The 461,373-nt window shown below is 50.3% G+C and carries 404 protein-coding genes, 7 tRNA genes, 1 other RNA gene, 3 pseudogenes and 5 riboswitches (2 of these 420 running past the window's edge); of the genes and pseudogenes, 154 read left to right on the top strand and 261 right to left on the bottom strand.

Annotated features, from left to right (window positions below):
* Window positions 1-275, bottom strand: partial view of a YggT family protein gene (locus tag ACZ5PT_RS13175; RefSeq protein ID WP_464263491.1) — the 5' portion only. Its footprint begins 10 nt before the window's first position; 275 of the gene's 285 nt are visible here — the first part of the coding sequence; its start codon is at window positions 273-275; its stop codon lies beyond the left edge, outside the window.
* Window positions 276-468: 193 nt separating this feature from the next.
* Here ACZ5PT_RS13175 and ACZ5PT_RS13170 point away from each other — a divergent pair, with 193 nt between their 5' ends.
* The 4 genes from ACZ5PT_RS13170 (at window position 469) to ACZ5PT_RS13155 (ending at window position 4,065) form a co-directional block, all read left to right on the top strand.
* The gene (locus ACZ5PT_RS13170; RefSeq protein WP_464263490.1) at window positions 469-1,527 is read left to right on the top strand and encodes a 3-deoxy-7-phosphoheptulonate synthase; all 1,059 of its coding nucleotides are present in this window, start codon (window positions 469-471) and stop codon (window positions 1,525-1,527) included.
* A 21-nt stretch (window positions 1,528-1,548) separates the two neighbouring features.
* Entirely contained in the window at window positions 1,549-2,739 is a 1,191-nt protein-coding gene (hgcA, locus tag ACZ5PT_RS13165) for a mercury methylation corrinoid protein HgcA (RefSeq protein WP_464263489.1), read from the top strand.
* A 16-nt stretch (window positions 2,740-2,755) separates the two neighbouring features.
* On the top strand, window positions 2,756-3,064 hold the full coding sequence (hgcB, locus tag ACZ5PT_RS13160) for a mercury methylation ferredoxin HgcB (protein ID WP_464263488.1): 309 nt from the start codon (window positions 2,756-2,758) through the stop codon (window positions 3,062-3,064).
* A 74-nt stretch (window positions 3,065-3,138) separates the two neighbouring features.
* The gene (locus tag ACZ5PT_RS13155) at window positions 3,139-4,065 is read left to right on the top strand and encodes a diguanylate cyclase (RefSeq protein WP_464263487.1); all 927 of its coding nucleotides are present in this window, start codon (window positions 3,139-3,141) and stop codon (window positions 4,063-4,065) included.
* Here ACZ5PT_RS13155 and ACZ5PT_RS13150 read toward each other — a convergent pair.
* The 9 genes from ACZ5PT_RS13150 to ACZ5PT_RS13110 form a co-directional block, all read right to left on the bottom strand.
* Complete coding sequence (locus ACZ5PT_RS13150; protein ID WP_464263486.1) at window positions 4,062-4,733, bottom strand: DUF3047 domain-containing protein; 672 nt, start codon at window positions 4,731-4,733, stop codon at window positions 4,062-4,064. The genes ACZ5PT_RS13155 and ACZ5PT_RS13150 overlap by 4 nt on opposite strands.
* Complete coding sequence (locus tag ACZ5PT_RS13145) at window positions 4,730-5,329, bottom strand: glycine betaine ABC transporter substrate-binding protein (RefSeq protein ID WP_464263485.1); 600 nt, start codon at window positions 5,327-5,329, stop codon at window positions 4,730-4,732. The genes ACZ5PT_RS13150 and ACZ5PT_RS13145 overlap by 4 nt, the downstream gene beginning before the upstream one ends.
* A gap of 45 nt (window positions 5,330-5,374) precedes the next feature.
* Window positions 5,375-5,683 (bottom strand): DUF3467 domain-containing protein, encoded by a 309-nt coding sequence (locus ACZ5PT_RS13140; RefSeq protein ID WP_464263484.1) that lies wholly within the window; start codon window positions 5,681-5,683, stop codon window positions 5,375-5,377.
* A gap of 17 nt (window positions 5,684-5,700) precedes the next feature.
* Window positions 5,701-7,038, bottom strand: coding sequence for a right-handed parallel beta-helix repeat-containing protein (locus tag ACZ5PT_RS13135; protein ID WP_464263483.1), 1,338 nt, complete (start codon window positions 7,036-7,038; stop codon window positions 5,701-5,703).
* Between the two features lie 192 nt (window positions 7,039-7,230).
* Window positions 7,231-8,076, bottom strand: coding sequence for a right-handed parallel beta-helix repeat-containing protein (locus ACZ5PT_RS13130; RefSeq protein WP_464263482.1), 846 nt, complete (start codon window positions 8,074-8,076; stop codon window positions 7,231-7,233).
* 24 nt (window positions 8,077-8,100) lie between these two features.
* Window positions 8,101-9,057: a permease gene (locus ACZ5PT_RS13125; RefSeq protein ID WP_464263481.1), complete on the bottom strand. Its 957-nt coding sequence runs from the start codon at window positions 9,055-9,057 to the stop codon at window positions 8,101-8,103.
* The gene (locus ACZ5PT_RS13120) at window positions 9,057-9,449 is read right to left on the bottom strand and encodes an FmdE family protein (protein ID WP_464263480.1); all 393 of its coding nucleotides are present in this window, start codon (window positions 9,447-9,449) and stop codon (window positions 9,057-9,059) included. The genes ACZ5PT_RS13125 and ACZ5PT_RS13120 overlap by 1 nt, the downstream gene beginning before the upstream one ends.
* 8 nt (window positions 9,450-9,457) lie before the next feature.
* Complete coding sequence (locus tag ACZ5PT_RS13115) at window positions 9,458-10,339, bottom strand: AAA family ATPase (protein ID WP_464263479.1); 882 nt, start codon at window positions 10,337-10,339, stop codon at window positions 9,458-9,460.
* Window positions 10,340-10,544: 205 nt separating this feature from the next.
* Window positions 10,545-10,865, bottom strand: coding sequence for a hypothetical protein (locus ACZ5PT_RS13110; RefSeq protein WP_464263478.1), 321 nt, complete (start codon window positions 10,863-10,865; stop codon window positions 10,545-10,547).
* A 158-nt stretch (window positions 10,866-11,023) separates the two neighbouring features.
* Window positions 11,024-11,130: riboswitch (TPP riboswitch) on the top strand.
* Window positions 11,131-11,191: 61 nt separating this feature from the next.
* On the opposite strand from ACZ5PT_RS13110, the gene thiF reads away from it, so the two are divergent.
* From thiF to ACZ5PT_RS13080, 6 genes are all read left to right on the top strand, one after another.
* Window positions 11,192-11,998 (top strand): sulfur carrier protein ThiS adenylyltransferase ThiF, encoded by an 807-nt coding sequence (thiF, locus tag ACZ5PT_RS13105; RefSeq protein WP_464263477.1) that lies wholly within the window; start codon window positions 11,192-11,194, stop codon window positions 11,996-11,998.
* Window positions 11,999-12,014: 16 nt separating this feature from the next.
* Window positions 12,015-12,215 (top strand): sulfur carrier protein ThiS, encoded by a 201-nt coding sequence (gene thiS, locus ACZ5PT_RS13100; RefSeq protein WP_464263476.1) that lies wholly within the window; start codon window positions 12,015-12,017, stop codon window positions 12,213-12,215.
* 33 nt (window positions 12,216-12,248) lie between these two features.
* The gene (locus tag ACZ5PT_RS13095) at window positions 12,249-13,022 is read left to right on the top strand and encodes a thiazole synthase (protein ID WP_464263475.1); all 774 of its coding nucleotides are present in this window, start codon (window positions 12,249-12,251) and stop codon (window positions 13,020-13,022) included.
* A complete protein-coding gene (thiH, locus tag ACZ5PT_RS13090; protein ID WP_464263474.1) occupies window positions 13,022-14,146 on the top strand; it encodes a 2-iminoacetate synthase ThiH in 1,125 nt (374 codons plus the stop codon). Before ACZ5PT_RS13095 ends, thiH begins: the two co-directional genes overlap by 1 nt.
* Window positions 14,146-14,772, top strand: coding sequence for a thiamine phosphate synthase (gene thiE, locus ACZ5PT_RS13085; RefSeq protein ID WP_464263473.1), 627 nt, complete (start codon window positions 14,146-14,148; stop codon window positions 14,770-14,772). Before thiH ends, thiE begins: the two co-directional genes overlap by 1 nt.
* Before the next feature lie 79 nt (window positions 14,773-14,851).
* Window positions 14,852-16,621, top strand: coding sequence for an SLC13 family permease (locus ACZ5PT_RS13080; protein ID WP_464263472.1), 1,770 nt, complete (start codon window positions 14,852-14,854; stop codon window positions 16,619-16,621).
* 57 nt (window positions 16,622-16,678) lie between these two features.
* Here the strand turns inward: ACZ5PT_RS13080 and ACZ5PT_RS13075 are convergent, their stop codons facing one another.
* From ACZ5PT_RS13075 to ACZ5PT_RS13005, 15 genes are all read right to left on the bottom strand, one after another.
* Window positions 16,679-17,698, bottom strand: a complete 1,020-nt coding sequence (locus ACZ5PT_RS13075) for a cytochrome c3 family protein (RefSeq protein ID WP_464263471.1) — start codon at window positions 17,696-17,698, stop codon at window positions 16,679-16,681.
* 96 nt (window positions 17,699-17,794) lie between these two features.
* Window positions 17,795-18,583, bottom strand: a complete 789-nt coding sequence (locus tag ACZ5PT_RS13070; protein WP_464263470.1) for a hypothetical protein — start codon at window positions 18,581-18,583, stop codon at window positions 17,795-17,797.
* A gap of 132 nt (window positions 18,584-18,715) precedes the next feature.
* On the bottom strand, window positions 18,716-19,765 hold the full coding sequence (locus tag ACZ5PT_RS13065) for an SMP-30/gluconolactonase/LRE family protein (RefSeq protein ID WP_464263469.1): 1,050 nt from the start codon (window positions 19,763-19,765) through the stop codon (window positions 18,716-18,718).
* On the bottom strand, window positions 19,758-20,744 hold the full coding sequence (locus ACZ5PT_RS13060; RefSeq protein WP_464263468.1) for a peptidylprolyl isomerase: 987 nt from the start codon (window positions 20,742-20,744) through the stop codon (window positions 19,758-19,760). The genes ACZ5PT_RS13065 and ACZ5PT_RS13060 overlap by 8 nt, the downstream gene beginning before the upstream one ends.
* Before the next feature lie 90 nt (window positions 20,745-20,834).
* Window positions 20,835-20,911 (bottom strand) — tRNA-Asp (locus ACZ5PT_RS13055).
* Window positions 20,912-20,973: 62 nt separating this feature from the next.
* Window positions 20,974-21,049 (bottom strand) — tRNA-Val (locus ACZ5PT_RS13050).
* A 164-nt stretch (window positions 21,050-21,213) separates the two neighbouring features.
* Window positions 21,214-21,290: transfer RNA gene (locus tag ACZ5PT_RS13045), tRNA-Asp, on the bottom strand.
* Window positions 21,291-21,382: 92 nt separating this feature from the next.
* Window positions 21,383-21,712, bottom strand: a complete 330-nt coding sequence (locus tag ACZ5PT_RS13040) for an HU family DNA-binding protein (protein WP_464266741.1) — start codon at window positions 21,710-21,712, stop codon at window positions 21,383-21,385.
* 96 nt (window positions 21,713-21,808) lie between these two features.
* Window positions 21,809-24,157, bottom strand: coding sequence for an endopeptidase La (gene lon / locus ACZ5PT_RS13035; protein WP_464263467.1), 2,349 nt, complete (start codon window positions 24,155-24,157; stop codon window positions 21,809-21,811).
* A gap of 87 nt (window positions 24,158-24,244) precedes the next feature.
* Window positions 24,245-25,492: an ATP-dependent Clp protease ATP-binding subunit ClpX gene (clpX, locus tag ACZ5PT_RS13030; protein ID WP_464263466.1), complete on the bottom strand. Its 1,248-nt coding sequence runs from the start codon at window positions 25,490-25,492 to the stop codon at window positions 24,245-24,247.
* A gap of 25 nt (window positions 25,493-25,517) precedes the next feature.
* On the bottom strand, window positions 25,518-26,102 hold the full coding sequence (gene clpP, locus ACZ5PT_RS13025) for an ATP-dependent Clp endopeptidase proteolytic subunit ClpP (RefSeq protein WP_464263465.1): 585 nt from the start codon (window positions 26,100-26,102) through the stop codon (window positions 25,518-25,520).
* Window positions 26,103-26,104: 2 nt separating this feature from the next.
* Complete coding sequence (gene tig / locus ACZ5PT_RS13020) at window positions 26,105-27,436, bottom strand: trigger factor (protein WP_464263464.1); 1,332 nt, start codon at window positions 27,434-27,436, stop codon at window positions 26,105-26,107.
* Window positions 27,437-27,531: 95 nt separating this feature from the next.
* A tRNA-Leu gene (locus ACZ5PT_RS13015) sits at window positions 27,532-27,616 on the bottom strand.
* A gap of 89 nt (window positions 27,617-27,705) precedes the next feature.
* Window positions 27,706-27,781: transfer RNA gene (locus ACZ5PT_RS13010), tRNA-His, on the bottom strand.
* A gap of 52 nt (window positions 27,782-27,833) precedes the next feature.
* Window positions 27,834-27,910 (bottom strand) — tRNA-Arg (locus ACZ5PT_RS13005).
* 443 nt (window positions 27,911-28,353) lie between these two features.
* Here ACZ5PT_RS13005 and ACZ5PT_RS13000 point away from each other — a divergent pair.
* On the top strand, window positions 28,354-30,294 hold the full coding sequence (locus ACZ5PT_RS13000) for a HAMP domain-containing methyl-accepting chemotaxis protein (protein WP_464263463.1): 1,941 nt from the start codon (window positions 28,354-28,356) through the stop codon (window positions 30,292-30,294).
* 88 nt (window positions 30,295-30,382) lie between these two features.
* Here ACZ5PT_RS13000 and ACZ5PT_RS12995 read toward each other — a convergent pair whose 3' ends face one another.
* From ACZ5PT_RS12995 to ACZ5PT_RS12980, 4 genes are all read right to left on the bottom strand, one after another.
* Window positions 30,383-32,638 (bottom strand): response regulator, encoded by a 2,256-nt coding sequence (locus tag ACZ5PT_RS12995; protein WP_464263462.1) that lies wholly within the window; start codon window positions 32,636-32,638, stop codon window positions 30,383-30,385.
* Window positions 32,635-34,278 carry a chemotaxis protein CheW gene (locus ACZ5PT_RS12990; protein WP_464263461.1) on the bottom strand — a complete coding sequence of 548 codons (1,644 nt, stop codon included), beginning with the start codon at window positions 34,276-34,278 and terminating at the stop codon, window positions 32,635-32,637. Before ACZ5PT_RS12990 ends, ACZ5PT_RS12995 begins: the two co-directional genes overlap by 4 nt.
* An 11-nt stretch (window positions 34,279-34,289) precedes the next feature.
* Entirely contained in the window at window positions 34,290-35,579 is a 1,290-nt protein-coding gene (locus ACZ5PT_RS12985; RefSeq protein WP_464263460.1) for a DUF4388 domain-containing protein, read from the bottom strand.
* 165 nt (window positions 35,580-35,744) lie between these two features.
* On the bottom strand, window positions 35,745-36,569 hold the full coding sequence (locus ACZ5PT_RS12980) for an energy transducer TonB (protein WP_464263459.1): 825 nt from the start codon (window positions 36,567-36,569) through the stop codon (window positions 35,745-35,747).
* Window positions 36,570-36,853: 284 nt separating this feature from the next.
* Between ACZ5PT_RS12980 and ACZ5PT_RS12975 the strand changes: the two genes are divergently transcribed.
* Together ACZ5PT_RS12975 and ACZ5PT_RS12970 are read left to right on the top strand one after the other, a co-directional pair.
* The gene (locus ACZ5PT_RS12975; RefSeq protein ID WP_464263458.1) at window positions 36,854-39,055 is read left to right on the top strand and encodes a TonB-dependent receptor plug domain-containing protein; all 2,202 of its coding nucleotides are present in this window, start codon (window positions 36,854-36,856) and stop codon (window positions 39,053-39,055) included.
* A 48-nt stretch (window positions 39,056-39,103) separates the two neighbouring features.
* Window positions 39,104-40,054, top strand: coding sequence for an IS1595 family transposase (locus ACZ5PT_RS12970; RefSeq protein WP_464263457.1), 951 nt, complete (start codon window positions 39,104-39,106; stop codon window positions 40,052-40,054).
* Between the two features lie 184 nt (window positions 40,055-40,238).
* Here the strand turns inward: ACZ5PT_RS12970 and ACZ5PT_RS12965 are convergent, their stop codons facing one another.
* Complete coding sequence (locus ACZ5PT_RS12965) at window positions 40,239-42,368, bottom strand: LVIVD repeat-containing protein (protein WP_464263456.1); 2,130 nt, start codon at window positions 42,366-42,368, stop codon at window positions 40,239-40,241.
* The gene (locus ACZ5PT_RS12960) at window positions 42,365-44,779 is read right to left on the bottom strand and encodes an ATP-binding protein (protein ID WP_464263455.1); all 2,415 of its coding nucleotides are present in this window, start codon (window positions 44,777-44,779) and stop codon (window positions 42,365-42,367) included. Before ACZ5PT_RS12960 ends, ACZ5PT_RS12965 begins: the two co-directional genes overlap by 4 nt.
* A gap of 178 nt (window positions 44,780-44,957) precedes the next feature.
* On the opposite strand from ACZ5PT_RS12960, the gene ACZ5PT_RS12955 reads away from it, so the two are divergent.
* Window positions 44,958-46,628, top strand: a complete 1,671-nt coding sequence (locus ACZ5PT_RS12955; protein ID WP_464263454.1) for a DUF6178 family protein — start codon at window positions 44,958-44,960, stop codon at window positions 46,626-46,628.
* A 102-nt stretch (window positions 46,629-46,730) separates the two neighbouring features.
* On the top strand, window positions 46,731-47,915 hold the full coding sequence (locus tag ACZ5PT_RS12950) for an OmpA family protein (RefSeq protein WP_464263453.1): 1,185 nt from the start codon (window positions 46,731-46,733) through the stop codon (window positions 47,913-47,915).
* Between the two features lie 56 nt (window positions 47,916-47,971).
* Here ACZ5PT_RS12950 and ACZ5PT_RS12945 read toward each other — a convergent pair whose 3' ends face one another.
* The gene (locus ACZ5PT_RS12945) at window positions 47,972-49,660 is read right to left on the bottom strand and encodes a B12-binding domain-containing radical SAM protein (RefSeq protein WP_464263452.1); all 1,689 of its coding nucleotides are present in this window, start codon (window positions 49,658-49,660) and stop codon (window positions 47,972-47,974) included.
* A 125-nt stretch (window positions 49,661-49,785) separates the two neighbouring features.
* Here ACZ5PT_RS12945 and ACZ5PT_RS12940 point away from each other — a divergent pair, with 125 nt between their 5' ends.
* Window positions 49,786-51,123 (top strand): radical SAM family protein, encoded by a 1,338-nt coding sequence (locus tag ACZ5PT_RS12940; RefSeq protein WP_464263451.1) that lies wholly within the window; start codon window positions 49,786-49,788, stop codon window positions 51,121-51,123.
* A 180-nt stretch (window positions 51,124-51,303) separates the two neighbouring features.
* On the opposite strand, the gene ACZ5PT_RS12935 is transcribed toward ACZ5PT_RS12940, so the two are convergent.
* The 6 genes from ACZ5PT_RS12935 to ACZ5PT_RS12910 form a co-directional block, all read right to left on the bottom strand.
* Window positions 51,304-51,990, bottom strand: coding sequence for a CAAX prenyl protease-related protein (locus ACZ5PT_RS12935; protein ID WP_464263450.1), 687 nt, complete (start codon window positions 51,988-51,990; stop codon window positions 51,304-51,306).
* A 64-nt stretch (window positions 51,991-52,054) separates the two neighbouring features.
* Window positions 52,055-52,639: an acyl carrier protein phosphodiesterase gene (locus ACZ5PT_RS12930; protein ID WP_464263449.1), complete on the bottom strand. Its 585-nt coding sequence runs from the start codon at window positions 52,637-52,639 to the stop codon at window positions 52,055-52,057.
* 24 nt (window positions 52,640-52,663) lie between these two features.
* Window positions 52,664-53,794, bottom strand: a complete 1,131-nt coding sequence (locus ACZ5PT_RS12925) for a tetratricopeptide repeat protein (RefSeq protein WP_464263448.1) — start codon at window positions 53,792-53,794, stop codon at window positions 52,664-52,666.
* 13 nt (window positions 53,795-53,807) lie between these two features.
* Entirely contained in the window at window positions 53,808-54,980 is a 1,173-nt protein-coding gene (locus ACZ5PT_RS12920) for a class II aldolase/adducin family protein (protein ID WP_464263447.1), read from the bottom strand.
* Window positions 54,977-56,716, bottom strand: coding sequence for an aldehyde ferredoxin oxidoreductase family protein (locus tag ACZ5PT_RS12915; RefSeq protein ID WP_464263446.1), 1,740 nt, complete (start codon window positions 56,714-56,716; stop codon window positions 54,977-54,979). Before ACZ5PT_RS12915 ends, ACZ5PT_RS12920 begins: the two co-directional genes overlap by 4 nt.
* Window positions 56,713-58,086: a peptidoglycan DD-metalloendopeptidase family protein gene (locus tag ACZ5PT_RS12910; RefSeq protein WP_464263445.1), complete on the bottom strand. Its 1,374-nt coding sequence runs from the start codon at window positions 58,084-58,086 to the stop codon at window positions 56,713-56,715. Before ACZ5PT_RS12910 ends, ACZ5PT_RS12915 begins: the two co-directional genes overlap by 4 nt.
* Window positions 58,087-58,274: 188 nt before the next feature.
* Between ACZ5PT_RS12910 and ACZ5PT_RS12905 the strand changes: the two genes are divergently transcribed.
* From ACZ5PT_RS12905 to ACZ5PT_RS12865, 9 genes are all read left to right on the top strand, one after another.
* Window positions 58,275-59,408, top strand: a complete 1,134-nt coding sequence (locus tag ACZ5PT_RS12905; RefSeq protein ID WP_464263444.1) for a M20/M25/M40 family metallo-hydrolase — start codon at window positions 58,275-58,277, stop codon at window positions 59,406-59,408.
* Window positions 59,409-59,413: 5 nt separating this feature from the next.
* A complete protein-coding gene (locus ACZ5PT_RS12900) occupies window positions 59,414-60,574 on the top strand; it encodes an aminotransferase (protein WP_464263443.1) in 1,161 nt (386 codons plus the stop codon).
* Window positions 60,575-60,692: 118 nt separating this feature from the next.
* Window positions 60,693-60,974: a hypothetical protein gene (locus ACZ5PT_RS12895; protein WP_464263442.1), complete on the top strand. Its 282-nt coding sequence runs from the start codon at window positions 60,693-60,695 to the stop codon at window positions 60,972-60,974.
* A gap of 241 nt (window positions 60,975-61,215) precedes the next feature.
* Complete coding sequence (locus ACZ5PT_RS12890; RefSeq protein ID WP_464263441.1) at window positions 61,216-62,220, top strand: ABC transporter substrate binding protein; 1,005 nt, start codon at window positions 61,216-61,218, stop codon at window positions 62,218-62,220.
* Window positions 62,221-62,241: 21 nt separating this feature from the next.
* Window positions 62,242-63,888, top strand: coding sequence for a sensor histidine kinase (locus ACZ5PT_RS12885; protein ID WP_464263440.1), 1,647 nt, complete (start codon window positions 62,242-62,244; stop codon window positions 63,886-63,888).
* A gap of 71 nt (window positions 63,889-63,959) precedes the next feature.
* Window positions 63,960-66,002: a TonB-dependent receptor plug domain-containing protein gene (locus ACZ5PT_RS12880; protein WP_464263439.1), complete on the top strand. Its 2,043-nt coding sequence runs from the start codon at window positions 63,960-63,962 to the stop codon at window positions 66,000-66,002.
* Window positions 65,999-66,829, top strand: a complete 831-nt coding sequence (locus tag ACZ5PT_RS12875) for a citrate synthase family protein (RefSeq protein ID WP_464263438.1) — start codon at window positions 65,999-66,001, stop codon at window positions 66,827-66,829. The genes ACZ5PT_RS12880 and ACZ5PT_RS12875 overlap by 4 nt, the downstream gene beginning before the upstream one ends.
* Window positions 66,819-67,646, top strand: coding sequence for a hypothetical protein (locus ACZ5PT_RS12870; protein WP_464263437.1), 828 nt, complete (start codon window positions 66,819-66,821; stop codon window positions 67,644-67,646). The genes ACZ5PT_RS12875 and ACZ5PT_RS12870 overlap by 11 nt, the downstream gene beginning before the upstream one ends.
* Window positions 67,647-67,677: 31 nt before the next feature.
* Window positions 67,678-68,472, top strand: coding sequence for an SDR family NAD(P)-dependent oxidoreductase (locus ACZ5PT_RS12865; RefSeq protein ID WP_464263436.1), 795 nt, complete (start codon window positions 67,678-67,680; stop codon window positions 68,470-68,472).
* 97 nt (window positions 68,473-68,569) lie between these two features.
* Here the strand turns inward: ACZ5PT_RS12865 and ACZ5PT_RS12860 are convergent, their stop codons facing one another.
* The 3 genes from ACZ5PT_RS12860 to ACZ5PT_RS12850 all read right to left on the bottom strand — a co-directional run bounded on the left by ACZ5PT_RS12860 (window position 68,570) and on the right by ACZ5PT_RS12850 (window position 75,230).
* Window positions 68,570-70,357, bottom strand: a complete 1,788-nt coding sequence (locus ACZ5PT_RS12860; RefSeq protein WP_464263435.1) for a thiamine pyrophosphate-binding protein — start codon at window positions 70,355-70,357, stop codon at window positions 68,570-68,572.
* A 158-nt stretch (window positions 70,358-70,515) separates the two neighbouring features.
* Complete coding sequence (locus ACZ5PT_RS12855) at window positions 70,516-73,023, bottom strand: GGDEF/EAL domain-containing response regulator (protein WP_464263434.1); 2,508 nt, start codon at window positions 73,021-73,023, stop codon at window positions 70,516-70,518.
* 230 nt (window positions 73,024-73,253) lie between these two features.
* A complete protein-coding gene (locus ACZ5PT_RS12850; protein WP_464263433.1) occupies window positions 73,254-75,230 on the bottom strand; it encodes a response regulator in 1,977 nt (658 codons plus the stop codon).
* Between the two features lie 314 nt (window positions 75,231-75,544).
* On the opposite strand from ACZ5PT_RS12850, the gene hrpB reads away from it, so the two are divergent.
* Window positions 75,545-78,043, top strand: coding sequence for an ATP-dependent helicase HrpB (hrpB, locus tag ACZ5PT_RS12845; RefSeq protein ID WP_464263432.1), 2,499 nt, complete (start codon window positions 75,545-75,547; stop codon window positions 78,041-78,043).
* A gap of 2 nt (window positions 78,044-78,045) precedes the next feature.
* Window positions 78,046-78,828 carry an enoyl-CoA hydratase-related protein gene (locus tag ACZ5PT_RS12840; RefSeq protein WP_464263431.1) on the top strand — a complete coding sequence of 261 codons (783 nt, stop codon included), beginning with the start codon at window positions 78,046-78,048 and terminating at the stop codon, window positions 78,826-78,828.
* A gap of 341 nt (window positions 78,829-79,169) precedes the next feature.
* Here ACZ5PT_RS12840 and ACZ5PT_RS12835 read toward each other — a convergent pair whose 3' ends face one another.
* Complete coding sequence (locus ACZ5PT_RS12835; RefSeq protein WP_464263430.1) at window positions 79,170-80,567, bottom strand: sigma-54 interaction domain-containing protein; 1,398 nt, start codon at window positions 80,565-80,567, stop codon at window positions 79,170-79,172.
* 808 nt (window positions 80,568-81,375) lie between these two features.
* Here ACZ5PT_RS12835 and ACZ5PT_RS12830 point away from each other — a divergent pair.
* The 5 genes and pseudogenes from ACZ5PT_RS12830 to ACZ5PT_RS12810 all read left to right on the top strand — a co-directional run bounded on the left by ACZ5PT_RS12830 (window position 81,376) and on the right by ACZ5PT_RS12810 (window position 89,557).
* Window positions 81,376-81,729, top strand: a complete 354-nt coding sequence (locus ACZ5PT_RS12830; protein WP_464263429.1) for a CBU_0592 family membrane protein — start codon at window positions 81,376-81,378, stop codon at window positions 81,727-81,729.
* 110 nt (window positions 81,730-81,839) lie between these two features.
* Window positions 81,840-81,998 (top strand): annotated as a pseudogene (locus ACZ5PT_RS12825) (HU family DNA-binding protein); the annotation flags it as partial.
* A gap of 681 nt (window positions 81,999-82,679) precedes the next feature.
* Entirely contained in the window at window positions 82,680-84,425 is a 1,746-nt protein-coding gene (locus tag ACZ5PT_RS12820; RefSeq protein ID WP_464263428.1) for an autotransporter assembly complex protein TamA, read from the top strand.
* Window positions 84,422-88,321 (top strand): translocation/assembly module TamB domain-containing protein, encoded by a 3,900-nt coding sequence (locus tag ACZ5PT_RS12815; protein WP_464263427.1) that lies wholly within the window; start codon window positions 84,422-84,424, stop codon window positions 88,319-88,321. Before ACZ5PT_RS12820 ends, ACZ5PT_RS12815 begins: the two co-directional genes overlap by 4 nt.
* Before the next feature lie 249 nt (window positions 88,322-88,570).
* A pseudogene (locus ACZ5PT_RS12810) lies at window positions 88,571-89,557 on the top strand (CorA family divalent cation transporter).
* 597 nt (window positions 89,558-90,154) lie between these two features.
* Here ACZ5PT_RS12810 and ACZ5PT_RS12805 read toward each other — a convergent pair.
* Both ACZ5PT_RS12805 and ACZ5PT_RS12800 read right to left on the bottom strand, forming a co-directional pair.
* Window positions 90,155-90,322, bottom strand: coding sequence for a helix-turn-helix domain-containing protein (locus ACZ5PT_RS12805; protein ID WP_464263426.1), 168 nt, complete (start codon window positions 90,320-90,322; stop codon window positions 90,155-90,157).
* A gap of 90 nt (window positions 90,323-90,412) precedes the next feature.
* Entirely contained in the window at window positions 90,413-90,727 is a 315-nt protein-coding gene (locus tag ACZ5PT_RS12800) for a recombinase family protein (RefSeq protein WP_464263425.1), read from the bottom strand.
* A gap of 140 nt (window positions 90,728-90,867) precedes the next feature.
* On the opposite strand from ACZ5PT_RS12800, the gene ACZ5PT_RS12795 reads away from it, so the two are divergent.
* Together ACZ5PT_RS12795 and ACZ5PT_RS12790 are read left to right on the top strand one after the other, a co-directional pair.
* Window positions 90,868-91,110, top strand: coding sequence for a type II toxin-antitoxin system ParD family antitoxin (locus tag ACZ5PT_RS12795; protein ID WP_464263424.1), 243 nt, complete (start codon window positions 90,868-90,870; stop codon window positions 91,108-91,110).
* Complete coding sequence (locus tag ACZ5PT_RS12790; RefSeq protein ID WP_464263423.1) at window positions 91,110-91,427, top strand: type II toxin-antitoxin system RelE/ParE family toxin; 318 nt, start codon at window positions 91,110-91,112, stop codon at window positions 91,425-91,427. The genes ACZ5PT_RS12795 and ACZ5PT_RS12790 overlap by 1 nt, the downstream gene beginning before the upstream one ends.
* Window positions 91,428-91,738: 311 nt before the next feature.
* Here the strand turns inward: ACZ5PT_RS12790 and ACZ5PT_RS12785 are convergent, their stop codons facing one another.
* The 6 genes from ACZ5PT_RS12785 to ACZ5PT_RS12760 form a co-directional block, all read right to left on the bottom strand.
* Window positions 91,739-92,512: an L-2-amino-thiazoline-4-carboxylic acid hydrolase gene (locus tag ACZ5PT_RS12785; RefSeq protein WP_464263422.1), complete on the bottom strand. Its 774-nt coding sequence runs from the start codon at window positions 92,510-92,512 to the stop codon at window positions 91,739-91,741.
* A gap of 28 nt (window positions 92,513-92,540) precedes the next feature.
* Window positions 92,541-93,521 carry an NAD(P)-dependent alcohol dehydrogenase gene (locus ACZ5PT_RS12780; protein WP_464263421.1) on the bottom strand — a complete coding sequence of 327 codons (981 nt, stop codon included), beginning with the start codon at window positions 93,519-93,521 and terminating at the stop codon, window positions 92,541-92,543.
* Between the two features lie 46 nt (window positions 93,522-93,567).
* Window positions 93,568-94,584 carry an NAD(P)-dependent alcohol dehydrogenase gene (locus tag ACZ5PT_RS12775; RefSeq protein WP_464263420.1) on the bottom strand — a complete coding sequence of 339 codons (1,017 nt, stop codon included), beginning with the start codon at window positions 94,582-94,584 and terminating at the stop codon, window positions 93,568-93,570.
* 201 nt (window positions 94,585-94,785) lie between these two features.
* Complete coding sequence (locus ACZ5PT_RS12770) at window positions 94,786-95,340, bottom strand: class I SAM-dependent methyltransferase (RefSeq protein WP_464263419.1); 555 nt, start codon at window positions 95,338-95,340, stop codon at window positions 94,786-94,788.
* Window positions 95,341-95,651: 311 nt separating this feature from the next.
* Window positions 95,652-95,972, bottom strand: coding sequence for an NmrA family NAD(P)-binding protein (locus ACZ5PT_RS12765; RefSeq protein WP_464263418.1), 321 nt, complete (start codon window positions 95,970-95,972; stop codon window positions 95,652-95,654).
* Between the two features lie 6 nt (window positions 95,973-95,978).
* Window positions 95,979-96,896: a nitroreductase family protein gene (locus ACZ5PT_RS12760; protein ID WP_464263417.1), complete on the bottom strand. Its 918-nt coding sequence runs from the start codon at window positions 96,894-96,896 to the stop codon at window positions 95,979-95,981.
* Between the two features lie 112 nt (window positions 96,897-97,008).
* Window positions 97,009-97,086: riboswitch (cyclic di-GMP riboswitch) on the bottom strand.
* 307 nt (window positions 97,087-97,393) lie between these two features.
* Here ACZ5PT_RS12760 and ACZ5PT_RS12755 point away from each other — a divergent pair.
* Together ACZ5PT_RS12755 and ACZ5PT_RS12750 are read left to right on the top strand one after the other, a co-directional pair.
* Entirely contained in the window at window positions 97,394-97,666 is a 273-nt protein-coding gene (locus ACZ5PT_RS12755; protein WP_464263416.1) for a YlcI/YnfO family protein, read from the top strand.
* Entirely contained in the window at window positions 97,663-97,962 is a 300-nt protein-coding gene (locus tag ACZ5PT_RS12750) for a type II toxin-antitoxin system RelE/ParE family toxin (protein ID WP_464263415.1), read from the top strand. The genes ACZ5PT_RS12755 and ACZ5PT_RS12750 overlap by 4 nt, the downstream gene beginning before the upstream one ends.
* 174 nt (window positions 97,963-98,136) lie before the next feature.
* Here ACZ5PT_RS12750 and ACZ5PT_RS12745 read toward each other — a convergent pair whose 3' ends face one another.
* The 4 genes from ACZ5PT_RS12745 to ACZ5PT_RS12730 all read right to left on the bottom strand — a co-directional run bounded on the left by ACZ5PT_RS12745 (window position 98,137) and on the right by ACZ5PT_RS12730 (window position 99,689).
* Window positions 98,137-98,439 (bottom strand): hypothetical protein, encoded by a 303-nt coding sequence (locus tag ACZ5PT_RS12745; protein ID WP_464263414.1) that lies wholly within the window; start codon window positions 98,437-98,439, stop codon window positions 98,137-98,139.
* A gap of 23 nt (window positions 98,440-98,462) precedes the next feature.
* Window positions 98,463-98,876, bottom strand: coding sequence for a universal stress protein (locus ACZ5PT_RS12740; RefSeq protein ID WP_464263413.1), 414 nt, complete (start codon window positions 98,874-98,876; stop codon window positions 98,463-98,465).
* A gap of 289 nt (window positions 98,877-99,165) precedes the next feature.
* The gene (locus ACZ5PT_RS12735) at window positions 99,166-99,429 is read right to left on the bottom strand and encodes a hypothetical protein (RefSeq protein WP_464263412.1); all 264 of its coding nucleotides are present in this window, start codon (window positions 99,427-99,429) and stop codon (window positions 99,166-99,168) included.
* Between the two features lie 23 nt (window positions 99,430-99,452).
* On the bottom strand, window positions 99,453-99,689 hold the full coding sequence (locus ACZ5PT_RS12730) for a hypothetical protein (RefSeq protein ID WP_464263411.1): 237 nt from the start codon (window positions 99,687-99,689) through the stop codon (window positions 99,453-99,455).
* Window positions 99,690-100,331: 642 nt separating this feature from the next.
* Here ACZ5PT_RS12730 and ACZ5PT_RS12725 point away from each other — a divergent pair.
* Complete coding sequence (locus tag ACZ5PT_RS12725) at window positions 100,332-101,279, top strand: helix-turn-helix transcriptional regulator (protein WP_464263410.1); 948 nt, start codon at window positions 100,332-100,334, stop codon at window positions 101,277-101,279.
* Window positions 101,280-101,841: 562 nt separating this feature from the next.
* Here the strand turns inward: ACZ5PT_RS12725 and ACZ5PT_RS12720 are convergent.
* Complete coding sequence (locus tag ACZ5PT_RS12720; protein ID WP_464263409.1) at window positions 101,842-102,714, bottom strand: PHP domain-containing protein; 873 nt, start codon at window positions 102,712-102,714, stop codon at window positions 101,842-101,844.
* Between the two features lie 7 nt (window positions 102,715-102,721).
* The gene (locus ACZ5PT_RS12715; RefSeq protein ID WP_464263408.1) at window positions 102,722-105,016 is read right to left on the bottom strand and encodes a Tex family protein; all 2,295 of its coding nucleotides are present in this window, start codon (window positions 105,014-105,016) and stop codon (window positions 102,722-102,724) included.
* 179 nt (window positions 105,017-105,195) lie between these two features.
* Between ACZ5PT_RS12715 and ACZ5PT_RS12710 the strand changes: the two genes are divergently transcribed.
* From ACZ5PT_RS12710 to ptsP, 4 genes are all read left to right on the top strand, one after another.
* Window positions 105,196-106,152: an ABC transporter ATP-binding protein gene (locus tag ACZ5PT_RS12710; protein ID WP_464263407.1), complete on the top strand. Its 957-nt coding sequence runs from the start codon at window positions 105,196-105,198 to the stop codon at window positions 106,150-106,152.
* Window positions 106,152-107,147, top strand: a complete 996-nt coding sequence (locus tag ACZ5PT_RS12705; RefSeq protein ID WP_464263406.1) for an ABC transporter ATP-binding protein — start codon at window positions 106,152-106,154, stop codon at window positions 107,145-107,147. The genes ACZ5PT_RS12710 and ACZ5PT_RS12705 overlap by 1 nt, the downstream gene beginning before the upstream one ends.
* Window positions 107,148-107,206: 59 nt before the next feature.
* A complete protein-coding gene (locus ACZ5PT_RS12700) occupies window positions 107,207-109,504 on the top strand; it encodes a sigma 54-interacting transcriptional regulator (protein WP_464263405.1) in 2,298 nt (765 codons plus the stop codon).
* Window positions 109,505-109,905: 401 nt separating this feature from the next.
* Window positions 109,906-112,239, top strand: coding sequence for a phosphoenolpyruvate--protein phosphotransferase (gene ptsP, locus ACZ5PT_RS12695; protein ID WP_464263404.1), 2,334 nt, complete (start codon window positions 109,906-109,908; stop codon window positions 112,237-112,239).
* 242 nt (window positions 112,240-112,481) lie between these two features.
* Here the strand turns inward: ptsP and ACZ5PT_RS12690 are convergent, their stop codons facing one another.
* Window positions 112,482-115,934, bottom strand: coding sequence for a pyruvate carboxylase (locus tag ACZ5PT_RS12690; RefSeq protein ID WP_464263403.1), 3,453 nt, complete (start codon window positions 115,932-115,934; stop codon window positions 112,482-112,484).
* A 317-nt stretch (window positions 115,935-116,251) separates the two neighbouring features.
* Window positions 116,252-116,932, bottom strand: a complete 681-nt coding sequence (locus ACZ5PT_RS12685; protein ID WP_464263402.1) for a putative metalloprotease CJM1_0395 family protein — start codon at window positions 116,930-116,932, stop codon at window positions 116,252-116,254.
* 162 nt (window positions 116,933-117,094) lie between these two features.
* Here ACZ5PT_RS12685 and ACZ5PT_RS12680 point away from each other — a divergent pair, with 162 nt between their 5' ends.
* Entirely contained in the window at window positions 117,095-118,474 is a 1,380-nt protein-coding gene (locus ACZ5PT_RS12680; RefSeq protein ID WP_464263401.1) for a sigma-54-dependent transcriptional regulator, read from the top strand.
* A gap of 123 nt (window positions 118,475-118,597) precedes the next feature.
* Here ACZ5PT_RS12680 and typA read toward each other — a convergent pair whose 3' ends face one another.
* The 13 genes from typA to ACZ5PT_RS12615 all read right to left on the bottom strand — a co-directional run bounded on the left by typA (window position 118,598) and on the right by ACZ5PT_RS12615 (window position 135,580).
* A complete protein-coding gene (gene typA / locus ACZ5PT_RS12675; RefSeq protein ID WP_464263400.1) occupies window positions 118,598-120,406 on the bottom strand; it encodes a translational GTPase TypA in 1,809 nt (602 codons plus the stop codon).
* A 158-nt stretch (window positions 120,407-120,564) separates the two neighbouring features.
* A complete protein-coding gene (locus ACZ5PT_RS12670) occupies window positions 120,565-122,823 on the bottom strand; it encodes an anion permease (protein WP_464263399.1) in 2,259 nt (752 codons plus the stop codon).
* A 229-nt stretch (window positions 122,824-123,052) separates the two neighbouring features.
* Window positions 123,053-124,741, bottom strand: coding sequence for a Na/Pi cotransporter family protein (locus tag ACZ5PT_RS12665; protein ID WP_464263398.1), 1,689 nt, complete (start codon window positions 124,739-124,741; stop codon window positions 123,053-123,055).
* A 444-nt stretch (window positions 124,742-125,185) separates the two neighbouring features.
* Entirely contained in the window at window positions 125,186-126,994 is a 1,809-nt protein-coding gene (locus tag ACZ5PT_RS12660) for a biotin/lipoyl-containing protein (protein WP_464263397.1), read from the bottom strand.
* A gap of 68 nt (window positions 126,995-127,062) precedes the next feature.
* Window positions 127,063-128,124, bottom strand: a complete 1,062-nt coding sequence (locus ACZ5PT_RS12655) for a sodium ion-translocating decarboxylase subunit beta (protein ID WP_464266740.1) — start codon at window positions 128,122-128,124, stop codon at window positions 127,063-127,065.
* A gap of 127 nt (window positions 128,125-128,251) precedes the next feature.
* Window positions 128,252-128,530, bottom strand: a complete 279-nt coding sequence (locus tag ACZ5PT_RS12650) for an OadG family transporter subunit (protein ID WP_464263396.1) — start codon at window positions 128,528-128,530, stop codon at window positions 128,252-128,254.
* 800 nt (window positions 128,531-129,330) lie between these two features.
* Window positions 129,331-130,602, bottom strand: a complete 1,272-nt coding sequence (gene umuC, locus ACZ5PT_RS12645) for a translesion error-prone DNA polymerase V subunit UmuC (RefSeq protein WP_464263395.1) — start codon at window positions 130,600-130,602, stop codon at window positions 129,331-129,333.
* Window positions 130,599-130,976 carry a translesion error-prone DNA polymerase V autoproteolytic subunit gene (gene umuD / locus ACZ5PT_RS12640; protein WP_464266739.1) on the bottom strand — a complete coding sequence of 126 codons (378 nt, stop codon included), beginning with the start codon at window positions 130,974-130,976 and terminating at the stop codon, window positions 130,599-130,601. Before umuD ends, umuC begins: the two co-directional genes overlap by 4 nt.
* Before the next feature lie 108 nt (window positions 130,977-131,084).
* Entirely contained in the window at window positions 131,085-131,693 is a 609-nt protein-coding gene (lexA, locus tag ACZ5PT_RS12635; protein ID WP_464263394.1) for a transcriptional repressor LexA, read from the bottom strand.
* A 157-nt stretch (window positions 131,694-131,850) separates the two neighbouring features.
* On the bottom strand, window positions 131,851-133,689 hold the full coding sequence (locus ACZ5PT_RS12630; protein ID WP_464263393.1) for an aldehyde ferredoxin oxidoreductase C-terminal domain-containing protein: 1,839 nt from the start codon (window positions 133,687-133,689) through the stop codon (window positions 131,851-131,853).
* A 64-nt stretch (window positions 133,690-133,753) separates the two neighbouring features.
* On the bottom strand, window positions 133,754-133,978 hold the full coding sequence (locus tag ACZ5PT_RS12625) for a MoaD/ThiS family protein (RefSeq protein ID WP_464263392.1): 225 nt from the start codon (window positions 133,976-133,978) through the stop codon (window positions 133,754-133,756).
* Window positions 133,979-134,644: 666 nt separating this feature from the next.
* A complete protein-coding gene (locus ACZ5PT_RS12620; RefSeq protein WP_464263391.1) occupies window positions 134,645-135,307 on the bottom strand; it encodes a response regulator in 663 nt (220 codons plus the stop codon).
* 45 nt (window positions 135,308-135,352) lie between these two features.
* Complete coding sequence (locus ACZ5PT_RS12615; RefSeq protein WP_464263390.1) at window positions 135,353-135,580, bottom strand: hypothetical protein; 228 nt, start codon at window positions 135,578-135,580, stop codon at window positions 135,353-135,355.
* Between the two features lie 633 nt (window positions 135,581-136,213).
* Between ACZ5PT_RS12615 and ACZ5PT_RS12610 the strand changes: the two genes are divergently transcribed.
* The gene (locus ACZ5PT_RS12610; protein WP_464263389.1) at window positions 136,214-136,405 is read left to right on the top strand and encodes a GSU3473 family protein; all 192 of its coding nucleotides are present in this window, start codon (window positions 136,214-136,216) and stop codon (window positions 136,403-136,405) included.
* A 240-nt stretch (window positions 136,406-136,645) separates the two neighbouring features.
* On the opposite strand, the gene ACZ5PT_RS12605 is transcribed toward ACZ5PT_RS12610, so the two are convergent.
* From ACZ5PT_RS12605 to ACZ5PT_RS12315, 59 genes are all read right to left on the bottom strand, one after another.
* Window positions 136,646-136,732: transfer RNA gene (locus tag ACZ5PT_RS12605), tRNA-Leu, on the bottom strand.
* Between the two features lie 42 nt (window positions 136,733-136,774).
* Window positions 136,775-137,632 (bottom strand): menaquinone biosynthetic enzyme MqnA/MqnD family protein, encoded by an 858-nt coding sequence (locus ACZ5PT_RS12600; RefSeq protein ID WP_464263388.1) that lies wholly within the window; start codon window positions 137,630-137,632, stop codon window positions 136,775-136,777.
* Between the two features lie 87 nt (window positions 137,633-137,719).
* Complete coding sequence (gene accC / locus ACZ5PT_RS12595; protein WP_464263387.1) at window positions 137,720-139,057, bottom strand: acetyl-CoA carboxylase biotin carboxylase subunit; 1,338 nt, start codon at window positions 139,055-139,057, stop codon at window positions 137,720-137,722.
* Between the two features lie 69 nt (window positions 139,058-139,126).
* Window positions 139,127-139,582 carry an acetyl-CoA carboxylase biotin carboxyl carrier protein gene (gene accB / locus ACZ5PT_RS12590; RefSeq protein WP_464263386.1) on the bottom strand — a complete coding sequence of 152 codons (456 nt, stop codon included), beginning with the start codon at window positions 139,580-139,582 and terminating at the stop codon, window positions 139,127-139,129.
* 82 nt (window positions 139,583-139,664) lie between these two features.
* Window positions 139,665-140,744 carry a M24 family metallopeptidase gene (locus ACZ5PT_RS12585; RefSeq protein WP_464263385.1) on the bottom strand — a complete coding sequence of 360 codons (1,080 nt, stop codon included), beginning with the start codon at window positions 140,742-140,744 and terminating at the stop codon, window positions 139,665-139,667.
* A 1-nt stretch (window position 140,745) separates the two neighbouring features.
* Window positions 140,746-141,186: a type II 3-dehydroquinate dehydratase gene (gene aroQ, locus ACZ5PT_RS12580; RefSeq protein ID WP_464263384.1), complete on the bottom strand. Its 441-nt coding sequence runs from the start codon at window positions 141,184-141,186 to the stop codon at window positions 140,746-140,748.
* A 3-nt stretch (window positions 141,187-141,189) separates the two neighbouring features.
* Window positions 141,190-141,549 carry a roadblock/LC7 domain-containing protein gene (locus ACZ5PT_RS12575; protein ID WP_464263383.1) on the bottom strand — a complete coding sequence of 120 codons (360 nt, stop codon included), beginning with the start codon at window positions 141,547-141,549 and terminating at the stop codon, window positions 141,190-141,192.
* Window positions 141,542-142,606 (bottom strand): tetratricopeptide repeat protein, encoded by a 1,065-nt coding sequence (locus tag ACZ5PT_RS12570; RefSeq protein ID WP_464263382.1) that lies wholly within the window; start codon window positions 142,604-142,606, stop codon window positions 141,542-141,544. The genes ACZ5PT_RS12575 and ACZ5PT_RS12570 overlap by 8 nt, the downstream gene beginning before the upstream one ends.
* Before the next feature lie 9 nt (window positions 142,607-142,615).
* On the bottom strand, window positions 142,616-143,698 hold the full coding sequence (aroB, locus tag ACZ5PT_RS12565; protein ID WP_464263381.1) for a 3-dehydroquinate synthase: 1,083 nt from the start codon (window positions 143,696-143,698) through the stop codon (window positions 142,616-142,618).
* Between the two features lie 102 nt (window positions 143,699-143,800).
* Window positions 143,801-145,891: a type IV pilus secretin PilQ gene (gene pilQ / locus ACZ5PT_RS12560; RefSeq protein WP_464263380.1), complete on the bottom strand. Its 2,091-nt coding sequence runs from the start codon at window positions 145,889-145,891 to the stop codon at window positions 143,801-143,803.
* Window positions 145,892-145,948: 57 nt separating this feature from the next.
* On the bottom strand, window positions 145,949-146,476 hold the full coding sequence (locus ACZ5PT_RS12555) for a pilus assembly protein PilP (protein WP_464263379.1): 528 nt from the start codon (window positions 146,474-146,476) through the stop codon (window positions 145,949-145,951).
* 25 nt (window positions 146,477-146,501) lie between these two features.
* Window positions 146,502-147,080 (bottom strand): type IV pilus inner membrane component PilO, encoded by a 579-nt coding sequence (locus tag ACZ5PT_RS12550; protein ID WP_464263378.1) that lies wholly within the window; start codon window positions 147,078-147,080, stop codon window positions 146,502-146,504.
* Between the two features lie 15 nt (window positions 147,081-147,095).
* A complete protein-coding gene (locus ACZ5PT_RS12545) occupies window positions 147,096-147,647 on the bottom strand; it encodes a PilN domain-containing protein (protein ID WP_464263377.1) in 552 nt (183 codons plus the stop codon).
* A complete protein-coding gene (gene pilM, locus ACZ5PT_RS12540; protein WP_464263376.1) occupies window positions 147,644-148,702 on the bottom strand; it encodes a type IV pilus biogenesis protein PilM in 1,059 nt (352 codons plus the stop codon). Before pilM ends, ACZ5PT_RS12545 begins: the two co-directional genes overlap by 4 nt.
* 52 nt (window positions 148,703-148,754) lie before the next feature.
* Window positions 148,755-148,964: a helix-turn-helix transcriptional regulator gene (locus ACZ5PT_RS12535; RefSeq protein WP_464263375.1), complete on the bottom strand. Its 210-nt coding sequence runs from the start codon at window positions 148,962-148,964 to the stop codon at window positions 148,755-148,757.
* Window positions 148,965-149,114: 150 nt separating this feature from the next.
* Window positions 149,115-149,894, bottom strand: coding sequence for a prepilin peptidase (locus ACZ5PT_RS12530; RefSeq protein ID WP_464263374.1), 780 nt, complete (start codon window positions 149,892-149,894; stop codon window positions 149,115-149,117).
* 288 nt (window positions 149,895-150,182) lie between these two features.
* On the bottom strand, window positions 150,183-151,319 hold the full coding sequence (locus ACZ5PT_RS12525) for a glycosyltransferase family 9 protein (protein WP_464263373.1): 1,137 nt from the start codon (window positions 151,317-151,319) through the stop codon (window positions 150,183-150,185).
* Window positions 151,319-152,011: a class I SAM-dependent methyltransferase gene (locus ACZ5PT_RS12520; RefSeq protein WP_464263372.1), complete on the bottom strand. Its 693-nt coding sequence runs from the start codon at window positions 152,009-152,011 to the stop codon at window positions 151,319-151,321. Before ACZ5PT_RS12520 ends, ACZ5PT_RS12525 begins: the two co-directional genes overlap by 1 nt.
* 169 nt (window positions 152,012-152,180) lie before the next feature.
* On the bottom strand, window positions 152,181-153,554 hold the full coding sequence (locus ACZ5PT_RS12515; protein ID WP_464263371.1) for a hypothetical protein: 1,374 nt from the start codon (window positions 153,552-153,554) through the stop codon (window positions 152,181-152,183).
* Between the two features lie 2 nt (window positions 153,555-153,556).
* Complete coding sequence (locus ACZ5PT_RS12510; RefSeq protein WP_464263370.1) at window positions 153,557-154,261, bottom strand: hypothetical protein; 705 nt, start codon at window positions 154,259-154,261, stop codon at window positions 153,557-153,559.
* 229 nt (window positions 154,262-154,490) lie between these two features.
* A complete protein-coding gene (locus tag ACZ5PT_RS12505; protein WP_464263369.1) occupies window positions 154,491-155,399 on the bottom strand; it encodes a glycosyltransferase family 2 protein in 909 nt (302 codons plus the stop codon).
* 9 nt (window positions 155,400-155,408) lie between these two features.
* Window positions 155,409-156,662: a hypothetical protein gene (locus ACZ5PT_RS12500; protein WP_464263368.1), complete on the bottom strand. Its 1,254-nt coding sequence runs from the start codon at window positions 156,660-156,662 to the stop codon at window positions 155,409-155,411.
* A 2-nt stretch (window positions 156,663-156,664) separates the two neighbouring features.
* The gene (locus ACZ5PT_RS12495; RefSeq protein ID WP_464263367.1) at window positions 156,665-157,522 is read right to left on the bottom strand and encodes a class I SAM-dependent methyltransferase; all 858 of its coding nucleotides are present in this window, start codon (window positions 157,520-157,522) and stop codon (window positions 156,665-156,667) included.
* Entirely contained in the window at window positions 157,523-158,260 is a 738-nt protein-coding gene (locus ACZ5PT_RS12490; protein WP_464263366.1) for a hypothetical protein, read from the bottom strand.
* A gap of 94 nt (window positions 158,261-158,354) precedes the next feature.
* Complete coding sequence (locus ACZ5PT_RS12485) at window positions 158,355-159,755, bottom strand: GT99 family glycosyltransferase N-terminal domain-containing protein (protein WP_464263365.1); 1,401 nt, start codon at window positions 159,753-159,755, stop codon at window positions 158,355-158,357.
* Window positions 159,756-159,876: 121 nt separating this feature from the next.
* Window positions 159,877-161,274, bottom strand: a complete 1,398-nt coding sequence (locus ACZ5PT_RS12480; RefSeq protein ID WP_464263364.1) for a polysaccharide pyruvyl transferase family protein — start codon at window positions 161,272-161,274, stop codon at window positions 159,877-159,879.
* 57 nt (window positions 161,275-161,331) lie between these two features.
* Window positions 161,332-161,598: a hypothetical protein gene (locus ACZ5PT_RS12475; protein WP_464263363.1), complete on the bottom strand. Its 267-nt coding sequence runs from the start codon at window positions 161,596-161,598 to the stop codon at window positions 161,332-161,334.
* 62 nt (window positions 161,599-161,660) lie between these two features.
* Complete coding sequence (locus ACZ5PT_RS12470; RefSeq protein ID WP_464263362.1) at window positions 161,661-161,882, bottom strand: hypothetical protein; 222 nt, start codon at window positions 161,880-161,882, stop codon at window positions 161,661-161,663.
* Complete coding sequence (locus ACZ5PT_RS12465; RefSeq protein WP_464263361.1) at window positions 161,864-163,216, bottom strand: Coenzyme F420 hydrogenase/dehydrogenase, beta subunit C-terminal domain; 1,353 nt, start codon at window positions 163,214-163,216, stop codon at window positions 161,864-161,866. The genes ACZ5PT_RS12470 and ACZ5PT_RS12465 overlap by 19 nt, the downstream gene beginning before the upstream one ends.
* Window positions 163,217-163,219: 3 nt before the next feature.
* On the bottom strand, window positions 163,220-164,020 hold the full coding sequence (locus ACZ5PT_RS12460; protein ID WP_464263360.1) for a class I SAM-dependent methyltransferase: 801 nt from the start codon (window positions 164,018-164,020) through the stop codon (window positions 163,220-163,222).
* A gap of 138 nt (window positions 164,021-164,158) precedes the next feature.
* Window positions 164,159-165,352, bottom strand: a complete 1,194-nt coding sequence (locus tag ACZ5PT_RS12455; protein WP_464263359.1) for an ABC transporter ATP-binding protein — start codon at window positions 165,350-165,352, stop codon at window positions 164,159-164,161.
* A 12-nt stretch (window positions 165,353-165,364) separates the two neighbouring features.
* Complete coding sequence (locus ACZ5PT_RS12450; protein WP_464263358.1) at window positions 165,365-166,222, bottom strand: ABC transporter permease; 858 nt, start codon at window positions 166,220-166,222, stop codon at window positions 165,365-165,367.
* Between the two features lie 56 nt (window positions 166,223-166,278).
* Entirely contained in the window at window positions 166,279-167,124 is an 846-nt protein-coding gene (locus tag ACZ5PT_RS12445; protein WP_464263357.1) for a decaprenyl-phosphate phosphoribosyltransferase, read from the bottom strand.
* Between the two features lie 61 nt (window positions 167,125-167,185).
* Window positions 167,186-168,721 carry a hypothetical protein gene (locus ACZ5PT_RS12440; RefSeq protein WP_464263356.1) on the bottom strand — a complete coding sequence of 512 codons (1,536 nt, stop codon included), beginning with the start codon at window positions 168,719-168,721 and terminating at the stop codon, window positions 167,186-167,188.
* A 32-nt stretch (window positions 168,722-168,753) separates the two neighbouring features.
* Complete coding sequence (locus ACZ5PT_RS12435) at window positions 168,754-169,626, bottom strand: ABC transporter ATP-binding protein (RefSeq protein WP_464266738.1); 873 nt, start codon at window positions 169,624-169,626, stop codon at window positions 168,754-168,756.
* 40 nt (window positions 169,627-169,666) lie between these two features.
* Window positions 169,667-170,509, bottom strand: a complete 843-nt coding sequence (locus tag ACZ5PT_RS12430; RefSeq protein ID WP_464263355.1) for a tetratricopeptide repeat protein — start codon at window positions 170,507-170,509, stop codon at window positions 169,667-169,669.
* Window positions 170,509-171,303: an ABC transporter permease subunit gene (locus tag ACZ5PT_RS12425; protein ID WP_464263354.1), complete on the bottom strand. Its 795-nt coding sequence runs from the start codon at window positions 171,301-171,303 to the stop codon at window positions 170,509-170,511. Before ACZ5PT_RS12425 ends, ACZ5PT_RS12430 begins: the two co-directional genes overlap by 1 nt.
* A 128-nt stretch (window positions 171,304-171,431) precedes the next feature.
* Complete coding sequence (locus tag ACZ5PT_RS12420) at window positions 171,432-171,752, bottom strand: hypothetical protein (RefSeq protein WP_464263353.1); 321 nt, start codon at window positions 171,750-171,752, stop codon at window positions 171,432-171,434.
* A 48-nt stretch (window positions 171,753-171,800) separates the two neighbouring features.
* Window positions 171,801-172,013, bottom strand: a complete 213-nt coding sequence (locus ACZ5PT_RS12415; protein ID WP_464266737.1) for a type IV pilin protein — start codon at window positions 172,011-172,013, stop codon at window positions 171,801-171,803.
* Window positions 172,014-172,228: 215 nt separating this feature from the next.
* The gene (locus tag ACZ5PT_RS12410; protein ID WP_464263352.1) at window positions 172,229-172,441 is read right to left on the bottom strand and encodes a type IV pilin protein; all 213 of its coding nucleotides are present in this window, start codon (window positions 172,439-172,441) and stop codon (window positions 172,229-172,231) included.
* On the bottom strand, window positions 172,434-173,819 hold the full coding sequence (locus ACZ5PT_RS12405; protein ID WP_464263351.1) for a sigma-54-dependent transcriptional regulator: 1,386 nt from the start codon (window positions 173,817-173,819) through the stop codon (window positions 172,434-172,436). The genes ACZ5PT_RS12410 and ACZ5PT_RS12405 overlap by 8 nt, the downstream gene beginning before the upstream one ends.
* Before the next feature lie 4 nt (window positions 173,820-173,823).
* Window positions 173,824-175,452, bottom strand: coding sequence for a two-component system sensor histidine kinase NtrB (locus ACZ5PT_RS12400; RefSeq protein WP_464263350.1), 1,629 nt, complete (start codon window positions 175,450-175,452; stop codon window positions 173,824-173,826).
* Window positions 175,452-176,669, bottom strand: a complete 1,218-nt coding sequence (locus ACZ5PT_RS12395) for a type II secretion system F family protein (RefSeq protein ID WP_464263349.1) — start codon at window positions 176,667-176,669, stop codon at window positions 175,452-175,454. The genes ACZ5PT_RS12400 and ACZ5PT_RS12395 overlap by 1 nt, the downstream gene beginning before the upstream one ends.
* 49 nt (window positions 176,670-176,718) lie before the next feature.
* Window positions 176,719-177,831, bottom strand: a complete 1,113-nt coding sequence (locus ACZ5PT_RS12390; RefSeq protein ID WP_464263348.1) for a type IV pilus twitching motility protein PilT — start codon at window positions 177,829-177,831, stop codon at window positions 176,719-176,721.
* Between the two features lie 45 nt (window positions 177,832-177,876).
* Window positions 177,877-179,580: a type IV-A pilus assembly ATPase PilB gene (pilB, locus tag ACZ5PT_RS12385; protein ID WP_464263347.1), complete on the bottom strand. Its 1,704-nt coding sequence runs from the start codon at window positions 179,578-179,580 to the stop codon at window positions 177,877-177,879.
* 217 nt (window positions 179,581-179,797) lie between these two features.
* On the bottom strand, window positions 179,798-180,757 hold the full coding sequence (locus ACZ5PT_RS12380) for a bifunctional riboflavin kinase/FAD synthetase (protein WP_464263346.1): 960 nt from the start codon (window positions 180,755-180,757) through the stop codon (window positions 179,798-179,800).
* A gap of 58 nt (window positions 180,758-180,815) precedes the next feature.
* Window positions 180,816-182,924 (bottom strand): ribonuclease R, encoded by a 2,109-nt coding sequence (gene rnr / locus ACZ5PT_RS12375; RefSeq protein WP_464263345.1) that lies wholly within the window; start codon window positions 182,922-182,924, stop codon window positions 180,816-180,818.
* 121 nt (window positions 182,925-183,045) lie between these two features.
* Window positions 183,046-188,298, bottom strand: coding sequence for a pilus assembly protein (locus ACZ5PT_RS12370; protein ID WP_464263344.1), 5,253 nt, complete (start codon window positions 188,296-188,298; stop codon window positions 183,046-183,048).
* Window positions 188,299-188,543: 245 nt separating this feature from the next.
* Window positions 188,544-189,092, bottom strand: a complete 549-nt coding sequence (locus ACZ5PT_RS12365; RefSeq protein WP_464263343.1) for a pilus assembly PilX family protein — start codon at window positions 189,090-189,092, stop codon at window positions 188,544-188,546.
* An 11-nt stretch (window positions 189,093-189,103) separates the two neighbouring features.
* Window positions 189,104-189,490: a type IV pilus modification PilV family protein gene (locus tag ACZ5PT_RS12360; RefSeq protein WP_464263342.1), complete on the bottom strand. Its 387-nt coding sequence runs from the start codon at window positions 189,488-189,490 to the stop codon at window positions 189,104-189,106.
* Window position 189,491: 1 nt separating this feature from the next.
* Window positions 189,492-190,295 (bottom strand): prepilin-type N-terminal cleavage/methylation domain-containing protein, encoded by an 804-nt coding sequence (locus ACZ5PT_RS12355; RefSeq protein ID WP_464263341.1) that lies wholly within the window; start codon window positions 190,293-190,295, stop codon window positions 189,492-189,494.
* Window positions 190,296-190,298: 3 nt separating this feature from the next.
* A complete protein-coding gene (locus tag ACZ5PT_RS12350) occupies window positions 190,299-190,787 on the bottom strand; it encodes a GspH/FimT family protein (RefSeq protein ID WP_464263340.1) in 489 nt (162 codons plus the stop codon).
* A 219-nt stretch (window positions 190,788-191,006) separates the two neighbouring features.
* Window positions 191,007-191,390 carry a type IV pilin protein gene (locus tag ACZ5PT_RS12345; protein ID WP_464263339.1) on the bottom strand — a complete coding sequence of 128 codons (384 nt, stop codon included), beginning with the start codon at window positions 191,388-191,390 and terminating at the stop codon, window positions 191,007-191,009.
* 32 nt (window positions 191,391-191,422) lie between these two features.
* Window positions 191,423-196,351, bottom strand: a complete 4,929-nt coding sequence (locus tag ACZ5PT_RS12340; protein ID WP_464266736.1) for a PilC/PilY family type IV pilus protein — start codon at window positions 196,349-196,351, stop codon at window positions 191,423-191,425.
* 109 nt (window positions 196,352-196,460) lie between these two features.
* A complete protein-coding gene (locus ACZ5PT_RS12335; RefSeq protein ID WP_464263338.1) occupies window positions 196,461-196,985 on the bottom strand; it encodes a pilus assembly PilX family protein in 525 nt (174 codons plus the stop codon).
* A gap of 12 nt (window positions 196,986-196,997) precedes the next feature.
* On the bottom strand, window positions 196,998-198,098 hold the full coding sequence (locus ACZ5PT_RS12330) for a PilW family protein (protein WP_464263337.1): 1,101 nt from the start codon (window positions 198,096-198,098) through the stop codon (window positions 196,998-197,000).
* Entirely contained in the window at window positions 198,095-198,532 is a 438-nt protein-coding gene (gene pilV / locus ACZ5PT_RS12325; RefSeq protein WP_464263336.1) for a type IV pilus modification protein PilV, read from the bottom strand. The genes ACZ5PT_RS12330 and pilV overlap by 4 nt, the downstream gene beginning before the upstream one ends.
* Window positions 198,533-198,556: 24 nt before the next feature.
* Window positions 198,557-199,138 (bottom strand): GspH/FimT family pseudopilin, encoded by a 582-nt coding sequence (locus ACZ5PT_RS12320; protein ID WP_464263335.1) that lies wholly within the window; start codon window positions 199,136-199,138, stop codon window positions 198,557-198,559.
* Window positions 199,139-199,304: 166 nt separating this feature from the next.
* Window positions 199,305-200,792 carry a sensor histidine kinase gene (locus ACZ5PT_RS12315; RefSeq protein WP_464263334.1) on the bottom strand — a complete coding sequence of 496 codons (1,488 nt, stop codon included), beginning with the start codon at window positions 200,790-200,792 and terminating at the stop codon, window positions 199,305-199,307.
* Window positions 200,793-200,957: 165 nt separating this feature from the next.
* Between ACZ5PT_RS12315 and ACZ5PT_RS12310 the strand changes: the two genes are divergently transcribed.
* Genes ACZ5PT_RS12310 through ACZ5PT_RS12290 form a run of 5 tightly spaced genes read left to right on the top strand, consistent with a single transcriptional unit; the run spans window position 200,958 to window position 203,565 of the window.
* Complete coding sequence (locus ACZ5PT_RS12310) at window positions 200,958-201,149, top strand: ferredoxin (RefSeq protein ID WP_464263333.1); 192 nt, start codon at window positions 200,958-200,960, stop codon at window positions 201,147-201,149.
* Between the two features lie 40 nt (window positions 201,150-201,189).
* On the top strand, window positions 201,190-201,726 hold the full coding sequence (locus ACZ5PT_RS12305; RefSeq protein WP_464263332.1) for a hypothetical protein: 537 nt from the start codon (window positions 201,190-201,192) through the stop codon (window positions 201,724-201,726).
* 7 nt (window positions 201,727-201,733) lie between these two features.
* Window positions 201,734-202,303, top strand: coding sequence for an HD domain-containing protein (locus ACZ5PT_RS12300; RefSeq protein ID WP_464263331.1), 570 nt, complete (start codon window positions 201,734-201,736; stop codon window positions 202,301-202,303).
* Between the two features lies 1 nt (window position 202,304).
* Window positions 202,305-202,937: a DedA family protein gene (locus tag ACZ5PT_RS12295; RefSeq protein WP_464263330.1), complete on the top strand. Its 633-nt coding sequence runs from the start codon at window positions 202,305-202,307 to the stop codon at window positions 202,935-202,937.
* Window positions 202,927-203,565: a YceH family protein gene (locus tag ACZ5PT_RS12290; RefSeq protein ID WP_464263329.1), complete on the top strand. Its 639-nt coding sequence runs from the start codon at window positions 202,927-202,929 to the stop codon at window positions 203,563-203,565. Before ACZ5PT_RS12295 ends, ACZ5PT_RS12290 begins: the two co-directional genes overlap by 11 nt.
* Window positions 203,566-203,608: 43 nt before the next feature.
* On the opposite strand, the gene ACZ5PT_RS12285 is transcribed toward ACZ5PT_RS12290, so the two are convergent.
* Window positions 203,609-204,469 (bottom strand): TonB-dependent receptor, encoded by an 861-nt coding sequence (locus ACZ5PT_RS12285; protein ID WP_464263328.1) that lies wholly within the window; start codon window positions 204,467-204,469, stop codon window positions 203,609-203,611.
* A 225-nt stretch (window positions 204,470-204,694) separates the two neighbouring features.
* Complete coding sequence (locus ACZ5PT_RS12280) at window positions 204,695-207,229, bottom strand: bifunctional aconitate hydratase 2/2-methylisocitrate dehydratase (RefSeq protein ID WP_464263327.1); 2,535 nt, start codon at window positions 207,227-207,229, stop codon at window positions 204,695-204,697.
* 289 nt (window positions 207,230-207,518) lie between these two features.
* Here ACZ5PT_RS12280 and ACZ5PT_RS12275 point away from each other — a divergent pair, with 289 nt between their 5' ends.
* Window positions 207,519-207,812: a hypothetical protein gene (locus ACZ5PT_RS12275; protein WP_464263326.1), complete on the top strand. Its 294-nt coding sequence runs from the start codon at window positions 207,519-207,521 to the stop codon at window positions 207,810-207,812.
* On the opposite strand, the gene ACZ5PT_RS12270 is transcribed toward ACZ5PT_RS12275, so the two are convergent.
* The 13 genes from ACZ5PT_RS12270 to ACZ5PT_RS12210 form a co-directional block, all read right to left on the bottom strand.
* Window positions 207,754-208,437 carry an FKBP-type peptidyl-prolyl cis-trans isomerase gene (locus ACZ5PT_RS12270; RefSeq protein WP_464263325.1) on the bottom strand — a complete coding sequence of 228 codons (684 nt, stop codon included), beginning with the start codon at window positions 208,435-208,437 and terminating at the stop codon, window positions 207,754-207,756. The two genes, ACZ5PT_RS12275 and ACZ5PT_RS12270, sit on opposite strands and share 59 nt — an antisense overlap.
* A gap of 91 nt (window positions 208,438-208,528) precedes the next feature.
* A complete protein-coding gene (locus ACZ5PT_RS12265; RefSeq protein WP_464263324.1) occupies window positions 208,529-209,083 on the bottom strand; it encodes a 2-oxoacid:acceptor oxidoreductase family protein in 555 nt (184 codons plus the stop codon).
* 25 nt (window positions 209,084-209,108) lie between these two features.
* A complete protein-coding gene (locus ACZ5PT_RS12260; RefSeq protein WP_464263323.1) occupies window positions 209,109-209,924 on the bottom strand; it encodes a 2-oxoacid:ferredoxin oxidoreductase subunit beta in 816 nt (271 codons plus the stop codon).
* Window positions 209,924-211,066: a 2-oxoacid:acceptor oxidoreductase subunit alpha gene (locus tag ACZ5PT_RS12255; RefSeq protein ID WP_464263322.1), complete on the bottom strand. Its 1,143-nt coding sequence runs from the start codon at window positions 211,064-211,066 to the stop codon at window positions 209,924-209,926. Before ACZ5PT_RS12255 ends, ACZ5PT_RS12260 begins: the two co-directional genes overlap by 1 nt.
* Window positions 211,067-211,087: 21 nt before the next feature.
* Window positions 211,088-211,282, bottom strand: a complete 195-nt coding sequence (locus tag ACZ5PT_RS12250; protein ID WP_464263321.1) for a 4Fe-4S binding protein — start codon at window positions 211,280-211,282, stop codon at window positions 211,088-211,090.
* 253 nt (window positions 211,283-211,535) lie between these two features.
* Window positions 211,536-212,492, bottom strand: coding sequence for a malate dehydrogenase (gene mdh / locus ACZ5PT_RS12245; protein WP_464263320.1), 957 nt, complete (start codon window positions 212,490-212,492; stop codon window positions 211,536-211,538).
* Between the two features lie 339 nt (window positions 212,493-212,831).
* Complete coding sequence (locus ACZ5PT_RS12240) at window positions 212,832-213,521, bottom strand: LysM peptidoglycan-binding domain-containing protein (protein WP_464263319.1); 690 nt, start codon at window positions 213,519-213,521, stop codon at window positions 212,832-212,834.
* 43 nt (window positions 213,522-213,564) lie between these two features.
* Entirely contained in the window at window positions 213,565-215,352 is a 1,788-nt protein-coding gene (gene aspS / locus ACZ5PT_RS12235; RefSeq protein ID WP_464263318.1) for an aspartate--tRNA ligase, read from the bottom strand.
* A 117-nt stretch (window positions 215,353-215,469) separates the two neighbouring features.
* The gene (gene hisS / locus ACZ5PT_RS12230; protein ID WP_464266735.1) at window positions 215,470-216,717 is read right to left on the bottom strand and encodes a histidine--tRNA ligase; all 1,248 of its coding nucleotides are present in this window, start codon (window positions 216,715-216,717) and stop codon (window positions 215,470-215,472) included.
* A 242-nt stretch (window positions 216,718-216,959) separates the two neighbouring features.
* A complete protein-coding gene (locus ACZ5PT_RS12225) occupies window positions 216,960-218,330 on the bottom strand; it encodes a GGDEF domain-containing response regulator (protein ID WP_464263317.1) in 1,371 nt (456 codons plus the stop codon).
* Between the two features lie 56 nt (window positions 218,331-218,386).
* Window positions 218,387-220,759, bottom strand: a complete 2,373-nt coding sequence (locus tag ACZ5PT_RS12220) for a DNA internalization-related competence protein ComEC/Rec2 (RefSeq protein WP_464263316.1) — start codon at window positions 220,757-220,759, stop codon at window positions 218,387-218,389.
* A gap of 41 nt (window positions 220,760-220,800) precedes the next feature.
* Window positions 220,801-221,922 carry a hypothetical protein gene (locus ACZ5PT_RS12215; RefSeq protein WP_464263315.1) on the bottom strand — a complete coding sequence of 374 codons (1,122 nt, stop codon included), beginning with the start codon at window positions 221,920-221,922 and terminating at the stop codon, window positions 220,801-220,803.
* A gap of 25 nt (window positions 221,923-221,947) precedes the next feature.
* Window positions 221,948-222,943, bottom strand: a complete 996-nt coding sequence (locus ACZ5PT_RS12210; RefSeq protein WP_464263314.1) for a class 1 fructose-bisphosphatase — start codon at window positions 222,941-222,943, stop codon at window positions 221,948-221,950.
* A 218-nt stretch (window positions 222,944-223,161) separates the two neighbouring features.
* Here ACZ5PT_RS12210 and ACZ5PT_RS12205 point away from each other — a divergent pair, with 218 nt between their 5' ends.
* Complete coding sequence (locus tag ACZ5PT_RS12205; RefSeq protein ID WP_464263313.1) at window positions 223,162-223,521, top strand: hypothetical protein; 360 nt, start codon at window positions 223,162-223,164, stop codon at window positions 223,519-223,521.
* A 2-nt stretch (window positions 223,522-223,523) separates the two neighbouring features.
* Here the strand turns inward: ACZ5PT_RS12205 and ACZ5PT_RS12200 are convergent, their stop codons facing one another.
* From ACZ5PT_RS12200 to ACZ5PT_RS12170, 7 genes are all read right to left on the bottom strand, one after another.
* Window positions 223,524-224,771 carry a peptidase MA family metallohydrolase gene (locus ACZ5PT_RS12200; RefSeq protein ID WP_464263312.1) on the bottom strand — a complete coding sequence of 416 codons (1,248 nt, stop codon included), beginning with the start codon at window positions 224,769-224,771 and terminating at the stop codon, window positions 223,524-223,526.
* The gene (locus ACZ5PT_RS12195; RefSeq protein ID WP_464263311.1) at window positions 224,764-225,552 is read right to left on the bottom strand and encodes an EI24 domain-containing protein; all 789 of its coding nucleotides are present in this window, start codon (window positions 225,550-225,552) and stop codon (window positions 224,764-224,766) included. Before ACZ5PT_RS12195 ends, ACZ5PT_RS12200 begins: the two co-directional genes overlap by 8 nt.
* The gene (locus ACZ5PT_RS12190) at window positions 225,549-226,424 is read right to left on the bottom strand and encodes an SDR family oxidoreductase (RefSeq protein WP_464263310.1); all 876 of its coding nucleotides are present in this window, start codon (window positions 226,422-226,424) and stop codon (window positions 225,549-225,551) included. The genes ACZ5PT_RS12195 and ACZ5PT_RS12190 overlap by 4 nt, the downstream gene beginning before the upstream one ends.
* Window positions 226,425-226,435: 11 nt before the next feature.
* Window positions 226,436-229,078, bottom strand: coding sequence for an aminopeptidase N (gene pepN, locus ACZ5PT_RS12185; RefSeq protein WP_464263309.1), 2,643 nt, complete (start codon window positions 229,076-229,078; stop codon window positions 226,436-226,438).
* Window positions 229,079-229,260: 182 nt separating this feature from the next.
* On the bottom strand, window positions 229,261-229,461 hold the full coding sequence (locus ACZ5PT_RS12180) for a hypothetical protein (protein WP_464263308.1): 201 nt from the start codon (window positions 229,459-229,461) through the stop codon (window positions 229,261-229,263).
* A 465-nt stretch (window positions 229,462-229,926) separates the two neighbouring features.
* Complete coding sequence (locus ACZ5PT_RS12175; protein WP_464263307.1) at window positions 229,927-230,112, bottom strand: 4Fe-4S binding protein; 186 nt, start codon at window positions 230,110-230,112, stop codon at window positions 229,927-229,929.
* A gap of 147 nt (window positions 230,113-230,259) precedes the next feature.
* Entirely contained in the window at window positions 230,260-230,580 is a 321-nt protein-coding gene (locus ACZ5PT_RS12170; RefSeq protein WP_464263306.1) for a putative signal transducing protein, read from the bottom strand.
* Between the two features lie 105 nt (window positions 230,581-230,685).
* On the opposite strand from ACZ5PT_RS12170, the gene ACZ5PT_RS12165 reads away from it, so the two are divergent.
* The gene (locus ACZ5PT_RS12165) at window positions 230,686-231,744 is read left to right on the top strand and encodes a dihydroorotate dehydrogenase-like protein (protein ID WP_464263305.1); all 1,059 of its coding nucleotides are present in this window, start codon (window positions 230,686-230,688) and stop codon (window positions 231,742-231,744) included.
* Between the two features lie 90 nt (window positions 231,745-231,834).
* On the opposite strand, the gene ACZ5PT_RS12160 is transcribed toward ACZ5PT_RS12165, so the two are convergent.
* Both ACZ5PT_RS12160 and ACZ5PT_RS12155 read right to left on the bottom strand, forming a co-directional pair.
* A complete protein-coding gene (locus ACZ5PT_RS12160; protein WP_464263304.1) occupies window positions 231,835-232,683 on the bottom strand; it encodes an MYG1 family protein in 849 nt (282 codons plus the stop codon).
* A 453-nt stretch (window positions 232,684-233,136) separates the two neighbouring features.
* The gene (locus ACZ5PT_RS12155; RefSeq protein WP_464263303.1) at window positions 233,137-233,607 is read right to left on the bottom strand and encodes an RT0821/Lpp0805 family surface protein; all 471 of its coding nucleotides are present in this window, start codon (window positions 233,605-233,607) and stop codon (window positions 233,137-233,139) included.
* Between the two features lie 538 nt (window positions 233,608-234,145).
* Here ACZ5PT_RS12155 and ACZ5PT_RS12150 point away from each other — a divergent pair.
* From ACZ5PT_RS12150 to ilvA, 9 genes are all read left to right on the top strand, one after another.
* Window positions 234,146-235,324 (top strand): cytochrome c3 family protein, encoded by a 1,179-nt coding sequence (locus ACZ5PT_RS12150; protein ID WP_464263302.1) that lies wholly within the window; start codon window positions 234,146-234,148, stop codon window positions 235,322-235,324.
* Between the two features lie 174 nt (window positions 235,325-235,498).
* Window positions 235,499-236,647 carry a cytochrome c3 family protein gene (locus ACZ5PT_RS12145; protein ID WP_464263301.1) on the top strand — a complete coding sequence of 383 codons (1,149 nt, stop codon included), beginning with the start codon at window positions 235,499-235,501 and terminating at the stop codon, window positions 236,645-236,647.
* Between the two features lie 186 nt (window positions 236,648-236,833).
* Window positions 236,834-237,841, top strand: coding sequence for a cytochrome c3 family protein (locus ACZ5PT_RS12140; protein ID WP_464263300.1), 1,008 nt, complete (start codon window positions 236,834-236,836; stop codon window positions 237,839-237,841).
* 102 nt (window positions 237,842-237,943) lie between these two features.
* The gene (locus ACZ5PT_RS12135) at window positions 237,944-239,110 is read left to right on the top strand and encodes a cytochrome c3 family protein (protein ID WP_464263299.1); all 1,167 of its coding nucleotides are present in this window, start codon (window positions 237,944-237,946) and stop codon (window positions 239,108-239,110) included.
* 133 nt (window positions 239,111-239,243) lie between these two features.
* Window positions 239,244-240,335: a cytochrome c3 family protein gene (locus tag ACZ5PT_RS12130; RefSeq protein WP_464263298.1), complete on the top strand. Its 1,092-nt coding sequence runs from the start codon at window positions 239,244-239,246 to the stop codon at window positions 240,333-240,335.
* 475 nt (window positions 240,336-240,810) lie between these two features.
* Entirely contained in the window at window positions 240,811-242,028 is a 1,218-nt protein-coding gene (locus ACZ5PT_RS12125) for an NHL repeat-containing protein (protein WP_464263297.1), read from the top strand.
* 53 nt (window positions 242,029-242,081) lie between these two features.
* Window positions 242,082-246,812, top strand: a complete 4,731-nt coding sequence (locus ACZ5PT_RS12120) for a right-handed parallel beta-helix repeat-containing protein (RefSeq protein ID WP_464263296.1) — start codon at window positions 242,082-242,084, stop codon at window positions 246,810-246,812.
* Between the two features lie 330 nt (window positions 246,813-247,142).
* Window positions 247,143-251,912 (top strand): cytochrome c3 family protein, encoded by a 4,770-nt coding sequence (locus tag ACZ5PT_RS12115; protein ID WP_464263295.1) that lies wholly within the window; start codon window positions 247,143-247,145, stop codon window positions 251,910-251,912.
* A 232-nt stretch (window positions 251,913-252,144) separates the two neighbouring features.
* Window positions 252,145-253,653, top strand: coding sequence for a threonine ammonia-lyase, biosynthetic (ilvA, locus tag ACZ5PT_RS12110; protein WP_464263294.1), 1,509 nt, complete (start codon window positions 252,145-252,147; stop codon window positions 253,651-253,653).
* An 82-nt stretch (window positions 253,654-253,735) separates the two neighbouring features.
* Here the strand turns inward: ilvA and ACZ5PT_RS12105 are convergent, their stop codons facing one another.
* From ACZ5PT_RS12105 to ACZ5PT_RS12085, 5 genes are all read right to left on the bottom strand, one after another.
* Window positions 253,736-254,542: a hypothetical protein gene (locus ACZ5PT_RS12105; RefSeq protein ID WP_464263293.1), complete on the bottom strand. Its 807-nt coding sequence runs from the start codon at window positions 254,540-254,542 to the stop codon at window positions 253,736-253,738.
* 379 nt (window positions 254,543-254,921) lie between these two features.
* Window positions 254,922-256,475 (bottom strand): choice-of-anchor F family protein, encoded by a 1,554-nt coding sequence (locus tag ACZ5PT_RS12100; protein WP_464263292.1) that lies wholly within the window; start codon window positions 256,473-256,475, stop codon window positions 254,922-254,924.
* 572 nt (window positions 256,476-257,047) lie between these two features.
* On the bottom strand, window positions 257,048-258,724 hold the full coding sequence (locus tag ACZ5PT_RS12095; protein ID WP_464263291.1) for a diguanylate cyclase domain-containing protein: 1,677 nt from the start codon (window positions 258,722-258,724) through the stop codon (window positions 257,048-257,050).
* Window positions 258,721-259,146: a substrate-binding domain-containing protein gene (locus ACZ5PT_RS12090; protein ID WP_464266734.1), complete on the bottom strand. Its 426-nt coding sequence runs from the start codon at window positions 259,144-259,146 to the stop codon at window positions 258,721-258,723. The genes ACZ5PT_RS12095 and ACZ5PT_RS12090 overlap by 4 nt, the downstream gene beginning before the upstream one ends.
* A gap of 27 nt (window positions 259,147-259,173) precedes the next feature.
* A complete protein-coding gene (locus ACZ5PT_RS12085) occupies window positions 259,174-260,316 on the bottom strand; it encodes a hypothetical protein (RefSeq protein WP_464263290.1) in 1,143 nt (380 codons plus the stop codon).
* A 303-nt stretch (window positions 260,317-260,619) separates the two neighbouring features.
* On the opposite strand from ACZ5PT_RS12085, the gene ACZ5PT_RS12080 reads away from it, so the two are divergent.
* On the top strand, window positions 260,620-260,907 hold the full coding sequence (locus ACZ5PT_RS12080; protein WP_464263289.1) for an iron-sulfur cluster biosynthesis family protein: 288 nt from the start codon (window positions 260,620-260,622) through the stop codon (window positions 260,905-260,907).
* Window positions 260,908-261,098: 191 nt separating this feature from the next.
* On the opposite strand, the gene cydB is transcribed toward ACZ5PT_RS12080, so the two are convergent.
* Genes cydB through ACZ5PT_RS12065 form a run of 3 tightly spaced genes read right to left on the bottom strand, consistent with a single transcriptional unit; the run spans window position 261,099 to window position 264,042 of the window.
* Window positions 261,099-262,229: a cytochrome d ubiquinol oxidase subunit II gene (gene cydB / locus ACZ5PT_RS12075; RefSeq protein ID WP_464263288.1), complete on the bottom strand. Its 1,131-nt coding sequence runs from the start codon at window positions 262,227-262,229 to the stop codon at window positions 261,099-261,101.
* Window positions 262,226-263,767: a cytochrome ubiquinol oxidase subunit I gene (locus ACZ5PT_RS12070; RefSeq protein WP_464263287.1), complete on the bottom strand. Its 1,542-nt coding sequence runs from the start codon at window positions 263,765-263,767 to the stop codon at window positions 262,226-262,228. The genes cydB and ACZ5PT_RS12070 overlap by 4 nt, the downstream gene beginning before the upstream one ends.
* A 56-nt stretch (window positions 263,768-263,823) precedes the next feature.
* Window positions 263,824-264,042 carry a DUF4492 domain-containing protein gene (locus ACZ5PT_RS12065; RefSeq protein ID WP_464263286.1) on the bottom strand — a complete coding sequence of 73 codons (219 nt, stop codon included), beginning with the start codon at window positions 264,040-264,042 and terminating at the stop codon, window positions 263,824-263,826.
* 365 nt (window positions 264,043-264,407) lie between these two features.
* Here ACZ5PT_RS12065 and ACZ5PT_RS12060 point away from each other — a divergent pair, with 365 nt between their 5' ends.
* Both ACZ5PT_RS12060 and ACZ5PT_RS12055 read left to right on the top strand, forming a co-directional pair.
* Complete coding sequence (locus ACZ5PT_RS12060) at window positions 264,408-266,216, top strand: YgiQ family radical SAM protein (protein WP_464263285.1); 1,809 nt, start codon at window positions 264,408-264,410, stop codon at window positions 266,214-266,216.
* 192 nt (window positions 266,217-266,408) lie between these two features.
* On the top strand, window positions 266,409-266,594 hold the full coding sequence (locus ACZ5PT_RS12055; RefSeq protein WP_464263284.1) for a hypothetical protein: 186 nt from the start codon (window positions 266,409-266,411) through the stop codon (window positions 266,592-266,594).
* Between the two features lie 25 nt (window positions 266,595-266,619).
* Here ACZ5PT_RS12055 and ACZ5PT_RS12050 read toward each other — a convergent pair whose 3' ends face one another.
* A complete protein-coding gene (locus ACZ5PT_RS12050) occupies window positions 266,620-267,075 on the bottom strand; it encodes a hypothetical protein (RefSeq protein WP_464263283.1) in 456 nt (151 codons plus the stop codon).
* Window positions 267,076-267,173: 98 nt separating this feature from the next.
* A complete protein-coding gene (locus ACZ5PT_RS12045) occupies window positions 267,174-267,398 on the bottom strand; it encodes a hypothetical protein (RefSeq protein WP_464263282.1) in 225 nt (74 codons plus the stop codon).
* A gap of 151 nt (window positions 267,399-267,549) precedes the next feature.
* Between ACZ5PT_RS12045 and ACZ5PT_RS12040 the strand changes: the two genes are divergently transcribed.
* The 3 genes from ACZ5PT_RS12040 to ACZ5PT_RS12030 all read left to right on the top strand — a co-directional run bounded on the left by ACZ5PT_RS12040 (window position 267,550) and on the right by ACZ5PT_RS12030 (window position 273,180).
* Window positions 267,550-267,801, top strand: a complete 252-nt coding sequence (locus tag ACZ5PT_RS12040; protein ID WP_464263281.1) for a hypothetical protein — start codon at window positions 267,550-267,552, stop codon at window positions 267,799-267,801.
* Window positions 267,802-268,511: 710 nt separating this feature from the next.
* Window positions 268,512-270,236 carry an acyl-CoA carboxylase subunit beta gene (locus ACZ5PT_RS12035; protein ID WP_464263280.1) on the top strand — a complete coding sequence of 575 codons (1,725 nt, stop codon included), beginning with the start codon at window positions 268,512-268,514 and terminating at the stop codon, window positions 270,234-270,236.
* A 67-nt stretch (window positions 270,237-270,303) separates the two neighbouring features.
* Window positions 270,304-273,180: a biotin/lipoyl-containing protein gene (locus tag ACZ5PT_RS12030; protein WP_464263279.1), complete on the top strand. Its 2,877-nt coding sequence runs from the start codon at window positions 270,304-270,306 to the stop codon at window positions 273,178-273,180.
* 223 nt (window positions 273,181-273,403) lie between these two features.
* Here ACZ5PT_RS12030 and ACZ5PT_RS12025 read toward each other — a convergent pair whose 3' ends face one another.
* The 5 genes from ACZ5PT_RS12025 to ACZ5PT_RS12005 form a co-directional block, all read right to left on the bottom strand.
* A complete protein-coding gene (locus tag ACZ5PT_RS12025; RefSeq protein WP_464263278.1) occupies window positions 273,404-274,102 on the bottom strand; it encodes a DUF3106 domain-containing protein in 699 nt (232 codons plus the stop codon).
* A complete protein-coding gene (locus tag ACZ5PT_RS12020) occupies window positions 274,092-274,217 on the bottom strand; it encodes a hypothetical protein (protein ID WP_464263277.1) in 126 nt (41 codons plus the stop codon). The genes ACZ5PT_RS12025 and ACZ5PT_RS12020 overlap by 11 nt, the downstream gene beginning before the upstream one ends.
* Window positions 274,192-274,659, bottom strand: a complete 468-nt coding sequence (locus tag ACZ5PT_RS12015; RefSeq protein WP_464263276.1) for a DUF3619 family protein — start codon at window positions 274,657-274,659, stop codon at window positions 274,192-274,194. Before ACZ5PT_RS12015 ends, ACZ5PT_RS12020 begins: the two co-directional genes overlap by 26 nt.
* Window positions 274,656-275,207: an RNA polymerase sigma factor gene (locus tag ACZ5PT_RS12010; RefSeq protein ID WP_464263275.1), complete on the bottom strand. Its 552-nt coding sequence runs from the start codon at window positions 275,205-275,207 to the stop codon at window positions 274,656-274,658. The genes ACZ5PT_RS12015 and ACZ5PT_RS12010 overlap by 4 nt, the downstream gene beginning before the upstream one ends.
* A gap of 384 nt (window positions 275,208-275,591) precedes the next feature.
* Window positions 275,592-275,972, bottom strand: a complete 381-nt coding sequence (locus ACZ5PT_RS12005; protein WP_464263274.1) for a desulfoferrodoxin — start codon at window positions 275,970-275,972, stop codon at window positions 275,592-275,594.
* A gap of 212 nt (window positions 275,973-276,184) precedes the next feature.
* Between ACZ5PT_RS12005 and ssrS the strand changes: the two genes are divergently transcribed.
* The 4 genes from ssrS to hflC all read left to right on the top strand — a co-directional run bounded on the left by ssrS (window position 276,185) and on the right by hflC (window position 279,761).
* Window positions 276,185-276,364: non-coding RNA, 6S RNA (gene ssrS / locus ACZ5PT_RS12000), on the top strand.
* 132 nt (window positions 276,365-276,496) lie between these two features.
* Window positions 276,497-277,675 (top strand): TraB/GumN family protein, encoded by a 1,179-nt coding sequence (locus ACZ5PT_RS11995; protein WP_464263273.1) that lies wholly within the window; start codon window positions 276,497-276,499, stop codon window positions 277,673-277,675.
* A gap of 128 nt (window positions 277,676-277,803) precedes the next feature.
* A complete protein-coding gene (hflK, locus tag ACZ5PT_RS11990; RefSeq protein ID WP_464263272.1) occupies window positions 277,804-278,835 on the top strand; it encodes an FtsH protease activity modulator HflK in 1,032 nt (343 codons plus the stop codon).
* Complete coding sequence (gene hflC, locus ACZ5PT_RS11985; protein WP_464263271.1) at window positions 278,832-279,761, top strand: protease modulator HflC; 930 nt, start codon at window positions 278,832-278,834, stop codon at window positions 279,759-279,761. The genes hflK and hflC overlap by 4 nt, the downstream gene beginning before the upstream one ends.
* 105 nt (window positions 279,762-279,866) lie before the next feature.
* On the opposite strand, the gene ACZ5PT_RS11980 is transcribed toward hflC, so the two are convergent.
* Window positions 279,867-280,322, bottom strand: coding sequence for a phosphate-starvation-inducible PsiE family protein (locus ACZ5PT_RS11980; protein ID WP_464263270.1), 456 nt, complete (start codon window positions 280,320-280,322; stop codon window positions 279,867-279,869).
* A gap of 142 nt (window positions 280,323-280,464) precedes the next feature.
* Here ACZ5PT_RS11980 and ACZ5PT_RS11975 point away from each other — a divergent pair, with 142 nt between their 5' ends.
* The 6 genes from ACZ5PT_RS11975 (at window position 280,465) to ACZ5PT_RS11950 (ending at window position 288,256) form a co-directional block, all read left to right on the top strand.
* The gene (locus ACZ5PT_RS11975; protein WP_464263269.1) at window positions 280,465-281,202 is read left to right on the top strand and encodes a rhomboid family intramembrane serine protease; all 738 of its coding nucleotides are present in this window, start codon (window positions 280,465-280,467) and stop codon (window positions 281,200-281,202) included.
* Between the two features lie 5 nt (window positions 281,203-281,207).
* Entirely contained in the window at window positions 281,208-281,690 is a 483-nt protein-coding gene (gene ybaK / locus ACZ5PT_RS11970; RefSeq protein WP_464263268.1) for a Cys-tRNA(Pro) deacylase, read from the top strand.
* 22 nt (window positions 281,691-281,712) lie between these two features.
* Window positions 281,713-282,543, top strand: a complete 831-nt coding sequence (locus ACZ5PT_RS11965; protein WP_464263267.1) for an SIR2 family NAD-dependent protein deacylase — start codon at window positions 281,713-281,715, stop codon at window positions 282,541-282,543.
* A gap of 287 nt (window positions 282,544-282,830) precedes the next feature.
* Window positions 282,831-283,793 (top strand): SPFH domain-containing protein, encoded by a 963-nt coding sequence (locus tag ACZ5PT_RS11960; protein WP_464263266.1) that lies wholly within the window; start codon window positions 282,831-282,833, stop codon window positions 283,791-283,793.
* Complete coding sequence (locus ACZ5PT_RS11955; RefSeq protein WP_464263265.1) at window positions 283,771-287,088, top strand: AAA family ATPase; 3,318 nt, start codon at window positions 283,771-283,773, stop codon at window positions 287,086-287,088. The genes ACZ5PT_RS11960 and ACZ5PT_RS11955 overlap by 23 nt, the downstream gene beginning before the upstream one ends.
* Before the next feature lie 325 nt (window positions 287,089-287,413).
* Window positions 287,414-288,256 (top strand): response regulator, encoded by an 843-nt coding sequence (locus tag ACZ5PT_RS11950; RefSeq protein ID WP_464263264.1) that lies wholly within the window; start codon window positions 287,414-287,416, stop codon window positions 288,254-288,256.
* Window positions 288,257-288,305: 49 nt separating this feature from the next.
* On the opposite strand, the gene ACZ5PT_RS11945 is transcribed toward ACZ5PT_RS11950, so the two are convergent.
* From ACZ5PT_RS11945 to nadC, 11 genes are all read right to left on the bottom strand, one after another.
* A complete protein-coding gene (locus ACZ5PT_RS11945; protein ID WP_464263263.1) occupies window positions 288,306-289,496 on the bottom strand; it encodes a M24 family metallopeptidase in 1,191 nt (396 codons plus the stop codon).
* 541 nt (window positions 289,497-290,037) lie between these two features.
* On the bottom strand, window positions 290,038-290,466 hold the full coding sequence (locus tag ACZ5PT_RS11940) for a hypothetical protein (protein WP_464263262.1): 429 nt from the start codon (window positions 290,464-290,466) through the stop codon (window positions 290,038-290,040).
* A gap of 136 nt (window positions 290,467-290,602) precedes the next feature.
* Window positions 290,603-291,319: a response regulator gene (locus ACZ5PT_RS11935; protein ID WP_464263261.1), complete on the bottom strand. Its 717-nt coding sequence runs from the start codon at window positions 291,317-291,319 to the stop codon at window positions 290,603-290,605.
* 107 nt (window positions 291,320-291,426) lie between these two features.
* Window positions 291,427-291,927 (bottom strand): MogA/MoaB family molybdenum cofactor biosynthesis protein, encoded by a 501-nt coding sequence (locus ACZ5PT_RS11930; RefSeq protein WP_464263260.1) that lies wholly within the window; start codon window positions 291,925-291,927, stop codon window positions 291,427-291,429.
* Entirely contained in the window at window positions 291,927-292,391 is a 465-nt protein-coding gene (locus ACZ5PT_RS11925; protein ID WP_464263259.1) for an MOSC domain-containing protein, read from the bottom strand. The genes ACZ5PT_RS11930 and ACZ5PT_RS11925 overlap by 1 nt, the downstream gene beginning before the upstream one ends.
* A gap of 3 nt (window positions 292,392-292,394) precedes the next feature.
* Window positions 292,395-293,402 carry a hypothetical protein gene (locus tag ACZ5PT_RS11920; protein WP_464263258.1) on the bottom strand — a complete coding sequence of 336 codons (1,008 nt, stop codon included), beginning with the start codon at window positions 293,400-293,402 and terminating at the stop codon, window positions 292,395-292,397.
* An 80-nt stretch (window positions 293,403-293,482) separates the two neighbouring features.
* Entirely contained in the window at window positions 293,483-294,517 is a 1,035-nt protein-coding gene (locus ACZ5PT_RS11915; protein WP_464263257.1) for a hypothetical protein, read from the bottom strand.
* A gap of 87 nt (window positions 294,518-294,604) precedes the next feature.
* The gene (gene fusA / locus ACZ5PT_RS11910; RefSeq protein WP_464263256.1) at window positions 294,605-296,680 is read right to left on the bottom strand and encodes an elongation factor G; all 2,076 of its coding nucleotides are present in this window, start codon (window positions 296,678-296,680) and stop codon (window positions 294,605-294,607) included.
* Between the two features lie 133 nt (window positions 296,681-296,813).
* Entirely contained in the window at window positions 296,814-297,581 is a 768-nt protein-coding gene (locus tag ACZ5PT_RS11905) for a type III pantothenate kinase (protein ID WP_464263255.1), read from the bottom strand.
* Window positions 297,582-297,614: 33 nt separating this feature from the next.
* A complete protein-coding gene (locus ACZ5PT_RS11900; RefSeq protein ID WP_464263254.1) occupies window positions 297,615-298,577 on the bottom strand; it encodes a biotin--[acetyl-CoA-carboxylase] ligase in 963 nt (320 codons plus the stop codon).
* Window positions 298,578-298,742: 165 nt separating this feature from the next.
* Window positions 298,743-299,570, bottom strand: a complete 828-nt coding sequence (gene nadC, locus ACZ5PT_RS11895) for a carboxylating nicotinate-nucleotide diphosphorylase (RefSeq protein ID WP_464263253.1) — start codon at window positions 299,568-299,570, stop codon at window positions 298,743-298,745.
* A gap of 210 nt (window positions 299,571-299,780) precedes the next feature.
* Between nadC and ACZ5PT_RS11890 the strand changes: the two genes are divergently transcribed.
* The 8 genes from ACZ5PT_RS11890 to cobI all read left to right on the top strand — a co-directional run bounded on the left by ACZ5PT_RS11890 (window position 299,781) and on the right by cobI (window position 307,268).
* On the top strand, window positions 299,781-300,686 hold the full coding sequence (locus ACZ5PT_RS11890; RefSeq protein ID WP_464263252.1) for an OmpA/MotB family protein: 906 nt from the start codon (window positions 299,781-299,783) through the stop codon (window positions 300,684-300,686).
* A gap of 50 nt (window positions 300,687-300,736) precedes the next feature.
* Window positions 300,737-300,907, top strand: a riboswitch (cobalamin riboswitch).
* A gap of 83 nt (window positions 300,908-300,990) precedes the next feature.
* Window positions 300,991-301,180: riboswitch (cobalamin riboswitch) on the top strand.
* A gap of 90 nt (window positions 301,181-301,270) precedes the next feature.
* Window positions 301,271-302,263 (top strand): sirohydrochlorin cobaltochelatase, encoded by a 993-nt coding sequence (locus tag ACZ5PT_RS11885; RefSeq protein ID WP_464263251.1) that lies wholly within the window; start codon window positions 301,271-301,273, stop codon window positions 302,261-302,263.
* A complete protein-coding gene (locus ACZ5PT_RS11880; RefSeq protein WP_464263250.1) occupies window positions 302,250-303,134 on the top strand; it encodes an ABC transporter ATP-binding protein in 885 nt (294 codons plus the stop codon). Before ACZ5PT_RS11885 ends, ACZ5PT_RS11880 begins: the two co-directional genes overlap by 14 nt.
* 157 nt (window positions 303,135-303,291) lie before the next feature.
* On the top strand, window positions 303,292-304,035 hold the full coding sequence (locus ACZ5PT_RS11875; protein ID WP_464263249.1) for an ABC transporter permease: 744 nt from the start codon (window positions 303,292-303,294) through the stop codon (window positions 304,033-304,035).
* Window positions 304,032-304,982 (top strand): FecCD family ABC transporter permease, encoded by a 951-nt coding sequence (locus ACZ5PT_RS11870; RefSeq protein ID WP_464263248.1) that lies wholly within the window; start codon window positions 304,032-304,034, stop codon window positions 304,980-304,982. Before ACZ5PT_RS11875 ends, ACZ5PT_RS11870 begins: the two co-directional genes overlap by 4 nt.
* Window positions 304,975-305,712: an ABC transporter ATP-binding protein gene (locus ACZ5PT_RS11865; protein WP_464263247.1), complete on the top strand. Its 738-nt coding sequence runs from the start codon at window positions 304,975-304,977 to the stop codon at window positions 305,710-305,712. Before ACZ5PT_RS11870 ends, ACZ5PT_RS11865 begins: the two co-directional genes overlap by 8 nt.
* Window positions 305,663-306,442, top strand: a complete 780-nt coding sequence (locus ACZ5PT_RS11860) for an ABC transporter substrate-binding protein (protein ID WP_464263246.1) — start codon at window positions 305,663-305,665, stop codon at window positions 306,440-306,442. Before ACZ5PT_RS11865 ends, ACZ5PT_RS11860 begins: the two co-directional genes overlap by 50 nt.
* Before the next feature lie 97 nt (window positions 306,443-306,539).
* The gene (gene cobI / locus ACZ5PT_RS11855) at window positions 306,540-307,268 is read left to right on the top strand and encodes a precorrin-2 C(20)-methyltransferase (RefSeq protein WP_464263245.1); all 729 of its coding nucleotides are present in this window, start codon (window positions 306,540-306,542) and stop codon (window positions 307,266-307,268) included.
* Window positions 307,269-307,295: 27 nt separating this feature from the next.
* On the opposite strand, the gene ACZ5PT_RS11850 is transcribed toward cobI, so the two are convergent.
* On the bottom strand, window positions 307,296-308,453 hold the full coding sequence (locus ACZ5PT_RS11850; RefSeq protein ID WP_464263244.1) for a diguanylate cyclase: 1,158 nt from the start codon (window positions 308,451-308,453) through the stop codon (window positions 307,296-307,298).
* Between the two features lie 271 nt (window positions 308,454-308,724).
* On the opposite strand from ACZ5PT_RS11850, the gene ACZ5PT_RS11845 reads away from it, so the two are divergent.
* The 4 genes from ACZ5PT_RS11845 to ACZ5PT_RS11830 all read left to right on the top strand — a co-directional run bounded on the left by ACZ5PT_RS11845 (window position 308,725) and on the right by ACZ5PT_RS11830 (window position 314,930).
* Window positions 308,725-309,384, top strand: coding sequence for a TetR/AcrR family transcriptional regulator (locus ACZ5PT_RS11845; protein ID WP_464263243.1), 660 nt, complete (start codon window positions 308,725-308,727; stop codon window positions 309,382-309,384).
* A complete protein-coding gene (locus ACZ5PT_RS11840; protein ID WP_464263242.1) occupies window positions 309,366-310,442 on the top strand; it encodes an efflux RND transporter periplasmic adaptor subunit in 1,077 nt (358 codons plus the stop codon). The genes ACZ5PT_RS11845 and ACZ5PT_RS11840 overlap by 19 nt, the downstream gene beginning before the upstream one ends.
* Before the next feature lie 109 nt (window positions 310,443-310,551).
* The gene (locus ACZ5PT_RS11835; RefSeq protein WP_464263241.1) at window positions 310,552-313,671 is read left to right on the top strand and encodes an efflux RND transporter permease subunit; all 3,120 of its coding nucleotides are present in this window, start codon (window positions 310,552-310,554) and stop codon (window positions 313,669-313,671) included.
* On the top strand, window positions 313,668-314,930 hold the full coding sequence (locus ACZ5PT_RS11830) for a TolC family protein (RefSeq protein ID WP_464263240.1): 1,263 nt from the start codon (window positions 313,668-313,670) through the stop codon (window positions 314,928-314,930). The genes ACZ5PT_RS11835 and ACZ5PT_RS11830 overlap by 4 nt, the downstream gene beginning before the upstream one ends.
* Before the next feature lie 231 nt (window positions 314,931-315,161).
* On the opposite strand, the gene ACZ5PT_RS11825 is transcribed toward ACZ5PT_RS11830, so the two are convergent.
* The 3 genes from ACZ5PT_RS11825 to ACZ5PT_RS11815 are packed head-to-tail and all read right to left on the bottom strand — an operon-like array spanning window position 315,162 to window position 316,734.
* On the bottom strand, window positions 315,162-315,380 hold the full coding sequence (locus ACZ5PT_RS11825; RefSeq protein WP_464263239.1) for a tyrosine-type recombinase/integrase: 219 nt from the start codon (window positions 315,378-315,380) through the stop codon (window positions 315,162-315,164).
* Between the two features lie 20 nt (window positions 315,381-315,400).
* Complete coding sequence (locus ACZ5PT_RS11820; protein ID WP_464263238.1) at window positions 315,401-316,333, bottom strand: integron integrase; 933 nt, start codon at window positions 316,331-316,333, stop codon at window positions 315,401-315,403.
* Entirely contained in the window at window positions 316,288-316,734 is a 447-nt protein-coding gene (locus ACZ5PT_RS11815; RefSeq protein ID WP_464263237.1) for a phage integrase N-terminal SAM-like domain-containing protein, read from the bottom strand. Before ACZ5PT_RS11815 ends, ACZ5PT_RS11820 begins: the two co-directional genes overlap by 46 nt.
* A gap of 145 nt (window positions 316,735-316,879) precedes the next feature.
* On the opposite strand from ACZ5PT_RS11815, the gene ACZ5PT_RS11810 reads away from it, so the two are divergent.
* The 14 genes from ACZ5PT_RS11810 (at window position 316,880) to ACZ5PT_RS11745 (ending at window position 328,082) form a co-directional block, all read left to right on the top strand.
* Window positions 316,880-317,305: a DUF2784 domain-containing protein gene (locus tag ACZ5PT_RS11810; protein WP_464263208.1), complete on the top strand. Its 426-nt coding sequence runs from the start codon at window positions 316,880-316,882 to the stop codon at window positions 317,303-317,305.
* Between the two features lie 108 nt (window positions 317,306-317,413).
* Window positions 317,414-318,094, top strand: a complete 681-nt coding sequence (locus tag ACZ5PT_RS11805; RefSeq protein WP_464263236.1) for a hypothetical protein — start codon at window positions 317,414-317,416, stop codon at window positions 318,092-318,094.
* A gap of 128 nt (window positions 318,095-318,222) precedes the next feature.
* Window positions 318,223-318,735, top strand: coding sequence for a DUF4823 domain-containing protein (locus ACZ5PT_RS11800; protein ID WP_464263235.1), 513 nt, complete (start codon window positions 318,223-318,225; stop codon window positions 318,733-318,735).
* Window positions 318,736-318,902: 167 nt separating this feature from the next.
* Window positions 318,903-320,077, top strand: a protein-coding gene (locus tag ACZ5PT_RS11795) for an IS3 family transposase (RefSeq protein ID WP_464263224.1) whose coding sequence is annotated in 2 segments (ribosomal slippage) — window positions 318,903-319,173 and window positions 319,173-320,077 — 1,176 coding nt in all. Because the reading frame shifts where the segments join, the coding sequence is not laid out codon by codon here.
* A 61-nt stretch (window positions 320,078-320,138) separates the two neighbouring features.
* On the top strand, window positions 320,139-320,603 hold the full coding sequence (locus ACZ5PT_RS11790) for a cytochrome c oxidase assembly factor Coa1 family protein (RefSeq protein WP_464263234.1): 465 nt from the start codon (window positions 320,139-320,141) through the stop codon (window positions 320,601-320,603).
* A 97-nt stretch (window positions 320,604-320,700) separates the two neighbouring features.
* Complete coding sequence (locus ACZ5PT_RS11785; protein ID WP_464263233.1) at window positions 320,701-321,759, top strand: lysozyme inhibitor LprI family protein; 1,059 nt, start codon at window positions 320,701-320,703, stop codon at window positions 321,757-321,759.
* Between the two features lie 81 nt (window positions 321,760-321,840).
* Window positions 321,841-322,266: a hypothetical protein gene (locus ACZ5PT_RS11780; RefSeq protein WP_464263232.1), complete on the top strand. Its 426-nt coding sequence runs from the start codon at window positions 321,841-321,843 to the stop codon at window positions 322,264-322,266.
* Between the two features lie 142 nt (window positions 322,267-322,408).
* Entirely contained in the window at window positions 322,409-323,224 is an 816-nt protein-coding gene (locus ACZ5PT_RS11775; RefSeq protein WP_464263231.1) for a hypothetical protein, read from the top strand.
* Between the two features lie 66 nt (window positions 323,225-323,290).
* Window positions 323,291-323,788 (top strand): hypothetical protein, encoded by a 498-nt coding sequence (locus ACZ5PT_RS11770; RefSeq protein ID WP_464263230.1) that lies wholly within the window; start codon window positions 323,291-323,293, stop codon window positions 323,786-323,788.
* Between the two features lie 124 nt (window positions 323,789-323,912).
* Complete coding sequence (locus tag ACZ5PT_RS11765; protein ID WP_464263229.1) at window positions 323,913-324,380, top strand: hypothetical protein; 468 nt, start codon at window positions 323,913-323,915, stop codon at window positions 324,378-324,380.
* Between the two features lie 573 nt (window positions 324,381-324,953).
* On the top strand, window positions 324,954-325,811 hold the full coding sequence (locus ACZ5PT_RS11760; protein ID WP_464263228.1) for a DUF3800 domain-containing protein: 858 nt from the start codon (window positions 324,954-324,956) through the stop codon (window positions 325,809-325,811).
* Window positions 325,812-325,937: 126 nt separating this feature from the next.
* Entirely contained in the window at window positions 325,938-326,573 is a 636-nt protein-coding gene (locus tag ACZ5PT_RS11755) for a DUF5677 domain-containing protein (protein ID WP_464263227.1), read from the top strand.
* A 117-nt stretch (window positions 326,574-326,690) separates the two neighbouring features.
* A complete protein-coding gene (locus ACZ5PT_RS11750; RefSeq protein ID WP_464263226.1) occupies window positions 326,691-327,110 on the top strand; it encodes a cytochrome c oxidase assembly factor Coa1 family protein in 420 nt (139 codons plus the stop codon).
* Window positions 327,111-327,677: 567 nt separating this feature from the next.
* Complete coding sequence (locus ACZ5PT_RS11745) at window positions 327,678-328,082, top strand: hypothetical protein (RefSeq protein ID WP_464263225.1); 405 nt, start codon at window positions 327,678-327,680, stop codon at window positions 328,080-328,082.
* 188 nt (window positions 328,083-328,270) lie between these two features.
* Here ACZ5PT_RS11745 and ACZ5PT_RS11740 read toward each other — a convergent pair.
* Window positions 328,271-329,445 (bottom strand): IS3 family transposase gene (locus tag ACZ5PT_RS11740; protein ID WP_464263224.1). Its coding sequence is split into 2 segments (ribosomal slippage): window positions 328,271-329,175 and window positions 329,175-329,445, totalling 1,176 coding nucleotides; the frame shifts between segments, so codons are not numbered across the junction.
* Between the two features lie 82 nt (window positions 329,446-329,527).
* On the opposite strand from ACZ5PT_RS11740, the gene ACZ5PT_RS11735 reads away from it, so the two are divergent.
* The 18 genes from ACZ5PT_RS11735 to ACZ5PT_RS11650 all read left to right on the top strand — a co-directional run bounded on the left by ACZ5PT_RS11735 (window position 329,528) and on the right by ACZ5PT_RS11650 (window position 344,092).
* On the top strand, window positions 329,528-330,019 hold the full coding sequence (locus tag ACZ5PT_RS11735) for a hypothetical protein (RefSeq protein WP_464263223.1): 492 nt from the start codon (window positions 329,528-329,530) through the stop codon (window positions 330,017-330,019).
* Between the two features lie 574 nt (window positions 330,020-330,593).
* Complete coding sequence (locus ACZ5PT_RS11730) at window positions 330,594-331,184, top strand: hypothetical protein (RefSeq protein WP_464263222.1); 591 nt, start codon at window positions 330,594-330,596, stop codon at window positions 331,182-331,184.
* Between the two features lie 563 nt (window positions 331,185-331,747).
* Window positions 331,748-332,449 carry a hypothetical protein gene (locus ACZ5PT_RS11725; RefSeq protein WP_464263221.1) on the top strand — a complete coding sequence of 234 codons (702 nt, stop codon included), beginning with the start codon at window positions 331,748-331,750 and terminating at the stop codon, window positions 332,447-332,449.
* Between the two features lie 132 nt (window positions 332,450-332,581).
* On the top strand, window positions 332,582-333,091 hold the full coding sequence (locus ACZ5PT_RS11720) for a hypothetical protein (RefSeq protein ID WP_464263220.1): 510 nt from the start codon (window positions 332,582-332,584) through the stop codon (window positions 333,089-333,091).
* A 148-nt stretch (window positions 333,092-333,239) separates the two neighbouring features.
* Window positions 333,240-333,569, top strand: coding sequence for a DMT family transporter (locus ACZ5PT_RS11715; RefSeq protein WP_464263219.1), 330 nt, complete (start codon window positions 333,240-333,242; stop codon window positions 333,567-333,569).
* 131 nt (window positions 333,570-333,700) lie between these two features.
* A complete protein-coding gene (locus ACZ5PT_RS11710) occupies window positions 333,701-334,036 on the top strand; it encodes a hypothetical protein (protein ID WP_464263218.1) in 336 nt (111 codons plus the stop codon).
* A 98-nt stretch (window positions 334,037-334,134) separates the two neighbouring features.
* Window positions 334,135-335,016 (top strand): hypothetical protein, encoded by an 882-nt coding sequence (locus ACZ5PT_RS11705; RefSeq protein ID WP_464263217.1) that lies wholly within the window; start codon window positions 334,135-334,137, stop codon window positions 335,014-335,016.
* Between the two features lie 591 nt (window positions 335,017-335,607).
* Complete coding sequence (locus tag ACZ5PT_RS11700) at window positions 335,608-336,786, top strand: aminotransferase class III-fold pyridoxal phosphate-dependent enzyme (RefSeq protein WP_464263216.1); 1,179 nt, start codon at window positions 335,608-335,610, stop codon at window positions 336,784-336,786.
* Between the two features lie 153 nt (window positions 336,787-336,939).
* A complete protein-coding gene (locus ACZ5PT_RS11695) occupies window positions 336,940-337,497 on the top strand; it encodes a hypothetical protein (protein WP_464263215.1) in 558 nt (185 codons plus the stop codon).
* A gap of 137 nt (window positions 337,498-337,634) precedes the next feature.
* Window positions 337,635-338,441: a DUF2971 domain-containing protein gene (locus ACZ5PT_RS11690; RefSeq protein WP_464263214.1), complete on the top strand. Its 807-nt coding sequence runs from the start codon at window positions 337,635-337,637 to the stop codon at window positions 338,439-338,441.
* A 134-nt stretch (window positions 338,442-338,575) separates the two neighbouring features.
* A complete protein-coding gene (locus ACZ5PT_RS11685) occupies window positions 338,576-339,058 on the top strand; it encodes a hypothetical protein (RefSeq protein ID WP_464263213.1) in 483 nt (160 codons plus the stop codon).
* A 120-nt stretch (window positions 339,059-339,178) separates the two neighbouring features.
* Window positions 339,179-339,568 carry a hypothetical protein gene (locus tag ACZ5PT_RS11680; RefSeq protein ID WP_464263212.1) on the top strand — a complete coding sequence of 130 codons (390 nt, stop codon included), beginning with the start codon at window positions 339,179-339,181 and terminating at the stop codon, window positions 339,566-339,568.
* Window positions 339,569-339,726: 158 nt separating this feature from the next.
* Window positions 339,727-340,299 (top strand): hypothetical protein, encoded by a 573-nt coding sequence (locus tag ACZ5PT_RS11675; RefSeq protein WP_464263211.1) that lies wholly within the window; start codon window positions 339,727-339,729, stop codon window positions 340,297-340,299.
* 604 nt (window positions 340,300-340,903) lie between these two features.
* Window positions 340,904-341,239 (top strand): hypothetical protein, encoded by a 336-nt coding sequence (locus tag ACZ5PT_RS11670; protein ID WP_464263210.1) that lies wholly within the window; start codon window positions 340,904-340,906, stop codon window positions 341,237-341,239.
* 948 nt (window positions 341,240-342,187) lie between these two features.
* Window positions 342,188-342,523, top strand: coding sequence for a hypothetical protein (locus ACZ5PT_RS11665; RefSeq protein ID WP_464263209.1), 336 nt, complete (start codon window positions 342,188-342,190; stop codon window positions 342,521-342,523).
* A gap of 153 nt (window positions 342,524-342,676) precedes the next feature.
* On the top strand, window positions 342,677-343,102 hold the full coding sequence (locus ACZ5PT_RS11660; RefSeq protein ID WP_464263208.1) for a DUF2784 domain-containing protein: 426 nt from the start codon (window positions 342,677-342,679) through the stop codon (window positions 343,100-343,102).
* Window positions 343,103-343,210: 108 nt separating this feature from the next.
* On the top strand, window positions 343,211-343,453 hold the full coding sequence (locus ACZ5PT_RS11655) for a hypothetical protein (protein WP_464263207.1): 243 nt from the start codon (window positions 343,211-343,213) through the stop codon (window positions 343,451-343,453).
* 141 nt (window positions 343,454-343,594) lie between these two features.
* Entirely contained in the window at window positions 343,595-344,092 is a 498-nt protein-coding gene (locus ACZ5PT_RS11650; protein WP_464263206.1) for a DUF2569 family protein, read from the top strand.
* 125 nt (window positions 344,093-344,217) lie between these two features.
* Here ACZ5PT_RS11650 and ACZ5PT_RS11645 read toward each other — a convergent pair whose 3' ends face one another.
* Together ACZ5PT_RS11645 and ACZ5PT_RS11640 are read right to left on the bottom strand one after the other, a co-directional pair.
* Window positions 344,218-344,472 (bottom strand): Txe/YoeB family addiction module toxin, encoded by a 255-nt coding sequence (locus ACZ5PT_RS11645; protein WP_464263205.1) that lies wholly within the window; start codon window positions 344,470-344,472, stop codon window positions 344,218-344,220.
* Window positions 344,469-344,720 carry a type II toxin-antitoxin system Phd/YefM family antitoxin gene (locus tag ACZ5PT_RS11640; protein WP_464263204.1) on the bottom strand — a complete coding sequence of 84 codons (252 nt, stop codon included), beginning with the start codon at window positions 344,718-344,720 and terminating at the stop codon, window positions 344,469-344,471. Before ACZ5PT_RS11640 ends, ACZ5PT_RS11645 begins: the two co-directional genes overlap by 4 nt.
* 228 nt (window positions 344,721-344,948) lie before the next feature.
* On the opposite strand from ACZ5PT_RS11640, the gene ACZ5PT_RS11635 reads away from it, so the two are divergent.
* The gene (locus ACZ5PT_RS11635; RefSeq protein WP_464263203.1) at window positions 344,949-345,575 is read left to right on the top strand and encodes a LysE family translocator; all 627 of its coding nucleotides are present in this window, start codon (window positions 344,949-344,951) and stop codon (window positions 345,573-345,575) included.
* Between the two features lie 197 nt (window positions 345,576-345,772).
* Here ACZ5PT_RS11635 and ACZ5PT_RS11630 read toward each other — a convergent pair whose 3' ends face one another.
* Window positions 345,773-347,998 (bottom strand): NADP-dependent isocitrate dehydrogenase, encoded by a 2,226-nt coding sequence (locus ACZ5PT_RS11630; protein WP_464263202.1) that lies wholly within the window; start codon window positions 347,996-347,998, stop codon window positions 345,773-345,775.
* 396 nt (window positions 347,999-348,394) lie between these two features.
* Here ACZ5PT_RS11630 and ACZ5PT_RS11625 point away from each other — a divergent pair, with 396 nt between their 5' ends.
* Window positions 348,395-348,949, top strand: a complete 555-nt coding sequence (locus ACZ5PT_RS11625; protein WP_464263201.1) for an rRNA adenine N-6-methyltransferase family protein — start codon at window positions 348,395-348,397, stop codon at window positions 348,947-348,949.
* Here the strand turns inward: ACZ5PT_RS11625 and ACZ5PT_RS11620 are convergent.
* From ACZ5PT_RS11620 to ACZ5PT_RS11600, 5 genes are read right to left on the bottom strand one after another with little or no spacing between them, the layout of a single operon-like run.
* A complete protein-coding gene (locus ACZ5PT_RS11620; protein WP_464263200.1) occupies window positions 348,938-349,612 on the bottom strand; it encodes a HesA/MoeB/ThiF family protein in 675 nt (224 codons plus the stop codon). The two genes, ACZ5PT_RS11625 and ACZ5PT_RS11620, sit on opposite strands and share 12 nt — an antisense overlap.
* Window positions 349,612-349,893, bottom strand: coding sequence for a MoaD/ThiS family protein (locus ACZ5PT_RS11615; RefSeq protein WP_464263199.1), 282 nt, complete (start codon window positions 349,891-349,893; stop codon window positions 349,612-349,614). Before ACZ5PT_RS11615 ends, ACZ5PT_RS11620 begins: the two co-directional genes overlap by 1 nt.
* A gap of 7 nt (window positions 349,894-349,900) precedes the next feature.
* A complete protein-coding gene (locus ACZ5PT_RS11610; protein ID WP_464263198.1) occupies window positions 349,901-351,127 on the bottom strand; it encodes an NAD(P)/FAD-dependent oxidoreductase in 1,227 nt (408 codons plus the stop codon).
* A gap of 51 nt (window positions 351,128-351,178) precedes the next feature.
* Window positions 351,179-352,984 carry an aldehyde ferredoxin oxidoreductase family protein gene (locus ACZ5PT_RS11605; protein ID WP_464263197.1) on the bottom strand — a complete coding sequence of 602 codons (1,806 nt, stop codon included), beginning with the start codon at window positions 352,982-352,984 and terminating at the stop codon, window positions 351,179-351,181.
* Between the two features lies 1 nt (window position 352,985).
* On the bottom strand, window positions 352,986-353,465 hold the full coding sequence (locus ACZ5PT_RS11600; RefSeq protein WP_464263196.1) for a 4Fe-4S dicluster domain-containing protein: 480 nt from the start codon (window positions 353,463-353,465) through the stop codon (window positions 352,986-352,988).
* Between the two features lie 206 nt (window positions 353,466-353,671).
* Here ACZ5PT_RS11600 and ACZ5PT_RS11595 point away from each other — a divergent pair, with 206 nt between their 5' ends.
* Window positions 353,672-354,064, top strand: coding sequence for an NINE protein (locus ACZ5PT_RS11595; RefSeq protein WP_464263195.1), 393 nt, complete (start codon window positions 353,672-353,674; stop codon window positions 354,062-354,064).
* A 79-nt stretch (window positions 354,065-354,143) separates the two neighbouring features.
* Here ACZ5PT_RS11595 and ACZ5PT_RS11590 read toward each other — a convergent pair whose 3' ends face one another.
* On the bottom strand, window positions 354,144-355,562 hold the full coding sequence (locus tag ACZ5PT_RS11590; RefSeq protein ID WP_464263194.1) for an aldehyde dehydrogenase family protein: 1,419 nt from the start codon (window positions 355,560-355,562) through the stop codon (window positions 354,144-354,146).
* Window positions 355,563-355,750: 188 nt separating this feature from the next.
* Here ACZ5PT_RS11590 and ACZ5PT_RS11585 point away from each other — a divergent pair, with 188 nt between their 5' ends.
* Window positions 355,751-356,902, top strand: coding sequence for a hypothetical protein (locus ACZ5PT_RS11585; RefSeq protein WP_464263193.1), 1,152 nt, complete (start codon window positions 355,751-355,753; stop codon window positions 356,900-356,902).
* 80 nt (window positions 356,903-356,982) lie between these two features.
* Here the strand turns inward: ACZ5PT_RS11585 and ACZ5PT_RS11580 are convergent, their stop codons facing one another.
* Window positions 356,983-358,149 carry a M24 family metallopeptidase gene (locus ACZ5PT_RS11580; RefSeq protein ID WP_464263192.1) on the bottom strand — a complete coding sequence of 389 codons (1,167 nt, stop codon included), beginning with the start codon at window positions 358,147-358,149 and terminating at the stop codon, window positions 356,983-356,985.
* Between the two features lie 126 nt (window positions 358,150-358,275).
* Here ACZ5PT_RS11580 and ACZ5PT_RS11575 point away from each other — a divergent pair, with 126 nt between their 5' ends.
* From ACZ5PT_RS11575 to ACZ5PT_RS11560, 4 genes are all read left to right on the top strand, one after another.
* A complete protein-coding gene (locus ACZ5PT_RS11575) occupies window positions 358,276-359,421 on the top strand; it encodes an acyl-CoA dehydrogenase (protein WP_464263191.1) in 1,146 nt (381 codons plus the stop codon).
* Window positions 359,422-359,601: 180 nt separating this feature from the next.
* Window positions 359,602-359,925: a cupin domain-containing protein gene (locus ACZ5PT_RS11570; RefSeq protein WP_464263190.1), complete on the top strand. Its 324-nt coding sequence runs from the start codon at window positions 359,602-359,604 to the stop codon at window positions 359,923-359,925.
* An 18-nt stretch (window positions 359,926-359,943) separates the two neighbouring features.
* On the top strand, window positions 359,944-360,924 hold the full coding sequence (locus ACZ5PT_RS11565; RefSeq protein ID WP_464263189.1) for a DMT family transporter: 981 nt from the start codon (window positions 359,944-359,946) through the stop codon (window positions 360,922-360,924).
* Window positions 360,924-361,352, top strand: a complete 429-nt coding sequence (locus ACZ5PT_RS11560) for an acyl-CoA thioesterase (protein ID WP_464263188.1) — start codon at window positions 360,924-360,926, stop codon at window positions 361,350-361,352. Before ACZ5PT_RS11565 ends, ACZ5PT_RS11560 begins: the two co-directional genes overlap by 1 nt.
* Before the next feature lie 31 nt (window positions 361,353-361,383).
* Here ACZ5PT_RS11560 and ACZ5PT_RS11555 read toward each other — a convergent pair whose 3' ends face one another.
* Window positions 361,384-361,701: a gamma-glutamylcyclotransferase gene (locus ACZ5PT_RS11555; RefSeq protein WP_464263187.1), complete on the bottom strand. Its 318-nt coding sequence runs from the start codon at window positions 361,699-361,701 to the stop codon at window positions 361,384-361,386.
* A 287-nt stretch (window positions 361,702-361,988) separates the two neighbouring features.
* Here ACZ5PT_RS11555 and ACZ5PT_RS11550 point away from each other — a divergent pair, with 287 nt between their 5' ends.
* A complete protein-coding gene (locus ACZ5PT_RS11550) occupies window positions 361,989-363,203 on the top strand; it encodes an EAL and HDOD domain-containing protein (protein ID WP_464263186.1) in 1,215 nt (404 codons plus the stop codon).
* A gap of 8 nt (window positions 363,204-363,211) precedes the next feature.
* Here the strand turns inward: ACZ5PT_RS11550 and ACZ5PT_RS11545 are convergent, their stop codons facing one another.
* From ACZ5PT_RS11545 to ACZ5PT_RS11495, 11 genes are all read right to left on the bottom strand, one after another.
* Window positions 363,212-363,478, bottom strand: a complete 267-nt coding sequence (locus ACZ5PT_RS11545; RefSeq protein ID WP_464263185.1) for a hypothetical protein — start codon at window positions 363,476-363,478, stop codon at window positions 363,212-363,214.
* A 33-nt stretch (window positions 363,479-363,511) separates the two neighbouring features.
* Window positions 363,512-363,913, bottom strand: a complete 402-nt coding sequence (locus ACZ5PT_RS11540) for a hypothetical protein (protein ID WP_464263184.1) — start codon at window positions 363,911-363,913, stop codon at window positions 363,512-363,514.
* 3 nt (window positions 363,914-363,916) lie between these two features.
* Window positions 363,917-365,239, bottom strand: a complete 1,323-nt coding sequence (locus ACZ5PT_RS11535; RefSeq protein ID WP_464263183.1) for a diguanylate cyclase domain-containing protein — start codon at window positions 365,237-365,239, stop codon at window positions 363,917-363,919.
* Between the two features lie 147 nt (window positions 365,240-365,386).
* Window positions 365,387-366,094 carry an ABC transporter ATP-binding protein gene (locus ACZ5PT_RS11530; protein WP_464263182.1) on the bottom strand — a complete coding sequence of 236 codons (708 nt, stop codon included), beginning with the start codon at window positions 366,092-366,094 and terminating at the stop codon, window positions 365,387-365,389.
* Between the two features lie 151 nt (window positions 366,095-366,245).
* On the bottom strand, window positions 366,246-367,043 hold the full coding sequence (locus tag ACZ5PT_RS11525; protein WP_464263181.1) for an ABC transporter ATP-binding protein: 798 nt from the start codon (window positions 367,041-367,043) through the stop codon (window positions 366,246-366,248).
* Window positions 367,036-368,250, bottom strand: a complete 1,215-nt coding sequence (locus tag ACZ5PT_RS11520) for an ABC transporter permease subunit (protein ID WP_464266733.1) — start codon at window positions 368,248-368,250, stop codon at window positions 367,036-367,038. The genes ACZ5PT_RS11525 and ACZ5PT_RS11520 overlap by 8 nt, the downstream gene beginning before the upstream one ends.
* 14 nt (window positions 368,251-368,264) lie before the next feature.
* A complete protein-coding gene (locus ACZ5PT_RS11515; RefSeq protein WP_464263180.1) occupies window positions 368,265-369,167 on the bottom strand; it encodes a branched-chain amino acid ABC transporter permease in 903 nt (300 codons plus the stop codon).
* 210 nt (window positions 369,168-369,377) lie between these two features.
* Window positions 369,378-370,493 (bottom strand): branched-chain amino acid ABC transporter substrate-binding protein, encoded by a 1,116-nt coding sequence (locus ACZ5PT_RS11510; protein ID WP_464263179.1) that lies wholly within the window; start codon window positions 370,491-370,493, stop codon window positions 369,378-369,380.
* Between the two features lie 166 nt (window positions 370,494-370,659).
* The gene (locus tag ACZ5PT_RS11505) at window positions 370,660-371,613 is read right to left on the bottom strand and encodes a hypothetical protein (protein WP_464263178.1); all 954 of its coding nucleotides are present in this window, start codon (window positions 371,611-371,613) and stop codon (window positions 370,660-370,662) included.
* Between the two features lie 84 nt (window positions 371,614-371,697).
* Window positions 371,698-372,969 carry a hypothetical protein gene (locus ACZ5PT_RS11500; protein WP_464263177.1) on the bottom strand — a complete coding sequence of 424 codons (1,272 nt, stop codon included), beginning with the start codon at window positions 372,967-372,969 and terminating at the stop codon, window positions 371,698-371,700.
* Window positions 372,966-374,882: an ABC-F family ATP-binding cassette domain-containing protein gene (locus tag ACZ5PT_RS11495; protein WP_464263176.1), complete on the bottom strand. Its 1,917-nt coding sequence runs from the start codon at window positions 374,880-374,882 to the stop codon at window positions 372,966-372,968. The genes ACZ5PT_RS11500 and ACZ5PT_RS11495 overlap by 4 nt, the downstream gene beginning before the upstream one ends.
* 198 nt (window positions 374,883-375,080) lie before the next feature.
* Between ACZ5PT_RS11495 and ACZ5PT_RS11490 the strand changes: the two genes are divergently transcribed.
* From ACZ5PT_RS11490 to ACZ5PT_RS11480, 3 genes are read left to right on the top strand one after another with little or no spacing between them, the layout of a single operon-like run.
* On the top strand, window positions 375,081-376,193 hold the full coding sequence (locus ACZ5PT_RS11490) for a YeeE/YedE family protein (protein WP_464263175.1): 1,113 nt from the start codon (window positions 375,081-375,083) through the stop codon (window positions 376,191-376,193).
* A 16-nt stretch (window positions 376,194-376,209) separates the two neighbouring features.
* Window positions 376,210-376,464, top strand: a complete 255-nt coding sequence (locus ACZ5PT_RS11485) for a sulfurtransferase TusA family protein (protein WP_464263174.1) — start codon at window positions 376,210-376,212, stop codon at window positions 376,462-376,464.
* Window positions 376,465-376,484: 20 nt separating this feature from the next.
* Window positions 376,485-379,232 (top strand): sensor domain-containing protein, encoded by a 2,748-nt coding sequence (locus ACZ5PT_RS11480; protein ID WP_464263173.1) that lies wholly within the window; start codon window positions 376,485-376,487, stop codon window positions 379,230-379,232.
* A 777-nt stretch (window positions 379,233-380,009) separates the two neighbouring features.
* Here the strand turns inward: ACZ5PT_RS11480 and ACZ5PT_RS11475 are convergent.
* The 7 genes from ACZ5PT_RS11475 to ACZ5PT_RS11445 form a co-directional block, all read right to left on the bottom strand.
* Entirely contained in the window at window positions 380,010-380,705 is a 696-nt protein-coding gene (locus ACZ5PT_RS11475; protein WP_464263172.1) for a cytidylate kinase-like family protein, read from the bottom strand.
* A 156-nt stretch (window positions 380,706-380,861) separates the two neighbouring features.
* Window positions 380,862-381,488, bottom strand: a complete 627-nt coding sequence (locus ACZ5PT_RS11470; protein WP_464263171.1) for a PEP-CTERM sorting domain-containing protein — start codon at window positions 381,486-381,488, stop codon at window positions 380,862-380,864.
* A gap of 479 nt (window positions 381,489-381,967) precedes the next feature.
* The gene (locus tag ACZ5PT_RS11465) at window positions 381,968-382,459 is read right to left on the bottom strand and encodes a hypothetical protein (RefSeq protein ID WP_464263170.1); all 492 of its coding nucleotides are present in this window, start codon (window positions 382,457-382,459) and stop codon (window positions 381,968-381,970) included.
* A gap of 187 nt (window positions 382,460-382,646) precedes the next feature.
* Window positions 382,647-383,468 carry a hypothetical protein gene (locus tag ACZ5PT_RS11460; RefSeq protein WP_464263169.1) on the bottom strand — a complete coding sequence of 274 codons (822 nt, stop codon included), beginning with the start codon at window positions 383,466-383,468 and terminating at the stop codon, window positions 382,647-382,649.
* 36 nt (window positions 383,469-383,504) lie between these two features.
* A complete protein-coding gene (locus ACZ5PT_RS11455; protein ID WP_464263168.1) occupies window positions 383,505-386,729 on the bottom strand; it encodes an efflux RND transporter permease subunit in 3,225 nt (1,074 codons plus the stop codon).
* Between the two features lie 36 nt (window positions 386,730-386,765).
* Window positions 386,766-388,262, bottom strand: coding sequence for an efflux RND transporter periplasmic adaptor subunit (locus ACZ5PT_RS11450; RefSeq protein ID WP_464263167.1), 1,497 nt, complete (start codon window positions 388,260-388,262; stop codon window positions 386,766-386,768).
* A gap of 7 nt (window positions 388,263-388,269) precedes the next feature.
* Complete coding sequence (locus tag ACZ5PT_RS11445; RefSeq protein ID WP_464263166.1) at window positions 388,270-389,565, bottom strand: TolC family protein; 1,296 nt, start codon at window positions 389,563-389,565, stop codon at window positions 388,270-388,272.
* Between the two features lie 517 nt (window positions 389,566-390,082).
* Between ACZ5PT_RS11445 and ACZ5PT_RS11440 the strand changes: the two genes are divergently transcribed.
* Window positions 390,083-392,932, top strand: a complete 2,850-nt coding sequence (locus ACZ5PT_RS11440; protein WP_464263165.1) for an Rne/Rng family ribonuclease — start codon at window positions 390,083-390,085, stop codon at window positions 392,930-392,932.
* A 72-nt stretch (window positions 392,933-393,004) separates the two neighbouring features.
* On the opposite strand, the gene ACZ5PT_RS11435 is transcribed toward ACZ5PT_RS11440, so the two are convergent.
* The 10 genes from ACZ5PT_RS11435 to ACZ5PT_RS11390 form a co-directional block, all read right to left on the bottom strand.
* Entirely contained in the window at window positions 393,005-394,798 is a 1,794-nt protein-coding gene (locus ACZ5PT_RS11435; protein WP_464263164.1) for a dynamin family protein, read from the bottom strand.
* 111 nt (window positions 394,799-394,909) lie between these two features.
* Window positions 394,910-396,061: a trans-sulfuration enzyme family protein gene (locus tag ACZ5PT_RS11430; protein WP_464263163.1), complete on the bottom strand. Its 1,152-nt coding sequence runs from the start codon at window positions 396,059-396,061 to the stop codon at window positions 394,910-394,912.
* Between the two features lie 100 nt (window positions 396,062-396,161).
* A riboswitch (SAM riboswitch) is annotated at window positions 396,162-396,288 on the bottom strand.
* An 85-nt stretch (window positions 396,289-396,373) separates the two neighbouring features.
* The gene (gene cysK / locus ACZ5PT_RS11425; protein ID WP_464263162.1) at window positions 396,374-397,321 is read right to left on the bottom strand and encodes a cysteine synthase A; all 948 of its coding nucleotides are present in this window, start codon (window positions 397,319-397,321) and stop codon (window positions 396,374-396,376) included.
* 306 nt (window positions 397,322-397,627) lie between these two features.
* A complete protein-coding gene (locus tag ACZ5PT_RS11420; protein ID WP_464263161.1) occupies window positions 397,628-398,119 on the bottom strand; it encodes a hypothetical protein in 492 nt (163 codons plus the stop codon).
* 97 nt (window positions 398,120-398,216) lie between these two features.
* A complete protein-coding gene (locus tag ACZ5PT_RS11415; protein WP_464263160.1) occupies window positions 398,217-398,903 on the bottom strand; it encodes a Smr/MutS family protein in 687 nt (228 codons plus the stop codon).
* Between the two features lie 33 nt (window positions 398,904-398,936).
* Window positions 398,937-399,662 carry a tetratricopeptide repeat protein gene (locus tag ACZ5PT_RS11410; protein ID WP_464263159.1) on the bottom strand — a complete coding sequence of 242 codons (726 nt, stop codon included), beginning with the start codon at window positions 399,660-399,662 and terminating at the stop codon, window positions 398,937-398,939.
* 129 nt (window positions 399,663-399,791) lie between these two features.
* The gene (locus tag ACZ5PT_RS11405) at window positions 399,792-400,553 is read right to left on the bottom strand and encodes a hypothetical protein (RefSeq protein WP_464263158.1); all 762 of its coding nucleotides are present in this window, start codon (window positions 400,551-400,553) and stop codon (window positions 399,792-399,794) included.
* A 3-nt stretch (window positions 400,554-400,556) separates the two neighbouring features.
* Window positions 400,557-402,182: a lytic transglycosylase domain-containing protein gene (locus tag ACZ5PT_RS11400; protein ID WP_464263157.1), complete on the bottom strand. Its 1,626-nt coding sequence runs from the start codon at window positions 402,180-402,182 to the stop codon at window positions 400,557-400,559.
* Window positions 402,183-402,266: 84 nt separating this feature from the next.
* Entirely contained in the window at window positions 402,267-403,913 is a 1,647-nt protein-coding gene (gene hflX, locus ACZ5PT_RS11395; RefSeq protein ID WP_464263156.1) for a GTPase HflX, read from the bottom strand.
* Between the two features lie 115 nt (window positions 403,914-404,028).
* Complete coding sequence (locus ACZ5PT_RS11390; RefSeq protein ID WP_464263155.1) at window positions 404,029-404,397, bottom strand: molybdenum cofactor biosynthesis protein MoaE; 369 nt, start codon at window positions 404,395-404,397, stop codon at window positions 404,029-404,031.
* Between the two features lie 124 nt (window positions 404,398-404,521).
* Here ACZ5PT_RS11390 and ACZ5PT_RS11385 point away from each other — a divergent pair, with 124 nt between their 5' ends.
* The 10 genes from ACZ5PT_RS11385 to ACZ5PT_RS11340 all read left to right on the top strand — a co-directional run bounded on the left by ACZ5PT_RS11385 (window position 404,522) and on the right by ACZ5PT_RS11340 (window position 416,420).
* Window positions 404,522-405,715: an MFS transporter gene (locus tag ACZ5PT_RS11385; protein WP_464263154.1), complete on the top strand. Its 1,194-nt coding sequence runs from the start codon at window positions 404,522-404,524 to the stop codon at window positions 405,713-405,715.
* A 109-nt stretch (window positions 405,716-405,824) separates the two neighbouring features.
* Entirely contained in the window at window positions 405,825-406,418 is a 594-nt protein-coding gene (locus tag ACZ5PT_RS11380) for a TetR/AcrR family transcriptional regulator (RefSeq protein ID WP_464263153.1), read from the top strand.
* Between the two features lie 292 nt (window positions 406,419-406,710).
* Complete coding sequence (locus ACZ5PT_RS11375; RefSeq protein ID WP_464263152.1) at window positions 406,711-407,187, top strand: hypothetical protein; 477 nt, start codon at window positions 406,711-406,713, stop codon at window positions 407,185-407,187.
* A gap of 24 nt (window positions 407,188-407,211) precedes the next feature.
* Complete coding sequence (locus ACZ5PT_RS11370) at window positions 407,212-408,510, top strand: multiheme c-type cytochrome (protein WP_464263151.1); 1,299 nt, start codon at window positions 407,212-407,214, stop codon at window positions 408,508-408,510.
* Window positions 408,511-408,592: 82 nt separating this feature from the next.
* Window positions 408,593-409,819 (top strand): OmpP1/FadL family transporter, encoded by a 1,227-nt coding sequence (locus ACZ5PT_RS11365; RefSeq protein WP_464263150.1) that lies wholly within the window; start codon window positions 408,593-408,595, stop codon window positions 409,817-409,819.
* Window positions 409,820-409,881: 62 nt separating this feature from the next.
* Window positions 409,882-410,562 carry a hypothetical protein gene (locus ACZ5PT_RS11360; protein ID WP_464263149.1) on the top strand — a complete coding sequence of 227 codons (681 nt, stop codon included), beginning with the start codon at window positions 409,882-409,884 and terminating at the stop codon, window positions 410,560-410,562.
* 34 nt (window positions 410,563-410,596) lie between these two features.
* Window positions 410,597-410,983: a nitrous oxide-stimulated promoter family protein gene (locus ACZ5PT_RS11355; RefSeq protein ID WP_464263148.1), complete on the top strand. Its 387-nt coding sequence runs from the start codon at window positions 410,597-410,599 to the stop codon at window positions 410,981-410,983.
* Between the two features lie 9 nt (window positions 410,984-410,992).
* On the top strand, window positions 410,993-411,403 hold the full coding sequence (locus ACZ5PT_RS11350) for a YbaN family protein (protein WP_464263147.1): 411 nt from the start codon (window positions 410,993-410,995) through the stop codon (window positions 411,401-411,403).
* Window positions 411,404-411,690: 287 nt separating this feature from the next.
* Entirely contained in the window at window positions 411,691-413,313 is a 1,623-nt protein-coding gene (hcp, locus tag ACZ5PT_RS11345; protein ID WP_464266732.1) for a hydroxylamine reductase, read from the top strand.
* A gap of 275 nt (window positions 413,314-413,588) precedes the next feature.
* On the top strand, window positions 413,589-416,420 hold the full coding sequence (locus tag ACZ5PT_RS11340; RefSeq protein WP_464263146.1) for an AMP-binding protein: 2,832 nt from the start codon (window positions 413,589-413,591) through the stop codon (window positions 416,418-416,420).
* A gap of 37 nt (window positions 416,421-416,457) precedes the next feature.
* Here the strand turns inward: ACZ5PT_RS11340 and ACZ5PT_RS11335 are convergent, their stop codons facing one another.
* The 9 genes and pseudogenes from ACZ5PT_RS11335 to ACZ5PT_RS11295 form a co-directional block, all read right to left on the bottom strand.
* Entirely contained in the window at window positions 416,458-417,030 is a 573-nt protein-coding gene (locus ACZ5PT_RS11335) for a hypothetical protein (RefSeq protein ID WP_464263145.1), read from the bottom strand.
* 124 nt (window positions 417,031-417,154) lie between these two features.
* Window positions 417,155-417,400, bottom strand: coding sequence for an acyl carrier protein (locus ACZ5PT_RS11330; protein WP_464263144.1), 246 nt, complete (start codon window positions 417,398-417,400; stop codon window positions 417,155-417,157).
* Window positions 417,397-418,521, bottom strand: coding sequence for a dihydrolipoamide acetyltransferase family protein (locus ACZ5PT_RS11325; RefSeq protein WP_464263143.1), 1,125 nt, complete (start codon window positions 418,519-418,521; stop codon window positions 417,397-417,399). The genes ACZ5PT_RS11330 and ACZ5PT_RS11325 overlap by 4 nt, the downstream gene beginning before the upstream one ends.
* Window positions 418,514-419,503, bottom strand: coding sequence for an alpha-ketoacid dehydrogenase subunit beta (locus ACZ5PT_RS11320; protein WP_464263142.1), 990 nt, complete (start codon window positions 419,501-419,503; stop codon window positions 418,514-418,516). The genes ACZ5PT_RS11325 and ACZ5PT_RS11320 overlap by 8 nt, the downstream gene beginning before the upstream one ends.
* On the bottom strand, window positions 419,503-420,507 hold the full coding sequence (pdhA, locus tag ACZ5PT_RS11315; RefSeq protein WP_464263141.1) for a pyruvate dehydrogenase (acetyl-transferring) E1 component subunit alpha: 1,005 nt from the start codon (window positions 420,505-420,507) through the stop codon (window positions 419,503-419,505). Before pdhA ends, ACZ5PT_RS11320 begins: the two co-directional genes overlap by 1 nt.
* The gene (gene acsA, locus ACZ5PT_RS11310; RefSeq protein WP_464263140.1) at window positions 420,504-422,264 is read right to left on the bottom strand and encodes an acetate--CoA ligase; all 1,761 of its coding nucleotides are present in this window, start codon (window positions 422,262-422,264) and stop codon (window positions 420,504-420,506) included. Before acsA ends, pdhA begins: the two co-directional genes overlap by 4 nt.
* Before the next feature lie 478 nt (window positions 422,265-422,742).
* Window positions 422,743-422,955 carry a GSU3473 family protein gene (locus tag ACZ5PT_RS11305; protein WP_464263139.1) on the bottom strand — a complete coding sequence of 71 codons (213 nt, stop codon included), beginning with the start codon at window positions 422,953-422,955 and terminating at the stop codon, window positions 422,743-422,745.
* Window positions 422,956-423,107: 152 nt separating this feature from the next.
* Window positions 423,108-423,269 carry a hypothetical protein gene (locus ACZ5PT_RS11300; protein ID WP_464263138.1) on the bottom strand — a complete coding sequence of 54 codons (162 nt, stop codon included), beginning with the start codon at window positions 423,267-423,269 and terminating at the stop codon, window positions 423,108-423,110.
* A 180-nt stretch (window positions 423,270-423,449) separates the two neighbouring features.
* Window positions 423,450-424,417 (bottom strand): annotated as a pseudogene (locus tag ACZ5PT_RS11295) (zinc-dependent alcohol dehydrogenase family protein); the annotation flags it as partial.
* Window positions 424,418-424,927: 510 nt separating this feature from the next.
* On the opposite strand from ACZ5PT_RS11295, the gene ACZ5PT_RS11290 reads away from it, so the two are divergent.
* Window positions 424,928-425,551 carry a PEP-CTERM sorting domain-containing protein gene (locus ACZ5PT_RS11290; protein ID WP_464263137.1) on the top strand — a complete coding sequence of 208 codons (624 nt, stop codon included), beginning with the start codon at window positions 424,928-424,930 and terminating at the stop codon, window positions 425,549-425,551.
* 399 nt (window positions 425,552-425,950) lie between these two features.
* Here ACZ5PT_RS11290 and ACZ5PT_RS11285 read toward each other — a convergent pair whose 3' ends face one another.
* The 3 genes from ACZ5PT_RS11285 to ACZ5PT_RS11275 all read right to left on the bottom strand — a co-directional run bounded on the left by ACZ5PT_RS11285 (window position 425,951) and on the right by ACZ5PT_RS11275 (window position 427,955).
* Entirely contained in the window at window positions 425,951-426,451 is a 501-nt protein-coding gene (locus ACZ5PT_RS11285; protein WP_464263136.1) for a tetratricopeptide repeat protein, read from the bottom strand.
* Window positions 426,452-426,503: 52 nt separating this feature from the next.
* On the bottom strand, window positions 426,504-426,905 hold the full coding sequence (locus ACZ5PT_RS11280) for a phage holin family protein (RefSeq protein ID WP_464263135.1): 402 nt from the start codon (window positions 426,903-426,905) through the stop codon (window positions 426,504-426,506).
* A 282-nt stretch (window positions 426,906-427,187) separates the two neighbouring features.
* Window positions 427,188-427,955: an enoyl-ACP reductase FabI gene (locus ACZ5PT_RS11275; RefSeq protein ID WP_464263134.1), complete on the bottom strand. Its 768-nt coding sequence runs from the start codon at window positions 427,953-427,955 to the stop codon at window positions 427,188-427,190.
* A 185-nt stretch (window positions 427,956-428,140) separates the two neighbouring features.
* On the opposite strand from ACZ5PT_RS11275, the gene ACZ5PT_RS11270 reads away from it, so the two are divergent.
* From ACZ5PT_RS11270 to leuD, 3 genes are all read left to right on the top strand, one after another.
* Window positions 428,141-428,971 (top strand): mechanosensitive ion channel family protein, encoded by an 831-nt coding sequence (locus tag ACZ5PT_RS11270; protein WP_464263133.1) that lies wholly within the window; start codon window positions 428,141-428,143, stop codon window positions 428,969-428,971.
* Window positions 428,972-429,111: 140 nt separating this feature from the next.
* Window positions 429,112-430,521, top strand: a complete 1,410-nt coding sequence (leuC, locus tag ACZ5PT_RS11265) for a 3-isopropylmalate dehydratase large subunit (RefSeq protein ID WP_464263132.1) — start codon at window positions 429,112-429,114, stop codon at window positions 430,519-430,521.
* Window positions 430,521-431,162, top strand: coding sequence for a 3-isopropylmalate dehydratase small subunit (gene leuD, locus ACZ5PT_RS11260; RefSeq protein ID WP_464263131.1), 642 nt, complete (start codon window positions 430,521-430,523; stop codon window positions 431,160-431,162). Before leuC ends, leuD begins: the two co-directional genes overlap by 1 nt.
* Here leuD and ilvD read toward each other — a convergent pair.
* The 4 genes from ilvD to ACZ5PT_RS11240 all read right to left on the bottom strand — a co-directional run bounded on the left by ilvD (window position 431,152) and on the right by ACZ5PT_RS11240 (window position 436,738).
* Entirely contained in the window at window positions 431,152-432,855 is a 1,704-nt protein-coding gene (ilvD, locus tag ACZ5PT_RS11255; RefSeq protein ID WP_464263130.1) for a dihydroxy-acid dehydratase, read from the bottom strand. The two genes, leuD and ilvD, sit on opposite strands and share 11 nt — an antisense overlap.
* A 155-nt stretch (window positions 432,856-433,010) precedes the next feature.
* On the bottom strand, window positions 433,011-433,481 hold the full coding sequence (gene ilvN / locus ACZ5PT_RS11250) for an acetolactate synthase small subunit (RefSeq protein ID WP_464263129.1): 471 nt from the start codon (window positions 433,479-433,481) through the stop codon (window positions 433,011-433,013).
* Window positions 433,478-435,247: a biosynthetic-type acetolactate synthase large subunit gene (ilvB, locus tag ACZ5PT_RS11245; protein ID WP_464263128.1), complete on the bottom strand. Its 1,770-nt coding sequence runs from the start codon at window positions 435,245-435,247 to the stop codon at window positions 433,478-433,480. The genes ilvN and ilvB overlap by 4 nt, the downstream gene beginning before the upstream one ends.
* A gap of 297 nt (window positions 435,248-435,544) precedes the next feature.
* Window positions 435,545-436,738 carry a class I SAM-dependent rRNA methyltransferase gene (locus ACZ5PT_RS11240; protein ID WP_464263127.1) on the bottom strand — a complete coding sequence of 398 codons (1,194 nt, stop codon included), beginning with the start codon at window positions 436,736-436,738 and terminating at the stop codon, window positions 435,545-435,547.
* 127 nt (window positions 436,739-436,865) lie between these two features.
* On the opposite strand from ACZ5PT_RS11240, the gene ACZ5PT_RS11235 reads away from it, so the two are divergent.
* Complete coding sequence (locus tag ACZ5PT_RS11235) at window positions 436,866-437,540, top strand: hypothetical protein (RefSeq protein WP_464263126.1); 675 nt, start codon at window positions 436,866-436,868, stop codon at window positions 437,538-437,540.
* Here the strand turns inward: ACZ5PT_RS11235 and ACZ5PT_RS11230 are convergent.
* The 3 genes from ACZ5PT_RS11230 to ACZ5PT_RS11220 all read right to left on the bottom strand — a co-directional run bounded on the left by ACZ5PT_RS11230 (window position 437,537) and on the right by ACZ5PT_RS11220 (window position 439,785).
* Window positions 437,537-438,439, bottom strand: a complete 903-nt coding sequence (locus tag ACZ5PT_RS11230) for an Hpt domain-containing response regulator (protein ID WP_464263125.1) — start codon at window positions 438,437-438,439, stop codon at window positions 437,537-437,539. The genes ACZ5PT_RS11235 and ACZ5PT_RS11230 overlap by 4 nt on opposite strands.
* The gene (locus tag ACZ5PT_RS11225; RefSeq protein WP_464263124.1) at window positions 438,436-438,657 is read right to left on the bottom strand and encodes a response regulator; all 222 of its coding nucleotides are present in this window, start codon (window positions 438,655-438,657) and stop codon (window positions 438,436-438,438) included. The genes ACZ5PT_RS11230 and ACZ5PT_RS11225 overlap by 4 nt, the downstream gene beginning before the upstream one ends.
* A 138-nt stretch (window positions 438,658-438,795) precedes the next feature.
* On the bottom strand, window positions 438,796-439,785 hold the full coding sequence (locus ACZ5PT_RS11220) for a permease (RefSeq protein WP_464263123.1): 990 nt from the start codon (window positions 439,783-439,785) through the stop codon (window positions 438,796-438,798).
* A 292-nt stretch (window positions 439,786-440,077) separates the two neighbouring features.
* Between ACZ5PT_RS11220 and ACZ5PT_RS11215 the strand changes: the two genes are divergently transcribed.
* Window positions 440,078-440,872 (top strand): class I SAM-dependent methyltransferase, encoded by a 795-nt coding sequence (locus ACZ5PT_RS11215; RefSeq protein WP_464263122.1) that lies wholly within the window; start codon window positions 440,078-440,080, stop codon window positions 440,870-440,872.
* Between the two features lie 137 nt (window positions 440,873-441,009).
* Here ACZ5PT_RS11215 and ACZ5PT_RS11210 read toward each other — a convergent pair whose 3' ends face one another.
* Together ACZ5PT_RS11210 and ACZ5PT_RS11205 are read right to left on the bottom strand one after the other, a co-directional pair.
* The gene (locus ACZ5PT_RS11210) at window positions 441,010-441,696 is read right to left on the bottom strand and encodes a YiaD family glycine zipper/OmpA-like lipoprotein (RefSeq protein ID WP_464263121.1); all 687 of its coding nucleotides are present in this window, start codon (window positions 441,694-441,696) and stop codon (window positions 441,010-441,012) included.
* Window positions 441,697-441,837: 141 nt separating this feature from the next.
* Entirely contained in the window at window positions 441,838-443,151 is a 1,314-nt protein-coding gene (locus ACZ5PT_RS11205; RefSeq protein ID WP_464263120.1) for a citrate (Si)-synthase, read from the bottom strand.
* A 352-nt stretch (window positions 443,152-443,503) separates the two neighbouring features.
* Here ACZ5PT_RS11205 and dusB point away from each other — a divergent pair, with 352 nt between their 5' ends.
* From dusB to ntrC, 3 genes are read left to right on the top strand one after another with little or no spacing between them, the layout of a single operon-like run.
* A complete protein-coding gene (gene dusB, locus ACZ5PT_RS11200; protein WP_464263119.1) occupies window positions 443,504-444,484 on the top strand; it encodes a tRNA dihydrouridine synthase DusB in 981 nt (326 codons plus the stop codon).
* Window positions 444,481-445,605, top strand: coding sequence for a two-component system sensor histidine kinase NtrB (locus tag ACZ5PT_RS11195; RefSeq protein ID WP_464263118.1), 1,125 nt, complete (start codon window positions 444,481-444,483; stop codon window positions 445,603-445,605). Before dusB ends, ACZ5PT_RS11195 begins: the two co-directional genes overlap by 4 nt.
* Before the next feature lie 11 nt (window positions 445,606-445,616).
* Window positions 445,617-447,053, top strand: a complete 1,437-nt coding sequence (gene ntrC / locus ACZ5PT_RS11190) for a nitrogen regulation protein NR(I) (protein ID WP_464263117.1) — start codon at window positions 445,617-445,619, stop codon at window positions 447,051-447,053.
* 101 nt (window positions 447,054-447,154) lie between these two features.
* On the opposite strand, the gene dnaB is transcribed toward ntrC, so the two are convergent.
* The 15 genes from dnaB to ACZ5PT_RS11115 form a co-directional block, all read right to left on the bottom strand.
* Window positions 447,155-448,525, bottom strand: a complete 1,371-nt coding sequence (gene dnaB / locus ACZ5PT_RS11185) for a replicative DNA helicase (RefSeq protein WP_464263116.1) — start codon at window positions 448,523-448,525, stop codon at window positions 447,155-447,157.
* 117 nt (window positions 448,526-448,642) lie between these two features.
* A complete protein-coding gene (hisI, locus tag ACZ5PT_RS11180; RefSeq protein ID WP_464263115.1) occupies window positions 448,643-449,041 on the bottom strand; it encodes a phosphoribosyl-AMP cyclohydrolase in 399 nt (132 codons plus the stop codon).
* Between the two features lie 22 nt (window positions 449,042-449,063).
* A complete protein-coding gene (gene hisG, locus ACZ5PT_RS11175) occupies window positions 449,064-450,002 on the bottom strand; it encodes an ATP phosphoribosyltransferase (protein ID WP_464263114.1) in 939 nt (312 codons plus the stop codon).
* Between the two features lie 1,155 nt (window positions 450,003-451,157).
* Window positions 451,158-451,466, bottom strand: coding sequence for a rhodanese-like domain-containing protein (locus ACZ5PT_RS11170; protein ID WP_464263113.1), 309 nt, complete (start codon window positions 451,464-451,466; stop codon window positions 451,158-451,160).
* Between the two features lie 171 nt (window positions 451,467-451,637).
* Window positions 451,638-452,270 (bottom strand): DUF4405 domain-containing protein, encoded by a 633-nt coding sequence (locus ACZ5PT_RS11165; RefSeq protein WP_464263112.1) that lies wholly within the window; start codon window positions 452,268-452,270, stop codon window positions 451,638-451,640.
* A 95-nt stretch (window positions 452,271-452,365) separates the two neighbouring features.
* Window positions 452,366-452,821, bottom strand: coding sequence for a 50S ribosomal protein L9 (gene rplI, locus ACZ5PT_RS11160; protein ID WP_464263111.1), 456 nt, complete (start codon window positions 452,819-452,821; stop codon window positions 452,366-452,368).
* A 26-nt stretch (window positions 452,822-452,847) separates the two neighbouring features.
* Complete coding sequence (locus ACZ5PT_RS11155) at window positions 452,848-453,780, bottom strand: DUF2232 domain-containing protein (protein WP_464263110.1); 933 nt, start codon at window positions 453,778-453,780, stop codon at window positions 452,848-452,850.
* A gap of 21 nt (window positions 453,781-453,801) precedes the next feature.
* Window positions 453,802-454,077, bottom strand: a complete 276-nt coding sequence (gene rpsR, locus ACZ5PT_RS11150) for a 30S ribosomal protein S18 (RefSeq protein ID WP_464263109.1) — start codon at window positions 454,075-454,077, stop codon at window positions 453,802-453,804.
* Window positions 454,078-454,107: 30 nt separating this feature from the next.
* The gene (gene rpsF, locus ACZ5PT_RS11145) at window positions 454,108-454,518 is read right to left on the bottom strand and encodes a 30S ribosomal protein S6 (RefSeq protein ID WP_464263108.1); all 411 of its coding nucleotides are present in this window, start codon (window positions 454,516-454,518) and stop codon (window positions 454,108-454,110) included.
* A 217-nt stretch (window positions 454,519-454,735) separates the two neighbouring features.
* A complete protein-coding gene (locus ACZ5PT_RS11140; RefSeq protein ID WP_464263107.1) occupies window positions 454,736-456,580 on the bottom strand; it encodes an ABC transporter ATP-binding protein in 1,845 nt (614 codons plus the stop codon).
* 3 nt (window positions 456,581-456,583) lie between these two features.
* Complete coding sequence (cbiQ, locus tag ACZ5PT_RS11135; protein ID WP_464263106.1) at window positions 456,584-457,516, bottom strand: cobalt ECF transporter T component CbiQ; 933 nt, start codon at window positions 457,514-457,516, stop codon at window positions 456,584-456,586.
* Between the two features lie 3 nt (window positions 457,517-457,519).
* Complete coding sequence (gene cbiM / locus ACZ5PT_RS11130; RefSeq protein WP_464263105.1) at window positions 457,520-458,140, bottom strand: cobalt transporter CbiM; 621 nt, start codon at window positions 458,138-458,140, stop codon at window positions 457,520-457,522.
* Window positions 458,141-458,145: 5 nt separating this feature from the next.
* The gene (locus tag ACZ5PT_RS11125; protein WP_464263104.1) at window positions 458,146-458,448 is read right to left on the bottom strand and encodes a hypothetical protein; all 303 of its coding nucleotides are present in this window, start codon (window positions 458,446-458,448) and stop codon (window positions 458,146-458,148) included.
* 4 nt (window positions 458,449-458,452) lie between these two features.
* Window positions 458,453-458,785, bottom strand: coding sequence for a carboxypeptidase regulatory-like domain-containing protein (locus ACZ5PT_RS11120; protein WP_464263103.1), 333 nt, complete (start codon window positions 458,783-458,785; stop codon window positions 458,453-458,455).
* 12 nt (window positions 458,786-458,797) lie between these two features.
* Entirely contained in the window at window positions 458,798-459,589 is a 792-nt protein-coding gene (locus tag ACZ5PT_RS11115) for a DUF4198 domain-containing protein (protein ID WP_464263102.1), read from the bottom strand.
* A gap of 288 nt (window positions 459,590-459,877) precedes the next feature.
* On the opposite strand from ACZ5PT_RS11115, the gene ACZ5PT_RS11110 reads away from it, so the two are divergent.
* Window positions 459,878-461,215, top strand: coding sequence for a Na(+)-translocating NADH-quinone reductase subunit A (locus tag ACZ5PT_RS11110; RefSeq protein ID WP_464263101.1), 1,338 nt, complete (start codon window positions 459,878-459,880; stop codon window positions 461,213-461,215).
* Window positions 461,215-461,373 carry the 5' end (the start) of an NADH:ubiquinone reductase (Na(+)-transporting) subunit B gene (locus ACZ5PT_RS11105; protein ID WP_464263100.1) on the top strand. It continues 1,050 nt past the right edge of the window, so the window shows 159 of its 1,209 coding nt (coding positions 1-159); the start codon lies at window positions 461,215-461,217; its stop codon lies off the right edge, out of view. The genes ACZ5PT_RS11110 and ACZ5PT_RS11105 overlap by 1 nt, the downstream gene beginning before the upstream one ends.

Genomic DNA, 461,373 nt, shown 5'->3' with positions numbered 1-461,373 from the left:
ATCTGCATGAGAAAACCGACAACAAATTGCTGTACGACAGACAGCAGCAACAGCAACACAATAGGCGAAAAATCAAAGGTTCCAGCACGTAAAAACGGGATCAGATTACGCAAACGGTAAAGAACCGGATCGGTCGCATTGTGCAAAAAACGAACGATCGGATTATACGGATCCGGGCTAACCCAGGAGATCAATGCTCGAGCAATGACAATAAAAATGTAAATATTAAAAGCCAGATCAAGAATTCTGGCAAGCGCAACTATAATAAAGTCCATACAAAACACCTTTCCTCTACATCCAGTAACAAAAATAGCGTAATTCTCTGAACTTATACAGAAACTGTGAATTACTGTCAAACGATTAGAGGGCTTTTCAAGCAAGTGGTAATTTTGACTTTAATTGCAAAAACAGATAGATTGTAACGGTTTTGAAATATTCTGTAATTCTTAAATAAAATGTGAGGAAAGCATGGTCCAAACCAATAACCTGAACGTTCGTGAAGTCACACCGATTATTGCTCCGGCAGATCTCAAACAAGTTTTTCCGTTGAGTATTGAAGATGCCGCATTCGTCAACGACTCGCGCAATACGATTAAATCGATCCTACACGGCGAGGACAAACGGCTGTTGGTTGTCGTCGGCCCCTGTTCCATTCATGATCCGCAAGCGGCAATGGAATACGCCCAACGGTTAGCTAAACTAGCGGTTACCGTTAAAGATACTTTATTTATCGTAATGCGCGTTTATTTCGAGAAACCACGCACCACAGTCGGCTGGAAAGGCCTGGTCAACGATCCGGACATGGACGGTACGCACAGCATTTCCAAAGGTTTGGGGATTGCGCGCCAGCTTTTCAATGCGATCACCAAGCTCCGTTTGCCGATCGCCAGCGAGATGCTCGACCCAATTACCCCACACTACCTTTCGGACATGATCAGCTGGGGGGCAATTGGAGCCCGAACAACCGAGTCACAAACCCACCGTGAAATGGCCAGCGGGTTATCCTTCCCTGTCGGTTTTAAAAACGGTACCGATGGCTGCCTGAAAATTGCCACTGACGCGATGGCAGCAGCCTGCAGATCGCACAGCTTCTTGGGGATAAACTACGAAGGGCGGAGTTCTATCGTTGAAACGACCGGCAATCCAGACATCCACATTGTGCTACGCGGTGGTAACGACGGTCCCAACTATTCGCCAACAGATATTGATGAAACCATCGAGCTCTTAAAAAAGAACAACCTGCCCCCTTCGATTATGGTCGATTGCAGCCATGCAAATTCAAACAAAGATCATGAGCGACAAGGAGAAGTCCTCGACGATATCGTCAAGCAGATTTTAACTGGCACTACGGCAATCAATAGCGTGATGATCGAGAGCAACCTGAACGCTGGCAACCAGAGTATCGCGGAGAATCTCGAAGACATGCAATACGGAGTTTCGGTAACGGATAAATGTATCGACTGGCAAACCACTGAAAAAATGTTGATGAGGACATTCCAAAGCCTCTCCGCAAATGGCAATTCCTGAGCACAGAGATAAGAAACGGTCATGAATAATTGTTGTGCTGAAAATTCAACGGACAAGCAAGCTGCGGCTAAACAGGAGAGCTGCGACCCGGCTCAAACAGGCAAGGGAAACTGCTGCGGTCCGCAGGCTACAACTGAAGCATGCTGTTCACCAGCCACAAACAAACCGGAATTTGCAGGGCACAGTATCTATCCATGGGTGAGTGACTGGCTGAACACACCTATCGGAACTGTCCCGCAAGTCAGCACCTCGCTAACCTGGGCCGATCGGCGTGGTCGCTGGGCAATGCGCTGGGGAATCGGCCGTGATCATTACCGTGTAACCCCTGGCATCTACGCCGTCGGACAGCCGGATGATAAATCACCGCTCCTGGTCTCAGCCAACTACAAACTCAGTTTCGATTGTTTGCGGGCCGCACTTTCCGGTGAACATGTCTGGCTACTAGTCATCGATACCAAAGGCGTTAACGTCTGGTGCGCAGCCGGTAAAGGGACCTTCGGAACGGATGAAATCATCTCCCGCTGCAAACAGACCAACGTTGACCAATTAGTCAGCCATCGACAAATCATTATTCCGCAATTGGGTGCACCCGGGGTTGCTGGCTACAAGATAAAACAAGAAACTGGTTTTACAGTGACCTACGGACCCGTTCGAGCCACCGACCTGAAACCATTCATGGCAGCGGGGATGCAGGCAACACAAGAGATGCGAAAAGTCTCGTTCAATCTATGGGAGCGGTTGATTCTGGCTCCGGTTGAAGTGACGATGCTCTACAAACCGATCCTGACCTCTATTCTGCTGATTTTCGTTCTCAGCGGTATCGGCGCAAATATTTTCTCCTTTTCTGCGGCATGGCACAGAGGAATCGCCGCTGTTGCAGCCGGACTTACCGGCGTAGTGACCGGTTGCGTCCTGACACCAGTTCTGCTGCCCTGGTTACCAACCCGAGCATTTACCTCTAAAGGTGCATTACTCGGACTCATTACAGCGACAATTTTAGCACTTGGTCCTTATCAGACAGCTGGGACTGCGGGCCTGATCTGTCTTTATCTCTTGGTGATTGCCATCTCTTCATACACAGCGATGAATTTTACCGGTTCGACAACCTTCACCTCCCCTTCCGGGGTAGAAAAAGAGATGAGGATTGCGATCCCCTGCCAGGCCTTGGCTGTTCTGATCGCCGGTCTGGTATGGATCGGAGCAGCATTTTGAGCTACGGAACGCGACAATGACTATGATAAACAGCGGACTGACCTACTTGCAAGACGTCACAACATTGGAGCTTTTTGTTGATAAATGCATCGGCTGTGGAGCCTGTGAAGTTGTTTGCCCACATCGGGTTTTTGTCGTTGCAGATAAAAAAGCTCAGATAGTTGCACAGGACCTATGCATAGAATGTGGTGCCTGCAGCAAAAACTGTCCCGTTGCGGCGATAAGCGTTGAAGCCGGGGTTGGCTGTGCCAGTGCAATCATTTATAGTTGGCTAACGGGTAATGAACCGAGCTGTGATTGTGACAGCGGTTCTAACTGTTGTTAGCAAATTAACAAAATAAGGCTTTACTTTAGCACATACGAATATTAGAGTTAGCTAAACTCTCATATGGGCCCTCAATGAATCAAACCCTCCTTATAATTGATGATTCCAAAGCAATCCGCACTCAGGTGACGCAGATGTTTGCCGACGGCAAAATATTTGCTAAAACGCTGCAAGCTGCCGATGGCATAGAAGGTTTCAAACTTTTGGTTAATAATGATGTCGACCTGATCCTCTGCGACATCGAGATGCCCGGTATCGATGGCCTTAAATTCCTCGCCATGCTGCAGTCCCGCGAGGACTTGCGCGAAAAGCCAGTTATTATGCTCACCAGCCACGGCGACCTGAGCACCAAGGTTCGCGGCCTCGAATCAGGGGCCAGTGACTACATCACCAAACCGTTCGAACCCGAAGAAATGGTTGCCAGAATACGTGTCCATATGCAGATCAAAACCCTGCAGGATGAGCTGCGTCGCAGCAATCAACTGCTTATGGAGCTCGCCCAGACCGACCCACTGACCCGTCTCTACAACCGGCGTCACCTGTATGAAAAGCTTGAAATCGAACTCAATCGTTGCTTTCGCAGCACCAATCCGATTGCCCTGATAATGACCGACATCGATCATTTCAAACAGGTTAACGACAGATTCGGGCATCAGGTCGGCGATGAAGTGCTGACAAAGGTTGCCGATCTTCTCCAACAACAGCTAAGAACCTATGATTTAGCGGCCCGCTATGGTGGCGAGGAATTTTGCCTGGTATTGCCGGAGACGGACCTTGAGGCGGCCACTGAAGTTGCTGAACGGATTCGTCAGCAGGCCGAACAAATGAAATTCCCTCCACTGATGAAGAACTATAAACTCACCATGAGTTTTGGCGTCGCTGCCTACGATGGGACGTTTGAAGGGTCAATTGACGAGATTATCAGATGTGCCGATGATGCCCTGTATGAAGCAAAGAATTCTGGCCGCAACCAGGTAAAAGACAGAGAGATATCCAACTAGTCATTTATCCGTAGCTCTAAATCATCGTACCAGGCCAGCGCTTCCTCCCCGGTATCATCAGTATCAGTCATAATGGCGATGCCACCAACCGGTGGCGGATCTTCACCAAACAGCCGGCGATAATCTTCGACCAGATTTCGTTCTTCCTGCACCCACTGCCCTGCCCTACCATTGCCTGATTCAACCGCCAGCATAACCGAACGTTGAAAATAAGTACTCGGCACGACTTCCTCAAGCTTGAGTTTATTTGCCCAAATATAATTAATAGAACGGGATAGTGGCTTAAACCAATGGGGGAAAATCACATAGATCCGCGCAGCATAGTCATCTTTTTCTTTGACTCTGGCATTACCGGATTTAACCGTCTGAGTAATTTTCCAGCGCCAACTCAAACGTGGGGATAGGTTCGGATCGATATCCAGATGCTGAATTAATGCGGAAGCGCTGCGCTGACTATAGGCGCGCAAAACCTGATTCCCGGTTTCATCTTCCACCAACCGATAATCGTTCTTTCCGTTAAAAACCTCTTCCTTCCATCGAGACAGATCGGTGGCGAAGTCATCGATCAAAAAAGTTTCAGCGGCTCCTGCCGAATCGATGCAGCTGATAACAAGGAACAACAACAGCAGCGATATTCGCAGGCCACTAAAAACCATCAGGCGGTTCAAATCAGACGATTCTGCTTAAGAAAGGTCCGAGCAACATCCTTGGCCCCCTGCGCTGCAACCTGCGCCTCCAGACCAGCGATAGTCTCCGCATCTATTTTCCCACCCAGTTTATTGATTAAGCGCGCGAGAGCCGGGAATTTTTTCAGAGTATCTTTGCGGGCCACGGGAACCGCCTGAGTTGGCAATTCAAAACCCTGCAGGCTCGCTTCAAAACCGAGCGGTTTCAGCCAGATCAAGTTCAACTCCTCGTTGTAACGCTTCTTGACCGCCTGATAGAGTTGCTCTGCATCCTGCAACGGCTCGTCACCAAGAATCTGCACCTGCCCAACGCCAGTATATTCAACATAGATATCCAGATCGTCCTTCAGGAGCGCCTGATGCGCTTCAGGACTGGACCCAAGGATCACAAGCTTTACCGACGTGCCGGTTCTTTCGGTAATCAATTGCGCAAGCATATTTGCCAATAGATCCTGCTGGGCTCCGCCGGTGGAACCGATTACCAGGGTTTTACCGACACAAGCAAACGCGGCCAGCGGCAGCAGTAAAAAGACCAGCAGCAACAACAGAGAAATATTTCTTTTACACAAAAGGGACATTTTTCATTCCTTCCCAAATCTAAGTTTCAACCAAAAGCAGAAGATTTAATGGATCGGCTTATCAGTCTCAACCTGGGGTGGTTTAACCTCTTCAAGAACAATGGTGCCATAGCGATTTTCATAATTACTGACATTATTCTGTAACGCCTGCAACAACCGTTTTGCGTGCCGCGGTGAAGTAATAAGACGTGCCCGAACCTTGGCTTTTGGTGCTTGTGGCTGAACATAAATACAGTCGAGCACAAACTCGCTGTCATTGTGATTAACAACAGCCATATTGATATATTGACCGGCAGCGACATCGTCATCAATTTGAATTTCTACCTTCAACTCCTGTTCGGCCTTTTTATCCATTTCAAATCTCCAAAAAATTAGTTTATCCCCGCATCGGCAACCGGTTGTTGCAACCACGGAGAAAAATCGATCTGGTCACGAAGATAACGTGCGCCAGTCGTATCATCAAGCACCCACTTGTTCTGTCGACGGGCAGAAAACATCTTCGGAGCCGCTGCTTTCAACTCCATCCCCCACCAATTATGCCTGACATCAACCACACCGCTGACCGGAGCGAGGACCGCCATCTTACCTGAGCGTCCAGAGTCAGCAAGAAACTTCTGCATTTGCTCACTACTGGCCCCCTGCTCCTCCATCGCCGCACTCTGATGATCCCCCAATTTAACGGCCAAACGGTTCCCGGTAAAGTTGTTCTGCTTGACCGTCGGGTAGGACAGATAATCACAAAACAGAGCAAGCTCATTGTTCTCGAACTGATTTCGCTCAATCAGTGGCGCCGCGCGCCGCTCGTTTTTGATAGCAAGCGCATTGTGCAGAAATAAATTCTGCTCGACATGCGGGCTACCGAGTTGATTGTTCACCAGTGCCTGCTGGTTCTGGCGAAAGACATTACGCCGCAATTGCGGCTTGGATGCCAGCAAACAGACGACGCCCTGCTGATTACCAACAAACTGATTGCTCTCGATCAGCGGGCTCGACATGGTTTGATCGCAGAGGAGCGCCGCAGAATTCTGTTCAAAAATATTACCACTGACACGCCCAGCAAAGAGATGCCGAAGGTAAATCCCCTGCTGATTTTCAGCAAAATGATTCCCTGTCAACTCGCCGGAGCTGTTATGACTCGCCATGACTGCCGTGGCATTACCGAGAAACCGATTGCCCCGCAACACCACCTGCGAGCGCATCCCAATATCGATGGCCAGCTGGTTATCGCTGAATTGGCTGTTTTCAACCAACGGAGTCGACTGCCGGTGCAACTTGATCGCCGTACCGCAGTTAATAAACTGACTCTCTCGCACTTCAAAACGACTCAGAGAACTGCTCAGCCCAATCGCCGCAGCAGCAATCCGAACATGCTCAAAGCGATTCATTTCAGCAGACTGATGTAGCTCTATCCCCAACCATCCCTCAGGCGTGACAAACTCAATCGGCTGCGCAGCGCTACCGAGTGCCTGCAGATTGCCTTCAACCCGGATAGAGAAGTGCTTTTCGCTAACAACAATCCGAGTACCGGGGGCAATCGACAATTTTGCGCCGGCAGCAACAAGAATCGGCTGACTAAGATCGATGGTTCCCTGCCACCGCTGATCCGCACCAATCACCAAAGGAGACTGATTATCCGCCCCGACAGGACCAACCAACAGAAACAAAACACTCAGGAAGAAAAATACTACCTTACTTGCAACCGTATCCAAAACCCACCCATTCTGGCAAAAAACTGTCTTTACAGCCAAGCTACTGACAAAAACAACAACAACCCAGCGTTACAACCAACAGAACAACCAGACCGCGATCATATCCCCGATTGCCTCGCAGTAAATGATGCAAAAATGTGTCCAGCAAAATCTCCACCTCAACCCGAAGAAATGATTGTCTAAGCTGATGGATCAGCGCGGACCGGCATCGGGGACTTCAATAGCCAGCGGCGCAAAAGTCACCGCGCCTATTTCTGCGTCGACGCGATGATCATAAATTGCCTCGCGAATAGCTCCCAAATCTGTACTTCCCCACCAATTGCCCTGCAAACTGACATCTGCGGTATAAAAGTCACCGAGCCGTAACTGATATTGATTATCGACGATATTATTTCCGCTAATCTTAAACGGCTGATCGTTTTCGAACAGGAAAATCCCGGCGCCATTGTTCCGAATCAGATTTTTTTTCACCTGCACCTGCGAATTTCGGAAATTGACCCCTTTACCAGTATTATTCTCAATCAGATTATGGCGTAAAACGAAATTGGCCTGCCCAATGCGACAGCCGTCGATATTGTGATGGATATGACTATCCTCGACGATTCCCCGGGTAAAGTGGGCATGCAGTGTGTAAGCTGAATCGCGGATTTCACAGTAACGAAAATGGGCCTGCTTGGAAAAATCGACCGCTATTTCCAGCCAGTCCCCCGGTTGCGGATTCTGCTTGGCGCTGCGGAAGCGGATCGGCTGCTGCTTGGTTCCGATGGCGATCAGCTCACCTTTGACAACCAGGGTTCCATCGCCCAATCCATCGCGATTTCCATCATGATAAACAAAAGAGATGTCGGTTCCCGGAGCAATGGTCAGGATCGCGGTGCGCAACACTTCGACCCGCCCATCGATCAGAATCGAACCCTGCCACAGCGTATCTTCTTCAATAACAATATTCCGCAAACGTAGCGGTTCAACAGGAGAAAGTTGCGCACAGGAAGATAAGAGAACAAGCGCCAGCAGTAGTGCCGAGAAAGACAATTTCACCATGCACTCCAATACAAAGAAAGACTACAGAGCCAACTGCAGGAACCAACCGAGCAAAATAGAAACCAACAAGGAATGAGCAACAAATACCATCACCAACCGCTTCTGGAACATGGCCCAAAGAGCGAACATGGCCGGTAGGCTGGTCACCGGTCCGGCCAGCAGCAGGGTTAAGGCGGCACCATTATCAATACCTCGTTCTAGCAAACCGGCCAGAATCGGGATAATCGGAATCTGATTCGTCGGCAGCGGCAGCCCGATCAAAGCCGCGGTGAACAAGGACTGAACACTCTGCTGGCCAACCAGAAAGGTAATCCAGGAAACCGGCACCAGCGTGACAATTATTGCTTCGAGAATAATGGCCAGCAGCAAAAACTTACCGACAAACAGGCCAGCATCCAGAGTGCGATCAAAAATAAAACGCAAGCGGCTATCACGAGGCACAACCTGCATCCGCTTGATTTTGATCCCCTGTGCGGCACCAATTTCCGCCGCTGGAGCCAGAGTGCCATCCTCTTTATAGATCGGTTGCAGTCGCACCATATCAGCGGTCAGGTAGCCGACCTTCTGCAACCAGAGCACTAACATCCCCGATGAAAGCCCGAGGACTGCAGCACCAACAAGTTTCATTAGCGCCCAGTCGCCACCCAAGCCGCGATAGGTCAGCAGTAGCGCATCCGGGCCCATCACCGGCGAGGTGACCAATAAGGCCATCAGCGGCGCCAGCGGCGTGCCCATCATCGCCAGAGAAATCACCACCGGCAAGATACCGCAAGCACACAGCGGCGAGACCATGCCGACCATAACAGCGAGGGGAATTCCCCAAAAGCCAGCCCGATTGATCGAGTCACGGATGCGTAGGTCAAGCTTGTAGCCCTTGATGATGCCGACCAAAAGAATCGACAACAGGAAGAACCACCACATCTGTAGGATTTCTTCCTGGATGACACTCAGAATTTGAATGAAAATTGAATCCTGCATCAGTCGATGATCCGTTCGACGGCGATATGCCGCAACAGCTCTAAGTGCTGCGGCTTTTCCTCATCACTGAGTGCTCGGTAACGACCGGCCAACAGCAGCGCTTCAGCAGAAAGCCCAAGTGACAGCTCTCTGCCATCATCAGCAGCACAAAGGAGCAAATGCTGTCCCTGTGGGTCAACTTGCAGCTCCGCTGTCAGTAAACTATTTTCCAGCGCCATCGCAATACCATCGGCAGCACAGGTCCGCATCTGATAACAAAGCTGCCAAGTACCGTGCTCAGCGGCACTCAAGCGACGCACCATCTCAAGACCGAGGCGCAGGCCCAGCGTACTCATCGGACAGTAATGGCCATGGCGTTTTGCAAGCTGCTCATAGAGATCAATCACGCTCACATGAGAACCTAAAACGCGTAATGGTGCGGACAGTCATTATTGTAGATTTCGTGATAGACGCGGGTCATGTCAGGAGTCAACCAGTAACGGACTTCCTTGAGTGATTTGAGAAAATGCGCCATGGTCACTTGTGGGGCATCCTCTTTAATCGCATTGATCGTCGCCCGTTTACAGAGACTCTCAGCGTCCCAACCAACGTAACCTTCGGTCATTTCAGCGAGCTGCTGACGATCGACATCAGCAGCCATGTTCGGCATCATATCCATGTAGATATCAAGCATTTCACGCCGATCATTGGTCCGTGGCGGAGGAACAAAAACCTTGCGATTAAAACGCTTTTTTTCCTTGATAATCGCCTGATCAACTGTATCGATACGATAACAGGAACCGACCAGCATAACGTTCTCGACCTGGTTAATCCGGTCGATCTGTTCGACAAACAAATGGTTCAATTCCTTGGTTGCAAAGGTCGGAGGGATACCGCGCAAGTTGCCGGTATCCCACTCGTAATTACAGCCGACCCGCGGCGCCAACCATTCGCAATCGGAAATAAACAACACACAGGGGGCTTCGTGAATGGCCGTATCGAAAGCCTCAATCAGATCTTCGCCTTTGCCGAGCATCTCCTGCCCACTGATGTAAACAAATGAGGCTCCGGCTTCCTTGGCACAGGCTTCTGCAAGCATGGTGATGCCGACGCCCAAAGGCCCCCACATCATCACCCCGGCGGGAATCCCGAGCTGGTGCTGCTTAATCATCTCCGGCTTCTGCAACGGCAGGCAAACCATCTCCTTGAGAATCTCTTTTACTTCTGCAAACCCGCCGATATCGTCCCAATCGAGAACCGGTTCACGGACCTCATAAAAAATATTTTCCAATTTCTTGTGCATAGTAAATTGTTACTCCAGTGGAAATCGACCGCAGCCAAGAGATCGCGAATCGGAGGAATAGATATTCTAACCGGTAGTAATTTTAGCAATGAACATGCCAGCAAAGCGAGAAGAGAAAGCCGCGCGGAAAACTTTCCATTGATGGCTTCCCGAAACAACAAAGGCGCCCATCTGGACGCCTTTGTAATTGCAGAAAAATGACAAACTAGAGGTCATTCAACAGACGATACAGCAGCTGTTCCATCTCCCAAACACTGGCAGCCTCTTTTTCGTGACCATCCCCCTCGAGCATCACCCTGGCTCGATCAAGGCAACCATGGCAGGTCAACAACACCGGAGAGAGTTTGGCCTCCAACTGAAACTGCGGGATCTCACCAACCGTTTCGAGAAGATCCTGCATTTCTTCTACCGTAACATCAACCAAGCGCAAAGCATTGGCAGTCGATTCCGGCAAAACCTCGTACAAGCGATCCGCCTCTGTCTCTATGTGCTCCAGTACCTGACGGTAACGTTCAGATATCGACATACTATTTCCCTTTCTAGAATAAATCTCTCTCCCCCAAAGAGGAGGGCTTGCCATCCTAAGCAAACTCGGACAAAAGATCAATCACTGAACGGCCGAAATTATCGCAAAAATATTGACTTTTCGTTCCCCTGACTGCTAGTTTCGAAAAACGAATTATTGTAAAGCCCTAGGGGAGTCGTCGTTACTGAGAGTTCTGTGTAAACAGAATGACCCTTGGAACCTGATCCGGTTGATACCGGCGTAGGGAAGTGGCTGTTGTTTACCGCATCAAGCTGATGCTGGTGGCCGCCCATGGGTGGCTTTTTTTATTTTTATAGTTGTTTTTTATGCTGATATACCTCAACGAACAAACAATAGAGATCGAGCCCGACGTAGGCCTGTTTGAGCTGCGCGATCGGCATAAGCCCGCTGCCGACCTTGTCATTGTTAATGGTTTCCCGACCAACACAGATCAACGACTTAGCGAGGGAGATCGGGTTGTCCTGATTCAACGTGGCGAGCAACCAACCGCAGAAGAGTTGGAACACTTGATGATGGCTCGCCATACTCCTGGCGTACATGCAAAGATCAAGAACAGCTGTGTCGGGATTGCCGGAGCCGGTGGACTCGGTTCGAATATCGCCATCGCCTTGGCGCGCATCGGTGTCGGGCAGTTGATTATCGCTGATTTTGACCTGGTGGAACCTTCAAACCTGAACCGTCAACAGTACTTTATCGATCAAATCGGGCAGCCGAAAGTTACCGCCCTTAAAGACACCCTGGCGCGGATAAATCCGGGCGTCAAAATTGAGGCACTGCACCAACGAATTACCGCAGACAATCTGCAAGAGGTCTTCAGTCAGGTCAATGTCATGGTTGAAGCCTTCGACGCCGCTAACCAGAAAGCCATGCTGACCAGTAATTTCCTCCGCAACTTCCCGAATGTCCCACTGGTAACGGCATCGGGAATGGCGGGCTATGCAGCCTCCAACAGCATCCGCACGCGTAAAATCACCGACAGCTTTTACCTCTGCGGTGATGGCACTACCGCAGCACAAGCGGGGTGTGGACTGATGGCACCAAGGGTCGGCATCGCCGCGCACCACCAGGCGAATGCGGTCTTACGCTTGCTGCTCGGAGAAGTTCCGGAATAAACCCAAGGACAGTAAAATGCAATTGACAATAAATGGCCAGCCCCGTGATTTTTCGCAACAACTGACAGTCAGCCAACTCCTAGAACAACTGCAATTGGAGTCGGAGCGGGTTGTCGTCGAATTGAACCGGGTGATTCTGACCCAAGATTTACATGCTGACACCTTACTCAACGACGGCGATTGCCTCGAGGCAATCCAGTTTGTTGGTGGCGGCTGAGCAATCAATCATACTCCTGACAGGATAAATATTATGGATCAATTAATCATTGCGGGCCGGGCATTTAATTCGCGACTGATGGTCGGAACCGGAAAATTCGCCTCCAACCAGGCGATGGTTGCAGCCATGGAAAACTCCGGCAGCGAAATCGTCACCGTTGCCCTGCGCCGGGTCGACATCGATAATCCCGAAGATTCACTGCTCTCGCATATCGATCGAGATCGCTACCTGCTGCTGCCAAATACCAGCGGAGCCCGCGATGCTGAAGAAGCGATCCGCCTGGCGCGCATGGCACGGGCCGCCGGTTGCGAGCCCTGGATCAAGCTGGAAGTAACCCCCGACCCCTATTATCTGCTGCCCGACCCGATCGAAACCTTAAAAGCAGCAGAAGTTTTGGTTAAAGAGGGCTTTATTGTGCTGCCCTACATGCCGGCTGATCCAGTCCTGGCAAAGCGCTTAGAAGAGGTCGGAACCGCGACTGTCATGCCGCTCGGTGCTCCGATCGGGACCAACCGTGGCCTGCGCACCAAAGACCTTATTGCCATTATCATCGAACAGGCGAATATCCCGGTCATTGTCGACGCCGGCCTTGGCGCACCATCCCATGCTGCAGAGGCGATGGAAATGGGCGCCGATGCGGTGCTGGTCAATACGGCACTGGCAGACACTCCTGATCCGGCAGCCATGGGTCGCGCATTTTGCAAAGGGGTCGAAGCTGGCCGCGAGGCCTATCTGGCAGGACTCGGCCCACAGCGACAAAAAGCCGAAGCCTCCAGCCCACTGACCGGCTTTTTAAGGAACGAGTGATGAGTTTTCAACAACAGCTAGAGAGTTATCCGCAGAATAAAATCCTGCCGCTGATCAAAGAAGCGACACCGCAGCGGATTGAACAGGCCCTGCGTCGACAGCGCCTGAGCATCGAGGATTTCGCCAGCCTGCTGTCACCACAGCTAACCGATACACAACTGGAGCTGATGGCGAACCGCGCCCACCAGACCACCAGTCAGCGTTTCGGCCGCACGATCCTGCTCTACGCCCCGATCTACCTGTCGAATGAATGTCACAACGGCTGCAAGTATTGTGGTTTCAGTGCGGACAACCATCTCCCGCGCAAAACCCTGTCGCCTGCGGAAATCGAACGGGAGGCTAAATACCTACGCAGCCAAGGATTTCGCCATATGCTGCTGCTGACCGGCGAAGCACCGGAAAGTGCCGGCATCGATTTTCTCGAACAAGCGGTCCAGACCATCAAAAGTGAGTGTGGCTCAGTTTCGATCGAAGTCTTCCCGATGGATACGGATGGCTATCGGCGGATGGTTGCCGCCGGGGTTGATGGTTTGACCCTCTACCAGGAAACCTATAATGTCGAGCTATACAAGGATCTGCACCCCTATGGGCCCAAGAGTGACTACAGCTACCGCCTGGCTGCTCCAGAGCGGGCCGGTGAGGCAGGCATGCGGCGCATCGGTATAGGTTCGTTGCTTGGCCTCGGTGAGTGCCTGAGCGATGTCTTTTATACCGGCCTGCACGCTCTCTATCTGGCACGACGTTTCTGGCGCACCCAAGTCACCATTTCTTTTCCCCGGATGCGCCCTGCCGAAGGCGGTTATCAGCCAAACAGCATCGTCTCCGATCGTCAGTTGACCCAGTTTATCTGCGCACTGCGCCTGTTGATACCTGATGCCGGAATGGTCCTCTCCACCCGTGAGAGCGCTGACCTGCGTGACAATCTGTTACCGCTGGGGATCACCCAGATGAGCGCCGGGTCCTGCACCTCTCCGGGCGGTTATGGCGATGATAGTCACGATGGTGAACAGTTTGCTATCAGCGATGAGCGTAGCCCGGCAGAAATCGAACAGCTATTGAAATCACGTGGTTATGATCCGGTCTGGAAGGACTGGGACAGCGCGTTTCTCAACCAAGCCAGCTGATGCCGGCCCTGCCCCCGCTCTACCTGATCACTGATCGTCAGCAGATCACCGCTGGCCGGCAATTCCTCGACGTTGTCGAGGAGCTCTTGCAGGCCGGCGTACGGATGCTGCAATTGCGGGAAAAAGACCTGTCCGCGGCAGAACTTTACCCACTGGCCATAAAACTGCGCGCCCTCACCCGCCAGCACAACTGTCTCATGCTGATCAATGACCGGGTCGACCTGGCAATGGCAGTCGGAGCCGACGGGGTACATCTCGGTGGGCATTCTTTGCCGACCCTAGCGGTTCGCAGGCTGCTCGGCCCGGACAAATTAATTGGCGTTTCAACCCATGCGCCACAAGAGATTCTGACCGCTGCCAAACAGGGCGCCGACTTTGCCACCTTCGGCCCGGTCTTTCACACAGCCTCCAAAGCGGCCTATGGCGATCCGGTCGGAATTGAAAAGCTGCACCAAGCCTGCAACATAAGGACGATTCCGGTTTACGCCCTAGGCGGGATTAAGCTAGAGAACACCCTTGCGGTCAAGCAAGCCGGAGCAAATGGCATTGCTATGATTTCAGCCCTTTTGTGTGCCAATTCACCGGCGGCTACCTGCCAAAAATTCTTCGAAAAGCTAAACAACTAAAACACCACCAGTTGTCATACCGGCCGGTTCGATTAGAATTAAGGTGGCCGACAGTCTCCCTTTTTATAACTGGTGCCACATGCAAATCATTTTGGTTCTCAGCATTCTCAGCGTGGCTATTCTGTTTTTTGCCACCGGCTGGATCCGTATGGATTTGGTGAGCTTATTGATCCTGCTGAGCCTACCATTATTCAACATCATCCCAGCAGAACAAGCCTTTGTTGCTTTCAGCAATCCCGCAGTTATCACTGTTGCGGCCATGTTTGTCTTAAGTGCGGCCATTGCCAATACCGGCGTCACCGTCCATCTCGGCCGCTGGCTGTTCAGTTTTGCCGAAAAAAGCGAAGCGAAATTAGTCTTGGCAATTATGAGCCTGACCGCTGTTGCCTCTGCCTTTATCAACAATATAGGTGCCGCCGCCGTACTGCTACCAATGGTCACCGGGATCGCAAAAAAAGCCGAGGTCGCCGCGTCCCGCCTGCTGATACCGTTGGCATTCGGCTCCTTGATCGGCGGGGTTTGTACCCTGATTGGCACACCACCGAACATTCTCATCAATGAACTGATGTACGAATATACCGGTCAGCAGTTTCGGATGTTTGATTTCACTCCACTGGGCCTGATGGTCATTATCATCAGTATCAGCTACATGATGCTGATCGGAAGACGACTTCTGCCGCACAACCCTCCGGCATCGGTTAAACAGTTAAATCAACTTAAAGCCTACGTCTCGGATATTCTGCTGACAGCAGACTCAACTTTTATCGGTAAGACCTTGCAGGAATCTGGACTCGAAGCGGACTTCCAACTTAAAATCCGCTCCTTGCTGCGAGAACAATTGAAGATTACCTCCCCGCGCCGTTCGATTGTCTTGAAACAAGGGGATATCCTGTTTCTTGAAGGGGAACCGGAACAATTACTAAAACTTAAAAAAATTAAAGGGATCGATGTTGTTCCGGGAGGAGCGCAGTCAGCCCCCGCAGAAAATAAGGAGCGCCAGAGGGTCGCCGAAGTGGCGCTAACACCAACCAATGATCTGGTCGGCAAAACCCTGCGCGAAGTCCATTTTCGTGACACCCACGGTCTGAATGTATTGGCAATCTGGCGACACGGAGAACCGGTCGTTAAACGAGTCGATCACGTCGTCCTGAAGTTTGGCGATATGCTGCTGATTGAAGGGGCAGAGAGTAAAATTCTGCACTTGGCCGACAAACACGACTTTCTGCTGCTCGGCGGCATCAACCCGGAGCCCTATCTACCAGCCAAGGCACCTATCGCCCTGCTGATCATGCTGGCGGTCATCCTCTTGGTCACCTTCGGGCTGCTACCGATCATGCACGCGGCAACACTGGGTGCCGCTGCGATGGTCCTGACCGGATGCATTAAGCTCGCAGATGCTTACGAGAGTATCAACTGGCCGGTTATCATGCTCATCGCCGGCACATTACCCCTGGGAGCTGCCATGGAAGCCAGTGGCGCTTCGAGCTATCTGGCCAATCAATTGACCACACTGGCAGGCCCTTACGGGCCGTGGATCACTCTCGGCGTGCTCTTTTTAATCACCATGCTGCTGACCTGCATCATGAGTAATGCTGCAACGGCGGTCCTGCTGGCGCCAATTGCCTTCGATCTGTCGGTCCACTTCGGGGTTAACCCGCAACCCTTTTTTATGGCTGTCGCACTGGCTGCATCGACCTGTTTTATGACTCCGGTCAGTCATCAATCAAATGCCTTGGTGATCGGCCCTGGTGGCTATGTTTTTGCCGACTACCTGAAAGTCGGAACACCACTAAATATACTGGTCTGGCTGGCCAGCAGCCTGATGATCCCGGTCGTCTTTCCTTTCTAAAACGTAAAAAACCCCATCAACGTTCGCTGACAGGGCATTTTTTCTGACAATGATAATTCAATAAGATTTAGGTTCGTGCTCTACACCGTGACAATTAAGCGCACAGGAACCATGACGACTGGCAACCCCTTGGGCCCTGAACTGAAGCTTGCCATCCAGGTTCGAGTCGACAAAATCTTCATTGAAACGGATCAGATACTGATTGCTGCTACTCCCATGAGCATCATGGCAAGTCAGACAGGAAGTTCCTGGCTGGTTCTTACTGCGATTACCAAGAATATGCTGTGAGTGGTAGGGAAAACTCTCGTCATTCAACAAACTGATTCGGTCATGACACTTGTAACAAAGTGCATAGGCATGAGTACTTTCGCTTCTGCCATCTTCCATCTCATAATTAGCTACCAGCAGACCACGGTACATCGAACCGTGCGGACCTTTGGGACCGGACGCACTATCATTGCCATGACAATCACTGCATTTGATGATGGAGATATCCCCAGGGCGCTCCTTGCGCGCAGCATAAGGCTCCTTGAGGCTGACAACATGCGTATTGGCCCCTTCGGCTTCAATCGGGTGATAGGACTTATTGGTCGGACGAAACTCCAATTGCTTATCGCTGGCATCAGCCGGAAGATTGGCGCTGCGACCATGACACTTATAGCAGAGTTCGTACTCTTCGGTTATTTCCGTGGCAAAATTACCGACCCGCTTACCAGAAATACCCTTAAAAGGCTTATCAGCAGAGAGCTGGTGAGAGTCGTGACAGTCGAAGCACTCACTGTGGCGGCTCGCATTAACCATATTCTCAGGCAAAAGCTCCCTTTTGTTATGCACTCCCTGGACAGTCAGCACCGGGTGATTGTAAGGTTTACGCAGCTCGGTTTCGATATTTGCCAACTGGTCAGCCGCTGAACCACGTACCCGTCCGGACGACTTCATCTGCTGTCGATTGACCGGGCTACCATGGCAATTAAGACAGGTTTTCTCCTCATTACGAATACTCATGTTCATGCCACGATGACAGGCACGGCAGGATTTCGGCAGCAGCCTATCGTTGCCATGTGAGCCTTGAAGCATGCTCTTATCCAATTTCGCTAGCGCAGGCCCGAGTAACAGCAGAAAAAATATTATGGTCAACGTAAATATTTTCATAAGCCACATAGCTTGTTATGATTAATTGTGAGGGAGATCATGTGTGAGACCAAGAGGTGCAGCCTTATGACAGCTTTCGCAGGTCTTATTATAATCATCATCAGCATCAGCTCCATTACTCGCATAATAACGCCACATCGGCAAATCATATTCACCTACGCCATTCCCAACAAAAGTATCAGTATGTGGATCATGACAGCCACCACACTGTAAACGACCAGCACTATCCAAAACTCCCGGCAACATAGCAGACAGATCAAAACGGGCACCATAAACATCTGTTGCTATCGTTTGATTAAAGACGAAAGAAACAGGATGAGCTTGGGACAAATCGACAACCATAGAACTCCCCTCAGTTGTCATATTTCCAAGGCCAAGATCTAAATCTCCGCCGCTGACCACCTCAGCTATGGCAGTTACACCATCGTGACATGAAAGACAAAGACGTGTAGAACCATTCGGATAAGTGGTTTGATCTGAATCATCATAATCAGCAGCAACACTATCTTTCAAGCCCTGCTCAACATTAGCATATAACGGAAAACCACCGACCGGCCCGACAGGATCAGGTCGGTTCCACAACGCCCCTTGAGCAGAAGTTCCATGCGGAGCATGACAGAAGATACAAATACGGTCCTCAGTACTGGACTTGATCGCCGCAGTACTATTACTGCTAAGATTATGCGGATGGTTGTTGACGCCACCACTGTCACCGAGTAATCCCGCGGCAGAAATTGCGGGGGAAACACAACCAAAGAAAGCGCCAAATAGCAAACCAAGGAGGGGAAAACACTGATTTAATAATTTCATAAAACACCTTATTCGCGCGAGCAACTCACTCAAAAAGAATCATGCCTCCCCGTTACCAATAAATCACTATTATAAAAAAATTAGATCACCTACATTATGCAATTTCAAAACCAAAACCAATAATTTTAATAATCAATTCCCTAGAAACTGAAAAATCTTAACCCGATGTCCGCAACTATCAGCCACATAGAGTCGATCTACGGCGTCAAATGTCAGCCCTGCGGGCAGGCAAAAGTTACCGGGCCCCTTTCCCGGTTGCCCAAAAGCAAGCAGCAAGTCTCCTTGGCGATTAAATATCTGAATATTGTCAAAAGCGGCATCAGAAACATAAATATTCCCAGCAGCATCGAGGGCAATACCGCGTGGACGAGCAAAACTGCCAGCGGAATCCCCCAAACCACCGATGGAACGTGGAGGTTCTCCAGCAATCCCTAGAATCTCGACCCGAAAATTAAAAGAATCGACGACATAAACACGCCCCTGAGAATCAACTGCCACGTTGGAGGGATGATTGAACTTGCCACCTGGATTCAAGGCGCTGCCAAGAGATTTTAAATAACGGCCACCAGAGGAAAAAACCTCTGCTGTCCCCCTTAGAACGTCTGCGACATAAAGGTTGCCATCCCCATCGACCGCCATGCCACCAGGCCGACCAAAGCCTTGTGGCGGGGATAAACTTAATAAATAATTATGCTCATCATCAAAAACCAAGATCTCTGCAGAACCGGTATCGGAAATATAGAGGCGATTTCTCACCCCATCATAGGCAACTCCGGTGGGGGCAAGCAACTGTCGACCAGCGATAACAGAAAAATAATCAATTTCCTGGCGAGAAAGATTGATATGGTAGAGCAAACCGACTCCAGGGTCCGTCATCCAAATGCGCCCCTTACCATCGGCAGCAACAGCATAAGGAGAATTCATCTGCATCTGCTCAGCATCTTCTCCACCTATCCATCTCAAAAGACGCTTACTTGAATCATTCTTTGAACTGAAATTCTGCAAACCAGAAACCGAACGTAAATAGCGGATACGTGGTTTCTCGGGTGGCTCAGGATAAACCCATGTCACAGCGGCATCTTGCCACTCCACTGGAAAAACAGAAGGCGCACAGCCTGATACCACCAACAACATCGTAAGGAGAATGAGTGAGTTCACCAATGAAGAGAAATAATTACTCACCGACCCTCTCCACCTGGTATTTAGATTTTAAGCCATCCATCCACTGCTGATAGTACGCGTCACGTTGGGCTTTCGTTAACTGCGCCCTAATTTTATCCTGCATTTCCGCAAACGTAAGCTGACGCGGTTCGTTCTTCTCAGTCAACTTGATAATATGATGCCCCCAGCGGGTCTTTACGAGCTCTGAGATCTCTCCTACCTGCATCGTCTTTAGAGCATCATCGAATTCTTTTTCGGTGCGACCAGCATGAAACAAACCCAAATCACCACCGACATACTTGGTCCGATCATCAGAATTGAAATAGGCTAAGTTATAGAAATCTTCGCCATTTTTTGCCTTTACCCGCAGATCCTTAGCTCTAGCCAACAACTCTGCGCGTTCTTCCTTATTTGAGGCAGGGTCAACTTTGATCATAATGTGACTGGCACGGTATTGAGCAGGCATTAAAAACATTTCCTTCTTTTCACTATAGTAATTTTCCACCTGTTCGTCGCTTACCTTGATTTTTTCATCCACAACAAGCGACTCAGCCTTTTTCGCAACCAAATCCCGATATATTGAGGCACGTAAACCACTGATTGTTTCTTTCGCAACGGCCTGATTGAATCCATCTTCCGTTTTGTAAGAAGATTTGATCTTGGTTAAAGACTCATCGACCTGACTAGCAGAGGCCAAAATCCCTTCTTCCTTCGCATAGGCAACCTTATATGCCCTTTCTATCAACAAATCTAAGGCATCATTTCTCAATTTCTCTTTTTTATCATTCGACATTTTGCCATGAAAATTAACCTTAAAAGGCATCAGCTTATCAATCTGTCGCTGAACCTCTGCCTCAGAAATTGGGACATCAGAGACATGCGCAACGATCTTTTCTGCTGCCCAAACATGGCTGGCAAACAAACCTGTCAAAAGAAAAAACAAAACCGCAAAGAAAGACTTTCCGTTCATCAGCAATTGCTCCTTTTTATTATCAAACATGAGCTTTGATCATAAATCTTTTAGCTAGCAGCATCAATATGCAAAAAAAAAGAGATAATCGTTATTAACGATTATCTCTTCATTGTAACATGGCGGGAGTGACGAGACTCGAACTCGCGACTTCTAGCGTGACAGGCTAGCGCTCTAACCAACTGAGCTACACCCCCCTAAATGTTTTTATCTACTAACGACTACAGAGATTTACAGTAGTTCTTCTACAGTCTAAATTTGGTGGGCGAAGAGGGGCTCGAACCCCCGACATCCTGCTTGTAAGGCAGGCGCTCTCCCAGCTGAGCTATTCGCCCTGGGAACTTAATTCTGCAGCAACTTAAACAACTTAAATCTTTTAATCAAGGAAAATCTCAGCATCATCACAAGAATCTGTCGGGATTCTTGACGAGCAACTTACCTTTGTCTAAGGCAGCGCTCTCGCAGTTGAGCTATTCACCCTGACTTTTAACTTTTAAAATGGCGGGAGTGACGAGACTCGAACTCGCGACTTCTAGCGTGACAGGCTAGCGCTCTAACCAACTGAGCTACACCCCCGCATAAAAATAGGAAGCTTATTTGCCCTAATGGGAAGAAAAAATGGGCAGCTTGTGCTTCCTACTTTTGATACTTATGGTACTTTTTACAAATTAATTGACGCTGTCCTTCAGGGCTTTACCAGCCTTGAATTTTGGTACCTTGGCGGCAGCAATCTCAATCTTTTCACCAGTTTGAGGGTTTTGACCAGTACGGGCAGCACGATCACCAACACTGAACGTTCCAAAACCAACTAGAGCAACTTTCTCACCAGCTTTCAAAGCATCAGTCACAGCTTCGGTAAAAGCTTTCAGAGCGCCCTCAGCATCAGTTTTGCTCAAGCCTGCTTTTTCTGCCATTGCATTGACCAGATCAGCTTTAGTCACAGCGTACCTCCGTAGTAGTTTATTAGTAAGTTTAACGTCGTAAAAACGCGATAAGATATATCAGGTTTGCAAAAAAACTGTCAAGCACTTTCTCCCGGTTTTTGGCGGTTTGATGCGATTTACAGACTCTCGTCACACTCATTAAGCCAAGGCCTAAAGGTCCATACCTTTGATCGCAGCATTAAGAACCTGATCCATATGAGCCACAGTGACAATCTCAACTGAACGAGTCAGCTCAACGGGCAATTCTGAAAGATGTCGACCGTTTTCAGCAGGAATTAATATCTTGCTAATTCCACCCCGGCGAGCCGCCAACAGCTTCTCTTTTAACCCACCGATCGCCAAAGCCCGACCACGCAAAGTCACCTCGCCGGTCATCGCCAAGTCTTTACTGACCGGCCGCCCGGTCAGAGCCGATGCTAACGCCGTCGCGATAGTAATCCCGGCCGAAGGACCATCTTTGGGAACAGCCCCCTCAGGGACATGGATATGAATATCCAACAAAGAATAGAAATCTTCGTCCAGCCCCAATTCTTGCCAACGAGAGCGAATATAGCTCATTGCCGCATGAGCCGATTCCTGCATTACCTCTCCCAACTTTCCGGTAATTATCAGCTTACCTTTTCCCGGTAACGTCGTGACTTCAATAGACAAAAGCTCACCACCAGTCTCCGTCCAAGCCAGACCAGTCGCTACGCCGACCTGATCCTCTTCCTCGCGAACACCATGCTGATACAGGGCAACTCCAAGATATTTTTTAACTTGGCTTTCGCCCACCGTGAAAGCTTTCTGCTTCCCTTCGAGCAACACACGTTTCGCCAGCTTCCGCATGACTGAAGCAATGCTCCGATCAAGACCACGCACACCAGACTCACGGGTATAGTGGCGAACGATTTCGGTAATTGCGCGATCAGAAAATTTAACTTGTTCTTCGGTCAAACCGTGAGCGGATTTCTGCTTGCCTAAAAGATAGCGACGAGCAATATGCAACTTTTCCTCTTCGGAATACCCCTCAACCCTGATCACTTCGAGACGGTCATGCAACGGATGTGGAATCGAGTGCAGATTATTCGCTGTGGCAATAAACAGAACCTGTGAAAGATCGTATTCGACATCAAGAAAATGATCGGCAAAGCTATTGTTCTGCTCAGGATCAAGCACCTCAAGCAATGCCGATGACGGATCACCACGGAAGTCTGTGCTCATTTTGTCGATTTCATCCAGCATAAAAACTGGATTTTTCACCCCAGACTTGCGCAAGCCCTGAATGATTTTACCCGGCATGGCACCAATATAGGTACGACGATGCCCCCTGATCTCGGCCTCATCTCGCACCCCACCCAAAGAGATACGGACGAACTTACGCTGCAAAGCCTTGGCGATCGATTGTCCCAACGAGGTCTTGCCGACCCCCGGCGGGCCGACCAAACAAAGAATAGGTCCCTTGATCTGCTTGACCAAAGCCTGGACGGCTAAATATTCCAGCACCCTCTCTTTGACCTTCTCCAAACCATAATGATCTGCTTCAAGAATCGCTTCCGCTTTGACCAGATCGTGACAGTCCTTGGTCCCTTTTTTCCAGGGCAGCGCCAATAACCATTCAATATAATTACGAACCACTGTCGCTTCTGCCGACATTGGCGACATCATTTTAAGCTTGCGCAGTTCCGCATGAGCCTTTTCAGTCGCTTCCTTCGACATCCGTTTCTTTTTAATCAACTCTTCAAACTGCAGAATTTCCTGTTTAAATTCGTCCTTCTCACCCAATTCCTTCTGGATGGCGCGCATCTGCTCGTTCAAGTAATACTCTTTTTGGCTGCGCTCCATTTGACTCTTGACCCGACTGCGAATTCGCCCCTCTATCTGCAGTATCTCGATCTCCTGCTCCAGCAGAACCAAGATATGCTCAAGGCGAAGTGAGGGATCTAACAGCTCTAGAACTTCCTGCTTATCAGCAATCGGGACCTGTAGATGACCAACAACCGTATCCGCCATGCGCGTCGGACTTTCGATCGCCGCAACGCTGGCACTAACTTCTGGGGACAACTTCTTACTCAGGCCGACATAAGATTCAAAGGTCGTATTGATGGCGCGCATCACCGCTGCAACTTCGGGAGTATCGGCGAGAAGTTCTTCTTGCGGCTCAACCTCAGCCTGGAGCAGATCATCACTTTGATAGAAGTTGAGCACACGGGCACGCCAGAGCCCCTCGACCAGAACCTTAACGGTACCGTCAGGCAACTTGAGCAACTGGGCTACCTTACCAATAGTACCAACCTGGTAGATATCATCCTCAGTCGGATTATCAACTTTGGGATCTTTTTGACTGACCAGAAATATATACTTGTCGGCTTGGGAAGCCTTTTCCAGGGCACCTATCGATTGTGGGCGACCAACAAACAAAGGCGCGACCATGTGGGGGAAAATAACGATATCGCGCAATGGAAGCAGAGGCAAAACAACGGCCTCTTCGGGCATGATTTGGTCAATAGTTTCAGGCATAGCGTTCCCCGTAAAGAAAAAAGGAGCGCGGTGTCTAGTGACGTTCCACGCTCCTATTTAAACTCTGAATGTAAGATAAGGAGAGGTTTACGCGCTCTCAGCTACATCATAAAGAACAATTGGCCTACTACCCTTAGTAATGACCTCTTCGTTCAGCACGACCTCCTTTACCCGATCCTGTGAAGGTATCTCGTACATCACGTCAAGCATCGCGTTCTCCATAATCGAACGCAAGCCACGAGCACCGGTCTTCCGATCCAGGGCCTCCTTGGCAATGGCCACCAAGGCACCATCGGTAAACTTGAGATTGACTCTTTCCATCTCAAACAAACGTTGATATTGCTTGATCAAGGCATTCTTCGGCTCGCGTAGAATCTGGATCAACGCCGCTTCATCAAGTTCAGTCAAGGTTGCGATAAGCGGCAAACGACCAACAAACTCAGGAATCAAACCATATTTAAGCAGGTCGGTCGGCTGAACCTTAGCCAACAATTCACCCAACTTCTCCTCTTTTATGGAACGAACTTCTGCTCCGAAACCCATCACCTTGGAGCCAATCCGCTTACTGACCACCTTTTCGAGGCCGGAGAAAGCACCGCCGCAGATAAACAAGATATTGGTGGTATCGACTTTAAGGAATTCCTGCTGCGGATGTTTGCGCCCACCTTTAGGTGGAACGCTTGCCGTGGTTCCTTCGATAATTTTCAACAATGCCTGCTGGACTCCTTCACCAGAGACATCACGCGTAATCGAAGGGGACTCGGATTTGCGGGCAATTTTATCGACTTCGTCAATATAGATGATGCCGCGTTGCGCTTTTTCCAAATCATAGTCAGCTGACTGCAACAAGCTGAGAATGATATTTTCAACATCCTCACCAACATAACCGGCTTCGGTCAGATTCGTCGCATCAGCGATAGCAAAAGGAACATCCAGCACCTTGGCGAGAGTTTGCGCCAACAGGGTTTTACCGCTACCGGTCGGACCGAGCAGCAGGATATTACTCTTTTGAATTTCAATATCATCGTTCTTTTCAGCAAATTCTACCCGCTTATAGTGATTATAAACGGCGACCGAAAGAACCTTCTTCGCATGCTCCTGCCCAACCACATATTCATCGAGAATATCGCGGATTTCGGCAGGTTTAGGTAGATTTTTCACTTCCTGATCGGAAGAATCGTCGAGGCGTGCCTCTTCATCAATAATATCGTTACACAGCTCTATACACTCGTCACAAATATAAACGGTGGGGCCGGCAATCAGCTTCTTGACTTCGTCCTGCGACTTACCACAGAAAGAACAAGTCAATTGGCCATTTTCATCTTTTGAACTCACGTATCATTCCTCCACGCTGGTCGATTCAGACTTTTCTGTCGACAATGGAATCGATAATACCATAATTGCGTGCAGATTCGCTATCCATGAAAAAATCACGCTCGGTATCGGCGGCAATTTTCTCAACGTCCTGACCACAATGCTTCGCCAGCAAGTTATTAAGATCATCACGCATGCGGAGAATTTCCTGAGCATGAATCTTGATATCGGTTGCCTGACCTTGAAATCCACCCAACGGCTGATGGATCATAATCCGCGCGTTTGGCAAAGCATAACGCTTGCCTGGAGCACCAGCGGCCAACAACACAGCGCCCATACTCGCTGCCTGGCCAACACAAATCGTTGACACTGGAGCTTTCAGGTATTGCATCGTATCGTAAATAGCCATCCCCGCAGTCACAACGCCACCAGGCGAATTAACATACAGGTGGATGTCGCGGTCCGGGTCTTCCGACTCCAGAAACAACAACTGGGCGATAATCAGGTTCGCCATATGGTCCTCGATGGCTCCCCCGAGAAAAATGATTCGATCCTTCAATAAGCGTGAGTAAATATCGTACGCACGCTCACCACGACCGGAATCTTCTACCACCATCGGGACGAGGCTCATAATCAGGATTCCTCCTCAGTGGTTTCTTCCTGTTGAACTTCTGGCTGCTTAGGCTCTACTTCGGTCAATGTTGCCGATTTAAGGATAAAGGCAATAACCTTTTCGTTCAGCAGCTGCCCTTTAAGACCGTTCAGTGCCGAAGCATTCTCGAAATACTTTTGAACTTCTTCGATTGGAGCGTTGCTCTCCTCGGCGAAGGATTTAATCTTTTCTTCAATAACACCTTCTTCAAGGACGATCTCTTCTTGCTTGGCAATCGCATCGAGCAACAATTCACCCTTGACCTGCTGAACCGCCATCTCACGATAGGAGCTAGCAAAGGTCTCATCATTCATGCCGAGCATCTCAAGACTCATCCCTTGCGCCTTAAGGCGCTGAGTAAAGCTGTCCTTCAGGTGCATCAGCTGATTCTTGATCATACCGTCAGGCACATCAAAAGAATTCTTCTCAATCAGTGCGGTGATCAGAGATTCCTGCAACAGGCCATTGATGCGCCCCTCTTCCTGCTTGATGGAATTCGTTTTGACGTTTTCACGGAGTTCAGCAAGAGTATCGGCATCGAATTCCTTGGCGAAAGAGTCGTCAATTTTCGGCTCGACCTTCTCTTTAATCTCGCTTACGGTCACCTTGAACATCGCGTCCTTACCGGCCAAGTCCTTGGAACCATAACCTTCAGGGAAGGTGACGTTAATCTCTTTTTCCTCTTCCCGCTTAACGCCAACCAACTGCTCTTCAAAACCGGGGATAAAGCTATTTGAGCCCAACTCGAGCTGGTAATCTTTGGCAGTCCCATTCTCGAATGGGGTATCACCGATGAAACCTTCGAAGTCAAGAATCAAGGTGTCGCCATCACGGGCTTTTTTGCGTTTGCTCACTTCAAGTTGAACCTTGGACGCTGCCATTTGCTCAATCTGTTGCTCAACAACAGCATCGTCAAAAACAAGCTTCTCTTTTTCTAGGTTCAAGCCAGCATAATCCTTTGCCGTCAGCTCTGGACGCACTTCAACTTCAGCCTGATAGGAGAAAGCCTCACCCTTAACAATGGCACCCATTTCAACAACTTCTGGCTGAGAAACTGTTTCGATCTTGTTTTCGACCAAAGACTTATAAAGACTATTGTTAACCAGATTATTGGCTGCCTCGTGCTCGACACGCGGGCCGTAATGCTTCTCGAGCATAGCCCGCGGCACCTTGCCCTTGCGGAAGCCCTTAATGTCAGCGGTCTTTGCAGCTTTCTGGTAACCACTTTCCAATTCGGTAGCGACAACATCAGCAGCAACCTCGATAACTAGCTTCTTTTTAATAGCGCTCACATCTTCAATAGTGACACTCATAATCTTTTCCTTCCCGATTTTTTGGAATTTCGCCCTCGGCTAGCCGAGGGACGACATCAGTTCACAGCAAAAATGATCAATATTTGGATTTTTAGTGGTGCGAGAGGGGGGACTCGAACCCCCACATCATAAGATACTGGTTCCTAAGACCAGCGCGTCTACCAATTCCGCCACTCTCGCAAGACGTGATTACAAACTAACAATGCTCACCTCCCATACCCACCCGGTGAAGGGCTAACTGAGTGCGGAAGGTGAGCAGCAGTGTTTAATGGGGTGAGTGAAGGGGATTGAACCCTCGACAACCAGGGTCACAACCTGGCGCTCTACCAACTGAGCTACACCCACCAAAAAACTCGGCCATATTAAGGAAATGACCCTTAATTGTCAATTTAAAAAATGGCGCGCCAGGAAGGATTCGAACCCTCGGCCTACGGATTAGAAGTCCGTTGCTCTATCCAACTGAGCTACTGGCGCGTAGCAATCAAAGACCGCGCCACTTCAGGCGCAGGCCGCCGACGGCAGGCTGAGTTTCTATCATGCTAAGAAAAGATTTGCAAATAAAAAGTCGGCTATTACTTCATTCTATTTTACCCCCAGCACAATTCGGTCTTTAGCGTTCGATTAGGCAGTAAAAATTGCGGCCCCATTTCACAGCAGCGCATTAGTGCTTTGACTTTCCAATGCCTCAGTAGCCACCCAAAGGCGAACACAAAACAGCCACCAGCCTGCAAGCCCAGACTCAAACACATTGATCCATTTTATTGCTAGCCTCTTCTGCCTTGGCAAATTATTCGTATCGACAAACATACTGTCCCTTGAGAACAGATTATATGTTGAAGTTTTTTTAATACGCCCCTATTATTGGAAAAATTTGATTTTCTATTTTTCCACAAGTACATCCGGGAGACACAAATACTATGGCGACAACAACCAAAGGCCTGAGAATCAGAACCAAACTACTGGCAATGATCCTGCTACTGGTATTTATCTCAATTTTCGTTGGTGCAGCATCCTTTTACGGGCTCTCCAAAATGGTTGAACAATACCAGGCCCATCTGGTTCCCGCCCTCGAAGCAGCCAACAATATAAATACAACGACAGCTAAAGCACGCCGCTATGAAAAGGAATTCTTTCTCTTTTCCAGCATTGGTGACAATCCAGAATATAAAAAGAAGCAACAGGGATACTTCGACAAACTTACTGCGACCTACACCAAGATCCCCGCCCTGCTAAAAGATATCACCGTCAGTGAGAGTGATAAATTTTCCAATCAGGATGAACGCCTGAAGCTTATCAACAGTGTCCGCACCTCATTTAACGGTATGCAGAATTCTCTGCAACCCCTGACTCGTAACATGTTAGCGGGACAATCGTTCATTGAATCAGCGGAACTGTACGGCGTCTACAATAAACAAGTTCACGATCTGGAAGACAGCATAGAAGCACTCAGGACACACCTCAGTCTGGCGCTGGAAACTCAAAGACAAGAAGCCAATACCTTTGAAACAGAAATGATTACCGGTTTATTGGCATTAAGTTGCGGCATGATCATTTTCGGCATTCTGGCCGGTCTGTTTGTTTCCAGACGGATCACCATCCCGCTGAACAAACTGATGGAAGGGATTGAAAAAGTCGGCCAAGGGGAGATTGTTGAAATATCAGTTCCGTCAGAAGATGAATTTGCTGAAATTGCGCGCGCCTTCAATGAAACCATTGGCCGCATTAAAAGCTATATAAAAACCGACGAGCAACGACAGGCAACAGATGAGAATGTTATCAACTTTCTCGAGGTCGTCAGCGAGGCCGCAGAAGGCGATTTCACCTTACGCGCCCCGGTTACCGAGGATGCCTTCGGTTCTATCGCCGACGCCTACAACCTGATGATTGAAAGTCTTGCTGACCTGTTGACCGACACAACTATCAATGCCGAAGAGGTCGGTGAAGAATCCCGTCACCTGCTAGGCATCTTCCAGAGCATGAAAGATGGTGCCGACGACCAGCTACAATACGTTACCAACGCCACCGATGCCGCCGAAGAAACCGCCGGCTCCGCGACACAGATCGCCGAAAAAACCGCCCTTGCTCAGCAAGCCGCAAACAGCGTTGAAGAAGCGACCACCCTAGGCAACGAACGGGTTAATCGCAGTATTGAGGGGATGCAGCTGATTCGCGTCACCGTGCAGGTCATCAACAAAAAAATGAAGTCACTGGCCGAACGACTGCTTGAGATCGGTACGATCTCGCAGCTCATCTCCGATGTTGCAACTCGGACCACTATTCTGGCGATGAACGCGTCTATCGAAGCCTCGCGAGCGGGAGAACAAGGACGCGGGTTCCTGGTCATCTCCGATGAAATTAAGCGACTTGCTGATGAAGCCTCAGATGCAACCCGGCAGATCGGCGGCATCGTTAAAGCGATTCAGTCGGAGGCAAACGAAGTCACCCTGGCACTGGAAGAAGAAACAAGCACGGTTGAGGAACAAACCAAAATCGCACAGGACACCGGCGAAGCGCTCGCAGCGATCAACAAATCGACCAACGAATCAAAACAAGTGGTCACCGAAATCACCAAGCTGTCGCAGGAACAGCAGCAGATCTCCGGCGACATGGTTAACACGATTCGCAAAATGGCTGAAATCACCGCCAGCACCTCATCTTTGATTACCGAATCTTCAGCAATTTCCGAAGGCCTGAACGGAGTTTCCGAATCACTGCTGCAATCACTGGCTCAGTTCCGCCTCTCATCACCGGAACAGCAAGCCATCGAAACTTCAGCCCAGGCAGACGATATTGTCAGCGACACTTTCTTGTCTCTGGACGATGAGGATGGACTCAACCAGAACACTCCAACAATCTAAAGCGAATGAAAGACAAACAAAAAAGGCGAGCCATTTGAAGTGGCCCGCCTTTTTTGTTTAGATGAGATATATATGAGAAGATTTTAAATCAGACTTTCCCCTGATGCCGCGAAACAACATCGATCAAACCCTCTTCATCAAAGGGCTTTACCAGATAGTCTGTCGCCCCGAGAGAAAGAGCCTCTTTACGATGCTGTTCGCCGCCGCGCGACGTCAGTACAGCGACCGGGATATGCACCTCCCGACGCTGTAGTTCGCGCAGCAACTCATAGCCGTGCATGATCGGCATCTCCAAGTCAGTAATAATCGAGAAGATATTTTCACCCGTCATTTTATCCAAAGCATCCTGGCCATTTACCGCAGTCACCACGGAGAAACCGTTGGCCTTCAACAACATCCCCGCATACTTACGAACACTCAACGAATCGTCAACAACTAGAACCTTAGGGATAGCCGGTGCTAGCGGAACGACCGGAGCAACATACTCACTCTCTTCGGCCCGGTGATACTTCATCCGGGCAGGGTTGACCACCAGCCGCATGGTCCCGTCACCAGAAAGACTGGAACCGGAGAAATGAGGCAATTCCTCAAGGAAGGAGTCGAATGGCTTGATAACCGTATCCTCTTGGCCGAGGATACGATCCACCAGCAGCATGACCGGCGAACCTTCCGACTGGGTGACAATTCCAAAAGCTGGCTGTTCCTGCCGTGATGCCACTTTTAACAGTGCAGACAAAGCTATTTGCTGGACACCCTCATGTTTATTCTCCGCGCCTGTGTTCTTTGCCTGATATTCCAGATCGACGATCTCATCAACCAGCGCGGAGGGGATAACCAATTTCAAATCACCACAGGTAAACTGAATAACGTTGACGATGACCAGAGAAAGTGGCAAACGCAACTGGAATCTGGTCCCCTGCCCCTTAGCTGTTTTGACCTCAATGGTTCCATTGAGACTGGAGAGCCGATCCATAACCACGTTCATTCCAACACCACGGCCCGATTCACTGTCAGCAAAAACAGTCGTACTGAAACCAGGCCGGAAAATCAATTGGATCAAGTCCTGTTCGGTCACGTCATCGTTAGCGGAGATAAAGTTTTTTTCGATTCCCCGTTCGCGGACCCGTTCGAGATCGATGCCACGGCCGTCATCTTCAATAGTAATCACAACCGTATTGCCCCTCCTCTCAGCTTTTAGCCAGAGAGTCGCCTGGGCCGGCTTGCCATTTTCGAGCCGCTCCGCCAGCGGCTCAATTCCATGGGCAAAGGCATTGCGCACGATGTGCAGCAGAGGGTCAAAAAGTCCATCGTAGACAACCCGGTCGATGGCCGTCTCCCCACCGGAGATACAGAGCTCGACCGGCTTATCCAGTTCCTGCGCAAGGTCACGAATTGAACGGTTAAAGCGCTGAAACAACTCCCCTGCCTGAACTGTTCGAGCCGAAGAAATCTGCTCTTTCATCTCCTCTGTCATACGATCGAGAGAAAAAACATCCCGCGAAAAGAGCTTAAAGAATCCAGTCATTTCCTTTAGAGATTCTTCGATATCGTCAGTGACTTCGCGTAGTTTTCGCGAAAAGAGATTTAATTCGTCATAACGGTCAAATTCAAGATCGTCAAAGGTCTCATCGCCACCTGCCAAGCTCTTGGTTGGCAGCGTATAATCATAACGCTCGGAAAAACTGGTCACTTCCTTAAGCAGGCGTTTGCCGGCAAAGTCGACTTCACCTTTCATCCGCTCCAAAATCGGCAACCGATCCAGCAAGTGATTTTTGGTCACCGTAAATTCACCAACCAACCCCATCAACGACTCAATCTTGTCCATGCCGACACGAACCACGCCAGCTTCTTCACCACGACGCTGGGGGCTGCGTCGATCAGAACCAACAAAACTTTCTACACTTGTCACGTCAGAAGCTGGAGCTTCAGCCCCCTCAAAAGCGGGCCCAGAATCATCCTGCTGATCGGCCTCGGCCATTCGGGACAGAGCTTGCGTGACGAGTTCGTCAGGGGCATCTTCACCCGACTTGCGCAGATGGATCAATTCACGCATCTGATCCAGAGCAAACAACATGGCATCGACTCTGGCGCGCGTCAGAACCTGCTCACCATCCCTGACAGCTTCGAGCAAATCCTCAAGGCGATGGGCAATAGAACCGACATTGGTCACATTAACCAGATTAGCCGAACCCTTTAACGTATGCGCCGCACGAAACAGGGGCTCGATCAGCTGGCCAGTCAGAGAAGCATCTTTTTCCAACTGCAACAGCCCCTCTTCCAAAACCCCGAGATGTTCAGCCGCCTCGTCAAGAAAGAAACCGAAGACGTTATCAATGATACTCATCGTTGGGCCCCTCTTAACCGGTGAAGGGAAAGGAATTGACGCATATCGATCTGCTCTCCGGTGAATTTTTCCGACAGTTGGGGAACGCCATCAGCCAAGAATGCCAGCGACTCCCCCTGGTAACCGGCGATAACCAATCGCCGCTGGACACGACTCTCGGCTTGCTGATGCTGATGCTGATTCAAGACAGAAAGGTTAATGACAGGCAACACCTTGCTGCGCAGATTGATCAACCCGCTCACCATCGGTGGAGCCAGTGGCAGGGGCAAAAGTGGCGGGAGATCGGCAATTTCAAGCATCTGCTTGATCGGCAGATAGTAATCGCGGCCACCGATAGCAAAAACACAACACGCATACTCAGTGCGCGGCTCGCTTTCCTGGCGCGGCAGAAGCAAAGACTCAGCAATGCCTTCGGCCCGCTCGGTAACCGTTTGCGTGCTCTCGGCAACAGATTCAACCGGCTCAGTCTCTTTTGCAGCGCAGTCCTCTTGAATTAACGGTTCGGAGGGTAGAGAAGAATCAACACCGCTGTGCGCCTCAAAATCATCGTCATCGGCAAAGGGATCGGCACTGACAAACGCCGGGGCAGAAGGTGCAGAGACTTCTTCGACTTCTTCGACTTCTTCGACTTCTTCGACTTCTTCGACTTCTTCGACTTCTTCGACTTCTTCGACTTCTTCGACTTCTTCGACTTCTTCGACTTCTTCGACTTCTTCGACGTCTTCGACTTCTTCGACTTCTTCGACTTCTTCGACTTCTTCGACTTCTTCGACTTCTTCGACTTCTTCGACGTCTTCGACTTCTTCGACGTCTTCGACTTCTTCGACTTCTTCGACTTCTTCGACTTCTTCGACTTCTTCGACTTCTTCGACGGAAAGAGCAGCGACATCCAGACCAAGGTCATCATCGGCAAAGGGATCGAAAGGAATATCTTCGCTAAGGGATTCAACTTCTGGTGCTATTGATGTCTTTTCGGGGAGAGCGTCAGAAACAACAAAATCCAGATCATCAGCAAAAGGATCTTCGATCACCACAGGTTCGGCGTTCTCCTGCTGCAGATTTTCAGCGCTCCGCCTGACCAGATCGATCTCCATACCGAAACCGGGATCATCGGCAAAGGGGTCCTGCTCGGCCTTAAGCAGCTCTTCTTCGTCCGACAGCAAATCCGGATCATCGTCAAACGGGTCATCCAGTTGTGGCGAACGCAGCTGAGTGCGGCTATCGATCAACTCCACCAGCGGTGTGCGTCCGGGAAAAGTCGCAGCCAGATCCAACGCCTGCAGCGCTTCTGTGACAAACATCTTTGGTTCCTGGATATTCCCCCGCAGAGCAGATAATAAAGGAACCAGCCAATCAACCGCCAACTGCATGGCCTCATGTTCTACCGGAGTCGGCACACTACCCGCGGAGAAATGCTTTTCCAGCATCGCCTCAAGCCGGCGACTGATCTTACAAATCGACAGCGCCTGAACCAAGTCCGCAGTTCCTTTGAGCGTATGCGCCGCACGAAAAGCTGACTCCAGCTCTTCGCCCAAAGCAGCAGAGAGGCTCTCATTTGCGAGGTACTGTCGTAAAACCTGCAGATTTTCCTCTGCTTCCTTGAGAAAAATCGGAAAAAGTTTCTGCCGCATCTCATCCATCGGCTAACTCCCTAAGCTCCCTTAACCCGCAACAAACCGACTTTACGCAAGGCATAACAGATACGTTTGGTCTCCAATGGGTCGAGCTGACTTTCATTAATAATCTGCGCGAGCGGCTTGCGACCGTCTATCAGGGCAAAGACATCGAGTTCGCGTGCTTTCAACTGTACCGTATCCAAAGCATCTTCATTGGTAATCAAGCGCACCAGAACCATAGTTTCATCTTTAAACTCAGTGGCCGCAAGATGGCGTTCATCGAGATGGCTCAAGCCTTCCATCAGAACATTAATCAGTGGAATCCGAACCTGAAGGTCTTGCAGATTGGCAGGCAGCTCGTCACGTTCAAGAAAAAAATTACCGCTTTTGGCTGCGATAATGGCACCGAAAGCATCTTGAGCATGCAGACGCAGAGCTTCCATCAATTGCTGTTCGTTAACCAGCCCTCTCTCCACCAACATCCGGCCGATCGGCATGGCCCTCTCACGTGCCTCGGTCACGACCCCGCGGATAGTTTCGTCATCAGCAACAAGCAAATGCTGCTTCCGCATAATATCGGTCAGAAACGGTTGTTTTGTTCCCTTGGTACTGCAAGAGGCAAAAACAAACTGCCCATCTTCAAGAAAAATCTCGCCGAAAATGTCGGCAGAAAAAATTGTCAAACGACCTGACAGCCGAGAATTATAAATAAAATTGATCACATCGGGCAGCGGCACTTCTTCAAGGGAACCGGAAAAAACGAGGCCACCCTTTTTGACCAGGCCTGCTTCACACAACATATCGGACATGACGTTGCGCATCAGCAGGGGGAAATCTTTCTGAAAATACTGTCGCAAAAGCTTATCAACCATCTCATGCAACACCCCCGGCGAAACCAGAGTGGCACCTTCGGTCGCGGCTATTGCCGGCGCTGGTTCTTCGACCACAATATCCTTGAGAACCTCTTCAAGTTTCAAGGTCAGATCATCGGGCTCAAACGGTTTGGAAAAATAATGAAGGACGCCAAATTCCTGTTCAAAAGCCTGGCCAATAGATTCCCCCTTGGAGGAGATCAGAATGAGCGGAATATCCTTCATACTTTCATCCTGCCGAACCATCCGACAGAAGGTGTGGCCATTCATGTTCGGCATAATAAAATCGACCAGAATAACAGCGGGTCTGATTTTCTTGGCCATTTCAAGGCCGACTTCTCCGTCCTCGGCAGTAAAAACACTATATCCTTGCTGAGACAGGATCAGCTCACCCAAACGTCGTACGGTCGGTGAGTCATCAATCAGAAGAACTTTAATTCCCTCTGTAGCCATGTACATATCTCCAAATGAATCGGCAACGGTTAAATGTCTTAAAGGCGAAAACGTTAGAAGTTTACCATCTGCAAATAAGTATGCATAGTTTTTAATTTGAGCAAATGCAACTGTTTAGAGGCAGGACTTATTCATATAAATTCAGAGAGTTAACAAATCCCCCAGCTAGTCATTATTAAGCACGAAATCAACAGGAACAACGACACGACTGACGACAGCAACTCCGAATGATTTTGCTGGCTTAAATTGCCAATGACGAACGGCCTTTTGAGCGGCACGATCTAAGCCTTTATAACCTGAAGAGACAACCAACTTCGTTTCACCAACACGACCATTGGCCAACACCAGGACCTCTAACTGAACCGCTCCCTGCTGCCCCCGTCGTCTGGCGATTTCTGGATATTGCGGCAAGGGGTTAAGATCATAACGTGGTATCGCCTGCAGCGACGTTTGGGAACCATGAGCTAGCTGCGGAGTTGATAGCAAGCTTGCAACCTTTTGACCCGGGGAAAATTGTCCTTCCTGTGCAGGGGTCGCTATCACAACCGTCTGATGAACAGTTTCCTTCCCCAACGGCGGCGCAAGAGGTTCCTTTTGCTTGTTCAGAAGAGCGACGGAGTCACCCGCGCCATCAGCACCAACATTCGGCTGAACAGCTAGCGACACTGCAGACTTTTGCGATTTTGACACTGGGGGGGCAGCTGGGTTCGTTCTCTTTTCATGCCTTGAGGGTTGTTGCTGAACAGGTGGATTCAACAGCGGTTTTGGAAGTTGGGGTATTTCAACCTTCTCCTTGGGCAACATTTCGGCAGAGGATACAGAGCTAGACAGTGGAGAAAGAAACTGCTTAGCGGAACGGGTCACATAATCGACTCCATGTTGCTCAGTTGCTTGCGAAGCAACCTGCCTAGGAATTTCAACCTGCAGAAAAAGAAAATGCAGAAGAAATGATAGTAAGAGAAAGATTGCCGGTCGATATATTTGCGCCAAAAGAACACCTGTCAAAAGAAGCCATCAAAAAACATAGCGTATACCAGTATCCCCATTAAAACGTATTAGCTTGTAAAGCAGAGCATATCGCTGGTAATTTACCGCGAAATGACAAGTATAGCTACTAACCCAAAATACACTGATTGGCAACCACCTGCATGACCAGATACCTTAAATACAGCGTAACCGCAGCATATTTCAGCTTCATAATGATTATGTTAAACTGCAATAGTACCTATGCCGAAGAATTGCAAGGGACACAAATAAGCAATGGTGTCCCTGTAATGCCAAAAGTTACTGTATCGGGACGCCGCATTGATCCTTTGCTAGGCACAACCTCGCTCGATGAAAAACAACTGGAGCAACTACCGAACAAAGGAACTATCACTGATTATTTGAAATTAGTCCCAGGTGTTCAGATTTCAGAACAAAGCAACGCCTCGTCCCAATCAGGAGAAATAGAGCCTGAGAACATATCGATATCAGGTGGACGTGGTTACGAAAATAATTTCCTTATTGATGGAATCAGCAATTCAAGTTCCCTCGATCCTTATGCACTCAAAATAGATGATTTTCACATACTGGCCTCAAATCCACAAGAAATCTACATAAACCCAAACCTGTTGAAGAGCTTAACAATACACGATCACAACATTTCCGCTCGCTATGGGAATTTCACCGGTGGCGTTGTTGATGCTGAGACAATAGACCCTGGAAACAAATTAGCGGGTAATTTCAGCTACAAAACGACACGTGACAACTGGACAAATTTCTACATTCATCCCGATGATGAAGAGGGTTTCCAGGGTGCTGATCGTACCACCACACAACCGCATTTTGACAAACACTACGTAAACGTTCAGTTAAGTGGCCCGATCGATGACAAACATGGATTGCTTTTTGCGTATTCAAAAAACTACTCAAGGATTCCACTTAACCCTTTCGGGGAACAAGAAATCCAAACAAGAGACTCAGACAACTATTACCTCAAGCTGGTTAGTGAATTATCAGCAGACACACTATTAAAATCCTCTCTTACATTTGCACCCTACCGAGCAAATATTTTCCTTAACCAAACTCTCAATAGTAACTTTATATATTCCAGTGAATCATATGCCGTTCAATCCAACCTTGAGACAACCACCACAGTGGGAACACTTGAGTTGAATGCCGCGATGAAGAAAAATATTGACGAACGAGCGGCTCCTGACCATTTTTTTTCCTGGAAATCAACCTTTGGCCCGACCAAGGACTGGGGGACACTGATCAACAGAAGCTCAAGCAACGAAGGAGGGTTCGGCGATTTAACAAGAAAATCTCAAGCGTTAAATTTACAAGCCCATTTGAACGCTCACCCAATTACCTTTCATAAACTTGAGACTCGAATTAATCTCGGCCTTGAATATGAATACCTTCAAGCTAAAAATATGCGACCGAACACCGTCTATGCATACCGAACGCCCATACAGCTTAATCCCGGGGATCTATGTGCCCCCAACGATCCAGCCTGTGTTGAGGGAGAGCAGTTCTTAAGCAAACGCAGTGTATACCCAGCAGGAAGCGCAAGTGAACGTGTAAACTCACTGGCATCCTACTTCGAGCTGGATGAAACCATAAGCAGGCTGACGTTCAAACCAGGTCTTCGTGTGTCTTACGATGATCTGATGAAAAACCTGAATACGGCACCACGGCTTTCCATTGCAGTGGATTTTTTTGGGAACGATAATTCTACTTTGACCTTTGGTGCCAACCGCTACTACGGCAAGAATCTGTTAGCAGCGAAACTTCGCGAAGCCATCCAGCCATTAGGAAACTCAACACGACCGGATCAATTTACTGATTGGACGGACCCAATCGAATCCACCAGTCCTGCGATAACAAAGTTTACCACCCTAAAAACACCCTATTCAGATGAACTTTCCTTTGATTTCAGACAAAAGATACTTACCAGCACCCTAACCCTCGGCTTCATTCACCGGCAGAATAAAGATCAACTCGCCAAAGAAAAAAATTCCGTCCCCAACGCTGACGGATACCGTGAAACGACCCTAAACAATAATGGCTCCAGTGAATACAGTAGCTTTCGGATTAACTGGGAAAAACAATGGCGAAAGCATTCATTAGCAATAAACGCAATTTACGAAGAAACAACCAGCAGCAATGAAAGCTACACAGATACATTAGATGAAGAGGATTTAGAAAATTTTGTTTATCACGATGGAGAGTTAAAGCTCAAAACCGATCTACCAAGAACCGACTACACTCGTCCCTGGACTGTCACTATGATCTATATGGCAGAATTACCCTATGACTTTTCTTTCGCCAACACAACCAGGTATCAAAGCCGCTATCGGGCCCTGGGTGACACGAGAAAAAATATCAGTATCGATGGCGAAACCTATGATATCTACGATGAAATCTCCAAGCACAGCGCTTTAACATTCCTGATTAGTGTCGAGCTTCAGCCAGTGAGTGACATAGCCTGACAGGCTAACTGTGTATCATCACATGGACAACACGCAAAGGAGGCGTCCATGAAGATGAATCGTATTCAGTTTCAAGCTGGCCTGAGCCTTAACCAGTTTCTAAGTCGTTACAGAACCGACGAGCAATGTGAGGCTGCGCTTGAAAAAGCTCGCTGGCCACAAGGCTTTACTTGTCCATGCTGCCAAAGCAGCAGCCATTGCAACGTCTGGCATGGCCGGGTCAAAACCTTTCAATGTAACCGCTGTCATAAGCAGGTGACCTTGACCAGCGGAACGATTTTTCACGCGACTAAGCTGCCGCTGTCCATCTGGTTTCAGGCGCTGTTCTTTTTGACGCAGACCAAAACCAGTATCTCGACACTGGAGCTTATGCGGCGGATCGGCGTCAGTTACCGCACAGCCTGGCGCCTGAAGCACAAGCTAATGCAAGTTATGCATGAGCGCGAAGACACAACAGTGCTTGCAGATCGCGTTGAAATTGACGATGCCTACCTGGGTGGTGAACGCACTGGAGGCAAGGTCGGGCGGGGTTCAGAAAACAAGTTCCCCTTTATAGCGGCTATAGAGACGAACTCCCAAGGTCACCCTAAACGAGCCGTCTTTACCCCCGTTAAAGCATTCAGTAGCGCTGAAGTAAAAGCATGGGCTCAGCAGTTTTTAAAAGCGTCCGCAACAGTCGTTTCAGATGGTCTGGCTTGTTTTCGAGCCGTTGAGGCGGCTGGTTGCACACATCAACGTGAAGTCGTCGGCACCCAGCGAAAAAGCATCGACATGGGCTGCTTTCATTGGGTCAATACGATCTTGGGCAATATCAAGACTTCTATTGATGGTAATTACCACGGTTTCAAATTCGACAAGTATGCCCATCGGTACTTGTCCGAAGTTCAGTATCGATTCAACCGGCGCTTTGATTTAGCCAGTATTCTACCGCGCCTTCTCTTTGCTGGCTGCCAGACTAGCCCAAGGACAGAGACTTGGTTGCGACTGGCTGAAGATTAGCGCTAATCAGGTTAACATTTGACTGGAAAATAAGTTGGGAAAAAGAACTTTTGGACTTTCAATCTTTAGAATTCAACGTGGAAGTCTTCAACGTCTTTAACCGAAAAGTTGAAGTCGGCACAGAAGACGATGAATACAAACTCGGCCGCCAGTACTGGGCAGGGATGACCTACAAATTCTAAAGCTACTGGTATCTTAGCACCCCGGCCAAAGACGCTGTGCCCTCCCCATTACTCACTTGTAGACTGTAGCGACCGGGAAACGCCGGTGGCGGGATAGTCACTTGCAACACTCCTGAGGACAGAACCGAAACAGCTTCAAGTTCGCGAGGCGGCGGGATGGCGGTCACTCCCATGTAACGGTTCCCCAGATAAAGAAGCTCTTTGTAGCGCTGCGGTGCACCATACAAATCTGAAATATTCACAGAACTCAACAATATTGGTGAGTGCAAGTCACTGACATCAACTGTGTGCAAACCACTATAACGACTGATGACATAAGCCCGATCCCCATCAACCCGCAAGGAAGTCACATACCCCGGCAAATTTAACGAACTAAGGATATAGGGTTCCTCAGGAGCACTAATATCAACAAGCATCAAGCCACTCTCACCGTTGGCAACGTAAGCAAGATCACCAACAACCTGAACCTGAGTTGCTGACGAGAACTGGTCAAGCGGAAAGGGCAAGGCAAGCTGGCTTAAAAAAATGAGTCCATCTTCTTTAATTCGATAAATCATCAGACCGGCACGCCCACCAGCCACGACGACCAGATCATCTTTGACAAAAAGGCCTGAAACAACAATCTCCGGCACCGTATCCAATATCTTTGGCGTATCAAGGCCCGCTAGGCGGATCAGCTTCAGTCCCGCCGCCCCCAGAGAACCAACCAGATAATTTCCGTCAACCGCAGCCAGGTGCATTTTTAGTTCTGGCCACTTGGCAACCAACTCGGGAGCTGCAGGATTTTCGAGGCTATAAACTTCAATACCGGATGTTTGACTTGCGATATACAGAAGATTTCCGGAGATTGTCATCGAGCGCGAAAGGGCCGAAGCAAAGGGCTTAAACGAAGAACTTTTTTCAGACAAACTCTTAACGAAAAATTTATCGTTGTCGTCAGCCACATACAGGTAGTCACCGTGAATCAGAAAAGCCCTAACCGCTTTGGATGTCTTTAATGTTCTTGTGACTTGGCGAGGCAAGATGGCTTGAGGGTCAACGATCTTAATTCCGAAATTCGAAACGGCAACATATAGGTATTGCCCCACAGTTGTTAACGCGCGTGAATTACCGCCCAGATGGAAAAAACTAGCCGTTTCAGGCAGAAGCTTCTCGCTATTATCAATCAGCCCCAAACCACTCTCATTATCACTGACGTAAATTCTGTCTCCGGCATAATGGAGCCTATGAGGCATACTGAAATGCGGCTGTTCAGCAACAAGTCGGGGAGATTCCGGTTCAGCAAGGCTATACTGACTCACCCGCCCCCTCTCCAATACATAAAGAGATCCATCTGCGATGCTAATTGACCTGACAGGAAGGTCAAAAGACAACTGGCCGGTGAGAAGCGGCAAGCCTGAGTCATCAATCTTATAAATATTGATACCACCAGGCCCAGAGACGTCATACAAGTAATTACCAAAGACAGCAAGGCCGAGAACTCTATGATCAGAAGAAATAACCGCAAGAGGCTGACCATCGTCAATATTATCCAGATCGTAAACAAGCAACCCACCCTTGCCGGCAGCAACATAAAGAAAATGACCGACGACCCTGCTGGCAATAGCGGCAGACCAAGTTTTGAGATTTTTCCAGTTAATAAATCCTGATTTACCCCCAATTTGAGCGATTTTCAACCCTTGCACTCCACAACTCAGGTACAAGGTGTCACCTTGGCTCTCTATGTCAATGACAGTGATATTCGATCCGATGTGGGTTGGAATCATTTTCGGTTTGAGTGGATCACTGATATCGAAAACTTTAAGTCCATTTTTGTTCACGGCAAGAATGAGTTTTTTGTCGATAATTTCCATATCATGGATAATATTATCGACTGGAAACGTTCCAACAACCGCATCCTGATTATTGACATCAAGATGCATAGTGACGCGAGTCTCGTCATCAAACCCCTCTCCCGCTAAAGACAAGGTGACCTTTTCATCCAATCGTGTCTGGCGAGGTGCAATCTTCTCGAGCGACAGTTGCAAACTCCCTCTTGCATAAGAAGCAAAATTGAAGCCCGCCCAACCGAATGCAAACAGGTACACTCCAAGGATGAGCAAAAGAATTAAAACCGGGAGATACCGCTTCATAGACAGGCCTCATCATCAACGGTCGAATTCAAAGACAGTATGGTTTCACTCTTTAGCAAGGGAAGTAACATTTGCAAAAACGCTTCCTGTTTAAACGGCTTCTCGATCACTCCGGCAACCAAAGGTCGCAAGAAATCAACATTGCCCGACGGTGGACAAAGAACAAACAGGCGCTCCTTTGTCCGCTGTTGCTGACAATAATCGTGCACTTGCGGCAAAGGAAGTGTCGACAGATCAAAAACAATGGCGGCGTAAACCACACCTGCAACTTTATTTTGTAATTGATCGAAATCACTCGCACTATCTACACAGACCGACAAATCACTGAGAGAAATCTTGATTAGTTCGCGACTCGCCACACTCCCACCGGCGAGGAGAAGTTTCGCCTTTGCAACAGACGGGGCAGAAACCACCGCAGGCTGAAGGTCGTTCGGTAATTTTTCAACCAAGTGCAGTTCATGCCAGCTCTGGCAAAGGGTTTCGTGGAGATCACTCCAACCGACCGGCAGATAAAGCTTGTGCTCCTGCTTACCCAGGTCGATGGTCTGTATACGCTTCATCAACAGAATTCGCCGCAGAGAGCTGAATTTAACTTCAGCACGAATCGCCGAATAGAGGGTCTGACCATCGGGCAATAACGCCTCAGCGGAAAAAATCACCTGCCTAAAAGGTCGCCCGTTTCGTTCCGCAGAGCCGAGTTGATACCAGGCATTTTCCACAGAAGTTGCGGCAACGGCCACAATTCCTAGATCATGTAAACGGGTCGATAACAGCTGCTGAACGGTGTCATCGACAGCGTAAATCAGCACAGGCCGCTGTCGCTGGCTTTCCGCTAACGGCATATCCGCAGCAGAAACAAAGGGCAGCTTAAAACTGACCTTGAAACTGCTGCCATGCCCGACGGAACTTTCCAGACTGATCCGCCCTTCTAGCAATTGCACCAGTTGCTGTACTATCGACAGACCCAATCCGGTTCCACCATATTTCCGCGTGTGGGTGCCATCGGCCTGATAAAAGACAGAAAAGATCTGCTGCTGCGCCTCATCAGTCATGCCGATCCCAGTGTCAATAATTTCGAGAACAAATTCGGCCACATCGGCAGAGGTAAATTGGCAATCCAGCTTTGCGGTAACTGAGCCCTCGCCGGTGAATTTAATCGCATTGCCGATCAAGTTCATAAGAATCTGCCGCATCCGCAGTTCATCACCAATCACGCGACAAGCGGCGGGTAAAGACACATCGCTGTAAAGTGCCACGCCTTTATCGGCTGCCGGTCCAGACAACAGTTCAAGAACCTCATCCACCGTTCGAGCTAGTTCAAATTCGGCCTGCGCAAGTTGCATTTTCCCGGCTTCGATCTTGGAAAAATCGAGCACATTATTGATCAGCAACAGTAGGTCTTCCCCTGATTTTTGCACTGTCGTCGCCAACATCTGCTGCTGTCCATCCATTGAGGTGCGGAACAATAGCTCGTTCATTCCAAGCACCCCGATTAATGGTGTTCGCAACTCGTGGGTGATATTAGCCAGGAACTGGGACTTTGACTCACTTGCAGCTTCGGCTTGTTGCTTGGCACGCTCCAGCACACCAACCATCTCGCGCAATTCTTCAGTTCTAACTTCGACCGTATTTTCCAGACTCTGCTGATGAGCCACTAACTCTTGACGATGCGTTTCTATCTGCTCCAACATGCGGTTAAAACCATCCACCAGCAGTCCGACTTCATCTCCACCCTCCTTTTGCGCCCGCAACGAAAAATCTTTGCTCTGCGATATGGAGCCCATGGTTTCGACAAGGCTCAGCAACGGTGCAGAAACCGGTCGCTGCAACTTGCCGGAAAGCCACCAGGATAAAAACAACAGCAACCCGATCAGCGACAAAACAACAAAAACAACCCCACTGAGTCGCCCATAGAGATCGCGCAAATCACTCATCAGGTAAATGCTGCCGACCTGTCGATCATTATGCTTGATGGGTAAAAACAGCCCCAAATGGTTCCAACTGGAGGTTATTTTCTGCTGCTCCAACGTGGCCCAAAATTTTGTTTTTGGATCGGCGAAATCAAGCGCAATATGTTTCAGTACAAATGGCGTATCTGACGGATCAAGGTATTCTGAAACCGGAGTGCCGGTCTCATCGAAAAGGTAGGCGACATGAATGTTTTTTTGCACCTGCAAGGAAGCAATGATTTGCTTGGTGGCTGCCAACTCTTTGACCATCAGCAGCTTTTTGCAACTGTCTCCCAGGGTCCTTCCCAAGGTGGACATTTCACGCTGCAGAAAAAAACGGGAAGAGTAGATTTCTTCGGCAATATAGAGACTGCTGACCAACAGGAGAATAAGCATACTGATCAACATCATCAGCACGGTCAGTTTTTTCCTGATTGATATATTACAAAAGCGTACGAACAAGGTTAACTATCTCCTGGCAAATTCTCGCCCAGACTAGCAATATTCTTTAATAAAATGAAGTAAAAGCTTGATTATCCGGCTGAATCAGCAACCTTACCTATTGAAAAAACCCCACGTCTGCATTAGAGTAGCGTCCCTTTTAAGTCGTAAGTATGAAAATGTAAAATGGAAGGAAACAATGATGACCCGGATCAATCTACCCAACGAACGCCAGGTCGGCCACCTGACACTGCACCGCCAGGACCGCAGCATCTCCATCAAGGAATATAATGCTCTGGCCAGTACGGAACGATTGGAGATGATCCGCCAGGCCCGCGGCAAACAAAAATATGACCTGCTGATCAACGCCACCGACGTGGCCGAACTCATCCCGCAATTGCATCCGCAGGAGCTCTACCTGGCGGTTAACGAACTGGGTGCCGAATATTTTGTCGAGCTGCTTGCGCTGGCCAGCACTGAACAGATCACCACCCTGCTCGATCTGGATTGCTGGGAGGGCGATGTGCTCAGCCCGACGCTGTCCCTGCTCTGGCTGCAACTGTTGCTCGAAACCGGGCCGGACAAAGTTTGCCAGCTAGCCGAGGAACTCGAACCGGAAGTTCTGGCCATCTTCTTGAAAAAACATCTGACCATCATTCGTGGTCTAGAAGCCTACGACGACGATGATGCCGAAAATGCCAAGCGGATACTCGGTGTTTACGATGTCGACTATACCAGTGAAGATGCCGCCAAAATCGTCGGTCCCTTCTTGTTGATTCTCGCTGAGCATGCTCAACAAACCTACCTGTTTCTGATGGAATTGGTCCGCAGCGAAATGGTGACAACCCTCGAAGAAGAGGTCTTTCAACAACGCAATAACCGTCTTTCCGACCTTGGTTTTGTCCCGGCCGTTGACGCCAGAGAAATCTACGCCTTTTGCGATCCTGAACACTTCACTTCTGGGGGGAAAAAAGACTTTCTCGTTGAAGCGAAAACCCTGCCAAATCCAGCGGCCCTGCTCGCCCAGGCTAATCCCGACAACCTGCTGGCAGAACTGCTGACTAACGGCTTGAGCCACGAGCTAGCCAGTGAACTCTGCCTATTGGCCAACCGCAAAATGAGCGCCGATGGAACAGATCTGGCGTCCCCTGCCGATGTCGGCAGCAGCCTGCAGGAAATCTACGATACCCTCAATTTGGCGTTAGAGCACTTGGCTGGAATCGACATCAGCAAAGCCGAGCAGGTCATTAACAGCACCTACCTGCTACATCTGTTTCAACTTGGACATAGCCTCATAACGCAAAGTCAAACGATCGCGAAACAAATTATCAGCGGACCGATCGGGCTCTTGCTTGATTATCCAGAGCAACTGTTCCTCGATGCCCTGGCCGAGCAGCCACCAGTTCTTTACCGCGAAGCATGCGCCGACAAACCGAGCGATCTGCAAGCAATCGCGACGCTAAAAGATCTCGAGCTCGTCAATTTGCGTCTGCAGCAGATCAAAGAATTGCAGCGACTGTTCAGCGAACAACTGCCCTTTGACCTTCCCGCAGACGACGATTTTGATGAAGAGGGAATCTCTCTTTCAACTCTCTTTTTGACCGCCGTTGCCAATCAGGTGCTTAGCCGCCCGTTTAAGCCGCGTCACTTGTCTGCAGAGGACCTGCTACTGCTTAAAGCTCAAACCATCAGCGACAACCAGCTTAATATTGATTTTCGCAACCAGCTTCATGCGCTGATCAAAGAACTCGACGTCGATTGTGGTTTCTTTGTTGAATTCTGCCTTGAATGTTGGCAGGAAGACCTCTGTGCCATCGACCCCGCCGAACTCGACTGCGGATATCCGCTCTGCATATTGGTAAAATACTAGCAAAATCTGAATGTTAAGGTTGCATTCTATTCCTGGAGTGCTATTTTAACCAGCGTGTTAATTGATAATATCCCTCTACCGATGCCACCTCAGGAGACTTTTATGCTGTTCAGAACGACCGTCACATTCTTGCTTGCGCTGTTACTGACAACAACCGCCTGGGCTGGTATCCAACCAGGGACCTTTACCCTGTCCCCGATGTTCGGCGGACATATCTTCGATGACGAGCAAAACCTCGAAGACTCTTCCCTCTGGTCGGTCGGCCTCGGTTTTAACCTGACTGATCGTGCCGCCCTTGAAGCCGTCTATAGCCGAACCGATGCAGACGCCGATGCCGCAGCAAGCAGCGACGCAAAGGTGCAAAGCTACCGCCTCGATGCCCTTTATCATTTCAGACCACAGCAACAACTGGTGCCCTACCTTGCCGTTGGCCTGGGTGAAATCATCATCGATCCCAACAGCGGCAGCAACAGTGAACATCTGCTCGCCAATGTCGGCGGCGGGCTCAAATTCTTTCTTAACGACTTCGTTGCCATACGCGCCGACGTCCGTTACCTGCTCGACTTTCCCGAACCGGAAGACAACTTTCTCTATTCGGCGGGCTTAGTTTTTCAACTCGGAACTCCAGATGTTGTTCCGGATCCCGTCGTTATAGCAGAACCCGTTCCGCTACTCGACAGTGACAGTGATGGGGTCATGAATGACCGGGACAAATGCGCGGAGACTCCGGCAGGGGCCAAAGTGAACAGTATTGGCTGCCCAATTGACAGCGATAGCGACGGCATCCCTGACTACCGCGACAACTGCCCAAATACGCCAACCAATGCCGCGATCGACAGCAACGGTTGCCCACTCGACACTGATGACGATGGCGTATTCGACTATCAGGATCAGTGCCCGAATACTCCAGCAGGAATTTCTGTCGACGCCGTTGGTTGCACCAGCAAGCTGACCTTACGGATCAATTTTGGTCTCGACAGCGAGCAGATCGGCCCGGACTTTGATGGTGAAATTTCCAAAGCAGCGCAATGCATCAATAATTTTCCGGGAAACACCGTCTTCATTGATGGTCACACCGATGATCTCGGCCCTGCAGCTTACAACCAAAAGCTCTCGGAACGTCGTGCCAAAGCGGTCAAAAATCGCCTGATTGAAAAGTTCGCCATCCCTGCAAACCGCCTGAGCAGTCGCGGTTTCGGCGAAACCATGCCGGTGGCTGACAATTCAACCGAAGATGGTCTGTTCCAGAACCGCCGCGTAGAAGTCGCCTGCGGAGCAACCGAATAAATATATTCGGACAAGGTTAAAACAAACGGCCGGGGAGCAAATCCCCGGCCGTTTGTTTAGTCACTGCGTAGCATAATCTCTTTAACCTGTTGCCCGCGTCGCGCTCTGCTTTGGTAAAGAAAGAGCAAAATAGTGCGCCCCGGACTGTCCGGCAATGCGAGAAAAGCAGCTGCAAAATACTGAATTTTCCCGGAACGTTTTAACTGCGCAACCTCCCGCTTAACCGTCTGTCGCACTACCCCTTGCTCGGCATCATTTAAATCAAGCGCAAAAAAAGGCGGTTCAGAACCGCTCACCACGCGTTCATTGTGGGCGTAATCACGTGCCAGCGCCTCGCGAAACTTTGCGATTTCAGTCGCATCGAACCTCTGCTGCAGATAACCATAGAGCAGCGAAAATAACTCCCGCAGAGATTTTGTTCCCTGATAGAGATTTTCCTTTCGCCAGTAGCGATCAATATCTTCCAAACAGGCAGAAAGGCGGTGAAACCTCTCGGTCAATAACGGCAGAAGGAATTGAAATCGCCCACTGTTAACCAACAGATCGAGCAAACGACCGATGCCACGCAACCGTTCGAGGTCGGCGTATGCCAAATCATCAGAACGGAGAATACTGTAGGGGGGATGAGGATCAAACTGCAGTCCGAACTCTTTTGCCTGTGAACGTAACGGCGCGCCGGGAAGCAACTTGACCGGTTCCAATTGCAGGTGTTGAGGATTCAGCTTGGCGGTCCAGTCAAGGGAGCGGAGGAACTGCTGATAACTCTCGCCCGGCAGGCCGGCGATCAGATCGAGATGCAGATGGATAGTGCCTTTTTCTCGCAAACGGCGAACATTCTCCGCCAGCTTCTCCAGCGACGCTCGGCGGCCGATTTTTTTCAAGGTCTCCGGCAGGGTTGACTGTACGCCGATCTCAAATTGAAATGTATCGGCAGGAACAGTCTCCAGTAACTGCAGGGTCTCTTCGTCCAGCAGATGAGCGCCGATCTCAAAATGAAAATGACTGCGGCGATTATTCTGCAAAATGAAGCTGAAAATCTCTCGAGCGCGTTGACTGTGGTAATTAAAGGTGCGATCGACAAATTTGATCTGCGGCACTTCGGCATCAATCAACAATTGCAAATCAGCACATATCCGCGACATGGAGAAGGAGCGCACTTTGTCATCCAAGGCACTCATGCAGAAGCTACAATCGTACGGGCAACCGCGGCTACTCTCGTAATAAACCAGGCCACGGCTCAGATCAACCAGACCAGAGGCAAAAGGCGATGGCAGCAGATCAAGCTCAGCGAGTTGACTGTTGCTATTAGCAACTGGATTTGACGGCGTACGCAAACCGGGCTGCTCAGCAGGTTCCTCGCCGGACTGCCAAGCGCTGAGCAGATGGCGCAGCGGAAGTTCCCCTTCACCGCAAATCAACGCGTCGACCGGATAACACGAAAAAAAATCAGCCGCTTCAAAAGAAACCTCCGGGCCGCCGAGAATTATTTTCAAATCCGGATTGATCCGTTTCAGACTGTCGACCAATTCTAACGTGACCATCCGATTCCACAGATAAACCGAAAAAGCGACGACATCGACCTGCTGAGCAACAATCTGCGCCAGCAGCGACTCCTTCGGCTCATGAACCGTATATTCTTGGATCAGCAGTTCTCCGCAATCGTTGCGACAAAACGCGGCCAAAGACGGCAGGGCCAGACTGGCGTGGATATATTTACTGTGCAGGGTGGTTAAAAGTGTTCGCATACCGGGGAGGATAGCTTAAATAACTGTCGGGATTCAAGGATCAAGACACCTGCCCTTGCCCTAGTCCCTTTATCCGCAATCCCAACTTGTGCTATGCTCCGCCGCCATAGAAAAGGAATCTACCCATGAGTGATAAAAAAACTATCCTTGCAGTTGTTGCTGACGAGAGCGGCGAGGTCTTTGAACACCCTGAGCTGTTGATGGCGGGAATGAACGGTATGACTGTCCGCCGGCCGGAAATGGATGAATTGATCCCGCTGCCAGAAGGTAGTCGCCTGTTCACCATTCCGGGAACTCCACCGATCGGCTTTGATCGCGACAGCGGGAAACAAATAACCGCCGAGCGGCTGCCGGAAGAATGGGGCGGCGGCGCGATGCAAGCCGTCTCGGCCTTTGTCTCCCCGGCATTTACCCGCACCCTGCTGCCCGCCGCCGATTACCAGAAAAAAAAGGTCGAGCTGACCCTCTGGTCCTATACTGCCGTAGGCTGGTGTGTCGAGGAGGAACGCTTTTACGTTGCGGCAGTGCGCGTTGATCGCAATCAACAGTGGCAGGCGGAACATTTTGACGACCGGCAACTGGAGCCACTGGTGCGCGAGCGGGTCGCGGCCTATCCGCAGAATCGGCTGATTGAGCAACTTTCCCGCTGCGCTCTCGACTACCACTGCTTCGCGGCGAAGAATCTCTTTTTCGGTCGCTGGGAAGCGCCCCTGCCCAGTTCGCCGACCTGTAATGCCCGGTGCGTCGGTTGTATTTCCAAGCAGGAAGCGCCGGACTGCTGCCCATCCAGCCAGGATCGCTTGACCTTTGTCCCGACCGTACAGGAACTCTGCGAGGTCGCTGTACCGCACTTGAAAACAGCAGATAATGCCATCGTCTCTTTTGGTCAGGGCTGCGAGGGTGATCCAATCCTGCAAGCCGACACTATCTGCAGCGCGGTCAGAGAGATGCGCCAGCAAACCGAGCGCGGCACCATCAATTTCAACTCGAACGCCTCGATTCCGGCAGCGATAGACCAACTCACTGAGGCTGGCATCGATTCAATCCGTGTCTCACTCAATTCGGTACAGGGCAAATTTTACACCCCCTACTATCGACCACAGGGATACAAGTTTGCAGATGTGATCGAATCGATCCACCGGGCGAAGAAAAATGGCTTATACACCATGCTCAACTATCTGGTGTTCCCCGGAATCACTGATCGCGAAGATGAAATAGACAAGCTGCTGGAGTTGCTCAACTCAACCGGCGTCGACATGATCCAGATGCGCAACCTGAGTATCGATCCACTGCTTTACTGGAACGCCATGGGCGCTAGCGGACAAGGAATTGGTATGAAGAAAATGCTCGACCGGATAAAAACCGCCTGTCCGCAAATTCAATTCGGCTATTTCAATCGAACCAAGGATAATTTTTATCCAGCGGGGTTTGAAAGCGACTGGCCATTACCGGCAAAGCTGTGACTCAAACGTAAAATTGCATAAGAAAGGCGGCCTTAACACAGGTCGCCTTTTTTTATTCGGTGAGATGATCCAACCGACATTAGGAGTAGGAGAACATTACTGCTGACAGGAACAATTTGTCCTGTTCACTGTTTCCGGGACTATCCTGCAATAGCTGGAGTGCTTCAGGGGAGCCCGAATTTACCAGAACTGCCAGTTGCTGGTCTGCAGAACATAAATCCCCAGCACCAAGTTGGTGACGGCATGCGCCAGGATGCACTGATTGATACTTTTGGTCCAGTACAGCAGCAGGCTGTAAGCGACTCCAGCCATGATGCCCGCGAGAACCAGATTATGCTCAAGCCCGAACAGAACCGAACCGATGGCAAACGACGCCAGCGTGTAGGTGCCGATACGCACAGCGATAAAGTTTGAATCGATGATGTAACGCAGCAAAAAGGAACGCCAGAAGAGCTCTTCCATAATTGGCACCACCAATGCCGCACCAAAGATACGAAAAAAAATGAGACTTGCTCGAATGCTACCATCGTCAATCAGGGTGGGATCGAAGCCTTTACTCGTTCCGAAGGTGGCAAAGTCCCAATCCATATTGATCCAGAGGATGAAAACCAGTAGTCCGAGCAGAACACTGCCGCCCGTATGGGCGAGGTTTTTGAAATCGGCCCAACGCAACTCTTTGTAACGACGCAGGAAAAATAGCAGAAGTGCCGCAACCAGAACGGCCTTGAGCGGATAGAGATAGAGCAGTTGTTGCGCGGATAGGTTTAATATGCCTTGCTCGGCAGCCCACTGAAAGCCCTGCTGCAGACCGATAAAACCCATAAACACAGCAAACGGTATTATTCGTACCCAACCTTCCCTGCCCATCGACCCCTCCCTCTTGAAAAAAAAGCCCCATTACATTTAAGTGCAGCACAACTTAACAAACAGCCTAATTCTGCAACCACCAGTCATCGACCATTGCCGTTGCTTCAATCATAAATGCAGAAAAATCATTTCCCAGTGGAACTCGGCAACGTTCCAACTCGTCAATCCCCTGCGCCAGCGGAAACTTGTTCTTTAGGCGTTTTTCCAACCGCTGTAAAACCCGCAACACAACCTCGCTATCCTGATACGAAGTTAACCAATCATGCTCAATCATATGCGGTAATTGCTGTTGCAACAATTCTGGTAGCAGCCCATGGCTGGCCTGCAAACCACGATAGACATCCTGAGCAAATTCGGCGAGTGGCTGAGACGAATACTGAGACCAGTTGCGCGCCAGAAAGTGGTCATAAAAGACATCGACCAGGATGCTGCGGGCATAACGGAATCGGGGATCCAAGCGCCGCCGGCTCTGCTGAAAAACGGGATTCTGCTGGGTATAGGAATCAATGCGACGATGTAACCGTAAATACCTGCTTAACTCGACAGGCAGATCCGCGGGAACCGGTCCTTTAACAAAGTCTCCCATCAGGGAGCCGGACCAAGCCAAAGGCGTTGGGGCCGAAAAATAGAGATGAGCCAAGTAGTTCACGAGACAATAACACCAGAAAAATAGTTATATTTCGCCCTCAAGCTTAGAAAGCAAACTTCTAATTTCTTCGCTAGCACATCGATTATCATTGCCAGCGGCCAATAATTGCCGAAAAAAATCGAGCATAATTTCTCGCTGCCCGGCACGGACAAACCGTTTGGTTAATTCCTCAACCTGATGGTGGGCATCTTCTTGATTTTCAACCAACTGCCAGAACAATTCAGACGCCTGTGCCCAGTCCCGACGATCACAGTACAAGCGGATCAATCCGGTAACGGCAAAAGGATCATCGCCCAACTCGATCGCTTTGCGATAAGAAACTTCCGCGTCAGCGACGTTGCCTAGATTAATATAGGCATCTCCCATTCGCGTAAAAAGAGCCTGGGTTCCTTCATTGTGCTGTAAAATTTCCTGCCAGGTTTCTATCGCCTTAGCATATTGATGGTGCCAGCGGAAACAGTTTCCAAGCCCATACAGGGCATAAGGATTATGCGGATCAACAGCCAGGGCGCGGCGGAAATAACGTTCCGCTTTATCAAACGCGTTGATGCGCCAGCAGAGCTTGCCGATAATGGTCAATATATGTAATTCATTGGCATCAAACTGTAAGACTTTTTCGTAATATTCGATGGCCTCTTCGTCCTTGCCAATTCGATGCTGCAAGTCAGCCATTCCGGTCAAAGCAAAGCGATCGCTCGGGTCTTGTTTGAGGATTTGCAGATAGGCTTCTCCCGCCTTTTCAAATTGCAGCAGCGCCTTGCAACTGTCGGCAATCCGTGTCATCACATGTTTGTCTCGAGGACGAAGCGACAGATAGGTTTTCCAGAAACGGATCGCTTCTTGATGGCGCGCCAATTTCTTACAAACATCCCCCAGACCACGCAGGGCAAACAGGTTACGACTATCGATCTCCAGGAGGTGCCGATAACACCGCTCGGCCTCGATATACTCGCCGGATTCGCGACAGGCATCGCCCATCCCGGACAACAAATAGGGGTTATCCGGTTCCCGCTGCAGCCCCTGGCCGAACAATTCCTGGGCCTCGTTGAAACGTCGTGCGCGAAATTTTTGCCGCGCCCGTTTAGAAAGTTCGATAACCGAAAGCTGACGCTTCTCCCCCCTCTGTCCCACACCACTGTTCCCTGAGTTTTCCACACTGTCTCCTGACTTATCCATTTTGGTACCGCTTTAATAATGATTGATAAAATTCTCTACGGCACCAGTTTTCCAGAGCTACCATCGCAGCAAGGGGCTGGCGAAAATCATGCTCGCCAGTGGCAAAAACCCCATGACCATAAACAACAGCAATCCCGGCGTCAATCACTGGCGGGACATTACGCGCAATCCCACCGGCTCCGACCTCCCCAGCAACCACCGGGACTGAGTTTAAGTATCTGATTTTATCACAATTTTTCCAACAATCTGTAATATTACATTCTGTCTCATGACACAAGAGACTAAGAACGACTGAAAACTTAGGATGACCGTGCAGAATGGTTCGTGCGCCACTCCGCTCAAAAATAGCCCGATGGGCGATCAATTCACTCGAAGCGGTAATTCCTGCCGTACTCGAATTGTCATTCGGCACAAGATCGATGCAACCCGGCAGCTCATCGAGACTGGCCCCAGTCTGCGAGATATACAAACTATTTTCTTGCCGGCAGGAGATGTTACCGAAAAAAGAATCGACCAGTTTAAGTTCAACCGTCCGCTTGCCAACCTGATCCATCGCTTGCAGAATGGCACTTTTGCCTTCCAGCGGCGCGCTGATCAGATCGTCACTGCGGTCGGGAATTTCACTATCGAGCTGCCGCCAAAGGGGCTGCAGCTGATCCATTTCGGCAGCACTCGGAGGTTGCGGATCGGTCAACAACATCAACAGCAACTTGACAAACAGGGCATGATAAACCGAGGAATAGTTGATATAGGCCTGTTCGACAGTGACACTACCGGTCGCCAGGATCCCGACCCCTTCAACCAGAATACCCTTGCGCTGACCGAGCAATTCAACCAGTCGCTGTGGATTCTCAACCGAAAACTCATCCAGCCTGACAATCGGGATATCGTGCAGAAATGTTCTGGTTTCAGTATCTTGCGGAATAACTGAATCAGCGGAGGCCGGCATTCGTCCGAGCAACAGATCAACCAACGGCAACGGCGGAGCCGCCAGGACCAGCGAGATAACGTTGAGACGCTCAATCACCGCCTGCCCAAGCGGCAGTAGGGGTTCTGCTCCCCGGCAGAGCAGGTTTTCATCCTTGGCCAGGATAGCCATCCGCGAGATATCGGCACTGCCATCCTTCGCCAGTTTACCGACAAACCTTTCAAGCTGGCGGATCATGGCTGTTGCACCAGAAAGTTCTTCTCCTGGAACTGCCCCTGATCGTCCAAACCGCGAATCCGATAATACTTCTGCAACTCTTCGACAAACCGCGACCGATCGATCGGTGGCACCTCGATACCGTCACCACTGCTACCCGCTTCGGTAAAAAAGCGCTCCGGCAACAGGTCATCGGCGGCACTGAAGCCGTTATCCAGATTGTAATATCGCTCGGTCAGATAGATACGCTCGCCGATTTCTTTCAACGCCTGGGGTGAATAATCGACCCCGGTGGTTGCCGCAATCAATTCTGCGTACTCTTCGAGGCTGGCACCAAAAAAGGAAAATTTACAAGCAACCAACGAATCAATCGCGGCGTTGCAATCCTCGGCAATCTTTATCATCCGCGCCTTGCCTGCGAAATCGAAGCGATCAGTCGGTACCGGCTTGCGCAGGATTTCGTGAGAAATCGGATAGGCGCGCAAGTGGCAGCCGCCCCGATTACTGGTACAGTAAGCCAGCGCCATGCCGTAGGCACCACGCGGATCGTAAGCCGGCAGCTCCAAGCCCTTGACACCCATGCTCAGTTGCGGCTGTCCGAGCTGTTGTGTCAGCCGCTGCGAACCTTCGGCCAACAGTTCACCTTCCCCTTGGCGAAGAGCAATCTGCTCTAACATTTGACCAATATTTTCGACACGCGGAAACTCACCACGAATCTCCCCCCAAGCGGACAACGTTGCTGCAGCAGAAATAGTATCCATGCCGAGCTGGTTGCAGAGGTTGTTGGAATTGACGATCGAACGTAGATCCTTGATGCCGTTGAGTGCCCCGAAATGATTGACGGTTTCATATTCCGGCAGCGGTGTCCCATCCTGCGTACTCTTTTTGCACTGAATCGGACAGCCGTAGCAGCCATGATTTTTCGGCTGATATTCCTTACGGATCGCCGGACCGGAATACTGATCGGCGGCTGCGAAATGGGTTTTACGGAAGTTCTCCGTCGGCGCCATACGGCGCTGCGCCATCAGGTCGACCAATGCGGGGGTTCCGTACTGCGCAATTCCCAGGTCACCAAAAATCACCGGTGAGGCATTGAACAGGCGCAGCACATCTTTACGCGCTACATCAAAGCGATCCCGGTCCGCCAACGCGACCTTACAATCGCCGTCTACGGCAATCGCCTTGAGCTGCTTCGCCCCCATCACCGCACCGAGGCCACCACGTCCGACGGAATTGCCCTCGCCCATCATGATATTGGCGAAAAGTACGCGGTTTTCGCCGGCCGGACCGATCGCTGCTACGCTGCCATACTCAGATAGTGCCTTGACCGTTGCGCCGACATTCTGTCCCCAGAGATTGTCGGCCGGCAGCAAACGAGCACCTTGTGTATCAATCTGCAGCACAACCGGAGCGGAACTTTGTCCGAAAATTTTCAACGCATCAAATCCGGCAGCCTTCAAACGCCAGGCAAAGCGCCCGCCTGCCGAACAATCGTAGATGGTCCCGGTTAAAGGAGAACGGGAAACAACCGCTAAACGCGCTGCGGTTGGAGCAGGCGTTCCACAGAGAGGCCCAGCAGCAAAGATCAAGGGGATATCGGCAGAAAAAGGATCGAGCTGGTAGTAATCACGCATCAAGCGAACGCCGAGACCGCGGCCACCAAGGTAGGAATGTAATAATTCGCTCGGAATCGTTTCTACCCAGATGCGGGCGGCAGTTAAATCAACATTGAGCAGTCGGCCATGCCAACCATTCATTGCGCCGACTCCAGCACCGGAACTCCGTCTGGAATCTCAACTTTCGCAACCTGCTCGACTTGACGACTCTCTTCGAAGCGCGCGATAAAGGGCACCGCCAACGCTTTAAATTCTGCAATCTGCGCCTTGGAAACGGCCTTCGCCGCCGGAACTTTGACCCGGTACGGATTGACCGGAGCACCATTTTTTCGCATCCGGAAACACAGGTGTGGCCCGGTTGCCAATCCGGTGCTACCGACATAGCCGATGACCTGCCCCTGATTGATCCGCTTACCGCGCGACATTTTGCGCGCAAAACCCTTCATATGCAGATAGAGGGTCGAATAACCGTTACTGTGACGCACCTCAATAAAGTTACCGTTGCCCTTGGTGTAACCAATCCGCTTAATGGTGCCATCACCGACGGTTTTAATCGGGGTTCCGGGAGGAGCCGCGTAATCGATGGCCGGATGTGCCTTCCAGGTTTTAGTCACCGGGTGAAAGCGCTTCATGGTGAAACCGGAGGAGATACGCGTAAAGGAAAGTGGCGCGCGTAAAAAAGCCTTGCGCACGTTATCGCCATTTTCATCATAATAGGACGGGCGCAGCTCGCCATCCTGATAGCGGAAGGCACGAAAGACCTTCTTCCGATTGATAAACTCAGCAGCCAGAACATTACCGTACCCAGCTGGTTCGCCCTCGCGAAACCGTTTTTCGACCAGTGCCTGAAAGGTGTCGCCGACGCGCAAATCAAGAATAAAATCGACATCCCAGGCAAAAATATCGGCCAGGGCGATGGCCAATTTCGAATTTTCACCGGCCTCATTTACGGCGTCAAACAAGCTGGTTTTGATCACCCCCTGCACCAACTCGGTTTCGACATCATAAATAATCGGCACCCGTTCCATCTGGGTTTCATCTGCCTCACGGCTGATGATCAGCTGCTCTTCATCATCGATTTCATAGATAAACCGGTCGAAGTAGCCATCGGTGGTGCAGAGACGATACGGCTGACCGGCACAAATTTTGGTAAAAGGAAAGACCTTGCGGCTCTGCAGATTCAGTTCATGAATTTCCTGCGGCGAAAAATAATCACCGAGTAAGGCGGAAATCGTTTCTCCGGACTGAATCAGGTTATTAACTTCACGCCGAACCGGTTGTGGCGGTTCGGGCGGTGCCGGCGGAGTCGCGGGTGCTGGAGCAGCTGAAATTTCCAGCGGCTCGCTGCGCGCTTGCAAGTCCGGACTGGAACCGCTGCCGAACAAAATCACACCGACCACAACCGCGATCAGTAATCCAGCGGCAAAGGTCAATGAACGACGGCTCGGGCGACGGGAACGGGCAAAGGTGAAGTTTTTGCGGGGCGGTTGAAAATCTTGATTCAAACTCATCGGCAGACCACAGGGGCAAGAGATATACTCTAACCCTGAAATTACTGTTAGATACGACACGCGAATTAAACGACTATAACATTCCCCAGGGGACTCTGTCCAGAAAACTACGCTGCGAAATGATTGCCAGTTGTCGCCGTACCAGCTAACATAAGTCACTCCTTACCACCGACCCAAAGGATACTCAAATGATTAATAGAAATCGCATCTGCGCCGAATTTTCCAAACAGGCTGCCATCGACAGTCCCTCATATCAGGAAGCTGCCATTGCCAGCTACCTTGAGCAACGATTCCAGCAACTCGGTGCCGTGGTCGAGTTCGACGATGCCGGGCCAAAGATCGGCAGCCAGAGTGGTAATTTAATTGCTAGATTACCGGGCACCAAAGCAGGCGAACCGTTTTTACTCTCCTTACATATGGATACCGTCACCCCGGCCGAGAACGTTGAACCGGTTCTAAATAATGGTGTCTTTACCAGTGCCGGAGAAACTATTCTCGGCGCCGACGACAAGGCTGGAATTGTCGAGGCCATCGAAGCGATAGAGGTGCTACGCGAACAGCAGATCCCCCACGTTCCTTTGGAGATTGTCGTCACTGTCTGTGAGGAGCAGGGACTACTGGGAGCCAAACTGCTCGACTTCAGCCAATTGCATGCCAAGCAGGGAATCGCTCTCGACACGACAGGTGTCGATGTCGTTATCAATCGCGCTCCGGCGGCCAACCGCTTTAAAATTGATGTTTTCGGCCTGGAAGCTCATGCCGGGGTCTGCCCGGAACAAGGCATTTCAGCGATCGAAATTACCAGCAAAGCGATTGCCAGGCTCCCCCTCGGTCGCGTCGACCATGAAACCACCGCCAATATCGGCACCATCGAAGGTGGGTTGGCCTCAAACATTGTTGCTCGACACGTGACGCTACGCGGAGAGATCCGTAGCCACAACACAGACAAACTGCGCAAGCAGACCGAACTAATCATCAAAACCTTTGAAGAAGAAGTCGCCAAAGCGACGATTGAAATTGACGGTGAAACCAAGCAGGCCTCGCTGGCGCTTGAGCTAAATGAGGATTTCCCGATCATGCAGGTCGACGACAATGCACCGATCCTGCAAATCATTCGCGAGGCTGGCGATGCCCTCGACCGTCCCCAGGATATTCGTTCAGCTGGTGGTGGCTCCGATGCCAACATCTATAACGGCCAGGGAATCGACATGGTGATTCTGGCGACCGGCATGAATAAGGTCCACACCGTCAATGAGCAGGTCACTGTAGATGACATGGAAAAAGTCAGTGAGCTGCTGGTCGAAATTCTGCGCCGGGCTTAACGACCATGTCCGTCGCCAAGCATATTCAACAGATTCAGCCGCCACCGATCACCGAGGTCAAGGGCTGGCTTGCAGGGCGTACTTTTAGCGCCGAAATGCCGCTCATCGACCTCTGCCAGGCGATCCCCGACTATCCACCGCCGCTGGAGTTGATCGAACATTTAAAAAACAGCCTGGATGATCCGCAAAGTTTCAAATACAGTCCCGACGAAGGACTGCCAGAGGTGCGTAAAACTGTCTGCGACTGGTATCAACGACGCTATGCAACGGCCCCTTGCCCAGAGCAGCTCTGCCTGACGATCGGCGCAAGTCAAGCCTTTTGGCTGGCGATGAGCTGCCTTTGCACGCCGGGCGATGAAGTCATTGTCCAGCTGCCAGCCTACTTCGATCACCCGATGGGACTTCAGGCCCTCGGCATCAAGCCGGTCTTCGCGCCCTTCAAACCGGAACGTGCCGGGCTACCGGACACTGAGACGATAGCGGGACTGATCACCCCCCGAACGCGCGCAATTTTGCTGGTCACACCAAGCAATCCTACCGGTGCCGTGATTCCAGCGGAGCAGATCGATGCGCTGTTTTTATTGGCCCAAAGCAATAATATCGCCTTGGTGCTTGACGAAACCTACAACGCGTTCATAGAGGGCCCACCACATGCTCTTTTTGGCCGAAAAGACTGGCCGGATAATTTCATCCACATCGCCTCTTTCGGTAAAACCTTTTCTTTGACCGGCCTTCGTTGCGGAGCGCTGATTGCCGGCGCAGACTTCATTCAGCAGGCGTTGAAAATTCAAGACAGTATGGTCGTCTGCCAGCCACGTCCGGCACAAATTGCTCTTGAATATGGCTGTCGAAAACTGGACCACTGGGTTGCACAAAACACCCGGATGATGCTCGACCGGCACACTTTGTTCTGCTCTTCGTTTAACGCGACGTCCTCCCGCTTCGAACTGGTCGCCAGCGGCTCATTTTTCGCCTGGATTAAGCACCCCTGGCCAGAGCTGACCGGACGACAAGCTGCCCACCGCCTTATCGACCAGGCCAACCTGCTCTGTCTTCCCGGGGAAGCCTTCGGCCCAGCCCTGGAACCCTATCTGCGTCTCGCTTTTGGCAACATCAGTGAAAAGCTTATTCCTACCGCCGTAGAACGCTTCCTGCTCTGTGATTAAACAAAATACCCTATTTTGACCTGCGTCAACAAACTCCGCCAACAAAACCAGTAAGGTGTCATCAAAGCTTGTTCTTCATTTTAACTTTCTTACTCAATGCGTGACGGGAGTATCTATCATGAGCGGTTGTTCAAGTTGCGGATCCGATTCGGGACCATTTGCTGAAGGCAGAGAATTGGTGGAATTTGTCTATCAAGCACACGGCGGAGCGCTACGTCAGCGACCACTGCCTCAAGGTGGTTTACAAACCAACTGCCAAGGTTGTAAAGGTGAATTTATTCTCGCGACCTTTGTTGCCTGTTGTCCACATTGCGGTGGCGTGCATGCCGTTTCCCCTCCACGGGCAAACGATGCAGCAAATATTCAATTTGCTGGTAGCGACTTCAAATTTCCCAATTAGCGTAAAAAGACAAACGATGAAAACAGGCCGGGGCAGAGCAGCAAAAAGTCACGGCCTGCCTTCATTAGCACCGACAAAGAGTGATTAAGAAAAAGCCACCCGCTACGGGGCTGCGAACGACAAACAAAAAGATTGACCTGCTTACGCTCCTGTGGGAAATTCGGATCTCATTAATTTATAATTTTAATGCGCTAGCTTCCTAGAATCATTAAATGTAAATCTCAAATGAAAATCACAAGCGGTGAACCAGTTGCCAACTACCCCAAGCCACTACAGGCTCTTTAGCGATCCACACAAAAACAAAATGTGGCTGTCCGTTTTCAGGCCCCCCACTCTAGCTGCGTGCATTTTTCTTTTTTTCACCCTGTTATTCTTCCCGCAAACGGCCCTGTCTGCTCAACGAATTACTGTTCTCTTTCCCGAAATGACCAGTTCATACAAACACGTTTTCGAGTCGATACTGGCCGGTATTACCGCAGAGGAAAACGGGCCCATTCACAGTTACCCCCTAAGCAAAGACTATAAACTCAAAGACCTGCGCCGAGCACTTGAAAAGAATCAGACCGGTGGCATCATCACCCTCGGCAAACGGGGCTATTTAGCGGCAAGGGCACTCCAGAACGAAATACCAACGGTTGTTGGTGCACTGTCGATGGTTCCTGAAAAATCCCCAGGGATTAGCCTCTCTGCAGACCCAGAACTGCTCTTTTCCCGCCTTAAATCTCTGGTTCCAGAAAGTCAAAGAGTCTTCGTTGTCTACTCCACACAAACCAGCGGTTGGCTGATCCCTTATGCTGAGCAGGCGGCCCTTAAGTTTGGACTGCAATTAATGACTTTTCCAGCGAGCGACCTAAAGGAAGCAATGCATCACTACCGCAGCGTACTCAAAGTAGCACGGGGCAAAAAAGATGCTATCTGGCTCCCACTCGACAATATTTCGGCTAATAGCGATATTGTTCTGCCGATGCTGCTGCAAAACGCCTGGGATAAAAACCTGGTCATTTTTTCCAACAAACCGTCCCATGCACAACGCGGGGTTCTGTTTTCCATGTATCCGAACAATTTTGGCCTCGGACAAGAACTCTCGAAGCTGCTTACTCAATGCCTGGAAAGACAGGAGTCTCCACCGGTAAAACCATTAAAAAAATTACGTATGGCGGTCAACCTTCGTACTGCTGCACACCTGGACATTAATTTTAGCCCCGCCCAGCAGGAGAACTTTTCCCTGACCTTCCCGACTCGCTGACGCCACGGATAACTGACTTATATGAAGATTATCAATAAAATACTTCAACCATTTACCAGTTTCAGAGGGCGACTGCTGGGCATTGTTTCCTTTGGCATCATAACTCTTGCCCTAACGGCGTCATTGACGACGGCGTGGGTAACCGGAAATCAGGCGGCAGATCAAATGGTCGCACAGGGTTTAAAAATTGTCGAAACCTTAGCCGACCAAAGCATTCTCTCGCTGCTCTACGAGAGCCCCATCAATGCGGAAAAGCCGCTCGAAGCGATCATGAGCTTTCCGGACGTCATTCGTGCAGGCGTTTATCACACTAATATGCAAGCACTATTGATTAAGGGAAATGACCAACTGCAATTACCAATGTCTAGGAAAACTAAAAAAATCAAACAGCCAACGCTGATTGACGAGACCAGTCGTGCCTGGCATTTTGTTGCACCGATACAAGCCGGTCAGTCCGGCGAGCTTTTGCAAAGCGACGACCTTCAATTTCAACTCAGTACGGAAAAAAATGAATTTCTCGGTTATGCCTATGTAGTTATGGATAAATCGACCCTGCGTGATTTGCAAATCAATGTCACATTAAATAATCTGTTCATCGCCCTTTCCTTTGCTGTGATACTGACATGTCTGGTTAACTTTGGAATCGATCGGCTGTCCCGACCACTCTATACCCTGATCCGGGTTATGGAGCAGAATGAGCAAGAAAAAACCCGGGTCTATGCCGAGCTGTCCGGCCCGACGGAAATCACCAATATTGCCAAAGTCTTCAATCGAATGATGACCAACCTTGACGAGCGCGACCGCCGGCTTCGCGAACATCGGCAAAAATTGGAATCTGAGGTCGAAATTCGAACTCGAGAGCTCGTTGTCGCACGTGATGCCGCGCTGACCGCCAGTCGCCACAAAACAACATTTCTTGCCAACATGAGTCACGAATTACGCACCCCACTGCAAGCAATTATCGGCTACACCGATGTGGTCAGAGAAGACCTGGAGATGGAAGGAATGGCCGACAAATCCGAAGAACTAAACCGGGTCACTCGCAATGCCAACCGGCTACTTTCCTTAATCAACAATATTCTCGATATGACCAAAATAGAATCAGGGAAAATGGATCTGGACCTCCAGCTAGTTAATCTTGAGGATATTCTCAAAGAAGCGACCGATACCGTTCTGCCGATTTTACGACAAAATAACAATCAACTAAAAACAGACCTACACATAGAACAAAGCAATCTCATCATCGATCGGGAGAAGTTACTACAAATGATCCTCAACTTGCTCAGCAACGCGGGGAAGTTTACAAAAGATGGAACCATCACACTGGCTGCGCAATTACAATCCAGCCTGCTGGTTGTCCAGGTCATCGACACCGGGATCGGTCTAAGCGAAATACAGCAACAGATCATTTTTGAAGAATTCAGACAGGTTGACGGCAGCTCAACCCGAGATTTTGAGGGAACCGGCCTGGGGCTTGCGATCACCAAACGCTTTACCGAACAGATGGGTGGTTACATAGAGGTACATAGCGAAGCCGGCAAGGGATCAAACTTCAGCATCAAAATCCCTCTTCCAGTCAGAACCGAAGGGCAAGAGATACTGCACGGAGAAACTGAGTTGGACGAAAATCTTATCAGCAGCACAGAACAACCCACAAGCAGTAGATAACACATGTCAAAAAGCTAAGAACAAAGACCGTCTTGTGGGGGCAAGAAACAGCCGTTGAGCGGAGGTAGATCATGCTGAAAAAATTATCAAACTACTGGCATTTAAGCATACTGTTCATTGTTATGCTGAGCCCGATACATGCTCAGTCAAACAACGAAGTGCCAGAGTTTGACGAGATCGAAATGGAGGAACTCTACGGCGATGAAGAGTTTGTCAGCATTGCGACCGGCAGCAGTAAACCGGTTCACAAGGCGCCGGCAGCGGCGAGTGTCATTACGGCCAAAGAGATTGAGCGGATGGGCGCACGAACACTCGACGATGTGCTTGAAACGGTGCCGGGATTACACGTAATGCCTTCTGCGCTGAACCGGTTGACTCCAACCTATGCAATCCGTGGCATCAATTCTCAATTCAACCCGCAGGTGCTGATGTTGATGAATGGCATCCCGGTTACCTATGCCGTAAACAGCACCCGTCCCCATTTGTTACGCTTGCCTACTGCCAGCATCGCCCGGATAGAAATAATCCGCGGTCCGGGCTCTGCAGTATATGGAGCCGACGCTTACGCCGGCGTAATCAATATTATCACTAAAGATGCGGCCGATATTGCCGGAACCGAAGTCGGCGGCGTGGCTGGTTCGTTCGAAAGCAAGGACCTCTGGCTACAACATGGCGAGTCCTGGGGCGATTGGGATGTTGCCATTACTGCCGAATGGCAAAAAACCACCGGTGACAAAGACCGACGAATCAGCAGCGATAGACAGACACAGATTGATCCGATTTATTCCCTGGCACCAGGCTCCTTAAATACTCGCTATGAAGTTTTCGACGCACACGTGGAACTGGAAAGGGACGACTGGCTCTTACGTTTATGGCACTGGCAGCAATTCGATGATGGTCTCGGGGTCGGTGGAGCCCTAGCGCTCGACCCGGTTGGAGGTCAGGACGGGAATTACAGCCTTGCCGAACTGAATTATCACAACGATGATCTAGCGACGAACTGGGAGATTAACGCCAATCTGCACTACAGTTTCTATCAAATCGATAGCTATTTTATTTTAAGACCCCCACAAGCGACCCCTTTCACAGACGGCATCATCGGCAACCCGACAGCCAATCAACATGATATGGGGATTGACCTCGTCGCTGAGTATCGAGGCCCAGGGAGCCACCATTGGCGCATCGGCACTGGATTTCGTTATATAAATCTGGATACCGGCGAAATCAAAAATTTCCCCACGGGCGCCGTGCCCGGCGAATTAACCGATGTCAGCAATACATCCAATGTTTGGCTGGAAGATACCCAACGCAGACTCTGGTATCTGTCGTTACAAGATGAATGGCAATTTGCACCAGACTGGGAACTGACTGCCGGGGTACGCTTTGATGAATATTCCGATTTTGGCGGCACGATAAATCCACGTCTGGCCCTAGTCTGGGCAACTCGATATAATTTAACAACGAAATTACTCTATGGCCGAGCTTTTCGTGCCCCTTCTTTTTCTGAACTTGATTCCAGAACAGTCGTTTTCGGCAACGCTGACCTTGAACCTGAAACCATAGATACTCTTGAGTTGTCTTTCGATTATCGGCCAACGTTTAATCTCCACTCTAACCTGAATATCTTTTACTATCTGGCCGATGGTCTGATCGATAATATCAATAATGTCTACGCGACCAGGGATCAAAAAGGCTATGGCGCTGAGCTTGAGCTAAAATGGGACGCAACAGACACTCTAGATCTAAGCAGCAACTTTGCTTGGGTGAGAGCTGAGGACGCAAACAGCGGAAACCGAATCGCAGATGTTCCAACTTATCAACTATCCCTAAGTGCCGACTGGAAATTCTTCCCGGACTGGAACCTGCATCCACAGTTTAACTTGGTTGGCGGACGGAAGCGGGCAGCGACAGATTCCCGCTCTGAACTCGACGACTATGTTTTAGTCGATATGACCGTCAGTCACAAAGCACTTTGGAGGCACTGGGACTTCAGCCTTACGATTCGCAACCTGTTTGATCAGAACGCCAAAGAACCGAGCGATGGCGTAACAATAACCGACGATTACCCTCTGGAAGGACGCAGTCTCTGGGCGGCGATGAGTTATAAATTTTGAGTGGGCAAAGAAAACACCGTAAAGTCGAACGGCGAAACGATACATTTTCACAACGACCGGTGACGAAGATCTGGCAGGAGCTGTCAACAACCGATAATCCCTATAATGCTACGACCAGCCGCTGCCATGGTTACGACCATTTGGAACTACTCAAGAAGCGCAGTTTTACCGATGTATTATTTCTTCTTTTCAGAAGTGAGTTGCCATCTCCAGAGCAGGCAGAACTTTTAGAAAAACTGATGGTTTGCCTGATTAACCCAGGACCACGACATCCGGCGACTAAGGCAGCAATGATGGCTGGTGTCGGAAAATCCGACTCGGCACACATTTTACCTATAGCTTTGACAGTGTTGGCAGGAGAACGGCTAGGCGCATGTGAAGTTGAAAAATCGCTGCGCTTTTTACGCAAATCGCGTAAACACGCTCCAGAGTCGTTTGCACAACAGCTCATCGAAACGTCTCACCCCCCAAGTGAGGAAAATGATACTGATGAACAATTGACGCCAGGTTTTGGTTGCCGTTTTAGCGGGATGGATCTTCAGGCAAAGCAGTTCGCCGAACAACTCGCGCTGTTACCTGGCGCCGGAAAATGCCTTAGCTGGGGCCTGAATTTTGCCGCAACCCTTGAGTCAACTAACAAGAGTTGGCTGATGACCGGCGTGGCTGCTGCCACATTAGCCGATTTGGGTTTTCCACCACGGGCAGCAGCCGGCCTTTTTCAATTATTTAGCGGACCGGGGCTTCTGGCCCATGGTCTCGAAATGGCCAATAAACCTTTTACTGCTATGCCATTTCCTGACGATGAGGATTACATCATTGAAAAATGAGCTTAAACAAGAGTTCTGGGATGAGCAAAGAGGAGTTATCCGTAGCCGCAACGGTGGATGGATAGTCGGTCAGGGCGTATTCAGCCACGGCTATAACATGCTTGAAGAATTGGTCGGCAAAGTCTCATATCAACAGGTCTTGATTCTTAACGCAACCGGTCGATTGGTAGAGCGACGTCTGGCCGACTGGTTTGAAGCGCGACAGATTTGCATGAGCTGGCCTGACCCGCGAATCTGGTGTAACCATATTGGGGCACTGGCAGGGACTCTGCGCACATCGGTGACGGCTGCGACTGTTGCAGGAGTGCTAACTGCCGATTCTCGTGCGTTCGGCGGAAGCAAAACAGCCGTTGAGGGGATCGCCTTTATACGTAAAGCCCTGCAAGACTACAAAAGCGGCTCTACGGCCGAAGAGATTGTCGCTACGGAGTGCGCTCGTCACAGCGGAAAACCACACATCATGGGCTACGCCCGGCCGATTGCCAAGGGCGATGAGCGGATTGCCGTCATGGAAAAGGTTAGCGCTTCGCTAGGATTTAATACCGGTGAACATCTAGCGTTAGCCTATGAAATTGAAAACATCTTGCAGCGCGACTTTGATGAGGGAATGAACATCAATGGGTACGTTTCTGCTTTCCTCTCAGATCAAGGGTTATCCGGAAAAGAAGTCTATCGAATCAGCGCCACGCTTGTCGCTAGCGGCGTCACCGCCTGCTATATAGACACTATCGAGCGTCCGGTTGAAGCATTCCTTCCCATGCGTTGCGATGACATTGACTATCAAGGTCCAGCGCCCCGCCCGGTTCCAGAAAAATAGCACAGGGACTCATTTCACCAGGAGATAACAATTGGACTTAACAGGAAAAGTGGCGGTCATCACCGGTAGTGCTGGGGGGATCGGCAGGGGAATCGCAGAGCGCTTTGCAGCACATGGAGCACATGTCTATATCACCAGCCGCAACCTCGACAGAGCTAAAAACGTGGCAGAAGAGATAGCATCCAATGGCGGTCAGACCGGGTTCTGTTATTTCGAACTGGAGAATCAAACTTCTGGCGGTGAAATGATCGAGACGGTCTCTCAGCAATGCGGTCGACTGGATATTCTCGTGAACAATGCAATCAGTCATCCAACCCTGCCGCCTGCGCAATTACAGGATATTTGTTATGAAAAGCTTGAAGCAGGTATAGTTGCAAATCTCACGAATGTAATTTATTTAACTTCACAGGCACATAAGTATCTAAAAAAGTCTGGCGGCAATGTTATCAATATCGGCTCTGCGACAGTAACTCGGAACTTGCTGGGCATTCCCCTTTATACAATTCTTAAAGGCGCAATTTCCCAGATGACCAAAACTCTGGCGGCTGAATGGGCGGCCGATTCGATTCGCGTTAACCAGATCAACCCTGGGATGATTCAAACTGAGTCATATAAAAACAGTGGTGTTTCTGAAGACATTTTTGCTGAAAGAGTCAAAAAGTACCTCCAGCTACACCCCCTCGGCCGAGTTGGAGTTCCTAAAGATATTGGCGGTTTGACTGCCTTTCTGGCATCTGATGCTGCAGACTGGATTACTGGCGCTGAGATGGCTGTAGATGGAGGATTTTCCGTGCAAGGTTTGTCTCTGTCTTTAGGAGACAAGTAACTTTCCTCCCTTGTTCTAAAGTAAAAAACAAGAGTTCTCCTTTGCCCTTGGACAACTCTTGTTATTCATTATTACTTGGCGGCTAACCGTCCCAGCCTTACCGCCCTAAAGTCTTCATCCGCGAGGACATCGGCGGAACCTCCTCCGGGTCGATCTGTACATCGAGCAAAGTCGGACCTTTCCGCTGGCAGATTTCACTGAAATCAACCTCTGCTAATTCCTCTACTGTTCGAACGGTTTGCGCCTGCGCCCCCATCGCGCGGGCAACTTGAGCAAAATCAACCGGGGGTAGTTCAAAAGCAATCTCTTCCGCTCCGCCGAGCCGCTGACCGTGCTTGACCATACCGAGAGCACTATCGTTGAGAATCACAAATATCACTGGTAGTTTTTCGGCTACGGCAACGGTCAATTCCTGACCACTCATCAAAAAACTTCCATCACCAGTAATACAAACCGTCGGAGCACTGTCAGCGCCAAGCGCGCCGCCGACGCTGGCACCGATAGCCCAAGCCATTGCTCCGTAACCCATCGCGACACGGTACAAACCACTGCTATTTAAATGTAAATAGTGAGTCGCCCATGCCCAACTGTTGCCGGCATCAACATAAACCCGCGCGTTATCCGGCAGACGTCTGGACAGTTCTCGCATCAAACGCTGAGGCTTGATCGGAAAAGAATCAGAAAGACAGGCCGCCGGTTGATTCAAAGCGATCAGCGCAGATACATGACTACAGTCTGTTCGCGCTGTATTTCCCACAGCGGGAGATGTCCGCGGAGCCAAACATAGCGGTGCATTACTTTTTTGCTTGTTCAAACAACCGATCAAAGTAGAAAAAATTGCTTTCAAGTCACCACAGACATGCATACGTGCCAGCGGCGAGTGGGAAAAATGTTCCAATTCATCGTCAATATGTATCAACTTTCCATTTAACTCTTCATCCTCTTCAAAACCGCCGAAAATCATTTCTCCGAACCTGGTACCAACGGCCAGAATCAAATCATTCCGTTCATCGAGCAAAGCCTCCCGTGCGCTGTCATGACCGGCAAAACCCAGCACGCCACGATAAAGAAGATGCTGATGATTTACCCAACGTTTTCCGGAAGGACCGGTAATTATGGGTGTTTTGAGACGTTCAGCAAATGCCATAATTTCAGCAATCGCCTCACCACAGCCATCTCCTAGCAACAATACGATGCGCCTGGCTTGATCCAGTTCAGCTTGCAGGTCAGCGACAGCCGCGGCATCGGTCAATAGAGGTCTATTTAGTAAAGAGTCCGGCCGAATGGATGATTTAACTTTACGCATCCGCCGGGGAGCGGCAAGAACATCCATCGGAATGCTCAAATGAGCCGGGCCGGGGGAAGGGCCTTGAGTCGCAGCAATGGCCACTGCAAGCTTCCCTTCCAACTGCCCCCGATGAGAAACCAGGCTGCTGTAGCAGCTACAAGAGTTAAACATGGCAACCGTGTTGACTGCCGTACAGGAAGATTCCTGAAGAGTCTGCTTGCCAAACAGATGGAGAGCAGTTTGTGCGGTAATCACAAGCAAGGGAATATTGTCAACAAATGCGGAAGCCACCCCGGTAATCAGATTGGTGGCACCGGGACCGGTTGTCGAACAACAGACTCCCAACTTGCCTGTTTCCCGTGCATAACCATCAGCCATGAACGCCGCTCCGGTTTCATGCCTGGCAACAACAGGCCGCAATCCACCCCTTCGACTACTTCGCGCCATCGCATTGTAAAGTGGCTCAATCGCTCCCCCGGGCACGCCGAAGACATACTCAACACCGAGGGATTCGAGATGATCGACAAGCAGATCTGCAAGTGTATTCGGTATCGCCGGGCGAAGGTCTTCACCGGGTCGGTCATGTTTAATTGACATATGTAAGTTCACCAAATAACGACAATATTAACGCCCTAAAAATGCGTTGCCCACCATTAATTTAAAATATCCAATATAGGGCCAGGCTCCAGAAGGAGACACACAAATTAAAAATCGCAAACAACAGTTAAGATAAATTCTTACGGAGAAATAAAAAATCAAACGATAGAAACACTTGATCTACACATGGGGATAATATTTTCGACTGGGGTCGGCAGGCCAATAAAGTACCCCTGGGCATAATCGATCCCTAACCCGCTGACCAGATCCAAAAGCGTCTCATTTTCAACATATTCCGCAACGGTCAGCTTTCCTAACGCCTTGGCAACTTCACTAATCGCCCGAACAACAGCTTGATCTTCACGACTGTTCTCGAGTTGAACAATAAAACTGCCATCAACCTTTATACTTTCAGCAGGGAACTGCTTTAAATAACTGAAGGTGCTGAAACCAGTCCCAAAATCGTCCAAAGCGAAACTGCAACCAATTTTTCGCAATTGCTCAATCATTTTCTGCGTGGCCGTAACGTTTGTCATACTCGCGCTTTCGGTCAGTTCAAAAATAATCCGCTGTGGGTCGACCTGCTTTTCTTCCAAGAGTTCTTCCACCAAGGAAACCAATCTCTCATCTCTGAACGCCTGAGCAGAGAGATTAATAGCGACCTGGTGTAATTTTGGAAACTGACTGAGCAGATCAATCGCATGCTCGACGACCCAATGATCGAGCACAGCCATTTCTCCGGCATCTTCAAGCGCAGGAATAAACGATCCCGGCAATACAACCCCTTCATCAGGCAGAGTCATCCGAATCAAAGCTTCGTAATGTGCAATTTCCCCGCTGGCGATATGCAGAACGGGCTGAAATAAGAGTGACAGATGACCGTCCCGAATCGCCTTCCGAAAACGCCGGGCCCAATCAATACTGGCTCGCAAGTCAGCACTTTCCCGATCGGCGGGGTTGTAAAAATGCACCAAGTTCCGGCCCCGACGCTTGGCCACGTATAAAGCAGTATCCGCTTGCTTTAAGTAGGAGGCCGCATTCTCCTGCTTACCATCGATCTTGCAAACCCCAATACTGCAACTCAGTGATAACTGCTGACCAGCGAGACTATATTGGTAACCTTGCACTAGCTCACAAATAGCATCGGCCGTTGCCCGTGCCTGGCCATGCGCGCAATTGTTGATCAACACGGCAAATTCATCACCACCAATCCGACAAAGTACGTCAGATTTACGCAAGCGGGTTTTTAACAGGGAGGCGATATCGCGCAGCACAATATCGCCATGATTATGACCGAAAGTATCATTGATCACCTTAAAGTGATCCAAATCGATGTAGAGCAACGCATGGGAATCATTAACACGCGCCGCTGAAGCTGACATCTGTCGGATAATATTTTCGAAATAGTGTCTATTATTGACACCTGTCAAATTGTCATGCATCGCCAGGAATTCGAGCTCTTGCTGCACTTTTTTACGTTTGGAAATATCATCAAGGCAACCGAAGATGGTTAACTTGTCTTGTCCATATTTCAATGCATCCAACTTACAAGCCAACCAGACAACCTTCTTCTTGCTGGTTAACAGTTGCAGTTCAAATTCACACTGTTGCCGTTTACCCGAAACAAGAGCTCTGAAATGGCGTAAATAACGTGATTTTTGCAGACGGCCCTCTGTTGACAGGAAGGAGGTCAGAGGCATCCTCAAGGATTCTTCAATTGAGAAACCGGTTAAACGAGTCCAGGCTCGGCTGAGAAATTTAATGCAACCTTTTTCATCGAGTTCAAAAATAACCGTGCTCAGGTTATCGAGCAACCGCTGATGGTCTTCAGAGACCTTTCGATAAGCCTCAGTACGCTCCTGTAATGCGTCAAGACGAGCGGCGAACTGTGCATTACTGACCAGATAATCTTCCCGGCGGCTGGCCAGTTCACAGACCTGACGCAACTGATCAGCCCGAAATGGCTTACTAATAAAGTCAACCGCCCCTTTAGTCATCAACTCTTCAGCCAAATCCATGCTGCTATGAGCAGTCATGATCACAACGGGCTGTTGCGGCGCAATACGTAAAATCCGCTCAAGAATATCCGGGCCTGACATTCCCGGCAGCATAACATCCAGCAGGACCAAATCGTGTCGCCCTTCCAGCCAGGCCGCCAAGCCGGAAGGACCATCAGAAGCGACCTCAACAGAAAACTTATTACGCAGGATCCGCGCAACCAGTTCAGCAATATCCGAATGGTCATCAACAACCAACAATCGTGGCGACAAGAGACCGGTAATTGGCCCAACCAAGCAATTTTCCACCAATTGTGGAAGGTCTTCAAGATCATCGAACGAAAGAAGATGGTTAACGCCAAATTCCCGAGCGGTGATCTGAGTAATGCGCTCACACCAGCTCTTGGTGACTAAAATTATGGGAGTATTTTTTTCACAACGATAGATTCCAGAGCGGATGATCCGGGCAAGTCGCCACCCGTCGAGGTCACCGATGGAAATATCCATCACCACCAACTGAACCGCAACCGTTTGTAGAATCCCAACGGCAGCGAGACCGGAGTCAGCCTCGACAACGCCATAACCAGAAGCACACAGCCGCTCCCGAATAGCTCGTCGAAGCATAGCATCGGCATTGACAAGTAAAATTTCAATATTTGCTGGCATCATAAGCAGGTCCGGCAAAATCAAGAAAAAACAAAACAATTCAAAGCAGATATATAACTATAATTAAGATTTAATTTATTAACATATGAAATCAACCCTGGTCAATAAATGAAAGATATAGAGTGATATATTCAAAACATACAAACAAAAAAGCCAACAAAATAATAATGTTGGCTGGTATTTATTAACAGAAAACACAGAATTGTGGAATTTCTGACAACAACTACAGTCAGTCATCCTCTAATGTGGGGGATCTCCAGAACGAATCTGGTTCCGACATGACGTGTAGAATCGACGCTCAGACTGCCTCGATGATTTTCGGTCATAATGAAGTAGCAAATCGACAACCCAAGGCCGGTTCCCTCGCCAATTTTCTTCGTTGTATAAAAGGGCTCAAAAAGCCGCTTTTTCGTCATTTCATCCATCCCCGGGCCGTTATCTTCAATTTCAATTCTTGCCCGTTGATTTGAATATTTGGTGCGCAAGACAAAACGCGGGCGATAATTCAAGGTAACGGGAGAAGCACGAAAGGTCTGTAGCTTTTCCTCCATGGCATGCGCACCATTCATCAACAGATTAAAAATTACCTGCTGAATTTGAACGGGGTTACACTCGATAAGCGGAACTTTTTGTTCAAAATCACGCTGAATTTCTATCGATCGAAAATCGAACTGCTTCTCCAGACTAAAATTACCCGCCGCCAATTCTACCGTTTTATCGATCAGACCTGCCAAGTCGCACGACAACATTGAAGAATTATCACGACGGCTGAAACTGAGCATATTTTCGATCAATTGTGCTGCTCGTTTACCCGAATCCATAACGGCATCAAGCAAAGAATCAACTTCCCGCTGGCGTAAATAAACAGCCAGAGCATCCATATCTATCCCAGCAACTTTAGCCGCAGCACAATTAGCACTTGATTGCTCAGCCAAGCGATGACGCACGACCTGGATATTTTGCATGACTCCGGCCAGGGGGTTATTAACCTCATGGGCTAAACCCGCTGCCAGATGTCCCATGGAAACCATTTTTTCCGACTGCATAATCCTTTCTTCCAGCAAAACACGTTCGGTCACATCGTCGATCCGGATAACAGCACCAACAACGGAGGTCTCATAGAGGGGATAAATGGTAATATCGCAGTAACAGTCCTTCTCGCTCTGCTGATGCGCAATCTTGCTAAGCTTACGAACCTCTCCCCGCTGTAAAGATTCGTGCACCGCTTTTATTTCACTAAATGTCGGCCAGACATCCACTAACTTTTGACCTTGTGCCACGTCAGCAGAGATCTCGCTAATCATTTCAGCCTGTCGATTCCAAAGATTAACAACCCCTTCCAAATCAACACCGATCAATACTGAAGGCATTGAATCAACGATATTTTCGAGCAAATTACGCAATTGCTGCAAACTATCCATCCGCTCTACCACTTGGGCATTACTGACAAGATAGTCCTCACGGCGAGTCGCCAGTTCACAAACCCTTCGTAGTTCGTCGGCTCGAAATGGCTTGGTGACAAAATCGGCAGCGCCGGCCAGAAGAATTTTTTTCGCAACGTCCGTTGAACCATGAGCGGTCATCATGACAATCGGTTGACTGGAATCTATTTGCACAATCTGCGCGAGCACTGACTCCCCAGACAGACCAGGCAACATAATATCCAGCAACACTAAGTCATGGCGTCTCTCTTTCCAGGCAGCCAAACCAGAGGGACCATCGAATGCGATTTCTACTTCAAAGCGCGCTTGCAGAATCTTTTCAACCAGATGAGCATTGTCCTCGTGATCCTCGACAACCAGCACACTCCTCTTACCCAAACCTTTCGTTGGTGATTCGAGGCAGGCCAAAACCGTAGCAGGTAAAAGATGGCGATCTTCGAAAGCCAAAAGATGATTAATACCAAAATCCCGGGCGGTGATTTCAGTGATCCGCTCGCACCAAACGCGCGTCACAATGATAATCGGCAGAGTACGGCCGCCCTGACAGATGCCACAACGGATGAAACGAGCCAGTCTCCAGCTGTCGAACTCACCGATCGAAATTGCCGTTACGACCAGGTCGATAGCCACGGTCTGCAACACATCGACCGCCTCGAGACCGGATGACACTTGTATTACGTGTACATTTAAAGACTCAAGCAGCTGACACAACACGGCACGATCATCCTCAATCGAGTTGATCAACAGCAAATGAGAAACTCTCTCCATATTTAAACCCAGACAAGGAAATTGGAAATAGATTGAATTTTACTCTGCGACAAAATTTCATTCACGCATATATTAATCGCATTTTATTATTAGCAACACTTTTTATCTCATCACAAAACCGAGGTCAATCAAATAACCATCTAAAATGTTTGTATTTTCCAGACATTAAGAATGAAAAACAATAATAACAGCTAATATAGCTTTATCATTCTGTTTTGAAACTTTTCTTATCTTCGGAACGAAAGCTGTTAAAAACACTCAACCCGTGCAATAATTTTTTTATAAAAATCAGCGAGCCGACAAAGAAGATTTCCATGCGACCAACCGATGTCCCAATCACTCCCCTGTTGCCCAAGTTACTGCAAACCCTGGCCGAACAGGAGACTGTCATCTTACAGGCTCCACCCGGAGCCGGCAAAACCACCCGTGTTCCACTTGCACTACTGCAAGCAGAGTTTCTGGCCGGAAAAACAATTTTGATGCTTGAACCGCGGCGACTGGCAGCAAGTAACGCAGCGCGCTACATGGCAAAACAGCTTGCTGAGCCGGTTGGGAAAAGGGTTGGGTTTACCATCCGCTATCAGCGCAAAGTCTCTGCTGAAACCCGCATCGAGGTTGTCACTGAGGGGATACTGACTCGGCGCTTGCAACAGGATCCAGAGCTTAACGGGGTGGGTCTGGTTATTTTTGATGAGTTCCACGAACGCCACTTGCAGTCGGACTTGGCCCTGGCACTTTGTCTTGATGTCCAACAAGGCCTGCGCGATGACCTGAAACTGCTGATCATGTCAGCAACTCTCGACGGCGAACCACTGGCCAAACAACTACAGGCACCGCTACTGACCAGCGAAGGACGCAGCTATCCGGTCGCGACCCATTACCTACCCGGCCAGCAACATCGTTCAATTGTCGATTCTACCGTAACGGCTGTTCGCCGCTCACTTGCTGAAACCAAGGGCGACCTGCTGGTCTTCCTCCCCGGAGAAGGCGAAATCCGCCGCTGCCAGCAGCAACTCTCCGATCTCGCCGCGACAATTTCCCTTTGTCCCCTGTACGGCAACCTGCCCTTCGCCGAACAGGAGCGGGCGATCAAACCGGGCGCTATGCGAAAAATTGTACTGACGACCAACATTGCTGAAACCAGCCTGACGATTGAAGGGATCAGTGTCGTTATCGACAGCGGCTACTGTCGTCAGCCGCGCTTCGATTCCGGCAGCGGCTTAACCCGTTTGCAACTCAGCCAGATCTCACAAGCAAGCGCCGTACAACGGGCCGGTCGAGCTGGCCGTTTGGGCCCCGGCAGTTGTTACCGGCTCTGGAGCGAAGGGGCACACCAGGCTTTGTTGCCATTTACCCCGGCCGAAATCAGGACGGCTGATTTGGCACCATTGGTTCTCGATCTGCTCGGCTGGGGGATCAGTGACCCGACAACCCTTTTCTGGCTTGACCCACCCAGCCCCTCTGCCTGGCAATCAGGACTTGAACTCCTTGAGCTCCTCGGCGCCCTGCGTAATCAAAAACAGCTCAACAGCATCGGCCGAAAACTTGCAAAACTGCCGATCCATCCACGCCTCGGCCGGCTCCTGATTGCCGCCGAAGAAAATAATTTACTCGAGCTTGGCTGCGATCTGACCGCCCTGCTCTCGGAACGCGACCCCTGGTTCAAAAAGCAAGCGGCGCAGAGCAGCCAAAGCGATATCCTTGATCGCCTCGATTTTTTCCGGCAACAGACAAAATCAACTGAATGCGCATCCATAGCTCGTACCAGTCACTATTGGAGGCGTCATTTCGGCTTAGCACCCAGCAGCCCCGTGAGCAGCGCAACGGCCGAACAAGTTGCGCTACTGCTTGCCGCCGCCTACCCGGACCGCATCGGCAAAGTCCGACAGCCGGGCTCAAAGCGCTACCAGTTGTCATCCGGCCAAGGGGCTCAGCTCAGCCCAAAATCAGCCGTGCAAAATACTGATTTCCTGATTGCCGTTGACATGCGTGTCGACCGTGAAGTTGATGCAGAAATATGCCTTGCCAGCAGTATCAACAAAACCACCCTGGAAAAAATTTATCCTCACCTTCCGTGGGTATCCTTAAACTATTGGGATCACGATGAAGGACGCGTGATCGCATGCGAGCAACAGCGCCTCGGGGAACTGGTCATCAGTCAACGCCCCAGCAAGCTGCAAGCGGAGCAGGCTCACATTGCGATCCTCGCTGCCGTTCGCCGGGAAGGATTGCAACTGCTCAATTGGAGCGACAAAGTGCAGCGTTTTCGCGCACGGCTGAACTTACTACGACACAACCAGCAGCAACACAATTGGCCGGATTTTTCGGATAAAGCACTGCTACAATCGCTGGAAGAATGGCTACTGCCCTATCTCGGCACGGCCCGCAACCGTAACGACTTGTCTAAGATTGATCTGTTTACCGTTTTGCGCAGTCGCCTCGACTGGCAACAGTTACAACGATTGGACCAGCACGCCCCTGAACGTGTCAAAGTCCCCAGCGGTTCACAGATCAGCCTGCAATACCCGCCACAGGGGGCGCCTATTTTAGCGGTCAAGCTGCAGGAGATGTTCGGCCAAGTCGACACCCCGCGGATCGCCGCAGGACAAGTCCCTGTCATCATCCATTTATTGTCTCCAGCCGGCCGGCCCTTGCAGATCACCCAGGATCTGCAACACTTCTGGAAAGAAAGTTATCCGGAAGTGCAAAAAGAGATGAAAGGTCGCTACCCCAAGCATCCTTGGCCCGACGACCCGCTCAAAGCACTGCCGACCGCTAAAACCAAACGCAAACTTGCCCAACAGGAGAAATGACGATGAGCTACGAAAACTTGCTGCTGGAAATTCGTGACAATATTGCCCTGCTGACCATCAATCGCCCCAAGGCACTAAATTCACTCAACCCACAAACCCTCGACGAGCTTTCGCTGATGGTGGCAGAACTACAGGCCAACCCCGAGGTTAAAGTCATTATCCTGACCGGCAGCGGTGAAAAAGCCTTTGTTGCCGGCGGCGATATTGCCTTTATGCAACCACTCGCCCCCCTGCAAGCCCGTGCAGTAGCCCAGCAGGCCCAGCAACTCTTTAACGATATTGAGTACGGCGCTAAGGTGGTTATCGGTGCGATCAATGGCTATGCCCTCGGCGGCGGCTGCGAACTGGCAATGGCCTGCGACATCCGGATTGCCGCTGACAGCGCCAAACTCGGGCAACCGGAAATCAACCTCGGCATCATTCCCGGTTGGGCCGGAACCCAACGCCTGCCACGCTTGGTCGGCAAAGGCAAAGCCAAGCAAATGATGTTCACCGGCGATATGGTTTCCGCCGCAGAAGCAGAACGGATCGGCCTGGTGAATCAAGTTGTCACCAAAGAGCAGCTACTCGACACGGCCTGGCAGCTGGCAGAGAAAATTGCCAGTAAATCGCAAGTGGCAATCCAACTGATTAAAGAGGCCGTCGACAATGGCCTGGAAATGGAGAGCCAAAAAGCCTTCGCTTACGAAGCCGAACTTTTCGGCCTCTGTTTTTCAACCGAAGATCAAAAAGAAGGGATGGTGGCATTTCTGGAGAAACGCCAGGCGGTCTGGAAGGATAAGTAGATTTGATAAAATTGGGGTCAAGGCCGCTTGGATCTCCCCCAAACGCTACTTGCAAATGCCTTGATTCGCCGGGTATCAAACGACAAAGGTCCAGCGGGTAAATTAAGCGTGGGGGTGCCGGTTGGCAGCATAATCATAGGGTGTATCAACTTTCCCTAGAGATAATAGGTGCCCGGTTTAAGATGCTATTTGAGGCAGTGGGAATAGTAATTTGATGGAAAGGGAAACCACACCAGAAATCCCATACATTTGAAGGGGCAAATCTGTTAAATTGATCAATATTTCCTTTTCAAAAATAAAATCCTGCTATTTGATAAACCGAAACGTTACTTATATATATTTTAGTTCCGAGTTGAATCTTTAAAATCTTCTTTGCGCAAGCCATGCCTCTTCATCAGTTTATGCAGTTGCCGAGTCGTAATCCCTGCTCGCTCTGCCGCTGGGGCGATCCGTCCTTGCGTCAGTGTCAGCAATTGCTTGAGGTAGATTACTTCACCTTCTCTTGCCCAAGTCGAGCGGACTTCAGCCAGGGGACGATCCAGATCGACAACGCTTTGTGTTGCTGTGGTTGGGCTGTCAAACAATTCCTGCGGGAAGCTGTCTGGTGTCAGGACATCGCTCGCTTCCAAAACAAATGCTCGTTCGATCAGATTTTCTAGCTCACGAATATTCCCAGGCCAGTCGTAGTTGCAAAAAGCATCCAGTACCGTCGCATGAATACCGATAATTTCTTTTACGTAGGTTCGTGACAGTTGACTGATAAACAGGTTGGTTAAGTGCGGGATATCCTCTTTGCGCTCCCGCAATGGAGGCAATTCCAAGGGGAAAACGTTCAGGCGGTAGTAGAGGTCAGAGCGGAACAGGCCTTGTGCGCATAGCTCTTTCAGGTCAACATTGGTTGCGGCAATAATGCGAGTATTGCTTTCTATCTGTTGCTCACCTCCCAGGCGGTAAAATGTTCGCTCTTGCAGTATTTCTAAAAGCTTGATCTGTGCAGAGTGTGAAATTGTGCCGACTTCATCGAGGAAAATCGTTCCACCCTCTGCAATCTCAAACTTCCCCAGCTTCCGTTGACTGGCACCACTAAAGGCTCCCCGCTCGTGCCCGAACAGATCGCTCTCAAGCAGGGTGTCTGGGATGGCTCCACAATGAACCGAAATAAATTGATTATCGCGACGACTGCTGTGCAAGTGGATTAAGCGAGCCAGGATTCCTTTTCCTGTCCCCGTTTCACCGGAGAGCATTACCGTCGAACGTGTTGGCGCGACCGACTGGACCTTGCGAAAAACCGCCTGCATCGCCGGAGAGTCGGAGCGAACCTCGTCCATCGTTTCGGTCTGCCAGGATTCGTCTCGAAGAAAATTTAACTCCAACTCAAGCTTGACCGTTTCATCAACACTTTCGATCGCCAGCTTGATTTCATCGACAGCAACAGGAAATGTTACATAGTCACGGGCCCCATCTTTGATAGCGAGTAAAACCTGCCTGAATTGATCCTGTGTCGCCATGACAATAATCTGCAAGGCGGGAGCGATATCCAGCAGCTCTTTGATTCGCTTTCTGAAGTCTTCTCCAGCCAAACGCAAATCGAGAAAAACAAAATCATAACGGTACAAAACCACTGCCTCGACAATAGAGTCCCAATTTGTCAGGTGATCAAAACGCTCCAACGGATCAAACGCCGCAGCTAGTGTGGCGACTCCGTCTTTGTCCTTGCTGCCAGCTAAAATTGTGCTCATATATCTCTCTTTTATCTCAATGGACCAACAAGAAGAACTTTAAGTTCCCACCCTACATCAAAAGAACAAATTGTTCCGATATTAAATCCAATCAAATGGGCTTTGTGACGATTCCCTCGTATCCACCATTAAAAACAAGAACTATTAGTTCCTTAAGCTTGATCGAGAAGCCTGCCCAATAAATATTTATTCTGTAGTTTCGGGTAGTTACAGATTGGCACTTAAATTGTAATAAGACCCAAACAGATCAGATGAGGAAATTATGATTCATTTATGCTTGCCCGGCCTTCTGTTGGCGGGCGACTTCGACCCAGCAGGAGATTGCGTTTCGCTTCAACTATGCACCAGAGAGGAAAGGGTTTATCCCTTCACTGATGGTACTCAAAACCAGGACCTTGAAGCCTGTCTGAGTCAAACCGTACATATTATTGGTGAGCTACTCATTGTCGAGGGGAAACAACGGTTTATGGCGCTTTCTGTGAAATTGCAGGTCGCTTAAAACGATTGATACTGGCCTTTAAAAAACCACTATTTAAACTGAGAAAATATGAAGCTTTGTTTTTTGATGCACAACGTACAACAACATATTTATCGAGCAACCAGACCCACAAACATCGTGTGCGCAGGGATGAAATGACATCGGCCACATTCAATCCAGCAATTGTTGCATTAGTTAAGAGCCTGGCTCTAAAGCGGAAAACAGTTTTCGGAATAAAACCGCGCAAAATGAAAATTTAAGAATATTGCCACCGTTAATACATTTGAAATACACGGCAGGAACAACAACAGACATCGCATAGGAAACATTATGTACTACGACATTATTGGCACGCTAGGTGTGTTCGCTTATTTGCTCTCATATTATCTATTACAGTCTGGAAAAATTGAGGTTGAAAAGGGCTACATATACAGCCTTCTAAATATCCTTGGAGCAACTTTTGTTCTCATCTCTTTGACTAACACTTTCAACTTGCCATCTCTTGTGTCACAGATGGGTTGGATATTGATTAGCTGTTACGGGCTTTTACGATCAAAGGACACCCCAAAACCCCTTAAGGGCGAAGATCCTCGATCCAGTATAATTTATAACCCTAAAGTTCCCGGGCAAATTGACCAAGTTTATGTTGACGGTCGGCTGGCTTGGTCTCGTGCTCAGCGGTAAAAATGCCAATAAGGTCAATGTATCGAACTAGCTTCTCTAGGCGAAAGGACAGTTAGTCGGCGACAATTCCAAAGCTAATAAGGTGTGAAGGCTTGACGTCTCATATCTAGGGAGAAAAAGTCGCCATAATCGGATTTGGTACTTTCAGTCTGTCACAACGTGCAGCTAGAATTGACAAAAATCCTCAAACAGGTGAAGCGATTGCCATACCGGCTTCAAACGCAGAAAAATTTAAAGCGGGCCAACAGCTCAAGGATGCCGTTAACTAATCGCCACAGAAATATGCATTTTAAAAAGGCCCACCTGAAAGTCAGGTTGGGCCTTTTTTTATAATCCGCGACTTCCAGTAATCCCTCGATCAGTCCGACGCTCTGCCCCATAAAACAATCCAGGAAAACTTCCGAGACAGTTTTCGGCGGTCAGCGTTTTTGGCTGAAACCAGACCCGTCTCCGTGTCCGGGAACTGCACAGTAACGAATCTTTCAAAGATAAATTGTAATCGCCCCACCAGCTTTTTGTGTTTTGCACAGAAAAAATTGTATTTTCGTCATTTGAATATTCCTAAGGTTCGCTCGAAGTGCAGGAATCGGCAATGACCCGGCAGCCTTCCTCAGCGGTTTCAACAAATTTAAAGAGATACAAATCCTGTGCTAAAGTCGTCCCCCACAGCAGAACCGAGACATACAGTTGTCAGCAACAGAAGATCCCTCATTTCTAGCAGTGGATTAAAAAATTAGAGAACGCATAACCTTCTAAAATTATTATCGATTTAAAGCGTAACAGGTAATGCTATAATTTTAAGTTCAATTCTATAGAATGAGAATAATTTCCTGAATACGGATATTTTTGCCGCTATATAGTTTATAAATATCGTTCTGTCGATATAATTCGTTACCCTCTGATTTCTTTCTATCGGGCAAGCTGCTCGACTGCTTTATGCAAGGCGCAGAATGAAGTTTTTTCTTTTTATTTTAAGTGTAATCTGGTTGCTCTCCGGCTCCTGTTACGCGGATACACTTAAACTAAAAATTGAGATTGATGCTGCGGAGTTGCATAAGGCACTGGAGACTGCCGTGGTTCTTCCAGCCACTCTGACAGACGGTGGTCCGCTGAATCGGCGCTGGTTAAGACATTATCAGAAGCAGCTCCCGGCGCTCGTCAGCAGCAGCCTCGAACCTTATGGTTATTTTCACAGTCAGACGCAGTCAACAATCGAACCGATCGATGAGGAAGAGTATCTCCTTAAGCTGCAAATTACCGCCGGTGAACCGATCAAAATTTCCAGCCTGTTGCTCGAAATACAGGGTCAGGGTGCGGCACTCCCGGAGCTACTGCAGGCACTGCGAACCTTTCCGCTAAAAAATGGAGATGTTCTTCGCCAGGATTTTTACGAACAGGGGAAAGCCTTGTTGATTCAGGATGCGGTTGGGCAGGGGTTTCTCGATGCAGATTTCACCAAACACCAGCTCCGGGTTTATCGTGCCGAGCAGCGGGCTGAGATCGTTCTGCAACTGAACACTGGGGTCCGTTATCGATTCGGCCGTACAACTTTTCTTGGTGAAAGCGGTTATCCTGAGCGCTTCCTGCGGCGCTACATCAGCTATCAAAAAGGGGATTTTTTTTCTCATCGCAAACTTGGCCAAACCCAGCTTAACCTGCTTAATGCCGACCTGTTTCAACAGGTCAATATAACACCCGATAACGCGCAAATCGTTGACAATCAAATGCCGGTCAATATCGACCTGTCCCCCTCCCCCCGTCATCGCTGGCGCCCTGGGGTCGGGTATGGAACTGATACCGGCGCTCGGGTCAGCTTGCGTTACCGCGACCTGAACCTGTTCCAGAAAGGCCATGAGCTGAAGGGGGACTTGCTCCTCGCGGAGAAAAAACAATCTTTGGTCACAACCTATATTATCCCCGACCTGCAGCGACTCGACAGCCAGACCCAGTTGCGGTTCGGTCTGGACCGGGAAGAGAGTGACAGTTACCTCAGCCGCGAACTGTTCAGCGAAGCAGAATACCAACGAACCTTTGGTGGCAATTTGTTGGGGTCGCTGTTTGTCCGCTTGACACAGGAATATTCAGAGATCGGACAGGAGACAACCCGTGCCCAGATGCTGTTGCCCGGGGTTCGCTTGCAATGGCGTAAAGTCGACAAGCCCGTTTTGCCGAAACAGGGCTTTCAAGGAAGCATCAAACTTAAAGGGGCGCAACAGGCTCTCTTTTCCGATACCAGTCTGCTGCAGTTGACGGCCCACGCAACCAGTCTACTTCCGTTACCACGCGAATATTCTCTACTGCTACGGTTACAGGGCGGCACCACCTGGCACGACGATCCACTTCGCGAATTTCCAGTTTCGTTGCGGTTTTTTGCCGGTGGCGATCGCAGCGTGCGTGGCTACGGCTACCAGTCGCTCGGCCCCAAAGATGAGACCGGTCAGGTGGTCGGCGGTAAACATCTACTGGTTGCCAATTTCGAACTTGAAAAGCGTTTAAGCCAGAACTGGGGCGGTGCGCTGTTTTATGATCTTGGCAACGCCTTCGATTCTTTTGCCGAGTACGAACTGGAACAGGGGGCGGGGATCGGTGTCAGGCGCTATACCCCGATCGGCCCGATCCGTCTCGATCTCGCCCGCCAGATCGGCAACAGCAGGCAGCGCTGGCGGATTCACTTGAGCATGGGGTTTGGCTGGTGAAAATTTGGTTGGTAAGCATAACGCTGGTGGTTCTCCTGCTGCTCGGAGTATTTGCTCTCGGCAGCTGGCTGCTGTATTCGCCCTCTGGAAGCGAATGGCTGCTGACTCGTGTCGTGACGGCACAGGGCGGAAAAATCGGGCTGATCGTCGGAACTCTCGGTGGTCGGCTACAGTTAACCGAACTACAACTCAACTGGCCGAGCGGACAGTTAAACTGTGCAAAAATTGAGTTATCAACCCGGTTGCAGCAGATCATGCCGTTGCAGCTGAAAATCGAACAGTTACACATAGAAAACCTGCTGGTCGAGATGCAACCGGCAGAGCAACAAGCGGAGCAACCTTTGCTCTTGAGCTGGCCGGAACTGCCCTGGTGGCTCGGCCTGATCGAGATCGATCTGCAGCAACTGGAACTTGTTGAGTTCCGTTTGCGCGAGAAACAGGCCGAACAGTTCCGCATTGAACATCTGCAAACTCAAGCACTCTGGCGGGATCACAACCTGCAACTCTCGCAGTTTGTGTTGCAAAGCCCTGAATTGATTGTCGAGGGGCATCTCACCACCGGTTTTACAGAACCTACGTTGCAGGGCGATCTGCAGATTCGTCATCTTGCCCCCGAAAGTTTCTGGCAACAGCTGAGTATATCTACAGACTTGCATGCCGCTGAACAGCTACTGCTGTTCGGGCCGATCAATATTTCTCTTACCAAAAGTCAAGAGGCGCAACTCAACGTCACCGGTGAACTGGGTTTGGGGAGCGAGTCACTGCAATTCCAACATTTACGCCTGCAGCGTCCGAATCGTCCTGGAGTCCTGACCGCCGCCGGCAGTTTACATTTTGCCAGCCCGGTGGTTGGACTAAACAGCCGCTTACAGCTGAGTGAGCTCGATCTGCAGGCGGAAACCGGACAGCCGATCCGGCTATCTGGAAATTTGGATGTCAGCGGAAACCTGAATAACTACCGTGGCAATTTCAAGCTGACAAATCGAGCAGAAAACCCACTCGACATTAACCTGTCCGGAGCCTTTTCCGGTGGGCAGAGCCAGCTGCAGTTGTCCGACTTAGAGGGCCACTGGTTAGATGGAATCATCCGTGGACAGGCGCAAATCGACTGGCAGCAGAACGGGCAAGTTACCGCGCAAATAACCGGGCGTAACTTTGCACCCCACTTGTTGCATGACCAACTCGACGGCGAAATAAACCTCGACTTGCAAGCTGATATGCAAGGGACAGAACAAGGTCCGGCCGGCAAACTGATGGTTCAGCTGCAGGAGTCGACCCTGCACGGTCAGCCCTTAACAGGTGCTGCGGAGCTAATTCTGGATGGCCAACAACTGGAGATCGGAGCACTGCAACTGCTTGGCGATGGCCTTCAATTTCAAGCAACCGGGAAACTGAATGAACAGATCAAGCTGTCCTGGCAGATTGAAAAGCTGGAACAGCTATTCAGCGATTTCCGTGGACAGCTTTCCGGTAACGGCTGGTTCCGCCTGCAGCCGGAGACGCTGGTCGCAGAGTTTTCCAGCCAGGGGCAACAACTGTCCTTTAACGGCTGGCAACTGGACAACTGGCAACTACAAGGGAAAACCCTCGAAGATCAACATCACTGGCAGATGGCTTTAGAGGGGAAACAGCTATCCAGCACACAAACACAACTGGGGCTGGAGAATCTCCATTTCGACCTGACAGGCGCGCTCGATCAGCATGAGATCAACCTGGCTCTTGCTCAAGAATCTGCCGGTCTGCAAGCAACGTTGCATGGAGGCTTGAGTCAACAAAGCTGGCAAGGCAATCTCAGCCGACTCGTTGGCACTGACCAGCAGCTCGGTACCTGGCGAACAGATCGGACCGTCCCATTGCTGCTCTCAGCCGATCGACTTCAGCTTGACCCACTGGAAGTTAACAGCGCGGGGCATGGCAGTCTGCTGCTGCAGGGGTATTTTCTACCCCCAAGCCAACAAGCCGAAGGCCGCATGGAATGGACACAACTCGATCTGGGTTTACTCCGCCCCTGGTTGGCCGGTTGGGATGTGGCAGGTAGCAGCAGTGGCTCTATTGACCTGCAGATGGCTGAAGAGCAGAGCCTGCACGGGCAGCTCACGCTGCAGGGTCGGGTGAAGAATGAAAAGCTGACGCTCAATTTGCAGCAAGCTGAATGGCTGCTGGATTGGAACGATCAAGGATTCAGCAGCGCTATGAATCTGCAACTGGCAGATGGCAGCCAGTTTGAAGGCCGATCAGCTTCTGCGGAGAAAGCATTTTTCGGCTGGCCGCAGCGAGGGACTCTGCATTTGCAGGGACGAAACTTTTCCTTGACGCGGCTTCGGCCCTGGTTGCCACCCTTTTTGAATCTGGCCGGAAAACTCGACTGGCAGACCTCCGGGCAGTGGCAAACCGGGCAGCCCTGGGCAATCACTGGCGACGCCAGCATCAGAGATGGGAATTTTTTCTGGCAGGAGGATGAAGAGACCATCAACACTGAACTCAGCGCAGCGACATTTGGCTGGAGTTGGCAGAACCAGCTGAGGGGAAATCTCGAACTAGAATTTGAGGACCGCGGTAATATCGATGCCCGCTTTGAACTCCCCCTCGCTGCAGCGTTACCACTGCAGTTTGACCGGTCTGAACCGGTCGCTGGGGAGCTTAGTGCCAGGCTGCAGGAATCAGGCTTGCTGTCCATCCTCTTTCCCGGCCGGGTCCTGGAAAGTCGCGGTCAGGTCAAAATTGATCTGCAACTGGCTGGAGCCTGGGAGCAACCGGTTTTACAAGGGGACGCTCGACTGTTTGACGCCGGTGCTTTTTTGCCAACCCTTGGCATTCAACTCAGCGAGATTAACCTGCACGGCACAATCAATGAAAACCACGTTGAAGTTAACACCTTCCGATTGGTGTCCGCTGGCGGTTCGCTGAGCGGACAGGGACGGATGAAACTGGAGAACTGGCGACCGCAAGACTATCAGCTCCAACTTAAGGGGGAGCGGTTTCAACTGGTCAACCTGCCGGAGCTGCAAATCCGTGTCACACCGGATCTGACGGTGGACGGGGACATGACCCAATATAAGCTGCGTGGCACCCTGTCCGTCCCGGAACTGCTCGCCAACAACCGGAAGAAAGCTGCTTTGGCTGAAAGCAGTCCCGATCTAGTGATCGTCGACGCGGAGGTTCCACCTGAACGCCGCCTCCGGCTAAAGCATGATATCGACCTGCAACTGATTCTGGGTGAGCAGGTTCTGCTGAACAGCACAGGAATCGATGCCAAGTTGGCTGGACGTCTGCGGTTGCAGTCGAACACCCGACAGGAGCTGGTCGCGTTCGGCGAGGTTCATGTCGTTAAAGGTAAATATGCCAGCTATGGTGTCAGCCTCGATATCAACCGAGGCAACCTGTTTTTTAACGGCGGCCCGCTCGAACAACCGACTCTCGATATTCTGGCCCTGCGCAAATCGGGGGACGTTAAGGCCGGGGTTAAAGTAAACGGCACCCCCAAACACCCCGTCGTGCAGCTCTACTCCGAACCGGTCATGGTAGAAACCGATATTCTCTCCTACATTGTCCTCGGTCGGCCGATTGGAGCGGGAAGTAGCCAGACCGGCATGTTGATGACTGCTGCCGGCGCACTCCTTTCACAGGGGGAGTCGGCGGTATTACAGGAAAAACTGAAAAACCGACTTGGACTCGACGTGCTGGATATCAGTGCCGGGGATGGTGAGGTCAGTTCATCGGTGATCACCACCGGTAAATATCTGAGTCCCGACCTGTATGTCAGTCTGGGCTACTCGCTGTTCAGCAACAGCAATGAGATGAAAGTCCGCTACACGTTGACCCCGGACTGGGAACTTGAATCAAATATCGGCACCGAAAGCGGCGTCGACCTGTTCTATAAAATCGACATCAAGTAAATCGCACTTCCCCACTCTGAAGATTATAAGAAGTATCTGTCACAACACGAGCAGACTTCTTAAGCGAATTCCCCCACAGATAACTGTTACCAGCAAAGTATTGTATTATTAAGTTCGTTGTTTTTCTAATAACGCGGAAAAGGAGCCAGCATGGAATCAGCCTTGATTTTTTCTTGCCTACTCGATGGCGCGGCCGGTGGGCTTAAGCTTGATTGGGATGAAATCAACAACTGAACGGCTAAAAACGGTGTGCTTTGGCTGCATCTGGACTACAAAGAAGAACAGGCGCAGCAGTGGTTTACCAAAGGGAGTGGCTTTGATCCTATCATTGTCGAGGCATTGCGGGCAGAGGATACCCGGCCACGCTGTACGCCTTATAGCCGCGGACAACTGATCATTTTGCGCAGTGTCAATTTAAACCCAGGAGCCGATCCAGAGGACATGATCTCGGTGCGGTTATGGCTTGAAGAATCGCGAATCATCTCTTTCCGCCACCGCAAAGTTATGGCAATCGACAATACTAGACAGGCAATAGAAGTAGGAGACGGGCCGGTTGCAACCAGTGACTTTCTAGCACACCTGACGAAGGGGCTTTCTTACCGGATCGGCGATGTCATGACTCAGGTCGATGATGCGGTTGACGCGCTGGAAGATGAAGTCATTGTACAGGGGGCGTATGAACACAGAAGCAAGTTAAGCGCTCTTCGACGGAAAATCATTCGCCTTAGACGTTATCTGTCCCCTCAACGAGAAATCATGACTAGGCTACTGACAGAAAAAAAATTCTTTTCTTTCAGATAGTGACCGAATCCACCTACGTGAGACAGCGGAGCATATCACCCGTTATGTGGAAGATCTCGACGCTGCTAAAGATCGGGCGGCGGTCTGTCAGGAAGAGCTGGAAAGCAGAATGGGGGCACAAACAAAACGCTTTATATCCTATCGACCATAACCGGCATATTTCTTCCACTTGGGCTTATAACCGGCTGGTTTGGTATCAATGTCTGGGGGATTCCTGGCAGTGAAAATCCATTGGCCTTTATTTTTGTCCGTCTGCTACTGGGTGTAATCGTTATTGGGCAGGTGATGATTTTTAGAAAAAAAGCTGGGTATAACCGAAATGGTAGAAGGAACGCTACCGGTAGCCAAGCTACGTGGATTATTCCTTCTAGTGGATGCAATGTAGGAACTAAAAAACCTCCACCTTTGCTCGAAACCTTCTTCAGCAGAAGATAGCCCACTATCCCGGCGAAGAGAGAGGCGTCAACAATGCTACGGCAGTCATGGAGGCACCCATCGCGATATCGATTGCAACCCAGAAGGGACAGCCTGCGGAACCGTTCGTTCTGGCGGTACTGTTCGGCGCAAACACGAGTTTTGCTACCCAGATGGCCTATGAAACTAATCTTCTCGTTATGAGCAGCATAACGCTGTCCGGGCTGACAGGGGGGAATGGATAAATTGATGTGCCGCAGATTCCCAATCAACTGTTTTCTTTGGTTTTGCTATAGCTGGTAGAGTTGACTGAAGACGGAATTGCTGATCGATTTTCTTAGCGGCTATCGTCTATCGCTTTACAGGTTGATCTGGGGATCTGCGGCAGCTCTCTGACTGCTGTTTATTGGTGGCTTTTCCCATAGACTGAATACCAGATCATTCACACCTGTTACAGTTGTTTATGTGCCGAGCTACCCTGCTTATCCAAGGAGGGTAAGAAAATATCCTGAGAGGCACAGCGATAGGAACAGGGGTTGCTATGGTTGATTAATTACCCCTTTAAACACGTGAATCGCCCATGATCTGGTAATCATGGACGATTCTTGCTTTGGTGTATTAATCAGACAAATTGTGACAGCGCTCATTGTAGATTCGATAGACCGATGAGCGACTGAGGCCGTAGAATTCAGCAATGTCTTTTTTCCTGACATCTAAACTCTCATAGTCCTTGATTAGCTGATCTATATCGGCTTCACTTAACTTCGGCTTGGCTCCAAATTTCACGCCATTGGCAAGTGCTTTTTCTCGTCCCTCTCAGGATCGCTCTCTTATGATTTCTCGCTCAAATTCACCAATGGATGTCAGGATGTTGAATTAAAGTCGGCCGTACATTGTCGTGGTGTCGATTCCTTGATCAAGAACGACAAGATCAACACTCTTCTCCGTCAGGCGATGAACAATCATCGCCATATCGATAACAGAGCGTGCCAGTCGATCTAGTTTGGTAATAACCAAGACGTCATCATCTCGAACAAAACCTAGAGCCTTCAATAGTTCTGGTCGTGACGTCGTCGAAGAAGCGGATGCTTTTTCATAATAGACTCGATCACAGTCTTCCAACTTATCAAGCTGAACGTCCATCTTCTGTCCAGCACTGCTGACCCTTTCGTAACCAATTCTCATTCCCATGACTGCCTCCTTCCGGTAGAGAAAAAAAATCTGTCGTGGGTGCGGGTAAGCCAAATGGTCAAGGGAGTGTGTTTGATTCTCCTTGATCAATAGTGATAAATATTAAATAATAATATATCATCTTTTTGGGGAGGTTATTTATGTCAAAGAACACAAGCGTTACTCTTGGTCCTCATTTCGAGAAATTTGTCGGGCAGCAGGTACAATCTGGTCATTTTGGGTCCGTAAGCGAGGCCATTCGTGCTGGTCTGCGTCTACTGGAAGAGAAGGAAACCAAACTCGGCCTTTTGCGTAAGGCTCTTGTGGAAGGTGAGAACAGTGGGATGGCTGATTACACACTGGCAGGCTTGATTCAGGAACTTGACGCAGAAGATCTGAAATAATGGCCCCATTTACACTTACCGAAAAGGCCAAAAACGATCTTAAGGACATTGCGCGTTTCACGCAGAAACGTTGGGGCCGTGAGCAGCGGAACCAATACCTGAAGGATTTGGATGCTTGCTTCTTTCGATTGGCAGACAATCCATCTTTGGGGCGAGAATGCAGTGAGGTTCGAACCGGGTACTACAAGTTTCCAACTGGGAGCCATGTAATTTATTACCGCAGCATATCAGAATCACAGGTCTCTATTATCCGCATTCTCCATGAGAGCATGGACGTCGAGATTCAATTTACGAGCAAACAAGAAGAGTCGCACTGATCTTTGATCGTGCGGCTTTTTTACTGGAAGTGGCGATATTCAGAACATTCTCCATCTGGCCGACTTACTGACCGTCAAAAGCAATACTGATTAACCTACTGGACACTTTCGGCGGGGCGAAAATTTCGGGCAGGAATTGGCCACTTCTATGTTTGATGAGTCGACACTTGTCGGACTCGGCCGGCCAAAACTTACTACATTTGAAAACTGGACATGTTCGACCCCAAGTTCGCTTTCATAGGCGCCTTGTACGCTGTCCTGCTGGGTTTATCCTTGCGCACGGAATCTCCCTCGAAAGAGATTAGCTAAGCTTAACCGAGGCGGTCACCGTTCGCTGCAGCGCCTTGTTCGACCTCCTTCTTGCGAATTCTTTCGATCGATTCTTGAACCTCTGGTGTTTTCGAGGAAATCAGGGTTGCCGTGCCCTTCTTAAACCGGAAATCGCAATGGGGACAACCATCCGCTAGGGTTTGTGTACGGCTAAGACCCCAGCCCATGGCCTCGCTCAAGGCGATATCTGACATGCAGATGTACGGAGCAAACTCCTCTCCGCCCTGTTTTTTCACAAAAGTGTGATTACCACATTGAAGGTAATTGACGCCAAAGTCGAAATCGCATCCCGTGCCAATGAGGTACTCGATTTCAAAGTCGCCGAATCGAACCTGTTGTTGTTGCCTGGCTCGCCTCGCGATAACCTTCTTCACAAGCTGAGAAAACATGAAACGCCTCAGCAGCCAGCGTTTCCATGGGGGAATATCCGCCAGTCTGAGGCGAAGCGCCTCGTGGCACAGTTCCCAAGCCTCTGCTGGTGGCTTGGCATGTTTCTTCAGCGCCTTATAGACCGCAAGTTCCTGGGCGGTGATGAGAAGAAAACTATTGAGGAATCTTGCACGCGCCCCTTTAATGTAGGGAATCTTCGGGATGAGTTGCGCATACTCATGGCGGACCTCAGTTTCCAACCTGTGGGCCAACTTCTTGCCGTAACGTGCGATAAGCGAGGCTTTCATCAACTCAGAGGTACGGTCTAAATCCTTCAGGAGTTTTCCTTGGTGCGCTCGATAATAGCCCATCACTTGACCTGGCATTCCATCCTCCTCGAATTTGTTGCGCTCCTTATGCGTTATGCTCCACAGTTATGACGACTTTTCCTTGAACCTCTCCTTCCTCAAAATAGCGGAGAGCTTCAGCAACCTCGCTTAACGGATAGCACCTATCGATAACAGGCACGATTTTACCGGACTCAAAAAGTTCTGCCATAATTTCCAGCCCTTTGTTTGCCTTGTGCAGCAGGAGTCCCATTTTCTGACTAGTGGTCATCGTCATCCATGGGCCCCAAAATAGGAGTTGGTTCACGAGAGCCGAGGACCCTCCGACCATGACATAAATTCCCCTGGGGCTTAATGCACGCCTGTAATCAAAAATCGATCGATACCCGGCAACATCAATAATCCGGTCATAACGCTGCTGATTTTTGGTAAAATCTTCTTGCGTGTAATCAATGACATGGTCTGCACCCAGCGAACGCAGCAGATCCAATTTCTTGGTGCTGTCCACGCCAGTTACCTCAGCCCCGAATGATTTGGCAATCTGCACCGCAAACGTACCCACACCACCGCCCGCACCATTCAGCAAAACACTTTGTCCTGGCAGAATCTCTCCTTTATAGCGAAGCCCCTGCAGGGCGAGTAGCCCTGCTTGAGGAATGGCCGCTGCTTGCTCGAATGTCATACTGGTCGGTTTCAACACTAATGCATTATCGCGAGCACAGACATACTCGGCAAAACCGCCCCAACCACACCGGGACAGGTCGCCAAACACCTCATCACCGGGTGAAAACTGTTTCACATTTTTACCCACCGCCTCAACCCGTCCGGCAATGTCACAGCCGAGTATCTTTAGTTTTTTTGGTTTTAGCAGCCCGGCCATGAGACGGTTCACAAACGGCGTCCCTCTGAGGAGCTCCCAGTCCCATGAATTAACCGATGCCGCATAAACCTTTATCAAAACCTCATTGTTCTCGGGCCTCGGTTCTGCTAGCTCTTTTAGCTTAAGAACCTCAGGTGGTCCGTATTTTGTGAATACCATCGCTTGCATAAGTCGTCCTCGAAGATGACTTTGCTTCGGCCATCGTCAAATCGGTTTACGACAATACATTTATGATGACTTTTCCTTTAACAGATCCCCCTTGCAGATAACGGAGAGCCTCGGGAGTCTCGCTCAGTGAAAAGGTTCTGTCGATGACCGGCGTGATCTTTCCAGCTTCTAGTAACCCTTTGAGGATAGCCATCGAGTCCTTTTTACTTGGCTGCGAAAAGTTCATATCCCGCAACTGACTCACGAACCGCGACAGCAACATCAGTTTAAAAAAGCGCGGCAGCAGTCCCACCCAACGGCGCATCCCGTTGCCATAATTGTCGTGCCCGATGAGCACATAGGTCCCCTTAAGATTAAGTGCGCGTCTGCAGTTTGCTAAGGAATGGTTCCCCGGGATATCGAAAATGAGGTCGTAGCGTTCGCCACTTAGGGTGAAGTCCTCTTGGGTGTAATCGATGACCTGGTCTGCACCGAGCGAGCGGACGACATCCGTTTTGCTGGTATGATCCACGCCGGTCACTTCTGCGCCAAACGCCTTGGCAAGCTGTACGGCAAAGGCTCCTACTCCTCCCGCCGCGCCGTTGACCAGAACCTTTTGTCCGGCCTGCACCAGGGCTCCATCGCCAAGATTCCAGAGGGCAATTAAGCCGGAGGTCGGTACGGCGGCGGCTTGTTCAAAGGTTATGTTTGAAGGTTTCAAAGCCAGTGCCTCTTCAGGAGCGGAGACATACTCAGCATAGGCCCCGCCGTTGGTCCACTGATGGCCACGAATGCACTCGCCAAAGACCTCATCACCGGGTTTAAATCGCGTCACCTTCTGGCCAACCGACTCAACGACCCCCGCCACATCCGTCCCCGGAATAGTTTTTTTTGGCTTGAGCAGTCCGGCCCCCATCAGACGTAGAGCATACGGCAAGCCGCTCACGACGTGCCAGACATCAGCATGGACGGAAGCCGCATGAACATGTATCAAGCCTTCATCGTCCTTGGGTGTCGGTTTTTCTACCTCTTTGAGCTGAAGAACCTCAGGTGGTCCGTATTTAGTGTGGGTAATCGCTTTCATAAGTATCCCCTCGAAGATGACTTCGATTCGACCATTTTCAAAATTGTTGGCGACAACGCATCCTGCACGTATGTAAAACCTAACGGTTGGCTGAGGGACCGGGCGGCTTGAACCCGAAACCTCTGGTGAATATTTTCATTTTATCAAACCACATACTTTCAAAAAGCCGCGCCGTAAGCCCGCCCCCTCTCAAGCGGTTGGTTAGGCCGAGTCTCGTTTTGCGCATTCCTTTGTGTTGTCATTAGACCCCAACTCCGACACCACGCAAATCCATCCCTTTCGGGGCTCCACAGTGACAGCGACATTGAGGAATCCGGCATCCGGGAGGGTCTCTTCGAACTCCTGGACAGAGAAGCACCGCATGCCACCAACTCTGCTCAGCTGCATGTTTCGCTTGTCAAACTTCGACCCAAGGTACATACCAGCGATGATCACCAGCTGACCATTCGGCTTCATCACCCGCCTTATTTCGGTAAGGTCTGCGGTAATATCAGGCCAGAAGTAATAGGTCTCCACTGCGGTAACACAATCAAAGGTTGCATCCGAGAATGGCATCGATGATACCGCCCCATGGAGAACTTCAACTCGACCGCTGACAATCAGTTTTTGGTTCCTTTTCCGTGCGACGGCAACAGAGTCCTCTGAGTAATCAATGCCGACTGCTTTGCCAAGTCTAGCTAAGGATGAGAGATACTCGAGGGTTCGACCGCCACCGCAGCCGATATCGAGTACGTTCGCGTCTTCAGGTATCTCCACCTTAGAAAGACCCCAACGCGTTAGACCAGAATGCCCTAAGTTCATACCACGAACAAGAATCCGGCCAAACCAGCCGCGAGGCCTTCCGCTTTGTGAAAGTAGTCTGCCAAGCAGATTCACTTTTCCTCCGAGTTCAAGATCCAATCGTTTGTGGCCCTAACAGGTTTATTGTCCCGTTTTTGCCCAACTTCTGGGGCGGTATCAATTCCGCCAATTCCGGCCGGCGTTCTCGGTTTTCCCAACTGCATAGCACTCAAGTTGCATTGATACGAAGCTCTGCTTAATTCCCTATATCAAAGCCCCAAATATTCTCAGTGAGATTCGGTCTCCTTTTGAGCCAGGAAGAATTTCTCCAAGCTACGGGAACCGTGGTTCGCGGCCGTAGTGATGCCAATGGACGAAATGACCGTATGCACTCCGTTGAAGAGACTGGACTCAATGTCGGGTCTTGTTATCTCGGCCGACACGATCTCCATGACTTCATCTTCAAGAAATTCCAAGCGACTCCGGCTGCCGGGGCGAACCAGAGCCACAACTTCTCTCCCAAGTTTCTGGAGTACCGGAATCAGAGATCTCCCCAGAGTCCCTGTTGCTCCGGCCACCAGAATTCGTGTGGGTTGCTCGTTATCCATGCTGTTCTAACTCCAGGCCTGCGGTTGTTGCTGATGGCTGAAGCGCCGCACTATCGAGCGTCTGAACCTAACCGCAGGATAGCCGAGGATCAGGGCGATGGCCGGTTTGTTTCCGTCGGGTATTTGCAATTGTTGGCAGATCGCCCGATTGCGTTGCATGATCGGTGGTGCCCCGCCGATCATGCAGCTTCCCAGCCCCAGAGATTCGGCGGCCAGCATGGCATAGGTGCAGGCGATAGTTGCGTCGGCGGCTTCAGCATAGGGTGAATGGTGGAAGATTAGGACTGCTGAGGCGTTCCAAAAGAGCGTATCCCGTCCCTGTTGCTGGCTACGGACATAGCCCTCAGCCAAGGGCAGGACGAAACTGCGGAACCGTTCGTAGCGAACTTTGCCGATAAAGGGCCGCATGAGCGCCAAAGCACGGGGCCGGATAATTTTCAGCATCCCCCGGTAACCGGCAACGATCTCGCTGGCGAGTTTCTGTACTTCGGTCGTTCCAGAAACCGTCGCCACGCCGACGTCCCATGGCGGAATGCCCATCGGCGCGCTGGCCGAAATCGCAACGATCCGCTTCATCAGGTTCGCTTCGACCGGCCGCTCGTCAAATCGGCGGACGCTACGCCGCGACTGCAGCAGAGCATTCAATGCATCGGCATCGGCCCGTTGTTCCTGCGGTGGCATCGGTCGCAGGTCAGCGGGGGACAGGCCCCGACCGTTGACGCTGATACATTCCTGCGGGCAGACCATCATGCAATGGCCACAGGCGATGCAGCCAAAACCGGTTGTGAGCTGCTGTACACTCCCTGCTTCAAGGGTTAAAACTTCTGCAGGGCAAGTGCTGACGCAGAGACCGCAGCGGTCACACTGTTGCTCATCGACCAAAACGTTTCCCGAGTTCTGATACAGACTGTGCGTTACCGGCATGACTGACTCCTGATTATTTTTTCGTTGCAATAGTTGATTGTCAGCAGGGGTTGGTATGCAATAAACACCTAACCAACAAAAAAAGCCGAACTCAACCATTGGATCAATATCCTTCGGCAGCTCAGCTATCTTTATCCCAAAGACCCGCCGCTTTCCGTCCCCCCTCACAGAAGGATTGGCTTTGTCGGGATTGTAGATATTATTGCAATATATCTTTACTTCTATCAGAGCTTAATTAGAGGTCAAGCCTTTCGTTAGGTTTTGCGCTTTCCTACACTCTAGGACACAACCACGTAAAATTTGCAGTCACTCAAATATGTCCGATCCTTTGCTCCATCCATTTTGGTTGATTAAATCAGGGGGACTCTGCGTTGTCTTATGGAAGGCACACTCGACCGGGTTCTTGCTTTGCAGCATTAACCAGACACGAAAGACATTGCCGTGAGCATCGATCTTCGGTAGAATGTATTGCAAATGCAGCGCAAGGAGCCAGAGACATGAAATCTTCTACTATCCCATCGTTAAGAGTCGAGCCGGAGCTTCGTCAGGCGGCTGAGAATGTTTTGCGTGACGGCGAGACCCTATCCAGTTTTATGGAAGAATCCTTGCGGGCAGGGATTCAACACCGAAAGGCCCAGCAGGAATTTATTGCGCGTGGTCTCGTATCGAGAGACGAAGGTCAGCGAACTGGCGAGTATTTTGCTGCTGAAGAAGTTTTTGACGAATTGAATGGAATGCTCACCCAAGCTGAAGAGAATATCGGCAAGTGAGTTACCAGGTTCGTTATACCAAAGCTGCTAAGGAGGATCTTCTCCGTCTCTACGGTTTTTTAGTTGAGCAAGATCTCGCTGCAGCCAGAAAAGCACTTGATGCCATTCGAAAAGGCGTCGAATTTCTCCAAGACTTTCCCTTCACTTGCCGCAAGGCGACACCAGAAGACCCCTTACTTCGAGAAATGATCATCCCATTTGGGGCAAGGGGCTATGTTGCTCTCTTTGAAATTGAGGACCACAAAACGGTCACAATTCTAGCGGTCAGACACCAGCGCGAAGAAGACTTCCACTAAATAGATTACTGGAAGTGGCGAGATTCAGAACATATTCAATTTGGTCGCCTTCCTGGCCAATAAATCAATGTAGATCCCCCTCCAAGAAATCCTTCAGCCCCAAAGCCAACACAGGCCTGAACAGCTTAAAGGTTGCTTTCCACCAATACATAACAGGGAGGATTGACCAGAACTTCACGCGCTCCCCCCCCCTAGCCGGTAAGGTGTGAAACTTGGTCTGCTGTGGCTTCCGATGGCAATAAGAGCTGCTTTTATCGCTCCAACTTCATGGATAAGGCATTGATATGCGCCACCTTGATCAATGCGAAAGGGAACATTTTGCGATTCGTTCAGTTTTTGTAAGACCTCGCTGTGATCACTGACAAACTTCTCTAGTTTCCCTTTTTCGGAGGAGGCAATAACATCACCAGCATACTGACTGATTTTGTCGCCGATATTGGTATCCGGGACATCAGATGAGTGCACCAAATCTAACATCTTGTTGTAAGTGCTATGGCTACCTATAGTGCGTTACTTGACCCAGCCGAAAAATCTGTACCAACTAACACCTTTTTGTAATCGCCAAAAGGTTTATCTTTAACCATCAAAACCGGCCGAACTCCTTTTCCGATAACTCTTTCGATAGTCGTGCCGATGAACATATCTCGCAGCGTGGCTTTGCCATGCATCCCCATAACGATTAGGTCTGCGTCAACATTTTCTGCCTGTCTGATAATTTCAGCATATATCTCACGGCCTCCTGTAACGTCAATGCGGTGTTCAAGGTTTACCAACTTTTCATTGCCGGATAAGTAATTCTTCAGTCTGCTCTCTGCCTCAAGTTTTGGAGTATTGGTCTGATTATTGGCTCGGGAGAATGAATAAACAGGGCATCTATGTAGGATGTGAAGAACTGCAGACAATGAATGATGCAAGATTAATCGCCCTCTCGAAAGCGCGATCGGTTTCAGCCGCAAGATCGGTTGCCAATAAAATGTTATTCATACCGCACTCTTTCGTTTGATGTTCATTCACCTACCTGCTTCAAACGTTTAAACATAAAGCGCAGAATGGATACTGCCTGAAAAGTTCAACCAAAATCTACTGCTTCGCAAATACTGTAATCCCAAACCTCTACCGTCTCGCCGATTTTTACGGTCAATACTTCCCCTTTGCAGCTAACGACCGTCCCTGCCTTTTTGTTTTCAAGATCGCCCTATACTTTCAGGAGGGCTCTTGCAGCATTTCGACAAACTCTTTCAGCCTTGGACTTTTCGTTGCATCTACGAATGTTGGGCGATCAGAGAAAACCCATCCCCCCCCATCCCAACAAACGTCACGACAAACTGGATCAGCCGCTTGCGTCACTACTTCACATGCGCCGACAATTGAATATTGAGGGTGTATCTGGCTAATCACACATTCTTTTCCTTCAATATTGATTTTGTTTCTTAACTCTATTTCAGGGTGATTTTTTTTGCTGATCATTTTCCAGCCTCCCTTCCTGATAATTAGTGATTGTCAGCAACCCATCCCGCGGCAAAAATCTCTCCTGCAGAATTGAATTGAAAGAGCAAGTTGTGTTCATCATAAATAATCAGTTTTCCGTTGAGCAGATCCTCTTTTTTCATGTGGCCTGAAAAGCTGCCTATATTTTTCATCTGCAGAATTCCTCCTTCGGGGAACGTTTCTACTCCATCTATAAATTTTCTAGTTTTAAGTCGTAGGTCGTGTGGCCAATTCTCCATATTACTTCCTGATAAAAAAGTCCTGACAGAATCATCTTATGAAGATAAGTTGTCTACTATCGGTAAGGGGCTATCAATGTAATACCCGTTACAGATCTCATCTAAATAATAAAATGAGCAGATAGCCTTTTCATGCATATCGAGCCCATAAACATCATCCATAAATGTACTGATTTTCGCCCATGGAAGGCTTGTTGACGCACAAAAAACTATGTCTGCTACGATCTTTTTGTCTTTAAATCTCTTGATCATGATCTTGTGTACAGTTTTTGCCAAATCTATTTGCTCGCTATAAAAATTCAAATCAGCACTTTCCACGAATTTGCTGTGTAGAAAGTTTGATTTCATAGACAGGGCCAAACACTCTCCCCTAGAAACTAAACTGTCGGAGAAAAAAGAACCGAAATACGTAATCATTCGATTTATATGTCTGGATATTTCTAAAAGCTTATTTGTATTTCTCATATTTAAATGCCGATATCTGCAACCCCACTTTTGAATTAACGAGCCATTAAATGTTCCTCTACACCAAACAGGTCGGTTTCTTCTAAATCTACGGCTAAAATCTCCCCATGTAAATACCAGCTAACTACCGACAAACTGCCTATGCTATACTGGCAAAAAGGATAAAGAGGAGTCACAATGGAACAACGGGAAGAGTGCTGCCAAAAACTTCACAAGGAATTAGCGCATGCACGCTCGTATATAGCCTTTCTGGAACGACAGCATCAGGAACCTACTGGCACAAAAGAAAGCCTGCTGGAATTCCAACTGCGTGAACGGGTCAAGGAACTTAATTGTCTGTATGGTTTGGCAAGGCTGATTGAGCAGGACAAGCAGGGGCTTGAGTCCATATTACTTGGCACAGTGAAGCTTCTTCCGGGCTCTTGGCAATATCCGGACGTTACTTGCGCAAGAATTAAACTCAATGACAAGGTTTTCCAGTCCGAGAATTTCAAACTAACGCAATGGAAACAAAAGTCAGAAATTTATGTTTTTGGAAAGCAAGAAGGGACGGTTGAAGTCTATTATCTTAAGAAAAAGCCTATGCTCGATGAAGGCCCGTTTCTTAAAGAAGAACGCCTCTTGATCAATGCAGTAAGCGACCACATTGCTAGAGCGATTGAGAAAATAAGCACTCAACAACAACTACAGGTCGAACGTCAAGCACTTCAGGAGGCCAATGCTTCTCTCCACGACTCTTTGACTCAAAGTCAAAAAGAGAAGAGGATGGTTGGTACATCTATTCAGGCGAAAATTGATAAAATAATTACTCCTATCATTTATGCATTACAGGGAGAGATGAACCAACAGCAACTTCAATATTTATGTCTTATAAAGAAAAACCTAAGCAATATTATTTCACCATTCGTAGAAAATCGTCCAAAAGTGGTGTATACGCTTAGTCCTGCCGAACTGCAGGTCAGCAATATGATAAAACACGGTATGTCCTCAAAGGAAATAGCGAACCTACGTGGGACATCACTGTCAACTGTAAATCGACACCGCGAAAGTATTCGCCGTAAATTGGGACTCACGAATCGTAAGGCAAACTTGGTCTCTTATCTCAACAATGTACTGGGGGAATAGAAATGTTAATTTGAGGTGACAACTATCCTGGCACATAGGGCAACCATTTGGAATCTGGTCGAGCCGTTTTTGTCTTACGGATGGCGCTATTCCAGACAGCAATGCCCCACCAAATCAAAACGCCCCGAAATCTTCGAGGCGCTTTGCAGTCATTTATTTTTTGGTAATCATTCCCGCCATGGGAACCTTTTTCGAGCACCCTACTACCGTGATCTCAACCACATCAACATTTAGGTTGATGAGTCTTCCACTAACTGATCAGGCGTTTCAGAGGATATCATAATCTCTTACTCCTTTTCGTTTGAGGTATTTTAAACTTACCACAAAGCCACGACAGAAGAACAGCCCACCCTATTTCCGAATGGGCCGTTTCTGTGTCTGAATAGTAGTAATAAAATGAAGCCCCGGCCATAGCTGAGGCTTCTTCGTTTCTACGTCTAAAATATTGTAACTTTTAGAAACCAATTCAAACCACCAACAGAGCAAACAACAAAAGCCCAGCAGTGCAAAACCAGCTGGGCCTTTTCTTAAAATTATTACTGTTTTAAGCCTACGGCCAGAGCTAACTTCGCTCGCTCCTTTTCTGCAATGCTGCCTTGATTTCATCGACGCAACGATAGGGTATTTTCAAACCGTGAAATCCACTGCCGATCTCAATTCCAGAACCAGGATCACCATGAAAGTCCGAACCACCGGTGACAACCAGATCATGCTCACGCGCCAGTTTGATCAGCCAGTCGGTATCTTCCATATTTGAACCATTGTTGTAGGCTTCGATGCCATCAAGGCCGAGACCGACCAGCTCGACAACCAGGGTTTCCAGCTTGCGCCGTTCGCGGGTGATATAGGGAGGATGGGCCAGCACTGCTAAACCGCCACTGCGCTGAATCAGACCAATCGCCTCATCAACAGGAAAATAGCGTTTAGGCACATTACAGGGGACCAGATAGCGGTTAAAGGCGGCTTCATTATCAGCGACATAACCGGCCTCACGTAGCGCCTGGGCAATATGCGGTCGACCAATGGTCCCACCGGCCAGTTTCATTACCGCATCTGGATCGATCGGCGCACGCCCCTCGTCAGCCAGTTTTTCGTTAACCCGCTCGATAATCTGCCGATTGCGACCAGCACGAAACGCCTGAAACTCCGCCAGTTCGCGATTCAGGTAGGCATCTTGCGGATTAAACCCATAACCGAGCAAGTGCATGTCGGTGTAATCGTACCACTGGGTCGACAGCTCGACCCCACTGAGCACTTCGATCCCCAGCGCGACACCAGCCTGCTGGGCGGCAGCAATGCCATTCACATTGTCGTGATCAGCCAGAGCGATCACCGCCAAATCCGCCGCTGAGGCCATAGCCACCAGCTCTTCTGGAGAACAAAAACCGTCCGAGCAGGTCGAGTGGATATGCAGGTCTACAAGCTTTCTTTCCATCTGCTTATTATTTCCTTTTCTTGACCCGGAAGCCAGACTTTTCCAGCGCACTGGCCAGGTCGGTGTTAACGTTGACCGGAGCAGCCTTAACTGGAGCAGCCTTAACTGGTTTTTTTTGCGCCGCTCGCGCCGGACGCTCGACGTTATTCGCGTCGGCAGATTTCATACTCAAAGCGATCCGCTTGCGTTGTAAATCGACCTCAAGAACCCGTACCTGCACCTGTTGACCAACCTTTACAACCAGATTCGGATCCTTGACAAAACGATCGGCCAGCTGACTAATATGCACCAGCCCATCCTGATGGACACCGATATCGACAAAAGCGCCAAAGGCTGCGACGTTCGTGACCACGCCGTTGAGTCGCATCCCTTCCTTGAGATCTTTCACTTCCATCACATCTTCGCGAAACGCTGCACTGACAAAAGTTTCACGCGGATCACGACCGGGTTTTTTCAATTCGTCGCGAATATCCTGCAAGGTTGGCAAGCCGACATCTTCACTGATGTAGGCTTGCAGATCAATCTTGACCAGCAATGATGGATCGGCGATCAACTGCGCAACGCTGAGTCCAACATCTTTCGCCATCTGCTCAACCAACCGATAACGCTCCGGGTGTACGGCGGTGTTGTCAAGAGGCTGTTCGGCGCCTCTGATGCGCAAAAAGCCAGCCGCCTGTTCAAAGGCCTTTTTGCCGAAGCGTGGCACTTCTAGCAACTTTTTCCGCCGGGCGAAAAGGCCTTGTGCGTCGCGCTGCTGGACAATCAACTTGGCAAGCGACTCGCTAATTCCGGAGACAAAGCTGAGCAACGCCCAGGAAGCGGTATTGAGATCGACACCGACAAAGTTAACGCAGGACTCAACCACCTCGTCGAGAGATTTCTTCAGTGCCGTTTGACTGACATCATGTTGATATTGACCAACACCGATACTTTTTGGATCAACCTTGACCAGCTCAGCCAAGGGATCCTGCAAACGACGAGCGATGGAAATGGCGCCGCGGACGGTCAGATCGAGATCGGGGAATTCTTCGCGGGCGATATCGGAAGCAGAATAGATACTGGCACCAGCCTCGCTGACCATCACCACCTGCAGCTTAATCTCGCTTTCTTTCAAACAAAGCCGGACAAACTGGTCCATCTCACGCCCGGCCGTGCCGTTACCGATAGCGATCATTTCAATATTGTGCGCTTTAACCAGACGCAACAGTTCCTGCTTGGCCGGTTCAATGCGGCCGCCCCCGGTATGCGGATAAATGGTGACATGTTCTAAAAATTGCCCGGTTGGGTCCACCGCAGCCAACTTGGATCCGGTGCGCAAACCGGGATCAATGCCGAGGACCCGGCGACTCCCGGCCGGAGCGGCCAGCAGCAGGTTGCGGAGGTTTTCGGCAAACACGCGGATCGCCTCTTCATCGGCCGCTTTTTTTGCCTGCAGGCGCAACTCGACCTCAATCGAAGGCGCCAGCAAACGATTGTAAGTATCGCTGATCACCGTGAGCAGCCAATCACGAAAACAGCTGCTGCGCGGAATCAACAACTGGGCCAGCCGTGCGAGAATGTCCTCTTCTGGAGCAGCCACCGTTAAACGCAGCACGTCTTCCTTTTCCCCGCGACGCATGGCCAACATCCGGTGCGAGGGAACCTGACGGAGCGGCTCACTAAAATCGTAGTACATCTCAAACTTACTGACGGTCCCCTCTTTGCCCCGTGCCGGCTGCGAATTAAACAGTCCTTGCTGCCAGGTCAGGTCGCGCACCAAACCGCGCGCCTCGGCACTGTCGGAGAACTGTTCCGCGACAACATGCCCGGCGCCAGTCAAAGCCGCTTCGGCATCAGGCACCTCAAGTTCGGCGTTGATGAAGGGCGCTGCCAGTTCTTTCAGATCACCGCTAGTGGCAGCCAACAGCAGCGCAGCCAACGGCTCCAAACCCCGTTCTCGGGCGATGGTTGCCTTGGTCCGACGCTTCGGCTTATAGGGCAGGTAGAGATCTTCAAGTTCGGTCTTCTGCCGACAGACAAGCAACTTGGCACGTAATTCGGCAGTCAGCTTGCCCTGTTCATCGATGGTTTTAAGAATCGTCTTGCGACGATCGTTGAGCTCTTTATGGTATTCGTAACGCTCCTGAATAAGTCGGATCTGCACCTCATCCAACTCACCGGTCGCCTCTTTCCGGTAACGAGCAATAAAGGGAACCGTAGAGCCCTCTTCCAACAATGCGACAGTCTGTACGACCTGTGCCAATTGCAAACCGGTTTCTTCAACCAGCAGCTGTTTAAGTTCGAGTGTTGCAGGTTCAGCCATAGAAGAAGTTTCCTTTAAACGACGAGGATCTGATCAGGCACCAAATCCTCGATTATATGCTATAAGTTTTGGGTGCGCGATGTTAACACGCAGCCTGACGTTTGCAAAGCGAAGGATGCTTGACCATTGACACACCAGCGTGTACACATGAATCAACAGATTATCACTACGAGACGCCGATGCCTCCACGCTTAGAAGTTAAAAATCTGCAGAGCTATTTCTTTACCCGCTCCGGTCTGGTCAAAGCGGTCGATGATGTTTCGTTCACCATCAACCAGGGAGAAACCCTGGCCTTGGTCGGCGAATCAGGCTGCGGTAAATCGATGACTGCGCTTTCGTTACTGCGCCTGCTCCCGGAACCGGGCAGGATCGTCAATGGTGAAATCCGCCTGTCAGGTCACGATCTGCTGATGCTACCCGACCTTGAAATGCGGCGCATCCGTGGCAACGAGATCTCAATGATCTTTCAAGAACCGATGACCTCGCTAAACCCGGTATTACGCATCGGCGAACAGATTGCCGAAGTATTGCGCCTGCACGAAGGACTTAGTGCGCAAGCAGCACTTGCCCAGGCCGGTGAGCTCCTTTCCCTGGTCGGACTTTCCGACCCACAGCAACGTTTGCGTGATTATCCCCATCAGCTCTCCGGCGGACAACGCCAGCGCGTCATGATTGCCATCGCCCTGGCCTGTGACCCCAAGCTATTGATCGCCGACGAACCAACAACGGCCCTTGATGTCACCATTCAGGCGCAGATCATGGACCTGTTGAAAAAGTTAAAAGAGGAACGGCAGATGGCCACCCTGCTGATCAGTCACGATCTGGGAGTCGTCGCCGGCAACGCAGACAAACTGGCCATCATGTATGCCGGGAAGATCGTCGAAAGCGGACCGGTCTCCGCTCTATTCAACAATCCACTGCACCCTTACACGCAGGGACTTCTCAACTGCATCCCCCGACTCGGCCAAAAAGAAGCCCTGCCAACGATTCCCGGACAACTGCCAAATCTGCGCGAACATCATGATGGTTGTTTATTTATCGATCGCTGCGATACCCCTTGCCCGCCCTGCGGACATCAGGCCCCGGAGCTGCTGGAAATCGAGCCGGAACATTGGGTCCGCTGCTGGAGATACTGATGAAGCCACTGCTCGAAGTCTGCAACCTGCATAAAAGTTTCCGCACCAGCGATTCGCTCGGCAAATCAAAGGGTCGCCTAGTTGCCGTAGACGGCGTCTCCTTTACGCTCAACCAAGGGGAAACCCTCGGCCTGGTCGGCGAATCGGGCTGCGGAAAATCGACCACCGGAAAACTGATCATGCAGTTGCTGCAAGCGGATCAAGGACAAGTGCTATTCGACGGGACCGATCTGAGCGACCTTTCGCCTCGACAGATGCGCCCCTTTCGGCGCCAGTTGCAGATGATTTTTCAAGACCCTTACTCTTCGCTCAACCCGCGCATGACGGTGGGCGATATCCTCAGCGAACCGTTTGCCATCCACAAACTGGCCCCGGGTCGACAAATCCGTGATCTGGTGATTCAACTGCTGGACAAAGTCGGCTTGACGGCAGAGCATGAGCAACGCTATCCACACGAGTTTTCTGGTGGGCAACGACAACGGGTCGGCATTGCCCGGGCTCTGGCGGTACAACCGAAGCTGATCATTGCCGACGAACCGGTTTCGGCCCTCGATCTTTCAGTACAGGCGCAGATCCTCAACCTGCTACAGGACATTCAACAGGAAAACAACCTCAGCTATCTGTTTATTGCCCACGATCTGGCCGTTATCGAGCATGTCAGCGACCGGATAGCTGTAATGTATCTGGGCAAAATCGTCGAACTGACAACAGCAGATGAGCTTTACCGCAAGCCACAGCATCCCTATACAGAAGCACTGCTTAACGCTGTACCGATCCCTGACCCGGCACAACCACGCCCAGCACCACTGTCGGGAGAAATCCCCTCACCGATCAACCCACCGAGCGGTTGCTACTTCCACCCCCGTTGCCCTTATGCTGATCAACTCTGCCGACAGACATCGCCACCACTTAACGATTGCGGCAACGGACATCTGGTCGCCTGTCACCACAACGATCAGGTTGGTCGCTATCTCTTAAGAAAAACATCTACTTGACATAATTGTGCCACGAGTGACACAATTCGAAATCATTTCTGCTCGCAGAGGATTTCACCATGTCGACCCCGAAAAGCACCGGACCAATTGCAACCATCAGCGACCGCTGTCGTAAATGCTACTCATGCATGCGCAACTGCCCGACCAAGGCGATTGGCGTTTTTCAGGAATCAACAGAGGTCATCCATCATCGCTGTATCGGCTGCGGCAAATGTATCCAGGTCTGCTCACAGCAAGCGAAGGTCATCGCTGACGCCATCAAAGAAACCGAAGAGCGGCTACGCGGTAAGCAACCGGTTGTCGCCGTACTCGGCTGCTCTTTCCCAGCGTTCTTTTACGACCTGGATCCAGCACAAATGGTCACCGCTTTAAAAAAGCTCGGTTTTGACGAGGTTCTCGAAGGGACCGCCGGAGTCGAACTAATCTCCCCAGAATATCGAGAGATGATCGAACAAAAGCAGGATACACCGCTGATTTCCAGTCACTGCCCAACCGTTGTCGATCTCATTGAACGTCACTATCCGCAGTTATTGAAAAACTTGGTTCCGGTCGTTTCGCCGATGGTAGCCATCGGCCGCTTCATCAAAGCACACCGTGGCGCAGACATTCAAGTTGTCTATATCAGTTCCTGCATAGGGGGGAAATTCGAAATTTCTTCCGATCCGGTCAAAGGCGCGATCGACACGGTACTGACTTACAGCGAATTAAATCGCATGCTAAAAGATCGGAAAATTGATCCACATCGCCTCGGCAAAACTCCGCTGGCCGGCTTACCAACCAGCAGCGGTCGAAGCTTTTCGATTGTCGGTGGCCCTTTTAACAACTTCGGTATCGTGAATAACGGCCTCGACCCAAACTTTGTCACCACCGTCGGTGAGCAAGCCAGCATGGAAGTTATTCACGACCTTGCGGCCGAACGGATTTCACCCCAATATGTCGACGTGCGTTTTTGTAGTGGCGGCTGCATCGGCGGTCCGGGAAGGACCAACCGGCTGACCTCATTTTCCAAGCGCAACCTGATTATCGACTACCTGCATCGGGACATCCCCTATCAGCCCTCGGCACATTACCTGAAAGCCCCGGATGAGCTGCACCTGGATCGACAATTTTCCAACAAAAAACATCAGCTGGAGCGCCCTAACGGCGACGCCATCAAACGCATCCTCAATGAAACCGACAAATTCACAGAACAGGACGAACTCAACTGCGCCAGCTGTGGCTATGCCACCTGCCGCGAACACGCCGTAGCCGTCTACCAAGGCCTGGCAGAGACCCGCATGTGCCTGCCTTTCTCGATGAACCGAATGGAAGAAGACCGAACCAGCCTGGAGCAGAAATATGACCTGGCCCGTCGCGCCCTCGATCAGGAATATGCCGGAACCTCGATAATCGGCAACGACCCTCGCACCCAAGGCGTCTTGCACATGATCAAACAGGTCGGGCCGACCCCAACCTCGGTGTTGATTCGTGGCGAAAGTGGCACCGGCAAAGAGTTGACCGCCCGAGCGATTCACGAAGCCAGCCTGCGGGCCGACAAACCGCTGGTCACCGTTAATTGTACGACACTGACCGATAGCTTGCTGGAAAGTGAACTTTTCGGTCACAAAAAAGGCTCGTTCACGGGCGCGGTCAACGACAAAAAGGGCCTTTTCGAGGCTGCTGATGGCGGGACCATTTTTCTCGACGAAATCGGTGATATTACGCCAAAACTCCAGGCGGAACTATTGCGCGTTCTCGACAGCGGTGAGATCAAACCGGTCGGCAGCAACAAAACCAAAACCGTCGATGTGCGGATTATTGCCGCCACCAACAAACAAATCGAAGAAGGGATCAGCAATGGCTGGTTCCGTGAAGACCTTTTCTATCGCATCAATGTTTTCACCATCACCCTGCCACCGTTGCGCAGTCGCTTGATCTCTCTGCAGCAGCTGGTTGATCACTTCCTCAACCATGCTGCTCGCCGGCTCAATAAAACCATCCACAAAATCGACCATCAAGCCAGGCAAGCGCTGATGTGCTACCACTGGCCGGGCAATATCCGCGAATTGCAGAACATTATCGAGCGCGCCGTTGTACTTTCTCCAGACCAGGTGATCCACTTGGAGCAGCTGCCTGTCATTTTTGCTGAATTATTGCGAAAACAGCAGGGAGAAATGACCGCCGGAGAAACCGGACTACGCCAACAGCGTGACCAGCAAGCCGGTAAAATTGAAGCTGATTTGCTGATCCATTTTTTGCGCGAAGCGGGTGGTAACGTGTCCGCAGCAGCGAGGCTGGCCAGTATCCCCCGCAGGACCTTTTACCGCATGCTTGAGAAACAAAGTATCGACAGCAAAAGTTACCGTGACAAAAGATAGACAGTGTGTCAAACAATGCACAAACCATAACCACCTGTGCCACTCGTGACACACGGTGATTTTACCAGACGACACGGCGATAAGACCAGTTAGCTATCAAAAGGCCACAGCATGTGCCATCCATGGCACAAATATCAACCAGACCTGAACACAAATCCCGCAGAAAGAGCCAACTTAAGCATCTTTCGACCCAGACAAAAATACTGGCACAGCCTTTGCTTTGTCTACGAGTAAATGCATAGGGATTTATCACGTTCCCGCCCGAACGGACAGCAACATCCCTCTTACGTCGTCAAGGACCTCTCTCCCCTTGACGACGTTTTTTTTTGCAGTCGCAATAGGGACAATTTTGCGCTAAACTATGCAAGCTTTAATTTTATGACCCTTTCGTTGGCGCCTCAATGACCCCCAAAGTTCATAAAAAATCTGACAGCAGCCTCGGCCTGAGCACCTTGCAGGACATTAGCGCGCTGATTCTGCAATCTCATGACCTCGACGAAACAATCAGCAACATCGTTGATCTTGTCGCGGTGAGAGCCCACTCTGATGTTTGCTCTCTCTACCTACTGGATGAAGACGGCCTCACCCTGCGTTTGCGCGCAACCCATGGTCTGGACCCAGCTGCTATCGGCACCGTCAGCCTGCAGATCGGCGAAGGCCTCACCGGGCAAGTAGCAAAGGAACAACGTATTCTGGCCCTTGAGGAGCCACAAAACCATCCCCACTACAGATACTTTGCCGAAACCAAGGAAGAACAATTTCACACCTTCGTCGGCATCCCCCTGTTTGATCGCAGTCATTCGATCGGTGTCCTGGTTATCCAGACCCGCAAAGCCTACCAGTTTACAGAAGAAGAGCTTTCCACCCTGACCACCATTGCCTTTCAAGTCGCATCGATTGTGGTCAACGCGCGCCTGCTGGATGCACTCGACGATCAACAGCTCCACCACAAAACTAACGGACCGATACTGCCGCAGCTAGAGCCCATCGAATCGAACGGCCAAGAACAAACCGTTTTACGCGGACAAGTTGCCTACCCTGGTGTCGTTACCGGCCCAGCGAATATCATCGATCAACAGCTCGGCTTTGCCGATATTTTTGACGAGTCGAACGTTGATACCAAAGCGGAGCTGAAAAAGCTCGATGAAGCGCTCCGCAAAACCCGCATCCAAACTCTTTACCTGGAAAAACGGGTAGCCGACCAGTTAACCAAAAAAGACGCGGCCATATTCCACACCCACCTGATGATCCTTGAAGATCGCGGCTTCATCGAGCGCCTGCACGACCTAATCGAAGAAAGCCACAGTGCTCCCTACGCATTAAAAAAAGTTATCGGTGGCTACCTGGATGCATTCGCCAACATGGAAGATGCCTATCTGCGAGAACGCGCCGCGGACATGGAAGATATCGGCCGGCGTCTATTGGCTAACCTGGTCGGTCAGGAGCCTGAAAGCCTGCACCTGCATCATTCCGGCATCTTGGTCGCGAAACGTCTACTCCCCTCCGACATGGCCATTCTCGATCACGACCTTATCCGTGGCATGGTCATCGAGTCAAACGAAGCGAATTCGCATTCAGTCATCATGGCCAAGGCTCTCGGCATCCCAGCGGTAATCGGCGTGCAAGGCGCGGTATCACTGATCGAACCGGATGCCGAACTGATCCTCGACGCCAACGCTGGTTGCGTCTATCTGAACCCCAGCGATTCGATTCTCGACGAGTACTTCCGTCTCGAACATGACCGCCTCCAGGAAAAGGAGCGGCTCGATAAACTCCGCGACATTCCAGCGGCCACTCGAGACAATCAGCGGATTATACTGCGAGCCAATATCGGCCTGCTCAGCGATATCAATATTGCCCGACGCAACGGCGCTGAAGGGGTAGGTCTGTACCGCACGGAATTCCCCTACATGGCCCGCAGCAGCTTCCCCGATCGGGACGATCAGTACAAGCTCTATAAACGAGTCATTGAGGAATTCAATGGTGACCCGGTCACTATCCGCACCCTTGACATCGGAGGCGACAAAGCGCTCCCCTACTTCACACCACCAAAAGAAGATAACCCGTTTATGGGCTGGCGATCGGTCAGGGTCAGCCTCGATAACCGTGAAATTTTCCAGACGCAGATCGAAGCGATTCTGATGGCCGCTGTCCACGGTCCAATCCGACTGCTGTTCCCGATGATCTCCAATATGGAGGAAATCCGCAGCTGCAAGGAAGTGGTCCTGGATGCCATGGAAAACCTTCAACAGCAGCAGATCCCCTACGCTAAGGACGTGCCCCTTGGCGCAATGATTGAAGTTCCTGCCGCCGTGCGGCTGGCCCCGCATTTAGCCAAAGAAGTAGATTTCTTCTCCCTGGGCACCAATGACCTGATTCAGTATCTCCTCGCTGCGGACCGTGGCAACCCACTGGTACAAAGCTATTACGATCCGCTCCATCCAGCAGTCCTGCTATCGCTCGAATCTTTGGCCAAAGTCACCCGCGAGCAAAATATCGACCTGTGCCTGTGCGGAGAAATGGCCACCGACCCGGTCAATCTACTGGCCCTGATCGGGATAGGCTTCCGTCAATTTTCCCTCTCAGCACCCTACATTCCCAGGCTGAAGGAATTCATCGGCCTGATCGACACCACAGAGGCAGAAGCCCTGGCCCACAAAATCCTGGAATTGGCAGATAGCAAATCAATCCGCGCGCTGCTCGTGGAAAAGATCAACAGATTTACCATCAACTAGTACCTTGTACCCCCTAAATCGTCGCACCTTGCTTGTTATTTGACGCGCCACCTGTGTTGTGACTTTAGTTGCATAGCGGTGCTATGCGCCCTTAGTCACGCCTTATTGGCACGCCAAACCCCTTCGCAATCTTGCGACACTTTAAGAGTTACAAGGCACTAGCCCTTCCCTCAGACAGGAGCGGAATAAAAAAAGCCGGACCATTTCGGCCCGGCGGAATTAACGGCGTATAAAAAATTTCGCTATTCGAAGATCAACAGCAAATCACCTTGATCGATCTGATCACCTTCACCAAAAACAATTTCCCTAACAACCCCGGCCTTCTTGGCCTTGATGTTGGTCTCCATCTTCATTGCTTCGGTCACCATCAGAACATCGCCCTCTTTAACTTTATCTCCAGCATCAACCAACTGCTTGAAAATCTTACCCGGCATCGGCGCACCGACTTCTTTGCCATTATCCGGGTCGGCTTTGACATGACTCGACTCATCTGCTTCGACAGAATCGTCCTTGACCGTTGCACTGCGCGGCTCACCGTTGAGCTCGAAATAAATATTTCGCGTCCCATCTTCTCGTACCCGACCAACGGCATTAAGCTTTACGATCAGAGTTTTACCCGGTTCGATTTCGATAACCACTTCATCGCCGACATCCAGACCATAGAAAAACACCGGAGTCGGCAAAAATGAGGTGTCGCTGTATTCTTGCCGGAAACGGTCAAACTCTTCATAAACACCGGGGTACAAAACCGCAGAGAGCACATCCTCGTCGCGAACCTTATGATCAAGCTTCTTCTCCAGCTCATCCCTCTTCAGCACAAAGTCGACCGGCTCAAGCAATTCACCGGGACGGCAGGTAAGCGGCTGCTCGCCTTTAAGGATAATTTTCTGCAGTTTCTCGGGGAACCCGCCATAGGGCTGGCCGATCATCCCTTTAAAGAAATCGACAACCCCTTGCGGGAAGGCCAGATCCTGACCACGCTCGTAGACATCTTCGGGCTCAAGATTATTTTGAATCATAAACATCGCCATGTCACCAACGATTTTCGATGAGGGGGTAACCTTTACCAGATCACCGAACATGTCATTAACCTTGCGGTACATCTCCTTACACTCTTCCCAACGATGCCCCAGCCCCAAGCCCTCGACCTGCGGCTTGTAGTTGGAATACTGACCACCGGGAATCTCATGATGATAGACCTGAGCGGTACCACTGCGCAGTTCGGACTCAAACGGCGCGTAGTAAGTCCGGCAGGTTTCCCAGTAATTGGCCAGCTTCTGCAATCCCACCATATCCAACTTCGGATCCCAGATAGTTCTTTCCAAGGTGGCCAAAAGGGCATTCATGTTCGGTTGAGCAGTCAAACCGGAAACAGACGAGAGAGCCGCGTCAACAACATCGCAGCCGGCCTGAGCTGCCATCATCAGCGTAGAGACTCCGTTACTTGAAGTATCGTGGGTGTGCAAGTGAATTGGCAGCCCGATTTCGCTTTTCAGTGCCTTCACCAGTTTCTCTGCAGCAAACGGCTTGAGTAACCCAGCCATATCCTTGATGGCGAGAACATCTGCGCCCATAATCTCGAGCTCTTTGGCCATATTGACATAATACTCAAGCGGATATTTATCGCGCTTCGGATCGAGAATGTCGCCGGTATAACATATCGACGCTTCACAGATGGCTCCACTCTTTTGTACCGCCTCCATCGCGACCTTCATGCCAGTGGTCCAGTTCAGCGAATCAAACACCCGGAAAACATCGATGCCACGTTCAGCAGCCTTGGCGACAAACTCCTGCACCACGTTGTCGGGATAGTTGGTGTAACCGACAGCGTTGGAGCCACGCAACAACATCTGGAAAAGAATATTCGGGATTTTCTCCCGCAAACGCTCCAAACGCTCCCATGGATCTTCGCGCAGAAAACGCATCGACACATCATAGGTTGCCCCACCCCACATCTCCAGCGACCAAAGACCCCCCCCCAGATGTGCGGTTGCCTCGGCAATACGATCCAGGTCATAAGTCCTGAAACGGGTTGCCATCAGCGACTGGTGAGCATCGCGCATGGTCGTATCGGTCACCAACAGATGCTTCTGCTTGCGGGTCCACTCAGCTAACCCCTTGGCACCCTTTTCTCGCAGAATGTCGCGGCTACCACGCGGGTGAGCCTGACCATAAGGAATTTCCGGGACATCGGCTTCACGCAGATCTTTGTAATGCAAAGCTTTTTCCGGTGAAATCCCAGGATAACCATTAACAGTGGTATGGCCGATAAAATTGAGGATTTTATTGGCCCGGTCCTTTTTCACCTTCAGATCAAAAACTTCTGGATGCTTCTCGAGGAAAGACGTATCACAGGTCCCCTTAAGGAAAACCGGATGGGTCATCACTTTTTCCAAAAAACCAATATTGGTTTTAACGCCACGAATACGGAATTCCTGCAAAGCTCGGTGCATGGTACGGGCCGCGCACTCAAAACTTAGGCCCCAGGTCGAGACCTTTACCAGCAAAGAATCATAATGCGGAGTGATGTAGGCACCGGCATAACCGGCCGCTGCATCAAGACGGACACCGAAGCCGGCGGCAGTTCGATACGCTTTTATAGTGCCAAAATCCGGGGCGAAATTATTGCCCGGATCTTCGGTGGTAATCCGGGACTGAATAGCAAAACCACGCAGCTCGATATCTTTTTGTGATTTAATTCCGATCTCTGGATCAGCTAACTTATACCCTTCGGCGATACGGATTTGCGCCTGCACCAGGTTGCGCATGGTGACCAGCTCTGTGACCGTGTGCTCGACCTGAATCCGTGGATTAACCTCAATAAAGTAGAAGTCCCCCTTCTTATCCATCAAAAACTCGACCGTTCCTGCATTGCGATAATTAACCGCATTGGCGATTTTCAACGCATAGCCGCAGAGCTCTTCACGTTTTTTCTTGGTCAGATAGAGTGACGGGGCGATCTCGATAACCTTCTGATGGCGCCGCTGAATCGAGCAATCACGCTCATAGAAGTGCACCAGATTTCCATGGGTATCACCAAGGATCTGCACCTCGACGTGTTTCGGATTCTCGACATACTTCTCCAGAAAGATCGTGGAGTCACCGAAAGCGGCCTGCGCCTCAGAAGCAGCGCTACGGATCCCCTCGAGGAGCTCCTTTTGGTTGTGCGCTACGCGCATACCACGGCCACCACCACCGGCACTCGCTTTGGCGATAATCGGATAGCCACATTCCTTGGCAAAGATCAGAGCCTCTTCATCGGTTTGGATTGGACTTTCCGTTCCTGGAACAATCGGCACACCCGCATCAAGCGCGACCTGACGACCGGAAACCTTATCTCCGAGACGGCGCTGTATTTCCGGGGTCGGCCCAATAAAAGTAATCCCAGCCCGCTCACAGGCCTCGGCGAAATCAGCATTTTCCGACAGAAAGCCATATCCTGGGTGGATAGCATCGACATCTTTTTTGCGCGCCAGGTCGATAATTTCATCGATCGACAAGTATGCATCGATCGGCCCCTTCCCTTTACCGATCTGATAGGCTTCATCTGCCTTATAGCGGTGCAAGGACAAACGATCTTCTTCGGAATAAATAGCTACGGTTGAGATGCCCAATTCAGTACAGGCACGAAAAATTCGGATGGCAATTTCTCCACGATTAGCCGCCATGATTTTTCTAAATTTCTTTACACCCATAGTTTATTCCTCCAAGAAAATGATTTATTGATTCAAAAAAATGAAATATTTCGAGATAACTAAAAAATATTCACTAAAACTTTTTTCCTGTATTTTCGACTGGTTATAATTATAACACAGGGATATGAAAACAGAACCGATGGTTCAATGTCAAGCTAGAATAGCGTTTTACTACGTACAGATCTTGTACTTAATTCCAGCAATAAAGGCACAACAACCAGGGAAATGATGTGATATCGGATAATTACACGAAAAAGATTTATTACTACATATGTACCAGGAAGGGTAAAAAAAATGGCTCTATAAAATTAAATTGTTTAAGCCTGAACGCTGAGACGGGCAAAACCTGAAGAAATATTATTGCTCGATGGCTGTGGGTCTAATTGAGGCGAAACCGATGAAGCTGCATCCTCTTCCGTCTCTCCATCTGCGGCAGAGGAAGCTTCCGGGTCGACTTCTTTTAATTCTTCGGACTGTTTTTGAGCCAATTCCACACGCGCCTCAGCGGCCATCGACTGCGCCCGCTGTGCCACCTTCATATCCTGAGCAGAAGGTTCTGCAGGAGCCAAAGCTGCGGCACGAACCTGCTGCGCTTTTTGTATAGTCGCCTGCGGATCACCAGCTATCGGCGAAATATCGATACTGACTTCGCCACCAACAGCATAGGACTGGCCATCAGGGCCTCGCTCTAAGGAATACGAAGGACCACCGGCATAAGAGCCACCCGTTGAAGCGTGAGCGGCTTCATGGGCTCGCACTTCGCGATCACGAACCTGTAACTGACGAATTTCTTCTGCCTCCTGACTCAGTTCAAAGGAATCACGCTTGCGACCGTCAGCACCAACCTCTTCTTGGCCAGGCACGTTCCGCACCTGTCCAGCGCTAGCGACCTTCTCCTCGTGCTCACTGTTCGGCGTTACAGTGGCAGACTGCTCCGTTCGCCCCTGGAACTGGTTTGCCGCAAAAGAAGCTGCTTGTGAATTAATACCATCGAGCATAAAAAACCTCTATATAGAGTTCGTCTTTTTCAATATCTCACAAAACCAACATTAAGGTCAACAAATCTCATCCACAGCAACCAACCTATTAAAACTTGTGACAACTTTCTGCACATGCTAAATTACGTCAATGAAATGACGCTCCATCCCCGGAGGCTACCGATGTCGCAAAACATACAAATCCTGTTGATTGATGACGAACAGGAAAGCTGCAAAGCCCTTTCACTTCTCCTTACCCGTGCTGGCTATCGCGTTACGACCTGCCATTCCGGGGAAAGCGCTTTAACACTGCTGAAGAAACAATCATTCGAGCTGATTATCAGTGACCTTTTCCTCCCCGGTGTCAGCGGTATTGACATCCTCAAACAGGTTAAAGAGAATTTCCCGCAAACCTGTTTCATCCTGATCACCGGCAACGCTTCGGCAGAAACAGCTGTTGAAGCAATGAAAGAAGGAGCCTTCGACTACATCACCAAGCCCTTCAATTTTGAAAAACTTAAACTTCAAGTCGCCAAAGCCCTGGAAAAAAGTCAACTCGTCAGCGAAAATAAATATCTACGACAACAGTTACACAGAAGATATAAGTTCGACAAGATCATCGGCACCAGTCAAAGCATGCAACAGGTTTTCGCCCGCATGGAGAAGGTCGTCAACACCGACTCGACCATTTTGATTCTCGGCGCGTCCGGGACCGGCAAAGAACTGGTCGCCAAAGCAATCCACTTTAACAGCCAACGCAAAGACAAGCCGTTTATCGCCATCAACTGTGGCGCTATCCCTGCGGACCTTCTCGAATCAGAACTTTTTGGACACACCAAAGGATCGTTCACCGGTGCCATTGCCGACCAGCCAGGCAAGTTCGAAGCAGCCAATGGCGGGACAATTTTTCTCGATGAGATCGGCAACATGCCACTGCAACTGCAGATGAAATTGCTCCGGGTCCTGCAGGAACATGAATTTGAGCGGGTCGGCTCGAGCCGTAAAATCAGCTTGGATGTCCGGCTGGTCTCTGCCACCAACGCCGACTTGACCGAACAGGTCAAAGCCGGCCATTTCCGTGAAGACCTCTACTATCGCTTAAACGTCATCCCTATTGTCCTGCCGTCACTTAAAGACCGGCGCGGCGACATCACCCTGTTAGCAAAATTTTTTCTCGGAAAAATCTGCAAAGAGATGAACCGCCCTCTCATGTCACTTGATCAGGATGCGCTGCATGACATTGAAGCCTATGACTGGCCAGGCAACGTGCGCGAGATGGAAAACATCATCGAGCGGACCGTTGCCCTAACCGACGGCGGCAGTATCACCCGCAACGACCTTCCCCCCGATATCAGCAACTCCAGCAGTGAAGCGCACTCTACTGCACCGCAAGTTACCAGCGAGGGGGTCGACCTTAACCGGGTGATTGCTGACATCGAAAGACAGATGATTCATCAGGCACTGGATTTAGGAAATGGCATTAAGGCCCGTGCCGCCAATCTGCTCAGCATCAACCGAACGACACTGGTAGAAAAAATCAAACGTCTCGACATCGAACTCTAAGAGCAGATGGACACAAAAAAGGCCGGCTCCATTACGGAACCGGCCTTTATAATTTTTTCGGACAACCTCTGCCCGTTTTTTTACGATGTTAACAAGAGCGCCGCAGAAAGAGCTCTCTAAGTTCTACTTTTTCTTTTCCATCTTCTTACGATCATTGGCGTCGAGATATCTCTTACGCAGGCGGATCGACTTCGGCGTCACCTCGACCAGCTCGTCATCAGCGATATACTCCAACGCTTGCTCCAGCGACAGAGCGGTCACCGTGGTCAGACGCGTCGACTCATCAGTACCAGAGGAACGCACGTTGGTCAGTTGTTTACCGCGACAGGCATTGACAACCAGGTCGCCCTCTTTGGCAGCCTGACCGATGATCATCCCCTCGTAAACATCGACCCCGGCGTCGACAAAGAGGAATCCGCGGTCCTGCAATTTGAACAATGAGTAGCCAACCGTCACGCCAGAATCCATAGAGATAATGACACCAGTCTTCCGGCCGACAATCGCACCCTTGTAGGGTCCGTACTCGTGAAAGGTGTGGTTCATCACCCCGGTACCGCGGGTTTCGGTCATAAATTCGGTGCGAAAACCGATCAAGCCACGGGCCGGAACGATAAATTCAATCCGATTGGTGCCATCCATCGGCTGCATCGCCACCATTTCGGCTTTACGGGTGCCGAGTCTTTCGATGACTGAACCCTGATATTCTTCCGGCACGTCGATGGTCAAATACTCCATCGGTTCGCAGCGCTGGCCATCAATTTCACGATAAATAACCTCCGGCTTGGAAACCGACATCTCGAAACCTTCGCGACGCATGTTCTCGATCAGGATCGACAGGTGCAATTCACCACGGCCAGAAACCTTGAATGTATCAGTACTTTCGGTATCTGCAACCCGCAACGAAACATTGGTCCGCAACTCAGCGGTCAAACGGTCACGAATGTTCCGCGAAGTGACAAACTTACCTTCGAGGCCAGCAAAAGGTGAGTTACTGACCATGAAGTTCATCGACAGGGTCGGCTCATCAATCGCGACATAAGGCAGAGCAATTGGAGTTTCTGCGCAGGCCAGGGTTTCACCGATGCCCAAATCTTCAAAACCGGCGATAGAAATGATGTCTCCAGCCGTCGCTTCTTCAACTTCAACTTGCTGCAGACCTTGGTAACCAAGCAGTTTGGAGATGCGACTTTTTTTAATATTGCCATCCTTATCAATCCAGGCGATGGTTTCGCCCGATTTGACCCGGCCGTTAAAAATCTTACCAGTGGCGATCCGGCCGATAAACTTGTTATAGGCGATATTGGTGACCAACAACTGGAACGGGGCATTAACATCAACCTGGGGAGGATCGACCCGGTCACGAATCACGTCGAATAGTGGCTCGAGATTACTAGACTCGTCCCCCAACTCATGCATGGCGTAACCATTTTTAGCACTCGCATAAACAATCGGAAAATCAAGTTGATCTTCGTTGGCGTTCAGCTCGCAGAACAGATCGAAGACCATATCGACCACCGCCTCTGGACGGCAACCGGGACGGTCAATTTTATTGATAACGACGATCGGCTTGAGCCCCAAGTCAAGTGACTTTTTCAGCACAAAACGGGTCTGCGGCATCGGACCATCGAAGGCATCGACCAGCAGCAGGACCGAATCGACCATTTTCAAGACGCGCTCAACCTCGCCACCAAAATCGGCATGACCTGGAGTATCGACGATATTAATCTTCAGACCGCCATGCTGAACCGAAAGATTCTTCGACAGGATGGTGATCCCGCGCTCTTTCTCCAGATCGTTGCTATCCATCACCCGTTCGGTAATGGCTTGATTTTCACGAAAAACCCCGGATTGAACCAGCATGGCATCAACCAAAGTGGTTTTGCCGTGGTCAACGTGGGCGATAATAGCGATATTGCGAATCATTTCCGACATCAGTTAAACCCTTTAAATAGCGTTATTTTCTTAAAAGACGGGAGATTATGTCAGAAAGGCGTAGGTGTGCCAAGCAAATAAGGCTGTTCAGACAAAAATAACGCCTCCGCAACAAAAAATGCCGCGAAGGCGTCAGTAAAAACAACTTCAGCCGGTGATCAGGAGTCGTCCGCAGGTCCCTCTTCGATTGCACCGAAAGATCGATGGAAGATCTCCAGCAGCTCAAGATTATGCTTCGACAACAACGTCGCATTGCCGACAATCGCATAATAGAGGATGCTAAGACGGGTCTTGGACGAATTATCCTGAATCCTTGCCACCTGACTCTTATTGAGTTTTTTGGCGAGGGCGCGCAACTGGCCATCCTTTGCGCTCAGACGCTTGAGGTCAGCGGTTTGTCGGCGGCTGAAGGTTTCTTCAACCTCGAGCAAAATCTCATCGAGCAGTTGCCTGACCTGCTCCAACTCTTCAACCTGGACCGGCAATAGTCCCTCATGGTGATTACCGACGTGGGTATAAGCACGCAGAACGATATCCCGATGGGCGTCAGAGAGTTTCTGCAGACGTCGAATGGTCTGCGGATATTTATGCGAGACCGCCAGATCCTTCTGGCCGAGCAAGCGCATCGACTTAAACATGTTAGCGCTGATGATGTTCGACCACTGTTGAAATTTACTCAGCCGCTTGCGTTGACCACCAATCCGGTCAAAGTTCTGCCGAAACAGCGCTTCAAGGGTCACATCGAGCGATTCACGGGTCTCACGCAACAAAAAGCTCATATGCCCAAAGGTCGTCTCAACACTATCCTGGGCATCTTCAATCGACTTGAGATTGAAGATCGTCTCCTTCTCCGCTTCGGCCGTCATCGCCCGATGCTTGCGGTGCGCATTCCAGATCAAACCCACAGCAACAACCAGCAGCACCAGCACACCAAAGCCCTGGCCATAAAAAATGACCGTGGCAAACAGGCCGGCGAGGGTGAAGGCGATGACTGCGGTCATAAACCAGCCGCCGATAACAGTCAGCACACCGGTAACCCGGTAAACGGCGCTTTCACGCCCCCAGGCCTGATCGGCAAAAGAGCTGCCCATGGCAACCATAAAGGTAACGTAGGTGGTTGAAAGCGGCAATTTATTGGAGGTGGCATAGGATACCACGGCGCTGGCCACCATCAGGTTGACCGAAGCGCGCAGCAGGTCGAACGAGGGGCGGGTCCCTTCGGCCAACACCGGGGCGTTGCCGGGGTCGAGTCGCCGGGCAACAATGGAGCGCACCCCCTTCGGCACGATCAGTCGCATCGTGTCTGAAACATGCAGCACCAGCCGCACAATAGCGCGGGACAGGAAAATCGACTCAAACCGCTCATTGCCCTCATCCTGCTGACTGAGGCTGAGTTCAGTTTCAGTGACCGTGCGGGCCTTCTTCGACAGCCACAAAGTAACAACCATGATCACGCCGGCCAGCAGCAGAAAAAAGGTCTCCGTCTGCACCTTGCTGCCGAGCGCGCCCATAGTGGCGGTCAGCGGCGAGGCCGTCGCCATCGCCGACTCGTAAGCGTGCAGACCGGCCATCGGCACACCGATGAAGTTAACCAGATCGTTGGCGGCAAACGCCATCGCCAATGCAAAGGTCCCGACCAGGACAATCGGCTTGAGAATGTTAAACTTCAGCACCTGCAAGACCTGCAGAATGATTGCCGAGACGACAAAGATAATCAGCAGCAGAAAAACGGTATTACCCTTGATCCAGGCGACATCCTGCTTGGACATAAAGGAAGCACCCTTGGCTCCCTTGACCAGAATAAAATAGGTGATCGACGACAAAGCGACGCCACCCCACAGAGCACCATAGCGTTTGATCCGCTGCTGATAATCGAAGGTAAACAACAATCGGGTCAGAAACTGTACCAGGGCGCCGCAAACAAAGGAGACAGCGACCGAAAGCAAAATCCCCATGATGATAGTGATCGCCTTGGCCGAATTTATATATTGGACAATCGTCAGCAGGCTGTCTCCGGACTGGACGATTTTCAGCAGCGAAACGGCCACAGCAGCGCCGAGCAGTTCGAAAACAATGGAAACGGTCGTCGAGGTGGGCAGCCCGTAGGTATTAAAAAGATCGAGCAGAATGATGTCGGTGATCATAACCGCCAGAAAAATCGTCAGCAATTCCGGCATGGTAAAAAACTGAGGATGGAAGATCCCCTTGCGTGCCACCTCCATCATGCCGCTGGAGAAGGTCACTCCGGCCAAGATCCCCAAACTGGCAATAACCATGATAGTGGCCCGCGGTGCCACCCGTGAACCGATCGAGGAGTTGAGAAAGTTGACCGCATCGTTGCTCACACCGACCATGATGTCGAACAGCGCAATCAAACCAAGAAGACACACTGCAACAAAGAAAATTTCTGTACTCATACTATCCGACTATCCTTTTCAGCGTTGTTCAGCGGCCCGCACCGACCAGTTTTCCGCAAAAAAACCGGACATACCCATTGGTATATCCGGTTTCAGATCATTGGTTAAAACGATCTTTGCAAGCTCATTTAACTAACATAACCCAAAACACAGACCGACCATATAAGCAGAATATTAGGATTATGTTAGTGTAACATTAAAATCATGATTTATTTGGCTTCACCCTCGTTTATTTCCCCCCTGTCACAGTTTGATCAAAAAGCGCCTCATGCAGGTTGACGGTATGATTTTTAACCCGTCGCAGAGCCACGGCCATATCGCTAAAAGTCAGCGCGGACAGAGCACCACAGGAGCCTTCTTTCATCCGAACGAGGTGCGCCTTGCGAATATTATCCGCTAGATCGTTAAGACGATTGGCTTCGTCGTAAATTTTACGCGTGTTATTCAGATCTTCGTTGTTGAAAGATTTACAGACACGGTTGAAGAAAGAGAAGACCTCATGATGAAAGTTGAGCAGATCTTTCCAGGCCTCCTTACTAAAATCAAGATCGTGCTTGTCGAGGCGTTTCATATAGGAACAAAGAGAAGCGGCATAGTCGGCAATTGACTCAAGCTCATCGGCCGCACGCACAAAGCTATAAGCGCGATCCGACTGCTCCTTACTGGCACGACCGGCCTGCATCAGGGTGACGGTGAAAGTGGTAATCTCATGCTGGATGATGTCCGTTTCTTCTTCCAGAGATTTCACCTTGCGATAGAAACGATCACGCCCCTTCAGATCACGCTGAAGATAACTTCCAGCATGCCGCAGGGTCTTATTAACGCGCTTCTGCATCCGCTTGAGTTCCTCGAAAACCATCGAGATACCCATCGCCATCGGCATCGACCCAGGGGCCCCGATGTATTTAAAGGAACCCTTTTCGGCGCCTTCTTTTTCTGGCACCATCCTGACGACCAGCCTGGCGAGATAATTGAGAAACGGCAGCATCACCAGCGTAGCAGTGACATTAAAGAAGGTGTGCCCCATCGCGATATGAGCAGCAATGTAGGGACGATTGCCATCGGCATCGACAAAGCCGGAAACACCCGGAACAAACTTCTCGATCATACTGACATATGGCGAGAAGAGGGCAATGATGATAAACACCCCCAGCAGGTTAAAAACACTGTGCGCCATCGCTGCCCGGCGCGCGGCGGTAGAGCCTCCGATAGCTGCAAACTGTGCCGTGATGGTCGTACCGATATTTTCACCCATGACCAGCGCTACGGCAGTGTACAGCGGGATCGCGCCAGTTGTCGCTAGCGCAATGGTGATGCCGAGCATCGCCGAACTGCTCTGGATAACCATGGTCATCAGACAGCCGATAGCGACACAGCCGAGGATACTCAACAGTGTCTGCGCATCGAGCGTCAGCATCAGATTCATGAAGGATTCGTCGCTGCGTAGAGGCTTAAAAGCGCCACTCATGATCTGCAGACCGAAAAAAATCAGACCCAGGGAAAAAAGCACCTTCGAACTGGCCGAGATTCGGTCGTGTTTGGAAAAGAGCATCGGAAAAACGCCGATGGCGATCAGCAGCAGGCCATACTTACCGACCTTGACCGCTAATATCCAGCCGGTAATGGTCGTACCGATATTGGCGCCAAGAATGACACCGATGGCCTGGGTCAGTTGCATCAGCCCGGCATTGGTCAATCCGACAACCATGACCGTGGTAATCGAAGACGACTGAACAAAGGTGGTTATAAACAGACCAACCAGCACCGCTAAAAAGCGATTGGTCGTCACCGACGCGATCGCCTTACGGATCATGCCTCCCGAAAGCATCTGCAGGCTATCGGAAAGATACTTCATACCAAGGATAAAAATCCCAAGACCACCGATGGCGGTATAGCCCATCTTAAAGGGTTCAATCATTTGTTAAATCCTAAAAATCATAAAGTTAAATATCTGCACTGAACAACTCTATGCCAAAATATCGGGCAGACACAAATGGCCGTCCGACCAATATAAAACCCTGAGAACAGATCATTTGCAAACCCCACGATTGACACAGCGAACCAATCTGGCGGGGTACATTATAAGGAGATTGTTAGGATTGTGTTAGCGCAGAATTAAAAACGAGCATTAAAATTACGAATTGCAAAAAAATAAGTAAAGACAGGACATTCCATATCAAAACTAAAGAAACCCACGAGGACTATCCCTCAAGAAAAACTGCGGGAGTGGCTACTGCAAGCACCGCACTCGACAACAAAATGATGCAAAAAGCAAAAAACAATGCGGGAGCCAAAGAAAAACGACCTTCCTCAACCCCCGCATAGCATTCCAGGTTTACAATAAAGTTGAAAGAGTTATCCGTTAGCAGGCAATCCTGGCAAGTTCTTGCCCATTAACCACCTGCTCACCCTCGGCAACTTCCAAGTGGGTCACTTTCCCCGCACCAGGCGCACTCACCGGAATCTCCATCTTCATCGCTTCGAGAATAAGGATCGTTTCTCCTTCAGCAACATCATCACCCGGATTTTTCAGAATTTTCCAAACATTGCCAGGGATCTGAGCATTCACTGAAGTTCCACCCGAGGCGGCAGCATCAACGGCCTGTGGGCTGTGCGTGCCATGCACATCACGGCGGATATCAGTAGAAAACACCTTCCCGTTGACGGTCACAGTTTCACCATTCAGAGACATTTGATAGTCGGTCCCATCGACGGTGACGACAAAGTCGCCATGATCGGCGGTTTCACCGATAGCATGTTCTTTTTCCTTGTCGACCTTGCGAACACCAATTTCTCCATCACCCTTGAGAAACTTAATCCCTTTTTCGCGGCAAGTCGCAACGATAAAGATGTTCTCCTTGGTTTCTTCAAGCCCTTCCTTGCGCAACATATCCATCGAATGGGCGAGGCTCTTGGTCGGATCAGCATCGTTGATCTCAAGCGGTGGAAGAGTCGTCGGTGGCAGTTTGAGTTGCTCCTCAGCGATCTTCATGATTTCCGGATCGGCCGGCAAGGGAGTCTTGCCGAAGTAACCGAGAATCATCTTCCCATAAGGCTCGGCAATCCGCTGCCACTCGCCAAACATAACGTTGTTGAATGCCTGCTGAAAATAAAACTGGGATACCGGGGTGACCGAAGCGCCGAAGCCGCCCTTGCGGACACATTCGCTCATCGCTTTGATCATCTCTGGATATCTGTCCATGATGCCATTATCGCGCAGCATCTGGGTATTGGCGGTCAGAGCACCACCCGGCATCGGACTCCATGGAATCAGCGGCTCAACGGCAATAGCTTCAGGCGGCAAGAAGTAGTCCTTCATGCAGTCCTTGTAAACTTCAGAAGCCTCGCGCACCTTGTCGATATCAACATCAAGGTCAAACCGGGTACCACGCAGCGCGTGCCACATAACCAAAACGTCAGTCTGGCAGGTTCCTCCCGAGCAGGGAGCCAGAGACAAGTCAATGGTGTCCGCACCTGCTTCAAGCGCTGCGGTGTAGGCAGCTACGCCGGTTCCGGCTGTCTCGTGGGTATGGAAATGAATATTCATATCCCCAGGGAGCAGCTTGCGAGCCCGCTTGATCGACTCATAGACACTTGCGGGGGTGGCAGTTCCGGAAGCATCCTTGAAACAGACGGAGTGGTAGGGGATGTCCGAGGCAATGATCTCCTTGAGCACCGATTCGTAGTAATCTGGGTCATGCGAGCCGCTACAACCAGGAGGAAGTTCCATCATGCTGACGCAGATCTGGTGATTAAGACCAGCCTCGGCGATGCACTTACCACTAAAATTGAGATTATTCAGATCGTTGAGTGCATCAAAATTCCGGATGGTGCTGATACCATGCTTGGCAAACAGCTCGGCATGCATTCTGATGACATCGCTCGACTGCGACTCAAGGCCGACAACGTTGGTGCCACGGGCCAAGGTTTGCAGTTGCGCATCAGGGCCAGCCACTTCGCGAAAACGATCCATCATATCGAAGGCGTCTTCATTACAGTAGAAATAGAGCGACTGAAAACGAGCGCCGCCACCAGCTTCCAAATACTCAATACCTGCGTTGCGTGCCGCCTCTACAGCTGGCATGAAGTCCTCGGTGTAAGCGCGAGCGCCATAAGCCGACTGAAGACCGTCCCGGAAGGCGGTGCACATGAATTTAACTTTTTTACTCATCTTGTTGCCCCTATATATTTCGAGTTGAACTTAATAAACAGTTTGATCCCACCGTCAAAATCGCAGGTCTAAAGAACCAGAACCGACCAGAGGATACCGGCACCAATAGCTGAACCAAGCACCCCAGCCACATTCGGGGCCATGGCGTGCATCAGCAGAAAGTTCTGCGGATCTTCCTTCATGCCAACCATCTGCACCACCCGAGCAGAATCGGGGACAGCGGAAACACCCGCAGCACCGACCAGCGGATTGATCTTGTCTGTCAGGAACAGATTCATAAATTTGGCAAACATCAGCCCACCCGCAGTCGCGACGGCAAAAGAAGCTGCGCCAAGACCGAAGATCAGCATCGACTCAGAAGTGATAAACGTTTGCGCCTGAGTACTCGCCCCAACGGAGAAACCGAGCAGGATGGTGACGATATCAATCATGGAGTTTCTGGCGGTATTGGCCAGACGCTCGGTGCGCGTACTCTCTTTAAGCAGGTTGCCAAAAAAGAGCATGCCAACCAGAACAATGGAGCCCGGAGCGATGGCCGCAGCAATCAGAAAGCCAACGATCGGGAATATGATCTTTTCCCGCTGCGAAACTTTGCGCGGCGCCTTCATGCGGATCAAGCGCTCTTCACGTGTCGTTAACAGCTTCATAATCGGCGGCTGGATAACCGGCACCAGAGCCATGTAGGAATAAGCGGCAATGGCAATCGAGCCGAGGAGATGGGGGGCTAATTTGGCCGCGAGGAAGATTGCTGTCGGCCCATCAGCACCACCGATAATGCCGATAGCGCCAGATTCCGCCGGGGTAAACCCGAGGTAAAGTGCGCCGAGAAAAGTCAGAAAGATACCAACCTGGGCAGCAGCTCCAAGCAGCACCAGCTTCGGATTGGAAAGCATCGTGGAAAAGTCGGTCATTGCACCGATACCGAGGAAGATCAGTGGCGGGAAGAGCCCCTGACTGACCCCGTAATAGATCATATTCAGCACACTGCCCTGATCATAAACACTGAGCAGCATCCCTTCGACCGCAGGAATATTACCAACGACCACACCGAAGCCGATTGGAACAAGCAGTAACGGCTCGTAATCCTTGCGGATCGCCAGAGTAATAAAGATGATGCCGATGATAATCATCAACATATTTCCTGCGGTCATGGTGGCGAACGCAGTTGTAGATAGGAAGTCTTGAAAAATATTCACCTGATATCCTTAGTCTTTCTTTTAGCTCTGGGAGTTTGGGTAGTGTTCTGTGTCGTTCGATTTATTTCGCTGGCAGCGATTCCGCTTGCTTGTGGAAAAGTGCATATGCGATGGCTGCGAGGACCTCTTCATGGTCGGAACTTTTACTGACCGTAGGGGCACCATGTGGGTGTTCTTCTACAGGGAAGAGTTTTTCGGTCAAGGGCATGAGCTTGGGGAGCATAGCGATAAAGAGGGCGATAATTGACAACGCTGCAAAAACGATGATTATCCCAACAATTGAAATAGTGATCCCGTTAGTAGAAACAATGTTCTCTACGCCCATAGTGAGATTGTTCATAGTATCCTCCAGTCTTATCGACAATAATTTTTATAAAACGAGGTTTGGACATTACCAATCACCTTGATTACGGTCAAGAAAAAATAACCATTATCGTAATAGTAAAAAAGTTTAGCTACATTGAATTTGACTGTTTTTAGATTGTCATTTTTAGTAAAACTTAAAAACATGTTTGTTTTTCTTCTATATGCTACCAACTAATCATTCATGATCTTTATTATCAGAAGCTTTAGCTTATTTTAAAGAATTAACTACATAGATAATAAAAACGTTTTTACTGCTATATCTATTAACATAAATTTTCTACATTTTTATTTATTACATTTAGCCACAAATAAGCAATCGTATTGATATTAACTAAATCTACAACTACAAAATACAGCAATATTCCTTTTTTTAAGTAATTATTGAGAACAGCAAACTTACATATAGCCGCCCATACCATGGAACTCAGGTTCTTCCTCATGTGATTATCGGTCAAAAGCGGCAAAACCCAGAAATCTCTCTTTATAACCGATATGGAAGACCAGAATCCGATTCTCCATTTTTATAAAGACGTTCTGTTAACGCTCATGCCAATCACGGCCATCAAGCACTAAAACAGAAGGGAAGTGTCCGGAAAATATGAAAAATTTCCGATTTTGAGAAAAATTTATTTTCGATGGCGGGACGAGCAACTATTTTTACTAATCGATTTCTTGCACTACAAAATTTCACCCAGACGAAAATTTTAGCAAAATACAACAGTTCAACATGCTGCAAAAAAACCTTCTAACCAAGGGAGAATCACTCACACACCCTCAACCGACCACTGGTAAGTCATCCCACCTAGTCGTATATGCGGGAGAAAGATTGACCCGCTTCATAAACCAGTCTTCTTTCTGCCGCTGCCCACCAAACCATATTTTGCCTCGTCCACCTTGATTTATCCGATCAATAGCCGACATCAGCTCATCACTTTTGATTTGCAGAGATGCATCAGCAAAAAGATCTAGTTGCCCCCTCTCCCGGCCGCACAAATCGCCCAACATCACACCAGCCTTGGCGTATCGATAGCCCTCCCGCCAGATTGAATCAAAGAGCTCGGTCGCAACCTTCAAAATGGCCCTGGTGTCCGATCGGGGAGAGGACAATTTCCCTGTGGCAGTATTTGTGTAGCAAGGCTCGCTGGCGTTAAACATACTGGTTCGAATAAAAACGTTGACCGCACCACAGGCCTGCCCACCATCCCTCAGACGCTCTGCGGCCCTGGCAGCAAATTCACAAACAGTTTCGCGTAAAGAATCATAGTCCGTGATACGCTCCGCAAACGAGCGGGAGCACAGCAGCTGTTTTTTGGCTGCCGGGCTATCGTCCAGTGAAAAACGCGGCAATCCGTTCAACTCATCGATCGTCTTCACCAGCCCGATAGAAAAACGCTGTTGGGCATATTTCCTATCCATCCGTGCCAACTGGAGAACCGTTTTCACGCCAAGTCGATTCAACTTTTCGGCACTTTTCCGACCAACCCCCCAGACATCACCAACCGGAGTAATATCCATTAAACGCTGCTGCCGCTGCGGATCAGTCAAGTCAACAACACCGCCGGTAGCTGCATATTTTTTAGCCGCATTATTCGCCAGCTTGGCCAATGTTTTGGTTGGCGCCAACCCCACACAAACAGCAATCCCGACGTGCTGTTCCACGGTTTGACGTATTTTTTGCCCGTACCCTTCAAGCGACTCTGCGAAAAGAAACCCGCTCAGGTCCAAAAACGCCTCATCGATGGAGTAAACCTCTATCTGCGGAGCCAGCGACTCAAGCGTGGCCATCACCCGCGAGGAGATATCACCGTAGAGAGCGTAGTTGGAAGAAAACACCTTTAGCTTGTGCTGCCTGATGAGGTGTTCAATTTTAAAAGCCGGAACCGCCATTTTTATACCCAGCTTTTTACATTCTTGACTTCTGGCGACGACACAGCCGTCATTATTGGACAGGACGAGAATCGGGGCATTTTTCAAGGAAGGGTTGAACAGCCGTTCACAGCTGGCGTAAAAATTATTGCAGTCAACTAAAGCAAAAACCGCGGTCATAGATTGCGCAACGAGTGAACCGCCGTGGTCGCGACACCGAATATTTCGATATCGGTGTCTTCGGGAATCTCGACCGGCGAGTAGTTAGCATTCATCGGCATTAAACGCAGCTTTGGCTTTGTTTCCAACCTCTTGACGGTCAGCTCACCGTTCCATGTGGCAATCACGATATCACCGTGTTTCGCCGTCAGGGAGCGATCAACAACCAACACATCACCGGGGAAGATTCCGGCATCACACATCGAATCACCTTGGGCACGGACAAAATAAGTCGCCGCAGGATGTTTTACACAAAGATCGTTTAAATCAAGGCGGGACTCACAATAATCGGTCGCCGGACTCGGGAAGCCAGCAGCCACAGATTCGCTAAACATCGGTAGCTTTGCGCCGTTGCCTTGATCACCTTCGGTTTTTTTCTCAACCACTAAATACTCTCCTGCTTTTGGGAACCAAACGTGTCAATACAAATACCCACACCAGCATCACGAGACCAGCGAACGAACAATACCGGTCACCTTGCCGAGGATCACCACCTCACCATCTTCAGGACGCAGGATAATCGGCTGCAAGCGACTGTTCTCCGGCTGCAGCCGGATCGAGTCAGCCTGACGAAAAAAGCGCTTGAGGGTTGCCTCCCCCTCCAACATCGCGACGACGATATCACCATCATCAGCCGTTGCCTGCGGCCGGACGATGGCCAGATCGCCGGGAGCAATCTGTGCTTCAATCATCGAATCACCCCTTACCCGCAACACAAAAGCCCCCTCTCCCCGCACCAACGAAGGATCGACCGCCAAATAGCCCTCGATATCCTCCAGTGCTTCGGAAAGTTCCCCCGCCTGAACGCTGCCGACCACCGGCAGGGCCACAGCGGAGCTGCGCCCGAGCAGCACAATCCCCCGCGAGCTGCCGCTACTGCGGCGGATATACCCCTTTTTCTCCAACGCCGTCAGGTGACGAATCACCCCAAGGTTGCCACGTATCCTGAGGTGCCCGGCAATCTCCTGCAGAGTTGGCGCATAGCCCTGTCCTTCCAGATACTGGACAATAAAATCATAAACCTGCTGCTGACGGTCGGTCAGTGTTGCCATACTGCCTCCAGAGAAGTTCCCAGCAGTCAATAGTTACCATAAAGTAACTATTGACTGCTGGGCTGTCAAGCGGATAGAGATTAAAACCAAAACGGGGAGCCAGCCCCTTGGCCGCTCCCCGTACACCCTGCATTTAAATCATCCCCATAAAAACAACTCAGTCGAGAATTCCTTCCAGTTGCGGTTCGAATATTTCCCAAACCCGCATCTCCAGTTCGGCGAGAAATTCCGGGCTGGTGATATTCGGCAACTTGATGTTCGGGTTCGGATCTTCATGCACTTCGGCCGGCAGACAGAATTCAGCCTTGCTGTAACCCTGGCGCAACTCTAAGGCCAGACCGCGCAAGAAGGCCCGATGGACGGCACCTCGGATCGCATCGGTCGTTACCTCAAAACCGAACTCGCTTTTCAGGCAATCGACGACCATTTCGGTGCCGATGCCTTTGGCGATATCGAAGAATTTACACAGACCGATCATGTCAAAGCCGACGATATGCAGCTTGTCTTCGGTAATCCCTTTGACCCAGGACTCGATATCCGCCTTGCCTTCGCGGGTTAACAGGCCGTAGGTCCCCATCGACATGTGGCCACCGGCAATCGCCCAGGCGTAACCTGGATTGGTTTCCGGCTGGTAGGCGGCAATCTCCAAACCCTTGACGTGATATGCGTAGGAGGTCTCGCCGCAACTTTCCGACAGACGCATCGAGCCTTTGCCGATTTCCGGCAGTCTGCCCTCCCCGGCTTCGATAATCAGCTCGCGCGCCTTTTGGTAATCGCCAAAGGTCGCGCCGTTGAGAATCGGTTTTTCTGGATGACGCTGGTTGTAAGCCATCGCATAGGAGATGGTGACACCAAGGGAGATGGAATCCATGCCGTAATTGTCGCAAAGTTGAATAAGTCGGGCAGCCTGACCGGCTTCGTGAATGCCGATGTTGGTACCGAGCAGGTTGAGCGGCTCATAATCGAACTTGGCCAGAAACTCGCCACGGCTGCCATCGGCGTTCTTCTCGGAGATATTGTTATGGCAGGTGATCCCGCAACGGTAGCAAGCCTCAGTCTTGATATCGTAGTTGGGCTCGACGTTCTCGCGGAACAGCTTCTCGGGGATAGCATTGCCCTGCGGCCGAAAGTTATTGACCGGCACGGCGTGGAATTCCTGCAGCACGTCGTAGGCCGCCCAGGTGCCGCCACCTCCGCCACGTTTTAAGGGCTGGATACGTGCCGAACCACCACCCTTGATGACATTGAGATTGACCTTTTTGACCGCTTCGCTGAGCTTGCTGACCTTATCTGTACTCTGCGCCACCAGGGCGAGAATGTTCTTGTAGCCCATCAAGGAACCCATGCCGCCACGTCCGGCGAAACGGCACTTATCTTCCTTTGATTTAAGCTGATTTTCCGTCGACAGGGCGACTGCGCCCATGTAGTTATTCTGCCAATTCTCACCAGCCTGACCGATGGCAGCAAAGTGGGCGTTATCATACTCTTTTTGCAGCACCATGATCTTGTCGTGGGTCGAAAGGCCCAGCAGATGCTCGGCCGGTTTCAGTTCAACCTGCGGGCCGTCGGCGGTCTCTTTGATCACCGCGTAAAGCGGCGTAGTGGAGCGGTTCTCGAAGATCAACTCATCCAAACCGGTCCACTTGAATTTGGCGCCGAATTTACCACTGCCGGTCGCCCACATCGCCGCCGGCAATCCCGCCTTCGAGCCCTTGATCGGACTGTAACCGGAAAAGTAGGTACGCATGGCGGTCATGGCACTGCTGCCGGTCAAAAGACCGGTGTTGACGATCAACGGATTCTGGTCGCAATAGGCAGCTTCAATTTTGCGCTGCGCCAGATCCTGAAAGGAGCGGCCGAAACCACCGAGCACATCTTCCAGGTTGCGACACGCCACATCAGCGTAAACCATCTCACCTGTTTGCAGATCAACGGTGCAACGTCGGTAGGTAACTGCGGCCGGATTTGCCGCAGGATCAGTGGTCGTGAATTTCATAAGAGATCTCCCTGTTCATTTCATGAGTAAAACAGCAACGAATCACAGACAAAACGGATACCAATCAACCGCCATCAAGTATCGGCAGAATCGTCAAACTATCGCCCTCTTGCAAAAGATCCTCAAATTCAGCATGGACCCCGTTTATCAACGCAAAACCAAGAATCTGTTCCGGCAACTGCAAACTGTCAACGATCTCTCGAACCGAAGCTTCAGAGCGACAATCACATACCTTTTCCTTAAACCGCCCGACCCGGAAGGCTCCAATGAGCTTGACGTTAACCTTCATACATAAATTCCAATCATTCATATGCTGGGAGCAAATTAGCTGATTCGAATACAAAACTACAAAAGCATAACAAAAAAACGGACAGTAGGAAAACCCTAACTGTCCGTTTTTATATATGGTACCCGGGACGAGAATCGAACTCGTACAAGCTTGCGCTCGAGGGATTTTAAGTGCAATACCTATGGGCTGAATCCGTTAGTACCGTTCAGTATGGTTCCGTATTTACTGGAAAAGCTGCTGGTTCCCTCCAAACCTACTCAGGTCTACTTAGTATCAATAGTGGCCTCTCGGATTCACGTTCACTTCACACCTATCACCCAAGCGAGTGATATTTAATCACCCAGGTTCTTTGTATTTTCTTATTGTTAAACAGCAATTATCCAATATTGGTCCAAGAAAGTGTCCGTTTACAAAAATTGCTTTTAAACACTTGAGGAAGATTCTGCCCCCCAAATAACTAGCCGAGTGGCCATTTGACATACAGAGAATAAAATAATGCTGTCAAATGTGAAGATCTGCCCCCCAGCACTCGCACAACTACGTCCCTCGAAGGTTCAGCAAAACAAACCCCATATCCGAAAATATGGGGTTTGTCAGTGATCTGAGGGCGGCCGAAATGGCCGCCCTTTTTGTTGTCAGTTTTTCAGTGAAGCCAACATTCCATATTTAGTGCTTTTGGGCTCCGTCAGTTTGATTTTTCTTGCTGGCAGCACTTTTTGCAGCTTTTTTGGTCATACCAAACAGGTTCATAACGGCTGGCAGCAGTTGTGCCACAACCAGCAGGGCACAGAAACCAACGAACAGAAGAACCAGGATACCGCTGTTATAAACCTTGCTTGTGTCAGCAGCCATTGCCGGAACCGACATCAGAATGAGCGACAGAGTAGTGAGAATTGACTTGACGTTCAACATGGTTTCCTCCTTAAGAGATGTAGGTTTTGGTGAGTTAATATTCGCCTGATAGGTTCTAAAAGCACAACTTACAGCTTGATGTATTTCTTCTCGGCCCTCATCACCGGCCGGTTTCAAGGCATGATAAAAAATTCCCTCCTTGCGTATCCGGCGCAGCAGATTGATCGATATCTCATCCGAAATCAGGATAATCGAAAGGTACCGATTACATTTTTTCAGGAGAGGAACCAGCTTCGCGACATGTATCTCATCGAAATCCCCACCCAAAACAACAACCTGAGTAGTCTTGTTGAGAATACCTTCAAGCCCGTCAACCACCGAGTCAGTGGTTTCGACATGGACATCATCCTCTACAAAAAGCTCCGCCAAGCGATCCCGTGAGTCACGATTCTTGTTTGCTATGAGAAGTCCTTGCATGACGACACCCTTTCCGCACATTAAAATCGGCCCCTTCCCGCCACCTCAGCTGAGGTGTTTTTCTTCCTTGTGATCGCGCTGGAACAAACCTTTGAGCATGCCGAAAAACAAGATAGTTGCCGGAACCAGCTGAGAAACAATGATCAAGGCAAAGAAGCCGCCGAACAGAATAAGAAGAAACCCGCCATCATTACTGGCCACAGTTTCGGCAGCAAAAGCGGATGATGAACAAGTGAACAGGGCGATAAGGGCATTACGCAGAATGTTTTTCATAAGATCCTCCGTGTTTATAAATTAGCCTGCGATCCTGGCTTCGTTGACCTTACCCTCTATACATTGCAGCAATTGTGCCAACGCCGAAAAACAACAGGCGGTCACCATAACTAACTATTTTTACAAGACAAAATTATTGGCTCGGTGGGTTAAGCGATTCGTCGTGCGGCTAATTAGTATATTGAAGGCATACACCATAAACCATACAGATGGCTGACTTAATCTTGAAGAAGGACTGTAACAAACTGATAATACTTAAATAATTATCCCTGCCGAGTGTGAATAGGAAAAATAAACCTACATAAATATTATATTCGTTCCCATTATCTACCACCTGCAGCCCCGGCAGCTGCCGGGGCTTTTCAGTGCAATGTCGAGAGAAGCACCAGAGGGAATTTAAATCCTACACCATGCAAAAATACGGAGTCTTCGGCCTTGCCCTGGACGAGCTAACCATCGAAGCCGCCTAGATATCGAAACTGCTTATGTAGCCAAGCCCCAACAGGGCTATGGCATTGTCAGCAAGTCTTGCGTGACGGTCGCGGGAATATAGCAAAAAATCAAAACAATGAATGTAATGCTACAATAGAGCATAAAGAGTAACTACTTCATCGCTAAGTGGGAGGTGGGTCTATGCTATTACGAGCAGTGCACCAAGACGGTACGTATGACTATGTAACTAAATTTATGCTGACAACCTTGATCGAATCCGGGGATATCGCAATGTTCGAGCGATCTGAAGGCTGGGTACATGTTAATACGCCGCCGGTTCGCAAGGCTAGCAGTCCAAGCTATCATTTAGGCCAGGAGAGAAGGTTGCATTAACGTGCAGAACCTCTAGCCCTAGGTATGCTGATTTATGCTTTCAACAAACAACCAGTTGCCCGCCGGTGTTCGCCTTTTAGCCCCCCCCCCCCCACCTTCTAGAAGGCTTGAGCCTTCGGCGGGCGTTCACCTCAACCCGTGGGCCACTCACGGGCCAATCAAAAGACAAAGTATAGATGAAAGTATAGACAGAAAAGAAAACAGCTACTCGGCCCAAAAGGCTAAGTAGCTGTTTTTAAATGGTACCCGGGACGAGAATCGAACTCGTACAAGCTTGCGCTCGAGGGATTTTAAGTCCCTTGCGTCTACCAGTTCCGCCACCCGGGCAAGTGGCCCCTATATTAGTGAATCTTTGCGCTCTGTCAACTGCTAATCTGCTATGACGGACTCAGAAAGCTGAAAGAATTCGATTGGTGGTTTTTGCGGCAACAGCTGGTGTTTTACGCAGAGACCGAAAAACAAATGCAGGCCTTCCAGATGTTCGTTATTGAGACGGTAATCGATACTGTGCCAGTAATCGACGATTCTCGCCATAGACAAACCGGAGGATTCGGCAACCAGATTTGCAATGTGCTGCGGTGCACCTAAAACACGATCGAGTGATTGGCATAACTGACCCGACAGTTCGGATAGTTCTACCGGGAAACTGGAGATAGAAGTCCGCCGAACCATCCATAAGGCAAAAACAAATGGCAGGCCGGTGTACTGATGCCAGAGTCCTCCTAAATCGAAGATCCGCATTCCTTCTGGAAGATTAGCAGCAAGCCGCAGAGCCCGGTCTCCGATTAGCAGAGCGGGCTTTCGTTGGGCGATCAAAACCTCAACGGGATCGACGGGAACAGCATCACGAACATCTTTAAGACCGATAAATTCGCGCAGGATAATTCGTAAAAGATTGATTGAGGTCGCAGATTCACCGGTAATCGCAATCGACTGACCTTCCAGGCTTGTCAATTCGTCCGGAGAAAAGAGCAAAACACTTTCGACTGGCCCGATTGATGAGATGGAATGTCCGGGAAGCAACAGGTAATCCTGCCAGTTGCGGGCATATTCGAAGGAGGAGGAGGGACTGATATCAAGCCCCCCCTGTTGTAGCATTTGATTCAATGCTGAAGGTACGCCCGAAACAAGGTCCCCACCAAAACCGCTTTCACGGAGGTAGTGAAAAAAGGGGACGCAGTTCAGATATGGGATATGTCCGACAGTTAATCCCGCTGTAGGATTCATAGGCAATCCAGACGTTATCGCTTCAATTAAATAACAACAGGCGGGGAAAACCCCACCTGTTGTCATCTATCAATCAATTCATAAAAATCAGATTTTGACCCGTTCGAGGAAATTGGTATCAAAATCGCCATCGATAAATGCCTTGTTGGTCATCATTTTCTGATGGAACGGAATGGTCGTCTTAATCCCTTCGATGATGTACTCGTCTAGAGCACAAGCCATTCGCGTGATTGCTTCTTCACGGGTTTCCGCATGAACAATCAACTTGCCGATCATCGAATCGTAATGAGGCAGCACCGTATACTGATCGTACATGGCACTTTCTACCCTAACACCCATACCACCGGGGGTATGATACCCGGTAATTTTTCCTGGGAAAGGGGTAAACTTCTCAGGATCCTCAGCATTAATCCGGCACTCGATAGCATGGCCACTGATTTTGATATCGGATTGCTGATAACGGAGTGGGATCCCAGCAGCCGAGTTTATCTGCTCTTTGATAATATCGACACCGGTCACCATTTCGGTCACCGGGTGCTCAACCTGCACGCGAGTATTCATTTCCATAAAATAAAAGCTGCCATCGGTATCAAGTAGATACTCGACGGTACCAGCACTGGAATAACCGACTGATTTCGCCGCGGCGACAGCACAGCCGCCCATTTCTTCCCGCAACTCAGGTGATAAAACCGGACAGGGTGCTTCCTCTATCAGCTTTTGGTGGCGCCGCTGAATGGAACAGTCCCGCTCACCTAAGTGGATAACGTTACCGTGCTTATCCCCGAGAACCTGAATTTCGACGTGACGAGGATGCTCACAGAATTTTTCGATATAAACATCCGCTTTGCCAAAACCGGCCTGCGCTTCAGTACGTGCAGTTGCTAGGGCGTTAGCAAGAGACGCAGGAGAATGAACGATTTTCATTCCTCGCCCACCGCCACCAGCTGATGCCTTAATGATAACCGGATAGCCGATTTCATCGGCAATTCTCTGTGCCTCTTCGGTGGTTTCGACGCTTTTGTTGGTGCCCGGCAGAATAGGGACCCCTGCTTCGGTAACCGTTTGACGAGCAGAAATTTTATCCCCCATACGGCGCATATTTTCTGCGGTAGGACCGATGAAAGTGATTCCACACTGTTCGCAAATTTCGGCGAACTCCGCATTCTCCGAAAGAAAACCGTAGCCGGGATGAATTGCATCAGCGTCCGCAACTTGAGCAGCACTGATAATTGCCTTCATATTCAGATAGCTATCGGCACTTGCTGCGGGACCGATGCAAATACTTTCATCAGCCAAACTGACGTGCAACGCTTCGCTATCAACGTCGGAGTGGACCGCCACAGTCTTGATCCCCATCTCTTTACAAGCTCGGATGATCCGCAGGGCGATCTCCCCACGATTGGCAATCAAAATTTTATGAAACATCGTCTATGACTCCATGACAAACCGGACTACGCCGGTTATTGTTCACTGTTACAAAACAAATGAGCAGGTCTAGAGCCGCTCGACAAGGAACAGTGTTTCGCCGTACTCAACCGGCGAGGCATCATCCTTGACAATTTCGACGATCTTACATTTGTATTCTGCCTCAATCTCGTTGAACATCTTCATTGCTTCAACCAAACAAAGCACCTGTCCAGCTTCGACAATATCACCAACCTCAGAAAAAACAGCCGCATCAGGGGACGGTTTGCGATAAAAAGTACCAACAATTGGCGATGGGATGGCATCATACTTATCATCAACAGCCGGAGCGGCAACGGCAGCAGCCGGAGCGGCAACAGCAGCCGGGGCAGCGACAACGGCAGCAGCTGGGGCAGCAACATGAATGATTTCTTTATCCTGGCCCCGCTTGATCAGAATTTTCTCGTCTTTGTTTTCGATTTTAAATTCGGTGATATCGGTATCTGTCACCATTTTGATCAGACTTTTCAAGTCCTTGATTTCCATTCTTTTTTCCTCCTGGGAAAGATCCCAAAAAAATCGGCTGCCCGCGGCAGCCAGATGGTACCAATGGTTATTAGGGCAAAATCTACACAGTCCCTATTTGATTATATTGTTTGGGGATACTGGTCAACACCTCACAACCATCAGCAGTCACAACGACAGTGTCCTCTATTCTGACACCACCGGTCCCCGGAATATAAATACCCGGTTCAATAGTTATAACCATCCCCTCCAAAACCTGCGCAGCGGTGCGCGGAGATACTGCTGGGTACTCATGGATTTCCAACCCCACTCCATGCCCTAACCCGTGCCCGAAATAGTCACCATAACCCTGAGACGAAATATAATCTCTAGCAACAGCATCAAGATCAGAGAGTTCCATTCCCGGCTGAACTGCATCAAGAGCTAAATCATGAGCTTTTAACACGATATCAAAAATTTGTCGAAGGTTTCCATCAGTTTCTCCGAGTGCCAGAGTAACGGTTTCATCTGAAAAGTACCCTTCGACTCGCGTACCGAAATCAATTGTCACCAATTCACCGGATTGTAACAACTTTTCACTGGCAATGCCATGCGGCAAAGCTCCGCGGAGCCCAGAAGCGACGATAAAATCGAATGCATTACATTCACCACCTAAGCGCTTCAAGGAAAATTCAAGCTCTAATGCAAGCATCCGCTCTGAAACACCTGGACGGATAAGTGGACGCACCTCTTCAAAGGCGGCTCTATTCATAGCCGCAGCCTTTTTTAGTGATGTTAGCTCTGCAGCACTTTTACACACTCTTAAAGAACGCAGCTTATCACCAAGAGGGGACCAATCAAGAGTGCCATTACCCAGCTTAGATAAATCATCAAATGCCGCAACCGACAAATTATCAGCATCAAACCCAATTCTTCTGAGCTTTTTTGTCGATAACTCTGTAACAATCGACGAAAATTTATTTTTATAACAAATGCTGTGATTAGCAGAAACTTGTTGTTGCGCCTGGCATTGATAACGGGAGTCGGTTAAAAAAATCGATTCGTCAGCTGTCACCAACAACACACCATCACTCCCAGTAAATCCACAGAGATAACGTATCGTCGGCAAGCCAAAAAAAATCAAGGCGTCCAGATTTTCAGTGCTCAGTAACTGTCGAACTTTGCATACCCGATCTGCAAACAAGTCAGGCCCCCTGGATCTGCTTCAATAAAGCACGCAAAGCGAGACTATAACCAAATGACCCGAAACCACAGATCTGGCCGATAGCGACCGGAGCAATATACGAGTGTTGCCTAAACTGCTCGCGGGCATGGATGTTTGACAAATGGATCTCTACCGTTGGTAAATCGACGCCGGAGATGGCATCCCGTAATGCGATACTGGTATGAGTATAACCACCAGGATTGATTATAATACCAACGCAGTTTTCGAGTTTAGCTTGGTGAATCCGGTCAATTAAGGTTCCCTCGCCATTAGCTTGAAAGCTCTCAAGGTTAACCCCCAAACCGGCGGCCTCAGAGGTAAGTGCTTGCATGACGTGATCGAGCGTATCATGCCCGTATATTTCCGGCTCGCGCGTCCCCAGCAAATTCAGGTTGGGCCCATTGACCACAAGTATCTTCATCGGTTATGCCAAGGCCTCTCTTAAGCTACCGGCATCACGCATCAGCAGATAACGTCCCTGACCATAGTTACCGTTCCGATTGATCGTCAAAGCGACAAAATAATCATCGGTAAGCGCATATATAATTACAAAATAATGCTCTGTCTTAATAGCGACTTCCTGCAATTCTCCGGTTTCAAGAACTTCAGCGGCTTTTCTGATTTCTTTCGTGACGTTTGAGTACTCAATTGCAACCAGATTCAAATCAAGAGACACATCATCAATAACATACTGATCAATTGCGATACCGTCATAACCCATCAAAATGGCCCCGACACCACCAGAGCAGGAGTTCACTATATTTTCCAGAATACTCTTAAACATCCTCTCTCCTTTGTTGAATACTATCGAGCCATTTGTGCAAGGTCTCAAGAGATTTATCTACCCCAGCAGCTTGACTTGGGGCAACTGTCTCCCTTCCAACAATTGGCGAATCCGCCAGTTCATCCTCATGTTTTACCTGCGGTGTCTCATCAATGACATCCACAGCAATTGACTCTTCCCGGTCTCCAGCAAATTCAACAGCACTAGGTTCAGTGTTGTCAATTGGCAACGATTCAATTTGACCTTCCTCAATATCACGGATTTTACGCCGGAGAAGAAAGTTATTGGGATCTTTGGCAGAAAGTTGGCGATAAACCTCCAACGCCTGCGGAACTAACCCCTGCTTCAAATAAAGCTCTGCGAGAGTCCCTGAAATCAGCGGCGAATTTACCACGACCTCGTTAGCGGGCGTCGTCATATCACCATCAGGGGCTGAGGTTACAAAGGATTCCTCGGCTTGGGCTTGGGCTTGGGCTTGGGCTTGGGCTTGGGCTTGGGCTTGGGCTTCGGCTTGGGCTTGGGCTTGGGCTTGGGCTTGGGCTTGGGCTTGGGCTTGGGCTTGGGCTTCGGCTTCGGCTTCGGCTTGGGCTTGGGCTTGGGCTTCGGCTTGGGCTTGGGCTTCGGCTTGGGCTTGGGCTTGGGGGAGAGAGAGCAGGAGTTTATTAATAATCGGATCAGCAGGACTCAATCTACGGGCAGCAAGCAACAAATCGCGAGCTTTCCCTTCTCGACCCAGCAAAATGGATAAACGAGCATACCCAACAAGGGCTGCTAAGTTATCGACATCATATTGGAGAGCCCTCTGAAAAGAACCTTCTGACCCTTCATAATCACCCTGTTGACAAAGAATTCGGCCGAGAACTATGTGGGCGGGGCTAAAATCCTGGTGAGATTCGAGCCCCCGCTCAACGACCGAACGCGAATCGTCCAACATACCCATTTTTCGATATGCTTCACTTAAAGATACAAAAATTGTAGATTTGGGGTCTTTGGCCAGAATTTCTGTGTAGGCGGCGATTTTACCCAATAGCGAATTTTGCTGATTCGGTTCAGTCATAATACCCTCTCACGGGGTCAATATTTCCGAGAATACGGCAGAAATATCCGATATTTTTTCTAAGGTTACGTCTCCAATCTGCTTATTTAATACCAGCGTCAAGGAGCCATGTTTTACTTTTTTGTCCCGTTGCATTGCTGCAACATATTCGTCCAGAGTGTAATCAGGGGGATTAATCGGTAAATCAAGCGATTTAAGTAAGGCAATAAGACGGTCGACATCCTCTTGACGACAAAGCTTCCGATGCGCTGAAATACGTGCAGCCACAACCATTCCGACAGCGACAGCCTCACCATGCTTCCATTGACCATAACCGGACAAAAACTCGATGGCATGACCAAAAGTGTGTCCATAGTTCAAAAAAGCACGGACTGAACCTTCTTTTTCATCAATTTCTACAATATCAGCTTTTATTTGACAAGATCTCTTTACTGCGGAAATCAGCGCCGCAACATTGCGTTGTTGCAATGATAAATAATTTACCTCTAACCAGGCAAAGAAATCCCTGTCTTTAATAACCCCATACTTAACAACTTCAGCCATCCCGGCGGAGACTTCACGCGGATCAAGGGTATCTAGAGTCGCAACATCAATAAGAACAAGTTCCGGTTGATTAAATGCCCCGATCAGGTTTTTCCCCAAAGCATGATTGACACCGGTCTTCCCCCCGACAGAGCTATCAACCTGGGATAGCAAAGTCGTCGGCACCTGCACAAAAGGAACTCCCCGCAAGAATGTCGCGGCGGCAAAGCCAACCATATCGCCAATAACACCGCCGCCAAGAGCTATCAAGCCCGTACTACGATCAAAATTATTACGTATCAACTCATCATAGATAAGTTCAATCGTTTGCAGGTTTTTATATTGTTCACCATCCGGAAGGTTAATTTCAAGAAAGTCAAAACCAGACTCCTTAAGTGACTTGCGAACTGCCTCACCATAAAGTCCACTCACCACGGGATTTGAAATAATCGCAACCCGACGTGGAAAATCTATTTCAAGTAAATTTGCACCAAGAGAGCCAATAATTTCTGACCCAATTAAGATTGGATAGCTACGATGTCCTAAAGGAACAATAATTTTTTCTAGCATTGAACAATCCATAAAATGAAATTCAAGGAATAATGTTCTTAAATAATCATTAAAAAAAAAGGGCAGGTTTCCCTGCCCTCTGTAAATTATCTATTCTATCCACTAGTTATTATCAAGAATATGCGGTGTTATAAAAATCAACAATTCGTCTTTTGCAACAGTTTTTATAGTCGATTTAAATAAATGTCCCAAAATCGGTATCGAACCCAGAAAGGGGACACCATCATGACCAGACCCTTCACGCTCAACAAAAATACCGCCTAAAACCGTCGTTTCTCCATCGTTAACTAAAACGATAGTTTCGGCTGATTTTTTTGTCAAAGCTTGAGAACCGGTAATCGGGGAATCATTTTTTGCCGAGATTGTCAAAATCACACTGCCGTCAGGATTGATAACAGGAGTAACTTTCAATTCAAGAACAATTTCCTTGAATTCAATTTTAACCTCACCATCTTCTACAGTCTGATACGGTACTTCAGTCCCTTGACTTATAGTCGCCTCTTGACCATTGAGTGTGGTAACCCTTGGTGTTGAGATAACCTTTAAGTCAGTACTTGCCTCAAGGGCAGATATCCGCATATCCAAGGCAGTGTTATCGATTCCAATGTCAGCAAAGCTAAACCCAGCACCTAAACCATTAGTACCGAGTGCGGTACCGAGTAAGAAGCTCCCGCCCGTAGTCATGTCTATGCTGGCATCAACAACATTCGTATGTTCAAGCCCCCAGTTTACACCTAACTCACGAGAATATTCAGAGTTAACCTCAACGATTCTTGCCTCAATCATTACCTGACGTTCTGGCGTATCGAGAATTTTGATCAAATCCCTGGCGGCCTGAATCCGTAACGGAACATCAGTTATAATCAAGAGCTTATTACGATTATCCTCGGTTAAACTGCCGCGCTCACTCAAAGTTTCTTTGGTTGGGACTGAAACACTCGCCAGATCTGCATAACTGACACTGACGACTTCAGTTACCAGTGGTTCCAATTTCTCCTGCGAGCGAGCAGCCGTCATTTCGGCTTCTTTCATTGTCCGTATTTTACTTTTTGGTAAAATACGAATGACATTACCTTCCCGCAGCATCCCTAGATTAGTTACGTCAAGAACCAGTTTTAATGCCTGATCCCAAGGGACATCAATCAAACGGAGAGTCACATTACCCGCAACATCATCTGAGGCGATAATATTCAAATTACTGATTTCTGCAATCAAACGAAGGATGTCTTTGACATCCGCATTGTCGAAAACCAGAGAGGTCTTCACCCCAGTATACATGGGACCATCAGCGGCAACCTGATCAAAATCCGGCACAGGTGACGGAAGCAGCAATGGCAGACGGGGAGCAGCGTCGGTCCCAACAAATGAGGAATCAACCGTCACCGGTTGCCCACCCTCAACAGCAAGCGGCAGCAATCCAGTCATTGCTGGAGTCGCAGACGCAAATTGACCATCATCGACAATAAAAGCGTAGCCCCCGGCAACTTTCTGAAGTTTATAGGGAACCTCAGCCTTTAACGTTACAGTAAAACGTACCTCAGGTTGACCGCCGATATTAACCAGGTAAGGGACAACAGAATGGATCGCACTCGGAAAAGCCAGAGTATCAAAGGATCGTCTTAAGGCTCGCGGAAGAGTTGAGTTCTTTAAGGAAAAAAGAACCTTATTATTGTCGCGAACAAGTGGTGTCGCCTCAGATGCACCAGTTAAACTGATCAACAACTTGGATTGACCAACTTCAGAAGAAAAATCGAGCGCTGTAACCTGAGCACTACCAGTGGTAACAGGCTCGGAACGTACTTGTCGAACTACGTTTTGAGTCGCCTGCCAAGTAACAACGACCTGTTCATTGTCCGTATCCACATTGAACGTTGGAAAAACAGTCCCTGCGACATCAAACACAAAGCGTGTTTTGTCTTCATAAGGACCAACCCTTAAAGTTTTAAAGCCGTCAGTCAGTGAGAAGTTATCGCTATGCTGGCCCGGTTGAACACCGTACAAATCAACCACCAAACGCTTAGGGGCATCGAGCGTAAAATAACGTATCTTTTCAACACCGGCACTGGCTTTAAGCTCAGCTTTTTTTTCGGTGACAGTGACTAGAGTAACCGAGTCTGCAGCCCACAACATAGGCACCAGAACTGTAATCATCGTCAAAATAACCACACTGAGGAGCACAACGCTTCTTCTCATATTTATTCCCCTAAAAAATCAGTCGTGAACAAAGTTTGGCTCGGCACACCCCCAAACCTACATCTGTATATAGCGATATTCCTTAAACTCTTTTCCGGTAAAGTTATCTACGCCGGTTTCCTCAACAACGACCTGATCAGGACTCTTCTCAATCCGCTGACCACTGGACTCGCTAACGACAACCGTTTTTGTTTCAATGCGCTTAACGACTCCACCATTGGCTCCGATCAGATCGCCAGGTTTAACGGTATAACCTTTCCCATCGGGAGCCTTTACCATCGCCCTTGGCGAGCCTTCAACAATCAAAAGAGCCATCAACCGAAACTGGCTCAATTCATACTTTTCTAACGGACCTTTATCTCTCTCAGCTTTACCATTCTTCTTATGAATTTGCTGAAAAAGCGGTACAAAAGGGTCACGACTTCTTGGGCTGTAGACAAACTTGGGTTTCGTTGTGACTTCTTTTATTTCGGCTTGTAGTGCCTCCGCGTCCTGAGCGAACCCTGACGTTGGAATACATCCTAAAACGGCAAAACCACATACAATCAATATGGACATCCGCAATAAACTAATAGCCCAAATCATCCCCGCTTACCACCTTTCTGAAGTATCATTGCCCACTCCCCTCGAGAAAACGGAAAGTAATTGCGCGACAATCAATAGAAAGTGTTGTTCGTCCATCAATTTCTTTAGCGCTGCCCATTTTAAGACCCTGGATATTTACTATCCTCTCCATATTACCCACAGCGTCGAAAAAAAGTGCGGCCTGGTGATAAGAACCCGAGAGCTTCAACTCAACGGGAACCTCGGCATAGAACCCCTTAGCAGCTTCGCCCTGCGGCTTAAATCGTAGAATATCCAGCCCCTTAGCCTTGGCCAATGCACCAATATTAGTTAACAGACTTGGGATTTCTTTCTTAAGAGGAAGTTCATCCAGAGCTTTATTCAACTCTTCCTGCAGTTTGAAATATTCTTCTCGGTAAACATCGAGTTTATCGGCAATCCGTTGATTCTTCTTCAAAAGAACCTGAGCAGAATCGCGCCGCTGGACAAAGCTATCGTATTCATCCACTTGTCCCTGATAAAGAAGAAAGTAAAACCCAGCAACAAGAACAACCATCAGTACCACGACAATCAGAGCTCTCTGATACATTGGTAGATTTAAAGTTTTCTCAACACGTGCGTCCATTAATTCAACCCCACCTTAATTGGGTTTTGGCTTTTCTGTTTGGCATTTGAGGGTAAACTTCTGCATTTTAATATCACCAACAGATGCCTGCTCCGTAATTGACAATTCGACATTTCTGAAATATGGAGAACGCTCCAAGCTATCCATGAAAATAGCAACGGTTTCTTCAGTATCTCCAAAACCAGCCAGATTCACCCTCCCTGAGCCTTCAGAAAACTGGGTTAACCATACCTTATTTGGCAAGGCACGGGCTAACTCATCGAGTAAATGTACTGGACCGGCTTTTCCATCCTTTAACTCAGTCAAAACATCAAGTTTCTGCTGCAGCTCTTTTTTCTTTTTCCCAAAATTAGCAACATCACCAAGCTTTTTACGTAATGCCGCATTCTTCTGGTCCAAATCAGAAAGCTCTGCCTTTATGTCACCAATGGCCAACATCTGCTGGACATAAATAGCTCCACAGCCGACACCAACCAGAAGGAGACAAAGAAATAGAATTGACAGCTGCGAACGTAGTTTTTCTTTTTTCTGAGCCGCCCTGACTGGCAGTAGGTTTATCCGAATCATTTGTCCCCCACCTTCCTCATTGCCAAACCAGTGGCCACAGAAAACATTGGACTGATTGCATTGAGGTACTCACTGTCGAACTCTTTTTCATTTATGGTCAGGTTGCGGAACGGGTTCGCGCGCTCAACGGGGATCCCAAGTCTACTCTCCAAGGCCTCCCGTATCTGGTCAGAGCTTGAAACACCACCAGTCAAATAAACCTTAGAAACCCTATCTTCGCTTGAGGTGGCAGTAAAGAAATCGAGAGAGCGCTGAACCTCCTGCACCAGATTTTCAATTGCGTCAGTCAACACCTCTTCGATTGAATCAGCATCTACATCAGCAATATCCCGGCCTCCTAACTTTGCCCTTTCTGCATCTTCGCTACTCACACCGAGTCGCTTTTGCAGTTCCTCACTCAGGAGATTTCCACCGGCCTGAATATCACGGGTAAAAACCGAAACCTCACCCTTAAGGACATTGACGCTTGTTGCGCTTGCACCCAAATCGATCAGCGCAACAACTTCATCATCGACAAAGCCATAATTATAATCAAACATATTCTCGACTGCGAAACAGTCAATGTCCATCACCACAGGCTCTAAACCCGCTTCAGAAAAAACGGCCACAAAATCGTCGACAAAATCTTTCTTCGCGGCAACCAGCATGACGTTCATCTGTGATGGGTCTTTAGAGTCAGGACCTATAATTTGAAAGTCTATATTCACTTCGGAGATATCAAATGGAATATACTGCTCAGCCTCCCACTGGATGGAAGACTCGAGCTCATCCTCCGTCATAATTGGCAGCATAATCTTTCGTATGATGACAGAATGTCCGGAAACGGAGGTGGCGACCCTCTTTGCCTTAACCTTCATCCCTACCATCAGATTTCCGATAGAATCCACTATAGACGTTGAATCCATGATGGTATTATCGACGATAGTTTCTGGCGCCAAAGGCATGATCCCAATATTTACCAAATGGAAATTACCGCGAGACTCTCGCAAGCGCACCAACTTCACAGCACTAGAGCCGACATCGATACCAACAATATCTTTTTTCGAGGCAAACATTTCTTATCCAGTCATAATAGAGTTACACTGAAACAAGCGACACAGGACGCTATTATACCTCTTCTTTCTCAGGGAATACCGTTTCTTTATCAGACAATTTATAACCAAGGGCAAGAATGATTTTACGCATAGTTTCCATTCGGCAAGGATACCCACGCTCAATACGTGTGATTGTCAAAGGAGATACGTCAGCCTTGCGTGCAAGCTCAGCCTTACTCATCAGTAGCGATTCGCGGATTTGTTTCACACTGTTCTGCAACATGCACATAGCCCCTGTATAGCAATACCAATCAAATTGTGCATAATTATAGGTCACTGTGCATCAATGTCAAGAAGTTTTAGATTAAACCAATAATCGTTTTTTTATAAATCTGAAAAAACCTTTAGACTGTATTAATAAATAGGCTGCAGATTAACGATAAAACCCCAAGTACCAGTTAAGTATATCCTGTCCCCAAAATAAATAAACCACTGCTGCTACGGCCAAAAAGGGGCCGAAAGGCAAAGCAAAACGGGAACTCCTGCCCTTAGCCACCATGAGTGGGACTCCAATCAATGTCCCTCCCAGCGAGGCGAAAAAGATTATCGGAAAAACAGCCTTCCAGCCAAGAAAAGCACCTATCATCCCCAATAACTTAATATCTCCGCCGCCCATCCCTTCGCGCTTTGTCAAAGTCTCGTAAAGCCAGGCGATTGCCAGCAAAAGCCCACCTCCAAGTAAAACTCCAAACAAAGAGTCGTACCAGGAAAGCCAAGGAATAGCGAATGAACAGAGGAATCCGATCGCAATTCCAGGGAGGCTGATGACATCAGGGATGATCTGGTGATCCAGATCGATGAAAGTGATGACCAGCAAGGTCGCGACAAACAGCCAGAAAACCGGTGTTGCTGAGCTAAGTCCAAAATGGAACAGAACGACAACAAAGAGAAGACCACTAGACGCCTCTACCAGAGCGTAACGAAGCGGAATCCTTACTTGGCAAAATCCACAGCGGCCACGCAAGAACAGATAACTGAGGATCGGGATATTTTGAAACCAACGGATCCGATTTCCACATTTCGGGCAGGACGATGGAGGTGAGACGACAGATTGACCGGCGGGAATGCGGTAAATGCAAACATTAAGGAAAGAACCGACGACAGCACCAAGAATAAAAGCGGATGTCAGAAAAAAATAATAGTCAAATAGCAAGAATCAATCCCTCACTGCATCAAAACCAGAAAATAACCACAATATCAATATCCCTCTAGGCACAGCAATCTCGCCGCACACTGGAACAAAAAAGAGAGGCAAATCTCACGAGCGGATTCTGCCAAAGCAGAGAGGTTATCTTGGCTGGTGCACTACGTCCCATCACCAACCATTCAACCTCATTAATTCGCGCAAGATGTGAATTTTTTCATACTGTAGGACGGAGCGTATATGTTGTCAAGTTGGGGAGCGATGAGTCGGGCACAGATAACAAGGTTCGAGCCCGAATCAGGCACCCATTGTCATAGAAACCAGCAATTTAGTCGCTTCACGAAAAACCTCATCGACAGTAATCTCCTGAATGCATTTCGCCCCAATTGGACATGGTGGGGTGGTCCCGAATTTCGTACAGGGAGAGCAAGACAGATGATGATTTACAGCGATGTGCAGATCTCCACAAGGAGCCCATTTCGCGGCAATCCCTGGACCAAACAAAGAAACTGTTCGCGTCCCGAGACCAACAGCAATATGCAACACACCCGAATCACCACTGACTAAAAGTTCTGCATCACGCAGAAAAGAAGCGGTCTCCATCAAAGAGGTTTTTCCAGCCAGATTGATTGCCGATGGTACTCGCGCAACGATCTCTTCTGCCGCAGCAACATCATCCATACCGCCGACAACCACAACGGTGCAGCCCGATGCAACAAACCTTTCAGCAAGCTCACCAAATCGCTGCCCCCCCCAACGTCGTTCCTCAATGCTCGCCCCAGGAAACAGAACAACGTAGTTTTTTCGATTTTGACCAAGCAGCTCTGCAGAATTTTTAACAGCAGCAGGAATTTGCAAGAATGGGCCAGAAAAAGATTCTGCGTGAGCAATTCCTAAGGGTTGAAGCAACCGTAAGAAGCTGCATAACTCATAGTCAGCGTGCGAGTAATCAACTACCGCCGTAAACATCCGCGCACGCTCGTTGGTCGCGAAGCCGACTTTGACATCACTACGGATTAAACGGGCAAAAACGGCAGAGAGTCGATGCCATTGTTCGCTATCTATAACAACGCTGTACCGACGAACCATAACGCGTATAAAATCGAACGGACGGTCATAACAATAGAGATGATTGACCTTGGGGCAAAGGTTAAAAATCCGAAAATTTCGACGTTCAGCAAGCACATCGATACTGGCATCAGGGTAGGCAGACTTAAGGGCGGCAATACATGGCATCAACATAACAGCATCGCCAATACCACCAGGGCGGATCAACAAAATCGACTGGACGGGACGACCGACAACCTTTCGAGGTCGCGGCAAACAAGCAGTTAACAGGCGCCCCACAATCGAATCAATAAGTTTGACCAACTTGATCTTCAAAGTTCCAAAACCACCACCAAGAACATTCGCCCCCCTAAATTGTAAACCCATCAAAATCTAGCAGTGCGCTGTAACAAGAAAACAACCGACTCTCCTGAACCTACTGGCAGCAACAATCGCCCAAGCAGAAACTGTAGAACGGTCCCCCATGCATATCTTAAATAGTCCAACCAAAGCCCTCGGTTGCTGTAGGGGTAATCCCAAAGTCCATCTGTTCCACTTTGAATAACGCAAAAACCATTACGTGAAAAAAATTCCTGCCACTCATCAGCCGTCTTTAAATTGATGTGGGTCGAATCACAATAGCCGCTCCAACCGCTTCCCTTAAGACGCATCCCTCGGCCACCTGCATCCGGCATCACGCACAAAAGCCGACCATCAGGCCTGAGGCTTGCGTGCAGTTTCCGCAATATCTCGACCAGATCATTATCTGGAATATGTTCAAATACATGCAAAGCCACGACACCGCTGAATGCGGATTTAGGCAGAGCGGATACACTCGCATGAACAGGAACCTCGGGCAACTCATCAATGAGCCGTTCTCGGCAATACCCTGATAACTCAAAACCGGCAACCGGCATATGTGCTTGCAAACGACGCAATAAAAAACCGGTTCCACAACCGAAATCGAGTACCGGCCCTGGTGCTAGCCAACGTCTTACCAGACGAGCATAAAACCAAAGCGCCGGTCGATCTTCCAACTGGCAATTCTGCTCATAATATTGCTCATCGAAATCATGCAAGTTCAGCTCCACAGGGCTTATTAAATAAGCTTTTCACCAGAAAAAAGGACTGCACGTTAATTCTTCTCCCAGAAACATACTGAAAATTTCGGCTTAAAAAATAACATGGGAACATTATGTCACAGGTATGAACGTAATGATTAGGGCCACCGCCCAGGCATGCCAACAGTCAATATTTCAAGATATGCTTGCGGTACCACTCAAGAAAACCGGAAGCTAGAAAAAGATTGTACCCCCTAGCCAAATACGATCGTCCTGATCTTATCAGGCTGGCTTGAGGCCAGAATCCACGAATTTTTTCCCGTCCCAAAACACACCTTATAAAACGTTTCATCCCCATAGGAGGAGCCAAGGGCTGGCAATCTCTCTCACGTATTTCGCCAGCCATGCGCCAATTACCATAAAGTTGAGCCTGCGCAGGAGTCGGCGTACAGATGAACGTCCGTAACAATTTCCTCACCATACGAGCCGACGGTTCCTTGCGGAAGGATGTAAAAGGTATGTACCGGGAAATTTGATCAGCATAAGAAACAGCGATTCGGTGATGATGATTTATCAAAGGAAGTACCCCGGAGTCCATGTCATCAAGGATCGGCATGACACACCTTTCCAGCTTTCGGTATCCGCTTGTCCGTCCATGGTCCGCACTACAGAGCATCTCGTAGCACAAGAAACTTGCTAGGCGATCATCTCGTCGCTCTCTCCGCCAATCGAACAAAAAGGCTTCTAGATGATTGTCACCTGAGGCGAACACTTGTTGGCCCAAACCCAGATAAAAACCCGTCAGTCCACCAGTCGGTTGCCCAGACACTTTAGAAAGAATAGAATTCAATGCATACTGCGATGACCCTCTCCAGCCCGTATCGACCAAAGCAAAAGGTTCATTTTCAAACATGCCCTCCTGATTGAGATAGGCGCAGGTCACATCGAAAGCCTGTTGAGAACGCTCTCTCACCAGACAACAAAAATCTTCGTCCGTCAGCAGGTTCTCTAATTGCCGCTGAAAATCAGGACACAAAGAAAGAACCTTATTTGACACCAAATCCTCAAGACCATATTGTTTCAGATATGGCCGTGTCAGTTGTTCTGACAAACCAAGGCGATGACAGATCTCCGTCCAACTGATCTCACCAGTGGTCCCCCAGGTGATCCAATGGCGTTCGAAGGCTCCCATTTTGTCAAAAGCAGGAAGAAACAGAGATTCTCTTGAGCAATAGAGATAACGAAGGTCGAGGTCCAGTTTCCAATTCTGCGCCAGAACTTTGGCGACACGAAACATCAATTGCCCATCTCGCGCTAGAAAGTAGAGCCGTTTGACACCAAGCTCTCTTGCCCGGAACAACACCCACCAGACAAACAGGAAGGTCATGGGCCCAATCACGCCTGAGGCTGTCATGATTGCAGTCGAATCCGCTTCAAACCGGGGGCTGTGGTTCAAACGCAATGAGCGCGAAAGACCAGCAAGCAACGAACACTGCTCCGCGGAGAAGCCTCCCTTGCTCATCTGCCTTTCATATGTATTTACACCCCAGTGCTCAAACATCACTAAATAATGAATCCCATGCGTAAACGAGCCTGCAAAATTTCTAGGAGATATCCAAATCGCCCCATCCCCGGACGCAAACGGTGCGGGGAAACCTGGGGGGGAATCCGTACACCAAGTTTTTTCGGGGTTCGGCAGTCGCTGTAAAGGTGATCACCACAGTGGACAAGATCTTGCGGCTCAAGGCCAAGATCTGCTATCGCCTTACGGAACAGGTTTCCTGACCCTTTTGTCACCCCTATATCTCCAGAAACATATAAAGGTTCTTCAATGGTTTTAAAGCTAAACTTCTCTAGAACTTGAGAGACAAAATCAGTAGGAAGATACATATCGGACAGAAAGACGATTCTCCCCTTTTTACGAGCATCGCCGACAATCTCAAGCGCACCATCTATTGGCACAAGCACACTTCGCTCCACATCCAACTCAATGGCCTTAAGCCTATCAACTGCAACGGAGTCTAAACAGTAAAGCTCAGCCAAGACTGAATAGATTTCGTCATATCCGACATCCTCCCTAGAACTTCGCCTGCGAGCGATAAACTCAGACCATACTCGTGCGCCCCAAAAACCTCTGGATAATGCCTGGGGAAACGCATGGTCACCACTACTTGAAAGCTTGCTCTGCACCAGCCAAAACACATCCTTAGGGTGAAAAACCGTACGTGTGACTAACGTATCGAACACATCAAAGGAGAAAACGGTCATGAACGAATCCTTTAGCCCGGACCCTACGCAGTGTCTATAAACCATACGGGCCCGTCAGACAGTAGTGCCCGTATTGGCCGTTGACTAAAATTGCCATTATATTTCACGACTATGACCCGCTGACCATATAAACACAGCAAGACACTATCTATAAACTATACTCCGGCCGTATCTGCCTGACACTAACCAACAAAGAGTCAAATCAGGGACAAAACTATATTCAGTTGAACTACTTATAGCTTTTACGGAAAAATAATCTTCGAAAATACTTTCCAACGATTGAGCCCCAATAGAGATTGCACATGAACCTATACAATAACTGTGCTGCGCTTTCCGACTTCAACTCTCGCGCATAATTAACCAAACAACCTAAACCACTAAGGCCATCATTAACCTCTTCCCTTAACAATTTATTCCTTATAATCGCGTCATACTCAATATGTTTATCAACTCCCTGAGTAACGGTGTTCCCATATTCGCCTTCATTCGTTGATATCCTGATATGATAATAGGCAAGGGGTTCACATATAAGCCCGATGTCTGACCTGAGTAAAAACCTCAAATTAAAATCCCAATCGCCTAAAACGGGAAGACTTTCATCATAACCACCCAAATCATCATATAGTTCACGTCGATAAACAAACGAGATTGGCGGAAACTGACAAACTCGCGCCATTCCAAAAAGATAAATTGACTTAAGGTGCCCGTTAAATGAAGTCCTAGACCACTCCTTACAGTTGTCGCCACCCATCACTTCTTCAACCCTAACTGAATGGGTGATGACCCCACCATATTTAGCTCCTCGCTCTGATTCAAGAAACCCTAACGTTTTTTCAAGAAATAGCCTATGCCAAGAATCATCATCATCATGGATAACAACATAACCTGATTTTGCTCGCCTTATTCCTAAATTGGATGCGGCCTCCATCCCGAGAGATTCAGAGTTATGAATAACAACGACATTAACACCTTTCCCTAAGGCGCTCTCCGCTATGTCATCAACAGGCCCCGCCTCTCCCCCGTCATTGACAATAATCCACTCAATTTCCTTATGCGACTGACACAAAACGCTCTTCAAGGCGCGCTTCAAAAGAATGTCACGATTTTTTGTTCTAGTAATTACTGCTACTGATGGCATTATGCATCCCTATCTACGATGTACAATCTTCACAAACAAACGCAAGAGACAGCAAAGAGAAACAAAAGAATTGTAAATAAACAAAACGAGCTTAGCTGCCCCCCCGCAATCGAGAACAATCTGCCCTTGTTTCCAAAGCGCTCTCCTTAAATTACCAAAAACACTAAAATAACTACCCTGGACATCCCTGCACGCAACAACAGGGACTGATACCTCTTTACCAAAATCAGCAGAACGAGCTCCCACTTGCAATATTTTCAAATCAATATCTGTAGGGTTCATTATTTTACGTGCAAGTAGCTTATAAGCCTTCCGAGAATTTAACCTAATGGTCGATTTAGATTCAGAAGGGTCAACTGACTGAAAATATTCCACAACACCAGCCAATACATGTTCATCACTAGCGGGCTGAACTAGCTGGTCAATATCCGCATTAACGTTATCCGGAACAACGGTTCCAGATACCAAATCTCTCAAATAACCTTCCGTACTATTTAGCGTTGGCTCTAATAGACCTTCTATCAAATGGTGATAGAAAAAAATCGCAGTAGATGGTGAGAATGGGTTGTATCCTGTACCCTCAACAGATATCCCAACAACATCAGCAAAGTGCCATTGGTAAGCCTTACTATAATTCCATTTCCCAAAATACAAGCCCAACCATTCAACCTGAGGAAAACTACGCATTAACATAGCTTGAGTATTGCCAGTCCATCCCGTATCGACCAGACAAAGCCTTCTCGATCCGCCGATAAGATCACTTAGATATTCGCCAAAAAGATCCCTTTGCTCAAGAGCCATCTCTGACAATTTCTGGCTCGCACAAACATCATCTTCTAGCAACGCTAAAAGGGTTCCCGATCTAACCAACTCTTCATATCTACCGCCATGAAAGCTGCCACTCTCCTCGCCCAGCAAGGCAAAAATCATTTTTTTTATCTTTAAACCGATAAACTCCTTTTCAATCAATCCAGATACATACTCTCGATCATCGTAAAGACAAGCTCTTGCGACAGAAAAACGAGAAACAAAAAAACATTTTTCTTCAACAAGTTCATCAATTAAGTGGATTTTTCGATAAAGGTCAAAAAGGTATTTTAAACGAAACCCACCTCGCGACATGAACAATAAGTTCCACTTAGAATCATAAGCTAAAGACAGGCAATATGAATGCAATAAATGACAATATTCATAAAAGATTGGACCTAAAATTTCGCAACCGAAGTCAAACCCAAATGAGGTGTGCTGTTTTATAGATCCCATAATTACAACTTTAAAAACTTCAAATAACTAATAATCTTCCTAAGCAAATTGTTAAATCCATAAAATTTAACATTATAGGTATTACGATAATTAACTATTTCAATTGAGGTACTTTTATTTGTTTGGCGATGATAAACATCGCAAATATTATTATAATAAACAGCATCATTTACAGCTTGTCTTTTTCTACCCAACAAACTACGGTTACAAACATCAAGGAATAGCTCTGGATGCACATAAGACAATAGCGTCGCTGCATCTCCCGGAATTTGACCAAACTTCTCCTTAGCGACAGCCTCTTCTACGAACAATATAATATTTTGACGATACCACCAGCATATATCATTATCAGTCCAAATCACCGGCCTAATACAATCAATTGGCACATAACCATGCTCCCTAAAAAGAATGGCCCAATACTCTAACCAATTTTCATTGACATGAGATGTCCCTCCTTGATATGGCAAAGCAGCAGAAAAAAGAACGATATCTGAAAGCCCAGCAAGAAACGCAACAAACTGCTCTGAATTGCATGGTTCTATATGTTCGGCAACCTCAAGGGACACTGCCAAGTCGTACCTCTCAGAGACATCCAATGCAAAACATTGATTAAGGTCATTCACAAGAAACTCAGATGGTTCGATTTCCAGCATATCCCGATCTACATACGCCCCATCAACACCCAAGACCTTTTTTGCCCCGAAGCGCTTAAACTCCGAAAGCCATGAACCACAGCCACAACCAATGTCAACAACGGATCTAGGCGTGAGATACTGATGCAATATAGGTATGATGTGACTTGCAGATATTTTACTTTGTTTCATTTGGTCACGATAAAAGGCTTTATTATACTCAGACATTTATAAAATCTTTCTACGTAGTTTGGCATTAGTAAAAGTATTATTTATAAATCGCAAAAGCCTAAAAGAAAATGCTCGATTGAGATGAAAGGCGTTCAACCCACACCTAATTGGATTGACATAATCAGATATATAATTATCACCAACATGCAATATTGCACTGGGACAACAACCTTCTTTTTCGCATATATGTTCAAAGATCCCTCCGAATCTTTTCGTTAAAGACAAATCACAACTAACATAAACATCACAATAAAAACCTCCTAAAAAATAAGACAATAGCTTTTCCAACAGTACCTTTGATAAATACGTATCACTGACTACAATAATTTTTTTATCTAAAGAAAAACTCTTTAAAATACTGAATAGCTCTAAATTTAGTGATAAATTTTCACATTCATAATGTACTTCAATATCCAAAAAGTCTTCTATCGGTACACGGCCATAGAAACCCAACATATTAAACATAACTTGAAATATACTAGAAAGATCTGGCTCTCGCTCCTTCGAACCCTTAGCCGCTGTCTGATACCTTATTTTCGCAGCAAATAACCGAGAACTCAACAAATCACATGGACTTATATTTATATCAAATGCTCGAAGGTGAGATGCCTGAAGTTTTGATATTTCATAAAATCTACACAATTCAGACTTAGTGTTTCTCAATAATAAAGTGTCAAACATATCAACACTTATGACACGAATATTGTCCAACAAACATTCTTCAAACTTATTCATTTAGGTTGACTTTAAAAAACATAACAGGTGCCCGCAATACCCAGTAGAATTTAAACATTGTAAAATTGCTCAGGTCAACAATCACCATTCAGCGTCACCTCCAAGAAAAGTACTTCGCCAAAAGACCTCTCCCCCATCGCAAAGGGGCCGTAATTTTCCAAGAGAGTGAAGATGTCAAATCTTCAACAATAGCCTCCTGCTCACGATAGCTGAGATACATCTCCTGTTTCTCAGATCTGGACCGAGCGAACAAACGCAGGAGTGCATTGCCATAAGTTGGAGGTAACGTCTTTATATATTCAAAATCAAGTGAGTCAGTAACTGAATTAGTAAGATAGTAGTAATCCAAGTGAAAAGTGTAAATCTCCAGCAATTCCGGGTTAGTCAATCTCCAGCGATAGTAGTTTATATCAAACAAAAATTCATAGGGTATAAGGTAGCAGAATATTAGGTAGTTCAGACAAATCAAATTTCCATGCTCATCTTCATGATCAACTAGCCCAGCGGAGAGCATTGAAAAGGGGCAATCACCCAAAATATATGTCGGTTTACCAAGTAAAATAGCTTCAAGCCCCACACTTGAATTCAACGTCAGTATTTTTCTGCACTTTAAGATAAATTCATGGGAAGACCTGGATTCGTCAATATCTCCAAAATCTGTCGTATAATCTTTCAAACCACCGGGATGCTTTCTCACAAGCACCTTGCCTGGGGATGCTATCTGTTCAGCCTCTCGAATAATCCTTGCGTTATCATAACCATTCGAGAATGCGACTACATTTGAATCATCTTCGATCTGCAAAGGCACCCCAACCGCATATTCGGGTTCGGAACTCGTGGCTTCCGGCAAGGGCAGGTCCATAATCAATGCCTTGATCTCCTCACGCGACAAAAGAGAAAAGCTTTCCTTGATCACGCAATCTCGGAACTCCCTTGAACCCCTGTGAGCTTCCGTCCAGCCATTGACACCCTCGAAATCAAAATTTGCCGTATGTTGATAATTCCCTTTCCTGAAAGGCCCAAATTCATTATGAATCAGAGGAATCCCCAGCTCAACGGTAGCAGCCTTGAGACTTGGACAATTGCACCAACAGAGAACCGCCTCAATCTGATGGGATTGCCCCAGATCCGTCAGAACCGTTTTTAATTCATCACGAAGGGGTGGATGCTCTTGAGTAAGCAGTAAACGAAACCTTTCAACTGCAGACTCAGGGTCCGCCCCTAGCCCAGTAAAAACATCCTTAGAAAGGACATGCTTGTTAAGGTCGGTAAGGTTTGCTTTTGATGGAAGGGAATACTCGCCATACCACTGGGCCCATTCATGAACATCCCAGCACTTGCCAGACACATAATAAGAAGGATCTTTAAAATAATCCTCTGAGGCAATGACAAATAGATCTTTCGGAGCAATATGATTGAGTGCTTTATACAGCACCCAAAGATAAGGAGCTTCCCGATTTCTTGAACCGTATGGGGACAGATACAGTACAAACATATTCAATCCTAGACTGGATAACCATGCCCTATGGCGTGCATGAAACCTAATGAAATAAAAACCATTTTCTCACCCACCAACCTGACGCTAACTAATTCCCCCGAGAACCTGCAGAGAGGTGTTACTTGTCAGATTTAGAAATATTATTTTCTGTCCAGATAGAGATGGCTTCACCCGCTCGCTCTCTCAGCCCAGAAATAATACTCCCTATATTTCGCTGGATACCCTCTTTTTCCTGAAGAGCGGCATCAATTCTCTCTACAATACTAGCTGATAGGCTCTCACATTCTCTCCCGTCAATCAAATACGCTTCCTGATTGAAGATTTTCATAGCACCAAGGTTTTTGTGCCAATAATAATCATCAAAAACTACCGAAACAACTGGAACACTAGCGGCCATGGCAAAAACAATCGGATGGTGTTTCAGGGTAAGACACAATGCAGCATTTTGAATCAGACCTACAGCGACAGCCGGTTCGTAACGATGCGGCGGAAGAAAAGATGACTGTTGCATATTTTCCATGACCCCACACATGGCTTCCTCGTCAGAGTGACACATAGGCACAAAAACAACATGCAGTTGGTGCGTCTCTATCACCAAATCAAGCACCTTGGCGAGTTCTACAACGAGAGTATTTGCCAATTCCGACGATTGCCCCCAGTAGTGGCAATTCACAGCGATATAGGGATCTTTCGGGGCCATACCGTGCTGTTCAAGACACAACATGACCTCACTAGCCGAAGCAGGCTCGAAAAACAGGGCATCGTCGAATGTGCAGTTGATCCTGTCCGCCGGGAACCCAATAGCGGTCAAATCTTGCGGCGAACCAGCATGATCCCGCAGATAAATCAATTCGACATATTTAAGCCCCCATTTTGCCAATTCCCTGCTAATGTTGTCCTGGAAAATCCCGATGGTTTGCCCGGACAGAACAGTCGGCACGCCAAGGGCATAGGCCAAACGTAACAGGAGCATATTGTCCCATAACCGGGTCAGCGTCATCCCCGTCAGATAGCCCCCACCAGACAAAAACAAGACATCTGAATTATTTAATTCATCCAACATCCTTGCCTGTCGGATCGAGAGTCCAAACGTAGGCAACCCTGCCCGAATCAGCCAAGTATTAAAGAGACAAAGTGCGGCAACAAGAAAGAACCTTTTTTTGAAAACCTTCTCCGAACCATAATATTGCATATCCCCTTTTCCGAACAGGGACGATCTTGGGGCTAACTCAGTTCGGATCGGACCATGAATTGCCTCGGTATATACAAGATCGGGAGTCAGAACCGTCAGACGACAGCCTGGAACGATTTTTTTCCAATACTGGAGATTGGCTGCCAGTTGGGCTTCATCACCAATGTTAGCATAACCGTAGCCCCCGGCGATCAGGACCTTGAGCCGCTTTTTATTAACCACCCGCCCCGATCGACGATAGCCGACGAAGAGAGTTCCGGCCTTTATTGCAGGAAATATTATTATGCGCCAAGGCCATGCTAATATTTTTAATAAACGGTCCATAACTTCACTTCGTATAAGCCGGTTGTTATTGGAATTTCTCGCGCACAAGTTAAAAAATCAAAGTATTACAACTGCGAGCTTTTTGAAATATCTCTTTATCGCGCCAGTCAGTCTTCCTCTTCGTCCCTCTACATGTAAGGTTTGATCGATAAACTCAGCTCTGATCAAAGTTACAATTTCGCGTAAAGTTTCCAGAGGGACATTCTCATTATTAAAATACAGAGCCTTTTCCCACGAAAAATCTGCTTTCAACAAATCGAGTTGCAAACGATCAAATTCAAAGTTCTCGGAAACCGCGCCCCTGCTTTCGAGTTCTTCCCACAAAACAGTTCCGGGAATGGGGTTAAATAAATAGAACCCGATGATCTGACACCGAGGATATCGGGTTAAAAATCAATAGCCTCTTCGTAATCGTCGACGATCCACAATTTTCCCTCTACGACAATCCCTTTCTGCAGAAGATAGGCAGCAAGATAGCTTACCCCCAAGAGCCTGACATTGAACTCCTCACCTTTGTAGCGTGCGCAATAAAGACATACCCGCAAACCTTTTTTGAGCCCTCCTCTTGTCTCATTGGTTCCGGATAGGTTCATCTCGCTAATTTCCATCGTTTCAAAAGCTTCCGCAGGCCAAGCCATTCTCCCTGAAGTGGTGATACCAGGAAAAGTAAGCTTTTCACCGGCACCCTACCGAATCGAAAATAGAAGAAATTTGATAATTCCATCAGCGACCAAAGCCGCCAATATTCATGACTGTCTCGTGATAACCAACGCCTACGCCACCCCAGGGATGGATAACTTTTATCCAATTCTTGCTTGATGATTCTTTTCCAAACCAAACGATCACGAACCTTTACGTGCTTGAAAACCGGCGTCACTGTTTGAGAGATAAAAACTTCATCAGCGTCGCATTTCTCAAGAAATAAAAGGTTATTATCCTCCATACGAACAAGATGGTCTACAATTTCACTATTATTGACGATGACGAGAGAGGTTCCGAGAGGATCCCCACTCAACCTACCCCAGGCATCCTTCACCGCGATATCAGCATCGACTCCGTAAAAATCGGGGCAATAAAGACAGCACTCCTGAGCAAAAAAATAATTCCGCCACATGTCTGTAAACGCTGTTGCATATCGATTCCTTCTTATCTCACGATCAGGCAGTTCCAACAGGTTATTAAAATTATTTGCATCCTTGATCCCCACCTTGTCACGCAAATTAATCCGAAATGGGACGTCCTTCTCAACTCCTTCTTTACTGGCCAAACAATCGGCAAAGGTGCCCGTCACACTCTTCCCGCAAACTAGACAGATTTTGTACCTTATTTTTTCCAGCAGATTTGAGGGGAGTCGGACAATCCCGCGCAACAAACAGGGAACACCCACAACCGCAAAAAAACCATCACTTTCCCGCAGTTCGTCAAGAACCTTGTCGTAACACATTGGGTGGTAATGGGAGCTTCGAGCGCGATCGAGGTCTTCAGCAGAGCGAAAAATCTGCATCTGGAAATGAGGTTCACCCATTTCTCCCTCTACCGGCAGGGAGGCCAGCACACCATCAACGGCCCCAGACGTGAGAAGATGTTCTAACAATGCACTTGTCACGCCACCAGATGCGGAACGAATTCTTTTGGCTTCGTCTTTATCGTGAGCAATAAAATATGTACCATCCTGCGGGAGCCCGAACCTTACTCCTTGAGCCTGTGCGGCAAAGGCATACTCTCCGATACATTGGGGGGTGTGGGGACAAACCAGTCGGCAATGGCCACATTGCGTACAACAGTCATCATCGACTTTCGGATACCAGGTTCGGCGAGTGTCCCAAAGCATCGTAATTGCCGATTCAGGACAAGCAACAGAGCAGAGACCACAACCGATGCAGAGATTACTTCTGGTAATCTCACTAATATTCAGTTTATACGCCTTATGCAACAGGCTCATGCTTTACCTTCCGGGTTTCCTGATCACAACGGACAAGTGGGTTCCCCCAGCTATCTTTGATGCGATCTTATCGCCAATAAAATCGGATATTTTCTGGGTGAGCGTCCAAGATGAATGATACGGCGAATAAAGAGGATCCGTCAGTGGGAAGGTTGAGATATCAGCTTCAATTTTTTTATCAGCCAGAAACCTTTGCATGCCTTTTCTGGAAACGGCCCAAAGATGCCTGGGTGGGTCTATCCCGTGGAGCATTTCACCTGACAATAGTTTCAGCACAACTTTTACTCTGGAAATACGACCAGACCTGCTAATAGTCCCAACTCGGCTTTTCAAATTCGAGTTGGGATACGCAAAGTACTCCAATGAATCACCGTTTGGACAAATGAGCAGCATTGTACCGTTTTCGGCGAGGAGATCAGTCATTTTCAGAATAAAAGCAGTTGGATCGACCAAGTGTTCAATGAGATGCCGGCACATAATAAAATCATACTTGCCTTTTTGTACATTCAACACGGCGGCATCCTCGTTCAAAACATTCTTCAACCCGACCTTTGCTCTTGCAAATTCGCAAGCCTCACCATCCAAGTCAATGTAGGTACTAGCTCCATAACCGGAGACTTCAAATGCTTTTGCATAAAACCCTCCGCCCCCGCCGACATCAAGCATTTTCAAACCAACACTTTTGGACAAACCGAGCTGAGAAAAAAGCTGTGGAGCGCTCTTTAGTATGGTCTCCAAGTTAGAGATGTTCGCACCGAAAAGGAACCCCTTGTAAAACTCCCGCAACACGATCTCATTCGGCATCGGACAAACCTGACCGGTCCCGCAGGATGCGCACTTGCAAACAGCATAGTCTCCCATCGTGTAAACGGAAGTAGCCTCTCCTTTACAAAAGAGGCATTCGCGATTCAGGTCCCGTGTACTCATAAATCATCACACATTCTAAGTTAACTGCCAACGGCCCTTAAACTGGACTGAAGCCCCGCCACAAAAGTTACCAACGACCTCAAATTTTTTACCTGCATACAACCAATACAGTTGCCGATTGTCGGTCTTGTCATAAACGATCAGATTGAGGTAGTAAACACCAGGATTCAAATCCAAGTTATCGATTTCCAGACGAACCCGCTTGCTCTTACCTGAACACTTAAGCTTCACATTATTGTAGGAAGAATGGCACTGTGCTGCTAAGGCACCATCCAATCCCATAAAGGTGGCTGACAACGAAACCTCTTCATACTGTCTCGAGACATGGAGGTCGAATTCGAGCACAAAAAGGGCACACCAATCGAAGCTATCGCAGGCAACATTATCATGATCAAGCAAGCTAATATTTTCAACTTCAGTGTTCTCATCCCCCCTAACCACCTTGCCCTTATGCTCAAACAGAGAGTTATACTCAGCGATTGCCTGTGGGGGCTCTCCATGAAAAACATTCCTTCCACGATTTAATAGAAGGGCAGAACTGCTCAACCTGTTGACAAAATACATCTGGTGAGAAACAAAAATAACCGCACATTTTTCAACCAGATCAGCCAATCTCGAGTAGCATTTTGACCGGAACCCAACATCTCCAACAGCCAGCACCTCATCTATAAGCAAAACTTCTGGCTCTATTTGTGCGGCGATTGCAAAACCAAGTCGGACCTTCATTCCCGAACTGTAACTCTGCACTGGCGTATCAATAAATTCTTTCATCTCAGAAAATTCGATGATTGCATCAAGCTTGGCATCAATTTCCCGCTTGGACAGCCCAAGTACGGACCCGTTCACATAGATGTTCTCCAAGCCTGTTAATATCGGGTTAAAACCTGCGCCAAGCTCAATAAGGCCACCAACCCGTCCACGCATAGTAATTTGTCCGCAATCCGGTTTGATCAAGCCATTGAGCATCTTCAGGAGAGTACTTTTGCCAGCTCCATTTGGCCCAATCAAGCCCAGGCATTCCCCACGTTTTAAATCGAACGATACATCATCAACCGACCAGAACTCACCTGGACGCAATTCATCATGTTGCCCCTGAATATTGAACATATCGGCCGCAACATCCTGCACCCCGTACCAAAGGGAACGCTTCAGCGTACGGCAAAACTTTTTCGATACATTTTCAACTTTGACCAAGACATCGTCACTCATTTTCATCAAAACCTAGGCACTCATACGGGCAATAAGATGGGGCATTGCAATACGGTAAAGCAGCCATCCAAACATGAGAAAAATTATTGTAAACAACAAAACCAACAAGAAGCCGCCCAGTTGTGTAGCGGAACCAGTGGTCATCCACTCGCGAGTTGATACCAACACAGGGGTAACAGGATTGAGCTTGACGCAGAAGGCGGCAAATCCACTCTGAGGCATGGGATAGATGACAGGAGTTAGAAAAAACCAGGCCTGTGTAATTATGGCAATCCCGCGACTGACATCCGCATAAAGCACCCCCAGAGGTGTCAAAAGAAGACCAACCATCAACCCAAGTGCCATTAAGGCAAAAACCCCAAACGGCACCAATAATATTGTTGGCGGCAACGAGACTCGATACCATAGAAAAATGGCCACCAGCAGAAGAATGCGAATGACAAAATTAAAGAAAACCTCGCCGATCCCTGCCAGAATCAACGCTTCTCGCGGGAAGTTTATCTTAGTCAGCATTCCCTTTGACTCATTCACCATCTTGAGAGGACTGCTGACCGCATCGGCAAAGGTCTGCCAGAGCACTGTTCCAGTGAGAACAAATACGGGATATGGCATGCCGGCATCCTCTATATTGATAATCTTCTGAGAATTCAAAAAAACCCAGACCGCCATGGTGAACAGAGGGGGCAGAAAGGCCCACAGGTAACCGAGAAAACTCTGACGGTACTGGGCACTGATATTACGCACGAACAACCGCCAAGCCAGCCCACGAGAAGCGACCAGGTCAGCCAGCATTTCTCGCACTAATAGGCCTGGTTGCCTTAATTGGGATCCAGGAGTATAGATAGTCACTTTCAGTGGGCTATCGTTCATGATCATCCTTAGTCAAAAATTTTCCGAATATGCGGAAAATGACTTCATACCGAGTCTCATTGTCCAAAATAAATCCAGTAGCCAACCATTATCGTCCAAAGCAACCCCACACCAAACAATAAACGATCCTGCAACAGGGCATAAGTCGGATCCCCACCCCGTCCGATTTTAACCCGATACATGTAACGCATCAAACCAAAGCAACACAGAGGAACCGTGTAAACCATGCCGTGACGACTGATGACATAGAGGGTATATGTCACAAGAACGGCCCCTCCGGTCATATACATAATCCCATCAAGCAAACCCTCTGGGTACCCCGTCAAGGACTTGCGGTGACCTCCGGCATCATCCCCGAGATGATTTCTTTCACATAGTCGCTTCCCCGTACTTAAAAATAGAGCCAACAGAAAAACGCTGAGGAACAACCAATCCGATATTTCAATCCCAAAAGCCTGGCCTCCAGCTTCCAGACGCAGAAGAAAAAATATCGAGATACAGAACAGATCAACGATTGCAATATCTTTAAGCTTCAACGTATAGATAATGGAAAGCGATGCATAACCCACCAAAATCCAAAGAAATATCCCGGAAACCTGTATAGCAAACACCAGGGCAATAATTGCAAGTCCCAGAGCCGAAGCAGCACCTGCAGGATAGGATATATCGCCGGCCGCTATTGGGCGTGTTTTTTTTACAGGGTGCAGTGCATCATTCGGAGCATCAATGAGGTCATTGAAGATATAGGTAGCACTGGAAACCAAACAAAAAGCACTGAAGGGAATAAGGCCATGAGTCAGAAAAGAGATATCGGTCGTCAGGCCGCCTAGAAAAGGAGGGAAAAAGAGCATCAGGTTCTTCAACCAGTGACTCGGCCGCAATAATCTTAACCAGTTTTTCATCGATCCTATTCCGTTTTCCCCAGAAAGAAATGAATCTGCCGATAATCACGCCCAAGCAAGCTTATTTTACCGAGCGTCCTTTGTAACCATTGATTTCCTGAAGAAGCAGCTTCTTTTCATTTTCATCATGAATTCGATCAATTTTCTTCTCCAGAAGCGAGATCAAACCTGCTGAGTCGATGCGTTCCGCGCCCCGTTGTTTATTTATTACCATACGGAGCAGATCAATTGCTTCATCATCTCGCCCTAACTCTTCCAAAACTACAGCACGGTTGGTATCGTATATTGCCTTATGACCAACCCCGCGCAGGGAAGTTGCCTGTTCAAAACTGGCCAAAGCTTTCTCCAACTCACCAGTTTTGTATAATGCAACCCCGTATTCATTCCAGCCCTGCTTAAACAACGGACTTTTATTTGTGGTATCGGCAAGCAGTCGCAGATCACTGCGCCAAACATAAGCTCGGTAAAAAACTGCGCTCCCCAGACACAAAAGAAGCACTACACAGGCAATTGCAGCAGTATTTATTTTGTCTGGCCAAGCTGTAGATATTTTCTGTCCCAAATAACAAACCAGTACAGGAAGAATAAACCCGAGAGGCAGATAGAGATAACGTTCTGCATACTGAGCCCAGGCAACTTGACCAAAAGCGATGAGAAACGCCGGAGTAACCAGACACAAACCTGCTAAAAAGAGAGATGATCGCAGGGTTCTCCGGGTCAACAACCAGAAACAGAACAGAACAAGTGGCATGGCCAACAGTTCGTAAAGAGGATCAACTTCGATAATGGCAAAATTCAACGGGAAGGGTAAGAATATTTTTTTAAGATAGAAACCGAAAGCACGCAGACAGACAAAGAGCGCATAATGGAGATCATTAAAAATGACACTTAGGGTGATGCCGATTCGAGAGGAATCTGATGAAAAAGCATGATCACGCACAAAGTAGTAGAGAAAAACCAGGGCAACGACACCCACCAGCACTAGGGCTGATTTTATGAGAACATTTCTTTTTCCACTTGTTTTTGAATCAGCGTTGCGAGCAAACAGAATCAGGGCTGCCCCCGGTAAAAAAGCGATGGCGACTTCTTTGGTCAGAAACCCGAGAAAGAGGGTAATGACCGCCGCGATCAGATAGCGGGGCGTTCCTTCGTGCTTGAATTTAAGGGTGGCAATGCCACAGAGAAAGATGAAGCTCGCACACAAAAGATCAGTGCGGCCGGATATCCAAGAGACAGACTCGACGTTCAGCGGATGCAGACCGAACAATAGTGCCGTCAACAGCGGCAAATGAGACGATCTGCTGCCAACAGAAGGCAGTAATAATCTGGTCATCTCAAAGACCAACATGGAATTGAACAGATGAAGAAGTACATTTTCAAGGTGCATGACCAGCGGGGAGGCCCCCCAAAGAAACAGATCAAAGATGTAGGTCAACATCAACAAAGGTCGAAAATAAAGCCCGCTATCATTTCCCGGGAAAAAATGACGAAATATATCCCAATCAGTTATTTCATGAAGACTTCGCAGCAGCAGGGGATCATCGATGCGGCAAAAACCAGAATGAATCGCAGGAGCATAGGCAGCAATGATTGCCACAAAGATTATGAAATATGGGTTCCGTCGAGAGGTCACGCTTTATTGACGATATCGAGAAAAAAGGTTTCGAGATTTTTACGTTGAGGTTCAATCAGACTAATTTCCTGGTTTTGTTCCTGCAGCCGTTGGAGCAAGCTGTTGAGTTCATTTTTATCAACATATTGCTGCTTAGTACTCTCTGCAGTTTTCCGGTCATGCCAACTAATGTTATAGCCGGATATCCCCTCATCAAGAATCGAACGAACCTCATTGACACTACGTAATTCACCCTGAGTAATAATCGCCACCCGATCACAAATCGATTCCACATCATTGGTGATATGGGTACTAAAAAACACACATTTACCCGCTTGCTTTAATTCGAGGATAAGTTCTTTTACGAGCGCCCGTCCAACCGGATCAAGTCCACTCATCGGTTCGTCGAGGATATAAACCTCGGGATCGTGCAGCAGCACCTGAGCCAAACCGAGACGCTGAACCATCCCCTTACTGTAGCTCCGAATCGGACGTTTTCGGGCGTCCCAGAGGCCAAGCCGTTTAAGCACAAAATCGGAACGCTCACTTAAGACCGATGACGGCAAAGAAAAAGCCCTACCCACAAAAGAAAGATACTCACTGGCATTGAGGTAATCATAAAATGCCGGGTTTTCAGGGAGGTAACCAACCTGTCTGCGTGCAGCGGTTGATTTACTATCAACTCCCAAAATCTTTGCCTGACCAGAGCTTGCTCTGATCAGCCCCATCAGAAGTTTGATCGTTGTGCTCTTCCCAGCACCATTCGGACCGAGAAAGCCAAATATCTCACCCTGCTCAACCGCTAGCGATACTCCTTTTAAGGCTTCAACACGAAGTCGTTTCTTGCCGCGGAATACTTTGCACAAATCGGTAATTTCCAAAGCCAGCATCATTTATCCCATCTGCAACTGAAATTCTTAATATTATCGATTATTTCTGGGAAGCAAAAGCAAAGTTACTGGTTGTTCTCACCCTGCCAAAGGTATCCAGATAAAAGTCCCCACCATACGGATCTACCGGCAAACGCTCCAACAACCCCAAACGGATCAAATCCTGAAGTGTTTCCGGAGTATTTCCATATATTTCAAGATATTCCTGCAGGGCTACCTCTACACGCTGAACTTCCTTCAGCGCCTGCAATCTGATCTGAAATGATTTACGGATAGAGGCTTTGCGCGCATTTTTTTCCATGACAGTCAAATAAGCAATCGCTTGGTCAGTTTGACTGGTTTCATAAAGATAGCGCCCGGCAAGCCTGCTAAACAGGTCATAACCGGATATTTCTGCGGCCTGCTGATAATATTTAGCCGCTCGCTGATAATCCTTCTGAAAATAAGCAGAATTAAAAGCGGTATAAAACGGTAGAGACCAGTCCCAGGTTCTGTACTTTATCCCATGTTCAAGCATGCGGTTGACATCATCAATACGGCCAGCATCCCACACAAGAATAGCTTGGGCAAAATAGTAAGCATCCATATTGTAGGGATCGAGTTCAATCGCTGTCGCAAGATTTTTATGGATAGCCGGATAATCGGTCGGTAGAATAATTTCATTTTGTGCCGCTTCGACTAAACTACCGTAATAAAACAAAACCTTCATCACCAACCAGGACGCCATGGTCTGCTGCTGATCTGCAAAGATCACTTTCAAAACTACCGACTGTGGGACATAGCCAAGCTTTTCTACCACCGGCTTATCGCGCAAATAATCGGTAAAAGGCACGATTACTGCCAAATATGCCGCCAGCAGAATCGTCAGCAGCAGCAATCGCATCAGATCAGCTCCCGTCTCTGGAAAATCATCGATGCGAGGTATAGAAGTATAGTCAGATAAACACTGGCATATAGGACAGTTAGCAGAATACCGGGGAAAGAGAGAGCAAGGCCATAAGTCGCCTGGAGTTGCAGATCAAAGGCACCAAAGTTTGGCAACAGATAGTAAAATATCTGGGCTAAATTCTGGACCAGCGGCGATAAAGTCTGGCCTGCTGCTTCGGTCTGCAAATAATCGTACATCTCCTGAGTCACGTTTCCCGTCAAATACATGGCAATGGTACCAAAGACCGGCAAAAAAAACGAAGTACTAACAGTTGAAAACAGAAAGGCAAAACCGAGTAGTAACAAGTATTTCAACACAACAAACAGGACGGCCAGGACAAGGTTGGCCCAGGCAACCGGCTGTGCCGGCGGATATAGCAATGCAGATACCCAGACCACAGCAACCACAGCAGCGCCAAGGATGAGGGCGGAAACGACGATAAAGGCAGCCATGCCGCAGAACTTGCCGAAAAGATAGGAACGTCGTGAGAGTGGAAGACCGAGAACACTGAAGGTATAGCGCCGCTCAAAATCTTTCCAAAGCGATGTTGCCCCAAGAAATACGGTCAGCAGCAGCAGAATAAAGGAGAAAAGACCTAACGACAGAGTGATCGACAATTCCACCACCTGCCTCATGGAGAGGGAACTGATGACAGGAACCAACAGAAAAAGCAGTGCTGTCGCCAACACGCCCCGCAAAACACGGTCGCGTATGACCCCTTTAAATGTTGCAAGAAAAACCGGAAACATCACACCTCCCTGTGGCCCGGATTATAAATAACAAGGGAGGGTTGATTCATCATCAACCCTCCCTATCGATACTACTAAACCGGGGTAATTCGACAAAAACGAATCACTCACCCATCATGGATCAACTACTAAGGTGCGGCATCAACAAGATTCAATGTAGTCGTATCTGTCGGCGCAGCAACAATATTGCCGACGGTTCCAGTGGCATCACTGATAGCAGAATCGGTATTCAGGCTACCATAAATCTTGTTGCCGCTCAGGTGCTTCGACTGCACAGCGTAAGCAGTTGCAGTGGCAACAGCTTTAAGGGTAACGCCGGTAGAGGGAACAAAATCGGCCCCACCGATCGTGGTTGCATTATCCGAGTCAATTGTTTCAACAGCAAACGCTGAACCGGTAAAGGCAACCATGGCCAGCAAAGTCATTGCGATTACGAGATATTTTTTCATGATTTTCTCCTATTAAAAGTTTTGTTAAATCAGCTGGTCCGAATTAAATTACAGAACCGGATATTCCTGATCATCTGCGTAGGCCGATTCCATCTGGGTCTTGAAGTTCCGGACATCGCTCAGGCCAGCCGAGTTAAACGCCTTGGCACGATAGGAAGAAAACTGAGGAATCGCGATAGCTGCCAGAATACCGATGATCGCAACAACAATCAGCAGTTCAATCAGGGTAAAACCCTTTTGGTCCTTAGCCTTACGGATCATTTTCAACATCGTGGATCTCCTTTCGGGGGTTAAAAAATAAATTGCCAAACAACTGGCACCTACGTTTCTAATCACGTTTAACTAAAGAGCAAGCAGCATGCCATATATTAACTTTCCTTCAGGACCCCTTTTTAACCAACTCTCTGCCCATAAAGAAAATATCACTTTCAATTTATGACATTTTGCGGCAGCCCCAGCTGACAAATTTTGTCAGTCTAAAGAATTGGATACTCCTGATTATCGTAATGATACGACTCCATCACAGTCTTGAAATTTCGCAAGTCCGATTGAGCCGCGGCATTGAATGCCCTTGCCCGGTACATGGTTAATTGCGGTATCGCGATCGCAGCCAATATCCCAATTATCGCCACGACGATCAACAACTCAATCAGAGTAAATCCATCCTGCAAGCTCATTTTTTTAATCATCTGTATCTAGCCCCAATTTCTGCAATCGGTAACGTATCGACCTAAATGAGATTTGCAACAACTCTGCCGCTTTGGTACGATTCCCCCCGCTTTTCTCAACAGCCTTTAATATCATTTGCTTTTCGATGTTTTCAAGATAGGCCTCAAGATCTAATCCCTCAGCCGGAATCTCGGCGTCAACAGCACACCGAGAAACACCTGTGCCTATGATATTTGCTGGCAGGGCAGAGACATCAATCTGCTCCTGCCAGCCAAGGACAATGCACCGTTCAACAAAGTTTTCCAACTCTCGAATATTCCCTGGCCACGGATACTCCAACAGACAGCTAAGGGCCCCTGTCGAAATCGGCAGATGCTTCTGCCCGGTGCGTAACTTATAAAAATGATCTATCAGCACAGGAATGTCTGCCGAACGCTCTCTGAGCGGCGGCAGGTCAATCTGTACGACATTTAACCGATAGTAAAGATCCTCACGGAATAGCCCTTCTTTAACCGCGGCCTCAAGGTCACGGTTAGTCGCCGCCAGCAAACGAATATCCAATGGCAGATTTTTTGTCCCACCAACCCGGCGGAACTCTCGTTCCTGCAACACTCGCAACAGCTTGACCTGCATCGACATCGGCAGCTCACCGATCTCGTCAAGAAAAAGGGTGCCACCATTGGCCGTCTCGAACAATCCTTCCTTACGCTTTTCCGCTCCGGTAAAAGCGCCCTTCTCATGGCCGAACAGCTCGCTTTCCAGCAAATTTTCGGGGATGGCGCCACAATTAATCGGCACGAAGGGATGATCCTTGCGGGCACTGTTCAGATGCAATGCCTTGGCGACCAGCTCCTTACCGGTGCCGCTTTCGCCACCTATCAACACATTAGCCTGACTCGGAGCGACCCGTTCCAGCAGGGAGATCATCTTGGTCATGGCCGGGCTATTGCCGATCAAACGCTTAAAGGAGAAACGCTCGCCTAGCTCTTTTTTCAGCTGCCTGTTTTCCGCCTGCAGCCGAGTCCTCTCTAGCGCCTTCCTGATCACCAAACGAATCTCGTCATTTTTGAACGGCTTGGTGATGTAATCATAGGCGCCCAGCTTCATCGCCTCGACCGCCTCTTCGGTGGAAGAAAAAGCTGTAATCATCAACACCGTGACATCATTCTCATTCTCCCGAATCTTCCTGAGCAGTTCAATGCCGGAGACTTGCGGCATTTTCATATCAGAAATAATCAGGTCGTAATGCCCCTGAGTCAATTTCTCCAGAGCAACCGCACCATTTTCCGCATCGTCGACCAGATAACCTTCGCGTTGCAACATTATGACCAGAAGCTCCCTGAGGCTGCTTTCGTCATCGACAACGAGAATCCGATTGCTTACTTTACTGGAATGCATTCCTTCAACCTTCTGCCGCAGTTAAATAGAGAGCAAATCTGGCCCCGCCAAGTCTACCGGGGCTGACATCAATCCTACCACCATGGGCATCGACAACCGAATAAACCGAGGCGAGCCCCAGCCCGGTCCCCTTCTCCTTGGTAGAAAAAAAAGGATCAAAAATTCGACTTCTGACCTCCTCGGAAATACCCGGCCCAGTGTCCTCAACACTGACGCAACCAAGCTCAGCATCAATACCGAAGTGCAGCTCGCCAGAACCTTCCATGGCCTCGGCCGCATTTATAGCCAGATCCCACAGAACCTGCCAAACCTGGCCACGGTCGAGAAACATCTCGACCCTCTCCGGGTAATTTTTCATCATCGCAACATCAGCAAAACGCATATCCTGAGCGAGGATATCAATCATTTCATCCAATATTTCAGCGACATTAAGTCTTTCCTTATTCGGCATTTGCGGCCGAGCATAGGTAAGAAAGCCGGTGAGTAACCCACTTAGCCGGTCAGCCTCCTTAACGACAATCTTCATCAAGCGATGATCTTCCTGGCTGACATGCTCCGCTTCCATCAGCAGCTGCACCGAGCCACTGATAGAGGCTAGAGGGTTCCTGATTTCATGAGCCATCCCTGAGGCGAGTCGACCGACAGCAGCCAAACGATCGGCCTGTTGCAGATCAGCTTCGACCCTTTTCAACTGAGTCAGATCCTGAAAGGTGACCAAGGTGCCAATGTCCTCTCCTTGCCTGCCGCGTGCCGTGGTGGTGTCATAACCGAGAATCAACTCCTGAGCAGTGTTACTTATAAAATGCCCCTCGGAGCGCCGATGCAGAACCAATGCTCCCCCCTCAAACAACCGTAAATCCGGAAAAACCTCCGCTACGCTACGGCCATAAACCTCCCTCAGGGTAAATCCCGTAACGTCCATGGCAGCCCGATTGAAGGAACGGATCATCCCTTCCGGGTCCAACAACATCAACCCGCTGTTGATGTGAGCCAGAATGGTCCTGTTCATCTTCTCAAGTTCGGCAAAATCAATCTTCTGCCGCACGAGCTCCGCCTCACTGCTTCGCCAGCGTTCTGCCAGCGTTCCGCTCAAAACAGAGGTCAGTAAAAATGCCACCACATGAACGAAAACTGCAGAAAGAAAAATTCCCCCAGGGACACTACGATACAATTTCAGTTGGCCAAGGTAGTTGAAAAATTGCAGGTCGAGGAGACCGCCGAAAAGAATTGCCGCCGAAGCTGCGGCAAACACCGTCTGCCGACGCGGTAACAAAAAACTGGCAGAAACAATGACTAACAGATAAGCAAAAGAGAAGACACTTTCCACCCCGCCGGTCAACAGAATCAGCGCAGTGACAAACAGCAGGTCCCAAACGATCTGCACTTGGGCAAACAGGTTGAGTCGGGAGACAAATCGCAGCAACAGTGCCGAAAAGAGCGCCTGGGCATAAGAGATCCCGATCAGGATAAGCAGCGGCACAACAGCGCTCGTTGCGACATTGCCCTGCAGGTAGAAGAGCGCCGCGCCACCGAGCAGAAATGTAATTACCGCAGCTCGACAGGCAAGATACCATGTCAAACTGCGGTAATCGGTTCTCAAAGCGAAGTTTTTCTTATCACAAGGTAAGGACATCAACCACCAGCGGCGCCGGCCAGCTTAAAGATCGGCAGATACATAGCAATAACCAGCCCGCCGACGGTCGTCCCCAGAAACAACATAAGAATCGGCTCCATCATCGCCGTCAGGTTGCCGACCGCATCGTCAACTTCATCATCGTAAAAATCGGCTATTTTACTCAACATGGTATCGAGCGCTCCGGACTGTTCACCGACCTCAATCATCTGACAGACCATCGACGGAAAGACACCTGACTCCTTGAGCGGTTCAGCGATCGTTTTACCTTCACTGATACTGGAGCGAACCTTGTTAATTGCTTTTTCAACGGTTCGGTTACCTGCCGTCCTACTCACGATATCCAGACCGTCCAAAATGGGTACGCCACTGGAAATCATTGTCGACATCGTCCGGGCAAATTTAGCCACCGCGACCTTACGGATCAAAACCCCGACAACTGGAGCCTTAAGCGCTAAATCGTCAATCGTATTATGCCCTCTTTCAGTCTTGTAAATTTTCTTAGCGGCAAAGACAACAAAGAACATAGAGGCAATAATCAGCAAAATATAATCCTGAATAAAATTACTGATATTGATGACGATCTGCGTTGGCAGCGGCAAACTGCCGCCAAAATCGGCGAACATCTTTTCAAATGCCGGGATAACAAAAATCAGGATAACGGCGATGACGACAAAGGCAATACCAATGATCGTCGTTGGATAAGTCATAGCACTCTTGACCTGTTTTTTTAACTTCAGCGCTTTCTCAATATAAACCGCCAACCGATTAAGAATCGTATCGAGGATACCACCGACCTCCCCGGCAGCAACCAAGTTTACATACAGGTCGTTAAACGCCTTAGGATGTTTCTTTAAAGCATCAGCAAAAGTGGATCCAGATTCAACATCCTCTTTTACCTGAGTCAAAATCGTTTTGAAGGTCGCGTTCTCTTGTTGAGAAGAAAGGATATCGAGACATTGAACCAACGGCAAACCCGCATCGATCATCGTCGCGAACTGGCGAGTAAAAACGACGATATCCTTGGTGGTGATTTTAGGCTGCATGAAGCTTATCTTAAGCTCCATATTCATTCCCTTGCCCGCCTCTTTTACCTTGTTGGCCTGGATCCCCTGACGGCGCAAACTGGCCATCACTGCGGACTCGCTCGCTGCCTCCATTTCACCCTTGACGCTTTTTCCGTCCCGCGACCGGCCCGTATATGAGAATTTTGGCATGCTCTGCCCCTTTCCCTTTCCATTTACAACACTTCGAGTTTCAGTTCACTTACATACCACGGCCAGGATTGATCGGCTTTTGACGCCGCAAAATCGCACTGGGGTTGGCAAACATCTGCTTCAATTCTTCGAGATCCGCGGAGCGTATCATCGCTTCATCCTGAGTGATCTGCCGCGAATGTGCCAGCATGAAGAGTGACTGGTTGAGCGTCTGCATACCAAATTTATCCTGCCCGACCTGCATCTGTGAATAGATCTGGTGAACCTTATCCTCGCGGATCAAGTTACGGATGGCCGGATTGGGAACCATGACCTCAAGGGCCATACAACGACCGACCCCATCGGTCTTTTTCAACAAATTTTGCGACAGAACCCCTTCAAGGACAAAAGACAATTGGGTCCGGACCTGCGACTGTTGATTGGTCGGAAAAACATCGACAATCCGGTTAATGGTTTGGACACAAGAATTGGTGTGCAGGGTCGCAAAACAGAGGTGACCGGTTTCGGCAATGGTTAACGCAGCTTCAATCGTTTCAATGTCCCGCAACTCACCCAACAGAACAACGTCCGGATCCTGTCGCAGAATATATTTCAGTGCCTTCTTAAAGGACTGGGTATCGGCACCGACCTCGCGTTGATTAACCAGACATTTTTTGTGCGGATGAAGATACTCAATCGGATCCTCTATGGTAATGATATGTTCACTGCGCGTTGAATTGATCGCATCGACAATCGCCGCCAGAGTCGTCGACTTTCCACTCCCGGTCGGTCCGGTGACCAGAACCAAGCCCCGCGGTTTTTTCGATAACATCCTGACCACCGGTGGCAGGCCGAGATCGTCAAAACTTTTTATTTCAAATGGGATCGCTCGGAAAGCTCCGGCAACCGCGCCACGCTGTAAAAAGATATTCCCCCGAAAACGCGACAGCCCTTTAACGCCAAAGGAGAGATCCAGCTCATTTTCTTCCTCAAACTTTCTTTTCTGCGCATCAGTCAACACACTGTAGCAAAGCTGTTTAGTTTCTGCCGGGGAAAGAGATTCCGTATTCAATACAACCATTTGACCATCAACCCGGATTTGCGGTGCAGATCCGGTCGACAGATGCAAATCCGAAGCGCCTTTTTCGATCATTACCTTAAGTAATTGGTGCATATTAGCCATAAGCCAAAACCTCTTTTTTATTGACGTAGAAAATAAAGCATTCCATCAATCATCACCGATCGTACAACGAAGCACTTCTTCCAGAGTCGTCATCCCCTCCTGCATTTTGGTCAACGCCGACTGGCGCATGGTCTTAACCCCGAGGCGCATCGACTCCTGCTTTATTTCCGCAGTATTGGCCCCGGAAAGAACCATCTCTTTAATATCTTCAAACATCGGCATCACCTGATAGATACCGATCCGCCCCTTATAACCAGTATCGTTGCAGACTGAACAACCACGCCCCTTGTAAATTGTAACCTTACCAACATCCTCTTCAGAAACACCGGCAGAAAGGAGCGCGTCCCTAGAAGGATCATCGGGTTCTTTGCACTCGGAGCAGACTCGGCGGCCGAGTCGCTGAGCAGAAATCAAGTTGACCGCAGAAGCCACCAAAAAGGGCTCGATCCCCATATTCAAAAGACGATTGATGGTGCTTGGGGCATCATTGGTGTGCAGAGTCGACAACACCATGTGCCCAGTGAGGGCTGCTTTGACACCAATTTCTGCGGTTTCAAAATCACGGATCTCACCGATCATGATGATATCAGGATCCTGACGCAAAAAGGCACGTAGCGCAGCGGCAAAGTTCAAGCCGATATCTTCGTGCATCTGCACCTGGTTAATCCCGGCAAAGTTAAATTCAACCGGATCTTCCGCCGTGGAAATATTTTCACTGACTTTATTCAGCTCAGACAACGCCGAATAAAGCGAAACGGTCTTGCCACTGCCGGTCGGGCCGGTAACCAAGACCATGCCGAAGGGTTTGTGAATCTCGTTCTTAAACCATTTCAGGGCCTGTTCTTCATAGCCCAATTTGGTCATGTCAAGCTGCAGGTTACTCTTGTCGAGCAAACGCAAAACCACCTTCTCGCCAAACAGGGTAGGCAGGCAATTGACCCGATAATCCATTTCTTGATTGCGCGCCAACTTGATTTTGATCCGACCGTCCTGCGGCAAACGCCGTTCGGCGATATCCATGTTGGCCATTATTTTCAACCGCGAAGTGATGGCATTTTTAAGTTTTTTAGGTGGCTTCATCACCTCATAAAGCACGCCATCAATCCGATACCGTACGCGAAAAACATGCTCATACGGTTCGATATGGATATCCGAAGCCTTTTTCTTAATGGCATCGGTCAGAATCAAGTTGACCAGTTTGACAACCGGGGCATCCTCACTGGCTTTCTCCAGTTCACCGACATCTTCCAAGCTGGCATCGTCAACCAGTTCAAGATCATCAAAGTCCTCCAGCCCACTCATAACGTCGGCCAGCGAAGAGCTTTGATCGTAATAATTGTCGATTGCTTCTTTTATAGCGGCTTCAGCAGCAACGACGACCTCGACATTAAAACCGGTCATGAATTTAATGTCGTCGATAGCGAAGATATTTGATGGATCAGACATGGCCACAATCAGCGTGGCACCGGCGCGATTAATGGGAACCAGCTGGTACTTCTGAGCAACGTCGGCGGGGATCAGGGCAACGACAGCCGGGTCGACATCAAACTCGGCGAGGTTGATAGATGGGACTCCGTAGTGCTTTGACAAAAAAGAGGCGAGATCATTTTCCTGCACGTAACCAAGCTTGATCAGAGCTGCGCCCAGGCGGATTCCTTCTATTTTTTGTTCGGCAATGGCCTTTGCAAGCTGATCATCAGAAATTAACTGGTTGCGAACCAGTAATTCACCAAGGCGGTTTGCACTCATCTAAATGTTACCCTTCCAATTCCATTTAATCGCTTCGAGATCTCTAACAAAAACAGGATTCAACAACCTTGAAAAGCGATGCCCCTTCCAAACTGGTTTTTTCTGCGCAACAAACCGGTAGTCGGGCCTATGTGGCGCAAAAGAAAAGTGACACTGAATGTAATTTTGAGATCATAAAACATACCATACCATGTTTTAATGCACCAGCCCTAATCTTTCAATAAGAAAGATACTCCTGGTATTGAATGACCTGCCGCAAGCCGAGAATTTGGCGCGCCCTGACGACATCGGCAGCGATGGCGGCGACAAGCTCCTGAGAATTGGAAAATTTTTGTTCACCGCGCAAACGCTCTACGAAATAGATACGGATTTTCTGACCGTAGAGTTGACCCGAGAAATCAAGCATATGAACCTCAATAGTTGATTTTCCGGAACCGAAAGTCGGGCACTGGCCAAGATTAACCACACCGTTATATTCCTGCAGGTTGTGCCTCACCTTGATGGCGTAAACACCTGGGGCTGGCAGTTGCTCTTTTTCTGTCTTCAGGTTGGCGGTCGGATAACCGATCTCCCGTCCACGTTGTTCCCCAGCAACAACCTCCCCCTCTAAATTGTAATGACGGCCAAGCAGGGCAACAACCTCAGCTACTTTCCCCTCGGCAAGTAACTTGCGGATGCGGGTTGAGCTATATGGCAGTCCGTCGGCGCCAACCGGCTGCAGCACATCAACCGCGATTCCCTTGGCGGCACAATAGGATTGCATAAAATCTGCGTCACCACGGCGACCTTTGCCGAAAGCATAATCATAGCCGATCACCAGCCCTCGTGCCTGCAGCGTGCCAATCAGCACGTCATCGACAAACTGCTCGGGGGAGAGATTTGCCAGCTCTTTGGTAAAGAGTGCCTCCAACAAAAGATCAACATGGGAGGCCGCAATCAGGCGCTGTTTTTCAGCTGGAGTGTTCAACAACAGCGGGGCCTTGTCAGGGACTAACAATTTAAGCGGATGCGGATCAAAAGTATAAACGACTGATTTGCACATTAACTGACGAGCTTTACAAATCAGATGGCGAAACAGGGCCCGATGGCCGAGATGAACACCATCAAAATTCCCAAGAGTGACCACACAGGGGCCGATGGGAGGGTCTGCGGAGATGAACCTTGTTCTTATATCCATAAGCTAAAATTACCTGGCTGCAAGAAAACAGGAGTTAACTGTTAAATATTAGCGATTATCATGCTCGTTCGACAAGGGTAAAATCAATCCTCCGGCGCCACAACTCGACCCGCTCCACCCTGATACGAACCCGCATACCCACACGAAAAACGGTTCGGCGGCGTTCTCCGATCAGGGTATGCCCGATCGGATCGAAACGATAGTAATCACCTGTCAGGCTGCGAACATGGACCAGCCCTTCGATATACAGATCGTCAAGCTCGACAAAAAAACCGAATTCAGCCACGGACGAGATCGTCCCATGAAACTGTTCACCGACTTTCTCGCGCATTAACTGACAGCGCCGCAACTCCAGCAAGTCGCGTTCGGCAGCCATCGCCCGCCGCTCCTTGGCGGAACAATCCAGACCAAGTTCTAGCAACGCAGCGGTTGGCGGTGCTGTCGTTTGACGTGCCTGCAGCAGGGCCTTTTTCAGCGTCCGATGTACGCTCAGATCCGGGTAACGACGAATGGGTGAGGTAAAATGGCAATAGCACGGTGCGGCCAAGCCAAAGTGTCCTTTGTTTTCCGGCGTATAACGCGCCTGCTGCAGACTGCGCAACAGTTGCTGATTTAACAAGCGCGCTTCAGGACGCTCGGTGATATCATCGAGCAATTGCTGCAGGTCATGTTGCAGATTTCTACTGAGCACCAGTCCGGCACCACATTCAGCGGCCAATTGTTGAAAATCTTGTAACTTTTCAAAAGTCGGAGATTCGTGAATACGGTAAAGAAAAGAATAATTGCGCCGCTCCAGAAAGCCCGCAACGGCCTCATTGGCCGCCAACATAAATTCTTCGATTAACCGATGGGCTATCGTCCGTTCAATCTTCTCCATTGCAACAGGACGACCGGTATCGTCCAGGATAATCTCCACCTCAGGCAGATTCAGCTCCAAACTGCCCCGTTCCCGCCGCATCTGGCCGAGAACCTCGGCAAATTCCGCCATCGGCGGCAATTGTTCGGCTATCGCCGAGGTGAGCAGTGTTCCCTCTGGAGCAGCCAAATAAGCGGCAACTTCGGTGTAGGTCAAACGTGCCTGGCTACGAATGACCGCCGGGTAGAAATCTTCACTTAAGCGCTCCCCGTGCCGATTGAAAAGCATTTCGGCAACCATGGCCAAACGGTCGACCTGCGGATTGAGCGAGCAGATACCGTTACTTAACGCCTCGGGTAACATCGGTACGCAATGACCGGGGAAATAGACACTTGTCCCCCGCTCACGGGCATCATGGTCAAGCGCACCCGCCTCAGCGACGTAATGAGCAACATCGGCGATACAGACCCAGAGTCGATAATTGCCATCGGTCTCCCTGCGCAAAGCGACGGCATCATCAAAATCCTTGGCCGTTTCGCCATCAATAGTCATCAGCGGTAAATCACGCAGGTCGGTGCGCCGCGCAATTTCCTCGGCGTCTACCTGACCAGCAACCGTTTCCGCCTCAGCCACAGCTTCGGGGGAAAAATACTGCGGCAAACCGCGCGTTCGAATCACGGTTTCAATATCGACGCGTGGATCATCTTGACTCCCCAGCACTTCGACGATACGTCCGCTACCTGCGGAAGTCGCCGTCGGGTAATGGTCAAGCTCCAACTTTACCACCTGCCCGGGTTCGGCTTGAATACTGTTTTTTTGTTGCACGAAGACAGTTTTGGCAATGGTTGGATCGAGCGGCATCAGCCAGGCCTTCCCTCGTTGCTGCTGATAGACACCCAACACCGAAGAATGTGCCCGCTGCAGAACCTTGACAACCCGGCCATAGGGACGACCATCACGGCCCCCTCGTAGCGGCTGCACCAGAACCCGATCACCATTCATCACGCCATCAAGTGAGCGGGCGGGAATAAAAATGTCTTCGGCCTTTTCATCCGCTGGCAGAAAAAAACCGAAGCCCTCTGCCAAGATCGTCACCGTCCCCTCCAGCGAAACGGCCTCTGCGGCAAGTCGGTAACAACCGCGTTGATTCATCAGCACCTGTCCGGTTTTCTGCAACTGCTTCAGCCGAACAGTGAGCAGCTTTCGCTCGGCCCCTTGCAAGCGCAGCTTTCCTGCAAGTTCGCGACGATTAAACGGACGATCGGACTGCTTCGCCAACACAGATAAAATTTTTTGATCAAGGGGGTGCATACTCACAGCCAACTTTAAAAAAAGGGGAAGAATAAAAAAACCTGCCACCATCGGTGACAGGCCCTTATACCACATTCTACCGGTTTACCTCAGCTGGAGTTTTCGTCCAGCAGTCAGTCCCCTAGTCCTCAACCTCCCAGGCAGTCACACCGCTTTTGTTTGGGCCAAGACTCTCTTGTTTAACGGTTATAATGGCACCACCACTTGTTTGGATGACCACCTTAGTCCCCTCTTCACGCCCCGTATGGATCCCTGGGGATGAGGCAATCCCCTCGCCGACCTTTTGCCGCTTTTTTACCGGCTCATCCTCTGTGGTATTTCCATCCGAGTCACTGCGTTCATCCGTCTTAGCACCAAAGATCTGCTTGCTGCTAGCCGTTCCAGCGCGATAATCAAGCGCGTACAACAAACTCTGTCCCGCTCCGCTACAAGACTGTTGCTGAGGAACAAAACTGGCGAACGTCAGAACACTCCCCAGCAAAGTAGCCTGACTGATACTGCGCTCTTTAAAATCGGGCAAATCCATCAACCAGCCGTGTTGATGAAATATTTGTGCCAAAAGCTGCTCGAAAGTACCGATTCCATCCAGACCGCTCACAGCCGCCCCACGAGCGTAGACCTGCCCCTGCGAGACATCCAGCAGATCGGCATTGCGCCGCAAGGTTGCATACGACCAGTTACCGCCGACATCCTTCGGCTCCTTAAGCCCATAGAAACTCTGCTGATCACCATTGGCATTGTCATCGGAACTCAAAAAACGACCGGTGCCGAAAAAAAGCCAGCGTTCAATCAAGTGACCGTTCTCCTCAAGTCCCGCGGTCGGTGCGGCGCTAATCGGCTGACCGCTGGAGACTGAGTTCCCATCAGCAGAGCCCTCAATCTCGCCGGGAGACAGGTCCAAAAACAGATTTTCCGTATCCCAGCGGCTGCTATCCGGATCGTTGTCAACCACAATCCGCCGGAAGGACCCTCCCCAACCGCTAGCAGCACTGCCATTTACTGTCCCGAAGTAGACCGCATCGGTACCGTAATCAAGGTCCCAATCGACGCTTATCGGCTCACTCACCAAGCTCTTGTTCTCAAGAAGCATCAGATAAGGGGAGCGACTATCAGCCGCCGCACACGCGCCCGACGCAGTAACAAAGCACAGCTGCTGACGATCATCGGTCAGACGATTCAAATGCAGCATAAACATTCGACCCGGCTGACGACTGGCAAACTGCTCCAGCGCTTGCCTGTCAGGCAGGCCATCAACGCCCGCCGGACCGGAGCCGAACAGCAGATAGTGGCTGGCGCCATAGGTGCCACCACTGTCATCCTCGACCCTGACAACGACAGGATAACTGGTGGAATAACCAAGCCCAGGCAAGGCAATCTCAGCCAAAAGAACAGGAGGTTCTTCTGGATCGGTGACATCAAAAAGACAAAAAGCCGAACGCATCAACTTATCATCACCATCGATCCGACCATTGTGATTCAGATCGGCGTATATCGCTCCGCCGCCCAACCGCATCCCTGTCACCAACAGCGTTCCCCAGCCATTCGGATGACGGTCGTCATCGAGGAAAACCCGCGCATCGAAAACCTTCGGCTTGAGATCGTTGTAATAGACATGGGTGTAATCAGGATCGGTTAACCAGTGTAAGTGGGGCAACAGGTTATGAGGGATATAGGCCCAGATTTCCGAGCCCAACTCATAACTGTTCTTCCTGTTATCGGCTTTCCCATTCGCCAGTCGCGGCAGGCGCTGGTAAGAATGGGTTGCGGCATCATAAAAGCCGGCATTAAACGCATGGAACATACCGTCGTTAGCGCCAACATAAATCACGTTGCGACGATCTTTGTAGCGCTGGTAAAACTCAACGTAACTGCGATCACGATAGAGCAGGTCCAGATCTTCCGCCGGACGTCCGACAACGGTCGGTGTCGAATGAATAATATCACCCAATCGCCAAGTACCATCGAATAATTGCCCGGCGGCTTGATACTGATAAGCCCGACTGCGCATCGCTGGCAAAGAAGAATCCCCGAAAGTAAACGCCGCCTGATCCTGCCCACGCACCCAGTTGATCAGTCGAGCCGCTTGATGATCCTGAAATGCCGGATAGTCTCTTTTATTGACACCGGCAGGTGGATGGTTTGCCGAATAACGAAAGGGTTCTGACAGGTGAAGATAAGGGGCCAGCAGGGCTCGATTTGCGGCCGTGAAAGCAACGACCTCTCCTGAGGTGGCGAGCAAATCACCATCATCGACAAAGGTAAAAACATATCGCTCCTGACTGGCGGTGCGATAATTTCGCTGACTAACCGGTTGCAGTTCCGACCGATTGAGCCAGTCACTTGCTTGCCACAAATATTTTAGCGAATCAGGATCACCGACGGCAACCGGCGCTGCCAGCTCATCGGGATCGAGACGGCCGTTGGCCTTGCCCACCGAGCCATCGCTTTGCACTATCCCGTCACGATAGGTTGTCACCTGCGCCCCGTCCTCGGCAGACCGGTCAAAGACAACCATCAAGTCTTCAGCTAAATCGAGCGCGTCGTTGCCATTGGTATCCTCACGCAAGTTTCCGTAATCATCGATCAGCAAGGCCTGAAGCTGTCCACTCCACTGCAGGGTATGGCCTTGTCGATCATCATAGTGCGGATAAAAAAGCGCCTGATAAATGGCCCCTGCCCCAGAGCGGGAACTGGCAACAACCGCAGCAGCGGTTCCGGAAGAACTCCGCTTGCCGATCGACATAAAAGCCGCTTCCAACTGCTTCTCCAGGGCAAATCCATCCTTAGCAAGATAAAACCCGTCCGGGTTACAATCCCCATTGCGGTCCCATTCGTTGATTTTATCTCGACAATCCGGCTGCCCGGTCAGTGGATCGATATGATCGATCAAATATTGATTAACATCGCCTGGCGGTTGTGGGTCCGGACGGTGATCGCCATCCTGATCAAAAAATGCGCCGTTGATCGCTGCTTCGCGTAAACGTCTGCTGGCGTTATTGTCCTGCCCGCTCCCCTCATCCCCATCACCCCCAAAGGCCGCCAGGACATAATAGGAAACAACCTCCTGATGGCTGGAAAGTTCGGCATCGGGGCGGAGATCTTCTCGGCGCAGCAACGCGGCGACAGCATCGAGCATTTCATTTTCACCACTTGGACCAATCCCGTCGCTACGCAGCGACGGCTGCCCAGCACCATCCCAATCACGCTCTGGAGTGCCATCGGTAAAGTGCAGGACAAAACTCTTGGCACAATCCATCTTGGCACCCAGTTCCAGAGAATAGTAGGGATCGTTTTCCAGCCCGAAAGGATAGCTCGGCTTGGGACTTTTATCGTCATAATAGCCATCGCCAGTCGGGCTGGACTGGCGCAGATAATGACCTATCTCCAGCAACGTTTCAGCCAGCGGCGTCGTACCCCAGAGCAGTGGATATTCTTCAACCACGCGTAGACTGTTGGCCAGCGGATCATGCACCCCGGTCGGCAAACAGATATCGGTGGTGGTCCGTTGTCCCATCGGTAACTGCGGATCGGGATAACAGGGATAGAGGGTGCCACCGTTGACCTGATTATCCGTATATATTTCGCTTACGGCACGCTGATGGTCATAGTTATAGACCGCCAGCCCCAAGCGCATCGACCCGGAGGATTTCTGCAACAGACCGATCGGTTCTTCTCGAACCCCGATCCGGATGGCATAGCCGGTGACGACCTCAACCGCCAACCAACCGACCTCCTCGGCACGATGAGAGGTTTCATTATCGAGTGACTGCTCTTCGTCGATCTTCATCTCCACCCGCCAACCATTATCCCCTTCGGCGAAATCGGTTCGTAGCGTTGCCGGGTCATTTTCTCGCTGCGACTGAATTGCCGTCAGTAAGAATGGTGACTGAGAAAAAGGCTGTTCAGAATCATTATTGAGCTCCGTCCAGTCTTGGCTCACCCCTCGCAGAATTCCGGCCTGTAATTTAATCTGCTGATCACCATAGTTCCAGCGACCAACCGAAACAGCAGACATCCCCTTCGGCGGCACGACGGCAATAGCGGAAACCTGTTCGACCGTTTCGTGGTCACAACTGCTGGCGCCACCTTTTTCTTCCTGCTCCTGGATAGTCACCTGGACAAAAGAACGATCAAGACGACCAGCGGGAAAATAGCTGCGCACGGCCAGAGCGTCACTATCAACCGCCGCAGTTCGACTTCTGAGCCCGGTAAAGACGAGCGGTTTCGCATTCGGAAGCGGGGCATCCCAATTAATCTGTTGCGCCACAACGCCGGGATAGCCGCTCACCCCACACTGCTGCGAGCTAACCGGTTGAGAATCAGCTTCAGCACAAAACTGCCAGATTGCCCCCTGCTCATCCTCGATATCGAGGCAGCCGAGCGCAGCACCGGCCACTGATTTAGATTCAACCACCAGGTAGGACAAAGTTTCTTCACCATGCTCCCCGTCGAGATAATCCCACTCCTGCAAGCGAACATAAAAACCATCATTCAAACCGTCCTGCAGACGGATTATGGGCGCACTTAACGGATCTCGACCATTCGCTGTTGCGGAGGTCACGACCACCCGGGGCTGGTTATAGCTATTGACGAACGGCACCCAGTGCCACTCTTCTCCTTTTCGCAGCTTGATGGCCAACGTACCAACTTCGATTTGTGCACTGAGCGCAAAGGCATTCACAGCGACGTCCTGCTGCGGGATCAGGCGTTGCTGACTGACCTGAAAAACCTTATCGTCACCAATTACCAGCGGAGTGTGGCCACCACTGGAATTACTGTGGTAGCGCTTGTAAAACTGGCCATCATAAGGCTCATTCTGACCTTCAATGATGTACCAACCGTCCCAGTCCTGCTGCCAATTCTGATCCATTCGCGCTTTATTGCGATTAAGCGACACAATCTGTTTGTAAGTCGGGGAATTGCGGTCGCTATCCCGGGTCACGACCGAGACTCTCCCCCCCGCAATCAGCTTCCGGGCAACATCGATCCTCCGCGTGGTTGCCCAGTTCAGGAAATTCCCGTCCCATTGGCCTGCAGAATCCGCAAAGAAGAACTGTTTTTGCGTATCGTAGCCGTAACGCGAATCCTGATCGAAATAGCCGAAATATTCATCATGCGGGCTGAAATTGGTTTGCACTCCAGTCCGCCAATCAATCCCTGCTTCGGTATAGGCAGGCAATTTCATGCTTCCGGACACGTCGAGAGCGATAATGACATTGGGCGGTGTTTGAGCGGTCAAAAAAGGTGGATAAGCGGTGTAATCAGCTAAGGAATTACCTGCCCAGAGATCGGCAGGTATCAGCAACAGGCATGTAGAGATACAAAGAAAAGCCAACCGATATCCGGCTGACGTAAAGTAACACTTGGCAGTCATCATCCCCCCCAGGATTCATCATAACAATTGAAATTGGAATATATTTATCTGGCTATCTACTTCGCTTCACCAAAAATCGGTGTTGCGTTAGCTCTTCAGTTTTTGTCCACGGAAAACACGGAAGACACGGAATTTGTAAGATCAAGAATTTTCCGTGAGTTCAGTGCTTTCAGTGGATAATATTTTTCCACCATGCTTTGACGTTAAATCATTCAAGGTTGAGTCAAATGGATAACGAGCTTGATTTAAAGCATGTGTCGCCACTGCGAGGCAATTTTCACCTTGCTCTTGGTTGGGCTCTCATGCTGGGTGCGGATATCGTAAATTATCCAGGCACCGCCCGCGGCCGAAGCTTTACCCTGCCCTTCATAGCCGGCCAACATCTGCACAGCACCGCCACTCGACAGGCGGCTATTGCCGCCGACTACCAAAGAGGTCCTGCCGCGCCCAAAATCAACAGTCGCAGCGCGGTTATCCGCATCGGCCTGGGTGCTCCCCAACGCGTCCGCCAGAAAAAAATCCTTATCTAGCAGATGCACCTTGCCAAGGGTTATGTCGCTACCCGAGTGATCAGACCAGCCACGCTCGGCAATCGCCTCTTCAATCAGCACCTTGGTGATTTCATTGGCACCATCAGCATAGTAAAAGGCCTGCCTGTGCCCTTTGTCATTCCCGGCAATCAGTAACTCCAGGGTTGTGTTTGAGGAGGCGCTCAAACCGATAATGGTCAGCAGCGCTAACATCAAAATAGCAAAGAGCAATGCACTTCCCGATTGATTCCGCAGTCTTTTCATCTTCCCCTCACCTAAAAAAGATTCGCTTTGGCAGCCACGAGGCGAGTGCCCTTGGTTTTCCCTTGCAGCAGACAATCAACATCCAACTGAATCGTCTTGGTCTTTTGCAACAGTTCATCCTCTACGACCACCAACCGGTACAAATAATGAGCTTCCTCCCAGTTGCGCGAACCAGCGCCAGTCGCGGACAGGTCAGGATGTTCAAAGGGCAGCGCCAATAAACGTTCAATTTCAGCTTGCCCCAATGCCGTCGTGACCGTGGCTTCCCTGGCAACCACATTGCCACGCACGGAGGTTATCTGCAAACCAGCAACAGCAAGCATTCCCGTTGTAAATATCGCCATGGCAATGACCACTTCAAGCAAGGAAAAGCCCGTCTCACGTTGTATATCCATCATCCTATATCCCCAGGTTTCGGCAGCTGACACTGGTCTGTAGCAGTCTGCGACGATAATGATCATTAAAGGTCAGGACCCGATCACCAATGACAAAACGCTGCCCGCCGCCGTAGTGAGGATCTTGCTGCGGCGCCCGTCCGAGCAACCAGATCTTTACCACTCTGACATCTTCAACTTTGGCCAAAATCCCAGTATCGATGCCATCAATAATCCCGTCGTTATCGGCATCATCCTCTTCACCGATCCGATTATCGGCATCAGTATCTAATTCAACCCAGTTGCCGTTGCGACCAATCACCCCCCAGTGAATACGACCGGCAGTATCGCCATCAAGCAGCCCATCAGCATTCCCATCAAAGGCATAGGCAAACCCCATAGCTTCGATATATTCAGCGGCCGGGCTGTTATTACCGCCAGCGGATTTCCGTCCCAAACGTGGGATTCCTGAGGATTTATAGAGACTGTAGGTCAAATCTTCATTGGCATCGTTGCAATCGCCATCACGACTCAAGTCCATGGTGAAATGAACAGATTGACGACCAGCATTAATCAATCCGGTGACCGCATCGCTGCCCCTGGCGTAACCGGCCATTCTCAGATCGGAACTGAGGGCATCGAGTCCCGCCCGCAGGTTCTGCTGAATTTCTGTAACCTGCAATTGAGCTGTATAAACCCGGGAGCTACCGAGATACAGATTAAGCATCGAGCTGCCGATGATGCCCGTAAGCGCCAAGGTTATCAGCATTTCTAGCAGGGTGAAACCACGACAATTCCCCGGTCGCCATCGTAAGAGAGGCCTCTTCATCGTTTATTTGTTCGCCAGATGAACATAACCGGCCAAGGTGGTCGTCAAGCGGATCGTTTTACCACTTCTGTAATCCTTGACATCGACGCCGCCGAAATTACCGCCGGGACGCCCTCTTGAAGTAAAACTGGTTGCACCATCGGGAAAGCTGATCTTGTCGAAGACAATTCCCTGCGGCAACGTTATCTCAGCCAAAAGATCTTCATCGCTGTCACAACGACCGTTTCTGGTGGTATCGGCAAAAATAGAATAACTGCTTTGACCGGAAGTAGAAAATACGATAGCGACCGTTTCGTTTCGCTTGATCGCTTCCATCTTGGCACGTTGAAACTGACCGTATAGTTCGCGGGCGGTCGCGCGGAGGGTGGCTTTTTGAGAAAAGGTAGAAAATTGCGGAATGGCGATCGAAACGCTGATACCGATAATGACGATAACGATAAGCAGTTCAATCAGGGTGAAACCGCTGTCAGCGGTCTTCAAGCTACGTAGCATCTGCATCCCCCCCCAGAGACAAAGTAAACAGCGTAGATCAGTTGTTCAACTCAGACAACGAAACACTCGCACATTACAGAACAAACTACTCATTAGTGTCAAGTGGAATTTTAATGAATCTGCAGAGATGGGGCAAAAAATATAAGTCGCAGCATATGCCAGCAACTCAGATCCCAGACATACGAAATCTGAGTTGCTTTGCACTAATTCGTTCGGACCTTACCAACAACCAGATTGTGCGGCAGATTTTACTCCAAGCTGATTTATACTTAACGTGCCGCATTTATCGCCAACCTGGATCCGCGCAGGGACTGCCTGCAAGGTAAAGGTACTGCTATCAGCAAAAGAAAATTGCAATGTGTAGGTGCCGCCTCCTGTCGAGGCTGACTCTAGTGGCGCACCGACATAAGTACCATTCTGCGTAAAGAAGCGTTCCGCCCTTTGAGCTTCATTCATCAGCGCGGCCTTGGCATTGCCTCGATAGGACGTCCTTTTGTAACTGTTATAAGCGGGTACCGATATGGCCGCAAGGATACCAATGATTCCTATCACAACGACCAGTTCGATCAGTGTAAAACCTCTATCTGTCCCTTTGACCTTCATGATTCCCTCTCAGATAAATTCCAAACTAAACATTAACGGATCTGGCGCCATGATCCACGCCCCGTAGTGATGCCACCGCTGTCAACTTCCTCATCTTCCAACCCACCGCCGCCACCGCCACCTCCAGAAGTATCCGTTCCAGAAGTAATCAAGTGCGTTACGTCACCGCCAGAGATGACCGCTGGCGCGGAGATAATACCCGTTGTGGACTTTTTACCTGAAACAGCAACACCAGTCGAGGTATCAGGGTCTGTCACTTCATCATCGGAATCGTAGACGTTATCATTGTTCAAATCGAAAATCGAACCATTGAGCCTTCCGCCGGTTTCTGGATCAATAAGCATCAACCAGCTGTCGCCACCGAATTCGCAAGCGTCAATATTGGGGATAAGAGTTACAAAAACCAGTTTCCCAGGAATCAATTGCGCCCGCTCGACGACACGCTCACCTTGTGCCCCATCGGTTGGCGATTCAAGGTCGAGATACCAGCCAAATTCAGTCGTATAATCAACCAGATTACTTGAAAGCGCCCGCACCTCAAAACCTAAGGTAGCGGCTTCCACCGATATGGTTTGCTCGGTCAAATCACTTCTATCGGTCGTCGTAATCCTCGTCCCATCGTCAAGAATGCCATAGAAGGTTTCAACAGCAGGCGAAGCGACAACGATATTGTCTCCCGTTTCAAAATACTGGCCGGTCCCAAAGTAAATCATCACATCATCGATTGCCACAGTTGCGGTTGCGGCACCGACTTCGGGTCGTACGGTAATCGGCTGGGCATTACCCGCACCACCGACTGCGGTAAACATCGGAAGCGGAGCCTTTGTTGAGGTAACTGCGTGAGCAGAAACCCACTTACTCGCACTGACGTCTGAAACATCAAATTTCCACAGGTTGCCAAGCAGATCACCGGCATAAATTGCATCGACGATACTGTCAGACACCCCTCCGTCAAAATCGACCGGAGCAACACCCGACATGCCACTCAAGGTCCCCCCAACGTCGATCGCCTTAATTAAGCTGCCGTCGTGGAGATCGGTGATATACAAGACAGCGGTCCCACTAGCACTATTGTAACCATTACCAAAAACCGCCGCCCAGTCCCCGTTTGCCATACGAACAATAAACGGCTGATCAAAAACCTGGCCGATTTCTGCGTAACCAGTCGTTGCGGGCGTAATTTCCCAGAGGACATCACTGGCTGAGAAGTTATCCGGATCGGTAACACGCAGGGCATAAATCCCTTTGCCGCCAGCCCCTAAGCCACCGACCAGAATGGTTTCCCACTCATAAACCGCATCACCATCCAGATCAAGATAGGCATCGGTTGCTCGAACCGGACCATCTACAGAATACTGATGGCTATAGGAAGGAGCCGTCATGGCGCTTAACTTGTCAAAAACGAGGTTCGGCACGTATGTAAACAGTTCTTTGCCACCAAGCAGTTGCGGACTTGCAGTGGTATCACGCGGACCGGCATCAAAAGCGTGTAACATGCCGTCATTGGCTCCGACATACAGAACATCCGTTCTTTCGACATAGGCAGTACTAGAGCGGTAAGTATAGTAAGAGGTCCCCTCAGGGCTCGGAAGGGCGGTGTAACCGTAGTTTTGATTACCGACAAACCAGGGATCGGAATTGACAATATCCCCCAAAATGGAGGTTCTGTCCCTGAATATCCCGAGGCCACAAGTCGCACTTGGCGATGCAAGTTCGTTCTGCTCTTCGTTGCACTGCTCACCACGTAAATACACCAACCGTAATAGAGCGTTCGTATAATCGGCTTCTACAGGATCTTTCAAAGCATCTTTCTGTGCTGTATCCAAGTTTGCCCATTCAAAAGTAACGCCGGCACCGCTCGTCGGTTTGAAGGTGAAAATATCTCGATTGATTTCTGGATCGACCACAGCATCCAACAAATCTCCAGCTGCCCATTCCGGGCTACCGATACCACCAATTGTCAGCAAGGGGTAGGCAGTCAATTGACCTGCCCAGAATTCGGTATCGAAGCTGGCCTGATAGATCATGGTGTTGGTGTCAAGCCGAGTCGAGTTGGTTGCAACTGCGGCCGCAGAGGTTGTCACACCAACGATATCCTGAAAGGCGGTGTTCAACTTTTGTGACAAGGTCAGGGCATTGGTCACCAGGAAATAATTGTCAGGATTGCCATCGGCATCGACACCATACTCGTCCGTGTCAGGCAGATCATTCTCGATGGCCCCGTCAACAGTTTCGTCAAAAAAACCATATTTTGCAGCATACCAGAGAGGGTCTTTTAGGAAGGTCGCAGCAGCGCCACTTGAGTCCGGGGTGAAGTTACGTGTCCTGGTGAGGGGAAGAGGATCGTCATCATCCCAGACCGTGGAATCGACATCTGGGTGAAAAACATCAGGGTCTGGTGTGTCAAGAAAATAATCGGGATCAGTCGCTGGATTATTCCCTGAGCAAGTCCCGCTCCCCGGGAGATTAGCCGTATCACAATCTCGGATTTCAAGATAAGTACCATCTTTTGTTGTCCCACTGATCACATACCCCATATGCTGCACAATGCTACCATCAGCGTAGGTAGAAGTCAGCGTGATATCGACGGTATTGTCATCTTTTACAAGATAAGAATATTCAACAATTGCATCCATGTCATGGTCAGCACCCTGCTCGACATCCTCAAAATTGATCCGAAAAAGACCGGAGGTTGGAGTGAGGGTGTCGATATAAAAATCAACAATCGTGTTGGTCGCCTGAAAACTGCCAGAGGAGGCACTAATGAAATTCCCCCCAACCGACTTGGCAAAAGGAACCAGAGTAATGGTTTGCCCATTTACGGGGATGTCGATTTGCGGCAAAGGTGATGCCAAGGCAACAGAAAAGGTGTTCATCTTCTGATCGTCAGCGGCAGTGTTCAGATCGGTGATTTTTGCGTAATAAGCAACAGCGGCAGCATAATAGCTCCCCTGCTTGGTCGGTTCTTCTGGGGCCAGACCGCGGATATTGCCAAAGCTGGAAACTGTTTTCGGAGAGGGTGAACCGTCATAGGTACCGTCCACTTGACCTATAAAAACCGACTTGGTTGTTGTGGAGCCAAATTCGTGGTCCCAAATACTATCACCCAGAAGTTTGACATTAATATCACTCCAATCAGAAGCCCCCGTATCAACTAAATCAGAAGAAATGCCACTACCAAAATCACCATCTATCCCAGGTAAGGAATCTGAGTCATAAGAAGGATTGATATCGCTGATCACCAGCTCGAAAGGTTCGGCGCAGGTTGGGTTTGAAGAATAGGGATCATCCCAAGTCGCTAATGGCAGCCCCAAATCGGCATCATCGTTACCACTTGAAGATATATCAAACTCAGTGCTAGCAGCAGCTTTACCGGAGAAATAGCGCACCCCTTCATACATCATCTCAGCGAGTGGGTTCCCCCAGTCACTGAACTGACCATTGCTCAATGGCTGGGTATCGAGCCGGGAGCCATCATAATCATAATCGCCATCGCCACCAAAGTTGGCGATTTTCAAGCGATCAATGGTTTTGACAATGCCAACGGTCCCTGTGTACTGACCTGTTGCAGAGTCAACCTCATCGGTAAAAGCACTGACCGCCTTACGTAACACTCCGCCTTGGGTGTTATTTTCGTAGGATCCAGTCAGTAGACCGAACTTCATCCGCCCGTCTTCCCCGTATTCGTGCAATAAGCCGGTCGGCTTGTAATCTCCGTTCGGATACAGTTTGCAGTTGGTTTCAGTTAAGCCTGAGTTACAAACTTCGACCCGCACCTCATAATCTGTCATGGCAGAGGCGGGAATCGATTTCCCCCAGTAGAGCTGCCAAGAATCCGAGACAAACGCTTCTTCATGACGATATTCAACAGAGTAGGTCCCAGCAACAAAATACCCCGTATCATTATATGACGTTCCTCCGTCTGCTGCATGGTCGTCATAATAGCCAACGATCAGTTCATCTGACGTATCGCCAGCAATAATTACCTCGACAGCATCATCTCCATTAACGGCAAAATCATAATTACCATCTGCAGGAATAGTAATTTTACCAGTGAAGATCGTCATATAATTTTCTTGGTCGACAACAAAAGGGTTACCACTACCATCAATGACTGTTGCGGCCTGGCTGCCATCTAAATTTGCAGCGGTTGCGTAGGTCGTAACAAAAGTCTCGTATTCTGTATGATTTGCGGGATGCCCCTGTCCGCCCGGCAAGCTATAAACTGTTTGCGTCAGATCGGTAAATGCAGTCGCTGGAACAATTTGCCAGACGGTATCCGCCCCCGTCGTACAAGACTGTCGTGAACCATTATCACAATCATCCCCAGCAACTTCTTGCTCGATTGACAGCCACTCCCAAACCCGGAAGTTCGAATCGTTCAAAACCCGCAACAATGGTGCAGTGGTATTCAACAAGGTGGTATTGGCAAAAAGGTGCCGCGTTCCGGGCAGAGGCAATGCAAGCGGGGTATAGTCAGCGATATCGTAGCCATCATCAGCCACGCTAGTATATTCCTTCCCCCAACTGTGAGCATCCTGGGGGATATATGTCCTCTCAAGAATGGTCGTCGTTGCATCATCGGTGGAGCGTGTTCCACCGTAAAGAACTTTGCGCAGAGCATCAATCCGACTGGTGGTCAGGTAATTGAGAAAATCACCACTCCACTCGGCAGACCCAGAGCAGGTTTTATCGGTGGTGCTACTGCTTGGTTCAAAAAGGTTCCTGGTTAAGTTTTCGTAACAGCTGTAAGAATTGAAATAGCCGTAGTAATCAATATCATCCGGCTTGTAGCCGACATCGAGAGTCCCATTTCCATCAAGATCGCTGGCATCGTTATAGGCCTCGTAATACAGCTTATGGTCACGCCCCATCACCAACAGATTCAGCGGTGGCGCAGACTGAGACAGGAACAGTGGCTGGTCGGCGATAGCACTATGACTGAAAGTCGCTGCCCCCATGATCGTCAGCGGCACCAGCAATAACGTGATCAGTAATTTTTGCAGCAAAATTTGCTTCGCTTTCCCGTTCATAATGTCTTCCTTCCCGCGTGCACTTCGAGAAACTGAATTACCGTGCATAAGTGCTCTGCAGAATGACGATCGAGCTGGCGTTGGAGCCCACTCCATAGGCAGTGACTCGGTACATATTATTTTCGGCAACCTCAGAACCGGCAACCAGCGAACCTTCAGCTGCGCCTGATCCGGCAGGCCCGAGATTTTCAATAATGTAGCGCGGCGGCACCGCAGCCCCAGATGGAGCAGTCCCAGAGTAAACAGCTGAATCGGTGGCATCCCAGGCCATACCATCGATATCGACATAAGGCATGTACAGACCGGTACTTGTCGCGGTTGTACTGGTTCCCGGAAAAGTCGGTAAACTAGCTGCTGTCAGAACCCGCTCACCATCGCGAAGGGCCATTTCAGCAGTATGAAATGCGATGTTCCGGCTACCCAGGTTTCGGCTCATTACTTCTTCCAACGTGCTAGTCTGCATCGAGGTAATACCGATCAAGGTCATAATAACCAACAACAACAATCCAGTGACCAGTACGGCACCACGCTCATTTTTTACTGGAGAAAAAATAGTCATCATCTTCTTTCCGATTTAAGGTAAACGATTTCTGATGCCAACGGTGGTCACAAACACCTGCCGCATTCTGCGATCGTCAACTGGAGCGGTAGCGGTACCATTGCCGATGGGATTAACATTGGTCCCGTTGACCACATAAGTGGCGGTATCCAACGCCTTCTTGCCAATTTCACCCGGGCTGCGCAGCAACAGGCCGATACGAATCGCGACAATATTGTCCCAATCAGCGACAGCATTGGCGGCACGGTAAACATCAACATTACGATCAGCATCAGTATCTTCACCGTAGAGAACCTGAATATTTTCAACCCCCTCAATTAACTCTTCCGTTGCGTTTAAGCCGATTTTCCTATAAAGCGCAGGTTCAATCCCATTTAGACCAATATAATAAATTGTCGTTCGTGGGAACAAAACCTGGGCACCTGGCGCAAACGGATGGCCAAAATTGTTAGTACTATTCCCCGGCGTGACACTTGTCCCCGTATTGTGAACGAGATTGCCATTAGCGTTAGTATATGACACCGATTGAAAAGCAATTGCTTCTGTGCAATCCGAAACTAGCAGGATATCTCCCCCCCCCGTCGCAAAAACATCGCTTAACCCTGCGGTAACTTTTAAATCCGCGGAGGTGGCTATCATGGTCCCAGTCACTCCGATATCCAAATCCTGATCAACACCGCGAACAACAAAAATATCACTTCCCCCCAAGGGGGACGTCAATGCTAAATCAGTCCCACTAGTCAATGTAGGGTCCACAGTGCCTACATTATCTGCCCAGGCATTGGACCCTGTCGCGTCCAGTCCATAAATCCCCTGACCAAAATCGTATGCAAAATCAGAAGAATTAATAACAGAATTGTATTTTTGCCCGGCACACCCTATATAACCGGCCATGCGGATATCACGGGTCATCAGGTCAAGAACAAAACGACCGTTTTCCTGTAACCGTGAGAGTTGCTCATTGTAGCGATATCCGGTGGTACTGCCGACAAATACCTGATAAATACCACCAAGCAAGACCAAGCCAATTGCCGTAGCAACCAGCAGCTCAATCAACGAAAAGCCTTTTTGCTTCCCAACCCTAACTCTCTGCAAGCAACTATGTCTATTTTTCATAATTGTGTATCCACCTGTACCGTTTGCAGTCCACCGCGCTCCGTCCAGCGAATACTGATCGTCGCCTCTATCATCCCACCGGTGTTAGTAATATCAACAGCTCCGGCACCGGCAGGTAAGGTAGTCACAGCAGCCAGCCAGCCATCTAAATCCGCCTTTACCAGTGTCGGCAGGCTTCCCGCCGGAGTCGCACCAAAGGCAATTTCATAAGGCCAAGGGGCCGTGGTTGCCGCCGTCCGGTTGGCACGCATCCTTTCAGCCATATCGTAAATATATAGGGTGGCTTGCGAGCGAACAGAAGCACTACTGCTACTGGATAAACCCTGGGTCTGCATCCCAGCTAATCCCATCAAGCCAATCGTTAAGATGACCAAAGCAACCAACACCTCAACCAGGGTAAAACCGCGTGTATCGTTAAGTGCTCGGTTTAACATATTCAATCCTTTTTAAAATCCGTCTTAAGGACAGTTTGCTGTCCGGCTGGACTGAACTCGTCCGGTGGTCATAATCTCTATCGTATAAGCAGATGCATCACCACGGGAATCACAGAGGCGAAACTCATCATCTTCCGGGTCGGTATCCGCTGCATTGCCAGCACTTTCTCCCATAGCTAAATATGAGATATAATCTGTAAAATTATCCCCAGCGCGCAATGTATTATCACCATCCAACCCCGCATAAACACGAATGAGCTGTTCACCGGAATCAACAACCCCCACAGTACCGCTGGTCAAAGGATCATGAAAAACAATCCAACCATCCTCCCAATTGCCCGTAGATGTATTACAGCTTGTCCCGTTGAGGCTTCGACATATGGTAATCCGATCCCCCCGAGTCACAGCTTCGCTGCGAGCCAGATTAAGGGAAGAAACCAAATCATTTGTCTGTGTCGATAAACGGTTGTTTCGGATGGCGACCTTAAAGTTCGGGATGGCGAACGTCATGATTATTGCAGCAAAAACCATAACCACAATCAATTCGATCAAGGTAAAACCGGCTTGCTGTTGCCGCGTTGAAGAAAATAAATTGTTTTTTATCATAGTCCCTCACAGGTTGATGAACTAATCATTCGCAAGGATTGGTCCAAGTTATTATCAACAATATAGCAGTGTTTTTTTCAGCTGTTACAGAACAGCCGAAGATAATAGGTTCGTCGTCATGCAGAGATTGCATGGCTTATAAGTGCATTTATTGCACGATAGCGGATTAACACCTCGGCAATTCGACTTTGAAACAGCTCCCTATTCCTGCCTCGGATTCAACTACGATCCGTCCACCAATCTCTTCGACGATCCGATGACAGATCGACAGCCCAAGCCCAGTTCCCTCACCAGGAGCTTTGGTGGTAAAAAACGGATCAAAAATTTTACCGAGTTTATCGGCAGCGATCCCACAGCCACAGTCCTCTATCGTCACCCAGACTGTCGCTCCTGATTGCCCTGCCTCCAACTCAACCTGCCCGCCCAGACGACAAGCATGAACGGCATTGAGCAGCAAATTGACAAACAGCTGTTGCAACTTATGCTCGCAACCTTTAACGCGCCCCAATTGCGCCGGCAAACGATCGATCAACTCAACATCGGCGAACGCTCCCTGATGCTCGAGCAAACTCACCGCCGAGCGCAAAACTGTTACCGGGTCCAACTCAACCGGTTCAACATCTGAGGGGCGAGAAAAGTTCAGCAGTTCCCGCACCAGATAATCGATCCGCTCCGCTTCAGTAATCGAGCGGCAAACCACCTCACCATCTTCAGCCTGTAAGCGTCCTTTGAGTATTTCCAAATAACCGATCAGTGCCGCCAGCGGATTTCCCAGTTCATGTGCCAAACCAGCAGAGAGCTGTCCGACCGACGCCAATTTTTCACTGCGAATCAGCTCATCTCTGGTACGCTGAAGTTCTTCGTTGGTCTGCTCTAGGGTCGCAATATGCGACTGAGTCTCCTGGCGACTGTTCTGCAACGCTGCGACCATATGATTATAGGCGTCGGCCAATTGGGCAATCTCAGCCGGTCCGGCCACCGGCAGTCGGGTTTCAAGATGCCCACGGCTGACATCTTCTGTGGCCCGCAACAAATTGATTGCCGGACGGATAACATTCCGCTGCAACAAATAGTAACCGATGAAGATCAACACACTGCCGTAGAGAAAAACATAAATCAGGATCATCCGCTGCGATAAAAGCAAGCGATAGCGAATATCATCCAGGGAATAGCGAATATCAAGCAGACCGATAAAACGGTCTTGCTGAAAGAGCGGCAAAGCAAAGTGGGCACTGGCTTCAGCATCGGCAAACACCTGCAGCAAGGCAGGAAATTCGACCGACTCCAGCAGTTCTCCGGAAAGTCGGGCCTGCTGACGACGCACGGCAGAATAAGGTTCTCCATCGCCACTGCGAAATGATGCCAGCAGCTGTAAATTCGCCCCATATAACCACCAGCCATCGTGGTTAAGTTCGTCAGGTAACTGTTTTAGAGAATTTAATACGAAAGGCGCACTTTGTTCTGTAATGTCATAGCTGTCCGCCAGAGAGCGGGCGATCGTTCCTGAGATCAGCCTGAGTTGGCTGACTTTCTGTTCCAACAGACTCTGTTCGGTCAACCGCAACATCATGACACCACCTAAGAGCAGAGCGGCCCCCATCAACAGGGTGAGGGTGGTCAGAATTTCGGCTCTCAGACCAGCAGGTTTTGACAAATGCATTCTCCACGCGCGGCACAATTTGAATTTATCATCATTGAAATTTACTAAGTTATCATAATTTAACCAAAAAGAGAAATCCAGGGTTTGATAAACAGGGTGAAAATATTGGATAATCGAGATATCACTCTAATTCATTATATTCAAGAAAGGTTACCCCTCATGGCCAGAACCCCATACCTTGACCAAGACGCCTGCATCGGCTGCGAAACCTGCACGCGGATCTGTCCGAATGTTTTCCATATGGTCTCCGAGCACATCGCTGGCATTCACAATCCAACCGGCGACAACGAAGAGAAGATTGAAGAAGCAATGGACAATTGTCCGGTCGCCTGCATCACTTGGAACGATTAACATGCTGACTCGCCGGCGATGTTCCCTATGGATCCTACTGGTGTGCTGCTGCGCCCTGTTAAGCGGTTGTCTTTCAACGCTGCTAAATCAACCGGCCGGGGATATCAACGAGCAGCTGTATATTGACGCCCGGCTCGGTTTTGCCATCAAGCACCCGCTTGATTGGCTACTTGTACAGATTCCGGTTTCTTCGCCGAAATACCGGGCTGACACAATCCTGTGGAAGATCAAGGATCTAAAACAGCAGCACCTTGATGTCGGCGAGATAATGATCATCAGTCGAACAGCCGATCCGAAAAAACAGTTGCCCGATCTGCTCAGCTCCTACCTTTCTTCGGAACGGGAGTTAAAATCGAGTAAGGTGGAAAATTTCGACCACCCGTCCGGACCAGCACTAAAGCTTCTCGGCCACGACGACAACCGCGGCCGTTTGACCATTGCCCTAAAAGGGCAAAGTCGCGACTTCATCATTTCGCTCGATTTTCCGACCAGTCGATTTGATGAATTACTGCCTGTATTCGAAGATATCGTCGCTAGCTTCGTTGAGGTGGTTGTATCTGAACCTGTGGGGAACTAGCTCTATTATGTCTGTGCCTATCGGTCCGGCCGACATTATTCGAAAATACTACGCCTGTCATCCGCAGGCCTGGCAGATCCTGCTTGAGCACAGTCGGCAGGTTACTCGCAGGGCCTTAAAAATTGCTCGCTACCGGCAAAAGACCGTTAACCTCGACCTGCAATTCATTGCCGAAGCAGCGATGTTGCATGACATCGGCATGATCTGTACAAATACCCCGGAGCTTGCTTGTTTTGGCGAAGGACCGTACCTGCAACATGGCGTTGCCGGCCGGAAGATACTCGAACAGGAAGGATTGCCACGGCACGCTCTGGTCTGTGAACGACATATCGGTATTGGCTTAACCGCAGCTGAAATCAGTGCCAAGAAGCTGCCCTTACCACAGCGCGACATGCTACCGTCAACCCCGGAAGAACAGATTATCTGCTACGCGGACCTGTTCTTTTCAAAAGGGAATAAAAATCGCAACCGGATAAAAACGCCGGACCAAGTTCGCCGCACACTGGCCCAATATGGCCCTGAAAAGTTGATCGTTTTCGATGCTTGGTTGCTTCTATTTGAACCAGAATTGAGCTAATATGGACACATGGTTGCAACAGCTGGTGCAACTTCTCCCGCAGGGGGGCAGTTATTATCTGCTGCTATTTTTGGTCTCATTCGCTGAATCTCTGCCGATGATCGGCCTACTGGTGCCAGGCAGCACGATCGTTGTCCTGGCGGGCTTTCTGGCTTTTCACGGTAAGGGGCTGTTTCTTCCGATCCTGCTCAGTACCGCTCTCGGTGCACTACTCGGTGACCTGCTCAGCTTTTGGTTGGGTGGACACCTTGGCAACCGGATGCTGACCAGCAAAAGTTTCCACAAACACCATCAATTGGTCAAACAAGCAGAGCGGTTTTTCTATATGCATGGTGGCAAAAGTATCTTCTTTGCCCGCTTTCTCGGTCCGATTCGCGGCATTATCCCTTTCATCGCCGGAATATCCCGAATGCCGGGCAAGGCACTTTGCGTTTACGCTTTGATCAGCGCCATTCTCTGGGGCATTGCCTATCCCGGACTGGGTTATTTAGGCGGCGTCAGTTGGCAGCAGGCGCAAAGTCTGACTCTGCGTTTTGGCCTGTTGATTGCCCTTGCCCTGATCATTACCATCATCCACTACTGGCTGCGCCGCAGTCTGAAATTAACACCAGGAGACAGCAATCATGGAGATTGAACTCAACCAGCTTGAAGCGCGAGTACTTGGAGCTTTTATCGAAAAAGAGTTGACCACGCCCGACTATTACCCACTAAGCCCCAATAGCCTGACCAATGCCTGCAACCAAAAATCGAACCGCGCCCCGGTGATGCAACTGGTTGAATCAGAAGTGATTGAAACGGTTGAACTCCTGCGTAAAAAGGGACTGGCGATGCAGTCGCAGGACGCCGGCAGTCGGGTTACCAAATTCCGCCACACCCTGCGTGAACGTCTCTACCTAGAAGATCATGAACTGGCAATCCTTGGCGAACTGCTGCTGCGCGGCGCGCAAACTCCGGGAGAATTACGTTCTCGAGCTGACCGGATGGCTAGCTTTAGTGCCTTGGAAAAAGTGGACCAAATTTTACAGGAACTGATCGAAAAAGAGCCACCAATGGTGGTAAAACTTGACCGTCAGGCAGGACGCAAAGAAAACCGCTACATGCAGCTGTTCTGCGGGCCAATCGAAGAAGCAGAATCAGAACAGACAATGCAACCCGCACATGGGATCTCAATGGCGGAACTGCAAGAAGAAATAGCAATTTTGAAGGTTCAGTTTGCAGAATTGAAAGAGGAATTTCAGCAATTCAGGGAGCAGTTTGACTAATCGAACCCAAAAGGGGCCTTCATCCAGGCCCCTTTTTATTGTTTTAGAAACGGTAGCGCAAACCGAACATCAGGGCATAAGATTCCCAGTTAACCTCGTTGAGTCGGGTTCCGCCACGGGTCCCATCGGCATCATAGGTTGTATCTTGCCCATCTCCGGTTTGCCAATACTGGACATTGCCGGAAAAGACAACCGACCAACGCTGGTTCAGTTCATAAGCAGACTTCAGAGTTAGAACCAATCCCGTGCCGTGCGCCTCGTGCTCGAAACTGATCGGGTGGGCCAAATCCGGCCGCAAGTTCCAGTTGGCCTCGGCGAAGTATTCAACGATGTGATACTCACCGGTCAGTTCCAAACTCAACTTCTCAACCGGTGCCAGTTGCAGGTTTAGACCGAGCCAAGGCCCCCACCAATAAGCAGTATATGAGCTGTCCAGCCCTGGGATTGGGCCGATCGACAGAGGAGCAGGGCTATGACCGGTATCAGCAACGGTCTGAACCCCATCGGTCATTGAAAGATCCTGCATATGAAAGGAATAACCGAGTAGCGGTGCTATCGATAATCGCCCGGCAAGCAACTTATACTTAGGCCCAAAGCCACCACTGGCATCAAGGGTAAAACCCTTATCGGATTGGTTGTTCGAGCGGGACCATTCCAGACTCCGGTTATCCCCATCATAGTCTGAATCCTGGTTATCTCCGCTATAGATTCTCCCGTAAGCCAACTTCCCAACCAGCAGGGTATTGGTCTTTAGCCAGAGCAGATCCCTGGTTTCGGCCCAGCCATCTAGTTGCAGCTGAAAGATTTCCAGGTCACTCCAGGTCAATTCAGACAGGACATTGGGGGTTGTCCCACTATTATTGCCGGCAATATTCCAATCTAACTGATCAACACGATAACCCATTGATAAATCGAGCCCTGAAGTCTTGATCAGGTCGGAAGCACTAACAGTCGTAGAGAATAAAAGGAAAATTACGAGCAGGACAGATAACTTACGCAGAGGTGTCATTAAATGATCCAGAGGAGTGTGTTAATAAAGAAAACCAGAGAACACATTAACACAACCCAAGAAAAAAGGCCGCCCAAAAAATGGGCGGCCTGTATAACATCATAATAAATAGACTAAATTTTACTTTTCGTAACCGTCCATCTCATCAAACTGCAGGTACTGATAGATGGTGTCAGCTTTAGGTGCAACCTTCTCTTTGTAGACCGCGAGATACTCAGCCGGAGTCGGCAGCTTACCCATAGTCGAGGTCACGGCACCAAGCTCAGCAGAACCAAGGTAAACCTGAGCTCCGTTACCGATACGGTCATCGAAGTTACGGGTACTGGTGGAGAACATGTTAACCCCATCAGGCACGCGCGCTTGATTACCCATACAGAGCGAGCAACCGGCGATTTCAAGACGGGCACCCATGGCACTGAAGACCGAGAAGACAGCTTCTTCCTTCAGCTTGGCTTGATCCATACGGGTCGGCGGACAAACCCAGGTACGGACGTTCGGGTTGAACTTCTCGCCACGCCAGATCTCAGCAGCAGCGCGGAAGTGACCGATGTTGGTCATACAGGAACCGATGAAGATATCCTGAATCGGAGTCCCCTGGATGTCGGAGAGCAGTTTGACATCATCAGGATCGTTCGGGCAAGCCAGAATCGGCTCGGTGATTTCAGCCAGATCGATCTCGATAACAGCAGCGTACTCAGCGTTTTTATCAGCCTCGAGCAGTTTTGGATCCTTGAGCCATTCGTTGACGGCATCAATCCGCCCCTGCAGGGTCTCAGCATCCTGATAACCTTCTTCGATCATCTTTTTCATATGCGAAACGTTGGAGCGCAGGTAAGTACAGACGCTCTCTTCGGACAGCTTGATACAACCAGCAGCAGCGCTCCGCTCAGCAGCGGCATCGGTCAGCTCGAAAGCCTGCTCAACCGACAGATTCGGCAGACCTTCCATCTCCAGAATCCGACCGTTGAAGATGTTGACCTTGTTCTTCTTCGGTACGGTCAGGTGACCTTGCTTGATGGCCCAGTATGGGATGGCGTTGACGGCGTCACGCAGAGTGATACCTTCGTTCAACTTACCGGTGAAGCGTACCAGAACTGATTCCGGCATATCGAGCGGCATGAAGCCGAGAGCACCAGCAAAAGCGATCAGGCCGGAACCGGCCGGGAAACTGATGCCGATCGGGAAACGGGTGTGGGAGTCCCCACCGGTACCGACAGTGTCAGGAACCAGCAGACGGTTTAACCAGCTGTGGATAACACCATCGCCCGGACGCAACGGAACACCAGCGCGATCGGAGATGAATTTCGGCAGGTTGGCGTGCATCTTGACGTCAGCCGGCTTCGGATACGCAGCGGTATGACAGAAAGACTGCATAACCATCGGCGACTTGAAGCGCAGGCAAGCCAACTCTTTGATCTCGTCAGCGGTCATCGGACCAGTAGTATCCTGGGAACCGACGGTGGTCATAATCGGTGCGCAAGAGGAACCAGGCAAGACACCGTCAGATCCACAAGCACGACCAACCATCTTCTGTGCCTGAGTGTAACCTTGACCAGCTTTAGGAGCAGTAACAGCAGCTTGGGCAAAGATATCAGTCTCGCCCAGACCCAAAGCTTCACGGGCTTCCTTGGTCACGGCACAACCGATGATCAGAGGAATTCGGCCACCGGCGCGGAACTCATCAGAAACGGTATCCGGCTTGATGGAAAAAGTGGAAACGACTTCGCCAGCGTCATTGGTGACTTCACCTTTAGCGGTATTGATGGTGATAACGTCACCCATGTTCAGCTTGGAAACGTCCATCCGCAGTGGCAAGGTGCCTGAATCCTGAGCGGTATTGAAGAAGATCGGGGCGATAACGCCACCGATGATCACGCCACCACGACGCTTGTTAGGAACCGCCGGGATATCGTCACCGATACACCAGAGCACGCTGTTACAAGCAGACTTACGGGAAGAACCAGTACCAACAACATCACCAACAAAAGCAACCTGATGGCCTTCTTCACGCCACTTGGCAATTTGCTCGATTCCACCGACAAAACGGGTTTTACCCATCGCCAAAGCATGAAGTGGAATATCTGGACGACTCCAGGCATCACCGGCAGGAGAGAAATCATCAGTATTGATTTCACCTTCAACCTTGAAAACTTTGACTTTGATGGTTTCTGCTACTGCAGGCTTGTTGGTAAACCACTCGGCAGCAGCCCAGCTCTCAACAACCTTTTTTGCAGCAGCGTTGCTGTTGGAAAGCTCAATAACCTGGGCCGCAGCATCATAAACATAGGTCATGCCGGACAGAGCACAGGCAGCTTCTTCTGCCAGAGCAGAGTCACTCAAAGCAGCGATCAGTGGCTGAACATTATAACCACCAATCATCGTGCCGAGAATCTGCACAGCTTTAACTTTATCGATCAGCGGCGAGCTTTTGGCTCCGGTCGTCAGTTCGGCCAAAAAAGCAGCCTTGACTTCTGCAGCAGGATCAACACCGGGAGAAACCCGTTGAATAAACAGGTTCATCAAAAAATCAGCCTTATCGGCTGGAGGGTTCTGCAGCAGTTCGCAGAGACCAACAGTTTGCTCAGGACTCAGCGGCAGAGCCGGAATTCCTTGAGCATTACGCTCTTCTTCGTGTTTCAGATAAGCTTCGATCATCTCTCTCCTCCATTATCAGGTTTGCAGTATCGACTGCATGAAAGTCGTCCTAAAAAAACTTTTGACCTGCTAGGAACAAACGCACCCTGCGGGCAAAACATTGCATACTGTATACGATTTCAACCTCACCTGTCAATCACCCGAGTGGTTAAAATAAGCTTTAACTGAGCAGATCGCAGGGGAATAAAAATATCCAAAGATCGCTTTGCCAAGAAAGGCTCTGCGACATTTTCTGTCACATCTAGAATGTAGAATTCTCACTCTAGACAAATGGACAAAGGAGAATTCAATGTTTGAGCTATTATTATTAGTCAGTGTTGCGCTGATCACCGTCGGTCAGCTACTACCAAAAGAAGTTTCTGAACATGAAGAGCAATCCCCCGCACAAATATCGCCTCAAAAAAACAAAGCAAAAAAAATGGTTAGAAGCACGACACACCTCCACAAAAAGCAGGCGCTTAACGCAAAACAGCCCTCCCGGAAGTTTTCCGCAAGGGCTGCAATTCAACCTGATTACTTGGCTATTATTGAACGATCTTCAGCAGTTCAACTTCAAAGATCAAAGCAGAGCTGGGTGGAATAACGGGAGGGTTACCACGCTCTCCATAGGCCAAAGCGGAGGGGATTACCAATTCCCACTTTGCTCCCTCTTTCATCAACTGCAGCGCCTCAGTCCACCCGGAAATAACTCCCCCGACCGGAAAACTGACAGGTTCACCCCTTTTATAGGAACTATCAAATTCGGTTCCATCGATCAGGGTTCCGCGATAATGAACTTCAACCGTTGACTCCGCTGTCGGCGAAGAACCGTTTCCTGCAGTAATGACCTTATACTGCAAGCCACTCGGCAACGTCACAACAGCGTCCTTTGCCCCATTCTGCAACAAATAATCTTCAGACAACTTTATGTTAGCCGCTGCAGCTGCGGCCATCTCAGCGATCTGCTTTTGCTGCATATCCTGCTGAAACGCGGTGAGGATTTCCCCCATCTCTTGCTCAGTCAATAGTGTTTTCTCACCCTGAAAAGTTGCAACAAGGCCAGCGGCAATCTGCTCGACATCGGCTTCAACATTCTGGCTTTTCATTTTCAAACCAGTAATCATACCAATGGCATAACCTAGTTTTTCCTGATCAGTCTTGAGATTTTCTTGAGCAAAAGAAACTGTTGCCAGCAAAGACACCACCAACAAGGAAAACAACATTTTCATCACGACAACTCCTCATGTATTAGGCATAAAAAAAGCTCGGTGCAAAACACCGAGCCTTTTTATATCTTATCCGTTAACTACCGGCAAGAACTTACTGAGCAGCCATCATCTCGAGGGCTTTTTCGTAACCAAGAGCGTATGCCTTTTTGTTCAAATCGGTAAAGGCCGCGGGCACTTTAGCGAGCACAGCCTGCTCACCTGACTCACGCTTTACAACATCAGTCATTGCGATCATTGCACCAAGAGCAATAACATTGGCAACGATTTCACGACCGATATCTTGCTTGGCAAGACGCATAATCGGCAGGAAATAGGTTTTAAAGTTACCTTCTGGTGCATTTGGAGCAAAGTCACTGTCGAGCAACAGAAGCCCGCCTTCTTTGATACCATTTGCGTACTTATCGGCAGCTTCCTGGGTCATTGCCAAGCAAGCATCAACGACAGTTGCCTTGGGGTAGTCAATCGGCTCATCGCCAATGATAACCTCAGACTTTGATGCACCACCACGGGCTTCAGGTCCGTAGCTTTGCGATTGAACGGCGTGCCGACCCTCGATGATCGAGGCAGCTTCCGCCAGAATGATCCCGGCGGTAATCAGACCCTGACCACCTGCACCGGAAAACCGAAGTTCATATCTTTCAGCCATGATTCTCGTCTCCTTTTGGGTGTTATCAGGCGCCTTTAACACGCTCAATGATATTAGCGTATTGCTCACAGTACTCAGGCTTGTCCTCTTCATAAAGAACACCAGTCAGGATTTTACCTTCGAGCTGCTCAGCGTCCATCTTAGCTGCTGCAGCAACTGGGACTGCTGTTTCTTTGAGAACTTTCATCATGTCGACAACACTACGGAACTTGTTACGACGCCCATAACTGGTCGGGCAGTCATCAACAACTTCAACGATCGACATCCCTTTGTGTTTAATGCCCTGAGCAATCAATTTATCAATCTGATTCGCATGGAAAGACGTCGTCCGGGCAACAAAAGTTGCGCCGGCGCCAATCGCCAACTTACTGATATCGAAAATTGGATCAGGGTTACCATATGGAGTCGTCGAGGCCAACATACCAGTCGGGGTACAAGGCGAGAACTGACCACCGGTCATGCCGTAGATGTGATTGTTCATTATTACGTAGGTCATGTCGATGTTACGACGACATGCGTGAATGAAGTGGTTACCACCGATAGCGGTACCGTCTCCGTCACCACCACAGCAGATAACGGTCATATCCGGGCGAGCCATCTTTACACCAGTGGCGAAAGCAGCAGCCCGACCATGAGCGGTATGCAAGGTATTGAAATCAAGGTAACCAGGCAAACGACTGGCACAGCCGATACCGGACACAATAGCGGTATCTTTCTTTTCCAGACCGCAGGTGTCCATTGCCCGAATCAGACCCTTCATAACAATGCCGTGACCACAGCCAGGACACCAGATATGCGGCAATTTGCCGGGACGCAGAGATTTATCGTAATCGTAAGCCATTAGAGCACCTCCTTAACCTGGTTAATGATCTCACCAGGGGTGAGAGGGTCACCGTCAACACGGTTAACACCAGCAAGCTTACAGTCATTCTTGACGACTCGCTCAACTTCCAAGATCATCTGCCCAAGGTTCATTTCCGGCACGACGATAGCTTTAGCTTGCTTACCAAGCTCGGCAACGCGTTTTTCCGGGAAAGGCCAAAGCGTAATTGGACGGAATAGACCAGCTTTGATCCCCTCGGAACGCAGTTCGTTAACTGCATAGCGAGCAGAACGAGCGGAAGAACCGTAAGCCAGAATGACAACATCTGCATCTTCGGTTAGATACTCTTCGTTCGACTCGATGTCAGCACGCGCTTCCGGACACTCGACCTTAAGAATCTGACGACGCTCTTCAAAGTCGACAAGATTTGCCTTGGTGGTCGGGAAGCCGTCAGCTGCCTTGTTCAGACCGGTGACATGAAAACGGTATTCAGAACCGAAAGCAGCCAGTGGCGGCACATCAGTAAGGGTTTCCGCCTCGAACGGCTTGTAATCTTCTGGAGCACAAGTAGGAGCTGTACGATCAATCAGTTCCAATTCACCTGGCTCAGGGAAGACAATACGCTCGCGCATGTGACCGACGATCTCATCATACAGAACCTGTACCGGCATGCGATATTTTTCCGCAAGATTAAATGCGCGTACGGTTTCAGTAAAAATCTCCTGACAAGACTCAGGACAAAGAGCGATCGCAGCATGATCACCGTGGGTTCCCCACTTGGCCTGCATGACGTCAGACTGGCCAGGACCAGTCGGCATACCGGTTGAAGGACCACCACGCATAACGTTGATGATAACGCAAGGGACCTCGGCAATGCAGGCATAGCCGATCAATTCCTGCTTTAAAGAGACACCAGGACCGGAGGTTGCTGTCAAAGCTTTTGCACCGGTCAAGGAAGCGCCGATAACCGATGCCATAGCAGCGATTTCGTCTTCCATCTGGATAAACTTGCCACCGACCTTGGGGAGTTCTTCAGACAGAACTTCCGCAACTTCAGTGGAGGGAGTAATGGGGTAGCCGCCGAAAAATGTGCAGCCTGCATAAATAGCGCCCATAGCGCATGCAGTGTTCCCCTGTAATAGAGCTACTTTTTTAGCCACGAAACGACCTCCTATAGCGTCTTACAGCTTGTGAACTTTAATTGCGAAATCAGGGCAACGCAACTCACACTGATTACATCCGATACATGCATCAGCATTGGCGACCTTGACAACAAATGCATCCATCTCAAGAACTTTAGTAGGGCAGAACTCAACACAGATATTACAGCCCTTACAGTATCTTTCGATGATCTCGATTTCCGCTTTCGCGCTCATTAGTGTCTTTCTCCTTTACACGTTATTTGCTGCTGAATGGTACAACAACTTGCCCAAAGCGGCGAAATCCTAACACAAGAGGCTGGTACAAACCAGAACCAATTGTATACTGTATATTCGAGGGGTTTGTGAATCGTAATTCGCATCACAAAGGCCGACGAAAAAATAGTTTTATTCAGATTTCTAAAATGCTGTACTCAGTAAGAAGGGCAGCCTAACGGCTGCCCTTCTGGATCTATCCAGCAAGCGGCCTTTAGAGGCCCATGCTACCGACAAGTTCCTTGACCGCAGCCACGGAGTTGTCCATCAGAGCTTGCTCTGTTTCGTCCAGTTTGAACTCAATGATTTTCTCAATACCAGCAGAACCGAGAATACAAGGTACGCCGACGTAGAATCCGTCAATACCGAACTCACCGTTCAGCAGTGCACAAACCGGCATGACACGTTTTTGGTCCTTGAGGATCGCCTCTGCCATCGCGACAGCAGAAGAAGCAGGGCTATAGAAAGCACTTCCGTTGCCGAGCAACTTGACAACTTCGCCACCAGCAGCCTTGGTGCGCTCGACCATAGCGGTCATTACTTCTTGAGCCTTTGCAGCACTACCGTACTTCTGCTCAAGCATTTCCATAACCGGAATACCCTGAACGCTGGCATAACGGACCAGAGGAACCATGGTGTCGCCGTGACCACCGAGGGTCATTGCGGTGACGTCTTTAACGGACACGCCCAATTCCCAAGCGATAAAGGCAGCAAAACGGGCAGAATCGAGTACGCCAGCCTGACCCATGACACGCTCAGGTGCGAAGCCAGTGATTTTCTGGCACAGAGTAACCATGGCGTCGAGTGGGTTGGAGATGATGATAACAAAGGAATCAGGAGCATACTGCTTGATGCCTTCAGAAACCGAAGTCATGATCTTGGAGTTAACTTCGATCAGGTCATCGCGGCTCATACCAGGCTTACGTGGTAAACCAGCAGTAACGATAACAACATTTGAGCCTGCAATATCTTTGTAATCGTTGGTACCGGTTACACTGACATCAAAACCGTCAACTGGGGAAGCTTCTGCAATATCCAGAGTCTTTCCCTGAGGCATGTTTTCGACGATATCAAATAGAACGACATCGCCCAGTTCACGCAGTGCGCAAAGTTGAGCCAGCACGCCACCAATTTGTCCGCCACCGATCAAAGAAATTTTTGGTCTCGCCATTCTCTCTCTCCTTTAAAGATAATATAACTTACCGTTAACGACAAACACAGGAATAACCCCGTTTGACCTAGACTTAAGCACACTAGATAACGGTGTATACAGTATACAAACAATTTTTGACTGTCAAGAGCCTTTGCGTCTTGAAGTAAAATTATCTCTACCAAGAATAAAGGCCAGCTAATAGACTGTTTTTTAAGGTTTTTTCATACAGATGACACTTAGTGAAATTACGCCATATAACGGCGGGCATAAAAAAAGCGTTTACCCCCTTCAGTTGGCAACCAATATGGCTTTCTACTGAGGGCATAAACGCTTCATCTCGATCATTCAGCCTAACAACTAAAACAGATTCAGTTCTTCAGCTTCACGCTTAGCAGCGGCAATCTCTTCGCTGCTCTTATCTCTTGGAATCAAAAAACGTTGACCAGCAAAAATCTGCTTCGGATCCTTAATCTGATCCCGATTGGCCTTATAAATTAATGGCCAAAGCCTCTCATCACCATAAACTTCAGGCTTGGCAGCGATATTTGCTAGATTTTCGCCGGGAGTAACTTCGACATAACTGACAAGCTCAATAACCGCTTCAGGAGTCACCTTAGCCACAGATGGGCGTTCCGCCACCTTCTGCTTAGCGGCTGCGATTTGTCGTTTTTTTTCATCGCGCTGTTCGCGTAACAATTCAGCCTGTTCCAATATCCCGGCTTGACGCCTCTCTTCTGCCAAGCGTTTTTCCTCTCGTTCCTGTTCCTGCTTCCGCACATTCGCAAGCTGAAAAGCCTTTTCAGAATAAATACGGGCCAAGTCGAGGGACGTAAGCGCTTTGTCATATTCTTTCTTTAGTACCAACTCTTCAGCAGCTTGAAGCGCCTCACTTGCCAGCTGATAAGCTTTCGGAGCCAAAGAAGATGCCCCAGACGCATATACACGCGAAAGGATTGTGCGCGCGTCTGCCAATTCAGCAACCGGCGGCTTGGCACAAGAGGTCAATAACGCCCCGACAACTAAGCCCAACAACAGACGCTTAAACATCCACACTCTTTCCATCAATGAAGAAGAGACGACTCACAGCCGACTACTTTTGACGAGCACGCAAGCGAATACCCAATTCCTGTAACTGCTTCTCCCCAACTTCATTGGGAGCATCAGAAAGCAAGCAAGTCGCCTTCTGGGTCTTCGGAAAGGCAATAACGTCGCGGATCGAATCAGAACCGGTTAAAATCATCATCAAGCGATCCAGACCGAAGGCAATGCCACCATGCGGCGGCGCACCAAAACTCAACGCATCAAGCAGGAAGCCGAACTTCTCACGAGCTTCCGCTTCGTCAATCCCGAGCAGTTCAAACATCCGCGTCTGAACGGCCTGATCATGGATACGGATACTGCCGCCACCAACCTCAGAACCATTCAACACCAAGTCATAGGCCTGAGCTCGAACTTTGCCCGGCTCGCTATCGAGCAGTGCGACATCTTCCTCAAGCGGTGCGGTGAAGGGGTGATGAACGGCGACATGACGCTTTGCCTCTTCATCATATTCAAACAGTGGGAAATCGGTGATCCAGACAAATTTGTAATCATCCTTGCGTGCCAGTCCCAAGCGCTGCCCCAAGTGACCCCGCAAGCGCCCCAATGCCTCATTGGCAATCGAAGGTTTGTCGGCCATAAATAACAACAGGTCACCAACTTCAGCTCCCAGCTTTGCATTCAAGGCGGTCAATTCATCAGCAGTAAAGAACTTAGCGATCGGCGATTGCCAACCGTCCTCAGTCACTTTCACCCAGGCCAGACCCTTGGCACCGTAAATCTTAACGAAATCGGTCAAGCCATCGAGATCTTTACGTGAGAAAGTTGCACAGCCCTTGGCATTGAGCGCCTTAACCAGCCCACCATTGGCAGCAACATCAGCGAAAACCTTGAACTGCGAACCTGCAACCAGTTCGGTGATGGTGATCAACTCCATATCAAAACGCAGATCCGGATTATCGACTCCGAAACGATGCAGCGCTTCATCATAGGAAAGGTGAGCCATTGGCAGCGAAACCTCGACGCCGATCGCTTCCTTGAAAATGGTCGCGATCATGCCCTCCATAATCTCAATCACATCATCACGGTTGATATAGCTCAGCTCGCAATCGATCTGGGTAAATTCCGGCTGGCGATCGGCACGCAGGTCCTCATCGCGGAAACACTTGACGATCTGGAAATAGCGATCGAAACCGGAGACCATCAACAACTGCTTAAAGAGTTGCGGCGACTGGGGCAAAGCATAGAAGCTGCCGTTATTGACTCGGCTTGGGACCAGATAATCGCGGGCCCCCTCTGGGGTACTTTTGGTCAGGACCGGTGTTTCAATCTCGAGAAAACCCTGACCATCGAGATAATTACGCACCGTTTTAGCCACCAGGTGGCGCATAACCAGATTGCTCTGCAACGCGGGACGACGCAAATCGAGAAAACGGTACTTCAAACGGATATTCTCAGCAACGTCTGTATACTCATCGACCATAAACGGCGGCGTCTCAGAACGATTCAAAATCAGCAGCTCACTGATTTCAACTTCCACTTCGCCGGTTTTCATCTTCGCATTGACCGTCCCGTCCGGGCGCGGAGAAACCTTGCCACGGGCAGCCACAACAAACTCATTACGTACCTGCTCGGCTTTCTTCAGCGAGGCGAGGTCACGATCTGGGTCAAGGGCCAATTGAATGATGCCCTCACGGTCGCGCAGATCGATAAAGATCAGGCCACCATGATCTCGGCGACGCTGCACCCAGCCCATCAGACAAACCTCTTGACCTATATGTTCGGCAGTCAGATCGCCGCAACGATGGGTTCTTTTCCAATTTCCTAATTTATCGTTCAAAATCGTTCCTCCAAAATGAGTGCCGCCACAAGCCAAATTAATTTCATGATCGGCCAAACTTTGATTATAAGAATCAGTTTCTCTACTGGTCAAGCAGAAGCGACAGCAGAGTTAAAGTTAAATTTGTTCTTTTTCGGCGATAAGCTTCTCAGTCAGAACCTGAGCCAGACTCTCAAGAGCAACCGTGGTCTGGCTACTATCAGTCATGTTCTTTAGTTGCACCTGACCAGACTGCAGCTCATCGTCCCCAAGAATCAAGGTATAAACAGCATGAAGTTTATTGGCCCGACGCATTTGCGCCTTCAGGCTCCGCCCCTGATAATCCATCTCGGTGCGAATACCGGCATGCTGCAATTTAGACATCAATACAAATGCCTGGTCGGCTGCATCAGCTCCCATAGCGGCAATAAACAACTGCGGAACAGCGGGGGAAATTCGATCCTCGCCCTTCATCAGGACCAGGCGTTCAGCACCGATGGCAAAGCCGATCCCCGGCAGAGCGGGACCACCAAGACTTTCTACCAGACCGTCATAACGACCACCTGCCGCGACAGCATTTTGCGAACCAAGCTGATCAGTGACCATCTCAAAGGTTGTGCGCACATAATAATCGAGTCCACGCACCATCCGCGCGTTCACCTCAAAAGGAATATGCAACGCATTCAGATGCTTTTTAACCGCAGCAAAATGCTCGTTACAGCCAGCGCAAAGATGATCGAGCATCGACGGGGCATCACCGGTCGCCTCTTTGCATCCGGTGGCTTTACAATCCAGAACTCGCAGGGGATTGGTTTGATAGCGCCGCTGACAATCAGCACACAATTTTTCGAGCCGCTGATCCAGATAATCGATCAACTGCTGTCGATAGGCAGGGCGACAATCGGGACAACCGAGGGAGTTTACCTGCAGCGACACCGCGTCGATACCGACCTGGCAGAAATAGTGATGCAGCATCGCCAGAACCTGAGCGTCAATCTTCGGATCTTCAACACCGAGCACTTCAGCGCCGATCTGATGAAACTGCCGATAGCGACCTTTTTGCGGCCGCTCGTAGCGGAACATCGGCCCCATATAATAGAGTTTGCTTACCGGATCAAGGTTGTGCAGACGGTTCTGAATAAAGGAACGCATCACCGGTGCCGTCCCCTCAGGGCGCAGAGTCAGAGAGTTGTCACTTTTATCGTCAAAAGTGTACATCTCTTTCTCAACGATATCGGTGGTTTCACCGATAGAACGACAAAACAGTTCTGTCTTTTCCACCGCCGGAGTACGGATCTCGGAAAATCCGTAAGTGCCGAACACTTGCCGTGCAGTTGCTTCCAAAAACTGCCAGGTTTCGATTTCGCCCGGCAGAATATCATTCATTCCCTTAATTGCTGTAATACTCAAAACTCAATCCTTTTTCCCGATTCACACGGTAAATATGGCGCATCGGTATAAATTTGTACGCAAGCAGGAGAAGATACCCTATTTTTGCGCAGACGGAAAGGGCCGGTTGAAATAATCAGTGCATTTTTTTACGGGAAGAGAATAGGCAGTCTTAAAACCTCGAAATGGAGAGAACCAAAAGCCAGCGGGCTCGCTGAATCAGAGTGCCGACAAAAAACCTACTCCGGTGGGATACTCTCGATACCACGAACCACATTGCGGGTCACCTTACCGGCATACATAGCTCGATCTGCGAGATCGAGCAGGGCATCCCTCTCAACGGCATCGGAAGGAAATGTTGCATACCCGGCGGTAATGGTTAAATGTGACGGGATTCCCCTATCAACCAAAAAGACATGTTCATCAACGGTCTTGCGAATCCGCTCAGCAACTATCCGCGCCGTCCGACCATCCGTCTCCACCAGCATGGCTGAAAATTCATCACCACCGAAACGAAACAGAGTATCAACGTCCCGGACACACTGGCGTAGCAACGCTCCCACTTCTTGCAACGCTGCGCTGCCCGCCAAGTGACCATGCTGGTCGTTAACCTCCTTGAAACGATCAAGATCTAAAAATAACAGGGAAAACTGTAAACCATAGCGCTGTGAGCGGCGGATTTCCTGCTCCATGGCAACCTGCATGTACCGATGATTATACAGACCAGTCAGATCATCGGTATACATTAACTCCTGAGCATCCTGAAAGCGGCAAGCATTTTCATAGCCAAGGATTATCTGCTCACAGAGATAATGCAAATCGGGTTGCGCAACCTTTTGTGGAATAACGATGGGCGCATTTACAACAACCAAACCACCCTTCAACTCATCATTGTCCCCTAAAGGCAACCACCAAAGTTGGTCAGCCTCAAACGGCAAAGCTGGGGACGGCTGAAAAGATAGTTTTTTCAGAAAAGCAGCATCAGCAGAGACGTTGATCTGCGGCAGAATCTGGTCGAGCAAAAGTGCCGCGATATCATCGCGCATATTCCTCAACACTGACACCCGCAACTCCAAGCCACCCTTAATGGTAAAACCGAAGCCGCTGGCCGCTCCTGTTTCACGCAGCAAGGCATCAAGAGCCTGCGGAACCAAGCGGTCCAAATCGATCAACGAAGAGAGCGACTGGCCGGTCTGAAACAGTTGGATTTGAGATTTGAGGTGTTCGTTTTCAGCCAGCAGACGGCGCTGATCAAGACAGGAACGAACCAGATGTTTCAGTTCATCCGGATTGAAAGGTTTGACCAGATAATCGCGGGCGCCGCTTTTAAGCGCCTGGATGGCAGACTCGACACTGGCATAACCGGTCACTAAAACAACTTCGGGGGGATTAGGGAGCAAACGGGCGGCTCGCAGAACTTCCAAGCCACATTTTCCAGGCATAACCATATCAGTCAAAACAAGATCAACCGGAGCTTGCTGCATTCGGATTATCGCATCATCACCATTCTCGCAGACATCGACCCGATACCCTTCGTCGGCCAGCAGTTCACGATAGAGGCTCCGAAAAAACAATTCGTCATCTACAACAAGAATAGTTGATTGGCTCAAAACCATAAGCTCCCTATAATAATAGTGACTTATTTATCAGCCTTCTCTAGCGGCTGTCAATGGAAAAGCCCGTTTTGCCAACGAGCAACCCGCCATTGATCGGCAAGATAACGGACTCTTACTGTTCCCATTATATCAGTTCGGTACAGGGGAATAAACTTTCTATCCAAATATGTCACTAACTGCCGGGCCGGGAAACCATAACGGTTCTGAAAACCGGCGGAAGCGAGGCACAACTCGGGTTGCAAACGTCCAATCAACCGTTCAGCCTCCGAGTGCCTACTGCCGTGATGCGGCAATTTCAGTACAGAAACCGGTCCTGGCAAGCCTGCAGCCAGCAACCCATCAACACCTTTCTTCTCTAAATCCCCGGTCAGCAGCAATCCTCCACCCTGAGCAGGCAGATAAAGCACCAGTGAATCATCATTTTTATCCCCTTGCTCCACTCCCCGAAACAGCTTTATTGAGTCGTGCTTGCGAGGATCAACATCGCTCCAACCGGTTGGCAACCTGCGCACGGGTATCGATTTTTCTGATAACACCTGCTGCAACGTCGGATGTAAATCGGCAAATTCAATCCCGGACCAGAATTCATCGACCGGGAACTGTCGGAGAATAAAGATAAGCCCTTTCCGATGATCGGGATGATCATGAGTCAGTAGTACCGCGGACAAACGCTGCACTCCCAATTCCCCCAGCGCCGGGGCCAGCAGCCGTTCTCCGACATCAAAGCGGTCGCTATAAAGCCCCCCTCCATCGATTAACACCGCCCGATGCGCAGCATCGGTTAACAACAGAGATTCCCCCTGACCAACGCTGAACATATATAAGGATAAACCACCTGCTCCAAATACCGGCATAAAGAAGCAGAACAACGCCATGAGCAAGCAGACAACAGAAAAATATTGCCTGTGTTTTTTGCTGGCCGGTTGAACCGCCAAAACAACCGGCAACAGCAACAAACCAACGGCAAGATACTGCCAGCGAGACAAAAACAGGTAATGACCAGAAAAACCCGAAAAAGACAACAACCGTTCAACTAAATATACAGTCATTTCAAGAAGAAAACCGCTGCAAGAGAGAAACAGATCCCCAATCAGCGGCAGATCCAAAAAAACCAGACTGAAAAGCCCCGCCGGCAAAGCCAGGAAAGCGACGATTGGCACCGCAAGCAAATTTGCCAGCACACCCGCCGGTGCGAACAGGTGAAAGCTGGCAAGAACAAAAGGCAGAGTTGCCAAAGTCGCCGCCAGGGGGACGATTAATAATTGCAGCGGCCCACGAATCAGCAGCGGAAAGGTTGCTACCCTGCCCTGCCACAGCGGTCGCCAGAGCAAAATCCCCGCTGCCCCGGCAAAAGAAAGTTGCCAGGCAGGCTGCCAGAGTAACAACGGATTGCATAACAGAAACAGCAGCGCCAACGACATCAAAAGGCGTAACGGATTCACGTTATAACGCCAGAGACATAAACCGACGCCCAGCACAGCAAGACAAAAAGCCCGGCGAGTGGAAACAGCGTCGCCGGTCAACAATAAATAGCCGAGCAGCACCGGCAGCAAAAGCAAGGGCAAAACCCGCTGTGGCGGTTGCCAATTGAGCAAGGTCGCAGAACGACGATAAAAGACCAACAACAATCGATAGCCTAGCATCGCCAGCAAGCCTAAATGCAGACCAGAGATAGCAAAGAGATGGCTGATCCCTGCTTGGGCCAGCGTATCACGCAGCGCATCCGGCAACATACGCGCTTCGCCAAGCACCAACGCCCTGACCAACACGCCCCGCCGATCTTCGAGCGCAGCATCAATGGCATCTGCAGCTCGGTGTTTCCAAGCGGCGATAAAACGCGACGGATACGTATCCCTGCTACTGACGACAGAAATATCATCGGTACTCTGCAACCAACCAGTCATGGCAATATCCTGACTAGCCAGATAGCGGGGCCAGTGAAATTCACCCGGAGTACCGAACAAGCGCGGTCTTCGCAAACGGGTCTTAAAACGCAAACGATCACCCGGCAACAGCTTGGACACCTCTGACCCAAGGTAGAGGCGCAGCAGAAAAGGCGTCGACACGTCAATTGCTTCGCCTCCATCTGCCAATGCCACAATCTGCAGATCCAGCTGACTTCGTTCGCCGACAAGCGGCCGAACACTTATCAGATCTGCCGTCACAGTCACCTTGCGGGCGCGTTGATCTATTTGATCGACAGCACTATCAACTCGAAATTGTAAAGGATATCGCAGATTAGCCAGCAAAAAAAACGCCAGCAGACAGGCAATGAGAAAGGGAGCAGGACGCTGCCGGCAGCAAAGTGCCAGCAATAAGCTGCCGCAGAACGACACCCAACCTGAGGTTTGAGCTAATGAATAGAATGGCGCCAGCAGCGAACCGGCGACGGTCGCAGCCAACAAAACAGGAATCAGCGGCATGTCCCCCCCGGCACAGGCTGAATCGGTTAAAGAAAACTCAACTAATGAGTCAAGCTGGACAACAACTGCAACAAGTCATTGGCCACCTCTCTCTCGACACCTCTTTGGCGAGGTGACAACCCGAGTAAACGCGTCACTATCGGTTGCCTGATATCAAGAACATGCAATTCCAAACTGTCAATCCCAGCCCAAGGCGGCAATCCAAATTCAAACTGCACCTCTCCCTGTGGCAAGCAGTAACGACCGAGGGAATGACTGGTCAAAGCCTCACCGAAATCGACCTGCGTCTCCAAAATCCCTGGCAGCACGACCTTCACCGGCGCAGCACTGCTACCACGTAAAGTCAGTTGGTAACATCCGGCCTGCTGTACATTAAGGGGCAATTGCAGCTTGCTCGGAAGATGTCCGGCACGGACCCAGCGATTGCCGCTCGGTGCGCCCAAATGACCCTCACGCGTCAAACTGACTCCATTCTGTAGCGCAGCAGATTCTGCCTCAACCTTGCGGACCTGACCTGCCTCGGGCAAGGTCACCAACAAACCAAGGGACTGTAGCATCGTTAACGCCAAGTCTTCCGTTGCCAACGGAAGATCGGGTTGCCAACCGTTTATTGGCGCAATCGCAGGCAAAGGCGAGGCACTCAAGCGTAAATAATCGATCCCTGCATTAGCAGGTAAAGAAACAACTATTTCGGTCTGTCCGGCAACAAGGTTGACCTCTCCCAACTCTTGGTAGGTCAAATTCTCGCTGGCCGAAGCGGTGAATTCCTGCCCGGCCAATGTTAAGCTGACTCCCGACAAACGCGTCGCGGCAGAAACCCGGTAGCGCCCATTACGTTGCACCAGAACATCCAGGTGAAGTTGAACCGGTTCGCGGCCAGCACTCACCCATCCAGAACCACTGAACTGACCGTAGTTAGTCAATGACTTGACGGCGACCAGATCAGAACGACGAGTATTACCCTCAACTTCAACATGAAGATTACGCTCTCCAGAGAGCAGCGCAATATAATCCTTGGCAACAGGATCATCCGGCAGGCCATAGCCCCAACCAAGGCTGTCAATCAACTGCTCCATCCAGTCGCGCTGAGAAACTTCTCCGGCGACTGCTGATGCAGAAGAGCCAAACCAGACCAGCAGAAGCAGCAATACCCAACGGAACATCGATCACCCTGTTTTCAGATAGAGGTTAACTGGTCGTAGTTTTTCTACGCGGTTTCTTTTCGGTAACGGCCGGCTGCTCAACGTCCATCTTAGCGATAAATTCTTCAGCCAAAGCAACGTCCTCTTTACAGCCAATAAAGACTGGAGCCCGCTCATGAATCTGTTCCGGCTGCAGATCAAGAATCCGCTGATGACCGTTTGATGCGGCACCACCTGCTTGCTCAACCAGGTAGGCCATCGGGCTAAGCTCAAACAGAAGCCGTAATTTCCCCTGCGGAAGATTTTTCAAATGCGGGTAAAAGAAAACCCCCTCCCCCTTGAGCAGTATTTGATTGATGTCAGGGACAAAACCGCCACTGTAGCGCAGTTTGACGCCCCGCTTTTCCAGATGGGTAGTAAAAGCTTCGGTTCCCGGTGTGTACTGGTTACGCTGACCGCCCGGAGAATAGAGGTTTCCTCTGGGTTGAATCGAAATATTTTCCTGCTGAAGATTATATTCCATCAGGGTATTCATGCCGAACTCGTGAACACCCTTGCCGACACTGTAAACCAGGGTCGTCCGCGGGCCGTACAGAACATAAAGCGCTGCTACCTGATTACGACCCGGTTGCAACAGATCGCAGCCTTCAAAAATGGAGACAATCGTTCCGACCGCCAAATTGACGTCAACCAGTGATGAACCGTCAAGTGGATCAAAAGCGACCGAATACTTACCTTCCCAATCGGGCGAAATCGGGATAATCTCATCCATCTCTTCTGACATGATGTTGGCAACCACACGTGAATGATCCAGCCGCTTACGCAAAATCCGATCGGCAAGAACATCGAGTGCCAGTTGCTGCTCGCCGTAAAGATTAGAGGTACCGGCCACCCCCAAATCACCCGTACGGATCGAGTGGATAATGTATTTTGAGGCTTCCGCAATTTCGCAAATCAGATGGATCAGGTTATCATCGATATCCTGTTCACGAAGATGGCGGCGCAGATCGATCTGAAATTTAGTTTTCCCAGGTTCATTCATGGTGCTGAAAACTCCCGATAACGGTAGGACAATGGTTGCAAAAGCAGGACGCTCAACAACAGCGTCAAAATAATTGAATAGTTTAGCTCAGAACAGCCGTAACGGCAACCGCCAACTTTCGCCAATCAGTCGTGATAAATTGGCGGAAAAACTATTCTTCATTCAACAAGCTGCTATAGTTTTTTATAACGTATGATCAGACTGACACAGGAGCTCACATGTCCCAAGACAGGAAAAGAACCGAACAATTACTAAAAACTACCCGCAACGTTTTCAATACAGCATCGTTTCACGCCAACCAGTACAAACAGGTAGTGCAGAAGAAAATCGATCTGGGAGCCATTCACAAAAAAATCGAGAAGCTCCAAGCTGAACTCGGCAAAACGGTGGATAATCAGTACCAAGCGGGACAAAAAGACTTGCTAGCCAGCAAGGACATTGCCCGCTTACTGGAAAAGCTTGTCGGACTGAAGCAGGCAGCGGTGCTGCTTGAAGAGGAAATTGAACTGATTCGCTCCGAACCGATGGAGGCGACTGAAAAGGTTGCTCCTACAAAGGAACCCTCACCGAAAAACTAAAATCAACCCGACTCCCGCCAACTTTCTTCCAAGCTCCGGTAGGTCAAACCATAGCCCCCCAGAGTCATTTCGATCGCTTGCTCGATAGAGCTGCTGTTTTCAAAGGCAAAAACCAAATCCCGGACATGATGCCAACCGTACTCATCAATCAGGTAACGAACCACCGAGTAGCTCTGCTGATAAGCCAATGACACCTGCAGTCCCTGTAACCCCCTGAAAGGTCCTTCCAGAGACGCAAGACGAAACAACTTCAACTGATCACGCGCCAAAGCCAAGACGTCAAGTTCAGGCTGAACGATATGTGCCTCCCCGACCTCCGCCAGCCCCTCATTCAACCAATAAGGCAAATTCGTTCCCGCAATATCACGAAGTGCCACATGCGTATATTCATGATAGAGCAGCGACTTCACCGCAGCATTAACCGACGAAATGCCACCAACCGGCAGTCGGATTTTGCCATCGTAAAGCCCACCAGCCCACTCTGGAGAATTGGTCAGAGCACTGAACTGCTTGCGTGAATAAAGAATAACCGTGACCCGCTCGTCCGGATAATGATCCAGTTGCGAACCGAGCCAGTTATAGGCCTCATCCAAGACGTCAAGGACTTCGCGGCCAAGGTCATCATTCTGGTCACCATCAAAAGTGATAACAAAATGTCCGCCATATTCCTTATCCATATCCTTTTCGACGGCTAGTTCGCGACGCACCTTTTCCAACATTCGGGCAATATTGGGATTGTCAGAGTCATGTAACTGGGCACTTTCAAAGGCATCAAACGCTTCGTACATACGGTCGGTATCGTAGTAAAGCTCGCCCAAAAGAGACAGAATCGTCGCGTCCGGATCCCCCATCGCCCGCGCCTCCTGAAGATCGGTTTCTGCCGCATAATATTGCTTTAAACGCAACAAGGCAAAACCACGCATACTCCAGAAACCGCGTTGCATGTCGTCAAACTCTTGAGCTTCGAGCATCAACTCAGCCAGTTCAGCATAACGACTCTGGCGCACATACGCCTGACCAGCAGCCTGATAACTGATCACCAGATTCTGCCGAATGACCTGATCATAGGGTGCAACTGCATGGGATTTTTTCAGCAACTCGACAGCTTCGAGAAAGCGTCCCTTCTCCAAAAACTTGACCGCCAGATTATTATCATCAACGGAAGTACGAGCCGACACGATAGTCGGAGAAAGGAACAACTGAGCGCTGAAAAAAACACTCACAAAAACCCACAAAGCAGGTCTAAACATCGACCTTATCCTCGCGCGGAAAATCACACCAGAGCAGTGTCGCACCAACCACCGCAAGCGGGATGCAGAAAAACTGCACAAAAGGGATCGCCAGCAAACAGAAAACCCCACAGGCAAAACCGGTCATCAGCACCGGCTTTTGACTGATATAGCGCCGTTGCTCGGTAAAGGTCAGCTGCTTTCTCATCAACACAAAGGCCATATATTCGACCACCAGAAAAAACAACGTAAAAATTGGCGCCAGTACCGCATAGATCAAGGAGCCGATCCCCGGCACGAAGTTGATCGCAAGTAGGATCAACATGCAGAAGATAAAGACCGACAGCTTCTTGATCTCAACGATAAGCGCATGCTTTCCTTCTTTCCAAAAACGACCGACGCTGAACCGCTCATCCGGTTTACGGCCGACCTTTAAGGCTTCGGCATGCTCAGAGAGCAGTTCGTTAAAAGGTGACGCGATCAGATTGCCGATAACGGTAAAAGAGAAGAACACCACCACAGCGGTCAGCAACATAGCCACTGTCCAGGCCAGATAGTAAAGGATGGCCCCGTACCAGACTTCGGTACTGGGAGCATAGGTTTCCAGTAAGCCCTCAAACAGATCGAGACCGAAATAGACCGAGAGGGTAAAGATCAACAGATTGATCGTAAATGGGATAGCGAGGTACTTGAGCATGCCTGGCTTTTTACTGAGAAATTTTACCGCCCGTAACGGATAGCTGAAACCACGGGTAAAGCTTGCCACCGGTTTGACGGCCGCAGAGGCTACACCACCAATCATTGTTCCTCCCGACAAACCTTAAGCCCGTCTTCCAGGGTCGGATAAAGAAGTGTTATCCCCAGTTTCTCCCGCATTTTCTGATTCGACATCCGCCGCGATTCTTTCTGATATGAGAGCATCAGCGGATTCATCTCTTTTTCCGCTTCAGCCATACTGATCTGCTTTGGCCGCGGTAATTCGTAGAGGTCGGCCACAGCCAAAAAGTAATCGGTCATGCTACTCTGCTGACCATCACAGATATTATAGATATCGCCATGTTCGCCCTCTTCCATCGCCACCAGGCAGATTTGCACCAGATCCAGTGCATGAATCCGATTGGTGTAAGAAGCATCCTCCGGAATTAACACCGGGTGCCCCTGCATGATCCGCGAAACCGGAAGCCGCCCCGGCCCGTAAATCCCCGTAACCCGCAGGATGACCAACTCAAAACCGAGCTTTTCGGACTGTTCCTGCAACTGGCTTTCGGCACTGGCACGACGCATGGCACGGGTGGTCTGCGGATTGATCGGAGTTTCCTCAGTGACAACCGCACCGCCACAATCGCCATAAACACCACTGGTGCTGATGTAAATAATCTTTGCCGGAACATTCTCCGCGGACAGTTTGCGACAGAAATTAAGGACCCGATAGTCGCTTTTCCCTCCGCCTTGAGGCGGCATCAGAAAATAAACCTGCTGCCCATTCACCGGAATATCCGGGGTATCTTCCTGATAATCAAAATGACCAACCAGAGTCGTAAAGCCCAGGGTTTGCAGCTTAGTCGCGCTCTCCTCGGTCTTGGCCGTAACCTGCACCCGGTGGCCACGTTCGAGCAGAATTTTCCCGACCCGGCAACCGATGTCGCCACAGCCGATAATAGTTATATCTTGCAACGTCAATCTCCCTACTGAAGGCTTTTGGTGACAATCTCGTATAAATCCTTGGACAGTTTGGCGGTCTGCATCCGCTCAAGCTCTGCCTTCATCAACGCCCGCCGCTGCGGTTCCAGCTTCTGCCAACGGGTAAAGGGTCCGGCCATCCGAGCAGCGACCTGCGGGTTGCGCTGATCAAGCAGCAAAATCTGCTCAGCCAGCAAACAGTAGCCCGCACCATCGGCGCGATGGAAAGATGCCAGATTCTGACTGAAGGCACCCAGCAACGAACGCACTCGATTCGGATTTTTCAACGAAAAAGCCGGGTGCTGCAGTAATTCTTCAACGTCGTCGAAGGCCTCAGGCCGATGCGACAACGCCTGCAGGGTGAACCACTTATCGATCACCAGCGGATGATCTTGCCATTGGCTGAAAAAATCGGTCACAACCTGTCCGCGCTCAGGGGCGGGATTGTCGAGCAGCGCCGAAAAGGCCGCTAATCGGTCGGTCATATTATTTGCCTGCCGATACTGCTGCAAACACAGATCGGTGATTCTCTGCTCATGCAGTTCCATCAGCAGGGAAAGGCAGAAATTACGCAGACTGCGCTGACCGACGGAGGTCGGATCAAGGAGGTATTCATCATGCGCCGAACCTTCATGGTAGCGTTCCAGCAAGCGTCCTTGACAATCACTACCTAACTGCCAACGTGCCCGATCACGCACGGCGCGGATGGCCTGCGGGTTGACTTCTGTCAACTGTTCAGACAGGTACTGCTCGCTCGGCAGAGTCAACAGCTGGGTCAACAGACTGGGATCAACGCTGCGGTCATCGAGAGCATGACGCCAAGCAGTGACAAACTTTGGCGACAGGGCAAATTGGATCCCCTGTTCCAGATCTCCGAGCATCCGCAGCATTTCTTTGACCGCCAAGGTTTGTCCGGCTTCCCAGCGATTGAACGCATCACTGTCATGCGCCATGCGGAAAGCCAGTTCGTCATCACTAAAATCACATTTGATCCGCACCGGCGCAGAGAACCCGCGCAACGGCGAAATCAACGGCTCTGCCGGCAGGCCGACAAAAGTGAATTCCTGTCGCGACTGGGTCAAATCCAGAATGCGCGTGGTGGCGCCAGCTGACTCTTCACCGACCAGTTGCAGGGGGATGTCGTTGCCATCAGCATCGAGCAGGCCAACCGCCAACGGGATATGGAACGGCTGTTTTTGCTCCTGCCCTGGAGTCGCCGCACAATTCTGCAGCAGTTCCAAGGTCAACGATTGCTGCTGCGCATCGTATCTTTTGCGGATTAACACCAGCGGCGTGCCCGCCTGGGAATACCAGAGCTTGAACTGACGCAGATCGATCTGCCCGGCATCCTCCATCGCCTTGACAAAGTCGTCGCAGGTCACCGCCTGCCCATCGTGGCGTTGCAGATACAGCTGCACTCCGGCGATGAAGTTCTCTTCGCCAAGCAGGGTGCGCAGCATGCGGATCACTTCGGCGCCCTTGTTATAAACAGTGGTCGTATAAAAATTGTTGATCTCGACATAAGCAGCTGGCCGCACCGGGTGCGCCATCGGACCGGCATCCTCAGGAAACTGGTGTTGACGCAGGATACGGACATCATCGATCCGCTTGACCGCTGCCGAGTTCATATCGGCAGAAAACTGCTGATCGCGAAAAACCGTCAACCCTTCTTTGAGGCTGAGTTGAAACCAGTCACGACAAGTGACCCGGTTACCGGTCCAGTTATGAAAATATTCGTGGCCGATGACCGCTTCCACTCCGAGGTAGTCGATATCGGTAGCAGTATCCGGATGAGCCAGAACATACTTGGAATTGAAGACGTTCAAGCCTTTGTTTTCCATCGCTCCCATGTTGAAATCGTCGACAGCGACAATCATGTAACGGTCGAGGTCGTATTCCAGACCAAAGACATCTTCATCCCACTGCATCGATTTCTTCAACGACAGCATGGCGTGGTCGCAATAATCGCTATTACGCTCTTCGACATAAATCTGCAGCAACACATCGCGCCCGGAGGACGTGGTGTAATGATCCTCTAGACAAACCAGGGTACCGGCCACCAGGGCGAACAGGTAGCTCGGTTTAGGGAAAGGATCTTCCCACTCGGCGAAGTGTCTGTCGCCTCCCAGTTGCCCCTGATTGACCAAATTGCCATTACTCAGTAGTACCGGGTATTTTTGCTCGGCTTCGATACGCACCCGAAAACGGGTCATGACATCGGGCCGGTCCGGATAGTAGGTAATTTTGCGAAAGCCATGCGCCTCACACTGGGTGCAGAAGTTCCCGTTGGAGAGGTAAAGGCCGTCGAGGGAGGTATTTCCGGCCGGATCAATCTGGGTCTCGACTTCCAGGGTAAACTGCTCCGGGACATCGGCAATTGTCAGGCTCTCGCTATCAAGCAGGTAGTCCCTCTCGGTCAGGAGTCGGCCATCGATCTTGACGCCGAGCAATTGCATACTCTCACCATCCAACCTTAACGGCTCCGATTGAGAGTTCCGATCGGGGTTACGGTACAGCTTGGCACTGGAACGAACGCGGGTCGCCGAATCCTGCAAGTCAAAACTCAAGAAAAGCTGTTCAACCAGATAAGCGGGAGTTTTGTAATCTTTTAGCTGGATGGCTTCAGTGGATTTTTTTTCGCTTTTCATAGCAACTTTGTCGGTTAGAGTTCAGTTTGTTTTAACGGGGGATTTAGATAATTCACAACCTGTTGATAATAACACTTTTTAGTGGGCGCCGGAAGGAGAAGGAGAAACAAAAACAAAAAAGAAAAGGCGACCATACTTGGCCGCCTCTTTCTCTATAAAGCAGAATAAAAGATATCCCCCGCTCAATAAATGGCAAACATCTGTTCTTCATTCCACATTTCAATCGCCTCTTCAACCGTATTTCCCGAGGCCATTTTCTCACACTCATTCTCCGAGCAGTAGATTCCCCAATGACTGGCAGGTGCATATCCGCTTGGACCGAAGATCTTGGCCTGGCCACCGCAACGACAGGGAACAGCTTGATTGTGCTGATGTGCTTCCATTGTTAAAACTCCTTTCCTAACCATTATTTCGGCTAAACACCGGTAAAAAAGCGCGAATACCTTTTATGTTATATTTTTATATATGTATCACAGTCGCCGGTCAAGTCAACCCCTTTAACCACAGATATCCCTGACAAAACAATGGTTTACCATGAGCACAAACCAAATAGCGAACACCAACCAAAAGACAACCATCAAATGAGTTCAGGCGTGCCCCCTTCTCAATCTTAAGTATTCGAAATGTTTTGTTTTCTTCGCGGATGGAAACTATCAGGGAAACAATGCGAGCCGATAAATAGGCAGGGGAATTTTGATTCTTTTTACCAGCTGATTTTTTAGATCGATGTTCTTTTTCAGCATATGGCCCTAAAAAGTGGAAAACCGAACTGTTTCCATGCAAAACAGTTCGGTCGCAAACGTCGCTCAGTCAGCCGCTGAACTCATCGGCCTAGAAAACGCAGCCACCTATAATTCGCCTTCTTCAAAACTGATGGCGCTATAAGGACACGCAGGGATACAGATCCCATCAAAATCACACTTTGATTCATCAAGAACGGCAGTCCCGTCAACGATGCTGATGGCTTTTTCTGGACAGGCCTTAATACATTCCCCGCTGCCGCAGCATTTATTTTTATCGATGACAATTTTCATAAGATTCTATTCTTCTCCTTACCTATGTTTGAGGATGAAGTGCACATCCTAGTTAAATGCGACCGTGGCGGTCAAGTCTTTCTGTCCAGCGCAATAAACGCGGGAAGATAAGAGCGGAACGAAAGAGGGGCCAGCAACAATGATCGTTTAATCGCGCTGCCAGAAACAGTTCCAACAAACGGCAAAATGTGCGGCTGAGTGCTCGCCGCAGGCAGGACAGCTCCAAGGCTCACCAGCGGAGTCGGTATCCCGTGCCAGCCAGCCATCAAGCAACAGCCGGGCACGAGGATAGATTTCATCGTCGAGGATCCACAGCTCGGGAAAACATTCAGTAAAGGGAATTTCCCCGATCGCGGCGGAGAGCCGATCGTTCTTCAGCAAGCATTGAATCCCCTCTTGCTGCAGCATGTCCTTAAACATGCTGGCCTGGGGACTTGCCCATAAATCAAAGGTGTGAAGTTTTCTCATGTTTCCAATCATAGCAGTTTCTAAATCAACAGTGTCTTTGGACTGATCGCTTTCTCTGTTAGAATAGATGCTATAAGTTTAGCTAGTTAGAAAAAGGAGGACTCAATGACAGACCTATCAACCAGCTACATGGGGATCCCACTACGCAACCCACTGGTGGTTGCGAGCAGCGGGCTCACCAGAACCCTCGACGGTGTTCGCAGTTGCGCGGCCGCCGGGGCCGGAGCGATCGTCTTAAAATCATTGTTCGAAGAACAGATTGCTGCCGAGACTGCAACCCTGACCCAACACGCAGACGATTATTCCGGTCATGGCGAGGCCTATCAGTATATCCAGGGCTACGGCATGGACCTGGGGCCAAAAGATTATTTACAGCTGATCAGTGACGCCAAAGAGGCGGTTGATGTGCCGATCATTGCCAGCCTCAACTGCATTTCGACCGAACGCTGGGCTGATTACGCCTGCCAACTTGAAAAAGCCGGCGCCGATGCGATCGAGTTGAATGTCGGCCTGATGCCGACCCTGGCCAGTCAAGAGGGACCGACAATCGTCGATTTGCACCTCCGCATTCTCCATGCGGTTAAAACCAGGGTTAAGATACCGGTGGCGATAAAGGTCGGTCCCCACTTCACCTCTTTTGCCAACTTTGCCGATCGTTTAACCCGAGACCGTGTCGAAGCCCCCGCCTACAGCGTCGGCTGGTTCGGTCAAAACAAAGAAGTCGGCAAGACAACCTGGCACGGAGCCGACGGACTGGTGCTGTTTAACCGGTTTTATAAATTCGATATCGATATCGACCAACGGGAACTGGTGCATGGCAACCCCTTCAGCACCCCGCAGGAGATTCACTACAGCCTGCGCTGGCTGTCGCTATTGGCCGGGAAAATTCCCTGCGACCTGGCCGGCAGTACCGGAATCCACACTGGCCGCGATGCCGTTAAAGCCATCCTGGCGGGTGCGAAAGTGACTCAGCTCTGCTCAACCCTTTATCTCAATGGTGTTGAACAAATCGGCAAGATCCTCGAAGAGATGCAAGGCTGGATGGAAGAACACAACTACGAAAAACTCTGCGATTTCCGTGGTCAACTCAGCCAGATTCAAAGCAAAACCCCAGCCGATTACGAGCGATTGCAGTACATCAAACTGTTTGTCGGTATCGACTGAAACAGCAAGGCCTCCATCCGGCAAGGATGGAGGCCTCATCAACCGTCAAAAAGAAAAATCCTCTGCAGACAGGCAGAAACAACTTTTGCTTCAAATGGCAAAAACACTCGAGACAGAGACAGCCTGAGTCGCCAACGCCAGTGCATCAGCCAACGGCAAAAGCGTCTGCGTTTTCGCCACAAAACCGTTAGCATGTACAAAGCGTATCTGCGGATTATCGGCTACAGCGCGAAAATCAACATTTAAATTATCCCCGAGCCGCAACATCTCCCAGCCGGCACCACGCACCGAGGGGGTAATACTCATGGCAATGCTATCGTCATTAAGAAAACTTAAATATCTTTCCATCGAGAGCTTTGGATCATCGCCGATAGTGCTGACAATGGCCTTCAAGTGCCCTACCGGAACAACCTGCGCTTCAGCCTTCAATCGCTCAAGCCGTTCCATTTTACGACCGATCATGGCGATCAGATCCTGCCCCAATTCTCGCAACAGAACATAGAACATATCCCCTTTTCGCAATGCTTTAAGCTCGGAGAAACGGGACAGAACATAACCGTCAATCGGTGATGAGGCTGCAAACAGGACACTGGTATCGACACCAAGGTGCTCAGCAGTCTTATACGGCCCACGCACGTCCATCATACTCATATGGGCATACCAACCAAACATCGACTTGGCACTTTCATGATGACCGAGATACTTCATGACCAGATGAAAGGCGCAAGGCAGGGAACGATCCTGATGGTGGTCAAAATTGTGCCTGTCCTTCTCATATTCCATACCGACATCAACAACGTAAGTTAACGGGTCGGCGAGATCTTTTTCGGTCGCCTCACGGCGATAAACCGTATCAACATCGAGGACAGAAAGCAGCACGCACACTGACAGAAAGTCATCTTTATGCGCGCTACCGGGATGCACGACTACTTTATACATTCGACATTCCTTAGCTTCTTCCCCACCTATTGGCACTTCAATGAAATGAATCGCTCATAACCTCATATGAGGACAAAAGAACGTTAGCACAAACGACAATCACACGCCACACCAGTGAGTGAGCAAATCCCCCAAACTATTCATGGCAAGGGATTATAGAGTTACCCCGATAGTCTGCCAGCTTAGAACGAACTGTCCAGCACATTTTTGACCAGCTAATTAGCAACCAGCTTCAATAATTTTGAGGGATGCCGTTTCTCCATTTGTCTCAACTTCGGAGCAGGTTGTCCGCCCTTCTCAATCTGTCGCAATTGTTCATGAAAGCGATCGCTGTGAAAATGCTGATGTCGCTGAGGGCCTCGCACAGTCTTCAAGTTTCTGGATTGGGCGTGCGAACAGTTGTGCTGTCTGGATTTGTTTACAACGGCGAATTTCAACTGCGGATTTTGTCTTTCAACTAATTCGTTCTTCAGCAACCTTCCAACTTGCATCAGACTGTCGGCAAGCTGTGCCGTAATATTGCTGAACTGCCGCCCCGAATTGAATCGTTGCCAGATATTCACGACAATACTGTCCAGATGCGCTTCGATAAGTTTTAATCGCAACGGTCGTCCCGTTCAAACCGGTCGCAGGAGTCAACCAATCGACAACCTGATGATCTTGACTGTTCTCCATCGCATACTGAAAACCACCGTAGGAAATACTGGTTTCCGAATCACTCAGAACATAAATAGATGAACCTGTTTGAGCCGTCGCAGTTGAAGTAACAAGCAGCACGAAAATTATGATGAGATACCTAATGATTCTTCTCCCCTGTTGAGCCCTCGTAACAAATGAGCAATGAAATTCAGGGGCTGCCAGAAGACAGCAAGCGGCATGTGCATTTTCATCGATCCAAGCAAAGAGGGGCACAAAATCGGCCATTACCCTTCTTAACATTATAAACAATTTCCCCTCGGCATCTATTGCCTTTTTGGTTATATTCACCTCATGCCCAGGAGGCGGATATTAGCAATGCTCAACATTATATTTTAAATATGGGGGAAGACTAATGTAAGCAGTGGTAATAATTGCTTATAAATCGATTTAGTTAAATCACAAGTCGAGCAGTGAAAAAACCACCAGCTTTTATCGGTAAATCCACAAAACTCCGCGATATGGCCAAACTCCCAACCAAACCAATCCCGGCAAGACAAACCAGCACAAGCAGGCCAAACAAGCAATCACTCGGTATTCCAGCAACTTGCAGAGCTTACACGACTAAAACTATATTGCATTAAACAGAAACTCTCCCTAGTATTCTTATTGTATCAAGATGTGATTTTTAATTGAGGACAGCATTCATCCTGCCACGGATTGCTCTCCTCCAAATATACAGAGTTTAAGAACCGTAAACTCGCACGCTGAGGATAAAGCTACATCCAGCTGTGCGGCATTTTAAATACTGAGAGGCGAAATGACTATGGCAAAAAAAGCTAACTTCCCCGTTGTTAAAAAGCTCAACTGCCTGGGCACACTCTTCCTCCTTCTACTTATCTCGGCACTGCCGGCCAGCGCCAGCATCAAAGGCAGCTGTTCAGGTTGTCACACCATGCATAATAGCCAAGATGGCTCCAGCATGAATTTTGACGCCTCTGAAACAGCAAATACCTCGCTGCTTAGAGGCACCTGCCTCGGCTGCCATGCCCAGGGCGGAGGATCGGCTCTGGTTGCTGCTGGCGCTGATATGATTCCGCAAGTCTTCCATACCGAGACCACCGACCTGGCGGGCGGAAACTTTGCCTTCATCACTGGAGCAAAGGGTTCCGGCGCCTCTGATGGTAAGGGGCACAATATTGCCGCATTAACCGGATCGGATGGTACCATTGGAGCCTTGCCAGGCGGAATCCAGCAATCCTTTCACGAAACTTCAATCGTCAACACCTCCAACCTGACGTGTGCCGGAACCAACGGCTGCCATGGTGCTCGGTGGTGGACCACAAGTGGCCTCCCTGCTGGTATTCCTGTAGGAATCGAAGGTGCCCATCACGCCAACACCGATGGAAAGCTGGATGCACCTGACAGTATCGGCAACAGCTACCGCTTTTTGACCGGTGTCAAAGGGCTAGAAGACAACGACTGGCAATACACCCGGTCAAGCAGCGATCATAACGAATATTTCGGCATGACCGAACCGGTTCAACTCGGCTGCTCGGGCGGCGCTGTAGTCAGTTGCCACGGCGGCAGTGTCGGACTTGGCATCCAATCTCCTGACGGGACCATGAGCCAGTACTGTGCTACCTGTCACGGAAACTTCCATACCATCCAGACCAACGCGTCCAGCGGCATCGGTTCCAACGCGTCATCTCCGTTTATCCGCCACCCAACAGATCTGGTCATGTCGCAAAATCCCGGCGATGAGTACAGTTTCTACACGGCCTACGATGTCAACGTGCCAGTTGCCCGTACCACTGTCCCAGATTTCAGCAGCGACACAGTCAGTCCCACCATTGACGCCGTCAACTGTATGTCTTGTCACGTTGCCCACGCCAGCGATTACCCCGACATGCTGCGCTGGGATTATGCCAACGATTGCATGACCAACTCAGTGAACGCCAACTGCGGTTGCTTCACCTGCCACACAGCCAAAGACGGCGACTAATCTCAATAAGTTGACCTGCATGAAGATCCCACTCGTTGAATCATATCACCGGTGGGATCTTCGTTTACATGTTTGCCCGAAGACGACAGCAGGATGCTTCACCACTGCCACAGTGGAATAGCCACAACAAGGTTGATTGTCTGCCGTACTGACAAACCCAGGAGGGGCCAAGAAATGAAAACCCAGTTTTCCCGAAAAACTCCAGCAAAAAACATAACTCTGGTTCTTATCTCTTTCTTTATTCTCTTTTTCGCCTTGCCCGCTAGTGCCAGCATCAAAGGCAGCTGTTCTGGTTGTCACACCATGCATAACAGCCAAGACGGTGCCAGCATGAATTTTGACGCTTCGGAGACTCCTAACGACGCCTTACTCAGAGGGACCTGCCTAGGCTGCCATGCCCAGGGCGGAACCCAGGCCTTAGTCACCGTTGGCAGCGATAAGATTCCACAGGTCATGCACACCGAAGCAAACGACTTGGCCGGCGGTAACTTCGCCTTTATTACCGGCGCAAAAGGCTCTGGCGCTTCTGATGGCAAGGGGCACAACATCACCGAACTGACTGGTGCAGATGCGACCCTGACTGCCCTACCAGGCGGAATTGTTCAATCTGGGCACCAGAGTTTTATTGTCAACACCTCACTACTCACCTGCGCCGGCACCAACGGCTGTCACGGCTATCGGCTCTCGGGCCCCGCAGTCGGAATTAACGGCGCGCATCATGCGAATGCTGACGGACAGCTGTACGTTGCCAACAAGGCCAGCAACAGCTACCGCTTTTTGACCGGGGTCAAGGGCCTGGAAGATTCCGACTGGCAGTACACCCGTTCAAAAGATGACCACAACGAGTACTTCGGCACGACGACACCGATCAAACTGGGCTGTTCAAACGCCACATCCTGCCATACCGGGCTCGGTGTCAGCCCTCCCGATGGCACCATGAGCCAGTACTGTGCCACCTGCCACGGCAACTTCCATACCATCCAGACCTCCACTTCTAGCGGTATTGGGGCCAATGCATCCTCACCCTTTATCCGCCACCCGACCGATCTGGCCCTCTCGCAAGGCCCTGGTGATGAATACGCTCGCATCACGGACTACGATATCAACGCTCCTGTTGCCCGTCCCGTTGTCCCCGAGGAAAGCGCTGACTGGGTCAACCCCTACACTGATTCCGTTACCTGCATGTCCTGCCATGTTGCGCACGCCAGCGATTACCCCGACATGCTGCGCTGGGATTACGCAAATGAGTGTAACGCCAACGGGGGGACCAATAGTGCCTGCGGCTGCTTCAGCTGTCATACATCGAAGGATGGTGTTCCTTAAGGTGAACAGCCACACCTGCTAGATAGCTTTTAAGACTGCCACTTGATTTTTTTAACGTTTGCGGTGCACACAACCAACGAGAGGCGCTGAACAATGAAAAAATTGTTAACTCTAACATTCCTCCTACTTTTCTGGAGTCTACCCGCAAGTGCAAGCATCAAGGGCAGCTGTTCAGGCTGTCACACCATGCATAACAGCCAAGACGGCGCCAGCATGAATTTTGATGCTTCGGAGGAACCGAATGAGGCGCTGCTCAGAGGGACCTGTTTCGGCTGTCACGCTCAGATGAAAAACCAGGCGCTGATATCAGTCGGAGTCGACAATATTCCTCAAGTCATGCATACCGAAGCAACCGATCTGGCTGGCGGTAATTTTGCCTTTATCACTGGCGCAAAAGGATTGGGGGCCTCTGATACCAAGGGGCACAATATAGCTGCGCTGACGGGGGAGGATGATTTCCTCACTGACCCGCCAGGAGAGTTTCACACCGACACAGTTTCAACCGCCGAACTAACCTGCGCGGGCACCAACGGTTGCCACGGCTATCGGATGGGTGGACCAGCGGTAGGAATTAACGGAGCTCACCACGCCAACGTTGACGGCAAACTGGCAGCGCCGCGTTTTGTCAGTGACAGCTATCGCTTCCTATATGGCGTCAGGGGTCTGGAAGATAATGACTGGCAGTATACAAAAAGCGACAGTGACCACAATGAGTACTTTGGCGTTACATCACCAGCTGCCTACAACTGCACCACCTGCCACGATATGCACGGACCTGTCGGCCTTAAATCTCAAGATGGCACCATCAGTCAGTTTTGCGCCAGCTGTCACGGACGCTTTCACACCCTCGAAACGATGAATAATACGAGAGGTGGCATCGGAGCAAGTGCGTCATCACCCTTTATCCGCCACCCGACCGATATTATTTTGCCGAACGAAGGCGAATACAGTGGGTACGAAAACTACGACGTCAATGTACCAGTTGCCCGCCAAGTTGTTCCAGATATGGCAAGCAGCACAGTTAACCGTGGTAGCGACGTGGTAATCTGCCTGTCCTGTCACGCCTCGCACGCCAGTAACTACCCGGATATGCTGCGTTGGGATTACGCCACTGGCTGCAATACTAATACAGTCAACACCGACTGCGGCTGTTTTACCTGCCACACAGCCAAAGATGGTGAGACGACCCCATAACCAGCACCGAAAATGATGAAGTTAAAATGTAATGTGAAGTGTTGCTACAGCTCGCGAACCTAATCAAATATCATCACCGTGAGCGTTATCTGGAGGCGAAAATTGAAAAATACCCTGACAATTTGCTTTGCACTTTTATTTCAATGTCTTGTTCTCGGTCCGGTTTTAGCGGCGGTAACCGGCGACTGCGTCAACTGCCACACCATGCACAACAGTCAGGACGGCAGCGCAGTCGCCCATTCAGGAACCGGTGCTGGCTGGGATGATACGAACCTTACCGGCGGGGACAGTACCGCCTCTCAAGTCAACTTGCTGGTTTCCGGTTGCGTTGGTTGCCACTCAAACTCAGGCAGCGACACGATCGTTACCATCGGCACCACCAAGGTTCCGATCGTCTACAATCATTCTGAACCCACCCTGCCGCTGGCGGGTGGCAATTTCTTCTGGGTCGAAAGTTCCGGTGACGGGTATGGTCACAATGTTGCTGGTATTTCGTCCGACGACGCTTCGATAGGCTTCTATCCACCTGGTTCCATGGACAGCGTCACTCTATGTTTTCCGTGCCACTATGACCTCACGGACCCCCCCCGAGATAACCGGTTCGGCTGGGGGGTCACTAACGGCGGCTGTGAAGCCTGTCATGTTCCAAGGCATCACGCCAACGGCACTAATACCGTCGTCGGACAAGCAGAAGGTTGGTACCGCTTTCTCGGTTCGACCATGGAACGGGCTCGTTATGATCAGATGATCACATCACGCGGCGTAGTCGGTATTGAAGATGATGACTGGGAGCAGACCGTTGGCTCGAATGATCACAATGTTTATCAGGGTGCCGTGAATTATGGTAATGGTGGAGTCGGCCCTGGTCTCAGCCAGGGAGCGATCGGCCAGATTTGTGTCGGCTGCCACGGGAAGTTTCATACTCCCTATGGCAACGGCGACGGAATGACAGATACCTCAGGTGCCTGGATTCGCCATCCGGCAGATGTCCTGATTCCGGATACTGGAGAATATTCAGATTTTGATACCTACAGTCCCTTAACTCCGGTAGGTGTCCTCAATGTTACTGCCAGTGACGCCAATTTTGAGGTGATCGACAACAGCCGAAACCTGGTCAACTGCATCAGCTGTCACCGCGCCCATGGGTCCCCTAACCCGGACATGCTGCGCTGGGACTATGCTAACGAATGCAATACCAACGCGGGCGCTAATGCCAAATGCGGCTGTTTTACCTGCCACACTGCCAAAGATGGCGCTACCCCCCCGTAGCCTGCGTCAAATCAAGAATCTTGCTATTAATTTCAAATGTGAAGTGAATTGATAAAATAGGCCGTGCTGCTGACCCCATGTCGACCGCACGGCCTTAATCAGGAGGCGAACAAATGAGAAACACCCTGACCATTTGCTTTACACTTTTAATTCAAGTATCTTTCTCGGCCAGGCCTTGGCGTCGGTCACTGGTGATTGTGTCAACTGCCACACCATGCACAACAGCCAGGACGGTCAGACGATGACCTTCAATCTTAGCTACAGCGGCGCGACCGGCCCGCTTGGGTCGTTACTCAAATCCGACTGTGTTGGTTGTCACACCAATGCGGCTAGCACAGAAACCATTGTCGACCTGGGGAACTCGCGGGTGCCCATAGTTTACAATCCGGGAGGCGGACTGCAATATCCACCCGAAGGCGGTACGAATGCCGCACTCGCGGGGGGAAACTTTTACTGGGTAGACCAGGACCAGGCCAACGGCCATAATGTTTTCGTCACCAAACCGGATACCGTACTTACCGAAGCCCCAGGGCGGACTGTCCGCGGCGCCAGTTCAGATCCAGAATGTGCGAACTGCCATATGACACTGGCGACAGCGGAAAGTGGCTGCCAAGGATGTCACCTCGCCAAACATCATGCTGACGATTCTGCCGAGGTGGTCTCGATGACCGGTGGTTGGTACCGTTTTCTTGGCGATCTTATGCTGCCAATCCTCACTGGTAATACCTCAACCAACGGTGTCATGGGTATCGAAGAACCAAACTGGGAACAGAATCCCTCGGAAAGTGCCCATAATGGTTATTTCGGTACAACTAATCGATACTCCAAAAGCCATATGAGTTATCTCCAGGATTATGCGATCGGTCAATTCTGCACCGGTTGCCATGGCGCATTTCATCATCCTGCCTACCAAATTGATGGATCAGGCATGGAGGCCGGCGGTGCTTGGATTCGTCACCCCTCCGATGTCCTACTGCCGGACGAAGGGGAATATGCCAGCTACAACACTTACGATCCCATGGCGCCAATTGCTAAACCTGACTTAGCTGGCCAACGCAATTCTTCGGTGGTTGAACCCGGTACCGATATTGTCAATTGTATTTCCTGCCACCGCGCACACGGCTCCCCATACCCGGATATGCTGCGTTGGGATTACGGCAAATGCGAAACGGGCAATGGAGATTCAGATTGTGGTTGCTACAGCTGCCATACGGGAAAAGATTAACAGAACTGTCACTCTATCAATATTTGGAGCGGTATCGTGATTCATTCCATCAGTAAAACAATTGCCTGGCTGACAATTATTCTGCTTAGTGCCCTCTATGCTCAATTAACATCAATGGCGGGTTTTTAGGGGAATTAACAGCGGCTCGTGGCAACTGCCTGAACAACAGCACCACGAGCCGCTGGCAAAAACAGGGATGTCGACAGAATGGTTCAATTAACCTGTCGATTGCTCCGAACTAACGACTGAACAACCGCTCCGATTTTCCACAAAAACTCTATTTAAAATCTGCGTGTTTCGTCATCCCCAACAAAAAAAACTAACCGGCAGCCCGCCACCGGCGACTGTAAGGGGCGGCTCCGTTTGTAACCAGCTCATTTAGCAATACGACCCGTCTTAAATGCAAAATAATTAATTAAGCGCCCACGCACGCTCACGACCAACGTCCACGCGTTGGCATAGAAGGAGTAGGTACATGAAACAGATCATCACCCGTCTTGCGGGCTTGCTACTGTTGCTGGCACTGAGCCTCGCCGGCCCGCTGAACGCTGCCGAACAGCCGACCATCGTTCCCCTGACCGAACTGCGCGAAGGATTGACCGCCCCCACCCGGCTCGCCGTCGATGATTCCGGCAACCTCTTTGTTGCCGACCGACGCCAGCAAGCAGTGCTGCAGTTCAATCCTGACGGCGTTTACCAAGGTCGCTTCGACAGTGTCCCGGTCTTCGGTTCCGGCCTGGCAGTCTCCGCCGATGGTCGCCAGCTATTTATCGCCGATCGACACAACGTAAATATCGTTGACACCGAAAGCGGCAAAAAGATTGGGCAACTGGGTGCTGAAAACGAGTTCGGCCTGGTTGGATCAATTGCCATCGACGTCCAAGGGCGGGTCTTCGTCGCCGACAGCGGCGAGCGCTTAATCAAAGCTTACCAGTTGCAAAACAGTGAACAGCTGATTCTGGGACAACTACAGTACAGCTTCGGACAGGGGCGCTTCGCCTCAATCTTTGCCATGGCGGTCGATCGCGTCAACAATACCGTCTATGTCGCCGACGGCATCCAGACCTACAGTTCCCAGCGTCGGGTGGAAGTCTTCGATCTCAGCGGCGCCTTGCAGCGGACCCTCAATTTCGACGACGCTTTTGGCGAGAAAAAGCTCGGTTTCGTCGGCGAGATCGGTTTCGATGACGCCGGTCGAACTTATGTTGCCGACAAAAAAACCGGCAACCTGCGGATACTCAGCAACAACGGCCAGTTTCTCGGCAGCCTGCTGCTCAGTGGTCATACCGCCGGCCAACTCTGGCAGCCGCGCGGCCTGGCCTATCTGCCCGGCAGTCAGCCCGGCAGCGGCCGATTACTGGTTGCCAACAGTGACGGTCGAATCAGCATTTTCGATCTCGACGTCGCCGAGCCCCCTATTCTGAACGAAAATCCGCCGACGATAGAAGAGACCAGCCCGGCACCACTCCCAACTCCGCAGCAACTCGAGGCAAAAGTAGCGCAACTGCGCGAGCTAGCCAACGGTAAGCACAAAGCCTTGCTCAATCGAATTGCCGGCGCGCTAGGCGAAGGAAATCTGACCAGAGTCGCCAATCTTACCGGCAGACTGGTCAATAAGACAGATGGAGATTTGGCTGCTGCGGCAGCGGAATTTGCCACAACAGCGGCAGAGCTCGCGACACTGTTGCAGTGATGAGAGAAGGCGAGACAGATATGAACAAGCGAACCAAAGCTGGAAATAGGCTGATGATAATCGAGCTGCGCATTCTGCTGTTTTTTTCCTTGCTACTTCTGCTGTCGCCTGTCGCCGAAGCGGCCATGGTGCATGATTTTCACTGCGATAATTGCCACCCGGTATTCAACGTCGAACCGCCAGCCGGATTAGCCGACACCCTCTGCCTGCTCTGCCACAGTGACGGCAATAATGTTCCGATCCAGCAGCTAAGCGCCCCCACCCAGAACACCAATCCCCCGAGTGGGCTGTTCGAGGCTGGTGACGCCAGCAACCTGATGGGCAGTTATCCGCTCGACCTGCCCCCCGGTATTCAGACCTCGCACATGTGGTCATCCAGCGATACCAAGCCGGAAGCCGGTGCCCTGCCACCGTTACAGGCACAACTTAACAATGGCCTCTTCGATGTTTCGCAAGACAAGATCACCTGCTCACGCTGCCACAACCCGCACGACCTTCAGGAAACCAACCCGCAGCTCTTACGGACCGGGGCCGGGACCGCCGACACCATGTGTCTCGACTGTCACCGCAGTTGGAATATCCAGAACAACCGCGGTCGTGAAACCCACCCGATGGTGGCAGATTACGCCGCAGTGGTCGCTGCCAAACCGGACAAAATGCGGATACTGCCCGATAACTTCGGCAGTACCGGAGACATCAATCTGGTCGCTGGGAATCGGGTTTCCTGTACCAGTTGCCACGGTATACACTGGACCGATTCCGACGCCTCAACCCTCGACGGCAAGGAGCATATCGACAGCTTAAACGCCGGTGACGGACGCCTGCTCAAGCATGACGGCCCGGAGCGCGAGAACCCCGACCAGAGCCTCTGCCAAACCTGTCACAATTACAGCCGGCATGGTGGCAACGCGCCGACCATCGGCTGCATGGTCTGCCACGGCAGCCACGAGTACGATCCGCTGGGCAACCCGAACTACTTCATGCTGAAGAAACAGGTGACCCTCAACCGACCGCTGCTCGACGAAACCCAACCGGCCGAGCAAATCACCGCCAATCTCGACTATACGACGCTGCCAGCGGCCAGCAACTATGACGGTTACGATAGCATTTGCCTAAGCTGCCACTTCGATAACCTCTCGGCCGGGCATGACGCCGGGCGCGCAGCCTGTTCCGAGTGTCACGTTCATGGCAATGGTTTCGCTCACGGCAGCGGCAGCAGCGGCAGCAGCGGTATCGGCTGTATCGAGTGCCACGGTCACGATGCCGGCACCCTCTTTGATAGCGACTCCAGCGCGCCTTACACGGCCGGTGAAATCGAAAGTCAGGGTCGCGGTACCGTCCAGAGCCACTCAACCCATACCGAACTTGATAGCGACGATCTGCGCGGACCGGGCATCTATTGCGATTCCTGCCATGATATCGACAACGTCCCCTTCTTCAAATCGGGGACCGATGCCGATGGCGATGGTCGTTACAACCTGGCAGAAACCGATGTTTGCGACAACTGCCACTCTCCCGGTGGGAGTTACAATGGCCTGGTCGATCCAGCGGTCGGCGCCAAGCAGATCTGGCAAACCGGTGCCTATGCCACGGATGGCAGCCTGCTGGCGGGCAAGGACAAATGGTGCGCCAGCTGCCATGACGAGGAGCCTTCCCAGATCGGCGGAGTTTATGCACCCAACGTGATCGGCGACGAGGACGGTTCCTATAAATACGGCACCGGCTGGGGTTATTACGAGACCGGTCACGGCTTAAAGGCTGGTGAAACCTTCCCGTCCAAGGGGGGCATCGAGACTCTTGCCGGCCGACCGATAGAATGCGATTCATGTCATGATTACTCGACCGCCCATATAGACGGAGACGCCAGGACATTTGACTGCGGTGTTGATCAAACCGAATGTGACCCTGCAGAGTACAGCACAAGTTATCGGCTCAAAATGGTTGGCGGGCAAGATCCTATGGAAATCCCAAAGCTCGGCTGGGTAGAAAACACTACTGATCAATTCAGGTTATGCGCCCAGTGTCATGATTCCGGGCCTTTTACTGACGGCACTAACGTTAATACAAACTTTTCCGACCGGAATAATGGCTCTTTCATAAACCGTCATTCGTCCCACCTCGGTATGTTTTTCAAAATATGGCCAGCTGATTATGACTTCTCAGAACGTGCGGATATCGACGGGGATGGCGATTTGGACCTGGTCGCTGCCAGCAGGACAACCTGCATCACCTGTCACAACGTGCATGGTTCGACCAACCTAGCCATGATCCGTAACGGCAAACTGATAGACCGGGAACCGGGGCTGGAGATCTGGTATGGCAATGAAGATTTAGCGGTTTTTGCCTGGGCCGGTGCTGCGCCGGAACCAGAAAACATTCCGTTGTCAGCCAGCACCGGGAACATCTGGCGGGTCTATTCTGCCGGCAATGTTTGTACCGGTTGCCACATACCGGGCATGGTTGCTGATAATCGCTGTGTTGAAGGTGATGTTGGCTATCCTGATTGCACACAACCCTTCCAGCCCGGTTCCATGCAACCCCCGACCCTCGACTGGACCGGTGAAAACGGTTATGTCGCTGACGGAGTTAATCCGGAAAACGCTGATGCTGGGGGTGTTTTCTCTTTCCGCATCAAATACGCGGACATCAACAATGATGCTCCATCGACTATCCAGTTATGGATAGATAAAGACGCTGATGGTACTTACGAAAATAATGATGGCGATCCAGACCTGGACGAGACGATCGACATGGTCGAGATCGATCCTCGGGATGTGAATTATTGGGAGGACGGCAAGCTTTATTCCGTCAATATTCCTTTGTACAAGACTGGAGAAAATACCTTTACCTACCGTTTCCATGCCGTTGGCGGTGGAGATACGGTCGAATTTCCCTCAGGGGCAGACCTGACCGTATCCGTATCCAACAACCGCCCTGTCCTGTCCTGGACAGGAGAAACCTATTTTGGAACAAACGGCGTGTCCCCGAATACCGGCGGTCTGGGGAGTAAATACGTTTTCCGTATCAGCTATACCGATGCAGACGGTGACTGTGCTGTAAGCGGGAGCAATAATATCCAGGTGTGGATAGACGAAAACAATAACGGTTACGAGACCGGAGAAAAACACAACCTGCAGGAAGAGAATGCAGGGGATACGGATTGTACTGACGGTAAAATCTATAAACTAACCAGAACACTGACAAATGCAGGGCCACATAACTACAGATTCTACGCAACTGACGGTCTGGATACGGCAACCAGTGATGCCGGGCCGGTAATCGATAACTGGGTAACTGTCAACTCAACCGCCAATACTCCTCCGCTGCTGGAATGGCAGGATGGCATCTGTGTGACCAGCGGTGTCAAGCCAGCCCTCGGTGCAGCAAGCGAGGATTTTGAATTTGCCGTCAACTATACCGACCCCGACGGTTGTCCGTCCGGGGGAACTGTCCAAGTTTGGATCGATCTGGATGGCAGCGGCTACAGTGGCACGGAACAGCATGAGATGTCGGAAGATGACCCGTCAGACACCGATTGCAGCGATGGCAAGCGGTACCGATACACCACGGTCATATCTCCGGCAGGCAGCTACGACTATCGTTTCCATGCAAATGACGGTTCTGACGATGGCGTCGGCGAGGCCACAACTGCACGTACAGTAAAGGTGATCGATGCAGTTGCCATCCACTCTGGAGAAACCATCCAGTCCGCTATCACCCATGATGTCACAATTCTGGTCTATGAAGGGACCTACACTGAGAATCTCAGCTACACGACCGGCCAAGGAAACAACAGTAATATCACCCTGCAATCAATCTGCGGACCTGAAGTCACCACCATTCAAGCCCCTGTCGATACTGCCTCTACTATTTATATCCAGGGCGTAAGCAATCCGGTGATTAACGGCTTCACCATATCCGGCGGCGATAGCCAAGGAATCCTCTTAAATGGCGGGGTTTTAGTTAAAAACTGCGTCATTGAAAACAACGGCCGCGGCATAACATCCCTTACCACCAGTAGCAGATTGAGCGTAGAAGACTCAGTTATCCGCAATAATGTAAATACTGCAAATGGGGGTGGCATTTATTACAACAGTGGTGGGCCCCACTTTATTTCAGGCAGTGTTATAAGCGATAACTCATCGGCAAACGGTGGTGGTGTCTTTTTCCAAAACTCCAGCCTTGGTTTGACCATTGAAAATACAACCATAAGCAACAATACAGCTACCCGCCTTGGAGGCGGTGTCTATTGCACAAGGGGCAAAGTGGATGCCAATAAAGTCACCATCAGCTCAAATACCTCGGGCGGAAGCGGCGGCGGTCTGTACCTTAAGGAAAACAGCACGGCGACCATGACCAACAGCAACATTGTCGATAACACCGCAAACAGGTATGGCGGCGGGGTTTTTCTGGGTAACTACAACAGTGCAATCGGCAACCTGAACATGACCAACTGTACCGTCAGCAACAACCAGCTGACCGATACAGCAGGCGGTATTGGCGGGGGTATATACAATCGTCTGTCTAACGTCTCTATAAATGGCAGCATCTTCTGGGGGAACAAGGCCGCCGGTTTAGCCAGTGCCCATGAAGCATATGCATGGCTAGGCGCGAGCAATACCTTCTCGTTCAGCAACTCCGATGTGTTGAGCCATAATAATAATTTTTCAACAAGAGATGGCAGTATCACTTTCGATGCGACCTGCATTGATGCTGACCCGCTGTTTGTGGACACTACCAACGGAGACTACCACCTTAAACCGAACTCTCAGGCAATCGACTAGGCAACTTCAATGACTTCCCCAGCCGACGACATTGACGGTGATGCCAGGCCGAGTGGTCTGGGATACGATATGGGTGCCGATGAATTTGTGCACTGATCGAGGAAGAAACAGGTGAAGACTTCCAAAGGGTCCAGCCAGACGGCACCAGTCCGTATCCTGCTCAATATGCAAAACCTCATCTGCCCCCTGCTCTACCTTACGGGCAGAGTCAGAGAGATCGAGCAGATGTTTTGCTAAAGATATTTATACATAACAAATATGACGACAATCCAGGAGCTAAGCAAAGTGAGGTTGAAAACAACTAAAAATTATCCCTTCCGATCCGCAAGCGTGGCCCCCCTTCTGCTTCTGGCTGTGCTCAGCCTCTTGGCGCCAGTCGCCGAAGCGGCCGCTGTGCACGATTTCTATTGCTTTAACTGCCATTCGCCATTCGCCATGGAACCGCCAGACGGATTAGCCGATACCCTCTGCCTGCTCTGCCACAGTAACGGCAACAATGTCCCGATCCAGCGGCTAAGCGACCCCACCCAAAACACCAAAACACCCAGTGGCCTGTTCGAGGCCGGTGACGCCAGCAACCTGATGGGCAGTTACCCGCTAGATCTGGTCCCCGGTGATCAGACCTCGCACATGTGGTCGTCCAGCGATACCAATCCGGAAGCGGGAGCCCTGCCACCACAACGACCGGAGCTGAACGCCAGCTCTTCCCTAGACAAGGTCACCTGCTCCCGCTGCCACGATCCACACGGCGAGCAAGAACTCAACCCACAACTGTTGCGGACCGGCGCCGAAACTGCAGATGCCTTGTGTCTCGACTGCCACCGCAGCTGGGATGTGCAGAATAACCGCGGCCGCGAAACCCACCCAATGGTCTCCGATTACGCGGCCGTGGTCGCCGCCAAACCGGATAAATTCCGCAGCGCCCCGGATAACTTTGCCAGCAACGGCGACATCAATCTGCTGGACGGCAACCGGGTTTCCTGTAGCAGCTGTCACGGCGTCCACTGGACCGATTCCGACGCCACGACCCTGGACGGCAAAGAACAGGTTGATAGCTTGAGCGCCGGTGACGGTCGACTGCTCAAGCATGACGGCCCGGAGCGTGAGAACCCCGACCAGAGCCTCTGCCAAACCTGTCACAACTACAGCCGTCACGGCGGCAACTCGCCGACCATCGGCTGCATGGTCTGTCACGGCAGCCACGAGTACGACCCAAACGGCAATCCCAACTTTTTCATGCTGAAAAAGCAGGTAACCCTCAACCGACCGCTGCTCGATGAAACCCAGCCGCCAGAACAGATCACCGCCACTCTCGACTACACCACGCCACCTGCGGCCGGCAACTATGACGGCTACAACGGTATCTGCCTGAACTGCCATTTCGATAACCTCTCGGCCGGGCACGATGCGAGCCGCGCCGCCTGTTCGAACTGCCACGTCCATGACAACGGTTTCGCGCACGGCAGCGGCAGCAGTGGCGTCGGCTGTGTTGAGTGCCATGGCCACGATGCCGAAACCCTCTTCGATCCCGATTCCAGCTCTCCCTACAGTGCCGGGACCGTTGCCAGCCAGGGGCGCGGAACTGCGCAGAGCCATTCAACCCATACCGAGTTGGATAGCGATGATGCACGCGGTCCTGGCATCTACTGCGACTCCTGTCATACCCTCGACAACTTCCCCTTCTTCAAATCGGGAACCGACGCTAATGGTGATGGTCGTTTTGATCTCGCCGAAACCGATGTCTGCGATAGCTGCCACAGTGCCGGCGGCGGTTTCGACGGCATAACCTCGACGACCGATTCCATCGGTGCCAAGGACAACTGGCGTGATGGCGTCTACACTGCCTCTGGCAATTTACAAGCTGGTAAAGAAAAATGGTGCATCGGTTGTCACGATGGGGTGCCCTCGCTGATCGCCGGCGAATCCGCCCCCAACAAGGCGGGCGACAACAGCAGCTACGGCTATTACGTCAGCGGCCATGGCAGCCAGAACAGTTACGCGCAACTCTCCTGGCAGGACAGCTCGTCAACCGGAAATCCGGGCGCAAACCGTTCCTGCAGCGATTGTCACGACACAGCCGCACTGCATATCGTCAGCGGTGCCAATCCTGCCAGCCGCAGGCTCAAGGCTGGCTACGAGAACGATCAGAACAACAGCAACTGCAACCAGTGCCACGAAACCGGCGGCATGGCGACCGGCGGTCCGCTCTGGTACACCAGCTCCGCTGCTTACGAAGGTTCTGCCCACAACAGCACCCTCTGCTCCGACTGTCACGATGTTCACGGCACCAGCAGCCCGGCCATGACCAAGGGCAGCCAGGAAGCACTCTGCTACCAGTGCCACACCGACGGCATGGTGCAGAACAACGCCATCTCCGGCGCGGAGCTGGCCGACGATATCCAGCAGGCTTTTAGCGCAGTTGAAAAGCACGATCTCGGTACCGAGTTCGGCATCGACAGCAGTACCTATACACTGGAATGTACCAGCTGCCACAACGTCCACCTGATCACCGGTAAATACTGGCAGGCGGAAGAAGACAAAAGTCCGGTCACCCGCATCAGCACCCCGAGCAACAGTGAACGCAATCTGGAGCTCTGGGGCGATGAGCCGGGAGAGAAGATGCTCGATTACGGCGGCACCTACAGTACTCCAAAGGGCGAAAGCTACGCCGGACACCAGCTGCCCGACTACGCCACCTTCTGCCTGGAATGCCACGCCGAATCCGCTAGCGGCCACAGCAACTTCGGCATCAACTGGAATAACGATGCACACGGCCTGCGGGCTGCTGATTCTCCGCCTGGCGGCGGTGCCTGCCCAGACTGGTACGGCTGCGGCAAGGCAGCAGGCTGGGACGGCGACGAATGTATGGGCGGCGAGGAGGACTGCTGGCCGGTTATCTCCCGCGGCAAAGGGGACCAGATCTTCTCACGCGGTCCCTACAACCACGATGAGCGAATCGCCGGGGCGAACTTCGCCCTCTCCTGCACCGACTGTCACGAGGCCCATGGTTCGCCAGAGAGTTCGATGATGCGCAGCAACCCCAACGGCGGTACCGGAACGCGAATCTGGAATACCATGTGCAACAACTGCCATTACTACTACAGTGACTGGCACGCCGGCATGAGCTGCGGTACTGCCAGCTGCCACGTCTCCGACTCGATCCACCGTATGGGCTCGGCCGGCCGCTCAGGCGGGGTCCGCAGTTTCGATCCCGAACTGGTGCTGCACTACGCTTTCGAGAACAACCTCAACGACTCCGGCAGCTGGCGGATGCACGGCAAGTGGATGGACGACACCGCTGGCTCCTTCACCACCGCCGGAGCCAACGGCAGAGCGCTGGTACTTGATGGCGGCAAAAATGTCCAGGTCGGCACGCGGAACGAATACTGGTCCACCGACGCTGGCCGCCACGGCACCTGGGTCTATACCGAGATGAAATACAACACCACCCTGGAGGCCTGGGTCTACCCGACCGAGGACACCGCCAGCGACTACACCATCTTCAGCAAACACACCGGGACTGCCAACGGCGGCTATGTCTTCAATCTGCGCAAGGTCAACGGCAGTCTGCGCGCCTCGTTCAATTCACAGATCGACAACAACAGCTTCAGCCAGAACGGCATGGCCGGACTGCGTGGCGCCTTCAGCAGTATCGGCGTGCCTCTGAACCAATGGAGCCATGTGGCAGTCACCTTCGATAAAGACGGTCCCGATCGGGACAGCGGCGATCCATCCGTCGGTCGAATCCGCATCTACGTCAACGGCGAGGATGTCACCACCAGCGATGCCAGCGGCAACTACATGCAGCCGGGTACCGGGGAAACCTCGATCTATGCCTACTCCGAGAACAGTCCCTGGAATGAGGACATCTGCTACGAAAGTCATTGGTGCGCCTCGGAATTCTCCATCGGCGGTTTCTATGGATGGCAGAACGAATTCATCGGTCGCCTCGATGACGCCAAGGTCTGGAACATCACCAAGGATGCCAGCTACTTTGCCGTCCTCGACGCCGAAACCGGTCCCTATATCAGCAGCGTGAGCGGAGTCATCAACAGCGACCAGCTGACGGTGACCTTCTCCGAAGAGATCTACGCCACAACTGGTGCCAGTGGATCCTTGCAGACCAGCGATTTCAGCCTGACCGACAGCGATAACAACCGGACGATCACCGCCGTCAACCACAACCCCGGCAGCAACACCGCCATCCTGACCCTGAGTACACCGCTCGATACGACCGACGACTTCGGCGTCGACAGTCTGGCAGCAGTCAGCGGAGAGATCTTCGACGATCATGACAACAGTGCCACAACCAGCGCAACCCTGATTGTCATGTCCTCCGCCTGTCCGAGCGGCGAGGTCCGTTTCGATCTCAACGAAGCTCCCGACAGCAGCTACGCCTTCGACGGCCAATCGATGCTCCCCGGTCAGGTCAATGGCTCCGGGACCCTGACCGGCAGCAACTACTTCGGTGACAGCGTCAGCAACTACCTCGACTTCGAGAACAACAATGCCTGTTTGCAGGCGGATGCGGCCATGACCATCGAAACCCGCATCAAACCGACCGGGCTGGCAGGCACCGCCAACTACATCCGCCGGATTCTGGCCAGAGACAGCGGCGCTGCCAACTATCAACTCTCGGTCTGGCGCAACAATGGCTGGGTTAATTACAACGCCCCGGACGGCGCAGCTTCCATCGCCCTCTGGGTCAGGCCGCAGGACAACCATGGCGGTAAAAACTGGAAACCGGTATTGAGCGACTACGACAGCTGTCCGATCGTTTCTGATCACTGGTATCAGGTCAAAGTGGTTTGGAACAGCAACAAGGCAGGTGGCACGCCCGATCAGTTCTTCTTACCCTCCGATATTTATATCGATGACCAGGGGACTGACAGTACCGGAAGCGGCGAAAACTGGGCTGGCAATCTCAACTGTTCCAATGCCGCCCAGTCATACAATGCGGATACGCAGAAGTTCTACACTGGCGATCAGATCACCCCGGTCGATGGTGATTTCGCCATCGGCGCGAATGCCAACAATCACACCAAACACCTCTTTACCGGCCAGATTGACTGGCTCAGATGGGTTGACGCGGTGGAATAAGCGCCACGTTAAGGCGTTTTCAAAAGAAATTTTCTAGCAGTTTAATGCACGACTAAACTTAACTGCATTCCGTTAAGCTTAGTCGTGCATTGTATAAAACCATTTGCGCAGGTAAATCGACTTGATCAGATATTTCTGACAGCCGCGTGCCTGCGCTTTTTTTCGCTGCATAGCGACTGACATGCACAGTGATTTGTGCTATTTAGTCGGGACCTGATTGCAAGGAGCCAACATGCAGAAACTGATTCGCCAAATCCTGACCTCAAAAGTTTATGAAGCAGCCATAGAGACTCCGCTGGAAAAAGCGGTTGGCCTGTCGCAAGAACTCAACAACCAGATTTTACTGAAACGTGAGGACCTACAGCCGGTTTTTTCCTTTAAACTACGTGGTGCTTACAACAAAATCGCCCATCTGACTAACCTGGAGAAGGCTGCCGGAGTCATCGCCGCCTCAGCCGGAAATCATGCCCAGGGGGTCGCTTTTTCTGCCCGACAGTTGGGTTTGGAAGCGCTCATCGTCATGCCAGCCACCACGCCACTGATTAAGGTTGATGCGGTCAAGGCTCTGGGTGCCGAAGTCATCCTGCATGGCGATAATTACTCGGAAGCCGCCGAGCGATGCCAACAGTTGATGACGAAAACCGGCATGACCTATATTCACCCCTTTGACGATGAACTGGTGATCGCCGGACAAGGAACAGTGGCGGATGAACTATTGCGGCAAAGCGCCGGTAAAATTGATGCCGTCTTTGTCCCGGTCGGTGGCGGCGGGTTGATCGCTGGTATCGGCGCTTATTTCAAAGCGCTCTGTCCCGAAGTAAAAATCATCGGCGTAGAACCGCTCGACAGCGATGCTATGTACCAATCACTCAAAGCGGATAAAAGGGTCACTCTCGATTCCGTGGGGATTTTCGCTGACGGCGTTGCTGTCCGCAAAGTCGGCAAACTGACTTTTGACCTCTGTCGTCAGCATGTTGATGAAATCGTTCGTGTCAGTACCGACGAGCTCTGCGGCGCGATCAAGAGCGTCTATCAAGCCACCCGCTCCATCGTCGAACCCGCTGGGGCCCTGGCAATGGCCGGGGTAAAACAGTACGTAAAACAGCACAATATCAACGGCCAAACACTGGTGGCGATCAATTCCGGTGCCAACATGAACTTCGAGCGCTTACGCTACGTTTCCGAGCGAACCCAGACCGGTGAAGAACGCGAGTCCTTATTTGCCGTTACCATTCCGGAAAACACCGGGGCTTTGCGCCACTTCTGCAGTCATGTGCTTGATGGTGCCAATATCACCGAGTTCAATTACCGTCTGGCCGACCGCAAGCAGGCGCAACTGTTTATGGGTGTCTCGATCGGCGGCAGCAAGGATCGGCAAGAATTTTCCGCACGCCTGACGGCAGAAGGCTTTTCAAACATCGACCTGACCGACAACGAACTGGCCAAAACCCACCTGCGCTACATGATCGGCGGCCGCTCACCCGAGGCAACCCAAGAGCGACTGTTCCGTTTCTGGTTCCCGGAACGTCCCGGCGCGTTGACCCGCTTCCTCGCCGACATGGGGGCCGACTGGAATATCTCGCTGTTTCATTATCGAAACCAGGGCAGTGAATTTGGCCGTGTGCTGATCGGACTGGAAATCCCACCGAACAACGAAATCAAGTTAACGGGCTTCCTTGCTGATCTCGGTTACAGGTACGTTGAAGAGACCACTGACCCAGCCTATCAGCGCTTTCTATAAATACGTCAATTTACTAAAACAAAAACCCCGGCTACATCAAAGTAACCGGGGTTTAAACTTGCTTCAAAACTACCAAAGGGGGTTAATTTTCTTTTGTCACCTCTTCGATAAGCTGAACCTCATCATCGGCACTCTCATAACCCAGCTGTGCCGCGACCTCTTGCTGATACACAACATTGCCGCTTTTATCGATCATGGTGCCATCCTCAAGAAGGACCATGCCGAACTGGTTCATCAGTTGCATTTTGTATTGATGGCTAGTGGTCATCTTATTGTGCCGCAGACGGTAACTGAGAATCATCCAGGTGGCCATACCGAGGGCGATAAATATCAGCACCCCAACCAAGGTAAAAAACAGGTACTGGGCCGTTGCCGCTCCCGCTTGGGCTGCGTAGAGGACAATATCATCCATTTTATAAGCGATCGCCGTAGCAGCGATAAGCAGCAGAAGACTGAGCAGAAATGGCAAGCGGTGAATAATCTGAAAAAAACCGGTCAACCGATCGCCCTTATTGAGGCTGATATCGGCAGCGTAGCTGTCCTGGTCAGGGGATTCTACGGCTCCGCGAAAAAAATACTTGTTGAAGGTCATGATGATCAGACCAAAAACAAAGGTGATCGCGATGGGAGTTATAAAGGTGGCAAACAGGTAAGGTTTCCACGGGAAAACGGAATTTTCGGTTGCTAAGTGATTGACAAAGCAAACAAAGAAAATCAGGCCTTCGATCACCAGCATCGTGGTCAGGTAGTTGACGAAAAAACTGTTCAACCCCTTTTGATCAAAAGTTGCAGCGACCCCAACCGGACCTTCCGAGGCCTTGTCACGTCGTTTCTTTGTCGTTGTTGATCCGTTCGTGGAGTCCACGTTTTTATTTTCAAGCTGATGCATAGTTCTATCTATTGTCAGAAAATCTAATTAAACAAATAGCCATCCCTATTTTTAATCTCTGAGCGGGTATACAGTCAAATGAAAAGAAGTAAAAAAACAACATCACTGGCATTTGGGTCCACTGAGAAGTTCCTCCAACAAAGTCATCTCACTGGATAAAACAACTACCTACCAGACGAATATCACCCGCAAAAAAGAACTCCATTTAATACCATTTAAAGTTCGGCTTTAAAAGAGGAAATAGATATATCCGGGGGAAAGCTGCTAAAATAACAACACAATCGAGATAAAATCTCTTTTTAAAATCTCTTTTTTCACCAGAACAAAAAAACCGTAGAGCCAAAGCCCTACGGTTTTTTTGCTTATTTACAGCGAGAATTTAACGACAAGCTTTATTTTTTGAGCAACCGGAGTCGACACAGTCAACATCACCGTCGCCATCGTTGTCGAAACCATCGGAGCAAGTGTCGAACTTACCTTCGGCACCACAGCCAGCGATACCGGCACAGTCAGGATCGGCACAATCAGCATAGCTGTCGCCATCGTTGTCTATACCGTCGGTGCAGATTTCAGAAACTGGAGCTTGGCAGTTAGCAGCTAATTGACAATCGACATTGTCAGCACAATCGGTCATGCCATCTTGATCGTTATCCAACTCGTCATCACAAACTTCCGGAGTTGGAGGTGAGCAGATTGGATCTGCAGAGCAGTCGTTGTCCATACAGTCGATGGCACCGTCACCGTCATTATCGATGCCATCGGTGCAGACTTCAACCGGTACCGGTGCGTCAGCAGGGATCGGAATAAAACGCATGGTGAAGCTTTGAACTGGCCAGCTGCTGGTATCATCGACTTTGATCCAGTAGGTCAGGCCGAGGTTGGAAAGATCTTCGATCGCTCCGGTGTGGTACATGGTGTCGATGTCCCAAGCGGCGATCATGTCGGCAGGAACTGGAGTCGGTACGCCTGCTGAATCACCAGGAACGCCATTTTCAAGACCTGGGTACTCACGGTAGGTAACCCACTGGCCAGCGCAGTAACCGGTTTCAGCAACTTCGTCAGTGATAACGAACTCGCCCTGACAGTTAGCCATCAGCAGGTCGTCGGTCAGCGGATCGTTGTCATCATCCCAGTAGTAGGCAGTTGGTGCGTTGTAGATGGTGTTCCAGGTGCCGAACAGGTCGGAGTAGTTGGAGGAGATGCCATCGCTGACGATATCATCTTCGGTCGCGATCAGGCCGTAGCTCATGCGAGTCGTGGTGTCAAAGTAGCCAGGCTCAGGATGGTATTTGTCAGCCGGGCCAGCCAATCCTTGGGAGAAGTAACCGGAGAGGACGTCGGCTTTGCTCTGGTATGAGGTAACCGAACCAGAGAACACACGGCCGCGGGAATCACTGAAGCCGAGGCCATCACCAACAGTCGATTTAACGAAGCTGCCGTCAACCATGAAGCCGAGCTCGAGAGTGAACTCATCCCAGTTTACAGTGGTGTAGTCGCTGTACTTATGGAGAATCTTGTAGGGGCCGGTGGTGCCTTCCGCTACGTTGAAGGTGATATCCATCGGTGCGTTAAGCTCACCTTTAAGCTTGAAACGCTTGCTGTATTTAAGATCGTCGGTACACATCTTGTCGGAACCATCACCCGGATTGAAACCAGTGGTCATGATACAGTTAGAGCCATCCTGATCGTCGCCGGTGACGACTTTCATGCCGGGTGCCAGAACGTCAGACTCTGTCCAGCCGATGAAGCCGTTGGTCGCGGTTTTAGCGGTGTCGGTAAACAGGGTGCTCTGGTAGTTTTCGTCCAAAACGTAGGGACCGGGATCGGTTGCGACATTACCCATGTTCCAGCCGGTGATAACACCAGCGTTTGCCATGCTGACGCATGCAATAGCTGCCACGGTAGCAAGACCAATTTTTTTGAATACATTCATCCGTAAATCTCCTTTTCCTATTAACATTTAGTGGAAACGACATTGTTGGCCACCCGCAGATGACCCCTCAACAACACTTCCTCCCTTCATGTTGATGTGGAGAAAAGCTGCCGCCTCCTGCTTACAGCTCTACTCCAGACTCAGTTGCATCTACTCGAAAACATCAGAAATCTTCTATCGACATGTCATCGTTGGTCAGGTCGAGTACACCACCTCACCATTTCTGATATTTTCTACTCGCAAAAGCAGTGCCAACGGCGTAATGAAGTACAACAACACGTTATCAAAAGACTTATCAGGACTGTTAGGGCTGGCAAATAGTATCTGCGAAGTGCAACCACAGTTGCGCACTTATTTGTTGATTTGGAAAAAGACCTGAGGAATCAGAAGGTTAGAAACAAGGGACGATTGGTTGCACTGGCAATGAGAGTTGCACCGTTAATTATAGTATCATCCGGCTATACATATCACCACATACAAGCACAATTGACCGTGCTTTAGCCCATGACAATCTGAAGGGGAGTTAGACTGTTGGTTTTATTTTTTGGAAGAGAAAGGAATGGAAAATGGCACTACAACTCGATGCTGGAATTCCTGTTAGCGCCACGGTGCTTGGCGAGATACATCGCGGTATCACTCTGTTTGATTAAGGTATCAATACTGGTTCCGTCCTGTGGAAAGATACTGATACCGGCACTGACGCTTAAGCGGTGTTCTACGGTACCAAAAGTAAATGGTTCAGCGATGCCCTGAATGACCTTATCGGCGAGACCCTGTGCATCTGCCGGCGACTGCAGACCATTGAGGATCACCAGAAATTCATCCCCCCCCATCCGTGCCACCGTGTCGTCAGCGCGCAATATTTTAAGCAGTCGATTACTGACCTCTTTAAGAACCATGTCGCCAACATCGTGCCCCATGCTATCGTTAATCTCCTTAAACTTGTCGAGATCAAGATACAGCAGCGCAAATATCCGGTTATGCCGCTTGGCGTCCTGCAGAGTACAGACCAGCCGATCAAAAAACAGGTAACGGTTCGGCAAACCGGTCAGGGCATCGTGATGAGCCATCTGAATCAGTTCGTTCTGGGCCTTCTTCAGTTCGGTGATGTCGGTAAAAATTCCGATTATCCCGGTCAGATCGCCATTCACATCGTACATGGCTGAACCAGAAAATTGGGCAGGAAACTGCATACCGTCGCGCGCCATACAGGTCATTTCGACCTCCTTAACGATACCGACGCCAAGCAGTTCATCAATCCGGGAAGAACTGATAATCGAATCCTCTCCCGGTGCAATCAATATTTCAATCGGTTGGCCAAGCAGCTCCTGCTCACGGTAACCGAACAACCGGGAGGTCTGCTGACTGACTTTATCAATCGTCAAATCAGGCTTCACCACCACCAGGCCGCCCGACATATTGCTCAGAATATTATCGACATAACGCTTGGAAACAGTGGTTTTCCGCAGCTTCTCACCTGTATGCCAGAAGGCTGTCGCCAAGCGGCCGATTTCGTCCGACGGAAAAGAGGCAGCAGGCATTTCAAGTTCCTGCCCTGACTCCAACCGCCGCACATTACTCAAAATCATCGACAAGGGAGAGAGCAGCAAGGATCCAGCGACCCGATTAACCGTAAGAATGGCCGCGAGTAAACCGAGAAAAAAGAGCACCATCAGGAAAATGAGATTGTAAAGTGCACTGCCCTTATTCTCATCCATTTCGTCAAGCATCGAACGGTTCAATTCTATGGCAAACGCCTCTACCCGCCCCTCCAGGCTTTGTTGCATCTTGCCGAATTGCTGAATCTTTTTTTGTTCCGCAGCAGAAAATTCACCCGCAGAAATATTGGGACGCATCTCGATAGCCATCTTCATCAGCGCGAGATAGTCCTGCTTTAGTGTGAGCAGCTCTTTTACCGTAACGGGGCTGTCGTCAATCCTCTGGACACTGAGCAACAAGCTGTCGATATTGGTTAAAAATTTCACTTGCAGCGATATTGCCTGCTGAGCCAGATCGTCTTCCCCAAGCAAAAAGGCATCTTCATACTTTTCACTCTGCTGCTGAAAAACACTGAGCAGTCGATCGCCGCTAGAAACCAGCGGCCAGTGAGAATTCTGCATATGCGACAGTCGATCGTACTGCACCAGGTTGATATAAAAACCGAACAGAATAGAGATAAAGAATCCAGCCAGTGCTGTCAAAACGCAAAGCCAGACCTTAGAACGTATGCTACTGAAACGAACTATCATTCGATCACCTCGAGTGCTTTAACAAAATCACCCAGCGATGTTTTAGATAGATAGCTGATGGCATGACTGTTGTTGGCAAGCAAAGCCTGGACATGCCCTGCATCCGTCGCTGAATGGGGCAGCATACCTTGCCCACTGTAAAGATTCTTGCGCCAGTAAGTCATTAACTGACGGGGTGATTTACGCAACAGTTCACGAGTAAACTCCGCATGACTCTTATCTTGCGGATTTAGAATGATGGTAATAGGGGAACCATCCGGCCACTTCCTATTTTTACCAAGAAATATCCGTTTGATGTCTTTAGCTGACAAGGAATCGATCGGACTGTCTTTGTGCACCACCACGACATACTCCTGCCCACTTGCAACGCTGGCAAAAACCAGCAGCAATGACAGGAGGAATAGAACATTTATGGTGGACATCACTCTCAAAAAAACCCCTAACCAGACTTAAAAACTGTAAGAAATTTTAGTGGCCAAATAGTTCCAGTAGCGATCGACACCAGCGGCATTGGTTACCGACATCTGCATCGCCCCACCATCAATGGCGTGATACTCAGCCATTAGGTTCCAGTTGTCAGAAATGTCATAGCGAACGGCGATCCCAAGGTCCTTGCGCCAGCCCATATAAGCAGGAGATTGAGGTTTGGTTTCACCATCCTTGTCAAACTTCAAACGATAAAACTCATCGTACAAAGCAGTAAAAGTCCAGTTATCAAAAGGGGAATAACTGAGCATGGCGTACCATGACTGCGACGGGCCATCAATATTAAGAACCCCTGCCGACAGTGTTTGTCGATCACTCTCACCGTACTCGCTAACAAACAACCAGTCATTCCAGGCATATTCGAGAGAAAGGACAAATTTCGTGCGGATAGTGGACTCGGTCAGTGGCTGCGAAGCACCATTGACATAAATACTATTTTCCGCGTGCAGCAGGCTGAAGCCAAGGCGCAGATCGGTGACGGCACTGCTAAAAACTACTGCACCACCATACAGGCCTTCACTTTTTCGTTCGCTGGAGGTCAATACCGAAGGGATCTGGGGATTACGTTTACTGACAGGAAGATTGTTGTTTTTAGTAATTGAAGACAGGAGCGACTGCTCGGTACTTTCAGCCAGAATACTCTGTTTGGGGTAATCGGTCTCACCGATAAAGAGATGATAATCCAGATCGCCCCAGGCCCCTAGCGGAACACTGCCGTAAACGCCAGCGCCGACATAGGCCAGGTTGGTATCACGGCGGCTCTCATCATAAATACTCTGCGGCAGAAAAATCGTCGATCGAAGAAAATCACTGTCGCGAGTTTCGTTGTATAAGCCGATCGGCAGTTTGACTTTACCGAGTCGAACGCCAAACATATTAAAGGGACGGTAATCAAGAAGAGCCCAATCAACCTGAATGCGATCTTCAGAATAATCACCCAGGTTACGATAAAATGCCTGTCCACCGAGGCGCAGACTGTCATTGATTGCCCAGTTGGCATTTAAACCGAGATCCGTGAACTCCAAAGTACCTGAGCGACTACTGGCCAAAAAGTTATTGTTGGAACTCTGCAACGCCCCCTGAGAAGCAAAACCGTGAATCTGCACAGAATCCCCAAGATCCACAGCATTAGCGAAAGAAAACATTCCGCAACTGAGCCAACTAAATAAAAAGAGGATTATTAAGCGCATGATTTAAATACCAGAGCAAAAAAAGTTTCCGGAAGGAACAAAACATTCCCCCGATAATTAGCGTAAAATAATATAACAACGGTCAGATTATGGCAAGGAATTGCGTGCCATTACGGCTTTATTTTTGAGAATTATCACAGTAGATCAACCTTGACACTTTATATATATAGATATAATACTTTTGCATCTAATAAAAATTGAAAGGGGGTAACCTTAATTATGTTGAAAATCACCGAAACAGCATGTGAGCAATTCAGACAGTTGCTGCAGAAAAATCCCGGGAAATGTCTCCGGGTAATTTTTGAAGGCTTTGGCTGAGGCGGTCCCAATTTGGGATTGGTTCTGGATGAATCAAACGATGAAAAAGCGACCGTCACGATCAACGGCATTGAACTGCTGATTGCAGAAAATGTCCTGCCCTACACCGAGGACAACCAGATTGACTACATTACCAATGCGCACGGGCAAGGCTTTTCGATTGCACCGGCAATGGGAAACTGCTGCTAAGTTTCCTTGGCTTTACCAACAAAATTTGCTGCGTAATTAAAAGTAAGCCCCGAGCAGAGAACTGACCGGGGCTCACTTTTATCTCGAACTCGATCCTATAACAAATCCCATTTCCCCAGCAGCGTAACGGCTGCATAATAAGAAACTCCGATCAAACACATCCAGGCTAATATCAACATATCAATCTCCCCTTAATAACTCTTTTTGTCGGCGACCAATTCCTCAATCGTCAGTTTCTTGCTATCCATCTGCCGCCAGACCCAAACGATGTAGGCCAGCACAAAAGGGATAGCAAGAGCAACGTAGGACATCATCGTCAAAGTGTAATGACTGCTCGAAGCATTATAAATTGTCAGACTACTGTTCAAATCAACCTTCGACGGATAAAAGGCCGTATTGTTGTAACCGGCGGTAAAGAAAATCGCCAGACAGGTCAACACTGTCCCCAAACCTGCCGGCCATATACCGCGTACCGAAGGGGTAAAGCGATTAAGCATGACCCCAAACACAACCAGCACCAAACCGGCAAGTAACATCACCAGCACCAAAGGCATCTGCAACAGGTTATTCAGGTACTTGTTCGCTTCCAGCGTAACGGCACCGTCAGCAGGATTAACGGCAAAGCCATCCATCATCACCAGAGCGACCAGTACATAAAGCAGAAACGGCAAAGCACAGAGCAGGTTATTAAAAGCAGAGGACTTTAATCGCTCAAGCAGAGCGACATCCTCAAGATTATTGGCCAAGTAAAGCGCCCCTAAAGTTCGCGCCAGAAAAACCAGAAACAAGCCGAAACTCAAATTAAAGAGATTAAAAGCCGCTTCCAGGCCACGCAACGGATGAGTCCACTGCACAAAATTGTAATCATTCAGAGTAAAATTGGAGCCGGTAAAAAAGGTACCTACCGCTGCGCCGACCAACAGGACCCCGACGCTCCCGTTGATAAACAGGAAGACTTCATAGGTTTTTTGACCGAGAAAATTATTCGGCTTGGTCCGGAACTCGTAGCTGACCGCCTGAATTATGAAGGTGAACAGGATCGCCATCCACACCCAGTAGGCACCACCAAAACTGGAGGCGTAAAACAGCGGGAAAGAGGCATAAAAAGCGCCGCCAAACAGAACCAGGGTGGTGAAGGTCAGTTCCCACTTACGGCCAAGCGAATTGACCAGCAGAGTTTTTTCATCCTCGCTCTTGCACAAGGTCAGAATCAGCGTCTGCCCTCCCTGAACAAACATCAGGAAAACAAACAGCGCCCCGACCAACGAAACGATCAGCCACCACAACTGCTGCAAAGTCGACCATTCAAGGCTGCCAATCATGATTCATCTCCTTCTGGACCGATAGCAATTTGCTTGGTCATAATTCTCAGCTCGGCAATCAGCAAAGCGGTAAACAGGGCAAGAAACAGAAAGAAGGTCAGCATGACGGTGCCGGAATCGAGATTGGAACGGGCAATGGTTACCGGCAGCAAATCCTGAATCGCCCAGGGTTGACGTCCGACTTCGGTCACCACCCAACCAGCCTGCTGTGCAACATAGCCAAGGAACAGCGAGATGAAGCCCAACTTCAAAATGAGCGGTTTATCCTCCAACTGCTTCTTTTCCAGCAGATAGATATTCACCAGAAACAGCAGGATGAAGAAGGTCCCCAGACCGACCATAATCCGGAACGAGTAAAAAACCGTCGATACCGGAGGAACCGCCTGCTCCGCCGACTGCAGATAACCATAACCGAGATAATCCCGATGCCGATCGAACAGGCTAAGGGCATTACTGGCAGCGAGTTGTTCTCCGGCATTTTGGGCCGCCTTATAATCTCCCAGCCCGGCGACCGCCAATTTGCCGCGGCGCATCTTTTCTTCAACACTCATGATGTTGTGTTCCGCATTGCCCAGAACCAGATCATCAATGCCCGGCACAAAACCGGTAAAGTTACGCTTGGCCAGCAAGGTCAGCATCCCCGGGATTTCAACCTTAAACTTAAAGGCATCCTGATCGTCACCCGGTTTTTTATCCGCATTCACCATACCGATCGCCACCAAGCCGGTCGGCGCTTTGCCCTCGTAGAGTGCTTCCATCGCGGCCAACTTCATTGGCTGGGTACGGGCGGTAATAAACGCATGCTCATCCCCGGTAAAGGCGACGAACAATGAACTGAACAGACCGAATACGCAGGCAACGGCAATCGAACGTTTGGCAAACTGTATGTGGCGCTTTTTCAGCAGGTAATAGCTGGAGACACCGAGCACAAACAGAGAGGCGAGCAGAAAGCCGGAGCTGGTCACGTGTACGAAATGGCTGACGGCAACCGGCGACGAAACGACCGCCCAGAGATCCTGCATTTCAAAGCGGGCGCTATCAGGATTAAATTTCATACCGATCGGATTCTGCATCCAGCCGTTAGCGACCAAAATCCACAAGGCCGACAGGTTGGAACCGACCGCCACCATCCAGGTGGAAAACAGATGGAATTTTTGCGAAACCCGATCCCAGCCGAAAAACATCACGGCAAAAAAGGTGGCCTCTAAGAAGAAGGCAAAAATGCCCTCAATTGCCAGCGGCGCACCGAAGATATCACCAACCATCCAGGAATAATTCGACCAGTTGGTGCCGAACTCAAATTCCAGGATAATGCCGGTGGCGACCCCAATAGCAAAGTTGATCCCGAACAGAGTCATCCAGAAGCGAGTCAGTTTTTTCCATTGCTCGTTTCCGGTCTTCACATATATCGACTCAAAAAAAGCGCAGAGAAAAGACAACCCCAGAGTCAGCGGCACAAAAATCCAATGATACATGGCCGTCAGGGCGAAGGTGGCTCGCGCCCAGTTCACCATTGTTATGTCGATCTGCTCAATCAAGTTTATTCTCCCATCCTTAGGTGTTAACGGCAGCGGTTAACAGTCTCGTTAGCTTTTTATTTAGCGACCGGTCGGGTTAAATTCTGCAGGACATGATCTGCCCGCTCGGCATCGGTAGAAAAATTCGTCGCCAGAAAATCTGGGAAAAAGAAGAGTTTCAAAACAGCAAACATAATAACCAGCTTGATCAGGATCAGCTTCCACAGCGTGCGGCCAACCACCATGGAGCGGAAACCGTCGGAGTACATGGAATAGATTTTTCTAAGTGCGGTCACGGCAACATCCCCACGGAAAGGCCAACCAATTAATTACAAGTTTGGTAATATTTACACTGGAGCAGCCAGCTGTCAAGCAAATTATAACTTATAGGGTCTCACTTTCAACAAAGACAACTGATTGTTATTGCACAGCTTTACAGAAGGGATAGGCCAACCCATTGCAGACAAAAACCATAAACAATAGCAGCCCTGAAGCAGGATTTTCGCCTTGCGCAAAGAGTCCTCCGACTGCTAAAAAATGACAATTAGCCTAGATCTATGCTATTGAGGCAACAGAAACAAATCGCCAATAAAAAACGCTGGAGACCGCCCTGAAAGAAGCAAGCAACCATACGACCTTCATCCCCACTTGCCGCGCAGAAATGAAGGCTCGCAACTGGTCTGAACTCGATGTTCTTTTCGTCACCGGCGATGCCTACATTGATCATCCCGCCTTCGGCACGCCGCTACTTGCGCGACTGCTGGAAAGTGCCGGCTATCGGGTCGGCATCCTGGCGCAACCGGACTGGAAAAATCCTGAAGCGTTTAAGCTGATGGGGAGACCGAAACTGTTCGCCGCCATTTCAGCCGGGGCGATGGATTCGTTGGTCAACCATTATACGGCAGCGAAAAAGATCCGCCGCGATGATGCCTACACTCCAGGCGGACAGGCAGGGAAACGCCCCAATCGAGCAGTCATTGCTTACACGGCGGCGGTCAAGGGAGCATTCAAGGGATTGCCAACGGTCATCGGCGGGATCGAAGCCAGTTTGCGACGACTGGCCCACTACGATTATTGGGACGACAAAGTCCGCCGCTCGATCCTGGTCGACAGCAAAGCCGACCTGCTACTCTACGGAATGGCAGAGAACGCGCTGCTGACATTGACGAATAGACTGGCAACAGGTGAACAAATCGACCATATCAGCGATATCCGCGGTACCGCCCTGCTCTGCAAAGAGGTTACCCAGGCGACCATCGAATTGCCAAGTTTTGAACAGGCAAACGAAGATCCCGATGACTACAACCGAGCGTTCAAACTTTCCAGCGAGCAGCAGAACCCCTTTTCCGGCAAGCCGCTGTCGCAACGGCATGGAAACAGGACTGTCCTGATCAACCCGCCTGCAGTGCCGTTAAGCGAAGTCGAACTGGACCGGGTCTACGCCCTGCCCTTCACCCGAAAACCGCACCCCAGCTACACGGAGAAGATCCCGGCTTTTGAGCAGATTCGCAACTCGATTACCAGCCACCGCGGCTGTTTTGGTGGCTGTGCTTTCTGCGCCATCACCCATCATCAAGGAAAAACCATCCAGTCCCGCTCGGAAAATTCAATTTTGCAGGAAATCGACCGCCTGGCGGGGCAAAAGGATTTCCACGGGACATTAACCGATGTCGGCGGCCCGACGGCCAACATGTACGGCCTCGGCTGCGGGAATCCGGCAGCGGAAAAAAACTGCCGCCGCGACAGCTGTCTTTATCCGGCCCCCTGCAAAAACTTGAAAACCAGTGATCAGCGCGCTGTTCGCCTGCTCGGGAAAATCCGTAAGCGCGACAAAATAAAACATGTTTTCGTCGCGTCCGGGGTTCGCTACGACCTGCTGCAATACCAACAGCAATATTTTGATGATCTCCTGCAGCACCACGTCGGCGGACTCCTTAAAGTTGCCCCCGAGTCGACCAGCGACCGGGTCACCAATGCCATGCACAAGCCGGGCGCAGCAATCTTTACCGATTTCTTGCAGCGTTTTCGGCTGCGCAGCCATCAGCTCGGACTGCGACAGTCAATCGTCCCCTATCTGATCAGCGGTCACCCCGGCTGTGAGTTGTCGGACATGGTCGATGTCGCCCTTTATTTGAAACGGCACAATTTACAGGTCGAACAGGTGCAGGATTTCACCCCGACACCGGGCAGTCTCTCGACCTGTATCTACCACACCGGCAAAGATCCGTTTACTGGCAAGCAGCTGCATATTCCTCGCACCACCAAAGAGAAACGTCTGCAAAAGTCGCTACTGCTCTATCACAAGCCGGAGTCGAAACAGGGCGTCCTCGACGCCTTGCGCCTTTGCGACCGCGAGGATGCTGCGGCAGAACTGCTCGACACACGGCCCCCGCAACCAATCAGCCAAATACCCCAGACAGGCAAAAGGCCGGCGAAAAAACCGCTCCGCAGGCCAAAGAGGAAAAGATGAACCCTCTGCGCCACGGGCTATCTTCACTGATCGGCTGCTGCGCATTACTGATCGGCTAGCGCGCTTCAGCAAGATCGGCGGTGAGATGGTGCCGCACACCAACGTTGAAGAAATCTTCTATCGTGAATTGAATTTGAATGGAAACAGTCTGGCGGTTACTCCGCTAAACAATAAGAAAAAGAAGAGAAGCTGGTGGGGATCTACACTGCCGAGGCCGGAGACAAACGACAACTGGAACAGATCTGCAACAATTCCGAGCTGTCGAATCGCTGGCGGACGAAGGCCAATAACTTGATCAAAACCACTGCGTTCCCCATCCTCGGCAGTGGCAAACTAGACCTATGCCGTCTGCGACAAATAGCAGCAGCACTTGCATAAAGGATTAGCGGCAGTGACGGAAACACTACATATCCAGCAGAAAATTCAGTTGCTCTGCGTCCAGAATCTCACGGGTATCGTAAATACAGCGCAGATGAACCATCGTTGCCTCGGCCTTCAGCCTGGCGATATCCCCAACCACCGAATTTAGTTCTTCGGGCGTTTCCTTGGCAAAAATCCCTTCTACGACCAAACTCTCAAGCGGAACAATTTTTTGCGTCAACGCCTTAACACCAGCAATCGTGTTCTTTCTGACTACGAGGAGTTTTTCCTTTTGTGCGGAAGAGAGCTGCAGCCCAGGATTATCCCACTGCCTTATCAGTAATTTGGTGAGATGCGGAAGTTTGGCCGTTATCAAAAAAGGAGTGCTCTTCTTCGCCCCTTTTCCACCTGCGGCGTTACTCCCCTGCGCCAACAGGGTTGCCGATGGCAGTGCCAGCATAATTGCCAAAAAAGATATAAGCAGAATGGCTTTTTTCATGATTTCAGTTCCCTCCCGTTATTTAGTTATGGATCGCCCATAAGGAAAAGAGCGAGACAAGGGGCGTCACTTTGAGCTAGGCGTGTCAACCAATACCACTACTTCGTGACAAGGCTGCAAAAGTAGGCCTCAAGCTCGACTTCAATCTGCGCAGCAACCTTTGGATCATATGCGTGGGTTGCAATCACATTTTTAAACAGACAGGAAGCGCTCCCACAACTGACACAGTCAATGCGATATTTCCTTAAGATAGTGCCAATTTGCGGATGCTCTTCGAGCATGCTGCTGATAGTTCTTTGGACAAATTCCTCGGGCATGTTCATCCGCACGTCTCCTTTTAACCTTAACTTAGTTAACAAAGTATATAGTTTAAGCCCGAACAAAAAAATATGACCAAGATCAAAAGATCGAAATAACTACGGCAACAATGCTCCGCTTTCAGATAGAATCATTCATCGCTGCGGACCTGCAGCGATGAATGAAATGACCTTGAGCATAAAAAAGACGGGAGAAGCTCTGCCACCACCGCAGAGAAAGTCAACAGACCGAAGCATTGCCAATCCGATTGGTGGCTACAATAATCCCTCCCCGGAATTGCTTATTTTCATAACTGCCGACCGGGGTGAAAGTTCGCTCTTGGAGCACATTCAGCAGCTTGATCAGCACCGGGACAGAGACGTCACCAAGCTCATCGATAAAGAAGACCGTGCATTCTCACACCAATGACACCTGGGCGATAGTGGTCCCCCGGTCGTCACAATCGATGCGGGTGGAGTTACAACCGCAATGATCTACTATCAAAAGGATGAAAACAGCTAAAAAAACCATGTTCCGCAAAGCTACACAAAGAAGTGTATACGGCTTAATAAAATCGTCCTTCGAAGGCTTCCCAAGGACGAACATCAAACGATGTCTACTATTCGTGTCAAAAACGCACCCTGCGTTTTTACTTAGAATATAATTTCTTTGTATTTTTTTACTCAGGCTGTCCCTGCCATCATTTTCCTGGTCAAAAGGTCAGATCAATTAAACTCCCAGACGCCTAAATTTAAAAATTAAAACCAAACCAATGTTGCACAAAATAATTTTTAACTAATACTTCTAGGCAGTTGTACTTTTTCCACAAAAACAACCTTGGATTGTAACTTATCGGAACGTTAAAATTCCCCATACATAATAAGCAACACCCCATTCCGCAAAATATGAGTTAAACTAAACCTGTAATTTTTTATCCTAAATAAAATTTGTCTTGACAATTTAGCCAGTTTTTTGTTTTGTAACGGGTGCAAAAACAGCGTTTTAAGTTACCTTATAATTTATATTTTAGAACACTCGCATAGATCAATCATTTTCAGCTTTAAGGTCATCCGACTCGCAAATCGTCTTTCAACCTCGAGTCGGAAACAAATTCCAAACGACGTAAAGGAATATCTGAGATGTCAAAAACAACGATAAAACCCTCATTACAGAACCCTCTGGCAGCAACCGAAGAAGTTGAATTCAATATTCCTGGTGAAATCGCCGGGCAAACTGGTGGCTACGAAGAGGTCATGAAAGAAGGTCACGAACTGATTCAGCGTCCTATCAAATCAGTGGCCGTCGGTCAGATTGAAAAACAGCACTTCAAAAAACGGATGACCGTTTGGGAGCGGATTAAAGTCCTGACCGACAATGACCCCAACATTCTCTTCCAAAACTGGGGCAAGAACCTCGACGGAGCATCCCTGGTCACCGGCATCCTGAATATTGGCGGCCGTGACGTTGCTCTTTATGGCCACGACTTCACCGTTCGCGCCGGGTCCATCGACGCGACCAACGGTCAGAAGCTTGCCCGCATGATGCAAATGGCTGGCGAAAAAGGACTTCCGTTGATCGGCATGAACGACTCGGCGGGTGCTTTTGTTCCCGCTGGTGTCGGTGGCCTCGACGGCTATGCCGAAGCCTTTACCGCGCTGCGTAAGATCAGCGGTGTCGTGCCGACCATCATGTGCATGTTCGGCTTTAACGCCGGTGGCGGCTCCTACCTGCCACGTCAGGGTAGCTTTGTCATCCAACCCGAAGACACTTTCTTCGGCCTGACCGGGCCCGGTGTTGTTAAATCGGTTCTTGGAGAAGACATCACCCCAGAAGAACTCGGTGGACCTATGGTTCACAGCGCCTCCGGCGTGACCGATTTGACCGTCGCCGATGAGACCGCCGCCCTGCGGACCGCGGTTCGTCTGCTCAGCTACATCCCGGACAATAACCACAGCATGCCGAAGTTCCAGGAAACCAGCGATCCGCTTGATCGCAAAACCTGGGAAATCAACACCCTGCTGAAGAAAGCCTTCAACTCACCGACCGGCTTTAACACTCCGTTCGACGTTTCAATCATCATCCAGCAAATCTGTGACCACGGTGATTACTTTGAAATGCAGCCGACCCGTTCACGCGAAGCCATCACTGCTTTCGGCCGTCTCGGTGGCAACGTTGTCGGTTTCGTCGCTAACAACTCAGCAGTATCCTCCGGTCAGATCGACTGTGATTCAGCGGTAAAGATTGCCCGTTTTGTGCGTTTCTGTAACATCTACAACATTCCATTGATCTTCATGGAAGACACCACAGGCTTCCTCCCAGGTCGCGAACAGGAAGCACGCGGCATCGTTCAAGCTGGTCGCTCTATGCTCGACTCGATCGTCGATGTTCGCACTCCGCGTATTCTGCTGATCCTGCGGAACGCTTACGGCGGTGCCTATGCCTCTTACAACAACTACCCGACGGGCGCTGATCTGGTTCTGGCCCTGCCGACCACCCGTCTGGCAGTCATGGGTCCTGCCGGTAAAGAGTTCGTTTACAAAACCGAACTGCGCAAGCTGCGCGGCGCGATCAAGCAACGGATTTCTGCCGGCGCCCAGGAACGCGCCTCGGCTGGCATGAGCGCAAGTGACGCCAAAGCCGACGCGGAAAAAGAAGCCGCTGAGTGGCTCAAGCTCGAAGAGGCCGCTTTGAACACCCGCTACGAAAAAGAACTGATGAACCCCAAAGAAGGTCTCGCGCTCGGCTCGATCTCCTCGCTGGTCATGCCGACCGACCTGCGTAAAGTTCTCGGTGAAAACCTCAACTTCTTCCTGCGCCACTACAAGCCGTCGGCATGGCAAGATGTACAGCGCGAATTCCATTAATAGTTGAGGGATAACAATGAATAATCGCACGACACTAATAAACCCCATGGAAGTGGAGAATAAGCCCATGGCAAAAAATACCGACCTTTACTCAAACAATCCGTTGATCCACAAGGACCGTCGCCTCAACCAGTCGAGCTCAGAGTGGGTACGCTCCTTCTCGTGTGAAGAGCTCAAGCCATTAATCGTCTGTCGCGGCCCGATCCGTAAAGAGGCAATGGACGTCTACGAAGAGATGGGCATCAGCCACTACGGCATCCTGCTTTCGGAAAAAGATTCCATCGTTTATCCGAATGCCCTTTCCCCCGAGCTGCGCCAGCTGACCGACAACAGCCGCGTTCACCGGGTACCTGACTACTCCGGTGCCTCCAAAGAAGAGCGGGTTGAGCGGATTCAGCAGATCATCGACACGGCCAAAGACAATGGTTACGATTCGGTTTTTGCCGGTTATGGTTTTATGGCTGAGGATGACGAGTTTGTTGCCGCCCTCGAAGGTGCCGGCCTCAAATTTATCGGCCCTTGCTCCGGCACCCAGCGTGCTGCCGGTAAAAAAGATGAGGCGAAACGGACTGCGCTGCAGGTTAACGTTTCGGTTACTCCCGGTATCGACAATGTCACCGCTCGCACCTTGCTGAAAAAATATACCAGCCGTGAAGAGTTACTGGCGCTGGTCAAAGCCCAAAAGCTGGATGTCGACAAGAAGCTCCTTGCAGACAAAAAGCTGGCGATTGAAACACTAGCCGATGCCATCCTCTTTGCCTCTTACGACAAAGGCATTGATCTCTACTCCATCGAAGAGCTCTGCGCACAGGTTGAAATTGAGTGCATCGAGATGTTCAAGGGCTATCCAGGTGCCCGTATCCGCCTCAAAGCAATCGGCGGCGGTGGCGGTAAAGGGCAGCGGATCCTCGGCGCATCCTTACTGATGACCAAGAAACCGACCGACAAGCAAATTAAAGATGCTGCGACAGATGCTCCCGGTATGGTTCGCGAAATCCTCAACGAAGTCAAAACTAACGGCGTTGGTGACAACAAGAACATTCTCGTCGAGCTGAATATCGAGCAGACCCGACACAATGAGATCCAGTTGCTCGGGAACGGCGAATGGGCCATTGCCCTCGGCGGCCGTGACTGTTCCCTGCAGATGCACGAGCAGAAGCTGCTGGAGATCTCCGTTACCCAGGAATCGTTGACCGACGAAATTGCCAAGGCCGAAAAAGCTGGCAACAAAGTCCAGGCCAAGGCGCTTGAATCTGACCTGAAAGTTCTCAAGCGGATGGAAGAAGAGTCCGAACGCTTCGGTACTGCCGTTGGCCTCGACTCTGCTTCAACTTTTGAGTGCATCGTCGATGGCGAGCGTCACTACTTCATGGAGGTCAACACCCGGATTCAGGTTGAACACCGGGTCACCGAGTTGGTCTACAGCCTCAAATTCGTTAACCCAAAAAACAAAAACGACTTCTTCATTGTCGAGTCTCTGGTTGAAGCGATGGCCTTGCTCGCCGAGCACAAAGAGCGTCTGCCTCGCCCGGTACGAGTCCCCCGTTTCGGTGCCAGTGCCGAAGCCCGCCTCAACGCCACCGACTGCTCCCTGTCACCAAGTGCCGGCGGCTACATCCGTTACTGGTCAAAACCGATCGAAGGAGAGATCCGCGATGACCAGGGGATCAGCACACCGAACCCGGATACCGGCCTATTCATGCGTTATCACTTGGCCGGCGCGTACGATTCCAACATCGCCCTGTTGCTGACCGAGGATCAGGATCGTCTTTCCAGCTATGAAAAGCTGTCCAAGGTTCTGCGCCGCACCGTACTGCGCGGCTCCAATCTGGCGACTAACCTGGAATTCCACTACGGTCTGGTCAACTGGTTCATCGGCAACAACGTCATGGCCAAACCGACCACCCGCTTCGTCGTACCCTACCTGACCCTGGTCGGCAAGCTGAAGGAAGAATCCCAGAAACTAGACGTCATCTATGCATTTTTGGCGATGAAGAAGCACTACTTTAAACTTTATGCAGCTGATGCAGATGCAGCCAAGGCAGCATCTGAAACCCTCGACCGAAAAGGCACCCTGCTGACCCGGCCGATGGAGATCCTGCTTGAGGATCCGCACATGCTCTCCGGCTGGTTGAGTCTGAACAGGAAAAACTTTAAGATTACTGATAACAAGGTCGTCTGGTTGCGTAATCCGCTGGTCATCCTTGAAGAAACTTACGAATACCTCAACATGACCTGGCGTGCCGATGCCCCTTCTGCCGAAGTCATCTGGACCCATGACCGCGATCTCCTGAACAACGCTCTGGCGTTTTATGCCGAACTCCGCGAGAAATTCAGCGTCGGCAAGGACGAATTCGTCAAACTGGACGAAATCCTCAGCAAAGACAAGCCACAGGGCGGTTACGACAAAGAGATTTGGGCAAAGATTCAGGCTGCCCATGTCGGCTACGAAATCGGTAACGAACTACTCGGCCTGCTGGCCTTGATTGCTGACAAGACAGACTTCTACGATCTTAAAGTCGAAGAAGATCTGGAAGTAACAATTCCAGAATACCTGCACGATCCCGAGTTGCAGGCGGCGATGAAAAAGGTTCTGGTTCCACCACCGTCAACCAAAGCAGATGAAGTCGTCACCCCGGGCGGAGGAATGTACTACGGCCAGGAAGCTCCAGGTTTGCCAGCTTTCGTCAGCGAAGGGATGCACTTCGAAAAAGGCCAGCCGCTGTTCATCCTCGAAGTCATGAAGATGTTCAACAAAGTTCCAGCGCCGTTTGCCGGAACCATCGACAAGATCCTCATCGAAGGCGGCGATGGCACCATTGTCCAGAAAGGCCAACCACTGTTCAAGGTTACGCCGGATGAGAAATTTGTCGAAGTCGACCCCAAACAAATAGCAAAGCAGAAGCAAACCGTCACCGGCGAGTACCTGCAAGCTGTTCTTTAGAGCAGACGCTTCTTAGTTGGATTTTATTTAACGGGCCCCATTTGCGGGGCCCGTTTTTCTTGCAGTGGTACAGTTTATTGACGTTACCAGACACTCTATCCAGCCATACAAATCACGTGGTCCACAGAGAACTAGTCGATTAGCTCTAGCGATTAGCTTTAGCGCCAGCCCCCTCTAAAACAAAAAAAGGGGCGACCACTAGGCACCCCCCTTTTCAACTTTATTAACCACCACCGGAACCACCACCGGAACCACCACCGGAACCACCACCGGAACCACCACCGGAACCACCACCGGAACCACCACCGGAACCACCACCGGAACCACCACCGGAACCACCACCGGAACCACCACCGGAACCACCACTGGAACCACCACCGGAACCACCATTAGATCCACCGGTCCCGTACACGCTTATTTGCGTCCCTGGGTTGCCTGTTTGGACTTTTTGTGGTGATGCCTTCTCCAACCTCTCGCGAAGCTTACGCTTCTCCTCTAAATTGACTTTTTGCCACTGTTCTTGCAGACGATTTCTGGTATCTGGGGACAGGGACAAATATTTACTGCGAACGGAGCGTAGTTTTTCTTTTTGAGCTGGGGCCAACCCCCTGTAGTACTCATAACGTTGACGAATTTTTTCCTGTTGCTGAGGACTCAACTGCCGCCATTGCTGAAAACGTTCCTGCGCTCTGACACGCTGCTGTGGTTCCATCGACAGCCAGCTATCGACACCTTTTTGCAAGCGCTGCTGCTTTTCAACAGATAAAAGATCCCACGTATTAGCATAATCCTTTAGCAGTTGTTGCTGCTCGCCACTCAGCTCGGCAAACTGCCCAGCAAAGGTCACGCTAGCACAGAGAAAACAAGAGAAGCAGGTAACGGCTAGGAGCTGCCCAATATTCCAGACCAGTCTATTTTTCATCGCCACTGTCCTGTTCATTTGCCTGCGGGAAATCACCCTCATCCATCGCCAACAGTTCAAAGGGATCAATCCAGCCATTTTCTTCATCATCAAACGAGCCCAAAAAATCGAGCATTTCGGGGCTCGGTGCTTTCGAGGAAATGCTTTCCTGTGCCAGCGAAACGCTCGGCAACAGGAGAAACAGGCTCAGAATTATCATCTTCCGATAACCCATTTTCGGCCTCCAGGACTTCAGACAACCATTCATAGAATTCAATCTCTTCTTGGTAGAATTCAAGTGGTTCGGTAGCAGTAAAAATGCTTAGTTCGTCAAGCTCGGGGGAAAAACCAGGTTGATGCGGAGCCGACGGCCAGTTCAATAACAATACCAGTAAGATCAACCCCGCAACAGGGGCCGAAGCCCAATAGAGCAGTCGGGATTTTCCGGTCCGCCGACACTCCACGGCCTGATGTCTTGCTTGTGTCAAACGGGATCTTGTTCTCCCATCCAGATCATCAAGCGAATGATCAAGCACCTGGCGGATATCCTCTATCAATATATCATCATTTTTCTTCATGGCCAATGGTCCCCTAGCTTTTCCCGCAAGCGTGCCAAGGCACGCGAATAATGTGTTTTGACCGAACCTTCCGAGCAGCGCATCACTTGAGCTGTTTCGGCAACGCTCAACTCTTCCCAGGTTCGCAGTAAAAAAGCCTGCTGCTGGCGAAAAGGCAACCCCTTTAACGCCAGTTCCAGTTCGGCAAAAGCTCCCGATACTTTTAATTTATGTTCCGGTCCCTGTTCATTGGGATCTGGAACCTTCTGCAAAGGATCCTCTTCCCCGTCATCTTCTGTCAACCAGCTAAACCAGCGGGAGCGTACTGCGCGACGGCGCTGGAAGTCTTTTATCTGGTTATGCAATATCCGATAAAAAAGCGCTTTCAACTCTCCTTCAGGCTTATTCGCGTACTTCACCACGAGCTTGGTCATGCTCTCCTGAACAATATCAAGAGCATCATCAGGCTGACGGGTACCGATTAAAGCAATTCGATACGCCTGTTTTTCCACTGATTTTAGAAAAGCGTCCATGCCACAATTCATATCAAGCCGCACAACGCCAACCAAAACCGCCTGAAAACCTCGGCAAAAGAGATCTACTGTTAAAAGTGCCTAAGGCAGCGATGCAGATGGCGCCTGTGAAGGTCAGCGTACAACCGGAAAATGGGTCTATAGTCCTTCGAACCCGACAATTGTCACTTCTACCGCCACGTTGGTCAAGAAAAGACCACCTTACCGACCAGCACAGTTTCGGACACACGGCCCTTCTGCCTTACTGCATCTAAGCCCTACTAGTGACTAACGAACAGCGGCGCGATCGGTTGACAATAAAGTTTAGCCGACAAAAAAGATTGGTAATTTATTTTTCAACAAATTGTGTTTCTTACATAGAAAAGCGGGCTGTCACTTAAGTGGTGGCAGCCCGCTTTTCTATTCTGGAATAAACGAAATCTAACTCTTGGCCGCCCAATGGCCGTGCAGATTGCAGTACTCGCGGGCAGTCACTGATGTTGCCGTCACATTGAAAGTCGCCTGCGGCGCATCACCAGGGCTCAGATATTGACGATAGACCTGATTATCGGCAATCAACTCAACCCACTGAATATAATGGGCATCTTCCATCGGATGTGCGACGCTGCCGACGCTGACGGTAATTGAACCCTCACCGATTGCGATCACCGGGACATGCTTTTCGGTTGCGGCATCGGTGGTATTCTCTGCCATTGCAGTCATGTTTTGTCCGCAACAAACCAGAGCACCGGCACCAGCATGCATCACCTCAACAATATTTCCACAGATAGAGCATTTGTAAACTTCGAGTTGTTTAGACATCGGACGGATCCTCCTTTATAAAGACGCTTTTGCCCAGCATGGTAATTACACAAAAGGATGTGCAGGCCTGGGCGCAGAACGGGCACATCCGGCAAATAAGACTTCGCTGGTAATAATAGCATCTTTCAACAAGATTTCACCCAAACAAGATTTAACATTTTTTTTGCTGACCTAAATCTGCTATCTAGCCTATAGTGAAACAAATCAGATTCGACTCTCTGCCCTGCAGGTGAGGTCAGAACGTCCACTCGGAATAGCAAAACTTTCGGGATCGACTTAGAAATCCGGTGTGCCAGCCCACCTTAGAGTGGGACGCCTGATGGATTCACAGAAGATCCCACCTCATTGGCCCTCGATGTGAGTCCAATGACCCACGGCAGTGTGGAGAGTCGTTTAGTAAAATCAAGGTACCGGCAACGGTGCCTTTTCTTTTTCTTCCTTGCTAAAACGGTAGCAGACCCCTCTTCTCTGTGTTAAAATTCCGCGCTGTTTAAGTCAATCTAATCCCGGAGGGTTATCCCCTGATGCCAGAGAATACAACCGACGACTATACCCGTCTGCAGGTCGACGACAAGGAAATCATCCTGGTCGGCACGGCACACATTTCACAAGATTCAGTGGATACTGTTGTCCGCACTATCGATACCTTGCTTCCCGACACCGTCTGTGTTGAGCTTGATGACCAACGCTACCAAGCACTGATCAACCAGAAAGGCTGGGAGTCTCTCAATTTAAAAGCGGTTATCAAAAAGAAACAGCTCCCTTTTCTGCTGGCGAATCTGGCGCTTTCCTCCTATCAAAAACGCATGGGACTACAGACCGGGGTAAAACCGGGAGCAGAACTCGCTGCGGCGGCACAAACCGCCGAAGAGCGAGGGATGATCGTAGAACTGGTCGACCGAAACATCCGCACGACCCTGTTGCGGGTCTGGCGGAAAACCGGCCTGTGGAACAAAATGAAGGTCATGGCGGCACTGTTTGGCAGCCTCTTTGAAAAACAGGAAATGGACGAAGCGGAACTGGCCAAGCTGCGCGAAAGCGACACCCTCTCCAGCATGCTTGACGAAATGGGCAAGCTGCTGCCATCAGTCAAACAGATCCTGGTTGATGAGCGGGATGTGTATATGGCCTACCACATCCGCAATGCCCCAGGAGAAAAGGTGCTTGCCGTCGTCGGAGCGGCCCACTTGCCCGGCATCATCAAACAATTACAGGGGGAAGAGATCTCGGCAGAAACAATCGCAGAGATCTCCACCATTCCGCAAAAAACCCGGTTTTCAAAAATTGCCCCCTGGCTGATTCCCGGCCTTGTTATCGTCCTGTTTATCAGCGGCTTCTTTTTTGGCGACCGTGATCAACTGGCCAATGCGGCAACCGCCTGGGTCCTGGCCAACGGCCTGCTTTCGGCACTCGGCGCACTGCTGGCCTGGGGACACCCGGTGACGGTGATCAGCGCGTTTGTCGCCGCGCCATTGACTTCCTTAAATCCGACCATCGGTGCCGGCTTTGTCACCGGTTTTGTCCAGGCCCTGATCGCGCCGCCGACGGTACGCGACATGGAGCAGGTCGGGGAAGATCTGATCACGCTTAAGGGCTGGTGGCAAAACCGCCTGGCTCGAGTGATGTTGGTTTTCCTTTTTTCCTCCATCGGCTCGGCAGTCGGCACCTTTGTTGCCCTTGGCTGGTTAAAAGAGTTGATCTAGGAAAACAGATCGATTCAAGGTTTAATCTTCGATCAAACCTGTTATATGTATGGCTTGCTCTTTCAATCATTGGAGAATCGAGACTCCGATGGCTGACAATATAACTTTCTCAAACCAGAGAGGTTCAAATGCAGGATTGGGGAAACGGTCCCTCAGGGGACGAACTGGAAAAAAAGGTCATTGAAATCAAAGACCAGATACAAAAGAAGCTTAACAACTCGCAAAAAGGCTTCATCCCATTAGTGATTATCATTCTGCTGCTGGTCATCGGTGCTTACAGCAGTACCTATGAAGTCGACACCGAAGAAACCGGAGTCGTGCTGCGCTTCGGCACCTTCTCCAGTTTCGCCGAACCGGGCCTGCATTTCAAAATCCCTTTCGGCATCGATCAAGTCTACCTGGTACCGACCGGGCGAGTCTTGAAGGAAGAGTTTGGTTACCGCACCGTTCAACCAGGCACCCGCTCGACCTTCAGCAAACGTGGGTTGGAAGAGGAATCGCTGACCCTGACCGGTGACCTGAACGTCAGTGACGTCGAATGGATTGTCCAGTTCCAGGTAGCCGATCCCTACAAGTACATCTTCAATATTAAAGACCCGGTCGGCACCATCCGCGACATCTCCGAAGCGATGGTTCGCAGGGCGATCGGCAACGCCAATGTCACTCAGGTCCTGACCACCGCGCGGGCTGAACTGGCTGGGGAAATCCAACAGAACCTGCAAGCAACCCTCAACCAGTACGACATCGGCGTGCGGATCGTTACCGTCAAGTTCCAGGACGTGACCCCGCCCGATCCAGTTAAAGATGCTTTTAACGAGGTCAACGAGTCGGAACAGCAGAAAGAAAGTTTGATCTTCCAGGCACGCGAACAGTTCAACCGTGAAGTGCCACGTGCCCGCGGTGAAGCCAAGCGCGCTCTGCAGGAAGCCGAAGGTTACTCGGTGGAACGGATCAATAAAGCCCGCGGTGAAACCAACCGCTTCCTGGCCCTGTTAAAAGAATATAAAAAGGCTCCGGAGGTCACCCGTCGGCGCATCCACCTGGAAACGATGGAAGAGGTGCTGCCGCGTCTCGAGGAAACCTATATTATGGATGCAACCAGCGTCGGTGCTTTGCCACTGCTACCGTTACGTAAGGCATCGGAAGGAGGGGCCAAATGAAAGCACCAATCATTATAGTTGTCCTCGTTGCGGCCCTCCTGCTCGGCCGTGGCGGCCTCTACGTGGTCAATGAAGCCGAACAGGCCATTGTTACCCAGTTCGGTAAGCCGGTCGGCGATGTCATCAATCGCGGCATACACTTTAAGCTGCCCTTCGTACAGAACGTTAACCGTTTCGAAAAACGGATCCTCAAATGGGATGGCGATCCAAACCAGATTCCGACCAAGGATAAAAAGTTTATCTGGATCGATACCACCGCCCGCTGGAAGATTGCCGATCCATTGCTGTTTTACACCAGTGTCAATTCCGAACGGGGCGCCATGAGCCGACTCGACGATATCATCGATTCGGTGGTTCGTGATGCGGTCTCCAGCCGCCTGCTGGTGGAACTGGTGCGAGGTAGCGATTATAAAGCCCAGGAAGGCAACACTGAGCGCTTTGAGGTTGATGGGGTTGCAATTCCCCTGGATCAGCTCGTCGGTCGCGAGGAAATCATGGCCGGCATTCTAACCAAAGCCCAGGCCAGTACCCCTGAGTACGGGATTGAACTGATCGATGTGCAGATCAAACGCATCAACTATGTCGAGCAGGTCCGCACCCGGGTTTACGAGCGGATGATCAACGAGCGGAAAAAAGTCGCCGCTCAGTACCGCTCCGAAGGCGAAGGCGAAAAAGCCGAAACCCTGGGTAAGATGCAACGTGAACTGAAGGAAATCAGTTCCGAAGCCTATCGTAAAGCGTTGGAAGTCCGTGGTGCCGCCGATGCGGAAGCTGCTTCGATTTACGCCAACGCCTACAATCAGGATAAGGATTTTTACGCCTTTTTACGCACCCTGGAATCCTACAAGAAATCGATTACCAAAAACGGCCGGCTGGTCATTTCAACCGATTCCGATTACTACAAATATCTGAAAAGGGCTAAGTAGCCGACAACATCCAAGTACAATAGAAAAGGGGCTCTCCAATCGGGGAGCCCCTTTTCTATTTCTAACCTTTGCCAGAGCTATCTCGCCCGCTATTCAAAATCAGCACTAATCCGATTCCGGCGCAGAGCCCTTGAGCGTCGCTATTTCATCGCGACGAATAACCCAATAGGCAAATGTCGCCGCGAAAACCAGAACCGCCAACCCGATCAAAGACGTATAGTCTTCCTTATGGTAGTCAACCAGAACCAACTTTCTTGCCAGGGCCAACAATGCAACCAGAATAACCGCACGAACTTTGACGATCGGCGTGCCGCTGGAGATTTCCGGTAAAACAGTATGATTGAATTCCAAGGCAATCAAGACGGTCATAAACGCCCCAAAAACGGTGACAAACTGGTCATGACTAAAATTATGCAGGCCGCCGCCCATCACATGCCACAATTCGGAGCCAGCATGAATCATCGTCAGCACCACAGAAATCGACACCATCAGGGTTAAACAGGCCACCATCAACAGCTCAAACCATTGATACCCCTTGGTACCGAAAAACAATCTTTTCATTGTTACTCCCTTCGCATTCTCTATATACATGGACAATCTCGGCAGTCATTATGCCACAATAATTCTCAGCACATAACTTGCCGGAAGCATTTTTCTGCGTTAGTTTATGACAAACCACTTCTACCCAATAGGAGCCACCCACTTGAACGCCCAATTCCGTCGACAGAAATTCTTTATTCACAACAGTCTGCGTGGTCATTCACTCGTCCATATCCTGATTTACGTAAATCTGATTCTTTTTACGCTGATGGTTCTGCACGGGACCATCAGCGGACTCGGCATGCGTGCCATCCTTAACCCCCCAGTACAACTCCTGGTTCACTGGGGGGCACAGTTCTGGCCGAATGCCCTGCATGGTGAAATCTGGCGTTGCCTGTCCTATGCCTATACGCACGGCGGCATCATTCACATCGGTTTTAACATGCTGGTGCTCTACCAGATTGGTCCGTTGATCGAGTCTGAAGTCGGCTGGCAACGTTTTTTTGTCATCTACTCGGTCACGGCAATTTTTGCCACTCTGGCCGGATATATCATGCATCCGCAAATCGTTGTTGTCGGCGCTTCCGGCGCCCTGTTCGGCATCTTCGGCTTTGCTGTCAGTTATTATCATCGCGTCGGCGGCAGCCTCGGCATCCAACGCCGTAACTTTCTCTTTCAATGGATTGTCATTGCCCTGGTTTTCGGTTTTGTTGTTGGCGCCGACAACGCTGCTCATATCGGCGGGTTACTCAGTGGAGCTGTCTTCGGCTGGTTAACGCCAACCACTATTCGCGGCCAGAAAAAGAGCGCTTCCATCTTTAACGGGGTCGCCTGGCTGCTGGTTGCCCTAACGGTACTGAGTCTGGCGATGATAATCATCACCATGTTCACCGGGTATTAACGGCCATGGCAAAAGAAAAGATTCCGGCAACCCAGGCGATCCGAACGCTGAAAAAACATAAGGTTCTATTCACCCCCCGACCGTATAAATACGAAGCAAAGGGGGGGACGAAAGTCAGCGCCCGCGAACTGGGGATCGACGAGTTTCAGGTGATTAAAACCCTGGTGATGGAAGATAACCAGGGCCAGCCGCTGATTGTCTTGATGCATGGCAGCTGTGAGGTTTCCCTCAAGCACCTTGCACGACAATTGAAAGTGAAGCAAATCAGCCCCTGTCCAGCCGAAAAAGCGGATCGGCTGACCGGCTATCAGACCGGCGGCATCTCCCCTTTCGGCACCAAACAAGAGCTGCCGACTTATGTCGAAGAGTCGATCCTAAAACTAGACAAAATCTGTATCAACGGTGGCCGACGCGGCCTGTTGGTCGAGATCGAGCCCCAGGCGCTGATCAAAGTCCTCAACCCGACCCTGGTCAGTGTTGCGATCTAAAAACAACCAAAGGGAGGCACAAGTGTCCAATCATCCCTACGCTCAGGCCGCAGCGGCCATCGGCAACGCAACTGCTCTCGTCATTACTGCTGGCGCCGGCATGGGGGTCGACTCGGGTCTGCCCGACTTTCGCGGTAATCAGGGTTTTTGGAATTCCTACCCAATGTACCAGCGTCTCAATCTAAGCTTTGTCCAGGCAGCCAACCCAGAACACTTTGAACGAGATCCGTTATTTGGCTGGGGGTTTTACGGTCACCGGACCAACCTCTATAGAGGGACAGTTCCACATCACGGTTTCTCACTGCTGCAGGACTGGATCAAGCGCTTCCATCTTGATCACTTTGTCGTGACCTCCAATGTGGATGGCCAGTTCCAAAAAGCCGGATTTAGCGAAGAGCTCATTCTCGAGGTTCACGGTTCAATCCACCACCTGCAGTGCACTGTGCCCTGCAACCGAAATATCTGGCCTAACCGGGCGGAAATCAGTATTGACGAAACCACCATGCGGGCGAAAAACGCTCCCGAATGTCCAAGCTGCCACCGCGTTGCCCGACCCAACATTCTGATGTTTGGCGACTATTCCTGGCTCCACCAACGCACCGCAAGTCAGGAGGACAATTTTGATGCCTTTCTGCAACAGAATCAGGATGGTCGGTTGGTCGTCGTAGAAATGGGTGCCGGTTCGGCAATTCCCACCATTCGCAATTTAAGCGAACGCCTTGGCCAACAGCAAACGAACAAGGTTCTCCGTATCAACCCGCGCGAGGCGCAAATCGGCCCACCACACCTGTCTTTTCCCTGCGGAGCAACCGCCGCCCTGGATCAGATCGAACTGCAGCTCCAAAACAAATAAAACATTGTTTTTAGTTTTACACAAAACACCTTAAAAAAACCAAACAAATCAAAACACTTGCCCACTAGGCAGCACTTAAAAAAACTCAAAGTTCCATAATATACTAAATTCACTACATCATTGCGTCTCCTCCCTTCCGCCGACAACCGATAGAACGCTTTTCTATTTTCTTCATTTTATCCTGGAAATCATTTTAATTCCTGCTATCATTAGAGGCTAAATCGAAAACCGCAACGCTCTGCCCAAACCATACAAACCAACCACGGCTAGTGCCCAGGAGGCTCGTTGTGACCCAGGAAATACAGTCTAGCCTGCTCCACCGTGCCCGTTTGAAAGCCCTGTTCAAGCGTATTTTTGTTCTGCTATTCATCTTTGTGCTGCTCTACAGCGGCATTGCCATGATTTATGCCAGCAAAACCTTTTACAAAGTTCGGCAAAACTACGCCTTTATTCTCGAAACGCTCAATGGCAAACGGGAAGCGGTTACCGGGGTCGGCTGGCACTTCCGCTTACCGATCTTCACCCGCCTGGAACTGGAAGTGCCACTCATGAATCAGGAGCTCCACCTGGGCAATTCGATAGAGCCGCAAAGGATCATGTCCAAAGGCAATGTTGCCCTCTGGACCAGCGCTATGCTTACCTATCGGATTCACGATCTGGTTCGCTGGGGAATTGAAAATCGCTCTCCACAAACGCTGTTGCAAACAGAGTTTGATGGAATTGTAAAAGATGTCATGCAGAGCGAATCGATCAATGAATTGATTTCAGACCGAGTCCGGATCAAGGAGCAGATCTACCGCACCCTGAAGGACCAGCCGATCAACGAAGGTGGCCTGAACCTGGAACAAAAATACGGTATCGAAGTCATCTCTTTTGTGCTGCGCGACACCCAGTTCGGCGAAAAACTGGCCGAAGCCAGTGAAGAGAAAAAACGCCGCGAGTTGATCGCGGAAGCGGAAAACTATGCTGCCGATCTTGAAGCCAGCCGAACCCGCAAACTCTACGCCGCCTACAGTGAATCGATTAAGCAGATGCGCATATCACTGGGGCTGACTAACGCCAATGACCCGTCGCTGTTTGATTTTCTTAACCAGCAGAAATGGGCTTCGGCTTACCAGAAAAACCAGCAGGGACAAAATACCGTGGTGATCAACAACACCTCTTCGGCCGTCCCGGTAACGCTGCCAGCACCAACCCCTTTACAACCGAACAAAATGGTGAAAAAAAATGCCCCAGACACGCAAAACTAGAACTCCGATCCACGTCAGTCTTTCCGAGGCAAGGATACTGCAGATCGAAGGGCTGGTGACCGGTTGGAGCAATGAAACACGCCGCTTTGTCTTGCGACGACTGCACCAGTACAACCCGCACCGCTCCATTTTCGAGCGCCTGTTCCTCCTTGTCCGCAGCTTTTTCAAGCAAGAAGTACGGGACTTCAACCTGCTGCAGAATCCGAGTTTGCTCAATGACTGGCACAGCCGCTTTGAGGCCGCTGGCTCGCAAGACGCAACGGCAGCCTGGAACCGGATCCTGTCAAAAGAACTCGACCAACACGACCATCAATACCTGACCTATCTTCTGGAAAAAGAAACCATCGACACCTTCGTACCTCAATCGATCAACTGCATCTTTGACAGGCTCTACCACGCCTTTATTCTCAAAGAGTACAGCGATGACCCAGAGGTTCCCCGCGCCCCCCTGATTCTGGTAATCGGCAATTCCGGCAGCGGCAAAAGCGCGACGATCAAACAAGCGATCGAAGAGACTTTTTTCGCCTCCGAAGTCAAACCGGTAGTCAACTTACGAACCAAACGCGACGAGGTGATGGCCAACCAGCCGTTCTGGCGCAGCCTGGCAGACGTCGACCCGGAACTGGCGATCCGCATTGAACACCGCCGCAAGCGAGCAAAATTACGGATCTTCTCACGCCTTCCGATTATCCGCTATATCTTCCGCAACCGCATCAGCCAGGCCCTGTCTTCGCTTGACGAAGAAGGGGTCCGGGTAGACTACGCAATGATTACTCCCAACGATTACCAGACCGCCTTTGCCGGAGAACCGGGCAACTATCTACGTAAGGCGATGGGTAATCCCGCCCGACTGTGCTTACGCCATATGGAAGAGGCACATTCGGCCTTCGGCGTTCCCGACGAACGCAGCTCGATCAAATCACAGCAATCGACACTGGTCGATGCTGCCAACATCATCCTCGACGAAATTGCTCATGGCCGGCGCGACTGTATCCTGGTCGCCACCACCGACCAACCAGAACAACTCGACCCGGCGATTTACCGGCGTTTTATGGAGCGCGGCCTGATTATCGATGTCAACGATATTTGGGAAGATCCAGCCAACCTGCGAGAAGTCGTCTGTCTGGAACTTCGACGCAAAAACCACCCAAAGGACCCGCGCTCTCCACGCTCGCCGCACCTGTCCGAAGAAGCTCTCGACCGCGCGGTCGAGAAGCTCTACCCGGTCTTTCATCAACGCAGCCTGCGCATCACCCCTGCCTATACACGACGATTGATCTCTTCGCTGATCACAATTAAGGGATCTTTCGCGCCGCAATATCTCGATGACCAATTGCTAGTTCGCGATGCCCTGAAATCCGTTGCCCGTAATGTCCACGGCTCGATCTATAACAAGGTTGTCGCCCAGATGGACCGAAGCGTTGCCTGGAAGGAGTATATCGGCGGAATCAAGAATGAATTCTCGGAAATGGCCAACAACGCCTTGTTCTACAAAATAAACGACGAAAAGGGGGTGGTCTTGACCGGCCCCCCGGGTTCAGGAAAAACATTCATGGTCCGCGCTTGGCTGGGCGACAATCATGACGTGCAGGATATCTGCGCCAACCTGTCCGACCTGACTGATGTCAACAGCCCCCTGGAAGGGATGGTCGCCAATCTGGAACGCATTTATGACATCGCCAAGATGATTTCACCGGCAATGGTCTTTTTTGATGAAGGGGATGCCGTGGCACCGCGCCGTTCGCCACAAGGTGGCAGCCCTTATGACAAAATCACCAATAAATTCCTCTCGATTATCGATGGTGAAACGCCTCTGCACCGCGTGTTCACCGTCCTGACCACCAATCGACTGGACATCATCGACCCGGCGCTGATCCGTTCTAAACGGCTAAAAGTTCTCAATGTCACCGGTCATCTGCGCGAAGATGATTGCTCTTCTATCATCGCTCAGGAAATGGAAGGGATTCCCCTGACAGAGGGATTATCAGTGGCGGAGATGACCCGCCAGGCCAACGCCCTATGTGAAACCCCGGCCGACTATACCGCCTATGCGGAAAAGGTTCGTTCACTGCGAACCACCGAGCTGGAAGTTATCCAGAAATTCCTTAGCATTGCCACGGATGATAGTGAAGAAAAGGTCCGTTTTATCCGCTTTAACTACAAAATCCTGCTCGGCCTGCTCGAAGGAATGTTACCCGATTCAACCCTGACGCAAACGGCCCGGCAAGGCGAAGAGGGGTTGCTTAGTCGACTTGATGAGGTTCACTCGCGCCTGTCGATGATCAAAGACGACAAAGATTTCCCGGTCACCCACTGGCACCTGCAAACAGCGCGGCAGCAATTGGCCAGCAGTCCATTACGCAAGGGCAAGCAACAACTTGATGATTTCCTCGAGACAGAACTTTCCGAGGAACCACAAGTCGGTTTTGTCGTCGGTGTCGGCGCCAACGATACCACCGGAGTCATCCTGCCGATCGCCTCGGTTTTGGTTTACCGCATGTTCCCGGAAAAAATTGTCGTCACCGGAGCCGTATCGACCAGCTCAGCCGCTGGCGCCGAACTGGATCTTGCCGTTCAAATGACCCACCAAAGTGCCCGCGAATCCCTTACCCTGGTCGAGTACTACCTGCAATCACTGCTGCCGGAGATAAATGTCTCGCGTCTACTGGGTGAATACCTGGACGGCTATTCGTTGCACCACCAACTGCTCTCGACATCCTATAACGTCGGCGGACCATCAGCAGGATTTGCCCTGGCGATCAACACCCTGTCTATTCTCCTCAACATGACGGTACAGAACGATTTCGGCATCACTGGAGCCCCCTGGATCAAAGGGGCGCGCAAGGGCGAAATCGGTGCTTCGGTCATTATCGGCGGGCACCGCAAGAAAACGGAAAAAGTTTTACAGTATCTGCAGCGGATGTATATGCCGGTTCAGAACTATCTGGACATGGAACCAGAAGTCCTCGCCGCCTACCGAACCATCGGCAAAGACGTGGTTGCGGTCACCAGCTTTTCGTCGTTAGTCCCAGAGGTTTTCTATATTGATGAAGATCACCAGCAAAAACTTCAAAGGTTTTTTAGCGAACGACAGAAAATTGCCCTAGCCCCCACATCATTAGATATTTTACCGACGGCAAAAGAGGACAACGAAAAGCTCGCCACCGAATTGCGCAACAACACCGAAAATCTGATCCGCCGCCGTCTGCGAGCGGTCGAAAAACATTTACAAAATCAGCAGGATAAATTCACCAGCCTTGAAGAGATTTTTGCGACCTCAGACGCTATTTGTTAACAGCCCCCCGCAGTTGACACAGAAGCTCGATGCAAGCCCGGTAGTGAGAATCGATCGGAGAGTTGTTTGCTCGACAGGTTCGGCAAAAAGACTATACGCTTCAATTGCATAATTAGCTCGAATCACATCACATCTCTCGTTCACCCCTTATAAAGAAAATAGAAATAAGAAACAATTTCAACGGGTTACAAGAAATACTACTATTTTAAAAGCAATCTATCCCCGCTAAAAGCATTGCTTTTTTATTAAAATATCTCCATAATACTAGTTGGATATAAATGATAGAGTGTAAATTGAGCTTATTTCTTCACCCTGGGACAAAATCATGGCAAGAAAAAAACTCGGTGAAACCCTTGTTGAGATGGGGGTTATCAACCAAAAAGACTTGGAAAATGCCCTGAACCAACAAAAGGGTAGCAACAAACGCTTGGGGCAGATACTAGAAAGTATGGACCTGCTGCTTGAAGAGGATATTGCACGGGCTCTTGCCAAGCAGTTCGGCTTTCGCTACGTCAAAGGTCTGGCCAGATTCAGCTTTCCACGCGAAGTCCTTGATCTCTGCGACGCAGAGACAGCCCTCTCCAAATCAATCTTCCCACTTAAGGTTGAGGGGAAAACCCTGCATCTGGCGATGACAAATCCTCTCGACAATGACCTACAAAACGACCTCAGCTTCAAAACTGGGCTCAATATTTCCCCCTGCGTAACATCACCAGAAGAGATTAAAGCAGCGATTCGAAAAAATTATCTTATTGAGATTGATGCAAAAAAAGAAGACCGAATTTGGAGCATCCTGATCGTTGATGATCAGGAAATTGTCTTGTCAGCCGCCGAGGCAGCACTAAAAAAAGAAGGCTATACGGTTTACAAAGCAGTAAACGGTGCCGAAGGTTTAAAAATGGCCCTGCAAATCAAGCCCCACCTGATCGTTACAGATGTCTTAATGCCACGCATGGACGGCCAGGAAATGTTTCGTGCCCTTCAGGGCAACCAAGGCGTTGCCGATATCCCGGTCATTGCTCTCTCCGCCAAGGCGTCAGCAGAAGAAGAATACCGCCTGCTTGAGATGGGATTTTATGACTTCATCCCCAAACCGATCAATCCAATCCGTTTGGTCGCTCGGGTCAGGCGTGCAATGCGCTACAGTCAGGGCGCAACAAATAGTTAAACGAAAAAAGCCTCCGTTCAAAGGAGGCTTTTTTCGTTTAGACAGCAACTTATAATTCCAACAAACTCTCGTCGGTATACGTCAGTCGTTTTATTCCATTATCGGAAACTCGCCAGGTATTTTCTATCCCAACGGCACCAACACCGGGAAAGACAACCTTCGGCTCAAAAGCGAAGGTCATGTTTTCAGCCAGAACCTGATCGGCAAAACCACGCGCAATAAATGGGTATTCATCCACTTCTAGGCCGATGCCATGGCCAATAAAAGAAACCTGCGAGCCTGCGGCACCCATAAAACTATCCTGATAGCCCAGTTCAACGGCCAACTGATAACAATCGAGATAGACCTGCTCCCATGTGATTCCGGGCTTGGCAACGGCAAACAATCGCTCCTGAATCTTCAACATATCGAAATATGCTTTGCGTAGCGGATCCGGAAGCTTCCCGAGCGACATGGTTCGTGCTTGATCGACCAGATAGCCATCAAAGGCGGTCACCAGATCGACAATGATCGGCTCTCCGGCGCAAATCTTTTTGTAACTGGCCCCCTGCCCGACTGCCGGATTAGGACCCAAGCCACCCAAGGGAGCATCAAGAAAGGCCGGGACCGCGCTATCGGAACCGGAAAAAACATGACCAAAAGAGATCTCAGAATTAAATCCCCGAAAGCGGATCGTCCCCTGATGCCCTTCTTTGCGGGCATAGCATTCCAACTCCGCAGCAACTTCGTAATCGGTCTTGCCAACAGCTATGACTGTTTTTACGTGCTGAAAAACCCTGTCCATAATCAGGGCACAGTCCTTCATGATACCTATCTCATAATCACTTTTCACTGCCCTCACGTGACGTAGCAACGATGACACATCGACTATTTCGGTCGGTCGCAGCAATTTTTCAAAACGTTGAAACTGCAGGACGGGTAAGATATCGAGTTCCAGCCCCAAACGTTCCGGCAAATGCAATCCAAGCTCGCGCAATTGATTGGCAAGCTCACTCAGACCGGTTAACGGAAAGACGTTTTTCAAGCCCGACTCCATTCGAGCTCGTGCAAAATCCCTACGAACCAAATAAACCGGCTCACCTTCTGCCGGCAGGTAGTAGATCCCCTGCTGGATCGTACCGGTAAAATAGAAAAGATCACTGTTCTGCACCAGAATGGCCGCATCCAAGCCCTGTTTCTGCAGATGTCCCTGCAAAGCAAGGTAACGATTATTCAATTCGGTTGCGGGTGTTATTCGCATATTTCAGATCCCCTATCCGTAAGTGAAACATCACATATTGCGTCGTTCAGATACCATAGTCGTTACTTGAGGTCAAATCGAAATCATTGAGTTTTTTTCGCATATTGACTGCATTTTATGGTTGATTTTTTAGCCAGAAAAAGCGTGCTGGCAACTGCTCATTATTTAAGCAAAGAGGACAAGAACAAGCTAAGTTGGGGGGCTGTGAATAGGTAGCGACAGTTTTTCACAATGCTATCCACAGAAACTGTGTACAGTACACACACGCATTTCTAAGCTCGCTCAAATGAAATCATCAAATCAAAGGAGGGTATAAGAAAAATAAAATTTCGTGCCGTTGTTCGCTACCGTTACCAACATAACAACGCTGCAAAGTTCGTAACAGCTGTCCGACAAAAAAAGCTGGTTCTTTAAAAACCAAAGCTTGAGCGCCTGCCCTGCCGAGAGTGCCTGACTAATCGTCACCGGCCGCTAAACTACATGGCACCTGAGGTCCCGCAACTGCGGATCTGGGGCAGAACGCTCCATAAATCCCGACAGCCTAGTGAGTAGCCTGCCGAATGACATCACGGACTTGGTTCCCGAATTCCTCTGAGGGAGTTACCAAAATATTCTTCTTTCCGACCTTGGTCGTAAAGCGCTCATCATCCTGGTTTTTTTCGTAAATTTTTCGGAGATTATCCGAAAGGGCCTTCAGCTCATCCGGTTTAACGCCTTGCTCTTCGGCCAGAGTTTTTAAACTGTGCAACTTGTTCCCCTCAATCCAGGCAATACCAAAATCCTTGGGCGGTTTGCCGATAAAGACAAAACCACCCTCTTCTCCAGGAATAACTTCCAGCGGCTTGTGGATCTGCTTACTGAGAGACTCGAGCTGATCACGGATTTTATCGATCCTATCAGCGGCCTGACTGTCTTCATCCAGAGAAGGATAGCCTTTACTCGATGCAAATATTCTGTCTAAAAACCCCATACATACCCCCTTTCTGACCGGTGACAGAATATATAAACAGTAGTCTGAAATCTGACGATTGCAAGTCAAAGCAAAGTTATTATTAAACGGTTGTTTGTGAAATAGAATGACGGGCAAATGGAGTGGGGAAGGATTTTCAGTTCACACCCGCGGCAAGATATCCACTGACAAGGCTGATCTGCTCCTTAGCAAGTGGCGCAAACTGAATCCCCATACCAGTCGGCAGATGAGGCTTTTTACTGTTTTCGGGGTGATTCAACCAAGCAACCCTCCCCCGACAGGTCATGCTGTTATTGGTCTCGGGAAACTGAAAACGAAGGGCAAGAGAGGTATTGATCGGCATCACATCATTGGTTGCAACAAAGACCCCCCCAGAGCTCAAATTAACAGAATAGTTACTCTTTATGTCCTTATCATTCTGACCGAATTCAACCAGCAAACGTGTCGCCACCCGGGACAACTGACGATCGGTCAGATCAAGGAAGCTGCGCGCAACAGATAAGAGTTGATGCCGTTTAACAGGACGATGAATAATCGCATCGCAACCAGCCTGGCGACACAGTGACTCAGCCTCTGAATCCCCGTTATCAACAACCATAATAACCGGGATGTGCTGTAGATCTTTATCCCGCTTGATCCAGCGACAGATTTCATCGCCACGACTGCCAGAGATCTCGGTGTCCATGAAAATCAGGTCGGGGGTACGCTTTAAAACCAGCTGCATAATTTCCTGAGTATTGACTGCCATCAACAAGTCAAAACCCTCACGATGAAAAAAAGAGCGTTCCAATTCGAGAAACAACTCAACATCATCAACCAGCAAAATGCTCCGTTTTTCCGACCTTGACACCATACTATTCCCTACTTCGCAACCATATGAACAAAATGTATCGACTTAAACAATAACAGCTCTAGTGTAAAAACGTAATAACCTGCTGTTTTATTGTTGTTTAATGAATTCTATGCCTTTGCACAATCAGACGGATCACCCTGTAATTTGGCCAGAGCATGCGGCAACGCCGGCAGCAACACCTCAAGATTTTCACGAACACCCCTGGGGCTTCCGGGCAAATTAACAATGAGCGTCTGCCCACGCACACCAACCAACGCCCTCGACATCATTGCGTGCGGTGTTTTCGCCATACTGGCACTGCGCATCGCCTCGGCCATTCCCGGCACCTGATAATCAAGCACCCTTTCGGTTGCCTGTGGGGTCAGATCACGTGGGCTCAGTCCGGTTCCGCCCGTGGTCAGAATCAGGTCGAGGTGTAAATCGTCGACCCAACTGGTCAGCAACATGACAATTTTATCAGGATCGTCAGGGATAACCTGATAACGAGCGACGCTGCCGACAGGAGCAATTAGCTCACTCAGTAATTGACCACTCTCATCTTCCCGCTCGCCGCGGGCTCCCTTATCGGACAGGGTCAGAACACCGACTCGGTACTCAATCTGACTCATCAATCGCTTCCTTTCTCCACTCCGTCAGAAACTACCTCGATCCAATCGCCGTTACTCACCTGCCCCGCCGTAAGAACCCGGGCAAAAACCCCCTCTTTCGGCATCACACAGTCGCCAGCCTGATGATAAATGGCACAGCGGGTGTGGCACTCCTTACCAATCTGGGTAATTTCAAGTTCGGCACCACTTTGTAACCGCAGCAACGTCCCGATCGGCAGGGTAAAAAGTTCCAGCCCATGGGTTGTCAGATTCTCAGCAAAATCGCCCGGCCCGACATCCAACCCGGCAGCGCGCATCTTATCGATGCTCTCCTCAGCTAACAAACTTACCTGACGATGCCAATCACCACCATGGCCATCATCTGCCAGACCAAAGTTTTCAATTAACGCGCAACTGCAAACGTCTTTTTTCCGTTCACCTTTTTTTTCGCTGGTACAAACAGCAATGATACTACCACGAGACATAATTCACCTTTTCTTGCTGGCTAACATCCGCCGTGCGTTATTAACAACTGCTTGTGACACATTGCGACTCTTGGCCAGCTCTCTAATATCTTTTTCGCTTAAAAAGGTCATAAAGCGCATCGACTTCTGCAGCGGCGTGCGCGGATGTACAACCAGCGCTTTTTTCATTTCGTACTTCTTCATCCATTCTCGATTGAGCAGGATAATACGGATCAAATCATCGCTGGCACTGCGGTTTTTTGCCACGGCAAGCACTTCCCCTTCGGAAATGCGCGGGTTTTTCAGAACCGCCGAACTGACCAACTTATTTGCTTCACGGATAAGCAGTGTTCGCCACTCTTTATCCCCAGTCAGCGCCATTTTTATCTTCTCAGAGACCGCCATATTCTGCAGTGACTGATACTTGGAGAGTGTTTCTTCGTCAAACTCACCAAATTCCTGTTCGGCTTGTTCCTCATCATCAGCGGAAACTGCGGTCTCCTGTCCCGACTGCGGTTCAGGGTCCTCTTCTGGCTCTGGCTCAGGTTCTGGCGGAGGTTCAATCCAGCCAAGCCGGAGTTTCGTTACTTTGTCGGCATGGGGATTATTAATTATTGCCGCGCGCAACGCCGGCATCTTGAGTAGCTTTTCATCATCATGCGACAGCATATCAAGCACATCACCAGAACTGCGCTCGGCAAGAAAAACGAGGCTGCGCAAACTAATGGCGGGATGGGCTAGCGCCGCGACCATCACCACCGAATCTCGGTAGCGCACGCGCACAACCAGATCAACGATAGAAAAGTGCAGTTCAGCATTGCTGAGTGCCGACAAAAGTATTTTCGCCGGCAGGGTTTTAAACGTCTCCAGCGATTCTTTTTTCAGCTCTTCGTTATCACCGTGATAAAAGATGAAGAGCACCGTCACCAGATTGGGGCCTGACATCGGCAACGCCCCACGGGCTGCCGCCAGACGGACACTGTGTCCACCCCACTTGCTCATTATTTTGGCCACTTCGGCCGGAATTTTCATTTGGACCTTTTCGGGTCCGTTCTGCTTCTCTGACAAAGAATGCTGCTCCTAGGTCACCGGCCAAAAACTAGCGGTGATGATTATTTACGAACGACCTGTGTTTTCAGGCCTGAGTTTGCGATCCGCTCAGCAATCTGTCGAGCGGTTTGTTGATCAGTCTGCGAAGCAATCAACATTTTACCATTCATCTCAACGTCACTGCTAACCTGTGTCACCGTAACGTCTTTTGCCGCCAACATTTCTACATACTTGCCGGCCCGTTCTGAATCATGAAATGAGCCGACGTAAATGGCCCAGTTATCGCCAGCAGGCAACATGAATGCATCACCAATGCGTTTTTTTAATTGAGTTAAACGGTCCTGGGCGACATCCCGTGGATAGAGGCCCTCCAGCAACCGGGTCATCGTCACCATGCCACGCCCCTTGATCGGTTGCGCTGCAAAACCAAGATCGTGCAACTGAGTGGACGCTGTTGCAACCGCCGCCTTGCTTAAAAAAGGACCAACCAGCACCTGATAGAGAGGCGTCACCTGAGCGGTGTCCGTAGCCGTAGCCACGAGCGGCTGGGCGACAGCTACTGCCTTCTGCTTCGTTTGTTCAACCGTGGAGACAACCTGTGTTGCGGCGGCTTCTGTTTTTTTCGCTACAGGGGCCGGCTGAGCTTCGACCGTCACGATCTGTTGTTGCTCGACAACTTCAACCTCAACCTGCTTGTCGATGACGTGTCGCTCCGGCGTCTGTTGTCGTTGCACCTGATTCAATGGCGGTGCCTGACTCGACAAACCACCGCTGATAAAATAATAGGCAACTCCAAACAGAGCCACAACCAACACCATCACCAGCAATAATAAATTGGAAGCGGCTGCCCGGGGAGGGGGTGCAACCGCTCGTACCTCGCCAGTCGCAATGCCGCTACCGGCAATATCACCATCGACCTCAAGCGGACTCTCCTGCCCTTTTGTTGACAGAGCAATCTGATCCGGGGAAGTCCCATCACCCGCGGCGGACAATGGATCAGGAACCGCTGAGTCCGTTGCCGTGTCGCCGGTTACGGACAAATCCTCGGCTTTCTCCAGATCGATATTTTTGTTAAACAGATCATCCTGCTCCGCCATCCAACCGGTCTCCTCATCTATATACGTATTTACGTCGTACTGAAACAATATCAGGGGCATCTGCAGGAGATGCCCCTGATACTGGCTTTAAGCCTTTTCCAAATCAGCCAGAATTTTTGCCGTCTGGTGAGAAGGGACCTCTTCGTACTTACTGAACTCCATTGAGAACATACCACGATCGGACGTCATTGAGCGCAGTTCAGGAGCATAACGCAGCACTTCAGCCATCGGCACTTCTGCGCGGATCACCTGGCTATTCGCCTGCGGTTCAACGCCGACCACCTTGCCGCGGCGGGAGTTGAGATCACCGATAACATCACCCATGCAATCATCGGGAACGGTCACCTCAAGCGCCATCACCGGCTCGAGCAGAATCGGTTTACAGACCTCCATCGCCTTCTTAAAGGCCATCGAACCGGCGACTTTAAAAGCCATCTCCGAGGAATCGACCGAGTGGTATGAACCGTCATAGAGGGTGACCTCGACATCGACCACCTGGTTTTTGGTCAGGGGACCGGTTTTCATCGCATCGCTGATCCCTTTGTCCACAGCAGGAATATAGTTGCGCGGCACCGAACCGCCGACCACTTTATCAATAAATTCATAACCATCGCCGCGCAGCTTCGGCTTGACTTCGATCCAGACATCACCGAACTGGCCACGTCCACCCGACTGTTTCTTGTACTTACCCTGGACCTGGGTCGAGGCTCGGATCGTTTCGCGATAGGGAACCTTCGGTTCCTTGAGAATAACCTCGGCACCATATTTACGCTTAAGGCGTTCAACGGCGACCTCGAGGTGAATCTGGCCCATCCCGGAAATCACCATTTCCTTGGTTTCTTCATCGCGCGAGGTCGTCAGGGTCGGATCCTCTTCCATCAAACGCTGCAGTCCGGTGTAAATTTTATCCTCATCACCCTTGCTCTTGGCTTCTATGGCAAAGGAAATAATCGGTTTGAGTGGCACCAGCGGCTCATACATGATCTGTTCTTTCAGATCACAGAGCGTATCGCCGGTCGCCGTTTCCTTGAGCTTGGGGACGGCAATGATATCGCCAGCGGCAGCCACAGCCAGTGGCACCTGCTTTTTCCCTTCCATTTCCAGGATATTGCCGATCCGTTCCTTTTCGTCCTTATTTGGATTGTAGACCACAGTGTCCGGCTTCAAGGTGCCCGAATAAACCCGCATCAAACTCAGCTTGCCGGCATAGGGGTCGTTAATCGTCTTAAAGACCATTGCCGAGAAGGGCTCATCTTCGCTCGGCTGCCGCTCGAGCGGCTCATCGCTATTCGGTTTAACTCCAATCTGCAGCCCCTTGTCGATCGGTGACGGCAGGCAGGCGACGATGTAATCCATCAGTTGCCGGATGCCAATATTGGCCGTGGCACTGCCGCAAAAAACCGGGGTAAAAACGCTGGTCAAAACCCCTTCGCGCAACCCACGCAGCATCTCCTCCTCGCTCAGGGTTTCCCCTTCGAGGTATTTCTCCATCAACTCATCATCCGACTCGGCGATCGCCTCCAACAATTGCTCGCGCAACCGCAAGGCCTCATCCATCATCTCAGCCGGAATGTCGACTTCGTCGTAGGTCCCTTTTTCATCAAACTTGTAGATCCGGGCGCGCATCGTAATCAGATCAACGGTCCCCTTAAAACCTTCCTCGGCACCGATCGGCATGGTGACGATAACGCTACGGGCACCGAGCGATTTCTCCATGTCATCGACGGCCTTGAGAAAGTCGGCGCGATCCTTATCCATCTTGTTGACAAAGGCGATCCTTGGAATTTCAAAATCGTCGCACCAGTTCCAGATCTGCTTGGTCTGCGACTTGGTCCCGGAGATGGCCGAAACAATCACCACGGCACCGCCAAGAACTCTCAGACAGCGGCGCGTATCATGCAAAAAGTTACTCACCCCCGGAGTATCAACGATATGCAGACTGTGGTCTTTCCAGGTACAGTGGTTGAGGCTGGAACTCAGAGTCGCCTGCCGTTTAATCTCTTCTTCTTCAAAATCCATCAACGAGGAGCCATCGTCGACCTTGCCCAGTTTATCGGTCATGCCGGTATTAAACAGGATCGCCTCAACCAGTGACGTTTTACCGGCGCTGTTGTGCGCCACAATCCCCAGATTTCTCAATTTTGTCGTGTCGTACTTTCCCATGAATCGCTCCTTTTCCGGATAAGAATGGAACCATCAGCGGAGTCCCGTATAATTACAGGCAGCCCTCCAGACGAACAACGTTATGCAACGTCGCAAAGAAAAGTGTTACTGGGTGTTGCTAACAAAAACCGGATTATTGCCGGTTCCTTTGGTATAAAATCCGCAAGCCTTCCAGGGTCAGAAGCGGCTCCACCAAGTCAATGTAATCGGTCGCCGCGGCAATCGGTGCCGCCAGTCCACCGGTAGCAATAACTTTGGGTTCCGGTTCGATCTCCAGCTTCATCCGCCCGACAATCCCCTCAACCAAGCCGACATAACCGAAGAAAATCCCTGCCTGCATACTGTTGACCGTGTTCTTGGCGATAATCTGCGGTGGCCGGGAAAACTCCACCCGCGGCAATTTACTGGCCCGATCGAACAGGGCTTCGGCAGAGATTCCGACACCCGGAGCAATCGCCCCGCCCTGATAGGCGCCATCAGCAGAGATGACATCAAAGGTCGTGGCCGTGCCAAAATCGACCACAATCAGGCTGCAGTGACATTGCTCATAGGCAGCCACCGCGTTGACAATCCGGTCGGCACCAACCTCGCGCGGATTCTCATAGTTGATCGGCATCCCGGTCTTGATTCCCGGACCGACGACGTAGGGGGTTAATTCAAAATACTGCCGACAGAGCATTTCCAGCGTATTTAACATGGGCGGAACAACACAGGAGACGATCACATCGTCCAGATCGGAAAAACTCAGCCCAGACAACCGGAACAGGTCGTTGATCAGCATGGCATATTCGTCAACGGTACGATATTTATCGGTCCCGACCCGCCAATCTTGCTTCAATTCCTGCCCCTGGTAGATCCCGAGGACAGTGTTACTATTTCCAACATCAATCACCAGCAACATATCAGTCTTCAATCCTTCTTTTAGATATCGATATTACAAGGGCCTGACATCGCCGGCCAGAATCCGTTCCACCCGGCCATCATCCAGTTGCAGACGTAAGGCTCCGTCACTATCCAAACCAACCACAGTTCCCTGCCAATGTTCAACTTGAACACGTGCATTCATCAAGTCACAAAGCGCTTCCCAGCGACGCCGAATCGGCACAAACCCCTCGGCCAGAAATTCACCGTAATAGCCATCGAGTCGTTGCAGAAAAGCACGCACAAAAGCAACCCGGTCGATCTTTTCATCGCGTTCCAGAAAAACCGAAGTCGCCGGGTAATTCAGCTGCTCCGGGAATTGCTCAGTCGTCATATTCAGATTGATACCGATACCGAGAATAACAAAATGGATCTGCTCGGTTTCGGCATTCATCTCATTTAAAAGTCCGGCGATTTTTTTTCCGCCAACCAGGATATCGTTGGGCCACTTAACCCGGGCAGATAATGCATAAAGTTCTTGAAGTGTTTCAGCGACCGCGACAGCGGAAAGAAAGGTCATTTGCGGAGCCTGCTGAACCGGAATTTGTGGGCGCAGCAGGATGGAACAGTAGAGATTAACAGCTGATGGGGATTCCCAGCGCCGGCCAAGTCGTCCGCGGCCAGCGCTTTGTCGGTCAGCGATAATGACCGTTCCGTCGGCAGCACCTTCTTCCGCCAGTTGGCGCGCCCGAGCGTTGGTGGAATCGATTTCGGCGAGACAGTGGAGTGAAGAACCGAGCCATTTGCAGCCCAGCCCCTTTTCAATCTCACTGGCGAGCATCAGATCCGGCCCGCCGAGCAGACGGTAACCGCGTGACCGCTGCGCTTCGATCTCAAAGCCCTGTTCACGCAACGACTCAACCTGCTTCCACACTGCGGCCCGAGAGATGGCCAGTGTTTGGCTGATCTCCTGTCCCGAGATAAAAGTTTCGGGTTGACGGCGAAACAAGCTGAGGATCTTATCGCGTGAGGTCAAAAGCGCTCCAGTTTAATAGGCTTAGAAAGACCGGTGGCTACGGTGGCTAAGCAAAAATTTCGGCCTGCTAGGCAGCGGGATTGAGCAAGGACGAAGACATACAAAAGTATGTCGAGATCTTGATCATGACCTGCAACACCGCAGGATGGTATTTTTGCGACGCCATCAATCGAACAACATGGAGATATCAGCCGCCTTAACCGAGTGGGTCAAGGCACCGACCGAGATAATATTAACACCAGTCTCGGCAATATCACGGACCGTTTCCAAATTGACCCCGCCAGAGGCTTCAACCAGCGCGCGGCCAGAGATCAATTCGACGCCCTGACGCATTTCGTCAAGCGTCATATTGTCGAGCATAATGATATCGGCACCGGCCGCCAGAGCATCCTGCACCTCTTCCATGTTGCGGGTTTCGATCTCAATCTTCAAGGTGTGTGGCAATTTCAGCTTCGCTCGCTCAATCGCTGCGGTGATGCCACCGGCAGCGGCGACATGATTTTCCTTGATCAACACGCCGTCGAACAGACCGATGCGATGATTGCGTCCGCCACCCATGCGGACCGCGTATTTATCGAGGGCGCGCAAACCAGGCACGGTTTTACGAGTATCAACAATAAAAGTCCCCGTTCCGGCGACCTGATCGACGTAACATGCGGTTAAAGTCGCAATGCCGCTCATCCGCTGCAGCAGGTTCAGGGCGACCCGTTCTCCCTGCAACAAAACCGAGGCCTTCCCTCTGATCCAGGCAAGAACTTCGCCCCGCTTGACCTTGCGTCCATCCTCGAGCAACTTTTCAAAATTAGCGGCAGGATCAAGAGTGCGAAAAACCGTGGCCGCGATATCGATCCCGGCCAGGGTAAAATCCTCTTTGGCAACCAACTGGGCACGCGCCACCGTATCGGCAGCAACAGTGACTTCAGTGGTTACATCACCAAGGCCGATATCCTCTTCTAAAGCGGTACGGATAATCCGCTCAATTTCAAACTGCATCAACACTCTCCAAACAGACACAACGTACTTGAAAAAACAGTCAGATTCACTCTCTAAACGAGCTTCAAGCTATAGCATAATGAGATCGCATCCCGCAACCGAAAATGGCTGTTCTTGCAGCGGAAATCCTCTTTACATTTCCGTGACTTGTGATAAAAATGGGTCTTTGATTAACCGGTCGCGCTTAGCTTTTATACAAGGAGAGATAAAATGAAAAGGATATTATTACCAGCACTACTTTTCCTGACCCTGTGGCTAAGTGCCTGTGTCAGTCAGAATACCTACCAACAAAAGGTCAATGAAGCTGATTTACTCAGTCGTGACGTCAGCCAGATGAGCGCCGACACGAAGCAACTCCGCCAGGGCAAAAAAGACCTCCAGGACGAGCTCTCAAAGTTGAATGCGCGCTTGGTTGACGTGTTGCAACAAAACTCCAAACTACAACGAAACCTGTTGGCGGCCGGTGCGGAACAGGAGCGCAAAGAAGGTGACCTCAGCCGCCATCAACAACGGATTGCGGCGATGCAAGACCAACTGGCCGACATGCAACAAATCAACGAGCAAATGCTGGCGACCATCGAAGAACTGCAGCAGCAGGTGGAGAAGGAAAAAATTGCCCGGGAGGCCCGTTTAGCCAAAGTTAAAAACACCTACGATCAACTGGTCGGAGCTCTCGAAGAGGAGATTAAACGGGGCGAACTGACCATCTCCAATCTGGAAGGACAATTGTCGGTCAATCTGCAGAATAAGATTCTCTTCGACTCCGGTAAAACTGAAATCAAAAAAGAGGGCCAAAAGGTCCTGCAAAGCCTCGGTGACGTGCTTAACAGCTTCCCCGAAAAAGCATTGCAAATCGAAGGCCATACTGACAACGTCGGCATCAGCAGCCGCTTGAGCGAGCGCTTCCCGACCAACTGGGAACTCTCGACTGCGCGGGCCACCAGCGTTGTCCACTTTCTGCAGGACAAGGTCGGCCTGCCGGGCGATCGTCTGGTCGCTTCCGGCTACAGTGAGTATCGCCCCATCGCCAGCAATGCCGATGCTGAGGGCAAAGCGCTGAATCGCCGTATCCAGATTTTACTCGTGCCCTACAAAGATTCGACCCTGACCAAATAAAGCACAACGCTTGACTTAAAACCAGCAGCTGCCGTATAACGGCCACTTAAACATTATTGACTTTGTCCAGCCAAGGGAAGAGGGGTGCAATTCCCCCGCGGACCCGCCGCTGTGAGCGAGGACGAAGGGCCACAATGCCACTGTGCTTGATATCGCGCACGGGAAGGCGGCCCCGAGGACGATTCGCAAGCCAGAAGACCTGCTGGACAAAAGGCCTTACCCTCCCCGGGACTATGGGAGATTGGCACAACGCAACGCTTCTAAAACGGATGAAGCCCGCGAACCTTTATGGTTTGCGGGCTTTTTATTTTCATCGGTTCCAGGTGCAGGAAAGTGGAGTGAAATTCTCCCGCGGACCCGCCGCTGTAACGGGGGACTGAACTTTTCAAAGTAGAGCCCACTGCCAGAATCTCCAATAGACACATCTGGTGGGAAGGGTGAAAAGTTCGGCATGATCCCGAAGTCAGAAAGCCTGCCTGGAAACCGCAACTGGCTGTGGATGGCAAACAGAGTCGGAGGGACGGGTGTACCCGGCCTCCGGAAGCTTGCCGGAGGCTTTTTTTCGATCTACGAGGAGGATCACCATGCGATACCCTGTTCTGAAAAACCTGCTAATATCTGTGCTCATCTGCCTGTTCTGCTGCGGAGGAAGTTTCGCCATGCAAGACAAAAACGCCAGCGCTGAAAAAACCGCCATCGTCGTCGCTTCTTTCGGCACCAGCTATCCTTCAGCGGTCGATTCGCTGCTGGCGATCGTCCGTGATATTAAGGCGACCTATCCGGAGACTCCGGTGCAGATGGCCTTCACCTCCAATATTATCCGCAAAAAATGGCACGCTCGGGCAACCGATGCCAATTACCGCAGCGCCCACCCGCAAGTCCCCGAATATTTCTATCGGATCAAAAACGTGCTCGGCACCCTCGCCGACTTTCAGGATCAGGGCTACAAAACCATCGTCGTGCAGCCCACCCTGCTGACCCACGGTGAGGAATTCCTCGATGTCGCGGCTTATATCGATGGATTGCAGTCAATTAAAACCCATAAAACGCGCTGGCAACCCTTCAACAAGATCTCTCTCGGTCGACCACTAATGGGGACTTGGGGCACTGAGCACCCCTACCACGAAGACTTACAAGCCCTGGTCGAAAGCCTGAGCGACGACGTGGATTTGGCCGCACAGCAACAGGCGGTTTTGATCTACATGGGACATGGCAACGACCACCTGTCCACCGGCCTGTATTACGAATTCGAGCAGTTGATGAATTTGCGTTATCCCCAGGTCAAAACCCTGGTCGGTCTGGTCGAAGGACAGCCGAGTTTCGCAACGGTCATGAACAAGCTGACAACGGTTGGCAAGCAGAAAGTTCTGCTCAAGCCGCTGATGGTGGTTGCCGGTGATCACGCCAGCAACGATATGGCCGGCGAGGAGAGCGACTCCTGGAAATCCCAACTGACAGCAGCCGGCCTTGAAGTAAGTGCCAGCATGCACGGGCTGGGCGACAATCCGAAGGTTCGGCAACGATTCATCAATCACTTGCAGGATGCTGCCACGGAGGCCGGGATTGAGCTGCGCTGAAGCCCTCAGTTGCAACGGCCGCCCCTGTGAGATTGAAGTCGCCGGTTTGACCCGCCGCTTTGGCAAGACGCTTGCCGTTGACAACATCGATTTCCGTGTCGGCCGCGGCGAGTTGTTCGCCTTTTTGGGGCCGAACGGTGCCGGCAAAACCACCACCATCAACATGCTCACCGGGCTGCTCAAAGCCGATGCTGGTGAAATCCGCTATCACGGCGAACTGTTTGACCGGCAGCGCCTCTCAGTCAAGCGCCTGATCGGCGTGGTGCCACAGCACAACAACCTCGACCGCGAACTGACCGCCGCCGAGAACCTGCTGATTCACGGCCGGCTGTTCGGCATGTCCAGAAAAAAACTGCAACAACGCATCGACAGCTGCCTCGAATTTGCCGATCTGAAAAGCAAACGCGATACCCCGGCTGGCAAGCTCTCCGGCGGCATGAAACGCAAACTGGTCATTGCCCGCGCCCTGCTGCATCAACCGGAAATCCTCTTCCTGGATGAACCGACCGTCGGTCTCGACCCGCATAGTCGGCGCAAGATGTGGGCCTTTTTGCACCGCATCAACCAGGAGCAGAATTGCACCGTCTTTCTCACCACCCACTATATTGAAGAAGCAGAGGCACTGGCCGACCGGGTACTGATTATCGATCAGGCAAAAATTATCGCCGGAGGCACCCCGGACCAATTAAAAAAATCGGCCGGCAATTTTGTCCTCGACATCTATCAAGAGGACGACATCCACAACGAATTCTTTAACGACCGACCGGCGGCACTGCAACGCTTGGAACAGCTCGACACCTCGGTACGCATCCGCGAGACCACGCTGGAAGATGTCTTTCTCCGGTTAACCGGCAAAAGGATCGAATCATGATGGCGTCACAAAAAAAAACCATCTGCTTTGTTTCTGCAATTGATCTCGCTGCTTCAGCGTACTGGTGTACGCTTCATTGCTCGCCAGTTGCGCGCCTTGCAGCTGGCGTTTTTTGCTTAGCCATGCCTGACTGCTCTTTCTTACGAAAGAGGCAACCATGATGCTGCACGGCGCGCGCGCCATCTACCTGCGTGAAACACTGATCCTGCGCCGCAAGCTGCTCAAAACCCTGCTCGCTTCGGCGGTCTCCCCGGCACTGTTTCTGCTCGCCTTCGGCTACGGCGTCGGTCGCGGCGCTCAAGTCGGCGGCGTCGATTACCTGGCCTTTTTGCTCCCCGGCCTGCTGACCATGAGCAGCATGAATCAGGCCTACAGCATCGCCACCGAGATCAACATCTCGCGCTTCTATTTCAAGGTTTTTGAAGAGTACCTGCTGGCACCACTACAGCGCTGGCAGATCATCGTCGGCGAAACCTGCTACGGCATCACCAAGGGGCTGATCCCGGTCGCCATCATCGCAATTTACAGCATGTTCTGCGGTGTCAGCCTACGCCTCGGCCCCCTGTTTTTGCTCGCCCTGTTGCTGCATCTGGCGATCTTTGCCCTGCTCGGTTTTGTTGCGGCGATGATCGTTAAAAGTCACAGCGACCAGGCGACCATCAATGCCTTCCTGATCACCCCGATGATGTTTCTCTCCGGGACATTTTTCCCGGTCGAACAGATGCCGCTGGCGATCCGCGCCGTCGCCAGCATCTTCCCGTTGACCTACTCGACGCAGCTGATCCGTGCCACCTTGACACCGGGGGCGGAGATTGATTATGCGTTGTTCGGGGTATTGGCGGGAATCCTGCTGGTACTATTTCTGATCGCCAAACGGATCGTTGCCAAGGTCGAAATTTGAAAAAACTGCTCATCATCATCTTTCTGCTGACCCTGGCCGCCGCCTGCCTGGTCGGCTCAACGGCCATCAACCCGCTTGCTGCCAGCCCGGTTGAGCGCGACATCCTGCTTTCACTGCGGCTACCGCGGGTCCTGTTTTCCGCAGTCATCGGCGCAATGCTCGGCCTTTCAGGCAGCGTCTACCAACTGACGCTGAAAAACCCGCTGGCCGACAGTTTCACCACCGGCGCCGCCAGCTCTTCGGCTCTCGGCGCGGTATTAGCGATCGCCTTCGGCCTGCCGGTGGCACTGGTACCAATCGCCGCGCTGGCCACCGGCTTGATCGGCCTGATGACCGTTTACCGGCTGTCAAAAACAGATGGTGTCATCAACCCGGTCACCATGATTCTAGCCGGCGTGGTGATGAATATTGTCGCCTCCTCGGTGATCAGTTTCGCCAAGTATTTTTTCGAAGACTCGCTGTCATCGATCGTTTTCTGGTTGATGGGTGGCTTCTTCGTGGTCGACTGGGGCAAGCTGCTGCTCTGCACGGCGGTCTTCGTGGTCGCCTACCTGCTGTTCAACGGCCGCGCCCTGCAATTGAATATGCTCGCCCTCGATGAACACTCGGCGCAAAGCCTTGGCGTCAATGTCGACCGCTTGCGCACCCTCTCCTTTGTCGTCGCCACCGCGCTGGTCGCCGTAGCGGTCAGCCATACCGGCATTATCGGTTTCGTCGGTTTGATCGTGCCGCATGTCGCCCGCAGCCTGTTCGGCAGCGATATGCAGCAAAACATGTTCTTCTCCTCGCTGCTCGGCGCGCTGCTGCTGGTGCTGGCGGATGCCGCCTCACGCACCATCATCCCCGGCGGCGCCGAACTGCCGGTCGGCATCATCACCGCCCTGCTCGGTGGCATCTTCTTTCTCTACCTGCTGAAAACCCGCCGTGAGAGGTTCTGGCATGGCTGAGTTGCGGGTCAAAAAGCTGAGTTTTAGCCGCGCTGAGTTCCATCTGCAACTGGATGAACTGCAGATTCAAGCCGGCGAAAAGGTCGCCATCCTCGGTGAAAACGGCAGCGGCAAGAGCACCCTTCTGCAACTGCTCTGTGGAACACTGTCAGGTCAAGGCGCGATCAGTTATGACGGCCGACGACTGAAGCAGATTCCGGTTGCCGAACGGGCGCACATATTCTCCCTATTGCCGCAGTTTTCTGAAGTCATTTTCCCCTTCAGCGTCGAAGAGGTGGTGCTGTTCGGCCGCTTCCCGCACAGTCGCGGTAACAGCTTCAGCGCGCAGGATAAACAGCTCAGCGAGCAGCAACTGGAAATGCTTGACCTGTTAAACCTGCGGCAGCGACAGTTCAATCAGCTTTCCGGCGGCGAAAAACGCCGGGTGATGCTGGCCCGGGTACTCAACCAGCAGGCCCCGATCATCTACCTGGACGAACCGAACGCCGGTCTCGATATCCGCCATACGCTGGAGATTTTCGAACGCCTCGCCAGTCGCGCCGAGACGGTTATCTCCCCGGTCCATGATGTTAATCTCGCCGAGCAATTTTTCCAGCGTTTCCTGCTGCTGAAAAAGGGCAAGCTGCTGGCCGATGTCAGCCGTGAGCAACTGACGGCCGAACTTCTTACGGAGACCTACGATGTCCAGGTTACTCGCGGCACTGCTGCTTTTACTTTTCAGCACCAATAGTTACGCGCTCCAGCGGATTATTGTGCTCGCTCCGGCGGCGGCCGACATCATCGAAAAACTCGATGCCAGCGGACTGGTGGTCGGCAAAACCCGTAACGTTGTGGAGTTCCCGCAGGCAAAAAAAGTCGGCTCGCACATCCGCCCGAACCTGGAAATCATCACCTCGCTGCGCCCCGACCTACTGGTGGTCTCTTCCAACAAGTTCTTCTCCCAAGCGATGGCCAGCGCTGTTGCGGCAAAGATCTTCTACTACAGTCCAAACACGTTGGAAGAGATTCTCCAGCAAACGCGCCAACTGGCCAGCCTGATCGACCGCAAAGAACAGGGCCTGAAACTGATTGAAGCGCAGCGCCAGAAGCTTAAAGCGCTGCAAACCATTGCACCGGTGCCACGCGTTATCTACGAAATCACCGAAGTCCCGCTGACCATCGCCGGGACAAAAAACATCCTCGCCGATATTATCGAAACCGCCGGCGGTAAGTTGGTCAGCGGCGGATCGCGCAAGATGCTGCGCTTTAATCCCGAGGCGGTGCTGGCCCTGCAACCGGAGATCTACCTTTGGCAGGTCGGGCCGATGAACCAGCAGCCGACGCCGCCGACAGAACGGGGGCAGTACCTACTCCTAAAAGCAGATTACCTGCAAGTCGACCAATTGCAGTATTCACGAGCCAACACACAAAGCTTTGATAATGTGCTGGAATTGAATCGCTATTTTATAGAGCGACAATAAGGTAGGGGCGCCCCATGGGTCGCCTGGATTTTCGTTTACCCACACGCGGGCGACCTGTAGGTCGCCCCTACAAAATAGAATCAACGAAGGATATATAATGCAAGCCCAACCCGGACACTTCTACGCCGTCGGCATCGGCCCCGGCTCGCCCGACCTGTTGACGGTACGAGCAGTCAAGATCATCGAGTCGGCCGATATTATCCTCACCCCGCAAGCCAAAGGGAGCAACCGTTCACTGGCGCTCAGTGCCATCGAACCCTACCTTTCAGAGCAACAGGTGATGACGGTTAACTACCCAATGCAGCGCAACGGCAATACCACGCGCGAACGCTGGAATAGCGTTGCCGGCGATGTATTGGCAAAACTGCAGCAGGGTAAATCAGTCGCAATGATCACCATCGGTGACCCGCTGATCTTCGCCACAACCAGCTACCTGCTCTATGGCCTTTCCGACGACGTTGAAAAAGAGAGAATCCACCTGGTTCCCGGCATCAGCGCTTTTCAGATTGGCGCCAGCCGCTTTCACGACCCGCTGACCCTGCAGGAAGACCGACTGACCCTGATGTCAGCAACCGATATAGCTGCAGTCGAAAACGCTCTCGATCACTGCGAAACGTTGGTGCTCTACAAAGCAGCCGGGGTGATTGAACAACTGTTGGAATTGCTAAAAAAACGCGACCTGCTGGCGACAAGCAAACTGGTCAGTTGCGCCGAACAGGGTGATGGTGAATTGCTGGTTGACAGCTTGGAAGATTGGATCCCGGGGGATTTAAACTACATGACGACCATGATCATTCGGATTGGCAAGCGGGACTGGCGGGAGTAATCGCCGAAGCTTGTCTGCGAAATACCATCAGCTTGCTTCGGAGTGTGGCGACTCATAGACGACCCGATCGCGCCCGGTCTGCTTGGCCCGGTAGAGAGCCTGATCGACCCGCTGAATCAGGCTATCGATACTGTCGTCGGTCCGTAACTGGGCAACCCCCAGACTGACGGTCAACTGCCCCACGCTGGGAAAATGTTCCTGCTTGATCTCCAGCCGGATCCGCTTGGCCAGTGGCGCAGCCTCGTCAAACTGGGTCGCCGGCAGAACAATCAGAAATTCCTCGCCGCCCCAACGGATCAGCATATCCCCCTGCCGAATCAAGCTACGGACAACATCACATAGATATTTCAGCACCTGATCACCGGCACTGTGACCGTACTGATCATTGACCCGCTTGAAATGATCGATATCCAGCATAATGACCGAAAAGGGCAGCTTGTCATGCAGGGCGCGCTGCTGTTCGATGACGGCAACCTCGTCGAACTTGCGGCGGTTATAGGTTTCGGTCAGGGTATCGGTCACGGCCATTGTTTCGACCTGCCGCAGCAAGGTGTTCATATTAGCTGCCAGATCGCTGACCTCGTTCAAGGCGCTGTTCAACTCGTCGGTCCGCTCGGCAACTTTTTGTTCCAGTAAAGTTCCCGCTTGGCGTACTTCCTGTTCTGCTTTCAGCCGACAGCGATTTTCATCGCCCAGCTGGACCAACAGGCCGATAAAACGCTGGAAAAACTTCACCCAAAAATCGATCCGCTCCCTCGCTACGATCGGCACCTTTTCCAAGGCCTGCAAATAGGTCGGTTGATCGTAACCATAAGCCTGCGCCTGGCGACGGAAATAATCACCATCGGGTGAGACATACAAATACGGGCTAAGAAAGAACACCCCCAGCAATGAACCACGCAGACGGATCGGAACAGCAACCATCTCCAAACCAAGCGGACAGGTTAGATGGAGGGCATCACCATCGACACGTTGAAATACGGATTCCAGATTCTGCTGACAGAGCAGTTGACTTTGCGGATAAAAACGATGAAACCCTGAACAAATCGGTTGCTCGCCCAAAGCAATCAGACTCTGTTTATTTTTATCAACAATGCGCAGCGGGACACCAACCGACTCGAAGAAAAATTGCGCCAACTCCAGCAGCTTCGCGATATCAACAATCTCCTGGAGGTTCACGGACATAAATAACCTTAAGACAAGCAAACACGAAAACAAGCCATTGATCAACAAACCTCTATCAAAGGATCAAACTTACATTAAAATATCATAAAATTCCTATTTAACAATTATTTAGCTAAATGATATCTGTCAGTTTAGAAACAGAACCTTTTGCACTGCGCCTCGCGCAGAAAAATCCCTTTAACAGGGTTTCCCTAATTGACAAATAGATTTCCACACAAGTTGCTGAGAAAAAAACTTGACTCATTTTAAACGCTGTTTAAAATGTCGCGCTATGAAATGCCAAAAAACCACTGTTGACATGAATGCCCGTGACCGAATTCTGACTGTTGCCGAGGAGATTTTTCTCCAAGACGGCTTTGATGGAGTCAGTGTCCGCGAACTGACCGAAGCCGCGGGAGTCAATGTTGCTCTGGTCAATTACTATTTCGGCGGCAAACGGAATCTCTACCTGGAGGTTTTGCGCCAAAAGTTTACCAGTACGGCAGCAGCAAAATGTGCAAAACTACAACAAATAATTCTGACGCAGGAGCATCCAAGTCTGCGTCAGATAATTACCGCCTACGTTTTGCTCTACCTTGACAGTGATGAAACGATGCAAGCAACACAGCAGTTTCTGCGTCTGATCTCTCACCGCCTGGCGGAAGATGATGACGCAATGGAGCTGCTCCTTAAGGAATTGATTGTGCCGATTCATCTGATCGTTAAAAAATCGATGGGTGACATCTGCCCACAGCTGACGCAAGAGAAAATTTCTCTCTGTATCGGCAGTATCAGCGGCCAGATTTTTCACTTCCTCCGTTTCCCAAGCGCCTTCCAGATGCTGGTCGGGCTGCCGGAAAAAAGTAATCTGCGCGAACAAGTGATCGCCCATATCATCGAGTTTTCCCTGACGGGGATCAACGAGGAGACCACATGCAATTCAATCCCATAAAAGAGCTGCTTTTCGTCCTGCTGCTGGGCCTGTGCTGTCCGGCACTGACTCATGCCGAAGAAGCGAAGAAACCACAGGGTCCGCCGCCGATGCTGGTGGAAGTCGCCGCAGTCACCACCGGCACCGCAGAACCACTGGTCGAACTGGTCGGCAGCGTGCGTTATGCACGCGTTTCACGGGTGGCTGCCGAAGTCTCGGGAATTGTCGAAAAGGTCCACTTCAGTGAAGGTGCGCGCGTCACAGCGGGACAGCCGTTGGTCACCCTGCGCAGCGACTTGTTGCAGACCACTTTGGCGGGAACCCGCGCCAGCTATGAGCAGGTGTTGATCGAACTGGAGCGCGCCCGCAAGGATCTGCAACGGATCAAGTCGCTGTTCGAGGAACAATCGGTCGCCGAAACCCTTTATGACGAAAACCACTATGGCGTTCTGGCTCTGGAAAAAAGTGCCGCAGCCCTTAAAGCCTCACTCGATCATCAGCAACTAGAACTGCAGAAAACCAGTATCCCTGCGCCTTTTAGTGGTCTGGTACAGAGCAAACTGACCGAAGCGGGCGAATGGGTCGCCAGCGGCGGTCAGGTCGCTCTCGTTGCCGACGATCGATCCATTGAGGTCCATGTTGATGTCCCGCAGCAGTTGCTCGGCTACCTGCAGAGCGACCACCAAATAACCGTCCGCTGTAATGGAAAAACCTATGCCGCCAGTTTCATCCATTTCATCCCGCAAGGGGATGTCTCAACCCGCACCTTCACCGTCAAACTAAAGCTCAATGATGCTCGAGGACTGATCGAAGGGATGGAAGCTCACGCCAGGCTGCCAAACGGTCCCAAGTTGGAGGGCATGCTGGTGCCGCGTGATGCGGTGATCAAACAGTTCGGCAAGAATGTTGTTTTCCTCGCCGCCGAGGGGACCGCTAAAATGTTGCCGGTACAAATCCGCGGCTATCAGGGAATGCAGGTTGCCGTCGAGGCCGAGGGCCTCAGCGCCGGAGCACAAGTGGTGGTCAAAGGGAATGAGCGGATTCGCGACGGACAGGCGATCAGGTTCAATAACCAGTAACGAGTGACCAACGACCAACGACCAATGACGAGTTCTGAAAACCGGACTTTGCTCCTGAGTGTAACTAGTTACCCGTCACGCGTCACTGCCTTCTACAGGGTTTACAACTATGGATATCATCCGTTTCTCCATCCTCAAACCGGTCACTATCCTGGCCGGTATCATCATGGTGCTGATGTTCGGCGGCATCAGTCTGACCCGCCTGCCCTACCAGCTCAGCCCGACGGTCATCGAACCGGAGATCCAGGTCACCACCACCTGGCGTGGCGCCACGCCCTATGAAATCGAACGGGAGATTGTCGAGGAGCAGGAGAATACCCTCAAAGGGCTGCCCGACCTGATCGAAATGGAGAGCGAGGCGCGCAACGGCCGCGGTAGCGTCACTCTGCGCTTTAAGGTCGGCACCAGTGTCGAAGAGGCGCTGCTGCGGGTCTCCAACAAGATCAACGAGGTTCCCACCTACCCGAGCGGGGTCGACAACCCGGTGGTCAATGCCTCCGGAGCCACCGCTTCGCCGGTCATCTGGATGATCCTGAAAACCAGCGCCGGCAATGAACGACCGGTGCAAAGCTATCGCACCTTCTTCGAAAATGACATCCGCCAGCATATCGAACGGGTCAAGGGGGTTTCCGACCTGTTCATCGGCAGCGGCACCGAAGAAGAGATGCACATCACCATCAGTGCCGAAAAACTGGCGGTTTACGGACTGACCGTCAACGACGTCATCGCCGCCATTCAGGGCGAAAACATCAATGTCTCCGCCGGCACCCTTGGCGTCGGCCGGCGCGATTTCCGCATCCGCACCACCGGAGAATTTAAATCGCCGGAGGATATCGCCGCGGTGGTGCTGCGCTCCACCGGCCAGCAGCGGGTACTGCTCGGCGATCTGGCCGAAATCAAGCCCGGCTTTGCGAAAAAGAACTCGGTGGTGCTGCACAATGCCCTGCCTGGCATCGCCATCGGCGTCCGTCCGGAGGCCGGCACCAACATTCTGGAAATGACCAATCTGGTCGAAGAAAAATACCAGTGGCTCAACGAAAACAAACTGGCCCCGGAAAAGCTCCACCTGGAATGGGTTTACGATCAGCGCTTCTACATCAACGGCGCCATTGATCAGATCAAACAGAACATCATGTTCGGCGGCCTGCTGGCCATCGGTGTGCTGCTGATTTTCTTGCGTAGCCTGCGCGCCACCATTGTCGTCGCCACGGCGATTCCGATCAGCGTCGTCGGCACCTTTATTTTCCTCGACCTGCTCGGCCGCAATCTCAACGTTGTCTCCCTGGCGGGGATCGCCTTCGCCGTCGGTATGCTGGTCGATAACGCCATTGTCGTTATCGAGAATATCGACCGTCACCGGCAGATGGGAAAAAACGCCTTCGATGCCTCACTGGACGGCACCAAAGAAGTCTGGGGCGCGGTGCTCGCCTCGACCATCACCACCGTCGCGGTGTTTTTGCCGGTGGTCTTTATCCAGGAAGAGGCCGGTCAACTGTTCCGCGACATCGCCATCGCCGTGGTCGCCGCCGTCACCTTGAGTCTGTTCGTCTCAGTCTCGGTGATCCCGATGTTTTCCTACCGGCTGTTCCGCGTCAAAAAAGCCAAAACCCAGAAACACCTGCCACTGCTCGACACGCTCGGCCATAAACTCTCCAGCGGACTGATGTCGTTGGTTGAACTGGCGATCCGCAACTGGCTGACCCGCCTAACCACCCTGGCACTGCTGATCGGGCTGGCCGGTGCGTCTGTCTGGTTGCTGACGCCGAAAATGGAATACCTGCCGCAAGGCAACCGCAACTTTGTGCTCAACATCCTGGTGCCACCACCGGGTCTGTCGACTGAAGAACGGGTCGATATCGGCAACCGCTTTTTCGACATGGCCGCACCGCACATCGGTGCCGATGTCGACGGCATTCCGGCGATCAAGAATATGTTTTATGTCGGTTCCGAAGGCTTCATGATTGCCGGTGCGATCAGCGAACACTGGGATCGCGCCAGTGAGCTGCTGCCGTTTTTCAACCGCATGATCTACAGCATTCCGGGGATGTACGGCATCAGCATCCAGCCGGGCGTCTTTGAATCGGGGATCGGTGAAGGCCGGGCGATCAAACTGAATGTCAGCGGCAACGACTTAAACCGCATTGTCGCCGCCTCCGGCACCCTGTTCGGCATGATCCGTGGGCAGATCGAAAACAGTCAGGTCCGCCCGATCCCCTCCATCGAACTGACCTATCCGGAAGTGCGGATCTTGCCCAATCGCGACCGCCTCAAAGCCAACGGCATGAGTACCCGCGACCTGGGGACCGCCCTTGATGTCTTGATGGACGGCCGCGTGGTCGGTGATTACAAGCGGGAAGGCAAGAAGAAGATCGATCTGATCCTGCGCGCCTCAGACCAGGAAATCTCCACGCCACAGGATCTCTACCAGGCGACCCTGGCGACGCCGACCGGCAAGCTGCTGCCGGTTTCATCGCTGGCCAGCCTGCAGGAGACCACCGGCATGGCCCAGATCCGTCACCTGGAGCGGGCGCGAACCGTCACCCTGCAGATCACACCGCCGAAAACAATGGAACTACAAACAGCGATGGAACTGATCAACCAGCAGATCATCCCCCAGGTACGCGAGATGGGCCTGCTCGAAGGACTGCAGGTCGACATGAGCGGCGCGGCGGAAAAACTAACCGAGACCCGTGAAGTGCTGCAGTGGGACTTTCTGCTGGCGATTCTGATCGCCTACCTGCTGATGGCGTCGCTGTTCGGCAACTTTATCTACCCGCTGATCATCATGCTGACCGTGCCGCTGGCCGGTGCGGGCGGATTTATCGGCCTGCGCCTGCTCAACATCTTTATCGCCCCGCAACCGATGGATGTGCTGACCATGCTCGGTTTTGTCATCCTCATCGGCGTGGTAGTCAACAACGCCATCCTCATCGTCCACCAGGCGTTGAATAATTTCCACGACGGCGGCATGGATTACCGCGAGGCGGTGCTTGAATCGACCCGCAGCCGCCTGCGACCGATCTACATGAGCGCCACCACCAGTATCTGCGGTATGCTGCCGCTGGTGCTGATCCCCGGAGCCGGTTCCGAACTCTACCGCGGCTTAGGCAGCGTCATCCTCGGCGGCTTGGCGGTATCGACCATTTTTACGGTTTTCGTCATCCCGGCGATCCTGATATTTGTCATTCGGATGGAAAAACGCAAAACCGTGCAGGAGGAAAGCAAATGAAACCGATCATAACCACACTCCTGCTGCTGTTGCTGCTGGCCCCGCAAGCGATGGCGCTGACCCTGGATGAAGCACTCGACGCAGCATTGCAGAATCACCAGCGGATCGAACAATTCCGTGCCAACGCTGACCGCTCTCGGGCAGCAGTCGGCATCGCCCGAGCGGCCTTTTTGCCAAGGATCGATCTCGATTACAGCTATCTCGAGCGGGATGAGGACCCACGCGCCCTCGGTGAAAAAAATTCCACCTTAAGCCTCGGTGCCGCGCTTAACCTGTTCAATGGCCTGAGCGATTACCACAATTACCGGGCTGCCAAACAGCGCGCCGAGGGCGCCGACTATCAACTGCAGGGCACCCGCGCCGATGTCATCCTGGAAACACAGCAAGCCTTCATCGAAGGACTGCGCGCCGCCCGTTCGGTGGCAACCGCCGCCGAAGGGGTTGAACTGCTGGAACGGCAGCAGCGCGACACCAAACTGAAATTTGACTACGGAGTGATCGCCCGCAACGATCTGCTGCGGGTCGAAGTCGAACTCTCTAGCGCCCGTCAGGACCTGCTGCAGGCCGAAGGGCAACAGCAGATTGCCCGCCGCCAGCTCGAACGCATTATGGGTGTCAGGTTGCCGGCGGAGGAGGTGTTGACAGAGCTGAGTAATAGCGCGCTGCAGGATTTTGATCCACAACTGATCGATAGCTACCGCCGGCAGATGCTGGACAATCGCAGCGAACTGCACTATCTGGGCAGTGAACTGCAAGCGGCCAAACGCGAGCAGCGCGCCAATAAAGGTGACTACCTGCCGCGCGTCGATCTGGCCATGGCGCACGAAGAATACGGCGACCAGCTCTCGCCGACCAGCAGTGACGACGAAGATAATCTGCTGACCCTGCGCGCCAGCTGGAACCTGTTCGATGGTTTTGCCCGCGAAAAAAACATTGCCGTAACAACTGCCCGCACCCGTTCGCTGGCAGCCGAACTGCGCGACACCGAAGCGACACTGGTGTTGCAACTAGAGACAGCCCTGCAAAACGCCCGCATCGCCCGTGGCCGCCAGCGAGAAGCGCGCACCGGCGTCACCTCGGCCGAAGAAAACTATCGAGTCACCGACAACCGCTTTGCCCAACAGCAAGCCACCACCGTCGACCTGCTCGACGCCCAGTTTCTGCTGACCCGCTCACGCAACCTGGAAATCGATGCCCGCTACGATCTCTATCTCAGTTCTGCACAGCTGGAACGGATTCTGGAGCAGCATAATCGCTAATCTTTTTTTGCTGCCAATCGGCAGGAGGCACCCCCCAGCTCCTGCCGATCGACAACGCCGAACCGCGCTGAAAGCTTTCCATTGACTTTTAATGAAGGCATCTCTTAAATTGTAGGTGTTCATGATTTTCAAGGGGGAAAGCACATGCCACTGAAAAATGAGCCAACCAACAACAGTCGACCGAGCGCACCAGCGCCGTCGGCTGTTGCTATTTCAAGTCCAAACCAACAATCAGACGAGAACCTGGCTGCGCCAATTGATCAGCTGAAGATAAATCGGCGCAGCCAGTATATCCCGATGCCGAAGCAACTCCTCAATTGTGCAGAAATCCGCTCCCGCTTCGAACAAATAAGCGGCAAAGGAATGCCGAAACGGATGACAACCGGAAAATTTGTCTATCTCGGCCCGACCATTCCGCCACCGGACAACCCGCTTTAACGAGCCGACCAAACAAACACCGAACAAGCGAGCTAAAAATCGACCGGACTGCGCACGGCAAGACCCGGCCTGTTCAGTACATGCGTATAGATCATCGTCGTCGCCACATCCGAGTGCCCGAGAAGTTCCTGCACCGTGCGGATATCGGTACCCGACTCGAGCAGATGGGTGGCAAAAGAATGCCGCAGCACATGGGGAGTGACCACCTTACTCAGACCGACCGCCTGGGCCGCCTGCTTGATACTTTTCTGCAGTGACGATTCATCAATATGATGACGGCGGATGTTGCCGCTCTCGGGATCGACACTCAAACGGTTCGCCGGAAACACATACTGCCAGCGCCAGTCACAAGCAGCAGCGGGATACTTCTTCGCCAGCAGCGATGGCATCCAGACCTTGCCGTGCTCACGCGCCAAATCCTCCTGATGAAGCTTCCGGGCAAAAGCGATCTGCTCCTCCAGTCGCGACCGATAGCGATCCGGCAGCACCGTGACCCGATCTTTACGCCCCTTGCCATCACGCACCAGGATCTGGCCATGCGCAAAATCAACATCCTTGCTCCGCAACCGCACGCCCTCCATCAACCGCAACCCGGCCCCATAAAGCAACCCCGCCACAAGTTCCTGAGTCTCGCTTAGCTCCTGTAACAGCGCGCTCACCTCGTCGCGGCTCAACACCACCGGCAAACGCTTCGGTTTTTTCGCCCGGGTGAAATCAGAGAAATCTCCCAACGGCTGACCGGCCACCTCCTGAAACAGAAATACCAGCGCGTTCAACGCCTGCTTCTGGGTACTGATTGCCACATCCTGCTTATCGGCCAACTCAGAAAGATAACACTTGACGGTGGTGCCATCCAGATCAGCAAGTTGACGCTGCGGATAACACTGCAAAAACCGCCGCGCCCAGTCAAGATAAGCCCTCACCGTTCGTTTGGCATACTGTCGACCACGCAACTCAAGCCGCATCCGCTCCAGCACCTGCTGATGGGTTTCGGAAAGTGCAACCTGCTTCGACGGTCGACTTTCCGGCGGCGGCGCAGGTGCCCCACCCGCCCAGGAACCGGAGCAGGATTCACCGCCCATGCCACTTGCAGGCAGTCGCGAAACAGATGCCACAGCGCCGAACGCGCCTGCCGATACTGCCACTCGCTCAACTTGGGTCGCTGTTGAATATTGTCCAGAAATGCCGACACATGCTCAGGCTGACAATCGCGGACAGAAATATGTCCGATAAACTTGATAAACTGCAGGCACCAGATCACGTACCAGCGGAAAGAATCGGCCTTGATGCCATTATTAAGCAGACAATCTTCATAATGACGCCAGAAAGAAGAATCGGGAGAGAACTCCCCCTGAGAATTTGCCATGGCCCCCCTCCATGTTTTCATTCAATTGTTACGCGAAAAAGTGTACAAATATAAGATAATGAATTTATGAGATTTTTCAACTGATATTATGGTTTCCGCAATATCCAATATCACGGAATCCGTCTAATCCCTGTTAGGTGGCAGAATGGAATCTGGCATGCCCTATCTGTTCGCGGCAGATTTAATTCTCTTCACCCATGCGCTTTTTGTCGCGTTCGTCGTCTTTGGCCTTTTGTTAATTTTTGCAGGCAAACTGCTTTCGTGGTCTTCGGTACGAAATCCGTGGTTTCGTTTGGCGCATCTCGTCGCAATCGGTGTGGTTGTGCTGCAGTCATGGCTAGGTGTTAAATGTCCTTTCACCACTTGGGAAATGGCGCTACGCGAAAGGGCCGGTGACACCGTTTATCCCGGTACCTTCATATCTCATTGGCTAGAGACGATTTTGTATTTCCGCGCACCGGAGTGGGTATTCATAGTTTGTTATACAGTTTTCGGGGCCCTGGTTCTGGCCAGTTGGTTCTGGGTTCGCCCACGTCCGTTTACTACACTTAAAAGACATGGTGCCACCTAACCACTAAATCAACGCGGACGGAAAATACTTCTGCTTTAAATTTGAATAGCTCGGTGGTGCTCGAACAGTTCGTCGCCGCCGGTTATCATGAACCGTTATGTGGCAACAATGAATGAAAATTTCGAAATCAATGAGCAGAACGTTTTAAGGGAAGCGCGTGAGTTGTCATTACGTATCAATGATAGCCTGCCCGAAAGAGTTGATCCTGCAGGCTTGACCTTGAAATCGAGAATACCTTTCAACACCGTGTCGTTAAGGGAGGTTTTGTGCCACAGAGTTGCTGAACTCTCCTCTACCGCCTTGGATTTATATGATTCAAAAAAGAAAATTTCATCCTACATTTTAATGCGGGCATGTGTAGAAACATGCGCTTCCATCTACGTACTAAGGAAGAAGATAGAAATTTTCTTAAAGGACCACGACGTTGAAGAGTTTTGGTCTCACGTACGCTCAGGCTTACTCGGGAGTCGAGAGGAAGATTCAAAAGTAAAAGCGAAAAACATTCTTACTTTTATTGACCATGTAGACAAAGAGCATAAAGGTTTCCGAAAAATGTTTGACACCTTATGCGAGTTTGCCCATCCAAATCATAGTGGTTTGCTGGGAGCATACAGTCAATTCGACAAAAAAAATATCTGGCTCGATCTTGGTCAGGAAATAGTTAATATTCATCCAGCTTTCGGGCTGGCACCATTTTACTTTAGCCTAGTCATTTTCGAAGAAGAATATAATGGAATGGTCCCTTATTTACGTGAATTAAATGATCATTTTGAGAAAAACGCCACATAACAAACTAATCAACCGGACGGAAATACTTCTGCTTTTGGCCAAAAGGCAAAATCTAAAATTTCGGTGGTGGCCGAACCTTTTCGTCGCCGCCGGTTATCATGAACCGTTAGAGTTCAAAGGAGATTTAAATGCGTTTCATTCTACTTGTTATTGCCATGTTATTCCTATCTGGCTGTGCTGCCAAATACGGTCAAACCAGCCTGACTACGCCAAATTCAAAATTTATGAAAGAAGCACCTGTCATAATCGCGACTCCGGGTAATGGGTTTTATGAAACTACGGAGCACCGATCCTCTGGCAGAATGACAGCTCTAGCAGTTGATGCTGCATTTTCAAAATATGCAACAAATGCCACCGTTGCAAAAGATTGTGATTCCCTCAACTGCTTAAAAGAAAAATACCCCAACGAATACCAATATTATGTCGTCCCCGAAATTCTGCATTGGGAAGAGCGTGCCACAGAGTGGTCAGGTATCCCCGATAGAATTGAGGTTCAATTATCAATCTACGAGAAGGAAACCTGGAAAGACATTGCTTCAACGACAATTTCAGGAAAAAGCAAATGGGCAACTTTTGGCGGAGACCATCCCCAAGACCTACTCCCGACCCCTTTAAACAATTATGTCGGTAGTCTCTACTGAAAAACTCTAACAAACCAATCAACGCGGACGGAAAACGCTTCTGCTATAAATTGAAAAGCAAAACCAATTGCGGTGACGCACGCAAGTTCGCGTCGCCGCCGGTTTGAGGTAGGTTGAAAAATATGGACACCAAAGTTTAGAGTAGTTCTCACAATGGAGGTGTCAGAATGGAAAGAGGTCCAAACGGCCGCTACTCGAAGGAGTTTCGGGATGAGGCTGTGAAAATGGTTATTGAAGGTGGAGTGTCCGCCTATGAGGTGTCACGTCGCCTTTCCTTGCCGAAATCAACCCTTGAAAATTGGGTGAGAGCGTTCAAGGAAGGCAAGCTAAGGGATATCGGAGACCACCGACGCCCCTTAACCGAGGTCGAACTGGAGCTTGCCAGAGTTAAGCGAGAACTGGCTCAGGTCAAGCAGGAGCGCGATATTTTAAAAAAAGCCGCCGCGTACTTTGCCAAGGAGTCGCTGCCCAGTACGCGCTGATAAAACAGATGCGGCCCAATTATTCAGTTCCGATCCTCTGTCGAACACTTGGCGTATCGCCAAGTGGATATTATGCCTGGCTGAAACAGCCCGAGTCACCTCGCCAAAAAGAGGAGAAGCGACTCGAAATTGAGATCAAGGCAGCCCACAAGAGGACTCGGGAAACTTATGGTCCCGAGCGATTACAGGAAGACCTTGCAGAGCAAGGAGTTCATGTCGGTATCCATCGGATCAAGCGAATACGTAAGAAGCTTGGCCTCAGCTGCAAGCAAAAAAAGAAGTTCAAGGCCACGACAAACTCTAACCATTCGCTTCCTGTTGCCGAGAACCTGCTTGAGCAAAAGTTTGACGTCGAGGCCCCCAATCAAGCGTGGGTGACTGATATTACATACATCCCCACTGCCGAGGGCTGGCTGTACCTTGCTGGCCATAAAGACCTCTTCACGGGGGAAGTCGTTGGATATGCAATGGGCGAGAGAATGACGAAGAATTTGGTCAGTCAGTCTCTTTTTCGAGCGGTATCAGCCAAGCGTCCGCCACCGGACCTGATCAATCATTCAGACCGGGGCAGCCAGTATTGTTCAAAAGAGTATCAACGTCTGTTGAAACAGTTCGGCATGCGACCATCAATGAGTCGCAGAGGGAATTGCTATGACAACGCCCCGATAGAGAGCTTCTGGGGAGTATTGAAAAACGAATTGGTTCACCATCGTAGATACGCCACCAGAAAAGAGGCGATGCGGGAAATTACGGAATACATCGAAATCTTCTACAACAGGCAAAGGCGACAGAAAAGGTTGAGTTATTTATCGCCTGCGGCCTTTGAACAAAATTATTACAGAGAACTAAATGCAGCTTGAGGTCATTTGGTGTCCACTATTGACGACCGACCTCAGTTATCATGAACCGTTAGGCATTTAAATGATAAAACTTTTGCTTTTAATCCTAATTGCCGCACTACTTGTTTGCAGCACTTGGTTTTTTCTAAAACGAGCTAAACCAAAATATCGTCTCTATGTAATATCCATAATTGTAGCTTGGGTAGCCATAGGCTTATTTGCAACTTCCTATTCGTCAAAGAAACATCCCGTTTATGAAAGTTCACTTAGCACCATAGAAAATGACTTAGTAATTAAAGAATTAATTGGTGAACCAATAAAAACCGGCTACTCCATGAAAGCAACCTATGATGACACTTTTGGGCGCTTTAAATACCCAATCAGTGGCCCGAATGGCGAGGGTACAGTTCATGTTTACGCAGAGAAAAATGGTGGGAATTGGCTTTATAGAATTTTCGACGTAAAAGTTAAAAATATTACGGTCGATCTAAAGCCTATGCCTAACAAACCAATGAACCGGACGGAAAATACTTCTGCTTTAAATTGAAAAACAAAACCAAATTTCGGTGGATCACGCAAGTTCGCGTCGCCGCCGGTTATCATGAACCGTTATATTTTCAATCGATATGAAGGTGATTGAGCAAATGAAAACAATTAGACTAATCCTCATATTTTCAATAATTTGTCCTGGCTTAAGTTTTGGCAAATGGAGTGATCCTAGCTTTGACTGCAGTCTGGCAAAAACGAGAATAGAAAAAACAATATGTGAAGACGGATACCTTTCATGGAACGACTCCTCCATGTCTAGTAAATATAAAAAACTTCTGTCCAGGGGAATTGTAAATTTAAAACATGAACAAAGGGAGTGGATCAAAGAAAGAGATGCATGTTCAAAAATTAACAATGAAAAAACATTCAATGAATGCGTAACAAGTGCATATCGAAAACGCATAAATGAATTAAATATTTTGTCAGTCAAGACTGATTACCCTGAGAATGGTTGGGGTCGTTATGAGGTAGTTGATTGGTGGCCAACAGGAATTAAGACCCACATAACTGGTATGTCTCCAAATGACGAGGAAACATGCCGTTCTTTTGAAGGTTTTTTGAATGATTTACCAACCAAACAACCTTATGTCTGCATTGTCGAAAGTAAGGACAACAGTTTCAGGCGGCCTGAGTGGAAAACCATAGACAAAGAAATAGACAAAACTACCGTAAGAAAAATATTTGAAAGTTTATTTAAAACGGGAATTTTAACAGAGCATTACAAGAAACTATTCAATAAGGGTGAATTCGCAATCAGAAAAACAACCATAAATGAAACAACAGACCTTGGCGGTACGGGAACAGTTTATGAACTGTTAACACATAAGAAATGTGAAAAGGAAAATCCAGAATGGCTCATCAAAGGTCTTGAAAAGGGTAATTTTTACTTTTCTGAACTTCAAAATGGCGAATTTGAAATACTTTTTAATTATCCCTGGTTTGTTGAATTGCTCATGCATGAGAATAAAACTTTTTTTTACACATTTTCTTCACACAATATTGACATTAATTGGTCTGTACTTGACAAAAAAATACAGGTTATTGACCTTTATAATAAAACAAAAAATCGCTACAAAAGATCATGCAGGTTCCAATACATAAAATATAACAAATCAATCAACGCGGACGGAAAATACGTCTGTTTTAATTTTTAAGAATTCGGTGGGGCACGGAACGTCGCGTCGCCGCCGGTTATCATTACCCGTTAGAATGCAAAAATAAATATGAGGGGCATCTTGAAGAAAACCATTCTCATAGCCTGTATTTCTTGTTTACTGGTAGCCACAGCATTTATCTCTTATCAAATTGGCCTATCGAATGGTTTCGGCTATGGCTATACATATGAAGCTACCCATTCCGCACCCTCACGTGGACTAGAAACTCTTATTGCATTAGAAAATTTCCGTTTGGGCGAAACAGAAAATGCGATTATCATCCTTGAAACCGCATTAGACAGCAGCATTATTGTTCACCATGCGGGAACCAACGATATTAAGATCCCAGTACCCTACATGTCCGTGTTTCCGGACAGTTCAGAAGCAGAAACCAATATTATGAAACGACTAGCAAAATACAGAAAAGAGAATCCATCACCAAGTCCATATCCTGACCCTATGGTGAGAAAATCTATTGAGAATGCCTTAAATTACTATCTTCAGTAAAAATGCATTCTAACAAACTAATCAACGCGGACGGAAAATGCTTCTGCTTTAAATTGAAAAGCAAAACCAAATTGCGGTGGGACACGCAAGCTCGCGTCGCCGCCGGTTATCATGAACCGTTAGGCTTCAAAAGGAAAAATATATGTCTCAATCCGGAGAGCTTCCACGAGAAATATGTATAGCCTTAAACCGTGAAGCCGCGATGAGTTCCATGTCTATAGGTATTGGTCTAACCCAGATAAGGAAATACAATTTCGCACAGAATGGATTGTTCTATAGCGGTATTCTTTCATACGTATCCGGAATCGAGAGACTACTTAAAATAATACTGATATACGATTATCGATTAAACAATGATGACAACTTCCCCAGCAATAATTACTTAAAAGATTTAGGTCACAAAATTTCAGATTTATTAACAACCTCACGTGAGATAAATACTAGGAACTCACTGTCCGTTGTCGATTCGTTTTTCGATCAAGATTTCATATATCCAAACTTAATTTCATTTCTCAGTGATTTTGCAATCCAAGCAAGATATTACAATCTCGACTACTTAACCGGGAAACAACAGGCAGGACTAGAGCCTCTCACCCGATGGGAATCGGAGGTTTGCTCTGAGATAATAAAGCGGCATTACAAGCCAAGATCAAAAAATACAGAAACAATAAATGAACTCTCAGGTTTAATGGCAGACAATTCCATTGTCCACCATACAAGGGAAGATGGTTCAGAAATTAATAACGTCTTTGACCTTATGACGCACAGTGATCAGATTCCTGTAAAACAAAAATATTCCATGTTTTACCTATATGTCATAGCCCGATATTTAAGCAATATTTGCAGGGAACTTGAATGTAAAGGTAATTTCTCCCCGTTTCTCAGCGAGTCATTTGATTTATTTAGAGTAAGTAACAATAGTTATGTACTTAATAAAAAAACATGGAATCCGAATTAACAATAATGCCTAACAATGCAATCAACGCGGACGGAAAATGCTTCTGCTTTAAATTTGAATAGTTCGGTGGGTCGCGAGCAGTTCGTCGCCGCCGGTTATCGTTACCCGTTAGCTTTCAAAATTATGAATAAAGAAATTCTACATACGGAACTATCTAATTTTATTAAAATAGCAGAAGAAAATAATATCGATTTTGCAAAATACACCAACGATTGCAGCGCCACAAAATTTGTTGTAAAAAAAGACGGATCAAGTCGTTACAAATCACGAATAATCTACGACTTTCACAACCTTTACCGTGATCAGGAATATGAAAGATTCTTCCCCCATTATGTATTAGCAATCTTGAACAAATCGTACCTTATGTACGAACTACAAAATGAAATAAGTATATGGGTTTGCTACACAGAAGAAGATTTCCGCGAAAATGGTTACATAGAAAAATTGTTGAAATATCTTATCGAAATGTATCCAGAAAAAAGAATCACAATTGACACGTTCAATAAGAGTTTACATAAAACTTGCTCTGATCTCGGCATCAACTTATTTAGGCAAGAAAGCTAACAAACCAATCAACGCGGACGGAAAATACTTCTGCCCTAAATTGAAAAGCAAAATCTAAAATTGCGGTGGGTCACGCAAGTTCGCGTCGCCGCCGGTTATCATGAACCGTTAGCAAGCAAGAATTATGAAATGCAATAAGTGCCAAAAAAATATCAGCAGTATTAAAGGGGAAGTTGCTGCCTATTCCATGTGGGCGCTAATCCCTCTTTGGTTCTTTCTACTGGGGCCGATATCTGCGGTCACGTTTGCGGGCCTTGGCTGGTACTTTTACAAAACACATAATTCAAAAAGTTTCGTGTGTGCCGATTGCCTGGTTCAAAATTGTCCAAGTTGCGACAAAGAAATGTCTTCAAGAAAATTCTGCAATAACTGCAAAATCATCCTTTGCCCGCTTTGCGGAAATCAGCAACATCACGAAAAAGGAACTTCATGGTTGAAGGCATCAATATTATTTCCAGTCACTTTTGTAGCTGCAATCGGACTGTTCTTTATTGATCCGTGGCTAGTGCCTCTTTCATATATGTTTTACGTTATTCTTACTGCGCCAAATTGCCAAAATTGTAGTGAAAAAGTGTATTTATCTGCGTTTTAAAAAACTTGCTAACAACTAAATCAACCGGACGGAAAATACGGCTGTTTTAAATTGAAAAACAAAACCAAATTGCGGTGGTGGCCAAAACTTCGCGTCGCCGCCGGTTATCATGAACCGTTAGCAGGCAAAATTTGAAAAGGCGTAAATTTCAGTCCCGCTTTTCGAGCAACATTGAAAGTCGAAATTTATTCCTTTGTCAAAAATTGTAATTGAATCACAATAGGAAACTTCGGAGGGGTTCGAAATGATCGACAGAAAACATATTTTCTGCCCCGCCGATCAAACACAAATAACTGCATAAAATCATATTGTCCGCCCAGGAATCTGCTCATCGCAAAAAGCGCGTTCCCCCGAAAAGGCGGTAGCGAAAGAAAAGCAAAAAGGCATCCAGTTTTTTGGTTGTAATTTGTAAGCTTTCAGCCTCTTGCGAAGCCAGCTAACAAACCAATCAACCGGACGGAAAACGCTTCTGCTTAAAATTGAATAAGCAAAACCAATTGCGGTGGGTCACGCAAGTTCGCGTCGCCGCCGGTTATCATGACCCGTTAGTTGCAAAAATAAATCGGAGGGGAAATGCATTTTTTCTATTTAGACGAAAGTGGTGACACAGGAGCAAATTTAAATGATCCGCACCAGCCAATTTTTGTGCTTGCTGGTCTCAGCGTAGCTGACAAAAAATGGAACAATACAAAAGAACGATTAGACGCGATCATTTCAACTTATTTTAACGGGGAAATCCCACAAGGTTTTGAGCTTCATACAATCGAGCTACTGTCCCCAAATGGCGAAGGTCCATTTGCGGGTCACGCTATTGAACGTCGTCTTCAACTTGTAAGAGACCTTCTTTCGCTAATCGAAGAACTGGGTCATCACATCCACTACTTTGCTATGGAGAAACAAATTCTCCAAGCCGCAAACTGTGAATATCAAACGATTTACGACACAAAAACACCTTACCTAACCAGTTTTGACTACCTAATCACCTATATTAATTGGCATATAAAAAAGAATTTGGGCCAATCGGCGCGTGGCATGATTGTAATGGACGAAAAAGAAGAACATCATCAAAATGTTGAAGACATAATCCACAATCGTCGTTTTGGCGTGCCGAATAATCAAAAGGTTAAATGGTTAGTCGAGTTTAGCTACCCTGTAGATTCAACTAAAAATCCAATGATACAGCTATCCGACCTTATCGCTCTTTGTATCAAAAGATTCCTCGAAATAAAAAAAGGCTATAAGGAAAATGTTCCTGCCGTTGTACGGCAGTTTTATGCTGAATGCTTCAACACTATCGACAAAAGGGTTGTCGGTCGAAAGGTAATCCCTAGAAACGGAAGAAATCTAAATCATTTCAACGATTTTATCGAAGGCATTCAATGTAAACCAAAAGTACAATGGCGCAGAGAGTTCGGTGTAAACCGCAACTAACAACTTAATCAACCGGACGGAAAATGCTTCTGCTTTTAATTGAAAAGCAAAACCAAATTGTGGTGGGTCACGCAAGTTCGCGTCGCCGCCGGTTATCATGAACCGTTAGGCTCCTAGGAATAAAGATTGAAGATAAAACTCTCTCACAAAGATGATTTAGAACTCTCCCGGAAGGGAATTTCTCAACTCATAAATCAATTAAAAACCAAAGATTATACAGAGCAAAACAATGCTCTTCTATATATTTTGAACGATATTGATAGAGAGATTATTAAATTAATAAAAAGTATCAATCAGCTTGATTATACAAGCCTACATACTCGTAACATTTTCGAACGGTACCTTATTCTGAGACATGTCTATTCGGACAGAAATGCGCTCCGGTGTTGGTATGGCCAGCAACACAAAGATTCAACTGATGTTAGAAATGGCTTCAAAAAATTACTTCAAAAACGAAATTTAGACACTTCTGCAGTAGACGAAGTCCAGGCATTTGATGACAAGTCTCTAAAAGAAAGTCATTACAAATTGGAGAAGAATTTCAATATTAGAGAATTAGCCAAAGACCATGGTTACGAAGATGATTATTTGTTTGTATATAAACTGAGCTCAAAATTAGTTCATCCATCATCCATGAAAGTAAATGGCTTTGCTGAGCTCACGGAAAACAACAATTACCTCACTGTCATCATGCAAATTGCAGTGTATTTCTGTCAAAAAGCTGAAAAATATTCTGCGAAAATCAGGAAAGAAATAGCCTAACAACGCAATCAACCGGACGGAAAATACGTCTGTGCAAATTTGAAAAGCAAAACCAAATTGCGGTGGGTCACGCAAGTTCGCGTCGTCGCCGGTTATCATGAACCGTTAGGCATCTAAATGATTACAATCTTAATTTTTGCAGTAGTGGCTGCGGCAATAATTGGTTGCCTGGTATTTTTACTCCGCGGAAATAAAACAAAATATAGACCTTATGCATTTGTAGTGCTCGTATTAGCTGGCCTTTCGATCAGTTATTTCTCAATGAGTAAACATCCGGTCTACATGGAATCAATAAATGAAATCAGTAACAACCAGGAAATCATAGAGCAAATAGGGGCACCTGTTAAAACGGGCCTGTCAATGAAGGCAACTTATGACGATTCATTCGGGCGTTTTAAGTTCCCAATTGAGGGGCCAAAAGGTCACGGAACAGTTTCAATATATGCCGAAAATATTAATGGTCTTTGGGTTTACAAAACATTTGAAGTAAAAATTGCAAATAAAACCATTAACTTAAAAGATATGCCTAACAACTAAATCAACGCGGACGGAAAATACTTCTGCTTTAAATTGAAAAGCAAAATCTAAATTGCGGTGGTGGCCAAAACTTCGCGTCGCCGCCGGTTATCATGAACCGTTAGGCGTCAGAAATGAAAATGAAATGATTAGAGTTTGGTCTGCATACATATTACTTGTTCTAGCCTGTGCGCCATTGATCCAGCCATCAATTACAGGCATAGAGTCAGTAACAAAAAATGGAATATTGTTTTCCTTTATTTCTTTTTTAACATTGTGGGCATGGATGTTTTTTCATTGTATTAGAAATAGAAAAAGCATTTTAGGCTTCGGTTCGTGGGCATTCTTTTTTGTGTTTCTAAATTTCATTGCGAGCTTCTTCTACTTATTTACGGTTTTTATGCCATATGAAAAAAACAAAATACGCCTAACAATAAAATCAACGCGGACGGAAAATGCTTCTGCTTTAAATTGAAAAGCAAAACCAAATTGCGGTGAGTCACGCAAGTTCGCGTCGCCGCCGGTTATCATGAACCGTTAGGTGCTTAAAAAATAACTATTCTAATCTTTTACTCATGGGAGGGGACAATGAACAAATTAAAACTCATCTGCTTGGCAATTTTCTTAATTATCCTCTGCGCTTGCTCTGGCACCAATATGAACAAGAAATATGGCAGATACCTACAAATATCAAATCCACTAACCCAAAAAATAGAAGCTCAAATCACCTTTCCCGATTCAACGATATGTCAAACTTCCAAATGGGCTGTTTCCCAAAGTTTCGGTAACGAATATTCAGAAATGAAAAACCTTTTTGAATGCAACTCAACCCCAACGGTAGAAGTTTTAAACTATTCATCAGAACTTAGAGTTGCAGGGACACCTCATATAATTTATGTCACATCAAAAGACGACAGCTTTTGTGAAAGCTTTACCACCGGAGCGGCACAAGATAACAACATCAACATAAAAAAAGAGTGCACTTCAAAATAGCACCTAACAACGTAATCAACGCGGACGGAAAATACTTCTGCGCTAAATTGAAAAGCAAAACCAATTGCGGTGGGTCACGCAAGTTAGCGTCGCCGCCGGTTATCATGAACCGTTAGCCTTCAAAATGAAATGCATGATAAAGCGAACATACAATGAGGTCGGTCGTCAATAGTGGACACCAAATGACCTCAAGCTGCATTTAGTTCTCTGTAATAATTTTGTTCAAAGGCCGCAGGCGATAAATAACTCAACCTTTTCTGTCGCCTTTGCCTGTTGTAGAAGATTTCGATGTATTCCGTAATTTCCCGCATCGCCTCTTTTCTGGTGGCGTATCTACGATGGTGAACCAATTCGTTTTTCAATACTCCCCAGAAGCTCTCTATCGGGGCGTTGTCATAGCAATTCCCTCTGCGACTCATTGATGGTCGCATGCCGAACTGTTTCAACAGACGTTGATACTCTTTTGAACAATACTGGCTGCCCCGGTCTGAATGATTGATCAGGTCCGGTGGCGGACGCTTGGCTGATACCGCTCGAAAAAGAGACTGACTGACCAAATTCTTCGTCATTCTCTCGCCCATTGCATATCCAACGACTTCCCCCGTGAAGAGGTCTTTATGGCCAGCAAGGTACAGCCAGCCCTCGGCAGTGGGGATGTATGTAATATCAGTCACCCACGCTTGATTGGGGGCCTCGACGTCAAACTTTTGCTCAAGCAGGTTCTCGGCAACAGGAAGCGAATGGTTAGAGTTTGTCGTGGCCTTGAACTTCTTTTTTTGCTTGCAGCTGAGGCCAAGCTTCTTACGTATTCGCTTGATCCGATGGATACCGACATGAACTCCTTGCTCTGCAAGGTCTTCCTGTAATCGCTCGGGACCATAAGTTTCCCGAGTCCTCTTGTGGGCTGCCTTGATCTCAATTTCGAGTCGCTTCTCCTCTTTTTGGCGAGGTGACTCGGGCTGTTTCAGCCAGGCATAATATCCACTTGGCGATACGCCAAGTGTTCGACAGAGGATCGGAACTGAATAATTGGGCCGCATCTGTTTTATCAGCGCGTACTGGGCAGCGACTCCTTGGCAAAGTACGCGGCGGCTTTTTTTAAAATATCGCGCTCCTGCTTGACCTGAGCCAGTTCTCGCTTAACTCTGGCAAGCTCCAGTTCGACCTCGGTTAAGGGGCGTCGGTGGTCTCCGATATCCCTTAGCTTGCCTTCCTTGAACGCTCTCACCCAATTTTCAAGGGTTGATTTCGGCAAGGAAAGGCGACGTGACACCTCATAGGCGGACACTCCACCTTCAATAACCATTTTCACAGCCTCATCCCGAAACTCCTTCGAGTAGCGGCCGTTTGGACCTCTTTCCATTCTGACACCTCCATTGTGAGAACTACTCTAAACTTTGGTGTCCATATTTTTCAACCTACCTCACAAACTAATTGCAGTTGTAGTGTTTATATTTCTGGCATGGTTGGTTTTCTACAACTACCTCCTGCCCCAAAAACCAATACTATTGTCGCTATTCGAGCCTGAAGGTTTATTTGAACCAATTGTTGAATTGAAAATAAAAAAAGAAAATATAAACAAAACGTTATCATTTGATTTTGAGCATGAATATGCTGGGGAGTATCTTGTTGGTCTGTATTTTAATAATCCATCACCATATGGAATCCCAATCGAAGATTGCGGCGCAATAACATTAACCTGCGAAAGCAGTGACAAAAAGCACTTCTCCAGAACCTACACGGTTTGGAGAGATCGTTTCGGCGGCCCAAGTGAGAAAAAAGTTAGAAATGCTGGAGTATTGTTCGACGCTTACAATGTCCCCAATAATATAAATAGAAATACAAACGTAAACGCGACCATAAGTTTAAAAGTAAAAAATCATTGTTTTGAAGAATATGGCCCATTTACATTTTTCATAAAAAGAAGTGGTAAGTAAAAAAGGCTAACAAACTAATCAACCGGACGGAAAATACGTCTGCGCTAAATTGAAAAGCAAAACCAAATTGCGGTGGGTAACGCAAATTCGCGTCGCCGCCGGTTATCATGAACCGTTAGAATTCGGAAATTGAAAAAGCATAAATTCAATATCCTCTTTTCAGCGAATTTGAATAACTGCAAAAGTTTCGCTTTGTTGAAATGACAAATAAGAGCAAAATGAAATAACTCGGAGGGGCGCCGGTTAATCATCAAAAGTTCGATCAATCCCCTTCCAAAACATAAAAAATCAATAACTGCATAAAAAGCAAAACTGCATCAATTCGTTTGGCCGCGAAAGGTTCAACGAAAAAGGAACGACCCGTTCCCGCGAAAGTTTTGTGGAACATGAAAAGCACAAGAATTCCAGCAATTTGAAATTGAAATTTTCGTTTTCATTGCAACAAGAATTCTAACAATATAATCAACCGGACGGAAAACGCTTCTGCTTTAAATTGAAAAGCAAAACCAATTGCGGTGGGTCACGCAAATTCGCGTCGCCGCCGGTTATCATGAACCGTTAGCTGTCAGAAATTATGGATATAAAAGAAAAAAAAATTGAGTTACTTGCGAAGCAATGCGAGATAATCGACCAAAAGATCCTTGCCTACCAAAGTCTTGGATCTAAGGTTCTCGGATTTGGTTCGACATTAGTATTGAGCATTTTAGCTTTAGCTCTAAAAGAAAAAGTAACTATGGTTCTCCTGGTTCTTCCAATCGGAATGTTTACTCTAATATTCTACTGGATGAACCTAAATTCATGGGTTCTCTCAGAGGGCGGATATAAAAAGGCAATAGAAGAAAAAATCAATAATATGCTAGGCGAAGATATTTATCTGTGGGAAACGAAAATTGTAAAATCAAAACACACGAATATAAACAATATTGCTCTCGATGTAATTTATGTACTAGTTCTATTTTCAAGTATTGCTGCAAGTGTTTATGCTTCAAAGCAAATAAAAATTGAAAATATTACTGAGTATACAATTGCAATAAACATCATTTTGTCATGCGTATCAGTTTTCTGCTTAGTGAGAAATAAGACCGAATTCTCAGATACTTATAATGAAGCATCAAAGCACTTTGAGAACGATACACAAAAAATAAAACAGCTAACAAAAAAATGAACCGGACGGAAAATACGTCTGCGCTAAATTGAATAGCAAAACCAAATTGCGGTGGTGGCCAAAACTTCGCGTCGCCGCCGGTTATCATGAACCGTTAGAATTCGGAAATTGAAAAAGCATAAATTCAATATCCTCTTTCCAGCGAATTTGAAAAACTGCAAAAGTTACGCTTTGTTGAAATGACAAATAAGAGCAAAATGAAGTAACTCGGAGGGGCGCCGGTTAATCATCAAAAGTTCTATCAATCCCCTTCCAAAACATAAAAAATCAATAACTGCATAAAAAGCAAAACTGCATCAATTCGTTTGGCCGCGAAAGGTTCAACGAAAAAGGAACGACCCGTTCCTGCGAAAGTTTTGTGGAACATGAAAAGCACAAGAATTCCAGCAATTTGAATTTAAAATTTACGTTTTCATTGCAACAAGAATTCTAACAATATAATCAACCGGACGGAAAACGCTTCTGCTTTAAATTGAAAAGCAAAACCAATTGCGGTTGGTCACGCAAGTTCGCGTCGCCGCCGGTTATCATGAACCGTTAGATGAAAAAAATGGAGGGAATAAATGATAACGATCAGGCCAGCTGTTATTCAAGACATTAAAAGAGAATTAGACCTCACTGCCTTCACGCAGCATTATTTCTCTGTCACCTCGCAGCAAAAAGATTACCTAATAAAAATTGAATTTAAGGGTGAGCAGAATTTTTATTTCCTCCTCAAGCAAGTTAAGCATGACAAACAACCATTTATCACCGAAGAGTCACCCGGTCTGCTAACACTCGAGCCCGAGAAAATGCAACATGAAAACATTCAAAATGCTCGCGGCAGAATTTATCAATGGGCATTGAGAATTGAACAAGACCATAAAGCTAACGTCCCAGGCTACAGTGACCTAGAGTCTTTGCGCGAAGAAATTCTTAAAAACATAACTGACAGTCTCAATTCAGACACCGCTAGCTTCACCCAAAACGAAAAGAACATTATGTTCGAAAAACTAAATGAGTTATCAAGCCAAGTAGAGGAACTTTACGCGGAAAAAACTGCAAACGGTCAACAAATCAACATAATGCGCCAGCAAATCAATAAACTTAAAGAAAGCGTAGAAATATTAAATAAACGTACTTGGTTGCTCTCAGCAGTTCATAGAGTTTTTGACATCTACAAAGAGGTCAAAGCTTCAACAAATGAAATCCCAGCACTAATCAGTGATTTTAACAATCTACTTCCAGACAATACGGAAATTGAAATAACGGAAGTAGTCGAATAATCATCTAACAAACTAATCAACGCGGACGGAAAACGCTTCTTCTTTAAATTGAAAAGCAAAACCAATTGCGGTGGGTCACGCAAGTCCGCGTCGCCGCCGGTTATCATGAACCGTTAGGTACAAGGAATTGAATTGATCATAATCGACAAAATCATATCAGTACTTTTTGTAGCAGGATTCATATTACTGCCAATATTTGTCATTATGAACATTCTGTCCGTATTCAATAAAAACAAAGTATCCAAAAGAATTAAATTTGTAATTTACATTTCATTTATCACTCCGATTCTTGGTGTTTTTCTACTCAGTCACATTATGTCTTCTTCTTGTTATGAAGAGACTATTAATTTTCTAACCGAAATAGACGGTAACCCTAAAATTTCAATAAATGCTTCGCCAGCAGACAATAATGACGAACTACTTTCAATGCTCAAAGGCATAAAAGATAACTACTTAGCGCACCACTCGCACCCAACCAAAAGTATTAAAATAAAAATAGAACAAAATGGTGAATCGTTGAGCCTTGTTCTACGGAGAGACTCACAGAAACCGCATGAATATTGGGTTTTCAACCCTCAATATGAACACACAAGTGCAAATGAAATTGCGCGAGTGACAACGTCACTATTAGACAATTATTGATCGAAAGAAAATGTACCTAACAAGAAAATCAACGCGGACGGAAAATGCTTCTGCTTTAAATTGAAAAGCAAAACCAAATTTCGGTGGGTCACGCAAGTTCGCGTCGCCGCCGGTTATCTTGAACCGTTAGATTTCAGAAAGAAAAAAAATGACTTACTCATATTTAGCAATTGCAATCATTGCCGAAGTCATTGCCACAAGTGCATTAAAGGCATCAGAAGGATTTACGAGGGTTATCCCAAGCCTTATCGTTATTATTGGATACGGAGCTGCCTTCTACTTCTTAACTCACGTATTAAAAACTATCCCTGTGGGTGTAACGTATGCAATTTGGTCAGGGCTCGGAATCGTTCTGGTCACGATTGCAGGCGTCATTTTATACAAGCAGACACCAGATCTTCCAGCAGTACTAGGAATGGGCTTAATAGTTGCGGGCGTGGTCGTGATAAACGTCTTTTCCAAAACAGTAGGGCACTAAATCTAACAATTTAATCAACGCGGACGGAAAACGCTTCTGCGCTAAATTGAAAAACAAAACCAATTGCGGTGGGTCACGCAGCTTCGCGTCGCCGCCGGTTATCATGAACCGTTAGAAGGCAAGAATAGAAATTGGAAACTAAACTAGAAAAATTTGCCAATTCAGACCTTAGTGCCACACCGAAATGGAGACTTACCCTCTATTTCATGATTGTCGTTTGTGGGCTTGCAGCAGCAATAATAACTTCATCTATTCAGCATCCTGAAATTGAAATCTGGCGGCACTTTTTAGCTTTCACAATTGGGGTTTCTGGTTTCACTGGTCTTTTTGTGCTTCTACATTATTCAATAAAAAGAAAAGACATAACACAAAGATATTTACCTATTATTTTGCGAGTTTGGTCAGCGATAATGACAATTCAAATATTATTCTTTATTGCAAAGTTATTAAGTCAAAAAGCCTTCTAACAAACTAATCAACGCGGACGGAAAATGCTTCTGCTTTAAATTGAAAAGCAAAACAAAATTGCGGTGGTGGCCAAAACTTCGCGTCGCCGCCGGTTATCATGAACCGTTATGCGTTTATATATAAAATGAATATTGATCCTAGCCATTCAAAAACACTAAAAATATCCAGCTCTGTATGGAGGGTGGATAGCCTTGTAGGCCTTCTAGATGAGCTTTCCAAAATTGAAGATTACAGCAAGAGATCAAATTCGCTCATATTTTATCGTGGGCACAAAGAAAAAAAGTGGCTTATTGACTCAACGTTTGTACGTTCTTTTAAAACAACTTTATTCGGAATAGAAGCTCATGAACGTCTAACAACCAGAATTGCTGACTCTAAAGAACATCATCTTTCGATTCTGAACTTATTCTTATTCAAGTTCGGTCTACTTTGTAGACCATCCGATGAACTTGAAGAAAAGGCCGCTGAGTTAGATCTTGATCCATGGTTCGAATTTATGAAGCGAATTCAGCAATATCCAGAGGAAGATGGTTTTTTCTTAAAAGGAACAAACCTTATTAATTGGAGCCTATCAAGTAATGTGGCCCTATTTTTTGCCAATGATGAGCGAGACAGCGATGGTGCACTATTTATTTGTAATGCAACAGCAACTGGAAATACACATCAGAAAGAACCACTTGGTAAAATATTAGAACTCATGGACCAAAAAGGAAACAACAATAACCCGCTTGGCATACCATTACTCATTCAACCATCAAAACATATATCAAACCCACGGCCGATAAATCAAGAGGCTGTGTACTTTGCTCAGATGGACATGCGATATGATCTCGAAACTATCTGGCATCAATCTTCGCAAGTAAATGGTGGCGATCGTATAGTTCTTAAAATTGAGTTACCAATTAAATTAAAGGCAGAAATTTCAAGTTATTTATCTGACAAAGGAATTAACAGAGAGTTTATTTACCCAGATGTGTAATAAAATACGCATAACAACGTAATCAACCGGACGGAATGGGCTTCTGCTTTTGGCCAAAAAACAAAAACTAAAATTGCGGTAGTGGCCGAACCTTCGCGTCGCCGCCGGTTATCATGAACCGTTAGGCATCTGAATGTTTAAAAGATTCATAGCTACGAACGCCACAATTTTTATAAGCTATTTCATCTTGTGGCATTTGGTTGGATTGGTTGATGAGAAATTCATAAAAATACCTCAATTTGAACTATTAATCTCAGCCTTAATTGTCGCAGCGGCAATCACGTTCATCGCTCGCAATATTCAGTATTTTTCAGTTTACCCAAAGGGGCAAAAATACCTATTAACAATACTTGTTGCCTCAGTTTGGTTTGCACTATGGTTCTGCACAAGCATAATTAGTTTGTTTTTTTATCCTGCCATTGGTGGTCACCATTAGCGGGATAATGCCTAACAAACCAATCAACCGGACGGAAAACGCTTCTGCTTTAAATTGAAAAGCAAAACCAATTGCGGTGGTTCACGCAAGTTCGCGTCGCCGCCGGTTATCATGAACCGTTAGCACTTCAAATCATAATCAATCAGGACAATTGAATGAGCCACTTACTCTGGTACCCTGGGCATGATTTATCGCTCATAAATATAGTTCGCGCTGAAAACTGTCATCTCTTTGATTCAGACGGAAAGGTCTACATTGATTTGGAATCGGGTGTCTGGAGCACCTCGATTGGACATGCTCACCCCAAATTTTTGCGCGCCTTGACCGATCAGGCCGCTCGTATCGCTCACACCGGCTTCTGCTACTCGAACACCGTCGTAGAGGAATCCGCACAAGAAATACTATCTTTACTCAAATTCGACCAAGGAAAGTGCGTGTTCCTCTGCTCGGGAAGTGAAGCAGTCGAATACAGCATAAGGGCAACACGTCAGATAGAACAGCGGCCGCTGTTGATGACCATGACGGACTCCTACTGCGGATCCTATGGTTCCGCATGGGAAAAGCGGGATGACGCGTGGTTCTGCTTTGACTGGGCGAAGTGCAATGTTTGTCCGTATGCCACCGAATGTAATGATAGCTGCGAGCATTGGTCAGCAATCCCATTCTCGAAAATTGGCGGTTTTCTATTTGAGCCTGGTAGCTCATCTGGTTTGGTGCGGTTTCCACCAAAGAAACTCATCAGAAATATTGTTGAAAAAATACGCAGTGGCAATGGCCTCATCATCGCCAACGAAGTGACCACTGGACTTGGTCGAACCGGGAAATGGTTTGGCTATCAGCATTACGATCTCTGTCCCGATATCGTTGCGATTGGGAAAGGGATTGGTAATGGCTATCCTGTCAGCTTGGCAGCCTTTTCAATGACAGTAGCAACGCGATTGGCGAAAAAGCCATTGCCTTATGCCCAATCTCATCAGAATGACCCGCTGGGTGCGACTATCGCACGAGAGGTCGTGCGAGCCATTTGTGACGAAGGTCTTATCAAAAGAGCCGAAGATCTTGCAGCAATACTTTCGAACGGACTTCAAGGAATCAAGGTGCGAACGAACAGAATTAAGGAAGTTCGGGCCAGAGGGCTGATGATTGCCATAGAATTAACTGACGACTCGAAAGGCTCATATACCTCCCACGTTAGAAAAGAACTTCTGGCCCAAGGCTATATCGTAGCCCAGCGGCCTGGTATCAATGTGCTAAGAATTGATCCCAGTCTAACAATTGAAAATAAAAATATTGAAGGGTTCCTGCAAACATTCGAGTCCGTGCTAACCATTTAATCAACCGGACGGAAAATACGTCTGCGCTAAATTAAAAAACAAAACCAAATTGTGGTGGGTCATGCAAGTTCGCGTCGCCGCCGGTTATCATGAACCGTTATGTGCAATCAATAGATGATGCACCCTACTACACTACCCAAAAGGGGGGTCTACATGTCCTACAAATCCACATTTCAACATTTATGCTTATTTGCAATCTTCTTGGTTTCACTAGTCGGTTGTGCAGGAAAATACAAGCCTGCCGAAAATATGGCCAACCTTAATGTGCAGTTTGCAAGTTCACTCTGGGATGGAGTCAAAGTTCCAGAAAACCAACAATGCAACAAATTTGGCGGTAATGCGGAAACACCTAGTTTGAAAATTTCAAATATTCCTCCGAATACTAATGCATTAATCGTTGAATACAGTGATCGCGATGCACAGCAAATGGACAATGGTGGTCACGGCAAAGTTGGCTACACAATCGCCACCAAAACAACTGAAGTGACTATTCCGTCCATAAAGGGACATACCTTTGAACTTCCAGGGGAGTTCTTCATTGTGTCCCCTCATGCAAACCCGAGTTGGGATAAAGCAGGGGCCTATATGCCACCGTGCTCTGGTGGTCGTGGGAATAGATACTACGCAACTGTAAAAGCGGTTTATGAAGCCCCCGAAGGCCAACAATCTGAGCTTTTCGGAAAAGGTAAAATTGAACTAGGAAAGTACTAAATCAAAAAAGCACATAACAAATAAATCAACCGGACGGAAAATCCGTCTGCGCAAAATTGAAAAATATAAAAGGCGGTGGCGCACGCAAGTTCGCGTCGCCGCCGGTTATCATGAACCGTTAGGCATCTGGAAATTTTATGAAGAACCCAGAAATTACATCTCTATTCAAATATCGTTCAGTTGACGAACTAACTATTGAGATGCTCGTCAATATGAAAATGTGGTGCGCACAACCATCAACCTTTAACGACCCTTTCGAATGCGCATTCGATATGCACGGTGACTTCACCCAAGAAGAACACAGAAACCACCTTTTAAAACACTTCGGGACAGACGATAAAGTTGCAACAAAAAAGATGCTTGATGAGTATGGTTCCGATGAGAAATTTAATGGAATAAAGGCATTACAGCCAAAAGCAAAAGAAAAAAGTAAAAATGCCATTTCAAAGCTCGGTATTTTCAGCATGAGTGAAGACCCTTTAAATATACTGATGTGGGCTCATTATTCCAATGACCACAAAGGCATCTGTATTGAATTTGAGCGTACAGAAAAAAACGCACTCGGGAACAGTACTCACACCGACAAAGTGACTTATTCAAGGGACCTTCCGAGATTCAGCTACCTTGAGGCGTTAACTAGCAGACCGAATCAAGATGACATTTTTCTTACTAAATCTGAAATGTGGAGTTACGAAAAAGAATGGCGTCTTGTAGTGGCAGAAGGCAATCAAACGTACCCAATGCCAGCAAACATTATTTCTATAATCTTTGGCCTTAGAACCCCTGATCGACATCAAGAACTAATTTACAATATTATGTCGAAACACAAGGGTGTTAAATTTAAAAAAGTAGTTGAAATAGAAGGAAAATATCAACTCCAAGCAAATGATCTGCAATTTAACATCATCCCTTGGAATGTTCATAAACCAGAGCTATTTAAATAATGCCTAACAATAAAATCAACCGGACGGAAAATACTTCTGCGCTAAATTGAAAAGCAAAACCAAATTTCGGTGGGTCACGCAAGTTCGCGTCGCCGCCGGTTATTATGAACCGTTAGCTGCAAAAAGGAATAATCATGACTGATGAGATAACTGAACAGCAAGAAAATGAAAAACTCTATGGTGTGATTGCCGAATCTGACAGCTACGGAAAGCAACTTGTATTGCTAGATTTATCATTTGGCAGACTTCTTGACGAAATTGTAGTCCCATATGACAACAACGAGCCGTTTTTTATAGATGGTGTTCCTGTTACAAAAGACCAAGTTAAAAGAATTAAAATTGTTGAGCTCGGCGATGCTTATCGACAAGGAATGTGGGAGCTTCAAAGAGGACTTACTCGAGGGGAAAGTGCAGCTAAAAAAACCTATGGAGAACAATATTCCACAAGGTTTGAGCACATTCTTCGAACGGATACGGTTGATGTTACTTCCCAAGTCATCAAAGCATATTACCAAGTCATCAAACCAAGCATTAAAGACTACCTACCCAAAAGACAAGAATTAATTGGGGCGGCAACTAAAGTATTTGTTGAGGGCATGAAGGCTCTTAGCAGCTAACAAACGAATCAACGCGGACGGAATGGGCCTCTGCGCAAAATTGAAAAGCAAAACCAAATTACGGTGGGTCACGCAAGTTCGCGTCGCCGCCGGTTATCATGAACCGTTAGGAGGAGGAAAATGAATAAGCCAGAGGGGGTCAATCAAGCAATCATTGCACTGTGGGCAACGATTGCGGTATCCGCAATCTGTGCACTGATCAATAGGTGGATTGGCGCTATTTCTTTTGACGAATTCTGTTTGAATATTTTTATCTATGGCCTTGTTTGTATTTTGCCTTACAAAATCAACAAAGGAAGCAATGCCGCACGATATGTCTTCGCAATATTTTTCGTCATCTCATTGCTACTTCTCCTCGGTGGGCTTGGACAAGAAATGCCAAAATTAGACTTCATCGTGTCCATCCTAATCATTCCAATCAATATCTTTATTGTATATCGACTTTTCCAATCTCAAGCATCTCATTGGTTTACTGGCCAGAGTGTGCTCAGGAGTCCTCCTAACCATTAAATCAACGCGGACGGAAAATACTTCTGCCCTAAATTGAAAAGCAAAACCAAATTGCGGTGGGTCACGCAAGTTCGCGTCGCCGCCGGTTATCATTACCGTTATGTGTATGAAATATAATCAAAAAGAAAGGCACCGGGACCTTCTATGTCGACAAAGTCATGAGTGAAATTTTGGGTTTTGTTGTATTGACCGGCCCGCTGTTTCTAATTGTGCTGTGGGTGCCGGTGTGTATTGTGCTGGCAGTGTGGTTTGGTAGGAAGTTCATCAGAAAAAGCTTGCCGCTTAAAGTCGTGGTCTGCACGCTGGTATTTCTTGTTGCAGTAGTCATTCCCTTTTCCGACGAAATCGCTGGCCGTATCTACTTCCACCGCTTGTGTGACACCGAAGCAGGCGTAAAAGTGTACCAACCAATTGAGCTGCCTGCCGAGTACTGGGATGATCAGGGGAATCCAATATTTTATGATGAGAGCAATGGGAATTCCACTCTACCATCTGAAAGATTTTATGAAGTTGAATCAAAAAAAACAAATCGCCTCTTTGGTATAAATGAGCATCGGACAATTCTATTGGATATAAATACTCACAAAATAATAAGTGAAAAATGGTTATTTAGATATTGGGGTGGTTTTATTTCAAGGAATTTTACTCCCCATAACACCGCAACTCATTGCGGTGGAGATTGGGATGAATTTGTAAAAAAACAATTCGTGCCTGTAATTGAAATTGAATAGTTAAATGTTAAGAGCATAATAAAGTTTCAGATCATACAAAAACACATAACAAACTAATCAACGCGGACGGAAAATGCTTTTGCGCTAAATTGAAAAGCAAAACCAATTGCGGTGGGACACTCAAGTTCGCGTCGCCGCCGGTTATCATGAACCGTTAGGCCGTTATGAATTTAATAGTCGCAATATTGGCAGGATCTGCGCTTGGAGTGGCCATCTACTTCATCATTCGGCCAGTCTATGTTTATGCACTTGAAAAAGGTAAATCAATAGGACAATTAAAAACAATAGGACTTGGACTGTATGTCCTCACTGTCATTTTTGGTGGGATATTGAGTTTGCTATTTGCAGTAACGAAATTTCCAAATATCCAAAATTACGAAATGAATTCTGCAATATTAGCTTGTCTATTATTTTTTGTTTTACCGTTTGGACGAATGCTGTACCGGAATAGCAACTCACAAAAATCGGCCTAACCATATAATCAACGCGGACGGAAAATACTTCTGCGCTAAATTGAAAAGCAAAACCAATTGCGGTGGTGGCCAAAACTTTACGTCGCCGCCGGTTATCATGAACCGTTAGCTATCAGAAAATGGAGAGGGACATGAAAAAAGCAATTATATTTTTCATAATAATTTCCATGCTTATCCCTTCAATTTCCTTTTCAAAAAGTTTCAGTTCAAAACACGATAAAGTAACCAAGATTTTTCAGGGTAACACTGAGCCAACAGCGAAAGATGCAACGTGGACACAAAAAGGCATATTTAAAGTCGGTGTTATAAACGACGGAAGCAGCAGAAACGGATACGCTCAATATGTTTGCGAAGTTCTTTACGACGAAGGTTTCAAAGGCCAACGAGTCTGGGTTCAAGTTATGGACATTATGAAATTAACAAACTCAGGAAAAAGGGTAAAATTGGGCGAAGCTCGGTGCAAATAAATATAGCTAACCAGATAATCAACGCGGACGGAAAATACTTCTGCTTTAAATTTGAATAGCTCGGTGGTGCTCAAGCAGTTCGTCGCCGCCGGTTATCGTTACCCGTTAGGGCTCAGAAATTGATAAAAAGCATTCTTATTTTTTCAATCGTAATGGTCGGTCTAATTTCTGGAATTTATAGTATTTATTTAGGTATTCGAAAAAATAAAAATGAAAAAGTTAAATTAAAAACTATATCTTTCATAAAAAAGTTATTTAAAAAAACAGAATTAGGAAACTTCACAGGTACAGAAATTATAATATTAGGCATTTTCTCAATAATTGGATCTGGACTTATAATTGTCATAAGCAAAATGCCCTAACAAACTAATCAACGCGGACGGAAAATGCTTCTGCAATAAATTGAAAAGCAAAACCAATTGTGGTGGGTCACGCAAGTTCGCGTCGCCGCCGGTTATCACCACCCGTTAGGGTGCAAAGAATAAAATGATAGAAATACTCATTCTTTCTCTATGTTTACTATTTTATGTACCACCAACAATAATAATTTTCAGAAACACCAAATTTATTGGACCAATAAGATTTTTTTACAGTTGTACGGTCGTACCAGTTTTTATAATTTCCATGTTTATAAACATATATTTTGCTGCTGAATTATTCCCCCAATTTTTCAATACGATAGCAGCGAACCAAAATGCATCAAAAGGAAGTGCCATGTTGGCAGCTATTATTTCATGTCCACTGGCGGCACTAGTTTCGTTTCTCTATTTTAAGTTTTTTTCAGTATTCAATCAGAAGATGATCCCAAATGAACAAAAAAGCACCCTAACAAGAAAATGAACCGGACGGAAAACGCTTCTGCTTTAAATTGAAAAGCAAAACCAATTGTGGTGGGTCACGCAAGTTCGCGTCGCCGCCGGTTATCACTACCCGTTAGGTTTTTAAATTATGGAATCATTAACCACGCCATTAATTTTATCTTTCATTTCTGCAATAACTTTTGTTGCGTATAAACATCCAAAGGCATATAGCAAAATATATTTTGTATTAATGGCAATTGTATCACTGCCATATTTTGGAATAACACTTTGGAACGCAGCAATAAATAAAACGCATAATTCAATCTTTGGATTTGTCTCAAAAGATTCTATCGATGCCGCTTCAGCAAAAGTTGCTTCTCTATATGTAAATATCCCATATATAACAGTGTGGTTCTTTGGCGCAATGATCTATATAGCCATCCTACTTTTCCTAGAAAATATATTAAAACATGAGGCAAAGTAACAACCAGAATACATAGTGACAGATATACGTTTTTACAAATAAACCTAACCAAATAATCAACCGGACGGAAAATACATCTGTCCAAAATTGAATAGCTCGGTGGGTCGCATTGCGTAGGCCGCCGCCGGTTATCATCATTCATTAGGTGGCAGAATGGAATCTGGCATGCCCTATCTGTTCGCGGCAGATTTAATTCTCTTCACCCATGCGCTTTTTGTCGCGTTCGTCGTCTTTGGCCTTTTGTTAATTTTTGCAGGCAAACTGCTTTCGTGGTCTTCGGTACGAAATCCGTGGTTTCGTTTGGCGCATCTCGTCGCAATCGGTGTGGTTGTGCTGCAGTCATGGCTAGGTGTTAAATGTCCTTTCACCACTTGGGAAATGGCGCTACGCGAAAGGGCCGGTGACACCGTTTATCCCGGTACCTTCATATCTCATTGGCTAGAGACGATTTTGTATTTCCGCGCACCGGAGTGGGTATTCATAGTTTGTTATACAGTTTTCGGGGCCCTGGTTCTGGCCAGTTGGTTCTGGGTTCGCCCACGTCCGTTTACTACACTTAAAAGACATGGTGCCACCTAACCACTAAATCAACGCGGACGGAAAATACTTCTGCTTTAAATTTGAATAGCTCGGTGGTGCTCGAACAGTTCGTCGCCGCCGGTTATCATGAACCGTTAGCAGGCCAAAATGAATAATAAAGAGATTCCGAGTAAACAAATAAAAGGATTTGATTTTTGGTTTGCAGCCGTTGGAATCATTGGTCCAATAAGCCTTATTTTTTATTTTCCGTTTTCATTCGTAATAAATTTACTTTCATCACCACTTGGTTTAAGCCCAGAAATTGTAGGCATAATTCCTTGGTTGCTTAGTGTTTCTTTCAGCTTTGCAGCAATTTGGGCTGGGTGGAAGGTTTTTAAAGCAGACAAGTAAAAATCTGCTAACAACTAAATCAACGCGGACGGAAAATACGTCTGTTTTAAATTGAAAAGCAAACCCAATTGCGGTGGTGGCCAAAACTTCGCGTCGCCGCCGGTTATCATGAACCGTTAGGTTTCAAGAAATGGAGGGGAAATGACTTCTAAACGACACATCACAAATCGACAATCACTCCAAATTGGTGGACTACTTGTCCTCGTTGGTCTTGGGATTTTGGCATTCGCTGCCTATATCGCATACTTATTGGCAACAACATATTATCCTATTTTCAGCAATGGTACTTGGTCTTCAATGCTGAACCCAGAAGCAAAACCATACTCCCCTCTGTTAGGACCTGCAGTTCTAATTGAAGCAGTGTGCTATGGGATTATGCTATTTTATTCCCTATATTTGCTTTATATGTTTTTCAATAAAAATGTAAATTTTCCAGCTATGTTTGTAGTCCTTGCTGTTTTTTTTACAATTTTCGTTTTTTTAGATTGTTGGGCGATAGCACTTGTCGATCAAAAACCAGTATCCACACTATTCAATTCTGCAATTTATGAAAGAATCATAAAATCTTTAATTGGATTCATATTATTTACTCCATATCTGTTTATTTCAAAAAGAGCAAAAGCCACGTTTCAAGAATAAAAACCTAACAAATAAATGAACCGGACGGAAAATACTTCTGCTTTAAATTGTTTAAAAGTCTCGGTGGTGCACGCAAGCGCGCGTCGCCGCCGGTTATCATGACCCGTTAGGTGCTGAAATGATAATTAGTAGTGATATCGAGCTTGAGCAATGAATACGGAATCATTTTCAATTTTATAAACAATTCTGTGTTCATCATTGATTCGTCGAGACCAATAACCAGACAGGCCATGCTTCAAAGGTTCGGGTTTCCCGATGCCAGAAAAAGGTGAGCGCTGCACATCTTGAATCAACGCATTCACCCGCTTGAGTATTTTATTATCAGTCCGTAACCAGTATTGATAATCATCCCAAGCATTTTCAGAAAACATGAGCCTCACAGATTAAGCTCGCGTTCGGTACCACTGTCTGATTCAAGCTGAGCAATAGACTCAAGAAGACGTCGGGCATTTTTGGGACTTCTCAGCAAGTAGGCTGTCTCTTCAAGAGCTTGAAAATCTTCAAGAGACATCATAACGACAGAGTCTTCGTTACGACGTGTAATAATCACAGGATCGTGGTCATCGCAGACCTTTTTCATTGTTTTAGCGAGGTTGCTTCGTGCATTAGTATATGAAATGGCTTCCATTGGTCACGCTCCTTTCGAGTACATGTACGAATCACTGTACCACAAATGAAAGGGCATAACAAACTAATCAACCGGACGGAAAATGCTTCTGCGCTAAATTGAAAATAAAAAATGGCGGTGGCGCGCAAGATCGCGTCGCTGCCTATTATCAAGACCCGACAGGATGCAGCGGGCAGAATATAGGGACCACCCCAGAGAAACCTTCAGCAACAAAAAAGAGAGAAAGATATGATCCCGATTGAAACACTCATAACCTTTTCCACTGCATCAATTCTGCTCGGGCTTGCTCCGGGTCCTGACAATATTTTCGTCTTAACTCAGTCCGCCCTGCGCGGTCGATGCGCTGGGATAGTCGTCATGCTAGGCTTGTGTACGGGGCTTATCGTTCACAGCTTTGCGGTCGCATTGGGGGTCGCAGCGATTTTCCAGACCTCAACCATGGCCTTTAGCGCACTTAAGTTTATCGGTGCCGGATATTTGGTTTATCTTGCCTACAAAACCTTCCGCGCCCCGGTAGAAAAAATACACACCTCAACAAATGGCAACACAAACCATTGGAAACTGTACTCCCGTGGCATCATCATGAACATCACCAACCCTAAGGTTTCGATCTTTTTCCTCGCCTTTTTACCACAGTTTACTGATCCAGCACGAGGTCCAGTCGCGACACAAATCCTGCTCCTTGGGGGCCTGTTTATTGCCGCCACTATTTTGGTGTTTGGTAGCATTGCCCTGCTGGCCGGAACCCTTGGACAATGGCTGAACCGATCTGACCGCGCTCAAACGATCTTAAACAAGCTTGCTGGCACCGTATTTGTGGGACTAGCCCTAAAACTGGCAACAACAGAGCGTTAGCTGAAAAATCTCGCCAGTAGCTCAATAGAGTCAGCCTCTGGTGTAGTTGTAACACTGCATAATGTACGTAACGAAAGACGCTACCTGACAGAATTCAATCGTTAAAAATAAACCACCAAAGGTTCCGAAAAAACAGACAAAAAAAAGCCCGCCAGGTTTCCCCGGCGGGCTTATCAATATCAAAAGCTATGAACTAATTACATAGCATCGATAATAGCGTTCAGAGTTGCGCTTGGGCGCATCGCTGCAGCAGCCTTGATTGGATCAGGGCGGAAGTAGCCACCAACGTCGACTGGGGAACCCTGACAATCGGTAAATTCTGCATCGATCTTGGCAACGTTCTTCTCGATCTCAGTAGCAACCTCAGCAAAACGTGCCTTCATGGCAGCGTCCTTGTCCTGAGCGGCCAGAGCCTGTGCCCAGTAGAAACCAAGGTAGAAGCTACCACCGCGGTTGTCAATTTCTTTGACTTTACGCGAAGGAAGTTTCTGATTCTCCAGGTACTGACCGATAGCAGCATCCAGAGTCTCAGCGAGGATTGCAGCTTTAGGATTATTGTCAGCAGATGCAGCCTGCTCCAGAGATGGAACCAGCGCACAAAACTCACCGAGGGAATCCCAACGGATGTGACCTTCTTTGAGGAACTGCTCAACGTGCTTCGGAGCAGAACCACCAGCACCGGTCTCGAACAGACCACCACCAGCCAACAGCGGCACGATGGAGAGCATCCGAGCAGAGGTACCCAGTTCGAGAATTGGGAACAGGTCGGTCAGGTAATCCCGCAGTGCATTACCGGTTGCAGAGATGGTGTTTTCACCTTTGCGAACCCGCTTGATGGAGAATGCGATTGCGGCTTGCGGCTCCATGATCTGGATATCCAAACCAGCAACATCAAACTCAGGCAGGTACTTGTTAACCTTTTTGATGATTTGCGCATCGTGGGCACGGTTTTCGTCAAGCCAGAAAACGACCGGCTCGCCGGAAGCCTTGGCGCGGGTTACTGCCAATTTGACCCAGTCCTTGATCGGTGCATCTTTAGCCTGACAAGCGCGGAAGATATCGCCTTCTTCAACCTTCTGATCGTGCAGGGTCACACCGTCGAAAGTCACAACGCGGATATTACCGGCGGCAGGAGCTTGGAAGGTCTTGTCATGGGAGCCGTACTCTTCAGCCTTTTGTGCCATCAGACCAACGTTGGCAACACTACCCATGGTGGAAGGATCGAACTGACCATTTTTGTTACAGTCTTCGATAATTTCCTTGTAGATGGTTGCGTAGCAACGATCAGGGATCATGGCGATGGTATCTTGCAGTTGGTCCTGCAGATTCCACATTTTGCCACCGTCACGCACAACGTTAGGCATCGAAGCGTCGATGATAACATCGTTAGGAACGTGCAGGTTGGTGATGTTTTTACGCGAGTCAACCATGGCTAGCGCTGGCATCTCTGCGTAGCAGGCGTTGATGTCTGCTTCAAATGCGGCAGCTTTGTCAGCCGGGAGGCGGTTCAGTTTTGCCAGGACATCACCGATACCGAAGTTGACGTTTGCGCCGATTGTTTTCAGGTCATCTGCATGCTTGTCAAGGGCAGACTTGAAGTAAACCGAAACGGCATGACCAAACATGATTGGGTCGGAAATTTTCATCATGGTGGCTTTGAGGTGCAGAGAAAGAAGAACGCCCTTCTCTTTTGCTTCTGCGATCGTTGCGCGGATGAAATCACGCAGAGCAGCAACATGCATAACCGAAGAATCTAGAACTTCACCTGCTTGCAAAGACAGCTTGTCTTTGAGAAGGGTCACAGCGCCATCGGTAGCAACAAACTCAAACTTGACGTCAGTCGCTTTATCCAGAGTAACCGAAGTTTCGGTCTCGTAGAAATCGCCACCGCTCATGTGCGCAACGCGACACTGAGAGGTGCCGGGAGCAGGCCAAGGCTGCATCATACGGTGCGGATTTTTCTGGGCGAATCTCTTAACCGAAGCTGCAGCGCGACGATCTGAGTTACCTTCGCGCAGAACGGGGTTAACAGCGGAACCAAGACACTTGGAAAAACGAGCTTGCAGCTCTTTTTCTGCATCATTTTTAGGCTCTTCAGGGTAATCAGGGATTTTGTAACCCTTTGCCTGAAGCTCAGCAATGGCTTCTTGCAGCTGAGGGACCGAAGCACTGATGTTCGGCAGCTTGATAACGTTAGCTTCCGGCTTCTGAACGATCTCGCCCAACTGTGACAGATAGTCTTCAACCTTCTGATCTTCGGTCAAGTTATCCGGAAAGTTTGCAATGATACGACCGGACAGGGAAATGTCCATGGTCTCGACGTCAACGCCGGTACCTTTGCAGAATGCCTGAACGATCGGCAGAAAAGCGTAGGTAGCTAATGCCGGTGCTTCATCAATTTCGGACCAGATAATCTTTGCCATGTGTCTCTCTCCTTAAAGTTTTAATGCCAGTATTACTAGAGGGCTGAAAAGACTAAGATTATGCCCTTTCAAATCCGTCCTCCAAAAAAATACATATAAAGCAGGTATTCCATGAAGTTGTATACAGTATACAGAAGGCTATTAGCTGTCAAGAAAAAATGGCCATTTTGAAGCCGATCGATTCGGTCCCTGACAAACACGTGAATCGATTGCTGATAACCGGTATCGGCCGATCCTCAACGTCTTCCCAGTTCAAAAGCTAACCTCCTGTTTTAACTTGCAACATAGGCAGACAATGACGGACAATGGTACGCATATAAAACGTAAGAAACAGCGTTGCCGGCCGCTTAAAAAACTCTAAAACTTAGCCCTAAAGGAACAGGACAGCACCCTGCCATGACCCCTATCGAATTCACAGTCCTTGCCATCACTTTCATGATCAGCCTATCGATTGTTTGGAGTTCGCTACGAGTCGGCATTACTCCGGTTCCCAGCTCTGCGAAAGCCAGGCAGGCGATTCTAGAGGCCAGCGAACTGGCTTCCGCTGAGCTGATCATCGAATTGGGATCAGGGTGGGGCCATCTTGCCGTGGCGCTAGCCAAGAAATACCCAGAACGACAAGTCATCGGCTATGAGCTTTCGTTGATTCCATGGCTGGTGTCGCTCATGCAAAAAAAACTGCGAAGGGCAACCAACCTCACCCTGCGGCGCAAAAACTTTCTCAACATCGCCCTGCCGGATTCTTCGCTGCTGATCTGTTACCTCTATCCGGGTGGGATGAAAAAGCTGGCCGACAAACTACGACGGGAGAAACCGGGCGTAGAGATGCTCATCAGCAACACCTTTGCCTTGCCGGATGCAGAACCGGTGCAAACCATCCGACTGAACGATCTCTATAAATCGCCAATCTACGTTTATCGTTTCGAGAAGGAAGTAGAATTAAATATCTAGAAATGAGATGTGAAAATCGTCCAGACTGATGACCAGGCAGCGATTGAGCAGTTTCGGTTCGTCGCCAAGCACGGCGAACAGTTCAGTCGTCATCAAGCCAGCCAACACCGCCGCCGCATCCCCTGATACCGGGATATCCCCTTGCGGCTGTTGAGCTCCGGCAAATATCTTTGTAAGTGACTGGGATTTGCCTTTGAGCAATGTCAGCACTTGACCATGCTCACCCTGCAGTCCGGCATGGACCAAGTAGACCTGCTCAGGGGTGACGCTATCCAGCAGATAACGACTGGTGTAATTATCGAGACAGTCGGCAACAACTGTCGTATCAGCAGGGACCTGAAAGTTCACCTCAATTCGTCCCGGCAGCGGCACAATCTCGGTGCTGCTGTTAATTCGAGACAAGCGATCGCTGGCCAACATCAATTTCGAACTGCCGATGTCTTCTTCGGCGTACAGTAGCTGTCGGTTCAAATCAGGCCAGTCGACCACCCCATCATCGACCAGATAAATTTTTCCTACTCCGGCTCGCACGAGTAACTGACTGACGGTTGCTCCCAAGCCACCGACTCCGGCGATCAACACAACGGCCGCGCCAATCCGCTGCTGTTTTATATTCCCCCAGTGGAGAACCTGCCGGGCGTAGCGCTCACCATGCGTCGCCATTACCCGCCCGCCCCCGGCGGGAAAAAAGCAATAATATCATTATCATTGACCTTGGTTGCCAAACCGTCAAGGTGCAACACATTATGTCGATTGAGCAAAATAATGGTCCCGGCATGCAACTGATTGTTGCCATCAAGTAACTTATGCAGAAAGGGGGTTGTCAACTGCTGCTGAACCCGCTCGAGCAGGAGCGCAATTGTTTCGTTTTCAACGACCGGCAATTCAAGCTTTTCCTGCTGTAGAAGCAACCGCAACAAGCTGTAAAACTGGATCTGGATCATAACCGCCTCACGAGGCCAGACGCAGCTGCGTCTGCGCATAGTTTGCCGTTCCGCAAAGCAACCGTTTGCCGGGGAAAATGCTGCGGGTGCGCACCAAATGATAATAGAGACCGGAATCATTGGTTTCACCGATCAAAGTCGCGCCAATCACCCGCTGCTGTTCATCAAGAAACACTTTCCGAAAGCGGCCGGAAGACGCACTATAATGACAGGCGGTTGCTGACGCCGCATCCAGGCAATAACCGACAGCCGCCACATCGATACCAAAGATCTCGGTAATATTGTTTTTCAGGCTTCCTTCATACGCCGCCCCGAAACCGAGCATATTAAGCGCAGCATTCTCGCCCTGTTCGACCGCTGTCATCCAATTGCCCTGGATGGTCGCTTCACCAGCGATAAAATCGGCCCCCTCGGCAGCATCGCCAGCGGCGTAGATATCAGGGTGGCTACTACAACAGAACCGGTCAATGCAGACGCCATCGTTGACCTGCAAACCGGCCTCACTGGCCAACTGCGTGTTCGGCTGCACCCCCTTGCCAACGATCAACAGGTCCGATTGCAACCGCTCTCCCGATGTTAGCGAGAGAGTCAGACGCTCGCCATCATCAATCGATTCGACATCGTTACCCTTAAACAGGTGCAGCCCCTTGGCGGTAAGTGCACTTTCAAGAAGAGCCGCCGCTTCAGCATCGACCACCCGACTGAAAATGCGGTCGGACCCGACCACCAGAGATTTTTCCATCCCTTCTGCAGCATGTGACAATAACGGCAGACTGACCAACCCGGCGCCGATGGCAGTCACTGCTTTAGCGCTGCTCAATAATTCACGTATTTTCACCGCATCAGCCGCATGACGTAAAACTGTGGTTCGCTCAGAGGTCACACTCAAGGTACGGGCTTCGGCCCCGGTTGCCAGCAATAATTTGTCAAATCCGATCTTTTGCCCATCAGCCAACTCCAGAAAATGGCTATCAGGGTTCAGGCTGACAACTGTTTGTCCAAAAATCGTCATAACCCCAAGCGATTGATAAAAAGCCTGTTCAACGATATTGAGTCCGTCACGATCAATATGCCCCCCCACATAATAAGGGGTCAAAACCCGCGAATAGGCAGGGCAATCCTCACGATCAATAATGGCGATCGTCTTGTTTCGATCATGCCGCCGCAGCGTTCGCAACGCCTGTAAACCGGCAGCACTGTTACCAATAATGACAAAATCATAAAACTGTGGCATCACAATCCTTTCACTGCCACAGGGACGACCAATCGGCCGCCCCTGCGATGCTCAGGCTAAACCGAGAGACTGTAATTTTTCGTCGGTCGGAATCCCCTCGCTACTCCAGCCACGCACTTCGTAGTATTCCGGCAACATCTTATCCAGCTGCGCGACAGCCCCCTTGTACGGCCCCTCCGGCAATGGTTCGGTTAACACCCGTTTCGGCAGGGTATCCTGCGACGGGCCGATCCCGGCCTTGAGATTAAAAACCCGCTCCAGGTTGTAGATCCGATCCCCAACTTCGAGGATTTTTTCATCGCTGTAATCTTCGCCGGTTGCCGTGGTGCAGAACTTGGCAAACTGCGGCACACCGATACCGAAGGTGGTAAACAGGCAGACGCCGGAGGAATCAACCACCGCGGTAAAATCCTGGAATATTTTCGCCCAAGTTGCCTTGCCTTCAGTTGCCTGCGGATCAAGTTTCTCCGGCAGGCCGAGGATTTCCGGCGACACCAGATAACCACGCACATGGCAGGCGCCACGGTTGCTGGTCGCGTACTGCAATGCCATCCCCTGCAGACCACGACCGTCGTATGCCGGGAATTCCAGCTTTTTGGAGGTCATCGACAGTTCAGGAGCCCCATAACTCTCTGCCAACCGGTACGAACCTTGCGCCAACTTGGCGCCGAAGCCTTCATTTTTGGCGGTAAGATCGATCATCTTGACCATCGCATCGGCATCGCCGAATTTGAGCGGCATGCCGATTTCATCTTCCGTGATAAGCCCCTTTTCGAACAGTTCCATAGCGCAGGCTACGGTCGATCCAGCGGTGATGGTATCGATGCCATATTCGTTACAGATGTAGTTGGCCTTGGTAATGGCGGCCAGATCATCAACTCCACAGGTCGCGCCCAACGACCAGAGGGTTTCGTACTCTGGCCCTTCACCATCACCGCTAAAGCGTGCACCGCTCAACTTGGTCACCCGTCCGCAGCCGATAAAGCACCCCATGCAGCCCTTGTTGCGCTTCAGGTAAGTGGATGCCAACTTTTCACCGGAGATCGCCTCGGCGCCTTCAAAGGTGCCGGTCTGAGAGTTGCGGGTCGGCAATGAACCGGCTTGGTTGATGATATTGACCAACACCGGCGTCCCGAGTGCGCCCAGCCCCTCACCGGTAACCGGGTTCTGCCGCAGCATACCGTAAGATTCCATCGCCGCATCGCGATAGGCTCTGGGGTCGGCAACTTTAACGCCACCGGTGCCGCGCACCGCAACAGCCTTGAGGTTCTTGCTGCCCATCACCGCTCCAACACCACTGCGACCTGCGGCGCGGTGCTTATCGTTCATGATATTGGCAAACAGCACCTGTTTTTCTCCTGCCGGACCGATACTGGCAACCTTGGCATCACCGTGAAATTCAGCCAGAATCGCGTCCTCCGTCTCCTGCGTCGGTTTGCCCCATAAGTGCAGGGCCGCCACCAACTGAACCTTGTCGTTATGGATCTGCAGATAGACCGGGTGCTCCGATTTGCCCTCGAAAATGATCATGTCATAACCGGCAAAACGCAGCTCGCTCGGGAAGTAGCCACCCGAATTGGAACTGGCAATCGTCCCGGTTAGCGGTGATTTGGTGACCACCATGTAGCGACCGTTGGCCGCGCCGTAAGTCCCGGTTAACGGCCCGGTAGCGAAAATCAGTTTATTGTCTGCCGACAGGGCATCAGTCTCGGCCGGAACCTCTTCGACCAGATATTTTGATGCCAGTCCGCGCCCACCGAGATACGCTTTGGCCCACTCTTCGTTGAGCGCTTCCCCCTTGCAGGTCCCAGCGGAAAGATCGACTCGTAACAGTTTTCCATGCCATCCCTTGCTCATATCACGCCTCCATCTGTCCGTCTTTCATGGTGTTGACAAAACGCAGAATCTTCTGCCGCAACGGCTTATCCTCTTCATTGATGGTCAGACAAGCGGTCGGGCAAAAAGCCACGCACTCAGGAGTGTCGCCGTTGCAGAGATTGCACTTGTCAGCCTTGCCGGTCTCGGCCACGTACTTGATCATGCCGAAGGGGCAGGCGCTGACACAGGTGCGACAACCGACACAGCGATGCTCATCAATATAAACAATACCTGACGGCATTTCTTTGCTGATCGCCGCTTTCGGGCAGGCCTTTTCACACCAGGGTTCGTCACACTGCATGCAGGTGACAGTGATAAACTTGGCTTCTTCGAGGAAAACTTCGTTATAGATGCGTGACTTACTGGGTGCAAACTCACCGGCATTTTTAAATGAACAAGCCAGTTCACAGGTTTTGCAGCCGATACACTTCTCCGGTTCGATACGGATCAGTTTCTGCATGAGCAACCTCCTTGACAAGATGGGTTTCAAAGACAGGCAATCTCGGATATATTTGCAGCTGACCAGGGCGACCGAACGGACCTTCCCAGGACAGGACAGATTATAGATATAGCAGCTTTTCTTTACTTAGCAGCATAGTCCAGCAAGAATTATCTACCGTTAGCGTAACAACAGCCTTTTGAGACAAGGAACAGGAGAAGATATCCATGAACACGCCAAACGATACCCACCTCAAGCGGATCGGCTACATCCTCTGGATTTTTGGTTTCACTGGAGCACACCGCTTTTATTACGGCAAACCGATTTCCGGAACGATCTACTTTCTGACCCTCGGCCTGCTCGGCATCGGCTGGGTGATCGATCTTTTTCTGATTCCGGGCATGGACCAGCAAGCCGACCTGCGCTTCAGCGCTGGACAGATTGATTACACCATCGCCTGGATACTTTTGACCTTCCTCGGCCTGTTCGGTATTCATCGCATGTACATGGGCAAGTGGATCAGCGGGCTTATTTATTTGCTCACCGGGGGAATTTTCGGACTCGGCTACCTGTATGATTTTTGGACCATAAACGAACAGATTTCAGTGATTAACCGCTGACCAAAAGGCAACGCAAAACAAAACCGGGACGCCCCACTGGAGCGTCCCGGTTATATACTTATCAAACGAGAAAAATCGTTCAGAACTGCAGTGACTTGATTTCGAGGAATTCCTCCAAACCGTAACGACCAAGCTCACGACCATTGCCCGACCGTTTGCAACCACCAAAGGGTGCCAGCAGGTTAAAACGACCGCCGTTGATATCGACCTGCCCGGTGCGCAAGCGCCTGGCAACCCGTTCGGCTCGATCAGGGTCTGCCGACCAAACACCGCCAGCCAACCCATAGACACTATCGTTGGCAATGCGGATCGCGTCTTCTTCATCCTTATAGCTCATAATACAGAGCACCGGCCCGAAGATCTCTTCCTGGGCAATGGTCATCTCCGTCGTCACACGCCCGAACAGGGTCGGTTGCACATAGTAACCAAGCGGTAATCCATCGGGAGCCTCTAACCCTCCGAGCAGAAGTTCGGCCCCTTCTTCGATCCCCTTACTGATATAACCGAGCACCCGATCACGCTGTTCGGCAGAAACAAGTGGCCCTTGCCTGGTCTTAATATCGAGGGGACTCCCCGGCTGAAACCCCTTGCCAGCCTCGATAGCCAAGGCAACCGCTTCGTTGTAACTATCTTCAGCCACCAACATCCGCGTATGTGCACTGCAGGTTTGTCCGGAATTAAGAAAACAGTTTGTCACCGTCGCCTTAACCGCCATCGCCAGATCCGCATCCGGCAAGATCACCGCTGCCGACTTGCCACCCAACTCCAAAGAGACCCGCTTGATGGTTTCTGACGCTGCCACAGAAACCCGCTGTCCGGCCCGGGTAGAACCGGTAAAGGAAACCATATCTACATCGGGATGAGCCGCCAAGGCTTCACCGACCACCGGTCCGTATCCCGTGACTAGATTAAAGACCCCCGGTGGCAGACCGCAGGAATCAACCACTTCGGCCAGTAAAAAGGCGTTGAGCGGAGTCAACTCACTCGGTTTGGCGACGATGGTACATCCGGCAGCCAAAGCCGCCGCAACCTTGATCATCAACTGATGCAGCGGATAGTTCCACGGGGTGATCGCCGCAACCACACCGACCGGCTCCTTAATGATCTGGGAGTTGCCGATCCGCTCGGAAAAAGAATAATTCTCCAACAAGGAGATATAGCTTTCCAGCACCGCAACCGGCAAACTGGCCTGAATCCGCTGGCTCAATTTGATCGGCATGCCCAGCTCGGTCGTAATCAATTCGGCCAATTCCGGAGCCCGCGCGACTAACTCCTGATGGATCTGCTGCAGGTAGCTACAGCGCACCTGTGGACTGGTCGCCGACCAGCGAGGCAGTGCTTCTTTCGCGGCAGTGACAGCCAGATCAACATCTGCCGGGGTCCCAGATGGAACCGCACCGATAACCGCCTCAGTCGCCGGATTAATGACTTCGATCGACTCATCACCCGTTGCCTGGCACCACTCGCCAGCGATATAGAATCTCTTGAATTGTCGCATTTCCACTCCTTGCATTTGGCCAACGTATCTCATGAGAATAACAAATTACACTGATTTTACGAACTATTCTTAGGCGGCAATGACTGGTAATAATTTAAATATTATTTTAGTATCATAACTGTATTAGAGAAATGACGAAAGTGTTCATCCCTGCAGCGTTTTTTATTTACCGTGACCGGGAGTCGCCTATGAGTCAGGAAATCAACCCCACAGCACCGTTGATCCACCGTCCACCACTGCCCGATCTGCAAAAAACTGAGATCGAGCAGAAACAGTCCGCAACGTCAACCAAAGACCGTGCAGAAAACAAAGAGGTACAGCAGGGTGAACTCCTCCGCTCGAACCTGCAGAAGCTCTCCGCTGGTCATCAATATGACGACAACAAGAGCTTCAAGGCATTTACCCACCTGATCCGTTCCCTTGAGCATGCCTTTAGCGGAGCACAAAAAGTCGACCGTGAGGATGGTGAGGAAGAGATCAAACAGGGCGGTCTGCGTCGGGTTGACAAAGACCTGCGCAAACTGTTCAAGGGACTGGGGATGCCTCCGCAACTGGCCAAGCACTTCTCTCGCGGTATCACCGATGCGATGAACAATAAAGATGTTGAGCAGGTCAGTTTTTCCCTGACCAGCTCCCGCTCCTACAATCTCGACGTTCAACAACAACAGTCCGGCTACCTGGCCAGCGGCGACGGCAGCATGGTTGCCGCCAGTCTCAGTAACAGTTTTCAACTGTCGGCAGTACAGACCAGGTCCCTCGATATCTCCATCAACCTGCGCACCGGTGAATACTCATTGAATATGAGTAGCACCGATGCCATCAGCGTCAGCAGTTCCAGCAGCGCCGCTCTTGCCAGTTTCACCCCGGCAACAGAGCAGGTAGCGACAGAAGAACAAGGCGCTGGCGAAGAACAGGTCATTGCACCAGAGGATGATATTGTTGCCGTGATTCAAAGCGACAATACCCTGGCACAAATCAGCCGTACGGTTAAACAGTCGGCAATCATGCAACTCACTCCGGCGACCAACAGTGACGATATTGACGAGCCGGACGAAGAACTCTTTTCCGATGCCGTTAGTGGACTGCAGCAACTGGTTGAACGGCTTGAAGATGTCAGCAATGCCGCCAAGGATATGTTCGAATCGCTGGTACAGATCCGCAACCTGCGGGTTGAACACGACGAAGAGGACGACGATGACCATCTGCGTTTCAGCGTCGATAGCCTAGCGCCGATCGGCCTGACTGCAACCGATGAAGAAGGTCGCGGAACCACTGTCTACCCCCGAGCAGACGGCACTCTCGGAAAAATCAGCGACGATGAAGTCAAGATAACAGCCTAATTTGCTTACAAAACGGGGACAGAATTCAATTCTGTCCCCGTCCAGTTCTCGACCCGTCATCGATACAACCTTTTTATCCGTCAGATCTCTACCAGTGCATCCGCAAGAACGCTGATCTTTTCCCCTCCATCCGCTGCAACCGCATAGGTATTTTCAATCCCGATCGGCCCTAAATCGGGGAAAACGAATTTCGGTTCGACGGCAATTGTCTGCCCGGCAACCAGCGGCATGTCGAAGCCCGATGCCAAGACAGGAAACTCATCCAGCTCCAAACCGACACCGTGACCGACAAACTTGGCCTGCTCACCGGGTGGGCCCATAAAACAATCACCGAGTCCAGCCTCCTCGGCCATTTCGGCAGCCCGGGAAAACAACTCGGAGCAGATGGCACCCGGTTTAAGTTCAGCGGCGATCCAATCTTGAATTTGGCAGGAAACCGCAAAGGCATGCTGCAGCTTGGCATCCAATTGCCCGCAGACAAACATCCGTGTCATGTCAACGATATAACCGTCAAAAATGCCTGTATAATCGACCAGGACCGGCTGGCCCGTTTCGATCACCGCTGCCGAGGCACCGTGTGGTGAGGCATTCGACATCCCCTTCCCGGTGACAGCGCCATCGAAAAAGCCACCGCCGCTAGCGCTGCTGCCAGCAACCACCAGCCCCATAAACAATTCCTGATTGAAGGCGCGCATTCGCACGTAACCCTCGCCGCCAATCCGCCGCAGGCGCGCTTCGAATTCTGCCGCCAGATCGACCTCGCGCATGCCCGGTTGCAGGAAATCGGGGACCGTGGCAAACACACGGCTAAGCTGCACACCGCCATGCCGCAGCCGTTCCAGTTCCCAGGCGGACTTGATCGAACGCAGTTCGCGATTGATCATCGAAATATCAGAGAAATCCCGCGTGGGGAGCAACTTGCTGTAATAATTGAACTGCTGCAGCGGCATCACATCGTAAGTCAGACCAACTTTTTGCTGACCGTCAAACAGCGCCGTGAACTCACGGCTACGCGGAAACGGACGAATATCAGCGATACAGGCCTCTTTTTGCGCCCGAGCGAAGCTCTTACGCACCAACAACATTGGTTCTCCCTGCGCGGGAACCCAAAGCGTCGAGTTCTGTCGTGTGGCGGTGTAATAGTAGATATCGATCGGATAGATAAATAATGCACCATCCAGCCCGGCCTGCTCTAATTTCACCTGCAACCGGGCAATACGAGTCGAACATTCCTGCTGTAGAGACATAACAACTCCCATGAACTCAATGTGATCGTAAAATAAAAATTCATCATAACCGAGGCAAACCCTGCAGAGAAAGATATTCTTTAAGATAAACAGGCCCCAACCACGACCGACCGACAGGAGGTGCTGATGAACTTTGAACTAAGCGATGAGCATAAATTGATGCGCCAGATGGTTCGTGAATTTGCCGAAACGGAAATCAGCCCCGGAATCAACCAGCGCGACGAAGATGAATGTTTTGACCGTGGCTTGATGTTCGACCGCCTCGCCGAGCTCGGCCTGACCGGCAGCATTTTTCCTGAGCAGTACGGTGGTGCCGGCGCCGATTACTTGAGTTACGTGATTAGCGTTGAAGAATTGTCGCGGGTCTGTGCCTCGACCGGGGTCACCCTTTCGGCCCACCTGTCTCTCGGCGCCAACCCGATTTACCTGTTCGGCAGCGAAGCACAAAAACAGGCCTTTCTCCGTCCGCTGGCCGAAGGGACAAAGCTGGGAGCTTTTGGACTGACCGAAAACTCCGCCGGTTCAGACGCCGGCGGGACTCGAACGACGGCGGTGCGCGATGGGGATTGCTGGATTTTGAACGGCACGAAGATCTTCTGCACCAATGCCGGTACCGCCGATATCTATATTGTCTTTGCCCGAACCGATAAGGAAGCGCAAAAACATCACGGCATCAGCGCCTTTATTGTCGAAAACGAAACCCCCGGCTTTGCCTTTGGTAAGAAAGAAAAAAAACTCGGCATCCGCGCCTCACCAACAATGGAACTGGTCTTTGATAACTGCCGCATTCCTGCCGGCAACCTGCTCGGCAGCGAAGGGAAGGGCTTCAAGCTGGCAATGGCAACCCTCGACGGCGGCAGGATCGGCATTGCCGCTCAGGCTCTCGGTATCGCCCAAGGAGCATTTGACGCCGCCCTTGCCTACGCCAAAGAACGCAAGCAGTTCGATCGCCCGATCGGTTCGTTTCAGGCCATCCAATTCAAGCTGGCCGACATGGCAACGCGCATTGAAGCGGCCCGTCTGTTGGTCTACCAGGCCGCCCACCTGGCCGACTCGCATCGCCCCTACGGCAAGGAATCGGCAATGGCAAAAATGTACGCAGCGGACGTGGCGGTGTTCGTGACCAACGAAGCGGTACAAATTTTCGGCGGCTATGGCTACACCCGTGATTTCCCGGTGGAGCGGATGCTACGGGATGCCAAGATTACCCAGATTTATGAAGGAACCAATGAAATACAGCGGCTGGTGATCGGAGCAGCGTTACTCGCTTGAGAGAGAGCGTGTTCCCCGGTTTGAGCTAAAAATGGTTAAGTGGAGACATCGTCGGTGCAACATTCGGATTGATCGGTAGGGCAGCTCGAGCGATCTTCTTTCGCTAAAATTTGACAGCCAATCCCTTTTAGCTGGAGAATAGCGATCAATTCCATTTATCGCTTTCGAAAGAAGACCCCCATGTTGCAAAAAAAGTCGACCAACGGTTATCGATCAATCCTCGAAAAAATCGAAATGAAGACCCTGGTTCACGGTGATAAAACCCTGATGAGCGAGTTCCGGCTGAAAAAAGGTGCCACCCTCCCCCGTCACAGCCACCCTCACGAACAGACCGGCTATCTGGTCAGCGGACAGATGCAGTTGACCATTGCCGATACCGTCCACAGGGTTGAACCGGGAGATAGCTGGTGTATCGGCGGCGAGGTAGAACACAGTGGCTTGGCGACTGCCGACAGCATTGCCATTGAGGTCTTCTCACCGGTTCGCGAAGACTACCTTGTCTGATTTCAATCGGCGAACATATTGTTAAGACTTATCGGCATCGGCACTCTCTCGGCGCTGTTTTTCAGCAGCACTTTTGTTCTCAACCGCGCTATGAGCCTAGATGGCGGCCACTGGTTGTGGACAGCGAGCCTGCGTTACGGCTGGATGTTGCTGTTCCTGCTCGGTGGCCTGCTGCTGACGGGAAGAATTGCAACGCTTCGGCAGATTTTGCAGATTTATCGGCAGAACTGGCTGTTCTGGTCTCTGACCGGCAGCATCGGTTTTGGCATTTTTTACGCCATGCTCAGCTTCAGCGCTTCCTACGCTCCCGGGTGGGTGATTGCCACCACCTGGCAGGCCACCATTCTCGCCTCGCCACTGGTGCTGCTGCTATTCGGCCGGCCAGTCCCGATCAGGGCGCTGCTGTTTATCGTCATCATCTTTTTCGGCATTCTGCTGGTCAATTTTGCACAACTGCAATCCTCTGATTGGCAGACCCTGCTACGCGGCGGCTTACCGGTACTGGTGGCTGCGTTTGCATATCCGATCGGCAACCAGATGCTCTGGGAGGCGCAACGCGGCGGCAACCGCTGGCTGCCCGACATCAATCATCCGCTGCTAGCCAACGCCTTCCTGCGGATACTGCTACTGGTCATCGGCACCATCCCCTTCTGGATGATATTACTGCTGGTAGCTGCACCACCAGCACCCTCCGCGGGGCAGGTCATTAACACCGCGCTGGTCGCCATTTTCTCCGGTATCATTGCCACCAGCCTGTTTCTTCACGCCCGGCATCGGGCAACAAATCCTTACGAGATCACCGCCATCGATGCTACTCAATCGAGCGAGGTGCTCTTCTCCCTGCTGGGTGAAATCATTTTCATTCAGGCGCTGCTCCCTGGAGCAAGCGGTTGGCTGGGAATTATCCTGACCATCGTCGGCTTAATCCTTTACATGCTTGCACAAACGAAACGAATGGAAGCGGAAGCAAAACCCAAGGCGAAGGAAGGCAACAACTGATGGCGAAAATCTTCTCGCACCGATTCACCATTCCCTCAGCGGCCAACGACCTCAACGGCCATGTCAATAATGTGAACTATGTCCAGTGGATGCAGGAGGTTGCCACTCTGCATTCCGATGCCGAGGGGTGTACTTTCGAGAGTTGCCAGAAGTTAGGGGCGGCTTGGGTCGTCAGGGCGCATCAGATAGAATATTTACGGCCGGCCTTTGCCGGAGAAGAGATCGAAATACTAACCTGGGTCTGCAATCTGAAGCGGACACGTTCGTTACGTCGCTACCGTTTTTTACGCAGCAGCGACCAAATGTTACTGGCTCGGGCAGAAACCGATTGGGTCTTCATCAATACCCAAACCGGACGACCAATTTCCATCCCGGCCGAAGTCAGTAATTGCTATCAATTAGTCGAACCAGAGGAAGAACCAAAATAGCGTTCAGAGGGAGAAATGATGGCGGACAACGTCAGCGGTAGATACTTAGCTCGCGCTCTGCTCTTTGCTGGTCACTATCATCGATCGATTCGATAGTGCGAATAACGGCAACATAATCAGCGGGTAAACAGTTCTCCTGCGCACCTCGCAAAACATGTTCCTTGTACCAGTGATAGGGTTTCAAGTTTGGATCTAAATTGGTGCCATAGTAGATCAAGGCCTCAGCAGACTTCCCATCGGGTGTTTCTATGGCAATAAATTCAGCACGATATTCAATCCCCACCCCCTCGTAATGATCAAGGAGCGGTTTTTCCGCTGTGGTAATGCGATACAAAACCGCGATAACCATATCCGCAGGATCGCCGCTGAAGAAAGCATCACACTTCCCGGAATGATCCTTGGTACTGCGATTAGCAAATGTCAGGCGATGGCCGGAAACGGAACCAGACCAAGCTTCTGTGCCGACGGGAGCCGCTGCTGTAAACGTGCAGCGGCCATATTTGATCCGTACGCAAGGTAGTAAAGAGATTTACTCATCTGCATCATTCCAATAGTTGCAATAAGTATATATTGACATCAAAGCCGTTTGCTGAGATATTCTTAACCGTCTCTAACAAACATAAGTAGTGGGGGTTTATGGAGCGCTTTATTGCCCGCCAACCAATCTTTGATTGGCAACAAAATATCTACGCTTACCAGCTACTGTTCCGCAACAGCCTGGACAATTACTTCGACGGTTCCGACCTCGACGATGCCTCTTCAAATGTGATTGCCAACAGCTTCCTGCTGTTCAGCATTGAAGAGATGACAGACAACACCCGTGCCTGCTTAAAGGCTACCCACAATACCATCAAAAACGGTTACGTCAGTGCCCTGCCACCCCAGGCCGTTATCGTCGAAATCCTGCAACCGCTGATTCCCGATCCAGAACTGCTCGCTGCCTGCCACAAACTCAAAGCAGCCGGCTACACCTTAGCTCTCGACGATTTCTCCTTCGATGCGAGCATTGAACCATTCCTAGAGACAATCGACATCGTTAAGATTGATGTGATGAACACCAGCATCGAAGACTGTCAGGACTACGCCGATCTACTGCTCCCCAAAGGGATCAAGCTCCAGGCGATGAAGTTGGAAAACCATGAAACCTTTCTTCAGTTACAAAAAATCGGCTTCGATTACTTTCAGGGTTATTTCTTCAGTAAACCGACGGTCTTAAGTCGTAAAGACATTCCGGCCAATAAACTGAAATATCTGGAAATCCTCAAGCAGGTCAATGTTCCGGAAATCGATTATGAAGAGTTGGCCAGCACCATTCAGGGTGAGATGTCGGTCGCCTATAAACTGCTAAAACTGATCAATTCGGCAGCCTTTGGACTGCCTAAACCGGTCCATTCGATCAAACAATCCCTTGCCTTGCTCGGCGGTAAGGAAATTCAAAAATGGGCCTCATTAATTTCGCTGACCGGGATGGCCTCGGACAAGCCGAATGAACTGGTGATTAATTCGCTGGCGCGTGGAAAATCATGCGAACTGCTCGCCCCGCATATCGGCATGATCAGTCGGGCTCCAGACCTGTTCCTGATGGGGCTGTTTTCGATGCTCGACGGAATTATCGACCGCCCCTTAAAAGAAGTCCTCAAAGACATTCCCTTTGAGGATGATCTGAAGGATGCCCTGCTCGGCAAGGCCGGACGGCCACGCAAGGTTCTCGATTTGGTGCTGGCCCAGGAGATGGGCCTCTGGCGCGTACTTTCCTACATTGCCGATAGCCTGAGGTTAAAAGAGAACACCTTGCAGGATATCCACATCGAGGCGATTCAGTGGGCCGAAGAAACATTTAACAGCAACTAAAACAAAGCCTACAGATCAAAACGGGTCAGCAACAAGACAACCGCCCCCAGCATCGACAGCAACGTCAACCAGTAGCCATAAAACGCAGCACCGATCCGACCGTTATCCTGACGCGTCAGGCGGCAATATTCCTTCATATGCTTATGCACCTGCCAACGGATTTCAAAAAAACTGACCTTTATTTCAGCTTCAGTCACCCGGCGCAAAATCTGAATTGAGAAATATAAGTTCGCCCAAGAAGCGAGACAAAGACAGACAAAAGCGGTCAGCAGCACCAGCAAACTCCGGAACGAACAAGTGTTATTGGTTTATTTGGGACGTTGCTCCAACTCAATCAGCAGAATTTTGAACTGCTCAATCTTTTCACTGAGTTGGTCATTTCCCTGTTGCAATGAGTCACGCTCGGCGTGCAAACGCATGTTATCTTCACGTAGAGTGGCTAACTGAGTCTTGTTTTCAGCCAACGCCCGGGCAGAGTGGATGATCGTCCCGGCATATTTAGCCCAGGTCGAATCAGGACTCTGCCGCTGAAACTGTTGCAACAATTCCACCTTATTGGTCGCGGAGAACTCATCCCAAGCCGCTAAAAACAACTCCTGCCCCTGTAACTGAGATTGCAGCTCTGGATGCGGCTTTATACTCTTGGCAAATGGCGCAACCGAACAACCGGACAGCAAACCAAACAAAACGAATAAAACAAGATATCTCATAATCTATTTCCGACGATTCAACATGTAGTTACTTCCCTCCTGGACCTTCAAAAACTCTTTGAGCCTGGCACAGTCCTGGCTGATAGTGAGTCGGGACGGATAGTCGTAATGATCAGAACGGATCAAGGCAATCGACACCGTCATCAATGGAAAGGTCCGCTCAATACCAAAACGGTCCTTACCAACAAAAGAACCACTTAGCCGATCTTCTTCGTTGTAAAAGGTGGGGACCAGTTGTTCAAATTCAGTGATCAGGTTTTTCGCCAAAACCTCGCCCATCTCCAGAGCACCAACAACCACGTAATCATCACCTCCAATATGGCCAATCAGATCACCCGGATCCCCGTCCCGACGAACCACCCGTTCAATCATCTCGCCAACCCGAGCCAGCACATCGCTTCCAGCCTTGTAACCGTAGCGATCACTGTAGACTTTGAAATTATCCAAATCGATATAAAGATGAGCGAAGGGCTCATGCCGCGCGATCCGCTGATCGAGGGCACGATCAATGGCAAGATTGCCGGGCAAACGGGTCAAAGGATTCGCATCGAGCCGCAACTCTTCCAGCTCCCTAAGCTTCCTCCCCATCCGACTGAAATCATTGGCAAGTTGCGCAAATTCGTCATCACCACCCAAATCGGGTTGATGCTCAAAACTGCCAACAGAAATTTCCAGCGTCGCGTTTTTTAACGCCCTGATAGAGCGGTTAATACTTAAAACCAAGGCAATCGAAACCGGCGCGGAGAGACAGATCCCGATCAGCGCAAAGAGCATGGTCAGCTGGAAAGCTTCACCACTTTGTTCCGACAGTTCGGCCAGACCGCTATTGATGTGCAACTGCTGCTGCTGGCGCAACTCAGCCAGCAGCTTCAACAACTGACCGCGCTCCGGAACAGTCGAATTGTTGGATATCTCCACAGCCTCGGCCCAATTGTGCCAAAGCAGTGCTTCGGACAGTAGATCGTCCGTTTTACGGTAGTTCGTCAACTTAGCGGAGAGTGGTGCGAGCAGCGTATCAAGCGGTGGGCGGGTGAGAAAATGTGCGTAGCGTGCCAGCTCTTCGTTGCGATTCAAGCGCAAGTCACGCAGCGTCGGATCGCGCAAAATCAGCAACTGTTTCTCGATATTTTCCTGCGCCAGCAGGTTCTGTTGCAGATCCCGAACCAGCTCAAAAACCCGGAAATCAACATTAACCAACTGCTCCGCCTGGGCGGTCTGCTGATGCAGCCGATAGAGAGCAAAACCGATCGCCAACATACCAAAAAAAACAATCACCAAATAACCGATGACGACTTTTTTCGTTACTGTGGAGAAGAGTCTACGCATACCGACCAAGATCCTTTAAAGAGCAATAACGCATACTAACATGGCAATCAACAACCAGCTAGGAGCATATGTCTGCGCTGTTATCAGTATACCAGCAAACAGAAAGACGCCCATCCCAGGTGCTTTTTTGTCCTGAATCATTCGTGACTATATTCCCAGGTAGGCCCTTCGAACTTCGTCATTAACCAGCAATTTGTTCGCCGAATCAACCAAAGTAATGCGACCGTTCTCCATGACGTAACCACGATCGGCCAGCTTCAGAGCCTGATTGGCATTCTGCTCAACCAGAAAAATTGTCGTATTGCGCTCTTTGTTGATCTGGCGAATAATTTCAAAAATCTGCTTGATGATCAGTGGTGCCAACCCCAGCGACGGTTCATCGAGCAGCAACAGCCGCGGGCGGGCCATCAGCGCGCGCGAAATAGCCAGCATCTGCTGCTCGCCACCAGACAAGGTACCACCCAGCTGGGTTTTACGTTTTTCCAGGATCGGAAAGAGGGTCATGACATAGTTGAGATCCTGCTGCACCAACTGCTTATTTTTGCGCAGAAAGGCACCCATTTCCAGATTTTCCAAAACCGTCATGTCGGGAAAGATGCGCCGTCCCTCAGGAACCTGAACAATCCCCTGCTGAACGATTTTCTCCGCCGCCATCCCATGAATCGGATCGCCGTCAAACAGGATTTCACCGGTGCGCGGCGGGGTGATGCCGCAGATCGACATCAGGGTCGTGGTCTTGCCTGCCCCGTTGGCACCGATCAGAGTGACAATCTCTCCTTCATTAATCTCAATCGAAACATCCTTGAGTGCTTGAATGTTGCCATAAAAGGTCTGAATATTTTTAATTTTCAGCATTTGAATCTCTTATTCTTATCAGTAGGTTGGATGGCTAAGCCAAAATTTAGCCCAACAAGGCGAAGTGATTTTCTGCGGCGCAGACATACATCAGTATGTCAAGGTTCAGAAAATCACGACAACGCCGTGGGGCTAAATTTTCGCGACGCCATCAGGTGTCAGTCTCTTCTCCCAGGTAGGCCTCGATCACCTTTGGATTGTCCTTAATTTCCTGTGGACACCCCTCGGCGATTTTCTTGCCATACTCCATGACGTAAATGGGATTGGAGATATTCATCACCAGCTTCATATCGTGCTCAATCAGCAGGATCGCGATCCGATCCTCTTCACTGATTTTGCAGATCAACTGATCAAGGTCTGCTGTTTCCTGCGGGTTCATCCCGGCAGCCGGCTCGTCGAGAAAGAGCAAAAAAGGTTCGGTCGCCATCGCCCGGGCGATCTCCAGGCGGCGCTGGGCACCGTAAGGCAGATTCTTGGAAAATTCGTTGGCGAAGTCCTCCAGGCCGACCTTTTTTAGCAGCTGGTAGCTGGTCTCGACGATCTGTTGTTCCTCTTCTCGCACGCCTTTGCCGCGGATGATCGAACGAAATATTCCCGATTTTGTCCGACAGTGACGGCCGATCATGACGTTTTCCAACACCGTCATATCGGGAAACAGGCGGATATTCTGAAAGGTCCGCGCCACCCCCATCTCGGTCACTTTGTTCGGCTTCAGACCGTTCAGGCGCCGAGTCGGCAAGCCCTTGGGGTGCAACATGACATCCCCCTTGGTCGGAGTGTAGATACCGGTCACGCAGTTAAAAAAGGTGGTCTTGCCGGCCCCGTTCGGACCGATCAGGGCGGCAATCTCTCCTTCGTGAACTTCGAGAGAGACGCTGTCGACAGCCCGTAGACCGCCGAAATCCATGGTCAATCCTTTGACTTCGAGTAGTTTATGTTTTTCAGCCATTATCGGTCTCTTCTTTCAAGCCTTTATACTCATACTTCTGGCGAATATTACTGATGATCCCCTGAGGGCGAAAAATCATCATCAGAACCATCGCCGCACCAAATGCCAGCATTCGATATTCTGAAAATGCGCGCAGATACTCCGGCAGCAGAATCAGGATAAAGGCACCGAGGATAACCCCGAGGATCGACCCCATACCGCCAAGCACAACAATCGAGAGGATGATCGCCGACTCCATAAAGGTAAAGCTGGCCGGATTGATAAAGGTGGTTTTTGCAGCAAACAGCACCCCGACCATTCCCGCCCAAAAGGCTCCAAGAGCGTAGGCTGACAGCTTGGTTCGCGCCATATCGATGCCCATCGCCACACAGGCAATCTCATCCTCGCGCAGGGCAATCCAGGCCCGGCCGATACGGCTATTGCGCAGGCGCATGGTGATTAAAATCGTAAACACCACCATCGCCACCATAATGTAGTAAATGTAGGTGGTCGAGCCATTGATGTTCATGTCGATGCCGAACAGGCCCGGCCGGTCGATATTGGCGATGCCGCTCGGACCAAAAGAGAGCGCATCCCAGTTTTCCATGACCACCTTGAAAATCATCCCGAAACCGAGGGTGACAATCGCCAGATAATCGCCACGCAAACGCAGGATCGGAAAGCCAAGAACAATGCCGAACAGGCAACCGAGGATGCCGCCAACCGGCAGCACCGTCCAGAAACCAAGACCGAAATGGTGGTTCAGCAAAGCATAGGAATAGGCACCAACACCAAAAAAAGCAACGTAGCCAAGATCGAGCAGGCCAGCCAGACCGACGCTGATATTCAGACCGAGGCCAAGAACAACATAAATCAGCGCCGAAATCATGATGGTGCTCTGGTAGGTATCAAACACCAGCGGGAAGATCAGAGCAAAACCGAGCAACACGCCCATCGCCTTATAACGAAAGGACATGTCTTCCAGTAATAACTGCACCCGACCGAGTTGCTGCACACCCTCTTCGTCGACCTTCTTCTTTGCCTGTTGCCGGGCCAGCATGTAACGCCACAGATAGGACAAGACAAAAGCCCCAATCGCCACCCAAACCATGTTCATCCAGCGCCATTCGACAACATTGTCCATGGTATTGACCTTTACCGCCATCAGCGGGAAGGTCAGAAACACAAACCAGATGGACACCAAAATTGATTTTCTGAAATCTTTCAACATATCCGTCACCCTTAAACCTTTTGTTTGCGCACCTTGCCGAGAAGACCGGCCGGGCGCAGGATCAGGATCAACACCAGCAAGCCGAAGGTGAAGACATCTTCGTAATCACTGGAGATATAACCGGCGGCAAAGCTCTCGGTCCAGCCAAGCACCAAGCCACCGAGTACCGCTCCGGGAATCGAACCAATCCCACCAAGCACGGCGGCAGTAAAAGCCTTCACCCCGGCAAGAAAGCCGATATAAAAGTTTACCTGGCCGATATACGAAGCGACCAGCACCCCACCGATCGCCGCCAAAGCGGAACCGATGACAAAGGTGAGAGAGATAATTCGGTCAACGTTAATACCAACCAACCGCGCCATACTCATGTCCTGCTGGGTCGCGCGCATCGCTTTGCCAATTTTGGTTTTTTTGATCAAAAAGGTCAAAAAAACCATGGTGAACATGGTTGTCACCAATATGACCAGTTCTGGTGAACCGACAATATGGGCAACCGGTTCCATAAACTCGAAATCGGGAATTAACCGGGGAAAGGGCAGAAAATCGGACGTCTGCGCCAACAACACATAGTTCTGCAAAAAGATCGACATGCCGATGGCGCTAATCAGCGGTGACAGCCGCGGGGCACCGCGCAACGGGCGATAGGCAATCTTTTCCAGCGTATAACCGTAGGCAGACGCATAGATCACAGCGATAATCCCGGCCATAATCAGCACCGAGACACCGGTGAAACCATAGATAGTACAGATACCAGCCACGATCAGCGCGACGAAAGCGCCGATCATGTAAATTTCGCCATGGGCAAAATTGATCAGCTGTATAATGCCGTAAACCATCGTGTAACCCAAGGCAATCAGGGCATAGATACTCCCGCGGGTCAATCCACTGAGAAAGAGTTCGAGAAAATATTCCATAGAAACAACCAAAGGAGTAAGAGTTCACACTGGCCATCACGACTGCCAGCAAATTTCAGTGTTATAGCCACAGCAGAAAGACCGAAAACATCTGCACTTTTCCTGTCACTAACAAAACTTCAGGGGACTGGCAGCCTGCCAGCCCCCTGAAAGGAGTTCAAACCGCAGCGGCCCGAGATTGAGGGGTTTTCGCTGCTATTATATCTTTAACTACTTAATTTCAGCGAAAGCACCATTCTCAACCTGGTACATCGTAAAACCAACACCTTCAGCATCACCCCGAGTATCGAACTTAACATTGCCGACCGGAGTTTCTACATACTTGGTGCGGAGAGCATTGGTGACAGCATCATAATCGGTGGAACCGGCCTGTTCGACAGCATTCAACAGAGCCATTGTTGCCGAGTAGGCTTCCTGAAAAAAAGCACCAGGCTCAGCACCGTACTCAGCTTTGAATTCTGCGGTCGCTGCAGCATTCAATGGGACTTTTGACAGATCCAGTGGACCTGTCACATAAGCACCTTCAGCGGCAGTTCCAGCAACCTTGAGGAAGCTGTCGTCCTTAACACCATCATCGGAGACAAACAGGGTCTTCAGACGTTTCCGCTTCATCTGTGAGATCAACTTGGACGCTTCCGGGTGGTAACCACCGAAAATCAAGACTTCAGCCCCCTCACGACGGACCTTCTGCACGATGGAAGAGTAATCCATAGCACCGGGGGTAATTCCTTCGAACAGAACGACCTCGACTTTGCCCGACTCGACCAGATACTTATTGGCAAAATCAGCAAATCCCTTACCGTAATCACCTTTGTCGTGCAGGACGGCAACTTTCTTCACCGCTAATTGATCAATGACAAAATCAACGGCCAATTTGGCCTGCATGTCATCGGAAGCAATCGTACGGAAAAAGTTGGGATAATCTCCAGATTGAGTCAAACCAGGATTAGTTGCCGATGGCGACATGACAGGAATCCTGGCATCTTTATAGATGCCAAGAGCAGCTTTGGTCGCCCCGGAGCAGATATGACCAAGCACAACATCGGCACCATCGGTGACCAGTTTGGTTGCTGTATTGGTGGCAATCTCAGGTTTGCACTGATCATCCTGAATCAACAACTCGACCTGCTTACCAAGAACGCCGCCAGCAGCATTGATTTTCTTAACGACCAGCTGAGCAGCTTTCATTGAAGGAATCCCATAAGGAGCCAAATCACCACTGTGCGGACCGGCAACCCCCAGCTTAATTGTATCGGCGGCGAAACCGGAAACAGCCAGACTGAGCAACATTGCCGTTGCCGACAGTAGAACTGTAAACTTTTTCATTCGGAAACCTCCTCTAAAATAGTAAGTTTTAAAAAAACAATGTTTGACTAAACTGACCTAGGTATAATTCAAACCTTTTTGGTGGTCAAGGATAAAGCGGTGAAGGTTTCATCCCTCGAAAAACAGTGGCGCATATCCGCCCATTGGGGCGGATATGCGCCACAAATTATGATATTTTCGAACCGTTGAATTGTTTTTTCATCTCTACGATCATTCTGGAGATTTTTTCTGGATCAGCAACCAATTTCGCCAAACGCTCCATGGCAACAAAAAAACCAACCACTTCTTCGTTGCGCATTTCGGGTCCAACCGATGCGAATGCTTTTTCTACTTGGGTGACACCGAACTTGCCGATGTAATTACCGGCCAGCGCTTTCAAACTGATCAGAACCTGTTCTCGTTTTTTCTCTAAACTTTCTTCCTGAGAACGGATGGCTTCTTCTTCCAGCTGACCCCGATCGTGCAACAACGTCTTACGAATCCGCTGCCAAATCGGGCCCAAATCAGCCGAGGCCATCAGGTCAGCTAGAATGATATCATCAATGTGGCCAGTTTCCAGTAAATCGACCTTAGCCCCCGACAAACGAGCCACTGACGTTGCAAGATCGGCCGTTTGTTGCAGCTCGGAAGCGCCATCGTGAAAAAAACCGAGAGCACTACCATGATCGTAAAAAATCAATGTGGTCCGATCTTCGGCATAAACGCGCAGGCACCCGTTGAGCTGCCCTTCCTTGATCCGGTCCAACAGCCCCTGGATGTTGATCAGTTTCAGTTCCTGTTCTTTATAGATATATTGACCATGCAACAGAGCGTGCAACCCCATCGCCAACTCAGGAGCCAGACGGTAGATATTAAGGATGGCATTGCCAAGGATCGAGACTTCGAAAATTTTAGCAATGGCGTCATAAGCGATTAAACGTTCACCGCCGTTACTGCCGACAAACAGGGCACTGACCAGCTTACCACGTTCAAAGATGATAACTCCGGACTCTTGTGATGCATCAAAGCGTAAGTAACCGGAAAAGGTTCCGCTTCTGAGCTTCTCCATTGCTTCGGGGATATTAATCCGCGCCGGATTGACATTTTGCCTGACAGGATTACCTCGTGGCAGAAAAATCATCGTACGATCACCTCAATGTTACGAAAAAGATTGAACAATTTAAAAATAACCTTCCGCAACTGTCAACAAAACTTCAGTGTAACACTATATTTCTTCTTCACGACAGGCCTGCCGCAAACGGCCGCGCAGAGCAACAAATGACTTGTACCACTGCGGGTTCAGCGCCTCAGCAAACAAAAGCGATGGAGAAAGCAGTAACACCTCCGAGTATAATTCCGCCAGGCAACGGCCGGTCGCACGTTGCAGAAGCTGCTCCCAGGCGGAGCCTTGCAGCGGAGAGAAGAGGTCACTGCTGTACAATTCAAGATCGGGACTCAATGCCTGGAGATACAGCTCATCCGGCCGACCACCGTGTGCCACACCGGGCCGAACAAGCAACGCCCCCGCTGACGCTATAAAAGCAGCCGCGCCGGTTCCTTTGAGCAGTTCTTCGATGCAGGAGCGATGCAACAACAAACGCTGACGCGATGGATAGGACTCCAGGTAGTGCACTTCGGTAGACAGCCCCCCCTGGCGACAGACCGGACAGAGCAGATCAACACGGCGCGCGCGGACCGGCAAGACCCCGTCAGTCAACCAGCGCTTAACCCGACTGGCAAAACTATTCTGCTGCTGGCGCTGCTGCAAAACCAACTCGGCCAACTGTCGCAGTTGCTGATGGAGCGGACTTTGCGGTGCCCGCGTCAAAACAGACGTGCCTGCCCCGGTGGCCTGCTCGCGAACCTGAGCATCTGCAAACAGGGTTTCTTCGAGAACCTGGAAGCCACGCTCATCGGCAGCAAAACGAAGAAACTCGACCAAGTCGACCGATCTCGAATAGCGGCTCTCAGCGCCCAACTCACTCGGCAGCAACCAGAGCTGTTCCGCACTGCCGCCACCAGCCAAAAGTTCCTTGCGCATCGCGACAACAGTGCCAAGGGCAGCCGGATCCTTGATCGGTAGCAACACCAAGTCGGCGGCCCAAATGGCAGCAGATAACTGGGGATGATCATTTGCCAGATCCAGAATCAGGATGCCATCGTAATCAGCCCGTGCCAACTTTTTCCGCAGCCAGGCCGCTGACTCACCCGGCACAGCTGGCGAACCAACCGAACAGTACTCAACGCCGAACTCGCCAAAGGCCAACAGATCCGACAACGCAGCATCCTGCGACAGATCACTCAAACACCCGGAAGTGCTCCCCTGCAGGGCAAATCTGGCAGCACCGTCGGCAGAGGAATCAGCAGCGACATAACTAACCGGCAGGTCTTCTTCGAGCCCCTTTAAGTAGACCGCCAAATTGCTGGCCAGAGTACTCTTGCCGACTCCGGAAGAAGGTGCGGAGACAACCACCACATAGGGGGGACGGACAATCATGCCGACTCCTGCAAACCTTCCCATTGCTGGTAGGCCGCATCAAGTTGCGCCTTGATCTTGGCGTGTTCATCGCTGACCTGACGCCAGCGTGCTTGATCCTGATAGAGCTCGGGGGCGGCCATCTGCTGTTCAAGGTCCGCCGCCTGTTGTTCAAACTTTTCGATTTCATTTTCTATCGACGTCAACAAGCGTTGCCGTTTTTGTTCGATGCGCTGCTGTTCTTTACGCTCAGCGTGGCTCTGACGACGCGCTTCCTTATCGAGGGGTTGCTCACTGGTTGTTTGCGTCTGCTGCTCAACCCGTTGACCACTGTGACTCGAATCCCCCTGGCGCAGTTTGGCAGAAAGAAAATCCTCATAATTTCCGAAGTAGGATTCCACCATGCCAGCACCGACCTCAATCACCCGCGTGGCCAACTGATCGACAAAATAGCGATCATGAGAAACGAAGACAATCGACCCTTGATAGCCTTTGAGTGAATCGAGCAGAACTTGTTTTGACTGCAAATCGAGATGATTGGTCGGCTCATCAAGCAAGAGCAGATTGGCCGGTCGCAACAACAATTTGGCCAAGGCCAGACGGTTGCGTTCTCCGCCGGAAAGAACCTTGACCCGTTTCTCAATATCGTCCCCGGAAAACAGAAACGAACCGAGGATATTGCGTAACTTCGGCACAATGGCAAAGGGAGCATCGGCGGACAGTTCGTCATAAACACTACGGGTCCCGGTCAATTCGGCCGCCTGATCCTGAGCAAAATAGGCCAAAGCCAGATTGTGCCCCTCTTTACGCTCCCCAGATACTGGCGCTTCAATCCCGGCCAGCAAACGCATCAGGGTTGACTTACCAGCGCCGTTCGGTCCGACCAGAGCCACCCGTTCGCCCTGTTCAATCTGCACATCGATCTGTTGCAGAACCTTCAATTCACCATAGTGCTGCGACGCATTGTGCAGCTCCATCGCCATCCGCCCGCCTTTGGGTGGGGCAGGAAAGCTGAAACCGATCTTCTTGCGTTCCGGAGGCAGCGAAATCCGCTTAACCTTATCCAGCTGCTTGACCCGGCTTTGCACCTGCGCGGCTTTATTGGCCTGATAACGGAAGCGACTGATAAAGGCTTGCGTACGGGCGATCTCTTCATCCTGCTGGCGCTTCGCCTCCTTTAAGGCGGCCACCCGTTCTTCACGCACGCGGATATATTTGGTGTAATTGCCTGGGTATTCGCTCAGATCGCCATTCCAGATTTCAACAATCCGGGTCACGACCTTATCCAGGAAAAACCGGTCGTGAGAAACCAGCACCACCGCATACGGATAAGCGAGCAGGTAATCTTCCAGCCAGTCACGGGCCGGCAAATCAAGGTGGTTGGTCGGCTCATCCAGCAGCAACAGGTTCGGCCGTTGCAGCAACAGCTTGGCCAGGGCGATACGCATCTGCCAACCACCGGAGAAGGTCTCGCAGGGCTTTTGGAAATCGGCGCTGGAAAAGCCGAGGCCACCGAGCACCCGACCGACCTCCGATTCCATCTGGTAGCCACCACGTTGCTCGAACAGGTGTTGCAGTTCGGCATAGCGCTCCATCTCTGCGTCATTGCCGGTCGCGATATCCGTTTCCAGGCGACGCAGTTCCTGCTCCATGCTCAGCAGTTCTTCAAGCGCACTGTGGACCTCGTCAAACAGGGAGCGACCACGATGCTCCAGACCATCCTGCGGCAGATAGCCGAAAGTGGTCCCTTTGGCAACCTGCAGGGTTCCACCGTCCGCCTCAACCTGCCCTGCAAGCATTTTCAGCAGGGTCGATTTGCCTGCGCCGTTCTCACCACAGAGACCGATCCGATCAGTCGGACGGATGTGCCAGTCAATGGCGGAGAAGATCCTGCGATCGGCAAAATATTTGGTAATTTCTCTTAATTGCAACATGGCGCCGTTTATAGCACAAACTCGACGATGAAAGAAACTGAACCGCTACGCTGAGCAAGTTAAGCCCAACGCAATAGCATCGACTTCATATCAGCCACACACCTTCCATCACACCCTATAGATAGATAAATCAATTTACAGTGGAAAATTGCAGGACTTTAATCTACAATTCGATAACCTTTTATTGTAGGCAACAATATGACACCCCAAACAACGATCATTATCGTCTCGTTATTGCTCGGCATGGCCAGTGGGGTGATTATGCATCGCTCCGATTTCTGCATTGCCGGCATGTTTCGCGACCTGTTCCTGTTTCGCAGCAGCCCGCTGTTGCGCAGCCTGATCTTACTGATCGCGACGAGCATGCTGTTGTTTGAGTCTGCTCGGCTCGTTGGCCTGCTGAGCTACAGTCTCCCTTCCTCACTATTTGGCTTGCCATCCCTGACGACCCTGTTCGGCGGAGTACTGTTCGGCATCGGCATGATCCTGGCCGGCGGCTGTGTCGTTGGCACCCTCTATAAACTAGGCTCAGGAAATTTTCCGGCGAGCTGCGCTTTTTTAGGACTGCTGATCGGCAGTACACTCTATGCAGAGTTTCACCCCGCGTGGAAAGAATTTGCCCTCGCAACCCGGCTGGGAGAAGCCGCAACCCTGCCCCAGTTGCTGGAACTTCAGCCGACGGTCACGTTGGCGGCCGTTTTCTCCGCTCTCGGTTTTTATCTCTATCGCTGGCAAAAAAGGGGGCTACTGAAGCGCCCCTCCGTGGTCACAGGTTATCTGCAACCGCGCAGTGCAGCACTGCTGTTGGCAGTCATAGGGCTACTTTCCTTTACCCTGACCGGCATGCCGCTCGGCATCACCACCAGCTATGCCAAAGTCGGGTCTTTTTTTGCCGAACTTGCGTTTCCAGAGCATGTCGCCTCCCTTGACTATTTTCAGGGCCGAGGCTTCCAGTACTTTTCACCGCTGCTCAACCAGAATTTAAGTGCAGGGGCCGGACCTTTTACCGACGGCTTATCCTTGGTACAATTCCCGTTGATCACTGGCATCGTTCTTGGTTCAGCCCTGTCCGCCATTTCTATGGGAAAATTTCAGTGCCGACTTGATGTGCCGAAGGTTCAGCTTTATTCTGCACTTTTAGGTGGAATTTTAATGGGCCTGGCGTCCCGTATGTCGCCAGCCTGTAACGTCTGGCACCTGTTGGGCGGTCTGCCATTACTTTCTTTGCAGAGTATACTTTTTACCCTGGGACTCTTCCCGGGAGCCTGGATTGGCACCCGGCTACTGACCCGCTACGTCCTGCCGGCGTAGAACAGAATTGGAAATTATGTCCGAGCAAAAAATTACCACCGTAGAAATTGATGTCTGTGGACAAATCTGCCCGTCATCACTGCTTACCGCACTACGCGAAGTCAACAAACACAAAAATTCTTTACGTAACGGCGAAATGCAGCTGGACATTCTGACCGACAACCACGACTCGACCAACCGGGTTTCAGAGGCGGTCACCAACATGGGCTATCAGGTCAAGGTTGAAGACCGGAAAAATCATTTCAGAATCTCGATCGCCAAGAATTACTAGCCAAAAAGGTTACGGGAACGATGAATAGCCGAACGATTAAAGATAGCGATCCAGAACGGGAAAACCGTATCTCCACTGCGGACCAGCTACAGGAGCTGCAAGAAACCATTACTCGGCTGCGTCAAGAAAATAGCGACATCCTCACCAGCGACCAAGAACTTCGCGGCTATATCCGCGAAAAGACCAATCAGTTGTTGAGCGTCATGGGCACCCTGGCCCTGGAACCCGAAGAATTGGACGACGAAACCCTGATCAACGTCGATCCTATCGGTATCGTCACCGACTCATTCCGGCAGGTTCTGGAGCATCTGCAAGAAACCAATGAAAACCTCAGTTTGGCCAAGGACGAGCTACAGGCAATTTTCGATTCCGCCGGTGCAGGGATTCTAGTTGTCGACAGTCAGATGCGCCTCAATACCTTCAATCGCAAAAGCCAGGAACTCTTTTTCCCCGACAACACAAACGCTATCGGTCAGGACTTCCGCTCCATAATCTGCGGCCCTTCAAATCATCCTGAAGTCTGTATATTTGATCAGGTCATTGAGACCCAGTGGGTTGTCGAGCAAACCGATTTTGTCACCAACGACCGTCACTACCACGTCATCGGCACGCCGATCAAAAACAAGGATGATGTCATCAGCTACGTCGTTCTCGTTTATACCGATATCACTGAGCGGAAAAAAAGTGAGCAGACCCTGCGCGACGCCGAAGCGCGGATGGCATCAATTCTCAATAGCACCCAAGCCGGAATCATGTTGATTGACCCGGAGTCACACCAGATCATTTTTGCCAACCAGGCAACAGCGGAAATGACCGGTATCAGCCAGGCAGAGCTACAGGGACAAATCTGCCATAGCGTTATCTGCCCGAAGCAGCAAGGTCGCTGCCCGATAACCGACGAGAAGCAATCGATCGATAAAGCAGAATGCGAACTGATAACGAGAGACGGACGCCTGGTCCCAATCATCAAAACGGTTTCCAAGCTGGAAATTGACGGCAAAACCCACCTGCTGGAAAGCTTTATCGATATTTCCGAACGCAAAGAGACAGAGAGAAAACTACGCGAAAGTGAAGAACGCTATCGGACTCTCTACTCGACCATGCAGGAAGGGGTGGCACAGCATCGTTTTATCTACGATGACGACGGCCAACCCTGTGACTATGAAATCATCGACGTCAATCACTCCTTCGAACTGATCATCGGCAGAAAACGTGACCAGGTCATCGGCCGCTTGGCCAGTGAAATCTACCCGCTGGTCGATGGCAAACCCGCCTGCCTCGATATTCTTTCAAAAATAATGAGCAGTGGCGAATCATCCAATTTTGAATTCGAATTTAAAGACATCGGCCGGACCCTGCGAATTTCAGCGGCACCACTTGCCCCGGGGCACTTTGCCACCGTCTTTGAAGATATTACCCAACGCAAGCAGGATGAAGAAAAGATTGAACGCCTCGCCTACTTCGACAACCTGACCGGTTTGCCGAACCGGGTGCTGATGCGTGACCGGTTGGGACAGATGGTCGTCAGGGCAAAGCGTAACAGCTGCCGAATCGGCCTGTTTTTTCTCGATCTTGATCACTTTAAAAGGGTCAATGACACCCTCGGGCACGACAAAGGGGATCAATTACTAAAGGTTATTGCCGACCGTCTGGACAAGGTCTTGCGCAGTTGCGATTCCATTTCGCGCCTCGGTGGCGACGAATTTGTCATTCTGGTCGACGACATCAAAGACCGGGACGACGCCGCCCTGATTGCCTGTAAAATCCTTGAATCGCTGGCGCAACCAGTCATTCTGGAGCGAAAAGAAGTCTTCATTACCACCAGTGTCGGGATTGCCATGTTCCCCGAAGATGGCGTCGATCCGGACACCCTGCTTAAAAATGCCGATGCGGCCATGTATCAGTCAAAAGACAAGGGTCGCAACACCTACCGTTTTTATTCCTCGGAAATGAACGCTCAGGCGCTGGAAAAGCTACTTCTCGCCAACGACTTGCGCAAAGCTCTAAAGCGGAATGAATTTCACCTCGCCTATCAACCACAAATTGATCTCAGCCACGGCCAGATGACCGGCGTTGAAGCCCTGCTCCGCTGGCAGCATCCCGACCTGGGGAATATCTCACCGGTACAATTTATCCCCCTGGCCGAAGAAACGGGACTCATTCTCTCGATCGGTCGCTGGGTACTCGAAACCGCCTGCCGGCAAGCGTATGAAATTCAACAGTCTTGCGGCACGCCGTTTCGGGTCGCCGTCAATCTTTCGACCAAACAGTTTCAAGATCCCAACCTGGTGACGTCAATCAGGGAGATTTTGCACGAAACCGGCTTAGAGGCGCAATTTCTCGAGTTGGAAATCACCGAGAGCATTTTGATGGAGAACGTCGAGAATGCGCAGAAGACCTTGCATGAGCTCAAGGACATGGGATTGAAGCTGGCGATTGATGATTTTGGCACCGGCTACAGTTCGCTCAGCTATTTGCGACATTTCCCGATCGACCGACTTAAAGTCGATAAATCCTTCGTCCAGCGGATCACCACCCACCCGGACGATGCGGCAATCACCGAAGCGATCATCGTCATGGCGCACACGATCGGTATCAGGGTGGTCGCCGAAGGGGTCGAGCTGAAAACCGAACTCGATTTCTTGCGCGAAAAAAAGTGCGACGAAGTCCAGGGATTCTATTTCAGCCGACCGTTAAGAACCGAACAACTGGTCGAACGGATTCAGGACCCCTGCCCGACCAATCCTTTCTGTTTTTTCAACAGCTAGAAAACAGCAGAACGTCGCGCAGCAAGCAGGAAAGGCCCCGCACAATACGAAGCCTGTTCCTTGTTTTGTTCTGCAAGCTTCTTTAGTTCAAGCTCAGATTTTTCTGGCAACCAGCGCGATCAGTTGCGACACCAGCAGGATACCGATATAGGTGCTCAGGGCGATGGTAAACATGGTCAGCATTGTGGAAGCTCCTCTCTGAAACAATTTCTTTATACTGTTTATCTACTTGATTCGACCTTGAATGATTTAACGTCAAAGCATGGTTCAAAAACATTTTCCACCGAAAGCACAGAACTCACGGAAAAATCTTGGTCTTAGAAATTCCGTGTTTTCCGTGTTTTCCGTGTTTTCCGTGGACAAAAACCAAAGAATTAACGCAACACCGACTTTTGGTGGAGCGAAGTAGATAACCAGACTATTTATTTACCCAGGCTAACAACGCGAAAATTGCACCAACCTAAAAGCAATAAACATTAATTCCGTCATCAACGACCAAGCACAAAGGTGTTCTATTTTGTGCCCAAATTCTCACTGAGCAAAACTCAACTAATAATATGCAATTACTCCCGACCTCCATCGTCGGCATAGCGTCCAATTGAAAATATTATTCTTTCTGACTCAAAGACAGAAGAGGGTTATATCCTCTAACAATTCGAGGGCTGACCCCACAAACAGGTCACTTTGGCCACATAGCGACAAAATGTAGCAATTTGAACAAAAAAAACGGCCACCCTTTCGGGCGGCCGTGATCTCCATAAGTTGTCGATTGAGACTTCAGGAATTGATCTTGATCATATAATCGTCTATCGATTCGGCGATACCGACAACATTCATGCGACTGTTATTAAACAGCAGATGGTAGAGCAACGGATCATCGATCCGGCCGTCGGCAAACCGCCTGATAAAATCATCCCTTTGTTTTTGGTGCAGAGCGATAAATTTTTCCGCATCGGTCTGACTCATGCGGTGGCTCTGCATGATCTTCTTGACCCGGAATTCATACGGGGCGACCAGGCGCAGATGGATGCAATTGGGCAGATCCTGGGTCGCCAGCACCGCGCCACCGCCAACCAATAGACAATTACCGCGTCTGGCAAAACTACGGATGACGTTGCGCAGATGGGTAAAGATTTCCGTTTCTTCAGCGCGACTGCTGTCTAAAAACATCGAAAAGATCGCCTTGAGCGAAGAAGGTGTGTCCTGTGACTTCTCGATTTGCTCAATAGAGTACCCGGACACTTCGGCCACCTCGGTCAACATCTCCTTGCCGACCACCACCCAGGGCTCGCCCGTGGTCCGGCTATTCAGCCGCTTGGCCAGAGTTTCTGCTACGGGGAAGGCCTGACAGCCGAACTCCCGAGAGAGAGTGAAACAAGGCCCCGGTTTCTGCTCATCAACAACCTGCTGCATTTTATGCCACGCGAGAAGTTTGGCTTCCTGTTGCGGAGTCCAGAAATCCCTGTTCGCCATAACTGCCCCCTTTCCGGTAGAGTGGTTTTTCTGAAAAAGGTGAGATAGCTTAATTATACCTGATCTGTTGCAAGTTTTCGGCTGGCAGGCCGCAGCAACAAAAAAAGCCCCGACATTGCTGCCGGGGCTTTTTGAATTTGGTATTTGAGAAGACTGTTAATTTTTCCGGCGGCGGTAGTAAGCCAGGCCGATCAGACCGCCACCAAGCAGCAGAAGGGTGGAGGGTTCAGGTACTGGTGCAGCACCACCGCCTACAACAAAGTGAGAGACGGTCAATGTTTCACCTTTATCTTTTGCCACCCATAAATCATATGTGCTCCATGATCCCACGCTATCAGCAGGATCTTGCCGATACAGAGCTGAGTATGTTGAAGCTTTAATAATATAATAGCTTAGGACACTCGAAGAAAGTACCGTCTTCCAGGTCCCACTGGTATAAATGTCAGTATCCACATCAAGCTTCCCGTCACTATCACCTGTAGTACCAAGAAGTTTGTCACTACCACTGCCATCATAGCCGTAAATTTCAACGGCGGTTTGGATTAGGCCAGTGGTATCGATGCTCTTGTCATTGAGCCAATCTAACAAATAGTTATAACTGTTGACATTTTCTTCAATAACACCCAAAAAAGTACCGCTATTTTGGTAGTACTCGTAGGCAGACCCATCTGAACGATCTTCGTACCCATCATTGGCGGCATTTTCCATAACAGTTGCCAGGGCAACAGAGCAAGTTCCCATCATAAATAGAGCAAAGATAAAACCTACCACTATTTTTTTCATTATATTTACTCCCCTTCACCTTTGGGATTATAACATTATCCAATTGACGACCTAATTAAATGCAACATACATGCCTACCCACAAACACCTAAAAATACACATTATTTTTCTGATTTCCACAGTTTTTTTTGGATTGTAAATTATTTCGACAAAAAAACCGACATTTCTGCCGGGTTTTTTTCACCAATTGTGAAGCCAAATTCAATTAGGGAATTAAAGTAGGGACACTCCCCCTATTTAATTCTGAACGTATCAGATATCGACAGCCCCAACGGCAAAGATGTTACCTGGAAAAACCCTGGAGATCCAGTACCTGAACCATCAACTTGGCTACTAAATGGGTATCGGCCCGCAGCCTTGACCGGTTCTCGGTTCAAGAAAAATCGCAGCTAAACTTAACGATAAACCATTCCAGACAGACACAAAAAGCCCCCACAGAAATGCAGGGGCTTTTTGTGTCTGGAATAAATTAACTAGCTCTACTTATTCTCAAAACTCAGATGAAACATCCGCTTCTTGCCATCGGCCAACTTGGTGCCGACCATAAACATGTAGGTCCCGTTTTGATCCAAGGTCACATCAGCGCCAAACTGCCCGTCCATGCCCATCATCTTATGCGCATCACCAACCGTACCGTCGGGCGATTGTACCTTAACTGCGACCTGCCCCTTTTCGATACTTTCGCCATCACTGTCCATGAAACCGACCATCAGGTGATGGGTCATCGACATGCCGTGCTTGGCCATCTTTTCTTTGGTGTCCATCAGATGCGCAGAAGCCATAACACCATCAACGTCAACATCCTGCAGCATGATCATGCCAGCGCCCATGTTTCCATGGTCCATCTTCTTCATGTCGCCGTGATCCATGCTTTTCATGCTGCCGTGATCATCAGAGGTGGTCATCGCCATAGCAGCGGCAGGGACCATCAGCAAAGCAGCCATCATCAGTACCATCATCTGTTTTTTCATTGTTGTTCCTCCTGTTAAGTTTCGGTAATTTTTAAGTTTTTATCCACGGAAGACACAGAAGACACGGAATTTGCTGAATCAAGATTTTTTCCGTGAGTTCCGTGCTTTCAGTGGACAATATTTTCCAACCATATCTTGACGTTGACCCAAGTAGATAACCAGAATAATTCATAAGACCTTCAATTGATCACTTGTTTTCAAAGTGATGATGAAAGGTCCGCTTCTTGCCATCGGCCAACTTGGTGCCAAATTTAAAATGATACATACCTTTTTTATTGAGAGTCACATCAACCCCATAATGGCCATCCATGCCCATCAATTTAATCGCTTTGCTGACCTTTTCATCGGGGTCTTCGATCTTGACCGCAACCGAACCGCTTTCCACCGCGTCACCGGTGGCAATATTTTCAAAAGCGATCATGATGTGGTGGGTCTGGGTCATCCCGTGTTCGGCCATTTTCTCGCGCACATCGTTCAAATGCGCCATCCCCTTAATACCGTCAACCGCGTGGGTCCCGAGCATCATCATGCGCCCCTCAGTCGACATGCCAAGGTGATCCATACCCTTCATATCACCGTGATCCATCTTGCCCATGTCATGATGATCAGTATCCTTCATTTCATGGTGGTCCATCTCGTCCATGTCATGGCCCATGTTCTTGCCATGCTCCATGCCCATTTTTCCGCCCTTCTCCATGGCCATTTCTTTACCGTGATCCATGGTCATCTTTTCCATGTCATGGCCCATCTTCTTGCCATGCTCCATACCCATCTTTTCGCCCTTTTCCATGGCCATTTCTTTACCCTGGTCCATACCCATATTTTTCATATCGTGGCCCACCTTCTTGCCATGCTCCATGCCCATCTTTTCGCCCCTTTCCATGGCCATCTCTTTACCCTGGTCCATGGTCATCATCTTGCTGTGATCGACTTGGGCGTCACTGCCAAAGCCGATGGCCGGAAAAATCAACATTGTGGACGCGATCAGGATATATAGCTGTTTTTTCATCGTGTACTCCTATTCCTTCGTATAAGCGGGTCTCAGTTATTCGTGCAGTTCTTCCAACGCCGACGGTTCGGAGGACTTATCCAGTCCTCGCTGCCGCCAGATAAAGTAGATGACCGGGAAAACCAGCAGTTCCATCACCCCCGAGGTGATCACCCCACCGACCATCGGCGCAGCGATCCGTTTCATGACATCAGCTCCGGCACCGTGACTCCACATGATCGGAATCAAACCGGCGATAATCACGCAGATGGTCATGATCTTCGGCCGAATCCGCTTGACCGCGCCGTGGTGAATCGCCTGCACCAGGTCGCCACGGTTAAGCATCCGGTTGTTGTCTCTCCAGAGTTCATAGGCCAGATCCAAATAGAGCAGCATGACCACGCCAGTTTCCGCCGAGATCCCGGCCAGGGCGATAATCCCGACCCAGACCGCCACCGACATATTGTAGTCGAGCAGCCAGAGGAACCAGAAGCAGCCAACCAGCGACAACGGCAGGGCGACAAAGATGATGCCGGTCTTGATCATCGATTTGGTACTGATGTAGATGATGACAAAGATGATCAGCAGCGTCAGCGGGATCACCACCTTCAGCTTGGCCTCGGCAGCCTGCATATATTCATACTGGCCACTCCAGACGATATTATAGCCTGCCGGCAGCTTGATTTTTTCTTCCACCACCTGTTGTGCCTTCGCTACATAAGTCCCGATATCCACCCCTTTGATATCGACAAACACCCAGGCGGTGCGCCGGGCGTTCTCGCTTTTGATCCCTGGCGGGCCTTTGCGGATATGGATCGTGGCCACCTGCGAGATGGGGATATGCTTGCCACCGGCGATCGGAATCAGCACCCGCTTGAGCGACTGTAAATCATTACGATAGTCTCGAGCGTAACGAATATTGACCGGGTAACGCTCCAGCCCCTCGACGGTCTGGGTGACATTCATGCCGCCAATGGCCGACTTGATGGTGTCCTGCACATCGCCAACGGTCAGGCCGTAGCGGGCGACCGCCTGCCGATCGATATCGTAATCGAGGTAATTGCCCCCGACCACCCGCTCGGAAAAAGCACTTAAGGTTCCGGGAATCTCCCGCACCACCGCCTCAATTTCCTGACCAATTCTGGACAGGATTTCCAGATCATTGCCCATCACCTTGATCCCGACCGGGGTCTTGATCCCGGTCGAAAGCATATCGATGCGGGTTTTAATCGGCATCGTCCAGGCGTTGGTCAGCCCCGGAAAGCGAATCGAATCGTTGAGCAGGGTTTTCAACTCCTCAACCGTAAGGGTCCCCTCTTCCGGCCAGACGATCCGCAATGGTTTCTTCAGCCATTCAACGCTCTCCGACCAAGCGGAGTAGAAGCGCAGCTTCGGCACCGTGCGCCATTCCGCTTCCGGCTTAAGCATGATGGTCGTTTCCAGCATCGCCAGTGGCGCTGGGTCGGTGGCCGTTTCGGCGCGGCCGACCTTACCGAAAACCCGTTCAACTTCAGGAAACTGGGCAATAATCTTATCGGTCTGCTGCAGCAGCTCGCGCGCCTTGGTGATGGAAATGCCCGGCATGGTGGTCGGCATGTAGAGCAGGTCGCCCTCATAGAGGGGCGGCATGAACTCGGAGCCCATCTTGCTGATCGGAAAATAGATCGACATGGTAATCAGCACCGCGACCAGCAGCACCATCTTCCGCCACTTGATGACGAAATCGACCAGCGGATTATAGACCCAGAACAGAAAGCGGTTGATCGGGTTTTTATTTTCGTGCGGAATCTTGCCGCGCACAAACCAGCCCAAAAGCACCGGCACCAGAGTCACCGAAAGCAGCGCACCGGCGGCCATGGCGTAGGTCTTGGTATAGGCCAACGGCTTGAACATCCGGCCCGACTGTTCGCCCAAGGTAAAGACCGGGAAGAAGGAGACGGTGATAACCAGCAGCGCATAGAACAGCGACGGACCGACCTCCTTGCAGGACGCCATGATGATGGCCCAGTGTTCTTTCTTGCCGCGATCACGCTCCAGGTGTTTGTGGGCGTTTTCGATCATGATAATGGCCGCGTCGATCATCGCGCCGATGGCGATAGCGATACCGCCGAGACTCATGATATTGGCGTTGATCCCCTGAAAGTACATGACCATAAAAGCCATCAGGATCGCGATCGGCAGGGTCAGAATCGCCACCAGCGAACTGGGCAGATGGAAAAGGAACAGCGCGGTGACCACCGCAACAACGATGCTCTCTTCGATCAACTTTTCGGTCAGATTATCGACTGCCCGTTCAATCAGGCCACTGCGGTCGTAGACCGGCTTAATGGTCACGCCTTCCGGCAGACCGGACTGCAATTGCTCCAGCTTCTTTTTGACGTTCTCAATCGTCTGCAGGGCGTTGCCACCGTAGCGCATAATAACCACGCCGCCGACCGCTTCCCCCTTGCCGTCCAATTCCGCCACCCCACGGCGCAACTCGGGACCGATGCTGACTGTCGCCAGGTCACGCAGCAGGATTGGCGTGCCACGACTATTGGTTCCGACCACCACCTGTTCGATGTCGGAAATCGACTTGATATAACCGAGGCCACGCACCATGAATTCGGTCTCGGCCATCTCCACCAGGCGGCCACCGACGTCATTGTTACTGCGCTGGATCGCCGTGCGCAACTGGGGGATGGTCAAATGATAAGCGAGTAGCCGCTCCGGATCGATCTCCACCTGGTACTGCTTGACATAGCCACCAATACTGGCGACCTCGGAAACGCCATCCACCGAAGTCAATTCGTAACGCAGAAACCAATCCTGCATCGAGCGCAGTTGCTGTAAATCGTGGCGATCACTCTCCAGCACGTACTCGTAGATCCAGCCGACCCCGGTCGCGTCCGGGCCAAGGCTTGGCGTCACCCCTTTGGGCAACCTGCCAGCGGCATAATTCAGATATTCCAACACCCGCGAACGGGCCCAGTAAAGGTCGGTGCCATCTTCAAAGATAATGTAAACAAAAGAGAGGCCGAAGAAGGAGTAGCCACGCACGGTTTTCGCCTGCGGTACCGCCAGCATCTGCGTGGTCAGCGGATAGGTGACTTGATCCTCGACCACCTGTGGGGCCTGCCCCGGGTACTCAGTGAAGACGATGACCTGCACATCGGAAAGATCGGGAATAGCGTCGAGCGGGGTATTTTTCAGGGCATAAAGGCCGCCGATGACCACAAAAAAGGTCAGCAGCACCACCATAAATTTATTCTTGATCGACCATTCGATGAGTTTTTCCAGCATCGGTAATTACCTTATCGCCAGACCGGTGTCGGTCGATTAGTTGAACAGGTCCTCGACATCCTCTTTGGCATCTTCTTTGTCATCGCCAAACAGATCTTCCATATCGTCCTCCCCGGCAGCACCCCTCTCGGGGGACTCGGCGCGGGTCGGGTTGAGCATCTTCTGGATCGCTTCACGCAACTTGCTCTCGGAATCGAGCAGGAACTGGGCACTGGTCACCACCTGTTCCCCCTCAAACACCCCTTGCACGACTTCGATATGCCCGCCCTCCCCTTGCAGCCCGGTTTTAATCAGGCGTGGTTCAAAACGACCACCCGCCAGAGCAATAAACACGGTCTGTTTCTCGCCGGAGCGCAGCACCGCCTCGACGGGAATCAGCAGGGCGTCGGTAACCTGTTCGCCGGTCAGGTAAACGTTGACATACATATCGGGGCGCAGTTCAAAATCGGCATTGTCAAACTTGATGCGGGCCTTGACGGTGCGGGTCTTGGCTTCGACGTAGGGGTAAAGATAGTCTACCTGGGCGGTAAATTTACGATCCTGAACATAAGGCAGTTCGACCCGCGCCCGCTGTCCGACCTTGACCCAGGGGAGCTGATATTCATAGATATCGGCCAGCACCCAGACCTGCGACAGATCGGCCAGATTGAGCAGGGTCATCCCTGGCTTGACATACATCCCTTCGTTGACCATTTTCATGGTGACGATGCCATCGTAGGAGGAATAAAGGGTGACGGTTTTACGCACCTCACCGGTTTTTTCCAGGCGAGCGATCTGCTTCTTGCTGACATCCCAGAGCTGCAACCGCTTGCGCGAGGACTCAAGTAACCGCTCGGCGTTCTCAGCAATCTGTGCAAAGCTGCTGTCCTGCAAAGACCTGTAGTTATCCCGCGCCAACAACAATTCCTGCTGAGCGGCAACCAGATCGGGGCTGTAGATTTCGAGGAGCTTCTGCCCTTTTTTTACCTGTTGACCGGTCTCTGCAACATAGAGCTTTTCGACCCAGCCAGCAATTTTAGCATTGACCACGTACTGCTTCGATTCCTCGTAGCTGACCAGCCCGACAGTACGGATGGTGCGCGCCAGGTCACCACGGGTCACAGCTGCCGTGCGCACGCCCATATTCTGGATGGTGGTCGGATCGATAGTAATCATTGAACCGCCGGTCGCCTCGTTCTCGTAAACCGGAATCAGATCCATCCCCATCGGCGATTTGCCCGGCTCATCGCGGATAAAGGTCGGGTCCATCGGCGCCTGCCAGTATTTGACTTTCCGCTCTCCGTCAGTCACTGCAGCAGCCCCACCGGTGTTCGCCTTTAGCGGGGTCAGGTCCATACCGCAAATTGGGCAGCTGCCCGGTTCATCGACAATAACCATCGGATGCATGCCGCAGGTATATTTTTGCGCAGCGTGGCTGTGCTCAGGACCGGCCAAAGGAGAATGACGAAAGCTCAGATCGGTACTGAGAAAAATGCCACCGCCCAACAACAGGACAGTCACCAGGTAGAGAGTCGGTTTCAGCAGTTGTTTCATCGTGGCATTATCCTTCATCAGAATTCGTCCGGGTCAACTGATCGACATCAAGCCCAGCAGCCGCTTCAAGCTGAGCGCGGCTGCGCTGTTGATCACTGAGGACCCGAACGTTGTCGATTTCATAGCGATAGAGAGTCATCAGTGAGTCGAGCAAAGAGAGAAAATCGACCTTATCGACCTGATAGGCGCTTAAGGTCGCCTGAAAAGTTTGCTCGGCCTGGGGAATAATGCCGTTTTTATAAAGATCCGCGAGTTGCGTCGCCTGCTCCAACTTGGTCAGCGAACGATGAATCGCCAAATTCACCTTGTTGCCAAAATCGTTGCGTTTCTGATAAGCCATGCGCAACAGGGAGTCAGCTTCAGCGACCGCAGCAGCGCGGCGCGCTTTTCGGACCGGCAGATTAAAACTGACTCCGGCACTCGCAAAGTCAGTACCACCGTCCGGGAGCCCATCATCCCGAAACCGATACCCCGCCCAGACGGTGAAATCGGGACGATAATCGAGATCGGCCAGCGTCCGTTGCGACCTGTATTGCTCGATCAGGGCGTTAAACGCACTGAACATCGGTCTTTTGTCTGCCGCGTCCTGCTGCAACAACTTAAGTTGATAAGCGCCACTGAAAGAAGTTAGCTGTTCACTTATCTCCAACGCCTGATCGGTTAGGCGCCCGGCCAGGCTGTTCAGCTCGGCCTGAGTCGATTCCAACTGTTGTTGCAAGCGAAGCAGTTTGTCCTGTTGCTTTGAGCGTTGCAGGTGCGCCTTGAGAACATTTTGTTGCAGCCCTTTACCGACTTCGTAGCGAACTTCGGTCAGCTTGATAAAATCGTCGAGAATTTTCAGATTGCGGTTGGTTAGCTCGATCGCCTGCTGCTGAAACAACAAACGGTACCAGGCGTCCTTGACGCTCTGGCGAATCTTCAGCCGGGCATCCTGATAAACGGATGCGAACCAACGACTCTTCTCGGCCGCGACCTTCCCCTTAGCATCAAGCTTCCCTGGAAAAGGAAACATTTGCGCCAAACGAATCTCATTTCCAGTCATCGGCGTAATGTCTGCCTTGAGTTGATCAATCGGATAATTTGACAGAGCAATCGACAATACGGGATCTTTTAGCGAGGTGACTTGATCAATTTTGCTCTCAGCTACAGCAATCAGCTCGTGGGCAGCTCTCAGCGAGGGATTATTAAGGTCTGCTTCCTCGAGCAGTTGCTGTAGTTGAAAAGATTCGCTAGCGCTGGACTGTGTAACAAATAGCAGCAACAGCAGGACCAGAATTGTCGTTAATTTTGTGAATATACCCATCAAAATAAGCTCCTGAGGCACATGGAATCGCAATATTGCTATAAATACTTTATCAGCATTTGTGCCAAAGGGTAGTTCCCTTAAGTATCAATGAGTTGTGGATTAGCCATGTGGCAGAAAACCTACCAATATGGAGAATATTCTCCTGCCAGTGTAGAATATCCTACACGTTAGTTACCATTTCCAAGCTCAAGAAAACAAATCGCTATGAGCTGCAAAACTGTCAGGAAACGTTAAAAAATGCTCAACTGTACTCAATTATGATTTACAGTTGTCCCATATCTGCTATAGTTCCGAACTATTGGTGAGCTCAACCGCGTCTCCGCCGTACTGCGTCGAGACCGGCAAAGCATAGATTCAACCGTAAAACTTAATTTTGATGTCGCCGGGTCTAATCCTGGCATCATCCCCACATTGTACCGTAATCAGCAAAAGACCCCGCACGCGCGGAGAGGTCTGACAACCCTGATATTCGGTCTGAACCGTCGTATTCGACGGACAGAAAGGTTTAGTAACAATGAGTAAAAAGATGTTGATCAACGCCTCCCACCCAGAGGAAAATAGGGTGGCGATCGTTGTTGACGGGATTTTGAGCGAACTTGACATCGAGATTGCCGGCCAGGAACAGACCAAAGGAAACATCTATAAAGCGGTGGTGGTTCGGGTTGAATCCGGACTGCAAGCCGCTTTTGTCGATTTTGGCGCCGAGAAACTCGGATTTCTGCAAATCGGCGAAATCCATCCCAATCTCTATCCCAGCAAAGATGAATCCAAAGGCCGCCCGCGCATAACCGACATTCTGCAACGCGGCCAGGAAATCCTTGTCCAGATCGTCAAGGAAGAACGCGGTAGCAAAGGGGCAGCATTAACGACCAACCTGTCGATCCCCGGCCGCTACATGGTGTTGATGCCAGACAGCACAACCAAAGGTGTCTCGCGTAAAATCCAGGATGATCCGGAACGCAAAAAGCTCAAACGCACCATGGCCGAACTGAACCTGCCGGAACGGATGGGCTACATCGTCCGCACCGCCGGTATCGGCAAGGAAAAAGAAGAGCTCAAGCGTGACTTTGATTATCTGGTGCGCCTGTTCGAAGGCATCGTCTCCCGTAAAGATCAAGTCAAGGCCCCGGCCCACCTCTACCAGGAATCAAACCTGGTAATCCGCTCGATCCGCGATTACTTCAGCACGGAAATGGACGAGGTCCTGATCGACGATCAAAAGGTTTATCAAGAGACCAAAGACTTCTTCGCCCTGGTGATGCCGGAACTGACCCACCTGGTCAAGTCGCACCGCGAACGCCGGCCGATTTTCTCTCGCTATCAGATCGAAGAGCAGATTGACGCCCTGGCGAAAAATCAGATCCCCATGGCTTCAGGCGGTTCCATTGTCATCGATCAGACCGAAGCCTTGGTTGCCATCGATGTCAACTCCGGCAAGATGTCGAGCGAAAGTGGCATCGAAGCAACCGCCTACAAGACCAATCTGGAAGCGGCTGCCGAAGTCGGTCGACAACTCCGCTTGCGCGATCTTGGTGGATTGGTGGTCATCGACTTTATCGATATGCGCGACCGAAAAAATATCCGCGATGTCGAACACGAGCTGCGTAAAGCGCTTAAAGACGACAAGGCCAAGGTAACGGTCGGGCGGCTCAGCCAGTTCGGCCTGATGGAAATGAGTCGGCAGCGCCTCAAGCCAACCTTGAGTGTCGGTTCTTATCTGGAGTGCCCTCACTGTCTCGGCAAAGGACGGATCAAAAGTGCCGAAAACCAAGCCGTGGCCCTGCTGCGCCAAATCCATGCGGCAGCGTCCAAGGGACATATCGGCCACATCGAAGCCAGTGTCCCGGTTGAGGTCGCTAACGACATGCACAACAGTAAACGCCAGTCGTTGGTTGATCTGGAAAAACGCCTCAACCTGAAAATCACCATCATCGGCCGCTCAGACATGCTCCCCGGTCAGCTCGACATCGAACTGCACAAACGGGAGAAGAATGGCGAGAGCAGCCGCGAAATCGCCCCGGTTTCCCACGACAATCAGATAGAAAACGCCCTCGCCGCAGCTCAGCTAGATGAAGACACGGAGCAAACAAAGGCAGAGGCACTACCAGAGAGTAGCGATACCCTGGTCGCTGACAATGCAAATCCTGAAGCTACTGGAGAGGAAGAAACAGGCGAAAGAAAAAGCCGTCGCAGACGTCGCCGGCGGCGGCGGAAAACTGATCATCCAGCTTCTGGCAACACCGAGCAGAACGAGCAGAAAACCTCCGACGAGGCGACCCCTGACGGGTCGACAGCTCAAGCCACGGAAGAGACTCCGCAAGCAGCAGAAGGCACCGCTGAGGTTAAGGAACAGAGCACTGCCGAAGCCGAGTCACCAAAGACGGCCAAAGAGTCCCCAAGAAGACGTCGCTCTCGTCGACCTGCGGCGAAAAGGAACGCTGAAGCCAGCAGCCAACAAGGCGAAGCAAATGCAACTGCTGAAGTTGATGCTGCCGTAGAGATGACAGCGACCACAGAGACAGCAGCAACCGAAGAGAGACCGAAACGTCGACCCCGCCGCACAAGAAAACCCGCAGTCGAAACACCGGCGGGACTAACCGTTGCAACGGCTGAAAATGCGTCCGCCGAAGAGACCCCGACGGCGCGCAGCAGAAGTGAAAAAGTGGCTGAGGTCGTTCCGGCAGAAACGGCAACCGCCGAGACGCCAGCGGCTGAAAAACCGAAGCCACGTGCCAGAAGAACCAAGAAGGTAGCAGAAACCACAGCGACCGAAACAACAACGGCAGCGACCGAGACACCAACGGCTGAAAAACCGAAGCCTCGGGCCAGAAGAACCAAAAAGGTAGCAGAAACCACACCGTTCGAAGCGACAACGGCAACCGCCGAGACGCCAGCGGCTGAAAAGCCGAAGCCTCGGGCCAGAAGAACCAAAAAGGTAGCAGAGACCACAGCGACCGAAACAACAACGGCAGCTACCGAGACAGCAGCTACCGAGACAGCAGCGGCTGAAAAGCCGAAGCCTCGGGCCAGAAGAACCAAAAAGGTAGCAGAGACCACAGCGACCGAAACAACAACGGCAGCTACCGAGACAGCAGCGGCTGAAAAGCCGAAGCCTCGGGCCAGAAGAACCAAAAAGGTAGCAGAAACCGCAGCGACCGAAACAACAACGGCAACCGCCGAAACGCCAGCGGCAGAGAAGCCGAAGCCGCGAGCCAGAAAAACCAAAAAGGTAGCAGAGGCTGCTCCGGCCGAAGCGACGGCGACGACCGGCGAAACGCCAGCGGCGGAGAAACCGAAACGCCGCCCAGGCCGACCGCGTAAAACAGCCAAACCTGCCGAGCCACAAAATCAGCAGGATTCTTGATAAAAAACGGCCGGATCATCTCACTGATCCGGCCGTTTTCTCTTTTACAGACAAATCTTGATCGTTTTCAATCTAAGAACAGAGTTCACCCGAAATCGCCTCCAAAACAGCCAACGACTGTTTATACTGAATCTCACGCGCGCTGGTTGCACGCGAATGGGACTCACTGCGTTCCAGAGCCACCTCCATTGCCTTGCGGGTCGCAGCGATGGTCTTATCCAACTGCTCACTCAAGTCAGCGCCAAACTTCCGAAAACTTTCATCGAGGCTTTGTCGCAAAGCCCAGCTGATCTGCTCGACATTCTGGTTGAGTAATTTTTTACTCGCTTCGCGCAAACGGTTAACAGTCCGCTTACGACGGTACTTTTTTGTAAAAAACTTACGTGAGAAACGCTGGCCCAACGGGTCCATAGCAGAAGTAAAAAGATCGTCACTCCAGGCCGGCACAGTAAATGGTGCATATGAGGTCTGCGCCACCGGGGCCTGATAGGGAATCTCGAAAAGCTCAGCAGCACTCTGCCGAACCTGCTCGATGAGTTTATTGCTCCGCTCCTGATTGAGACTCAAGAGTCCGGTGGCTTCTGCCCTGATCACTTCGGTCAGGTCGCGCAGCGAAGGCGCGAAGAACTGACCCGTTTCTTCAGCGATCGTTTGATGCACCAACTGCTCCATCTGCTCCGGATCTTCGACAGACTCGATACGAGACTCGACCAGAGGAAGGATCTGTTGCTTGCAGCGTTCGCGCAAATCAGCAATCTCTTCACCCAGCTTTTCAACCACCCGCGTTAGATCTCCGGCCAAAATATCGGCGGAAGCCTGCTGCTCCCGCTCAACAGCAGGCAGAGACTTGCGAAACAGCTCGAGACGACGGTGAAGCTCTGCTTCCGGCAACTTAAGAGCACTTAAGGACAGTTGCAGTTGCAGCGCCGCTTCGTTGATCAGATCCAATGTCCGCCGGGTAAGCGCGTCGTGCAAGGTCTGCTGTTTTTCACGGGCAAAGAAATCGATCAGACTTTGCTCGACCTGCTGCATCCCACTATTTTTCCACCCTAGCGTATCCCCCTCCAAACGTGCTTTCAAACCGCTGCGGGCGGATAAGGGCAACACCTGCGGAGAGCCATCACAAAAAGGCTCTAACTGATTCGCTAAAAATTGCAGTGATGCCACGCGATCTTTTTCATTGAGAAAATCAACCTTATTCAACAGATAGAAAGTTCGTGGCAGGCGTTTCTTAATCTGTTGCAGATAATCAAGTTCCATCTCGGTAATCGGCGGGTCCGGAGAAACCAGAAACAGGGCAGCATCGCACTGGGGAAGAACCTGATGGGCAACTTCAGTATTATGCCTGAGGGTCGAACCGATACCGGGAGTGTCGATCAGGACAACCCCCTGTTGCAGCAACTTTGCCGGATGCCGAATCTCGACCCGGCTCACCTGACGCTGATTGTGTGGATTGCCCGCCTCGGTGACATAGTCGGCAAGAACAGAGGCTAATCCCTGCTTGTCAGCGGCCTGAATATGTTCGGGCTCGGCGCGATCGAGAAAATGCACCTGGATACTAATCTCGGCACCGGCACTGATAAATGTTGGAATTGCCGTCACCGGCAAGATATCGGTCGGCAACAGGTCATCACCGAGCAGAGCATTGAGCAAGGTACTTTTGCCGCGTTTGAACTGTCCCAGTACGGCCAGATGGAAACGACCTTCAACAAGACGCGATTGCAAGGTCCGCAGCTCATCACAACTGACGGAGTAATCGCTTCCCAGCTCAAAAAGGCAGGTAATCGCCCGGGTCAGAAGTCCTGACAGGCCAGTCGTATCATTCAATTCAGCGGGTGTAGCACCCACCGGCAACTCCTCTTCCATTGCTCTCCCTCACGTTCAGAAACCATCAGATATCCACGCCCTTAAAGGACAGCAGAATAGCACAACTGATGACTGAAGGGGGAGAGAGATCACCGTTACCCGTGACTGATTCTACCCAAAGGCCTGACGTAGATCAGCAATCAAATCATCAGGATCTTCCAGTCCGACCGACAGGCGTAACAAACTATTGCAGATTCCTAGCCGCTGCCGCTCTGCTTCAGGAATATCGCCGTGGGTCTGCACTGCGGGCAGAGTCATTAAGGTTTCTACCCCACCAAGGCTTTCGGCAAATGAAATCAGCTGTAACTTTTCCAGCACCTGTTTTGCCAACTCAGGGGTTTTGACTCGAAAAGAGAGCATGCCGCCAAAGCCACTGGCCTGCTGTCGGGACAAATCGTATCCCGGATGTTCGGGCAATCCCGGATAGTAAACCTTAGTCACCTGCGGTTGGTGCTGCAGCCAATGCGCCACCTTCAATGCGCTGGCAGAGTGACGTTCCATCCTTAGCGGCAGGGTTTTCAAACTACGAATCAATAGCCAACAATCCTGCGGCGGCAGAATTGCGCCGGTGGAATTCTGCAAAAAATAGAGCCGTTCCCCCAGAGCCTCATCCTTGGCAACCAGAACCCCGGCACACAGATCACTGTGCCCGCCCAAATACTTGGTCGCCGAATGAACGACAACGTCCGCCCCAAGCTCTAAGGGACGTTGTAACGCCGGGGTCAGAAAGGTGTTGTCGACAACAAACAGCAGCCCACGCGCCTTGCATAACTCACTTAAGGCACGAATATCGGCGATCCCGAGCAACGGGTTCCCCGGGGTTTCAACCAACAGGGCTTTGGTCTGCGCGGTCATTGCGGCCTCAACTGCGGCGCTATCCGCAGTATCAACATAAACAGTGTGGATGCCGAACTTGGCAAAAACCTCTTCGAGAACCCGGTAAGTCCCGCCGTATAGATCCTCTGAGACCAGCAACTGATCACCACTGGAGAAATGTAGAAACAAGGTGGTCAACGCGGCCATTCCAGACGCAAAGGCCAGGCCTCGCGCCCCCCCCTCTAACTCGGCAAAGGCATTTTCCAAAACTTCACGGGTCGGATTTCCGCTACGGGTATAATCATAACCAGTACTCTGGCCGACCCCCGGATGCCGGTAAGTGGCACTGGGATAGATTGGAAAACTGATCCCGCCGGTTTGATCATCATGGCCGACACCGATCTGCACACTACGGGTCGCCAGGCTGTCATAGGTTCTTTTGGACATCATCATCCCCTTTCGGAATTCAAGATCACGAAGGGCGCAAAAAAGCCCCTTCTCACAGGCAAGAGAAGGGGCTTCAATAATAACGCAGCTTGAAGCACCGACCTCATCGTTCCCGACACTTGCGAATGGCAAGATCGAGCAGGAATTAGCACCATCTGCTCAATCAAATGATCGAACCGGTTGCTGTGGCTTCGCAGGGCCTGTCCCTCCACCACTCTCGATAAAGACTGTCAATTATCATTTCAAGAATCGACCAATTTACGGTTACCGTGCGATAACCGGCCAACTCATTCTTCCGCGGAACGGACCAGACTAATCAAAAAGAACACTCGACAAATAACGTTCACCGGAATCGGGCAGGATAACAACGATATTTTTCCCGGCAAACTCAGGGTCGGCCGATAAGCGGACGGCTGCGGCAACGGCAGCACCGCAAGAGATCCCCGAGAGGAGCCCTTCTTCAATAGCCAAGCGCCGTGCGTACTCGATCGATTCTTCGTTGGTCACTGTTTCGACCCGGTCAACCATGTCCAGATCGAGGGTATCAGGGATAAAACCGGCCCCGATTCCCTGGATCTTGTGCGGCCCCGGTTGCAGCATCTCACCAGCAAGATGTTGACTGAGGACCGGGCTGTCGGCCGGCTCTACGGCCACCGAGAGGATCTGCTTGCCGCGAACATTTTTGATATAGCGCGAAATGCCGGTGATAGTGCCGCCGGTTCCGACTCCGGAAATCAGGACGTCAATTTGACCATCAGTGTCCTCCCATATTTCCGGACCGGTCGTCTGCTCGTGGATCGCTGGATTGGCTGGATTTTTAAACTGATGCAAGAGCAAATAGCGAGCCGGGTCCGACTCAGCCATCTGTTCGGCTTCGTTAACCGCGCCAGCCATCCCCTTAGCACCGGAGGTCAGAACCAGATTAGCACCAAAAGCCTTGAGGACTTTACGCCGTTCCAAGCTCATCGTCTCAGGCATCGTCAGGGTAATCGGAATTCCCTTGGCAGCGGCGACAAACGCTAGGGCGATGCCGGTATTTCCACTGGTTGGCTCAACAATCTCCATCCCAGGCTTTAACTTTCCGTTTTTTAGCGCATCCCAGATCATTGACGCGCCTATCCGACATTTGACCGAATAAGCAGGATTGCGCCCTTCAACTTTGCCAAAAACATTAGCGCCACCTGGTGCCACCACACGGTTTAAACGCACCAACGGTGTCCGACCGATCGACAATGAATTATCGTTAAAAATCTGGCCCATCTATTCCTCCTCAAACTGCTAAATTGCGGCTGCGATCTCTGGTAAACAACTCAATATCAAGCTACCTACAGCCACACTGCCTACGTTGCTTTGTGAAACATATCTCGCCACAGTAGAATAGTCAAGTTCACAATTGAGCTTACCCGCCTTTTGCTACTCCAGAAGTAAAGAAATAACACCAGGCAGACAAGCACAACGTCTGTAATCAGAAATAGTTATCCGCACCAATACAAACAAAAAAAGCCGTACAATACCCTGGCCAATCGCCAGAACTTGTACGGCTTTGAATAATTCCCTTACTCTACCTTAAGTCGAACTCTCGACCTCTTGAGGATCAGGAACCTCACTCACAGAATCATCGGCAGAATCATCGGCAGAATCATCGGCAGAATCATCGACTGGTTCGGGATCAATCTGCAGCTGATGACTATATTTATTCTGATGCTGGTGACGTTGTTGCATTTCTTGTTGCTCTAGATGCTGGTTCTGATGCTCCGCTTGCTGACCAAGGTCGCTACCGTTCGCACCACCACTCCCGTTGTCGCCGCCATCACCGCCGCCGCCATCACCGCCGCCGCCATCACCGCCGCCGCCATCACCGCCGCCATCACCACCGCCGCCATCACCGCCGCCATCACCGCCGCCGCCATCACCGCCGCCATCACCACCGCCGCCATTTTTTGCCAGCGCCGTCTGCAGTGAAAATCCGCCGCTAGACAGGTCAAAAGCCACCGGACTCAACATAAACAGCAGCAACAGAGACCAGGTCAGCCAGGATTTTTTCAGCACTCTTTTCATTTGATCCTCCTTAGATCATAGTGTAAGACAGAAAAGCCCTATGCACTGTTAAACGAACCCAGAAGGAATCGGTTGACAAAAAAGATTGGCGGAATAATTATTTCGGCCGCTTGCGCAAAAACAGCACCAAGGCCCCAGCTCCACCGTACTGCCTCGGGGCTCGCGCCCATTCGGCGACCCACTTGCAGCCCTCGGTCGACAGGAAGCGTTCTGCCTCCGAGCGCAAAACCGGCTCACCGTCGACAGAATGCAATCCACGCCCGGTAACCACCAGTACGGTTTGATACCCCTGACGAACCGCAGCCTGTAAAAAGAAGAGCAGCTTCTCAGCAACCTCAGCGCGCTGCAGCCCATGCAGGTCGAGGGTTTCTTCCGGCACCAGCTTGCCCTGTTTGAGTTGCTTTATCCGCCGAGCCGAGGCAGTCGGCGGGACATCTTCGGCGGGAATATGATCGCTGAAGCTAACCTGTAACTCCCCCATCGCCTCGAGAAACTCAGCCTCTTCAGTCGGTTCTGGGGGCGCGTACTTTTCTTCGACAGCAGGAACTGTTTCTACCGACAGTTCGTCGCCTGTATCATCGGCAGAATTAAGCCGCTCGACACCGAGCGACGTCATTTGATCGGCAAATGAGCTGGACAGCTCATCCGGCGGCTCGACTATCGGCGCTGCTGCTTGCTCTTTTTTCACATCTTCCCCGGATACAGAAAGCCCCTTCAGATTGCTGAAGGGGCTGCTGCTATACTCTCTGACTGACGGCTTGGTGACTTTTTTCTTTTTGGCCATCTGTGCCTCTATGCCTATGAAAACATTTTCCAGTTAGCGAACGACCTGCTTGCGGCGACCGGTCATCATCTTGGTCTGTTTCTTGATCAGGGCACCCTGTTTCTCCAGGTGAAATTGATACCACATATCACCAAAGCCCTTCATCTTCATCTTCTTACCGGCCTGCAAAAGATCGATATTTTCCTGCAAACGGCTATCGTTAGAGGTCTTCTTCAGACCCTTTTGCAGAACACTGATCCCCTGCTGCCGCTCACCGACCTTGTCGAGGCATAAAGCGTAAAGGGCATAGAGCATCGGCTCTTTAGCCGATCCGGAAACGGCCTTTTTAAAGGTATCGGTCATCTTGCCGGTTTTGCTCTTTTTCATGTAAGCAATCGCCAGCATCGCCATACTGACCCAGTTGCGAACAAAACCTTTTTCCAGATAGGGGATCGCTTCATTGAAGTCGCGTTTCATATACAAAATACTGCCGATCTGGGAAAAGATCTGCTGCTTGATATAAAACTGCCAGGGACCATATTTAAGTGCCCCCTTCAACGATGTAATCGCTTTTTCCGCCCGGTTGGCCTGAACATCCTGCTGGGCACCCATCATCGCCGCTTCTACCTTTTTCATCACGATCCGCAGGATAATGATAAACGGCAAGAAGAAACCAACGACGCCCACAGCGACAACGATCGGTAAAACATCCGTTACAAAATTCATCACCAAGGCAGCAGACAGGGCTGACAAGGCGAGAGAAATAATCATATTAAGCATGAAGACAAATCCTTTTCCAGACAGGTTTTAGTTGTGTCGGAGAGGTGAACAAACTGGCCACATAACAACACATTTCGGCGCTGAACCTTAGCAATCCACGCTCAAAATGTCAAAGCAAACTCGCCACAATCAGCGAGGCAATTGCGGATGTTCAACCAGTCGATCAATACCAAGGGCGGAGAGGTTCTGCGGCAGGTGGGTCAGTTCCAGAAATTGGCTGTTCCCTGCCTGAAACAAGGGGTGCTTTGTTTGTTTGCTACGCAAGCGAAAAACCTCGCCACAGGTCACCTGACAGCGCTGTCCACTCTTGTCCAAATGATAAGGACAATTACGGCTGGAGGTCACCATGGCATATGGGGTATGCAGGGTTCCGTGCAACCCTTCCGGCAAAGGAGCCACCCCTTGCAGCAGATTATCTAGCTCGACGCGAGAAATGCCCTCTTCTTGCAACAGCTTGACCGCTTCACGACTGTACCAACTCCCTTGACGGAAATAATCAAGGGCCGCTTCGCTCAACGGTAATTCCTCAATCCGTGGTCCACGCTTTTGCCCCGACAACGCCCGTCCAAGCACGACCTCAACTTGCGGGAGTAATTCTCGGACCAGCGCTAGGGCCCCGAAATCGGAGATAACCACTTCATCGTTCGGTTGCAGTTGGGACTGAAGAGCTGAGAATAAAGAATGGAGTTCTACCAGAGTTTCTTCACGCAACACTGGGGTGAGCAGGGTAAAGGCGAGATCAGTCTGACGACTGAATGTGAGAGCTGCTTCAATCTGGTTTAAGGGCGGAAAGGTCCAGCTACAGAATTCCGCACCGAAATAGAGGCGTTGATATCCATCCGGCAGCGCCCCGTCCCAACGAGACAGGCACAGGGCACGCTCGACAGCCACCGACTAGCCCTGTCGGCTGGCCGTCACCATCAGCGTCAATTTTTGTCCAGGCCGCAAGACGTGACTATTGTTAAGATCGTTCCAGAGGCGAATCATTTCGGTTTCAACATCAAACTGGCGACCGATCCCCCACAGGGTATCCCCCGGCAGGACTTGATAAACGACCTTCTTTGACGGGCCATTTTTTTGCGCCACCCGAGTTTTGCCTTTACCCGGTTTGGAAACCGCCAGTTTCTGCCCCGGACGAAGCAGATTACTCCACCCGAGTCGGTTCCAGACGCGCAACTGTTTCTGTGTGACACTAAAACGATTAGCGATCTTCCACAGACTGTCACCAGAACGCACCGTGTAGGTCCGGCGGTAACTGCGCTGGTAATTATCAGCCAGAGAATCGACCGGCAGGCTGGTGAAATTTTCCTGCAACGGCATGATCAGATCCTTGCCAACCTGCAGGGCGCGTGGATTTTTGATGCTGTTCAGGGTGATGATATCGTCAATCTGGATATGATATTTTTTCGCCAGTCTGCCTAAGGTATCGCCCGGTCTAATCTGATGGCGATGATAACTAGCCCGTCGCTCTTTGGGCAATTCAGCATACAGCTGTTCGAATTGGCTGGCCTTGTCGGCCGGTATTTTCAACTGAAAATCACGTACACCGGGGGGAGTACTCCAGCGTTTCAAGGCGGGGTTGAGCTCCTTGATTTCTGCATAACCAACGTCACAGAAACGTGCGACAATCTCAAGGTCGGTGCTGGACGGAATGGTAACGACGTCGTAAACAAGCGGCTCTTCAAAGTCGAGATCAGCAAAACCGTGACCTGGCAAATCCTTGACGATTTTCAACGTAGCCAACAGCTTCGGCAGGTAATTACGCGTTTCCTCACGCAGAACCTTGCCTTCGACCAGTTGCCAGAAATCTCTGCTGCCACGCTCCCTGACCGCTTTACGCACCTTACCGCCGCCAGCATTGTAGGCTGCAACAGCCAGATACCAATTGCCATCAAAGCGATCATGCAAATATTTCAAATGTCTAGCCGCCGCGTGCGTCGATTTTTCGATATCACAGCGATCGTCGCGCCACCAGTCGTTTTTCATGCCGTATAACTTGGCGGTACTCTCGATAAACTGCCAGGGGCCAGCAGCATGAGCCCAGCTATAGGCCTTGGCATTGAAACCGGATTCGATCAACGCCAGATAGGCGAGATCTTTCGGCACGCCTTCGCTGACGAACACTTCCTGAATCATCGGGATATAGCGACCGGCCCGCTCCAACCAGCGGCCGAACATTTTGTGTCCATTGCCGGTGTAATAGTTATAGAGCTTGTCAATACGCGGATGATCACTCAAAGGAAAATCGCCGCTGTACGGTAACTTCTGTGGTTCAGGGGCTTCGACTGCGGGGATGGCCTGGAGATCAAGCGCTGCCGTCAGTATCGCTTGGCTGACTTCTGCCGGAACGGGAGCAGACAGCCCGGCAGGGCTTACCAAGGAATCAGTCACAGCTTCGCCGGAGAGAACCAACGGTGCGGCCTCTTCACTTTCGGGGGCAAGCTGAACCTGCTGCTGTGTGGGGAAAAAACATCCCCCCAGTGGCAAGAGAAGCAGCAATAATAACAATACCTTCAACATACAATCTCCAAAAAATTACTTATTTTCAACGACCTAAAGCTCTCGCTTCGCCGCAGGCAGACTAAAGGATACAGTCGTTCGCTGTCAAGCGGGGTCGTCTTCGCTATCTGCCTCGGCAGGCCAGAAGCGCCGCTGCAACTCATCCAGCAGTGGCTGAAAACTGCTGCGATCAAAAGCCGTCAACGGTATTGCCTCATAGCGTCGACACAGATGAGGCACATCGGCGGATTCGACCTGATCAATTTTATTGAACACCAGCAGCCGTGGCCGAGTGCCCAGATCAAGGTCTTCCAGTATCTTCTCGACCGATGCTATCTGTTCGTTAAATCTGGGGTTCGACAGATCGACAAGATGCAGCAGCAAATCGGCATCTTCGAGCTCTTCGAGGGTCGCCTTAAAGGCACCCATCAGGCTTTTCGGCAGGTCGCGGATAAAACCGACGGTATCGGTAATGATCACCTCGCGATCAAGCGGAAAGCGCAATCGCCGGGTCGAGGTATCAAGGGTAGCAAAGAGCAGGTTTTCGGTAAAAACTTCGCTCTGCGTCATGGCGTTGAGCAGGGTTGATTTTCCGGCATTGGTGTAACCGACAATCGAAATGATCGGCAGTCCGGCCCGCACCCGTTTTTGCCGCCGCTGCATGCGGCCGCGACTCAGGGTGTCCAGTTGCTTTTCCAAGCGGCTAACCTTGTCGCGAATTCGGCGACGATCGGTCTCCAGCTTGGTTTCACCGGGGCCTCGGCCACCGATGCCACCCATCAGTCGCGACATGGCGGTGCCTTTGCCCGACAACCGCGGCAAAATGTATTTGAGCTGGGCCAATTCGACCTGCACCTTGCCGTCACGCGACTGAGCACGGTTAGCAAAGATATCGAGAATCAGCTGGGTACGATCGATAACCTTGATTTCTGTGACCTCAGAAATCGAACGGACCTGATTCGGGCTAAGGTCTTGATCGAAAACCAACAACGTTGCCCGCCGCTGCAAAGCACTGATAACGATTTCGCGCAGCTTGCCTTCACCAACCAAAAAACGTGGATTGAGCTTGCGCGGCCGTTGGATCATCTTATCGATAACCGCCAGATTGGCTGTCCGGGCCAACTCTTCCAATTCGGCCATCGAATCCTCGGCCTGCTGCTTATTGCCACGTGGCACCGAGATCAACAGCGCCCGCTCACGGTCATCGGCCAAATCAACGGTGTCGGCGGAAATCCGCTCCATCTGCTGATCGAGACTCTGGATGAATTCGGAGAAATCAAGCTGCAGCTGATAAAAATCGGGCAGTTCGACGCGTTCAATTTGACCCTTTTGTTTGGTCGGCAGCAGATGCGCATACTCGAAGCTCCCCGGCAGGCCATCCTCGCGGACACCGATCACCGCCAGCAGATCAAGACGCAACAGCTCCAGGTCAGTTAAGTCATCACGACTTAAGGGTTCCTGCTTGAGGTGGGTGTGAATGCAACGTAGTCCGCGCAGGCCACTGCGCCCGAGGCTGAACTTGGTCAGATCGGGAATCAGGATTTCGCGGTCATCACCGACAATCACGTATTGAACGATCCCGGCCCGGTCGACGATAATCCCCAGCTGCCGCTGGATCTCACGGGACAGTTCGGTCAGGTAGCGCGCCAGCTCACCGGTGATCAGCTCTTCGGCCGGCATTTTACGCCGATAGATCCGCTCCAGTGCCTTTATCTGACTGGTCTTAAGACCGGTAGTTTTCCCTTCGATCATCTAATCGCCTAATATATGAAGAAAGACCCCAGGTGTGGCAGAGGGGCCAAAGTAACAGAGGATAAGTTCGGCAGATGATAACATCATCTTAAGATTCTCGCCTTAACTGCAGGAATCAATCAGTCGAAAGAATCTCCTTCTTGCTGATCGCTTCGCTCTTGATCCGATCAAGCATCAAAGCCAGCGCAGGCTTGACATTCTCGCGGATATCGCCGGCGACAATCATAAACAGCAGATCATCACCGGGTTTCATCACCCCGGAACGCGCTTCGACCACAACCTTGTAAATCCCCTCCAGCTGTTCAATTTCAGCGCGGATCTGTTCAACCTTGGCCTGGTCGGCAAACACCTCAATACCACTTACCGGGGAATGATCGCCGCGCGACCAGCCGCGCACCGTGCCATTGTGGATCAAGACCATGCCGACATTTTCGGCAAACGCCGCATCCTGTTTCAATTCTGCAATTGTTTTGGAGATATCCATTTTTAAATTCCTTAGGTCACTTAAGTCTTAGATTTGACAATCCGCTAAATTTACAACCGTGAGCACCTATAGCACAACAGCTTTAATATGGTGATCGGCATCAAATCGGGATATTCTCTCGACCATGGGCAAGCTTCAATCCAATATCAAAAAACTCTACGCCTTCTCCTTTTTGCAGATGAGCCTCTTTCCGATGGCGATCATCACGTTGTTCTGGAAGGATCAGATCGGCTTGAGCCTGACGGAAATCCTGCTGCTGCAGGGGATCTTCGCCTTGGCGATGGCGATCATGGAATACCCGTCCGGCTATCTAAGTGACCGGATCGGCTATCGCGCAGCACTCAATTACGCCGCCCTGCTCGGGGTGTTCGGCTGGGGACTGTACACCGTTGCCGAAACCTTCACCGGGGTGCTGATTGCCGAGATCATCCTTGGAATCTCCTTCTCTTTTATCAGCGGTTCGGACAGCGCCCTGCTCTTCGAAAGCCTCAAGGCCGAAGGCGAACAGCAGCACTACGCCCGGCACGAAGGGCGCATGAGCGGCTGCGGCCAGATCGGTGAGGCCTGCGGTGCCATCTTTGCCGGTCTGCTGTACGCCGCCGCGCCACTGCTGCCGTTTCTGATCCAGGTGGTGGTCTGGATACTGGCGTTCATGCTGACCCGCACCCTGTTGGAACCACAGAGAAAAATCAAATCAACGACCAGTCACCTGGCCGAAGCCTGGCAATCAACCCGTTACGCGCTGCTAGAAAACAAGCGGTTGCGCTACACCATCCTCCTTAATCTGATGCTGGGGATGGCCTCCTTTTATCCGGTCTGGCTGATTCAGCCCTACATGCAGGACGGCGGAGTGCCGATCTCCTGGTTCGGACCGATCTGGGCGGTCGCCAACCTGAGCGTCGCCCTGTTCGCCCTGGCCAGCCACCGCAGCCACCTGAAACTGGGCGATCGGCGGATGGTGCTGCTGTTCGTGCTGTTGATTGTCGCCGGTTATCTCGGCCTCGGGCTGGTCGGCGGACTGTGGGGCTTTGTCTTCTATTATCTGCTGACCAGTATGCGCGGCATGCGCGGGCCGATGTTGATGAATCACGCTCAGCAGGAAATCCCCTCCGCCAACCGTGCCGGAATCCTCTCGCTGCAGTCGCTCTGCTTCCGCCTCAGCTTTGTCTGCACCGGTCCACTGATCGGCAAGCTGGCTGATAGCGTCGGCGTTCAGCAGACCTTTCTGCTGCTCTGCTATGCCTTTGGCCTGGTGCTGCCCCCGGTGGTCTGGTTGTTTCTCAGGCAGATCGCCAAGGACAAGCACACATCGAGATAACCGCAAAGCAAGAAGATATCGCTTAACACCTTGCAGCTTGCGACCATTTCATTTATATTGATATTCGCATACCGAACGAACGCTCACTTTCTTTAATAAAAGGAAAATCATGCCAACAACAAACCGCAGAACTGAAAAATCGGCAGATCTGCGTCAAACCATACTGAATACCGCGCTCAACCTGTTCACCAGCAAGGGCTATTTCAATACCTCGGTCCACGACATCAGAAAAACCGCAGAGATTAGCATCGGTGCGGTTTACCACCACTTTAAAAGCAAAGAGGACATCGCCAATGCGATCTATTCCGACCTGCTTGAATCCACAACCAAAGCGATGGATGAAGTGATGGCCGGCCATGAGTCCACACAGGACAGTTGCAAGGCGCTGATGGGCTTCCTTTTCGAAATGACAGAAACCCAACCCGCAGCAATGGAATTTATGCTCAACGCCAAACATCAGGAATTTATGCCCTCCGCCATTCCAATCTGCTCATCTCGCCCCCTGACCCTTATGCGAGAAATCGTACAACGCGGGATAGAAGCGGGCGAAATCCGCGAAATGGACGTGACCCTCGCAACCACGTGCCTATTTGGCGGGATGTTCCGCATCATCAACCTCCGTCTCGACGGGGTTATTCGCGACGCCCTGCCAACTCACCTGGAAACCATCTGGGAATGTGGCTGGAGAGGGATTGAAAAATAATCTCGCAACGAAGCCGCACACGACTCCCTGCCAAATAACCGCCTCGCTACGCCGAATAACCATTCAAAAGCACTGACACCTCCCGTTTGTGGTAAATATTACCATCAAATTTTCACAGCAAAGACGCAAAAACACCTGCGTATCAGAACGAACGTTCGGTCTCAAGCCAAACGGGCACAACTCTTGCTAATCACACCAACCAGAACGAACGCTCGGTCGAAAACCGCCGGCCAATAATTTTTAGACCATGACCGACAACGTCTATTTGTAATACTCGTTTACTGAGGAACCAATGAACCAAGCAAATTCTCCCCTTCAACTTACTGATATTTCGCGAAATATCGTTAAGAGCCTCCCCAATGAGGGCGCAGAGTCGTGGGTAGAAATTAGCAACAGAAATCCTTCGCAGACCGGTTCTTCAAAGGCCAAACACGACAAGAACGATGCAGGTCGTTATTTTTTTCCACAGTCAACGACCGAACGTTCGGTTGGCATTTCTGGAAATTCAACAGCGAAAACCAAACACCTGCTTAAGGAACTCGGCGAAGCATGCTGCTGGGGACTCTTTAGCGCCCTGTTAGGTGCCGTTTTCATCGCCCTCACGTTCACGATACTGCCGTGTCCACATAGGACATCTTCCAGACTTCAGAGCCAAAGTTTAACTCGCACAATGACCGACCAACAGTCGATTCCATCTGAAGTTAAAACACAAAGCCACAGAAAGGAGAGTTTTATTCAGCCCTCAAAAAAGGGCAATCCTGCCACATAAAACTAATACGTAACGGAGGAAAACATGAAAAAGAAAGCTTTATTGACCTTTAGCGCCACCTTACTGCTAGGATTTTTCCTGGCGGTCAGCGCCGGTGCCAGTTCCGCCCCGACCGGGCCGCCCAAGAGCGTCCAGCCAAAATCGTACGCCAACCCGCAGAATACCAGCCAGTGTCTGGCTTGCCATGGTCAGCTCGATTATCTGCGTTCGGTATCTAAGGACACCAAGGACGGCTACGGCCACGACGTCTCGGCCGAAAAGGTCGCCCAGGGACTGTACGTCGCCCAGGAATTCGTCAACGACCGCATCCACGGCAAGGCGTCCTGTGAATTCTGCCACGCCGGCGACCCTAAAGCCACCAACGCGAAGAAGGCTCACAAAGGGATGATCTCGGACCCCACCGCTGACGGCGGCCAGAAGGTCTGCGGGTCTTGCCACAAGGATATCGTCAGCAACTTCCAGACCTCGATCCACTTCAACATGACCGGCGTTAAGAATAAGCTCAGCGCGCGGCTCGGCGCCACCCACGACAAGGACGTCAAGGTCGGCCAGATCATGAGTGGCGACTGTCTCGCCTGCCACGCCACCTGCGGCGACTGCCATATCGGTACCGCGCCCATCACCAACGCCGGTCTGCAGGCCAACCACAAGGTCGAGGGCCAGCCTGACAACCTGCAGGTCTGCATCCCCTGCCATCACCTGGCGGGCGCTGGCTTCTTCACTGAAGAGAAAAACCTGCACGTCGCTATCGGCATGGACTGCAATTCCTGCCACAGCAGCGACCAGGAGTTCCACGGTCGCGGCACTGAAGAGCCCTCGGGCATGATGACCCCCGGCCTGATCAAGGCCAGCTGCTACAACTGTCACCAGGATGCACCGACCAGTAACGAGGCCCACCAGATCCATGACGACTCGGTCAGCTGCCAGGCTTGCCACGGCACCGAGTACGAGTCCTGCCTTGCCTGCCACAACCGCGCTCCCGAGTTGGAATACATCTTCAAGCTCGGCCAGTTCGGCGGCAAGATCTACCCGATGATCCACACCACCGGCGACACCTCGGTCGACGCCTTCGACAGCCTCGGCGTCAAGCTGAAGCAGGAAGACCTCGAGAGCAAGCCGACCTGGGGGCCCTATCCGACTCACTTCCTGCAGCTCGCTCCGATCCACAAGGAAGGCGCCAAGGTCATGTGTGAAAACTGCCATGGCAACAAGGAGATCTTCCTGCAGGAAGAGGACCTCACCTTCCCCGAGCTCGAGAGACAGTTCCTCTACGAAGCTCCCGACGCACTGAGCAAGAAACAGCTCAAGAAGGCAATGAAGTAAGCTCATCGATCCTCCCGAACACCGGTTCGGGAGGATCCTAATATTTCACGAATGACGCCTCAACTTGAGGCGAGGAGGTTACATGAACAAGTTTCTCAGCTTTGCTTTTGTTTTTCTGTGCGCGGCCGTTTTTCTGCCACACACGGCCTATGCAACCAACGGCGATAATCTGATCGGTGTCGGTCCCATCTCCCGCGCCATGGGCGGTGTCGGCATCGCCGCCCCACAGGATGCCATCAGCGCCACCTTCAGCAACCCCGCCGCCATGAACGTCGGACCCTTTTGTCCGAAATCTCAGTTCGATTTTGCCGCAACCCTCTTTGCCCCCCACGTCGATGCCAAAGTCACCAGCCCCCTTACCGGTGGCATCACGGTTAAGGCAGATTCAGACCAGAAGACCTACATGGTTCCGGCTTTTGGCATCTCCGCACCGGTCAACGATAAATTGCGCATCGGCCTGGCCGCCTACGGCGTCACCGGTCTCGGTGTCGATTACCGTGACACAGCGGTTGGAGGCAATCCAGTACTTGACTCCACCCAACTGATGATCCTGAAATTCGCTCCGACCATCGCCTATCAGGTGACCGACAAGCTGTCCCTCGGTTTTGCCGCCCATATCGTCAACTCCGCCCTCGACCTGGACAACGGCACCTCCTCAAACTATGGCTTCGGCGGGCAGCTTGGTGCCATCTACAAATTCAACGACGCCCTCTCCCTCGGCGCGACCTACCAGAGTTCCATCAATGCCGATCACCAGAATGTCTTCGACCTTGATGGCGACGGCACGATGGACGACTTTGAGCTTGAGGCCCCTCAGTCCTTCGGTCTCGGCCTGGCTGTTCGTCCCACAGACAGCCTGCTGCTCGAATTCGATACCAAATGGATCAACTGGTCCAACGCCAAGGGCTACGATGACCTCGATTGGGACGACCAGTATGTCTTTGCCATCGGCGGCCAGTTCAAGGCAACCGATAAGCTGACCCTGCGTCTCGGCTATAACTATGCGCAAAACCAGATCAATGAGCACAACAACTTCGACGCCACCGGTACCACCCGAGTTCAAGGCAAGGATGTCCCTACCTACGGCTATGAATTTTTACGGATCATTGGTTTTCCAGCTGTCGTCGAACACCACGTCACCGCCGGCCTTGGCTATGAGCTCACCGAGTGCCTGAGCGTGAACCTCGGCTACATGCACGCCTTCGAAACCACCGTCAAGTCAAGCGGCACAATGGGCCCCGACCCCGTCAACTTTGAATCCACCCTCAGTGAAGACGCCGTAGACTTCGCTCTGTCTTGGAGATTCTGATTTTAACCTGAAGCAAGGCCCGGCACCCCTGGTGTCCGGGCCTTTATAAAAGGAATATCCCCATGTTTAAAAAATCCGTGTGTAGCTTAATGCTGTTGTTCTTTTTACTCCCAATAGCAACCTACGCCATGCCCTGCCATTGTTTTTCAGCACGTGATTTTGATCCAAAGGAGCCCGCCGCCGCAGACCCCTATTACTTGGCCACAAGCCAGAATTCATTTTTCAGCGTCAGCTTTGATATGGAAAAGAAAAATGTCGTTTTTGCCAAACAGAAACCCAGCTCAACGGCTGAAGGGCTGTGGGTTTTAAACTGGCTGGCCTTAACAACGGAGGTGGAAACGAAAAAAATCAAGAAAGGAAAAAAAGCCACTGGCTCCTGGCGAGGAGCCTTGGTGAATGCTGGAGTCGCGCCGAAATCGCTGCCGGCTGATTTTTGGGATCTGATCATAGCGGGGGCATCCGACAACCAACTCGCGCAATTTATTGTCGATGAACTGCTCAAGACCAAGGGGGTCATTTCCGCAGCGGAGCTCCAAATTCTGCGAACCGCAAAAGCTTCCAACGAAGAAACTATCCTGGCGGCGTTTCTGGGCCGAAAAACCACACAGCATCCCTCGACTTTCTTTCAAACGGTGGCGAGTGGCGAAACAACCTGGGGGACGCATATGCTGAAGGCCGGGATGCAAGGAAGAGACATGGTGGAGGAAATTCGCACCCTGCTGGAACAACAGCCCAACACTTAATCGTTTCTTCGCTCAGAGCAATAAAGGATCTCCCATGAACGGCATACAGGGCAATCAGCAAGCGCCAAAACCGCTGAGTAAAAAGGAATTTAAGGGGCTCAAGACAATCGTGCTTTTCACCTCTGTCTATTGCCAAGCAAAACACATTGGCGAAAAGACGCCCTTATCCTTAGATGATTTAACCTTGGACGCCCTATGTCTGGAACAATATCCCCTCTGCCCGAACTGCCAGGAGTTTCTTCACTACGCCATTACCCGCCACCTCAGTTGCCCACTTGCGCCAAAACCGGCCTGCAAAACCTGTCACATTCACTGTTATCGTCCCGACCACCGGGAAAAAATCCGTGAGATTATGCGTTTTTCAGGACCGCACCTGATTAAACGCGGACAACTTAACTTACTCTGGCACTGGCTTCTCTAGGATTTCATGATGTCTGCAACGAACACCTATCAGCGCTGTGGTTCGCGGCCGCTGCGGATTGTCCTTTTTACCCTGGGTACGCTTTTCACCCAGCTCGGCATCATCGGGATCATCCTGCCAATCCTGCCGACCACGCCCTTTCTGATTTTGGCAGCATCCTGTTATGCTCGCACCTCGCAGCGCTTTTACCTGCTGCTGACAAACAACCGCCTCTGCGGTCCACTATTGAGACAGTGGCAACAGGAGCGCACCGTTTCGCGCCGGGCAAAGGCATTCGCCATCACCTTGCTGATCGCCACTCTGGGATCTTCGGTTTTGTTCTTCGTTCCAACCCCGCCCCTCAAAATCGGCCTCGCAGTTATGGGCATTGGACTGGTAATATTTCTCCTCCGTCTGCCGACCAGTAATTGCAGCCGCTAAGGCTTCTGAACCAGCCGCTGGAATAACGTCAGCGTCAGCAGCGGCGCGCTTTAACTCAGATGATGAATGCGGAAACAGCTCGATATTTTTGTTTGAAATTTATTTTACCTGCAGTTCTTTCATTATGATTTGTGCCTGCTACGCTTATTTTTATTCTTCCGGAGAAAAACTTCTGAGAATTTCAAGAAAATATTAAAATAAGTTATTTTTTCGCAGGCGTCTGTGCCATTGTCCGGGGTCAATATCTATCGCCTCTCTCACTACAGCAAGGAGCGTTAAACATGAGCATGTTCTGTTACCAGTGTCAGGAAGCGGCCAAAGGAACCGGCTGTAACATCGCCGGCATGTGTGGCAAAAAAGAGGAAACCGCCAACCTGCAAGACTTGCTGGTCTTCACTTTGCGAGGTCTGGCTGTCGTGGCAGAAGAGGCCAAGGCGAAGGGGACGTTGGACAACAGTATTGGTCTGTTTATTACCCAGTCGCTGTTTGCGACCATCACCAACGCCAACTTCGACAATGATCGCTTTATCGCCCTGATTAAAGAGTCGATCGCCAAGCGTGATGCGCTCAAAGCCGAACTCGGTTTCAGCGGTGACGAAGATGCTGTCAACTGGAACGGTTCCGAAGCTGAGTTCGCGGCAAAAGCAGCGACAGTCGGGGTCCTCTCCCAGCCGAACGAAGATGTGCGCTCACTGCGGGAGCTTCTAATTTACGGCCTCAAAGGGATGGCTGCCTATGCTGATCACGCCGCCATGCTTGGCCAGCAAAAATCAGAGGTTTTTGATTTTATGATTTCCGCCCTGGTTTCGACTACCCAGGACCTGTCTGTCGACGAAATGGTCGCCCAGGTCATGAAGTGCGGTGAAGTCGCTGTGACCACCATGGCCATGCTCGACGCAGCCAATACCGGCGCTTACGGCGACCCGGAGATTACCGAGGTCAATATTGGGGTCAGCAACAAGCCGGGCATTCTGATTTCTGGCCATGATCTCAAGGACATGGAAGAGCTGCTCAAGCAGACCGAAGGAACCGGGGTCGACGTCTATACCCACAGCGAAATGCTGCCGGCCAACTACTATCCAGCGTTTAAAAAATATGATCACTTTATCGGCAACTACGGCAACGCCTGGTGGTTGCAGGATAAGGAATTCAGCTCCTTCAACGGTCCGATCCTGATGACCACCAACTGTATCACGCCACTAAAGGATGCCTACAAAGATCGTTTCTTTACCACCGGTCTGGCTGGCTGGCCTGGCAGCCCACACATTCCTGACCGGGTCGAAGGTGGAACAAAAGACTTTTCGGCTGTGATCGAAAAAGCCAAGACCTGTGCTCCGCCGGTCGAAATTGAGACTGGGACGATTGTCGGTGGTTTCGCCCATGCTCAAGTTATGGCTCTGGCTGACAAGGTGGTGGATGCGGTTAAAACCGGCGCCATCAAACGGTTCGTCGTTATGGCCGGCTGCGATGGTCGCCACAAGACGCGCGATTACTTCACCGAAGTGGCCAAAGAGCTGCCGCAGGACTCAGTCATCCTCACCGCCGGATGTGCCAAATTCCGCTATAACAAGCTGGACCTCGGCGATATCGGTGGTATCCCGCGCGTGCTTGATGCTGGCCAGTGCAACGATTCCTACTCCCTGGCGTTCATTGCCCTGCAGTTGAAAGAAGTCTTTGGTCTCGATGATATCAACGACCTGCCGATCTCTTACGATATTGCCTGGTACGAGCAAAAGGCTGTCGTCGTGCTGTTGGCGCTGCTGTCCCTTGGCGTTAAACATATCCGCCTCGGACCAACCCTGCCGGCATTCCTCTCACCGAACGTCGCCAAGGTTCTGGTAGAGAACTTCGACATCAAGCCGACTGGCGAAGTACAAGCCGATGTTGCTGCGATCATGGCCGGCAATTAACAGCGATTCCAACAGTAACGGTTCAATAACAAGGGGCGAAAGGTCATTTGATCTTTCGCCCCTTTGTCGTGTTCTAGGATAGCCAGGGCACAACAACACCTCCTTGCGACCATTGACATCGCATGAACGGAAAGTGAATTTGTGCAAGGTCAATCGCAGGCAAACTTATCCCGTCAGCCAAAGATATCCCACGGACTGAAAAACATCGTTAACTCCTGATAAAATAAAGATAAGCTGATTTGTGGTGTGCACGCCAAGGGGGTACAGGTGTTGCGATGGTTGTCGCCCGGCAACAGACCGATCAGACCGCTGCCGAACTGTTTGAAGTATTGCGGCAACTGAGTGAAGAGCTGCATTCGGGGCAGAAACTGGCAGGGTCCGTGGGACTCGACAGTTCTCTTGACCGCGACCTGGGGTTTGACAGCCTCGCTCGAATGGAGTTGATGCGCCGTATTGAGATCCGTTTCGACGTCAGTCTGGCCGAGCAGGTATTTACCAATGCCGAAACCGTCCGCGATCTGCTGCGCGCGGTGCTGCATGCCGATGCTGGCCGTAAACTTGGTGCTCCGGAACAGCTGAAATCCCTGATCGCAGGGGAAACCGAAGCGGTCCCCGATCGAGCCCGAACCCTGCCGGAAGTGCTCGACTGGCAACTGCAGCACCAGCCGGACCGTCCCCACATCCATTTCTATGCCGATCAGGAACAAGCCGAGGTGCTCAGCTACCGCCAGCTGCATCAGGGTGCGGTGAAGGTTGCAGCGGGACTGCAGCAGCTCGATCTTCCTCTAGGAGCACCGGTGGCGATTATGCTGCCGAGTGAGGCGGACTATTTCTTTGCCTTCTGGGGGGTGTTATTGGCCGGCGGCGTGCCGGTGCCGATTTACCCTCCGACCCGCAAGGCGCAAATGCAGGATCATCTGAAGCGTCAGCTGGTGATCCTCAACAACTGCGCGGCGACTTACCTGATCACTATGCCTGAGGCGCTGCTGTTCGGACGGTTGCTCAAGACCAACCTGCCGCAACTGCGATCGCTATTGACCGTGGCAGAACTGTCTGCCTGCGTACCGAGCGACTATGTTACGGTGCGACGGCAGAAAAACGATATCGCCCTTTTGCAGTACACCTCCGGTTCGACAGGCAATCCCAAGGGGGTGATCCTGACCCATGCCAACCTGCTGGCCAACATCCGCGCCATGGGGCGGGTGGTCGAGGTCGACGACACCGATGTGGTGGTCAGCTGGCTGCCGCTCTATCACGACATGGGGCTGATCGGCGGCTGGCTCTCCAGCATCTACTTTGCCACCCAGCTGGTGCTGCTGTCGCCACTCGATTTTCTCAGCCGGCCGGTGCGCTGGCTGCACGCCATCCATCGTTATCGCGGCACTCTGTCGCCGGCACCCAATTTCGCCTACGAAATTTGCCTATCACGTTTAACCGATGCTGAGCTGGAAGGGCTGGATTTATCCTCCTGGCGCGGTGCCTTTAACGGTGCCGAAGCGGTCAGTGCTAAAAGCATCGAACAGTTCTGTGAACGTTTTGGCCGTTATGGCTTTCGCCGCGAGGCGATGATGCCGGTTTACGGGCTGGCCGAAGATTCGGTCGGGCTGGCGTTTCCTCCCGTCGGCCGTGGGCCGCTGATCGATTCCATCGACCGGGAAACCTTTATCAACAGCGGCAAGGCGGTGGCGGTTTTTGCTGGGAACGAAAACTGCCTGCGTTTTGTTGCCTGCGGGCAACCGCTGCCGAATCATGAAACCCGTGTAGTCGATCGTGCCGGTCACGAAATACCGGAGCGGTGCGAAGGACGGGTGCAGTTTCGCGGTCCCTCGGCCTGCAGCGGTTATTACCGCAACCCAGAAGCGACCGCCAAGCTGTTCGACGATGATTGGCTCAATACAGGGGACCTGGGCTACATCAGTGCCGGTGATATCTACATCACTGGCCGCAGCAAGGACCTGATTATTATTGCCGGGCGCAACATTTATCCGCAGGAGCTGGAAGAGGCCATCGCTGAACTGGAAGGTATCCGCAAGGGGAACGTCGCGGTGTTTGGCAGTATCGATCAAAAAAGCGGCACCGAACAGCTGGTGGTGCTGGCGGAAACACGTCAAACCGAACCGCAACAACTTGACCACCTGCGGGCGCAGATTAATGAACTGGCGGTGCAACTGCTCGGCAATCCGCCTCACGACCTGCTGCTAGCACCACCACAGACCATTCCCAAGACCTCCAGCGGCAAGATCCGCCGTGCCGCAGCTTGTGAACTCTATGAGCAAGGGCTGCTCGGCAAACCGACCACCCCCTGGCGGCAGTACCTGAGTCTGGCCCGAATCGGTTTGACCGGTCAGCTGCGGCGCGGATGGCATGCCGGCGGTGCGCTTGCTTTTGCCTGCTTCAGCTGGGGACTTTTCTCCCTGCTGGTCCCACCTGTTTACCTGGCTATGTTGCTGCTACCGACAATCGGTTGGCGTTGGGCATTTATCCGTCGGACGTTGCGCTTGCTGGCCCGGATGACGGCTACCCCGCTGCATGTGCAGGGGCAGGAACATCTGCCGGACGGACCCTGCGTACTGGTTGCCAATCACGCCAGTTACCTGGATAGCTATGCGCTGGTTGCCGCACTACCCGGTCGGTTCGGATTTGTCGCCAAACGGGAACTGGCCAGCAACGCGTTGTTGCGGTTCCCGCTTCAGCGGATCGGCACCGAATTCGTCGAACGGTTCGATAAACAAAAAGGGATTGAGGATGCTCGTTACCTTGGACAAAGAGCGGCGGAAGGCTGTTCGCTGCTATTCTTCCCAGAAGGGACCTTCACTCGCATGCCAGGACTGCGAGCTTTTCACATGGGGGCCTTTATTACCGCTGTCGAAGCCGATCTGGCGCTGGTACCGATCGCTATCCGTGGTACCCGTTCCATGCTGCGTGGCAGCGATAAATTCCTCCATCGCGGTGCCATCAGTATCCAGATTGGCCCAGCCCTCTGCAGTACCGACCTGCCTGAAACGACCAGCGAAGCCAGTGCCTGGACGCGTGCTCTACGGCTGCGCGACGATTGCCGTGATTATATCCTACGCCATTGCGGCGAACCAGATCTGGGACAGGAATAATTGCGGTAAAGACCTGCGCTAAAACTTGCAGGCTTCCTTAGAAGTTGTATTTCAAACCGACCGCTAAGGCATTGGACCCCCCGGCATCGGCGAACAGCCCGTAGGCATTGGAGCGATGATGGATACGGGTGAACAACTCCAGCTCCGGGCGCTCAGAGAGCGGTGCAACCGCCAGTTCCAGCATCCAATAAAGCAGAAAGTGTTCAGTATCATTGTCATTATCGATTTCTATCGGTGGCTTCTGCGTGGCATAGGAGGGTCCCAAGCCGAAGGCAGCGCTGGTTTCCAGCCATTTGTCCCACCAGAACGGCTCCCAGCGCAGCACTCCCAGCGCGTTAAACTCCCAGTGATCCTGTTGACTGAAGTGCTTGACCAGCTGCCCCTCGACCTCGTAGCTGAGCAGCTTCTTGTAGCCACCGATTCTGCGTGCCAGCGTCGCGGCCAGCAGGTAAGAATCCTCAGAATCGACCTCTTGACCACGGAAAAAATCATCCCAGTGGTTACTGGTCATCTGGCCGAGATAGAGGTTAAATGCGCATTCATTTTCCTCGGCGTTCACAGCTGAGATGCTAGTCAACAACAGGATAGCAATGACAAGGATGATCTTCATGTCCAACGCCTCCCTTTGCCAAAAAGTATAGCGTCCAGGCTCTGCTTTGTCCCGATTTTGCGGGGAATTTCTGTCTCATAACCTAACACGCGGTGGAGGGGAAAATCCGTCGCCACGACAATGATCAATTGAGTCGCGGGGAAAGGTAAGCAACCAGATCATCGAGCGTGATCAGCTTTTCGTAATCACTTTCCGGAATTTCAACGCCCAGATCCTCATTGAGCCAGATCAGGAAACTGAGGAAATCATAGGAATCGATATCCAACTCTTCACGAAGGTTCTCATCTGCCGGGATTTCAGAGCAATCCGCCTCGGGAGCAATGAGCGCCAGACCACTAAAGATGTGAGTCTTGATTTCAGTTTCGGTCATAGTTCCTCCGGTTTTTGTAGCGCTCGTCCCAAGGCATCGAGAAACTGGCCACCTTGATGACCATCACTTGCCCGGTGATCAGCGGCCAGGGTGGCGGTTAAAACCGGTCGGACCCCCAGCAAGCCATGTTCAGCCCAAGGTCGTTCGCTGATCTGACCCAGCCCGACCAGGGCCACCTGCGGCGGATAGATGACGCCGTAAACGGTCTGCACGCCGAGGTCACCGAGACTGGTCACGGTGATGCCGGCAGCGGTCATTTCCGACCCACGCAGTTTGCCGGAGCGAGTGCGTTCGATCAAATCACTCAGGTCGGCCATCAGTTGGTCGAGGCTCAATTGATCAACATTATGCAGGGCCGGTGTCAGCAGGCCGCCGCCGCGCAACGCAATCGCCACGCCGATATGCAATGATTCTTGCTGTTGCAGCTGGTCATCGATCCAATAGGCATTCAGTTGCGGGACTTTTTGCAGCGCAACGGCCACCGCCTTTAGCGTCAATACCACTGGCAGCAGACGCTGTTTAATCGGCCGTTCCCGGTTTTTTTCTGCCAACCACTTAAGCGAACGACTCATATCGATATCGGTGGCCAGATAATAATGGGGAATCTCGCGGTTGGCGCGACTCATCGCCGCAGCGATCGCCTGTCGCATACCAGTCCGATAAACAGGACTTGATTTTGTTTCCACGGCCGGGGGCATGGGGCGCTCTTTAACCGCCGGTTCACTTGCTTTTTCAATATCGACCAAACAGATCTCCCCCTGCGGCCCGGAGCCTTTAAGCTGATGGAGATCGATTTTTTTTTCCGTCGCCAATTTACGGGCAGCGGGAGAAACCCGCAGCCGCTCAGCCGCTTCTCCGGAAGGGGGCGAGTCTCTATTTGCAGTGTCGCCACAAATAGTGGCCAGGACCGTGCCGACTGGAACCTTGCCAGGACCGGGGTGAACCAACAACCGCTCAACCAGTCCAGCGGCAAACACCTCAATTTCGAACAGCCCTTTCTCGGTCTCCACCTCGGCGATAATGTCGCCATGCTCGACCCGATCACCCGGAGCAACCCGCCAGGCAACCAGCAGACCGGCGGTCATATCAGCGCCCAGGCTGGGCATTGTGAACTCAGACATGGACCATCCTCCGGGCGGTTTCGACAATCGTCGCGACCTGCGGCAGAGCAGCGTCTTCCAGATGTTTGGCGTAAGGCATCGGCACTTCGGCACTGCAGATCCGCTGCACCGGAGCGTCCAGATGATAGAAGGCCTGCTCCATAATTCTGGCGCTGATTTCGGCCGAAAGACTGCCGCTTCGCCAGCCTTCATCAACAATCAGAGCGCGGTGGGTTTTAGTTACCGAAGCGATAAAGCTCTCGTCATCGAGCGGCCGCAAAACCCGCAGATCAATCACATCGGCTTCGATCCCCTCGGCAGCCAGAAGCCTTTCCGCTTCAAGGCATTTGTGCAGACAGCTACCATAACTGATCAGGCTCAGATGCTTCCCTTCCCGGAGCAGTTTTGCCTTTTCAATATCAACCGTACCAGCATCAGCAGCCACCTCCCCTTCCAGCGGGTAAAGCACCGCCGGTTCAAAGATCAGCACCGGATCGGGATCAAGCAGGGCGCTCCAGAGCATCCCCCGGGCATCCTCCAGAGTGGCCGGGCAGAGCACCTTGATGCCGGGGATATGGGCGTACCAACCTTCCAGGCTGTGGGAATGCTGCGCCGCCAACTGCTTACCGCCGCCGGTCGCCATGCGGATCACCAGCGGCACATTGAACAGACCGCCCGACATGTGCAGGTAGGTGGCGGCGTTGTTCATGATCTGATCGAGCGCCAACAGGCTGAAATTGACCGTCATGATTTCAACGATCGGTCGCATGCCACCGAGGGCGGCACCAATACCCGCACCGGTAAAGGTTGATTCTGAGAGCGGGGTATCGCGAACCCGTTGCTCGCCGAATTCTTCGAGCAGCCCCTTGCTGACAGCAAAACAACCCCCGTAGCGGCCGACATCTTCCCCCATCAAAAACACCCGTTCATCCTTCTGCAGCGCCTCGCGCAAACCTTCACGCAGCGCGTCCCGGTAGGTCAATCTGCGCATTTGTTGTTCCATCAGCAGCCCTCCGCGTCGCTATAGACAAAGCGGGTGAGATCCTCGACTGCTTCCCAGTCGCTCTGTTCGGCAAAATCGACTGCTTCGCTGATTTCTACCGCAATTTCGCTTTCCAGCTTTTCCAGCGCAGTGTCGTCGAACCAGTCCCGCTCCTTGAGTCGCTTGATCAGGGAGAGAATCGGACAGCGTTGTTTCCAGCCTTCGACCTCCTGCTTGGAGCGATAGAGTTCCGGATCGAACATCGAGTGGGGACGAAACCGGTAGGTGCGGCATTCGAGGAAAAAGGGGCCACCGGTTTCCCTGACCACGTCACTCGCTTTGCGGGCAGCCTCGGCAACAGCAACAACATCCATCCCATCTACGGTTGCCGCCGGCACAGCGTAGGCCGCGGCCTTGCTCGACAAATCAATGACCGACTCGGACAGGGTCAATGCGGTTCCCATGGCGTAGAGGTTGTTTTCACAGATAAACAGCACCGGCAACTGCCAGAGCGCCGCCAGATTCATCGACTCATGAAACTCCCCTTCAGCCATCGCTCCCTCGCCAAAGCAGCAGCAGGTGACCTGCGTTTTGTTTTGCAGCCGATCGGCCAAGGCCAAGCCGACAGCGACCGGCAAGCCGCCGCCGACAATAGCGTTGCCGCCGTAAAGCCGGCGTTCAGCATCAAACAGGTGCATGGAACCGCCCCGCCCCCGACAACAACCGTCAAGCTTGCCATACATCTCCGCCATGATGACCGCCATACTCATACCGCGCACCATGGCGTGGCCGTGCTCGCGATAGGTGGCGACGACCGCATCCTCGGCCTTAAGTGCTTCAGCAACACCAACCGCAACCGCCTCTTCACCAATATACAGATGCAGGAACCCCCGGATTTTTGTGGCGCTGTACAGTTCGGCGGACTTTTCCTCAAACCGCCGGATACGCAGCATCTGCCGCAGCAGGTGCAGACTCTGTCCCTGATCGACCAACGGCTGTCCAGGTTTGGGCGTAAACGTTGTCATTTATCCTCCTCCAAGGTTGAGATATCCCCCTCAGGAAGTCCCAACTCCCGCGCTTTAAGCAGGCGTCGCATGATTTTTCCGCTCCGGGTTTTCGGCAGGCTGTCAGTAAAAGCAATCTCTTTCGGCGCGACCGCCGAGCCAAGTTTTTTGCGCGCAAAGCCGAGCAACTCCAAGCGCAGTTTTTCACTCGGTTCAACCCCCGGCTGCAGGGCAACAAAGGCCTTAACCAGCTGACCGATGGTCGGCTCCGGTTTGCCGATCACCCCAACCTCAGCAACTGCCGGGTGTTCCATCAGCGCGCTTTCGACCTCAAAAGGACCGACCATATGCCCGCTGGTTTTTATGATGTCATCGGCCCGGCCGACAAACCAGAAATAGCCATCGGCATCCCGCTGCGCCAGATCTCCACTGAGGTACCAGCCATCAACAAAACACTTTCGGTAACGCTCATCGTCATGCAGGTAGCCACGAAACATCGACGGCCAACCAACCCGCAGTGCCAGTTCTCCTTCACGGTCAGGTTGTGTCTCCTGTTCTATTCTTCCATTGTCAGTCCGATGGACAATGGCTGCTTCGATCCCCGGCAGCGGTCGGCCCATAGAGCCGGGACGGATCTCCAGCGCCGCGTAGTTGGCGATCATGATACCGCCGGTTTCAGTCTGCCACCAGTTATCGTGAATCGGCAGGCCGAGGGCCTGTTCGCCCCAAACTACTGCTTCGGGGTTGAGGGGCTCACCGACGCTGTGCACCAAACGCAAGTGACTTAAATCATATTTCTCGCGCGGTTGCAGGCCGCTACGCATCAACATACGGATCGCGGTCGGCGCGGTGTACCAAACATTCACCCGTTGTTCTGCCAAGGTCCGGCACCAGCGCTCGGCTTCAAAATCGGCCTCGTCAATCAGATTGGTTACCCCGTGGACTAAAGGTGCGATAATGCCGTAAGAGGTTCCGGTCACCCAGCCACAATCGGCAGTGCACCAGTAGATGTCACCGGGATGCAGGTCGAGCACGTACTTACCAGTCAGATAGTGGGTGTACACGGCCTGGTGAACATGGATCGCGCCCTTCGGCTGACCGGTGGTGCCGCTGGTAAAATGGAGGAGCGCCATGTCCTCAGGATCGGTTGGCGGGATAATGAATTCCGCTGAAGCGGCAGCAAGCAGACGAGGCAAGGAAAGGACGCTTGCATCCTGATCCTGATCAGCATCGGCGAGCAAAACGTAGTGCAGTTTTGGCAGAGAAGATCGCAGTGCAGAAACTTTTTTCCGGTAAAGCCGCTCGGTGGTGACCAGCACCCGAGCATCGCCCCGCTCCAGGCGCTGGGCAATCGGCTCCGGCCCGAAGGCTGAAAACAGCGGGCAGAAAACACTGGTGTTTTTCAATGTTCCGAGGGCGGCAAAGTAGAGCTCTGGAATCCGCCCGGAGAGGCTGAAGACCCGTTCCCCTTTGCCAACTCCTAGGCTTTGCAACAGGTTGGCAAACCGATTGCTCTGCTCTTTCAACTCGCCATAGGTGAAATCTTTCACCGACCCCTTTTTGCTCAGCCAGCGCAGCGCTACGCGAGACTGGCCGCTTCCGGCCGCATGACGATCCACCGCTTCATGGGCAATATTTAGTCCTCGGCCATCGGGAAGGCCGTCCAGTTCCTGACGCACTTCAGCCCAGGAAAAATCGGCATAGGTTTGTTGATAATCGATGAGGTTTGGTTGAATAGACCAAGAGGAGGGAGATTTTACGATCGGCTGCCAGCTCATACCGGAAACCTCCACATTCAGCCGGAGCCTTCCAGAGGATTCCATCCGGAAAATCCGGGCGTTAGACAGCAAAATCAACAAGAGTTCATAACGAGAAGTATAGCAATGAAAATCCACGGAACAAGCTTCTGATCGCAAATAAGCAAGCAGTTTCGCTCATTGTCCCAACCGGTAGAGAGCCTTCACCGATAGGCTGCAACCCCTGGCAAGATCACGATAATTTTGTTCGACGGCCTACACGAACAGAGCGGTTATCGTTTTCGCTATCAAATCAAACGACTAGCGGGGCAACTTAACCGCAGCAAGATATTCGCTAGGAGGGTGTCGGACTATACGGGCAGAAACGAAAATTTGGAGGTTTGAGGCCAGATTTTCGCTCATTTGAGAGCGCATAGCCGTAGCTATGGGCTGAAAAGGAGCTGAAATATGGGCCAAACAGCCGAATTTGCAGCCTGCTCATGGATAGTCCGACAGGCTCCTAGTACCAATATTTCTTCGAATAAACGTCGCGGCTTCGTCGTTCCTGTCCTTCATATGGCCCTCTTTTGCTCCGCAATTGATCTCGACCAACGACAACCCAGGACGTTGTACGCTTAAAGAACAATACTTTCTTATTGGCTAACAAAAACTGGAATTTATCTTTATCGACCGTGCGTTCTTCACCAGTTCTCAGCACCACCGGAACATACATAAGCGAAACTCCTTTCTGCCTTGCAGCTCTGGGGGGCGGGTGAAAATGGGTTGCTATATGGCACAATCAAGAGGAAAAGAGCGCTCAAGACAAGTCGCGCGGAAATTCGCCATAATCATCAAAAAACTGATTTTTTTACTGCACACTACTGGTTATTTATCTTTAACCTCCTTGCTCCGATCTTCTCCCAGGAGGTTCATGATACCTTGCTGAGTTTCTTGTGGTAGGCACGGCCAAAAATCACTATTTCGCAAAAGCTTAAATTCCTCGTAAAAATCATTTTGGGAATGATCACAGTGTCGTTCCTGATCCATCTTTGAGTCTCCTTACCGAGCAAAAATTCGGAACAGATCATCACGTAAGACAAGAATAAACCGTAACACCAAAAAAGGGTTTTTCAAGGCACTGCTGGCTAAAAATATCACCAAAAAACTAACCTGCCCATCAATGCCAAACGCAGTTAACTCTCTTTAAAATAGCGAAATTCGCTCCACCTACCGTTCCGGAGTTATTCTAAGCACTTTAGCTCCACGAATCTGTCGCTGTTTCAGTTGCTGCAGGGCGAGGTTGGCTGCGGCAAGAGGAAATTCTTCAACTGTCGGGTGTAATGGTATTTCTGCAGCCAAAGTGAGGAACCTCTGGACATCGGCGCGGCAGACATTGGCCACGCTCTGCACGTTTTTTTCCAGCCAGAGATCACGTGGGTAATCGATCTCGGCCAACAGGGCGCGATCGTGGTTTTCCTTTCTGATGGCATTGATCACCAATCGTCCCCCGGCCTCAAGCTGCCGTAGTGCGCTGACCACCGGTTTCCAAACCGGGGTGGTATCGATAATTGCTTGCATTAACTCCGGAGCCAGCTCATCACTGTCACCTGCCCAGGTGGCCCCGAGGTCGCGAGCAAAGAGACGCTCCTTTTCACTGCGGGCAAAAACGAAAACGGGCAGGTGTGGATAGCAATGGCGGACAAGTTTCAACACCAGGTGGGCCGAGGCACCGAAGCCGGTCAGCCCGAGCGGTGCTCATTACGGCTGCACCTGAGCCAGCCGTAATGAGCAATAACCGATGGCACCAGCACAGAGCAGTGGTGCAGCCTCGGCCGCAGTAAAAATTTCGGGAAGGGGGTACACGAAATCAGCCGGGACAACCATGTATTCGGCGTAGCCACCATCGGCGTCGCGGCCAGTTGCACAAAACTCGGGACAAAGATTTTCCCGCCCAGTCCGGCACCAAGGACAAAGACCGCAGGCGGAATAAATCCAGGCAACCCCAACCCAGTCATCAAGTTGCCAGTTTTTCACCCCTGGTCCGAGTTTGTCGATGTAGCCGACCGCTTGGTGACCAGGGATGACAGGAAACCGGGGTGGCGGAGTCCGCCCTTCTATTTCATCGAGTTCCGTGTGGCAGCGCCACAGGTGATAACCCGAATCCGCACTTTTCCTGGACCCGGTTCAGGAATAGGTCCCGGCTATGCGGAGTTAAAAACTCCTTACATTTGAACTTCCCACCGTTAACTCATCTAACTTTTCTCCCAGTTACAGCTGCTGACCTGTAGTGATTCGCTATGAGGACACACGCCAGTCACTGTCGGAAACTCTTACACGAGCGATAACGGCATCTTACTTCAACAATCTATCATGTAATATCAGCAGCTTAAACAATGGCACATTATGTGCTAGGGGATGTTCCTTTAGATCTCGGATTATTCTACGACAATTCTTCGCGATTGAGAGGGAAACATTCTATGTATTGGGCTAATAGCTATAGGACTCAACCAACAGATAACCTGCACCAGCAAGAATATATATAAATTTCCCTACACGCTAAGAGGGGTAGTAACATCCACCCCTTGAAAACAACAAGGATCAATAATAACAGCCACATACATGGAGTAAACCATGCAATTTTTCCAAATAGATACCAAGTTTGCTTGATATTGTATATGTAACCAAGAGAATCACAGGGAGCAAAAATGAGAAAAATATGTCATTTGAGCAAGTACTTTTCTTTGGTAGCTTTACTGGTTGCTGGCATGTTCGTTGGACATGTAAATGCAACAGTGATTGATTTTGAATCAGCTACTATTTCCGAATCTCAATCTCAGGGTGGGTCTGTCGAAGGATTTACGTTAGGTGCTTATGATGAGTTGGACTCTGCAGGAGGGTTCAATAGCACAGAGACGAATAGCTCGATTATTAATACAGCAAATAGCGGTAAAAACTTCATGCTTAATTTTAATAGCCTTACTGCCGAATTCACTAAGGACTTTGGAGAATTTGATCTTACCAGTGTATCTGTTCGTGCCAGTGAGTATCACCCTTTTTCGACTGTGGGATTTCGAGGCTTGGACGGCGTCAATGGTACCCTTCTCTACTCTATGGACGTGGCTATTACAACTTCTTGGCAGAAAGTTCAATTTGTTGGCTGGGACAACATAAGAACGTTCACATGGCACTCCAGTTGCCCAGATAGTTCTAATATTGCAATCGATGATTTTGAGTACGATGGAGCGCCAGTTCCCGAACCGAGCACCGTCATGCTTATGGGTGCAGGACTTGTGGGGTTGGCTGCTTACCGTCGTAAAACAAAGAAATAAACTGACAGATGACGTAATTTATCCAGCCCCGACCCAAGTGGGGCGGGGCTTTATTTTGGTGTCTTACCTCGTAAGTCACCAGACAAGTGAACATAAAAGCCCAGCCGTTTTGCTGACAGGGCGCTTACAAAAGAGTTATCCTAAAATACAATTCCGCTTCTTCAGACATTTTTTAGCGCAACCACAAACATGAAAACCGTCTCAATAATTGTGAATTAATTCCCACTTCTCCATTATGAAACAAAGATATCGGCCCTTTCGCTCTGCTGTGCCGGCGATGATCGGGGCTTTCAATTTTAATGGTCCAAGACTCCTAACATACTTCATGTATGCTGCACTGTCAGTCCACGCCTTGCTTTGTGCATGATCTGAGGCTTTGTAACCACTTCTAAATAAGATCTACTGGCTTTCGATTTCGTTCAGCTTGATACGGGCCTGTACATTATCCGGGTACTCTTTGATTTCCAAAATCAGTTCATCAATGGCTTTATCTTTCATCCCCTTGCGGTAATATTCCATGGCCTGATGATAATGAGCGGAGGTCGTCTCTTTTTCCTTATTTCTAGTTGAAATATATTTATCATGAGCTTCAGTATTGGCAGGATCGATTTTAATGGCCATCTGATAAAAGAAAATGGCATCGTCAATTTCACCCTTGTTGAAATAGGCATCGCCGACTTTCATGGCGTCCGTTGAATCTTCAATGTTCCATCCTTTCATCCGGTCCCGTTCGCGTTGCTGAAGTTCGAAATCAAAATCCTTCATTTTATTCACTTCATCGGCAACGCCGGTTCGATCATGTTTTAAAATGATATTGGTGTCCTCGCCGGCAACCGGGCCGGCAAGCAGGCAAAGTATCAACATACTGATAACCATCGCGATTGTGTTTTTTGTCTTCATTCGTCGCTCCACTATCTTTAATCAATTTCAAAACGTCATCCAGTCCCAGAACCTATTCCCAGTGACCGCCACGCCGGCGGCGTAGTTCGATGTCGATCGATTCAACCCGTCCCCGATCGCTGATAAATGAACTAAGCAGCAGGCTGACGAGGCTGATAATCAGCGATCCGAACATGGCAGAGCCGAATCCGTCCACGACGAGGCCCCCAGTAATGCCCGAAGTCATCAGCAACAACACGGCATTGATCACAAAAGTAAATAAGCCGAGGGTTAATACATTGATCGGCAGGGTCAGAATAAACAGGATCGGTCGGAAAAATGCATTGAGAATCCCCAGCACCAGGGCGGCAATGAGAGCGGACCCGTAACCATCAACATGGATACCCGCAAAGAGATGGGCGGACACCATAATAGCAACAGAAAGAATAAGCCATCGGAGTATAAGTCCTTTCATGTGCAAACCACCCCCTTACTCCACTAAAAAAATGCACTGTTATTCTACCTCATGGGCCGGAGGATACAAGTTGCTTGAGACTAGCAGTATAAGCAACTGGATCGCTACTAGAAGTAGTAGACATTTTCTAGTTTCAAAAGTCGTAAGTTGTGGCAAATCAACAAAACTCGCTAACAGTGCCAAAAGAAATGGCCCTCATTTCTCAATGAAGGCCATTTCTTAATTCAAAACAGTGACGCGGTCCCACTTAACGAGCGGGATACTCACCAGATAGATTTCATATCAACCAGCAGCAGTGCTAAAACCACCATCGACATAATGAATCTCGCCGGTCACACCGGAAGCCAGGTCGGAAACCAGATACAGGGTCGCCTTACCGACGTCATCAGTGGAAACTAGACGCTTCAACGGTGCACGTTCTTCAGCAACCCGCAACTTCTCTTTGAAGTTGGAAATCCCCGAAGCAGCCAGGGTTTTAATTGGACCAGCCGAAACGGCATTGACACGGATGCCTTTTTCGCCCAACTCGGCGGCCAAGTAACGAACTGAAGCTTCCAGAGCAGCCTTGGCGACGCCCATGACATTATACTGCGGAACAGAACGAACCGCGCCGAGATAAGACATGGTGACAATGCTGCCGCCTTCTTTGAGCACCGGCAGCGCACAGCGGGTCATCGAGACCAGCGAGTAAGCACTGATATCAAGCGCCAACTGGAAGCCATCGAGACGGGTCTCGCTGAACGGCTTTTTCAGATCTTCGCGATTGGCAAAAGCGACGGCGTGAACAACAAAATCGATCTCGCCCCACTGCTGCTTGAGAGTGTCAAAAACCGACACCATTCCTTCCTCGTTCTGCACATCGCAAGGGAGGATTATTTTAGCGCCCAGGCTCTCGGCCAACGGACGAACTCTTTTTCCCAGCGCATCATTCAAATAGGTAAAAGCCAGTTCAGCACCTGCGGCATGCAACTGCTGGGCAATTCCCCAAGCGATACTTTTGTCATTGGCCAGGCCAAAAATAATGCCGCGTTTTCCGGTCATCAGTCCCATGATTGTTCTGTCTCCTTGAACATTTGTGTAAAGAATGGTCCTTTTTAACAAAACTCCCCAGGGAAGGCAAGAGAGTTGACAGATTCAAAACATTTGCTACTTTATCTGTGCGCGAAAGTCGCCTTTCATTGAACGACACGCCCAACACAGCCTATCTAATAATTATCTTTTTACTGGAGGAAGCTATGGGGAACATTGAAAACATCGAAAAATACACTGACCAAGCGATTGAACTATTCATGCTCTATGTGCCCAAGCTTGCCTTGGCAATCCTCACCCTGATCATCGGTCTCTGGATCATCCGCGGCTTTGTCAAAGTGGCAGAAAAAGGCCTGACCAAATCGAAAGCCGACCCGACCCTGGTCCCCTTTATCAGCAGCCTGCTCTCCTGGGGATTAAAAGCGCTGTTATTGATCAGCGTCGCCTCGATGATCGGTATTGCTACCACCTCCTTTGTGGCCGTTCTCGGTGCCGCCGGTCTGGCGGTCGGACTGGCATTACAGGGCAGTCTTGGCAACTTTGCCGGGGGAGTGCTGATCCTGATGTTCAAACCCTATATCGTCGGTGACCTGATCGAGGCTCAAGGGCATCTCGGGGTGGTCAAGGAGGTGCAAATTTTCAACACCATCCTGCTGAATCCACAAAACAAACGAGTGATTGTTCCTAATGGTGCCATGTCTAACGGCAGCGTTACCAACTTCTCGGCGGAAGGTCAATTGCGGGTCGATCTGACAATTGGCATCGCCTACGATTCAGATATTACCAAAGCAAAAGGCCTGTTACTGAAAATGATGCAGGAGAATTCCCAGGTTCTGCAGGAGCCGGCACCGATGGTAGCGGTTGCAGAACTCGCAGACAGCTCGGTCAATCTGGCGGTACGCCCATGGTGCTCTGTCGCCGACTACTGGGATGTCTACTTCGGCACCACCGAACAGGCGAAAAAGGTGCTTGAGGAAAACGGCATCAGCATCCCTTTCCCACAACGCGATGTTCATCTCCACCAGCCTTCAGCCTGACCCCGTCTACCGATAGCTATTCAGCGGGGCCGGACATTCTGTTCGGCCCCGGAACCTTTCACTAAAAAATTCGCCAAGCCAAAGACACTGCTGCTGGTTTTATTTTACACTATTCGAACAAACAACCTCAGGAGCGACCGATGAAACAGACTCTTTACGATAAACTCTGGGATAGTCACCTGGTCAGTCAAGATGCCGATGGCACCTGCCTGCTCTATATCGACCGACAATTGCTGCACGAAGTCACATCGCCACAAGCCTTTGAAGGACTGCGGCTGGCCGGCCGCAAGCCTTGGCGCCTCGACACCAATCTGGCGGTTCCCGACCACAATGTACCGACCGAAGATCGCCAGTCCGGGATCGCCGACCCCATTTCGCGGTTGCAGGTGGACACCCTGGAAAATAACTGTCGTGAGTTCGGCATCACCCTGTTTGCCATGAACGACTTGCGCCAGGGGATCGTCCACGTCATCGGTCCGGAGCAGGGTGCGACGCTGCCGGGGATGACGGTCGTCTGTGGCGATTCACACACTGCCACCCACGGTGCTTTCGGCGCTTTGGCCTTCGGCGTCGGCACCTCGGAAGTCGAGCACGTGCTGGCTACGCAATGCCTGATTCAGAAAAAATCAAAATCGATGTTAATCGAGGTCAATGGCGTCCTGCCCGCCGGATTGACGGCCAAAGATATCGTGCTGGCGATCATCGGTCGCATCGGCACCGCCGGCGGCACCGGCTACAGCATCGAATTCGGCGGCAGCACCATTCGCAATCTGTCGATGGAAGGACGGATGACGGTCTGCAACATGACCATCGAGGCGGGCGCCCGTGCCGGACTGATTGCCGCCGACCAGAAAACCATCGACTACGTCAAAGGTCGTCCCTTCGCTCCGCAGGGCGAACAATGGCAACAGGCGGTACTCGCTTGGCAGCAGTTGCACAGTGACGCCGATGCCACTTTTGATCGGGTAATACAAATGGACGCCCGCGACCTGCGCCCGCAGGTATCCTGGGGAACCTCGCCGGAGATGGTGGTCAGCATTGAGGATCGGGTCCCCGACCCAAGCAAAGAAACCGATCCGGTCAAGCGTGAAGGGATGCTCGGCGCACTGAAATACATGGGGCTTACCGCCGGCACGCCGATCACCGACATCTACCCCGACAAAATTTTTATCGGTTCCTGCACCAACGGTCGGATTGAAGACTTACGCGCGGCAGCGACCATCCTGCGTGGCCGCAAACTGGCGAAAAACATCCAACTGGCGATGGTCGTGCCCGGCTCCGGGTTGGTCAAACAACAGGCCGAAAGCGAAGGTCTGGATAAAGTTTTTCTCGACGCAGGCTTTGAATGGCGCGAGCCGGGCTGCTCAATGTGCCTGGCGATGAACGACGATCGGCTCAACCCGCAGGAACGTTGCGCCGCAACCTCGAATCGTAATTTTGAGGGTCGTCAGGGACAGGGCGGGCGCACCCACCTGGTCAGTCCGGCAATGGCGGCGGCAGCGGCCGTCTTCGGCCACTTTATCGATGTCCGCCACCTGGAGGTGCAGTGATGAAAAAGTTCGTACCCTTTAGCGGCCTGGTCGCCCCGCTCGACCGCACCAATATCGACACCGACGCCATCATTCCCAAGCAGTTTCTCAAGTCGATTGAACGGACCGGTTTCGGCCCCTACCTGTTCGACGAGTGGCGCTATCTGGACCACGGCGAACCCGGCATGGATTGCACCAATCGACCGAAAAACTGCGATTTCGTGCTCAACCAGTCGCGCTATCAGGGGGCGGAGATCCTTTTGACCCGCGATAATTTCGGCTGTGGTTCCTCACGCGAGCATGCCCCCTGGGCGCTGCTCGATTTTGGCATCCGCGCGCTGATCGCTCCCAGCTTCGCCGATATTTTCTACAACAACTGTTTCAAAAACGGCATCTTGCCGATTGAGATCAAAAAGGAAGAGGTCGCAAAATTATTTGCCGAAGTGGAACAGCAAAATGGGTTCAGCTTACAGATAGACCTTAAGGAACAAACGCTGACGCTTCCCGATGGCGGTGAAATCAGTTTTGAGATCGACCCCTTCCGCAAACACTGCCTGCTCAACGGACTGGACGATATTGGTCTAACGTTGCAGAAGGTTGCCGAGATCAAAAGCTACGAAGAGCGGCTCAAACAGGAAACCCCCTGGCTGTTCAACTCGTAACAGCACCGCTCGCGGCCGAAGAAACCAACCGCGCATATTTGGCCAGCACCCCCCGCTGGTATTTGGCTTGTGGAGCCTGCCAGTTCTGACGGCGACGTTCGATCTCGGCAGGTTCCAGCAACAGGTTCAGCTCTTCATTATCCAGATCGATTTCGATCCGGTCTCCCTCTTCAATCAGCGCGATCGCTCCACCGACCTGTGCTTCTGGGGCAACGTGACCGATCATAATCCCGTGGGTTCCACCGGAAAAGCGACCGTCGGTAAGCAGCGCAACACTATCGCCAAGACCGGCCCCCATCAACGCCGCCGAGGGAGAAAGCATTTCGCGCATACCGGGCCCACCCTGCGGCCCTTCGAAACGGATAACGACAATATCTCCGGCCAGAATTCGCCCCGCAAGAATCGCCAGCAAGGCATCCTCTTCCCGCTCAAAAACCCGCGCCGGGCCGCACATCGTCTGTAAATCCTTGCCACTTTGTTTCAGCACGCAGCCCTCTGCGGCCAGATTCCCGTGCAGGATACGGATATGGGTTCCGGCCGAAGCGTAGGGGGCTTCTGCCGGATAAACAACATCCTGCCCACTCGGCAATCCGGGCACGTTCGCCAGGTTTTCGGCAATCGTCTTGCCGGTCACGGTCAGACATTCTCCGTGCAGATAACCGGCGTCGAGCAGCAACTTCATCACCATCGGCACACCACCTAGCTCGTGCAGGTCATTCATCAAATATCGACCGAAGGGTTTAAAGTTACCGAGCAGCGGCACCTGTCCGGTGATGGTCGCAATATCGGCCAATGACAAGGCAACGCCCGCTTCTTTGGCCAACGCCAAGAGGTGCAGTATGGCATTGGTCGAGCCACCCAGCGCCCAGGCCACCGTCAACGCATTTTCGAAGGCCTTGCGGGTCATGATGTCACGGGCGCTGCTCCCCTGTTCAAGCAGCGCAACTAAAGCACGGGCACTGCGAGCGGCATCCTCGCACTTATCAGGAGAAATGTTATTATCGCTATCGACCGCCATATTTGATGAAGAACCGGGCAGACTCATGCCCATCGCTTCAATGGCGGCGGCCATCGTGTTGGCGGTGTACATCCCTCCGCAGGACCCGGCACCGGGGCAGGCGTTGCATTCAATGCCGTGCAACTGCTGATCATCAATCTTGCCCGCCGCGTGCGCACCGATCCCTTCGAAAGCACTGACGATATTCAGTTCTTCCCCTTGATGTTTGCCGGGCAGGATGCTACCGCCATAAAGAGTCAAGCCGATCAGGTTGTTACGCGCGATCGGCATCAATGCCGCCGGGATGGTCTTATCGCAACCAGACAGGGTAATAACAGCGTCGACCCGGTAGCCTTCAGTCATCAGTTCGATGGCATCGGCAATCACCTCGCGGCTGACCAGCGAATATTTCATCGCCTCGGTGCCCATGGAGATGCCATCGGAGACCACCGGCGTGCCGAAAATAATCGCCTTACCCCCGGCTTTTTCGATTTCAGCCTGCAGCAGATCGCCAAGCTCACGAATATGATCGTTACAGGGCGTGCCATTGGTGTAGGGCACCGCCAGCGCAATCAGCGGCTTGTCGAAGTCCTCGTCGTAAAACCGCACCGCCCGCAACATGGTCCGTGCGGCGGTTCGTTCGACCCAGGTGTTTTCCTGACGATTGCCGGTGATCTCTTCACTGCGCCGTTTCATAACTGTCTCCATTGACACTTAGCTCTGGTTGGCTAAGCAAAAAAACTGTCCAGCAAGGCTTGGTGAGGGTTCAGGGGCGAAGACATAGATCATTATGTCGAGGTCCTGAACCCTCACCGTAACGTAGCTGGGCGGAGATTTTTGCGACGCCACCGTTACTTTTCAAGGGCCGTTACTCCGGTCCGTGCAATTTCGATGACATGCTCACGGCCAACCTCATCGAGAAAGGAATCGATCCGTCGCGTCGAACCGGCGACCTGTAAAATATGGATATCTTCACTCTTCTGATCGAGTACCTCGAAATTGTAGCGCCCGTGGAACGATTCCAGGTGAGTCGCATCGACCTCCAGCTTGACGACTGCCACTTCGCGCCAGTAGCTGTGGTCGGTATCCAGCTCTTTGACCGATACCACCTCAGTAAACTTTTCCAACTGTTTGATCACCTGCGTAACCTTCGCCTCGTCATCCTCCTGCAGGGTGATGGTCATCCGACTGACGCCATCGATGCGCGAGCTACAGACGGTCAGGGTATCGACGTTGTACATTTTTTTCCGGATCAGCATCGACACCTTGCTGAGCACGCCGGGACGATCGAGCATAAAGGCCAAAATGGCACGCCGCTTCATGATTTTTCTCCATTTTTCCTACTGGTTTCCGGCGTTTCCTGCCCGGGACGTCGAACAATCATATCCTCGAATCCGCCGCCGGCCGGGATCATCGGCAGAATCACCTCGCTCGGATCGCAAATAAATTCGAGCACCATCGCGCCCTGATGCTCGATCGCCTGTTGCAGTGCCGGGGTAACGTCGGCCAAGGTTTCAACCTTGCGATAGGGGATGCCGTAAGCTTGAGCAATCAGGCCAAAATCTGGGCTCTGCATCGGTGTAGCGGCGTAGCGACCATCAAAGAACAGCGTCTGCCACTGACGCACCATCCCGAGATGACCGTTATTGAGGATGAGGATCTTAACGTCGAGCTGCTGCTCCATGATCGTTCCCAGTTCCTGCATGTTCATCTGGAACCCGCCATCACCACTGATCGACCAGACCCGCTCATCGGGCCGCGCCAGCTTGACACCGATGGCCATCGGCAGCGAGGCCCCCATGGTCCCTGCCCCACCAGATGCGAACCAGCTGTTCTCGGTCTGATAATTATAGAAGCGCGCCGCCATCATCTGATGCTGACCAACATCGGGAACAATCAAGTCCTTGCCCTTGGTTAAATCGGAAAGTTGATGGACAATCGATTTCATCAGCAATTTGCCGTCGTCACCGACACCATTCTCGATCTCTTGCCGCAAGTCCCCGGCCATCACCTGGCGGAAGCCATCGATCTTCTCAAACCAGCGTCGCCGCGGCTTATAGGTCAACATCGGATCGCCGGCAAGCACATGCAGGGTGCGATAGACATCGGCGTTGATCGCCACCTGTGTGGCAACATTCTTGTCGATTTCCGACGGGTCTATTTCAACGTGAATCACGTCGGCATTCTGCGCGTATTCGTTGAGTTTGCCGGTGACCCGGTCATCGAAACGCATGCCGAAGGAAATCAGCAGATCAGCTTCACTGATCGCCCGGTTCGCCTCGACGGTGCCGTGCATGCCCATCATTCCCAGATGCAAGGGATGATCGGCGGGGATCGCGGAAAGACCGTGCAAGGTCGAAGCGATTGGGATATTGACCTTTTCGGCAAATTTAAGCAGCGACTTACCGGCGTTGCTGTTGATCACCCCGTGGCCGCAGAACATCACCGGTCGCTCACTGCGATTGATCAGGTCGATGGCTCGTTGCAAGGGCTCACGCTCGGGAGTCGGGTGATAATAAAAGCCGGGCAGATTCGGCCGGTAGCTTTTTGCATCGAATTGATACTCATCTGGCACCAGCTGGTTCTGCACATCTTTGGGGATATCGATGACGATCGGACCGCCGCGACCGGTCGTAGCAACGTAGAAAGCCTCATGAACCGTGCCCTCGACCTCTTCTGCGGCCAGCGGCATGTAGGTCTGCTTGCAGATCGGCATCATCACCCCGACCACGTCGCTTTCCTGAAATGCGTCGGTGGCGATTACGCCAGTCGCCACCTGTCCAGTCACCGCCAGCATCGGCACCGAATCCATGTAAGCGTCGGCGATCCCGGTCGCCAGGTTCATCGCCCCCGGCCCAGAGGTGGTCATGCAGACGCCGATCTGCGGAGTCTCAGTTGAGAGTGACGCACGAGAGATGCCCTGCGACATAAAGGCGGCACCCTGCTCGTGGCGCGACATGACGAAACGAAAATCGCCCAGCTTGTCCATTTCGTCGAAAATCGGCATGATCGCTCCGCCGGTATAACCGAAAATGTATTTGACGCCCTTGTCTTTGAGCGCCCGCAGCAACAGTTTTTTCCCCGTCATAACGACCTCTTTGTCAGTATAAATAAGCTCTCGGAAACAATTGAGGCTCAATCATAACAAAACAGGTAAGAAATATCAGCGGATCTGTCGATTTTATCTGATGTGCCGATTTGGCATTTGACTCTGCCAGGGATAGCTTAGCTGAAGAAGGGACTTATTATCATTAACAACAAGCGCGAACAACTGATCCAGCTCATTTCACAAAGGGATTCCCACGCAGCACCGTTACGAAAAACAGTGCGCGCGGGTAAACCCTATCGGCAGGATAGAAACTGATTGCCGCGACAACTATCCAGATTATGACTTGCCACTGATGACAAATTTTAGATACCGCCCCTCGGGGAAAGTGACCGGGCAGGGAAAATCCTCCGGTTGACCACTGGTGAAGATCGTCCGCAAATCACCTTTCACTTGCAGGGCACCGCGCCGCAACTCTTTTAAGTAATCATCCATAGAAACTTTTTGGTGATTGGATGAACTCATCAACAGACCACCTGATTCCAGCAGTGGCAAGGTTTCAGCGACCAGCTTGGCAGTACCGCCGTGGGTCGAAAAGCGGCTTTTTTTGGTGGTGGAAAAGGAAGGCGGATCGAAGAGGATGATGTCGAACCGCTGCCCCTGCTCGCGCATTTTGGCCAATTCGGCAAAGACATCGCCAACGATAAACTGGTGGCGCTTGGGGTTGAGACGATTGATGGAAAAGTTCTCGCGGGCGACATCCAGATACTTCTGCGAGACATCGACGCTGGTCACTTTCTTAGCCCCAGCGACCGCAGCGGCCACGGAAAAAGCGCCGGTAAAGGCAAACAGGTTGAGAACCCGCTTACCGGCAGCGCGCGCCATCAGCTCACGACGATTGCGGCGCTGATCGGGGAACAGTCCGGTGTTTAAGCCTTCGCGCAGGTCGACCAGGTAATCGAGGCCGTTCTCCTGCACCGTCAACGGCACCGGTGCCGCAGCTCCGGCAATCACCCGGCTGTATTCCTTGGTCTTACTTTTTGCTTCTAACTGGCGGGTTTCCTGCGGGCGCAATTTGCGGTAAATCCCAAGGGGCTGATAGACGCGCTGAAGAGCCTTGGTCAACGCGGACAGATGGCAATCCCAAGCCTCGCTGAACAGCTGTACCATCAAGTAGTCGGCATAGCAATCGACAGTCAGTCCCGGCAGGCCATCCCCTTCCCCGTTCACTAAACGATAGGCGTTGGTCTCTTCGAGCAGGGCATGCTGACGCAACTGTTGCGCTTGCTGCAGTTTATTTTCGAACCAGGCGGCATCAAGTCGGAGTTTATCCTTGCCAAGCACCCGGGCGACGATCCGGTCAGTCGGATCGTAGAGGGCGGTGCCCAACGAGCGATCTTTTTCATCGACCAAAGAAATCAGCTCACCCGGTTTGCCGTCCGGCCACTGTTTGGTAAAGCGATCGGCGATCACCCAGGGGTGTCCCAACTCAAGCATACGGACGGTATCCGGACCGACTTTGCAGTTCTTCATAGTGCCTCCAGCAAAAGATGGGTGATTTTACCTAAGCGGCGCCACAAGTCCAGACAAAACGCCTGTGCCTGAGCAGAGGTCTGTGTTATCTTCCCGGCGAAGAAAAACTGACCATGGAGTAGACAAGATGCGAGAAGCAGCAAAAACCAAAGGTGAAATAATTATCGAACAGCTGATGCGTGAACTCGACCCGAGTTCGCCACGCTATCAGGTGCTGACCACGGCCCGGCAGTTCAAATCGTCCTGGGTCGAATTGGGCGAGCAGCTGATTAAGGTGAAAAACGAGGGGGAATTTCAAGGCTGGGGCTATGAATCTTTTGATGATTACTGTTCCAAGGAGATTCGCATCCGCAAAGAAACGGCGCGCAAACTGACCCTCGCTTACCGCTACCTGGAGCAGGAGGAACCTGCCCTGCTCGCTAGCGAGCGACGCCTGCAACCGCTGCCCGATTACCGCGCTATCGACCTGTTGCGCCAAGCGCGTGAAGAACAACAGTTCTCGGCGGATGAGTACGACCTGTTGCGCGAGTCGGTGATTGAGCAGGAGCGCAGCTTGCCGACGGTGCAGAAGCAGTTCCGCGAAGTGGCCCAGATGCACAATCCACCGGAGATCGATCCGCTCAAGCAGCTCCGCTCGACCTTAACCACTGCCCGGCGGCTGGAAAGTCAGCTGGAAGAATTGCCACAGGCTCCAACGCAGTATGTACAAAGCCTGCATGAGATGATGACCGAACTGGCCCGGCAAGAAGCAGAACTGAGCAACGCTGCCGAGGCAGCGCGCAATGGTGACCCCGAAGGCTAGTCGCCTTTAAAGATCTGCCGGATGCTCTGCAACACCAGTTGTAATTCATCGCACAGCTGAGTCAGCAGATCACCGACATCCTCTTGCCCCTGCTTCAGCTGCCGCCCCAACTCAATGGTCAGTTCATCGAGACGGGTGGCACCAACGAGCCCGGCGGTCCCTTTGATCCGGTGTACGACCTCGGCCAGAGATTTGAAATCCCGCTCGGAAAATACCTGCTGCAATTGTTGTTTAGTGGTCTGATTGTCCCGCTCAAACGCATAGAGCACTTTCCCATAAAGCTTGCGCTTGCCGAGGAGATGTTTAAGACCGTATCCAACATCAATCCCAGGGATACTCTCCGGCACCTCGGGAAGATCGTTCAATTCAGAAAACGAGATGGAAGACGGTAGCGGTAACGACTGGTCGGTTTTTTCCAGTGTTTCGACCTGAGCGCCCACCCTCTCGGCAACCACAGCGCTGTATTTCTGTAAAAAGGCATCTTCTTCGCGCAACAGAATTTCGCATTGCTGACGTTTTTTCTTCCGCACCGCCTTGAGCGCCGCCTGCAGATCCGCCCAAAACGCTGCCTGAGCCTTCGGCTTGACGATAAAAGCATCGGCACATAGCGATTCCGCCAGTTCGCGATCCCGACTCACGGTGTAAACGGCTGAATAAAAGATAAACAGTGTGCCGAGCAGTTCGGGAGCATTGCGCACTTCGCGCAGGAACTGAAACCCGTCAACCTTAGGCATCTGGATTTCGGAAATGATCAGGTCTGGATGGTGTTCAAGCGCAAGCTCCAGGCCTTGAGCCCCATCTGCGGCCTCAACAACCTCGGCCCCATGCTGCTCCAGATAATAGCGCAGCAGGGTGCGATCAACATCGCGATCTGCAGCAATCAGCGCTTTCATTTTCATCCGTTGCCCCCAATGGCCTGATGAATAGCGTCCATAATGGTTAGGAGATTGATCGGTTTTTCGCAAAATCCGTCACATCCGGTGGCCAGAGTCCGCTCCCGATCACCAGCCATTTCCACACCTTCTTCACCGGTCTCGGCAAAGGCAACATCATAACCGCGCCGATTCTGCACAGAGTTGATCAGTTTCAGATTGTCCCGGTTATCTTTAATCGCCAATACTCGCTCAATTAATAAGAAGCATAATTTATCCATTGCGGGATGCAACCATCAGAGCTCCGCTGGAGGAAAAGTAAAAAAAATGGGCGCTGTATGGAAAACGCAGAGCCCAAATAATAAATCAACATTTTGCTTCTTTCAAAAAGAGAACGGCAACCAGCGATAGCCAAAGGCCAGAATCAATGTACCACTGATACAGATACCTAAATAAAGTGCCAACACCCGCTTTCGAAACATCGAGATAAAGAGTGCCATAACCGGCAATGCCGTGACCGGACCACCGACCAGAAGAGCTATCCCCGCCCCTTTCGACAGCTTGATCCCCTCGCCGAATTCGGGGGAAACAAAACCGTAGAGCATCGCTGCGGCGGTTACCTGCGGCATATGTAGCGGGATGGTTGCAAAGGTCAGAGCAAAAATCGGCATGATGCCGGTCCCTTCCAGCAACATCGAGATCCACTCGTTGGGAATAAACTGCAGGGCGATCACCTCGACCGTAATACCGATCAAAGCAAACTTGCCGATTTTTAGAGTTCCCTCCCAAAACTTGGCCAGAAAGACATAGAGCTTATTGTGCGTGCAACGAGCAACCCGGTGCGACAACTGCTGGCCGCAATCGCAACGCAGCTCTTCGACCGGATAATCGGGATCATGGAAATTGCCCTCCGGCATCTGCTTGCGAAAGATAACCTCTTCACTGAATCCGTAGGGCCGGAGCAAGTGAGTCAGATATCCGGCGAACAAGCCGAGGGCAATAGCACTGACCAGCACAATATTCGCCCAAGCAGCGCCAAGCTCCCAATTTAACAACGTGTATCCGGCAGGACTCATCAGCGGCGAAGTGACCAGCAGGGCCATCGCCGGAGCCAGTGGCAGGCCGGCCAGCAGCAATGAAATCACCAACGGCAAAGTGGCGCAAGCACACAACGGACTGACAGCCCCAAGCAAAGTCGCCAAAACAATCGCCAGCCCGCCGAACCGGGTTAGGGCATGACGAATCTTAACGTGCCATTTAAGGGTCCGGATGGTTGCTTCGAGCAGGACACCAAGGGCAATAAATGGCAGAATGTAGACAAACTCATCCCATATTCCCAGCAACAAACCCTTTATAATTTCAATAAATTCCATGAGCTGTGTTCTTCCTTTGATTATTTGGCCAAAGCAGGCATTAGAAAACTATCTGTCATACAGTTGTCCTTAAGTGACAGCTTTTCGACCAGATAAATATAATTAACGGGCCGATCCGCCTCACCTGCGCGGCGAACGACGTACATAAGCTTAGTCATCAGCAAAAGCCATGCCCGTCTTTGACATGCCACGGGGCGACAGTGATGCTGGAAATTACCGTAAAGGTCAAATATCTCCAAGACTTTTCAGATTTCAATGCTATACTGCCTTTGATTATTTGGGAGGAGCCTGGATGGATAATAAATTCAAGAATCGCGTCCGAGAGCAGTTTGGTAAATCCGCCATGGCCTACGTACAAGCGGCCCATTTTGCTGGCGGGAAAGATCTTGAAGAAGCTGCCCGCCTGCTACAACCGACCCATGAAGACAACCTGCTGGACGTCGCCTGTGGTGGTGGTCATACCGCCCTTTTCTTTGCCCCAATGGTCAGGCAAGTTGTCGCCTCAGACCTGACCATGCAAATGCTAAAAACAGCGCAGGAACACCTTGCCGAAGAGGGTGGCGTCGATAACGTGATTTTCCGTGAAGCTGACGCCGAAGATCTTCCTTTTCCCGCAGGATCCTTTACCCTGCTCACCTGTCGTATCGCACCACATCATTTCCCTGACGTACCACAGGCACTCCGGGAATTCCATCGGGTGCTACGCCGCGGAGGTCGCATGGTCATTATCGACACCCTGCTACCAGCGGACCCCGAGATCGCCCACTTCTACCAAACAATGGAGCAGATGCGCGACCCAACCCACATCCATGCCTTCAACGAAGAACAATGGACCGACATGATCCATGACTCTGAGTTGATCCTGCGCGAAACAAAAGTCATTCCGAAAACTCACGACTTTCAGGACTGGGCAAAACGTGCGGGACTAAACCGTGAAGAGATTCAAGGGCTCAACAAGTTCTTTATGGACGCACCACAAAAGATACACGATTTTTTCAAAATCGAGTCCTTTGCCGGTGAAGTAGAAACCTATACCGATCAAAAGTTACTGATCTTTGCTAACCGCAAAGAAAAAGAAAAAAAATAAGTCTAAATCACGACTTAATAAAAAAAGGAGCCTGTAATGAGGCTCCTTTTTTTATGCCTAAATATTTAAATTGACCGTTGTAAATACAGGCGGCCCCTTAGCCTGCCCACATGAAATAAAGATCATTTTTTTGCGTTTCAACCGAAATCTTTATTCGGCACAACAAAAACCTCGACTCGACGATTCAAGGCGCGACCGGAGTCTGTTTCATTGCTGGCACGCGGCTCCAATTCCCCACGCCCTTCACTACCCATCCTTGACGCCAGGACACCGCGCATCACCAGGTAATCGGCAACGGCAATCGCACGGCGGTTGGAAAGCTCTTGGTTATATTGCTCAGAGCCGACACTGTCGGTATGGCCGACAACAACAATTTGCGTACGCGGATAACGACTGAGAATATCGGCAATTTTATTGAGCGGCGGACCGAAAGTCGATTTGAGTGTTGCGGAATTGAAATCAAAAGAGACTTCACTGTCCATCGTCAACTTAAGGATTTCATTTTGCTGGCGTTCAATCTCAATCTGATGCTGAGAGCGTTCATTGGCCAGCTGCTGCTCAAACTCGGTCTGCTGCTTATCCATATAAGCGCCGGCACCTGCGCCTAAAGCACCTCCAGCCGCACCACCGATCAAAGCACCGCGCAACGCGCCGCCGGAATGATCATTCTGATAACCAATAATAGCGCCGGAGACGGCACCGACCAGGGCGCCAATCCCGGCCCCTTGCTTGGTCTTTTCATGGGTCGTATTGGTCGCACACCCCGCCAGGGACACCCCCAGTACAAATGACACAAAAAAGATAAAACGAGATTTCTTCAACATTTCACTTCTCCTTGGTTATTGGATCTCAGACAACTCTCTTCGTTTGATTATAGCCGTACCAAACCCAAAGCAGAAGCATTGAAACAAAAAAATGGGAGGTCCCAGAGGGACCTCCCATCAGTGCTTCTATGTCGAAGTTGCTTAAGCGATGCCAGCAGCGTCTTCGAGCATTGCAGTCGTAACCGACTTAGGACGCTCAATACCGTAACCAAGAGCACGGTCCCAAGTGATGTTGGCGAGGCAACCGAGTGCGCGACCGACACCGAACAGAACAGTGTAGAACTCGTACTGGGTAACGCCGTAGTACCACTGGATGACGCCAGACTGTGCGTCAACATTTGGCCATGGGTTTTTAGCCTTACCATGCTCGGTGAGGACGTCAGGAGCAACTTCGTAGATCATTTTAACCAACTGGAACAGTGGGTAGTCTTTCAGACCTTCAGTTGCCATGCAGAACTCACGCTGTGAAGTGTAGCGTGGGTCGGTCTTACGCAGAACGGCGTGGCCGTAACCTGGGATAACCTGACCGCTGTTGAGGGTCGCCCAGAGAGCTTCCTTGAGACCTTCTTCGGTCGGCACTTCGCCACCGAGCTTTTGCATGAAGTTCTGGGTCCAACGAAGAACTTCTTCGTTAGCCAGACCGTGCAGAGGACCAGCCAGGCCACCGATACCAGCACTGTAGGAGTAGTATGCATCAGACAGAGCAGAAGCAACCAGGTGAGTGGTGTGAGCAGAAACGTTACCGGACTCATGGTCAGAGTGCAGGATGAAGTACATCCGAGCAACATCATCATAAGGAGCGTCGATACCCATCATGCGAGCGAAGTTACCGCCCATGTCGAGCTCTGGATCAGCTTCGATGTGGGTGTCACCCATGTACTTCATACGATAGATGTAAGCACCGATCGGGCCGAGTTTGGCCATCAAGTTGGTGCAATCTTCGTACATGTCTTCCCAACAGGTCATCTTGTTGAACTTACCAGCAGCATAGTTACTGGAAAAGACCGAGTCACGCTGCATTGCGGTAATAGCACAAGAGAACATGGCCATTGGGTGAGAATCACGTGGCAGAGCGCGCAGTACGTCAACGACGTACTCAGGAATCTGGGAGCGCTCTCTCCAGTCCGCTACAACTTCCAGGGTTTGCTCCATGGTCGGAACATCGCCGGTCAACAGCAGGTACCAGAAACCCTCAACGTAAGGCTGGTCACTACCTGGAACTTTAGGCAGAGCAGCAAAAGTCTCAGGAATAGTCATGCCGCGGAAGCGGATACCTTCCATTGGATCGAGATAAGAAATATCAGTTACCAAACTCTTGATGCCACGGGCACCACCGATACACTGGCCGATAGTAACATCACCCAATTTAACATCGCTGCACTCTTTAACTAAACGAGTGGTGCGGGGACGATGCTCTTGGATTTTTTTAAACAGAGTTTCTTTTAATGTCGACATACTCTCTCTCCTTTGTTGTGTTAAAAAAAAGGTCTCGGATGCCCAACGGGCAAAAAAAGAAAAGGTCCGCATAGCGGAAAAACATAACAACTGCCCTGAAAACGCCCGCCCGAACGGTTTCATTGTGCAGTGTAATTGGGAACGCTAAGAGCGTCTTAAGTTAAGCCACTGATAGCCAGAAGCGAAAACCTTCACTCTCTTAAAATTCCAAATATCGTTCTAACAATTCATACCCACATTGTCAAGCGTATTTTGTATACAGTATCCAAGTTAGCAGAGTCCAGCCAAGTTTGTATTGCAGCGCACTTTTTCCTTGCTTTAACTCCGGGTATCGATAAAATGCCTAAATATTATGCAAACCTACCACCCCCAAATAGGTTCACTGCAACTCAGCAACCCGTTGATTCTTGCGCCGATGGCCGGCATTACCAGTCTCCCCTACCGCCGTACGATGAAAGCGTTCGGAGCGTCACTGGTGTTCACAGAAATGGTCAGCGCCAATGGCCTGATCCGTGACGGCCGCAAGACCCGCGAACTGTTGGTTAGTTGCTGCGACGAAGCACCGCTTGGGGTGCAACTATTCGGGGACGACCCAAAGGTGCTGGCAGAAGCGACCCGCATGATCGCCGACGATTGCACGCTTCTCGACATCAATATGGGGTGCCCGGTAAAAAAGGTAATCCGCAGCGGCGCAGGCAGTGCGCTGCTAAAGGATCCACGCCGGATTGGCAGAATCGTTGCTCAAGTTCGAGCCGTCTATTCAGGGCCACTCACGGTAAAAATTCGTTCAGGCTGGGATCCTGACTCGCTGAACTTTCTTGAAGTCGGCCAGATCGCTGCAGCAGAAGGCGCCGATGCCGTAACACTGCACCCGCGTACCCGCAGCCAGGCTTTCAGCGGCAAAGCCAACTGGACGCAGATCTATGAGCTGAAACAAGCCCTACAGGTTCCCGTTATTGGCAGTGGCGATATTTTCACTGCGGAAGATGGCATCCAGATGCTGACTCAAACCGGTTGCGATGCCATCATGATCGGCCGCGGCGGCTACGGCAACCCTTGGCTCCTTCGCGATATTCTGGCGCTATTGGACGGTCAGCAATATACCACCGTTCCCACGGCCGAAAAGCTGCAGGTTGCCATGCGCCATTTACAAATGCAGCGCCAGCAATTTGGCGATAAAAAATCCATGTACGAAATGCGCAAACACCTTTGTTGGTATGCCCGCGGACTGACCGGTGCCGGTCAATTTCGCGCTGCGCTACAGCAGGTCGAAAGCATAGAGCAGTTGATCTCCCTGGTCGAAACATTCTTCAACGAGGCACAAAACGGATGACCAGCAAAAAGCATCCATCCCCCCATGAGTACGCCATGATCCTCGAAAATATCGAGGATGCAGTAATTGCCCTTGACCAACAAGGGAGCATTAGTCTGCTCAACCCGGCGGCGCAAAACTATACCGGCATATCCGAAAAACAGTGCCTCGGACAATATTTTTTCGACCGCTTCAAACATCAGGAAACCCTCTGCTACCTCACGCGAACTGCTCTCGACAGTGGCCGATCGATCTCGGACCATGAGGCGGTGGTGCTACGCATGCCCGGCACCAAACCGCGGCCAGTCAGCGTCACGGTGTCACCGATTTTCACCACCGACGGCACACAAAAAGGTGTCGTCCTGATCCTCCGCGACTTGACCCAAGTGCGCACCTTGGAGGAAACAGTCCGCCGCGCCGATCGCCTGTCTATGGTCGGCACCATGGCGGCCGGACTCGCCCACGAAATAAAAAATCCGCTTGGCGGCATCAAGGGTGCGGCCCAACTACTGCAGATGGAACTGGGAAAAGATGACGAACTGAAGGAATACACGCAGTTGATCATCCGCGAGACCGAACGGGTCAATCGCATCATTGAGGAATTACTCGACCTCTCCAGACCGCGCGATGCCCAGTTGGGTAAAGTCAACATTAGTCAAATCCTGGACGAAATCGTGTTACTGCAAAAACAGGCCGTAGCGGAACGCGCAATCAGTTTCAGACTGCACCTCGACCCAAGCATCCCCGATATCAGCGGTGATCGCGATCTGCTGGTCCGCCTGTTGCTGAATCTGATTAAAAATGCCGGTGAAGCATCACCCGACGGAGAAAGAATAACAATCGAAAGCCGGATCGATTCCGAATATCACATGAGCATTCCCGGTGACCGGCCGACACCGATGGTCCTGATCACCATTAGCGATAAAGGACCGGGCATTCCACAGAAACAACTGGATCAGATTTTCACCCCCTTTTATACGACAAAGGACGGCGGCAGCGGACTGGGCCTACCGATCTGTCAAAAAATAGTCACCGACCACGGCGGTTTCATCCAGATTGAAAACCGCACCGAAGGTGGAACATCAGTCAAGGTTTCCCTCCCGCTACTACGCAGCCGTGACGCGGAACCTGCAACCAACTAAGGACTCCGAACATGTCAATTCAACGTATTCTCGTCGCTGACGACGAAGAGAGCATCCGCTGGGTGCTCTCCAGAGCACTGAAAAAGCAGGGGTTCAACGTCGACCTGGCCGAAGATGGCAAGCAGGCCCTCAGCCTGCTGCGCAACAACAGCTACGACCTGGCCGTACTCGATATCAAAATGCCCGGCATACAAGGGATTGAGCTGCTCAAACAGGTACAGGATGAATATCCAGAGACCCTGGTGATCATCATGACCGCCGAGTCGACCATGGAAAATGCCGTCGCGGCGATGAAAAACGGTGCCTACGACTATCTCACCAAGCCGTTCGATCTCGACGCATTGGACGCCATTATCCTCAAAGCGCAAAAAGCCGCCGAAGTCAGCGAGCAAATCGTTCACTTAAAAGAGGAGCTGCAGGAGCAGTACAGCTTCGGCCGCTCGATCATCGGCAACAGCCAACCGATGCAGGAAGTCTACAAAACCCTCGGCCGGGTCGCCAGCTCCGATGTTACCGTGCTGGTCACCGGTGAAAGTGGTACCGGCAAGGAACTGATCGCCCGTGCCATCCATTTTAACAGTCCACGCCTCGGCAAGCCCTTTCTCGCCATCAACTGCGCCGCCATTCCACGCGAACTGTTGGAAAATGAACTGTTCGGCCATGAACGGGGCGCCTTTACTGGAGCAACAGACCGCAAAGCGGGCAAATTCGAACAGGCCAACGGCGGCACACTGTTTCTTGACGAAATCGGCGATATGCCACTGGAACTGCAAGCCAAGCTGCTCCGGGTCCTGCAAGAGAAGGAAATTACCCGCACCGGCGGCAGTCAAACCCTGAAGATCGATGTGCGTATTGTCGCCGCGACTAACCAGAACATTGTTGAACTGGTCGAAAAGAAACAATTCCGCGAAGACCTCTTCTATCGCCTCAATGTTGTTCCAATCAACCTGCCATCCCTGCAGCAACGCAAAGAGGATATCCCCGCGCTGGTCGAGTTTTTCCTCAAGAAGGCCCAAGAAGATCTCGGCGTCAATTCCATTGAATGCAGCAAGGAAGCGATCAGCCTGCTTAAGCGTCACCGCTGGCCGGGCAACGTCCGCGAGCTGGAAAATGTCATCAAGCGGGCGACCCTGCTGTCACCAAACCACGTGCTGCTGCCGGCCGACTTTCCCGGACTGCTAAGTGGTCATGGCGCAAAAAACCAGGATGAATCGCTGGAAGTGTTGGTGGCGCGCAAACTGGAAAATTCCCTGGCGCAGATGGACCTACAGGAGCTGGACAACCTCTACGAGATGGTCCTACATCAAGTCGAACGACCGCTGATCAATATCATCCTGCAGCAGACCCGCGGCAACCAGGTGCGCACCGCAGAAATCCTCGGCATTAACCGCAATACATTGCGAAAAAAGATCAAGACCCTGGAAATTGACGTCAAACGCGGCAGCTGAGTCAGCAACCAGATAACGCACCTAAAAACAAAAAATCCCCGACAGACTCCAATCTGCCGGGGATTTTTTATGACTTACAGTAAAAACAAGCTGCGGTTTCGCTAATAACCATCGTTCCGCTTGGCCTGATTTTCGAAACGTGTAAACTGACCACGAAAGGTCAGATTGACAATCCCGAGCGAGCCGTTCCGCTGCTTGCCGATGATAATTTCGGCATCATTTTCGTGCCCTTGATCACAGGTGCTATCGCGTTTTTTACAGGCATCACAGTAGACAGCTTCACGGTAAACAAACATGATAACGTCGGCATCCTGCTCGATGGCACCCGACTCCCGCAAGTCAGACATCATCGGCCGACGATCGGTCCTGCTCTCCAGTGAACGGTTTAGCTGCGACAGAGCAATAACCGGCACATTAAGTTCTTTGGCCAGCGCCTTAAGGGAACGGGAAATTTCGGAGATTTCCTGCTGCCGGTTCTCGGTGGTACTGCCACGCATCAACTGCAGGTAATCAACAACGATCATCCCCAGGCCGTGATCGGCCTTCAGTCGTCGTGCCTTAGAGCGCAGATCCATGACTGTAATTGCCGGGGTATCATCGATAAATAGTGGCGACTCACTCAGCTGTCCGGCGCCCATCGTCAACTTTGGCCAATCCGATTCTCCGAGATTACCAATACGTAACCGCCCGGCATCAACCTTAGCAACCGAACAGAGCATCCGCTGCACCAACGATTCCTTGCTCATCTCCAGTGAAAAAACCGCCGTCGGTACCTTGGGCTCGGCGTGGGTCGTTGCGTACTCGGCCATATTAAGAGCAAAAGCGGTCTTCCCCATCGACGGACGACCGGCAATAATGATCAGATCGCCACCTTGCATACCAGCGGTAATCTTGTCGAGGTCGTTATAACCGGTCGGCACCCCGGTAACCAACTCCTTGCGTTCATAGAGCATTTCAATGGTTTTGAAAGTCCCCTTAAGGATATCCTTAACCGCAGCATAGGAGCTTCCACCGCGATTTTCGGAAATCTCAAAAATTGACTTCTCCGCCTCATCGAGCATCAGATTAATATCCCCACCTTCGTAACCACTGGTGGCTATTTCGGTGGCCGCACTAATCAAATTTCGAGCAATGGCTTTTTCTTTAACCAACTTGCAGTAGTAAACAATATTGGCCGCCGTCGGCACATAATCGACCAGCGTCGCCAAATAACTACTGCCACCGACATCCTCCAGTTCATTACGATCCTTCAGTACGGCTGTCACCGTCACCAGGTCGGCCGGCTCGCTCTTTGACGACAAAAAGATCAAGGCTTCAAAAATCTTACGATGACTCTGCCGGTAAAAATCATCCGCGGTCAGGTATTCCATCGTCCGGTTGAGCGCATCATTTTCTAACAAGACCCCGCCGATGACCGACATTTCGGCTTCGAGATTCTGTGGCGGCAAACGCTGCCCGTGGCTTTCTTCCATATCAACTCCTGCGTTAAATCGATCTTGCAGAATAGCAGAGTCGACGAAAATAAAGAAGCGGAAGCCAGACCGGCTTCCGCTTTTCTTTGCTAATGAATTCTGCGTTTCTGGATGGTGCTATTTTACCGCAACCAACTGCTTACTGGTCAAGTCGACCTGACGATAAAAACAGGTTTCGCGAGTCTTGCCGGTCTGCGGATCTTTGGTATGGCAGGAACCACCGCCCTGTGGCTCGACTTTATAGATCAACGCATCCTGATCGCAGTCGGTAAGGATCTCGACAATCTTCAGAAAATCGCCTGAGGTCTCCCCTTTGGTCCACAACTCGTTGCGTGAGGTTGACCAGAAGGTGGCCATCCCCTTTTCCAGGGTCGTTGCATAAGCCTGCTCGTTAACATAGGCCAGCATCAACACCCGACCATCCTTAACGTCCTGCACCACCGCAGGGATAAGACCGCCGCGCTTTACAAAATCGATGCAAACTTCGCTGCCTTCTTCCAACACTTTCTTATCCATCACACTCTCCTAAAGCTTAAAATCAAAATTTATTTGCCTTGACCATGTCCTGGGTAAAGACCTTCGGCGCTGGAACCGGGACAATCCCATCAACCCCGAGTCGCAGCAGCTGCGGCGCCAGGATATTCAATTGTGACTCACGGATAACCACAGAAACGCTACGCCAGTTTTCATCAACCACCGGACTAACAGTCGGCGAAACCACCGAAGGCAGCATCTGCTCAACCTGCGACAAAACCTTGGTCGGCACATCCATGAAAACCATATAGACCGGCTCGCGCTCGGCCTGCAGCACGGCATCGAGGCAGATACGGATATCTTCCATCTTCTCCAGCTTGGCAGCGTTGCCGATGGCATCCCGATTAGCGATCAGCTGCGGATTGGAGGTGAACAATTCGGCAACGATATTATTGCCATTGGCCTTCAATGTAGCACCGGTCTCGGTAATATCGGTGAAGGCATCGCATTCGCCCATATTGACCTTCGCCTCGGTCTTGCCCTCACTACGCAGGATCTGGATATCCTCAATCCCGAACAGTTCGGCCATGCGCCGCCTGGTCAGGTTCGGCAACTCCGTAGCAATGATTTTCCCTTTGCAATCCTCGGGCTTCTCAATGCCAAGTTCCGGACGGCTGGCCAGCACCAGGCGCGACGGCTGGTTGGTGTACTTGGAGAAGATGAAATCGCCCAGCACCTCGACATCCTGTTCCATGCCGGCTTCGAAAATGTAATCCTTGCCAGTGATACCACAATCGACGATACCGTCACGGACCTTCTGCGGCATCTCCTTGCGATCGAGCACCCGAAAGACAACATCCTTGTCGTAGGGGCCCATCAGCTCATATTGACGTCCTGCTTTTAACGGACGACCCGACTTTCCCAACAACCGTAGAACCTGTTCGTTCAGGCTTCCCGAAGGGATACCGAAATAGAGAACGCCTTCTTTTTTACCGTATGCCATAAAATTTCCCTCAACAGCTTGATGATTTTGGCCAACAAAACGTCACAGAGACAAAAAAACAATCCGCAGCATTCTGCCAAGTTCGCGCACAAACATCAATTGCTAGTTTTTTTGCCCTTACATAAAGTGCCCACCCTCCCCGTAGCAAAAGCACAATGGACTTACTTAATGCTGTTGATATTTGCGGCAAACTACTTCAATCCCTCGGTCACCACGGCGTTTTCCAGAGGTTTTGCTCGGCGAGAAATTCCGTTGGGATCGGGGTTAAATACCACCACGCGGCCGGCCTCAGAACACCTTGGATATATGCGAATCCATTTTGACAGGACATTCGATAGGCCGATTTAGCGAATTTATCCCTACGATGCTTAACAGTCGTAACTGCTAAAATTTGAGAAAAGGCCAATTGACGCCATTCTCGCTTTCCGGCCTTCAATACTTTCACACAGACAGATGAAAATCTAAATAACTGAAATCTATAACGGGGTCAGCCGTTAACAAAATATAACCCTCTATGCACTTGTAACCCCTTAACTTAGTGATAGAAGTCAAACGATAGAAACAATAGAGACCCGACAAAGCGAATTCTTCCGTGAGGGGGGGGTATGATCGTATTAAAAGACTTCTGTTGGCTTAGAGCTTTAAACTTCATTGTTAGTCTATCAATACTGCTATTGCTTGTCGCATGTTCTGCCTCCACACAGGCAGTAAAGGCTACCCCTAAAATAGATATAGATATTTTGGAGACAGATGTGTGGGTAATGGGTCAAATTTTTCGGTAAAAGCAACAGTCTATGGAGTTGAACTGGAAGGTAGAACCATAAACATCCAAAAAACAGATTGGGCAAAAGGAGTTCCTCAGATACCACCACTTCCTGAACATAAAACGCCCCTGCCTACATATGCAGATCGGGGCGTTCTCATAACTTGACCGACAACTCTAGGAGTCTTGCTTCATTCAGGGATATATCGTACATAATCGGCTTATCAAAAACCAGGGTTTCACTTTTGGAAATGGATTTTCGGTCAGTTCGACAGATTGTCAAATATAGGTAGTTTTAAGTAAACTAGCTGTCCATGGTTAGGCGGCTTTTTCACAACTGGTAAGTCTTGACGTGCCCACGCTCGCTTGAGATGTAATTCGAAGACCTATGCTTACTTGTCTGTTTTCAGTCCGGCTCTGCGCCAGCCTTTCATGTGCCCATCCAACAGTGTCAGGTTAAGATAACCGCGCCGCGCTAAAAGCCCTTGCACCATCTGCGCGCGTGGCCCATGCTCACACATCAACACCAATTCGGAATTTTTGTCACTTGGTAGCTTGGCAAGCCGGAACAAGACTTTCCACATCGGCACATGTTTCGCTCCCGGAATATGCCCGCCACGAAACTCGATCTTGCTGCGCACATCAACTACCGTGGGCGGGGTTTTCGACTTTAAACGCCGCATCAATTCTTTTGCTTGCAAGATGCTTCCTCCATAAGAGTTGAGCCAATTCGTACGATATCCAATCGTATCACAACTCCTGTGGGGACTTCTCATCAATCACCTGCCAAAAAACGTCGAAGATGATGACTATTTCAACTTTTAATCTTTTATTCAGAGAAAAATAAAAAAGCCTGCAAAAGCTCGGCGGTGCTATTGGTATACTCGATCATCCATCATCATCGCGTCAAAAACCTGTCCCGGCGACAACTCGTTTCGTTCGACCAAGTCCTTCAATGTTGACTTGCCGTCCGCCTCTGTAAACCCCTGCTCATGCAGATAGGCTAAAGAGCCATCCAGGTTTAGATTGAGCTTACTGGTCAGCTGCTTAAGAGTCATAATTTCCGCATGGGGGAAAGGCGGGTGCACGTCCTGCCCGGCGTACCAGGTCTTTTTCGCCATTTTACCGAGATCCATAATCGACGTAAACGGCGGCACCCCGGCAATACTGCCATGGGTACAGAGAACGGTAACAATAATGGCAGCCAGCAACTCTTTACGCATGCAGAAGGTCTTTTTAACCCGGTCCTTCAGGTAGGTCATCAGCGCCGACCAGTTGTAGAAAACATGAAACAGGGTCGACAGGAAAAAAACAAACCCAAGCACCGTATGGATAGTGCCCCATTGTTCTTTCGCCAAGCTCAGGTAACGCCAGTCAGTCCAGTAAGCGATACGGCCTTCCGGCATGACATAGGCGACAACTCCAGAGACGATCATCAGCAAACCGCTGAAAGTGATCAGCAGTGAAATGAAATTACGCAGTTTAAAACCATTTTCCTGAGACATCGAAACCCATCCCCTTTCTGTGCATCCATGAAAAAGGGCGAAAGATCTTTCGACCTTTCGCCCTAGTACTTTCAGTTGTCGCGAGAAGCTAAAAATTAAACTTCTTCGGCACTGACAATAACCTTCAACTCGGCGACAACACCGGCGTCAAGCTTGACAGGGACAACATGCTCACCGAGCGACTTGATCGGCTCAGCCAGTTGAATCTTCTTACGGTCGATGTCAATGCCGGCAGCCTGAAGTTTGGCTTCCAGATCCATCGAAGTGACAGAACCGAACAGTTTGCCTTCTTCACTGGCCCGCTGGGAAAATTCACAGGTGACCTTTTCGACACGCGCTTTGATCGCTTCAGCATCCTTGGTCGCTTTTTCCAGCTTGCGGCCGAGTTGACGCTTCTGATGCTCCAGTTCCTTAACGTTGCGGGTACTAGCAACGACAGCCAGCCCTTTAGGAACCAGATAGTTACGGGCGTAACCAGGCTTAACAATAACCTGATCACCAATAATGCCGAGACCCTCGACATTCTCTTGCAGGATAATATTGACACTCATGAGTTTCCTCCGTATCAGAACGAGTTTTAAATATTTTTTTCCCGAGGCCGGCGAAAATCGACCCAAAGGTCAAAAATACCGACACCGGTAATTACTAATGGTAACGGGTTGAAAATGATCAACAACATGTAAATCAACCCTTTTAATACCGGTGGATACGCCTTGCGCTGTAAAAAACTGCTGACAACGGCCAAGCCCTGCAAGAAGTAGAGCGGCAACAAAACCGCCAACAAATTGCGACCGACCAGAGCCAACGGCTCCAATGGTGCCAGCATCGCGAATCCAGAGACAATCAGAAGCCAAATCAAACCGGAAGGCAAACGCCACTGGGCAAAAGGGATCCCGGCTATCCGGTAATGGTTCTTTTTCAGCCGCTGCAACAACAACAGACATAAAGCCTGTACGGCCAACACGCCAGTCAGATAAAGGCCAAAGAAGTACTGCTGAATAAAATCAGCCAGTCCGTTGATAACGTCCTTCAGCTCCTGCAGTTGCGACTCACTGAAACCTGAGTCCCTATAGATCTGCATCGCCTGATCGACTTCCGCCTTGATCACATCTCCGACCAGCAGATTAACGCTACCATCAGAGGACATAATCATCACGAAGGCCATCAACAGCGTGACCATGGCGGCCCCGGCGACCGAAACAAAGATCGCCCGATCCCAAGCCATATTCCGTAGCAACAAATACGGCAGCAGCAAGGAACCGACCCCGAACAAACCAATATAGGTCGACAGGGAGCTAAGCGGCGCCAACTGCACCAGCAGCAGACTAACAACCACAACGACGACTATGCCGGCCCGCAGACCGTAGCGCATGCTCAGATAAGCTGCCGCCAATGGCGTCAGCAGGTTAAACGCCGCCCCCAAGGGGCCGAGCCAGCTGACTCCCAGCAGACAGAGCAGCGTAATCCCGATGCCGACCGCAGTCAGCAATGCAGCTTGTCCTCTTATCACGAGCGACTTCGGCTTTCTTTTTTAACCAGTTGCGTGCGACTGAGTGTAAGGCAGCAGAGCAATTTGACGGGCGTTCTTGATCGCCTCGGCAATTTGACGCTGGTGCAGTGCACAGGTCCCGGAAATCCGGCGCGGAACAATCTTGCCACGCTCGGACAGGTAGTAACGCAGGTTGTTGACATCTTTATAATCGATCTTGGAGCCCTTGTCTGCGCAGTAGCGGCAGATTTTCCGACGGCCAAAGCGGCGACGCGGAGGAGCAGAAGAGGCTGGACGTGCAGGTCTTTCGTAAGCCATGGATATTCTCCTAGGATGCTATTTAAGTGATTACTCTTTTTCAGCCGAAGCTTTTTCAGTCGAAGCTTTTTCAGTCGGAGCGTCTTCAGTGACGGCGGTCTCTTCGGTCGCGACTTCAGTTACTTCTTCAGCAACAATTTCAATCGGAGCAAATTCGCCTTCATGACGGACCGTCAGAAAACGCATGACCTTCTCGTCAAGACGCATGCGACGCTCGAATTCAGCGATAACCGGAGCCTCGGCACGAAACAGGGTCTGCACATAGCAGCCGCGCTCAACCTTGCTGATCGGGTACGCCAACTTGCGGACGCCCCAGCTGTCCAGCTTGTGGATCTCGGCACCTTGGCCAGTAAGAACCGTCTGGAATTTTTCCATCATGGCAGTCAGGTCGTCGCCAACCACTTCCGGATGGATGATGTAGAGTGATTCGTAGTTTCTCATCAATGTTTCTCCTCTCGGATTATGCAGCCCCGGACACTGGTCCGGAACAAGGATCGGCCCGAAACCCCAACGGCTTCGGACGAAACATTAGCTTGTAGCACAATCAACCCTGCGGTTCAAGCCATTTCAGACAAAAAAAGAACGCTGTTCAGGCGTGTTAGACAAGACAGGGGAAATCGATAGTGGCGTGTCGGCTACGGAGCACTTAAAACAAGACTCAACCCGGCAATGAATCGTCAGGATCATGCGCATGCTGATGTTCTTCATGCTCGTGCCCGGGGTGGAGATGCTCGTGATAACCAACCTCGGGACGGTGGCAGTGCTCTTCGCTATCCACCCCATGTTGATGGCTGTATTGATGCCCATGCTCGTGCTCATGATCGTGAGGATGACGATGCAGCAGCTCTCCGTGGCGGTGAGGATGGTCATGGAAGTGACGATGTCGATGTGAATGTTGATGCTGATGTTGCAGTTCCAGCACCGCCTTCGAGCAGCCAGTTTTATAACTCAAGGCCAGCAGGTTGAGCTCCTTCTGCCCCTGATCGGCAAGAAACTCGGCCGTGGAATAATCCTCCAGCACCTTGCCGCGATGCAGCACGAGAGTCCGGCTGGTCAAGGTCGCCACCAGCAATGGATCATGGGTCACCAGAATCCGTGTTTGCGGCAAGTCCTTCAGAATCTCCAACAGCAGCTCTTCACCCTGCGGATCGAGCCCGGCGGTCGGCTCATCAAGAATCAACAATTCTGGCTCCATGCTCAAGACCGTTGCAATCGCCAAGCGCTTGCGCTCCCCACCGGAGAGATGGAGAGGCACCCGTTCCTGATAGCCCTCCAGTCGCACTCGCTGCAGTGCCTCGTTGACCCGCCGCTCAACCTCACTTTTGGACAGACCAAGTTGTTTCGGTCCAAACCCGACCTCCTCGGCACAACTGGCACAAAACAGCTGATCGGCCGGGTCCTGAAAGACCATCCCGACCAGACGCCAGAGCAATTGTCGTTGCTGATTATCGAGCGATCGGCCATTAAACAAGTGGCTCCCTTCCCCGCTGAAGATCCCCATTAAACAGTTCAGCAAGGTTGTTTTGCCCGCGCCATTCTCACCGACAATAGCGACCGATTCGCCGAGATGCAGAGCAAAGTCGACCCCGTCCAACGCACTGGTGCCGTCGGCATACTGATAGCGGTAATCGCTCAATTCGACAACCGGCTGAGCGCCATCAAGGCGAGGTACGGGACTCGTACCCAGATCGGGAACAGCAACCTCCGCAACTTGCGGCGGCAATTTACGATCGGCCAAACCGCTCAGACGAAAAGAAAAATCGAGACCATGTTCGCGCATTGACGGTGGGTGCGCAACCAGTTCCGCCATACTGTAATCATGATGGATCTGACCACTATCGAGCACCACCGCCCGCTGACAAAGTTCGAAAGCGAACAGCAAGTCATGGGTGATACAGATCAGAGTTCCCTGGTAGTTGCGCAGCAAATCGACCAGCAGATTCTCCTGCCCGGGATCAAGATTTGCGGTCGGCTCGTCGAGAATCAACACCTGCGGTTTCATCGCCAACAGACAAGCCAGCGCGGCACGTTTTTTCTGCCCATAACTTAAATGGTGGGATGGCTTGTAGATCAGTCCTTCTAGCCCGACCGCAGCCAGCGATTGACGAACCAACGGCTCCATGCCGGCCAACGAAACACCCTGATTAAGGGGACCGAAAGAGACATCATCATACAGAGTCGAACAAAACAATTGATCGTCCGGATCCTGAAACAGGACACCAATTTCCAACCGGGCGCGCTGCAGATGATCACCATCTAGCGGCTGCCCCTGATAAATCAATTCGCCCCGTTGTATCGGTAGCAGGCCGTTAAAATGTCGGATAAGAGTCGACTTGCCGGAACCATTCTGCCCAACCAGAGCGATCCGATCACCGCCGGCGATACTCAAATCGATACCACGCAGAGCTTGTTGCCCGCCCGGATAGCTATAATGCAGATCGCGAATTTCAAACTGTGCCGTACCGTCAAAATCGATCGGCGGTAGGCGTCTCAAGTCATGCATCGATCAGCCCCCTAGCCAGTAGCGATCAAATATCAACAAGGCGACCCCGAGCAACAGCCAGAGCGCAGCATGCAACCAATCGCCAACGCTCACATTAAAATAGAAGGGAGCCGGAAAGCGGCCCTGATAACCACGCGCCTGCATGGCGGCATAGACCCGATGGGTGCGCTCAAAGCTGCGCACAAACAGCATGCCGAGAAAATTACCCATCACCCGCAGGGTTTCAATACTGGTGCGGCGACGGAAACCGCGCACCTGCATACCGACCGCCATCCGCCGCGCCTCTTCTAAAAAGACAAAGATATAGCGATGCGCCAGCAGGATCATCTGCCCGACCTTTTCCGGCACGCCGAGCCGGGTCAATCCCTCGACGGTCCGTGGCAAAGCCGCCGTCGCCAGGAGCGGTTCCATCAGCAATGCCACGGCGCAGGCTTTACCGGTAATGGCCAGCGCCAGGTGCAGGCCGCGCAGATTGAATGACAAAAATGAGATGCCGGAAAAAACAATCAAGCTATCGCCAGGGCGGGTCGCCGCAGTCAATGGCATGATCAGCAGGAACATGGAGAGAAAGCCGCTCATCGCCAGCAACCGGCGCAGCGAGCGGGAGACTGGCAGCCCGGCAAGCAGCACAGCGGAAAAAGCGAGCAGCATGGCAAGTAGCGCTGACCAGGGTGAACGGGTCGCAACCACCAGAAAGGCAAAACCGAGCAGCGCCACCAGCTTGAAGCGCAGATCCCAGCGATGGAACAACGAGTCACCCTCAGCGGACGCATCGATGACCGGCACCGACCAGTCGCGTTGTTGTTGTTGCGGGTTGGAATCACCGCGCACAAACGACTTGGCAATCCGCAGTGCCACATACCAGAAGGCCGCCAGCAGGGCGATGGCAACGATCAGAACAAATGCGGGGAGCTGCAGAATTTGCGCTTGGTCCATCGACTAGCCTTGCGAGAGAGACCCGAGCCGTTGCTCGAGCAGTTCCGGCTTAACCCGAAATAGAAAAGAGACAGTAAAAGCACTAACCAGCCCTTCGACGACAAACACCGGAAGGTGCGCCAGCAGGGCCAGCTTCATCACGCCGAAAAAATCATCGCCGCCGCTGGCTAACAAGAGTGCCAGCAGCGTCGCCGCCAGCAGCGTCCCACCACCACCGGCCAGAGCGCCAATTATGACGTGCTGCTTTTGCGTCTTGCCGCGCAGCTTATGAAACAGTAACCCGCAGAACAGCGCCGGCAATCCCATCATCAACGCATTGGCACCAAGAGCAGTCAGACCGCCGAACTGAAACAACAAACTCTGTAACAACAAGCCGAGCATAATCGCCAGAAACGACGCAGGACCGAGCAAAACACCGACCAGGCCAGGGATCAGCAGATGAACACTGGTCGGTCCGAGCGGCACATGAATCAGCGAGGAGACAAAAAATGATGCAGTCACCACCGCCACTTTCGGCAGATCTTCACTGGCGATCTGCTTGACACTCCAGGCCGCCACCGCCAGGCTGGCGACGCCGCTACCGAGGGCGACACTGATCGGCAGAACGCCGTCGGAAATATGCATGCTTTTTAGTGCTCCTGAGTGGTTTTCTTACGCGCAACAAACCAGCTAGCGACGCCAAACAGACCAACAATGTAACCGATCCCGCCAATAACCTGCGTTGCATCGGGGGCGTTCAATTCCTGGCGTAACGCATCGGCCTGCCGTTCGAGTCGATGAACCTTGCGTTGCAAAGCAGCGTTTTCCTGCTGGAGCGCAACGAGCGGCGTTTCTGCTGTTTGCTGTTCGACAGCATAGAGGGGCGAACAAAACCAGAAACTGCACAGCAACAGACAGCAAACAGGGCTAAAGCATTGACGGAAACCGGTCATAAGCTCACTCTTTGATGGCAGTTTTTTTCAACTGGAATGTATTTCTATGCCCCATCCCGGCATCGATCACCAACAGCAGCGTATCCTCTTTGGGCAGCGAAAACTGGAATAAGCCCTCTTTATCGGTCTGTCCTTCCAGCAGCAGCTGCTCCTGGCTGTCATACACCGACACCTTGCCCTGTTCGATCGCTCGGCCGTCAGGGAAATAACTTTCGGCATAGACGATACCCTCTTCTACGTAGGCGAAGATATTCACCTTATGTGCCAGAACGACGCTCGGAAAAAGAAAACCGACCAGCAACAGAGAACCCATCAAGCCAACTAAGATACTTTGCATATCCAATTACCCCTATTGCATATCACGGGTATGCACCCAGAAGACCGCGCCGATCTCAACATTTTTTTCCTCGCCGCCTTGTGGCAGCGTCCAATCGGCCTCGGAAAGTGCCGAGAAACCCCACCACCCTGCGCGCGGCAGCGCATAGTGAAAGACCCCATTGACGTCAGCTTTGACGACTTGGGTGATAAAAGGATCAGCAGGCGGCGTCACGAAATCACCGATATCAGCGGTCTGATTGAGATATTCAACCTCAACCACGGCAAACGGCACCGGCTTGCCCTTAAGCAGCACCTGCCCGGAAAATAGATTTCCGGTCCAGAGCCCATAAGGCCGTGCCAGAGGAACAATTTCGGTTTCGAGGCCGATCGGCTGATCCCAACTATCCTCCAGTCCGAGCGCCGCAACCGTCACCTTGGTGTAATGAACAATAAATAAATTCTCGGTCGGCTCCCAGTACGGCTGCGGAACAAAATAAAAGGTGTGATCTCCCGGCCGCTTGATGGTGAAATCGCTGAGCCAATAAGTGAAATTCTGGGTTGGGTCGATACACTCACGTTTGGCTTGCTGCAAAGAATCGAGCAGATCATGACGCTGGCCACGGACAAAAACGCCGTACTTTTTCGGTCGCTCCATCTGCATATATTTCAATTCCATCGGATGGATAAACTTCAGCTCCAGACCGATATCAAGAGAATCGCCGGAAGAGACAATGTCGGTGGAAGGAATCAGCGCACCAAAGTGAGCGAAGCAGGAAGAAGAGAATAACAACGAATAAAACACAGCAATAAGTAACCAGCGCATACCATCTGCTCCATTGAATAAGGATCACACGACAAAAACCAAAAGCAGGTTCCGTACCAAGTGTTACGAATATCTATTTAGTAGCACAAGCTACTCCCCGGGCAACATCAGTGTCAACAAGAATGCTACGAATTCAAATTTCGTGTTACTGGTAGGTAAGAATTTTTTTCGCCCCAGCGCTACGCGCTAAGTCTGCTAAACTAAAAGCGCAAAAGTTCAGGAGCTTAAGGAATTAAATCAGGCTCGCCGACACCTTGAAAACACAGCATTTATCACTAAAGGTCGATCATGGTACAGATAAAAAGAGGGCTGGATCTGCCGATCAGCGGTACACCTCGCATGCAGATTGAAGAGGGACCAGCAGTGCGACGGGTCGCTTTAATCGGCCGTGATTATCAAGAAATGAAACCAACCTTGTTGGTTGGCTTAGGCGACCCGGTCAGTCTGGGGCAGCCTCTTTTTTCCGATAAGAAAAATCCAAAAACCCTCTTCACAGCACCGGCAGCAGGTACGGTTGTAGCCATCAACCGGGGCGAACGGCGCGTGTTTCAGTCGTTGGTCATCGAGATTTCCGGCAGCAGCGAGAAAACTTTTGCGCCGATAGCGGCAGAACGACTCGAGCAGCTTTCTTCCGCCGAGGTCGAATCGCTGCTACTCGAAGCAGGATTGTGGACTGCGTTTCGCACCCGACCGTTCAGCAAAATTCCGTCGCCCGGAACCCGCCCGGCCGCCCTGTTCGTCACCGCCATCGATACCAATCCGCTGGCTGCCGACCCGCAGTTGATTATCGCCGACAAGGCGAAAGAGTTTGCTGCCGGATTGAAGATTCTTCGCCACCTGACGGCAGGAAAAGTTTACTTGTGCAAACGGCCGCAAGCGCAGATTGCTGTCCCACAGGGAATCACCGTCAGTGAATTCTCTGGCTGCCACCCGGCCGGACTGGTTGGCACCCATATCCATTTCCTGGAAAAGGTTAACCAGCAACGCAGCGTCTGGCACGTCGGCTATCAGGACGTGATCGCCATCGGCTACCTGTTGCTCATCGGCCGCATTCTCAGCGAAAGGATTATCGCCCTCTCTGGCCCGGCGGTTAAAGAACCGCGACTGATCCGCACTCGGCTTGGTGCTTGCCTTTCAGATTTGGTCACCGGGCAACTCGACGAAGGCGAAAACCGGATCATCTCCGGCTCAGTGCTGGCTGGCCACACCGCTACGACCGCCAACGATTATCTCGGCCGTTATCACAATCAGGTTTCCGTTCTGCAGGAAGATCGGCAACGCCAGCTGCTCGGCTGGGGGCTGCCCGGTTTCAATAAATTCTCGCTAAAAAAAGTGTTCGCTTCAGCGTTGCGACCGCAGCGTTCACTAGCGATGAAAACCAGTAGTCATGGTAGTTTACGGGCGATGGTTCCGATCGGCGCCTTTGAAAAGGTCATGCCGCTCAACATCAACGCGACCTGGTTGCTGCGTTCACTGTTAACCGAGGATACCGATCTGGCCCAGCAGCTCGGCTGCCTGGAACTGGACGAAGAGGATCTGGCGTTGTGCAGTTTTGTCTGCTCGGGAAAGATGGACTACGGCACTCATTTACGCCAAACCCTGCAGAAGATTGAGAAAGAGGGCTGATGAAAGCACTACGTAGTTGTCTCGACAAGCTTCATCCGCACTTTGCCAAAGGGGGCAAACTTGAACGCCTCTACCCGCTGTTCGAAGCGACCGATAGCTTTATTTATACCCCGGGCGAAGTAACCGCTGGAGCGCCACATGTACGGGACGCCATCGAC

The sequence above is a fragment of the Desulfuromusa ferrireducens genome (genome assembly GCF_055389805.1).
This window is presented reverse-complemented; position numbering and strand designations above follow the sequence as displayed.

Coding starts and splice junctions, on each gene's coding strand:
- ACZ5PT_RS12240 (WP_464263319.1), bottom strand. CDS start 213,521: ATGTTTAAGCGTCTGTTGTTGGGCTTAGTTGTCGGGGCGTTATTGACC.
- ACZ5PT_RS11475 (WP_464263172.1), bottom strand. CDS start 380,705: ATGGCGAACAGGGATTTCTGGACTCCGCAACAGGAAGCCAAACTTCTC.
- ACZ5PT_RS12295 (WP_464263330.1), top strand. CDS start 202,305: ATGGACACATGGTTGCAACAGCTGGTGCAACTTCTCCCGCAGGGGGGC.
- ACZ5PT_RS11850 (WP_464263244.1), bottom strand. CDS start 308,453: ATGTCCGTGAACCTCCAGGAGATTGTTGATATCGCGAAGCTGCTGGAG.
- ACZ5PT_RS11830 (WP_464263240.1), top strand. CDS start 313,668: ATGAAACCGATCATAACCACACTCCTGCTGCTGTTGCTGCTGGCCCCG.
- ACZ5PT_RS12345 (WP_464263339.1), bottom strand. CDS start 191,390: ATGAAGGTCAAAGGGACAGATAGAGGTTTTACACTGATCGAACTGGTC.
- ACZ5PT_RS12820 (WP_464263428.1), top strand. CDS start 82,680: ATGAAGTTTTTTCTTTTTATTTTAAGTGTAATCTGGTTGCTCTCCGGC.
- ACZ5PT_RS12730 (WP_464263411.1), bottom strand. CDS start 99,689: ATGGAGAATTGGCCACACGACCTACGACTTAAAACTAGAAAATTTATA.
- ACZ5PT_RS12365 (WP_464263343.1), bottom strand. CDS start 189,092: ATGAAAAGACTGCGGAATCAATCGGGAAGTGCATTGCTCTTTGCTATT.
- ACZ5PT_RS12705 (WP_464263406.1), top strand. CDS start 106,152: ATGAAGCCACTGCTCGAAGTCTGCAACCTGCATAAAAGTTTCCGCACC.
- ACZ5PT_RS12425 (WP_464263354.1), bottom strand. CDS start 171,303: ATGTTTCCGGTTTTTCTTGCAACATTTAAAGGGGTCATACGCGACCGT.
- ACZ5PT_RS11400 (WP_464263157.1), bottom strand. CDS start 402,182: ATGTTGAAGGTATTGTTATTATTGCTGCTTCTCTTGCCACTGGGGGGA.
- ACZ5PT_RS11430 (WP_464263163.1), bottom strand. CDS start 396,061: ATGTCCAAAAGAACCTATGACAGCCTGGCGACCCGTAGTGTGCAGATC.
- pdhA (WP_464263141.1), bottom strand. CDS start 420,507: ATGACAACGTTTACGCCCAAACCTGGACAGCCGTTGGTCGATCAGGGA.
- ACZ5PT_RS12005 (WP_464263274.1), bottom strand. CDS start 275,972: ATGTCTAAACAACTCGAAGTTTACAAATGCTCTATCTGTGGAAATATT.
- ACZ5PT_RS11570 (WP_464263190.1), top strand. CDS start 359,602: ATGTTGCAAAAAAAGTCGACCAACGGTTATCGATCAATCCTCGAAAAA.
- ACZ5PT_RS11835 (WP_464263241.1), top strand. CDS start 310,552: ATGGATATCATCCGTTTCTCCATCCTCAAACCGGTCACTATCCTGGCC.
- ACZ5PT_RS12045 (WP_464263282.1), bottom strand. CDS start 267,398: ATGAACATGCCCGAGGAATTTGTCCAAAGAACTATCAGCAGCATGCTC.
- ACZ5PT_RS12290 (WP_464263329.1), top strand. CDS start 202,927: ATGGAGATTGAACTCAACCAGCTTGAAGCGCGAGTACTTGGAGCTTTT.
- ACZ5PT_RS12880 (WP_464263439.1), top strand. CDS start 63,960: ATGCTGAAAAAATTATCAAACTACTGGCATTTAAGCATACTGTTCATT.
- ACZ5PT_RS11930 (WP_464263260.1), bottom strand. CDS start 291,927: ATGAGTCAGATTGAGTACCGAGTCGGTGTTCTGACCCTGTCCGATAAG.
- umuD (WP_464266739.1), bottom strand. CDS start 130,976: ATGTTTAGCGAATCTGTGGCTGCTGGCTTCCCGAGTCCGGCGACCGAT.
- ACZ5PT_RS12020 (WP_464263277.1), bottom strand. CDS start 274,217: ATGCTCGATTTTTTGGGCTCGTTTGATGATGAAGAAAATGGCTGGATT.
- ACZ5PT_RS12950 (WP_464263453.1), top strand. CDS start 46,731: ATGCTGTTCAGAACGACCGTCACATTCTTGCTTGCGCTGTTACTGACA.
- ACZ5PT_RS12320 (WP_464263335.1), bottom strand. CDS start 199,138: ATGATAAAAAACAATTTATTTTCTTCAACGCGGCAACAGCAAGCCGGT.
- ACZ5PT_RS12195 (WP_464263311.1), bottom strand. CDS start 225,552: ATGATTGGTGGTGTAGCCTCTGCGGCCGTCAAACCGGTGGCAAGCTTT.
- ACZ5PT_RS12650 (WP_464263396.1), bottom strand. CDS start 128,530: ATGAACAATCTCACTATGGGCGTAGAGAACATTGTTTCTACTAACGGG.
- ACZ5PT_RS12100 (WP_464263292.1), bottom strand. CDS start 256,475: ATGAATGTATTCAAAAAAATTGGTCTTGCTACCGTGGCAGCTATTGCA.
- ACZ5PT_RS12720 (WP_464263409.1), bottom strand. CDS start 102,714: ATGGAAAGAAAGCTTGTAGACCTGCATATCCACTCGACCTGCTCGGAC.
- ACZ5PT_RS13075 (WP_464263471.1), bottom strand. CDS start 17,698: ATGCTTCAAGGCTCACATGGCAACGATAGGCTGCTGCCGAAATCCTGC.
- dnaB (WP_464263116.1), bottom strand. CDS start 448,525: ATGGAAGAAAGCCACGGGCAGCGTTTGCCGCCACAGAATCTCGAAGCC.
- accC (WP_464263387.1), bottom strand. CDS start 139,057: ATGTTTCATAAAATTTTGATTGCCAATCGTGGGGAGATCGCCCTGCGG.
- ACZ5PT_RS12165 (WP_464263305.1), top strand. CDS start 230,686: ATGACAGACCTATCAACCAGCTACATGGGGATCCCACTACGCAACCCA.
- ACZ5PT_RS11205 (WP_464263120.1), bottom strand. CDS start 443,151: ATGTCGACATTAAAAGAAACTCTGTTTAAAAAAATCCAAGAGCATCGT.
- ACZ5PT_RS12210 (WP_464263314.1), bottom strand. CDS start 222,943: ATGAATGAACCTGGGAAAACTAAATTTCAGATCGATCTGCGCCGCCAT.
- ACZ5PT_RS12150 (WP_464263302.1), top strand. CDS start 234,146: ATGGCAAAAAAAGCTAACTTCCCCGTTGTTAAAAAGCTCAACTGCCTG.
- ACZ5PT_RS11905 (WP_464263255.1), bottom strand. CDS start 297,581: ATGTTGCTGGTGATTGATGTTGGAAATAGTAACACTGTCCTCGGGATC.
- ACZ5PT_RS12660 (WP_464263397.1), bottom strand. CDS start 126,994: ATGAGTAAAAAAGTTAAATTCATGTGCACCGCCTTCCGGGACGGTCTT.
- ACZ5PT_RS12285 (WP_464263328.1), bottom strand. CDS start 204,469: ATGGGTTATCGTGTTGATCAGTTAGATTGGAATATTGCCGGCAATAAT.
- ybaK (WP_464263268.1), top strand. CDS start 281,208: ATGGCAAAAGAAAAGATTCCGGCAACCCAGGCGATCCGAACGCTGAAA.
- ACZ5PT_RS11355 (WP_464263148.1), top strand. CDS start 410,597: ATGAACGGCATACAGGGCAATCAGCAAGCGCCAAAACCGCTGAGTAAA.
- rnr (WP_464263345.1), bottom strand. CDS start 182,924: ATGCACCCCCTTGATCAAAAAATTTTATCTGTGTTGGCGAAGCAGTCC.
- ACZ5PT_RS11300 (WP_464263138.1), bottom strand. CDS start 423,269: ATGGATCAGGAACGACACTGTGATCATTCCCAAAATGATTTTTACGAG.
- ACZ5PT_RS12615 (WP_464263390.1), bottom strand. CDS start 135,580: ATGAAAAACATTCTGCGTAATGCCCTTATCGCCCTGTTCACTTGTTCA.
- aroB (WP_464263381.1), bottom strand. CDS start 143,698: ATGCTAGAAAAAATTATTGTTCCTTTAGGACATCGTAGCTATCCAATC.
- fusA (WP_464263256.1), bottom strand. CDS start 296,680: ATGGGAAAGTACGACACGACAAAATTGAGAAATCTGGGGATTGTGGCG.
- hgcA (WP_464263489.1), top strand. CDS start 1,549: ATGAATAATTGTTGTGCTGAAAATTCAACGGACAAGCAAGCTGCGGCT.
- thiS (WP_464263476.1), top strand. CDS start 12,015: ATGCAATTGACAATAAATGGCCAGCCCCGTGATTTTTCGCAACAACTG.
- ACZ5PT_RS11995 (WP_464263273.1), top strand. CDS start 276,497: ATGCCAGAGAATACAACCGACGACTATACCCGTCTGCAGGTCGACGAC.
- ACZ5PT_RS11670 (WP_464263210.1), top strand. CDS start 340,904: ATGAAAAAAGCAATTATATTTTTCATAATAATTTCCATGCTTATCCCT.
- ACZ5PT_RS13070 (WP_464263470.1), bottom strand. CDS start 18,583: ATGAAATTATTAAATCAGTGTTTTCCCCTCCTTGGTTTGCTATTTGGC.
- ACZ5PT_RS11750 (WP_464263226.1), top strand. CDS start 326,691: ATGATTACAATCTTAATTTTTGCAGTAGTGGCTGCGGCAATAATTGGT.
- ACZ5PT_RS11660 (WP_464263208.1), top strand. CDS start 342,677: ATGGAATCTGGCATGCCCTATCTGTTCGCGGCAGATTTAATTCTCTTC.
- ACZ5PT_RS12840 (WP_464263431.1), top strand. CDS start 78,046: ATGAGCTACGAAAACTTGCTGCTGGAAATTCGTGACAATATTGCCCTG.
- ACZ5PT_RS11275 (WP_464263134.1), bottom strand. CDS start 427,955: ATGGGACTGATGACCGGAAAACGCGGCATTATTTTTGGCCTGGCCAAT.
- ACZ5PT_RS12170 (WP_464263306.1), bottom strand. CDS start 230,580: ATGAGAAAACTTCACACCTTTGATTTATGGGCAAGTCCCCAGGCCAGC.
- ACZ5PT_RS11535 (WP_464263183.1), bottom strand. CDS start 365,239: ATGCGTAGACTCTTCTCCACAGTAACGAAAAAAGTCGTCATCGGTTAT.
- ACZ5PT_RS11765 (WP_464263229.1), top strand. CDS start 323,913: ATGAAATGCAATAAGTGCCAAAAAAATATCAGCAGTATTAAAGGGGAA.
- ACZ5PT_RS12710 (WP_464263407.1), top strand. CDS start 105,196: ATGCCTCCACGCTTAGAAGTTAAAAATCTGCAGAGCTATTTCTTTACC.
- ACZ5PT_RS12570 (WP_464263382.1), bottom strand. CDS start 142,606: ATGACTGAACCGAATCAGCAAAATTCGCTATTGGGTAAAATCGCCGCC.
- ACZ5PT_RS11675 (WP_464263211.1), top strand. CDS start 339,727: ATGAGTGAAATTTTGGGTTTTGTTGTATTGACCGGCCCGCTGTTTCTA.
- ACZ5PT_RS13145 (WP_464263485.1), bottom strand. CDS start 5,329: ATGTCCCTTTTGTGTAAAAGAAATATTTCTCTGTTGTTGCTGCTGGTC.
- ACZ5PT_RS13110 (WP_464263478.1), bottom strand. CDS start 10,865: ATGTCGATATCTGAACGTTACCGTCAGGTACTGGAGCACATAGAGACA.
- ACZ5PT_RS11860 (WP_464263246.1), top strand. CDS start 305,663: ATGTCCAGGTTACTCGCGGCACTGCTGCTTTTACTTTTCAGCACCAAT.
- ACZ5PT_RS11480 (WP_464263173.1), top strand. CDS start 376,485: ATGAATAGCCGAACGATTAAAGATAGCGATCCAGAACGGGAAAACCGT.
- ACZ5PT_RS12625 (WP_464263392.1), bottom strand. CDS start 133,978: ATGAAGGTTAACGTCAAGCTCATTGGAGCCTTCCGGGTCGGGCGGTTT.
- ACZ5PT_RS12780 (WP_464263421.1), bottom strand. CDS start 93,521: ATGCAAGCGATGGTATTCACAAAATACGGACCACCTGAGGTTCTTAAG.
- ACZ5PT_RS11370 (WP_464263151.1), top strand. CDS start 407,212: ATGAAAAAGAAAGCTTTATTGACCTTTAGCGCCACCTTACTGCTAGGA.
- ACZ5PT_RS11685 (WP_464263213.1), top strand. CDS start 338,576: ATGACTGATGAGATAACTGAACAGCAAGAAAATGAAAAACTCTATGGT.
- ACZ5PT_RS11945 (WP_464263263.1), bottom strand. CDS start 289,496: ATGCGAATAACACCCGCAACCGAATTGAATAATCGTTACCTTGCTTTG.
- ACZ5PT_RS11705 (WP_464263217.1), top strand. CDS start 334,135: ATGAACCGTTATGCGTTTATATATAAAATGAATATTGATCCTAGCCAT.
- ACZ5PT_RS11505 (WP_464263178.1), bottom strand. CDS start 371,613: ATGATTTTTCTGCCACGAGGTAATCCTGTCAGGCAAAATGTCAATCCG.
- ACZ5PT_RS11575 (WP_464263191.1), top strand. CDS start 358,276: ATGAACTTTGAACTAAGCGATGAGCATAAATTGATGCGCCAGATGGTT.
- aroQ (WP_464263384.1), bottom strand. CDS start 141,186: ATGAAGATACTTGTGGTCAATGGGCCCAACCTGAATTTGCTGGGGACG.
- ACZ5PT_RS12510 (WP_464263370.1), bottom strand. CDS start 154,261: ATGACCGTTTTCTCCTTTGATGTGTTCGATACGTTAGTCACACGTACG.
- ACZ5PT_RS12200 (WP_464263312.1), bottom strand. CDS start 224,771: ATGTTTAGACCTGCTTTGTGGGTTTTTGTGAGTGTTTTTTTCAGCGCT.
- ACZ5PT_RS12665 (WP_464263398.1), bottom strand. CDS start 124,741: ATGATTGAACCCTTTAAGATGGGCTATACCGCCATCGGTGGTCTTGGG.
- ACZ5PT_RS11365 (WP_464263150.1), top strand. CDS start 408,593: ATGAACAAGTTTCTCAGCTTTGCTTTTGTTTTTCTGTGCGCGGCCGTT.
- ACZ5PT_RS11815 (WP_464263237.1), bottom strand. CDS start 316,734: ATGGCAAATTCTCAGGGGGAGTTCTCTCCCGATTCTTCTTTCTGGCGT.
- ACZ5PT_RS11980 (WP_464263270.1), bottom strand. CDS start 280,322: ATGAAAAGATTGTTTTTCGGTACCAAGGGGTATCAATGGTTTGAGCTG.
- hrpB (WP_464263432.1), top strand. CDS start 75,545: ATGCGACCAACCGATGTCCCAATCACTCCCCTGTTGCCCAAGTTACTG.
- hcp (WP_464266732.1), top strand. CDS start 411,691: ATGTTCTGTTACCAGTGTCAGGAAGCGGCCAAAGGAACCGGCTGTAAC.
- ACZ5PT_RS11120 (WP_464263103.1), bottom strand. CDS start 458,785: ATGCAAAGTATCTTAGTTGGCTTGATGGGTTCTCTGTTGCTGGTCGGT.
- ACZ5PT_RS12090 (WP_464266734.1), bottom strand. CDS start 259,146: ATGTCCACCATAAATGTTCTATTCCTCCTGTCATTGCTGCTGGTTTTT.
- ACZ5PT_RS12250 (WP_464263321.1), bottom strand. CDS start 211,282: ATGAGCGCGAAAGCGGAAATCGAGATCATCGAAAGATACTGTAAGGGC.
- ACZ5PT_RS12685 (WP_464263402.1), bottom strand. CDS start 116,932: ATGCTCGATGGTATTAATTCACAAGCAGCTTCTTTTGCGGCAAACCAG.
- pilB (WP_464263347.1), bottom strand. CDS start 179,580: ATGAGTGCAAACCGCCTTGGTGAATTACTGGTTCGCAACCAGTTAATT.
- ACZ5PT_RS12725 (WP_464263410.1), top strand. CDS start 100,332: ATGGAACAACGGGAAGAGTGCTGCCAAAAACTTCACAAGGAATTAGCG.
- ACZ5PT_RS12990 (WP_464263461.1), bottom strand. CDS start 34,278: ATGGATGAGATGCGGCAGAAACTTTTTCCGATTTTTCTCAAGGAAGCA.
- ACZ5PT_RS12485 (WP_464263365.1), bottom strand. CDS start 159,755: ATGTTTGTACTGTATCTGTCCCCATACGGTTCAAGAAATCGGGAAGCT.
- ACZ5PT_RS12715 (WP_464263408.1), bottom strand. CDS start 105,016: ATGGCTGAACCTGCAACACTCGAACTTAAACAGCTGCTGGTTGAAGAA.
- ACZ5PT_RS11375 (WP_464263152.1), top strand. CDS start 406,711: ATGAACCAAGCAAATTCTCCCCTTCAACTTACTGATATTTCGCGAAAT.
- ACZ5PT_RS12480 (WP_464263364.1), bottom strand. CDS start 161,274: ATGGACCGTTTATTAAAAATATTAGCATGGCCTTGGCGCATAATAATA.
- ACZ5PT_RS12855 (WP_464263434.1), bottom strand. CDS start 73,023: ATGATGCCAGCAAATATTGAAATTTTACTTGTCAATGCCGATGCTATG.
- ptsP (WP_464263404.1), top strand. CDS start 109,906: ATGACCCCCAAAGTTCATAAAAAATCTGACAGCAGCCTCGGCCTGAGC.
- pilV (WP_464263336.1), bottom strand. CDS start 198,532: ATGTTAAACCGAGCACTTAACGATACACGCGGTTTTACCCTGGTTGAG.
- ACZ5PT_RS12415 (WP_464266737.1), bottom strand. CDS start 172,013: ATGATCCGTAAGGCTAAGGACCAAAAGGGTTTTACCCTGATTGAACTG.
- clpP (WP_464263465.1), bottom strand. CDS start 26,102: ATGAGCCTCGTCCCGATGGTGGTAGAAGATTCCGGTCGTGGTGAGCGT.
- ilvD (WP_464263130.1), bottom strand. CDS start 432,855: ATGAAACGGCGCAGTGAAGAGATCACCGGCAATCGTCAGGAAAACACC.
- ACZ5PT_RS11955 (WP_464263265.1), top strand. CDS start 283,771: ATGCCCCAGACACGCAAAACTAGAACTCCGATCCACGTCAGTCTTTCC.
- ACZ5PT_RS11215 (WP_464263122.1), top strand. CDS start 440,078: ATGGATAATAAATTCAAGAATCGCGTCCGAGAGCAGTTTGGTAAATCC.
- ACZ5PT_RS11925 (WP_464263259.1), bottom strand. CDS start 292,391: ATGTCTCGTGGTAGTATCATTGCTGTTTGTACCAGCGAAAAAAAAGGT.
- ACZ5PT_RS12175 (WP_464263307.1), bottom strand. CDS start 230,112: ATGAAAATTGTCATCGATAAAAATAAATGCTGCGGCAGCGGGGAATGT.
- ACZ5PT_RS11360 (WP_464263149.1), top strand. CDS start 409,882: ATGTTTAAAAAATCCGTGTGTAGCTTAATGCTGTTGTTCTTTTTACTC.
- ACZ5PT_RS12600 (WP_464263388.1), bottom strand. CDS start 137,632: ATGAATCCTACAGCGGGATTAACTGTCGGACATATCCCATATCTGAAC.
- ACZ5PT_RS11210 (WP_464263121.1), bottom strand. CDS start 441,696: ATGTTGAAGAAATCTCGTTTTATCTTTTTTGTGTCATTTGTACTGGGG.
- ACZ5PT_RS12095 (WP_464263291.1), bottom strand. CDS start 258,724: ATGATAGTTCGTTTCAGTAGCATACGTTCTAAGGTCTGGCTTTGCGTT.
- ACZ5PT_RS11280 (WP_464263135.1), bottom strand. CDS start 426,905: ATGAAAGGACTTATACTCCGATGGCTTATTCTTTCTGTTGCTATTATG.
- ACZ5PT_RS11845 (WP_464263243.1), top strand. CDS start 308,725: ATGAAATGCCAAAAAACCACTGTTGACATGAATGCCCGTGACCGAATT.
- ACZ5PT_RS11745 (WP_464263225.1), top strand. CDS start 327,678: ATGAACAAATTAAAACTCATCTGCTTGGCAATTTTCTTAATTATCCTC.
- ACZ5PT_RS12490 (WP_464263366.1), bottom strand. CDS start 158,260: ATGAATAAGTTTGAAGAATGTTTGTTGGACAATATTCGTGTCATAAGT.
- ACZ5PT_RS11460 (WP_464263169.1), bottom strand. CDS start 383,468: ATGAAAAAACAGCTATATATCCTGATCGCGTCCACAATGTTGATTTTT.
- tig (WP_464263464.1), bottom strand. CDS start 27,436: ATGAGTGTCACTATTGAAGATGTGAGCGCTATTAAAAAGAAGCTAGTT.
- ACZ5PT_RS12155 (WP_464263303.1), bottom strand. CDS start 233,607: ATGGCCGATTTTGTGCCCCTCTTTGCTTGGATCGATGAAAATGCACAT.
- ACZ5PT_RS13095 (WP_464263475.1), top strand. CDS start 12,249: ATGGATCAATTAATCATTGCGGGCCGGGCATTTAATTCGCGACTGATG.
- ACZ5PT_RS12390 (WP_464263348.1), bottom strand. CDS start 177,831: ATGGCTAATATGCACCAATTACTTAAGGTAATGATCGAAAAAGGCGCT.
- ACZ5PT_RS12700 (WP_464263405.1), top strand. CDS start 107,207: ATGTCGACCCCGAAAAGCACCGGACCAATTGCAACCATCAGCGACCGC.
- ACZ5PT_RS12690 (WP_464263403.1), bottom strand. CDS start 115,934: ATGGGTGTAAAGAAATTTAGAAAAATCATGGCGGCTAATCGTGGAGAA.
- ACZ5PT_RS12450 (WP_464263358.1), bottom strand. CDS start 166,222: ATGAACGATAGCCCACTGAAAGTGACTATCTATACTCCTGGATCCCAA.
- ACZ5PT_RS12975 (WP_464263458.1), top strand. CDS start 36,854: ATGCCAAAAGTTACTGTATCGGGACGCCGCATTGATCCTTTGCTAGGC.
- ACZ5PT_RS12575 (WP_464263383.1), bottom strand. CDS start 141,549: ATGTTTAAGAGTATTCTGGAAAATATAGTGAACTCCTGCTCTGGTGGT.
- ACZ5PT_RS12270 (WP_464263325.1), bottom strand. CDS start 208,437: ATGAAAATGTTGTTTTCCTTGTTGGTGGTGTCTTTGCTGGCAACAGTT.
- ACZ5PT_RS12745 (WP_464263414.1), bottom strand. CDS start 98,439: ATGTTAGATTTGGTGCACTCATCTGATGTCCCGGATACCAATATCGGC.
- ACZ5PT_RS12835 (WP_464263430.1), bottom strand. CDS start 80,567: ATGAGCACAATTTTAGCTGGCAGCAAGGACAAAGACGGAGTCGCCACA.
- ACZ5PT_RS12905 (WP_464263444.1), top strand. CDS start 58,275: ATGATTAATAGAAATCGCATCTGCGCCGAATTTTCCAAACAGGCTGCC.
- ACZ5PT_RS11330 (WP_464263144.1), bottom strand. CDS start 417,400: ATGACCGAAACTGAAATCAAGACTCACATCTTTAGTGGTCTGGCGCTC.
- ACZ5PT_RS12915 (WP_464263446.1), bottom strand. CDS start 56,716: ATGAATGGTTGGCATGGCCGACTGCTCAATGTTGATTTAACTGCCGCC.
- ACZ5PT_RS12735 (WP_464263412.1), bottom strand. CDS start 99,429: ATGATCAGCAAAAAAAATCACCCTGAAATAGAGTTAAGAAACAAAATC.
- lexA (WP_464263394.1), bottom strand. CDS start 131,693: ATGGCAACACTGACCGACCGTCAGCAGCAGGTTTATGATTTTATTGTC.
- ACZ5PT_RS12495 (WP_464263367.1), bottom strand. CDS start 157,522: ATGTCTGAGTATAATAAAGCCTTTTATCGTGACCAAATGAAACAAAGT.
- ACZ5PT_RS11550 (WP_464263186.1), top strand. CDS start 361,989: ATGGAGCGCTTTATTGCCCGCCAACCAATCTTTGATTGGCAACAAAAT.
- ACZ5PT_RS11230 (WP_464263125.1), bottom strand. CDS start 438,439: ATGAAAATGAAAGCGCTGATTGCTGCAGATCGCGATGTTGATCGCACC.
- ACZ5PT_RS12555 (WP_464263379.1), bottom strand. CDS start 146,476: ATGATTTGGGCTATTAGTTTATTGCGGATGTCCATATTGATTGTATGT.
- ACZ5PT_RS12785 (WP_464263422.1), bottom strand. CDS start 92,512: ATGCCAGGTCAAGTGATGGGCTATTATCGAGCGCACCAAGGAAAACTC.
- ACZ5PT_RS12370 (WP_464263344.1), bottom strand. CDS start 188,298: ATGACTGCCAAGTGTTACTTTACGTCAGCCGGATATCGGTTGGCTTTT.
- ACZ5PT_RS11865 (WP_464263247.1), top strand. CDS start 304,975: ATGGCTGAGTTGCGGGTCAAAAAGCTGAGTTTTAGCCGCGCTGAGTTC.
- ACZ5PT_RS13140 (WP_464263484.1), bottom strand. CDS start 5,683: ATGGATAAAAAGGCCGAACAGGAGTTGAAGGTAGAAATTCAAATTGAT.
- rplI (WP_464263111.1), bottom strand. CDS start 452,821: ATGAGTGTCAATATTATCCTGCAAGAGAATGTCGAGGGTCTCGGCATT.
- ACZ5PT_RS12470 (WP_464263362.1), bottom strand. CDS start 161,882: ATGGAAATTAGCGAGATGAACCTATCCGGAACCAATGAGACAAGAGGA.
- ACZ5PT_RS12040 (WP_464263281.1), top strand. CDS start 267,550: ATGAATGAAATGACCTTGAGCATAAAAAAGACGGGAGAAGCTCTGCCA.
- ACZ5PT_RS12025 (WP_464263278.1), bottom strand. CDS start 274,102: ATGAAAAATAGACTGGTCTGGAATATTGGGCAGCTCCTAGCCGTTACC.
- ACZ5PT_RS12160 (WP_464263304.1), bottom strand. CDS start 232,683: ATGTATAAAGTAGTCGTGCATCCCGGTAGCGCGCATAAAGATGACTTT.
- dusB (WP_464263119.1), top strand. CDS start 443,504: ATGCAAACCTACCACCCCCAAATAGGTTCACTGCAACTCAGCAACCCG.
- ACZ5PT_RS12670 (WP_464263399.1), bottom strand. CDS start 122,823: ATGAGTACAGAAATTTTCTTTGTTGCAGTGTGTCTTCTTGGTTTGATT.
- ACZ5PT_RS11390 (WP_464263155.1), bottom strand. CDS start 404,397: ATGGATATCTCCAAAACAATTGCAGAATTGAAACAGGATGCGGCGTTT.
- thiF (WP_464263477.1), top strand. CDS start 11,192: ATGCTGATATACCTCAACGAACAAACAATAGAGATCGAGCCCGACGTA.
- ACZ5PT_RS11630 (WP_464263202.1), bottom strand. CDS start 347,998: ATGGCAAAGATTATCTGGTCCGAAATTGATGAAGCACCGGCATTAGCT.
- leuD (WP_464263131.1), top strand. CDS start 430,521: ATGAAAAAGTTCGTACCCTTTAGCGGCCTGGTCGCCCCGCTCGACCGC.
- ACZ5PT_RS12030 (WP_464263279.1), top strand. CDS start 270,304: ATGGCAAAAAATACCGACCTTTACTCAAACAATCCGTTGATCCACAAG.
- ACZ5PT_RS11240 (WP_464263127.1), bottom strand. CDS start 436,738: ATGAAGAACTGCAAAGTCGGTCCGGATACCGTCCGTATGCTTGAGTTG.
- ACZ5PT_RS12145 (WP_464263301.1), top strand. CDS start 235,499: ATGAAAACCCAGTTTTCCCGAAAAACTCCAGCAAAAAACATAACTCTG.
- ACZ5PT_RS12545 (WP_464263377.1), bottom strand. CDS start 147,647: ATGATTCGGATAAACCTACTGCCAGTCAGGGCGGCTCAGAAAAAAGAA.
- ACZ5PT_RS11325 (WP_464263143.1), bottom strand. CDS start 418,521: ATGTCTGAGTTCACAATGCCCAGCCTGGGCGCTGATATGACCGCCGGT.
- pilQ (WP_464263380.1), bottom strand. CDS start 145,891: ATGAGAAGAAGCGTTGTGCTCCTCAGTGTGGTTATTTTGACGATGATT.
- ACZ5PT_RS12380 (WP_464263346.1), bottom strand. CDS start 180,757: ATGGATATAAGAACAAGGTTCATCTCCGCAGACCCTCCCATCGGCCCC.
- ACZ5PT_RS12860 (WP_464263435.1), bottom strand. CDS start 70,357: ATGTCAATTAAACATGACCGACCCGGTGAAGACCTTCGCCCGGCGATA.
- ACZ5PT_RS13080 (WP_464263472.1), top strand. CDS start 14,852: ATGCAAATCATTTTGGTTCTCAGCATTCTCAGCGTGGCTATTCTGTTT.
- typA (WP_464263400.1), bottom strand. CDS start 120,406: ATGTCGGAAATGATTCGCAATATCGCTATTATCGCCCACGTTGACCAC.
- hgcB (WP_464263488.1), top strand. CDS start 2,756: ATGACTATGATAAACAGCGGACTGACCTACTTGCAAGACGTCACAACA.
- ACZ5PT_RS11640 (WP_464263204.1), bottom strand. CDS start 344,720: ATGGAAGCCATTTCATATACTAATGCACGAAGCAACCTCGCTAAAACA.
- ACZ5PT_RS11790 (WP_464263234.1), top strand. CDS start 320,139: ATGATAAAACTTTTGCTTTTAATCCTAATTGCCGCACTACTTGTTTGC.
- ACZ5PT_RS11700 (WP_464263216.1), top strand. CDS start 335,608: ATGAGCCACTTACTCTGGTACCCTGGGCATGATTTATCGCTCATAAAT.
- ACZ5PT_RS12205 (WP_464263313.1), top strand. CDS start 223,162: ATGTCCCAAGACAGGAAAAGAACCGAACAATTACTAAAAACTACCCGC.
- ACZ5PT_RS11600 (WP_464263196.1), bottom strand. CDS start 353,465: ATGCAGAAACTGATCCGTATCGAACCGGAGAAGTGTATCGGCTGCAAA.
- ACZ5PT_RS11140 (WP_464263107.1), bottom strand. CDS start 456,580: ATGCATGACTTGAGACGCCTACCGCCGATCGATTTTGACGGTACGGCA.
- ACZ5PT_RS12460 (WP_464263360.1), bottom strand. CDS start 164,020: ATGCCGAATGAGATCGTGTTGCGGGAGTTTTACAAGGGGTTCCTTTTC.
- ACZ5PT_RS12360 (WP_464263342.1), bottom strand. CDS start 189,490: ATGATGGATATACAACGTGAGACGGGCTTTTCCTTGCTTGAAGTGGTC.
- ACZ5PT_RS12120 (WP_464263296.1), top strand. CDS start 242,082: ATGATAATCGAGCTGCGCATTCTGCTGTTTTTTTCCTTGCTACTTCTG.
- ACZ5PT_RS11435 (WP_464263164.1), bottom strand. CDS start 394,798: ATGGAAGAGGAGTTGCCGGTGGGTGCTACACCCGCTGAATTGAATGAT.
- ACZ5PT_RS11440 (WP_464263165.1), top strand. CDS start 390,083: ATGAGTAAAAAGATGTTGATCAACGCCTCCCACCCAGAGGAAAATAGG.
- ACZ5PT_RS12920 (WP_464263447.1), bottom strand. CDS start 54,980: ATGATCCGCCAGCTTGAAAGGTTTGTCGGTAAACTGGCGAAGGATGGC.
- lon (WP_464263467.1), bottom strand. CDS start 24,157: ATGCCTGAAACTATTGACCAAATCATGCCCGAAGAGGCCGTTGTTTTG.
- ACZ5PT_RS13115 (WP_464263479.1), bottom strand. CDS start 10,339: ATGCACAAGAAATTGGAAAATATTTTTTATGAGGTCCGTGAACCGGTT.
- hisI (WP_464263115.1), bottom strand. CDS start 449,041: ATGGATAAGAAAGTGTTGGAAGAAGGCAGCGAAGTTTGCATCGATTTT.
- ACZ5PT_RS12900 (WP_464263443.1), top strand. CDS start 59,414: ATGTCCGTCGCCAAGCATATTCAACAGATTCAGCCGCCACCGATCACC.
- ACZ5PT_RS11810 (WP_464263208.1), top strand. CDS start 316,880: ATGGAATCTGGCATGCCCTATCTGTTCGCGGCAGATTTAATTCTCTTC.
- ACZ5PT_RS11445 (WP_464263166.1), bottom strand. CDS start 389,565: ATGGGTATATTCACAAAATTAACGACAATTCTGGTCCTGCTGTTGCTG.
- ACZ5PT_RS12630 (WP_464263393.1), bottom strand. CDS start 133,689: ATGAAATTCACGACCACTGATCCTGCGGCAAATCCGGCCGCAGTTACC.
- ACZ5PT_RS11380 (WP_464263153.1), top strand. CDS start 405,825: ATGCCAACAACAAACCGCAGAACTGAAAAATCGGCAGATCTGCGTCAA.
- ACZ5PT_RS12765 (WP_464263418.1), bottom strand. CDS start 95,972: ATGGATAACGAGCAACCCACACGAATTCTGGTGGCCGGAGCAACAGGG.
- pilM (WP_464263376.1), bottom strand. CDS start 148,702: ATGTTTGCCTCGAAAAAAGATATTGTTGGTATCGATGTCGGCTCTAGT.
- ACZ5PT_RS11500 (WP_464263177.1), bottom strand. CDS start 372,969: ATGATTGTCCGTCCCCCCTATGTGGTGGTTGTCTCCGCACCTTCTTCC.
- ACZ5PT_RS11655 (WP_464263207.1), top strand. CDS start 343,211: ATGAATAATAAAGAGATTCCGAGTAAACAAATAAAAGGATTTGATTTT.
- accB (WP_464263386.1), bottom strand. CDS start 139,582: ATGGAAATCAAGGACTTGAAAAGTCTGATCAAAATGGTGACAGATACC.
- ACZ5PT_RS12535 (WP_464263375.1), bottom strand. CDS start 148,964: ATGTTGCAGAACAGTGTGAAACAAATCCGCGAATCGCTACTGATGAGT.
- ACZ5PT_RS11415 (WP_464263160.1), bottom strand. CDS start 398,903: ATGGCCAAAAAGAAAAAAGTCACCAAGCCGTCAGTCAGAGAGTATAGC.
- ACZ5PT_RS12680 (WP_464263401.1), top strand. CDS start 117,095: ATGTCGCAAAACATACAAATCCTGTTGATTGATGACGAACAGGAAAGC.
- ACZ5PT_RS12340 (WP_464266736.1), bottom strand. CDS start 196,351: ATGGGGGCAGCGACTTTCAGTCATAGTGCTATCGCCGACCAGCCACTG.
- ACZ5PT_RS12755 (WP_464263416.1), top strand. CDS start 97,394: ATGAAATCTTCTACTATCCCATCGTTAAGAGTCGAGCCGGAGCTTCGT.
- ACZ5PT_RS11690 (WP_464263214.1), top strand. CDS start 337,635: ATGAAGAACCCAGAAATTACATCTCTATTCAAATATCGTTCAGTTGAC.
- ACZ5PT_RS12445 (WP_464263357.1), bottom strand. CDS start 167,124: ATGAAAAACTGGTTAAGATTATTGCGGCCGAGTCACTGGTTGAAGAAC.
- ACZ5PT_RS11625 (WP_464263201.1), top strand. CDS start 348,395: ATGACCCCTATCGAATTCACAGTCCTTGCCATCACTTTCATGATCAGC.
- ACZ5PT_RS11465 (WP_464263170.1), bottom strand. CDS start 382,459: ATGAAAAAACAGATGATGGTACTGATGATGGCTGCTTTGCTGATGGTC.
- ACZ5PT_RS11540 (WP_464263184.1), bottom strand. CDS start 363,913: ATGAGATATCTTGTTTTATTCGTTTTGTTTGGTTTGCTGTCCGGTTGT.
- ACZ5PT_RS12060 (WP_464263285.1), top strand. CDS start 264,408: ATGAAGGCTCGCAACTGGTCTGAACTCGATGTTCTTTTCGTCACCGGC.
- mdh (WP_464263320.1), bottom strand. CDS start 212,492: ATGGCGAGACCAAAAATTTCTTTGATCGGTGGCGGACAAATTGGTGGC.
- ACZ5PT_RS11875 (WP_464263249.1), top strand. CDS start 303,292: ATGATGCTGCACGGCGCGCGCGCCATCTACCTGCGTGAAACACTGATC.
- ACZ5PT_RS12395 (WP_464263349.1), bottom strand. CDS start 176,669: ATGCCAAAATTCTCATATACGGGCCGGTCGCGGGACGGAAAAAGCGTC.
- ACZ5PT_RS11335 (WP_464263145.1), bottom strand. CDS start 417,030: ATGAAGATCATCCTTGTCATTGCTATCCTGTTGTTGACTAGCATCTCA.
- ACZ5PT_RS11270 (WP_464263133.1), top strand. CDS start 428,141: ATGGGGAACATTGAAAACATCGAAAAATACACTGACCAAGCGATTGAA.
- ACZ5PT_RS11110 (WP_464263101.1), top strand. CDS start 459,878: ATGGTACAGATAAAAAGAGGGCTGGATCTGCCGATCAGCGGTACACCT.
- ACZ5PT_RS11125 (WP_464263104.1), bottom strand. CDS start 458,448: ATGACCGGTTTCCGTCAATGCTTTAGCCCTGTTTGCTGTCTGTTGCTG.
- ACZ5PT_RS12850 (WP_464263433.1), bottom strand. CDS start 75,230: ATGGAGAGAGTTTCTCATTTGCTGTTGATCAACTCGATTGAGGATGAT.
- ACZ5PT_RS11515 (WP_464263180.1), bottom strand. CDS start 369,167: ATGGAATATTTTCTCGAACTCTTTCTCAGTGGATTGACCCGCGGGAGT.
- ACZ5PT_RS13125 (WP_464263481.1), bottom strand. CDS start 9,057: ATGCAGGATTCAATTTTCATTCAAATTCTGAGTGTCATCCAGGAAGAA.
- ACZ5PT_RS11285 (WP_464263136.1), bottom strand. CDS start 426,451: ATGAAGACAAAAAACACAATCGCGATGGTTATCAGTATGTTGATACTT.
- ACZ5PT_RS11350 (WP_464263147.1), top strand. CDS start 410,993: ATGTCTGCAACGAACACCTATCAGCGCTGTGGTTCGCGGCCGCTGCGG.
- ACZ5PT_RS12760 (WP_464263417.1), bottom strand. CDS start 96,896: ATGCCGGTAACGCACAGTCTGTATCAGAACTCGGGAAACGTTTTGGTC.
- ACZ5PT_RS12550 (WP_464263378.1), bottom strand. CDS start 147,080: ATGGACGCACGTGTTGAGAAAACTTTAAATCTACCAATGTATCAGAGA.
- ilvN (WP_464263129.1), bottom strand. CDS start 433,481: ATGAAGCGGCGTGCCATTTTGGCCTTTATGCTCGATCGTCCCGGCGTG.
- ACZ5PT_RS11885 (WP_464263251.1), top strand. CDS start 301,271: ATGCGATACCCTGTTCTGAAAAACCTGCTAATATCTGTGCTCATCTGC.
- ACZ5PT_RS11560 (WP_464263188.1), top strand. CDS start 360,924: ATGGCGAAAATCTTCTCGCACCGATTCACCATTCCCTCAGCGGCCAAC.
- ACZ5PT_RS12945 (WP_464263452.1), bottom strand. CDS start 49,660: ATGCGAACACTTTTAACCACCCTGCACAGTAAATATATCCACGCCAGT.
- ACZ5PT_RS11715 (WP_464263219.1), top strand. CDS start 333,240: ATGACTTACTCATATTTAGCAATTGCAATCATTGCCGAAGTCATTGCC.
- pepN (WP_464263309.1), bottom strand. CDS start 229,078: ATGAAAAGCGAAAAAAAATCCACTGAAGCCATCCAGCTAAAAGATTAC.
- ACZ5PT_RS11695 (WP_464263215.1), top strand. CDS start 336,940: ATGTCCTACAAATCCACATTTCAACATTTATGCTTATTTGCAATCTTC.
- ACZ5PT_RS11940 (WP_464263262.1), bottom strand. CDS start 290,466: ATGGGGTTTTTAGACAGAATATTTGCATCGAGTAAAGGCTATCCTTCT.
- ACZ5PT_RS11220 (WP_464263123.1), bottom strand. CDS start 439,785: ATGGAATTTATTGAAATTATAAAGGGTTTGTTGCTGGGAATATGGGAT.
- hisG (WP_464263114.1), bottom strand. CDS start 450,002: ATGGCATACGGTAAAAAAGAAGGCGTTCTCTATTTCGGTATCCCTTCG.
- ACZ5PT_RS12410 (WP_464263352.1), bottom strand. CDS start 172,441: ATGATTAAAAAAATGAGCTTGCAGGATGGATTTACTCTGATTGAGTTG.
- ACZ5PT_RS12035 (WP_464263280.1), top strand. CDS start 268,512: ATGTCAAAAACAACGATAAAACCCTCATTACAGAACCCTCTGGCAGCA.
- cydB (WP_464263288.1), bottom strand. CDS start 262,229: ATGATTGGCAGCCTTGAATGGTCGACTTTGCAGCAGTTGTGGTGGCTG.
- ACZ5PT_RS12280 (WP_464263327.1), bottom strand. CDS start 207,229: ATGATCGAAGCTTATCTGAAACACGAAGAAGAGCGTAATGCTCAAGGA.
- ACZ5PT_RS11950 (WP_464263264.1), top strand. CDS start 287,414: ATGGCAAGAAAAAAACTCGGTGAAACCCTTGTTGAGATGGGGGTTATC.
- ACZ5PT_RS12260 (WP_464263323.1), bottom strand. CDS start 209,924: ATGGCTTACGATTACGATAAATCTCTGCGTCCCGGCAAATTGCCGCAT.
- leuC (WP_464263132.1), top strand. CDS start 429,112: ATGAAACAGACTCTTTACGATAAACTCTGGGATAGTCACCTGGTCAGT.
- ACZ5PT_RS13155 (WP_464263487.1), top strand. CDS start 3,139: ATGAATCAAACCCTCCTTATAATTGATGATTCCAAAGCAATCCGCACT.
- ACZ5PT_RS11455 (WP_464263168.1), bottom strand. CDS start 386,729: ATGCTGGAAAAACTCATCGAATGGTCGATCAAGAATAAATTTATGGTG.
- thiH (WP_464263474.1), top strand. CDS start 13,022: ATGAGTTTTCAACAACAGCTAGAGAGTTATCCGCAGAATAAAATCCTG.
- ACZ5PT_RS12420 (WP_464263353.1), bottom strand. CDS start 171,752: ATGAAAAAATATCTCGTAATCGCAATGACTTTGCTGGCCATGGTTGCC.
- ACZ5PT_RS11890 (WP_464263252.1), top strand. CDS start 299,781: ATGAAAAGGATATTATTACCAGCACTACTTTTCCTGACCCTGTGGCTA.
- ACZ5PT_RS11510 (WP_464263179.1), bottom strand. CDS start 370,493: ATGAAAAAGTTTACAGTTCTACTGTCGGCAACGGCAATGTTGCTCAGT.
- hflK (WP_464263272.1), top strand. CDS start 277,804: ATGCAGGATTGGGGAAACGGTCCCTCAGGGGACGAACTGGAAAAAAAG.
- ACZ5PT_RS12995 (WP_464263462.1), bottom strand. CDS start 32,638: ATGAGTATCATTGATAACGTCTTCGGTTTCTTTCTTGACGAGGCGGCT.
- ACZ5PT_RS11615 (WP_464263199.1), bottom strand. CDS start 349,893: ATGATCCAGATCCAGTTTTACAGCTTGTTGCGGTTGCTTCTACAGCAG.
- hisS (WP_464266735.1), bottom strand. CDS start 216,717: ATGAATGATATTCTGCCGGGCGAAATCGAAACCTGGCAGTTTTTGGAA.
- ACZ5PT_RS12405 (WP_464263351.1), bottom strand. CDS start 173,819: ATGCATTCCAGTAAAGTAAGCAATCGGATTCTCGTTGTCGATGACGAA.
- thiE (WP_464263473.1), top strand. CDS start 14,146: ATGCCGGCCCTGCCCCCGCTCTACCTGATCACTGATCGTCAGCAGATC.
- ACZ5PT_RS11785 (WP_464263233.1), top strand. CDS start 320,701: ATGAAAACAATTAGACTAATCCTCATATTTTCAATAATTTGTCCTGGC.
- ACZ5PT_RS12965 (WP_464263456.1), bottom strand. CDS start 42,368: ATGAAGCGGTATCTCCCGGTTTTAATTCTTTTGCTCATCCTTGGAGTG.
- ACZ5PT_RS11585 (WP_464263193.1), top strand. CDS start 355,751: ATGAGTCAGGAAATCAACCCCACAGCACCGTTGATCCACCGTCCACCA.
- ACZ5PT_RS12435 (WP_464266738.1), bottom strand. CDS start 169,626: ATGCTGGCTTTGGAAATTACCGATTTGTGCAAAGTATTCCGCGGCAAG.
- hflC (WP_464263271.1), top strand. CDS start 278,832: ATGAAAGCACCAATCATTATAGTTGTCCTCGTTGCGGCCCTCCTGCTC.
- ACZ5PT_RS11650 (WP_464263206.1), top strand. CDS start 343,595: ATGACTTCTAAACGACACATCACAAATCGACAATCACTCCAAATTGGT.
- ACZ5PT_RS12335 (WP_464263338.1), bottom strand. CDS start 196,985: ATGATGACTATTTTTTCTCCAGTAAAAAATGAGCGTGGTGCCGTACTG.
- ACZ5PT_RS12775 (WP_464263420.1), bottom strand. CDS start 94,584: ATGAAAGCGATTACCCACACTAAATACGGACCACCTGAGGTTCTTCAG.
- ilvB (WP_464263128.1), bottom strand. CDS start 435,247: ATGACGGGGAAAAAACTGTTGCTGCGGGCGCTCAAAGACAAGGGCGTC.
- cysK (WP_464263162.1), bottom strand. CDS start 397,321: ATGGGCCAGATTTTTAACGATAATTCATTGTCGATCGGTCGGACACCG.
- ACZ5PT_RS11165 (WP_464263112.1), bottom strand. CDS start 452,270: ATGTCTCAGGAAAATGGTTTTAAACTGCGTAATTTCATTTCACTGCTG.
- ACZ5PT_RS12610 (WP_464263389.1), top strand. CDS start 136,214: ATGCTATTACGAGCAGTGCACCAAGACGGTACGTATGACTATGTAACT.
- ACZ5PT_RS12515 (WP_464263371.1), bottom strand. CDS start 153,554: ATGTTTGAGCACTGGGGTGTAAATACATATGAAAGGCAGATGAGCAAG.
- ACZ5PT_RS12465 (WP_464263361.1), bottom strand. CDS start 163,216: ATGAGCCTGTTGCATAAGGCGTATAAACTGAATATTAGTGAGATTACC.
- ACZ5PT_RS11555 (WP_464263187.1), bottom strand. CDS start 361,701: ATGGTTATCGCGGTTTTGTATCGCATTACCACAGCGGAAAAACCGCTC.
- ACZ5PT_RS11605 (WP_464263197.1), bottom strand. CDS start 352,984: ATGAGCAAGGGATGGCATGGAAAACTGTTACGAGTCGATCTTTCCGCT.
- ACZ5PT_RS12790 (WP_464263423.1), top strand. CDS start 91,110: ATGGCCCCATTTACACTTACCGAAAAGGCCAAAAACGATCTTAAGGAC.
- ACZ5PT_RS12455 (WP_464263359.1), bottom strand. CDS start 165,352: ATGAGTGACGATGTCTTGGTCAAAGTTGAAAATGTATCGAAAAAGTTT.
- ACZ5PT_RS12400 (WP_464263350.1), bottom strand. CDS start 175,452: ATGTCCTTACCTTGTGATAAGAAAAACTTCGCTTTGAGAACCGATTAC.
- rpsR (WP_464263109.1), bottom strand. CDS start 454,077: ATGGCTTACGAAAGACCTGCACGTCCAGCCTCTTCTGCTCCTCCGCGT.
- ACZ5PT_RS12830 (WP_464263429.1), top strand. CDS start 81,376: ATGTACTACGACATTATTGGCACGCTAGGTGTGTTCGCTTATTTGCTC.
- ACZ5PT_RS11305 (WP_464263139.1), bottom strand. CDS start 422,955: ATGTATGTTCCGGTGGTGCTGAGAACTGGTGAAGAACGCACGGTCGAT.
- ACZ5PT_RS12505 (WP_464263369.1), bottom strand. CDS start 155,399: ATGCCATCAGTAGCAGTAATTACTAGAACAAAAAATCGTGACATTCTT.
- ACZ5PT_RS12310 (WP_464263333.1), top strand. CDS start 200,958: ATGGCCAGAACCCCATACCTTGACCAAGACGCCTGCATCGGCTGCGAA.
- ACZ5PT_RS12125 (WP_464263297.1), top strand. CDS start 240,811: ATGAAACAGATCATCACCCGTCTTGCGGGCTTGCTACTGTTGCTGGCA.
- ACZ5PT_RS12955 (WP_464263454.1), top strand. CDS start 44,958: ATGATGACCCGGATCAATCTACCCAACGAACGCCAGGTCGGCCACCTG.
- rpsF (WP_464263108.1), bottom strand. CDS start 454,518: ATGAGAAACTACGAATCACTCTACATCATCCATCCGGAAGTGGTTGGC.
- ilvA (WP_464263294.1), top strand. CDS start 252,145: ATGCAGAAACTGATTCGCCAAATCCTGACCTCAAAAGTTTATGAAGCA.
- ACZ5PT_RS11935 (WP_464263261.1), bottom strand. CDS start 291,319: ATGGTGTCAAGGTCGGAAAAACGGAGCATTTTGCTGGTTGATGATGTT.
- ACZ5PT_RS11490 (WP_464263175.1), top strand. CDS start 375,081: ATGACACCCCAAACAACGATCATTATCGTCTCGTTATTGCTCGGCATG.
- ACZ5PT_RS12330 (WP_464263337.1), bottom strand. CDS start 198,098: ATGAAAAATAGACATAGTTGCTTGCAGAGAGTTAGGGTTGGGAAGCAA.
- cbiQ (WP_464263106.1), bottom strand. CDS start 457,516: ATGGACCAAGCGCAAATTCTGCAGCTCCCCGCATTTGTTCTGATCGTT.
- ACZ5PT_RS12015 (WP_464263276.1), bottom strand. CDS start 274,659: ATGAAGAAAAATGATGATATATTGATAGAGGATATCCGCCAGGTGCTT.
- ACZ5PT_RS12935 (WP_464263450.1), bottom strand. CDS start 51,990: ATGGGCAGGGAAGGTTGGGTACGAATAATACCGTTTGCTGTGTTTATG.
- nadC (WP_464263253.1), bottom strand. CDS start 299,570: ATGCAGTTTGAAATTGAGCGGATTATCCGTACCGCTTTAGAAGAGGAT.
- ACZ5PT_RS11580 (WP_464263192.1), bottom strand. CDS start 358,149: ATGTCTCTACAGCAGGAATGTTCGACTCGTATTGCCCGGTTGCAGGTG.
- ACZ5PT_RS11495 (WP_464263176.1), bottom strand. CDS start 374,882: ATGTTGCAATTAAGAGAAATTACCAAATATTTTGCCGATCGCAGGATC.
- ACZ5PT_RS11115 (WP_464263102.1), bottom strand. CDS start 459,589: ATGCGCTGGTTACTTATTGCTGTGTTTTATTCGTTGTTATTCTCTTCT.
- ACZ5PT_RS12105 (WP_464263293.1), bottom strand. CDS start 254,542: ATGCATCAGCTTGAAAATAAAAACGTGGACTCCACGAACGGATCAACA.
- ACZ5PT_RS11730 (WP_464263222.1), top strand. CDS start 330,594: ATGGATATAAAAGAAAAAAAAATTGAGTTACTTGCGAAGCAATGCGAG.
- ACZ5PT_RS11320 (WP_464263142.1), bottom strand. CDS start 419,503: ATGGAACAACAAATGCGCAGATTGACCTACCGGGACGCGCTGCGTGAA.
- cobI (WP_464263245.1), top strand. CDS start 306,540: ATGCAAGCCCAACCCGGACACTTCTACGCCGTCGGCATCGGCCCCGGC.
- ACZ5PT_RS11420 (WP_464263161.1), bottom strand. CDS start 398,119: ATGAAAAGAGTGCTGAAAAAATCCTGGCTGACCTGGTCTCTGTTGCTG.
- ACZ5PT_RS11290 (WP_464263137.1), top strand. CDS start 424,928: ATGAGAAAAATATGTCATTTGAGCAAGTACTTTTCTTTGGTAGCTTTA.
- ACZ5PT_RS11800 (WP_464263235.1), top strand. CDS start 318,223: ATGCGTTTCATTCTACTTGTTATTGCCATGTTATTCCTATCTGGCTGT.
- ACZ5PT_RS11195 (WP_464263118.1), top strand. CDS start 444,481: ATGACCAGCAAAAAGCATCCATCCCCCCATGAGTACGCCATGATCCTC.
- ACZ5PT_RS12500 (WP_464263368.1), bottom strand. CDS start 156,662: ATGGGATCTATAAAACAGCACACCTCATTTGGGTTTGACTTCGGTTGC.
- ACZ5PT_RS11340 (WP_464263146.1), top strand. CDS start 413,589: ATGGTTGTCGCCCGGCAACAGACCGATCAGACCGCTGCCGAACTGTTT.
- ACZ5PT_RS12655 (WP_464266740.1), bottom strand. CDS start 128,124: ATGATTATCATCGGCATCATCTTTATTACTCTGGCGATCCGCAAGGAT.
- ACZ5PT_RS11725 (WP_464263221.1), top strand. CDS start 331,748: ATGATAACGATCAGGCCAGCTGTTATTCAAGACATTAAAAGAGAATTA.
- ACZ5PT_RS11620 (WP_464263200.1), bottom strand. CDS start 349,612: ATGGCGACGCATGGTGAGCGCTACGCCCGGCAGGTTCTCCACTGGGGG.
- ACZ5PT_RS11680 (WP_464263212.1), top strand. CDS start 339,179: ATGAATAAGCCAGAGGGGGTCAATCAAGCAATCATTGCACTGTGGGCA.
- ACZ5PT_RS11450 (WP_464263167.1), bottom strand. CDS start 388,262: ATGAAACAACTGCTGAAACCGACTCTCTACCTGGTGACTGTCCTGTTG.
- ACZ5PT_RS12970 (WP_464263457.1), top strand. CDS start 39,104: ATGAAGATGAATCGTATTCAGTTTCAAGCTGGCCTGAGCCTTAACCAG.
- ACZ5PT_RS11385 (WP_464263154.1), top strand. CDS start 404,522: ATGGGCAAGCTTCAATCCAATATCAAAAAACTCTACGCCTTCTCCTTT.
- ACZ5PT_RS11485 (WP_464263174.1), top strand. CDS start 376,210: ATGTCCGAGCAAAAAATTACCACCGTAGAAATTGATGTCTGTGGACAA.
- ACZ5PT_RS11760 (WP_464263228.1), top strand. CDS start 324,954: ATGCATTTTTTCTATTTAGACGAAAGTGGTGACACAGGAGCAAATTTA.
- ACZ5PT_RS12275 (WP_464263326.1), top strand. CDS start 207,519: ATGTTTGAGCTATTATTATTAGTCAGTGTTGCGCTGATCACCGTCGGT.
- ACZ5PT_RS12895 (WP_464263442.1), top strand. CDS start 60,693: ATGAGCGGTTGTTCAAGTTGCGGATCCGATTCGGGACCATTTGCTGAA.
- ACZ5PT_RS13170 (WP_464263490.1), top strand. CDS start 469: ATGGTCCAAACCAATAACCTGAACGTTCGTGAAGTCACACCGATTATT.
- ACZ5PT_RS12910 (WP_464263445.1), bottom strand. CDS start 58,086: ATGAGTTTGAATCAAGATTTTCAACCGCCCCGCAAAAACTTCACCTTT.
- acsA (WP_464263140.1), bottom strand. CDS start 422,264: ATGAGCTGGCAGCCGATCGTAAAATCTCCCTCCTCTTGGTCTATTCAA.
- ACZ5PT_RS13000 (WP_464263463.1), top strand. CDS start 28,354: ATGGCGACAACAACCAAAGGCCTGAGAATCAGAACCAAACTACTGGCA.
- ACZ5PT_RS12180 (WP_464263308.1), bottom strand. CDS start 229,461: ATGGAAGCACATCAGCACAATCAAGCTGTTCCCTGTCGTTGCGGTGGC.
- ACZ5PT_RS12140 (WP_464263300.1), top strand. CDS start 236,834: ATGCATAACAGCCAAGACGGCGCCAGCATGAATTTTGATGCTTCGGAG.
- ACZ5PT_RS12215 (WP_464263315.1), bottom strand. CDS start 221,922: ATGTTCCGTTGGGTATTGCTGCTTCTGCTGGTCTGGTTTGGCTCTTCT.
- ACZ5PT_RS11820 (WP_464263238.1), bottom strand. CDS start 316,333: ATGCGGCTTGAGTTGCGTGGTCGACAGTATGCCAAACGAACGGTGAGG.
- cbiM (WP_464263105.1), bottom strand. CDS start 458,140: ATGCATATTTCCGACGGCGTTCTGCCGATCAGTGTCGCCCTCGGTAGC.
- hflX (WP_464263156.1), bottom strand. CDS start 403,913: ATGATCGAAGGGAAAACTACCGGTCTTAAGACCAGTCAGATAAAGGCA.
- ACZ5PT_RS12300 (WP_464263331.1), top strand. CDS start 201,734: ATGTCTGTGCCTATCGGTCCGGCCGACATTATTCGAAAATACTACGCC.
- ACZ5PT_RS12525 (WP_464263373.1), bottom strand. CDS start 151,319: ATGGGTTTACAATTTAGGGGGGCGAATGTTCTTGGTGGTGGTTTTGGA.
- ACZ5PT_RS11775 (WP_464263231.1), top strand. CDS start 322,409: ATGTCTCAATCCGGAGAGCTTCCACGAGAAATATGTATAGCCTTAAAC.
- ACZ5PT_RS11525 (WP_464263181.1), bottom strand. CDS start 367,043: ATGGCTGAAAAACATAAACTACTCGAAGTCAAAGGATTGACCATGGAT.
- ACZ5PT_RS11235 (WP_464263126.1), top strand. CDS start 436,866: ATGCGAGAAGCAGCAAAAACCAAAGGTGAAATAATTATCGAACAGCTG.
- ACZ5PT_RS11410 (WP_464263159.1), bottom strand. CDS start 399,662: ATGCTTAATATGATTATTTCTCTCGCCTTGTCAGCCCTGTCTGCTGCC.
- ACZ5PT_RS12350 (WP_464263340.1), bottom strand. CDS start 190,787: ATGCTACGTAGCTTGAAGACCGCTGACAGCGGTTTCACCCTGATTGAA.
- ACZ5PT_RS12220 (WP_464263316.1), bottom strand. CDS start 220,759: ATGCCGCTGATTCCTGTTTTGTTGGCTGCGACCGTCGCCGGTTCGCTG.
- ACZ5PT_RS11635 (WP_464263203.1), top strand. CDS start 344,949: ATGATCCCGATTGAAACACTCATAACCTTTTCCACTGCATCAATTCTG.
- ACZ5PT_RS11470 (WP_464263171.1), bottom strand. CDS start 381,488: ATGAAAAAAATAGTGGTAGGTTTTATCTTTGCTCTATTTATGATGGGA.
- ACZ5PT_RS12985 (WP_464263460.1), bottom strand. CDS start 35,579: ATGGCTACAGAGGGAATTAAAGTTCTTCTGATTGATGACTCACCGACC.
- ACZ5PT_RS12795 (WP_464263424.1), top strand. CDS start 90,868: ATGTCAAAGAACACAAGCGTTACTCTTGGTCCTCATTTCGAGAAATTT.
- ACZ5PT_RS11595 (WP_464263195.1), top strand. CDS start 353,672: ATGAACACGCCAAACGATACCCACCTCAAGCGGATCGGCTACATCCTC.
- ACZ5PT_RS12800 (WP_464263425.1), bottom strand. CDS start 90,727: ATGGGAATGAGAATTGGTTACGAAAGGGTCAGCAGTGCTGGACAGAAG.
- ACZ5PT_RS12050 (WP_464263283.1), bottom strand. CDS start 267,075: ATGAAAAAAGCCATTCTGCTTATATCTTTTTTGGCAATTATGCTGGCA.
- ACZ5PT_RS13060 (WP_464263468.1), bottom strand. CDS start 20,744: ATGTTTGATAATAAAAAGGAGCAATTGCTGATGAACGGAAAGTCTTTC.
- ACZ5PT_RS12355 (WP_464263341.1), bottom strand. CDS start 190,295: ATGAAGAGGCCTCTCTTACGATGGCGACCGGGGAATTGTCGTGGTTTC.
- ACZ5PT_RS11920 (WP_464263258.1), bottom strand. CDS start 293,402: ATGAAAATTCCGGCCGAAGTGGCCAAAATAATGAGCAAGTGGGGTGGA.
- ACZ5PT_RS12885 (WP_464263440.1), top strand. CDS start 62,242: ATGAAGATTATCAATAAAATACTTCAACCATTTACCAGTTTCAGAGGG.
- ACZ5PT_RS12265 (WP_464263324.1), bottom strand. CDS start 209,083: ATGGCTGAAAGATATGAACTTCGGTTTTCCGGTGCAGGTGGTCAGGGT.
- ACZ5PT_RS12430 (WP_464263355.1), bottom strand. CDS start 170,509: ATGCGATTGCTGCTGCTGACGATTCTGCTGGCGGCATATTTGGCAGTA.
- umuC (WP_464263395.1), bottom strand. CDS start 130,602: ATGACCGCGGTTTTTGCTTTAGTTGACTGCAATAATTTTTACGCCAGC.
- ACZ5PT_RS11840 (WP_464263242.1), top strand. CDS start 309,366: ATGCAATTCAATCCCATAAAAGAGCTGCTTTTCGTCCTGCTGCTGGGC.
- ACZ5PT_RS11665 (WP_464263209.1), top strand. CDS start 342,188: ATGGAATCATTAACCACGCCATTAATTTTATCTTTCATTTCTGCAATA.
- ACZ5PT_RS11610 (WP_464263198.1), bottom strand. CDS start 351,127: ATGCCACAGTTTTATGATTTTGTCATTATTGGTAACAGTGCTGCCGGT.
- ACZ5PT_RS12620 (WP_464263391.1), bottom strand. CDS start 135,307: ATGCAAGGACTTCTCATAGCAAACAAGAATCGTGACTCACGGGATCGC.
- ACZ5PT_RS12940 (WP_464263451.1), top strand. CDS start 49,786: ATGAGTGATAAAAAAACTATCCTTGCAGTTGTTGCTGACGAGAGCGGC.
- ACZ5PT_RS11530 (WP_464263182.1), bottom strand. CDS start 366,094: ATGCTGAAAATTAAAAATATTCAGACCTTTTATGGCAACATTCAAGCA.
- ACZ5PT_RS11915 (WP_464263257.1), bottom strand. CDS start 294,517: ATGGCGGAGCAGGATGATCTGTTTAACAAAAATATCGATCTGGAGAAA.
- ntrC (WP_464263117.1), top strand. CDS start 445,617: ATGTCAATTCAACGTATTCTCGTCGCTGACGACGAAGAGAGCATCCGC.
- ACZ5PT_RS11590 (WP_464263194.1), bottom strand. CDS start 355,562: ATGCGACAATTCAAGAGATTCTATATCGCTGGCGAGTGGTGCCAGGCA.
- ACZ5PT_RS11805 (WP_464263236.1), top strand. CDS start 317,414: ATGAATGAAAATTTCGAAATCAATGAGCAGAACGTTTTAAGGGAAGCG.